General features: G+C 71.0%; 395 protein-coding genes, 8 tRNA genes, 1 other RNA gene, 24 pseudogenes and 1 riboswitch (2 of these 429 running past the window's edge). Of the genes and pseudogenes, 193 read left to right on the top strand and 235 right to left on the bottom strand.

Translation table 11 applies throughout. The features are described from left to right. Together AC6F7H_RS21085 and AC6F7H_RS21080 are read left to right on the top strand one after the other, a co-directional pair. On the top strand, positions 1-408 hold the final stretch of the coding sequence (locus tag AC6F7H_RS21085; RefSeq protein WP_500758480.1) for a DUF5753 domain-containing protein. Its footprint begins 468 nt before the window's first position; the window shows 408 of its 876 coding nt (coding positions 469-876); its start codon lies off the left edge, out of view; its stop codon occupies positions 406-408. Beyond that, positions 405-623 (top strand): DUF397 domain-containing protein, encoded by a 219-nt coding sequence (locus AC6F7H_RS21080; RefSeq protein ID WP_500758479.1) that lies wholly within the window; start codon positions 405-407, stop codon positions 621-623. Before AC6F7H_RS21085 ends, AC6F7H_RS21080 begins: the two co-directional genes overlap by 4 nt. Before the next feature lie 39 nt (positions 624-662). Here AC6F7H_RS21080 and AC6F7H_RS21075 read toward each other — a convergent pair. Then, positions 663-749 (bottom strand): annotated as a pseudogene (locus AC6F7H_RS21075) (glutamine synthetase); the annotation flags it as partial. 393 nt (positions 750-1,142) lie between these two features. On the opposite strand from AC6F7H_RS21075, the gene AC6F7H_RS21070 reads away from it, so the two are divergent. Continuing rightward, the gene (locus tag AC6F7H_RS21070) at positions 1,143-4,370 is read left to right on the top strand and encodes an NACHT domain-containing protein (RefSeq protein WP_500758478.1); all 3,228 of its coding nucleotides are present in this window, start codon (positions 1,143-1,145) and stop codon (positions 4,368-4,370) included. A 124-nt stretch (positions 4,371-4,494) separates the two neighbouring features. After that, the gene (locus AC6F7H_RS21065; RefSeq protein WP_500758477.1) at positions 4,495-5,283 is read left to right on the top strand and encodes an NUDIX domain-containing protein; all 789 of its coding nucleotides are present in this window, start codon (positions 4,495-4,497) and stop codon (positions 5,281-5,283) included. On the opposite strand, the gene AC6F7H_RS21060 is transcribed toward AC6F7H_RS21065, so the two are convergent. Further along, entirely contained in the window at positions 5,267-6,397 is a 1,131-nt protein-coding gene (locus AC6F7H_RS21060; protein WP_500758476.1) for a helix-turn-helix transcriptional regulator, read from the bottom strand. The genes AC6F7H_RS21065 and AC6F7H_RS21060 overlap by 17 nt on opposite strands. Before the next feature lie 584 nt (positions 6,398-6,981). Between AC6F7H_RS21060 and AC6F7H_RS21055 the strand changes: the two genes are divergently transcribed. The 9 genes and pseudogenes from AC6F7H_RS21055 (at position 6,982) to AC6F7H_RS21015 (ending at position 12,820) form a co-directional block, all read left to right on the top strand. Next, positions 6,982-7,251, top strand: a complete 270-nt coding sequence (locus AC6F7H_RS21055) for a DUF6284 family protein (protein ID WP_500758475.1) — start codon at positions 6,982-6,984, stop codon at positions 7,249-7,251. Continuing rightward, on the top strand, positions 7,251-7,475 hold the full coding sequence (locus AC6F7H_RS21050) for a hypothetical protein (RefSeq protein ID WP_500758474.1): 225 nt from the start codon (positions 7,251-7,253) through the stop codon (positions 7,473-7,475). The genes AC6F7H_RS21055 and AC6F7H_RS21050 overlap by 1 nt, the downstream gene beginning before the upstream one ends. Continuing rightward, entirely contained in the window at positions 7,472-7,927 is a 456-nt protein-coding gene (locus tag AC6F7H_RS21045) for a Pycsar system effector family protein (protein ID WP_500758473.1), read from the top strand. Before AC6F7H_RS21050 ends, AC6F7H_RS21045 begins: the two co-directional genes overlap by 4 nt. Further along, positions 7,924-9,033, top strand: coding sequence for a conjugal transfer protein (locus AC6F7H_RS21040; protein ID WP_500758472.1), 1,110 nt, complete (start codon positions 7,924-7,926; stop codon positions 9,031-9,033). The genes AC6F7H_RS21045 and AC6F7H_RS21040 overlap by 4 nt, the downstream gene beginning before the upstream one ends. Next, positions 9,033-9,350: pseudogene (locus AC6F7H_RS21035) on the top strand (RRQRL motif-containing zinc-binding protein); the annotation flags it as partial. The gene AC6F7H_RS21040 and the pseudogene AC6F7H_RS21035, both read left to right, overlap by 1 nt. Before the next feature lie 223 nt (positions 9,351-9,573). Beyond that, the gene (locus tag AC6F7H_RS21030; protein WP_500758471.1) at positions 9,574-11,745 is read left to right on the top strand and encodes a cell division protein FtsK; all 2,172 of its coding nucleotides are present in this window, start codon (positions 9,574-9,576) and stop codon (positions 11,743-11,745) included. A gap of 141 nt (positions 11,746-11,886) precedes the next feature. Continuing rightward, positions 11,887-12,162: a hypothetical protein gene (locus AC6F7H_RS21025; protein WP_500758470.1), complete on the top strand. Its 276-nt coding sequence runs from the start codon at positions 11,887-11,889 to the stop codon at positions 12,160-12,162. Then, positions 12,159-12,353 (top strand): hypothetical protein, encoded by a 195-nt coding sequence (locus tag AC6F7H_RS21020; protein WP_317770183.1) that lies wholly within the window; start codon positions 12,159-12,161, stop codon positions 12,351-12,353. Before AC6F7H_RS21025 ends, AC6F7H_RS21020 begins: the two co-directional genes overlap by 4 nt. Positions 12,354-12,364: 11 nt before the next feature. Continuing rightward, the gene (locus AC6F7H_RS21015; protein ID WP_500758469.1) at positions 12,365-12,820 is read left to right on the top strand and encodes a hypothetical protein; all 456 of its coding nucleotides are present in this window, start codon (positions 12,365-12,367) and stop codon (positions 12,818-12,820) included. Between the two features lie 3 nt (positions 12,821-12,823). On the opposite strand, the gene AC6F7H_RS21010 is transcribed toward AC6F7H_RS21015, so the two are convergent. Further along, positions 12,824-13,072 (bottom strand): hypothetical protein, encoded by a 249-nt coding sequence (locus AC6F7H_RS21010; protein ID WP_500758468.1) that lies wholly within the window; start codon positions 13,070-13,072, stop codon positions 12,824-12,826. 32 nt (positions 13,073-13,104) lie between these two features. On the opposite strand from AC6F7H_RS21010, the gene AC6F7H_RS21005 reads away from it, so the two are divergent. The 5 genes from AC6F7H_RS21005 (at position 13,105) to AC6F7H_RS20985 (ending at position 17,743) form a co-directional block, all read left to right on the top strand. Continuing rightward, positions 13,105-13,269 (top strand): hypothetical protein, encoded by a 165-nt coding sequence (locus tag AC6F7H_RS21005; RefSeq protein ID WP_467209339.1) that lies wholly within the window; start codon positions 13,105-13,107, stop codon positions 13,267-13,269. Positions 13,270-13,357: 88 nt separating this feature from the next. Further along, positions 13,358-14,245 (top strand): bifunctional DNA primase/polymerase, encoded by an 888-nt coding sequence (locus tag AC6F7H_RS21000; protein ID WP_500758467.1) that lies wholly within the window; start codon positions 13,358-13,360, stop codon positions 14,243-14,245. 2 nt (positions 14,246-14,247) lie between these two features. Then, complete coding sequence (locus tag AC6F7H_RS20995; RefSeq protein ID WP_500758466.1) at positions 14,248-15,720, top strand: AICE element replication initiation protein; 1,473 nt, start codon at positions 14,248-14,250, stop codon at positions 15,718-15,720. 439 nt (positions 15,721-16,159) lie between these two features. Further along, positions 16,160-16,399, top strand: a complete 240-nt coding sequence (locus AC6F7H_RS20990) for a helix-turn-helix transcriptional regulator (protein WP_500758465.1) — start codon at positions 16,160-16,162, stop codon at positions 16,397-16,399. 75 nt (positions 16,400-16,474) lie between these two features. After that, positions 16,475-17,743 carry a tyrosine-type recombinase/integrase gene (locus AC6F7H_RS20985; RefSeq protein WP_500758464.1) on the top strand — a complete coding sequence of 423 codons (1,269 nt, stop codon included), beginning with the start codon at positions 16,475-16,477 and terminating at the stop codon, positions 17,741-17,743. Between the two features lie 74 nt (positions 17,744-17,817). On the opposite strand, the gene glnA2 is transcribed toward AC6F7H_RS20985, so the two are convergent. Continuing rightward, positions 17,818-19,179, bottom strand: a complete 1,362-nt coding sequence (gene glnA2, locus AC6F7H_RS20980) for a gamma-glutamylpolyamine synthetase GlnA2 (RefSeq protein WP_500758463.1) — start codon at positions 19,177-19,179, stop codon at positions 17,818-17,820. A 376-nt stretch (positions 19,180-19,555) separates the two neighbouring features. On the opposite strand from glnA2, the gene AC6F7H_RS20975 reads away from it, so the two are divergent. Continuing rightward, positions 19,556-20,746, top strand: a complete 1,191-nt coding sequence (locus tag AC6F7H_RS20975; protein ID WP_500758462.1) for a globin domain-containing protein — start codon at positions 19,556-19,558, stop codon at positions 20,744-20,746. A gap of 64 nt (positions 20,747-20,810) precedes the next feature. On the opposite strand, the gene AC6F7H_RS20970 is transcribed toward AC6F7H_RS20975, so the two are convergent. Further along, positions 20,811-21,254, bottom strand: coding sequence for an RrF2 family transcriptional regulator (locus AC6F7H_RS20970; protein WP_500758461.1), 444 nt, complete (start codon positions 21,252-21,254; stop codon positions 20,811-20,813). Positions 21,255-21,393: 139 nt separating this feature from the next. On the opposite strand from AC6F7H_RS20970, the gene AC6F7H_RS20965 reads away from it, so the two are divergent. Then, the gene (locus tag AC6F7H_RS20965; RefSeq protein ID WP_500758460.1) at positions 21,394-23,148 is read left to right on the top strand and encodes an NAD+ synthase; all 1,755 of its coding nucleotides are present in this window, start codon (positions 21,394-21,396) and stop codon (positions 23,146-23,148) included. Here the strand turns inward: AC6F7H_RS20965 and AC6F7H_RS20960 are convergent. The 4 genes from AC6F7H_RS20960 to AC6F7H_RS20945 form a co-directional block, all read right to left on the bottom strand. Beyond that, positions 23,126-24,376, bottom strand: coding sequence for an MFS transporter (locus AC6F7H_RS20960; RefSeq protein WP_500758459.1), 1,251 nt, complete (start codon positions 24,374-24,376; stop codon positions 23,126-23,128). The genes AC6F7H_RS20965 and AC6F7H_RS20960 overlap by 23 nt on opposite strands. A gap of 141 nt (positions 24,377-24,517) precedes the next feature. After that, positions 24,518-25,480, bottom strand: coding sequence for an endonuclease/exonuclease/phosphatase family protein (locus tag AC6F7H_RS20955; protein WP_500761979.1), 963 nt, complete (start codon positions 25,478-25,480; stop codon positions 24,518-24,520). Between the two features lie 482 nt (positions 25,481-25,962). Further along, entirely contained in the window at positions 25,963-26,604 is a 642-nt protein-coding gene (locus AC6F7H_RS20950; RefSeq protein ID WP_500758458.1) for a TetR/AcrR family transcriptional regulator, read from the bottom strand. 90 nt (positions 26,605-26,694) lie between these two features. Continuing rightward, entirely contained in the window at positions 26,695-28,284 is a 1,590-nt protein-coding gene (locus AC6F7H_RS20945) for a DHA2 family efflux MFS transporter permease subunit (RefSeq protein WP_500758457.1), read from the bottom strand. Positions 28,285-28,526: 242 nt separating this feature from the next. On the opposite strand from AC6F7H_RS20945, the gene panB reads away from it, so the two are divergent. From panB to AC6F7H_RS20930, 3 genes are all read left to right on the top strand, one after another. Continuing rightward, on the top strand, positions 28,527-29,402 hold the full coding sequence (panB, locus tag AC6F7H_RS20940; RefSeq protein ID WP_500758456.1) for a 3-methyl-2-oxobutanoate hydroxymethyltransferase: 876 nt from the start codon (positions 28,527-28,529) through the stop codon (positions 29,400-29,402). A 281-nt stretch (positions 29,403-29,683) separates the two neighbouring features. Next, a complete protein-coding gene (locus AC6F7H_RS20935) occupies positions 29,684-30,718 on the top strand; it encodes an ATP-binding cassette domain-containing protein (RefSeq protein WP_500758455.1) in 1,035 nt (344 codons plus the stop codon). Then, entirely contained in the window at positions 30,715-31,599 is an 885-nt protein-coding gene (locus tag AC6F7H_RS20930; RefSeq protein ID WP_500758454.1) for an ABC transporter permease, read from the top strand. Before AC6F7H_RS20935 ends, AC6F7H_RS20930 begins: the two co-directional genes overlap by 4 nt. Before the next feature lie 223 nt (positions 31,600-31,822). Here the strand turns inward: AC6F7H_RS20930 and AC6F7H_RS20925 are convergent, their stop codons facing one another. Then, positions 31,823-35,095: an AfsR/SARP family transcriptional regulator gene (locus AC6F7H_RS20925; protein ID WP_500758453.1), complete on the bottom strand. Its 3,273-nt coding sequence runs from the start codon at positions 35,093-35,095 to the stop codon at positions 31,823-31,825. Positions 35,096-35,775: 680 nt separating this feature from the next. On the opposite strand from AC6F7H_RS20925, the pseudogene AC6F7H_RS20920 reads away from it, so the two are divergent. Further along, positions 35,776-35,898 (top strand): annotated as a pseudogene (locus tag AC6F7H_RS20920) (site-2 protease family protein); the annotation flags it as partial. Positions 35,899-36,152: 254 nt separating this feature from the next. Here the strand turns inward: AC6F7H_RS20920 and AC6F7H_RS20915 are convergent. Together AC6F7H_RS20915 and npdG are read right to left on the bottom strand one after the other, a co-directional pair. Beyond that, positions 36,153-36,371: a hypothetical protein gene (locus AC6F7H_RS20915; protein ID WP_500758452.1), complete on the bottom strand. Its 219-nt coding sequence runs from the start codon at positions 36,369-36,371 to the stop codon at positions 36,153-36,155. A 56-nt stretch (positions 36,372-36,427) separates the two neighbouring features. Further along, positions 36,428-37,162, bottom strand: a complete 735-nt coding sequence (gene npdG, locus AC6F7H_RS20910; RefSeq protein ID WP_500758451.1) for an NADPH-dependent F420 reductase — start codon at positions 37,160-37,162, stop codon at positions 36,428-36,430. A gap of 140 nt (positions 37,163-37,302) precedes the next feature. On the opposite strand from npdG, the gene AC6F7H_RS20905 reads away from it, so the two are divergent. Continuing rightward, entirely contained in the window at positions 37,303-37,902 is a 600-nt protein-coding gene (locus AC6F7H_RS20905) for a hypothetical protein (RefSeq protein WP_500758450.1), read from the top strand. A gap of 30 nt (positions 37,903-37,932) precedes the next feature. Here AC6F7H_RS20905 and AC6F7H_RS20900 read toward each other — a convergent pair whose 3' ends face one another. Continuing rightward, complete coding sequence (locus AC6F7H_RS20900; protein ID WP_500758449.1) at positions 37,933-38,172, bottom strand: hypothetical protein; 240 nt, start codon at positions 38,170-38,172, stop codon at positions 37,933-37,935. Positions 38,173-38,232: 60 nt separating this feature from the next. Between AC6F7H_RS20900 and map the strand changes: the two genes are divergently transcribed. Both map and AC6F7H_RS20890 read left to right on the top strand, forming a co-directional pair. Next, the gene (gene map / locus AC6F7H_RS20895) at positions 38,233-39,090 is read left to right on the top strand and encodes a type I methionyl aminopeptidase (RefSeq protein WP_500758448.1); all 858 of its coding nucleotides are present in this window, start codon (positions 38,233-38,235) and stop codon (positions 39,088-39,090) included. A 148-nt stretch (positions 39,091-39,238) separates the two neighbouring features. Beyond that, positions 39,239-39,904, top strand: coding sequence for a biliverdin-producing heme oxygenase (locus AC6F7H_RS20890; protein ID WP_500758447.1), 666 nt, complete (start codon positions 39,239-39,241; stop codon positions 39,902-39,904). An 11-nt stretch (positions 39,905-39,915) separates the two neighbouring features. Here the strand turns inward: AC6F7H_RS20890 and AC6F7H_RS20885 are convergent, their stop codons facing one another. Further along, entirely contained in the window at positions 39,916-40,407 is a 492-nt protein-coding gene (locus tag AC6F7H_RS20885; protein WP_500758446.1) for a P-loop NTPase family protein, read from the bottom strand. Positions 40,408-40,434: 27 nt separating this feature from the next. Then, positions 40,435-41,067 (bottom strand): ATP-binding protein, encoded by a 633-nt coding sequence (locus tag AC6F7H_RS20880; protein WP_500758445.1) that lies wholly within the window; start codon positions 41,065-41,067, stop codon positions 40,435-40,437. 184 nt (positions 41,068-41,251) lie between these two features. Here AC6F7H_RS20880 and AC6F7H_RS20875 point away from each other — a divergent pair, with 184 nt between their 5' ends. The 3 genes from AC6F7H_RS20875 (at position 41,252) to AC6F7H_RS20865 (ending at position 43,335) form a co-directional block, all read left to right on the top strand. Beyond that, positions 41,252-42,124 carry a helix-turn-helix domain-containing protein gene (locus AC6F7H_RS20875; RefSeq protein ID WP_500758444.1) on the top strand — a complete coding sequence of 291 codons (873 nt, stop codon included), beginning with the start codon at positions 41,252-41,254 and terminating at the stop codon, positions 42,122-42,124. Beyond that, positions 42,121-42,324 (top strand): DUF397 domain-containing protein, encoded by a 204-nt coding sequence (locus tag AC6F7H_RS20870; RefSeq protein ID WP_500758443.1) that lies wholly within the window; start codon positions 42,121-42,123, stop codon positions 42,322-42,324. Before AC6F7H_RS20875 ends, AC6F7H_RS20870 begins: the two co-directional genes overlap by 4 nt. A 93-nt stretch (positions 42,325-42,417) precedes the next feature. Then, entirely contained in the window at positions 42,418-43,335 is a 918-nt protein-coding gene (locus tag AC6F7H_RS20865) for an aminoglycoside phosphotransferase family protein (RefSeq protein ID WP_500758442.1), read from the top strand. Between the two features lie 344 nt (positions 43,336-43,679). Here AC6F7H_RS20865 and AC6F7H_RS20860 read toward each other — a convergent pair whose 3' ends face one another. The 3 genes from AC6F7H_RS20860 to AC6F7H_RS20850 all read right to left on the bottom strand — a co-directional run bounded on the left by AC6F7H_RS20860 (position 43,680) and on the right by AC6F7H_RS20850 (position 45,071). Next, on the bottom strand, positions 43,680-43,934 hold the full coding sequence (locus AC6F7H_RS20860; protein WP_500758441.1) for a hypothetical protein: 255 nt from the start codon (positions 43,932-43,934) through the stop codon (positions 43,680-43,682). 192 nt (positions 43,935-44,126) lie between these two features. Then, positions 44,127-44,669 carry a DUF1707 SHOCT-like domain-containing protein gene (locus AC6F7H_RS20855; RefSeq protein WP_500758440.1) on the bottom strand — a complete coding sequence of 181 codons (543 nt, stop codon included), beginning with the start codon at positions 44,667-44,669 and terminating at the stop codon, positions 44,127-44,129. 132 nt (positions 44,670-44,801) lie between these two features. Further along, on the bottom strand, positions 44,802-45,071 hold the full coding sequence (locus tag AC6F7H_RS20850) for a hypothetical protein (protein WP_500758439.1): 270 nt from the start codon (positions 45,069-45,071) through the stop codon (positions 44,802-44,804). 154 nt (positions 45,072-45,225) lie between these two features. Between AC6F7H_RS20850 and AC6F7H_RS20845 the strand changes: the two genes are divergently transcribed. The 3 genes from AC6F7H_RS20845 (at position 45,226) to AC6F7H_RS20835 (ending at position 48,573) form a co-directional block, all read left to right on the top strand. After that, positions 45,226-45,978, top strand: coding sequence for an SCO4225 family membrane protein (locus AC6F7H_RS20845; RefSeq protein ID WP_500758438.1), 753 nt, complete (start codon positions 45,226-45,228; stop codon positions 45,976-45,978). Positions 45,979-46,179: 201 nt separating this feature from the next. Then, positions 46,180-46,893 carry an alpha/beta fold hydrolase gene (locus tag AC6F7H_RS20840; RefSeq protein ID WP_500758437.1) on the top strand — a complete coding sequence of 238 codons (714 nt, stop codon included), beginning with the start codon at positions 46,180-46,182 and terminating at the stop codon, positions 46,891-46,893. Between the two features lie 528 nt (positions 46,894-47,421). Beyond that, complete coding sequence (locus AC6F7H_RS20835) at positions 47,422-48,573, top strand: serine hydrolase domain-containing protein (RefSeq protein WP_500758436.1); 1,152 nt, start codon at positions 47,422-47,424, stop codon at positions 48,571-48,573. 63 nt (positions 48,574-48,636) lie between these two features. Here the strand turns inward: AC6F7H_RS20835 and AC6F7H_RS20830 are convergent, their stop codons facing one another. Next, a complete protein-coding gene (locus AC6F7H_RS20830; RefSeq protein WP_500758435.1) occupies positions 48,637-48,996 on the bottom strand; it encodes a hypothetical protein in 360 nt (119 codons plus the stop codon). A 119-nt stretch (positions 48,997-49,115) separates the two neighbouring features. Continuing rightward, positions 49,116-50,258 carry an ROK family transcriptional regulator gene (locus AC6F7H_RS20825; RefSeq protein ID WP_500758434.1) on the bottom strand — a complete coding sequence of 381 codons (1,143 nt, stop codon included), beginning with the start codon at positions 50,256-50,258 and terminating at the stop codon, positions 49,116-49,118. A 90-nt stretch (positions 50,259-50,348) separates the two neighbouring features. Between AC6F7H_RS20825 and AC6F7H_RS20820 the strand changes: the two genes are divergently transcribed. Beyond that, the gene (locus AC6F7H_RS20820; RefSeq protein ID WP_500758433.1) at positions 50,349-51,650 is read left to right on the top strand and encodes a DUF1479 domain-containing protein; all 1,302 of its coding nucleotides are present in this window, start codon (positions 50,349-50,351) and stop codon (positions 51,648-51,650) included. 340 nt (positions 51,651-51,990) lie between these two features. Next, positions 51,991-53,415, top strand: a complete 1,425-nt coding sequence (locus tag AC6F7H_RS20815) for a sugar porter family MFS transporter (protein ID WP_500758432.1) — start codon at positions 51,991-51,993, stop codon at positions 53,413-53,415. 8 nt (positions 53,416-53,423) lie between these two features. Here the strand turns inward: AC6F7H_RS20815 and AC6F7H_RS20810 are convergent, their stop codons facing one another. Beyond that, the gene (locus AC6F7H_RS20810) at positions 53,424-54,068 is read right to left on the bottom strand and encodes a PhzF family phenazine biosynthesis protein (RefSeq protein ID WP_500758431.1); all 645 of its coding nucleotides are present in this window, start codon (positions 54,066-54,068) and stop codon (positions 53,424-53,426) included. Positions 54,069-54,178: 110 nt separating this feature from the next. Between AC6F7H_RS20810 and AC6F7H_RS20805 the strand changes: the two are divergent. Both AC6F7H_RS20805 and AC6F7H_RS20800 read left to right on the top strand, forming a co-directional pair. Then, positions 54,179-54,307 (top strand): annotated as a pseudogene (locus AC6F7H_RS20805) (iron transporter); the annotation flags it as partial. Beyond that, positions 54,273-55,289 carry an SCO2278 family lipoprotein gene (locus tag AC6F7H_RS20800; RefSeq protein ID WP_500758430.1) on the top strand — a complete coding sequence of 339 codons (1,017 nt, stop codon included), beginning with the start codon at positions 54,273-54,275 and terminating at the stop codon, positions 55,287-55,289. The pseudogene AC6F7H_RS20805 and the gene AC6F7H_RS20800, both read left to right, overlap by 35 nt. Positions 55,290-55,318: 29 nt before the next feature. On the opposite strand, the gene AC6F7H_RS20795 is transcribed toward AC6F7H_RS20800, so the two are convergent. Together AC6F7H_RS20795 and AC6F7H_RS20790 are read right to left on the bottom strand one after the other, a co-directional pair. After that, the gene (locus tag AC6F7H_RS20795; protein WP_500758429.1) at positions 55,319-56,056 is read right to left on the bottom strand and encodes a bifunctional DNA primase/polymerase; all 738 of its coding nucleotides are present in this window, start codon (positions 56,054-56,056) and stop codon (positions 55,319-55,321) included. A gap of 195 nt (positions 56,057-56,251) precedes the next feature. Further along, positions 56,252-56,887 (bottom strand): TetR/AcrR family transcriptional regulator, encoded by a 636-nt coding sequence (locus AC6F7H_RS20790; RefSeq protein ID WP_500758428.1) that lies wholly within the window; start codon positions 56,885-56,887, stop codon positions 56,252-56,254. A 120-nt stretch (positions 56,888-57,007) separates the two neighbouring features. On the opposite strand from AC6F7H_RS20790, the gene AC6F7H_RS20785 reads away from it, so the two are divergent. Next, a complete protein-coding gene (locus tag AC6F7H_RS20785) occupies positions 57,008-57,235 on the top strand; it encodes a DUF6243 family protein (protein WP_500758427.1) in 228 nt (75 codons plus the stop codon). On the opposite strand, the gene AC6F7H_RS20780 is transcribed toward AC6F7H_RS20785, so the two are convergent. Genes AC6F7H_RS20780 through AC6F7H_RS20770 form a run of 3 tightly spaced genes read right to left on the bottom strand, consistent with a single transcriptional unit; the run spans position 57,232 to position 60,789 of the window. Next, positions 57,232-58,260: a small ribosomal subunit Rsm22 family protein gene (locus tag AC6F7H_RS20780; protein ID WP_500758426.1), complete on the bottom strand. Its 1,029-nt coding sequence runs from the start codon at positions 58,258-58,260 to the stop codon at positions 57,232-57,234. The genes AC6F7H_RS20785 and AC6F7H_RS20780 overlap by 4 nt on opposite strands. 34 nt (positions 58,261-58,294) lie before the next feature. Next, a complete protein-coding gene (locus AC6F7H_RS20775) occupies positions 58,295-59,473 on the bottom strand; it encodes a serine hydrolase domain-containing protein (RefSeq protein WP_500758425.1) in 1,179 nt (392 codons plus the stop codon). Then, positions 59,425-60,789 carry a multidrug effflux MFS transporter gene (locus AC6F7H_RS20770; RefSeq protein ID WP_500758424.1) on the bottom strand — a complete coding sequence of 455 codons (1,365 nt, stop codon included), beginning with the start codon at positions 60,787-60,789 and terminating at the stop codon, positions 59,425-59,427. Before AC6F7H_RS20770 ends, AC6F7H_RS20775 begins: the two co-directional genes overlap by 49 nt. 140 nt (positions 60,790-60,929) lie before the next feature. Between AC6F7H_RS20770 and AC6F7H_RS20765 the strand changes: the two genes are divergently transcribed. The 4 genes from AC6F7H_RS20765 to AC6F7H_RS20750 all read left to right on the top strand — a co-directional run bounded on the left by AC6F7H_RS20765 (position 60,930) and on the right by AC6F7H_RS20750 (position 64,646). Then, positions 60,930-61,955 (top strand): Gfo/Idh/MocA family protein, encoded by a 1,026-nt coding sequence (locus tag AC6F7H_RS20765; RefSeq protein ID WP_500758423.1) that lies wholly within the window; start codon positions 60,930-60,932, stop codon positions 61,953-61,955. Positions 61,956-62,419: 464 nt separating this feature from the next. Beyond that, a complete protein-coding gene (locus AC6F7H_RS20760) occupies positions 62,420-62,962 on the top strand; it encodes a DoxX family protein (RefSeq protein WP_500758422.1) in 543 nt (180 codons plus the stop codon). Between the two features lie 102 nt (positions 62,963-63,064). Beyond that, the gene (locus AC6F7H_RS20755; protein WP_500758421.1) at positions 63,065-64,186 is read left to right on the top strand and encodes a PP2C family protein-serine/threonine phosphatase; all 1,122 of its coding nucleotides are present in this window, start codon (positions 63,065-63,067) and stop codon (positions 64,184-64,186) included. 76 nt (positions 64,187-64,262) lie between these two features. Beyond that, positions 64,263-64,646: a MazG-like family protein gene (locus AC6F7H_RS20750; protein ID WP_500758420.1), complete on the top strand. Its 384-nt coding sequence runs from the start codon at positions 64,263-64,265 to the stop codon at positions 64,644-64,646. 331 nt (positions 64,647-64,977) lie between these two features. Here the strand turns inward: AC6F7H_RS20750 and AC6F7H_RS20745 are convergent, their stop codons facing one another. Then, the gene (locus tag AC6F7H_RS20745; protein WP_500758419.1) at positions 64,978-65,205 is read right to left on the bottom strand and encodes a DUF397 domain-containing protein; all 228 of its coding nucleotides are present in this window, start codon (positions 65,203-65,205) and stop codon (positions 64,978-64,980) included. Between the two features lie 392 nt (positions 65,206-65,597). On the opposite strand from AC6F7H_RS20745, the gene AC6F7H_RS20740 reads away from it, so the two are divergent. Then, positions 65,598-66,899, top strand: coding sequence for a hypothetical protein (locus AC6F7H_RS20740; protein ID WP_500758418.1), 1,302 nt, complete (start codon positions 65,598-65,600; stop codon positions 66,897-66,899). On the opposite strand, the gene AC6F7H_RS20735 is transcribed toward AC6F7H_RS20740, so the two are convergent. Both AC6F7H_RS20735 and AC6F7H_RS20730 read right to left on the bottom strand, forming a co-directional pair. Next, positions 66,883-68,703 (bottom strand): asparagine synthase-related protein, encoded by a 1,821-nt coding sequence (locus tag AC6F7H_RS20735; RefSeq protein ID WP_500758417.1) that lies wholly within the window; start codon positions 68,701-68,703, stop codon positions 66,883-66,885. The genes AC6F7H_RS20740 and AC6F7H_RS20735 overlap by 17 nt on opposite strands. 1 nt (position 68,704) lies before the next feature. Next, positions 68,705-69,298 carry a lasso peptide biosynthesis B2 protein gene (locus AC6F7H_RS20730; RefSeq protein WP_500758416.1) on the bottom strand — a complete coding sequence of 198 codons (594 nt, stop codon included), beginning with the start codon at positions 69,296-69,298 and terminating at the stop codon, positions 68,705-68,707. A 697-nt stretch (positions 69,299-69,995) separates the two neighbouring features. Here AC6F7H_RS20730 and AC6F7H_RS20725 point away from each other — a divergent pair. Then, positions 69,996-70,334, top strand: a complete 339-nt coding sequence (locus tag AC6F7H_RS20725; protein WP_500758415.1) for a transposase — start codon at positions 69,996-69,998, stop codon at positions 70,332-70,334. Positions 70,335-70,576: 242 nt separating this feature from the next. Here the strand turns inward: AC6F7H_RS20725 and AC6F7H_RS20720 are convergent, their stop codons facing one another. From AC6F7H_RS20720 to AC6F7H_RS20700, 5 genes are all read right to left on the bottom strand, one after another. Continuing rightward, positions 70,577-71,023 (bottom strand): hypothetical protein, encoded by a 447-nt coding sequence (locus AC6F7H_RS20720; RefSeq protein ID WP_500758414.1) that lies wholly within the window; start codon positions 71,021-71,023, stop codon positions 70,577-70,579. A 549-nt stretch (positions 71,024-71,572) separates the two neighbouring features. Further along, on the bottom strand, positions 71,573-72,421 hold the full coding sequence (locus AC6F7H_RS20715; protein ID WP_500761977.1) for an ABC transporter ATP-binding protein: 849 nt from the start codon (positions 72,419-72,421) through the stop codon (positions 71,573-71,575). Between the two features lie 38 nt (positions 72,422-72,459). Next, entirely contained in the window at positions 72,460-73,251 is a 792-nt protein-coding gene (locus AC6F7H_RS20710; RefSeq protein ID WP_500758413.1) for an ABC transporter permease, read from the bottom strand. Continuing rightward, positions 73,248-74,003 (bottom strand): ABC transporter permease, encoded by a 756-nt coding sequence (locus AC6F7H_RS20705; RefSeq protein WP_500761975.1) that lies wholly within the window; start codon positions 74,001-74,003, stop codon positions 73,248-73,250. The genes AC6F7H_RS20710 and AC6F7H_RS20705 overlap by 4 nt, the downstream gene beginning before the upstream one ends. Positions 74,004-74,077: 74 nt before the next feature. Further along, positions 74,078-75,043, bottom strand: coding sequence for an ABC transporter substrate-binding protein (locus AC6F7H_RS20700; protein ID WP_500758412.1), 966 nt, complete (start codon positions 75,041-75,043; stop codon positions 74,078-74,080). 276 nt (positions 75,044-75,319) lie between these two features. Here AC6F7H_RS20700 and AC6F7H_RS20695 point away from each other — a divergent pair, with 276 nt between their 5' ends. The 3 genes from AC6F7H_RS20695 to AC6F7H_RS20685 all read left to right on the top strand — a co-directional run bounded on the left by AC6F7H_RS20695 (position 75,320) and on the right by AC6F7H_RS20685 (position 79,063). Next, complete coding sequence (locus tag AC6F7H_RS20695; protein ID WP_500758411.1) at positions 75,320-76,099, top strand: IclR family transcriptional regulator domain-containing protein; 780 nt, start codon at positions 75,320-75,322, stop codon at positions 76,097-76,099. A gap of 294 nt (positions 76,100-76,393) precedes the next feature. Then, positions 76,394-78,004 (top strand): metallophosphoesterase family protein, encoded by a 1,611-nt coding sequence (locus tag AC6F7H_RS20690; protein WP_500758410.1) that lies wholly within the window; start codon positions 76,394-76,396, stop codon positions 78,002-78,004. 243 nt (positions 78,005-78,247) lie between these two features. Beyond that, positions 78,248-79,063, top strand: coding sequence for a thioesterase family protein (locus tag AC6F7H_RS20685; RefSeq protein ID WP_500758409.1), 816 nt, complete (start codon positions 78,248-78,250; stop codon positions 79,061-79,063). A gap of 37 nt (positions 79,064-79,100) precedes the next feature. Here the strand turns inward: AC6F7H_RS20685 and AC6F7H_RS20680 are convergent, their stop codons facing one another. The 3 genes from AC6F7H_RS20680 to AC6F7H_RS20670 all read right to left on the bottom strand — a co-directional run bounded on the left by AC6F7H_RS20680 (position 79,101) and on the right by AC6F7H_RS20670 (position 81,695). Next, a complete protein-coding gene (locus tag AC6F7H_RS20680; protein ID WP_500758408.1) occupies positions 79,101-79,667 on the bottom strand; it encodes a GNAT family N-acetyltransferase in 567 nt (188 codons plus the stop codon). A 223-nt stretch (positions 79,668-79,890) separates the two neighbouring features. Further along, complete coding sequence (gene xynA / locus AC6F7H_RS20675; RefSeq protein WP_500758407.1) at positions 79,891-80,874, bottom strand: endo-1,4-beta-xylanase XynA; 984 nt, start codon at positions 80,872-80,874, stop codon at positions 79,891-79,893. A 335-nt stretch (positions 80,875-81,209) separates the two neighbouring features. Further along, a complete protein-coding gene (locus AC6F7H_RS20670; protein ID WP_500758406.1) occupies positions 81,210-81,695 on the bottom strand; it encodes a PaaI family thioesterase in 486 nt (161 codons plus the stop codon). 90 nt (positions 81,696-81,785) lie between these two features. On the opposite strand from AC6F7H_RS20670, the gene AC6F7H_RS20665 reads away from it, so the two are divergent. Next, positions 81,786-82,265, top strand: a complete 480-nt coding sequence (locus tag AC6F7H_RS20665) for a winged helix-turn-helix transcriptional regulator (protein WP_500758405.1) — start codon at positions 81,786-81,788, stop codon at positions 82,263-82,265. 112 nt (positions 82,266-82,377) lie between these two features. Then, on the top strand, positions 82,378-83,244 hold the full coding sequence (locus AC6F7H_RS20660) for an NAD(P)-dependent oxidoreductase (RefSeq protein ID WP_500758404.1): 867 nt from the start codon (positions 82,378-82,380) through the stop codon (positions 83,242-83,244). Between the two features lie 230 nt (positions 83,245-83,474). Here the strand turns inward: AC6F7H_RS20660 and AC6F7H_RS20655 are convergent, their stop codons facing one another. Together AC6F7H_RS20655 and AC6F7H_RS20650 are read right to left on the bottom strand one after the other, a co-directional pair. Then, entirely contained in the window at positions 83,475-84,821 is a 1,347-nt protein-coding gene (locus AC6F7H_RS20655; protein WP_500758403.1) for a serine/threonine-protein kinase, read from the bottom strand. A gap of 246 nt (positions 84,822-85,067) precedes the next feature. Further along, positions 85,068-85,607: a zinc-binding dehydrogenase gene (locus tag AC6F7H_RS20650; protein WP_500758402.1), complete on the bottom strand. Its 540-nt coding sequence runs from the start codon at positions 85,605-85,607 to the stop codon at positions 85,068-85,070. On the opposite strand from AC6F7H_RS20650, the gene AC6F7H_RS20645 reads away from it, so the two are divergent. Genes AC6F7H_RS20645 through AC6F7H_RS20635 form a run of 3 tightly spaced genes read left to right on the top strand, consistent with a single transcriptional unit; the run spans position 85,569 to position 88,455 of the window. Continuing rightward, positions 85,569-86,144 (top strand): IS607 family transposase, encoded by a 576-nt coding sequence (locus tag AC6F7H_RS20645; protein WP_500758401.1) that lies wholly within the window; start codon positions 85,569-85,571, stop codon positions 86,142-86,144. The genes AC6F7H_RS20650 and AC6F7H_RS20645 overlap by 39 nt on opposite strands. Beyond that, positions 86,137-87,765, top strand: a complete 1,629-nt coding sequence (locus AC6F7H_RS20640; protein ID WP_500758400.1) for a nuclease/transposase family protein — start codon at positions 86,137-86,139, stop codon at positions 87,763-87,765. Before AC6F7H_RS20645 ends, AC6F7H_RS20640 begins: the two co-directional genes overlap by 8 nt. A 24-nt stretch (positions 87,766-87,789) precedes the next feature. After that, on the top strand, positions 87,790-88,455 hold the full coding sequence (locus AC6F7H_RS20635) for an NADPH-dependent F420 reductase (RefSeq protein ID WP_500758399.1): 666 nt from the start codon (positions 87,790-87,792) through the stop codon (positions 88,453-88,455). 201 nt (positions 88,456-88,656) lie between these two features. Here the strand turns inward: AC6F7H_RS20635 and AC6F7H_RS20630 are convergent, their stop codons facing one another. Together AC6F7H_RS20630 and AC6F7H_RS20625 are read right to left on the bottom strand one after the other, a co-directional pair. Next, positions 88,657-89,424, bottom strand: coding sequence for an SDR family oxidoreductase (locus AC6F7H_RS20630; protein ID WP_500758398.1), 768 nt, complete (start codon positions 89,422-89,424; stop codon positions 88,657-88,659). A 73-nt stretch (positions 89,425-89,497) separates the two neighbouring features. Next, positions 89,498-89,953 (bottom strand): lipocalin-like domain-containing protein, encoded by a 456-nt coding sequence (locus AC6F7H_RS20625; RefSeq protein ID WP_500758397.1) that lies wholly within the window; start codon positions 89,951-89,953, stop codon positions 89,498-89,500. 479 nt (positions 89,954-90,432) lie between these two features. On the opposite strand from AC6F7H_RS20625, the pseudogene AC6F7H_RS20620 reads away from it, so the two are divergent. The 10 genes and pseudogenes from AC6F7H_RS20620 (at position 90,433) to pqqE (ending at position 100,721) form a co-directional block, all read left to right on the top strand. Next, positions 90,433-90,829, top strand: a pseudogene (locus tag AC6F7H_RS20620) (DUF2267 domain-containing protein). 265 nt (positions 90,830-91,094) lie between these two features. Continuing rightward, the gene (locus tag AC6F7H_RS20615; protein WP_500758396.1) at positions 91,095-92,489 is read left to right on the top strand and encodes a DNA-binding protein; all 1,395 of its coding nucleotides are present in this window, start codon (positions 91,095-91,097) and stop codon (positions 92,487-92,489) included. A gap of 71 nt (positions 92,490-92,560) precedes the next feature. Beyond that, a complete protein-coding gene (gene katG, locus AC6F7H_RS20610) occupies positions 92,561-94,777 on the top strand; it encodes a catalase/peroxidase HPI (RefSeq protein ID WP_500761973.1) in 2,217 nt (738 codons plus the stop codon). A gap of 458 nt (positions 94,778-95,235) precedes the next feature. Then, positions 95,236-95,697 (top strand): MSMEG_3727 family PQQ-associated protein, encoded by a 462-nt coding sequence (locus AC6F7H_RS20605; protein ID WP_363035417.1) that lies wholly within the window; start codon positions 95,236-95,238, stop codon positions 95,695-95,697. 13 nt (positions 95,698-95,710) lie between these two features. Continuing rightward, on the top strand, positions 95,711-97,411 hold the full coding sequence (locus AC6F7H_RS20600) for a PQQ-dependent dehydrogenase, methanol/ethanol family (protein WP_500758395.1): 1,701 nt from the start codon (positions 95,711-95,713) through the stop codon (positions 97,409-97,411). A 47-nt stretch (positions 97,412-97,458) separates the two neighbouring features. Beyond that, positions 97,459-97,557, top strand: coding sequence for a pyrroloquinoline quinone precursor peptide PqqA (gene pqqA / locus AC6F7H_RS20595; RefSeq protein WP_109382866.1), 99 nt, complete (start codon positions 97,459-97,461; stop codon positions 97,555-97,557). An 88-nt stretch (positions 97,558-97,645) separates the two neighbouring features. Continuing rightward, on the top strand, positions 97,646-98,557 hold the full coding sequence (gene pqqB / locus AC6F7H_RS20590) for a pyrroloquinoline quinone biosynthesis protein PqqB (protein ID WP_500758394.1): 912 nt from the start codon (positions 97,646-97,648) through the stop codon (positions 98,555-98,557). A 4-nt stretch (positions 98,558-98,561) separates the two neighbouring features. Continuing rightward, the gene (pqqC, locus tag AC6F7H_RS20585; RefSeq protein WP_109382864.1) at positions 98,562-99,260 is read left to right on the top strand and encodes a pyrroloquinoline-quinone synthase PqqC; all 699 of its coding nucleotides are present in this window, start codon (positions 98,562-98,564) and stop codon (positions 99,258-99,260) included. A 5-nt stretch (positions 99,261-99,265) separates the two neighbouring features. Then, a complete protein-coding gene (pqqD, locus tag AC6F7H_RS20580; protein ID WP_500758393.1) occupies positions 99,266-99,610 on the top strand; it encodes a pyrroloquinoline quinone biosynthesis peptide chaperone PqqD in 345 nt (114 codons plus the stop codon). Beyond that, positions 99,603-100,721, top strand: a complete 1,119-nt coding sequence (gene pqqE / locus AC6F7H_RS20575; protein ID WP_500758392.1) for a pyrroloquinoline quinone biosynthesis protein PqqE — start codon at positions 99,603-99,605, stop codon at positions 100,719-100,721. Before pqqD ends, pqqE begins: the two co-directional genes overlap by 8 nt. On the opposite strand, the gene AC6F7H_RS20570 is transcribed toward pqqE, so the two are convergent. The 3 genes from AC6F7H_RS20570 to AC6F7H_RS20560 all read right to left on the bottom strand — a co-directional run bounded on the left by AC6F7H_RS20570 (position 100,681) and on the right by AC6F7H_RS20560 (position 102,657). Beyond that, positions 100,681-101,220: a manganese efflux pump MntP gene (locus AC6F7H_RS20570; RefSeq protein WP_500758391.1), complete on the bottom strand. Its 540-nt coding sequence runs from the start codon at positions 101,218-101,220 to the stop codon at positions 100,681-100,683. The genes pqqE and AC6F7H_RS20570 overlap by 41 nt on opposite strands. A gap of 285 nt (positions 101,221-101,505) precedes the next feature. Further along, on the bottom strand, positions 101,506-102,150 hold the full coding sequence (locus AC6F7H_RS20565; RefSeq protein ID WP_500758390.1) for a hypothetical protein: 645 nt from the start codon (positions 102,148-102,150) through the stop codon (positions 101,506-101,508). 210 nt (positions 102,151-102,360) lie between these two features. After that, positions 102,361-102,657, bottom strand: a complete 297-nt coding sequence (locus AC6F7H_RS20560) for a hypothetical protein (protein ID WP_500758389.1) — start codon at positions 102,655-102,657, stop codon at positions 102,361-102,363. 215 nt (positions 102,658-102,872) lie between these two features. On the opposite strand from AC6F7H_RS20560, the gene AC6F7H_RS20555 reads away from it, so the two are divergent. Together AC6F7H_RS20555 and AC6F7H_RS20550 are read left to right on the top strand one after the other, a co-directional pair. Next, positions 102,873-104,021 carry a site-2 protease family protein gene (locus AC6F7H_RS20555; protein ID WP_500758388.1) on the top strand — a complete coding sequence of 383 codons (1,149 nt, stop codon included), beginning with the start codon at positions 102,873-102,875 and terminating at the stop codon, positions 104,019-104,021. A gap of 132 nt (positions 104,022-104,153) precedes the next feature. After that, positions 104,154-104,996 (top strand): hypothetical protein, encoded by an 843-nt coding sequence (locus AC6F7H_RS20550; RefSeq protein WP_500758387.1) that lies wholly within the window; start codon positions 104,154-104,156, stop codon positions 104,994-104,996. 123 nt (positions 104,997-105,119) lie between these two features. Here AC6F7H_RS20550 and rnpB read toward each other — a convergent pair. From rnpB to AC6F7H_RS20530, 4 genes and pseudogenes are all read right to left on the bottom strand, one after another. Continuing rightward, positions 105,120-105,523: RNase P RNA component class A (gene rnpB, locus AC6F7H_RS20545), an RNA gene on the bottom strand. 67 nt (positions 105,524-105,590) lie between these two features. Further along, positions 105,591-106,418 (bottom strand): annotated as a pseudogene (locus tag AC6F7H_RS20540) (DMT family transporter); the annotation flags it as partial. A 19-nt stretch (positions 106,419-106,437) separates the two neighbouring features. Continuing rightward, on the bottom strand, positions 106,438-107,271 hold the full coding sequence (locus AC6F7H_RS20535; RefSeq protein ID WP_500758386.1) for an AraC family transcriptional regulator: 834 nt from the start codon (positions 107,269-107,271) through the stop codon (positions 106,438-106,440). 23 nt (positions 107,272-107,294) lie between these two features. Further along, on the bottom strand, positions 107,295-107,861 hold the full coding sequence (locus AC6F7H_RS20530; RefSeq protein WP_500758385.1) for a Uma2 family endonuclease: 567 nt from the start codon (positions 107,859-107,861) through the stop codon (positions 107,295-107,297). 136 nt (positions 107,862-107,997) lie between these two features. On the opposite strand from AC6F7H_RS20530, the gene AC6F7H_RS20525 reads away from it, so the two are divergent. From AC6F7H_RS20525 to eda, 4 genes are all read left to right on the top strand, one after another. Then, the gene (locus AC6F7H_RS20525; RefSeq protein ID WP_500758384.1) at positions 107,998-108,756 is read left to right on the top strand and encodes a MerR family transcriptional regulator; all 759 of its coding nucleotides are present in this window, start codon (positions 107,998-108,000) and stop codon (positions 108,754-108,756) included. After that, positions 108,753-109,352 carry a hypothetical protein gene (locus AC6F7H_RS20520; RefSeq protein WP_500758383.1) on the top strand — a complete coding sequence of 200 codons (600 nt, stop codon included), beginning with the start codon at positions 108,753-108,755 and terminating at the stop codon, positions 109,350-109,352. Before AC6F7H_RS20525 ends, AC6F7H_RS20520 begins: the two co-directional genes overlap by 4 nt. Before the next feature lie 50 nt (positions 109,353-109,402). After that, positions 109,403-110,185 carry a peroxide stress protein YaaA gene (yaaA, locus tag AC6F7H_RS20515; protein ID WP_500758382.1) on the top strand — a complete coding sequence of 261 codons (783 nt, stop codon included), beginning with the start codon at positions 109,403-109,405 and terminating at the stop codon, positions 110,183-110,185. Between the two features lie 72 nt (positions 110,186-110,257). Beyond that, positions 110,258-110,920, top strand: a complete 663-nt coding sequence (eda, locus tag AC6F7H_RS20510) for a bifunctional 4-hydroxy-2-oxoglutarate aldolase/2-dehydro-3-deoxy-phosphogluconate aldolase (protein ID WP_500758381.1) — start codon at positions 110,258-110,260, stop codon at positions 110,918-110,920. Here the strand turns inward: eda and AC6F7H_RS20505 are convergent. Genes AC6F7H_RS20505 through AC6F7H_RS20495 form a run of 3 tightly spaced genes read right to left on the bottom strand, consistent with a single transcriptional unit; the run spans position 110,895 to position 113,935 of the window. Next, positions 110,895-112,262, bottom strand: a complete 1,368-nt coding sequence (locus AC6F7H_RS20505; RefSeq protein ID WP_500758380.1) for a bifunctional RNase H/acid phosphatase — start codon at positions 112,260-112,262, stop codon at positions 110,895-110,897. The two genes, eda and AC6F7H_RS20505, sit on opposite strands and share 26 nt — an antisense overlap. Before the next feature lie 12 nt (positions 112,263-112,274). Beyond that, positions 112,275-113,018: a zinc ribbon domain-containing protein gene (locus AC6F7H_RS20500; protein ID WP_500761971.1), complete on the bottom strand. Its 744-nt coding sequence runs from the start codon at positions 113,016-113,018 to the stop codon at positions 112,275-112,277. Beyond that, entirely contained in the window at positions 113,015-113,935 is a 921-nt protein-coding gene (locus AC6F7H_RS20495) for a Nif3-like dinuclear metal center hexameric protein (protein WP_500758379.1), read from the bottom strand. The genes AC6F7H_RS20500 and AC6F7H_RS20495 overlap by 4 nt, the downstream gene beginning before the upstream one ends. A gap of 197 nt (positions 113,936-114,132) precedes the next feature. Between AC6F7H_RS20495 and AC6F7H_RS20490 the strand changes: the two genes are divergently transcribed. Further along, the gene (locus tag AC6F7H_RS20490; protein ID WP_500758378.1) at positions 114,133-115,419 is read left to right on the top strand and encodes a hypothetical protein; all 1,287 of its coding nucleotides are present in this window, start codon (positions 114,133-114,135) and stop codon (positions 115,417-115,419) included. 96 nt (positions 115,420-115,515) lie between these two features. Continuing rightward, on the top strand, positions 115,516-115,683 hold the full coding sequence (locus AC6F7H_RS20485; protein WP_500758377.1) for a hypothetical protein: 168 nt from the start codon (positions 115,516-115,518) through the stop codon (positions 115,681-115,683). Positions 115,684-115,797: 114 nt separating this feature from the next. Here AC6F7H_RS20485 and AC6F7H_RS20480 read toward each other — a convergent pair whose 3' ends face one another. Then, positions 115,798-116,655 (bottom strand): MaoC/PaaZ C-terminal domain-containing protein, encoded by an 858-nt coding sequence (locus AC6F7H_RS20480; protein WP_500758376.1) that lies wholly within the window; start codon positions 116,653-116,655, stop codon positions 115,798-115,800. A 112-nt stretch (positions 116,656-116,767) separates the two neighbouring features. Between AC6F7H_RS20480 and AC6F7H_RS20475 the strand changes: the two genes are divergently transcribed. After that, a complete protein-coding gene (locus AC6F7H_RS20475) occupies positions 116,768-117,322 on the top strand; it encodes a response regulator (protein ID WP_500761969.1) in 555 nt (184 codons plus the stop codon). On the opposite strand, the gene AC6F7H_RS20470 is transcribed toward AC6F7H_RS20475, so the two are convergent. Both AC6F7H_RS20470 and AC6F7H_RS20465 read right to left on the bottom strand, forming a co-directional pair. Continuing rightward, a complete protein-coding gene (locus AC6F7H_RS20470) occupies positions 117,266-118,009 on the bottom strand; it encodes a class I SAM-dependent methyltransferase (RefSeq protein WP_500758375.1) in 744 nt (247 codons plus the stop codon). The genes AC6F7H_RS20475 and AC6F7H_RS20470 overlap by 57 nt on opposite strands. A 254-nt stretch (positions 118,010-118,263) precedes the next feature. Next, positions 118,264-119,700, bottom strand: a complete 1,437-nt coding sequence (locus AC6F7H_RS20465; RefSeq protein WP_500758373.1) for an MFS transporter — start codon at positions 119,698-119,700, stop codon at positions 118,264-118,266. A gap of 194 nt (positions 119,701-119,894) precedes the next feature. Between AC6F7H_RS20465 and AC6F7H_RS20460 the strand changes: the two genes are divergently transcribed. The 6 genes from AC6F7H_RS20460 to AC6F7H_RS20435 all read left to right on the top strand — a co-directional run bounded on the left by AC6F7H_RS20460 (position 119,895) and on the right by AC6F7H_RS20435 (position 123,426). Beyond that, the gene (locus AC6F7H_RS20460; RefSeq protein WP_500758372.1) at positions 119,895-120,557 is read left to right on the top strand and encodes a class I SAM-dependent methyltransferase; all 663 of its coding nucleotides are present in this window, start codon (positions 119,895-119,897) and stop codon (positions 120,555-120,557) included. Between the two features lie 59 nt (positions 120,558-120,616). Next, a complete protein-coding gene (locus tag AC6F7H_RS20455; RefSeq protein ID WP_500758371.1) occupies positions 120,617-121,630 on the top strand; it encodes an N-acetylmuramoyl-L-alanine amidase in 1,014 nt (337 codons plus the stop codon). 157 nt (positions 121,631-121,787) lie between these two features. Beyond that, a complete protein-coding gene (locus tag AC6F7H_RS20450; RefSeq protein WP_500758369.1) occupies positions 121,788-122,597 on the top strand; it encodes a hypothetical protein in 810 nt (269 codons plus the stop codon). Positions 122,598-122,730: 133 nt separating this feature from the next. Continuing rightward, the gene (locus AC6F7H_RS20445; RefSeq protein WP_500758367.1) at positions 122,731-123,024 is read left to right on the top strand and encodes a hypothetical protein; all 294 of its coding nucleotides are present in this window, start codon (positions 122,731-122,733) and stop codon (positions 123,022-123,024) included. 75 nt (positions 123,025-123,099) lie between these two features. Further along, entirely contained in the window at positions 123,100-123,225 is a 126-nt protein-coding gene (locus AC6F7H_RS20440; RefSeq protein ID WP_500758366.1) for a hypothetical protein, read from the top strand. A 75-nt stretch (positions 123,226-123,300) separates the two neighbouring features. Then, positions 123,301-123,426, top strand: coding sequence for a hypothetical protein (locus AC6F7H_RS20435; protein WP_500758365.1), 126 nt, complete (start codon positions 123,301-123,303; stop codon positions 123,424-123,426). A gap of 34 nt (positions 123,427-123,460) precedes the next feature. Here AC6F7H_RS20435 and AC6F7H_RS20430 read toward each other — a convergent pair whose 3' ends face one another. The 3 genes from AC6F7H_RS20430 to AC6F7H_RS20420 are packed head-to-tail and all read right to left on the bottom strand — an operon-like array spanning position 123,461 to position 126,707. Further along, on the bottom strand, positions 123,461-124,537 hold the full coding sequence (locus AC6F7H_RS20430; protein ID WP_500758364.1) for a prenyltransferase/squalene oxidase repeat-containing protein: 1,077 nt from the start codon (positions 124,535-124,537) through the stop codon (positions 123,461-123,463). Next, positions 124,534-125,280, bottom strand: a complete 747-nt coding sequence (locus tag AC6F7H_RS20425; RefSeq protein WP_500758363.1) for a class I SAM-dependent methyltransferase — start codon at positions 125,278-125,280, stop codon at positions 124,534-124,536. Before AC6F7H_RS20425 ends, AC6F7H_RS20430 begins: the two co-directional genes overlap by 4 nt. Then, positions 125,274-126,707: a glycosyltransferase family 4 protein gene (locus AC6F7H_RS20420; RefSeq protein WP_500758362.1), complete on the bottom strand. Its 1,434-nt coding sequence runs from the start codon at positions 126,705-126,707 to the stop codon at positions 125,274-125,276. The genes AC6F7H_RS20425 and AC6F7H_RS20420 overlap by 7 nt, the downstream gene beginning before the upstream one ends. A gap of 306 nt (positions 126,708-127,013) precedes the next feature. Between AC6F7H_RS20420 and AC6F7H_RS20415 the strand changes: the two genes are divergently transcribed. From AC6F7H_RS20415 to AC6F7H_RS20380, 8 genes are all read left to right on the top strand, one after another. Next, the gene (locus tag AC6F7H_RS20415; RefSeq protein WP_500761967.1) at positions 127,014-127,634 is read left to right on the top strand and encodes a TetR family transcriptional regulator; all 621 of its coding nucleotides are present in this window, start codon (positions 127,014-127,016) and stop codon (positions 127,632-127,634) included. Positions 127,635-127,914: 280 nt separating this feature from the next. Further along, positions 127,915-129,297, top strand: coding sequence for a glycoside hydrolase family 10 protein (locus AC6F7H_RS20410; RefSeq protein ID WP_500758361.1), 1,383 nt, complete (start codon positions 127,915-127,917; stop codon positions 129,295-129,297). 162 nt (positions 129,298-129,459) lie between these two features. Beyond that, positions 129,460-129,532: riboswitch (cobalamin riboswitch) on the top strand. A 131-nt stretch (positions 129,533-129,663) separates the two neighbouring features. Continuing rightward, positions 129,664-130,926 (top strand): SCO2321 family membrane protein, encoded by a 1,263-nt coding sequence (locus AC6F7H_RS20405; RefSeq protein ID WP_500758360.1) that lies wholly within the window; start codon positions 129,664-129,666, stop codon positions 130,924-130,926. Further along, positions 130,923-131,585 (top strand): SCO2322 family protein, encoded by a 663-nt coding sequence (locus AC6F7H_RS20400; RefSeq protein ID WP_500758359.1) that lies wholly within the window; start codon positions 130,923-130,925, stop codon positions 131,583-131,585. Before AC6F7H_RS20405 ends, AC6F7H_RS20400 begins: the two co-directional genes overlap by 4 nt. A 55-nt stretch (positions 131,586-131,640) precedes the next feature. Next, a complete protein-coding gene (locus AC6F7H_RS20395) occupies positions 131,641-132,753 on the top strand; it encodes an energy-coupling factor transporter transmembrane component T (RefSeq protein WP_500761965.1) in 1,113 nt (370 codons plus the stop codon). Then, positions 132,750-134,426, top strand: coding sequence for an ABC transporter ATP-binding protein (locus tag AC6F7H_RS20390; protein WP_500758358.1), 1,677 nt, complete (start codon positions 132,750-132,752; stop codon positions 134,424-134,426). The genes AC6F7H_RS20395 and AC6F7H_RS20390 overlap by 4 nt, the downstream gene beginning before the upstream one ends. Then, the gene (locus AC6F7H_RS20385) at positions 134,423-135,274 is read left to right on the top strand and encodes an ECF transporter S component (RefSeq protein WP_500758357.1); all 852 of its coding nucleotides are present in this window, start codon (positions 134,423-134,425) and stop codon (positions 135,272-135,274) included. Before AC6F7H_RS20390 ends, AC6F7H_RS20385 begins: the two co-directional genes overlap by 4 nt. A 358-nt stretch (positions 135,275-135,632) precedes the next feature. Further along, the gene (locus AC6F7H_RS20380; RefSeq protein ID WP_500758356.1) at positions 135,633-136,049 is read left to right on the top strand and encodes an aggregation-promoting factor C-terminal-like domain-containing protein; all 417 of its coding nucleotides are present in this window, start codon (positions 135,633-135,635) and stop codon (positions 136,047-136,049) included. A gap of 174 nt (positions 136,050-136,223) precedes the next feature. Here AC6F7H_RS20380 and AC6F7H_RS20375 read toward each other — a convergent pair. Continuing rightward, positions 136,224-137,203: pseudogene (locus tag AC6F7H_RS20375) on the bottom strand (bifunctional glycosyltransferase 87/phosphatase PAP2 family protein). A gap of 317 nt (positions 137,204-137,520) precedes the next feature. Here AC6F7H_RS20375 and AC6F7H_RS20370 point away from each other — a divergent pair. Further along, positions 137,521-138,192, top strand: a complete 672-nt coding sequence (locus tag AC6F7H_RS20370; RefSeq protein WP_500758355.1) for an O-methyltransferase — start codon at positions 137,521-137,523, stop codon at positions 138,190-138,192. 30 nt (positions 138,193-138,222) lie between these two features. On the opposite strand, the gene AC6F7H_RS20365 is transcribed toward AC6F7H_RS20370, so the two are convergent. Beyond that, a complete protein-coding gene (locus tag AC6F7H_RS20365; RefSeq protein ID WP_500758354.1) occupies positions 138,223-138,615 on the bottom strand; it encodes an FHA domain-containing protein in 393 nt (130 codons plus the stop codon). Between the two features lie 150 nt (positions 138,616-138,765). On the opposite strand from AC6F7H_RS20365, the gene AC6F7H_RS20360 reads away from it, so the two are divergent. Together AC6F7H_RS20360 and AC6F7H_RS20355 are read left to right on the top strand one after the other, a co-directional pair. Beyond that, positions 138,766-139,203, top strand: a complete 438-nt coding sequence (locus AC6F7H_RS20360; protein WP_500758353.1) for a DnaJ family domain-containing protein — start codon at positions 138,766-138,768, stop codon at positions 139,201-139,203. Positions 139,204-139,277: 74 nt separating this feature from the next. Next, positions 139,278-139,769 (top strand): GNAT family N-acetyltransferase, encoded by a 492-nt coding sequence (locus AC6F7H_RS20355; RefSeq protein WP_500758351.1) that lies wholly within the window; start codon positions 139,278-139,280, stop codon positions 139,767-139,769. 32 nt (positions 139,770-139,801) lie between these two features. On the opposite strand, the gene AC6F7H_RS20350 is transcribed toward AC6F7H_RS20355, so the two are convergent. Next, the gene (locus AC6F7H_RS20350) at positions 139,802-141,943 is read right to left on the bottom strand and encodes a DHA2 family efflux MFS transporter permease subunit (protein WP_500758350.1); all 2,142 of its coding nucleotides are present in this window, start codon (positions 141,941-141,943) and stop codon (positions 139,802-139,804) included. A 340-nt stretch (positions 141,944-142,283) separates the two neighbouring features. Between AC6F7H_RS20350 and AC6F7H_RS20345 the strand changes: the two genes are divergently transcribed. Further along, positions 142,284-143,312 (top strand): peptidoglycan-binding domain-containing protein, encoded by a 1,029-nt coding sequence (locus AC6F7H_RS20345; protein WP_500758349.1) that lies wholly within the window; start codon positions 142,284-142,286, stop codon positions 143,310-143,312. A gap of 19 nt (positions 143,313-143,331) precedes the next feature. On the opposite strand, the gene AC6F7H_RS20340 is transcribed toward AC6F7H_RS20345, so the two are convergent. Continuing rightward, positions 143,332-144,018, bottom strand: a complete 687-nt coding sequence (locus AC6F7H_RS20340; protein ID WP_500758348.1) for an HAD-IA family hydrolase — start codon at positions 144,016-144,018, stop codon at positions 143,332-143,334. A 237-nt stretch (positions 144,019-144,255) separates the two neighbouring features. Then, on the bottom strand, positions 144,256-144,837 hold the full coding sequence (locus AC6F7H_RS20335) for a TMEM165/GDT1 family protein (protein ID WP_500761963.1): 582 nt from the start codon (positions 144,835-144,837) through the stop codon (positions 144,256-144,258). Between the two features lie 423 nt (positions 144,838-145,260). Here AC6F7H_RS20335 and AC6F7H_RS20330 point away from each other — a divergent pair, with 423 nt between their 5' ends. From AC6F7H_RS20330 to AC6F7H_RS20315, 4 genes and pseudogenes are all read left to right on the top strand, one after another. Then, positions 145,261-145,905, top strand: a complete 645-nt coding sequence (locus AC6F7H_RS20330; RefSeq protein WP_500758347.1) for an HNH endonuclease family protein — start codon at positions 145,261-145,263, stop codon at positions 145,903-145,905. 71 nt (positions 145,906-145,976) lie between these two features. Continuing rightward, positions 145,977-146,264 (top strand): annotated as a pseudogene (locus tag AC6F7H_RS20325) (hypothetical protein); the annotation flags it as partial. Positions 146,265-146,557: 293 nt separating this feature from the next. Beyond that, entirely contained in the window at positions 146,558-147,016 is a 459-nt protein-coding gene (locus AC6F7H_RS20320) for a DoxX family protein (protein ID WP_500758346.1), read from the top strand. 168 nt (positions 147,017-147,184) lie between these two features. After that, positions 147,185-147,787 carry a DedA family protein gene (locus AC6F7H_RS20315; protein WP_500758345.1) on the top strand — a complete coding sequence of 201 codons (603 nt, stop codon included), beginning with the start codon at positions 147,185-147,187 and terminating at the stop codon, positions 147,785-147,787. Positions 147,788-147,844: 57 nt separating this feature from the next. Here the strand turns inward: AC6F7H_RS20315 and AC6F7H_RS20310 are convergent, their stop codons facing one another. After that, on the bottom strand, positions 147,845-148,078 hold the full coding sequence (locus tag AC6F7H_RS20310) for a DUF2277 domain-containing protein (RefSeq protein WP_500758344.1): 234 nt from the start codon (positions 148,076-148,078) through the stop codon (positions 147,845-147,847). A gap of 106 nt (positions 148,079-148,184) precedes the next feature. Here AC6F7H_RS20310 and AC6F7H_RS20305 point away from each other — a divergent pair, with 106 nt between their 5' ends. Continuing rightward, positions 148,185-148,538, top strand: coding sequence for a DUF8825 domain-containing protein (locus AC6F7H_RS20305; RefSeq protein WP_500758343.1), 354 nt, complete (start codon positions 148,185-148,187; stop codon positions 148,536-148,538). 66 nt (positions 148,539-148,604) lie between these two features. Here the strand turns inward: AC6F7H_RS20305 and AC6F7H_RS20300 are convergent. Continuing rightward, positions 148,605-148,676, bottom strand: a tRNA-Val gene (locus AC6F7H_RS20300). Positions 148,677-148,944: 268 nt separating this feature from the next. Between AC6F7H_RS20300 and AC6F7H_RS20295 the strand changes: the two genes are divergently transcribed. Then, positions 148,945-150,387 (top strand): hypothetical protein, encoded by a 1,443-nt coding sequence (locus AC6F7H_RS20295; protein WP_500758342.1) that lies wholly within the window; start codon positions 148,945-148,947, stop codon positions 150,385-150,387. Positions 150,388-150,459: 72 nt separating this feature from the next. Continuing rightward, positions 150,460-150,681, top strand: coding sequence for an FmdB family zinc ribbon protein (locus AC6F7H_RS20290; RefSeq protein ID WP_363035527.1), 222 nt, complete (start codon positions 150,460-150,462; stop codon positions 150,679-150,681). Positions 150,682-150,910: 229 nt separating this feature from the next. On the opposite strand, the gene AC6F7H_RS20285 is transcribed toward AC6F7H_RS20290, so the two are convergent. From AC6F7H_RS20285 to AC6F7H_RS20265, 5 genes are all read right to left on the bottom strand, one after another. Continuing rightward, complete coding sequence (locus AC6F7H_RS20285) at positions 150,911-151,858, bottom strand: NADP-dependent oxidoreductase (protein WP_500758341.1); 948 nt, start codon at positions 151,856-151,858, stop codon at positions 150,911-150,913. 116 nt (positions 151,859-151,974) lie between these two features. After that, positions 151,975-152,607, bottom strand: coding sequence for a TetR/AcrR family transcriptional regulator (locus tag AC6F7H_RS20280; protein ID WP_500758340.1), 633 nt, complete (start codon positions 152,605-152,607; stop codon positions 151,975-151,977). A 76-nt stretch (positions 152,608-152,683) separates the two neighbouring features. Beyond that, positions 152,684-153,496 carry an HAD family hydrolase gene (locus tag AC6F7H_RS20275; protein WP_500758339.1) on the bottom strand — a complete coding sequence of 271 codons (813 nt, stop codon included), beginning with the start codon at positions 153,494-153,496 and terminating at the stop codon, positions 152,684-152,686. After that, entirely contained in the window at positions 153,496-156,150 is a 2,655-nt protein-coding gene (locus AC6F7H_RS20270; RefSeq protein ID WP_500761961.1) for a phosphoribosyltransferase, read from the bottom strand. The genes AC6F7H_RS20275 and AC6F7H_RS20270 overlap by 1 nt, the downstream gene beginning before the upstream one ends. A 59-nt stretch (positions 156,151-156,209) precedes the next feature. Beyond that, positions 156,210-157,376 carry an HpcH/HpaI aldolase/citrate lyase family protein gene (locus AC6F7H_RS20265; protein WP_500758338.1) on the bottom strand — a complete coding sequence of 389 codons (1,167 nt, stop codon included), beginning with the start codon at positions 157,374-157,376 and terminating at the stop codon, positions 156,210-156,212. A gap of 185 nt (positions 157,377-157,561) precedes the next feature. Here AC6F7H_RS20265 and AC6F7H_RS20260 point away from each other — a divergent pair, with 185 nt between their 5' ends. Further along, entirely contained in the window at positions 157,562-158,488 is a 927-nt protein-coding gene (locus tag AC6F7H_RS20260) for a TerD family protein (protein ID WP_500758337.1), read from the top strand. Positions 158,489-158,701: 213 nt separating this feature from the next. Here the strand turns inward: AC6F7H_RS20260 and AC6F7H_RS20255 are convergent, their stop codons facing one another. The 6 genes from AC6F7H_RS20255 to AC6F7H_RS20230 form a co-directional block, all read right to left on the bottom strand. Beyond that, positions 158,702-159,439 (bottom strand): TerD family protein, encoded by a 738-nt coding sequence (locus AC6F7H_RS20255; RefSeq protein WP_500758336.1) that lies wholly within the window; start codon positions 159,437-159,439, stop codon positions 158,702-158,704. A 157-nt stretch (positions 159,440-159,596) separates the two neighbouring features. Next, complete coding sequence (locus tag AC6F7H_RS20250) at positions 159,597-160,733, bottom strand: DUF475 domain-containing protein (protein ID WP_500758335.1); 1,137 nt, start codon at positions 160,731-160,733, stop codon at positions 159,597-159,599. A 75-nt stretch (positions 160,734-160,808) separates the two neighbouring features. Beyond that, on the bottom strand, positions 160,809-161,384 hold the full coding sequence (locus AC6F7H_RS20245; protein ID WP_500758334.1) for a TerD family protein: 576 nt from the start codon (positions 161,382-161,384) through the stop codon (positions 160,809-160,811). Positions 161,385-161,706: 322 nt separating this feature from the next. Then, a complete protein-coding gene (locus tag AC6F7H_RS20240; RefSeq protein ID WP_500758333.1) occupies positions 161,707-162,282 on the bottom strand; it encodes a TerD family protein in 576 nt (191 codons plus the stop codon). Between the two features lie 132 nt (positions 162,283-162,414). Next, complete coding sequence (locus AC6F7H_RS20235) at positions 162,415-162,873, bottom strand: peroxiredoxin (protein WP_363035543.1); 459 nt, start codon at positions 162,871-162,873, stop codon at positions 162,415-162,417. Between the two features lie 170 nt (positions 162,874-163,043). Beyond that, positions 163,044-163,481, bottom strand: a complete 438-nt coding sequence (locus AC6F7H_RS20230) for a DUF3052 domain-containing protein (RefSeq protein WP_042170042.1) — start codon at positions 163,479-163,481, stop codon at positions 163,044-163,046. Positions 163,482-163,898: 417 nt separating this feature from the next. On the opposite strand from AC6F7H_RS20230, the gene aceE reads away from it, so the two are divergent. Next, positions 163,899-166,646 (top strand): pyruvate dehydrogenase (acetyl-transferring), homodimeric type, encoded by a 2,748-nt coding sequence (aceE, locus tag AC6F7H_RS20225; protein ID WP_500758332.1) that lies wholly within the window; start codon positions 163,899-163,901, stop codon positions 166,644-166,646. Positions 166,647-166,896: 250 nt separating this feature from the next. On the opposite strand, the gene AC6F7H_RS20220 is transcribed toward aceE, so the two are convergent. Continuing rightward, positions 166,897-168,525 carry an MFS transporter gene (locus tag AC6F7H_RS20220; RefSeq protein WP_500758331.1) on the bottom strand — a complete coding sequence of 543 codons (1,629 nt, stop codon included), beginning with the start codon at positions 168,523-168,525 and terminating at the stop codon, positions 166,897-166,899. 133 nt (positions 168,526-168,658) lie between these two features. Here AC6F7H_RS20220 and AC6F7H_RS20215 point away from each other — a divergent pair, with 133 nt between their 5' ends. From AC6F7H_RS20215 to AC6F7H_RS20200, 4 genes are all read left to right on the top strand, one after another. Further along, a complete protein-coding gene (locus tag AC6F7H_RS20215) occupies positions 168,659-169,321 on the top strand; it encodes a TetR family transcriptional regulator (protein ID WP_500758330.1) in 663 nt (220 codons plus the stop codon). 102 nt (positions 169,322-169,423) lie between these two features. Then, entirely contained in the window at positions 169,424-170,623 is a 1,200-nt protein-coding gene (locus tag AC6F7H_RS20210; RefSeq protein ID WP_500758329.1) for an alpha/beta hydrolase, read from the top strand. Positions 170,624-170,708: 85 nt separating this feature from the next. Continuing rightward, the gene (locus AC6F7H_RS20205; RefSeq protein ID WP_500758328.1) at positions 170,709-171,557 is read left to right on the top strand and encodes a DUF4429 domain-containing protein; all 849 of its coding nucleotides are present in this window, start codon (positions 170,709-170,711) and stop codon (positions 171,555-171,557) included. 257 nt (positions 171,558-171,814) lie between these two features. Then, positions 171,815-172,249, top strand: a complete 435-nt coding sequence (locus AC6F7H_RS20200) for a VOC family protein (protein ID WP_500758327.1) — start codon at positions 171,815-171,817, stop codon at positions 172,247-172,249. A gap of 108 nt (positions 172,250-172,357) precedes the next feature. Here the strand turns inward: AC6F7H_RS20200 and AC6F7H_RS20195 are convergent, their stop codons facing one another. The 4 genes from AC6F7H_RS20195 to AC6F7H_RS20180 form a co-directional block, all read right to left on the bottom strand. Next, entirely contained in the window at positions 172,358-175,333 is a 2,976-nt protein-coding gene (locus tag AC6F7H_RS20195) for a hypothetical protein (RefSeq protein WP_500758326.1), read from the bottom strand. Between the two features lie 2 nt (positions 175,334-175,335). Continuing rightward, positions 175,336-177,192: an HSP90 family protein gene (locus tag AC6F7H_RS20190; RefSeq protein ID WP_500758325.1), complete on the bottom strand. Its 1,857-nt coding sequence runs from the start codon at positions 177,190-177,192 to the stop codon at positions 175,336-175,338. 43 nt (positions 177,193-177,235) lie between these two features. Then, a complete protein-coding gene (locus AC6F7H_RS20185) occupies positions 177,236-178,222 on the bottom strand; it encodes a hypothetical protein (protein ID WP_500761959.1) in 987 nt (328 codons plus the stop codon). A 126-nt stretch (positions 178,223-178,348) separates the two neighbouring features. Next, complete coding sequence (locus AC6F7H_RS20180) at positions 178,349-178,804, bottom strand: MerR family transcriptional regulator (protein ID WP_500758324.1); 456 nt, start codon at positions 178,802-178,804, stop codon at positions 178,349-178,351. 96 nt (positions 178,805-178,900) lie between these two features. Between AC6F7H_RS20180 and AC6F7H_RS20175 the strand changes: the two genes are divergently transcribed. Continuing rightward, positions 178,901-179,368, top strand: a complete 468-nt coding sequence (locus AC6F7H_RS20175) for a GNAT family N-acetyltransferase (RefSeq protein ID WP_500758323.1) — start codon at positions 178,901-178,903, stop codon at positions 179,366-179,368. A gap of 18 nt (positions 179,369-179,386) precedes the next feature. After that, positions 179,387-180,208 carry a serine hydrolase domain-containing protein gene (locus tag AC6F7H_RS20170; RefSeq protein ID WP_500758322.1) on the top strand — a complete coding sequence of 274 codons (822 nt, stop codon included), beginning with the start codon at positions 179,387-179,389 and terminating at the stop codon, positions 180,206-180,208. Positions 180,209-180,278: 70 nt separating this feature from the next. Here the strand turns inward: AC6F7H_RS20170 and AC6F7H_RS20165 are convergent, their stop codons facing one another. Further along, on the bottom strand, positions 180,279-180,815 hold the full coding sequence (locus AC6F7H_RS20165; RefSeq protein WP_500758321.1) for a hypothetical protein: 537 nt from the start codon (positions 180,813-180,815) through the stop codon (positions 180,279-180,281). 444 nt (positions 180,816-181,259) lie between these two features. On the opposite strand from AC6F7H_RS20165, the gene AC6F7H_RS20160 reads away from it, so the two are divergent. After that, positions 181,260-182,831 carry a S8 family peptidase gene (locus tag AC6F7H_RS20160; protein WP_500758320.1) on the top strand — a complete coding sequence of 524 codons (1,572 nt, stop codon included), beginning with the start codon at positions 181,260-181,262 and terminating at the stop codon, positions 182,829-182,831. 85 nt (positions 182,832-182,916) lie between these two features. Here AC6F7H_RS20160 and AC6F7H_RS20155 read toward each other — a convergent pair whose 3' ends face one another. The 3 genes from AC6F7H_RS20155 to AC6F7H_RS20145 form a co-directional block, all read right to left on the bottom strand. Next, the gene (locus AC6F7H_RS20155) at positions 182,917-183,264 is read right to left on the bottom strand and encodes an ATP-binding protein (RefSeq protein ID WP_500761957.1); all 348 of its coding nucleotides are present in this window, start codon (positions 183,262-183,264) and stop codon (positions 182,917-182,919) included. Between the two features lie 110 nt (positions 183,265-183,374). Continuing rightward, positions 183,375-184,763: an IS1380 family transposase gene (locus AC6F7H_RS20150; protein WP_500757429.1), complete on the bottom strand. Its 1,389-nt coding sequence runs from the start codon at positions 184,761-184,763 to the stop codon at positions 183,375-183,377. Positions 184,764-184,822: 59 nt separating this feature from the next. Beyond that, positions 184,823-184,999 carry a hypothetical protein gene (locus AC6F7H_RS20145; protein ID WP_500758319.1) on the bottom strand — a complete coding sequence of 59 codons (177 nt, stop codon included), beginning with the start codon at positions 184,997-184,999 and terminating at the stop codon, positions 184,823-184,825. An 83-nt stretch (positions 185,000-185,082) separates the two neighbouring features. Here AC6F7H_RS20145 and AC6F7H_RS20140 point away from each other — a divergent pair. Together AC6F7H_RS20140 and AC6F7H_RS20135 are read left to right on the top strand one after the other, a co-directional pair. Next, positions 185,083-185,931, top strand: a pseudogene (locus AC6F7H_RS20140) (helix-turn-helix domain-containing protein). Then, positions 185,909-186,160 (top strand): annotated as a pseudogene (locus AC6F7H_RS20135) (DUF397 domain-containing protein); the annotation flags it as partial. The pseudogenes AC6F7H_RS20140 and AC6F7H_RS20135, both read left to right, overlap by 23 nt. Positions 186,161-186,528: 368 nt before the next feature. On the opposite strand, the gene AC6F7H_RS20130 reads toward AC6F7H_RS20135, so the two are convergent. Further along, positions 186,529-187,188, bottom strand: coding sequence for a pirin family protein (locus AC6F7H_RS20130; RefSeq protein WP_500758318.1), 660 nt, complete (start codon positions 187,186-187,188; stop codon positions 186,529-186,531). 70 nt (positions 187,189-187,258) lie between these two features. Between AC6F7H_RS20130 and fasR the strand changes: the two genes are divergently transcribed. From fasR to AC6F7H_RS20105, 5 genes are all read left to right on the top strand, one after another. Beyond that, positions 187,259-188,464, top strand: a complete 1,206-nt coding sequence (fasR, locus tag AC6F7H_RS20125; RefSeq protein ID WP_500758317.1) for a fatty acid biosynthesis transcriptional regulator FasR — start codon at positions 187,259-187,261, stop codon at positions 188,462-188,464. A gap of 90 nt (positions 188,465-188,554) precedes the next feature. Continuing rightward, entirely contained in the window at positions 188,555-189,475 is a 921-nt protein-coding gene (locus AC6F7H_RS20120) for an ACP S-malonyltransferase (RefSeq protein ID WP_500758316.1), read from the top strand. A gap of 22 nt (positions 189,476-189,497) precedes the next feature. Then, entirely contained in the window at positions 189,498-190,499 is a 1,002-nt protein-coding gene (locus AC6F7H_RS20115) for a ketoacyl-ACP synthase III (RefSeq protein ID WP_500758315.1), read from the top strand. A gap of 102 nt (positions 190,500-190,601) precedes the next feature. After that, a complete protein-coding gene (locus tag AC6F7H_RS20110) occupies positions 190,602-190,850 on the top strand; it encodes an acyl carrier protein (protein WP_004988657.1) in 249 nt (82 codons plus the stop codon). A 113-nt stretch (positions 190,851-190,963) separates the two neighbouring features. Then, positions 190,964-192,235: a beta-ketoacyl-[acyl-carrier-protein] synthase family protein gene (locus AC6F7H_RS20105; protein ID WP_500758314.1), complete on the top strand. Its 1,272-nt coding sequence runs from the start codon at positions 190,964-190,966 to the stop codon at positions 192,233-192,235. Positions 192,236-192,421: 186 nt separating this feature from the next. Here the strand turns inward: AC6F7H_RS20105 and AC6F7H_RS20100 are convergent, their stop codons facing one another. Continuing rightward, positions 192,422-192,916 (bottom strand): DUF3145 domain-containing protein, encoded by a 495-nt coding sequence (locus AC6F7H_RS20100; RefSeq protein WP_109381402.1) that lies wholly within the window; start codon positions 192,914-192,916, stop codon positions 192,422-192,424. Positions 192,917-193,213: 297 nt separating this feature from the next. Here AC6F7H_RS20100 and AC6F7H_RS20095 point away from each other — a divergent pair, with 297 nt between their 5' ends. Then, a complete protein-coding gene (locus AC6F7H_RS20095) occupies positions 193,214-194,146 on the top strand; it encodes an SGNH/GDSL hydrolase family protein (protein ID WP_500758313.1) in 933 nt (310 codons plus the stop codon). A gap of 15 nt (positions 194,147-194,161) precedes the next feature. After that, positions 194,162-195,145 carry an aldose epimerase family protein gene (locus AC6F7H_RS20090; protein ID WP_500758312.1) on the top strand — a complete coding sequence of 328 codons (984 nt, stop codon included), beginning with the start codon at positions 194,162-194,164 and terminating at the stop codon, positions 195,143-195,145. A gap of 262 nt (positions 195,146-195,407) precedes the next feature. Here the strand turns inward: AC6F7H_RS20090 and AC6F7H_RS20085 are convergent, their stop codons facing one another. Beyond that, positions 195,408-196,196, bottom strand: coding sequence for an EI24 domain-containing protein (locus AC6F7H_RS20085; protein WP_500758311.1), 789 nt, complete (start codon positions 196,194-196,196; stop codon positions 195,408-195,410). A gap of 48 nt (positions 196,197-196,244) precedes the next feature. Then, positions 196,245-197,267 (bottom strand): NADP-dependent oxidoreductase, encoded by a 1,023-nt coding sequence (locus tag AC6F7H_RS20080; protein WP_500758310.1) that lies wholly within the window; start codon positions 197,265-197,267, stop codon positions 196,245-196,247. Positions 197,268-197,357: 90 nt separating this feature from the next. Here AC6F7H_RS20080 and AC6F7H_RS20075 point away from each other — a divergent pair, with 90 nt between their 5' ends. Then, positions 197,358-197,798 carry a MarR family winged helix-turn-helix transcriptional regulator gene (locus AC6F7H_RS20075; RefSeq protein WP_500758309.1) on the top strand — a complete coding sequence of 147 codons (441 nt, stop codon included), beginning with the start codon at positions 197,358-197,360 and terminating at the stop codon, positions 197,796-197,798. A 420-nt stretch (positions 197,799-198,218) separates the two neighbouring features. Here AC6F7H_RS20075 and AC6F7H_RS20070 read toward each other — a convergent pair whose 3' ends face one another. Continuing rightward, positions 198,219-199,031, bottom strand: coding sequence for an SCO2400 family protein (locus AC6F7H_RS20070; RefSeq protein WP_500758308.1), 813 nt, complete (start codon positions 199,029-199,031; stop codon positions 198,219-198,221). 248 nt (positions 199,032-199,279) lie between these two features. Between AC6F7H_RS20070 and AC6F7H_RS20065 the strand changes: the two genes are divergently transcribed. The 7 genes from AC6F7H_RS20065 (at position 199,280) to AC6F7H_RS20035 (ending at position 208,692) form a co-directional block, all read left to right on the top strand. Next, a complete protein-coding gene (locus AC6F7H_RS20065; protein WP_500758307.1) occupies positions 199,280-200,443 on the top strand; it encodes a mandelate racemase/muconate lactonizing enzyme family protein in 1,164 nt (387 codons plus the stop codon). Next, on the top strand, positions 200,440-201,480 hold the full coding sequence (locus AC6F7H_RS20060) for a zinc-dependent alcohol dehydrogenase (RefSeq protein WP_500758306.1): 1,041 nt from the start codon (positions 200,440-200,442) through the stop codon (positions 201,478-201,480). Before AC6F7H_RS20065 ends, AC6F7H_RS20060 begins: the two co-directional genes overlap by 4 nt. Before the next feature lie 201 nt (positions 201,481-201,681). Continuing rightward, entirely contained in the window at positions 201,682-202,650 is a 969-nt protein-coding gene (locus AC6F7H_RS20055; RefSeq protein WP_500758305.1) for a hypothetical protein, read from the top strand. A 158-nt stretch (positions 202,651-202,808) separates the two neighbouring features. Next, the gene (chvE, locus tag AC6F7H_RS20050) at positions 202,809-203,921 is read left to right on the top strand and encodes a multiple monosaccharide ABC transporter substrate-binding protein (protein ID WP_500758304.1); all 1,113 of its coding nucleotides are present in this window, start codon (positions 202,809-202,811) and stop codon (positions 203,919-203,921) included. A 43-nt stretch (positions 203,922-203,964) separates the two neighbouring features. After that, the gene (mmsA, locus tag AC6F7H_RS20045) at positions 203,965-205,533 is read left to right on the top strand and encodes a multiple monosaccharide ABC transporter ATP-binding protein (protein WP_500758303.1); all 1,569 of its coding nucleotides are present in this window, start codon (positions 203,965-203,967) and stop codon (positions 205,531-205,533) included. Next, complete coding sequence (mmsB, locus tag AC6F7H_RS20040) at positions 205,530-206,774, top strand: multiple monosaccharide ABC transporter permease (RefSeq protein ID WP_500758302.1); 1,245 nt, start codon at positions 205,530-205,532, stop codon at positions 206,772-206,774. Before mmsA ends, mmsB begins: the two co-directional genes overlap by 4 nt. A 211-nt stretch (positions 206,775-206,985) precedes the next feature. Then, a complete protein-coding gene (locus tag AC6F7H_RS20035; RefSeq protein ID WP_500758301.1) occupies positions 206,986-208,692 on the top strand; it encodes a pyridoxal phosphate-dependent aminotransferase in 1,707 nt (568 codons plus the stop codon). Between the two features lie 251 nt (positions 208,693-208,943). Here the strand turns inward: AC6F7H_RS20035 and AC6F7H_RS20030 are convergent, their stop codons facing one another. After that, the gene (locus tag AC6F7H_RS20030) at positions 208,944-209,381 is read right to left on the bottom strand and encodes a hypothetical protein (RefSeq protein ID WP_500758300.1); all 438 of its coding nucleotides are present in this window, start codon (positions 209,379-209,381) and stop codon (positions 208,944-208,946) included. 788 nt (positions 209,382-210,169) lie between these two features. Here AC6F7H_RS20030 and AC6F7H_RS20025 point away from each other — a divergent pair. Then, the gene (locus AC6F7H_RS20025; RefSeq protein WP_500758299.1) at positions 210,170-213,016 is read left to right on the top strand and encodes a glycoside hydrolase family 35 protein; all 2,847 of its coding nucleotides are present in this window, start codon (positions 210,170-210,172) and stop codon (positions 213,014-213,016) included. 40 nt (positions 213,017-213,056) lie between these two features. On the opposite strand, the pseudogene AC6F7H_RS20020 reads toward AC6F7H_RS20025, so the two are convergent. Beyond that, positions 213,057-213,266 (bottom strand): annotated as a pseudogene (locus tag AC6F7H_RS20020) (arabinosylfuranosidase ArfA); the annotation flags it as partial. 113 nt (positions 213,267-213,379) lie between these two features. Further along, positions 213,380-213,808, bottom strand: coding sequence for an IS200/IS605 family transposase (tnpA, locus tag AC6F7H_RS20015; RefSeq protein ID WP_500758298.1), 429 nt, complete (start codon positions 213,806-213,808; stop codon positions 213,380-213,382). Positions 213,809-213,858: 50 nt separating this feature from the next. Here tnpA and AC6F7H_RS20010 point away from each other — a divergent pair, with 50 nt between their 5' ends. From AC6F7H_RS20010 to AC6F7H_RS19995, 4 genes are all read left to right on the top strand, one after another. Further along, positions 213,859-214,989, top strand: a complete 1,131-nt coding sequence (locus AC6F7H_RS20010) for an RNA-guided endonuclease InsQ/TnpB family protein (RefSeq protein ID WP_500761955.1) — start codon at positions 213,859-213,861, stop codon at positions 214,987-214,989. Positions 214,990-215,488: 499 nt separating this feature from the next. After that, positions 215,489-216,007 carry a toxin-antitoxin system, toxin component gene (locus AC6F7H_RS20005; RefSeq protein WP_500761953.1) on the top strand — a complete coding sequence of 173 codons (519 nt, stop codon included), beginning with the start codon at positions 215,489-215,491 and terminating at the stop codon, positions 216,005-216,007. Between the two features lie 3 nt (positions 216,008-216,010). Continuing rightward, positions 216,011-217,204: an MAB_1171c family putative transporter gene (locus AC6F7H_RS20000; RefSeq protein ID WP_500758297.1), complete on the top strand. Its 1,194-nt coding sequence runs from the start codon at positions 216,011-216,013 to the stop codon at positions 217,202-217,204. Continuing rightward, the gene (locus AC6F7H_RS19995) at positions 217,201-218,634 is read left to right on the top strand and encodes an FAD-dependent monooxygenase (protein WP_500758295.1); all 1,434 of its coding nucleotides are present in this window, start codon (positions 217,201-217,203) and stop codon (positions 218,632-218,634) included. The genes AC6F7H_RS20000 and AC6F7H_RS19995 overlap by 4 nt, the downstream gene beginning before the upstream one ends. A gap of 90 nt (positions 218,635-218,724) precedes the next feature. Here the strand turns inward: AC6F7H_RS19995 and AC6F7H_RS19990 are convergent, their stop codons facing one another. The 10 genes and pseudogenes from AC6F7H_RS19990 to AC6F7H_RS19945 all read right to left on the bottom strand — a co-directional run. Next, on the bottom strand, positions 218,725-219,585 hold the full coding sequence (locus AC6F7H_RS19990; protein ID WP_500758294.1) for an SMP-30/gluconolactonase/LRE family protein: 861 nt from the start codon (positions 219,583-219,585) through the stop codon (positions 218,725-218,727). Continuing rightward, positions 219,582-220,355, bottom strand: a complete 774-nt coding sequence (locus AC6F7H_RS19985) for an IclR family transcriptional regulator (protein ID WP_500758293.1) — start codon at positions 220,353-220,355, stop codon at positions 219,582-219,584. The genes AC6F7H_RS19990 and AC6F7H_RS19985 overlap by 4 nt, the downstream gene beginning before the upstream one ends. Before the next feature lie 184 nt (positions 220,356-220,539). After that, positions 220,540-221,457 (bottom strand): recombinase family protein, encoded by a 918-nt coding sequence (locus AC6F7H_RS19980; protein ID WP_500761951.1) that lies wholly within the window; start codon positions 221,455-221,457, stop codon positions 220,540-220,542. 197 nt (positions 221,458-221,654) lie between these two features. Continuing rightward, on the bottom strand, positions 221,655-222,443 hold the full coding sequence (locus AC6F7H_RS19975; RefSeq protein WP_500761949.1) for an alpha/beta fold hydrolase: 789 nt from the start codon (positions 222,441-222,443) through the stop codon (positions 221,655-221,657). Further along, positions 222,338-223,726, bottom strand: coding sequence for an RNA polymerase sigma factor (locus AC6F7H_RS19970; protein ID WP_500758292.1), 1,389 nt, complete (start codon positions 223,724-223,726; stop codon positions 222,338-222,340). Before AC6F7H_RS19970 ends, AC6F7H_RS19975 begins: the two co-directional genes overlap by 106 nt. Positions 223,727-223,731: 5 nt before the next feature. Continuing rightward, positions 223,732-224,094 carry a YciI family protein gene (locus AC6F7H_RS19965; RefSeq protein WP_500758291.1) on the bottom strand — a complete coding sequence of 121 codons (363 nt, stop codon included), beginning with the start codon at positions 224,092-224,094 and terminating at the stop codon, positions 223,732-223,734. A 211-nt stretch (positions 224,095-224,305) separates the two neighbouring features. Continuing rightward, a pseudogene (locus AC6F7H_RS19960) lies at positions 224,306-225,064 on the bottom strand (Tn3 family transposase); the annotation flags it as partial. Between the two features lie 24 nt (positions 225,065-225,088). Beyond that, entirely contained in the window at positions 225,089-227,086 is a 1,998-nt protein-coding gene (locus AC6F7H_RS19955) for a tyrosine-type recombinase/integrase (protein ID WP_500758290.1), read from the bottom strand. 89 nt (positions 227,087-227,175) lie between these two features. Continuing rightward, the gene (locus AC6F7H_RS19950) at positions 227,176-228,333 is read right to left on the bottom strand and encodes a tyrosine-type recombinase/integrase (RefSeq protein ID WP_500758289.1); all 1,158 of its coding nucleotides are present in this window, start codon (positions 228,331-228,333) and stop codon (positions 227,176-227,178) included. Between the two features lie 83 nt (positions 228,334-228,416). Further along, positions 228,417-229,241 (bottom strand): annotated as a pseudogene (locus AC6F7H_RS19945) (Tn3 family transposase); the annotation flags it as partial. A gap of 45 nt (positions 229,242-229,286) precedes the next feature. On the opposite strand from AC6F7H_RS19945, the pseudogene AC6F7H_RS19940 reads away from it, so the two are divergent. From AC6F7H_RS19940 to AC6F7H_RS19915, 6 genes and pseudogenes are all read left to right on the top strand, one after another. Beyond that, positions 229,287-229,975 (top strand): annotated as a pseudogene (locus tag AC6F7H_RS19940) (hypothetical protein); the annotation flags it as partial. Beyond that, positions 229,972-230,280, top strand: coding sequence for a Trm112 family protein (locus tag AC6F7H_RS19935; RefSeq protein WP_500758288.1), 309 nt, complete (start codon positions 229,972-229,974; stop codon positions 230,278-230,280). The pseudogene AC6F7H_RS19940 and the gene AC6F7H_RS19935, both read left to right, overlap by 4 nt. Before the next feature lie 86 nt (positions 230,281-230,366). Beyond that, positions 230,367-231,171: pseudogene (locus AC6F7H_RS19930) on the top strand (FkbM family methyltransferase). Between the two features lie 89 nt (positions 231,172-231,260). Beyond that, positions 231,261-232,721 (top strand): acyl-CoA synthetase, encoded by a 1,461-nt coding sequence (locus AC6F7H_RS19925; RefSeq protein ID WP_500758287.1) that lies wholly within the window; start codon positions 231,261-231,263, stop codon positions 232,719-232,721. 148 nt (positions 232,722-232,869) lie between these two features. Continuing rightward, a complete protein-coding gene (locus AC6F7H_RS19920; protein WP_500758286.1) occupies positions 232,870-233,907 on the top strand; it encodes a rod shape-determining protein in 1,038 nt (345 codons plus the stop codon). Positions 233,908-234,304: 397 nt separating this feature from the next. Next, positions 234,305-234,976, top strand: coding sequence for an ANTAR domain-containing protein (locus AC6F7H_RS19915; protein WP_500758285.1), 672 nt, complete (start codon positions 234,305-234,307; stop codon positions 234,974-234,976). Between the two features lie 74 nt (positions 234,977-235,050). On the opposite strand, the pseudogene AC6F7H_RS19910 reads toward AC6F7H_RS19915, so the two are convergent. Further along, a pseudogene (locus AC6F7H_RS19910) lies at positions 235,051-235,353 on the bottom strand (sigma factor-like helix-turn-helix DNA-binding protein); the annotation flags it as partial. A 398-nt stretch (positions 235,354-235,751) separates the two neighbouring features. Next, positions 235,752-236,852, bottom strand: coding sequence for a recombinase RecA (gene recA, locus AC6F7H_RS19905; RefSeq protein ID WP_500758284.1), 1,101 nt, complete (start codon positions 236,850-236,852; stop codon positions 235,752-235,754). 497 nt (positions 236,853-237,349) lie between these two features. On the opposite strand from recA, the gene AC6F7H_RS19900 reads away from it, so the two are divergent. Then, positions 237,350-237,847, top strand: a complete 498-nt coding sequence (locus tag AC6F7H_RS19900) for a CarD family transcriptional regulator (protein ID WP_500758283.1) — start codon at positions 237,350-237,352, stop codon at positions 237,845-237,847. A 201-nt stretch (positions 237,848-238,048) separates the two neighbouring features. Here AC6F7H_RS19900 and AC6F7H_RS19895 read toward each other — a convergent pair whose 3' ends face one another. The 4 genes from AC6F7H_RS19895 to AC6F7H_RS19880 form a co-directional block, all read right to left on the bottom strand. Beyond that, entirely contained in the window at positions 238,049-238,423 is a 375-nt protein-coding gene (locus AC6F7H_RS19895) for a GNAT family N-acetyltransferase (protein ID WP_500758282.1), read from the bottom strand. Between the two features lie 680 nt (positions 238,424-239,103). Then, a tRNA-Ile gene (locus AC6F7H_RS19890) sits at positions 239,104-239,180 on the bottom strand. A 198-nt stretch (positions 239,181-239,378) separates the two neighbouring features. Next, positions 239,379-239,451 (bottom strand) — tRNA-Asn (locus tag AC6F7H_RS19885). 5 nt (positions 239,452-239,456) lie between these two features. Beyond that, positions 239,457-239,529, bottom strand: a tRNA-Asn gene (locus AC6F7H_RS19880). Positions 239,530-239,709: 180 nt separating this feature from the next. Here AC6F7H_RS19880 and AC6F7H_RS19875 point away from each other — a divergent pair. The 4 genes from AC6F7H_RS19875 to AC6F7H_RS19860 all read left to right on the top strand — a co-directional run bounded on the left by AC6F7H_RS19875 (position 239,710) and on the right by AC6F7H_RS19860 (position 245,372). Continuing rightward, on the top strand, positions 239,710-240,015 hold the full coding sequence (locus AC6F7H_RS19875) for a YtxH domain-containing protein (protein WP_500758281.1): 306 nt from the start codon (positions 239,710-239,712) through the stop codon (positions 240,013-240,015). A 62-nt stretch (positions 240,016-240,077) separates the two neighbouring features. After that, positions 240,078-241,532, top strand: coding sequence for a xylulokinase (locus AC6F7H_RS19870; protein WP_500758280.1), 1,455 nt, complete (start codon positions 240,078-240,080; stop codon positions 241,530-241,532). Between the two features lie 163 nt (positions 241,533-241,695). Then, positions 241,696-243,429, top strand: coding sequence for an ABC transporter ATP-binding protein (locus AC6F7H_RS19865; RefSeq protein ID WP_500758279.1), 1,734 nt, complete (start codon positions 241,696-241,698; stop codon positions 243,427-243,429). After that, positions 243,429-245,372: an ABC transporter ATP-binding protein gene (locus AC6F7H_RS19860; RefSeq protein WP_500758278.1), complete on the top strand. Its 1,944-nt coding sequence runs from the start codon at positions 243,429-243,431 to the stop codon at positions 245,370-245,372. The genes AC6F7H_RS19865 and AC6F7H_RS19860 overlap by 1 nt, the downstream gene beginning before the upstream one ends. 155 nt (positions 245,373-245,527) lie before the next feature. On the opposite strand, the pseudogene AC6F7H_RS19855 reads toward AC6F7H_RS19860, so the two are convergent. The 4 genes and pseudogenes from AC6F7H_RS19855 to AC6F7H_RS19840 all read right to left on the bottom strand — a co-directional run bounded on the left by AC6F7H_RS19855 (position 245,528) and on the right by AC6F7H_RS19840 (position 251,719). Then, positions 245,528-246,803, bottom strand: a pseudogene (locus AC6F7H_RS19855) (RNA polymerase sigma factor). A 243-nt stretch (positions 246,804-247,046) separates the two neighbouring features. Beyond that, positions 247,047-248,978 carry a DNA primase gene (dnaG, locus tag AC6F7H_RS19850; RefSeq protein ID WP_500758277.1) on the bottom strand — a complete coding sequence of 644 codons (1,932 nt, stop codon included), beginning with the start codon at positions 248,976-248,978 and terminating at the stop codon, positions 247,047-247,049. 29 nt (positions 248,979-249,007) lie between these two features. Then, positions 249,008-250,273 (bottom strand): NAD(P)/FAD-dependent oxidoreductase, encoded by a 1,266-nt coding sequence (locus AC6F7H_RS19845; protein WP_500758276.1) that lies wholly within the window; start codon positions 250,271-250,273, stop codon positions 249,008-249,010. Positions 250,274-250,384: 111 nt separating this feature from the next. Continuing rightward, a complete protein-coding gene (locus AC6F7H_RS19840) occupies positions 250,385-251,719 on the bottom strand; it encodes a deoxyguanosinetriphosphate triphosphohydrolase (RefSeq protein ID WP_500758275.1) in 1,335 nt (444 codons plus the stop codon). Positions 251,720-252,014: 295 nt separating this feature from the next. On the opposite strand from AC6F7H_RS19840, the gene AC6F7H_RS19835 reads away from it, so the two are divergent. The 5 genes and pseudogenes from AC6F7H_RS19835 (at position 252,015) to AC6F7H_RS19815 (ending at position 255,236) form a co-directional block, all read left to right on the top strand. Beyond that, a complete protein-coding gene (locus AC6F7H_RS19835) occupies positions 252,015-252,749 on the top strand; it encodes a SanA/YdcF family protein (protein ID WP_500758274.1) in 735 nt (244 codons plus the stop codon). Positions 252,750-252,778: 29 nt separating this feature from the next. Further along, positions 252,779-252,985 (top strand): hypothetical protein, encoded by a 207-nt coding sequence (locus AC6F7H_RS19830; RefSeq protein WP_500758273.1) that lies wholly within the window; start codon positions 252,779-252,781, stop codon positions 252,983-252,985. Between the two features lie 169 nt (positions 252,986-253,154). Further along, a pseudogene (locus AC6F7H_RS19825) lies at positions 253,155-253,426 on the top strand (molybdopterin-dependent oxidoreductase); the annotation flags it as partial. 435 nt (positions 253,427-253,861) lie between these two features. Beyond that, positions 253,862-254,470, top strand: a complete 609-nt coding sequence (locus AC6F7H_RS19820) for a hypothetical protein (protein ID WP_500758272.1) — start codon at positions 253,862-253,864, stop codon at positions 254,468-254,470. 115 nt (positions 254,471-254,585) lie between these two features. Then, the gene (locus tag AC6F7H_RS19815; RefSeq protein ID WP_500758271.1) at positions 254,586-255,236 is read left to right on the top strand and encodes a class F sortase; all 651 of its coding nucleotides are present in this window, start codon (positions 254,586-254,588) and stop codon (positions 255,234-255,236) included. 57 nt (positions 255,237-255,293) lie between these two features. Here the strand turns inward: AC6F7H_RS19815 and AC6F7H_RS19810 are convergent, their stop codons facing one another. Then, the gene (locus AC6F7H_RS19810; RefSeq protein WP_363032240.1) at positions 255,294-256,076 is read right to left on the bottom strand and encodes a sulfite exporter TauE/SafE family protein; all 783 of its coding nucleotides are present in this window, start codon (positions 256,074-256,076) and stop codon (positions 255,294-255,296) included. Between the two features lie 115 nt (positions 256,077-256,191). Between AC6F7H_RS19810 and AC6F7H_RS19805 the strand changes: the two genes are divergently transcribed. The 3 genes and pseudogenes from AC6F7H_RS19805 (at position 256,192) to AC6F7H_RS19795 (ending at position 258,324) form a co-directional block, all read left to right on the top strand. Continuing rightward, on the top strand, positions 256,192-256,335 hold the full coding sequence (locus AC6F7H_RS19805; RefSeq protein WP_500758270.1) for a hypothetical protein: 144 nt from the start codon (positions 256,192-256,194) through the stop codon (positions 256,333-256,335). A gap of 189 nt (positions 256,336-256,524) precedes the next feature. Continuing rightward, positions 256,525-257,681 (top strand): annotated as a pseudogene (locus AC6F7H_RS19800) (alkaline phosphatase PhoX). Positions 257,682-257,892: 211 nt separating this feature from the next. Continuing rightward, a complete protein-coding gene (locus AC6F7H_RS19795; RefSeq protein ID WP_500758269.1) occupies positions 257,893-258,324 on the top strand; it encodes an LAETG motif-containing sortase-dependent surface protein in 432 nt (143 codons plus the stop codon). 148 nt (positions 258,325-258,472) lie between these two features. Here AC6F7H_RS19795 and ppdK read toward each other — a convergent pair whose 3' ends face one another. Then, the gene (gene ppdK / locus AC6F7H_RS19790) at positions 258,473-261,235 is read right to left on the bottom strand and encodes a pyruvate, phosphate dikinase (protein WP_500758268.1); all 2,763 of its coding nucleotides are present in this window, start codon (positions 261,233-261,235) and stop codon (positions 258,473-258,475) included. A 530-nt stretch (positions 261,236-261,765) separates the two neighbouring features. Here ppdK and AC6F7H_RS19785 point away from each other — a divergent pair. Continuing rightward, on the top strand, positions 261,766-263,562 hold the full coding sequence (locus tag AC6F7H_RS19785; protein WP_500758267.1) for an alkaline phosphatase family protein: 1,797 nt from the start codon (positions 261,766-261,768) through the stop codon (positions 263,560-263,562). Positions 263,563-263,567: 5 nt separating this feature from the next. On the opposite strand, the gene dusB is transcribed toward AC6F7H_RS19785, so the two are convergent. After that, complete coding sequence (gene dusB, locus AC6F7H_RS19780) at positions 263,568-264,746, bottom strand: tRNA dihydrouridine synthase DusB (protein ID WP_500758266.1); 1,179 nt, start codon at positions 264,744-264,746, stop codon at positions 263,568-263,570. A gap of 97 nt (positions 264,747-264,843) precedes the next feature. Here dusB and AC6F7H_RS19775 point away from each other — a divergent pair, with 97 nt between their 5' ends. Together AC6F7H_RS19775 and AC6F7H_RS19770 are read left to right on the top strand one after the other, a co-directional pair. Next, complete coding sequence (locus AC6F7H_RS19775; protein WP_500758265.1) at positions 264,844-266,289, top strand: MFS transporter; 1,446 nt, start codon at positions 264,844-264,846, stop codon at positions 266,287-266,289. Between the two features lie 79 nt (positions 266,290-266,368). Continuing rightward, positions 266,369-266,575: a hypothetical protein gene (locus tag AC6F7H_RS19770; RefSeq protein ID WP_500758264.1), complete on the top strand. Its 207-nt coding sequence runs from the start codon at positions 266,369-266,371 to the stop codon at positions 266,573-266,575. A 65-nt stretch (positions 266,576-266,640) separates the two neighbouring features. Here the strand turns inward: AC6F7H_RS19770 and AC6F7H_RS19765 are convergent, their stop codons facing one another. Next, positions 266,641-268,023, bottom strand: a complete 1,383-nt coding sequence (locus tag AC6F7H_RS19765; RefSeq protein ID WP_500758263.1) for a glycine--tRNA ligase — start codon at positions 268,021-268,023, stop codon at positions 266,641-266,643. Positions 268,024-268,183: 160 nt separating this feature from the next. Between AC6F7H_RS19765 and AC6F7H_RS19760 the strand changes: the two genes are divergently transcribed. The 4 genes from AC6F7H_RS19760 to AC6F7H_RS19745 all read left to right on the top strand — a co-directional run bounded on the left by AC6F7H_RS19760 (position 268,184) and on the right by AC6F7H_RS19745 (position 271,351). Next, positions 268,184-269,137 carry a metal ABC transporter substrate-binding protein gene (locus tag AC6F7H_RS19760; RefSeq protein WP_500758262.1) on the top strand — a complete coding sequence of 318 codons (954 nt, stop codon included), beginning with the start codon at positions 268,184-268,186 and terminating at the stop codon, positions 269,135-269,137. Positions 269,138-269,180: 43 nt separating this feature from the next. After that, on the top strand, positions 269,181-269,951 hold the full coding sequence (locus tag AC6F7H_RS19755; protein WP_500758261.1) for a metal ABC transporter ATP-binding protein: 771 nt from the start codon (positions 269,181-269,183) through the stop codon (positions 269,949-269,951). Positions 269,952-269,954: 3 nt separating this feature from the next. Next, positions 269,955-270,857, top strand: a complete 903-nt coding sequence (locus AC6F7H_RS19750; protein WP_500758260.1) for a metal ABC transporter permease — start codon at positions 269,955-269,957, stop codon at positions 270,855-270,857. Positions 270,858-270,928: 71 nt separating this feature from the next. Next, positions 270,929-271,351, top strand: a complete 423-nt coding sequence (locus tag AC6F7H_RS19745; RefSeq protein WP_109378787.1) for a Fur family transcriptional regulator — start codon at positions 270,929-270,931, stop codon at positions 271,349-271,351. Positions 271,352-271,423: 72 nt separating this feature from the next. On the opposite strand, the gene AC6F7H_RS19740 is transcribed toward AC6F7H_RS19745, so the two are convergent. The 6 genes from AC6F7H_RS19740 to AC6F7H_RS19715 all read right to left on the bottom strand — a co-directional run bounded on the left by AC6F7H_RS19740 (position 271,424) and on the right by AC6F7H_RS19715 (position 276,963). Next, complete coding sequence (locus AC6F7H_RS19740) at positions 271,424-272,272, bottom strand: isoprenyl transferase (protein WP_500758259.1); 849 nt, start codon at positions 272,270-272,272, stop codon at positions 271,424-271,426. A 43-nt stretch (positions 272,273-272,315) separates the two neighbouring features. Next, entirely contained in the window at positions 272,316-273,062 is a 747-nt protein-coding gene (recO, locus tag AC6F7H_RS19735; protein WP_202280432.1) for a DNA repair protein RecO, read from the bottom strand. A gap of 96 nt (positions 273,063-273,158) precedes the next feature. Next, on the bottom strand, positions 273,159-275,174 hold the full coding sequence (locus AC6F7H_RS19730) for a glycoside hydrolase family 3 protein (protein WP_500758258.1): 2,016 nt from the start codon (positions 275,172-275,174) through the stop codon (positions 273,159-273,161). A gap of 129 nt (positions 275,175-275,303) precedes the next feature. After that, positions 275,304-276,275: a LacI family DNA-binding transcriptional regulator gene (locus AC6F7H_RS19725; protein WP_500758257.1), complete on the bottom strand. Its 972-nt coding sequence runs from the start codon at positions 276,273-276,275 to the stop codon at positions 275,304-275,306. Positions 276,276-276,532: 257 nt separating this feature from the next. Further along, on the bottom strand, positions 276,533-276,748 hold the full coding sequence (locus AC6F7H_RS19720; RefSeq protein WP_500758256.1) for a hypothetical protein: 216 nt from the start codon (positions 276,746-276,748) through the stop codon (positions 276,533-276,535). Further along, positions 276,745-276,963 (bottom strand): hypothetical protein, encoded by a 219-nt coding sequence (locus AC6F7H_RS19715; RefSeq protein ID WP_500758255.1) that lies wholly within the window; start codon positions 276,961-276,963, stop codon positions 276,745-276,747. Before AC6F7H_RS19715 ends, AC6F7H_RS19720 begins: the two co-directional genes overlap by 4 nt. Before the next feature lie 126 nt (positions 276,964-277,089). Here AC6F7H_RS19715 and AC6F7H_RS19710 point away from each other — a divergent pair, with 126 nt between their 5' ends. Together AC6F7H_RS19710 and AC6F7H_RS19705 are read left to right on the top strand one after the other, a co-directional pair. Further along, a complete protein-coding gene (locus AC6F7H_RS19710; protein WP_500758254.1) occupies positions 277,090-277,923 on the top strand; it encodes a helix-turn-helix domain-containing protein in 834 nt (277 codons plus the stop codon). Beyond that, positions 277,905-278,192 (top strand): DUF397 domain-containing protein, encoded by a 288-nt coding sequence (locus AC6F7H_RS19705; RefSeq protein WP_500758253.1) that lies wholly within the window; start codon positions 277,905-277,907, stop codon positions 278,190-278,192. The genes AC6F7H_RS19710 and AC6F7H_RS19705 overlap by 19 nt, the downstream gene beginning before the upstream one ends. A 70-nt stretch (positions 278,193-278,262) precedes the next feature. Here the strand turns inward: AC6F7H_RS19705 and AC6F7H_RS19700 are convergent, their stop codons facing one another. Then, positions 278,263-279,732 carry an aldehyde dehydrogenase family protein gene (locus AC6F7H_RS19700; RefSeq protein ID WP_500758252.1) on the bottom strand — a complete coding sequence of 490 codons (1,470 nt, stop codon included), beginning with the start codon at positions 279,730-279,732 and terminating at the stop codon, positions 278,263-278,265. Positions 279,733-279,762: 30 nt separating this feature from the next. After that, on the bottom strand, positions 279,763-280,503 hold the full coding sequence (locus tag AC6F7H_RS19695; RefSeq protein WP_500758251.1) for an aquaporin: 741 nt from the start codon (positions 280,501-280,503) through the stop codon (positions 279,763-279,765). A gap of 248 nt (positions 280,504-280,751) precedes the next feature. Between AC6F7H_RS19695 and AC6F7H_RS19690 the strand changes: the two genes are divergently transcribed. Then, positions 280,752-282,410, top strand: coding sequence for an IclR family transcriptional regulator domain-containing protein (locus tag AC6F7H_RS19690; protein ID WP_500758250.1), 1,659 nt, complete (start codon positions 280,752-280,754; stop codon positions 282,408-282,410). A gap of 91 nt (positions 282,411-282,501) precedes the next feature. Here AC6F7H_RS19690 and AC6F7H_RS19685 read toward each other — a convergent pair whose 3' ends face one another. Beyond that, positions 282,502-282,690: a hypothetical protein gene (locus AC6F7H_RS19685; protein ID WP_500758249.1), complete on the bottom strand. Its 189-nt coding sequence runs from the start codon at positions 282,688-282,690 to the stop codon at positions 282,502-282,504. Positions 282,691-282,701: 11 nt separating this feature from the next. Continuing rightward, positions 282,702-283,286 carry a helix-turn-helix domain-containing protein gene (locus AC6F7H_RS19680; protein ID WP_500758248.1) on the bottom strand — a complete coding sequence of 195 codons (585 nt, stop codon included), beginning with the start codon at positions 283,284-283,286 and terminating at the stop codon, positions 282,702-282,704. Between the two features lie 368 nt (positions 283,287-283,654). On the opposite strand from AC6F7H_RS19680, the gene AC6F7H_RS19675 reads away from it, so the two are divergent. After that, positions 283,655-283,942, top strand: coding sequence for a hypothetical protein (locus AC6F7H_RS19675; protein WP_500758247.1), 288 nt, complete (start codon positions 283,655-283,657; stop codon positions 283,940-283,942). Between the two features lie 16 nt (positions 283,943-283,958). On the opposite strand, the gene AC6F7H_RS19670 is transcribed toward AC6F7H_RS19675, so the two are convergent. From AC6F7H_RS19670 to AC6F7H_RS19635, 8 genes and pseudogenes are all read right to left on the bottom strand, one after another. Beyond that, a complete protein-coding gene (locus AC6F7H_RS19670) occupies positions 283,959-284,621 on the bottom strand; it encodes a response regulator transcription factor (RefSeq protein ID WP_500758246.1) in 663 nt (220 codons plus the stop codon). 2 nt (positions 284,622-284,623) lie between these two features. Then, positions 284,624-286,056: pseudogene (locus AC6F7H_RS19665) on the bottom strand (MMPL family transporter); the annotation flags it as partial. 215 nt (positions 286,057-286,271) lie between these two features. After that, a complete protein-coding gene (locus AC6F7H_RS19660) occupies positions 286,272-287,540 on the bottom strand; it encodes a hypothetical protein (protein ID WP_500758245.1) in 1,269 nt (422 codons plus the stop codon). A gap of 86 nt (positions 287,541-287,626) precedes the next feature. Next, positions 287,627-288,649: an SCO2521 family protein gene (locus AC6F7H_RS19655; protein ID WP_500758244.1), complete on the bottom strand. Its 1,023-nt coding sequence runs from the start codon at positions 288,647-288,649 to the stop codon at positions 287,627-287,629. 1 nt (position 288,650) lies between these two features. Further along, complete coding sequence (locus AC6F7H_RS19650) at positions 288,651-289,616, bottom strand: SCO2522 family protein (RefSeq protein WP_500758243.1); 966 nt, start codon at positions 289,614-289,616, stop codon at positions 288,651-288,653. Beyond that, positions 289,613-290,530, bottom strand: a complete 918-nt coding sequence (locus AC6F7H_RS19645) for an SCO2523 family variant P-loop protein (protein WP_500758242.1) — start codon at positions 290,528-290,530, stop codon at positions 289,613-289,615. The genes AC6F7H_RS19650 and AC6F7H_RS19645 overlap by 4 nt, the downstream gene beginning before the upstream one ends. Positions 290,531-290,533: 3 nt before the next feature. Further along, positions 290,534-292,375 carry an SCO2524 family protein gene (locus tag AC6F7H_RS19640; RefSeq protein ID WP_500758241.1) on the bottom strand — a complete coding sequence of 614 codons (1,842 nt, stop codon included), beginning with the start codon at positions 292,373-292,375 and terminating at the stop codon, positions 290,534-290,536. Positions 292,376-292,429: 54 nt separating this feature from the next. Then, positions 292,430-293,179 carry an SCO2525 family SAM-dependent methyltransferase gene (locus AC6F7H_RS19635; RefSeq protein WP_500758240.1) on the bottom strand — a complete coding sequence of 250 codons (750 nt, stop codon included), beginning with the start codon at positions 293,177-293,179 and terminating at the stop codon, positions 292,430-292,432. Between the two features lie 349 nt (positions 293,180-293,528). Here AC6F7H_RS19635 and AC6F7H_RS19630 point away from each other — a divergent pair, with 349 nt between their 5' ends. Next, a complete protein-coding gene (locus tag AC6F7H_RS19630) occupies positions 293,529-294,077 on the top strand; it encodes a GNAT family N-acetyltransferase (protein ID WP_500758239.1) in 549 nt (182 codons plus the stop codon). Between the two features lie 20 nt (positions 294,078-294,097). On the opposite strand, the gene AC6F7H_RS19625 is transcribed toward AC6F7H_RS19630, so the two are convergent. Together AC6F7H_RS19625 and leuA are read right to left on the bottom strand one after the other, a co-directional pair. Continuing rightward, positions 294,098-294,796 (bottom strand): TerB family tellurite resistance protein, encoded by a 699-nt coding sequence (locus tag AC6F7H_RS19625; RefSeq protein ID WP_500758238.1) that lies wholly within the window; start codon positions 294,794-294,796, stop codon positions 294,098-294,100. 184 nt (positions 294,797-294,980) lie between these two features. Next, positions 294,981-296,702 (bottom strand): 2-isopropylmalate synthase, encoded by a 1,722-nt coding sequence (gene leuA / locus AC6F7H_RS19620; RefSeq protein WP_500758237.1) that lies wholly within the window; start codon positions 296,700-296,702, stop codon positions 294,981-294,983. Between the two features lie 340 nt (positions 296,703-297,042). Between leuA and AC6F7H_RS19615 the strand changes: the two genes are divergently transcribed. The 3 genes and pseudogenes from AC6F7H_RS19615 to AC6F7H_RS19605 form a co-directional block, all read left to right on the top strand. Further along, entirely contained in the window at positions 297,043-298,113 is a 1,071-nt protein-coding gene (locus AC6F7H_RS19615; protein ID WP_500758236.1) for a M4 family metallopeptidase, read from the top strand. A 21-nt stretch (positions 298,114-298,134) separates the two neighbouring features. Continuing rightward, positions 298,135-298,401 (top strand): protealysin inhibitor emfourin, encoded by a 267-nt coding sequence (locus AC6F7H_RS19610; protein ID WP_500758235.1) that lies wholly within the window; start codon positions 298,135-298,137, stop codon positions 298,399-298,401. Between the two features lie 46 nt (positions 298,402-298,447). Next, positions 298,448-298,798: pseudogene (locus AC6F7H_RS19605) on the top strand (family 1 glycosylhydrolase); the annotation flags it as partial. 218 nt (positions 298,799-299,016) lie between these two features. Here the strand turns inward: AC6F7H_RS19605 and era are convergent. From era to AC6F7H_RS19535, 14 genes are all read right to left on the bottom strand, one after another. Continuing rightward, positions 299,017-299,970 (bottom strand): GTPase Era, encoded by a 954-nt coding sequence (gene era / locus AC6F7H_RS19600; protein ID WP_500758234.1) that lies wholly within the window; start codon positions 299,968-299,970, stop codon positions 299,017-299,019. 142 nt (positions 299,971-300,112) lie between these two features. Then, a complete protein-coding gene (locus AC6F7H_RS19595; protein ID WP_500758233.1) occupies positions 300,113-300,589 on the bottom strand; it encodes a hypothetical protein in 477 nt (158 codons plus the stop codon). A gap of 192 nt (positions 300,590-300,781) precedes the next feature. Beyond that, on the bottom strand, positions 300,782-301,135 hold the full coding sequence (locus AC6F7H_RS19590; protein ID WP_500758232.1) for a cytidine deaminase-like protein: 354 nt from the start codon (positions 301,133-301,135) through the stop codon (positions 300,782-300,784). Between the two features lie 24 nt (positions 301,136-301,159). Beyond that, on the bottom strand, positions 301,160-301,519 hold the full coding sequence (locus tag AC6F7H_RS19585) for an MmcQ/YjbR family DNA-binding protein (RefSeq protein WP_500758231.1): 360 nt from the start codon (positions 301,517-301,519) through the stop codon (positions 301,160-301,162). Continuing rightward, positions 301,516-302,844 carry a hemolysin family protein gene (locus AC6F7H_RS19580; protein WP_500758230.1) on the bottom strand — a complete coding sequence of 443 codons (1,329 nt, stop codon included), beginning with the start codon at positions 302,842-302,844 and terminating at the stop codon, positions 301,516-301,518. The genes AC6F7H_RS19585 and AC6F7H_RS19580 overlap by 4 nt, the downstream gene beginning before the upstream one ends. Beyond that, positions 302,841-303,338 (bottom strand): rRNA maturation RNase YbeY, encoded by a 498-nt coding sequence (gene ybeY / locus AC6F7H_RS19575; protein WP_363032313.1) that lies wholly within the window; start codon positions 303,336-303,338, stop codon positions 302,841-302,843. The genes AC6F7H_RS19580 and ybeY overlap by 4 nt, the downstream gene beginning before the upstream one ends. Positions 303,339-303,350: 12 nt before the next feature. Next, on the bottom strand, positions 303,351-304,424 hold the full coding sequence (locus tag AC6F7H_RS19570; protein ID WP_500758229.1) for a PhoH family protein: 1,074 nt from the start codon (positions 304,422-304,424) through the stop codon (positions 303,351-303,353). Between the two features lie 162 nt (positions 304,425-304,586). Further along, positions 304,587-305,753 carry a carbohydrate kinase family protein gene (locus AC6F7H_RS19565; RefSeq protein ID WP_500761947.1) on the bottom strand — a complete coding sequence of 389 codons (1,167 nt, stop codon included), beginning with the start codon at positions 305,751-305,753 and terminating at the stop codon, positions 304,587-304,589. 152 nt (positions 305,754-305,905) lie between these two features. After that, complete coding sequence (locus AC6F7H_RS19560; protein WP_500761945.1) at positions 305,906-307,207, bottom strand: glucarate dehydratase family protein; 1,302 nt, start codon at positions 307,205-307,207, stop codon at positions 305,906-305,908. 259 nt (positions 307,208-307,466) lie between these two features. Next, positions 307,467-308,459, bottom strand: coding sequence for an adenosine deaminase (locus AC6F7H_RS19555; protein ID WP_500758228.1), 993 nt, complete (start codon positions 308,457-308,459; stop codon positions 307,467-307,469). 20 nt (positions 308,460-308,479) lie between these two features. After that, positions 308,480-309,385 carry a ribonuclease Z gene (locus tag AC6F7H_RS19550; protein ID WP_363032321.1) on the bottom strand — a complete coding sequence of 302 codons (906 nt, stop codon included), beginning with the start codon at positions 309,383-309,385 and terminating at the stop codon, positions 308,480-308,482. An 8-nt stretch (positions 309,386-309,393) separates the two neighbouring features. Beyond that, entirely contained in the window at positions 309,394-309,747 is a 354-nt protein-coding gene (locus AC6F7H_RS19545) for an HIT domain-containing protein (RefSeq protein ID WP_109376970.1), read from the bottom strand. 57 nt (positions 309,748-309,804) lie between these two features. Next, entirely contained in the window at positions 309,805-313,023 is a 3,219-nt protein-coding gene (locus tag AC6F7H_RS19540; RefSeq protein WP_500758227.1) for a S41 family peptidase, read from the bottom strand. Positions 313,024-313,068: 45 nt separating this feature from the next. Continuing rightward, the gene (locus AC6F7H_RS19535) at positions 313,069-313,614 is read right to left on the bottom strand and encodes a hypothetical protein (RefSeq protein ID WP_500758226.1); all 546 of its coding nucleotides are present in this window, start codon (positions 313,612-313,614) and stop codon (positions 313,069-313,071) included. A gap of 71 nt (positions 313,615-313,685) precedes the next feature. Between AC6F7H_RS19535 and AC6F7H_RS19530 the strand changes: the two genes are divergently transcribed. After that, entirely contained in the window at positions 313,686-314,066 is a 381-nt protein-coding gene (locus tag AC6F7H_RS19530) for a hypothetical protein (protein ID WP_500758225.1), read from the top strand. Positions 314,067-314,101: 35 nt separating this feature from the next. Here the strand turns inward: AC6F7H_RS19530 and AC6F7H_RS19525 are convergent, their stop codons facing one another. From AC6F7H_RS19525 to hrcA, 4 genes are all read right to left on the bottom strand, one after another. Beyond that, a complete protein-coding gene (locus AC6F7H_RS19525; RefSeq protein ID WP_500758224.1) occupies positions 314,102-314,842 on the bottom strand; it encodes a 16S rRNA (uracil(1498)-N(3))-methyltransferase in 741 nt (246 codons plus the stop codon). Next, complete coding sequence (locus AC6F7H_RS19520) at positions 314,839-315,912, bottom strand: nitronate monooxygenase (RefSeq protein ID WP_500758223.1); 1,074 nt, start codon at positions 315,910-315,912, stop codon at positions 314,839-314,841. Before AC6F7H_RS19520 ends, AC6F7H_RS19525 begins: the two co-directional genes overlap by 4 nt. A gap of 283 nt (positions 315,913-316,195) precedes the next feature. Continuing rightward, positions 316,196-317,335 (bottom strand): molecular chaperone DnaJ, encoded by a 1,140-nt coding sequence (dnaJ, locus tag AC6F7H_RS19515; RefSeq protein ID WP_500758222.1) that lies wholly within the window; start codon positions 317,333-317,335, stop codon positions 316,196-316,198. Continuing rightward, positions 317,335-318,351: a heat-inducible transcriptional repressor HrcA gene (gene hrcA, locus AC6F7H_RS19510; protein WP_500758221.1), complete on the bottom strand. Its 1,017-nt coding sequence runs from the start codon at positions 318,349-318,351 to the stop codon at positions 317,335-317,337. The genes dnaJ and hrcA overlap by 1 nt, the downstream gene beginning before the upstream one ends. A gap of 169 nt (positions 318,352-318,520) precedes the next feature. On the opposite strand from hrcA, the gene AC6F7H_RS19505 reads away from it, so the two are divergent. Then, on the top strand, positions 318,521-319,252 hold the full coding sequence (locus AC6F7H_RS19505; protein WP_500758220.1) for an MBL fold metallo-hydrolase: 732 nt from the start codon (positions 318,521-318,523) through the stop codon (positions 319,250-319,252). A 43-nt stretch (positions 319,253-319,295) separates the two neighbouring features. Next, the gene (locus AC6F7H_RS19500) at positions 319,296-320,102 is read left to right on the top strand and encodes a DUF3097 domain-containing protein (RefSeq protein ID WP_500758219.1); all 807 of its coding nucleotides are present in this window, start codon (positions 319,296-319,298) and stop codon (positions 320,100-320,102) included. 202 nt (positions 320,103-320,304) lie between these two features. On the opposite strand, the gene hemW is transcribed toward AC6F7H_RS19500, so the two are convergent. Together hemW and AC6F7H_RS19490 are read right to left on the bottom strand one after the other, a co-directional pair. Continuing rightward, on the bottom strand, positions 320,305-321,537 hold the full coding sequence (gene hemW, locus AC6F7H_RS19495) for a radical SAM family heme chaperone HemW (protein ID WP_500758217.1): 1,233 nt from the start codon (positions 321,535-321,537) through the stop codon (positions 320,305-320,307). Positions 321,538-321,594: 57 nt separating this feature from the next. Beyond that, the gene (locus AC6F7H_RS19490) at positions 321,595-323,571 is read right to left on the bottom strand and encodes a SpoIIE family protein phosphatase (RefSeq protein WP_500761943.1); all 1,977 of its coding nucleotides are present in this window, start codon (positions 323,569-323,571) and stop codon (positions 321,595-321,597) included. Between the two features lie 299 nt (positions 323,572-323,870). On the opposite strand from AC6F7H_RS19490, the gene AC6F7H_RS19485 reads away from it, so the two are divergent. Together AC6F7H_RS19485 and AC6F7H_RS19480 are read left to right on the top strand one after the other, a co-directional pair. Then, the gene (locus AC6F7H_RS19485) at positions 323,871-324,464 is read left to right on the top strand and encodes a helix-turn-helix domain-containing protein (protein WP_500758216.1); all 594 of its coding nucleotides are present in this window, start codon (positions 323,871-323,873) and stop codon (positions 324,462-324,464) included. Positions 324,465-324,494: 30 nt separating this feature from the next. Continuing rightward, complete coding sequence (locus tag AC6F7H_RS19480) at positions 324,495-325,757, top strand: MFS transporter (protein WP_500758215.1); 1,263 nt, start codon at positions 324,495-324,497, stop codon at positions 325,755-325,757. A gap of 268 nt (positions 325,758-326,025) precedes the next feature. Here AC6F7H_RS19480 and AC6F7H_RS19475 read toward each other — a convergent pair whose 3' ends face one another. Next, positions 326,026-326,511 carry an ATP-binding protein gene (locus AC6F7H_RS19475; protein WP_500758214.1) on the bottom strand — a complete coding sequence of 162 codons (486 nt, stop codon included), beginning with the start codon at positions 326,509-326,511 and terminating at the stop codon, positions 326,026-326,028. 139 nt (positions 326,512-326,650) lie between these two features. Between AC6F7H_RS19475 and AC6F7H_RS19470 the strand changes: the two genes are divergently transcribed. Further along, positions 326,651-327,529, top strand: coding sequence for a helix-turn-helix domain-containing protein (locus AC6F7H_RS19470; protein WP_500758213.1), 879 nt, complete (start codon positions 326,651-326,653; stop codon positions 327,527-327,529). Then, positions 327,526-327,717 (top strand): DUF397 domain-containing protein, encoded by a 192-nt coding sequence (locus AC6F7H_RS19465; protein WP_500758212.1) that lies wholly within the window; start codon positions 327,526-327,528, stop codon positions 327,715-327,717. Before AC6F7H_RS19470 ends, AC6F7H_RS19465 begins: the two co-directional genes overlap by 4 nt. Positions 327,718-327,979: 262 nt before the next feature. Here AC6F7H_RS19465 and AC6F7H_RS19460 read toward each other — a convergent pair whose 3' ends face one another. The 3 genes from AC6F7H_RS19460 to lepA all read right to left on the bottom strand — a co-directional run bounded on the left by AC6F7H_RS19460 (position 327,980) and on the right by lepA (position 333,076). Further along, positions 327,980-328,699 (bottom strand): DUF6461 domain-containing protein, encoded by a 720-nt coding sequence (locus AC6F7H_RS19460; RefSeq protein ID WP_500758211.1) that lies wholly within the window; start codon positions 328,697-328,699, stop codon positions 327,980-327,982. Between the two features lie 306 nt (positions 328,700-329,005). Then, entirely contained in the window at positions 329,006-330,880 is a 1,875-nt protein-coding gene (locus AC6F7H_RS19455; RefSeq protein ID WP_500758210.1) for an AMP-dependent synthetase/ligase, read from the bottom strand. A 327-nt stretch (positions 330,881-331,207) separates the two neighbouring features. Beyond that, the gene (lepA, locus tag AC6F7H_RS19450) at positions 331,208-333,076 is read right to left on the bottom strand and encodes a translation elongation factor 4 (RefSeq protein ID WP_500758209.1); all 1,869 of its coding nucleotides are present in this window, start codon (positions 333,074-333,076) and stop codon (positions 331,208-331,210) included. A 265-nt stretch (positions 333,077-333,341) separates the two neighbouring features. Between lepA and rpsT the strand changes: the two genes are divergently transcribed. After that, the gene (gene rpsT, locus AC6F7H_RS19445; protein ID WP_500758208.1) at positions 333,342-333,608 is read left to right on the top strand and encodes a 30S ribosomal protein S20; all 267 of its coding nucleotides are present in this window, start codon (positions 333,342-333,344) and stop codon (positions 333,606-333,608) included. A gap of 238 nt (positions 333,609-333,846) precedes the next feature. On the opposite strand, the gene holA is transcribed toward rpsT, so the two are convergent. From holA to AC6F7H_RS19420, 5 genes are all read right to left on the bottom strand, one after another. Beyond that, positions 333,847-334,836 (bottom strand): DNA polymerase III subunit delta, encoded by a 990-nt coding sequence (holA, locus tag AC6F7H_RS19440; protein WP_500758207.1) that lies wholly within the window; start codon positions 334,834-334,836, stop codon positions 333,847-333,849. Positions 334,837-334,897: 61 nt separating this feature from the next. Next, positions 334,898-335,143: a hypothetical protein gene (locus AC6F7H_RS19435; protein ID WP_500758206.1), complete on the bottom strand. Its 246-nt coding sequence runs from the start codon at positions 335,141-335,143 to the stop codon at positions 334,898-334,900. Continuing rightward, positions 335,140-335,268 (bottom strand): hypothetical protein, encoded by a 129-nt coding sequence (locus AC6F7H_RS19430; RefSeq protein ID WP_500758205.1) that lies wholly within the window; start codon positions 335,266-335,268, stop codon positions 335,140-335,142. Before AC6F7H_RS19430 ends, AC6F7H_RS19435 begins: the two co-directional genes overlap by 4 nt. Next, positions 335,265-336,008 (bottom strand): ABC transporter permease, encoded by a 744-nt coding sequence (locus tag AC6F7H_RS19425; protein ID WP_500758204.1) that lies wholly within the window; start codon positions 336,006-336,008, stop codon positions 335,265-335,267. Before AC6F7H_RS19425 ends, AC6F7H_RS19430 begins: the two co-directional genes overlap by 4 nt. Further along, the gene (locus AC6F7H_RS19420; protein ID WP_500758203.1) at positions 336,001-336,957 is read right to left on the bottom strand and encodes an ATP-binding cassette domain-containing protein; all 957 of its coding nucleotides are present in this window, start codon (positions 336,955-336,957) and stop codon (positions 336,001-336,003) included. The genes AC6F7H_RS19425 and AC6F7H_RS19420 overlap by 8 nt, the downstream gene beginning before the upstream one ends. Before the next feature lie 99 nt (positions 336,958-337,056). Between AC6F7H_RS19420 and AC6F7H_RS19415 the strand changes: the two genes are divergently transcribed. Continuing rightward, the gene (locus tag AC6F7H_RS19415) at positions 337,057-337,839 is read left to right on the top strand and encodes a TetR/AcrR family transcriptional regulator (protein WP_500758202.1); all 783 of its coding nucleotides are present in this window, start codon (positions 337,057-337,059) and stop codon (positions 337,837-337,839) included. 225 nt (positions 337,840-338,064) lie between these two features. Here AC6F7H_RS19415 and AC6F7H_RS19410 read toward each other — a convergent pair whose 3' ends face one another. The 6 genes from AC6F7H_RS19410 to leuS form a co-directional block, all read right to left on the bottom strand. After that, complete coding sequence (locus AC6F7H_RS19410; protein WP_500758201.1) at positions 338,065-338,580, bottom strand: DinB family protein; 516 nt, start codon at positions 338,578-338,580, stop codon at positions 338,065-338,067. 163 nt (positions 338,581-338,743) lie between these two features. Further along, positions 338,744-341,353, bottom strand: a complete 2,610-nt coding sequence (locus tag AC6F7H_RS19405; RefSeq protein ID WP_500758200.1) for a ComEC/Rec2 family competence protein — start codon at positions 341,351-341,353, stop codon at positions 338,744-338,746. After that, complete coding sequence (locus AC6F7H_RS19400) at positions 341,350-342,399, bottom strand: ComEA family DNA-binding protein (protein ID WP_500758199.1); 1,050 nt, start codon at positions 342,397-342,399, stop codon at positions 341,350-341,352. The genes AC6F7H_RS19405 and AC6F7H_RS19400 overlap by 4 nt, the downstream gene beginning before the upstream one ends. 115 nt (positions 342,400-342,514) lie before the next feature. After that, entirely contained in the window at positions 342,515-343,360 is an 846-nt protein-coding gene (locus AC6F7H_RS19395; RefSeq protein ID WP_500758198.1) for a DegV family protein, read from the bottom strand. A gap of 95 nt (positions 343,361-343,455) precedes the next feature. Next, positions 343,456-344,160, bottom strand: a complete 705-nt coding sequence (locus AC6F7H_RS19390; RefSeq protein WP_500758197.1) for a hypothetical protein — start codon at positions 344,158-344,160, stop codon at positions 343,456-343,458. Between the two features lie 194 nt (positions 344,161-344,354). Next, entirely contained in the window at positions 344,355-347,252 is a 2,898-nt protein-coding gene (leuS, locus tag AC6F7H_RS19385; RefSeq protein ID WP_500758196.1) for a leucine--tRNA ligase, read from the bottom strand. Between the two features lie 585 nt (positions 347,253-347,837). Between leuS and AC6F7H_RS19380 the strand changes: the two genes are divergently transcribed. Together AC6F7H_RS19380 and AC6F7H_RS19375 are read left to right on the top strand one after the other, a co-directional pair. Then, positions 347,838-349,139 carry a ferric reductase-like transmembrane domain-containing protein gene (locus tag AC6F7H_RS19380; protein WP_500758195.1) on the top strand — a complete coding sequence of 434 codons (1,302 nt, stop codon included), beginning with the start codon at positions 347,838-347,840 and terminating at the stop codon, positions 349,137-349,139. A 334-nt stretch (positions 349,140-349,473) separates the two neighbouring features. Further along, positions 349,474-351,081, top strand: coding sequence for a ferredoxin (locus tag AC6F7H_RS19375; protein ID WP_500758194.1), 1,608 nt, complete (start codon positions 349,474-349,476; stop codon positions 351,079-351,081). A 124-nt stretch (positions 351,082-351,205) separates the two neighbouring features. On the opposite strand, the gene AC6F7H_RS19370 is transcribed toward AC6F7H_RS19375, so the two are convergent. The 9 genes from AC6F7H_RS19370 to AC6F7H_RS19330 all read right to left on the bottom strand — a co-directional run bounded on the left by AC6F7H_RS19370 (position 351,206) and on the right by AC6F7H_RS19330 (position 356,375). Further along, positions 351,206-351,278 (bottom strand) — tRNA-Ala (locus AC6F7H_RS19370). Between the two features lie 104 nt (positions 351,279-351,382). Beyond that, positions 351,383-351,616: a hypothetical protein gene (locus AC6F7H_RS19365; protein ID WP_500758193.1), complete on the bottom strand. Its 234-nt coding sequence runs from the start codon at positions 351,614-351,616 to the stop codon at positions 351,383-351,385. A 3-nt stretch (positions 351,617-351,619) separates the two neighbouring features. Beyond that, positions 351,620-351,811, bottom strand: a complete 192-nt coding sequence (locus AC6F7H_RS19360) for a hypothetical protein (protein ID WP_500758192.1) — start codon at positions 351,809-351,811, stop codon at positions 351,620-351,622. A gap of 237 nt (positions 351,812-352,048) precedes the next feature. Next, positions 352,049-352,121 (bottom strand) — tRNA-Ala (locus AC6F7H_RS19355). Between the two features lie 115 nt (positions 352,122-352,236). Continuing rightward, positions 352,237-352,911 (bottom strand): histidine phosphatase family protein, encoded by a 675-nt coding sequence (locus tag AC6F7H_RS19350; RefSeq protein WP_500758191.1) that lies wholly within the window; start codon positions 352,909-352,911, stop codon positions 352,237-352,239. Further along, positions 352,902-353,360 (bottom strand): ribosome silencing factor, encoded by a 459-nt coding sequence (gene rsfS, locus AC6F7H_RS19345; protein WP_500758190.1) that lies wholly within the window; start codon positions 353,358-353,360, stop codon positions 352,902-352,904. The genes AC6F7H_RS19350 and rsfS overlap by 10 nt, the downstream gene beginning before the upstream one ends. Before the next feature lie 115 nt (positions 353,361-353,475). Next, a complete protein-coding gene (locus tag AC6F7H_RS19340; protein ID WP_500758189.1) occupies positions 353,476-355,329 on the bottom strand; it encodes an LCP family protein in 1,854 nt (617 codons plus the stop codon). A gap of 16 nt (positions 355,330-355,345) precedes the next feature. Next, on the bottom strand, positions 355,346-356,104 hold the full coding sequence (nadD, locus tag AC6F7H_RS19335; RefSeq protein WP_500758188.1) for a nicotinate-nucleotide adenylyltransferase: 759 nt from the start codon (positions 356,102-356,104) through the stop codon (positions 355,346-355,348). Between the two features lie 106 nt (positions 356,105-356,210). Further along, entirely contained in the window at positions 356,211-356,375 is a 165-nt protein-coding gene (locus AC6F7H_RS19330) for a hypothetical protein (protein WP_500758187.1), read from the bottom strand. Positions 356,376-356,731: 356 nt separating this feature from the next. Between AC6F7H_RS19330 and AC6F7H_RS19325 the strand changes: the two genes are divergently transcribed. Continuing rightward, a complete protein-coding gene (locus tag AC6F7H_RS19325; RefSeq protein ID WP_500758186.1) occupies positions 356,732-357,892 on the top strand; it encodes a M48 family metallopeptidase in 1,161 nt (386 codons plus the stop codon). 64 nt (positions 357,893-357,956) lie between these two features. Here the strand turns inward: AC6F7H_RS19325 and AC6F7H_RS19320 are convergent, their stop codons facing one another. From AC6F7H_RS19320 to proB, 5 genes are all read right to left on the bottom strand, one after another. Further along, the gene (locus tag AC6F7H_RS19320) at positions 357,957-359,027 is read right to left on the bottom strand and encodes an SCO2583 family membrane protein (RefSeq protein WP_500758185.1); all 1,071 of its coding nucleotides are present in this window, start codon (positions 359,025-359,027) and stop codon (positions 357,957-357,959) included. An 89-nt stretch (positions 359,028-359,116) separates the two neighbouring features. Continuing rightward, on the bottom strand, positions 359,117-359,701 hold the full coding sequence (locus AC6F7H_RS19315) for an SCO2584 family spore wall biosynthesis protein (protein WP_500758184.1): 585 nt from the start codon (positions 359,699-359,701) through the stop codon (positions 359,117-359,119). Positions 359,702-359,777: 76 nt separating this feature from the next. Then, positions 359,778-361,064 carry a glutamate-5-semialdehyde dehydrogenase gene (locus AC6F7H_RS19310; RefSeq protein WP_500758183.1) on the bottom strand — a complete coding sequence of 429 codons (1,287 nt, stop codon included), beginning with the start codon at positions 361,062-361,064 and terminating at the stop codon, positions 359,778-359,780. Between the two features lie 163 nt (positions 361,065-361,227). Beyond that, positions 361,228-361,695, bottom strand: coding sequence for a DUF8830 family protein (locus tag AC6F7H_RS19305; protein ID WP_500758182.1), 468 nt, complete (start codon positions 361,693-361,695; stop codon positions 361,228-361,230). A 133-nt stretch (positions 361,696-361,828) separates the two neighbouring features. Continuing rightward, on the bottom strand, positions 361,829-362,935 hold the full coding sequence (gene proB / locus AC6F7H_RS19300) for a glutamate 5-kinase (RefSeq protein WP_500761941.1): 1,107 nt from the start codon (positions 362,933-362,935) through the stop codon (positions 361,829-361,831). 255 nt (positions 362,936-363,190) lie between these two features. On the opposite strand from proB, the gene AC6F7H_RS19295 reads away from it, so the two are divergent. After that, the gene (locus AC6F7H_RS19295) at positions 363,191-364,621 is read left to right on the top strand and encodes a polysaccharide pyruvyl transferase family protein (RefSeq protein ID WP_500761939.1); all 1,431 of its coding nucleotides are present in this window, start codon (positions 363,191-363,193) and stop codon (positions 364,619-364,621) included. Positions 364,622-364,915: 294 nt separating this feature from the next. After that, on the top strand, positions 364,916-366,967 hold the full coding sequence (locus tag AC6F7H_RS19290) for a hypothetical protein (protein ID WP_500761937.1): 2,052 nt from the start codon (positions 364,916-364,918) through the stop codon (positions 366,965-366,967). Positions 366,968-367,542: 575 nt separating this feature from the next. Here the strand turns inward: AC6F7H_RS19290 and AC6F7H_RS19285 are convergent. The 9 genes and pseudogenes from AC6F7H_RS19285 to AC6F7H_RS19245 all read right to left on the bottom strand — a co-directional run bounded on the left by AC6F7H_RS19285 (position 367,543) and on the right by AC6F7H_RS19245 (position 379,598). Further along, positions 367,543-368,772: a glycosyltransferase family 2 protein gene (locus AC6F7H_RS19285; RefSeq protein WP_500758181.1), complete on the bottom strand. Its 1,230-nt coding sequence runs from the start codon at positions 368,770-368,772 to the stop codon at positions 367,543-367,545. A gap of 229 nt (positions 368,773-369,001) precedes the next feature. Further along, entirely contained in the window at positions 369,002-371,080 is a 2,079-nt protein-coding gene (locus tag AC6F7H_RS19280) for a hypothetical protein (protein WP_500761935.1), read from the bottom strand. Between the two features lie 185 nt (positions 371,081-371,265). Continuing rightward, positions 371,266-372,762 (bottom strand): D-ribitol-5-phosphate cytidylyltransferase, encoded by a 1,497-nt coding sequence (locus tag AC6F7H_RS19275; protein ID WP_500758180.1) that lies wholly within the window; start codon positions 372,760-372,762, stop codon positions 371,266-371,268. 440 nt (positions 372,763-373,202) lie between these two features. After that, positions 373,203-374,788, bottom strand: a pseudogene (locus tag AC6F7H_RS19270) (alkaline phosphatase D family protein). A gap of 466 nt (positions 374,789-375,254) precedes the next feature. Then, positions 375,255-376,691 carry a GTPase ObgE gene (gene obgE / locus AC6F7H_RS19265; protein ID WP_500758179.1) on the bottom strand — a complete coding sequence of 479 codons (1,437 nt, stop codon included), beginning with the start codon at positions 376,689-376,691 and terminating at the stop codon, positions 375,255-375,257. A 119-nt stretch (positions 376,692-376,810) separates the two neighbouring features. After that, a complete protein-coding gene (rpmA, locus tag AC6F7H_RS19260) occupies positions 376,811-377,065 on the bottom strand; it encodes a 50S ribosomal protein L27 (protein ID WP_057615924.1) in 255 nt (84 codons plus the stop codon). 14 nt (positions 377,066-377,079) lie between these two features. Next, on the bottom strand, positions 377,080-377,400 hold the full coding sequence (rplU, locus tag AC6F7H_RS19255) for a 50S ribosomal protein L21 (protein ID WP_500758178.1): 321 nt from the start codon (positions 377,398-377,400) through the stop codon (positions 377,080-377,082). A 231-nt stretch (positions 377,401-377,631) separates the two neighbouring features. Further along, complete coding sequence (locus AC6F7H_RS19250; protein ID WP_500758177.1) at positions 377,632-378,018, bottom strand: ankyrin repeat domain-containing protein; 387 nt, start codon at positions 378,016-378,018, stop codon at positions 377,632-377,634. A gap of 116 nt (positions 378,019-378,134) precedes the next feature. After that, complete coding sequence (locus AC6F7H_RS19245) at positions 378,135-379,598, bottom strand: catalase (protein WP_109379081.1); 1,464 nt, start codon at positions 379,596-379,598, stop codon at positions 378,135-378,137. 192 nt (positions 379,599-379,790) lie between these two features. On the opposite strand from AC6F7H_RS19245, the gene AC6F7H_RS19240 reads away from it, so the two are divergent. Further along, positions 379,791-380,204 (top strand): Fur family transcriptional regulator, encoded by a 414-nt coding sequence (locus AC6F7H_RS19240; RefSeq protein WP_500758176.1) that lies wholly within the window; start codon positions 379,791-379,793, stop codon positions 380,202-380,204. Between the two features lie 122 nt (positions 380,205-380,326). Here AC6F7H_RS19240 and AC6F7H_RS19235 read toward each other — a convergent pair whose 3' ends face one another. The 3 genes from AC6F7H_RS19235 to AC6F7H_RS19225 all read right to left on the bottom strand — a co-directional run bounded on the left by AC6F7H_RS19235 (position 380,327) and on the right by AC6F7H_RS19225 (position 386,716). After that, positions 380,327-384,541, bottom strand: a complete 4,215-nt coding sequence (locus tag AC6F7H_RS19235) for an Rne/Rng family ribonuclease (protein WP_500758175.1) — start codon at positions 384,539-384,541, stop codon at positions 380,327-380,329. A gap of 261 nt (positions 384,542-384,802) precedes the next feature. Next, on the bottom strand, positions 384,803-385,621 hold the full coding sequence (locus AC6F7H_RS19230) for a TIGR03936 family radical SAM-associated protein (RefSeq protein ID WP_500761933.1): 819 nt from the start codon (positions 385,619-385,621) through the stop codon (positions 384,803-384,805). Between the two features lie 6 nt (positions 385,622-385,627). Next, a complete protein-coding gene (locus AC6F7H_RS19225; RefSeq protein ID WP_500758174.1) occupies positions 385,628-386,716 on the bottom strand; it encodes a hypothetical protein in 1,089 nt (362 codons plus the stop codon). Positions 386,717-386,887: 171 nt separating this feature from the next. Between AC6F7H_RS19225 and AC6F7H_RS19220 the strand changes: the two genes are divergently transcribed. Further along, positions 386,888-387,817, top strand: a complete 930-nt coding sequence (locus AC6F7H_RS19220) for an ion transporter (protein ID WP_500758173.1) — start codon at positions 386,888-386,890, stop codon at positions 387,815-387,817. 128 nt (positions 387,818-387,945) lie between these two features. Here the strand turns inward: AC6F7H_RS19220 and AC6F7H_RS19215 are convergent, their stop codons facing one another. The 11 genes and pseudogenes from AC6F7H_RS19215 to AC6F7H_RS19165 form a co-directional block, all read right to left on the bottom strand. Continuing rightward, positions 387,946-389,895, bottom strand: a complete 1,950-nt coding sequence (locus AC6F7H_RS19215) for a TIGR03960 family B12-binding radical SAM protein (protein ID WP_500758172.1) — start codon at positions 389,893-389,895, stop codon at positions 387,946-387,948. 76 nt (positions 389,896-389,971) lie between these two features. After that, on the bottom strand, positions 389,972-391,528 hold the full coding sequence (locus AC6F7H_RS19210; protein WP_500758171.1) for a CYTH and CHAD domain-containing protein: 1,557 nt from the start codon (positions 391,526-391,528) through the stop codon (positions 389,972-389,974). 90 nt (positions 391,529-391,618) lie between these two features. Then, positions 391,619-392,818 (bottom strand): annotated as a pseudogene (gene rodA / locus AC6F7H_RS19205) (rod shape-determining protein RodA); the annotation flags it as partial. Next, complete coding sequence (gene mrdA, locus AC6F7H_RS19200) at positions 392,815-395,100, bottom strand: penicillin-binding protein 2 (RefSeq protein ID WP_500758170.1); 2,286 nt, start codon at positions 395,098-395,100, stop codon at positions 392,815-392,817. The gene mrdA and the pseudogene rodA, both read right to left, overlap by 4 nt. Positions 395,101-395,187: 87 nt before the next feature. After that, positions 395,188-395,853, bottom strand: coding sequence for a rod shape-determining protein MreD (gene mreD / locus AC6F7H_RS19195; RefSeq protein ID WP_109379089.1), 666 nt, complete (start codon positions 395,851-395,853; stop codon positions 395,188-395,190). A gap of 13 nt (positions 395,854-395,866) precedes the next feature. Beyond that, positions 395,867-396,808 carry a rod shape-determining protein MreC gene (gene mreC / locus AC6F7H_RS19190; protein WP_500758169.1) on the bottom strand — a complete coding sequence of 314 codons (942 nt, stop codon included), beginning with the start codon at positions 396,806-396,808 and terminating at the stop codon, positions 395,867-395,869. A 229-nt stretch (positions 396,809-397,037) separates the two neighbouring features. Beyond that, positions 397,038-398,057 (bottom strand): rod shape-determining protein, encoded by a 1,020-nt coding sequence (locus tag AC6F7H_RS19185; RefSeq protein ID WP_109379091.1) that lies wholly within the window; start codon positions 398,055-398,057, stop codon positions 397,038-397,040. 318 nt (positions 398,058-398,375) lie between these two features. Further along, a complete protein-coding gene (gene ndk / locus AC6F7H_RS19180; RefSeq protein ID WP_109379173.1) occupies positions 398,376-398,789 on the bottom strand; it encodes a nucleoside-diphosphate kinase in 414 nt (137 codons plus the stop codon). Between the two features lie 215 nt (positions 398,790-399,004). Then, the gene (locus AC6F7H_RS19175) at positions 399,005-399,343 is read right to left on the bottom strand and encodes a DUF4233 domain-containing protein (protein ID WP_500758168.1); all 339 of its coding nucleotides are present in this window, start codon (positions 399,341-399,343) and stop codon (positions 399,005-399,007) included. A 6-nt stretch (positions 399,344-399,349) separates the two neighbouring features. Continuing rightward, positions 399,350-400,876 carry a bifunctional tetrahydrofolate synthase/dihydrofolate synthase gene (gene folC / locus AC6F7H_RS19170; protein ID WP_500758167.1) on the bottom strand — a complete coding sequence of 509 codons (1,527 nt, stop codon included), beginning with the start codon at positions 400,874-400,876 and terminating at the stop codon, positions 399,350-399,352. A gap of 135 nt (positions 400,877-401,011) precedes the next feature. Then, positions 401,012-403,636, bottom strand: a complete 2,625-nt coding sequence (locus AC6F7H_RS19165; RefSeq protein ID WP_500758166.1) for a valine--tRNA ligase — start codon at positions 403,634-403,636, stop codon at positions 401,012-401,014. 138 nt (positions 403,637-403,774) lie between these two features. Between AC6F7H_RS19165 and AC6F7H_RS19160 the strand changes: the two genes are divergently transcribed. Continuing rightward, positions 403,775-404,725, top strand: a complete 951-nt coding sequence (locus AC6F7H_RS19160; protein ID WP_500758165.1) for a hypothetical protein — start codon at positions 403,775-403,777, stop codon at positions 404,723-404,725. A gap of 73 nt (positions 404,726-404,798) precedes the next feature. Here AC6F7H_RS19160 and clpX read toward each other — a convergent pair whose 3' ends face one another. The 5 genes from clpX to AC6F7H_RS19135 all read right to left on the bottom strand — a co-directional run bounded on the left by clpX (position 404,799) and on the right by AC6F7H_RS19135 (position 409,669). Further along, a complete protein-coding gene (gene clpX, locus AC6F7H_RS19155) occupies positions 404,799-406,085 on the bottom strand; it encodes an ATP-dependent Clp protease ATP-binding subunit ClpX (RefSeq protein ID WP_109379096.1) in 1,287 nt (428 codons plus the stop codon). A gap of 188 nt (positions 406,086-406,273) precedes the next feature. After that, positions 406,274-406,954, bottom strand: a complete 681-nt coding sequence (locus tag AC6F7H_RS19150; RefSeq protein ID WP_500758164.1) for an ATP-dependent Clp protease proteolytic subunit — start codon at positions 406,952-406,954, stop codon at positions 406,274-406,276. 114 nt (positions 406,955-407,068) lie between these two features. Next, positions 407,069-407,677, bottom strand: a complete 609-nt coding sequence (locus AC6F7H_RS19145; protein WP_500761931.1) for an ATP-dependent Clp protease proteolytic subunit — start codon at positions 407,675-407,677, stop codon at positions 407,069-407,071. Between the two features lie 317 nt (positions 407,678-407,994). Next, the gene (tig, locus tag AC6F7H_RS19140) at positions 407,995-409,425 is read right to left on the bottom strand and encodes a trigger factor (protein ID WP_500758163.1); all 1,431 of its coding nucleotides are present in this window, start codon (positions 409,423-409,425) and stop codon (positions 407,995-407,997) included. A 167-nt stretch (positions 409,426-409,592) separates the two neighbouring features. Then, positions 409,593-409,669: transfer RNA gene (locus AC6F7H_RS19135), tRNA-Pro, on the bottom strand. 166 nt (positions 409,670-409,835) lie between these two features. On the opposite strand from AC6F7H_RS19135, the gene AC6F7H_RS19130 reads away from it, so the two are divergent. After that, positions 409,836-409,906 (top strand) — tRNA-Gly (locus AC6F7H_RS19130). A gap of 80 nt (positions 409,907-409,986) precedes the next feature. Here AC6F7H_RS19130 and AC6F7H_RS19125 read toward each other — a convergent pair. Further along, positions 409,987-410,211: a hypothetical protein gene (locus tag AC6F7H_RS19125; protein ID WP_500758162.1), complete on the bottom strand. Its 225-nt coding sequence runs from the start codon at positions 410,209-410,211 to the stop codon at positions 409,987-409,989. A gap of 20 nt (positions 410,212-410,231) precedes the next feature. Continuing rightward, on the bottom strand, positions 410,232-410,426 hold the full coding sequence (locus AC6F7H_RS19120) for a hypothetical protein (RefSeq protein WP_457458814.1): 195 nt from the start codon (positions 410,424-410,426) through the stop codon (positions 410,232-410,234). A 655-nt stretch (positions 410,427-411,081) separates the two neighbouring features. Between AC6F7H_RS19120 and AC6F7H_RS19115 the strand changes: the two genes are divergently transcribed. Further along, entirely contained in the window at positions 411,082-412,317 is a 1,236-nt protein-coding gene (locus AC6F7H_RS19115; RefSeq protein WP_500758161.1) for an acyltransferase family protein, read from the top strand. Here the strand turns inward: AC6F7H_RS19115 and AC6F7H_RS19110 are convergent. The 5 genes from AC6F7H_RS19110 to AC6F7H_RS19090 all read right to left on the bottom strand — a co-directional run bounded on the left by AC6F7H_RS19110 (position 412,314) and on the right by AC6F7H_RS19090 (position 416,475). Then, positions 412,314-412,808, bottom strand: a complete 495-nt coding sequence (locus AC6F7H_RS19110) for an HD domain-containing protein (protein ID WP_500758160.1) — start codon at positions 412,806-412,808, stop codon at positions 412,314-412,316. The two genes, AC6F7H_RS19115 and AC6F7H_RS19110, sit on opposite strands and share 4 nt — an antisense overlap. A gap of 91 nt (positions 412,809-412,899) precedes the next feature. Beyond that, on the bottom strand, positions 412,900-414,078 hold the full coding sequence (locus AC6F7H_RS19105) for a PP2C family protein-serine/threonine phosphatase (RefSeq protein WP_500758159.1): 1,179 nt from the start codon (positions 414,076-414,078) through the stop codon (positions 412,900-412,902). A gap of 184 nt (positions 414,079-414,262) precedes the next feature. Continuing rightward, positions 414,263-415,090 carry an Fpg/Nei family DNA glycosylase gene (locus AC6F7H_RS19100; RefSeq protein WP_500758158.1) on the bottom strand — a complete coding sequence of 276 codons (828 nt, stop codon included), beginning with the start codon at positions 415,088-415,090 and terminating at the stop codon, positions 414,263-414,265. 126 nt (positions 415,091-415,216) lie between these two features. Further along, a complete protein-coding gene (locus AC6F7H_RS19095) occupies positions 415,217-415,702 on the bottom strand; it encodes a ribose-5-phosphate isomerase (RefSeq protein ID WP_109379110.1) in 486 nt (161 codons plus the stop codon). Between the two features lie 167 nt (positions 415,703-415,869). Beyond that, positions 415,870-416,475, bottom strand: a complete 606-nt coding sequence (locus tag AC6F7H_RS19090) for a biotin transporter BioY (RefSeq protein WP_500758157.1) — start codon at positions 416,473-416,475, stop codon at positions 415,870-415,872. 372 nt (positions 416,476-416,847) lie between these two features. Here AC6F7H_RS19090 and AC6F7H_RS19085 point away from each other — a divergent pair, with 372 nt between their 5' ends. Together AC6F7H_RS19085 and AC6F7H_RS19080 are read left to right on the top strand one after the other, a co-directional pair. Continuing rightward, on the top strand, positions 416,848-418,245 hold the full coding sequence (locus AC6F7H_RS19085; protein ID WP_500758156.1) for an amino acid permease: 1,398 nt from the start codon (positions 416,848-416,850) through the stop codon (positions 418,243-418,245). 317 nt (positions 418,246-418,562) lie between these two features. Beyond that, the gene (locus tag AC6F7H_RS19080; protein WP_500758155.1) at positions 418,563-418,805 is read left to right on the top strand and encodes a hypothetical protein; all 243 of its coding nucleotides are present in this window, start codon (positions 418,563-418,565) and stop codon (positions 418,803-418,805) included. A gap of 24 nt (positions 418,806-418,829) precedes the next feature. Here the strand turns inward: AC6F7H_RS19080 and AC6F7H_RS19075 are convergent, their stop codons facing one another. After that, on the bottom strand, positions 418,830-419,480 hold the full coding sequence (locus AC6F7H_RS19075) for a mycothiol-dependent nitroreductase Rv2466c family protein (RefSeq protein WP_500758154.1): 651 nt from the start codon (positions 419,478-419,480) through the stop codon (positions 418,830-418,832). Between the two features lie 150 nt (positions 419,481-419,630). On the opposite strand from AC6F7H_RS19075, the gene pepN (AC6F7H_RS19070) reads away from it, so the two are divergent. Next, positions 419,631-422,258 carry an aminopeptidase N gene (pepN, locus tag AC6F7H_RS19070; RefSeq protein WP_500758153.1) on the top strand — a complete coding sequence of 876 codons (2,628 nt, stop codon included), beginning with the start codon at positions 419,631-419,633 and terminating at the stop codon, positions 422,256-422,258. Positions 422,259-422,498: 240 nt separating this feature from the next. Then, a complete protein-coding gene (locus tag AC6F7H_RS19065) occupies positions 422,499-423,542 on the top strand; it encodes a hypothetical protein (RefSeq protein WP_500758152.1) in 1,044 nt (347 codons plus the stop codon). A gap of 40 nt (positions 423,543-423,582) precedes the next feature. On the opposite strand, the gene AC6F7H_RS19060 is transcribed toward AC6F7H_RS19065, so the two are convergent. Further along, positions 423,583-425,331 (bottom strand): TIGR03767 family metallophosphoesterase, encoded by a 1,749-nt coding sequence (locus tag AC6F7H_RS19060; RefSeq protein WP_500758151.1) that lies wholly within the window; start codon positions 425,329-425,331, stop codon positions 423,583-423,585. A gap of 313 nt (positions 425,332-425,644) precedes the next feature. After that, on the bottom strand, positions 425,645-426,109 hold the full coding sequence (locus AC6F7H_RS19055) for an NUDIX hydrolase (RefSeq protein ID WP_500758150.1): 465 nt from the start codon (positions 426,107-426,109) through the stop codon (positions 425,645-425,647). A 289-nt stretch (positions 426,110-426,398) separates the two neighbouring features. Here AC6F7H_RS19055 and AC6F7H_RS19050 point away from each other — a divergent pair, with 289 nt between their 5' ends. Then, on the top strand, positions 426,399-429,698 hold the full coding sequence (locus AC6F7H_RS19050) for a S8 family serine peptidase (RefSeq protein WP_500758149.1): 3,300 nt from the start codon (positions 426,399-426,401) through the stop codon (positions 429,696-429,698). A 71-nt stretch (positions 429,699-429,769) separates the two neighbouring features. Here the strand turns inward: AC6F7H_RS19050 and AC6F7H_RS19045 are convergent, their stop codons facing one another. Together AC6F7H_RS19045 and AC6F7H_RS19040 are read right to left on the bottom strand one after the other, a co-directional pair. Then, entirely contained in the window at positions 429,770-430,594 is an 825-nt protein-coding gene (locus AC6F7H_RS19045; protein ID WP_500758148.1) for a hypothetical protein, read from the bottom strand. A 1-nt stretch (position 430,595) separates the two neighbouring features. After that, the gene (locus tag AC6F7H_RS19040; protein WP_500758147.1) at positions 430,596-431,135 is read right to left on the bottom strand and encodes an RNA polymerase sigma factor; all 540 of its coding nucleotides are present in this window, start codon (positions 431,133-431,135) and stop codon (positions 430,596-430,598) included. Positions 431,136-431,468: 333 nt separating this feature from the next. On the opposite strand from AC6F7H_RS19040, the gene AC6F7H_RS19035 reads away from it, so the two are divergent. Continuing rightward, positions 431,469-432,485 carry an aspartate-semialdehyde dehydrogenase gene (locus AC6F7H_RS19035; protein ID WP_500758146.1) on the top strand — a complete coding sequence of 339 codons (1,017 nt, stop codon included), beginning with the start codon at positions 431,469-431,471 and terminating at the stop codon, positions 432,483-432,485. A gap of 63 nt (positions 432,486-432,548) precedes the next feature. On the opposite strand, the gene AC6F7H_RS19030 is transcribed toward AC6F7H_RS19035, so the two are convergent. The 3 genes from AC6F7H_RS19030 to AC6F7H_RS19020 form a co-directional block, all read right to left on the bottom strand. After that, the gene (locus tag AC6F7H_RS19030; protein WP_500758145.1) at positions 432,549-432,875 is read right to left on the bottom strand and encodes a type II toxin-antitoxin system PemK/MazF family toxin; all 327 of its coding nucleotides are present in this window, start codon (positions 432,873-432,875) and stop codon (positions 432,549-432,551) included. 7 nt (positions 432,876-432,882) lie between these two features. Beyond that, entirely contained in the window at positions 432,883-433,113 is a 231-nt protein-coding gene (locus AC6F7H_RS19025; RefSeq protein WP_500758144.1) for a ribbon-helix-helix domain-containing protein, read from the bottom strand. A gap of 127 nt (positions 433,114-433,240) precedes the next feature. After that, positions 433,241-433,735, bottom strand: a complete 495-nt coding sequence (locus tag AC6F7H_RS19020) for a DUF1203 domain-containing protein (RefSeq protein WP_500758143.1) — start codon at positions 433,733-433,735, stop codon at positions 433,241-433,243. A 112-nt stretch (positions 433,736-433,847) separates the two neighbouring features. Here AC6F7H_RS19020 and pepN (AC6F7H_RS19015) point away from each other — a divergent pair, with 112 nt between their 5' ends. Continuing rightward, a complete protein-coding gene (pepN, locus tag AC6F7H_RS19015) occupies positions 433,848-436,439 on the top strand; it encodes an aminopeptidase N (RefSeq protein WP_500758142.1) in 2,592 nt (863 codons plus the stop codon). Positions 436,440-436,674: 235 nt separating this feature from the next. Then, on the top strand, positions 436,675-438,597 hold the full coding sequence (gene htpG, locus AC6F7H_RS19010; protein ID WP_500758141.1) for a molecular chaperone HtpG: 1,923 nt from the start codon (positions 436,675-436,677) through the stop codon (positions 438,595-438,597). Between the two features lie 171 nt (positions 438,598-438,768). Here the strand turns inward: htpG and AC6F7H_RS19005 are convergent, their stop codons facing one another. The 5 genes and pseudogenes from AC6F7H_RS19005 to AC6F7H_RS18985 form a co-directional block, all read right to left on the bottom strand. Next, positions 438,769-440,049, bottom strand: coding sequence for a polysaccharide deacetylase family protein (locus tag AC6F7H_RS19005; protein ID WP_500758140.1), 1,281 nt, complete (start codon positions 440,047-440,049; stop codon positions 438,769-438,771). 56 nt (positions 440,050-440,105) lie between these two features. After that, on the bottom strand, positions 440,106-442,307 hold the full coding sequence (locus AC6F7H_RS19000; RefSeq protein WP_500761929.1) for a transglycosylase domain-containing protein: 2,202 nt from the start codon (positions 442,305-442,307) through the stop codon (positions 440,106-440,108). Between the two features lie 627 nt (positions 442,308-442,934). Next, positions 442,935-443,210, bottom strand: a complete 276-nt coding sequence (locus AC6F7H_RS18995) for a hypothetical protein (RefSeq protein WP_500758139.1) — start codon at positions 443,208-443,210, stop codon at positions 442,935-442,937. A gap of 99 nt (positions 443,211-443,309) precedes the next feature. Beyond that, positions 443,310-445,459: pseudogene (malQ, locus tag AC6F7H_RS18990) on the bottom strand (4-alpha-glucanotransferase). Next, the gene (locus AC6F7H_RS18985) at positions 445,460-445,735 is read right to left on the bottom strand and encodes a hypothetical protein (RefSeq protein WP_500758138.1); all 276 of its coding nucleotides are present in this window, start codon (positions 445,733-445,735) and stop codon (positions 445,460-445,462) included. Between the two features lie 286 nt (positions 445,736-446,021). Between AC6F7H_RS18985 and AC6F7H_RS18980 the strand changes: the two genes are divergently transcribed. From AC6F7H_RS18980 to AC6F7H_RS18960, 5 genes are all read left to right on the top strand, one after another. Next, positions 446,022-448,904: a beta-N-acetylglucosaminidase domain-containing protein gene (locus tag AC6F7H_RS18980; protein ID WP_500758137.1), complete on the top strand. Its 2,883-nt coding sequence runs from the start codon at positions 446,022-446,024 to the stop codon at positions 448,902-448,904. 102 nt (positions 448,905-449,006) lie between these two features. Further along, the gene (locus AC6F7H_RS18975) at positions 449,007-449,540 is read left to right on the top strand and encodes a PadR family transcriptional regulator (RefSeq protein ID WP_500758135.1); all 534 of its coding nucleotides are present in this window, start codon (positions 449,007-449,009) and stop codon (positions 449,538-449,540) included. A 14-nt stretch (positions 449,541-449,554) separates the two neighbouring features. Continuing rightward, on the top strand, positions 449,555-450,259 hold the full coding sequence (locus tag AC6F7H_RS18970; RefSeq protein ID WP_500758134.1) for an ABC transporter ATP-binding protein: 705 nt from the start codon (positions 449,555-449,557) through the stop codon (positions 450,257-450,259). Positions 450,260-450,291: 32 nt separating this feature from the next. Continuing rightward, complete coding sequence (locus tag AC6F7H_RS18965) at positions 450,292-451,659, top strand: FtsX-like permease family protein (RefSeq protein WP_500761927.1); 1,368 nt, start codon at positions 450,292-450,294, stop codon at positions 451,657-451,659. Positions 451,660-451,906: 247 nt separating this feature from the next. Further along, complete coding sequence (locus AC6F7H_RS18960) at positions 451,907-454,225, top strand: peptidoglycan recognition protein family protein (RefSeq protein WP_500758133.1); 2,319 nt, start codon at positions 451,907-451,909, stop codon at positions 454,223-454,225. 162 nt (positions 454,226-454,387) lie between these two features. Here AC6F7H_RS18960 and AC6F7H_RS18955 read toward each other — a convergent pair whose 3' ends face one another. Next, the gene (locus AC6F7H_RS18955; protein WP_500758132.1) at positions 454,388-454,684 is read right to left on the bottom strand and encodes a PIN domain-containing protein; all 297 of its coding nucleotides are present in this window, start codon (positions 454,682-454,684) and stop codon (positions 454,388-454,390) included. A gap of 110 nt (positions 454,685-454,794) precedes the next feature. After that, positions 454,795-454,930 carry the 3' portion of a hypothetical protein gene (locus tag AC6F7H_RS18950; RefSeq protein ID WP_500758131.1) on the bottom strand. It continues 104 nt past the right edge of the window, so the window shows 136 of its 240 coding nt (coding positions 105-240); its start codon lies off the right edge, out of view; the stop codon is at positions 454,795-454,797.

The raw sequence follows: 454,930 nt of genomic DNA, 5'->3' as shown, positions 1-454,930 counted from the left end.
AGGGCGGTCGCCGCTCGTACGGCTCGTGCAGCCGTCTTCGAGCGGAGCTCCGCACCGGAGCTGAGCTTCGTCCAGGAAGAGGTGACTCTCCGACGCCCGGTCGGAGGCATCATGGTGCTGCGCAGGCAACTCGAACACCTTCTGGAGTTGGCACAGTTGCGACACGTGTCGATTCAGGTGATGCCGACGTCCCACGGGGACCATCCGGGGACCGGAGGACGGATCCAGATGCTCAAGTTCGCAGACGGCACAGCGGTTGGACGGGCTGACGACGAGTTCGGCAGCCGTCCCGTCACCGACCTTCGGCAGCTGAGGATTCTGGAGCTGCGCTATGGCATCATCCGAGCCGAGGCGCTGACCGGACGAGAGTCGTCGGCTTTCATCGAACAGGTGCTGGGAGAGACATGAACCGCAAGGGATCGGTCGCAGACGACGTCGAACTGACCTGGTTCAAGAGCAGCTACAGCGACAGCAGCAATCCCAGCGACTGCGTCGAGGTCGCCATGTCCCCCGGCGCCGTCCTCGTCCGGGACTCCAAGAACACCCGGGGGTTCCGGCTCACCCTCACCCCGGTCGCCTGGGCGGACTTCCTGGGGATGGCAGGGTTCGCGAGCCGGGGGTGACCGCCAGAGCGGACACCCCCTCCGCGCCGCAGCGGAGCGTTACAGCACCGGCAGGTTCTTCCGCAGCTCGAAGGCCGTGACCTCGGAGCGGTACTCCTCCCACTCCTGCTTCTTGTTGCGTAGGAAGAGGCGCAGGTCAGGAGCGGCCTCACGCGATCGAGGCTGGCCCAATGCAGACCAGTAGCCGAGCGGTTGTCGCTGGTCGTCGCTGGTTGCTGTGGGCCGCCCTTAGACGGCCCACAGACGGCCCCACGGCAGCTTTACAGTCCTCCCAGGTTGACAGGGCAAGACGTGCGTTGACCTGGTCAGATGCGAGTAATCGCCCAGAAAGTCCTCAACCCCGTCCACACGTCGTCCAGAGAGTGAGCAAGAAGAGCTCTGTCAACTGCCCTCTCGTAGCATGCCGCGTTTCCGGAGCTAGCGGACGTGGGACGAACCAAGGCACACCTACACTTCCTGGCTACAAGAAACCTGAAGTCAACGTAGGCGCCCAGCGAAGCAGATACGCTTGGGCCACTGGTGGCCCAGCTGGGGGGGGAGACGCAGTTGTCAGGGTGGGAACCTTTCGCACTGAAGCTAGCGGCTGGCGCGCTTCGATCTGTAGCTACCGCTGGGATTCGCTCTGCCCTATCAGGGAAACCGGGCGCCTCCATAGTCGCGAATCCCTCAGCAGGCCGCCTCAGAAACCGGTTCGTCCGAACCAATCAGGTTCACGAAAAGGACATTGCGGCATTTTCGCAGCATGTCGTGCGCACATTAACACCTCTACTGGAAACCGAATTCCGTAACCTTCCAGAAGAGGAGGCTATGGCCGCCGCGAGGGTCGCAGAATCCTCTTTCTCGAATATGCAAATCGACCCTTTCGAGAGCGACTTCGATGCGGCAACCTATGCACGGAGAGTCACTCTCACAGATGTTGAATCAGTCAAAAGAGCACAGCTAAGTGAATCCGGTGAACAATTTTATCACCGACTCGTACATGAAATTTCTGCACAACTCCTCAACTTCATCACCACCTGGCCTTCCTTTCTCGCTCGAGCTAACCTAGAGCAGCTTCAACGCACGACAGAACTGGCCAAGCAGATAAATGCGATCAAACAATCTGCAGTAGACAATGCGTCCGAGGACGAGATCCGCTTTGAGGAAAGGTACGCTTCAGTAGCTGTCCGCAAGCTCGACCAGCTGGAGCTTTTCGGAGTTACTCTCTCAGATCCAGAACAGAGGTCCTACCCTCTCAGCACGGCTTACATCAGCCTCGCGCTAGCAGAGGTGCGGCCGAGAAAAGAGGTGATTGGCACCTTCAACATGCCCGAACTGTTTCGGCAGGAAAACCCCGAGCTGCTCCGAAATTTTCACGAGCAAGTTCCATCACCTTCGTATGACACGGCGGGCGGAATCCGCTCAGAGCAGGCACTAGCCAGCTTTAAGCGCATCTTGCTACGCGGTGAGGCAGGGTCGGGTAAAACAACACTCTTGCATTGGCTAGCAGTTAACGCCGCGCGTCGATCTCTGGATGACGAGCTCAGAGATATCAACGGCTTCATCCCATTCTTTCTGCCGCTACGACGTTTTGCTGCTACCAGCCTGCCGGCCGCTCACGATTTTCTCTCAGAGCTGGGAAAACACCTATCAGGGGAAATGCCGCCTCGCTGGGTTAACCGGGTATTGGCCAGCGGTCAGGCTCTAGTGCTGATTGATGGCGTGGACGAACTACCGGAAAGCCGAAGGGATGAAGCCAAGGAATGGCTTCAAGAACTAGTGAACTCCTACCCGGAGGCAAGATACATCGTAACCTCACGTCCGGCGGCTGCGGAAGAGGGATGGTTGGTTCGAGAAGGTTTCACGCCCCTAGACATGCTTCCCATGAGTCCTTCCGACATCGAGAATTTCGTACAACATTGGCACGCCGCAGTCCGTGAATCCCTACCAAGCAACTCTAAGGAAACGGATTTTGAAGAGCTTGAGCGTTATGAGGAAGAGCTCATCCGAGCAATTCGATCTCAAGCACCACTCCGAAAACTAGCTTCAAACCCCCTTCTTTGCGCTCTCCTATGCACCCTGAGTCGTGACCGACGAATGCAACTACCTCGAGGGCGGATGGAACTATACGCAGCCGCGCTCGAGATGCTGCTTGTCCGCCGGGATGTTGAGAGAAGGATCTCACACGATAACGCCCCAGCGCTTACGCTGCATCAGAAGCAAAGGATTCTTGGCCACTTCGCTCACTGGCTGATCAGGAACAACCTGACGGATGCGCGAGACGACCAAGCAATTGCACAAATTAATCATGCACTGAAATCCATGCCGCGTGTTACCGCCTCGGCCCAGAAAGTGTTCAAGTACCTTATGGTACGGAGCGGACTACTTCGGCAACCGGTTGACGGGAGGGTTGATTTCATACACCGAACTTTCCAGGAATATCTTGCTGCAGCCGACGTGATTGCGATTAATGACATCCGGTCTATGATCGGACACGCCCATAAAGACCAGTGGCACGAGGTTGTCATTATGGCCGTAGGACATGCAAGGCCTCAGGAGCGGGGAGAGGTCCTAGATCTGTTGATTAAAAGGGGAGATGCCGAACCACACAACCTCGCACGTCTTCATCTACTCGCGGCAGCTTGCTTGGAGAGTGCTGAGGAAGTCGATCCCATCGTCTACGAAGAAGTCCGCCAAAAGGTCGAATCCTTGATACCACCGAGCCGTGTGTCTGAGGCAAAAGAGATCGCCGCGGTTGGAGAAGCAGCTTTGAGCTTGCTGCCACGAACGTCCCGGCGGCTCACTGCTCCCAAGGCGTCAGCTACAGTTCGGACGGCCAGCCTAATTGGCGGAGATGCTGCCCTAGACATTCTCGCGGGGTACGGGGGCGACCATAGGAGTTCAGTTTATCGTGAACTCTCTCGCGCCTGGATTCAGTTCGACCCTCATGAGTACGCTGAACGAGTAATGAGCAAGTCGCCCATAGCAGCCAGGAAGCTGAGCATCGCAGATCACAACTTGCTAAACGCCCTCTCTCACTTTCCCGCCTTGGATACCGTGGAATGTGATATGCTGGTAGAAGATTTTGACTGGCTACAGCAAGCGCCACCCATCAAAAGCCTGGTCTTTAGAGGAGGTGTAAGCCTGTCAAATATGGAGGCTCTGACGAACCATGAGTCACTAGAAAAACTCGGCCTGTTTGGCATCATGGATACGCCTGCGCTGCTGCAGCCACTCAGCAAGCTGCCAAATTTGTCATCGCTGAGCTTGCATTTTTCCTCCGTCTTCGAATTCTCAATGGGCCAACTTCCTGAGTTGCCACATCTACGCGGTCTAACTGTGATTGATGCCAGCGACAGCGCCTTCGTAGATGCAGACGGCGGTAAAGTCCCACAACTGAGCAACCTCTCGATCGGATCAATAAAGGACCGATCATTCAACCTCACAGGAATTGAAAAGCTCACCAACATTCGATCGCTATTCATAGATACAGCGCGCATTCGCGAAACTATCCTCGAATTGAATAATCTCCCTCGTCTTGAGGATTTGTACCTTTTCACGGCTTCCCCAGAAGGCTGGGAAGAGATCTGTCGGATTAAGCCTCTCAAAAGGCTCTCCATCTACTTCGACGCCGAGCTCCCCACTGTCCCGGACATGTCTCTCCTGAGGGAACACAAAAAGATAACGGTGAACCTCAAACTCCGTGAAGGAGTGAAAGCTCCTGCAGCAGAAGCACGGAAAGACGTGTCCCTTATATTGCGCAAGTGATGCCGCAGTCCGCTCCTCGCATAACGCCACCGTTTAGCGAGAGGCTCTTGGCGAGGATACCTCCCCTCGAGCCTGCACCAGCTATTCTGGTACGCACCACGGCAGAACGGAGAGTGTTCCGCGGATGGGACCGAAGACGACTAAGGTCTACGAGACACTTCGGGCACGGCTCGCTGCGAGCGAGTACGCCCCCGGCGATAAGTTCCCTTCGGAACGGAAGCTGAGCGAGGAACTGAGCATTGGGCGAACCGCGCTCCGGCAGGTTCTTGCGCGGCTCGTGGCCGAAGGGGCATTGGAAGTCCGCGGCCGGAGTTCATACCGGGTCCCCGGCGCAGTGAGCGTAGGGGCCCCGGAGGGACTAGAGCCCTGGAAGATCCACGGCGAGCGGGATCTCTACAACAACCGTTGGGTCAAGCTCCAGTTGTGGGACGTGGAGCCGCCCGACATGGAACGGTTTGAGCACCACGTCGTGAAGCTCCAGCATGTGGCCATCACGGCGGTCCTGGACGACCAGGATCGCGTGCTGATGATGTGGCGGTACCGGTTTGTCCCTCAGCAATTCGGCTGGGAGCTCCCCGGGGGCATCGTGGATGCGGGGGAAAGTGCTGCCGACACCGCACTTCGCGAGGTTGTCGAGGAGACGGGCTGGCGACCGAAGTCGCTGGAACACGTGGTCACCTACCAACCGATGGTTGGCATGGTTGACTCGCCGCACGAGATCTTCATAGGTCACGGTGCCGAGAAGGTCGGCTCGCCGACGGACATCGAGGAGGCCAGCCACATCGAGTGGGTACCGCTGGCGGACATCCCGGGGCTCATGGCCCGTGGTGAGCTGATGGGCTCTGGCACCCTCGTGGCCTTGCTTCACATCTTGGCGACGCGTCGCAAGCGAGGTCTTACAACCGCGCAGTGAGTTGGTCGACGCGACGGCGCTGCCGCACCGAACCGGTGCGGCTCGCCAGCAGTCGCGCTTGCCGTAGTTGGGTCTGCGCGTCGTCGTACTCGGCTCGAGTCAGGTGGGCATGGGCCAGGTCTGCATGAAGGCCGGCGCGAGCGCGCACGAATGTGGGGTCCATCACCTCCAGTGCGTCATAAAGGCTGGTCACTGCTTCCACGTCGCCGAGTAGGGCGAGGACGTTGCCGCGCCACCGTGTGAGGTGGGCATCGTTCAGGAAGATGCTCACCATGTCCGGGTCGCGGTCCTCGGAGCCCGGTGGAATTGCCACCATGGCGGCATCAAGGGCGCGCCGGCAGTCATCCGGTTGTCCGACATAAGCGCAAAGCTCCGCCTCCGCTGCGTGCAGCCATGCCTTTAGGCGAGGGGAACCTGACGGGCCGAGGGTGCGCTGAGCGTCGCGCACCAGTTCCAACCCGAGCGCCGGTCGCCCGGCCTCGCTGAGCACGTATGCTTGCTCCCCCATCGCGTGCGCCAGATACATCGGCGCTTCTGCGTCACGCGCTGCGCGCTTCGCAAGTTCGTAGTGCCGCCAAGCCCGTTCGACCGCGCCTGAGTCGATCGCCTGCCACGCTGCGAGCGTCGATGCCCCGGCGAGCGCAAGCGCCACGGGGCGGCGGGCGGATGGGAGTACGGCGAAGTTCAGAGCCTCTTCGAGGGCGGCAAGGTGACCCGTCATCTGGTCGATCAGGCTCGCTGCGCCCATCTGGCGATCCATGGTGCGCAGCAGTTCGGTCTGGTCGTTGAACGCCTTCACCATGGACTCACTGACACTGCCGGCCGCATCGATCCGGCTGAGTAGTTCGTCGTACCCGTCGACCGAAGGTGCTACCGGCGCTGGCGCAGCGTTCCTCAACTCCGAGTCAGCCACTCCGAGGAGCTGCCGCAGGATGGCCGCATACCGGTCCGAGATGGTGCGCTTGCCGTTCTCCCACTCGGACACGTACACCCGCAGACTGGCGGTTGAGGCCACGTCCGTGACGTTCCGTCGGGCGTACTGCTCGATTTCGCGAACCAGTCGCTCCTGAGACCAGCCACGCGCCGTGCGCGCGCTTCGAAGTCCTGTGCTCATAGGCCACCGCCCGATGTTGACGCCCGAACCGACCTTCACAGCATGTCGCACATTACCGCAGGTCAACAGGGGTTAACAGGACGAGTGTTAAGCACTGTTGGCTACCGACGCCCCTGCCCCGAACGGTCTCCTGGAGAGGCACCCCAACGAGGTGAGCGCCACCCAAAACGGCGAACCACCTTGACTCTGGTGCGCACCAGATGCACGCTACTGGTGCGCACCAGAACTCGGATTCACGTCCGATCTGTGGTGTGCAGCGGGCGTCGCGTTCCCGAACGCGACGCCAAGGGGCCCGGGACAGAGCGGGCCGAGGGACCCGGACCCCTGGTCAACCGGAGGGCTCAGACCGAGAGGTCACGTCTCCATACGCCTGAAACGGGAGCCCGTGTTCCCGAAGGAGACACCCATACGACCACGACCTACCGCCGCGCTTGATGCGCCGCGGCCGGTTGCTTCCGCCGCTCGTCTCGCACGAGCGGCGCTGAGCGGAGCCGGATGTTCCGACTTCAACGGCGCGCGCCCCCGGAGGGGCAACTCCGGGGGCGCTGTTCGGGCCGTTTCACCTACCAGGGAGACCACGACCCATGGAACACATCGTCACTGTTCAGGACGCTGTTACCGCGTTCGCCGACTTCATGGAGCCGACGGCCGCGGAACTGGACGCGATCGAGGAGGAGATGCCCGTCATCCTGGCGGACGTCGACCTGCTCGACGCGCACATCACCACCCTGGACCGCACGCCGACCGAGCTGGACGCCCGCCGCATCCGCCGGGCCCGCCGCCGGGCGCTGGCCGCGCGGGTCGCGCTGGTCAACCGCACGGCCGGCGCGAGCCTGCCCGGGGGTGCCGCGTGATGGGCCGCTTCGACCTCACCCCGCTCGACCGGTGCCACGTGGAGGCCGCCCGCCGGGCACTGGCCGCCGCGCAGACCGTGAACCTGCTGGACGAGAACGCCATGGCCTACACGCTCGGCCGGCTCGAGGTCGTCCTGGAGCGGCTGATCGAGTTGGTCGACGCGACCGCCCCCAACCCGACGGACATCACCGGGCCGAACGCCCCCGCCGGGGGTGCCGCGTGAGCGCCACCGAGAAGAACCTGTCCGCCGCGCACGCCGAGGTCAAGGCGGAGATCTCCCGGACCAACGCCAAGACGGCCCTGCTGCTGGCATTCGTCGGCGCGGTGCTCGCCGGGGCCTGCGCGGTCGCCCGTGACCTGCCGCCGAACGTGCCCGCCTACGTCGCGGGCGGCATCGGGCTCGTGCTGCTGGTCGGTGCGGCGGGGCTGCTGCTGCGGTCGGTGCGCCCGAACCTGCACAACCGGCGCGAGCGCTTCGGCTTCCCGCTGTGGGCCACGCTGACCGCCGAGGAGATCAGCGCGGCCGTGGGTGGGGACCTGGCCGCCGACATCGCCGGCCTGTCCCGGCTCGCGGTGGCCAAGTTCACCTGCCTGCGCCGCGCGGTCGACCTCACCCAGGCCGGCGGGGCCCTGCTCATCCTCGCCGCCCTGCTCACCGTCGGGGGTGCGCGATGAACCGCACCAAGCTGACCCGTGTTCAGGTGGGGGTGCTGACTGCCGCGTTCGTGCCGATGCTGGCCACGGGCGTGTTCGGCGGTATCGGCACCTACAGCAACATCGGGCATTCCTACGGCTCCGGTACCGCGCTCGGGGCGCTCGCCGCCGGCGAGGGCGCCACCGCCGTGCTCGCCCTGGTCCTGCTCGGGCTGACCATGCTCGGCCAGTCCTCCCCGCGCGTTGTACGCGTCGGTCTGTGGGCGCTGCCAGCCGCCGCCGCCGTCATGGGCGCGATGGCCGCACCCGACCCGGGGCGCACCGTCATCTACGCGCTCACTCCGATGGGCATGTCCGTCTCGGCTGAGGGCATGGCATTTCTGGCCCGGCGGATTGTGGTGCACACCGACGGCCGGGACGCGGAGAACGAGCGCCGGACCGCCGATCTGGTGCAGGCGCTCGCCTACCACCGCGCCCGCGCCACCCACCACCCCAGTGACCGGGTCAGGAAGCGGTCGGACCGTGCGTCGTGGCGGTTGGCCCGCCGGGTCGGGGTCGGGGATGTGGCGCTGGGATCGAGGCTGCTGGATGTGCAGCGCAACCGGGTCACGGCCGGCGCGGATGCCGCGCTCGCGTCGATGTTCGGCGCCACGGCCCCCGATCCGGCCCCGGCCGCGAATGCGGAGGAATCCACCGAGACCTATGCGAAACGGTCTATGGCTGACCTGCCCGAATCGACCCCGGAGGCGGCGGTGACGCTGACCCGGCTGACCGTGCCGGAACCGGTCGCGGTCGACCTGGGCAAGGCGATTCCGCCGCTCAAGCCGATGCCCGCGATCCCCGCCCCGATCGAGCCCGCCACCCGTTCCGCGCGCCGGACGGTTCCAGCGGAGTCGACCCCGCCGCGCCGGGCGACCGGTCGGCTTCCCGAGGTGGCCCGATCACCCCGGCCCAAGCGCACGCCGGAACAACTGCTGGTCGAGGCACGCACGGTGACGGCCGGCTGGCCGGACAAGCGGGTGACCGCCGAGGGCATCCGCCGCACGCTGCGGACGTCGCCGGCGAACGCGCGGACGCTGCGGGACACGCTCCTGGCCGAACGCACCGCCACGGCTGAGGCGGCGTGATGGGGGCGCTGCCGGTGTTCCGGTGGCGCCTGGCCCCGGACGGCTACGCCACCCGCCGCCAACTCCGCGCCCAGGGCCTGCGGCCCGGTGGTCAGGACGTGGCCGCGCAGCTCGAGCGGCCGCGCCGCCGCCGGGACCCGCTGGTCGCCCACCTCTACCGGGTCGACCTGGCCAAGCCGGTCCGGCCCATGACGTCGGCCCGGCGGGCGGCTCTGGCCAAGGCCAACGCCGCCCGCCGCACCTGCCCTGCCTGCCGGCGCGATGCCGGATACGTCATCCCCGCCTCGCTCGGCACCTGCGTGCCCTGCGCCTACCCCGAGGAACAGCGCGCCGCATCACCGCTACTGCGTCAAGGGATCACGGCTCAAGACAAATCTGAATCCCGGCCACCGACCCTGAGCCCCAATCAGCCCTGATTTTTCCTCAGGGTTACTGGCCAGTACTGCACCTACCTTCAACTCGTCCGTCGGGGTTCGGCCCCAGCCGGCCAAAGCGATGACCGAACCCCGACTCTCCTCCTGCTTCAGGAAGGAACCTTCAGTGAAGCACCCCGACGACGACGAACTGTTCAACCGACTGGAAGCCGAGATGGCCGACTCCAGGGCCGACGTGGTCGACCTCGACAAGGCCCGTGCCGCCCGCGAACCGGCCCCCACCTACCCCGCGCCGGACGACCCGACCGCACCCGTCATGGTCGACCGCCCCACTCCGACCGTCACGGGCCCCGGCTACCTCGGTCGGCTGGCCGCCGCCAAGCGACGGGACGTGATCCCGCTCTGGCTGCGGTCGGTCGCCGAACTCAAGACCGCGTCCGCGTGGGTGGCCCGCCACTACGCCCACGCCGCCGGCTACCACGCCCTGCGCACCCCGGTCTACGCCGCCCGCCTCACCATGCAGGCCCCGGCCGGGCTGGCCCGGTTCGTCAGGGGCACGATGCGGTGGGTGGCCGACCGCGAAGGCGAACCCGTCCGCCTCGCCGCCGTGCGCCGCGAGGACGCGGCCGAATACCTCAAGCTCTCCCGGCAGCGTGACGGCCGTGTCCGGCTCCGCACGCTGGTGGCCGTGCTGGCCATGTTCACCGGGATCGCTCTCGCGCTCGCCCTGTACGTGCTGGCGCCCGACTGGCTGCAAGCCGTCTCGGTCGGCGCCCTGGTGCTGGCGCTGGGTGCCCACGGCCGCAAGGCGGACACCCCGGTCATCCACCGGGCTGTGGAGGTCCCCAAGGCCAGCAAGCTCACCTCGGACATCGTGCTGCGCGCCCTCGGGGCGATCGGCATCCCCGCCATCAACCAGGCACAGGCCAAGGGACGCGACGGGTTCGAGTTCACCGCCCCCATCACCCGCGACGGCCCCGGCTGGCGCGCGGAGGGCAACCTGCCCTTCGGCGTGACCGTCACGGACGTGATCGAGAAGCGCGAACGCCTCGCCTCCGGCCTGCGCCGGCCGCTGGGCTGCGTGTGGCCGGAAGCCGAGTCGGAGGAACACCCCGGGCACCTGGTGCTGTGGGTCGGGGACCAGACCCTCAAGTCGGCGCCCAAGCCCGCGTGGCCGCTGCTGAAGTCCGGCACGGTCGACCTGTTCAAGCCCGTCGCCTACGGCACCGACCAGCGCGGACGCTGGGTCGCGGTCACGCTCATGTTCATCGCCGGCATCATCGGCGCCATCCCCCGCATGGGCAAGACCTTCCTGCTGCGGCTGCTGCTGCTCATCGCCGCCCTCGACCCGCGCGCGGAGCTGCACACCTACGACATGAAGGGCACCGGCGACCTCGACCCGGTCGGCGAGGCCGTCTCCTACCGGCACGGCGTCGGCGAGGAAGACGAGACCATTCAGTACGCCCTCGCCGACTTCCGCGCGCTGCGCGAGGAACTGCGGCGCCGCACCAAGGTGATCCGCTCGCTGCCCCGGGACATCTGCCCCGAGTCCAAGGTGACCAGCCAACTCGCCGACAAGCGCACGTTGGGCCTGCACCCGATCGTGGTCGGGGTGGACGAGTGCCAGGTGATGTTCGAGCACCCCGAGCACGGCAAGGAGTTCGAGGAGATCGCCACCGACCTGGTCAAGCGCGGCCCCGCCACCGGGATCGTGCTGCTGCTGGCCACGCAGCGGCCCGACGCCAAGTCACTGCCCACCGGCATCTCCGCGAACGCCAGCACGCGGTTCTGCCTGAAGGTGATGGGCCAGACCGAGAACGACATGGTGCTGGGCACCTCCTCCTACAAGCGCGGCGTGCGGGCCACGATGTTCGCCTGGGGGGACAAGGGCCTGCACTACTTCGTCGGCGAGGGCTCCGACGCCCGCATCGTCTCCGGCACGTTCCTCGACGCGCCCCTCGCCGAACGCGTCGCCGCCCGCGCCCGCACGATGCGGGACAAGGCTGGTCTGCTGTCCGGCTACGCGCTCGGGGAGGCACCGGAAGCGGTCACCGGCCCGTCCTACGACCTGCTCGCCGACGTCGCCGCGGTCGTGCCGGAGAAGGAGGAGCGGGTGTGGAACGAGCGGATCGCCGCCCGCCTCGCCGAACTCCGCTCCGACGTTTACGGCGGCTGGAAGGGCGAGAACGTCACCTCCGCACTCAAGCCACACGGCATCCGCACCCGCGACGTCGCCGGCACCACAGACGACGGCACCCGCACCACACGGCGCGGCATCGTCCGCGCCGACCTCCTCAAGGCGATTGCGGAGCGTAACGAAAAACCGGGCGCCGCATAGGCCCGGCACGGTGCTACCGGTAGCACCCACACCTGCTACCGGTAGCACCCCTGCTAGCAGCCCAAACCCACACCCATCTGCGATCTAGCGGATAGCACCCCACCAGCGGAAACCCCTGGAAACCCGCCCGGAGGGCCCCTGATGACCCCAATCCTCGCTGCTATCGCCTGCCTGATAGCCGTCACGCTCGGTTACGGCGGGCTGTGTGCGGCCTCGCCGTTCGGCGACTGCCGCCGCTGCCGTGGCATGGGCCACGCGCTCAAGACGAACCGCAAGGGACAGCTCAAGCGCGGCAAGGACTGCCGCCGCTGCCACGCCACCGGCAAGCGCATCCGCGCTGGCCGCTGGCTCTACAACCGCTGGGCCCGCATCTACCGCGCCGGCACCGACACCCCTCGCCCGGAAGGCATCCGATGATCCTCGACATCTCCGCCGTCTTGCTGTTCGGCGCCGCGTCCGCCCTCGCCGTCAAGACCAAGTCCGCCGGGGGCGGCGCCGCCCTGGTGCTGTTCCTGTTCGGGTTCTTCGTCGCCGGAACCGGCGCGTACGAGCCCATCCACAACCTCGTGCAGGCATCCGCCGATGCCCTGTCCGCCCTCGGCAACTGAGGAGTCTCCCCATGAGTGACCCCCTCGCCCACAACCACGGGCCCGCCGAACGGGCCGTGGAAGTCCACCAGCCCATCCCGATCACGCCCGCCGTCCCGGTCGTCCCCGTCCAGCCGGGGCACGTCCCGGAGGTGGCGAGCGTCGTCCTGCCGGACGGCCGGATCGTCACCGGCTACGCCGTCGGCCACCCGCAGCCCGCACCGGCCACCGCCGCGCCAGCCGTGTCCCGTACGGCGGTGAACGTCGCCCTGGGGGGCGTCGGGTTCCTCGCGGTGTGCGGCGGGCTGCTGCTGCTCACCTCGTTCATCGCCGCGCTGACCGCATTCATCACCCAGCTCATCATCCTGGCCGCCGTCATCTTCGGCGGCTGGATCGCCGTCCAGGTGCTCGGAGCGAGCGGCCACCAGGGCGGCACCACGGTGAACATCCGCAAGGCCGTGATCAAGCGCGGCCACTTCCACGGCTGAGGATCAACCGTCGTCTCGACCGGCCCTGCGTCGGATGACGGCAGCGATCCACTGGCCGACCACCGCACTGATCGTCAGCGTCAGCGCGAACGCCAGCGAGTCATCCCACGACTTGCCCATCACCACATGCCAGTACACGGCGCCCAGCCCATACACGGCACCCGTGACGGCCAGTGCCACCAGCCAGCGCCGTAATCGGCGCCGGCGCCGTGGGTTGGGCAGCTCATCGCCCACCTGCTGACGCTCCGCCATGCCCAGCACCTACCCCCTCGAAGGGACTCCTCGTGTTCGAGATCCGCGTCATCTGCGACCCCGCCGACACCGAACGCATCACCACCGCACTCAACGACACGTTCACCACCGGCGCCGTACGTACCTACCCCACCCGCGACGGCAAGCACCTGCGCCTGTACGTGACCGCCGACCACCACCCCGACACCGACCACTAGCGACGCCAAGGGCGGCCCCCCATTCCGCCAAGAACCGGGGCCGCCCTTGTCCACCTGCCGTCCAACTGACCTGTGGAGGTCTCCCAGCATGACCCAACCCACCATCATCCGGCGAGTGCCCGGCCCACGGCCGCGGCTGCCCGAACCCCTGCGGAGTGCGCTGACGCTGGCCGCGACCGGAGTGCCGGTGCTGCCCCTGCGGCGGGGCAAGGTGCCGTTCGGCAACTGCCGCACCTGCGCGGACAACGTGTGCGGCGGTCGGCCGAACATGAAGAGTGCGGGCCCGTGCCAGTGCCCCGGCGTCTGCCACGCCTGGGCCGCCGCCACCACCGACCCGGCCATCCTTGCCTCTCCGCCGTGGGCCGCGGCGTGGCGGCAAGCCGTCTCCGTCGCCTACCACCCCGGCGGCGCCGGGCTGACCGTGGTCGACCTCGACGACGCGGCAGCCGTCGCCTGGGCCCGCAAGACCCTGCCCGCCACGCGGACCGTGCCGACGACGCGCGGTGAGCACTGGATCTACCGGGGCGCCATGGCCTCGTCCAACGCGGTCCGCCCCGGCGTCGACATCAAGTCGACCATGGCCTACACCCGCTACCTCGGGCCCGGCACCGGCACCCTGACCGCCCTGCCGAACGCCGTCCGCGCCCTGACCGTCAAGGAACCCTCCCCGGCCCGGCCGGCGCCGCAGGACATCGCCGTGCCCGCACGGCCCGGGAACGGGGAGTGCCCGCACCGTACGTCGGCCTACCTGGACCGGGGCATCGCCATGGCCGAGCAGCGCATCACCGCCGCCCGCAGCGCGGTCCACACCACCGTGTACCGCACGTTCCTGGCCGTGCTGTCCACGCACGGCCGGTGCGGCTGCCTCACCGACGCCCACATCGCCCGGCTGTTCACCGCCGCGCAGGCCAGGGGCGAAACCCCGCGGCACTGCACCGACGCGTGGACCAACGCCCGTACCAGGTTGGGACTGTGACCATGGCCGACGACGAGAAGACCCCGGCCCGCGAGGTCATCACCGACTACGCACAGGCGCACTTCCGGTACTTCCGCACCGCCGACGGCACCGTCTACGCCCAGAAGAACGGCCACCCCGTGGCCCGCCCGATCCGCTCCCAGGGCACCACGGGCAGCCACCGCCAGGAACTCATGGTCGGCCTCTTCCGCGACGGACACGGCGTGTTCAACGGCACCGCGCTCAAGGAGGCGTTGGACCTGATCGAAGCGCTCGCGCTGACCGAGGACGTGCAGCCCGTGCACATCCGCGTCGCGCCGGGATTCGACGGCGCCACGTGGCTGGACCTGGGCCGCGCCGACGGGCGGTCCGTCCGTATCCACCCCACCGGCTGGGACATCGCCATCCCCGACCCGCGGGAGGTGTGCTGGCGGCGCACCCAGCTCACCGGCGAACTGCCCCTGCCCGCCAAGGACACCGAGGACAAGGGCATCGACCTGCTGCTGCGGCTGTGCAACTTCGCCACCGCGGAAACCGAGTGCCTGGCCATCGCCTGGCTCATCGGCTGCCTCGGGCCGTCGGTACCCGTGCCCGCCCCGTTCCTCACCGGCCCGCAGGGCGCCGGCAAGTCCACCGGCGGCCGGATGCTGGTGCGGATCATCGAAGGGATGAGCGGCGACCTGCGCCGCGCGCCCAAGGACGAGGAGAACCTGATCACGGCGGTGGCGGCCGGATGGGTCACCGCCCTGGACAACCTCTCCCACATGACCCCGGAGCTCTCCGACGCGATGTGCTGCATCGTCACCGGCGCCGAGAACGTCAAGCGCGCCCTGTTCACCGACGGGGACGTGTTCCGCGCCCGCTACCGCCGCCCCCTGCTGCTGACCGGCATCGACGTCGGCGTCATCCGCCCCGACCTCGCCGAACGGCTCCTGCCGCTGCGCCTGGAGCGGCCCCGGGTGCGGCGCACCGAGGCGGAGCTGTGGGCGGAGTACGCCGAGGTGCTGCCCGTCGTCCTCGGCTCGCTCCTGGATCTCACGGTCAAGGTCCGTGCGGTCGAGGCGGAGACGCCCACCGATCTGCGGATGGCGGACTTCGCGCACCTGTGCGCGCAGCTCGACGCCGCCACCGGGCTCGGGGCGCTCGCCGCCTACCGGGCCAGCCTGGACGACCTCAACGACGACGTGATCGAGGGCGACCTGCTGGCGCAGACCGTTCTCCGGCACGCCGCCGAGATCGAGCCGGGCGCGGCGCAGCGGATGACGTCCACGGAGTGGCTGCACTGCCTCACCCGCCTCTACGCGGGCGAGGACTTCCGTCCCCTGCCCAAGGGGTGGCCGACCACCGGCAAGGTGCTCTCCGACCGGCTCAAGCGTCTCCAGCCGACGCTGGCCGCGAGGGGTGTCCTCATCGACTCGGGCCGCACCAAAGCGGGCCGCTACCTCGAGATGACCCGCTCGCCGGCCATGCCCCCGCACGAGCAACAGGCGTTCTGACCGGCACCGCCCCCGACCGCACGAGCAAGAGGAGCACCCCGGCCAGGCGTGCTCCTCTTGCTGTTCGGCGGCGGCGCCGCCCTGCGCTGGACGCGCCGCGCAGCGGCTCCCTCTTCACGCCCTGAGCCGCACCACACCACCACAGACACCGCCTCTCTTTTTCCTAAGTAGGAACCGCTGCGTCACCTGCGTCACCGAAGGCCGAGAGACGGCACGTGACCTGCGCATACAGCGGTGACGCAGAGCCGGAAAGTCTGCGTCACCCCGCGTCACCCGCGTCACCCGTGACGAACAGTCTGCGTCACCGATGACGCACCCCCGGTGCTCTGCGTCATCCAAAACGCGCAGGTCAGACAGGGTGGATGACGCAGGTGACGCGGTGACGCAGAAATCCCAACCTCGGACAGACGCGGCCATGCCCTCCCCTCTTGGAGTCCCTATGGCACAGCCGACAGACCCCGACCCCCGCGCCACTCTCCGAGGCGGCCTCCCCGACCGGTACCTCACCCCCGACGACATCGCCGAGATGTTCGAGGTGCCCCTGGAGACCGTCTACCAGTGGCGCAAGAAACGCACCGGCCCGCCCGGCTTCCGCATCGGCAAGCACCTTCGCTACGACCCCGCCGACGTACGGGCCTACGTCGACCAGCGCAAGCACGCCGAAACCGCCGCCGCCTAACAGAACACCCACCACACGGCAGGGAGAGCCGCCCGTGCGGCTCTCCCTGCCGCATGTCGAGAGGACCGCTGCCTGATGGCAGGCCACATCCAAGACCGGTGGTACAAGACCGAATCAGACGCCGCCGGCAAGCCCCGCCGCGTGCGCACGGACCGCTACGGCACCGGGATGCGCTACCGCGCCCGCTACATCGGCCCGGACGGAACCGAGAAGAGCAAGTCATTCCCCGACCGACAGAAGCGACTGGCCGAGCAATGGCTCGCCCACATTGAGGCGGACATGTCTCGGGGACAGTACCTGGACCCGGCCGCGAGCCGAGTGACGTTCCGGCAGTACGCCGAGACGTGGCTGAACACGCAAACCACCGACATGACCACGCGAGAGTCAGTGGAGTCCGCGATTCGCGGTCATGCCATCCCCTACCTGGGACCGCGTCCGCTCGGCTCGTTCAAGCCGGAACACATCCGGGATTGGCTTAGCAAACTGGAACGGGCTGTCCCGGCATCGTCGTACCGGCGCGTGATCTACAACAACGTTTCGACGGTCCTCAACGCGGCGGTGGACGACGGTCACCTGTCGAAGAACCCGTGCCACGCGCAATCCGTGCGTCCGCCTGCTGCGGGAAGTGGCCGCGTTGTGCCGTGGAGCGCAGAGCGCGTCTTCGCTGTACGAGCGGCTCTGCCGGAGCGATACCGCGCGACGGTCGACCTCGGAGGCGGATGCGGACTCCGGCAAGGAGAAATCTTCGGGTTGCCCGTCGATGCAATTGGCTTCGACTCCGGATGGCTGAACATCGCGAACCAGGTGAAGGTGACGAAAGACGGTCTCGTGTTCGCCCTACCGAAGCGGAACAAGATCCGCGACGTCCCCTTGCCGGACCGTGTGGCGCACGTCCTCAAACAGCATATGGAGGCATTCACCCCGGTAGAGATCACCCTGCCGTGGCTCCGGGTGGACGGTCCGCCTGTCACGAAGCGGCTGCTGTTCACGCGGCTCGATGGCGCGGGCGCGGTTCGGCGTACCGACTTCAACGACCGCGCGTGGAAGCCTGCCCTCGTGGCCGCGGGGGTGATCCCCGCGCCGAAACCGGGAGAGCGTCACCAGGCTGCCCGCGAACATGGCATGCACGCCCTCAGGCACTTCTACGCCTCGGTCCTCCTGGACGCCGGCGAGAACGTCAAGGCGCTGAGCAACTACCTCGGACACAACGATCCGGGGTTCACGCTCAGGGTCTACACGCACCTCATGCCGAGCAGCGACGCACGGGCTCGGAAGGCCGTGGACGGCCTGTACGAGGGCACCGATCCGGCGCCAGACGGCCCAGAGACGGCCCAGGACCCGTGAGACGCCATGGGGCCGCCGGTCCGGGACCGGCGGCCCGTCCGCTGAATCAGCGGGAAACCTGCTCTGACCTGCCTCTACAACACGGGCAGGTTCTTGCGGAGTTCGAAGGCGGTGACCTCGGAGCGGTACTCCTCCCACTCCTGCTTCTTGTTGCGTAGGAAGAAGTCGAAGACGTGTTCGCCTAGGGTCTCGGCGACCAGGTCGCTGCGTTGCATCAGGGCGAGGGACTCGCCGAGGTTCTGCGGGAGGGGTTCGATGCCGAGGGCGCGGCGCTCGGCGTCGGAGAGGGCCCAGACGTCGTCCTCGGCGCCGGGCGGGAGTTCGTAGCCCTCCTCCACGCCCTTCAGGCCGGCGGCCAGGAGGAGCGCGTAGGTCAGGTACGGGTTGGCCCCGGAGTCGATCGAGCGGACCTCGACGCGGGCCGAGCCGGTCTTGCCCGGCTTGTACATGGGGACGCGCACCAGTGCCGAGCGGTTGTTGTGGCCCCAGCAGATGTACGAGGGAGCCTCTCCGCCGGCGCCGGCGGTGCGTTCGGAGCCGCCCCAGATGCGCTTGTAGGAGTTGACCCACTGGTTGGTGACCGCGGAGATCTCCGCCGCGTGCTTCAGCAGGCCCGCGATGAAGGAGCGGCCGATCTTGGAGAGCTGGTACTCCGCGCCCGACTCGTAGAAGGCGTTGCGGTCGCCCTCGAAGAGGGAGAGGTGGGTGTGCATACCGCTGCCCGGGTACTCCGAGAACGGCTTCGGCATGAACGTGGCCTGCACGCCCTGTTCCAGCGCCACCTGCTTCATGACCAGGCGGAACGTCATGATGTTGTCGGCCGTGGACAGCGCGTCCGCGTAGCGGAGGTCGATCTCCTGCTGGCCGGGGGCGCCCTCGTGGTGGGAGAACTCCACCGAGATGCCCATCGACTCCAGCATCGTGATGGCCTGGCGGCGGAAGTCCTGGCCGACGTTCTGCGGTGTGTGGTCGAAGTAGCCGGAGTTGTCGGCGGGGGTCGGGCGGCTGCCGTCGAGGGGCTTGTCCTTCAGCAGGAAGAACTCGATCTCGGGGTGGGTGTAGAAGGTGAAGCCCATGTCGGAGGTGCGGGCCAGGGCGCGCTTGAGGACGTAGCGCGGGTCGGCGAAGGACGGGGAGCCGTCCGGCATGAGGATGTCGCAGAACATGCGGGCCGTGCCGGGGGCCTCGGCACGCCAGGGCAGGATCTGGAACGTCGAGGGGTCCGGCTTGGCGATCATGTCGGACTCGTACACCCGGGCGAAGCCCTCGATCGCCGAGCCGTCGAAGCCGATGCCCTCGTCGAAGGCCTGCTCCAGCTCGGCCGGAGCCACGGCCACGGACTTCAGGAAGCCCAGTACGTCCGTGAACCACAGCCGCACGAAACGGATGTCGCGCTCCTCCAACGTCCGGAGCACGAACTCCTGCTGCTTGTCCATCTTCCGCTTCCCCATCATCGCCGGTCGGACCGCCTTTCCCTTGCCGCGACGGATGGCCTCCTCGGGCTGCGGTCGGGCAGTCGGGCCATCCCACCACATCCGGGTTTCACGCGTGTTGCCGACCATGATCGTCCGACGGCCCCGTGGTTCATCGCGCCCGCTGTCCATCTTGCCCGTTCGGGCCGGTGTGCGGAACGGCGGGCGCCGCTCCGGCACGCCGTCGGCGCGTCACCGGCGCGTCGTCGGCGGCGGCCTCTCCGGCGCGTCGCCTTTCAGCAGGGCCCCCTCGGGCAGCTCAACCCCACCCCCCCCTTAATTGGTATTCCAGATGCAAGTTTTAATGGGTGGTGCAGACAGTCGAGAACGAGGAGACCTGATGCTGTCCGAGCAGTCCGCCGTCACCGTCCGAGCCACGCTCCCCGCCGTCGGAGCGGCCCTCGGCGAGATCACCGAGCGCTTCTACGCCGGGATGTTCGCCGCCCGCCCCGAGCTGCTGCGCGACCTGTTCAACCGCGGCAACCAGGCCGCGGGCACCCAGCGCGAAGCCCTCGCCGGTTCCATCGCGGCCTTCGCCACGCACCTGCTGGAGCACCCCGACGACCGGCCCGACGCGATGCTGCAGCGCATCGCGCACAAGCACGCCTCGCTCGGCATCACCCCGGACCAGTACGCCATCGTCCACGAGCACCTGTTCGCCGCCATCGTGGAGGTCCTGGGCGAGGCCGTCACCCCCGAGGTCGCGGCCGCCTGGGAGGAGGTCTACTGGCTGATGGCGAACGCCCTCGTCGCCCTCGAGAAGCGGCTCTACGAGGAGCAGGGCGGGCCGAGCTGGCGTGCCTGGGAGGTCGTAGAGCGGGTCGCCGAGACCGCCGACGTCGCCTCCTTCCGGCTGCGCCCGGTCGACGGGGGCCCGGTGCGGGACTTCCGCCCGGGCCAGTACGTCTCCGTCCGCGTCGCCCTCGACGACGGCGCCCGGCAGATCCGCCAGTACAGCCTCTCGGGGGCGCCCGGTCCGGACGAGCGGCAGTTCAGCGTCAAGCGCGTGCGCGAGGAGGGCGGAACGCCCGAGGGCGAGGTCTCCGGCCACCTCCACGCACGGGTGCGGGCCGGTGACGTCCTGGAGCTGTCCGAGGCGTACGGCGATCTCGTCCTCGACGCCGAGCCCGGCACCCCCCTCCTGCTGGCCTCGGCGGGGATCGGGGTCACCCCGATGACCGCGATGCTGGCGCACCTCGCCGACGGCGGGCACCGGGCCCCGGTCACCGTCGTGCACGGCGACCGCTCCCCCGCCGACCACGCCCTGCGCGCCGACCACGAGGGGTACGCGGCCAAGCTGGCGGACTCCGCCGTGCACTTCTGGTACGAGCGGGACGCCCCGGCCGGCACCTCCACCGGCTACGTCGACCTCACGGACGTGCCGGTCGCGCCGGGCACCCGCGCGTACCTGTGCGGCCCGCTGCCGTTCATGCGGACGGTGCGGGAGCAGCTGATCGGCAAGGGCGTCGCCCCGGCCGACATCCACTACGAGGTGTTCGGACCGGACCTGTGGCTGGCCAAGCAGGGCTGAGCACACCCCGGGAGAGCTGACGGGCGTGCTGTCGGGGGACGGAGGACGTCCGCCCGGGCAAGGGCTAAGGCGCCCGGGAGATCTCCAGCAGGAGCGGACCCGTCGGGCCCGTGGCGAGGTCCGCCACCGTGAGCGGGTCCAGCGAGGCGAAGAACGCCTCCTGGGCCCGTCGCAGCGCGCCCCGCAGTCGGCAGGCGGAGCGGAGCGGGCACGGCGCGAGGGCCGAGGTGCCCTCGCAGTCGACGACGTCGCCCTCCCCCTCGAAGGCGCGGACCACGGCGCCCACCGAGGCGGTGCGGCCCCGCTCCGTGAGGGCGAGGCCGCCGCCCCGGCCGCGCCGGGCCGTGAGCAGTTCCATGTGCTGGAGCTCGGCGACGACCTTCGCGGCGTGGGTGTACGGCACGTCGACGGCCGCCGCGACATCACGCGTCGTCGGGTTGGAGTCGCCTGCCACGGCGAGGCGCATCAGGACCCGCAGGGCGAGGTCGGTGGAGCGCAGCAACCTCATACCGGGCAGGGTAGGTAATGCACATCAGGCATTCAAATTATCCGACGGAAGCTCTTGTGGAGTTTCCGGGCAGGGCCCGCAGCCGCCCCCGCACGGCCTCCCACCCCATCGCGTCGGTTTGACGATTACACTGGCCCGCGTGCCTCAACTACGTCTCGCCCTGAATCAGATCGACTCGCGCGTCGGCGACCTCGCCGGCAACGCCGAAGCGATCGTCCGCTGGACCCGGCACTCCGCCGAACAGGGAGCCCACCTCGTGGCGTTCCCGGAGATGGCGCTGACCGGGTACCCCGTCGAGGACCTCGCCCTGAGGTCGTCCTTCGTGGCGGCCTCCCGCGCGGCCCTGCGCTCCCTCGCCGCGCGGCTCGCCGACGAGGGGTTCGGGGAACTGCCCGTCCTCGTCGGCTACCTCGACCGCAGCGCCACCGACCGGCCGAAGTACGGCCGGCCCGCCGGTGCGCCGCGCAACGCGGCGGCCGTGCTGTACGGCGGTGACGTGGTGCTGGGCTTCGCCAAGCACCACCTGCCCAACTACGGCGTCTTCGACGAGTTCCGGTACTTCGTGCCCGGCGAGACCCTGCCCGTTCTGCGGCTGCACGGTGTGGACATCGCCTTCGCCATCTGCGAGGACCTGTGGCAGGACGGCGGGCGGGTGCCGGCCGCCCGGTCGGCGCGGGCCGGGCTGCTCCTGTCGGTCAACGCCTCGCCGTACGAGCGGAACAAGGACGACACCCGGCTCGAGCTCGTGCGCAAGCGGGCCCAGGAGGCGGGGTGCACGACGGCCTACCTCGCGATGACCGGCGGGCAGGACGACCTCGTCTTCGACGGTGACTCGATCGTCGTCGACCGGGACGGCGAGGTCGTGGCGCGCGCACCGCAGTTCACCGAGGAGTGCGTGGTGCTGGACCTCGACCTGCCGACGGCCGCCGCCGACGCGCCCGCCGCCGGCGAGGTCGTCGACGACGGACTGCGGATCGACCGCGTCGTCCTGTCCGAGGCACCGCTGCCCGCCTACCCGGCGGAGCGCGGGGGGACGCACGCGAAGCCGCTCGACGACGACGAAGAGGTGTACTCCGCGCTGGTCACGGGGCTTCGGGCGTACGTCGGGAAGAACGGGTTCGAGTCCGTGCTGATCGGGCTGTCCGGTGGCATCGACTCGGCGCTCGTCGCCGCGATCGCCTGCGACGCGGTGGGTCCGGAGCACGTGTACGGCGTCTCGATGCCGTCCAAGTACTCCTCGGACCACTCCAGGGACGACGCTGCGGAGCTGGCACGGCGGACCGGGCTGAACTACCGGACGGTCTCCATCGAGCCGATGTTCGACGCGTACATGGGGGCGCTGGGGCTGTCCGGGCTGGCGGAGGAGAACCTCCAGTCCAGGTTGCGCGGGACGACGCTCATGGCGATCTCCAACCAGGAGGGCCACATCGTGCTGGCGCCGGGCAACAAGTCGGAGCTGGCCGTCGGTTACTCGACGCTGTACGGGGACTCGGTGGGGGCGTACGGGCCCATCAAGGACGTGTACAAGACGTCGGTGTTCCGGCTCGCCGAGTGGCGGAACCGGGCGGCGCGGGAGCGGGGGCAGACGCCGCCGATCCCGGACAACTCGATCACGAAGCCCCCGAGCGCCGAGCTGCGGCCGGGACAGGTCGACACGGACTCGCTGCCGGACTACCCGGTGCTCGACGCGATCCTCGAGCTGTACGTCGACCGGGACCGCGGGGCGGACGAGATCGTCGCGGGCGGGTTCGACGCGGAGCTGGTGAAGAAGACGCTGCGGATGGTCGACCGGGCCGAGTACAAGCGGCGGCAGTACCCCCCGGGGACGAAGATCTCCCCGAAGGGGTTCGGCAAGGACCGCCGGCTGCCGATCACAAGCGGCTGGCGGGAGTAGCGGCCGGGGCCTGCGCCTGCTGGGGCACGTGGCCGGTGACGACGCGGTCCCGGTTCGGGGACGGGGCCGCGGTGGGCGACGTCCTGCGGTCCACCGTGTGGGCCACCGCGGCCACACCGATGCCGAGGGCGGCCAGCAGGGCGCCCGCGAGGGCCGGGGACGTCGTCCCGAAACCGGCCGCGAGCGTCAGGCCGCCGACCCAGGCGCCTCCGGCGTTGCCCAGGTTGAAGGCCGCCTGGTTGGCGGACGAGGCCAGGGAGGGAGCCGCCGCCGCCTTCTCCATGACCATCAACTGGAGCGGGGAGCCGGTGGCGAAGGCGGCCGTGCCGAGGAGGGTCACGGCCACGGCCGCGCCCGCCTCGGTGCGCATCAGGAGGGGGAAGAGCGCCAGGACCGCCGTCAGCGCGGCCAGGCCGCCGAAGAGGGTGGCGCGCAGGGAGTGGTCGGCCAGCCGGCCGCCCAGCAGGTTGCCGGCCGTGGCTCCGACGCCGAACAGGGCGAGCAGCAGCGTCACGCTCGCTTCGGCGTAGCCGGCGGAGTCCGTCAGCATCGGCGTAATGTAGCTGTACGCCGCGAAGAGCCCGCCGAAGCCCGCCACCGTGGTGCCGAGCGCCAGCCAGACGGGCAGGGAGCGCAGGGTGGCCAGTTCGCCGCGCAGACCGGCCGTGGGGGCGGCGGGGGTGTGGTCCGCCGGGATCAGCAGGGCCAGGGCGGCTATGGCGGCCAGGCCGATCGCGCTGACGCCGAGGAAGGTCACCCGCCAGCCGAGGTGCTGGCCCATGAAGGTGGCCGCGGGGACACCCACCACGTTGGCCGTCGTCAGGCCCAGGAACATCAGGGAGACCGAGCGGGCCTTGCGGTCGGGTGTCACCATGTCGGCGGCGACCACCGCGCCCACACCGAAGAAGGCACCGTGCGGGAGACCGCTGAGGAAGCGCGCGGCCAGCAGCCAGTTGTGGTCGGGGGCGAACGCCGAGAGCGCGTTGCCCGCGACGAAGAGGACCATCAGGGCGATCAGCACCGTGCGCCGGGAGATCCTCGCCGTCGCGGCGGCGAGCAGCGGGGCGCCGACGACCACACCGAGGGCGTAGGCAGAGACCAGGTGGCCGGCGCTCGGGATGGAGATGTTCAGGTCGTCCGCGACGTCCGGGAGCAACCCCATGATCACGAACTCGGTGGTACCGATGCCGAAGGCGCCCACGGCGAGGGCGAGCAGGGCCAGGGGCATGAGGGGACCTTTCGAGGCTGGGTTCCGCGCTGTTCCGCGCATCCATATGTTCAGATGCGGAACAAAGCCTCTCAGGTCCGGTGTTCCGGCGATCGACGCACAGGTTGCCGACGGCCGTACGGGCGGGGTTGACCTGGGGTTTCAGTCGCCCGGTGTGGCGAGCTTCACGCGGGCCGCGATCGGCAGGTGGTCGCTCGCCGTCCTCGGGAGCGACCACGAACTCTCCGGCTCCGCGCCCTTGACCATGATCTGGTCGATCCGCGCCATCGGGAACGCCGCCGGCCAGCTGAAACCGAACCCGCTGCCCGCCGCCCCCTGGGTGGAACGCATCTGGGAGGTGACGGCGTTCAGGGCGCGGTCGTTCATCGTGCCGTTCAGGTCGCCGAGCAGGACGACGTTCTCCAGCGGCTCCCGGGCGATGGCGGAGCCCAGGGCGTCGGCGCTCTTGTCACGCTGACGTGCGGTGAAGCCGGCCTCCAACTTCACGCGCACCGAGGGGAGATGGGCGACGTACACCGCGACCTGCGCCTCGGGCGCCGTCACCGTGGCCCGCATCGCGCGCTCCCAGCCCAGACGGATGTCGACGGCCGCCACGTCGCTCAGCGGGTACTTGCTCCACAGTCCGACCGTGCCGACCACCGCGTGGTACTTGTACGTCGGCGCCAGCGCCCTCTCGTACGTCGGAACCTCGGAGGCCTTCAGCTCCTCCAGGGCCAGGACGTCCGCCCCCGAGGCGGCGACGTCGCGGGCGGTGCCGAACGGGTCCGGGTTCTCGGCGTTGACGTTGTGCGTGGCCACCGTGAGGTCGCCGCCGGGGCCGGTCCGGTCGATGAGCAGACCGCCGAAGAGGTTCAGCCAGACGACCGCGGGCAGCAGCACCGCCACCAGGGCGGTGGCGGATCTGCGGACCAGGGCCAGCAGGAGGATGACCGGGACGGCCAGCCCCAGCCAGGGCAGGAACGTCTCGATCAGACTGCCCAGGTTGCCGACCACGTTGGGGATGTGGGCGCGGGCCAGCATGACCAGGGCGAGCAGGACCGCGAGCACGGCCGGCACCACGCCCCGGCGCCAGATGCGGCGGTCCCCGCGCCAGCCCCGGGTCATGCGGTCCCACAGGCGCCGAAGCCCGGAGGTCCGACGCTCGGGCCCCGAGCCGCCGTTGTCCCTCTCCGTCACGTACGCCTGCTGCGCCATACCGTCGCCTCACACCTTGCCGTGCACACCGTCACTCCTGTGTGCAAGACCCTAGGGGTTGGCACCTCTCCCAGCCGAAGCAGGGGGATTCAGCCCTCGCGGGTTGAGCTTTCTGCTTCATCGACAGCAGCCGACCCGAACAAACGGCAGGGGCTGGTGTACCAGCCATCGGTCTTACGCCGGCTCCACAGACCTGACATCCCGCCAGCCCGGCGGTAGACCCGACTGGCTTGGTTTTCACCAGTCGGGCGAAGCCGACTCTACCACTCAATCCACCCAACTCCCGCTGCACGGCGGGACGGTCCTTCGCCCTGGGGACGGAACGCGCACATCGAGACGGCCGTGGCAGGGCGTGGCGACCGTGCCAGGCCGGGGGCGGGTCGGGTGGGCGGTCAAGCCCTGCCGACGGGACGCAGGCCCTGGAGCAGCGTGTCGACAACCTGTTCGGCGAGGCCGTCCGGCAGTCCGGCGTCGGGGCGCAGGAGGGTGCGGACGAGCAGGGGGCCGACGACGATGTCGTTCAGCAGCTCCAGGTCGACGTCGGCGCGGAGTTCGCCGTTCTCCCGGCCGCGGCGCAGCACCTCCAGGCCGAGCCGGCGGCGCGGCAGGATGACGGTGTTGTGGTAGGCGGCCCAGATCTTCGGGCTGCTCTTCATCTGGGTGTGCACGTTGTGCAGGATCACCGAGGCCCTGCTGGCGAGGCCGCGCCGGCGCAGGGACTCCAGCAGGACGACGAGGTCGTCGCGCATGGAGGTGCCGGGAAGTTCGGGGTCGACCGGTTCGGCGGCGCGCAGGACGTCGACGAAGAGTTCCTCCTTGCCGCTCCAGCGGCGGTAGATGGTGGCCTTGCCGACGCCGGCGGTGCGGGCGATCCGCTCGATGGACAGCTCCGCGAGGGGCACCCCGTCCTCCAGGAGCTTCATCGCACCCTCGATGATGGCGCGTTCCACCGCCTCGCTGCGGGGGCGGCCCCGCGCGGGCCCGTCCGGCCGGGGATCGGCGTCTGCACCGGTGTCGGTGTCGGCGAGGCTCACGTCGCTGCGTCCTTTCCGTGGGGCCGGGGGCGACCGGTGGGGACGATTCTCCCCGGTGTCCGGTGGGCCGGCCCACCACCCCTTCGGCCGTCACTTCCTCGTCGACACCAACTCCTCTTCCTTCTCGTCCCCTTCGGGCGCCGGTGTCCGGCCCGGCAGGAACAGCCCGACGACGATCGCGCCGATCACCGCGACACCCGCTCCCCCCAGCGCCGTGACGTGCATGGCGTGCAGGAACGCGTCGTTCGCCGGTCCGACCAGGGCGTCACCGCGCGGGCCGAGCCGGGCCGCGACGCCCAGGGTGGCCTCGATGGACTCGCCGGCGGACTCCCGCAGGCCCGGCGGCAGCAGGACCAGCTTGTCCTCGATGTGCGAGCGGTACGCGGTGGACAGCACCGAACCGAGGACGGCGATGCCCAGGGCGCCGCCGAGCTGGCGGAAGGTGTTGCTGAGCGCAGAGGCCGAGCCCGCCTTCTCCCGCGGCAGCGTCTGCATGATCACGACGCTGACCGGCGTCATGATGTTCGCCATGGCGGCACCCATCAGGAAGAAGATCACCTCGAGGACCCAGATCGGCGTGTCCCCGTCCAGCAGGCAGAACCCGGCCAGCATCGCCGCGAGGAGCAGCATGCCGCCGGTGGTGGTCGCCCTGTTGCCGAAGCGGTTCACCAGCAGCCGGGCCCGCGGCGCGAAGATCATCTGCGCGGCGGCCAGCGGCAGCATCAGCAGACCGGTCTCCAGCGGCGTGTACCCGCGCACGCTCTGCGTGTAGAACACCGCGAAGAACATCACGCCCAACAGCGCGAAGAAGACCAGCGCGATCGCGACGATCGCGGCCGAGAAGACCTTGTTCCTGAAGTACGCCATGTCGATGGACGGGTGCGTGCTGCGCTTCTCGAACACCACGAACGCGGCGAGTACGGCGAGACCGGCGCCGATGGTCGCCAGCACGGTGGCGTCGGTGAAGTCGGCGAGCTGGCCGCCCTTGATGATGCCGTAGACCAGCAGGACCAGACCGACCACGGACAGGGAGACGCCGACGGGATCGATCCGGCCGGGGTCCGGGTCGCGGGAGTCCGGCACCAGCCACAGCATCAGGGCGAGGGCGGTCAGCACGATCGGCACGTTGACCAGGAAGACCGAGCCCCACCAGAAGTGCTCCAGGAGCGCTCCGCCGGTGACCGGGCCGATCGCGATGGCGAGACCCACCCCGCCCGCCCAGATGCCGATGGCCTTCGGCTGCTCCTCGCGTTCGAAGACGTTCATCAGCACGGCCAGCGTCGCCGGCATCACGAACGCGGCGCCCAGTCCCATCACCGCGCGGAAGCCGATCAGCTCCGCCGGGGTGCCGGAGAACGCGGCGAGTGCCGAGCCGAGGCCGAACACCGCGAGGCCCCCGAGCAGCACTTTCTTGCGGCCGAGCCGGTCGCCGAGCAGGCCCGCCGTGAACAGCAGGCCCGCGAAGACGAGCGTGTAGGCGTTGATCGCCCACTCCAGCTCGCTCTGCGTGGCGCCCAGGCCGGTGGGAGCGGGCGTGGAGATCGTCTTGATGGCGACGTTCAGGATCGAGCTGTCCAGGACGACGATCAGCAGGCTCAGGATGAGCACGCCGAGGATCACCCAGCGGCGCCGGTGCACGTGTTCCGGTATCCGGCGGGCCGGGGCGGTGGGAGAAGTCATGCGGCCACCGTAGGACCATTTCGATACGAGACCGTCTCGTATCGAAACCCTTTTGCCGAGACCTTGCCGGGGCATTGCACCGCCTTTCGCGGGGCTTTGCGCGTTCGACCGGGAGTCCGGGACGGCGGCCGGGCGGAACCCGCAGACCTCCCCTAGGCACCGGCCCGCTCGGAATGCCACCATGGAGGGGATCCGGGGACGCCGTCAGGGCGCCTCGAGATGACCTGTTAGGAGCCGTTGCAATGACGCAGCTTTCGGCTGCCCCGACTGGCAAGTCAGTCCCCTCCGACGGCAGCAAGACGCTGTACGGAGGCAAGGGCACCCGCCGTATCACCGTCCGCGAGATCGCTCTCGCCAAGGAACGCGGCGAGAAGTGGCCCATGCTCACCGCCTACGACGCGGCGACCGCGTCCGTCTTCGACGAGGCCGGCATCCCGGTCATGCTCGTCGGCGACTCGGCGGGCAACTGCCACCTCGGGTACGAGACCACCGTGCCCGTCACCCTCGACGAGATGACCATGCTGTCCGCCGCCGTGGTCCGCGGCACCCAGCGCGCCCTGATCGTCGCCGACCTGCCCTTCGGCTCGTACCAGGAGGGGCCGGTGCAGGCGCTGCGCTCGGCGACCCGGCTGGTGAAGGAGGCCGGTGTCGGTGCCGTCAAGCTGGAGGGCGGTGAGCGCTCGCACCGGCAAATCGAGCTGCTGGTCGAGTCCGGCATCCCGGTGATGGCGCACATCGGCCTGACCCCGCAGTCCGTGAACGCCATGGGCTACCGCGTCCAGGGGCGCGGCGAGGAGGCCGCGCAGCAGCTGCTGCGAGACGCCAAGTCCGTGCAGGACGCGGGCGCCTTCGCCGTCGTACTGGAACTGGTGCCGGCGGAGCTGGCCGCCGAGGTGACCCGGACCCTGCACATCCCCACCGTCGGGATCGGCGCGGGAGCCGGAACCGACGCGCAGGTGCTGGTGTGGACCGACATGCTCGGGCTGACCGGCGGCCGGATGCCGAAGTTCGTCAAGCAGTACGCGAACCTGCGGGAGGTCATGGGCGGCGCGGCGAAGGCCTTCGCCGAGGACGTCGTCGGCGGAACGTTCCCGCAGGAGGAGCACTCCGTCCACTGAGCGCCGAGCGCTGAGCGCTTCCGCTGAACCAACGCCGCACCACGACGGGCCCGCCGATCTTCCCCCAATCGGCGGGCCCGTCGCCCGTGAGGGCCGGCGTTCCTGGGGGCTGCGCCCCCAGACCCCCGTCGGCCTGGACGGCCTCGTCCCCAATCTCCCCCAAGCTCTACGAGCAGGGGGTGCCCCCAGACGGGCTGACAACCCGGCCTCGCCGACAAAGTTCCCGTCCCTGTCGGAAGTCTGTCGGGGGTTTGTCAGTGGGGGGTGGCAGTCTCGGGGGCATGACGCGAAACGACAACGACTCCGGGGGCGCGGGCAGTGCCGTCACCGTGCGGGGGCTGGTCAAGCACTACGGCGAGACCAAGGCGCTGGACGGTGTCGACCTGGATGTCCGCGAGGGCACCGTGATGGGGGTGCTCGGGCCGAACGGGGCCGGCAAGACGACCCTCGTACGGATCCTGTCCACCCTGCTCGCCCCGACCGCCGGCCGGGCCACCGTCGCCGGTTACGACGTGGTCCGCCAGCCCCGGCAGCTGCGCCGGGTGATCGGGCTGACCGGGCAGTACGCCTCCGTGGACGAGAAGCTCTCCGGCTGGGAGAACCTCTACATGATCGGCCGGCTGCTCGACCTGCCCCGCAAGGAGGCCCGCGCCCGCGCCGACGGGATGCTGGAGCGGTTCTCGCTCACCGAGGCTGCCCGGCGCCCGGCGGCCACCTACTCCGGCGGCATGCGGCGCCGGCTGGACCTGGCCGCCTCGATGATCGGCCGGCCGACCGTGCTGTTCCTGGACGAGCCGACCACCGGACTGGACCCGCGCACCCGCAACGAGGTGTGGGTCGAGGTCAAGCGGCTGGTCGGGGACGGGGTGACGGTGCTGCTGACCACCCAGTACATGGAGGAGGCCGAGCAGCTCGCCTCCGAACTGACCGTCGTGGACCGCGGCAAGGTCATCGCGAGCGGCGGCATCGAGGAGCTGAAGGCCAGGGTCGGCGGCCGTACCCTGCGCATCCGTCCGGCCGATCCGCTCCAGCTGCGCCCGCTCGCCGACGCTCTCGACGGCCTGGGCATCACCGGGCTCGCGAGCGCGGCCGTGGACACCGAGCGGGGTGCCGTCCTGGTCCCGATCCTCAGCGACGAGCAGCTGACCGCGGTGGTCGGCGCCGTCACCGCGCGTGGCCTCACCCTCGCCTCCATCACCACCGAACTGCCCAGCCTGGACGAGGTGTTCCTGTCCCTCACCGGCCACCGCGCCAGTGCCCCGCAGGACGTCGTGTCCGCCGAGACCGCCGATACCCACGAGGAGGCCGCCGCATGAGTTCCGCGACGACCGTGACCACTTCCGGCGACGCGCCCGGATCGACCGACGGGCCCGGATCGACCGACGGATCCGAAGCGGCTCCCGTGATCAGCGCGGACGGCCGTATCCCGCTCCGTTCCCATCTGCGCCACACCGGCGCGCTGGTCCGCCGCAACCTGCTGTGGATCCGGCAGGACCCGGAGTCCATGTTCGACGCCGTGCTGTTCCCGATCGTCTTCACGCTGCTGTTCGTGTACGTCTTCGGCGGCTCGATCGGGCAGGCGCTGGGCGGCGGGCAGGAGGCGTACGTCCAGTACATCGTGCCCGGCCTGATGGCCATGATGGGCATGAACATGGCCATGGGGGTGGGCACCGGCTTCAACCAGGACTTCAACACGGGTGTCATGGACCGTTTCCGGTCGCTGCCCATCGGCCGCGGCTCGGTGCTCTTCGCCAAGATCGCGGTCGAGATACTGCGGATGCTGATCGCCACCACGATCCTCCTGGTCGTCGGTGTCCTGGTCGGCTTCGACATCACCCGCTGGCCGGGGCTGTTCGCCGCCGTGGGGCTGTCCGTGGTGTTCGGCTCCGCCCTCATGTGGATCTTCATCACGCTGGGCGTGACGATGAAGAACGCGCAGTCGGTGCAGGCGATGGGCTTCCTGGTGCTGATGCCGCTGCAGTTCGGTTCGTCGATCTTCGCGCCGACCGGGTCGATGCCGGGCTGGCTGCAGAGCTTCACCGAGTACAACCCGCTGTCCTCACTGGCGGACGCCGCGCGCGGGCTGATGGTGGGCGGCCCGGTCGCGCACGACCTGTGGATGACGCTTGCCTGGTCGGTGGGGATCACCGCGGTGATGGCACCCATCGCGATCCACAAGTTCCGCACCAAGAGCTGACCGTCCGAGCCCGCCCGGCCCGGCGGTCGCTCCGCCGGGCCGGGCCGCCCGCCATGTCGAGTGACACGCCGGACCGGATGGCGTGTCGTGCCGGGAAACGCACAGGTCCGCCGGGCGACCCGGCGGACCTGGTGCCGTACCCGCCCGGGGCCGCGCGACCCGCCGGGCCGAGTGGCGCGCCGTACCGGGCGGTGCACTCCGCCGTACCGGGAACCACGCGGACTCAGACCAGGGCGGCGGCCTTCTCCGGGGAGAGGGCGGTGCCCTCGGCGTACGCGGCCTCGTAGGCCGGGTCGCCGAGGGCGGCCCGGGCTCGCCGTTCGGCCAGCACGCGCACCTCGCGCTCCATGCGGGCGGCGACATGGCCGGGGGGCAGCGAGGCGTCGGCGGCACCGAGGCAGCAGGCCGCGTCCCGGGCGCGCCGCCCGCCGTCCACCCTGGCCAGTGCCGTGGCGCCCATGGTCAGATGCGTCGCGCGCATGTGGGAGGCGATGGCCACGGCCAGCGGATCCCCGGATCGCGCGAGCGCCGCGCGGAGGGTGACCAGCGCCTGTTCGTCGTGCCCGTCGACGATGTCCAGCCAGCCCTCGGCACCGAGGATGAGCGCGTCGAAGACGACGTAGTGCGCGATACGGAACTCCTCGCGCAGCGCTCGCAGTTGGGCCCGCGCCTCGGCGGTCCGGCCGGTCATGCCGAGCCAGCCGGTCAGAAAGAGCCGGGCGGCGGGCATCGCCGCGTTGTGCCTGTCGCCCGGCAGGTCGACGACCTCGCGCAACAGCCGCTCGCCACGCTCCTCCTCACCCGCCTCCAGCAGCGCGCTGCCCAGCCGGGCGGTGAGCACCGCCACCTGGGTGCGGGCACCGAGACGTTCGGCGCACTCGATCGCCGCCTCGTAGTCCGTGGCGGCGAGCCGGTACTCGCCGCCACGTTCGCGTGCCTCTGCGCGCGCGGAGAGGGCCTCGGCGGTGCCCCAGGCGTCCCCGAGACGCCGGTAGATCTGCAGGGCCTCGTCGGCGTCGCGCTGCGCGTCGCCCGCCCGGTCGCTGCGGTTGGCGAGGAGGTTGGCCCGCACCTGCAGGGTGGAGGCCAGCTCCCAGTCGAATCCGGGCGTCCGCCGGCAGGTGCGGACACCGGCGTCGGCGGCGGCGCGCAGCGTGCTCACGTCGCCGGTCAGCATCAGGGCGAACCCCCAGAACGTGCCGGGCGGACGGCAGGTCTGCGGCATGCCGGGCTCGTAGGCCGCGGCGATGAGGCGCAGCCTGTGTTGCGCCTGCGGGGTCTGCCAGTCGTCCAGCTCCGTGTCCATCTGCGCCATATGGGCCAGATGCACGCCGCGTCGGGCCTCGGCGAGCACCTCGCCGGCCAGCGGCGGCGGGGCGTCGGTGCAGCGTTGCCACAACGCGGCGGTGGGACGCACCGGTTCGGCGAACGGGTCCGGGCCGAGCGCCATGACCTCACGGCACCAGTTGCGGGCCTCGATCCGTTGGTCGCGCATCTGCCAGTACCAGACCAGCGACAGCGTCAGGCACAGCGCCTCGTGCTCGTCGCGCGCGGCGACGGCGTGCCGCAGCGCAGTGCGCAGATTCTCGTACTCACGCTCCAGTTTCTGGATGGCTCCGAGTTGCTCCGGTCCACGCAGCAACGGGTCGGTGGTGCGGGCGAGTTCGCGGTAGTACGTCAGATGCGCACGCTCGGCCCCGGCCCGCTGCCCGGCCTCGTCGAGGCGTTCGGCCGCGTACTCGGCGACCGTCTCCAGCAACCGGTAGCGCATCCCGGCACCGTCCGAAGGGGCCGCCACCACCAGGGACTTGTCCACGAGCGACCCGAGCGCGTCCAGGGCCACCGGCCCGCAGACGGCCTCGGCGGCGGCGAGGTCGCAGCCGCCGGCGAAGACGGACAGCCGCCGCAGCACGTCCCGTTCGTCCGCGTCGAGCAGGTCCCAGGACCAGTCGACGACGGCCCGCAGGGTCTGCTGGCGGTGCCGCGCGGTGCGGCTGCCGGAGGTGAGCAGCCGGAAGCGGTCGTCGAGGCGGTCGGCGATCTGGCGCGGGGTCAGCATCCGCAGCCGGGCGGCGGCGAGTTCGATGGCGAGGGGCAGCCCGTCGAGCCGGCGACAGATCTCCGCGCACGCTTCCGGATCGTCGTCGACGCGGAAGCCGGGGCGGGCCGCGGCCCCGCGGTCGGCGAGCAGCCGCAGCGCGACCGGCTCCGGCAGCGGCTCCACCGGGCGCAGCAACTCCCCCGGTACGCCCAGGGGTTCGCGACTGGTGGCGAGCACGGTGAGGCCTGGGCAGCGCTCCAGCAGCGCCTGGGCCAGCCGGGCGGCGGCGTCCACGACGTGCTCGCAGTTGTCCAGGACGAGCAGCATGCGACGCCTGCCGCAGTGCTCGGCGAGCCGGTCCAGGGGGTCGTCACCGCGGTCGGCTCCTGCCGCCCGCATGCTCTCGGCGCCGGCGCCGTACAGCACGGTCTCGCGGGCACCGACGGCGGTGACCACCGCCTCGGGGACGTCGGCGGGGTCGTCGACCGGGGCGAGTTCGGCCAGCCACACTCCGTCCGGGGTGTGCTGCCGGACGGCCTCGGCGGCCTCCTGCGACAGCCTGGTCTTGCCGGCCCCGCCCGGCCCGAGCAGGGTGACCAGCCGGGCGGCGGCGAGATCGTGGCGGATCGCCTCGATGTCGGCCTCCCGGCCGACGAAGGAGGTCAGCCGGGCCCGCAGGTTGCCGGGCGGCCGGGGGGACCCGGACGGCGGCTCCGGTGCGGGCGTGTCCGGGATCAGCAACTCGGCGTGCAGGGCGCGCAGTTCGCCGCCGGGATCGGAGCCGAGGCGGTCCGCGAGCAGCCGCCGTACGTCCTCGTACGCGGCCAGCGCCTCGGCGCTGCGGCCCGCGTCGCGCAGGGCGCGCAGCCGCAGCGCCTGAAGGGGCTCGTCGAGCGGATGGCTGTCGCACAGGGCGGTCAGCTCGGGCAGCGCCTGCTCGGCCCGGCCGAGGGCGAGGGCCGCGCCGTGCCGGGCGCGCAGGGCGTCCAGGCGCCGGGTGTCGAGCCTGGCCGCCTCGGCGGTGCGGTCGGGCAGGTCGGCGAGGGCGGGACCGAGCCACAGGGCGAGGGCCTCGTCGAGCACGGCGCCCGCCCCGGCCGGGTCCCCGTCGGACAGCGCGCGCAGGCCCTCTGTGGCCAGCCGCTCGAAACGGTGCAGGTCGATGTCGTCGGGCGCGGCCGTGAGCCGGTAGCCGCCGTCGTCGGAGGCCACCGCGTCCGCGCCGAGCGCCCGGCGCAGCCGCCCCACCAGTGCTTGCAGCGCCCCCGTCGCGTCGGCGGGCGGGTCGCCGTCCCACACCTCGTCGACGAGCAACCGCACCGGCACCGTACGGCCGGCCCGCAGCGCGAGCACGGTCAGCAGCGCACGCAGCCGCGCCCCGCCGACCGGGACGGCGGTGCCGTCGGGGCGGAGTGCCTGTGTGATGCCGAGAACGCGATAGCGCACGGGGTCCATTGTCTCCGGTGGTGCGGGGGCGATCACGGGTCGGGGCCGGGGCGGTGCCGGGTCCGGGCCGGGGCGGGCCGGGCGCCCTCGTCCCACCCTCTCCGGAACCGGTGGCCGGCGCGAGACGTTTTCCGGGTGCGCCCGGTACGGTCGGGCAGTCCGCCCCGCGTGCCGCCGTGCGCCCGACGAGCAGTCCAGGGAGCCCCATGACCACCGCCGCCACCCGCCGCAGCGACCGGAGGATCAGCCCCGTCTTCCTGGGCATCCTGGCCGTCACGGCGGTGGCGGGATGGGCCACCTGGACCGGGTTCGCGGACCGGACCGGCTTCGCCGTGTTCCTGTTCGTGACCGCCGCCTGGGTCGTCTCGCTGTGCCTGCACGAGTACGCGCACGCGCGCACCGCGCTGCACAGCGGCGACATCTCGATCGGCGCGAAGGGCTACCTGACGCTGAACCCGCTGAAGTACACGCACGCCCTGCTCAGCATCGTGCTCCCCGTGGTGTTCGTGATCATGGGGGGCATCGGTCTGCCGGGCGGGGCGGTGTTCATCGAGCGGGGCCGGATCCGGGGGCGCTGGCGGCACAGTCTGATCTCGGCAGCGGGTCCCCTGACGAACGTCCTGTTCGCGGCGGTGTGCACGGCACCGTTCTGGCTGGGCGCGCTGGACGGCGTACCGGTCCACTTCCGGTTCGCGCTGGCGTTCCTCGCGCTGCTCCAGGTGACGGCCGCGATCCTGAACTTCCTGCCGGTGCCGGGACTGGACGGCTACGGCGTGCTCGAGCCCTGGCTGTCGCACGGGTTCCGGCGGCAGGTGGAGCCGTTCGCACCGTTCGGTCTGCTGTTCGTGTTCGCGCTGCTGTGGCTGCCCGCGGTGAACGGTGTGTTCTTCGACGTGGTCGACTCGATCCTGTCGGCCCTGGGCATCCACGAGTTCGAGACGTACTGCGGCCTGGAGCTGTTCCGCTTCTGGCAGGGCACGAACGAGCTCTGCGCGGTGGGCTCGTGACGGCGCGGGTCGTCAGCCGGTGGCGGAACCGGACCTCGACAGGTGACGGAGCCGGCCCGTCAGCACGTGGCGGAGTGGTCCGCCTGGGCGGCCTGTGCCGCCCGCAGTTCCTTCTGCGCCCGGGTGCGCCGCACGTAGTACCAGGTCATGTTGGACGACAGGCCCACGAGCAGGATCCAGACGACGCCCAGCAACCAGCTGCCCCGGGCGAAGGACACGACGGCCGCGGCGACGGCGAGGAGGCAGACGATGAAGGCGTAGAGAGCGAGGCGGGGCATGGCGGCTGGGCTCCTGTCGGGGGACACTGCTTCGTCGACCAGTGTCCCCCATCGCCTCATACGTCCGTGACGCGGAGCCCGGCGTGTGCCTTGTAGCGGCGGTTGACGGAGATCAGGTTGGCGACCAGCGCCTCCACCTGGTGGGCGCCTCGCAGCCGCCCGGCGTAGACGCCCCGCATGCCCGGGATGCGCCCGGCCAGCGCCTGCACGATCTCCACGTCGGCGCGGACCTCGCCGAGCACCATCACGTCGGTGTCGATCCGGTCGATCCCCGGGTCCTGGAGCAGCACCGCGGACAGGTGGTGGAAGGCCGCGGTGACCCGGGAGTCCGGCAGCAGGGCCGCGGCCTGCTCGGCGGCGCTGCCCTCCGCGGGCTTCAGCGCGTAGGCGCCCTGCCTGTCGAAGCCGAGCGGGTTGACGCAGTCGACGACGAGCTTGCCGGCCAGTTCCCCGCGCAGGGACTCCAGGGTCGTGCCGTGGCCCTCCCAGGGCACGGCGACGATCACGATGTCGCTGCGGCGGGCGGTCTCGGCGTTGTCGGCGCCCTCGACGCCGTACCCGAGCTCCTCGGCGGCGGCCCGGGCGCGTTCGGCGGAACGCGAGCCGATGATCACCTTCTGGCCGGCCCGGGCGAGCCGGTACGCGAGGCCCTTGCCCTGCGGTCCGGTGCCGCCGAGCACGCCGACGACGAGCCCGGAGACGTCGGGCAGGTCCCAGGGGTCCTTGGCGGGGGCCTTCACGGGGGCGTTCCGGGGCTGCTGTGCGCTGTCGCTGGGGGTACTGGAAGTCATGGCCTGACTCTATGTGCGCGGCGGCGCCGTTTCCGGCGGAGTGAGCCCCGTCACCCCACCGTTCTCCGTGTCCCCCGGGCCGGTGAATCCGCGGCGAACCCCGGGACGCGGCGGCCCGGCCGGGGGCAGGATGCGGCGCCATGGACGCCGTACGGGTCGCGCTGCTGCGCGAAGTGCTCGCCGGGACCGAGTGGCTGGGCGCCACCCGGCGGTTCGCGGGGACGCTGCGGGCCTCGGTGGTGTCGCACGGGGGCGGGCTGCTGATCGTGGGCACACCGGAGTACGAGCCGTGGCACCTGGCGGCGCACCTGGTGGACGAGGCCGCCTGGTCGGGCACGCCGGAGCTGGCCCCGACGCTCGTACGGCACGGCGCGCGCCCCTCGGATCCCGCGCATCTCGCGGTGGGCCTGGGGCGGCTGGAGGCGGCGCGGCGGGGCGAGACGCTGCTGGTGGTGGCGCCCGGGGAGCCCACGGCCCCGCTGTTGGAGCGGGTGTCCGACGCCCGCCGGGCCGGTGCGACGCTGCTGTCCCTCGGCGTCGGCGACGGCGAGCTTCCGGCGCTGGCCCACGAGACGCTGGCCGTCCCCGAGGGCGCCGAGCTGGACCTGGACACCGTGCAGCACCTGGTCAGCGCGGCGGCCGGGGAGAACGCGCTGCCGCCGCGGGGCCGCCGCGGCTTCCGGGACCGGCTGTCCCGGCTGGCGGACCTCCTGACGGCCCCGCCCCCGGCCCGCTGGTGAGCCGGTGCGGGCCCGCCCGTCACATGGCGCTCAGCCCTCGCCGCCTCTGTCGCTGTCGCCCTCGGGGGCGTCGTGCCACTTGGGGTCGTTCTCCCACTGGAGGTTGCGCTCACGCGCCGTCGCCATGGCGTGCTCGGCCTCGGTACGGCTCGTGTAGGGGCCGAAGCGGTCCTTGGCGGGACACTCCGGGCCCTCCTCGACCTTCTGGTGTTCCAGGCAGTAGAACCACTCGCCCGGCTTCCCGACCGTCCGCTTCTTGAACAGGGGCATGACCGGCTCCTCTCGTCACGGAAGATGGTCCCCCGCGGCCACTCAATTAGACTCGCCGCCATGTCTGGCCAGTCGCTGCTCATCCCAGGGGAGCTGTCTCCCACCCGTTCCGTACCCGGAAACATCCGTCGCCCCGAGTACGTCGGAAAGCCCGCTCCCACGCCGTACACCGGTCCGGAGGTGCAGACCCCCGAGACCGTCGAGGCGATGCGGACCGCCGGGCGGATCGCGGCGCGGGCGATGGCGGAGACCGCCAAGCACATCGCGCCCGGTGTGACCACCGACGAGCTGGACCGGGTGGCGCACGAGTACATGTGCGACCACGGCGCCTACCCGTCGACGCTCGGCTACCGGGGTTTCCCCAAGTCGCTGTGCTCCTCGGTCAACGAGGTGATCTGCCACGGCATCCCGGACTCGACGGTGCTGCGCGACGGCGACATCGTCAATCTGGACGTGACGGCGTACATCGGCGGGGTGCACGGCGACAACAACGCGACGTACCTGGTCGGCGACGTGGACGAGGAGAGCCGGCTGCTGGTGGAGCGCACCCGTGAGGCGCTGAACCGGGCGATCAAGGCGGTCAAGCCGGGCCGGCAGATCAACATCATCGGCCGGGTCATCGAGTCGTACGCCAAGCGTTTCGGCTACGGCGTGGTGCGGGACTTCACCGGCCACGGCATCAACACCTCGTTCCACTCCGGCCTGATCGTCCCGCACTACGACAGCCCGCACGCGACGACGGTCATCCAGCCCGGCATGACGTTCACGATCGAGCCGATGCTGACCCTGGGGACCCACGAGTACGACATGTGGGACGACGGCTGGACGGTCGTGACGAAGGACCGCAGGCGAACGGCCCAGTTCGAGCACACCCTGGTGGTGACGGACACGGGCGCGGACATCCTGACCCTGCCCTGACCACCGACCAGCCCTTCGCCTTCGAAGCCCGCCCTCCCCGGAGGGCGGGCTTTCTTTGTGGCGCGAGGGGGTAGGGAGGAGGAAGTTACCGACAACCCGTCGGGAAGCCATTGACTTAGGTAAGCCTAACCATAGAAGATCTGGACTCATGGACTCCTCCTCGCCCTCTTCGACCTTCTCGACCCTCATCCGCACCGCCTCCCACGAGCAGCACACGGAGGCGGAGACCTCGGCCTTCATGAGCGACCTGCTCGGCGGCCGACTGGGCGTGGACGCGTACGCCCGCTACACCGAACAGCTGTGGTTCGTCTACGAGGCGCTGGAGTCGGGCGCGCGACACCTGGCGTCGGACCCGGTGGCCGGCCCCTTCATCCGCCCGGAACTGCTGCGCCTGCCCTCCCTGGAGCAGGACCTGGCCCACCTGCGCGGCCCGGACTGGCGCTCGACCCTGACCGCCCTGCCCGCCACCCGGGCCTACGCCGACCGGGTCGCCGAGTGCGCCCGGGACTGGCCGGCCGGCTACATCGCCCACCACTACACCCGCTACCTCGGCGACCTCTCCGGCGGCCAGATCATCCGCGGCAAGGCGGAGCGCACCTGGGGCTTCCCGAAGAAGGGCGACGGCGTCCGCTTCTACGTCTTCGAGGACATCCCGAACCCCGCCGCCTTCAAGCGCGAGTACCGCGAACTGCTGGACGGAGTCCGCGCGGACGACCTGGAGAAACAGCGCGTCATCACCGAGTGCAAGCAGGCCTTCGCCCTGAACACGGCCGTCTTCCACGCCCTGGGCGAGGAATTCCCCCTGTCCGCCTGACAGGAACGTGTCTACACCCCACGCGCGTACCGGCCTGTGGGGTCAAGGCACTTCCCGACCTCGATCGGGGTGACGAACGTCCCGCGTTCGCCGCTGTCGGCCACCTTCCGCGCCCGGCTCAGCCGACGCGGCGGGAGTCCGTCGCCGAACCGGGTCACCGTGTCCAGGAACACCACCGAGTCCGGTGCGCCCTCCAGTTCGGCGGCGAGCGCGACCGGTGAGTGCGTGGTGACCAGGATCTGCCTTCCGCCACCGGAAGTGAGCGTCGCGGGATCACTGGTCCTGGCCTTCAGCCGGGACAGCCCCTTCGGGCCGCCCTGGCGGGCGTGGTCGACAAGCGTCTGACTCGTCGGCTCCCGGATCAACCGACCCAGCAGGTCCACCGCCTCCAGCAGATTGGACTTGCCCGAAGCGTCGGCCCCCACCAGGACGGTGAACGGCGGTAGGTCGAGGGCGAAGTTGTCGAACGGCTCGTACCCGTCGATCTCGATCCGCGTGATCACCCTGCCGCCTCTCTCAGCACGGCCACATCATTCGGAGCACTCACCCGTCCGTACGGTCAACGGCTCGGCGGCATGGACCCGCAGTGACGTGCCATCGGCGAGCTCGAGCACCACGGCGGGTCCGCCGGCCGCGTACCGGTCACTCCGCACACCGAGGACGGTCTGCCACTCACCTCGGACCCGCACCACCTGCCCGGTCCGGGCCATGACCGCCGCCACCTCGCGCGTCGCGGGCTCGGCCACGATGTCCGGGGCCTTCAACTCCGCGAACACCGTCTTCCCGATCCCGGCCGCGCGCTCCTCATCACCCCAGCGGAGCGCGAGCGCCGCCACGAGCAGCAGCCCCCGCCCACCGGTCTCGTCCTCATCGGGTTCCCGGACCTCGGGCCGGCCACCCCCGGCGTCACTCACCTCCAGCCGCAGCAGCCCGTCCGTCACGGAGCGCGTGATCCGCACCCCCACCTGCCGATCACTCGGCACGGGGACGCGCAGCGCATTGGTCACCAGCTCGGAGAGCACCAGCTCGGCATCTTCTACTACCTCTTGGTCGACTCCCCAGCCTCCGAGCACCGCATGCAGCATCGCCCGCGCCCGGGGCACGCTGCCGCGACTGCGGGAGAGGCGGAAGGCGATGTCGTCTGTACCGAAGCTGTGTGCCATGGCGCCCCCATGGGGTCAGTTGCAGGAGATCAGAAGCACGCCAGAACCACCACTGAGTGCTTTCGACGTGCAGCAAATCGCAGCCTATGAACTGGCGCAATATTGCATGCCGCAAAGTCGACTGCTTCACTCCTTCGAGTTGCGCTTCCTTCCTCTTGAGTGCGCCTCTGATAGGGAGTTGCCCATGCCTACTGTCAAACCGTCCACTGTGTTGGGCCGTCAACTCGGTGACGAACTGAAGAAGTTCCGCGAGGCCGCAGGCGTCACCATGGCGCATGCGGCGGAGGTCCTCGACTGCACCAAGGGAAAGATCAGCCGCATCGAGAACGGTCACGTCCCTGTTCGCACGCCCGACTTGCTCGCTCTCATGCAGGCATACCGCGTGGAAGAGCCCGAGTCGCGGGAGCGTCTCGCGGCCCTCGCGCGCAGGGCCAATCGTCGGCGCAGGGAAGGCTGGTGGCACCCGTACACATCCGTACTGAGCGACACCTACATCGACCAGATCGAGATGGAGGCCATCTGCGAAAGCGTCCGTACGTACCAAGCGCAACTGATCCCCGGACTACTGCAGACCGAGGCCTATGGGCGGGCGGTGACCGTCGCTTCGCGCGCCTGGCGGACGCCCGAGGACATCGACCAGTTCGTACAGGTGCGCCTCGCCCGCCAGGCACGGCTCACCGGTGAGAACCGCTTCGACTTCTGGGCGGTGCTGGCGGAAGGCGTTCTACGCCAAGAGGTCGGCGGTACCGAGGTGATGTGGACGCAGTTGGAACACCTGATGACCATGGCGCAGCAGCCCAACGTCACCATCCAGGTGCTCCCGTACTCGCGTGGTGCCCATTCAGGCATGTTCGGCCCGTATGTACTGCTGAGCTTCCCGCAGATGGCCGCACTCGATCTGGTACTCACCGAGACACCGGTGGGCAATATCTGGATGGAGCAGGAGGCGACAGTGGCCAGATACCGAGCGCTGTTCGACGACGCCAGGATGGCAGCATTGCCACCGACGGAATCACTCACCCTGATCCAACGCATCGCCAAGGAGTACAGGCCATGAGCCACACGATCCTCGCCACACTCACCATCGATGCGGCAATATGGCGCAGGAGCAGCCACAGCGGCGGACAGGGCGACTGCCTCGAACTCGCCCACAACATCCCCGCCCTGGCCCCCGTACGCGACAGCAAGAACCCCAGCGGGCCAGTCATCCCCTTCGGCCGTGCCGCCTGGGGCGCTTTCGTCGCACACCTGGGCTGACGTCGACCGGGCGAGGAGAGCGGGATCAGGGCGAGCCGCCTGCACACCGGAACGGAGCCCAGGCAGGTCACTCCCCGGCTACCGTTGCTCCGCATGACGGCCGCCGCGAGGGACATCACCGAGGACCTGATCCGGGATCTGCTGCGCGAGCAGCAACCCGACCTGGCGGACCGCCCCCTGAAGCTCGGAGCGCTCGGCTGGGACAACCAGGTGTGGCGGCTCGGCGACGACCTCGCCGTCCGGTTGCCCTGGGCGGCACAGTCCGCGGACGCGCTGCTGCGCAAGGAACACACCTGGCTGCCCCTCCTCGCCCCGCACCTTCCGCTGCAGGTTCCCGTCCCGCAGCGCCTCGGTGAGCCCTCCGAGCGGTTCCCGCGGCCCTGGCTCGTCACCACCTGGGTCCCGGGCGAGCCCGCCGACCGCGCCCCCGCCACGCGCCCCGCGGAGGCGGCCGTCGCCCTGGCCGCCTTCCTGACCGCCCTCCACCGCCCCGCCCCCGACGGGGCACCCGCAGGCCGGGACCGCGGTGGCCCGCTGGCCGACACCGCCGAACACTTCACCCAGGGGCTCGCTTCGGCCACTGAACTGGGGCTGATCCCCGACCCGGACGCCGTCCGCGCCATCTGGGAAGACGCCGCCGCCGCGCCCGACTGGGCGGGCCCACGTCTCTGGCTCCACGGCGACCTGCACCCGGCCAACATCCTGACCGTGAACGGTATTTTCTGCGGTGTGATCGACTTCGGCGACCTCTTCGCCGGCGACCCGGCCTGCGACCTGGCCGCCGCCTGGATCCTGCTGCCGGACGGCGCCGCCGACCTCTTCCACCAGGCTCACCGGCCAAGTCCGGACGCCGCGACCCTGCGCCGCGCCCGCGGCTGGGCGGTGCTGCGCGCCCTGGCCGGCATCCACATCGGGGACGCCGGTGTCCACGGCCGCCCCGGAGGCAAGCCCACCTGGGGCCCACCCGCCCACGCCGCACTGCAACGCCTCACCGCAACGGCCCACCAGTGACCGAGCACCCCGACGGGGGGCAAAAGGCAAGCTCGGGGGTTGAGGATCCGGGGAGTGCGGAGTGGCTCGGCCGGATGCGGCCTCGTCCGTGCGCGATGCCAAGGCAGGCGCCCGCGCCTCGGGAAGGACACACCACCCCAAAACCGTGAACACTTCGGCCGCCACTGTCCTGATGCCGCTCGTTTGAGCGCTCTGGTGACACTTGCCCGCCGACTGCTCACGGTTTTCAGCAAGGCATCCGTCCCCGGCCCCGCAGCGTCGGGACCACGGAGATCCCTCACATCACCCGGCGGGACGCGACCACGGCGTGCCGCAGCGACCATCGTCTTCCAGGGAGGTACCGCCTACAGTCGGCGGCCCGGCGGGGGTTGCGAACCGGCGATGTGCTTCTTGAGCGCCGCGAACTCGTTCGCCCCTCTCACGAGTCGACAGGCGCCGGTGTCCGGGTCGACGAGGATGGGCCAGTTACCACCGACGCGGATCTGACGCCCGCCCTCGTCCCTCGCGGTGGGGTACCAGGTGAAGCCGAACCTGCCCGTGACGACCGGGGTTGTCCACAGACCCAGTTCAAAGGCCCACTCGTCCCACCGATCGATCAAGCCACGACCGAAATCCTCCGCAAGTCGCCTCGCCTCCCCCTCTTCCAAGGACTCCTCCTTCAGGGTTCAGGGCCCACAGGAGACCCTGCGAGAACAGGCACCGACCCGGCGCGTACCTCCATACTCGGCGAGATACGCCGACAAGCACGTCACCAACCATCCCGTCAGCAGTTCCCAGTACCGGACGGAGCTTCAACTCCGGGCGTGACGGATCTTCAACCGTCCGAATCCCATGGTTCCGGAGATTCGGATCTTCGGCCCGCCGGGGCGGGAGGGACGCCGGGCCTTGTAGCGCAGGTCCTTCCACCCCGTGCGCAGACCCCCGACGTCAACGACCGCGTCGCGAGGCACCGTGATTCCGGCCCCGCCGGTCCCGAGTCGCAGCTCGATGTCGACGACCGGATGCTCGATGATCGCCCGGGACAGATCCAGGTGCACCCTTCCGTATGCGGACTCGACCTTGAGGATCCGAGGTACCCGCCATGCGCCGCACCGCTGGATCCGTCCGCCGGCGGCAGCGATCGTTGACGCGGTGCCCGCGTGCTCCTCCGAAAGCGAGGCCAGGGCCGACGCGAGCTCGCTGCGCGTCTTGGCGGTGAGTACCTGGTCGAGACGTTCGTCCATCTCCTCGTGCGAGATCCGCTCACCGGCGTATGCCTCTCGCAGGCGCCGCAGGGCCGTCTCACGGTCGTCTTCGTCGAGTAGCGGCGACGGATCTTCCTGCGGAGAGGTCACCGTCTCACTGTAGGACCGCGCCGACGATGTGGATGTGCCGAAATCCTAAAGCAGGCAAGGCATCCGATACGGAGGCCGACCGCTCGCCCTCATGGCCTTGATCGCTCAATCCGGCGAGCCCATGCAGTCAAATCACTGGTCGGCGACTGTCCACCAGGCGGTCACTCGGGCGGCCATCGTTTCGGGCCGCAGCCCCAGAGGGTCGAGCCCGAAGTGATCCTCCAGTTCATGCCGCAGGAACGCACCGATCTCCGCCTGGCTCGCACCACCACGGAGCCGCTGGAGCAAAGGGACCACCATGCAGTCGTACTCGTCCTGGACGAGGTCGGCGACGCCGACCGGATCCCACTCGTTGAGCAGACGCCGAAGGCCGCTCTCGGTGGAGAGGGTCCAAGGTCGCATGACCCCAGAATGCCACCCGGAAACCACCGTCGATGACGGGAGGGGCGTCTTCCCGAACTCCATTGTAGGGATGAGTACTTGTACTCATCCCTACACGGGTTCCCCGGTCCACCGTGGAGAACACCGACCTCGGACCGACCTGAAGGAACCCGCGATGCCGAATGACTCCCGTCCGCGCAGCCTCCCGCACCGGCTCCATGTACTCGCCACGGGCAACTGGCTTGCCAGGAGCTATCTGACTGTCTTCGCCCTCTCCCTCCTGGTCATGTTCCTCTTCCCGGAGAGTGGCTTCGCCCCGGCCCCTCTCCTGCTCACGGCACCCCTCTCCTTTCTGGCCATGGTCCTGCCCTTCGGTCCGGGCACCGAGGGCGGCGGGGTGGTCGAGGTACTGGCCATCGGCTTCTGGGCCGTATGGCTCCTTCTGTGCGCCTTCGTGAACGCCGCCGTGCTCGGCGCACTCCTCCAAAGATCCGCGAGCTCCGCATCGACCGGCTTCCGTAAGCCCTTCCCCCGCGCCCCGGGCCTCCCGGAACGGGAGGGAACGGGCACGGCGCACCCCGTGCCCCCTCGTCTGCACAGGGCGCGGGCCCTGCTGGCACCCGCGGTGGACAACTGGCTCGCGCGGGGGTATCTCACCGTGGTCGCGGCGTCGCTGGGGTTCTTCCTCGGTGCCGCGTACCTGCTGCCGGATCCGGGGTTCGCCGGGATCTGGCCGATCATGACCACGGCGCCGCTCAGCATCGTCGCCCTCCTGGTGGCGTCCCCCGTCGAGTGGGCCTCCTCCCTCGCCTGGCTGAGCCCGTTGGTCTTCTCCGCCGGTGCGGCCCTGTCCGGACTGTTCAACGCCGTACTGCTCGGCCGGCTCGCACACACGCTGCGGGCACGGGAGGCGCGCCCGGCCGCCTGATCGAACTCTCGGAGAGTGCACCGCGGAGCCCGAAGCCGGGCCGTGCGAAGCGGCCGGCAGGCCCCTCCGACCAACGACATGGTCGGCTGTTCGAGATCGGGCCTGCCGTGCGGTTGAGGATCCGGGACACCGACCGCAGTGGTGGTTCAGCCGCTGGTGAACGCCGATCCTCCGGCAGGCCCTTCCTCATATCCTCCGGACATGGCTGATCACCGCTCGGTCGACGTGGGAGGGATCCGGCTGGCCTACCAGGTGTCGGGTCCGCAGGATGCTCCGCCGCTCGTCCTGGTCCACGCGCTGGGCGAGGACGCCACCGACTGGGATCAGGTGGTGCCCGCCCTTGCCCGCAGCCGACGGGTGTACGCCCTCGACCTGCGCGGGCACGGCCGAAGCGACTGGCCGGGGGACTACTCCCTCGAACTCATGCGGGCCGACGTGCTGCAGTTCCTGGACACGCTGGGACTGAACCGCGTGGACCTGATCGGGCATTCCCTGGGCGGGATCGTGGCCTACCTGCTCGCGCAGGACCATCCGCGGCGGGTGAGCCGACTCGTCCTGGAGGACGTGCCGGTCCCCCGTCCCCGGGAGCCGAGTACCCCGACCAGGCCGGACGGCGACCTGACCTTCGACTGGGAGATGGTACTGGCCGTCAGGCCGCAGCTCGACCAGCCCGATCCCGGGTGGCTGGAGCGACTCAGCCAGATCACCGCCGAGACCCTCGTGCTGGCCGGCGGCCCACGCAGCCATGTGCCTCAGGACGGCGTAGCCGAGTTGGCCCGCCGCATCCCCGGCGGGCGCATGGTCACCGTCCCGGTCGGACACCTGATCCACCACGCGGCGCCGGAGGCGTTCACAGAGGTGGTTGCGGCGTTCCTGCTGCCGGAGGAGAACGTCCGTCCTGCCCGCCAACCATGAGCGCGCATCTCAGGGTGCACTCCACCTCGCAGCCACCTTGATCTGGACGCGAGCAAGGAAGGCCGAGGACACCCGTTCACGGGGGATTGCCCGGCTCAGGGTCCGTATGTGGCGTGGACCGCCTTCGCCCTGCAGTCCGAGCACGTTCTGGACCTCCCGGCAGGGAACAGGTGCCGACAGACCGTCACCTGATGCCGAGGGATGCCACAGAGTGTCGCGTTGTCCGCCAAGGCGTGCTCCAGAGCTGGGCCGCCTGTCTTCCGGCATACAGCGAAATGCGTCGAGGCAAGCCCGAACGTGATTCTGAGTGACCGGAGGCGATGACTCGGTTTCGGCACGGCCACCACCTTCGTACGTGGCCCGATCACCATGAAGTCAAAGAGACAAAACCCTAGGGGTCGCCCTCAGAACCGGGGCTCGAACATGAGGGGTTGGGGTCCTCTTCGCGCAGGATTCCGGTGGCATGCGTGATCACCAGGATGGGATTCGTCGGAAGCGCACCCCCCTGGGAAGCAGGAGAACCCGTTCATGAATGCTCATGGCCATGTCCGTATCGCCGTTGCCTCCGCGTTGTTAGCCGGTCTGGCTCTCGGGCCTGCTGCCGGAGTTGCCGCCGCCCAGCCCGTCGGAACGGCTCCCGCGGTAGTGGCGTCGGACTCCGAAGGGCCCGATGTCGCCGCTCTGGAGAAGGCCCTCGTCGGGATCCCCGACGGGGACGTCTCCGCCGCCCTTGTCCGGGTGGGAGGCAAGGGCAGTTGGACGGGGACCGCCGGGGTACGGGACCTGCGGACCGGGGCGCCGGCTCTGGAGAACGCGCGGTTCCGGGCCGGGTCGACGACCAAGGTGGTCACCGCGGCGCTGGTGCTCCAGCTCGTCGCGGAGGGGCGGGTGGAGCTCGACGCGCCCGTCACCCGGTATCTGCCCGGTCTGCTGCCGGAATCCTTCACCGAGCCGCCGACCGTACGGCATCTGCTCACGTACACCAGCGGCCTGCGGCCCGGCGCGAACCTCGGGTCGACCACCGAGGAGATGTACCCCCACCGGTTCCGGACCCTCAGCCCCGAGCGGGTGGTGGCCACCGCGGTCGCGAAGGGGCCTGCGTTCGCTCCCGGGGAGCGGCAGGCGTACCAGAACATCGACTACACCGTGCTCGGTCTGCTGATCGAGAAGGTGACGGGCGACCGTTACGAGCACCGGGCCGAGGCTCGGATCTTCCGTCCGCTGGGCATGCGGCACACGAGCTTCCCGGTCGGACCGGACCCGCGTGTCCACGGCCCGCACCACCGGGCCTACACGGACATCGGCGGCCGGACCACCGACGTGACGGAGTGGAACATGTCCGACCGCTGGGCGGTCGGCAACATGATCTCCACCACCGCCGATCTGGAGCGGTTCCTGGTGGCCCTGTTCCGGGGCCGGGTGGTGCCGCAGCCACTGCTCGACCAGATGCTCACCGTCCCCGACGTCGAGGGCGCGACCTACGGCATGGCGTTGGAGCGCTTCGTCCACAACGGGACGGAGATCTGGGGCAAGACGGGATCCCGGCCCGGTTACCACACGGTGCTGGCCGCGACCCGTGACCTGTCCCGGACGGTGGTCTACTCGGTGAACGCCAAGAGCGCCCGGGAGGACGGCTTCCCGCTCATCGCACGGTTCGCCCTGCCCGCCTTCAACCGCTAGACCTGTCCGTCCTCCCGGGGGCCGGGGCCGGGGGCGCCTCGTACAGGCGCGGCGAGGTGTCTCTCAGCCTTCCCGGGGTTCGACCGGGCCGGCCCTCCGGGCGGCTGAATCCTTGTGGGCCGAGAGCAGGAACAGGACTACAGCGACGGCCATGAAGCCCATGCCCACGTACATGCAGGTCATGACCGTGTCGATGGAGGCGTCGGCGATCCGGGGGATGCCGTTGGCGAGCATGCAGGCGTAGATACCCAGCATGCCGTAGGCGCGAAGCCTCATCCCGGCCTGTCGCTCCCGCATCCACGGCGGTGTCCACCCTGCCAGTATCGCCAACGACAACGGCAGCGCGAGCGCCGTGGACACTGCCAAGGCTATCCAGTGGTACAGCGGATTGCCGTTCACTCCGCCCCCTTCGTAGATGATCATCAGCCTACGAGGGGGTGGCGTGACCTGTCCATGTCGAACACCGCGAGTTCCAGGCGAGCTCGTCCGGTCGGAGCGCCGGCGGCGTCGCGGGCGGGCGCCGGCTGCCCGGATGCTCCGGGTCAGTCGGACGCATCCGGGCGGGGGGTGGTGATGATGGCGGTGCGCAGGGCCTCCACGGCTCGGGTGCGGGCGCCGGCGAGTTCGGGTTCGGGGACCTGGGCCGCGGCGACCGGGACGCTGCGGGGCAGTCCGGCGAAGTGTTCGCGGATCGCCTCGGCGATGTGCGGCTCGGCGCCCCAGGCGCCTCCCAGGACGATCAGTCGGGGGTCCGCCAGGGCGACCGCCGCCGCCAGCACGCCGCCCACCGCGCGGGCCAGCGCGCCGCGGGTCCGCCGCGCCGTCGCGGAGTCGCCGAGGGCGGCCGCGCGCAGGGCGTCGACGTCGATGGCGGTGGACTCGGCGCGGCGCAGGCCGAGTTCGGCGAAGACCTCGATGAGGGGCAGCGCCGTGCCTCGGGGCCCGGCGGTGTAGAGGTGGGCGATCTCTCCGGCCAACCCGTGGTGTCCGCGGCGGACTTCCGCGTCGGTGACCACCGCGCAGCCCAGCCCCTCGCCGAGGTGGACGTAGACGAAGTCGTCGACGCCGAGGGCGCATCCGGTGGCGCGTTCGGCGCGGGCGGCCCAGTTGATGTCGTTGTCGACCAGTACCGTCCCGTCCACCGAGCCGGCCAGCACCGCCGCCGGGTCCAGGTCCCCGACCAGGAACGGGGCGTCCGGCAGATGCACCAGGCGTCCGGTGACGCGGTCGACCGGATCGGCCGCGCTGACCACGGCCGTACGCAGTGGGCCGTGCACCCGGGGCCGGACCAGCGCGACCGCTTCGGTCAGGGCCTGTGCGGTCGCGTGCGGGCCCGGGGCGCGGCCCAGGCCGACCTCGGCGCGGGCGGTGGCGGCGCCGAAGGCGTCGACCGTCTCCGCGACGACGCCTTCGGGACTGATGCTCGCCACCAGGGCCGCCCCGGTGTCCGCGGCCAGTGAGTAGTAGGTGCCGACCCGGCCGCGGCCGGTGGTGCGCTCGCCCGTGTCGGCGAGCAGGCCGGCCTCGCTCAGCCTCCGCACGCTGTCGGAGACCGTCGGCTTGGAGATCCCGGTCCGGGCGGCGATCTCCGCGCGGGTCAGGCGCCCTTCCTCCATCAGCGCGCGCAGCACGTTCTCGTCGGTCAGCGCACGCAGCATTTCGAGTGACGGCTTGGCCAGTGACATGCCGAGGATTTTAGTCAGGACTCTTGCCCAAACGTGGGTGGGCGGTTAGGTTGCCGTCTAGTAAGGAGTCCTGACCAAAGGAGCCGAGCAATGACGCTGGCAACCGAGACGCGGCAGGCCGGTCTCCCCGCCCTGCCGCACTGGGAGACCACCCCCGACGACCTGGCCGCCGCCATCCGCGAGATCAAGCCCGCGCTGCGCGCCCGCATCGAGGCCTCCGGACGCACCGTCGAGGAGGTCTTCGCCGTCGTCGAGGAGCGCGTCCGCGCCCGCCTGGCCGAGATCCAGGCGGACAAGGAGCGCGGCGAGACCGTGTGGCCGGTCATCGACTACGCGGACATCGCGAACGGCACCGTCACCCCGGAGCAGCTCGACAAGCTCCGCCGCCGCGGCTGCCTCGTCGTCCGCGGCCACTTCGAGCGCGACCAGGCCCTCGCCTGGGACGCCTCGATCGTGGACTACGTGGAGCGCAACGAGTTCTTCGAGAACTACCGGGGCCCCGGCGACGACTTCTTCGGCAGCGTCGGCTCCAAGCCGGAGATCTACCCCATCTACTGGTCGCAGGCCCAGATGGAGGCCCGCCAGAGCGACCGGATGGCCAACGTCCAGTCCTTCCTCAACTCCCTGTGGAAGCACGAGTCCGAGGGCGTGCAGTGGTTCGACCCGGACCGCGACGCGCTGTACCCCGACCGCATCCGCCGCCGTCCCCCGGGCGCCGACTCGGGCGGGCTCGGCACCCACCTCGACCCCGGCACCCTCGACCTGTGGATGACGCAGGCCTACCAGCAGGCGTTCCGCCACCTGTTCGACGGCAGCGTCGAGGAGTACGACCCCTGGGACGCCGCCCACCGCACGGCCGGCCCCCAGTACCCCGGCTCCACCATGTGCTCGGCGTTCCGCACCTTCCAGGGCTGGACCGCCCTGTCGGACATGGACCACGACCAGGGCGTCCTGCACACCGTCCCGATCCCCGAGGCCATGGCGTACCTCATGCTGCGGCCGCTGCTCTCCGACGTCCCGGACGACGACATGTGCGGGGTGACCACCAACCAGGTCTTCCCCGCCAACGAGAAGTGGCACCCGCTCCTCATGGAGGCCCTCACCGGCATCCCCGACGTCAAGGCGGGCGACTCCGTCTGGTGGCACTGCGACATGATCCACAGCGTCGCGCCGATCACCGACCAGAAGGGCTGGGGCAACGTCATGTACATCCCCGCCGCCCCCTGGTGCCCCCGCAACGAGGAGTACTCGGCGAAGGTCCGCGAGGCGTTCCTGACCGGCTCCAGCCCCAGTGACTTCCCCGAGGAGCACTACGAGCGCGCCTGGCCCGACCGCTTCGACGTCGACCGGCTCAACGAGACGGGCCGACGCGGCCTGGGCCTCGACGACTGACGGACCCGCCCCCCGTGCACCGGGTCGGCGCCGTGACCTGTCGGCCGGCACGACCCGGTGTGACTGCACGTGACACGGACGGACGGCGCCCGACCCTCCGCAGCCCGGTCCTTCCCGGACGGCGGACGGGCCGGGCGCCGTCCGGGCCCGGGCGTGCTCAAGCGCCCCGATCGACCGCCCTGCTTCCCACGTCCGGAAGCCGGGCCCCCCTTCTCTTCCGAACCGAGCGCCGCCCTTTGCAGTGTGTGCACCTGCCGCGGCGCTCCCCGTCCTTGCTCCCGCGCCTCGCTCCTCACCCGAGGCGGACGGCAACGACACACATCACCACAGGAGTCCGTAGGTGACGAGCACAGCACAACAACCTGCCGCCGGGGGCCTCACGGCCCGGCCGGACCGGCTGCGTCACGTCGTCTTCGTCGCGGCGTCCGCCGCCATGGGCGGCTTCCTCTTCGGCTACGACAGCGCCGTGATCAACGGCGCCGTCGAGGGCATCAGGGGACGGTTCGACGTCGGCGCCGCCACGCTCGGCGCCGTCATCGCCATCGCCCTGCTCGGCGCGGCCGCCGGCGCCATGCTCGCGGGACGGCTCGCCGACCGCGTCGGCCGCCTCCGGGTGATGCGGCTGGCCGCCCTGCTCTTCCTGGCCAGCAGCATCGGCTCGATGCTGCCGTTCACGGCGTGGGACCTGTCCTTCTGGCGCATCGTGGGCGGCGTGGCCATCGGCATGGCCTCCGTGATCGGTCCGACGTACATCGCCGAGGTCGCGCCCACCGAGTACCGCGGCCGGCTCGTCGCCTTCCAGCAGGCCGCCGTCGTGCTGGGCATCGCCGTCTCCCAGCTGGTCAACTGGATGGTGCTCTCCCTCGCCGACGGGGACCAGCGCGGCAGCCTGCTCGGCCTGGAGGCGTGGCAGGTCATGCTCGGCATCGCGGCCGTCCCCGCCCTGGTCTACGGTCTGCTGGCGCTGCGCATCCCGGAGTCGCCCCGCTACCTGATCTCGGTCGGCAGGATCGGCGAGGCCAAGGAGGTGCTGCGCACCCTCGAAGGCGCGCAGGTCGACCTCGACGCCCGGGTGGCCGAGATCGAGCAGGCCGCGCGCAGCGACAAGGCACCGCGGTTCAAGGACCTCCGCGGCCGTTTCGGCCTGCTGCCGATCGTCTGGGTCGGCGTCGGCCTGTCGGTCTTCCAGCAGTTCGTCGGCATCAACGTGATCTTCTACTACAGCTCCTCGCTGTGGCAGTCGGTGGGCATCGACCCGTCGAGCTCGTTCTTCTACTCGTTCACCACCTCGGTCATCAACATCGTGGGCACGGTGATCGCGATGGTGCTCATCGACCGGGTCGGCCGCAAGCCGCTGGCCGCGATCGGTTCCGCCGGTATGGCGGTCTCCCTCGCGGCCGTCGCCTGGGCCTTCTCCTACAAGACCGGAACGGGCGACGACATCTCGCTGCCCGACACCCAGGCCGCCGTCGCACTGGTCGCCGCCCACACCTTCGTCCTCTTCTTCGCCATGTCCCTGGGCGTGGCGGCCTGGGTGCTGCTCGGCGAGATGTTCCCCAGCCGCATCCGCGCGGCCGCGCTCGGCGTCGCCGCCTGCGCGCAGTGGGTCGCCAACTGGCTGGTCACCGCGACGTTCCCGACCATGGCGGAGTGGAACCTGTCCGGTTCGTACGTGATCTACGCGATCTTCGCCACGCTGGCGGTCCCGTTCATCCTCAAGTGGGTGCCGGAGACCAAGGGCAGGACGCTGGAGGAGATGGGCTGAGCGCAGGCTCAGCGCTCCAGGAGCACCCGGCCGCCGACCTCGGTCCAGCCGTGCGGCTGCGGTGCGGTCAGGATCTGGGAGCCCGCGCCCTGAGTGATGTTCAGGGCGCGGCCCAGCCGGTCGGTGAGCAGGAGGGCGGCGGCGCCGGTCGCCTCGTCCTCGTCGATGAAGTCGTCCCGGCCGGGGAAGGCGCGGGCGCGGATGCGGCCCGCCGCCTCGTCCTCCCAGGCCCAGGCGTAGATCCACTCCCCCTTCGGGGGTACGGCCAGGTCGTCGACCTCGGCGGCGGTGGCGTACTGGCGCAGGGTGCGCGGCGGCACCCACTCCGCGCGCGCCTCGATCCAGCAGAACTCCCCGTCCTGCCGTGCGCCCACCACCCCTGCCGGGGTGACGAGTTCGGGTACGTCGAGCAGCCAGGCCGCGCCGACGCACGGGTGGCCGGCGAAGGGCAGGCGCAGGGTCGGGGCGTAGATGTCGATCACCCCGCGCTCGGGGTCGTCGACGAACACGGTCTCGCTGAAGCCGAGTTTCGCGGCGAACTCCTGCCGGTCGCTCCGCTCGGGCATCACCGAACCGTCGCGGACGACGCCGAGTTCATTGCCGTACCCGCCCCGGGGGCCGCAGAAGACGCGCACCACGTCGTAATCAGTCACCGGGGCATTCAAGCATCGCGGGGGCGCGGTACCGGTCCTCCCCACCAGGGACGGCTGACGCCTGCGGGCCCCGGCCCGGCCGCTTCCCGCTCCCGCTCCGCTCCGGCTCGGTCACGGTGTGGCCGCTGTGTACCGTCCGCATGTTCGCGCCGTCCCTCGTCCCGGTAGGGTTCGCCTCCGGGAAGGGGAAGGTGAAGGAACCGGATGTGCAGGGATCTCGGCCTTCGAAGGCTCCGCGGGTTCGACCGGGGCGTGCTGCTCGCGGCATCGGTGACCGCTCTGTCGTTGACGGCGAGCGGCTGCGTGGTGGTGCACGGCGAGCGCGAGGTGCTTCCGGCCACCACCCGCGCCGAAGCCGCGCAGGCGCTCCAGGAGTTCACGGCCGCTTACAACAAGGCCGATGAGGCGTACGACAGTTCCCTGGACGCCGAGTACACCACCGGCGCTCTCGGCGACATCGACAAGGCGCGGCTGACGGCCGGGAAGGCCAACAACCCGGACGGCAACCCCGGGCACTCGCCGCTGAAGCTGACGGACGCGGAGTTCACCATCCCCAAGAAGGCCGGCTGGCCCCGCTGGTTCCTCGCGGACGCGGCGGGCAACAAGGGCGGCGACGTGCGCTGGCTGCTGGTGTTCACCCGCAGCGGTCTCGAGGAGACCTGGGAGGCGGCGTATCTGACGCTGGTGGCCCCGGAGGACATACCCGAGTTCCCGCTGGACAAGGACGGCTGGGCCGAGGCCGTCCCCGCGAACGCCACCGATCTCGCCGTGCCGCCCGGCGAGTTGAGCGCGACCTACGCGACGTACCTGAAGGACGGGAAGGGCGGCGAGGACGGGAAGGGCGGCGGTGCCGCCTTCGCCGAGGGCCCGCACACCAGCGCGTGGCGGGCGCTGCGCACCAAGCAGTCGGCGCGGCCGGGACTGGCCACGCAGTACATCGACGAGCCGCTGACGAACGGCGACTACGCACCCCTGGCACTGCGCACCGAGGACGGCGGGGCGCTGGTGTTCTTCACGACGCGCCACTTCGAGAAGCAGACCGCCGCGGACGGGGCGTCCGTGCCGGCCCCGAACAAGGACGTGCTGGCGCTGACCACGGGTGAGGTCCGGCAGACCCTGACGATGGAGTTCGTCTCCAACGAGGTGGCTCTGGACCCGGGCGACGGCCAGGTGGAGATCCTGGGGCGGATCCAGGGGCTGACCTCGGCGAAGGGCGAGTAGGACCGTCGGCGCGCTCCGGGCGAGGGAGCCTAACGGCGCAGGGGCCAGGTCGTGGCCGCCTGGTCGGGGTGCTCGACCGCGTGGCGGGCGCAGGCGTCGGTGAGGTATTCCAACAGGCTCAGCGGGTCGGGCAGCGGATGCTCCGGACCGCGTACCCAGTGCACCGACCGGTTGTCGTCACCGGGCAGCCGCGCGGGCGGTACCAGGACGTAGGAGCCTCGGCAGTGCCAGCGCAGGCCGGGGTGCTCGTCCATGGTCTCGGGGTGGCAGTCCAGCTCGCACGGCCACCACTCGTCCTCGTCCTCGGGGGTGCCCCGGGTGAGGGTGAAGAACAGTATGCGGCCGTCGTCGCTCTCCGCGACGGGCCCGACCTCGACCCCTGCCGCCAGCAGGCGTTCCAACGCCTCGTGACCGGCGTTCAGGGGCACGTCGAGTACGTCGTGCACCATGCCGGTCGCGGTGATGAAGTTGGCCTGCGGCTGGTGGCGGGCCCAGCGCTCGATCTGGGCGCGGTCGGTGGTGGACTGCGTCTGCCAGGCGAACGAGACCGGATGCCGGGCGGGAGTGGGGCAGCCGACGCGGTCGCACGAACATCGGTATCCGGCGGCGGGGTGGGCGGCGGGCGCGAGTGGCAGTCCCGCGTCGGCGGCGGCGAGCAGCAGTTCCTCACGGCCGCCTTCGTCGGCGGCCGGTTCCGGGCGGCGGCCGCGCAGCCACCGGGAGAGTTTGCCCTGCCTGCCGGTCCTGCCGCCGAACTCCGCGCTCATCTAACTCCTCGCCTCGCCGTCGTGCCCCTCAGCATGCCCTATGGTCCCACCATCGTGCGCCTCGGGGGGCCGGAGCCCACAATAGGCGCACCTGGGACAAGCGGTGCACGGACCGGACGAGGGGCGCCCCGGGGGGCGAAAGGTACACCCCGGGGTACGCCGGTGCGACCGGGGTGGCATCGCGGGCGACCCCGGTCAGCGGGGGGCGAGGCCGTACAGGGCGTAGTCGACGAGGGTGTCGGTGTACTCGTGGGTGATCGGTCCCGTGTACTGCAGCCAGCGCTGGGCGAGCGGGGAGACGAAGAGTTCCAGGGCGATGCGCGGGTCGACGTCGGGGCGGACCTCTCCGGTCTCCTGCGCGGAGCGCAGCCGGTCGACGTACAGCTGGAGCGGCGGCTCCAGCAGCTTGGCGACGAACCTCCGGCCGAGCTCCTCGTTGACGACGCCCTCGGCGGCCAGCGCGCGGGACGGCGCCTCGAACGCCGGGTCGCGCAGTTCGTCGACCGTGGCCCGCAGGACGAGTTTGAGGTCGGCGGCGAGGTCCCCGGTGTCCGGGATCACGTACTTCTCGCCGCTGCCCGGCTCCTGTCCGGCGGTGCGGGCGGCCTGTTCGCTCAGGTCGAGGAACGCCTCCAGCAGGACGTCCGCCTTCGACGGCCACCACCGGTAGATCGTCTGCTTGCCTACGCCGGCGCGGGCGGCGATGCCCTCGATGGTGGTCTTCGGGTAGCCGACCTCCACGACCAGGGCGATGGCCGCGTCGTAGATGGCACGACGGGAGCGCTCACTGCGGCGGGGGGAGTCGGGGGGTGCGGGGTTGTTCGTGGCCATGGGTCGAATTTATCAGGTTGACAAGACGCAGCGTCTCGCCTGACAGCGAGGGAGGCCGGACCGAGACGATACGTCTCGTCACCTGCGTCCGCGGAGGGCGCTCACCGGAAGGAGACCACCATGTCCCGAGGCGGAGCCGGAAACATGCTGGGCGTCGGCGGCACCCGGAAGCACCTCGGCCGCAAGGCCCTGCGCGGCGGGGGACGCGTCGGGGGCGGCCTCGACCCCCGGGCCCAGAAACGCGAGCTGCTGCGCAAGCTCCAGGAACAACGGGAGGAGCAGCAGAAGCAGCGGGAACAGCGGGAGGACCGGGACGGAGGGGACGCCGGGCAGGAAGGCCGGCCCTAGCTCCCGCCGTCAGTTCCGTCGTCGCCGGCCGCCGGCGGCCAGGGGGCGCCCCAGGACGTGTCCCTCGCCGCCCGGTACAGGTCGCCGTGGCGCTTGGTCACGGTGGTGCGGCTCAGGGCCGGGTCCCTCTCGCAGAGGTCGAGGAGGACCTGGCCCTTGCGGATCTGCGGCTTGCGGACGACGCGGGCAGCGGCCGGGGCGGCGGGCAGGCGGGTGGCGGCGACGTAGCTGAACTTCTCGTCCTCGTAGGGCAGGGAGCCGCCCTTGACCTGGCGGTGCAGCGAGGAACGGCTGACCCGGGCCGCGAAGTGGCACCAGTCCGTGCCGGGGACGATGGGGCAGGCGAGGCTGTGCGGGCAGGGGGCGGCGACCCGGAAGCCGGCCGACACCAGCCGGTCGCGGGCCTCGATGACGCGGGTGTAGCCGTCGGGGGTGCCGGGTTCGACGACCACGACGGCCTGCGCGGCGCCGGCGGCGGCGTCGACGAGGGCGGCGCGGTCGGCGGCGGTCAGTTCGTTGAGGACGTAGGAGACGGTGACGAGGTCGGTACGGTCGAGGGTGAGTTCCGTGCCGATCCGGGAGCGGTGCCAGCGGACGTCCTTGAGGGCGGGGTTCGCGACGGCGAGTTCCCGGCCGAGGGCGAGTGCGGGTTCGGCCCAGTCGAGGACGGTCACCGGTCGCTCCCCGTCCCAGGTGGCGCTCACCGCCCAGGCGGCGGCGCCGGTGCCGCCGCCGATGTCGACGTGGTCGCCGGGCGTCCACCCGGGCACGGCGTCCGCGAACGCCGCCAGCGCCGACCGTACGGCCTCGAACGTGGCCGGCATGCGGTACGCGGCGTAGGCGGCGACGTCCGCGCGGTCCCGCAGGATGGGCGCCCCGGTCGGGGTGGCGCCCCGGTAGGTGGCGATCAGCCGCTCGACGGCCTGCGCGGCCCGCCGCGGCGGGAGCCCGTCGAGCAGTCCGGCGAGCGCGCCGCGCAGGACGTCGGCGGGAGAGGCGGGAGAGGCGGGAGCGGGGTCGTTCACCTGGAAATTCTATGGCGTGGACCGGCGGCCGGATTCACCTCCCCCGGACCGCGCGGGCCACCCGCGTGGCCGCACGCGCGCGGGGACCGTTGACCGGGGTCGGGGGGCGGCGGGGGTGGACCGTGTTGGCGAGCAGGACGAGGTAGGTGCCCGTGGCGCGGTCGAGGACCAGGGACGTGCCCGTGAAGCCGGTGTGGCCGGCCGCTCCGCGGCCGGCGAGCTCCCCCATGAACCACGGCTGGTCCACGGCGAAGCCCAGGCCCGGCGGGGCGAGGAGCAGGTCCACGAAGTCGGGGCCGAGGATGCGGGCGGGGCCGTGGGCGCCGCCCGCCAGCAGGGCACGGCAGAAGACCGCCAGGTCGCGGCCGGTGGAGAAGAGGCCGGCGTGGCCCGCGACCCCGCCGAGCGCCCAGGCGTTCTCGTCGTGCACCTCGCCGCGCAGCATCCCCCGGTCCGCCTTGGCCCACGGCCGCCGCTGGTCCTCGGTGGCCGCCGCGCCCGGACACGGGCCGAAGTCCGTGGCGGTCATGCCGAGCGGCCGGGTGATGCCGTCGTGGACGAGCGTGTCGAGCGTGCGGCCGGTGAGGCGTTCCAGGACGTGCTGGAGCAGCAGCATGTTCAGATCGGAGTAGCGGTACGCGCCGGGCGCCGAGACCGGCCGCTCGGCGCGCAGCAGGGTGAGCCGTTCCGCGTCGTCGGCGCAGTCGTACAGGGGGAGTTCGGGGCGCAGCCCGGAGGTGTGGGTGAGCAGGTGCCGGACGGTGATGCCGTGCCGGACGGCCGCGGGGAAGTCCGGCAGGTACGCGCCCACGCGGGCGTCGATGCCCAGGGTGCCCCGCTCGATCTGCTGCACGGCGGCCACCGAGGTGAACAGTTTGGTCAGGGACGCCAGGTCGAAGGGAGTGTCCACGGTCATCGGCACCCGGTCGTCCGGCGGCAGTTCCACCGCGGTGCCCGTGTGTTCGTCGTACGCCGCGTAGCGCACGGCCCAGCCCGCCGCCTCCTGCACGGCGAGCATCGGGCCGCGGCCGACGGCCACGACGGCGCCCGCCGCCCAGGGGCGTTCCCCGGTGGTGCCGTCGTGCACCTCGCGGACGAGGGCCCGGATTTCGCGGGGGTCGAGCCCGGCCCGTTCGGGGGTGCCGTGGCGCAGTCTCGGGGCGCTCAGAAGCCCTCGCCCTCCGCACTCGCCCGCCCCTGCCAGGGGCGGCACAGGCCCGTGAAGCAGGCCAGCGCCACCAGGGCGGCGGTCAGCTGGACGACGGCCATCGGGACGGCGGTGTCCTCCCCGGCGATCCCGACCAGCGGGGAGGCGATCGCGCCGACGAGGAAGGACGCCGTGCCGAGCAGGGCCGAGGCGGCACCTGCGGCCTGCCGGGTGCGCATCAGGGCGAGGGTCTGGGTGTTGGGCATGGTGATGCCCATCGCGGACATCAGCACGAACAGCGCGGCGGCCACGGGCACCAGCCCGACCTCGCCGAACACACCCAGCGACATCAGCAGCAGCGCGACCGCGGCGACGGCCACGACGCAGAGCCCGAAACCGAGCACCCGGTCCAGCCGGACCCGGCCGACCAGCACCTTGCCGTTGATCTGCCCCATGATCATCAGACCGATCGAGTTGAGCCCGAACAGCAGGCTGAACGTCTGCGGGGAGGCCCCGTAGATCTCCTGGACGACGAACGGGGAGGCCGCGACGTAGGCGAAGAGGGAGGCGAAGGCGAATCCTCCGGTGAGCATGTAGCCGGTGAAGACCCGGTCGGCGAGCAGCCGGCGCATCGAGCCGAGGGCCGCGCCGAAGCCGCCGCCGTGGCGGTCGGCGGGGGCCAGCGTCTCCGGCAGCTTCACCCAGACCAGGGCCGCCAGCAGCACCCCGAGGACGGCGAGGACGACGAACACGCCCCGCCAGTCCGTCACCCGCAGGACCTGCCCGCCGATGAGCGGTGCCATGATCGGCGCCAGGCCGGAGATCAGCATGAGGTTCGAGAAGAAGCGGGCCATGGCCACGCCGTCGTACAGGTCGCGGACCACCGCCCGCGCGATGACGATGGCGGCCGCACCCGCGAGGCCCTGCAACAGCCGGAAGACGACGAGGAGTCCGACGGTCGGCGCCAACGCGCACAGCACGGTGGCGACGACGTAGACCGCGAGGCCGATGAGCAGCGGGCGGCGGCGTCCCCACCGGTCGCTCATCGGGCCGACCACCAGCTGCCCGAGCGCCATGCCGGCCAGACAGGTGGTGAGCGTGAGCTGGACGGTGGCGGCGGACGCCTGCAGGGACCGGGTGACCTCCGGAAGGGCGGGGAGGTACATGTCCGTCGCCAGCGGGGGTGTGGCGGTCAGACCGCCCAGGAGGAAGGTCACCAGCAGGCCGGTGCGGCCGGCGGTCGCGCGGAGCGGCGGCGCCGCGCTCGCCGTCGGGTGCGTCGTCGGACGCGCCGCCGGGTTCGTCGTCGATTCTTCCGTTGAGTCCGTTTGTGCCGTCGAGTTCGCCGTCGGATCCGATATGGACGCCCCGCCCTCGGGCATGTGACCCCTCCCTTTTCGCGTCATAGGCTCCCTATGCTCTCAGCTCGGACGGAGTGCTCGGCGTCGACGACGATGCCATGGGAGCGCTTCCATGGATTTCCGCGGCCGAGGTGCCGACGACACGGGCAGGGGTGGGACGGATGACGGGGCGGAACGTGCGCTGGGGGATTCTGGCGACCGGCGGGATCGCCGCGAGGTTCGCGGCGGATCTGGCGGCTGCGGCACACAGCGGCTCCGCCGCGGGGCCGGACGCGGAGATCGTGGCGGTGGCTTCCCGGTCGGCGGAGTCGGCGCGGGCGTTCGCCGACCGGTTCGGGGTCGGGCGGGCGTACGGCGACTGGGAGTCGCTCGCACGGGACGAGGAGGTCGACGTGGTCTACGTCGCCACTCCGCACTCGGCGCACCGGGCGGCGGCCGGGCTGTGCCTGGAGGCCGGGCGGAACGTGCTGTGCGAGAAGCCGTTCACGCTCAACGCGCGCGAGGCCGGGGAGCTGGTCGCCCTGGCACGCGACCGGGGACGTTTCCTGATGGAAGCCATGTGGATGTACTGCCATCCCATGGTGCGGCGGCTGAAGGCACTGGTCGACGACGGCGCGATCGGCGAAGTCCGCACCGTGCGGGCCGACTTCGGGCTGGCGGGGAACTTCCCGGCCACGCACCGGCTGCGGGACCCCGCGCTGGGCGGAGGCGCGCTGCTGGACCTCGGCGTGTATCCGGTGTCGTTCGCGCAGCTGCTGCTCGGGGAGCCGTCGGACGTCGTGGCGAGGGCGACGCTCTCCGAGGAGAAGGTCGACCTCCAGACGGGCGCGCTGCTCTCCTGGGACGACGGCGCCCTCGCGTCGGTGCACTGCTCCATCGTCGGCGGTACGGAGACCTCGGCGTCGATCACCGGCTCCGAGGGCCGGATCGACATCCCGTACGGCTTCTTCTTCCCGGACGGGTTCGTGCTGCACCGGGAGGGCCGGGAGGCCGAGAAGTTCACGGCCGACCCGGCGGACGGGCGCCGCGACACGCTCGGCCATGAGGCCGCCGAGGTGATGCGCGCCCTGTGGGCCGGCGAGACGGAGTCCCCGCTCGTCCCGCTGGACGGCACGCTCGCCGTGATGCGGACGCTCGACGCGATCCGCGACCGCATCGGCGTCCGCTACCCGGGGGACGCCGTTTAGGTTCTGACACCGCCTCCGCTCCGGGTCGCTCCAGTCGCGGCCCCGCCTCGTCGACGGCCCGTCGGGCGGACCCCGACTCTCTCTGATCCACACAAGCGGAATACGAACATCCGCAGCATTGCGGCCGACGGCGGACATATGCTCAACTCTCCTGCACCAAAGCTTCACACTTGAAGCAGCAGGTTTCCGCAGGCCACTTTCAGGGGGAGGGCAGCCGTTCCACCGCACCGGCAGGGGGGTGGCCCCGCGTGGGACTGCGGGGCACGCGCCGGTGGGTGGAACGGCTGCCGCGATCAGGCCTGGCCGGTCTCGAAACGGCTGATCCTGCCGTCGCCCTGCCGGCCGTCGGCCTCCGCCACCCGTCGCCCTCAGCCCGCCGCCACCCGAACGGCGGGCGACGGCGGGCCGGGCGGGACGCCGGGGTGCGACGGTGGTCACGCGAAGCGACTGCCCCGGGAGACGACGTGACCTGTTACGACCGACGCGATCTGGGCCTGCTGCTGCTCCGGCTGGGGACGGGCGGGGCGCTGGCGGCGCACGGCGCGCAGAAGCTGTTCGGCTGGTTCGGCGGGGCCGGGATCGAGGGCACCGGCCAGTTCATGGAGGCCGTCGGCTACGCGCCCGGCAAGGCCAGCGCGACGGCGGCGGGCCTCGCGGAGGCGGGCGGTGGCGCGCTGCTCGCGCTCGGCCTGGCCACCCCGGCGGCGGGTGCGGCGGCGGCCGGTGCGATGGCGGGCGCGGCCGCCGTGCACGCACCCAACGGCTTCTTCAACCAGGAGGGCGGTTACGAGCACGCCGCGACCCTGGGCCTGACGGCGGCCGGCCTCGCCGTCGCGGGGCCCGGCCGCCTCTCGGTGGACCACGCCCTCGGCCACACGGCCGACCGGAGCTGGATGGTCTTCGCGGCCTTCGCCGCGACCGCGGCGGCCACCGCGGTGGTCGTGGGCGCACGGTCCAGACGCCTGCGCAGGGCGAAGGAGGGCGAGCAGGAGGCTCTGTTCGAGTAGTACTGCCCGGTGCCGCCGTCGTGGTGCTCCGGTCGCCGGAGTCGGGGACGCGGCGGAGACTGGAACCCGGCTTCTGTCCAGGAAACCCCGGAGCGCAGGAGAATGGGCCCCACCCGCGCGTTACCGCCCCGCGGAAGGCGGTGGCTTCGATGGCTGCCCGCCGCGCTGATCCTCGGCGTGTTCGTCCTCGACCTCCTCACCCCGCGGGGCATAAGGGTGTTCCCCCTGCTGGCGGCCGCCCCCGTGCTGGTCGCGCCCTGGTTCTCCCTGACCGGGACGATCGCCACCGGCGCGGCGGCGCTCCTCGCCGCGGCACTCCTGCCGCTGGTGAGAGGCAGGCTGCCGTTCGGCGTCGACGACATCGTCCCGTTCTCCACCTTCGTCACCCTGACCTTCCTGGCCGCGGTGGTCAACCGGCTGCTGGCCCGCGAGCGGCGGCACTTGAAGAACGCCCGCGAGGTCGCCGAGGCCGTCCAGCGCGCGGTGCTCCCCTCCCCGCCCGGACGGATCGGGCCGCTGACCGTGGCCGTCCGGTACGAGGCCGCCGCGCGGGAAGCCGCCATCGGGGGCGACCTGTACGCGATCCACTCCACTCCCCATGGCATCCGGCTGATGATCGCCGATGTCCGGGGCAAGGGCCTGGGCGCGGTCCAGACCGTCAACGCGCTGCTGGGCACCTTCCACGAGGCCACCCTTCGCGCTCCGGACCTGCCCGGCGTGGTCCGCTGGCTGGAGGAGCGGGTGCAGGAGGCCCACGTCGCCGAGGGCAGCACAGGACTCGAGACGTTCGTCACCGCCGTCATCGCCGAGTTGTCCGCCGACGGCTCCACCCTGCGCATGGCCAATCGGGGGCACCCGGCGCCGTTGCTGGTCCACCGCGGCCGGGCCCGCCCTCTGGAGCCGGGCACGCCCTCACTGCCGCTGGGACTGGCCGGCCTCGGCACCTCGGACGTCCTCCCGGACGTCCCCGTCGACCAGTACGCCCTGCCCGAGGGGGCGGTCCTGGTGCTGTTCACCGACGGTGTCGTCGAGGCCCGCGACCACCGCGGGGTCTTCTACGACCCCGTCCCGCGGCTGTCCCGCCCCCTCCCGCCGGACCCGGACCACGTGCTGGACGCCCTGCTCGCCGACCTGTACCGGTACACCGCGGAGCACCTCGACGACGACGTCGCGCTCCTCGCCATCGGCCTGCCCCGCGAAGCGGACGACGGCCGGCGCGTTTGAAGGGGGACCCACGACTCCGCCGGGCCTGTGCGGAGGACCGCCGTGCGCTGTCCGTGACCTGTGCCAGGGTCTGCGTATGAGCGATCCGAGCACGAACCTCTCCGTGTCCCCCGCCCCCGCCGTACCGTCCGCCGGTCTCTGGGACTCCGTCGACGCCTTGCACGCCTGGCTGGACGCCAACCGCGCGGTCGACGGCCGGGAGGGTCTGCTGCTGCGCGTCCTGAAGCTGTCCGAGGAGGTCGGCGAGGTCGCCCAGGCGGTGATCGGCGCGACCGGCCAGAACCCGCGCAAGGGCACCACCCACGGATGGGACGACGTTCAGGCGGAGTTGTGCGATGTCGCGCTCACCGCCCTGGTGGCGCTGCGCGGTCTCACGCCCGACGCCCGTGAGGTCTTCGCCCGGCATCTGGCGGGAGTCGCCGAACGCTCGCTGGGCGCCGACGGGGGTGCCCGGCACTGAGCCGGCGGGCGACCGGCCCCTCATCCAGGGCAACACAGGCACCACCCGGGCCGGGGCCGGTCGGGACCTGAGAGGTCGCTTCACCCTATCGACGCCAACGACCTTGAGATCGCAGGCGACTTCAACACGTAAGGGCACGGTCGGACCAAACAGGACTCCCTCGACCCCCTCACCCACCTGGAGGACCCGGAGCGCACCCCGCCCCCGGTCGGCTGTCAGGCCCCCTTCTACAAGGCGGACCGGGTGGACGCCTGACCTCCGGGTCGGCCCGGACATGCCTGTGCCCCGCAACTCCCCTCGGAGCCACAGGGCACAACAGCAAGGCAGCGAATCAGCCGATCCCGTCAGCGGCGAACCCGAGGAACGCGGCCCACGTCCCCGAACCGACCGTCAAGCCCGGACGGTTCGTCTCCTTCGAGTCCCGCACGTGCACGGTGCGCGGACAGGAGGCCACCTCCACGCAGTCACCGCCCTCACCGCTGCTGTGAGTGCTCTTGAACCAAGCCAGTTCCGTGCCGACGAGGACCAGTACGAGCTCCTCGTTCGCCGCAGCATCCACAGTGACGACGGCGAACCTCCTGTCCGAAGCCCGAAGGAACTCATTCGTGTAGGCCGTCCGGAGGCATCCGGATGGTGATCCGAATGATCGACACGGACGATGGTGCTCGAGTCCCGGCTCAGCACCAGGTCTCCTGGTCCGCTGCGGGGGTCGGATGCTCCGCGGCGCCACCGTGAGGTACGTGCCGCGGGAATCCGGCAGGGGCTCGCCGGACGGCGCTTCACCCGTGCGGTGCCGCAGTGACGGTCGAAGTCGAAGGAGAACCCCGTGGGTCCAGTTGGCGTGGGCCGGTGCCCACCGGCGGGACTCTTCGCGGTCGGCTCGGGTGCGTGTTCCGGTCGCGGTCACCGTCAGCGCCTGGTGGACGGCCTGCGGCGTCAGGAGGTGATCACGTGAGGGCTCCCCCCGGGGCCGGCGTCGGCTCGCGCCTGCGGGCGCTGCTGATCACGACGAGCACCAGCAAGTCACCGGCGGCCATGACGTTGATCCTGCTGGTCCTCCTCCCGACGGCGCTGCTGCTGGGTTGGTGGGGCCTCGAAGACCTCAGCCAGGCCCTGACCTACACGGGGCGCATCACCGGTGCCATCCTCATTCTGGTCTCGGCCCTCTCGTTGTTGGGCGCTGCCGCGGTCGTGGACCACTGGGGCCGGAACATCTTCCCCTATTCCGGGATAGTCGCGCTGATCGGCGCGGTCGCGGCATTGCTGACCAACACCATGCTGCTGCTCGAGACCTTCAGGGACGGCGATTCCACGCTTTACCGGGTGCTGTTCAGCCTGCTCACGGCGGGTTCCGCATGGGCCGTCTTCACGGTGTGGCGGACATCGGTCGTGATCCCCTCTCCGAAGCGGGTGGCCGCGGCAGTGATCGTCTCCGCGGCTCTCGCGATGGCCAATTTCGGCTACCAGCACCTCTACCAGCCGTCCCAGCACGGCGCCAGGCCCCTCGTCGATGTCGCCGTGGGAGATCCTGTACTGAGCAAGGACCGTAAGAAATTCGTCATACCGGTCGACATCAGGATCGAGAACCACAGCGATATGGGCTTTTACGTGCTCGGTACCGAATTCCACGCCATGGGTGAACGGGTGTCGCTCAGCCGGACGGACCGGCCCCGCGAACAGTGGCGTGCAGATGCCGAGACGTTCCGTGACTTCCAGGTGCAACACCCGCTCTCCCGAAAGGAGGTCTACCAGCCCGGCCAGTTGGTGTCGGCGCAGCCATGGATGCCTTTCGGGAACTGGGTCGAGGCGAACGACGCGTTCGTCACCCAAACGGTTGTACAACTTCCCATCGACACGCCGTATGACCAGTTGGCGTTCTACGCCTCCGCGCAATTGGCGCGCAAGGACCGGCTCGGTCTGGAGCAGGTCAATCTGGAGGGGTACTCCTGGGGTAAGGGAAAGGTTCCCCAGTGGGTCAAGAAGGACAAGAGCCTCGACTCCGTCGCCTACCGCGGCCGGGTGTACGAGAACAATGCGATCGACCGGCACACGATGGACCCCCGCTATGCCTTCGTCTATTGGCAGTTCGGCGCGCATGGCGCAGTCCTGTCGGCATCCATCGCGCGAAACGGTGAGGAAAACCGCATCCCATCCATAGCGGAAAATCTCGAGACGGCGAACCGGTACGGCTTGGTCACCGCCGAAACGGGTCCGATCAAACGGACGCTCTGGGACATCAAGAACCAGGGATGACCGGCATGGCTGCACGGCGTACGCGGGAACGCCGGTCCAGTCGCTCCAGCCACGCCACGAGGGCGAGAGAACTGTTCACACGGTCCCAGGAATGGGAGTCCCCCATGCCGAACTGCGCCTCCCTCACTGCCCGGCACAGGATCCCGACGTCGAACATCTCCGCGATCAGCGGATGCCTCGCGGAGCGGCAGAGGTCGATGAGTTCGTCGCCGTGCGTCCGCAGGCCGCGGGCGTAGAGCTGGTTGAAGGGGACATTGACGACCCGGCCGCCGATCCGGGGCGGAAGCAGATCCGCCATCGCCTCGCGCAGTACCGCTTTCGGACGGCCCGGTTGGAACGCGGCCTCGGCGGGGAGGCGGCGCATCGTGGCGATGACCTCCGGATCGAGGAAGGGGTGTGAGAGGAAGAATCCGTCCTGCCGTGCGCGGCGCCAGGACAGCGGGTCGGGAGCGGCGATGTAGTTGGCGGCCTCGTAGAGGGACTGTTCGGGCTCGCGCCCGAACACGAAGCGGCTCTCCGCGGTGCTGGCCGCACGGTAGCCGTGAGCCCGCGCGAATCCGGAACGCAGCCATCGGGGGCGGGCGAAGTCACCGAGGCCGCCGAGCACCGTTCCGCGGCGGCGGACGAGCGCTGTGACCCGTTCGGCGGCCAGTGGAAGAGCCGGTTGCACCACGTGGGCGGAGACGATGTCCCACAATCCCCGCTCGCTGCCCGCGGCCCAGTCACGTGCCTGCCTCGTCATCTGCCGGAGCCGTCCCGTGCGGGCCAGCCTGTGCAGGTGAAACGGGTTGGCGTCCACGATCGGGTCGGCCCCGCAGCCGGTCAGGAGGGTGTCGCAGCCCAGATCCGCCGCAGCGGCATGGAGCCTGCTCCAGAACGGGGCGCGGAAGGCGTGCGCATGAGGCTCGTCCGGGTCTCCCGCGTGGTGCTGGAAGTCGTCGAAGTCGGTCACGTCGTCGACATCGAGGATCACCGGCCGGGCTGCGGGCGCGTGCCGGCGGATCTCCGCCATCGCCTCGTCCATATAAGGCTGTTCGGCAGCGAGTTCTCCCCTTCTGAAGCGCCCGGCGAGCAGGACGAGGTCCCCGGGGTGGCCCTGTCCCGCAGCCTGCAGACGTGCCGCGAGCAGCGCGACGCTGGTGGAGTCGGTGCCGCCGGAAACATGGCATGCCGTCCTCCTGCCCACACGGCGCCCGACGGCGTTCTCCAGTGCGAGGCGCAGGTCCTTCGCGGCCCCGCCGAGGCCGGGTTCGTCCGCTGCCCGTACCGGCGGATCGTGGGCCTGACGGACGTGTCGCAGCACCCGACCGCGCATCCGCCCCGTGATCGAGAGTTCCACCACCTCGCCACCGAGTATGCGGTGTACCCCGGCGAAGGGGGTGAGTTCCGAGTGGGGTTGCGCCATGTTCCCGGTCAGGTACCGGCAGAAGTAGCGCCGTTCCGGCTCTGCTCCGCCGCCCAGGTGGCGCGCCGAGGTGCTCACCGCGGTGACACGACCATCGGACTCCCTGAAGAACAGGGGGATGCGTGCCTGCTCGTCCCGCATCAGCAGGATGCGGTCGCGGCACACCAGGACGGCCGCGTAGTCGCCGGTAGGCAGAGGCGGTGCCGCTTGCGGCCGGCCCCAGTCGTCGAGGAGGCCGCGCGCTCCCGCCACGCGCTCACGGACGGAGCCGGCCCAGCCGGCGACCACCGCGGTCCCGGCCCGTGAGGAAACCGTCGTCACGAGCCCCTGCCGCGCCATGGCCCCGTCTGCCCAGAGCTTCGGGACGTTCCCGTCCCACTCGAGGCGGAGTGCTTCCACCTCACTGCCCTCCGCCGCCGACCGAGAGGACCGGCGCGAACGCGTGCCCGCGCGGATCGGCTTCGGGGACGCACAGGCCGGCCGAAGACGTCCAGGCGTGCAGGGCGAACGGGTGCTCGCGCACGCCGACGTGAAGTACGGCCTTCAAGCCGCGCCGCCGCAGCAGGACGAAAGCCGTCACGGCCTCGGCCTTGCAGTCGCCGTTGACGAACCAGCTTCTGCGACCGTGTGATTGCACTGCCCGTTTCAGCCGTTCGACGTCCTCCGTGGCAGCGGGGTCCGCGCGGGCGTAATCCGGGGCTGCCAAGGACAGGAGCCGAAGGGCGCGCCCGAATCCCATGGTCCGGATCAACAGGTGCACTCCGCGCAGCCAGAGCCCGACCGCGACGTCCGACTGCTGCCTCCGTCGGGCCGTCGCGCATCCGGCGCGGATGAGACCGGCGACGATTTCGGCGCGTTCCTCGGAGATTCCGTCAGTGAACTTCCGGATGTCCGCCGTCGCCACTCCGAGAAAACGCGTCCGCCGCCAGTCCGCGATCAGCGCCCCGTCGGACATTCTGGTGACACGGCAATGCGGTGACAGGATCCGCACCATGGCCACCAGGGCATCGCTGTCCTCTGCCACGTCCTCTGCCACCGCACATCCTCCAAGGTCGGCCTGACACCGCCCCCGCGACGGACCCGGCCCGACGTGGGCACGGTGGTGTCAGGAGTGGTATCCGTGACCGTCGTAGAAGGCTCCGCTGAAGCCCCGGATCAGACGGCCGTTGCCGAGAAGGACGAGCCCGTACGGCATACGACGCCGCAGCAGTCGGAGAAACATCGCCTACCTCCAGAATCAGGTAGTGTCGGTAAATTTCAGGCTACTCCGCCCTGGATGCCCTGCAACCGGACTGCCGACACCCGCGCCGCGAAGCACGAGTGATTCGCCGGTGATCCGCCGGACCGCCTTGTCCGTCGTTCTGGAATCGCCTCCCTCCGCCACGGACGCCGTGGGGCCCTGCTGGTACCGATGAATCATCCGGCCCTGGTCACGCGGCGTGCCGACCCTCGTGCGGGCCTGTAAATCGTTCGGCCCTGTCCCCCATGCGGTGGTGACGGCTCGTGAGTAGGGGGCATCTCCGCCTTGCGGAGAGTGTGGCCGGTGCTCTGACCTCGGTGCTTTGAAGCGGACGGCATCGCGTCGGGGTCGCTGACCTTGTCTCGCCGGACCCTCACGGGCGGACGCCCGGCCGATCGGCCCGTCCGGCAAGGAGTCGGGCCGAGGACCGCTCTGAAGTTGCCCCGGTTTGATGGACGACCTTTCGCTACGGGACACCGGGTCCCGCAAGGAGGGGTTCATCGCGCCAAGGACGCGTCCGGCCCACCCGCCGGAGTTCCGTCGCCAGATGGTCGAGCTGGTTCGGGCCGACCGGTCGCCTGAGGAGCTGGCGAAGGAGTTCGAGCCGTCCGCCCGGACCATCCGTACCTGGACCGACCAGGACCGGGTGGACACCGGGGAACGCCCCGGTCTGACCAGCGACGAGAAGGGGGAACTCGCTCAGCTGCGCCGCGAGGTGAAGCAGCTGAGCGAGGAGAAGGAGATCCTCCGCAAGGCCACGGTTTCCTTCGTCCGGGAGACCAGCCGGTGATCTGCTACCGGCTGGTCGACGAGAACACGGCACAGCACGGCCTGTCCCACGACGATCCGCCGACGGGTGCTCACGAGCCGGTCGTTCCGACGGCGAGGCCGACGCGGGTGATCACGGTGCGGGCGGACATCGGAGTTCCTTTCTCCCGGGGTCGGCACAGTCTCCGACGCGCCGGGCCGCTCTCACCCCCGGAGGAAGGGATGAGGGCCCGACCGGCTCGCCCTGATCAGGGCTCGGTCATCTCACTGCAGGGACAAGCCCTCGGGCGAGGTGAGCCCCTTGGCGGGATCGGCGCGGAAGGTCGCCGTCCATGCCTCGGGCGAACACGAGGCACCGTTGGGGTGTTGCTCCGTCAACCGTGCGCGGCGGCTGTCGTCCACGACGACCCGGTCGTCCCGCGCCGCCGTCACCTTCAGCCGCACCGGGACGGTGACGGCGCCGATGTCGTCCGGAAGCCGGACCGACACCCCTGCGATCGGGTTGTCCGCGTCGCCGGACTTCTGCTCCTCGCACCTGTCGTCCACGCACACGCGGATCACCGCCGCGTCCGTGCCGCCGAAGTCGGCGGGCCGCCACACCACGGCGACCTCGGAGTCCATGTCCGCCTGGGTGCAGGAGGCGTCCTGGCCGAAGACCGAGCAGCCGGTCAGGGCCGCCGCCGTGGCGAGGGTGAGCAGGATGCGTCGCATGTCAGGACCTCGCCACGGTGCCGGGGAGGGCGCTGTCGGCCAACCCGATGTCGGTGAAGGCGGAGCGCGAACTGTGCCTGCGCTTCCTGGTGTTCTGGATGACTTCGCCCGAACGGTACGTCACACAGGACTTCGACGGTTTCCTCCGCAAGACCATGCACGCCCTCAACAAGCTCTCCGCCGAGGAGCTGAAGAAGCTGGAACCGCGCTTCCAGTTGGCGATGCTGGGCAGCCGGCTCGTCTTCGGGGACCAGGCGTTCCGCAAGCAGTTCCACGGAGTCACCCGCCGTTGCCCCATCGACAAGGCGCTCTTCGAGGTCCAGGCCGTGACCCTGGCCGGGTGCGAACCTTACGAACTCGAAACGCTGCACCGCCGGGCGCGGACCCCGGATCCCGGCCCGCACGGTCCGACCTGGCCCACAGAATGCCGCGATGACCTCCTGGAGCGCGGGCGCTTCCGGCGAGCCGCTGGACGAGGTGCCGCCGCACCCGGGCTCCGGGCCGTTGCCGGAGCCCGGTGGGCGTCCGCCGGAGCCGGGGGCGGGACGGTCAGGCCTTCTTGTCCAGTGCCGGGGCGGACGGCGCGGTGTCCGTGTCCGTGTCCGTCTTCTGGGGCGGTACGGCGCCCGTCGCCCGTTTCGCCGCCTGGATCTGCTCGTACACCCGCGTGCGGAGTTCCGTGAAGCGCGGGTCCGCCCGGGTGTGCAGCTGGTCGCGTTCGGCCGGGAGGTCGATGGTCAGCTGTTCCTGGACCACCGTCGGGGACGAGGACAGGACGACGACCCGCTCGCCCAGGTAGACGGCCTCGTCGATGTCGTGGGTGACGAAGAGGACGGTCACCCCGAGCTCCTGCCACAGCCGCCGGATCAGGTCCTCGAGGTCGGCGCGGGTCTGGGCGTCGACGGCCGCGAACGGCTCGTCCATCAGGAGCACTTCGGGCTCGTAGGCGACGGCTCGCGCGATGGCGACGCGCTGCTGCATGCCGCCGGAGAGCTGCCAGGGGTACGCGCCCGCGGCGTCGCCGAGGCCGACGGCGTGCAGGGCGTGCTCGACCAGCTCGCTGCGGCGGGCCTTCGTCAGGTGCTTCTTCTGACGCAACGGCAGCTCGACGTTGTCGCGCACCCGCAGCCAGGGGAAGAGGCTGCGGCCGTACTCCTGGAACACGACGGCCATGCCGGGCGGCGGGCCGGTGATCCGGTCGCCCTGCAGCAGGACTTCACCGGAGGTGGGTTCGAGCAGGCCGGCGATGCACTTCAGGAGCGTCGTCTTGCCGCAGCCGGACGGGCCGACGAGGCAGACCAGTTCGCCGGCGTCGAGGGAGAAGGTGAGGTCGCGCACCGCTTCGACGTGCCGACCGTGTCCCTCGTAGACCTTCCGCAGGCCTCTTACGTCGAGCATGTGCTGTCCCTTTCCGGCGTTCACGCCGCTTTCCTTGCTCATGACGCCCTCCGGGACCGGCGCAGACCGTGGTACCAGGCCAGGGCCCGGCGTTCGACCACCTGGAACACCAGGGCGAGCAGCACGCCGAGCAGTCCGAGCAGCAGGATGCCGCTCCACATGCCCGGGATGGCGAAGCTGCGCTGGAACTGGACGACGGCGAAGCCGAGTCCGTTGCTGGCCGCGAACATCTCGCTGATGACCATCAGGATGACGCCGATCGACAGCGCCTGCCGCAGGCCCGCGAAGATCTGCGGACTGGCGGAGCGCAGGACCAGGTGGCCGAGGCGCGCACGGCCCTCGATGCCGTAGGACCGGGCCGTGTCGGCCAGCACGCTGTCGATGGCCCGTACGCCCTCGACGGTGTTGAGCAGCACCGGCCAGACGCATCCGGAGACGATGACGACGATCTTCATGGTGTCGCCGATACCGGCGAAGAGCATGATGACGGGCACCAGGACGGGCGGCGGCACGGCGCGCAGGAACTCCAGCACCGGTTCGGTGGTGGCCCGTACCCGCGGGAAGGAGCCGATGACGATGCCGAGTGCCACGCCGAGGACGGCCGCGCCGGCGTAGCCGAGGAGCAGCCGGGTGACACTGGGCACCACGTCCGCGGCGATGCGCTCGGCGGTCCACACCTCGCGCCCGGTCTCCAGGATGGTGCTCAGCGGCGGCCAGTAGACGTCGGTGCTGCCGGCGGAGGCGAACCACCAGGCGGTCGCGAGGAGGACGGGCAGGCCGACGGCGAGCAGCAGCCGCAGGGCCGCGGTGCGCAGGGTCAGGCGTTTCATGTGGTCACCTCGCCCCGGACGGACTGGTGCCAGGCCAGCGAGCGGCGCTCGACGGCACGTGCGCCCAGGTTGATCAGGACGCCGATCAGTCCGGTGACGGCGACCAGCGCGTACATGTCGGGAACGGCGTGGGAGGTCTGCGCGACGGCGATGCGGGAGCCCAGTCCGGGCGTGCCGATGATGAGTTCGGCGGTGATCGCGAGCACGAGGGCGACGGCCGCCGCGAGCCGGACGCCGGTCATGACGTACGGCAGGGCGGTCGGCCACAGCACGTGTCGGATCCGGGCCCAGGTCCCCAGGCCGTAGGAGCGGGCGGTCTCCTCCGCGACGGGGTCCAGGTCCTGGACTCCGTAGAGGACCTGGACGAGGACCTGCCAGAAGGCGGCGTAGACGACCAGCAGCAGCGTGGAGCGCAGATCGGTGCCGAAAAGCAGCACGGCGAGGGGGATCAGCGCCACCGAGGGGATCGGCCGCAGGAATTCGACGGTGCTGGCCGTCGCCTCGCGCAGATACGGGACCACGGTGATCAGCACGCCGGCGGCGATGCCCGCGACGGTGGCGATGAGCAGGCCGAGCGCCCAGCCGGTGAGGGTGTCGCCGAGCGCCACCCAGAAGGCGGTGTCGGAGATCTCCTTGGCCAGGGCGACGGCGATCGTGCTGGTGGGCGGCAGGTAGTCGGGGGACACCAGACCGAGCCGGGGCACCGCCTCGACCAGTGCGAGGAAGCCGCCGAGGCCGGCGAGGCCCAGCATGGCGTTGCCCGGCCCCGGGCGGCGGGCGCCCGGGGCGTCGGTCTTCACGGCTGTCCGTGTCACGGCTGTCTGTGTCACGGCAGCAGCTTGTCCAGGTCGGGGGCCTTCTCGAACAGGCCGTCCTTCTGGCCGAGTTCGCCCAGCCGCTCGAGGGAGGCGCGGTTCGGCTCCTCGGGCCAGCTGGGGAGCGTCATGGCCTTCAGCGTCTTCTCGGGGATCTTGGTGTAGGTGGAGAGGATCTCGCGGACCTCGTCGGGGTGGTTGTTGGCGTAGGCGAGGGATTCGCGGGTCGCCTCGGCGAACTTCTTCACCAGCTCCGGGTCCTGCTGGGCCACCTTCTCTGAGGTGAAGTAGAGGGCGACGGTGAGTTCGGGCGAGATGTCGACGAAGTTGGAGGCGACGACCCGGCCGCCCTCGCCCTTGACGACGGCGAGCGACGGCTCGACGACCCAGGCGGCGTCGACCTGTCCGGCCTGCAGCGCGGCGGGCATCTGGTCGAAGGCGAGCTCCACGAACTGGACCTTCTCGGGGTCGCCGCCGGCCTTGCGCACGGATTCCCGTACGGAGGTGTCGCCGATGTTCTTCAGCGTGTTGACCGCGACCTTCTTGCCGACCAGGTCCTTCGCCGACTTGATCGGGCTGTCGCCCTTGACGACGACGCCGCCGAAGTCGGCGCCCTCCTTCCCGGTCGAGGCCACGCCGTTGGCGACGCCCCGCACCGGCACGTTCTGGCTCTGGGCGATCAGGAGCGAGGTGGTATTGCTGAACCCGAACTGGAACTGTCCGCTGGCCACGCCCGGCACGATCGCGGCGCCGCCCTGGCCGGACTCCAGCGTGAGGTCGAGACCGCGCTTCTTGTAGAAGCCCTGCTTCTCACCGAGGTAGATCGGGGCCACGTCGACGATGGGGATCACGCCGACCTTCACGGCGGTGGTGCCGTCGGACGACTTGCCGGAGGACCCGGATTCGGACGAACCACAAGCGGTCGCGGTGAGCGTGAGCAGAGCGACGGCAGCGACTCCGGCTGACAGACGACGCACAAGGCCTCCCCAAAAGATGCACTTCTCGATGTGTGCGCAGACGTGTGTGCGCGGACCGAACGAAAGTTCTTGCGGGGAACCTATGGTTCACTCCATGGCGGGTCAACCCCTTGACAAGGTCAACTTTCAACAACCTTGAACCACCTTTGAAATGGGCGATCATCGACCGGCACAACCTGCTGGAACCGCCGTCCGGCGCCAGTTGACGGCCGCCGGCCGCCGCCATAGCGTTCTGCCACCGCACCGACGTTCGGCACGCAAACGGGGAGGTCGCCGATGGGTGGTCAGGAACGGGAAGCCCATTTCGTACAGTCCCTGGAGCGCGGACTCGCCGTCATCCGCGCCTTCGACGGCGAGCGTCGCGAACTGACCCTCAGCGACGTCGCCCGCATCTGCGACCTGACCCGCGCGGCTGCCCGGCGCTTTCTGCTCACCCTCACCGACCTCGGCTACGTCACCACCGACGGGAGGCTGTTCCGCCTCACCCCGCGCGTCCTGGAACTCGGCTACGCGTATCTCGCCGGCTCCTCGCTGCCCGACATCGCCGAGCCCCACCTCGAGAAACTGGTCGCCGAGGTCCGCGAGTCCTCCTCCCTCTGCGTGCTCGACGGCGACGACATCGTCTACGTCAGCCGCGTGCCCACCACGCGCATCATGACCGCCACCATCACCGTCGGCACCCGCTTCCCCGCCCATGTCACCTCGGTCGGGAGGGTGTTGCTCGCCCACCTCCCGGACGAGCAGCTCGACCAGCACCTCGCCAGGTGCGAGCTGCGCCCGCTGACCCCCCGCACCATCGTCTCCCCGCCGCAGCTGCGCGCCGAACTCCAGCGGGTCCGCAAGCAGGGGTACGCCATCATGGACCAGGAGCTCGAGGTGGGTCTGCGCACCGTGGCCGCCCCGGTCCGCGACGGGGACGGCACCGTCGTCGCCGCCGTCAACATCCCCGTGCACGCGAGCCGCAACTCCGTCGACTCGGTACGCCGCGACCTGCTGCCCGCCCTCCTGGCGACCGTGGCCCGGATCGAGGCCGACCTGCACGTGGTCCGCCGCTGACGCTCCGCACGGGTCGCACCCGGGCAGTTCGACGGTCGCGTCCGTCAACGCGTGTGCATCGGCGAGGCCTCGAAACCGGCGCCGGGGCACCATCGGTCCGGTCGATCCCCGCTGTTCGTCGGCACTGCTTGCGCACGTGACGTCCCGACCTCTGCCGGCACGGGACAGGGCCCATTTTCCGGAATGCGAAACTCCGGTTATTCACTCGGAGACCCGACACCGGACCTCTCGTGATCATCTTGTCGGGGCATCGTGCAGATCGTCACCATTTCTGCCCGAGACAAGGTAAGCCCCATGGCACTCCCCGCGAGAAAGTCCGTCACCGTCCTCACCTGCGCCCTGGCCGTCACCCTCGGCATCACCGCCGCGGGGATGTCCGGCGTCTCAGCCGCCCAGGGTTCGGACCGCGCCGCCCAGCAGAACAAGGCCGGCAAGTCGTACGTCGACCAGGCACTCACCGAGACCGTTCTGTGGAGCGAGGACTTCGACTCGGTGCCCACACCCACGGACTTCACGCACACGCTCCCCGAGGGCTGGTCCAAGGAGAACGCCGGATTCACCACCGGCGAGGCCCGCTGGGCGGGCTGGGCGATCACCGACATCCGTGACTGGACCTGGGCGGTGGGCACCGACAAGCGCCACTACTTCACCCGGGCACACGACAAGCTCGCCGTCGTCGAGAGCCAGCACCAGCGCATCAACGACACCGACCGGCTGAACACCGCGCTGAAGTCGCCGGCCGTCGACGTGAAGAAGCACGACCGGATCGTCCTCGGCTTCGACTCCCACTACCGCCAGGGTGACGCTCCGCAGCACGCCACCGTGAGCGTCTCCTTCGACGGCGGCGAGCCGGTGGAGCTGCGGCGCTACGACGCCGACAAGCTCAGCTCCCACGAGGCGATCACCATCGACGTGCCCGAGGGGGCTCGCAAGGCCGTCTTCACCTGGAGCTACAAGGACGGCCACAACGACTGGTTCTGGGCCATCGACAACGCCCGGGTGTCGCTGCCCATGGGCGAGGTCGAGGGCGAGCCGTCCGCCGTCATCGACGTCATCAGCGACATCCAGGGCGGCATCGACAACTACAAGTCCGCCGTCAAGCAGCTCAACGACATGCCGGACCCGGCCGGAGCCATGTTCGTCAACGGCGACTTCGTCGACCTGGGCAAGCAGGAGCTCTACGACGAGTTCGAGGCCGCTCGCAAGGAGGTCCCGCACGCCTCCGGACGCGACTACTACACCATCGGCAACCATGAGATGCTCGGCCCGGAGGGCTCCGAGGCCTACATCAACCGGTTCCTCGACTTCACCGGCCAGGACAAGGTCTGGCGCGAGGAGATCGTGGACGGCGTCCCCAACATCACGGTCAACACCGAGTACTACAGCGATGTGGACCGCAAGGGCGTCGAGCCGTACGTGAAGCTGTCCGACGAACAGCTGAACTGGCTGGACTCCCGCCTCGCGCACTGGGCGAAGCAGGGCAAGCCGGTCATGCTCTACAACCACCAGGCGGTCCCCTACACCGTCACGGAGACCCACAGCTCCTGGAACGGGAACGACTATTTCGACCTCGAAGCGTTCACCGAGGTCGTGGGCAAGTACTCGAACATCATCATGTTCACCAGCCACACACACCAGTCGCTGAAGGCGGAGGACTGGTGGGGCCGGCTGCGGGCGGAGGCCACCGGCAACATGCGCGGATTCCCCGTGGTCAACACGGGCGCGATCAAGAACGCCACTGAGCCCTACGGCGACCACCAGAGCCGGCGCCTGGAGGGCAACAACTCCTCCGGCCTGCGGGTGAAGGTGTTCGAGGACCGGGTGCGCGTGGAGGCCTGGGACTTCGTCGCCGGGAAGAAGATCAAGCACGTGGACTTCCCCGTCCCCGCCAAGCGCAAGGGCTGACACCCCTGTTCCGCGCCGCCGGCTTCCTGCCCCCCTCCGTCACTTCCGTGCGGGGAGCCGGCGGCGCGGCCTCACCGGTGACGCCCCACGCGCCGCGCAGCCGCCCGCACCGACACGATGATTGCAGTGTGCACATTCTCACGTGGCGAGACGCGCGGATGGCGGTAGCGTGCCGGGCAGCAGCTGACGTGACGACGGCTCCGGCCGCCCACGACGCCTACGTCACCGAAGGAGAAGCGGCCCTTGTCCACCCCCACCGCCCCCACCGCGCTCCGGGGCAGTTACTTCGAGTCCATCGACGACCACCGCTACAAGCCGACGGCACACGCGGGCGGGGCCTGGGACCCGGACGAACAGCACTTCAGCCCGCTGGGCGGACTCGTGGTCCACGCCATCGACCGCCACCGGGCCGCCGGACCGGACAACGGCCTGGTGCTCTCCCGGATCAGCTACGACATCCTCGGCCGCCTCGCCCTCGACGAGTGCGAGATACAGGTGGAGACCATCCGTCCCGGGCGGACCATCGAACTCCTCGAAGCGGTCGTACGGATCGCCGGCCGCCCGGTCGTCCGGGCCCGCGCCTGGCTCCTGGCCGGCCTCGACACCACCGCGGTCGCGGGCAGCCCCGTCGACCGCCTCACCCCGCCCGAGTCACTCACCACGTGGCCGATGGCCGACGTCTGGCCCGGCGGTTACGTCGCCTCCCTGGACGTCCGCCCGGTCGCACCGCCCCAGCCGGGGCGTACGACCGCCTGGCTCTCCACGCCCCTCGACCTGGTCGCCGGTGAGCCCGTCAGCCCCCTCGCGTCGTATCTCGCCCTCGTCGACACCGCCAACGGCACAGCCGCCCGGCAGCCGCCCACGGCGTGGATGTTCCCCAACGTCGATCTGACCATCCACCTCCACCGCCAACCACGAGGCATCTGGACCGGGCTGGACACCACGGTCAGCTTCGGCCCCTCCGGACAGGGCCTCACCAGCACGGTCCTGCACGACGTCGACGGCCCGGTCGGCCAGGCCCAGCAGATCCTCACGGTCCGGCCCCAGCCGGGGGCATGAGGATCTGCCGCATGCGCGGGTAAGGGTGGCGCGAAGATCACCGCACCGATGGGCGCTGGTGTGTGGCCCAGTGTTCGGCGGCGGTGATGCCGAACAGCACCACATCGTGGTGGCCACCGGCGAAGAACTCATGCTGGCGAAGCCGCCCCTCCTCGACGAAGCCCAGCCTGCGGTAGAGGGCGAGGGAGGCGTCGTTGAAGGCGTAGACCTCCACCTCGCACTTGTTGTGGCGCTGTTCGGCGAACATGTAGGTGAGGATCAGTTCGGTTGCCTCGGCCGCGTATCCCCTGCGGCGGTGCTCGCGGCTGATCTCGATACCCGTCTTGAACCGTCCCGCACGACTGTCGGTCTCTCCGACGGTCACCGACCCTGCGAACGCGTGGTCGGCCAGCGCCTCGACCACCAGGCGGAACGCGTCACCCCCCGGCGGACGCCCAGCCCGCTCAGCGGTCCAGGAACGGAAACTCTCAGCAGAACGCGGAGGCTCGACCAGGTCGGCGTTGCGGACATCGAAGGTGTTCCGGGTGAGGTCACGAAAGCCTTCCCAGTCTTCAGGCTCGACACCTCGCAGACGCACCTTCTCACCGGTCCACATGTCGCTCATGGCGCCCACCACTTCACTCTCGATTGCAGGCGCTGACGGCCATGCACTTCGACTTCGCCATGTCGGGTCCCCCTTCGAACCTCAGGGAACATAACCTGCCGCCCACTTCCGGGTCTGCTGATTTTCCGCACTGCGGGTGCTCCCTGCACCACCACCGCCCGCGGCAGGGCGCGCCGCATGCCTGTGGCACGGCGGCCGGAGACCACCGCGCCACAGGCGCCGGTCAGTTCGTACTGCAGGAGACCGTCGGCCAGGTCCAGTTGCCGTTGGGCTGGATGGTCACGCCCCAGTTGTTGCCGTTGCCGTTGGGCCGGGCGGTCAGCACCTGCGCGCTGGGATAACTCGCGCTGACGTTCCAGGTGGACAACACCTTCGCCGGCGACGGCACGTTCATCGTCACGGTCCAGTCGCTGGACCCCGCGACGGAGACGTTGAGGTTGTACCGGTCCCCCCACTGCTGACCGGCCGACAACGTCGCGGCACAACCACCACCGCCACCACCGCCGGATCCCGTGCCGCCGACCGTGATGTTGGAACTGCCGCTGCTCTGGTAACCCTCGGTCGCCATGATCATGTAGTTGAAGGTGCCCAGGTTCATGCCGTTCCGGGCCCACGCGTCGAAGTGGTTGCCCGTGGTGATGGTGCCGCCCGTCCGCTTCGACTGCCGGACGCTCCAGTACTGCTGGAAGGTCCTGATGCCCTCGATGGAGGGGGCGTTGTAGCGGGTCGTCTCGTAGATGTCGTACGTGCCGCCGTCGCTGGTGACGGTGCCCTTGAACGTCCCCGTGGGCCGGTAGGTGCCCCAGTTGTCGACGATGTAGTACTCCACGAGCGGGTTGGTCGACCATCCGTAGAGGGTCAGGTACGCGTTGCCCGACGGGTTGAAGGTGCCCGAGTAGGTCACACTCCGGCGCCCGCCGGTGCTCCAGCCCTTGCCGGCGACGAAGTTGCCGGTGTTGCGCCACGAGGTGCTGTACTGACCGCCGGAACCCATGTTCATGGAGACGGTGCCCTGGCTGTCGGTCCAGAACGAGTAGTAGTAGCCGTTGTCGGTGCCGGTCTGGTTCGTCGTGACGACCGTGTCGGCGTGGGCGGTGCCCGGCAGCAGCATCGCGGCCAGCGCGGCCAGCGCGATGGCCCACGCACTTCTGATGAACAGCGTGACGGGACCGCTTCTGCGGCACCTCGGTCGGGCGAGCACGTTCATGGGGGTTTCCTCTCCTGGAGGTTCCACGACGGCGCCAGTGTTGGCCTGCACGCGTCAGGCGTCAACAGTTTCGGTAATTATTTCGAAATCTTCGACACCCATCCAGAACCACAAGGACGGATAAGTCACCAGCTCAGACACGAGCTCACAACAAGGCGAGCACCAGCACAAGGAAGCACTCAGAATCTAGATCAGAAATGACGCGACATCAGAGCGAAAGTTTCGAACTCCTCGGAGGGCCGGGTCCGCTGGGGGAAGTCCCGGACCCGGCACCGGGGACGGGCAGCTCCACCTGAGTCGCGTTGCGCGCGGCGACCCGGCGGGCGCAGGGACGGTCAGGCGGGGAAGAGCATGCAACTGCTGGTGGCGTGGGCGAGCAACCGGTCCGCCGAATCGACGAGTTCGACCTGGGCGAACGCCGTACGCCGCCCACTCTTGAGGACCGTGCCGACAGCCCGGACCTTGCCCGTGTCGACGGTGACCGGGCGCAGGAACTTCACGTTCAGGTCGAGCGAGGTGTACCGCGTGCCCTTCGGCAGGATCGACAGCACCGCACAGCCCGCCGCCGAGTCGAGCAGGGTGGCGTAGACACCGCCGTGCACGCTGCCGAGCGGGTTGTAGTGCTCCTCGCCGGGGACGAGTGCGAACACCACACGGCCCTGCTCGACCTCCTCGAGAGTCATCCCGAGAGCCGCAGCGACCGGCGGGTCGGGAAGACGGCCGGCCAGCCAGTCGCGCATCACGCGGAGACCGCTGTCCTGCCCCATGGCCGCGTCCAGGATGCCCGGGTCCTCCCAGCCGAACGTGCGTGATCTTTCCACGGAAACACCCTTCTCCATCTGACTGCTTTTTTCGAAGCTAGCCATCACGACATCTGGGTGTCAATACCGAAGCCTGCCTACCATTCCCGTATGACGTGGCTTGAGACGAGCACCGAGAACTGCACGGTCCAGCGGACTCTCGACCTGGTCGGAGAGAAGTGGTCGATGCTGCTTGTCAGGGACGCCATGAACGGCGTACGGCGCTTCGACGACTTCCGCCGGCACGTCGGGCTGTCCGAGAGCGTGCTGACCGACCGGCTGCGGAAGCTGGTCGCGGCCGGGATCCTTCGCACCGTCCCCTACAGCGAGCCCGGCAGCCGCACCCGCCACGAGTACCGGCTCACCCGCAAGGGCTGGGACCTGTGGCCCGCGATGATCGCCCTCAAGCAGTGGGGCGACCGCTACACGGCGGATCCTGAAGGGGCCCCGCTGGAAGTCGTTCACCGCGAGTGCGGCGAACCGGTGGAAGCCGCGGTCGTCTGCACGGCGGGACACGGTGCGCTCGTTCCCCCGGAGGCACTCACCCGCCCCGGCCCGTCCGCACGCCCCGCGACCGCGCCTGCCCGGTGACAGCGGGCCGACGCGCGCACGGGCGCCCGCGTCGCGTTTCCTTCACCAGGAGGTTTCCGGGTTCCCGGCGGAAAATCGACAGGGGGAAGAGAATCCTGCGAGGGAGCCTTCCATGTCGCACACCGCAACCGTCACCGTCCTCGGAGCCGGCGCACTCGGCGCCGCGATGGCGACGCGGCTCGGAGAGACCGGTCACGAGGTACGGCTGTGGAACCGTACGCGGGAGAAGGCCCGCGTGGTGGCGGAGCATGCCGCCGGGATCACGGCGGTGGAGGCTCTGGGCGATGCGGTCTCCGGCGCGTCCGTCGTCATCACAGTGCTCCGTGACGGCGACGCGGTCGCGACGGTCATGTCCGATGCCCTCCCCCGGCTCGACGACGACGCCGTCTGGGTGCAGGCGAGCACGGTGGGCCCACGGAGCGCCGACGCCCTGGCCGGTCTGGCTCGCGATCACGGTGTCGCCTTCCTCGACGCACCGGTCTCGGGAAGCACCGCTCCCGCCCGGCAGGGCAAGCTGATCTGGATCGTCGCCGGATCCGAGGACGTCCTCGCGCGGGCGCGTCCCGTGCTCGACGCTCTCGGCTCGTCCGTACAGCACGTGGGGACGGGGGTCGAAGGCAGCGCCGTCAAACTCGCGGTCAACGCCTGGATGACGGCCGCGACGGTGGCCGCGAGCGATGTCCTCGCGCTGTGCGACGCGCTCGGTGTCGACCATGCGACATTGGTCCGGGTACTGGAGGCGGGCCCGCTGTCCATGCCGTACGAGCTGCAGAAGGTCGGCGCCATGGAGGAGACGTCGTACGCGCCCGGCTTCGCGGTGCGGCTCGCCCTGAAAGACATCGACCTGGCCGCTGAGGCCGCCACCCCCAGCCCCCTGCTCCAAGCAGTCCGCGACCGCCTGGAGGAAACCGTCGCAGCCGGACACGGCAACGACGACCTCGCCGCCGTCGACTCCCTCAGGAAGCCGCCGTCGGCGTGAACCGCTCCGGGGCCGGGTTCAAGCCTCAACGGATGATGGCCGCGTGATGGCAGGCCGACTTCGTAGTGCGGGTACCACCGCACACACGGGGGGCACGGACCCGCTCGGCGCGGCCCTGTCGGAGCGGAGCGTCCGAGGCACGTACGGCCGTGGGGGCCCTGCCGTCCCGAAGGAACCGGCAGGGCCCTCACGTGCGCGGGGTGCCTGATCGGCTTCCGGCCCCCTCCCGGTCACCCCGGACGGCTCGCGACCTTCGGGGCGGCGCCCACCGGCCCTGCCGGGTCCGCCGGAACCATCGGGACCTCCCCGGGCCGGGGAGGCGGGAGGGAGTGGCCGACGGCGGCGGGTTCATCGCCCGGCCGCCGCCCGGAGGCGGGCAGCGGAACCGTCGGCGCCGTGGGCGTCCGCTCCCGGCCGTCGTCCAGGAGCGTGGGCGTGTAGCCGCCGGGGCCGTCCGCCCCCTCGACCACCCACTCGATGTCCTCCGTGTTCACAAGGCCGTAGAAGCCCGGGTCGTCCTCCGCCCAGGGGGCGTCCGGCGCCTCGCCCTCGTCGACCGCCTTCTGGGCCAGCTCCCGTACGACGGGGTCGGCACGGCCCTTGAGCGCCTCGGGGGGCAGCTTCGGCGTCAGGTCGGCGGCGGTGACCCGTTCCCGGAGCTGCTCCGCCGCCTGTTCGAGGGTCAGGCCCGCGTCGGCGAGCAGGGTCGACAGGCTCTCCCGCACACCGTCGAGATCCGGACGCCGGAGCGGTTCGGCGACGATCACCCGGCCCAGCAGCGGCAGAAAGGCCGGATCGACGCCTTCCCACGTCGGGGGCACCATCAACGGCATGTAGGGATACGGCGCCCGGCCCGTCAACGCGAAGAAGAGGGTGGCGCCGAGGGCGTACACATCGGCGGGTGCCTCGACGTGCTTGCTGTCGCGCAGTTGCTCGACGGGCATGTAGGGGCGCGTGCCCAGGCGGTCTCCGGTCCGGGTGAGCGCCTGGCTGGACTGGCGCTCGGCGAGCACCGCCAGGCCGAAGTCGAGCACCACCGGCCCGTTCGGGCCGAGCACGACGTTGCTCGGCTTGAGGTCGCGGTGCAGCAACTTCGTCCCGTGAATGGCCGCCAACGCGTCCACGAGGGCCAGACCGAGCGCCGCGCACGGCCCGACGGGAAGGGGTCCGGCCCCCTTCACCAGGGTGTGCAGCGACGGTCCGGCGATGTAGTCCATGGCGAACCACGGCTCACCGGCCTCCGGGTCCGCCGCGCGCAGCGCCGGAACCCGGTCGCCGGCCACCGCGCGGACGGCGTCGATCTCCCGCGCGAACCGCTCGCGGGCCTGCGGCTGGCCCAGCAGGGACGGCTGGATCATCTTGACCACGACGAGCCGCGACGGGTCGGCCACCTCGTCACGGCCACGATCATGATCGGGCTCGACCAGCCGGTAGGCCGCGACCATCTCGTCGGAAAGGCCCTCCAGCGGGATTTCGCGCGCCAGATAGGCGACTCCCATGCCACCCGCGCCAAGCCGGGCGAGCAGTTCGAACGGTCCCACCACACGCGGGTCCGCATTGGTGTCCAGTGGCTTCATCGGCGCTCTCGTATCCCCACACTCTCGTCACGGTCCTCCCCCAGCCACACCGGCACACCACAGTCTACGGACTGTGACCGGATGAACACGGACGGCTCGACCGGGCAACCGAAAGCTCGAAGCGGCCGTATTCCAGAAGCCGTTGAGGGGCGCACGAGCTCAACGACTCGTGCGCCCCTCGCGTTCGGACCGCGGGGCCCGCGGGACTCGATCCCCGGCCCCCGGCCTCGACGGCCCTCGGCCACGTCAGATGACGCCAGAAGACGACGACCGGCTTGACCGCCGCCCCACTGGCCGAGTCGGCGAACGCCTCGTCGATCTCCTTGAGTTCGTAGGTCTGCACGAGCTCGTCGAAGGGGAAGCGGCCCTGCTGCCGCAGCTCGACGAGGCGGGGATGAAGACCTGCGGGACCGCGCTGCCCTCGATGACGGTCTTGAACGTCCAGCCCTTCATGAGGGACTCGCCGATCTCCAAAGGAACCGCCGTACCGGCCGCCGCGGCTCCGACGAGCACGATGGTGCCCCGGATCGCCAGGGCGTCCAGCGCCTGGGTCAGCAGGGCCGGTACGGCGGTGGTGTCCACGGCGTAGTCCACGCCCTTGCCGCCGGTGATCCTCTTCAGCTCGGACACGACGTCGACACTGCCGGAATCGACGGTGTGGGTGGCGCCGATGGGGTAGCCAAATGCTGGTTCTCGGGGGTGGTTGAGTGTGCGTAACCATGTATGGGTGAGTGTCGTTGGCAGTGTGTGAATCTGACGGAATGGGCGAAGACGCAGGGCGTGCATCCGCAGACCGCGTATCGCTGGTTCCGTGAGGGGACGTTGCCGGTACCGGCTCAGAGGGTCGGGCCACGCACGATCCTGGTGAACATCGACGCGAACACCACGCCCGAGGTCATCGACGGTCTGGGCCTGTATGCCCGTGTCTCCTCCCACGATCAGAAGGCTGATCTGGAGCGCCAGGTCGCTCGGCTGTCGGCGTGGGCGGCGAAGACCGGCATCAAGGTGGTGCGGGTCGAGTCCGAGATCGCATCCGGCATGAACGGCGCCCGCTCCAAGGCCCGCCGCATGCTTGCCGATCCGGCGGTGACCACCATGGTGGTCGAGCACAAGGACCGGCTGGGCCGTATGAACGTCGAACTCGTCGAAGCCGCACTGTCCGCGTCGGGGCGCCGTCTGCTGGTCCTCGACGAAGGTGAAGTCGAAGACGACCTCGTGCGCGACATGGTGGAGGTGCTGACGTCGTTCTGCGCCCGCCGGTACGGCCGCAGGTCGGCGACGAACCGGGCGCGAAAGGCGCTGGAGGCTGCCGAGCATGGCTGACCTCCGCCCGATCGACGTCCCGTTCGTCGCGCCGGGCCCCACCGGTGTGGCGATCCGCGACCGGCTGGGGCACCTGACCACCGAGGACGAGCAGGTGCTGCGCCTGGTCGGCGCGCATCTCGGGTCGCTGGCCGCGAGGGATCTCGCGGCCCGCTGCCGTGATGGGCTCGGCCACTGCGCGGACACCTGGGCGGCGCGGAAGCGGGAGCTGACCGCTGCCTCGTCGTCCCGGTGGGGCGGGGCGATCACGAAGGCCACGCATGACCAGTGGGCCTTGTCGCGTCGCTGTCAACTCGCCCACATCCAAAGCCTTGAGGCCGGTGTCAAGACGATTCGGCACCGCCTGTCCCAGCCGATCGGCCAGAAGGGCACCAAGCGCGCTCCGGGCGGCTACCGTTCGAAGAAGGAGTGGTTCCAGAAGACCCGGCGTCTGCATGTCCTCGAGGAGCGTCTGGAGCGGGAGCGGACCGACCGTGAGGCCGGAGTCGTCCACGTCGTGCGCGGCGGCAGGCGCCTGGCCCGTAATCGGCACAACCTCGGCGCCGCGCAGCTCACCGAGAGCGAATGGCGCGAGCGGTGGGAAGCCGAGCGCTGGTTCCTCGCTGCGGACGGCGAGTCCGGGAAGCGGTACGGGAACGAGACGATCCGCGTCACCCCGGACGGGGAGGTGAGTATCAAGCTCCCTGCCCCGCTCGCCGAGCTGGCGAACGCCAAACACGGCCGGTACGTACTCGCCGCAAAGGTCTCATTCCCGCACCACGGCGAAGAATGGGCGGACCGGGTGGAGGCGAACCGGGCGGTTGCCTACCGCATCCACCTGGACGTGGAACGCGGACGCTGGTACCTGACCGCCTCGTGGCAGATCCCGCCCACCAGGACCATACCGATCGACGCCGCCCTCGCCGAAGGTGTGATCGGCGTGGACACCAACGCCGACCACCTTGCGGCCTGGCTCCCGGATGCCCACGGCAACCCGGTCGGGCGGCCCCGCCACTTCTCCTACCGGCTCAGCGGGTCGGCCGAGCACCGTGACGCCCAGGTACGGCACGCGCTGTCCCGGCTGCTGAACTGGGCGAAGTCCTGCAAAGTGGCCGCTGTCGCCATCGAAGACCTGGACTTCGCGGCGGACAAGACCCGCGAGAAGCACGGCCGAAAGAAGCGGTTCAAGCAGCTCATCTCCGGCATGCCCACCGGCAAACTCCGCGCGCGCCTCACCTCGATGGCGGATCAGACCGGCATCAGCATCATCGCTGTCGACCCGGCATACACCTCGAAGTGGGGCGCCCAGCACTGGCAGAAGCCCCTCACCGGCAAGAACCGCAAGGCGACCCGTCACGATGCGGCGAGCATCGCGATCGGGCGACGCGCCCAAGGGCACCCGATCCGGCGACGGACGACACCGCCCCCTGCTCACCAGAGTGATGAGCAAGGGCATCGGACCGTCCAGGCCCGACCGGATGCCCTCGGGCGCGAGGGACCCCGCCCCCGCACTCCCGGACCACGGACACGATCCGTGCCGCCGGACGCGGCGAGCACGCGGGCGACCAGGACACCCAAAACCGTTCGGGATGTCCGCAGTGACCAGGTATGGGTACAAGACTCACTCCTGCTCACTGGCTAGGAACGGTGCGAGGGTGGAAGGCACGTGACGTCCATCGAGGAGCAACGCATGATCGTCACCATCGTCGGTGCCGGGAACATGGCCCGCGGCATCGGTACCCGGGCATTGGCGGGCGGGCACTCCGTCCGTCTGCACGACCGCGGGAAGGCCAAGGCGGAGGAGCTGGCCACCGCCTTGAGCCAGGCCACTCCCGGAGCGGACGTCACGGCGGTCGACGCCGAGGCTGTGGCTGACTCCGACATCGTGGTGCTCGCCCTGCCCTATCCGGCCGGACGCGACGTGGCCGCCGCCTGGGCCGGCCCCCTGGCAGGGAAGATCGTCGTCGACATCTCCAACCCGGTGGATTTCACCACCTTCGACTCACTCGTCGTGCCCCCCGGCACCTCCGCCGCCGAGCAGATCGCCGCCGCCGTGCCGGAAGGCCGGGTCGTCAAGGCCTTCAACACCACCTTCGCCGGAACGCTCACCACGGGGGAGGTGGCAGGCCGGCCACTGGACGTCTTCATCGCCGGAGACGACGAGGCGGCGAAGCAGACCGTCACGGGCCTGGTCTCCTCCGCGGGGCTGCGCCCCCTGGACGTGGGACCGCTGCGCCGGGCACGCGAGTTGGAAGCCTTCCAGTTCCTGCACATGGCGTCCCAGGAACGGCTCGGCCTGAACTGGTCCAGCGCCATCGCGATCCTGCCGTGACAGCCGGCGCACCGGTCTCCTCTCTCCCCGGTGCAAAGCGTGGTGGCTGTTCTCAGCGAGTAAGCGACTACACGGACTACGTCGACCACGTGCCGGAACGCAACACGCACCACGGAAAGGTCCGGCGCGCGGTCGATGTTCTGCGTATGGACAACGGGCTCTGGAGTCTTCACCCGGAGGGGTCGGACGCTCAACGGCGTGTCATTGCGCGGCTTTTGAGCCGCCGTCGACGGCGAGGGTCTGCCCTGTGATCGACTTGGCGCTGTCGGAGGCGAGGAAGAGCGCCAGTGCGGCGATGTCGTCGGGGTCCGTGAAGTGCTTGAGGGACTGGATGCTCAGCGCGTCGGCGGTGACCTCCGCCAGGCTGCGTCCGTCGGCATCGGCTCGGCCCTGCAGGACCCGCTGGATGCGTTCACCGGCGACGGCACCGGGGGCGACGGCGTTGACGCGGATCCCGTCGTCCCCGAGTTCGAGGGCGAGCGTCTCGGTCAGACCGAGCAGTCCTCGCTTGGTGGTCGCGTAGGGGGCGCGGTTCGGGTAGCCGTAGCGACCTCCGACCGAGGACATGATGATGACGACGCCGGCAGCGGACCTCTTCAGGTGAGGGATGGAAAGCCTGGTGACGTTGAAGGTGCCGGTGAGGTTGACGGCCAGTACCTTCTCCCACTGGTCGGGGTCCGTCTCCTCCACTGATGCGGTGGGACCGGAGATCCCCGCGTTGTTGACCAGGACGTCGATGCCCCCGAGGGTGTGCACCGCGGTCTCGACGAAGGTCTCGACAGCGCGCCGGTCCGACACGTCGCAGACCGCCCCGGTGACCCGGGGCTCGGCCCGAGTGATGCGTTCCAGCGCCGACTCGTCGATGTCGCAGATGTGCACGCGGTCGCCGTTGGCCGCGAAGGCCTTGGCCATCGCGAGCCCGATTCCGCTCGCCGCCGCCGTCACGACGACGTTTCGAGGTGTGTCCATGCGGGCCCTCCTCCTTGTCGACCGCGCCGCGCTGTCCGGTGCCGGGGTGCGGGCTGTGTCCCGACCGGTGCGGTCAGTCGGGTTCGGCTCTGCGCCAGGTGAGAGCCGAGTTGACGGTCTTGCCGCTCGATGAGATGGGTGACGCGGTACTCAGATGCAACGTCTGCCCCTCGAGCCTCACCACCCGTGGCTGGGTCTGACCGGTCCAGTTGGGGAACAGGGACACGAACATGGTGTGGGTGAGGGTCTGGCTCTCCTCATCCACGTGGAAGGGGCCCGAGTAGGCGATGTAGGTGGTCGCTTCCGCCGTGTAGTCGTCGGTCGTGCCGTCGAACCAGTCCCCGGAGGCGAACACGGGGCGGTCGGGTCTGGACAACTGCGCGGACATGTATCCGTCGGGGGTGTACATGATGATGCCCTGCGGCGCGTGGCCCAGCGGTTCGAACGGCTCGGACCCGTCCACCGGGGTTTCCCGGTACGACACCAGTTTCCACGCGCCGATCAGCCGTTGACGCAGCCCTTCAGGCACGATGACCTCCGTTGTCCCATGTGCCCACCACCCCGTCTCCTCTGAGGCGCCCCGCCGATGTCGGGATGGTCGGTTCAGCCTCTGCATTGGAAAATCCCACGTCCGGCTCACGGGCGCTCGGCCAGTGCGGCGTTCGGGTTCGGGCCGTGCCGAGCCGCCGACGCGCCGGCCGGCCCGCCCCGCGGCGCACTTCCCGTCCCGGCCGACGACAGCGCCTACCGCAGCGCCCGCCGCCCTCGACCACGCCGAGGCAGGCAGCCCGGCACCGCACCACACCCGTGCTCTCGGCAACCACCACGGTCGAGCCCATCGGCGGCGCACGACGCCCCCCTCCACCACCCGAGGAGGCCGACCTCACGACCTCATCAAACTCCTTCAGGCGCAGCCCCTTCACGGCAGCCGACAAAGATCGATCTGCGTCGCCCCCTGTACCCCGCTGTACCCCGCTCGACATCGGTCGGTCCCCTGCGGAGGACGTCATGCGCATGCACCGGGACGCGTTCATCTCTGCGGTCCAAGAACGCGGCGGATACCCCACCCAGGAAGAGGCGGAACGATCCTCCCGCGTCGTTCTCGGCCTGCTGGGCGCTCATCTGGTGGGCGAAGTGCGCGCCGAGCCGGCCGCCCGGCTGCCGGAAACTCCGGCGCTGGTTCTGCTCGATCCCCTCCAGGCGCACGAACCGCTTTCGCCGGAGCGGTTCCATCCGGGCGACTGCGGCCTGGATCGAGGGCACCACCGAGAAGACCGCGGCGTGGGACGTCAGCGCCGCCCTCGGTGTGGTGGCCGATGTCGCGGGCGACGACCTGGTCGACCGCATCCTGCTCCGGCTGCCGCCGGGCTACGACCTGCTCTTCGGCCGCCCCCGGCCGACCTGACCACTGCACCACCCGTGCGTGGACGTGGCCCGACCGGGAAGCGACGTTTCGCACACACGGCCCGGAGCGGGACGTGCGCGGCCCGACAACGGTACCTAGGGTGGGGAGTGCGGGTATGTGACACGGCCCGGAACGAGTGACGAAGCAGGAAGACGCGCGACGCAGTGCCCGGTCCGCTGCAGGCCCGGCCGCGACGAACGGCGACCGGCGCGGACCGCGCGCACGCCGTCGGGCGTGGGGGATGGACCAAGGGCGGTTCTGAACCATGAGGGATGTACATCGGCTCGAGCCCGTCTCGGCGAACCCGGGCAGCGGCACCGTGCTCGCGGCGTGGGAACGGTTCGTGCAGGGCGAGGACCAGGTCCCGGGTGTCCGGCCCCTGGTGGCGATCTCCTGGCATCGCTGCCGAGAGCAATACCGGGTCGATCCCCACCTCACAGAGGCTCCGGTGGCCGTCACGACGCCCGACCATACGCCCGAGCACGATCTCGTATTCGCCGAGCTGGGTTTTCGTGCCGCCTCCGTGGCACATGAAGTGGGCAACCTCGGTGGCGTCGTCACCGTCGCCGATGCCACTGGCCGGATCCTGGCCGAGTGGGGTGACCAAGCCACGCTCGCCAGAGCCGGCGACTCCAATCTGGCGCCCTGGTTCTGCTGGTCCGAATGCGCGGTCGGCACGAACGGCATGGGCACGGCGCTCGAGGCGCACGGCCCGGTACCGATCAGGGGCGCGGAGCACTGGTGCCAGGCGTTCCACCACTGGGCCTGCGCGGGCATCGCGGTGCGTGACGTGGTGACCAGGGAACCGATCGCGGTCCTGAACATCGGCTGCTGGCGCAGCCGGCTTCCCGCGTCCGCGGAAAGCTGGCTGGCGAACGCGGTCACCATGACCCGGTACCCGCTGAAGAGGCGCGCCCGGGACAGCGGCGCCGAGTTGGTCGCGGCCTACACCCGGGCCAGGACACGCTCCGGTGCGGCGCTCGCCGCAGTGGACACCGCGGGCCAGGTGGTGATAGCCGACGACATGGCAAGCATGCTCCTGGGCGTCCCGGCATCGACCCCGGCGGTCGACCCCACGCTGAGATGGAACGCCGGGCTGCCGGAATTGATCGCAGCCGCCCGGTACGCCACCAGGCAGGCAGCCCACGATCCCGACTGGGTCGGCTCGACGCAGATCTTCGCCCACCTCGCCGACGAGCCGACATCGATCAGCATCCGACCCGTCTTCTCCTCCGGACACCTGATCGGGAACCTGGTCTCGTTCGGTGCCTCCGACGGGGCGCGGTTCCCCCAGGCGGAGGGGTCCGCGCACCCTCGGACGCAGCCGCGCCGACTGGTCGCGACGCGCGACAACCGGATGGTGCTGCTGTGGCTGCCGGAGGTCTCCTTCGCTGAAGCGCAGGGAAACGACGTGTGGCTCTCCACCGATCAGGGGCGGTTGCGAGCCGCTTCTCCGAGCCTGGACAAGCTCGACAGTGAGCTGGCCGATGTCGGCTTCCTGCGGGTGCACCGCCGGTATGTGGTCAACCTCAGCCGCATCCGGGAGATCGAGCGCGGACCCAAGGGCGGGCTGTCTCTGGTCATGGACGACCGGACGAGCGAGATGGTGCCGGTTTCCCGGCGAAACGCGCCGGCCGTGCGTCGCGCGCTGGACCTTTGAGTTTCCCGGCACGACCTCTGTCCCGGAAGGAGAACCCCGTGTCTGACAGCCCGGACGCCGTTGGTGGCGAGATGAACGTGGGGAGCGCGGGCGGCCTCGGCCTCTCTGCCCCGGCCGGGCACCCCGGTCACCCGATCGGGGGCGCGAGCAACCGCGACTGGTGGCCGAACCGGCTCGACCTCAGGGTCCTCCGGAAACACCCCGCCATGGCCGACCCCATGGGCGAGGACTTCGACTACGCCGCGGAGTTCCGGACGCTCGACCTCGACGCCCTGGCGCGGGACGTCGACGAGGTGCTGACGACGTCGCAGGAGTGGTGGCCGGCCGACTTCGGCCACTACGGGCCGCTCGTGATCCGGATGGTGTGGCATTCCGCCGGGACGTACCGCATCGACGACGGCCGCGGTGGCGCGGGCGCCGGCATGCAGCGTTTCGCGCCGTTGAACAGCTGGCCGGACAATCGCAACCTCGACAAGGCGCGCCGGCTGCTCTGGCCGGTGAAGAAGAAGTACGGCCGCAAGGTTTCCTGGGCCGACCTGATGGTCTTCGCGGGCAACCGCGCCCTGGAGACGATGGGCTTCACGACCTTCGGCTTCGCCGGCGGCCGGGCGGACGTCTGGGAGCCCGACGAGGACGTCTACTGGGGTCCCGAGCACGCCTGGCTCGGCGACGAACGCCACGGCGGCGTCCGGAATCTGGCGAACCCTCTGGCCGCCGCCCAGATGGGCCTCATCTACGTCAACCCGGAGGGACCGAAAACCGTCCCGGACCCGCTCACCGCGGCCCGGGACATCCGCGAGACGTTCCGGCGCATGGGGATGAACGACGAGGAGACCGTCGCACTGATCGCGGGCGGCCACACGTTCGGCAAGACCCACGGCGCGGCCGACCCGGACGCCCACCTCGGCCCCGAACCCGAGGGCGCTCCCCTCGAGGAGCAGGGCCTGGGCTGGAAGAGCAGCTACGGCACCGGAAAGGGCGCGGACACCATATCCAGCGGGCTCGAGGGTACGTGGACACCCACCCCGACGAAATGGGACAACGGCTTCCTCGAAACCCTGTTCGGCTACGAGTGGGACCTGGAACTGAGCCCCGCCGGCCTGTGGCAGTGGGTCCCGAGGGACGGCGGCGGGGCCGGCACCGTGCCGGACGCCCACGACCCGTCGACGACACACGCCCCGACGATTCTGACGACGGACCTCGCGCTGCGGTCGGACCCGGTCTACGAGCCGATCTCGCGGCGCTTCCTGGAGAACCCGGACCAGCTCGCGGATGCGTTCGCCCGGGTCTGGTTCAAGCTGACGCACCTCGACATGGGCCCGATCCAGCGCTACCTCGGCCCGCTGGTCCCCCAGGAGACACTGCGCTGGCAGGACCCGGTCCCCGCCGTGGACCACGAGCTCGTCGGAGCGGCGGACATCGCCGCGCTCAAGAGCCGGATCCTCGCCTCCGGGCTGTCGGTCTCCCAGCTCGTCTCGACCGCGTGGGCGTCGGCCTCGACGTTCCGTGTCAGCGACAAGCGGGGCGGGGCGAACGGCGCACGCATCCGCCTCGAGCCGCAGCGGGGCTGGGAGGTCAACGCCCCCGACACACTGGCACAGGTGCTGCGCACCCTGGAAGGGGTCCAGGAGTCCTTCAACAGCTCCCAGACCTCCCAGGCCGGGGACAAGCGGATCTCACTGGCCGACCTCATCGTGCTCGGCGGAGCCGCCGCCGTCGAGCAGGCCGCCAGGACCGCCGACCACGACGTCCAGGTCCCCTTCGCCCCGGGACGCACGGACGCCACTCAGGAGTGGACCGATGCGGAGTCCTTCGCCCCGCTCGAGCCGACCGCGGACGGGTTCCGCAACTACCGCGGCAAGGGCGGCCGGCTGCCGTCGGAGCACCTGCTGGTCGACCGCGCGAACCTGCTGAACCTGAGCGCGCCCGAGATGACCGTCCTCGTGGGTGGCCTGCGGGTGCTGGGCGCCAACTACCGGCAGTCGCCGCTGGGCGTCTTCACCTCGGCGCCCGGGTCGCTCACCAACGACTTCTTCGTGAATCTGCTCGATACGGACACGGAGTGGAAGCCGACGTCCGCGGCCGCTGAAACCTTCGAGGGGCGCGACCGCGCCACCGGCGAGGTCAAGTGGACCGGTAGCCGCGTCGACCTCGTCTTCGGCTCGAACTCCGAACTGCGTGCCCTCGCGGAGGTCTACGCGAGCGACGACGCACGGGAGAAGTTCGTGCGGGACTTCGTCGCCGCGTGGGACAAGGTCATGAACCTCGATCGGTACGACCTCGCTTGATCCTCCCTCGGGGCCCGGACGCCGGGAGAGGGTGGTGACCGGTCGGCCGGTGTCGATCGGCGGCGATCGATCGGGTCTGCCGCCGACCCGGCGCGACGCGGTGCGGCCCGGCTCCTCCCAACGGGGGCATATCGGGGGCGGACGGTAGCTTGTGGTGGACGAACGGCATGAGCCGACCCGAGCCGAGGCTCACCCTTGTCGGTGTGATCCATCCGGCGTAGCGTGTTCTTTGACCGCCAATTCATCCCCCCTTTTTTCGGTGTGGTTCATCTGGCGTAGCGCGCTCCGTGACTCCCCATTGCAGCCGGGCGTCGGGCGACGCAGAAAATGAAATTTCCAGGTCGGTCAGGACAACATTTTCGCCGAGCGGAGGTGTTCGACCAACTTCGACGTGCGGCCGTCAGTACGGCCGATGCGAAGTGGACACAGAAATTCGGGATGAGGAGAGTGAAGTCCCGATGACGACTGCGCAGGAGCGATCCGATCTGCTGGACAGGATCGGGTTGAACATACAGAACAAAGCAACGCTGGGCCAAGTGCTGGGAATCGGGAGCATCGGGCAGGCCACCGAGAGGCCGGACGGCCGCATGCAGGCCACCATTCGCATCCACCCGGATGAGCTGACCTGGGATCCCTCCATTCTGGTCATGCCCCATGGAGGCGATATCGAGCTCGAGCTCATCAATGACGACCTGAACACGCACTGCGCGCTCCTGCCGAGCAACGGCGACCGGAAGTTCATCTGGTTGGTGAACCATTCGCGAGGACGGGCGACCCTCAACCTCGACGGGCCGGGCTACTACTGGTTCAGCTCACCCACGGGCAATGACGAGGGCCGGGGACTGACCGGGGCCATCGTCGTCCTGGGGGACGCTCCGCCGGAAGCCCGCCTCGACCGCCCCGACCAGCCTCGGCCGTAGAGAGGAGGAGGCAATGACTGTCGCATACGTGGACGCGGGTGAGGCCGTCGACCAGGGGACCCTGAACTACAAGATCCCAGGGGGAGAGGTCGCGCCGCCGGTGGTGGCCGGCGTCGACTACGAGCGCATACTCAACGCCCGCGAGGAGCCCCAGAACTGGCTCACCTACTACGGCGCCTACAACGGGCAGCGGTACAGCCCGCTGGACCAGATCAACACGGAGAACGTCAGGCGCATCGGCCCCGCATGGGTCTTCCAGGCCGGCACGACCGGCCTGATCGCGGGCGCGTCGACCTACTCGTTCGAGGCCGCCCCGATCGTCGTCGACGGGGTCATGTTCCTCTCCGGCTGGGACGGCTGGGTCTGGGCCCTCAACGCGAAGACGGGTGCGGAGATCTGGCGGTACAAGCACGCGGTCCCCTTCGACGTGTCCCTGTGCTGCGGGAACGTGAACCGTGGGGTCGCCGTGGCTCAGGGAAGGGTCTTCTTCGTCACGGCGAATGCTCGTCTGCTCGCGCTCGACGCCACCAACGGCAAGCGGGTCTGGGACAAGACCTACGGAGACGTCCGGGCCGGGGAGAGCGCCACGCTCGCCCCGCTGATCGTGAAGAACATGGTCATCGTCGGGAGCTCCGGCGGCGAGTTCGGCGTACGCGGCCACCTCGACGCGTTCGCCCTCGACACCGGCGAGCACCAGTGGCGCTGCTACACGGTGCCGAAGCCCGGGGAGCCCGGCTCGGAGACCTGGCCCGCCGACGGCGAGGCCTGGGCGCGGGGCGGGGCGAACTGCTGGGTCACCGGCACCTTCGACCCGGAGACGAACCTGCTGTACGTCGGCACCGGCAACCCGGCGCCCGACTTCGACGGAGCTGTCCGCGAGGGCGACAACCTCTTCACCGACAGCGTCATCGCCGTCGACGTGGACAGCGGTCAGATCCGCTGGCACTACCAGTGCACCCCGCACGACGTGTGGGACTACGACAGCATCGCCGAGTGCATCCTGTTCGAGCAGGACGGGCGCAAACTGCTCGGGCACTTCGACAAGAACGGCTACTTCTTCGTCCTTGACCGCACGAACGGCGAGAGGGTCCGGATCACCCCCTTCGTGGACCGCATCACCTGGGGGGCGATCACGAGGGACGGCCAGGTGACGGCCAAGGTGTACCCGGACGAGGAGGGAGTACCGGTCCACTTCTACCCGGGTCCGGCCGGCGCCAAGGAATGGACCCACGCGGCCTACAGCCCGAAGACCGGGCTCTTCTACGTCCCGGTCCAGGACACCGGTGCCACGGCCACCCGGCGGCGCCGGGAGTTCAAGGAGAGCATTCCGTACTGGGGCGCGGGCGTTCAGGTGGACATCGAGGACATGGCGGGGTCCGTCAGCGCGTTCGACGCGAACGGCGAGGAGAAGTGGCGTCGGCGCAACGAACTCCCGATGTGCGCCTCGGTGCTGGCCACCGGCGGCGACCTGGTGTTCGCCGGTAAACCCTCCGGGGAGTTCGTCGCGCTCGACGCCCGCACCGGGGAGACGCTGTGGCAGTTCCAGTGCGGAAGCGGCCACCACAGCAGCCCGACCACCTACATGGTCGACGGCAGGCAGTACATCGCCGTGCCGGTCGGTTGGGGCGGATGGGCCGAGGGGTTCCTCCCCGGCATGCTCGGCGCGGGGCACGGAAGCGCCCTGTTCGCCTTCGCCCTCCCGGAACCGTCGTAGCGCGTGAGCGGAGCCTGCCGCAATGCGGACCGTGAGGAGGTGAATCCATGGAGTCCCAGCTCGCTGTGTGGGAGACCCCCGAGTTCGACGAGATCGGAGTCGCGGCCGAGGTGACCATGTACGTCGCTCGGTTGGAGGACGAGTGACACGGGGCGGCGCCGGACCTGGTCCGGCGCCGCCCGAGGGCTCGGCCCGGCCGCGGACGGCCGGGCCGACGACGGAGCCGGATCTTCGATGAACGATGAACGGAGTACCGACGTGTTGCTACGGGTGCTGGGCTCGGCGGCGGGGGGTGGTTCCCCGCAGTGGAACTGCGGTTGCCCGGTGTGCTCCGCGGTCCGCTCCGGGGCCGGCCTCGCGCGCACCCAGTCGTCGGTCGCGGTCAGCGCCGACCGCCGCCGGTGGTTCCTCGTCAACGCCTCGCCCGACGTCCGCACCCAGATCGAGGCCTTCCCCGGCCTGCACCCGCACGACGACCGGACGACGCCGCTGGAGGCGGTGCTGCTCACCGACGCCGAACTGGACCACACGCTGGGCCTGCTTCTGCTGCGCGAGGCCCGCGCCCTGCGGCTGTACGCCACACCGGCGGTGCGCGAGACCCTGTGTGTCGGCTCGGGGATTCTGCGCACGCTCGAGCGCTACTGCCCGGTCGAGTGGCGGGCAGTGAGTCCCGGTGCCGACCTCGCCCTGGCGGACGGGCTGTCCTGCCGGGCGTTCGACGTGCCCACCATCAAGCGCGACCGGTTCGGAGCCGGGGTGGACCACGGCCGCGTCGTGGGCTACCGGCTGACCGACGAGCGCAGCGGAGGAACGCTGGTGTACCTGCCAGGGGTGCAATCGCTGACGCCGGCGCTGCGCGTGGAGATCAAGGGCTGCGCATGCCTGCTGATCGACGGGACCTGCTGGCGCGACGACGAGCTCGTACGGCTCGGCCTGGCCGGCAGGACGTCCCGGGACATGGGCCACCTGCCCATCGACGGTCCGGACGGCAGCCTGGCGCAGCTCCCGTCGCTGGGCGTGGGGCGGACGATCTTCGTGCACATGAACAACACCAACCCGGTCCTTCTGGAGGACGCGCCCGAGCGGCGTACCGTGGAGGAGAGCGGCATGGAAGTGGCCATGGACGGCCTCGAGGTCCAGGTGTAGAGCCATGACGACGACAACCACGGGAACCGGTGCCGACGCCTTCGTCGAGACGCTGCGGGCCCACTCGCGGCGGTACCACGACCAGCACCCGTTCCACGTCCGGATGAACGCCGGCCTACTGAGCCGCCTGCAGATCCAGGGCTGGGTGGCCAACCGCTTCTACTACCAGGAGAACATCCCCCGCAAGGACGCCGCGATCCTCTCCGACTGCCCCGACCTCGAGGTCCGCCGCCGCTGGATCCGACGGATCGTCGAGCACGACGGCACCGCCGCCGGCGAGGGCGGCATCGAGGCGTGGCTGCGCCTCGGCGAGGCCGCCGGGCTGACCCGCGAGGAGATCCGGGACCACCGGCATCTGGTACCCGGGGTGCGGTTCGCCGTCGACGCCTATGTGAACTTCGCCCGGACCCGCCCGTGGGTGGAGGCGGTGGCGTCCTCGCTCACCGAGCTGTTCGCGCCCGACCTGATGGCGGCGCGGCTGGCCGCGTTCGAGCGGTGGTACCCGTGGATCGCCCCCGAGGGCCTCGCCTACTTCCGCGCCCGCCTGGAGCAGGCCCCCCGCGACTGCGAGCACGCCCTCGAGGTGGTCACCGCGCACTGCCTCTCCGCCGAGTCCCAGGCGCGCGCCGTCGACGCGCTGTCGTTCAAGTGCGACGTCCTGTGGAGCCTGATGGACGCCATCGACCAGGCCTACCCGGAGTGACCGTCATGGACCCGACCCAGACCGGAACGCCCCAAACCGGAACGCCCCGGACCGGAACCGGCACCCGGCACGGCGTCGGGGTGTCCGGCTCGGACCGGCCCCGGTTGGCGCGCCATGTCCGACTGACCTTCTGCCGGACCAGGCGGCGTCAGACCCTGCAGCTCCCCGAGACGGTGGTGGTTCTGAACGGCAGCGGCGCGGACATCCTCGAGCTGTGCGACGGGCGGCACACCGTGGCCGAGATCGTGGCCGAGCTGGGCGCGCGCTACCGGACCGTCCCCGACGACGAGGTGCGGCAGTTCCTGACCCGGCTCGTCGCCCGGCGCTACGTGGAGATCGCCGATGGATAGCCCGTTCGGATTGCTCGCCGAGCTCACCTACCGCTGCCCGCTGGCCTGCCCGTACTGCTCCAACCCGCTGAACATGGCCGGCTACCAGGACGAGCTGGCCACCGACGAGTGGCGGCGGGTGCTGACCGAGGCCGGTGACCTGGGGGTTCTGCAGTGCCACCTGTCCGGCGGAGAACCGCTGCTGCGGCGCGACCTGGTGGAGATCGTGGCGGACGCCCACGACCTGGGCCTCTACACCAACCTCATCACCAGCGCCCTCGGGCTCTCGCGTCCGAGGGCCGAGCAGCTGCGGGCCGCCGGCCTGGACCACGTGCAGATCAGCATCCAGTCCGACGAGCCGGCCGTGTCCGACCGGATCGCCGGGACCCCGTCCTTCCGACGCAAGATCGAGGCGATGGGCGTGGTCAAGGAGCTGGGCTGGCCGCTCACCGTGAACGTGGTGCTGCACCGGCTCAACATCGACCGCGTCGCCGACGTGCTCGAGCTGGCCGAGGAGGTCGGCGCCGACCGGGTGGAGCTGGCCAACACCCAGTACTACGGCTGGGCCTGGCGGAACCGTGACGCGCTGCTGCCGAGCCGGGCCCAGCTCGAGGCGGCCGAGGTCGCCGTGCGGGCCGCCCGCGAGCGGTTGCGGGACCGCATGGACATCATCTACGTCATTCCCGACTACTACAGCCGCTACCCGAAGCCCTGCATGGGCGGCTGGGCCTCCCGGCAGCTGACCGTGACGCCGAACGGCGACGTCCTGCCCTGCCCCGCCGCCCACTCCCTGCCGTTGCCGCGGGCCAGCGTGCGGGAGGACTCGCTGGAGCGGATCTGGGCCGAGTCCCCGGTGATGAACGCGTTCCGGGGGACGGACTGGATGCCGGAGCCCTGCCGGAGCTGCCCCCGGCGGGAGCTGGACTTCGGCGGGTGCCGCTGTCAGGCGTTCCTGCTCACGGGCGACGCCGCCCGCACCGACCCGGTCTGTCACCTGTCGCCCGACCACGACCTGGTCACCCGGGCGGTCGAGGCCGCCAACGCCGGCTCGCGGGCCGACGATCTTCCGCTGATCCCCCGCATACACCGGGCTAACCGCCGAACACCAACGGCAGCGCCACAGCGGCGATGATCAAGGTGACCCCGCTCAGCAGGTCCGAGCGGATCCGGATGAGGCGCGCCGCGGCCCGCCCGAGCCGCAGCCCGACCAGCGACATCACCGCCGTCATGGCGCCGAAGACGGCGGCCGACAACCACGGCGAGAGCCCGAGGAGCCCCAGGCTCGCCCCGGCGAACAGGTTGTCCAGGCTCAGCGTCAACGGGATGCCGAACAGCGCCCACGGTTGGTCCAGCTCCTCCGGCTCGGGGTTCCGAAGGGCCGAGATGACGAGGTAGAGACCGTATCCCCCGAGCGCGGCCGCGCCCACCAGTTCGGCGACGCCCCCGACGGCCTCCCCGATCCGGCGACCGGCCAACAGCCCGACCAGGGGCATGACCGCGTCCCACAGTCCGAAGGTCAGTGCGACCTGCACCGCGCGCTTCAGACCGAACGGGACGGTGCCGAGCGCGATCGATACCCGGAAATTGTCGAGACTGAGTACGAAACCCAGGACCAGTATTTCCCCGATCATGGCGACGCCGCTGCCCGAGAACGCCCGACGCCGACAGGAACGACTCCGCCTCGGCTAGCATTCGCCATGTTGAAGATGATATCTCGGACGGTCCGCGAAATAAACCCGGTAAGTCGATTTCCAACAATTCCTCGGCACTACTCGTCCGACGTGGTTTGCAGGCTTGCCGGGGCACCTCACGATGACTGCTCCCGGAAGCACTCACGTGTGGACGGAAATCCGCTGGATCCAGGAGCCACCTCCGAACGATCCGACGGCCCGGACAACGGAATCGAGGACCCCATATCAATTGCTCGAGCCGAGGCGATCCTCCAGGCGAGAACTTGCGATTAACCAGCTGAGGCACTGGTGCCGAGAAACTTCTGTCCGGCGTACGAATTGAGCTCTTCGACGCTTACCGAGTACGTCGGCGACCACCGCGGTTACACCGACTGCCCGGCCCTCGGCATCGACGCCGGTCGCCGGCCGTCTCCGTCGTCGGCGGGGCTCCCTGGCCAGCGCCCTCCAGGAATCCTCCGTCTCCTCGGCGGCCGGAAGGGGCTGCCGCCAAGGGGTGGAGGCGTCGTTGTCCGGCGTGCGACGCCGCAGCCGTTCCGCCATGACCTCCGCGTCGTCCCGCACCGAGACGGCCAGGAGGCTGAAGGGAGCCGTGGGCCGCAGTTCGACGCACACCACGGGCCTGCCGGGCCGTACTGCCACGAAGTCCTGCCCGCCGGGGTGCCCCCGCGTGCCGACGCACAGCACGCCGGGAATCCAGACACCGTGCAGAACCACTCCGCGCAGGGCCCTCCACCAGCTGGGCTCCACCGTCACCCGGCGTACGGCCGCCAGCGGCACGCGCACACCTCCGCGGCGCGCGGCGGCCTTTTCCCACCACGGCAGGCGCACCACGAGGTCGTCGCCCTGCACCAGGATCCGTGCCGTGTTCACCCCCTCCCTTCCATGCTCGCTCCGGGCCGGGGTGCGGCACGAGGGACGAGACCGGCCGTGGCCGCCGTCGTCTCTCGCGGACGGCCCGCCTGATCCACTGCCGCGTCATGAGGCCTGCCGCAGACCACAGTGGTATCGGTCCGCACGGCACCACTCGTCGGGGGCACCGAGGCCGACCGCGTCATGCCGCCGGAGCGGCTCGGCACAGTGCTACCGCTGGGGGACGCCGAGTTCGCGGCCGCGGTAGAAGCCCTCCCGTTCCTCGGCGACGTACGGGGCCATGGCCGCACGCCGTTGCGCCTCCGCCTCGGAGGACCGCCACGCGTCGCAGGTCTCCCGGGAGTCCCAGAACGACACCCCGGTGATCTCCTGTCCGTCCTCGGACCAGTAGGCGTAGGCGCGACGGAGCCCCTGCGGGGCGGGCTCCGGCCGCCACGCCTTCTCGAAGTCCTCCAGGGCGTCCGGCCGAATGCGCCGCGTCGTCACCCAGACGAAGTGCTCTTCCATCGCAGCCTCCTCCGCAACACCGGTCGGCTCGCCGAACTCTCTTTGACCACCGTAGGCCCGCGGCACGCTCTCTGCCTGCCTGGGACGCCGGCGCCGCCGATCCCGGCTCCGCAGGTCTGGTCGCACGGACCGTTTCCCGTTACGGGGCCGACGACCGACCATGGAAAGGGAGAAGACAGTGCAGTCGGGGGCGGGAGTCGTCGGCGGTGAGGGCGATGAAGGGTTCGATCCGGCTCGGAAGTGTCCGGGGCCTGGCGCTGCGGGCGCACTGGAGCGTGCCGTTGCTCATGCTGCTCCTCGCGTACGGCCTGGCGGCCCGGACACTGCCCGGTTACGTGCCGGGCCTGGCGCCGGTGGTGTACGCGGTCGCCGGAGTGGCCGGATCCCTGCTGCTGCTGGCGAGTCTGGTGGTGCACGAGGCCGCGCACGCGCTGACGGCTCGCAGGGCGGGGATCCCCGTGCAGGACATGACACTGTGGGCGCTGGGCGGGGTCACTCGGATGGACCAGCCGACGACACCACGGACGGCCTTCCTGGTCGCCGCCAGCGGGCCGCTCGCCAGTCTGCTGCTCGGCGCCGTCGGTATCGGCGCGGCTGCCGCGGTCGCGGCGACGCTGGGCTGGCGGATCCCGGTCGCCGTACTGGGCTGGCTCGGTGGCACGAACCTGTTGCTGGGCGTCTTCAACCTGCTGCCCGCCGCGCCCCTGGACGGAGGCCGGCTGACGCAGGCCCTGCTGTGGTGGCGTACGGGGGACCGCGAGCGGGCTCAGCGGGCGGCAGGACGCGGTGGCCAGGTCGTCGGCATGGCGCTTGCCATCCTGGGCTGGCTGGCGTTCGCCCGGGGAGTGACGGCGGGATTGTGGCTGATCGTCGTCGGCCTGTTCGTGGCGGGCGCCGCGGCGGCCGAACGCCGGTGGGCCGAGCTGGTCACAGCCCTGCGGGGCGTACGGGTCGGGCAGGCGATGACCACTCCGGTGGTCACCGGCCCCGACTGGCTGACCGTGGACCGCTTCCTTTCCGAGGTGACCGCGCAGGCGGGGCACTCGGTGCTGCCGCTGCTCGACTTCGAGGGCCACCCCAGCGGCGTCGTACAACTGCGCCGACTGGCCGGCCTGCCGCTCGAGAAGCGGGCGTCGCTGCGGGTACGCGACCTTGCGACCCCACTGTCCCGATGCACGCTCGCCGCGCCGGACGAACTGCTGAACTCCGTCCTGGAGCGCCTCGGCACCACCGGGATCCTCCTGCCGATCCTCGTGATGGACGGCGGCCGGCTGAGCGGAATCATCACCGCGCACGACATCGACCGGTTCCGCCGGAACTCGCGGCTTCCGTCGGCGCCCCCGCAGCCCCCCGGGCCGCCGTGAGGACGTTCGGCTTCCGTGTCCGGAGCGATCGGGTGTCCTCGCGAGCCCCGTGTGCGGCAGACAGCCCGGGCCGTCGGAAGCGGGACATGATGGAAGTGAAGTACAGACGTGTTCCGTGAGGAGGAGTACGGCATGGCCGGTTCAGGCTCTGGCGGCACCGAGGGCGCGGGGGGCGGCAAGTCGCGGTTCGACGACATCTACGACCGGCCGGATCCGCGCGCGTACTTCAGGCGGCTGGCCCCGCTGGAGTACGAGATCCCGCACCACGCCCAGCCGGTCTTCCGGCAGGTCGCCGCCGAACGGGCCGCGCTCGACGACGGCCGGCCGCACAGGCCGGCGGTGCTGGACGTGTGCTGCTCGTACGGGATCAACGCCGCGCTGCTCAACCACGACGTGACGCTGGCGGAGATGTACGAGCGGTACACCTCCCCCGCTCACCGGACGGTGTCGACGGCGGAACTGGCGGCACGGGACAAGGAGTTCTACGCCGAGCGACGCCGACCGGACGCGGTGCCGGTCTTCGGCCTGGACGTCTCGGCACCCGCCGTGCACTACGCGCTCGAGGTGGGGCTCCTGGACGCCGCCTTCACCGACGACCTCGAACAGGGCTCGCCCGGCCCCGGGCTGAACCGCGCGCTCACCGAGGTCGGCCTCGTCACGCTGACCGGCGGCGGCAGCTACGTCACCGCCCGAACGTTCACGGCGCTGCTGGGCGGCGCCCGGAGACCGGTGTGGGTCAGCGCGTTCGTGCTGCGGACGGTGTCGTACCGACCGATCGTCCGGGCCTTGACCGCGCACGGTCTGAGCACCACCGTCGACGCCTCCCGCACCTATCCGCAGCGCCTCTTCACCGACGAGCGGGAACGGCGGTACGCGATCGCGGCGGTACGGGCGCTGGGCGGCGACCCCGCAGGGCGCGAGGAAGCCGGCCGTTTCCACACCCTGCACTACGAGTCCCGACCCGACACACCATGACAGCCGAGCGGGAGGCACCACGCGAGCCGCCGGCGCCGCCCCACCCCACACGTCTCCGAGCCGCCCTCACGTCCGCCCACGACAGGGGGCGGTCGTCGGAGCGCGCGGAATCACAGGTGGCGGCAGACGAGTCGGGCTGTACGCCGGGTTCTGTTCCGGTGGGTCCTCGCGGGCCCGCCGGTGACGGCCATCCATCTAGGGCCGGCGTTGCCGCCGGCCTCGTGCGGTCTACCCGCGGACTCGGGCGGGCAGCCCTCGAACGTCCGCGCAGAGCGCTTTTCACGGCGCTCCTCTTGACCTTGCTCCGGGTGGGGTTTACCTAGCCGCCTGAGTCACCTCAGGCGCTGGTGGTCTCTTACACCACCGTTTCACCCTTACCCGGCGCCTGAGCGCCGGGCGGTCTGCTTTCTGTGGCACTGTCCCGCGGGTCACCCCGGGTGGCCGTTAGCCACCACCCTGCCCTGTGGAGCCCGGACGTTCCTCGGGAAGCCCCACAAGGGACTCCACGCGGCCGCCCGCCCGGCTCGTCTGCCGTGCCGACCATGGTACCGGGCGCGAGCGGGGCCCCGGTGCCGCGGCCGTCGCCAGGACCGAGCCGGTGAGGATCAGGGCGAAGGCCGCCAGGACCGTCGCGGTCAGGGGCTCGCCCAGGAGGAGTACCCCGGCCGTCACGGCAACCGCCGGGTTGACGTACGTGATGACGGTCGCCCGGGTCGGTCCCGCCTCCTTGATCAGTTCCAGGAAGGCGACGAACGCGACCGCCGTGCAGACGGCGCCCAGGCCGGCGAGGGCGGTCAGGGCACCAGCGGAGGGCAGCTCGGCCGGCCGTGTGAGCACGGCGGCCGGGGCGTAGACGACTGCCGCCAGGGTCAGGCAGACCGCGGTGAGCTGGAGGGACGGGACCTGCTTCAGATGGCGGGCGGCGATGAGCGGGGCGATGGCGTAACCCAGTACCGTCACCAGCACCTCGGCGAGCGAACGGGCGTCGCCGCCGGTCAGGTGCGGGACGGTGAGGGCGCCGACGCCCACCAGACCGAGCCCCAGGCCGGTGAGACGGCGTGCGCCCAGGCGCTCCGTGTCGCCGAAGAACCTGGCGAGCGCCACGCCCACGATGGGGACACCCGCGATCAGCAGGCCGGCGGTGGAGCTGGAGAGGTGGCGTTCCGCGGAGGTCAGGGTGTACCAGGGGCCGATGATCTCGATGACCGCGAAGGCCAGCAGGGGGCGCCAGTGGGCTCGGACGGTCCCGGTGAGGCTTCCCTGCCGCAGGGCGAAGGGCAGCAGGAGCAGGGCGCCGAGGGCGCAGCGGGCGAAGACGACCCCGGACGGGGACACCTCCTCCACCGCCACCTTGATCATCAGATAGGGGATGCCCCAGACCACTCCCATCAGGGAGAACAGGAACCAGCCGCGTGCAGTCATGCGGCGAGTCTCGGCCGGGTCAGCGCCCCGGGTCTTGAACGCTGTTGCGGTACGCCGCCGGGGTCACCCCGAGGACGCGGCGGAACCACCGGGTCAGGTGGGCCTGGTCGGCGAAGCCCACGAGTCCGGCCACTTCGGCGGGGCGCAGCCCGGCCTCCAGCAGGCCGCGGGCCCTGGTGACCCGGTACTGGGCGAGCCAGGCGTAGGGCGGTATCCCCATCGTCGTACGGAAGGCGCGCAGCAGTTGGTACCGGGACAGGCCGAGGTCGGCGGCGAGGGCCGCGAGGGAGGGCGGGGCGAGCAGTTCGTCGGCGAGACGGTCGCGCACGGCCAGGGCGATGCGCCCGGCACCGGGAACCGCGCCGGTGTCCGCGCGGGCGGTGGAGTGGCGGTGCGCGAGGGCCGTGAGCAGCCAGGGCAGCCTCGACTCCGCCTCCAGGGGGTCGGGGCGGGCGCTGACCTCGGTGTGCGCGCGGCGCAGGGCGCCGGCCAGTTCGGGGTCGTGGAGGACCGGCTCGCGGAAGTGCGGGAGCCCGGTGCCGAGGGTCCCGTCGGTGAGCAGGGCGGGCACGGCGTACAGGGCGCGGTAGGCGTAGCCCTCGGGGGCGGCGGGGCCGCCGGTGTGCATCTCGCCGGGTTCGAGGACGACGAGGGAGCCGGGTCCGGAGACGATGCGTCCGCCGCGGTACGCGATGGCCTCCAGGCCGCCGGTGGTCACGCCGACCGTGAACTCGTCGTGGGCGTGCGGGGCGTACTCGTGCCGGTCGAAACGGGCGGTGAGCAGGTCGACGGAGGGCCCGCAGACCCCGAGCCGCGCCCTGGTCCAGCGGGCCTGCTCCCGTACGTTCGTCACCCCGCACCCCCGCCCACAGGGGATCAGAGGAAGTCGGCGGTGTCCAGGTCGAAGGCGAAGGGGGCGGGGAGGGGCAGTGGCTTGCCCAGGGGGAGGGTGGACTGCTTGCGGTAGGTTCCCCCTTCCGGAGCGCTGAACAGGGTGATCGAGGAGGCTTCGCGGTCGACGAGGAGGTAGAGGGGGATGCCGCCGCGGGCGTAGCAGCGTGGTTTCGTCTCGCGGTCGGTCTCGGGTTTGGTCCAGGTCACTTCCACCACCAGGGCGACGCCTTCGCAAGGCATCCATGGGTCGGCTCCCCGGTAGAGGCGCAGTTCCGTGGGAGCGAGGGTGCCGTCGGGGATCACGTGGTCCTGCGGGCAGGCGGCGGCGCCCCTCAGTTTCAGACCCTTGTTCCCGGAGAAGTCCATGGCGGTTCGGGAGCGGGTGTACATCTGGCTTGCGATCAGGCTGAGGCAGTGCGCGTGTGACCCGTCGGGGAGTGGGGTGAGGACGAGTTCGCCCTCGATGAGTTCCGCCCGGAATCCCTCCGGGGGGTCGAGAACGACGAACCAGTCCAGCAGGAGCTGCTCCGAGATCGGGTCGTAGGTCATCACGGTGCTGTGCCTCTCTCTTTCGGTCGCTTGCCAGGCTGGGTCCCGCAGTCGTCCCTCGTCGTGCCCTCCGGGTCCCGTTCACCCGACCCTGTGCGCTTGACCCTGTCGCGGCGTCAACGTCTCTACTGGGGGCATGCGGATCGGAGAACTCGCCACGGCCGTCGGTGTCACCACGCGGACCGTGCGGCACTACCACCATCTGGGGCTGCTCCCGGAGCCGGAGCGGCGGGCCAACGGGTACCGGGACTACACGCTGCGGCATGCCGTCGTGCTGGCGCGGATCAGGCGGCTGACCGAGCTGGGGCTCGGGCTGGCCGAGGTGCGGGACGTGCTCGCGGACGACGCCGGGAAGGACCTCGCCGAGGTGCTGACCGAGCTGGACGAGGACCTGGCCCGGCAGGAGGCGGCGGTCCGGGACCGCCGGGCGCGGCTGCGGGCCCTGCTGGAGACGGAGGGCGGGCTGACCGCCGAGGGGCCGGTCTCCCCCGAACTGGCCACGCTCTTCAGGGAGATGCCGGACGTGTCCGGCTCACCCATGGCCGCCAAGGACCGGGAGATGCTCGCGCTGATCGAGACGACGGCGGATCCGGAGGAACGGGAGCGGTTCATGGGTGCGTTCAGCGGTGTGATGGGTGCGCCGGGCGGGATGGAGCGGGCGCTCGACGCGTACGCGCTGCTCGACGCGCTCGTCGACGCCGCGCCGGACGATCCCCGGGTCGACGAGGCCGCCCGTGCCCTCGCCGCGTGTCTGCCGGCCGAACTGCTGCCGGACGACCTCGCCGTCGACCAGGACGACAGCTTCCTGCGGGCCTTCTACGCCGACTTCGCCCCCGCCCAGGCGGAGGCGATCCGCCGGATGATGCGGATCGTCATGGAGGGCGGGCGGTCATGAGGGCCGTCAGGGGCGCCGGGGTTCTCGTCCGGCACGAGCTGCGGCTGCTGGTGAGCCTGGTGCTGTGGCTGGTGCGGCGGACGCACGGCGTCGGGGGCGGGTCGGCCTTCGGGTACGCGCGGGGGCACGGCGCGGTGATGTTCGGGTTCGCGTTCGTGTGCGTGGTCGAGACGGTGGTGATGTCCGTGCTGCTGCTCGACTGGCCGACGGTCCACGCGGTGGTGCTGTTCCTGGACGTGTACACCGTGGTCGTCGTCGTGGCCCTGCACGCCGCCAACGTCGTACGCCCTCATGTGCTGGACCCGGACTCCGGCACGCTGCGGGTCCGCGGGGCCGTCCACGTCGACCTGCGGATACCGCTGGAGCGGATCGCCTCCGTCCGGCGTGAGCTGCGGATGAGCCACGAACGGGCCGACGGCGAGCTGAACGTCGAGGTCGGCTCGCAGACCACGGTCACGCTGGAACTCACGCAGCCGGTCACCCATGTCACGTTCTTCGGGCGGACCCGGGAGGTGCGCGTCGTACGGTTCCACGCCGACGAGCCCGACGCCCTGGTCCGGGCGCTGGCGGCGGGGCGATGGGCCCCTCAGGCGTAGGGCCGGGGCACCGTACGCTGTCGGCTGGGTTCTACCGTGAGGAGCAACGCGTGCTTGTCCTGCTGCCGCCGTCCGAAGGCAAGGCCACTTCCGGCCGCGGCGCCCCGCTGAAGCCGGAGTCCCTGTCCCTGCCGGGGCTGGCCGAGGCCCGGGAGGCCGTCCTCACCGAGCTGGTGGACCTGTGCGCCGCCGACGAGGACAAGGCGCGCGAGGTGCTGGGGCTGAGCGAGGGGCTGCGGGGCGAGGTCGCGAAGAACGTGGAGCTGCGCACCGCCGGGGCCCGGCCCGCCGGGGAGATCTACACCGGGGTGCTGTACGACGCCCTGGACCTGGCCTCGCTCGACCCGGCCGCCCAGCGCAGGGCCGCCCGCCGGCTGCTGGTGTTCTCGGGGCTGTGGGGCGCGGTCCGGGTCACCGACCGGATCCCCTCCTACCGCTGCTCGATGGGTGTCCGGCTGCCGGGGCTCGGGGCGCTGGGTGCGTACTGGCGTACGCCGATGGCCTCGGTGCTGCCGGAAGCGGCGGGCGGCGGTCTGGTGCTGGACCTGCGGTCGGCCGCGTACGCGGCGGCGTGGAAGCCGAAGGGCGAGGCGGCCGCGCGTACGGCGACGGTACGGGTGCTGCACGCGCCGACCCGGAAGGTGGTCAGCCACTTCAACAAGGCGACCAAGGGACGGATCGTCCGCAGCCTGCTGACGGCCGGGACCGCGCCCAAGGACCCCGCCTCCCTGGTGGAGGCGTTGCGGGATCTCGGATACGTGGTGGAGGCACAGGCACCGGGGCGGGCGGGGACGCCCTGGGCGCTGGATGTACTGGTGGACCAGATCCACTGACCGGCACGGATTCCGTTGCATGCAATGCAACACCCTTTGCGCAGGGCGCTTCACTGAAGGCAGGATGACGCCATGAGCTCACCCCTGCCCTCGCCGGCCCCCTCCGCCTCCGTGCTGGATCTCGCGCCCGTCGTGCCCGTCGTCGTGGTGGAGGACGCCGCCGACGCCGTACCGCTGGCGCGGGCACTGGTCGCCGGTGGGCTGCCCGCGATCGAGGTGACCCTGCGGACGCCCGCCGCCCTGGACGCCGTCCGCGCGATCGCCGCCGAGGTGCCGGACGCGGTGGTCGGGGCCGGCACGGTGATCGCTCCGGGGCAGGTGGGCGAGGTCGTCGCGGCCGGGGCGCGGTTCCTCGTCAGTCCGGGCTGGACGGACGTACTGCTGGAGTCGATGCTGGCGTCCGGGGTGCCGTTCCTGCCGGGGGTGTCGACGGTCTCGGAGGTCGTGGCGCTGCTGGAGCGCGGGGTGCGGGAGATGAAGTTCTTCCCGGCGCAGGCGTCGGGCGGGACGGCGTATCTGAAGGCGATCGCCGGGCCGCTCCCCCAGGCCCGCTTCTGTCCGACCGGCGGGATCGGCCCGGACTCCGCGCCGGACTATCTCGCGCTGCCCAACGTCGCCTGTGTGGGCGGCAGTTGGATGCTCCCGGCGGATGCGGTGACGGCTCGCGACTGGGCCCGGATCGAACGGCTGGCCCGCGCGGCGGCGGACCTCAGCGCAGGTGGGACGTCTCGTTGAACAGCCGGACGCTGGCGTTGCCGTCGGCGTAGTACGCCACCGCCGACAGCGAGGCCGCCGACAACTCCATCCGGAACAGGGCCTCGGGCGGGGCGCCCAGGGCGAGGCGTACGAAGGTCTTGATCGGGGTCACATGGGTGACGAGCAGGACCGTGCGGCCCGCGTACGCGGCGGTCAGCCGGTCCCGGGCGGCCGCGACCCGGTTCGCGGTGGCCGCGAAGCTCTCCCCGCCGCCGGTGGGTTCGGCGTCCGGGGAGGACAGCCAGGCGTTCAGGTCGTCGGGGTGGCGTTCGCGCACCTCGGCGAAGGTGAGGCCCTCCCACGCGCCGAAGTCGGTCTCGCGCAGCCCGTCGTCGACGGTGACGTCGAGACCCAGGCGGGCGGCGATGACGCCGGCGGTCTCGCGGGTGCGGACCAGGGGCGAGGCGACGATCGCCTGGACGGTGCCGCGCCGGGCGAGGTGGGCGGCGGTCTTCTCGGCCTGCTCCCTGCCGACGTCGGAGAGGGAGGGGTCGCTGCCGCCGCTGCCGGAGAACCGTTTCTGGGGGGTCAGCGGGGTCTCGCCGTGCCGGAGGAGCACGAAGGTGGCCGGCGGGCCCATGTCGGCGGGCGCCCAGCCCGACGAGGGGGTGGCGGCCGACGCCGGAGTACGGGTGGCGGCCGTCTCGGTGCCGGGGGCGGCCACGGCCTGCGCGGCCCGGACGTCGGCTGCCGCCTTTCCGGCAGGGGCGTTTCCGACAGAGGCGTCGCCCGCACCGGCACCCGCGCCCCCTGCATCGGCGACCCCGGCGGCGGCCTCAGCCGCTCGCGTCCGTGCCGCACCGGCGGCCGCGCCCCCGGTCGGACCGGACCGCTCGGACGGCTCGGGGGTCACGGGCCGTGTGCCCGGCGTGTCCAGTGCGGCGCGCGAGTCCGACGCGCTCCACGCCCCACCCCGCGCTCCCGCGTCCATCGCCTCGTTGGCCAGGCGGTCCGCGTGCTTGTTCTGCTCGCGCGGGATCCACTCGTAGGTGACCCGGCCGGGCGGGAAGACCCGCGCCGCCTCGGCCGCCAGCGGCTTGATGCCGGGGTGCTTGATCTTCCAGCGGCCCGACATCTGCTCGACGACGAGCTTGGAGTCCATCCGGACGTGGACCGCGGCCTCCGGGTCCAGCTCACGGGCGGCCCGCAGACCGGCCAGCAGACCCGAGTACTCGGCGACGTTGTTCGTGACGACGCCGAGGTACTCGGCCGCCTCCCGCAGCGTCTCCCCCGTCGCCGCGTCGCTCACCACGGCCCCGTAGCCCGCGGGTCCGGGGTTGCCCCGTGACCCACCGTCGGCCTCGACGATGAACTCCCGCACCGGAGACAACCCCTACAGCCCCGAATCGGCGGTGCGGACCAGGATGCGGCGGCAGTTCTCGCAGCGCACCACCGTGTCGGGCGCGGCCTGGCGGATCTCGTTCAGCTCGGTGATGGCGAGCTCCTGGCGGCAGCCCTGGCAGCTGCGCGCGTACAGCTTCGCCGCGCCGATGCCGCCGCGCTGCTCGCGCAGCTTCTCGTACAGCTTGAGCAGGTCCGCGGGAACGGCTCCGGCGACGACCGCGCGCTCCTTGGTGACCGTGGCGGCCTCGCCGTCGATCTCCGCGCAGGCCGCGTCCCGGCGGCCGGTCGCGTCGTCGATCCGCGACTGGACGGAGGCGACCCGCTCGGCCAGCTCGGCGACCCGCTCCTGCGCGGACTCGCGGCGCTCCATGACCTCCAGGACGACGTCCTCGAGGTCGCCCTGGCGCTTGGCGAGGGAGGCGATCTCGCGCTGGAGGTTCTCCAGGTCCTTGGGCGAGGAGACGGCGCCGGAGTCGAGGCGCTGCTGGTCGCGGGCGGCGCGCTGGCGCACCTGGTCCACGTCCTGTTCGGCCTTGGTCTGCTCGCGGGCGCAGTCGCTCTCCTCGGTCTGCGCGGCCACGTGCAGGTCGCGCAGCTGGGCGAGGTCCCGGGTCAGCGACTCGATCTCGGCGTGCTCGGGGAGCGACTTCCGCTTGTGCGCGAGTTGCTGGAGGCGGATGTCGAGGTCCTGGACGTCGAGGAGTCGGATCTGGTCGGCGGACGCGGCGTTCAGTTGGGGGCTCCAGATGTATCGGAGTGGGAGGGGGCGCGCGAAGCGCTCCCTGGAGGGGTGGTGGTGGGCGACGGGTGGACGAAGGACGCCGCGTGGGCGGTCCAGGGGTCGGTGACCGTGGCGGAGACATGGACCCGAAGGCCCCATCCGTGGCGGTCGGAGATCTCGTCGAGCTGGGCTGCGGCCAGCTCGCACCAGGGCCACTCGGTGGCCCAGTGCGCCGCGTCGAGCAGCGCGAGGGGACGGTGGGCGGCATGGTCCGCCGCGAACTCCGACGCCGGGTGGTGGCGCAGGTCCGCGGTGAGGTACGCGTCCACCTCGGCCGCCCGGACGTAGGCGAAGAGGCTGTCGCCGGAGCCGCCGCTGACGGCGACCCTGCGGACGAGCGCCTCGGGGTCGCCGGCGACGCGGATGCCCTGCGCGGTGGCGGGGAGGCGTTCGGCGGCGCGGGCGGCGAATTCGCGGACGGTCAGCGGGTGGTCCAGTTCGCAGACCCGGCCGAGCCCGCGGCGGCCCTCGGGGTCGGAGGTGTCCGGCACGAGCGGCCGTACGACGCGCAGGTCGAGCGCGCCGGCCAGGGCGTCGCTCACCCCGGGGTCGGCCGTGTCGGCGTTGGTGTGGGCGACGTGCAGCGCGATGTCGTTCTTGATGAGTCTGTGCACCACGCGGCCCTTGGCGGTGGAGGCCGCGACGGTGGTCGTCCCGCGCAGATAGAGCGGGTGGTGGGTGATCAGCAGGTCGGCGTTCAGCTTCACCGCCTCGTCGACGATCTCCAGGACGGGGTCGACCGCGAACAGGACCCGGGTGACCTCCTGGTCGGGGTCACCCGCGACGGTGCCGACCGCGTCCCAGGACTCGGCCCGCTCGGCGGGCCACAGGGTCTCCAGCGCGGTGATGACTTCAGACAGACGGGGCACAAGCGCAAGGCTACCTGCCCCTTTGGCGCTGCAGTACCGGTGCGGGCACCTGGAACGGACCCGATACCGATGAGCACATAAGCCCTCGTTTCCTCAGGCGAATCGTTCCTGGAACACCCTTATGTGTGAAGCGGGGGCCGCCGGGTCCTCCGTCCGCGCGTACGAAAACTACGTTCGTCGCCGGAGGTGACCGAACGATGACGATGTGTGCGATCGAGCCTTCGACGGGCCACTCGGGCACCGGGCGCGCGGACACGGAGCACAGGTCCGGTACGGAGGGCGAGGGCGGTACGGAACACGGGGACGGGAGACCCGCGCCGGGCTGCGTCCTCACCGCCGACGGTTCCTACGCCGCACGCCTCGCCCCCGTCGACGGCTCCCTGGTCCCGGAGCGCTGGACCCTGGACGGCCCCGAGCCCTACGCGGTACCGCTGCCCGGTGGCCGGCCCGAGGAGCCCGGGACCGAGGTGCAGCCCCTGGGCGACGGGCGGGTCCTCGTCCACCGGCCGGCGGACGGGCGGCAGGACGGGAGCCACACCTTCTCCCTCCTGTACCCGGCCGGCCCCGGGACCGGCGAGCTGTCGCTCGGCGCGATCGCGTGCCCGGACGAGGGGGCCCGGCTGCGGCTGCTGCCGCCCGCCCCGTGCGGGCGGCGGGCGTACGCCGTGGCCGTGGGCCCGCGGTCGACGGCCCTGTGGCTGGTGGCGGGCGGCGCCTTCGGGCCCGAGCGCCTCGCCGAGATCCCGGGCCGCTGCTCGGGCGGGGTGTGGCTGGACCGCACCGGCCGGATGCTGGCCCTGGACCGGGAGACCGGCGGGCGCACCAAGTCGGTCGTGGTGGACCTGGGCCGCGGGGGCGAGGTCTCGCCCCTGTTGCAGCTCGCCCCGGAGAGCGACGACCGGGTCCTGCTCGCCGACCCGGACAGCGGGCTGCTGCTGATCCGCTCGGACGCGCCCTCACCGGGACGGGCCCGGCTGGGCTGGGGGGTGCTGGGCAGCGCGCTGCCGGTGCGCTTCCCGGAGTGCCTGCGGCTGCCGGACTGCGCGGTCACGCCGTTCGCGATCCAGCCCGGCCAGGTGCTGACGCCGGAGAGCTGCTCGGTGGCGCTGCGCGTCAACAGCACGGACGACGCGGACGGCGTGCTCGGCAGCTGGGTCGGGGTGTGGCGGCCGGGGCTGCGGCAGGTGCGCCATCTCCCTGCGCCCGAGGGGTGGTTGGCCGGAACCGGGCTGTGGACGGCGGACGGGGTGCTGCGGCTGCCCTGCGCCACACCGGCGGTGCCGTGCGCGGTGGCCCTGCTGTACCCGCCGGCACCGGAGCGACAGCGGGGACGACAGCAAGAAGAGGACATCCCGCACGTCCCGTCGGAAGCGGAGTCCCCGGCACCCGCGCCCGCGGTCGGCCCCGCGATGCGGACGACCGTCCCCGCGCCCCGCCCCATCCCCCTGCAACAGGCGCCGCTGGGACCGCTTGTAACGAAGTAGCGGCGGTCGGCGTGGTCGCCTGGATACGCACCGTGGCCCGCCGGTTAGACTCGCCCGGTTGCAGGAAGATCAGTTTTACGGGGTGAGTTCCTTCCAATGAACGATGCCGGCACGAACCAGCCGCAGACCGCAGACGGCTGGCAGATCGCCTCCGGGCAGGGCAGGCACCGCGGACCGGTTTCCCAGCAGGACTCCACGGTGACCCCTCGGGGCCGTCACCGCAGGCCCGCTGAGGAGAACGAGCAGTCGGAGCAGGTTGCCTGACGTAACGACAGGTATCAGTCGGATATCAGGTGGATCGGTACGGCCCCGCCCGTCGCACGACGGGCGGGGCCGTACCTGGTCCGTCGCGTTTCCTCGGCCGCGGGCCGGTTCGGTTCAGAGGTGTTCGACGACGGTGTCGGCGAGCACGGGCGCGTCGTCCCTGTCCAGTGCGCTCACGGTCACCCGCACCTCGCCGGATCCGCGCCACATGCGGATCCGCAGTGTCTCGCCCGGGTACACGACCCCGGCGAACCGGGTGTCGTAGCGACGGACACGGGTGACGTCCCCGCCGAGCAGTGTGTCGACGACCGCCTTGAGCGTCATGCCGTAGGTGCACAGCCCGTGCAGGATCGGCCGCTCGAACCCGCCGAGTTTCGCGAACCCGGGGTCGGCGTGCAGCGGGTTCCAGTCGCCGGAGAGGCGGTAGAGCAGCGCCTGGTCCTCCCGGGTCGTCCGCTCCACCGTCAGGTCGGGCGGCCCGACGGGGGGCTCGCGCCGCGCGGACGGACCCCGGTCACCGCCCCAGCCGCCCGCGCCGCGTACGTGGATCCGCGCCTCGTCGGTCCACAGCGGGCCGTCGGCGACGGCGACGTCGGTGCGCATCACCAGGACGGCCGCCCCGCCCTTGTCGTACACCGCCGCGATCCTGCTGCTCGCGGTGGCGGTGCCCGCGACGGGCAGGGGGCGGTGCAGGATCAGCGACTGGCCGGCGTGCAGGACGCGGGCCAGGTCGACGTCGACGCCGGGCATCGACAGCCCGGCGATCACCCCGGGGGCCCCGGCGCCCGCGACGGTGGCGAAGCTCGGCAGGGCGTGCAGCCCGGACTCCAGGGTGTAGCGCAGTTCGTCGGGGTCGGTGGCGGGGACGCCCGCGCCGATGCCGAGGTGGTAGAGCTGGACGTCCCTGTGCCCCCAGGTGATCTCGTCGGTCCGGGGTTCGGCGGCGAGCGCCTTGGCTGCGTCGATGGGCACGGGGTCTCCCGGTTCTGGTTGCTCTGGCGTTCTGGAACGCGTTCGGGCGAAGACGCGAGGGCGTGAAGCGGCGCATTCCGCCCGTTCGTCCTACGCTTCGTCCGTGAACGAGATGCCCCGGGACCACCGGCCCACCACCTCCGTCCGGGTCCTGCTCGCGGAGGACCCCGTCACGAGGTACGGGGCGCTCGCCTTACTGCTCCGGATGGAGCCGGGAATCGAGGTCGTGGCCCAGGTGGCGGCGGGGCGATCGGTCGTGGAGACGGCGCTCACCCACCGCCCCGACGTCGCCCTCCTCGACCTCGGGCCGGCCGGTCCGAGCGGCCCGGGCGGTCTGGACACCGCCGCCGCACTGCGCGACCAGGTGCCCGACTGCCGGGTGCTGATCCTCACCACGACCGGCGGGCCCGACCGGCTGCGACAGGCCATGGCGGCGGGGGCCGCCGGTTTCCTCGTCAAGGACGGGTCGGTACGGGAGTTGACCTCCGCGATCCGCCGGGTGCTGGCCGGGGAGACGGTGATCGACCCCGCGCTCGCCGCCGTGGCGGCGGCCGACACCACCGTCCCGCCGTCACCGCTCACGGCCCACGGCTCCGCTTCGGGCCTGCCGTCATGCGTCCCGTTGGAACAGTGCCGTCCAGAGGAAGTCCTCCCCGAAGAGCGGTGAGTCCTCCGGTTCCTTCCGCATGCGGCGCAGTTCGATCCCGGTCAGGTCGGAGAAGATCCGGCGCAGCGACTCGTCCGTGTAGGCGAGCCCGCCCCGGAGGCCGCCCTGCCCCCGGTAGAACTCCGCGTCGGACAGTTCCGAGCCCATCGCTCCCGCCGCGAAGCAGGTGAGCGCGAACCGGCCGCCCGGGGCGAGGACCCGGTCGAGCAGCGCGAGGTAACTGATCCGGCGGTGCGGGGGCAGGTGGTGGAAGCAGCCGGAGTCGTACACCAGGTCGTACGGTCCGGCGAGTTCCCCGCCGTCACGGGTGAGGGCGAAGGCGTCGCCGCAGTGGAACCGGACGCCGCGCGCATCCGTCTCGCGGGCCCGCTCACGTGCCCAGCCGACGGCGGCCGGGGAGAGGTCGACCGCGTCGACCTCGAAGCCGTGCGCGGCCAGATACAGCGCGTTGCGGCCGGGGCCGCAGCCCACCTCGAGCGCCCGGCCCCCGGTGAGCAGGCCCCGCTCGACGTACGACACCAGGCTCTCGTCCGGCTTCGCCACGAAGAACGGCACCGGCCGGGAGCGGTCGGCGTAGAAGCCGTCCCACCAGTCGGCGCCCTGCCGCGTCCACCGGTCGGCCTCCGGTGCGAACAGGTCGTCCAGCAGGCCGAGTACGTCGTCCACGGTGCGTGTGCTCCGGTCCATCCGGGCCCCCTTCCGTATGCGGTGACCGTATCCACAGGAGGCGTGAAGTCCCAGGCCGGCGCAGCTGGTTGGGACTTCCACGGAGGCTTCGGCGACCCCTGGGAGGGGCTGGCGCGACCGGCGCCGAGGGGCCGTTCGGGGGCGGGGAGGAACATCCGTGCCGGCCCCTGCCACGGGCCGTCACGGCACCTCTCCGACCGGCCCGACGCCCACTTTCTCCACTGCTTTCCCCGCTGCCCGCCCCCAGGGCGCTCTCAGTGCGCCGCCGTGGCTCTCCGGGGCAGCCAGAGCCACATCAGCACCATCCCGGCGGCCAGCACAGCCGCCCCCGTACGGAACGACAGGGCGTATCCCTCGGTCAGGGCCTCCGGCGTCCCGCTGCCCGCCGTACGGGCCGCCGCGATCGTCGACAGGACCGCCAGGCCCAGCGAACCGCCCATCGTGCGCGAGGTGTTGATCAGCCCGGAGACCAGGCCTGCCTCCTCGGGGGCCGCGCCGGAGGTCGCGAGCGCGGCGAGCGGGGTCCCGGCGATGCCCCCGCCCAGCATCATCAGGATGCCGGGGAACATGATCGACGTCAGATACGCCCCGTCCGCCGTCATGGTCGACTGCCAGGCGAAGCCGGTCATCGCGACGAAGGTGCCGAGCACGGCCACGGCGCGCGCCCCGGCCGCTCGCATCAGCCGGGGCGCGACCTTGGAGCCGACGATCACGGCGAACGAACTCGGCACCAGGGCGAACCCGGCCTCCAGCGGGGTGTAGCCGAGGACGTTCTGCGCGTAGAGGGTCATGAAGAACCACATGGAGAACATCGCGGCGCCGTTCAGGAACATCGCCACGTTCGCCGACGACACCGACCGCACCCGGAACAGCCCCAGCGGCATCAGCGGGGCCTTGGCCCGCGCCTCGACGAGGAGGAACAGCGCGATGAGGGCGAGTCCGGCGAGCAGCGGCACCAGGGTGGGCGCCGCCGTCCAGCCCTCGGCCTCGGTCTGGGAGATGCCGTAGGCGAGGGTGGCGAGGCCGGCCGTCACGAGCAGCGCGCCGGGCAGGTCGAGCCGCCGCCCGTCCCCGGCCCGGCCCTCCGCCAGCCACCAGGCGGCCCCGGCCAGCACCACCACCCCGATCGGCACGTTGATCAGCAGGACCCACCGCCACGACAGCGCGTCCGTGAGCAGCCCGCCGACGAAGCCGCCGGCCGCGCCGCCGCCCGCCCCGACGGCGGTCCAGGTCGCGATGGCGCGGGCGCGGGCGGCGCCCTCGGGGACCGCCGAGGTGACGATGGTCAGGGTGGAGGGCGCCAGGACGGCCGCCCCGAGCCCCTGCACCGCCCGCGCCAGCAGCAGTTGCCAGCCGTCCTGGGCCAGTCCGCCGGCCAGCGAGGCCAGCGTGAACAGGCCGAGGCCGACGAGGAACATCCGCTTGCGTCCGTAGAGGTCACCCGCGCGTCCGCCGAGCAGCATGAAACCGGCGAAGGCGATGGCGTACGCGTTCACCACCCACTGCAGGCCCTGCGCGCTGAGCCCGAGGCCGGTCCGCATCGACGGCAGCGCGACGTTGACCACGGAGACGTCGAGCACGACGAGGAACTGCCCGACACACGCGAGCGCCACCGCCAGCCACAAAGGAGGCGCGCTGCGACGGGGTGTGCGGGTGACGGTGGTGTCCGGAACTTCGAGCATGGGCGCCATGATCTCAACCGGCGAGCACCCCTTGCATCGGGAATTCGCCGGGACGGGCCCTGGTCCTTCCGACCTAGGACGACCCGGAGCCGCCCGCAGCGGCGCTACGAGCCCCCCGTCCGCCGCTCCCGACGGGTACGGCACTATGGGCACCCCCAGACGCGTACGACCGGACGCGTACGACCGAGAGGACGCCGGAACCGATGCCGACGCCGAACCCCCCGGCACCCGAGCCCGAGATCCTGGCCGCGTTCGAGGCGGCGAAGGGCTTCATGCCCGCGGACGAGGGCCTGGCCCTGTACGCGGCGGCGGCCGAGGCGGGACGGCTGGGCCTGCCGCTGCTGGAGGTCGGCACCTACTGCGGCCGGTCGACGCTCCTGCTGGCCGACGCGGCCCGCGCGGCCGGCGTCACCGCGCTCACCGTGGACCACCATCGCGGCAGCGAGGAGCAGCAGCCGGGCTGGGACTACCACGACCCGGAGACGGTCGACCCCGAACTGGGGGTGATGGACACCCTGCCGACCTTCCGCCGCACGCTCCACCGGGCGGGCCTGGAGGACCACGTGGTCGCCCTGGTCGGCCGCTCCCCGGTGATCGCGGCCCTGTGGAACTCCCCCCTCGCCCTGGTCTTCGTCGACGGCGGCCACACCGACGAACACGCCACGGCCGACTACGAGGGCTGGGCCCCGCACGTCGCCGAGGGCGGCCTGCTCGTCATCCACGACGTCTTCCCCGACCCCGTCGACGAGTTCACCGGCCAGGCCCCCTACCGCGTCCACCTCCGCGCCCTGGCCTCCGGCGCCTTCACGGAGGTCTCGGCCACGGGCTCACTGCGCGTCCTGCGCCGTACCGGGCACGGGATCTGAGGCTCGGAGGCCGTCCCAGGGGGACGATGGCGGTGCGCGGCGGCCGCTAGGGTGGCCGGGTGTCGTACACCGGACCCGGCTTCGAACCGCCCCCCGCCCGCCGCTCCCGGAGCAGGCTCCTGACCGCGGCGCTGGCCGCGCTCGTACCGGGGGCGCTGCTCGGGTGGGCCGTCTACGCGGCCGTGGACGGGTCGGGGGACGACGGGGGCGCTACCGCGGGGTCCGAGGTGTCCTCGGGTTCTGCTTCGTCCCGTGCGCCGTCCTCCCCCGGTGCCTCGCCGTCGGACGGGTCCGGCGACCCGGACGGCGGGAAGCCGAGCGACTCCGCAGCTTCCGGCTCCCCGTCCGATCCCGCCTCCCCGTCCGATCCCGCCTCCTCGTCCGCGCCCGCCGGGTCCGGGCCGCTCAAGGGGAAGGTCGTCGTCATCGACCCCGGACACAATCCGGGCAACTTCCGGCACACCGCCGAGATCAACCGCCAGGTGGACATCGGGACGAACTCCAAGGAGTGCGACACCACCGGCACGTCCACCGACGACGGTTACACCGAGGCGAAGTTCACCCTGGACGTCGCCCACCGGATGCGTGAACTCCTCGAGGAGCAGGGCGCCACGGTGAAGCTGACCCAGGACGCCGACCGGCCGTTCGGGCCGTGCATCGACGAGCGGGCCGAGATCGGCAACAAGGCGAAGGCGGATGCCGTCGTGTCGATCCACGCGGACGGTTCGGGCACCGGGAACCGCGGCTTCCACGTGATCCTCCCCGGCTCCGTGCGCTCCGGCGCGGCGGACACCCGGGCGATCGTCGGCCCCTCCCGCGAACTCGGTGAGCGCATCGCGGGCAACTTCGTGCGCGTCACCGGCAACGCGCCCTCCAATTACGTGGGCGACGGCACCGGTCTCGTCACGCGTAAGGACTTGGGCGGTCTCAATCTGTCAACGGTTCCCAAGGTGTTCATCGAGTGCGGCAACATGCGCGATAGCAAGGACGCGGCACTTCTGACCAGCGGTGCCTGGCGGCAGAAAGCGGCGCAAGGAATCTCCGAGGGAATCGTGAGTTTCCTGCGCGGGTAGAGATCAGCGCACTGATCCAGGCGGACATCCCGATCGTGCGGACGATAGTGTCGTCCCCACGACGAGGGGTCACCCCCGCGCTTCACACCGGGCCCCGAGGGCGAGGTGGTGACAGCGACGCCTCTACCGACGACGAGACGACCCAGAAGGACCTGAAGTGAATATCCGCTCCCTCACTCGAGGCGACGGCGTGGTGATCGGAGCAGCGGTATTGCTGTTCATCGCGTCGTTCCTCGACACGTTCGGCGGCGACGAAAGCAACATCCCCAACGCCTGGGACAACCTGGGCCTGGTGATGAGCCTGTACATCGCCGGCATCGCCGGTGCGGCTCTCATCGTCATGGCCCGCGCGCTGCCCCAGCCGCCAAAGGTTGCCGGTCTTGACCTGGGTCAGCTCGGCGTGGCCCTGACGATCTTCGCCGCGTGGACATCCTTCTGGACGATCATCGATCCGTTGGGGGCGTTCGACGATCTCTTCTCCGGTCTCGGCGGCAGGGAGCCCGACACCGGCGCAGGCCTGATCCTCGGCCTGATCGCCGCCCTACTCCTGACCGCCGCCGCCATTGCCACCCCCCTGGTCCCTGCCCTCGAGGCCGCCCTCATCCCGGAGGCCCGTCCCGCCGCCCCGCAGCCCTACGGCGCCCAGCCGCCCGCCGGTTACGGCTACCCGGGTGCGCAGCAGGCCGGTTTCGGCGGTCAGCCGCAGCCGGGCCAGCCGGGTCAGCCGGGTCAGTCGTTCGGCGGCCAGCCGGCCGCGCCGCCCGCCGCCGACTTCTCGCCGTTCTGGTTCGCCGTCCCGGTGCCCCGGCCGCTGTTCCCGGAGGACGGTTCGCAGACGCCGATCGCCGAACTGGCCCCCGGTACCTGGTACCTGGCCGTCGAGCAGCGCGGCCCGGCCCTCGTCGCCCAGACGCAGGACGGCCGCCGCGGTGTGCTCCAGGACACCTCGGGCATCCAGCGCGGCTGACCCCGCCCCCGTGCCGTACGGCCCCTCGCCCTGCCGGGCGGGGGGCCGTTGTCGTGCAGCTGAATTCCCGCGGAATTACCGGTGTTGACCGCCGTTCGGGTTTGCATCGGGATGCCGGGGCCAGACGGACACCATGTCCCCTCGAAATCGCACGGGTTCCACCTCCGCGGGGACGGTCGTCGCGGTGATCGCGGACATCATGGCCGTCATTCTCGGACTGTGGATTCTGATGTACCTGTTGGACGCCAACCGGGCCAACCGTCTGGTCCAGTTCGTCCATGACGCGGCCTCCTGGCTGGCCGGCTGGTCACGTGACCTGTTCACGTTCGACGCGGAGTGGGCGCGGGTGGTCGCCGGATACGGACTGGCCGCAATCGTCTACCTGTTCATCGGCCACGCCATCGCCAACCGCCTCCACCGACGCTGATCCACACCCCCACGGCCCCTCCGGCCCACGCCCCGACCGCCCGAGCGGCTGATCGCGTGACCAGGGGGTCTGGGGGTGTCCCCCGGAGAACACAGCACGTTCGACGCGGAGTGGGCGCGGGTGGTCGCCGGATACGGACTGGCCGCGATCGTCTACCTGTCCATCGGCCACGCCATCGCCAACCGCCTCCACCGACGCTGATCCACACCCCCACGGCCCCTCCGGCCCACGCCCCGACCGCCCGAGCGGCTGATCGCGTGACCAGGGGGTCTGGGGGTGTCCCCCGGAGAACACAGCACGTTCGACGCGGAGTGGGCGCGCGTGGTCGCCGGATACGGACTGGCCGCGATCGTCTACCTGTTCATCGGCCACGCCATCGCCAACCGCCTCCACCGGCACTGAGGGCCTTCGGCCCCTTCCCCGGCACCTGGGCCGCTCAGTCCAGGGCGCAGCAGTCCGGGTCGAGGCCTCGGGGCAGGCGGTCGCCGCCGAACACCGCACAGGTGGCCTCGTGGCCGCCGAGCGCGGCGACGGCCAGCAGCAGCGAGCCGGCCGTCCAGGTGGTCAACTCGACCGGCCAGATCGCCTCGTCGTCGAAGACGTACCCCGTCCAGTACAGGCCGCTCTCCGGATCGCGCAGGTGCTGGATGGACTGGAGGATCTCCAGCGCCCAGTCGGACTCGCCCATCGCCCACAGGGCCAGGGCGAGTTCGGCCGACTCCCCGCCGGTCACCCACGGGTTGGGGATCACACAGCGCACCCCGAGTCCGGGGACGACGAAACGGTCCCAGCCCTCCGTGATCCGGGCCTTGGCCTCCGTGTCGGTGAGGGCGCCGCCCAGTACGGGGTAGTACCAGTCCATCGAGTAGCGGCCCTTGTCGAGGAACCGCTCCGGGTGGTGCCGGATCGCGTGCCGGAGCGCGCCCGCCGCCAACTCCCAGTCCGGCTGCGGCTCTTCCCGCTGCTCGGCGATGGCCAGCGCGCAGCGCAGCGCGTGGTGGACGGAGGAGCAGCCGGTGAGCAGCGCGTCGGTGGTGGCCGTGCCGTCGTCGTCGCGCCGCCAGCCGATCTGCCCGCCGGGCTGCTGGAGCCGCAGCACCCACTCCACCGCCGCGTACACGGTGGGCCACAGGCGGTCCAGGAAGGTGTCGTCGCCGGTGGAGAGGTAGTGGTGCCAGACGCCGACGGCGACGTAGGCGACGAAGTTGGTCTCCCGGCCCCGGTCGGTGACGTCGTGCGGGTCGCCGTCGGCGTACGCCGCGTACCAGGAGCCGTCCGCCAACTGGTGCCTGGCCAGCCACAGGTAGGCCCGCTCGGCGGCCTCGTGGGCGCCCGCGACGTCCAGCGCCATCGCTGCCTCGACGTGGTCCCACGGGTCGAGGTGGTGTCCGCGGAACCACGGGATCGCCCCGTCCTCACGCTGCGCGGCGAGGATGCCCGCGACGGTCTCGGCGGCCTGCCCGGCGGTGAGGACCCCGGGCAGGACGAGGTGTTCTGTCCGGGGGGTGGTCACTTGGCGCCCGCCCCGGCCTCGGTGCGGGGCAGATGCGGTTTGGTCGCGTACGCCACGAAGCTCTTGCCCATCACCGGGTTCAGGGTCCGCTCCGCGATGCGGGTCGCCAGCGGCTTCTTCATGATGTCCCAGACCAGCAGCTTGTGGTACGCCCGCACCGGCAGCGCCTTGTCGTTGTCCACGCCGAAGGCGCACTTCAGCCACCAGTACGGCGAGTGCAGCGCGTGCGCGTGGTGGGTGCCGTAGGGGCGCAGGCCGGCCTCGCGCATCCTGGCCAGCAGTTCGTCGGCCTTGTAGATGCGGATGTGGCCGCCCTCGACCTCGTGGTAGGCGTCGGACAGGGTCCAGCACACCTTCTCGGGCCCGTAGCGCGGGACGGTGACCGCGATGCGGCCGCCGGGCTTGAGCACGCGGACCATCTCGGCGAGGACGCCCTTGTCGTCGGGGATGTGCTCCATCACCTCGGAGATGATCACGACGTCGAAGGACTCGTCGGGGAAGGGCAGGGCCAGGGCGTCGCCCTCCATCGCCGTGGCGGTGGCCCCGGCGGGCGCCTCCCCGGCCTCCTTCATCGCCGCGAACCACTTGGCGACCTCGCGGATCTCCTCGCCGTTCTGGTCCAGCGCCACGACCCGCGCCCCGCGCCGGTAGCACTCGAACGCGTGCCGGCCGGCTCCGCAACCGAGGTCCAGGACACGGTCGCCCGGGGCGAGCGGGAACCGGGAGAAGTCGACGGTCAGCACGTGGCCCTGCTTTCGCGGTGGGAGGTGACGGGTTCTTCTGCGACGAGCGGCCGGTCCGCCGCGGGACTGGCGACGGCGGGGTCGGCGCCCACGGTCTCCGCAGCCCTTGTGGTCCCTGCGACCCCGGCGCGGGCCATCGCCTCGCGGTAGCGGGCCACCGTGCCCTCGGCCGCGCGGGCCCAGGTGAAGTGCCGCAGCACCCGTTCCCGGCCGGCCGCGCCGAGCCGCGCGCGCAGCTCGGGGTCCCCGAGCAGTCGGTTCAGTCCGGCGGCCAGCGCGCCCGCGTCGCCGGGCGGGACGGCCAGGCAGGTCTCGCCGTCGCGGCCGGCCACCTCCGGGATCGCGCCGCCGGTCGTGGCGAGCAGCGGCGTGCCCGTGGCCATGGCCTCGGCGGCCGGGAGCGAGAAGCCCTCGTACAGCGACGGCACGCAGGCGACCTGGGCGGAGCGCACCAGGTCGACCAGTTCCGCGTCCGAGATGCCCTTGACGAACTCGACGGCGCCCTCGAGCCCGTAGTGCTCCACGGCGTCGGCGACGGGCCCCTTGGTGGGGCGCTTGCCGACCACGACGAGATGGGCCTCGGGCTGCTCGACGCGGACCTTCGCCAGCGCCTCGACGAGGAAGACCAGGCCCTTGAGCGGCACGTCCGCACTGGACGTGGTCACGATCCGGCCCTGCACGACGGGCACCGACGCGTCCGGCGAGAACAGGTCGGTGTCGGCGCCGATGTGGACGACGTGGATCCGGTCCTGCCGTACGCCCAGGTGCTCGACGATCTCCTCACGGGAGGTTCCGGAGACGGTGAGCACGGACGGCAGCCGGCGGGCCACCCGCTTCTGCATCCTGGTGAAGGCGTACCAGCGGCGCACCGAGGCGCGTCGCCGCCTGCTCCCGGCGGCGTCCAGCTCCAACTGCCGGTCGACGGTGATGGGGTGGTGGATCGTGGTCACCAGGGGTGTGCCGAGGTCGCCGAGCAGGCCGTAGCCGAGCGTCTGGTTGTCGTGCACGACGTCGAAGTCGCCCCGCCGGGCCCGCAGATGGCGGCGGGCCCGCAGGGAGAAGGTCAGCGGTTCGGGGAAGCCGCCGGTCCACATCGTGCCGACCTCGAGCGCGTCGATCCAGTCGCGGTACTCGTCGCGGCCCGGGGTGCGGAAGGGGTCGGGCTGGCGGTAGAGGTCGAGGCTGGGCAGCTCGGTGAGGCTCAGCCCGTCGTGGCCCTCGTCGAGGACGGGGTAGGGCTGGGCGCCGATGACCTCGACCTGGTGTCCGAGGCGGGCGAGTTCGCGGGAGAGGTGGCGCACGTAGACGCCCTGGCCGCCGCAGAACGGGTTTCCCTTGTAGGTGAGGAGTGCGATGCGGAGCGGTCGCAAGCCATCGGCGGCGGAGGGACCCCGCGAGGGCCCGGCCTGACTGGCCTCAGCGGTCACCCTGGGCCCCCTTCTCCCTGCACGGTCCCGCGACTCTACGTCGGGACGTTAACCTGGAACAAGTTTCAGAGTTGATCGTTCCGAGGCTCCGAATCTACCGGCAGGTAGGGACACCGGGAGCAGTGGATCAGGTGATTCACGCCACGACGGGACGCGTGCCATGCTGTCCGATCACCAACCTTCACCGACGGTCACGGAACGGGGCCCATGCCCGCGGAAGCCAACACGAAGAAGGCGGCCAAGGCGGCGATGCCACCCAAGCCGAACAAGGCCGACGGGGCGGACTGGGCCGACAAGGCGGTGATCATGGGAGCCGGCACCACTGGAACCTCCCCCACCTCACCCCTGACCGAGCGGCAGGAGGCGCGCAGGCGCCGCATCCTGGACGCGAGCGCCCGGCTGGCCGGCCGGGGCGGCTTCGACGCGGTGCAGATGCGGGAGGTCGCGGAGTCCTCGCAGGTGGCGTTGGGCACGCTGTACCGCTACTTCCCGTCCAAGATCCACCTACTGGTGGCCACCATGCAGGACCAGCTGGAGCGCGTGCACCGCACCCTGCGGAAGAAGCCCCCGGCGGGCGACACGGCCGCGGAGCGGGTCACCGGGACCCTGATGCTGGCCTTCCGCGCGCTCCAGCGCGAGCCGCAGCTGGCCGACGCGATGGTGCGCGCGCTGGCCTTCGCGGACCGCAGCGTGCGCCCGGAGGTCGACCAGGTCTCCCGCCGGACGACGAAGATCATCCTGGACGCCATGGGCCTCGGGGATCCCACACCGGACCAGCTCTCGGTGGTCCGCGTCATCGAGCACACCTGGCACTCGGCCCTGATCACCTGGCTGTCGGGACGCGCCTCGACCGCCCAGGTCAAGATCGACATCGAGACGGCGTGCCGACTGATCGACTCGACGGCTCCGAAGAGTGAGGCGCCGTGAAGCCGAAACTTTCGACGACTTCCCGCTAGCCGCCACGCACCACTCCCCCTTCACCGCCGGTCAACCTTCGGCCATCCGCAGCCCAGTTGCGCGTGAACGGTTGACCGCCCCTGCAGTCATTCGTATCGTCTGCGCTGCCATTCGGGTTCAAGTCCGAAACTTTCGAATCCAGGCGCAGCGGAATACGGCACAGCGCGGCAGACGATCCCCGGCATCCGCACCACCCGCGCGACCCGCGCGACGGAACACGGGACCCCACCGGAAAAGGGATGACATGCGCATGACTGGAACCAGAACCATCGGCATCGGAGGGGGCGCGAGAAGGGGCGCCGGCATCAGGACCGGCATCCTCACGACCGCGCTCCTCACCGTCACCGCGCTCGTGGCCCTCCCCCAGAGCACCGCCCACGCCGCCGACACCCTGGGCGCGGCGGCGGCCGAGCAGGGCCGCTACTTCGGTGCCGCGGTCGCCGCGAACCGTCTGGGCGAGGCGCAGTACGCCGCCGCGCTCAACACCGAGTTCAACTCGGTGACGCCGGAGAACGAGATGAAGTGGGACGCCCTCGAGCCCAGCCGCGGCTCGTTCAGCTTCGGCAACGCCGACAGGATCGTGAACCATGCCCGGGGCCGGGGCATGTCGGTCCGCGGGCACACCCTGGTGTGGCACTCCCAGCTGCCCGGCTGGGTCTCCGGCCTCGGGGCCTTTGACCTCCGGTCGGCGATGAACAACCACATCACCGAGGTCATGCGGCACTACCGGGGCCAGATCCACTCCTGGGACGTGGTGAACGAGGCGTTCCAGGACGGCGGCAGCGGTGCCCGGCGCAGTTCGCCCTTCCAGGACCGGCTCGGCGACGGCTTCATCGAGGAGGCCTTCCGCACCGCCCGCGCGGCCGACCCGAACGCCAAGCTCTGTTACAACGACTACAACACCGACGGCGTCAACGCGAAGAGCAATGCCGTCTACACCATGGTCCGGGACTTCAAGTCCCGCGGCGTGCCCATCGACTGCGTCGGCTTCCAGTCCCACTTCAACAGCGCCTCCCCGGTCCCCTCCGACTACCGGGCCAACCTCCAGCGCTTCGCCGACCTCGGCGTCGACGTGCAGATCACCGAGCTGGACATCGAGGGCTCGGGCACCTCACAGGCCACCAACTACGGCAATGTCGTACGGGCCTGCCTCGCGGTGTCGCGGTGCACCGGCATCACGGTGTGGGGCATCCCGGACAAGTACTCGTGGCGGTCGGGCGGCACGCCCCTGCTGTTCGACGACAACTACAACAAGAAGCCCGCCTACCACGCGGTGCTGAGCGCACTCGGCGGTTCCGCTGATCCCGGCGGCCCCGGCGACCCCGGCGCGGCCTGCACCGCCACCTACACCACGGCGGAGGACTGGGGCAGCGGGTACAACGGCAAGGTGACCGTCACGGCCGGCAGTTCGGCGATCAGCGCCTGGAGCGTGAAGGTCACCATGACGCCCCCGCAGAAGGTCTCCTCGGTCTGGAACGGCTCACCGACCTGGGACAGCAGCGGCAACGCCATGACGGTGCGGTCCAGTTGGAACGGCACGGTCGCGGCCGGAGCCTCGACCAGCTTCGGCTTCACGGTGACGAGGAACGGCAACTCGACGCCCCCGCAGCTCGGCCCCTGCACGGCCTCCTGACCGAATCCCCGCCCGACCCCACGGGACCCCACGGACCGGCCCGCCTCCGCCGACGAGGCGGGCCGGTCCGTGGCGACGTGACCTCGGCCACCTCGGTTCAAGCCACTTCCGGCCACTTTCTTACGTACGGGTAGAGTGACGGCGTCGTCATCACCCGTACGGGGGGAAGCCGGTGCAATTCCGGCGCTGACCCGCAGCCGTGAGCCGTCCACCGGGACGGCGAGCCGGAATGCCCCGGGCGGTTCGTGACCGGCTCACGCGCCCGGCGGTCCGCCGGGGCGCGGCACCGTCGAGGTATACGGAGCCGAGCCGCCGGGATGTCCCGTGCTGCCCGGCTCCCCACAGGGAGAGAGGCATCCGCCGATCATGAATGTCCGTAGCAGCGCAGCGGTTCTGGCCGCCGTCGCCGTGATCGGTGCCGCCGTACCGGCCGCCGCCGACTCGTCCCCGTCCCCCTCGCCGTCCCAGCAGGCCCTGCCCGCCGCTCTGTACGGCGACGGCGATCCGCAGTACGACGGTGTGTGGCGGCAGTCGCTCGCCCTGCTCGCCCAGCACACGGTGGGCGTCGAGCCGCCGAAGGCGTCCGTCGACTGGCTGGCGGGGCAGCAGTGCGCCGACGGCTCGTTCGCCCCGTACCGTGCGGACACCGGCACGGCGTGCGACGCCGAGACCATGGTCGACAGCAACCAGACCGCCGCCGCCGTCCAGGCCCTCGCCGCCCTCGGCGGGCACGACGCCGTCATCGGCAAGGCCGTCGACTGGCTGAAGTCCGTGCAGAACGAGGACGGCGGCTGGGGCTACACGGCGGGCGGGGCCAGCGACGCCAACTCCACATCCGTCGTCATCGGCGCGCTCGCCGCGACGGGCGAGAAGCCGGCCGAGGTGGTCAAGGACGGCAAGTCCCCCCACGACGCCCTGCTGAAGCTGGCGCTGCCGTGCGACAGCAAGGGTGGCAAGGGCGGGGACGACGGTGCGGGCGCGTTCGCCTTCCAGCCGGACAAGAAGGGCGGACTGGTCGCCAACACCGACGCCACGGCGGCGGGCGTGGTCGGCTCCCTCGGCGCGGGCCTGGTGGTCGAGCCCGGCAAGGGCAAGTCGACGGAAGCCGGTTGCGAGAAGGCGGACACGCCCGAGCAGGCCGCCGCCAACGGCGCCGCCCACCTCACCGGCCTCCTCGCCGAGGACGGCCACCTCGTCTCCGCCCTCCCCGGCTCCGAGGACCAGCCCGACTACGGCAACACCGCCGACGCGGTGGTCGCGCTCGCCGCGCAGGGCGCCACCGAGCAGGCCGCGAAGTCCGCGGCCTGGCTGGAGGAGAACGCCGCCGACTGGGCCGCCCAGAGCGGCCCCGCCGCCTACGCCCAGCTGATCTTCGCCGCCCACGCGACCGGCACCGACCCGCGCGCCTTCGGCGGCAGCGACCTGGTGAAGCAGCTCACGGCGACCGGGCCGACCGCCGAGAAGTCCTCGCAGTCGGCGAACGACGACAAGACCGGTCAGGACGAGAAGGACGGGTCGGACTCCGGGTCCGGTCTCTGGTGGACCGTTCTGACCGTCGGTGTCGGCTTCGTCGCCGCTGTCGGCGTCGTCTTCCTGCTGCGCGGCCGGAGCAGGAAGCAGCAGCCGTGATACGCCGGGCCACCGTGCTGTTCCTGGCCCTGCTCCTGCCGCTGCTGACGGGCGTGGGCCAGGCACAGGCCGCCGGCTACCGGTACTGGTCGTTCTGGGACCTGGACGGCGACGCCTGGACGTACGCCACCCAGGGCCCCTCCACGGCCCGTCCCGCCGACGGCGACGTCCAGGGCTTCCGGTTCGCCGTCAGCGAGGACTCCGCCGACGCGACGCGGCCCAGGGGCGCCGCCGACTTCGCCGCGATCTGTGCGAAGACCCCGGCGAAGGACGGCGAGAAGCGGGTGGCCCTGGTCATCGACTTCGGTACGGCCGCCGACGCCCCGTCCGGCGAGACCCCGCCGGCCGGCCGCACCGCCTGCGCCCGGGTCCCCGCGGACGCCACGACGGCCGAGGCCCTGGCCTCCGTCGCCGAGCCTCTGCGCTACAACAGCAACGCCCTGCTGTGCGCGATCGCGGGCTACCCGGAGAAGGGCTGCGGGGAGCAGGTGTCGGGCGGCGGCACACCGGCGCCCGAGAAGGAGGACGACGCGAAGTCCTCGGCGCCGTCGGCGTCTTCGGACGACGACGGCGGCCCCTCGCTCGGTCTGGTCGCCGGGATCGCCGTGGTGGCGTTGCTGGGTGCGGCCGCGGTCCGGCAGGTACGCCGCCGTGCCTAGGTCGGCAGAACCTGGTGACGCCCGGCCGCGGGGGCGCACCGGCACCGGACGTCCGGTGCCGTCGGGCGCCCCCGCCCCGCGCCGCCGGCAGGGCGACGCCCTGCATCCCGGCGCCTGGTGGCTGTGGGCCCTGGCCCTCGGTGTCGCCGCCACCCGTACCACCAACCCCCTGCTGCTCGCGCTCCTCGTCACCGTCTCCGCGTATGTCGTGGCCGCCCGCCGCCCGAACGCGCCCTGGGCCCGCTCCTACGGCGCGTTCGTCAAGCTGGCGCTCGCCGTGCTCGCCATCCGCCTGCTCTTCGCGATCGTCCTCGGCTCCCCCGTACCCGGCACGCATGTGCTCGTCGATCTGCCCGAAGTCCCGCTCCCCGACTGGGCACAGGGCATCCGCCCGGGCGGCGAGGTCACGGCCGAGGCCCTCACGTTCGCCCTGTACGACGGCCTGAAACTGGCCACGCTGCTCATCTGCGTCGGCGCCGCGAACGCCCTCGCCAGCCCCTCCCGTCTGCTGAAGTCCTTGCCCGGCGCCCTGTACGAGACGGGGGTGGCCGTCGTCGTGGCGCTGACGTTCGCACCGAACCTGATCGCGGACGTCCAGCGGCTGCGCGCCGCCCGTCGGCTGCGGGGCCGTCCCGACCGGGGTGTCCGGGGGCTGCTGCAGGTCGGACTGCCGGTCCTGGAGGGCGCGTTGGAGCGTTCGGTCGCACTGGCCGCCGCGATGGACGCCCGCGGTTACGGCCGTACCGCGCAGGTCCCGGCCGGGATCCGCCGCACCACTGCCGCCCTCACCCTCGGCGGGCTGCTCGGCGTCTGCGCCGGGACGTACGGACTGCTCACCGCCGAAGGCGCCGTCCACGGCCTGCCCGTGCTCCTGGCCGGTCTCGCCGCCGCGCTCGCGGGCCTGTGGCTGGGCGGCCGGCGTTCCCTGCGCACCCGTTACCGCCCGGACCGCTGGGACGCCCGCGCCTGGCTGGTCGCCGGCTCCGGCGCGGCGGTCGCGGCGCTGCTCGCGCTCGCCGCCGCACGCGATCCGGCGACCCTGCACCCCGGTGTGGTGCCGCTGGTCGCGCCCACGCTCCCCCTGTGGCCGGCGGCGGCCGTACTGATCGGTCTGCTCCCCGCCTTCGTCACCCCCGCCCCCGAGGACACCGGCAAGGAGCCGTCGTGATCCGCTTCGAGAACGTCTCCGTGACGTACGACGGCATGTCCGGACCCTCCGTACGGGGCGTCGACTTCGAGGTGCCGGAGGGTGAACTCGTCCTGCTCGCCGGCCCGTCCGGGGTCGGCAAGTCCACCGTACTGGGCGCGGTCAGCGGCCTCGTCCCGCACTTCACCGGCGGCACTCTGCACGGCAGGGTCACGGTGGCCGGCCGCGACACCCGCACCCACAAGCCGCGCGAACTCGCCGATGTCGTGGGCACGGTGGGCCAGGACCCGCTGTCCCATTTCGTGACGGACGTCGTCGAGGACGAACTCGCCTACGGCATGGAGTCGTTGGGTCTGCCTCCGGACGTGATGCGGCGCCGCGTCGAGGAGACCCTGGATCTGCTGGGCCTGGCAGGCCTGCGCGACCGTCCCATCTCGACGCTCTCCGGCGGCCAGCAGCAGCGGGTCGCCATCGGCTCGGTGCTCACCGCGCACCCGCGGGTGCTGGTCCTGGACGAACCGACGTCCGCGCTGGACCCCGCGGCGGCCGAGGAGGTCCTCGCGGTCCTCCAGCGCCTGGTCCACGACCTCGGCACCACCGTCCTCATGGCCGAGCACCGGCTGGAACGCGTCATCCAGTACGCCGACCAGGTGGCGCTGCTGCCGGGGCCGGGCGAGCCCCCGCTGCTCGGCACGCCGGCCGAGGTGATGGCGGTTTCCCCGGTGTTCCCGCCGGTGGTGGCGCTGGGCCGGCTCGCGGGGTGGTCCCCGCTGCCGCTGACCGTGCGGGACGCGCGCCGTCGGGCGGCCGGTCTGCGGGAGCGGCTGGCCGACGCGGCGAGGCCGACGCGGGAGCCCGCCCGGGAGACCTCCGAGGACGCGGCGCCCGTGCCCTTTGGTCGGCGCCTGTTCAAGCGCGCCGAGGCGGACGCCTCGACTCCCGCCCCTGTGGCGGAAGTCCGCTCCCTCGCCGTCCGCCGTGACCGCGTCCAGGCCCTGCGCCACGTCGACCTGACGGTCGCCCCCGGCGAGACGGTCGCCCTGATGGGCCGCAACGGCGCCGGGAAGTCGACGCTGCTCGGCGCCCTGGTCGGCCTGGTCGAACCGTCCGCCGGTTCGGTCCGCACCGGTGACGCCGTGCCCCACCGCACCCGTCCCCGCGACCTGGTCCGCCGGGTGGGACTCGTCCCGCAGGAGCCGCGCGACCTGCTGTACGCGGACACGGTCGGCGCGGAGTGCGCCGCCGCGGACCGGGACGCGGAGGCGGAGGCGGGCACCTGCCGCGCCCTGCTGTCGGAGCTGCTCCCCGGGGTCGCGGACGACACGCACCCCCGTGACCTGTCCGAGGGCCAGCGCCTGACCCTCGCCCTGGCCGTCGTCCTCACCGCCCGCCCGCCCCTGCTCCTGCTCGACGAGCCGACCCGCGGCCTGGACTACGCGGCGAAGGCCCGCCTGGTCGCCGTACTGCGGGGGCTGGCCGCCGAGGGCCACGCCATCGTCCTGGCCACGCACGACGTGGAACTGGCGGCGGAACTCGCCCACCGGGTGGTCCTGCTCGCCGAGGGCGAGGTCATCGCAGACGGTCCGGCGGCCGAGGTGGTCGTCGCGTCACCGTCCTTCGCCCCCCAGGTGGCGAAGATCCTGGCCCCGCAGCAGTGGCTCACGGTCTCCCAGGTGCGGGCGGCCCTGTCATGACCCCCGCACGTACCCCGACCGCCATCACCGGCGCGCAGCGCCAGGCGCGGGCCGTCCGGCTGGGCCCGCGTTCGCTCCTGGCACTGGCCCTGGTGAGCGCGGTGGGCGTGGCCGCCTTCGGCTGGCCCTTCCTGGCCCCACCCGCCTCCACCCTCAACGCCCACGCGCAGGACGCACCGTGGCTCTTCTCGGGGCTGCTGGTGCTGCTGGTCGCGGTGGTGGCGGCGACGATCTCGGAGTCGGGCCTCGGCCCGAAAGCGGTCGCGATGCTGGGCGTCCTGGCGGCGACGGGCGCGGCCCTGCGCCCCATCGGCGCGGGGACGGCCGGTCTGGAACCCATGTTCTTCCTGATGGTGCTGAGCGGCCGGGTCCTCGGTCCCGGCTTCGGCTTCGTGCTCGGCTCGGTGACGATGTTCGCGTCCGCGCTGCTCACGGGCGGGGTCGGGCCGTGGCTCCCGTTCCAGATGCTGGCGATGGGCTGGTTCACGATGGGCGCGGGCCTGCTCCCGGGCCCGGACCGCATCCGGGGCCGCGCCGAGCTGTGGATGCTCGCCGCCTACGGCTTTCTGGCGGCCTTCGCCTACGGCACGGTGATGAACATGGCGGGCTGGCCCTTCATGGCCGCCCTCGCCTCGAACATCTCCTTCGACCCGGACGCGTCGGTCCCCGCCAACCTGGCCCGCTTCGTGGCGTACTGCCTGGCCACGTCCCTCGGCTGGGACCTGGGCCGGGCCCTGCTCACCGTCGTCCTGGCCCTGACCCTGGGCGCCCCGGTCCTCCGCGCCCTGCGCCGTGCCACCCGCCGAGCGGCTTTCGAGACGCCGGTCACTTTCACGGGGCACCCCTGAGTAATCGTCCCGCACGCTCACGGTGACGGTGACGGCCGACCACGGTGAACCACCCCACATGACCTCGATCACATACGAAGCGACGTCGTAGTCCTCAGCGCACCCCACTCCTCTTCTTCCGTCCCCTCCGAACTGCACGCATGGCCACGGACCGCACACCAACAAACCGTATTTAATGCGACCACCAATAGTAAATACGGTCATTGCGGACGGACCCTCGGAACTGCTTCTGTGGAGCAGTCGCCAGGCGCCGACGTGCCCCACGGGCCGCGGCGCCCACGTATGCCCCGCCCCCGCACCATGTGCGGTCCGGCACCGGGCCTACGGCGACCGCCCTGCACCCGAAGAAAGGCCCCACGTGTCCGCCGTTTCCATCCTCCGCGCCGTCGCCACCCCGAAGAAGGCCCTCGCCGGTGCCGCCCTCGCCGCCGCGACCTGCGGCACGCTGATCGCCGCCGCCCCCGCGCAGGCGGCCACCACGGCCACGAGCTCGCACCAGGCGACCGCGCAGCAGATGATCGGTGACTCGACGCAGTACCAGTGCTTCTCCCACATCGTCCAGCGTGAGAGCGGTTGGAACCCGACCGCCACCAACGCCTCCAGCGGCGCCTACGGCCTGGTCCAGGCCCTGCCCGCCACCAAGATGGCCTCGGCCGGTTCCGACTGGAAGACCAACCCCTCCACCCAGATCAAGTGGGGCCTCGACTACATGAACGAGCGCTACGGCAGCCCCTGCGACGCCTGGAACTTCTGGCAGTCCAACAACTGGTACTGATCCACCCGGCACCAGCCCCCCTGCACCACCCCGCACCACCCCCGCATACCGAAGGCGGCGGCCCCCTGATCCCCGGGGCCGCCGCCTTCGCCGTTCACACCGATCCCTGAGAGCGCCAGGAGAGTCGGCGTGTCGAGGACGAGACGGTGGAGGGCGGCCCGGCCGTCGGGCCGGTCAGGCGCGCTCCTTCTCCGACCGCTCCGGTCTCTCCGTCCGATCCGGGCTCGCCGCCTGGTGCGGCACCGCCGGCGCACCCTCGGTCACGGGCGCCGTGGCCATGGCCGTGCGGGCGCGGGGGCCCTGGAGGAGGTGGGTCAGGCCGAAGCCGGCGGCGACGACCAGAGCGCCGCCGACCGCGTCCAGGACCCAGTGGTTGCCGGTGGCGACGATCGCGGCGGCCGTGAACAGGGGGTGCAGCAGGCCGAGTGCCTCCATCCACAGCTTCGGGGCGATGATCGCGATGACCACGCCGCACCACAGGGACCAGCCGAAGTGCAGGGACGGCGTCGCCGCGTACTGGTTGGTGAGGGCGGTGAGGGTGCCGTAGTCCGGCTTGGAGAAGTCCTGGACGCCGTGCACGGTGTCGATGATCCCGAGGTTCGGCATCAGGCGCGGCTGGGCCAGCGGGTAGAGCCAGAAACCGAGCAGGGCGAGCAGGACGGGGATGATGCTGGTCTGGCCGAGCCACAGCGTGTTGCGCACGGCAGCGACAGCATGAACAGGCTGACCGCGACCGGCGCGGCCAGCAGCGCCGTGCGCCGGCCGACCGGCTGGGGCAGGGCGCGGACGGCGACCAGACCGAGGGCGACGACCAGCAGCAGCGTGCCGAAGGTCCAGCCCCAGCCCAGGGCCTGTTCTGCGGATCTGCCGAGCGGTTTGAGGACGAGCCCGCCGAAGGGGGTGCCGGTGAAGCGGGTCGACTCGTAGAGCGAGCCGCTGACCTGCAGCACCCCGTCGTGTCCGAACCAGGTCTCGAGGTCCGTGAGCCGTTCCCCGCGCGGGGTGGTCAGGACGGCGGCGACCTGCCGTACGACCAGGACGGCGGCGAGCAGCCACAGTCCGAGGCGCACCGTGTGCAGACGTGTCCGGGTACCGTCGACGGTCGTGGCTCCGAACGGCTCCGCCGGTCGCCCCCTGTGTCCCGCGTTAGCCACGCCTCGTCGGCCTCCCGCCCCGTCGGTCCCACACGTCCCCCGCGTGGGGGTACCTCCGCAAACCTTATGAGGCCCGTGCCGCCCCCGGAAGGAGACGCAGGCAACCCTCGCTTCACCTGACGTCCGTCCTGCTTCGGCCCTGCCTTTGATCCGGCTTTGATCCCGGAAGACGATGGACGGCGGGGGGGTCGGGTTGCCCGCGGGGACGCGAGACGGACCACATGGGAGGGTCGGTGGCGTTGTGCTCATCGGCCGCACGAGTCGGCTGAACCGGCCACTGGACCGACCGGACGGAGAAAGACGAGAGGTGTACGGGCATGAGCGAATCACAGCTCTGGCGCGCGGTGGACGACTACTTCGCCGCCCGTCTCGCACCCGACGACGAGGCTCTGGCGGCCGCCCTGCGGGACAGCGAGGCCGCCGGGCTCCCGCCCATCGCCGTCACCCCCAACCAGGGCAAGCTGCTCCAGCTCCTCGCCCAGACGCAGGGCGCCCGGTACATCCTGGAGATCGGCACCCTCGGCGGCTACAGCACCATCTGGCTGGCCCGCGCCCTCCCGGCCGACGGGCGGCTGGTCACGCTGGAGTACGAGCCGCTCCACGCCGAGGTAGCCACCCGCAACATCGGCCGCGCGGGCCTGGACCGGCTCGTCGAGGTGCGGGTGGGCCCGGCGCTGGAGTCGCTGCCCCGGCTGGCCGACGAGAACCCGCCCCCGTTCGACCTGGTCTTCATCGACGCCGACAAGGTCAACAACCCGCACTACCTGGAGTGGGCCCTGAAGCTCACCCGCGCGGGCAGCCTGATCGTCCTCGACAACGTCGTCCGGGGCGGCCGGGTGCTCGACGCGGACAGCACCGCCCCGGACGTGCTGGGCACCCGCGCCGCCCTCGAGCTGATCGGCAGCCACCCGAGGCTGGCCGGTACGGCGATCCAGACGGTCGGCGGCAAGGGCTACGACGGCTTCGCGCTGGCGCGGGTGCTGGAGTGAGCCGGTGGGCCCTCGTGGTGCCCGCCGGCCTCACGCCTCGTGGTAGAAGCCCACGTTGACGCTGCGCGGGGCGGCCCGGTCCAGGATGACGACCTCGCCGTTGCCGCCCCGGGGCAGCGCGACGCTGCCGCCGTAGGCGACCGGGTGGACCTGCTCACCGACGGTCAGCCGGACCTCGGAGGACGGCTCGGGCAGCGAACCGCGCAGCCAGCTCAGATACCAGGTGCCGTCCTGGGCGCACTGGAACTCCAGATGGACCCTGGACACGAACAGCCAGTCGTCCGGTGTGGAGAGCCGGCACACCGACCTGTCCCGCCCCACCCGCAGCACGGCGCCCGGCTCGCTCGGCGCTTCGGCCATGAGCATGCCGGCCGTGGCCCCCGATTCCTCCGCGGACACGGCGGCCATGGTGAGTTCGAGCACGTGCGCTCCTCCTGAGACGTTCTGGCCGGCCGGGGCCGCCCCTGCGGTGGCCACAACGGCCTGGCGCGGCGACCGGTACGACTCGCCCGCTGCCGCCGAATGATAAAACGCCCGGTTCCACCGCGTCTGCCCGGTGGGCACAATGGTCGTATGACCGAGCGAAAGCCGCCGGGCGTCGACTTCGAATCCTGGGTGGACAAGCAGATCCGTGACGCCGAGGCGCGCGGGGAGTTCGAACGGCTGCCGGGGGCGGGCAAGCCGCTGCCCCCTGACATGGAGTCCCCGTACGACGAGTTGTGGTGGGTCAGGCGGAAGCTGGCCCGCGAGGGCCACTCCGTGCTGCCGCCGACGCTGGCCCTGCGCAAGGAGGCCGAGGACGCCCTGGCGGCGGCCTACGCGGCCCCCTCCGAACGGATCGTCCGGAAGATCATCACGGACGTCAACGCCAAGATCCGCGACATGATGTTCAAGCCCCCGCCCGGCCCCCCGCTGGGCAAGAAGCCGTACGACGTCGAGGACGTCGTACGGCAGTGGCGGGAGCAACGGGCCGCTGCGACGGGCGACGGGGCCGGCGGGGCGGACGCGTAGCACGACGGCCCGTCCGCACGGGCCGCGCATATTCGGTTGCACGCCTGGTGACGACCGGTCGCAGAATACCGCCCATGAACTGGACCATCGACCCAGAACACCCCGGCTCCCCCGCCGCCGCCGCGCTCTGGCGTGCGTACTACACCGAGGTCAGCGACCGCTGGTATCTGCTGCACGAGGGACGCCGGACCGACCCGGCGGAGCTGGAGCGCGAGGTCGCCGACCAGTCGGGCGCCGACCTCGTGCCGCCGCGGGGACATCTGCTGGTCGCGCGGTACGCGGGCGAGCCGGCGGGCAGCGCGGGGGTCCGGCTGCTGGACGCCGCGACCGCCGAACTCACCCGGGTCTTCCTCTACGAGGCGATGCGCGGCAAGGGCGGTGCGGCGCTCCTGGTGGGCGCCGCCGAGGAAGCGGCCCGCGCGTCGGGGGCCACCCGGCTGATCCTCGACACGCGCTCGGACCTCGTGGAGGCCCGTGCCCTGTACGCCCGACTCGGTTTCACCGAGACCGAGCCGCACAACTCGGTGCCGTACGCCGAACACTGGTTCGCCAAGCACCTCGTGTGAGCCACCTGTCTGCCCCGTCCGAACCACCCGGCTCAACCGACGGGCGCCCCCGGCCGTTCGCCGTGCGGGCCTTCCGGGCTGTCGTCGTGCGGGCTTCCGGCTCGCGATCCGCCCAGTTCCTCCGTCAGCTCGTGCGCCAGCCGCTCCAGATCGGTCGGCCGGTCCGGCCCCCACCGGTCGCCGAGCAGCTCGGCCAGGAACTCCTCCTGCGCCCGCACCAGCCGCTCCACGACCGCGTACCCGTCGTCGGTCAGTACGAGGCCGGGGCCCTCGCGTGTGACGAGGTGCCGCACCTCGGCCTGGCGGGCGGCCTCCAGGACGACGGTGAGCGGGATGGTGCCGCGCTCGGCGAGCAGGGCCGGTTCCATCGAGCCGCGCTTCCTGATCCCCAGCAGCAGCCAGCTCGTCGCGGGCAGCAGGTCGCAGCCCGCGCGGACGGTGGTCGTCCGGTAGATCTCGCGCCGCCCCTCGTGGGTGCCGAGCAGCGACAGCGCGCGGCCCACCCCGTCGGGGGACGGCCGCTCCACCGGCTTGCCGGCCGGCGCCCCGGTGCCGTCGGGCGCGGGGACCGAGGCACGCAGCTTGTCCTCCTTGAGCAGCCAGGCCAGTACGAGGCCGAGGAGGGCGAGGGGGACGGCGTACAGGAAGACGTCCGTGATGGCGGCGGCGTACGCGTGGACGGCTTCGGGGCGCAGGGCGGCCGGCAGGTCCGCCATGCCGCGCGGGTCGGCCTCCAGCGCGTCGACGGAGACGCCGGGCGGGAGCCGGGCGCCGCGGAAGGCGTCGCTGAGCCGGTCGTCGAGGCCGCTCGCGAAGATCGTGCCGTAGACGGCGACGCCGAAGGAGGCGCCGATGGAGCGGAAGAAGGTCGAGCCGGAGGTGGCGACGCCCAGGTCCTGGTAGGAGACGGCGTTCTGCACGATCAGCACCAGGACCTGCATGACCAGGCCGAGCCCGAGGCCGAAGACGAAGAAGAAGGCGCTCATCACGGCGGTGGAGCTGTGCTCGTCGAGCTGGTGGAGCAGCAGCAGGCCGACGGTGGTGACGGCGGTGCCCGCGATGGGGAACACCCTCCAGCGGCCGGTGCGGCTGACGATCTGTCCGGAGGCGGTCGAGGCCGACAGCGTGCCGACCACCATCGGCAGCATGTGCACGCCGGACATGGTCGGGCTCACCCCGTGGACCATCTGGAGGAACGCCGGCAGATAGGTCAGCGCGCCGAACATGGCGAAGCCGATGATGAAACTGATCACGACGGAGAGCGTGAAGGTGCGGATCCGGAACAGCTTCATCGGCAGTACGGGTTCGGCGGCCCGCCGCTCCACCGCGACGAAGACGACGGCGAGGACGACGCCCAGCACCGCGAGGACGACGGTCTGCGGCGAGCCCCAGCCCCAGGTGGTGCCGCCGAGGGAGGCGACCAGGACGAGGCAGGTCGCGACGGAGGCGATGAGGAAGGTGCCGAGGTAGTCGATGACGTGCCGGGTGGATCTGCGCGGAATGTGCAGCACCGTCGCGATCACGGCGAGCGCGACGACTCCGAGGGGCAGGTTGACGTAGAACACCCAGCGCCAGCTCAGATGTTCGGTGAACAGTCCGCCCAGGAGCGGCCCGAGAACACTCGTCGTGCCGAAGACCGCGCCGAACATGCCCTGGTACTTGCCGCGTTCACGGGGCGGGACGAGGTCGCCGACGATCGCCATGGACAGCACGACCAGCCCGCCGCCGCCCAGCCCCTGGAGCGCGCGGAAGGCGATCAGCTGGGACATGTCCTGTGCCGCGCCGCACAGCGCGGAGCCCAGCAGGAAGATGAGGATGGCGAGCTGGAACAGCCGCTTGCGGCCGTACTGGTCGCCGAGCTTGCCCCACAACGGGGTGGCCGCGGTCGAGGCCAGCAGATACGCGGTGACCACCCAGGACAGGTGCTCCAGACCGCCCAGTTCGCTGACGATGGTGGGCAGCGCGGTGGCCACGATGGTCTGGTCGAGGGCGGCGAGGAGCAGACCGAGGAGCAGGGCGCTGATCGAGACGACGAGGTTCTTGGCCGCCTGCTCCGGGGGGCCCGGATCGGAGGGCGGCGGTCCGGCGGAGGAGGACGGCGGTCCGGAGCCGGCACCGGATGAGGGCCGCGCGCTGCCCGCCCGCTCCGTCCTACCGTGCGCGTCCCCGGCCATGGCGACCTCCACAGGTTCTGGTTTCCAGGGCCCATCGTGATCGGTATGACCGTTTTTCTCCTGTTGAACAGCCCGTCGATCGCCTCCGGAAGACCGCGTTCCGGGGGCTTGTGCAGCGGGGTGTGGAGAAGATCTGCATAATCTCTGGAGATCACGAGGGGAGGGACAACGCGTGGTACAGCCGATGGAAACCCCGTGCCCGGAGTGCGGTGCGCCCAGGAACAGGGACAACACTCCGTCCTGCGCCTGCGGTCCGCGCGCGTCCGACGCCCTCCGCGACGTCCGTACGGCTCAGGCGGCAGCGGTGGAGGACTTCCATCCGCTCCGGATACGCCCATACGTGGAGTTCGACGACGGAACGTCGGCGACTACGCCGAATGCCGTACCGGGGCAAGCCCCCGCACCCGATCACGACCCCGAGCCGGAAGCCGGACCGGAGGCCGCGCCCCCCGCCCCGGCCGAGGACCGACCGGACGCGCCGCACGCCGCCGACGCGACCATGCAACTGCGCGCCGTCCCGCCGGACGCGGCATCCGTGCCCTCCTCCGCCCCGTCCGGGCCCACCCCCGCGCCCACACCGCTCGCCGCGCCGCTCGCACCGCCCACGACCGAGCCGAACGCCACCGACCTCCACCTGTTCGAGGCCACCCGCCCGACCCGGACGGTACCCGCCGCGGCGGGGCCGGCCACGAACCTGGAGCTGGGCCCGGACGCCGGGGAACCCACCCCCCGGGGCCGCCGCCGTCGCCGTACCGCGCTGCTCACGGCCGCCGGGGCCGTCGTGGCGGTGGCCGGGGCCGCCGGGTGGGCGAGCGGGCTGTTCGCGTACGAGGCGCCGTCCCGGGACGGCGCGCTGCCGGACGACGTGCGGGTGAGCGTGCCGGACGCCCCGTCGGTCTCACCCTCGGCCCCGGCCTCGCCGTCCGAGGGCGCGAGTCCGGCGGCATCACCGTCACTCCTGGTCTCGGCCTCGGCCTCGCCGTCCGAGAGCGCGAGCCCGTCGGCGTCACCGTCGGTCTCGGCGTCGGAGTCCAGCGTCTCGGCGACCCCGTCGGACACGGCGGAGCCGTCGTCGGCCGCGCCGACCACCGCCCCGGCCGACACCCCCGAGGAGGTGACGGACGAGGAGGTCCGCGAAGTCACCGGTGCCGTACTGCGCCGCGGCGACCGCGGACCGGAGGTCGTCGAACTCCAGCATCGCCTGCGCCAGTTGTACCTGTACAACAGCGAGGCCCACGGCCGGTTCAACCGCCGGGTGGAGGACGCCCTGCGCAACTACCAGTGGTCCCGGGGCATCAGCGGCGACGAGCTGGGCGTGTACGGACCGGAGACCCGGAGCCGGCTGGAGTCGGAGACCCGGGAGCCGTAGGCCGGGGGCCGGGCGGGCGCTACGCGCCCACGCCTCCGGCCACGACTCCGGTGACGTGCAGCTGGATCGTCCCGTCCGCCCCGCGCTCGACCCGCACCCGGGTCAGGTCCCGTACGACCACGTCCGGGGCGTGGAATCCGGCGCGGGGGCCGATCCCGACGACCCGCATCCCGGCCGCGCGCCCCGCGGCGATACCCGCCCCGGAGTCCTCGAAGACCACGCAGTCGGCGGGGTCGACGCCCAGTTCCGCCGCGCCCTTGAGGAAGCCCTCGGGGTCGGGCTTGCTCGCGCCGACGGACTCGGCGGTCACCCGCACCTCGGGCAGCGCCAGCCCGGCGGCGGCCATCCGGGCCGTGGAGAGGCCGACGTCGGCCGAGGTCACCAGCGCGTGCGGCAGGCCGTCGAGCGAGGCGAGGAAGTCACGGGCGCCCGGTATCTCGACGACGCCATCGGTGTCCGAGGTCTCCTCGGCGAGCATGCGCGCGTTGTCGGCGTGGTTCTGCGCCATCGGCCTGTTCGGCAGCAGCAGCGCCATCGAGGCGTAGCCCTGCCGCCCGTGCACGACCTTCATGACCTCGTCCCCGTCGAGCCCGTGCCGCTCGGCCCAGCGCCGCCAGACGCGCTCGACCGAGGCGTCCGAGTTGACGAGGGTGCCGTCCATGTCCAGCAGGAGGGCGCGGGCGGTGAGTACGACGGTGGCTGTCATCGGCAGCTCCAAAGCGCGGGGGTGGGGCCGGGCCCGGGTGCTGGCCGGGAGTGGGGCCCGGAGGAGACAAGGCGGCCCCGCCCGCCGGTCAGGGAGAACGGGCGGGAGCCACTTTGTTCACCCACGGTACAAAACCCGCCCGGCATCCCGCCAGCTCCTCCGCCGACCGTTCACCATTCGTTGGCCCCGCCGCCGCTCCCGCACCCCTCCACGGGGCCCGGGTGGCCCTCGGACCGGTCAGCCGCTGACCGCCTCCCACAGGCTCCACACCCCGAGCCCCAGCATCAGCAGCGCCGCGATCCGCGTGATCAGCTTCAGCGGCACCCGCCTCATCAGGGCCTTCCCGCCGACGATGCCCAGCCCGGCCACCGCCCACAGCGCGAGCACCGCGCCCAGGCCGACGGAGAGCGGGTCGTCGTAACGGGCGGCGAGGTTGGCCGTCATGATCTGGGTGAGATCGCCGAACTCGGCGACCAGGATGAGCATGAAGCCCGCCCCGGACACCTTCCAGAAGGACTGGTTCTCCGGCTTGCGGATCTCCTCCTCGTCCTCGTCCTTCCTGAACAGCAGCACCGCCGCGCCGCCCAGGAAGAGCACACCCGTGATCGCGCTCACGAGCTGCTGCGGCAGCAGGGTGAGCACGCTCCCCGCCGCCACCGCGAGCGCGACGTGCACCGCGAAGGCGGCGGCGACACCGGCGAAGACGTAGGAGGCCCGGTAACGGGTGCCGAGGACGAGGCCGGCGAGTGCGGTCTTGTCCGGCAGCTCGGCCAGGAAGACGACGCCGAACACGACGGCCGTCACGGTCAGGTTGATCAACGGTTCCTCGATCGGTCGGGGCTGCCCCACCGAGAGTGCTGTGCGTTCGCGGACACCTCGGCACGGCAGCACACGTGGCGCCCGAGCCTAGGGGCACGGGCGGTGCACTGCTTGCCGAAGGTCTCGCCGGCCGGCCCCTGCGGGACCTGCCTCCGGGCGCCGGCTCAGACGGGGCTGAGCAGTATGTCGACGGTCCGGCGAAGGGCTACTCCCCCTCTGCGCCGTCCATGGTACGCGAGGCGCCGCGGACCGTCTGTGCGCGCGGACACATCGCACCCGCACCGGATTCACACCGCCCCGACCCTAGACATGTCATGGCCGCGTCATTAACTTCTCACCAAACCCACCCCTCCCCGTAACACCGCGGGCCGAGCATTCCCCTGCTCGCACTCCAACGGACCCACCCCACAAGGGAGTTCGCACATGCCGAAGTTCTACGCGCGTCGACGGCTGAGCATAGTCGCGGCGCTCACCGGACTCATCGCCTCCGCCGGAATGCTCAACGCGACGAGCGCCTCCGCCGCCCTCCCCACCCCGGTCAGCGCCGCCACCGCCCGCACCTACCTCGCCTCACTGCCCGTCTCCGCCGAGGTCCGCACCGGCTACAACCGCGACCTCTTCCCCCACTGGATCACCATCAGCGGCACCTGCAACACCCGCGAGACGGTCCTCAAGCGCGACGGCACGAACGTCGTCACCGACTCCTCCTGCGCGGCCACCAGCGGCAGTTGGTACTCCCCCTACGACGGTGCCACCTGGTCCGCCGCCTCCGACGTCGACATCGACCACGTCGTCCCGCTCGCCGAGGCCTGGGACTCCGGCGCCCGGAACTGGAGCACCTCCCAGCGCCAGGCCTTCGCCAACGACCTGACCCGTCCGCAGCTGCTCGCGGTCACGGACAACGTCAACCAGGCCAAGGGCGACAAGGACCCCGCCGAGTGGATGCCGTCCCGCACCGCTTACCGCTGCACCTATGTGCGCGCCTGGGTGCAGGTGAAGTACTACTACAACCTGTCGGTCGACTCGACCGAGAAGTCCGCCCTGCAGGGGTACCTCGCGAGCTGCTGAGCGCCGGGTCCTCCCCGCCGACCTCCGTCGCTGCGTACCGTCCGGGGCGACGGAGGAAGGGACACCATTTCCCTGTCCGGCTGGGTTTCCGCTTCGGCCGGAGCGCCGCCGCCCGCACCCTGGGCCGCGCCTTCGCCCGGCACGGAGGGTCCGGGAAACCGCCGGTCACCTGGCGCAGGACGGGCGGGCCCTGGTTCGGCAACCAGCTCATGACGCTGATGCTGCGGGGGCGTTCGGCGGTGCTGCGACTGGATCACGCACGCACGGGAAAGCCGAGGGAGACGAGACCGGAGACCGGAAGCGGACAGGGGACGGGGGCGCGGCTGAGGACGGTGGCGGAGATCCGGCTGAGCGATTAGCGGGGGTGGCGGTCGGATGATGTGGCGTCAGAATCCGTGAGGCTCCCGTGAGTTGTCTGTGCGGCGACCGTGACACGGGGTGTGGGTTCGGTCACACCGTTGAACGCGCGGGTGGGGGCGGAGCCGTATTCACGTGCGGCGGCGGGCTGTCGGCCTTTCCAGGGAGGCGATCCCCCCGTGGCCACATGGTGAACTCGCGAGCATGGGTCAGGGGCACCTGACGTGGACCCACGGCTCGGCTCCGTTCCCGGACCGGTCCCTTCCGGGCCGGCCCACCGAAGGAGACCTCCCCCATGTCCGGACGCCTCGACAGCGCCCAGCCGTACGCCCTCGGCCTGTTCCGGATCGTCGTCGGGCTGCTGTTCGCCTGCCACGGCGCCGTCGCACTGCTCGGTGCGCTCGGCGGCGCGGACGGAAAGGGCGGCACCGTCGAACTCGGCGCCTGGCCCAACTGGTACGCGGGCCTGATCGAGCTCGTCGGCGGCAGCCTGGTCCTGCTCGGACTCGGCACCCGCGTCGCCGCGTTCATCTCGTCCGGCGCCATGGCCTACGCCTACTTCAGCGTGCACCAGCCCGAAGCCCTGTGGCCCGTCCAGAACGACGGCGAGGGCTCGGCGATGTACTGCTGGGCCATGTTCCTGCTGGTGTTCACCGGCTCCGGCGCCTTCGGCCTGGACCGGCTGTTCACCCGGCGCACCCGCGCTCGCGCCGCGCAGCCGAAGCCGGCGGAGCAGGCCCCGGTCGCCGCCTGACGGCCCGACGGTCCGGGACGCGAACTCCAGGCACCGGGCACACGAACCTCCCGTGACCTTTCCGTCACATGTCCGGCGTAGGCTCGTCGGTTGTCAAGGCCACCCCTGCCGCTCCCCCCGCGACAACGCGGCACGGTCTGGCCCACGGGGGAGCCATGGGGAGTTCGGGTGGAGAGTTTCGGATCGCTGGTCGGCAGCCCATGGGTCTACGCGGTGGTGGCCCTCTCGGTCCTGCTCGACGTGTTCCTGCCGGTGCTGCCGAGCGGGGTCCTGGTGATCACGGCGGCCACGGCCGCCGCCGCGGGCACCGCGACCGACGTGCCCGACATCCTGGCGCTGACCCTCTGCGCCGCCACCGCCTCCGTCCTGGGCGACCTGGTCGCCTGGCGTCTCGCCTGGCGCGGCGGCGCCCGTCTGGACCGGGCGATCGCCCGGTCCCGCCGGCTGACCGGCGCGCAGGAACGTCTCGGCTCGGCGCTGGCCCGAGGCGGTGGCGGCCTGGTCGTCCTCGCCCGTTTCGCCCCGGCGGGCCGCTCGCTGGTCTCGCTCGGCGCGGGCGCCGCCCGCCGCCGGGCCCGTGACTTCCTGCCCTGGTCGGCGCTGGCGGGCCTGTCCTGGGCCGCCTACAGCGTGGCCCTCGGTTACTTCGGCGCCCACTGGCTGGGCGCGTCCTGGCTCGCCACCGCGGTATCGGTCGGCGCGCTGTTCGCGGCGGGCGCGGGAGCGACCTACCTGGTGCGCCGGCACCCGGTACCGGCGGAGACCTCGTAGGGACGGCGCGTCCGGGACATCGTGGTGGACCGGAGCCGGCCGCTCACCCCGCCCCGCTCACCCCGCCTCCCGCGCCGCACTCGCGCCCCGCACCTCCAGGCCGTCCAGCAGGTCGGCCGTGGCCTCGGCGATCGCGTCCACGGCCCGGTCGAAGACCTCGCGGTTGTGGGCGGCTGGCGCCCGGAAGCCGGACACCTTCCGCACGTACTGCAGGGCGGCGGCCCTGATCTCGTCCTCGGTGGCCTCCTCGAGCAGGGCGGGCGGACGCAGGGTCTTGATACTCCGGCACATGCCCCCAGTCTGACCCCGCCGGGCCCCCGCGGGCCACGAGGGTGAACCACCGGGGAGCCTCCCGAGCAACTCGCCACCCAAAATCGAACAGGCGTATCATCGAGGTGTGGCTGCGACCGATGACTTCCCGAGTGACCTCCTCGCCGGTCAGGAGGAGTTGCGTCAGGTCCAGGCCGAGCTGTCAGCCCTGTTGAAGCGGCTTCCCTGGTCGGTGGAGCCCGTCGACGGGTTCAGCGACGACACCGGCTGGCGCCGGGTCGAGCGCCCCGCCTCGCCCGGCTGGACCGAGGACGAACAGGCCGAGGTGGAGAAGCTGCGGCGCCGGGAGCACGAGCTGGTGGTGTTCGTCAGCACCCATCGCTACTGGACACAGCTCACCGGCGCCGACCGGGTCCACGCCCGCTCCCGGCTGAAGCACGCCCACGAGAACCCGCCGGAGGGCACGGAGCAGTCCCCGTGAGGGTGCCGCCGTCCACAGCGAGAAGGGCCTCCGGAACGTCTCCGGAGGCCCTTGATCGTCACACGGTGGGCGCGGACGGTTTCGAACCGCCGACATCCTGCTTGTAAGGCAGGCGCTCTACCCCTGAGCTACGCACCCGGGACCCGGACGCACCGCCCAGGCCGAATCGACAGCCTACATGGCCCGGGACGTGGCCCGGTAAACACCCGTCCCGACGGCGGCCCGGCACCCTGCCACCGGGGTCCCTCCGGGGTGCCCCGTGACGACGCCAGTTCCCATGTGCTGGACCTCCACACCGGCGACGGAAGTCTCACGGTCCGTACGACGAACTGACCGACCCGTGTGTTCGCCCTCCACCGGTGGGACAATGACACCGGCAGGGCGAACGACAGTGCGGGAGAGGGATGTGGCGGCGACACCAGAGCAGCCGTACTCGCCGTCGAGACCACGCGTGCACCGCACGCGTGGTGTTCTGTCTCCTCCCTCGTGGTCACGCCTTCGCACGGCGCGTCTTCGCCGGGCGGCCGGTCCGCTCCGGGACACGCTCACCCTGATGGCCCTGCCGCTGGTGGCGGCACCGGCGCTGGCCGCCGCGTTCGCCGGCGGCGGCACCCGGCGCTGGTTCGGCGGGCGGGCCGAGAACCAGCGGGCCGAGGCGCAGGCCGCCAAGGACGCGGCGGCGGCCGCGTTCTACGAGCTCGACACCGCCCAGCGGGACCTGCGGATCTCCATCGAGACGATCACCGCCGTCGACAGCTCCCCCGCCGCCCGCCGGGCCGTCGCCGACTTCGAGGCGCTCGGCCGCCGTATCGACGAGGCCAGTCACCGGTACATCGAGGCCGTCGACGCCCATGACCTGGACCGCGACGACCTGGAGGCCTCGGTCGCCTCCCGGGCCCGCACCGAGCTGACCGCCGCCAAGGACGAGCTCGACCGGGTCAAGCGGGAACTGGACCGCTTCACCGACGGACTGGGCCCCCTCCTCGGCAAGGCCGAGACCCAGCTGGCCCGGCTCGCGCCCGCCGTGGAGCGCGCCCGGCAGGCCCTGCTCGCCGCGTCGAACGCGCTGGACACCGCCCGCGGGGCGGGGCTGCGGGCCGACGATCTCGCCGCCCGGCTCGCCGCGCTCTCCCCGGAGCTGACCAAGCTGAACCAGGGTGCCGGGCAGCACGGCGTGCCGCAGACCCTGGAGCGGGCCGAGCAGGTCACGCGCCAGGCCGAGGCCGTCCGCGCGGAGGCCGAGCGGCTGCCGGAACGGGCCGCCGAGACCGACCGCCGACTGGTCTCCCTGCGGACCCGCGCCCAGGCCCTCACCACCCGGTCCGCACAGGTGGAACCGGTCCTCAGCGAGCTGCGCCGCCGCTTCACCGCCGCCTGCTGGCAGGACCTGCAGCGCGTCCCCGAGGTGGCCGCGGAGAACGTGCGCCAGGCCGAGGGCAGGCTCGCCGAGGCGAGAACCGCGCGCGAGGAACAGCACTGGGCGGACGCGACCGCCCTGCTGTCGACCGTACGGGCGCTGCTGAACACGACCGACGAGGCCGTGTCCGCCGCCGGTGACCGGCTGCGCCGGCTGAACGCCGTGCAGAAGGACCCCGAGCAGGAGATCGAACGCACCCGCTTCGCCGTCCGGGACGCCCAGCGCCTGGCCATGGCCGGCCGCCACACCCCGGACCCGCGTCACGCCCACCCGCTGGACGCCGCCGTGGCCCGCCTGGATCGGGCCGTCGACGCCCTGGAGGGCCGTCACCCCGACTACTGGCACTTCCTGACGGAGACGGAGGCGGTCCGCGAGTCGGTGGCGCAGGTGGTGGCCCTGATCCGTGAGGACCGCGGCGGCTTTGCGGGCTAGGGCCCGACCGGCGCGTCGCTCCCGCGCCCCGCTCCCCCACCACGCACAGGGGCGGCCGGTTAGCCTGTGCGCATGCCTCGTTATGAGTACCGCTGCCGGACCTGCGGCGACACCTTCGAACTGAGCCGTCCCATGGCGGAGTCCGCCGCCCCGGCCGACTGTCCGTCGGGACACGACGACACGGTGAAGCTCCTGTCCACGGTCGCCGTGGGCGGCGCCGCCTCCGCCCCTGCCGCCGCACCCCGTGCGGGCGGTGGGGGCGGTGGCTGCTGCGGCGGTGGCTGCTGCGGCTGACGGCCCCTGACCCGGTGGACCGCACCGCACCGCACCGCGGTCCACCTCAGGAAACCTTCAGGTCCGGTTCTCCACGTCGTATCGGATCCGTTCGCCTCGTCGGCGCGGCTCTCGGCCGCAGCGTAGGTCCGTACGACGTCGGCCGGTGTGGACGATGCGTGCCCCTCGATCACGTCGGTCTCCTCGGAGTTCGGTGATCGCGTGGTGGGGAGCCTGGTCGCCGGTCCGCTCAGACCGGTTCGGCGACCTTGAGGACGATCTTGCCGGTGGTGCGGCCCTGGGCTATCAGATGGTGGGCCTCCGCGGCCTGGACCAGCGGAAATTCCTTGTCGATGTGCACTCTGAGTCGCCCCTTTCGGACGAGGTCGGTGAGCGCCTCGAGGCCTGCGGCGTCCGGGTCGACGAGGTATCCGCGGGCGCGCACGCCGAGCTCGGCGGCCCGCTGGTGCAGCCCGGGGGTCCAGGCGGCCTGCGCGCTGACGAGGATCCCGCCCGGCCGCAGGCATTCGAGCGCCTCGAGTCCGGGTTCACCTCCGAACATCTGGATGACGACATCCACGTCACGCACTGCGGCGGACACGTCGGTGGCGGTGTAGTCGACCGTCTCGTCGGCCCCCAGGCCGGCCAGGAACGCGTGCTTGGCCGCGCGGGCGGTGCCGATGACATGGGCGCCGCGCGCCTTGGCGATCTGGACGGCCAGATGACCCACACCGCCCGCCGCACCCGAGACGAGGACCCGCTGCCCCGGTTCGACACGGGCGACCTCGGTGAGCATCTGCCACGCCGTCAGTCCGGCCAGGGGCAGGGCGGCGGCCTGGGCGAAGCTCAGCTCGTCCGGCATGCGGGCGAAATGGCGGGCCGGCGCGGTGGCGTACTCGGCGTAGGCACCGGCCGCCCGAGGGAACCACGGCATACCCAGCACGCGGTCGCCCACCTGGAAACGGGTGGTCCCGTAGCCGACTTGCTCCACCACTCCGGCGACATCCCACCCGTTGACGAACGGCAGGTCCAGTACGCGGTTGTAGGCGACACCCTGGCGCGTGTAGACGTCCACCGGGTTGACCCCGGCCGCGACCACCTTGACCAGTACCTCGCCGAAGACCGGCTCGGGCGCTTCCGTCTCGACCAGCGCCATGGTCTCCGTGCCACCCCATTCGCCCTGTCGTATCGCGCGCATGCTCGAACCCTCCGCTTCTCCGTCCGGACTGCCCAGCATCCCGAACATACATACCTACAGCATGCATGTAAATGCGAAATGGCAGATGAGGGGTGGCAGGGCCGGGTGAGAAGCGGCTACTCCTGGTGCGCGCAGCCCGAGGCCGAACGGCTGGCTGCTCCGGCGAGCAGCAGGTCCAGCTGCGTCAGTGTGTCCCGCAGCGCCGCACGCTGGTCCTCGGCGCGAGCGATGTCCAGGGCGCTCTCGCAGATCGCGCCGTACAACAGCGAGGTGAGCGGGGCCAGTGGGCGGGCGGGGATGCAGCCCGCCTCGACGGCGATGGCCAGCCCCCTGTGCATCTGCTCCTTGCAACCGGCCTGGATGTCCCGCAGGGCGACCCAGTCGAGCGCACCCGGCGCTTCGACCAGCGTGATCCGGCGTACGGTCGGCTCGAGGGAGGCCTCAAGGAGGGCCTTGCACCCCGCGAACATCCCGTCCCACGGGTCCCGCTCCGTCCAAAACGCCCGCCGGACGACTGCCGCCAGCCCCTTCTGCTCCGCCGTGTACACCTCGCGGAAGATCTGCTCCTTGTTGCTGAAGTGGTGGTAGAACGCGCCGCGCGTCACGCCGGCCCGCTCACAGATCGCCCCCAGTGAGGTGGCCGCGAACCCCTGCTCGGCGAAGAGCTCGCGAGCGGCCGAGAGCAGGGCGTCCGTGGTCGCCTTCGTGCGTTCCTGCTGACTCCGGCGTGACGTCGTGTGCGCGGCCACTGTTCCATCCCCTCTCGGTCTGCCCCCACAGAAACATATAGAGGCACGTATGAGGGCCTCGCCGAGACCGCCGGTGTCAACGGGCGGAGCGCACCGTGTGCAGGAACTCCCGCAGGATGCGCTCGCCGGCCAGCACCCCGCGCTCGGGCAGTGCCGTGATCCCGGGGGCCGTCCAGTCGGCGTCGGCCAGTTCGCCGTGGCCGGGGCGCCAGCCCCGGTCGGCGGCGAGCAGCAGGTCGGCGTCGAGGAGGGAGTCGCCGGCCGCGAGGGTGAGGTCGGCACCGGTGCGGCGGGCGACCTCACGCATGGCCGCGCTCTTGGTGAGCGGCTTCGGTACGGCGTAGATCTTGCGCCCCTGCAGGGAGACCGTCCAGCCCCGGTTCTCCGCCCACACGGCGAGTTCCTTCACCCACTCCTCGTCCAGCAGCCGGCGCTCGACGACGAGGTAGGCGAAGAGGTCCTCGGCGACCCGGTGCTTGAGGGTCCAGGCCGGTTCGGCGGTCCGCAGCAGATGGTCCTGCACCTCGGAGAGCGGGGCGCACTCGGCGGCGAGGTGTGCGGTCACCCGGGCGTGCCAGTCGGGGTCGGACACGCCGTCGACCAGGAGATGGCCGCCGTTGGCGCAGATGGCGTAGGCCGGCGGGGGGCCGGGGAGGCTGATGCGCCCGTACTGCTCGCGGGTGCGGGTGGTCGTCGGTACGAACACCGCGCTGTCACCGAGTTCGGCGAGCAGTCCGGCCGCCGTCTCCGTCATGAAGGACAGCGGGCGGCTCTCGTAGACCTCCACGCACAGCAGGCGGGGTGCCTCGGCGTCGGGCACGGCCAGGGCGAGCGCGCCGGCGGAGTAGATGAGCGTGCGGTCGAGGTCACTGGCGACGAGGACGGACATCAGCGGGTCACCGCCCTGCCGTCGGCGCCGGTCGCGCCGCGCGTGTACCGGGGGTGGATCAACCCGACGCAGGTGTACGGAAGTCCGTCGACCTCCTCGACGGGGACGCCCCGCTGTTCGGCCAGCAGCCGGACGTGGTCGAGGTCGCTGCCCGCCCCGGCCCGCGCCAGTATCTTCCAGGGCACCCGGCGCAGCAGCACCCGGGTGGTCTCGCCGACGCCGGGCTTGACGAGGTTCACGTCGTGGATGCCGTACTCCTCGCTGATGCGCTCGACGGCGGCCCAGCCCTCCCAGGTGGGGGTGCGGTCGGTGGCGAGCAGTTCCTTGGCCTGGGCGCAGGCGGCGTCCGCGACCTCGGGGAAGCGGGCGGAGACGGCGTCCAGGAAGGCCACCGAGGCGTCCGCGTCGGCGAGTTCTCGGTAGAACTTGGCGCCGTGGAAGTCGTCCGGGCCGACCAGGTCGGCCCGCAGCACGGTGCGTGAGACGAGGCCGGAGACGGTCGAGTTGAGGCAGGCGGAGGGGATCAGGTAGTCCTCGCGGGTGCCGTAGGTCCGTACGCAGGAGCCGGGGTCGGCCAGCACCGCGATCTCCGGGTCGAAGCCGGTGACACCGTGGGTCTTCTCGAACTCCTGTACGGCCTGGGCGAGTTCACGAGTGATGGCGCCCTTGCCGGTCCAGCCGTCGACGAAGACGACGTCCCGGGGGTCGTGGTGCTCGGCCAGCCAGCGCAGTGCGTTGGCGTCGATGCCGCGGCCGCGGACGATGGAGACGGCGTAGTGCGGGAGGTCGAGTTGGTGCCGGTGTCGGGCCCAGCGGCGCATCAGGATGCCGACGGGGGTGCCCGCGCGGGCCAGGGAGACGAGTACCGGGCGGGGTGTGGGGGTCCCCCCGCTCGAGCGAAGCCGAGAGTGGGGGAGTTCGGCGAGCACGGTCTCGGTGACCACGCCGACCGCGTGGGCGAGGCGGGCCGCCGAGGCCTTGAGGGCCGCGTGGAACAGCCGCTGGTACTGCTCGCTCGGCTGGTACTCGACGGGCAGCGACTCGGCGTAGTGCGCGCCGCCGCTCTGGATGGCCTCCTCGCGCTCCTCGGTCGGCGCCTCCAGGGTGACGTCCGAGAGGTCCTGGAGCAGCCAGCCGACCTCCTCGGGCGCGTACGAGGAGAAGGCGGGGCCGCGGAGGGGCTCGGGCAGCATGGAGGCGGGCCTTTCGAGGGCGTCGGGTCCGGCGGGTATGTCGGGTCCGGCGGGTCCGTGAGAGGGCGCGGGGACGTACGACGGTATGACCGCCAGGAGGACCTGCGGGGTGTGCGCGGCGAGCTCGGCCAGCAGACCGCCGGGCGCGTGCAGCACGGGGGTGTCGGCGGCCGAGTCGACGACCGCGACGACGGCGTCGAAGCCGGCGCCCGCGACGTTGTAGGCGTAGCGCTCGCCGGGGCCGTCGGCGGGGTCGTCGTGGGCGGGGAAGACCAGTCGGGTGCGTATCGCGTAGCCGGGGTCGTCGACGGCGAGGACGGGTGAGCGGGTGGTGGTCGAGAAGCGCACCTCGGTGCCGGTCGCCCCGGCCGCCGCCTGCTCCGGCCTCTGCCCCTGTTCCAGTTCCTGTTCCTGTTCCAGCTTCTGTTCCAGCGCGTGGGCGAGGCGGAGCGGGGCGTACATCAGCTCCTCGAAGCCGAGGACAAGTATGCGGCTGCGGCCGCGGCGGGCGCCGTCGGGGAGTGCCTCTGCGAGGCGGGCCGCCATTTCGGGGAGCGCGCTCTCCAGGCGGGCGCGGTGCTCGGGCGTGAACCCGTGCCGCCCGCCGTCGGGAAGGCCGGAGGGCCAGCACAGATCCACGCGCGTGAGCCTGTCGTCCGGGTGCGGGCCGTCCTGGGTTGATCGCGCGGTCGACCGACCACCCCCCGTGACGCCCTCGTACCGCGCCACCAGCTCCTGTCCCTTGTCCAGGACGCCCTCCGGCAACCGCACCGTGCCCGACGCGGTCGTCACCAGGTCGATTCGCGCCCCGATCTCGCGGGCGAACTCGTCCAGCCGCCCGGCGTCGGCGGGCGAGCGCATGTCGACCAGGGCGACCACCACGTACCGCCGCCGAGGATGGCGCGCGTGCAGGTCGCGGATGGTGTTCAGGACCGTGTTGCCGGTGGAGAACTCGTCGTCGACCAGGACCAGCGGCCCGTCCCCGGCCAGCAGCCCGGGGTCCTCGGGGAGCAGCAGGTGCGAGGTCGCGTGGGAGTGGGACTCCTCGAAACCGCCCGCCGTGGCCACCCCGGGGACCGGGCGGCGGGTGGAGTGCAGACAGGGGGCGACGCCCAGGCCGTCGGCGACCGAGTGGCCGAGGCCGGTCGCGGTCTCCGCGTACCCGAGGACCACGGCCCGGTGGGCCTGTCCGCCCAGCAGTTCGCGGACCCGGCGGCCGAGGGCGACACCGTGGCCGTACACGACGGACGGCGGGCTGGGCACGTGCTTGCCGAGGACGTTGGACACCAGCAGGTGGGCCCGCTTGGGGTTGCGGCGCAGGGCCAGGCCCAGCATCCCGGTCAGCCGGTCGTCGCCGGCCAGTTCGACACCGAGCCGCTCCGCGACCCAGCTCCCGGGCCAGACGCTCCCGCCGGTCGTGCCCGCGCCGGTCGGCGACCCGTCGCGCGCCTCACGGCGCACTGCCTCGTTCACTGCCTTCTCACTGTCTTCTCCGAGCCTCTCGCCGTCGCTCCGTACCGTCACTCCGCCAGGCCGGCCGCGAGCAGCTCCACGAACCCGATGTCCTCGTTGGCGACGCCGAAGGCCTCGGCGCGCAGCAGGGTCCGCTCGGCCCAGGCGCGGTGCGGCTTCACCTCGTTCATCTTGTTCGTGTACGCCGACCGCATGACACCCCCGCCGTCGCGTTCCGGCCGGAGGATGTCCTGCGCGTCGCTGTACTCCTCGTGACTGACGACGGACAGCGCGTGCACGGGCAGCACGTGCGAGGGGTGGATGCAGGTCTTGCCCTGCAGTCCGTTGGCCCGGTCGAGGGAGATCTCCCGCAGCAGGCCGTCCATGGCGTGCTCGATCAGTGTCGCGCGCAGTTCCACGGCCTGTACCTCCAGGAAGGGGCTCTGCCGCAGTTGTGGCTTGAACATGCGTTCCTGGACCCGGAAGTACTCCCAGACCGGTCCCGTCACGGTGAATCCGGTGCCGTCGGCGCGGGCCAGCATGTTCACCACGTCGGCGATCACGGAGGCGACGATCTGGATGTCGTAGGCGGTCATGTCGGGGCCGCGGCGCAGCCCGTACGGGGAGCAGAAGTCGGTCACGCCGAGGCGCAGGGCGAGGACCCGGTCGCGGTACTTGTCGACCGCGCGGAGGATGCCTTCGAGGGTCTCCACGCGTGTCTCGCGGTAGAGCAGCTCCGGCGACTCCAGCACCGGCATGGCGAAGAGGCGGTGTCCGCTCTCGGCCTCGGCGAGGGCGAGGGCCTCCAGGAAGGACACGCCGCGTTCCTCGGTGAACTTCGGCAGGACGAATCCGGACAGCAGCGAGAGGGCCGGGCCGAGACGCCGGACGAGGTCCGGTATCTGGTCCGGGGTCCGGACCCGGATGAACAGCAGCGGCAGATCGGCCGCCGGCCGGCCGGCCAGGTCGGCGAGCTGGCGGACGAGGTTCACCTCGCCGGCGAGCACGTCCTCGTCGCCGATGGAGTCCTCGAGGCACAGCACCATCGAGACCACGCCGCGCCCGGCCTGCTTGACGATGTCGTCGGCGAGCCGGGGGCGGGTCGCGGGGCTGTACAGCGTGGCGCCCAGGGCCGTGGAGAGCAGCTGGGCCGGTGACTCCTGCGTGAACACGCCCGGCTCCCGGTAGAAGAGACGTTTCCGCACCGCCGGGGCGATCTGTCCGAAGTGACGCATTGAACTCCCCCGTGGCCGTTGGGCATGCTGTGGAATGTCGGAAGGTGGCCGGTAATAGTACGTACGGAACGATGTCGGCGGTTCCCGCCCGGTGTGAACTCGAGGTGACCCGGCCGTGTCGTTCCCATACCGTCTCGCTACCCCCCGCATTGTCGTGATCAGGACGGAGAGGGCAGGATGACCGTATGACGCACGCCATGCTGAAGGGGTCGAACGTCCCGCTCCAAGCCACCACGGTACGCGCCGTCCTGCGCTGGTCCCCGGGGCAGGGTGTGCCGGACGTGGACGCGTCCGCGCTGCTCCTGGGGCTCGACGACCGGGTGCGCTCGGACGAGGACTTCGTCTTCTACAACCAGCCCCGGCACCCGTCCGGCACGGTGTGGCGGCTCGGCAAGAAGCGGGTCGCCGAGGGGCTGACCGACACGATCCAGACAGACCTCGACGGGGTCGAGGACGGCGTGGGGCGGATCCTGCTGGTGGCGTCGGCGGACGGCGTCACCTTCGACCAGGTGCACACGCTGCGCATCCTGCTGTTCGACGCGCAGGCGCCCGACGCGGAGCCGCTGGCGTACTTCGACGTCAAGCCGGAGACGGGCCAGGAGACGGCGCTGATCTGCGGTGAGCTGTACCGGCGCGGGGAGGGCTGGAAGTTCCGGGCGCTCGGCGAGGGCTACTCGAACGGGCTGAAGGGCCTGGCGACGGACTTCGGCATCTCGGTGGACGAGTCGGAGGCGGCGCAGGACCCCTCGGCCGCCGACCCCGGCCGCCCGGACACGTCCGCCGCGACCGGGACCCCGGTCCGTCCCGACGCGCTGACCCAGCCGCAGGCCCCGGCCGCGACGGATCTGTCCGGGCCCCTGCCGCCCGAGCAGCCGGCAGGGGTGCCGGCGCAGCCCGCGTACGGGTATCCGCCGCAGCAGCCCCCGGCCGCGCAGCCGGCGTACGGCTACCCGCAGACGACCGGGCGGCCCGCCTACGGTTACCCGCAGACGCCGCCCGCGGCGGCCGCCGCGGGAGCGCCGTCCGGCTACGGCTACCCGCCCCCCGCGCCCGGCGCCCCCGACCCCGACTTCCGCCTGCCCCCACAGGGGCCTCAGTTCATCGGACGGTAGGGCCTGGCCCGATGGGGCCCCGGCCCGGGTGGGGCCTTAGGACCTGTCCGGCGGAGCAGGCCGCAGACGCGGGGGTCCGGCACGCCCATCTGCCGCGTTGTCGTCGGTCGCCATGGCTCCCTCCTCCGCCTTGCAGCTGACCGCACCAGACCCCGCTCACCAGCGCTGACAAGGCGCCGCCGTTTTCCTGCGGCCTGCTCCGCCGGACAGGCCCTAGCGGTCCACCTTCGACTTGAAGCCGCGGCCCCACTGCAGGCCCCACCCGTACAGGCGGTCGAGTTCCGCCTGGAAGCCGTAGACGAACTTCACCTCGCGGCGGACCAGGATCTCGCCCTTGACGTTCTCGATCATCACCACCGCGCAGGAGCGGGCCTGCGGATGGCGTTCGTCCAGGCCTATCTCGATCCGCGGGCCGTTGCTCGGGAACAGGGTGACGATGGCGTGCGTACGGTCGAACGCGGGCGTCTGGTCGTAGATGTACGCGAAGACCAGCAGGCGTTTGATGTGCTCGCGGTGGTCCAGGTTGACGTAGATCGTCTCACCGGAGGCCGAGCCGAACCGGTCGTCGCCGCTGAGCTTGATGTACGGCGCCGCGTTGACGTCGCCGAGGAAGCCGCCGAGCGGCTGGACCACGCCCTTGGTGCCGTCCTGGAGTTCGTACAGACAGCCCAGGTCCAGGTCGACGTTGACCATGCTCTGGCTGTGGGCGACGACCTCCGGGGGCTTGAGCGCCTTGAGCGGGTGCCGCAGCAGGCTCTCCCGCTGGGCGCCGCCCAGGTCGGAGGTCCGCATCCGCCAGCTCAGGTTGATCCGCAGATGGCCGTTGGCCGCGCCCTGTTTGGTCAGGGACACCTGCGCGTGCCGTTTGGTCAGCTCGATGGCGTTGGTGGCCGCGTTGCCCGAGTCGAAGGCGGTCTCTTTCCCGCGCCACAGTCCGTCCAGAAATCCCATTCCCGCCCCAAGTCCGCTCGTGGAACCCCGCCGGCCCCGCTGCCGTGCTGTCCCGCCGTCCCGCTGTTCCGCCGTCCCCGCAACGGCCGACGGGGCGGCCCCGAGGAGTGGTCCTCGACGGCCGCCCCGAACAGAGCGTTCCTCACGCGGAGGGCTGTCACACCCCGGACGAGACCTCGGTCTTCTCCGGGGTCCCCCCGGCCGCCGCGATCGCCTTGTTGCGGCGCACGGAGGACCAGAAGGAGGCGCCGATCAGGACGACACCGATCAGGCCGGTGATGATCTCGTTGATCTCGTACTGGATCGTGACGAGCAGCAGGGCGGCGAGCGCGCCGATGGCGTAGTGCGCGCCGTGCTCCAGGTAGACGTACTCGTCGAGGGTGCCCTGGCGGACCAGGTAGACCGTCAGCGAACGGACGTACATGGCGCCGATGCCCAGGCCCAGGGCCATCAGCACGATGTCGTTGGTGATGGCGAAGGCGCCGATCACACCGTCGAAGGAGAAGGACGCGTCCAGGACCTCCAGGTAGAGGAACATGAAGAACGCGGCCTTGCCGGCCAGCGCGACCGCCGAGCGGGGCTTCCCGGCGCGCACGGCCTTCTCCTCCTCCTCGTGCTCGCGTTCCTCCTCCTCTTCGAGTTTGTCCTCGAAGTAGCCGGAGAGTCCGCCCACGATCATGTAGGTGATCAGACCCCCGATGCCGGCGAGGAGGACGGTCTCCGCCTTGTCGACATGGAGGCCGCCGTGCTGGTGGGCGTTGGCCCCGACGGTCAGGGAGGCGATCAGCAGGACGATCAGCGCGACGCAGACCGACAGCATGTCGACCTTGCCGAGCTTGGAGAGCGGGCGCTCGATCCAGGTCAGCCACTTGATCTCCCGGTCCTCGAACACGAAGTCCAGGAAGATCATCAGCAGGAACATGCCACCGAACGCGGCGATCGACGGGTGGGCGTCGGTGACGAGTTGCTGGTACCGGTCCTTGTCGCTGAAGGCCAGATCGACCGCCTCGATCGGACCGAGCTGGGCGCTGATGGCGACGATCACGACGGGGAAGACCAGCCGCATGCCGAAGACGGCGATCAGAATGCCGACCGTGAGGAAGATCTTCTGCCAGAAGGCATTCATCTTCTTCAGGATCCCGGCGTTGACCACCGCGTTGTCGAAGGACAGCGAGATCTCGAGGATCGACAGGATCGCCACGATGCCAAAGGCGGTCCACCCCCCGAAAAGGATCGCTGCGACCAGACCGAGCGCGGTGACCGCGAACGACCAGCCGAAGGTTTTCAGAACCACTGGCTACCCCATCATGTGTTGGGGGCTCCCCCGGACGATCTCCGGAGGAGACTCTCCCCGCTGCCGAAGTCGGCTTTACGAAACATTGACTCCGAAGTCTAGAGCGATGCCCCGCAGCCCGGACGCGTACCCCTGGCCCACCGCCCTGAACTTCCACTCGCCCTGATAGCGGTAGAGCTCACCGAAGATCATCGCGGTTTCGGTGGAGGCGTCCTCCGACAGGTCGTACCGTGCGAGCTCCTGACCGTCCGCCTGGTTGACGACCCGGATGAAGGCATTGCTGACCTGGCCGAAAGCCTGGCCTCGGTCGTCGGCCAGATGGATGGAGACCGGAAAGACAATCTTGTCGCACCGGACCGGCACCTTGGCGAGGTCGACCAGCAGGGACTCGTCGTCGCCGTCGCCCTCGCCGGTGAGGTTGTCACCGGTGTGCTGCACCGAGCCGTCCGGGCTCGTGAGCTGGTTGTAGAAGATGAACCACTCGTCCCCCATGACCCGGCCGTCGCTGCACATCAGTGCGCTGGCGTCGAGGTCGAAGGGGGCTCCGGTGGTGGAGCGCGCGTCCCAACCGAGCCCGATCATCACCTGCGTGAGATTCGGCGCGGCCTTGGACAGGGAGACGTTTCCCCCCTTGGCAAGCGTGACGCCCATCTTGCTGATCCCTCCCCTTAGGGCCTGTCTTTCGGTTCCTCCCGGAGACGCGGGGTTCTGGCACGCACATCTGCCGTGTTGTCGTCGGCCGCCATGGCTCCGCCATGACTCCCTCCTCCGCCTTGCAGATGACCGCACCGGACCCCGCTCACCGGGGCTTGGCCAAGGCACTGTCTCTCGGAGTCGGGATGAACCGAAAGACAGGCCCGTGATGTTTCTCAGGTGGTCCTGCGCGTCCGGCGCCACACGTAAACCGTGTGACGCCGGACAGAACGGCCGTGCGAGGCGGCCGGGCCCGGGCGGCGCCCGGGACGTGACCGTCTCAGACGTTCACCCCGAAGTCCTGGGCGATGCCGCGCAGGCCGGAGGCGTAGCCCTGGCCGATGGCGCGGAACTTCCACTCGGCACCGTGCCGGTACAGCTCGCCGAAGACCATGGCGGTCTCCGTGGAGGCGTCCTCCGACAGGTCGTAGCGGGCGATCTCGGCGCCGCCGGCCTGGTTGACGACGCGGATGAACGCGTTGCGCACCTGGCCGAAGGACTGCTGGCGGTTCTCGGCGTCGTAGATGGAGACCGGGAAGACGATCTTCTCGATCTCCGCCGGGACACCGGCGAGGTCGACCTTGATCTGCTCGTCGTCGCCCTCGCCCTCACCGGTGAGGTTGTCGCCGGTGTGCTCGACCGAGCCGTCGGGGCTCTTGAGGTTGTTGAAGAAGACGAAGTTGGCGTCGTTGGCGACCTTGCCGGTGTTGTTCACCAGCAGCGCGCTGGCGTCCAGGTCGAAGTCGGTGCCGGTCGTGGTACGGACGTCCCACCCCAGTCCGACGATGACCGCGGTCAGGCCCGGTGCCTCCTTGGTCAGCGAAACGTTGCCGCCCTTGCTGAGGCTGACTCCCACGAGTCCTCCATTGATGTCCGGGGGCAAAAAGCCCCGTCGTGCGTTGGATGTCAGATCAACGTGTCGATCCTAGTGATGGGTTCCCGGCCGCCGCAGGCCCCGGGGCGGGGAATCACGAGGTGTCGGACGTGCTCACAGCGCGTCGAGCGCCTCGACGTACTCATTCAGGTCACGTGCGTCGGGCAACGCGTTGACGACCGTCCAGCGCACGATGCCCTCCCGGTCGATGACGAAGGTCCCCCGCACGGCGCAGCCCTTGCCCTCGTCGAAGACGCCGTACGCGCGTGAGACCTCGCCGTGCGGCCAGAAGTCCGACAACAGGGGGTACTCCAGGCCCTCCTGCTCGGCGAAGACGCGCAGGGTGTGGATGGAGTCGTTGGAGACGGCGAGCAGCTGGGTGTCGCGGTCGGCGAGGAGCGGCAGGTTGTCGCGCAGTTCGCGCAGCTCCCCGGTGCACACGCCGGTGAAGGCGAAGGGGTAGAAGACGAGCACCACGTTCCGCTGTCCGAGGTGGTCGGACAGCCGTACGGGCGCGCCGTGGTTGTCCTTGAGCTCGAAGTCGGGGGCCTTGTCGCCGACCTGGATCGCCATCGCCTCGTTCGTCCCTTCAGGGGTGCTGTTCCCGGTTCGTTCCCGGGGACCACCCTACGCACGGGGTACGACAGTGGGCCGGACGGGCCGATCCGGTCGGCCCGTCCGGGTTCGAACGGGGTGCGGTCCCGGCGGCGGGAGTGCCGCCGCCGGGACCGCCTCCGCCGCGGCTACCTCCTGGACTTGGCGGCCTTCGGCGTGGCCAGCCGGCTGCCGCTCCAGTCCTTGCCCACGCTGACGCTCTTGGCCGCCGTCAGGCCCGCCGTGGTGGCGGCCTCCGAGATGTCACTCGGCTCGACGTAGCCCGAACGGCCTGTCTTCGGCGTGAGGAGCAGGATGGCACCGCCCTCTTCGATGTACGTGCCGGCGTCCACCAGCGCGTCCGTCAGGTCGCCGTCGTCGTCGCGGAACCACAGCACAACGGCGTCAGCCACGTCGTCGTAGTCCTCGTCGACCAGGTCGCTCTCGATGACGCCCTCGATGGCCTCGCGGAGCTCCTGGTCTACGTCGTCGTCGTAGCCGATCTCCTGGACCACCTGCCCGGGCTGGAACCCCAGCCTGGCGGCAGGGTTCGTCCGCTCCTCCGCGTGGTCCGCGGTCGCGCTCACGGTTTGCCTCCTGATCATGGTTTGGGAATTTCGCCAATTGTCGCAGCCGCGCGCGGGCGCGCGGCGTTGGCCGTAGTCCACACGGGCGGGGCGGTTCGCGCAAGTACCCGGCCGCAGGGACCGCCGAAACGGTGACGATCCCGGCCGGGTCACCGCAACTCCAGGCACATCATCCTGGCTCACAGTGACGCACACCACACCCTTGTGCCCTCTATGGGCGTTTGGGAACCGTATACGGGTACGAGACTCGCACGAGTCCGTGGCCCGCCCCGTATGCCACCGTACCGGTGTCGCGGTCGGGTTACCTATCGGTAGAGATGACGTGTGCGGCCCCCGGGTGGACGATGGGGAGCGCGCAGACGGCTAAATCAGTGACGCAGCGGCCCTTTCACGGCCCTCTGACAGGTAAGGAACAGCGTGGCTTCCGCATCCGATCGCAACCCGATCATCATTGGTGGCCTTCCGAGTCAGGTTCCTGACTTCGACCCCGAGGAAACGCAGGAGTGGCTCGACTCCCTCGACGCCGCCGTCGACGAGCGCGGCCGGGAGCGGGCCCGTTATCTGATGCTGCGACTGATCGAGCGCGCGCGCGAGCGGCGCGTGGCCGTGCCCGAGATGCGCAGCACGGACTACGTCAACACGATCCCCACCCGCGCGGAGCCGTTCTTCCCGGGCAACGAGGAGATCGAGCGCAGGATCCTCAACGCGACCCGGTGGAACGCCGCGGTGATGGTCTCGCGCGCGCAGCGGCCCGGGATCGGCGTCGGCGGCCACATCGCCACGTTCGCGTCCTCGGCGTCGCTGTACGACGTGGGCTTCAACCACTTCTTCCGCGGCAAGGACGCGGGCGACGGCGGCGACCAGGTCTTCTTCCAGGGCCACGCCTCGCCGGGCATCTACGCGCGCGCGTACCTGCTGGACCGGCTCACCGAGCGGCAGCTGGACGGCTTCCGGCAGGAGAAGTCGAAGGCGCCCGAGGCGCTGTCGTCGTATCCGCACCCGCGGTCGATGCCGGACTTCTGGGAGTTCCCGACGGTGTCGATGGGCCTCGGCCCGATCGGCGCGATCTACCAGGCCCGGATGAACCGCTACATGCAGGCGCGCGGCATCACCGACACCTCGAAGTCGCACGTGTGGGCGTTCCTCGGCGACGGCGAGATGGACGAGCCCGAGTCGCTGGGCCAGCTGTCCATCGCCGCCCGTGAGAACCTGGACAACCTGACCTTCGTCGTCAACTGCAACCTGCAACGCCTCGACGGGCCGGTGCGCGGCAACGGCAAGATCATCCAGGAGCTGGAGTCCATCTTCCGGGGCGCCGGCTGGAACGTGATCAAGCTCGTCTGGGACCGCACCTGGGACCCGCTGCTCGCCCAGGACCGGGACGGTGTGCTGGTCAACCGGATGAACACCACGCCGGACGGCCAGTACCAGACGTACGCCACCGAGTCCGGGGCGTACATCCGCGACCACTTCTTCGGCGACGACCACCGGCTGCGCGCCATGGTCGAGGGCATGACCGACGACCAGATCCTGCACCTGGGCCGCGGCGGTCACGACCACCGGAAGATCTACGCGGCCTACAAGGCGGCCCTGGAGCACAAGGGCCAGCCGACGGTGATCCTCGCCAAGACGGTCAAGGGCTGGACGCTGGGTCCGAACTTCGAGGGCCGCAACGCCACGCACCAGATGAAGAAGCTGACGGTCGACGACCTCAAGGGCTTCCGGGACCGCCTGCACCTCCCGATCGCCGACAAGGACCTGGAGTCCGGCCTGCCGCCGTACTACCACCCGGGCCGCGACTCGGAGGAGATCCAGTACATGCACGACCGCCGCAAGTCCTGCGGCGGATACGTGCCGACCCGCGTCGTGCGCTCCGAGCCGCTCGCGCTGCCCGGCGACCAGGCGTACGCGAGTGTGAAGAAGGGCTCGGGTCAGCAGTCCATCGCGACGACCATGGCCTTCGTCCGGCTCCTCAAGGAGCTCATGCGGGACAAGGAGATCGGCAAGCGGTTCGTACTGATCGCGCCGGACGAGTACCGCACGTTCGGCATGGACTCGTTCTTCCCGAGCGCGAAGATCTACAATCCGCTGGGCCAGCAGTACGAGTCCGTGGACCGGGAGCTGCTGCTCGCGTACAAGGAGGCGCCGAACGGGCAGATGCTGCACGACGGCATCTCCGAGGCCGGCTGCACGGCCTCGCTGATCGCGGCCGGCTCGGCGTACGCCACGCACGGCGAGCCGCTCATCCCGGTGTACGTCTTCTACTCGATGTTCGGTTTCCAGCGCACCGGTGACCAGTTCTGGCAGATGGCCGACCAGCTGGCGCGCGGTTTCGTCCTGGGCGCGACCGCGGGGCGTACGACCCTGACCGGTGAGGGCCTTCAGCACGCGGACGGACACTCGCAGCTGCTGGCGTCCACGAACCCGGGCTGCGTCGCGTACGACCCGGCGTTCGGCTACGAGATCGCGCACATCGTGCAGGACGGTCTGCGCCGGATGTACGGCGGCGACGAGCAGCACCCGCACGGCGAGGACGTCTTCTACTACCTGACCGTCTACAACGAGCCCATCCAGCACCCGGCCGAGCCGGAAAACGTGGACGCGGAGGGCATCGTGAAGGGCCTCTACCGCTTCAGCGAGGGCGCGGCGGGCAGCCTGCCCGCCCAGATCCTCGCCTCCGGTGTCGCGGTGCCCTGGGCGATCGAGGCGCAGAAGATCCTCGCCGAGGAGTGGGACGTCAAGGCCGACGTCTGGTCGGCGACCTCCTGGAACGAGCTGCGGCGCGAGGCGGTGGACTGCGAGCGGCACAACCTGCTGCACCCGGAGGAGGAGCAGCGCGTCCCGTACGTGACGCGGAAGCTGGCCTCGGCGCAGGGGCCGGTCGTGGCGGTGTCGGACTGGATGCGATCGGTGCCGGACCAGATCGCGCGCTGGGTGCCGGGGACGTACCAGTCGCTGGGCGCGGACGGCTTCGGCTTCGCGGACACCCGCGGGGCGGCCCGGCGGTTCTTCCACATCGACGCGCAGTCGATCGTGGTGGCGGTGCTGACGGAGCTGGTCCGCGAGGGCCACCTCGACCGGTCGGTGCTGAAGCAGGCCATCGACCGCTACCGGCTGCTCGACGTCACCGCGGCCGACCCGGGCCCGGCGGGCGGCGACGCCTGACACCCGCGACCGGGACGACAGGAGAGGGGCCTTCGGCGAGTCGACTCGCCGAAGGCCCCTCTCCTGTCGTCCCGGTCGCCGGAGCCGGTGTGCGCGCCGCCCCCTCCAGCGGCGCGCCACAGCCGGCGCCCTCTCCTGCCCCGGGATGCCCTGGGGAGGACCTGACCCACTGTGACCCGTGGTGCCCGCCGGGCGGGAGGGGTCGCCGCATCGGTTCACCCTGATGAGCGAACCCGGTCGCCGGGGTCCGTCAGATGTGGCCGACGCCCGCGCCCGCCTCCGTGTTCTCGCCGTTCTCACCGCGCTTGGTGAGGAAGGCGACCAGCACCGCCACGGCGGCGACCCCGGTGGCGACCAGGGACGCCGTGCTCATGCCGGAGAGGAAGGTCTCGTGCGCCACGTCGGTGATCTTCGCGGCCAGCTCCCCGGGCATGCCCGGGGCCACCGGCGCCACACCGACCCGGACGGCCTCGGACGCCTGCTCGGACTGCTCCGGGGTGAGCGGCGGAAGGCCCGCCGCCGCCCAGTTGCCCGGGAGGTCGCGGTCGACCTTGGAGGCCATCACCGCGCCCAGCACGGCCGTACCGAGGCTGCCGCCGACCTGCATGGCGGACTGCTGGAGACCGCCGGCGACGCCGGAGAGCTCCATCGGCGCGTTGCCCACGATGACCTCGGTGGCGCCGACCATGACGGGGGCCAGGCCGAGGCCCAGCACGGCGAACCAGAGCGACATCACACCGCTTCCGGTGTCCTTCTCGAGCGTGGACAGGCCGAACATGGCGAGCGCGGTGAGGGCCATGCCTCCGGCCAGCGGGATCCGCGGGCCGGCCTTGGTGATCACCGCACCGGCCAGGGGGGAACCGATGATCATCATGCCGGTGAGCGGCAGCAGGTGCAGACCGGCGTCGACGGGGCTCATCCCGTGCACGTTCTGCAGGTAGAACGTGACGAAGAACAGGCCGCCCATGAACGCGATGGCCATGAGGACCATCAGCACGACACCCGCGGACAGCGCGACGGAGCGGAACATCCCCAGCGGGATCAGCGGCTCCCGCACCTGCGTCTCCCAGAACGCGAAGATCAGGAAACCGGCGACCGAGGCGACGATGAAGCCCCAGGTCTTGAGGTCGCCCCAGCCCCACGCGGGGGCCTTGATGAGCGCCCAGACCAGGCAGAACATCGCACCGGAGAGCAGGACGATGCCGGGCAGGTCGAAGGAGCGCGGGCGGTTCTCCGCGCGGTGGTCGAGCAGGATCCACGCGCCGAGGGTGACGGCGACGACGCCGACCGGGACGTTGATGAAGAAGACCGACTGCCAGCTGACGTGCTCGACGAGCACACCGCCGAGGATCGGGCCGCCGGCGGTGGAGGCGCCGATGACCATGCCCCAGATGCCGATGGCCATGTTGAGCTTCTCGGCCGGGAAGGTGGCCCGCAGCAGGCCGAGCGCGGCCGGCATCAGCAGCGCGCCGAACAGGCCCTGCAGGACCCGGAAGACGATGACCGCCGCGATGCTGTCGGACAGGCCGATGGCGCCCGAGGCGGCGGCGAAGCCGACGACGCCGATGAGGAAGGTCTGCCGGTGGCCGAAGCGGTCACCGAGCTTGCCCGCGGTGATCAGCGAGACCGCGAGGGCGAGGAAGTACGAGTTGGTGATCCACTGGACCTCGGCGAAGGTGGCGCCCAGGTCCCTGGCGATGACGGGGTTGGCGATGGCGACGATGGTGCCGTCGAGGGCCACCATCATGACGCCCACGGCGACGGTGAAGAGGGTGAGCCAGGGATGGCCGCGCAGCCCTCTGCCGGGTGCCGCGTCCGACGGGTTCACGGGCGCCTTGTCCCCGGGTCCCGTCGCGTCGACGGTGGTCTGACTGGTCATGACTTCAAAGCTAATGACAGCCACTGACAGTTGACAAACCAATTCACCGACCGGCAACCGACTCGTCTCATCCCTATAGCCTGAACTGGGGGAACAGTTCCAGAACGCCCCCACAGGACACGCTGGAGGATCGATGGAGACGGTCGGGGCCGTCGCCGGCGCGGTGCCGGCGACGGGTCTGCGGGAGCGCAGGAAGCGGCTCACCCGGGACGCGCTGGTCCGCTCCTCCCTGGAACTGTTCGCGACGCGCGGCTACGAGGGCACGACGGTCGACGACATCGCCGCCGCCGTCGACGTCTCGCAGCGCACCTTCTTCCGCTACTTCGCCAGCAAGGAGGAGGTCGCCTTCCACGTCCCGCGCCTCGCGGAGTCCCTCGTCGTCGACGTCGTACGGGCACGGCCGCCCGGCGAGCCACCGCTGGACGTGCTGCGCCGGGCCCTGCAGGAGAGCTGGGACGGCATCAACGAGGTCGTCGAGCAGGTCGTCCCCCTGGAACTGCACCTGCGGGTGTACCGGGTGATCGAGTCCACGCCCGCGCTGCTCGCCGCCCATCTGCGGCGCGCGGCGGAACTGGAGGACCGGCTGGCCCGCGTCATCGCCGACCGCGAGGGCGTCGACCCGGACACCGACCCCCGGCCGCGCATCCTGGTGGCCGCCTTCAGCGGGGTCGTCCGGGTGGCGGAGCACTCCTGGTCCACCGGGGACGACCCCGGCCTCGCCGCCCTGCGCGAGCTGACGACGGCCTACCTGGACCAGCTGGGGCCGACACTCGCGGGGAACTGGCACGGCGTCTGATCACCCGTCGGTTGACGTCTGCTCACACTCCGGCACGCTGAAACGTGATACCCGTCACTCGGTTGACGCGAGACCCTCCCGTTCTCCTAGTGTGTCCTTTCAGTGACTTCCTTCGACTCCTCTCCGCAACTGAACGCATGGCGCGCGCTCCTCGCACTTGCCGTCGTCTTCGTGATGCTGGCGACCACCGGCTGGACGGCACTGCGCCAACAGCGGGACGTGGCACCGCTGTCCGCCTCGCTCGCCGCCTGGGAGCACGGCCGCATAGCGGGCCGCGAACTGCCGGACCCGCAGTCCGCGCCCGGCAGGCTGGCCCGGTTCTTCGCCTCGCTCACCGAGGCGCAGCGGATGAGCCTCGCCCACCGCTTCCCCCTCGCGGTCGGCAACATGAACGGCACCCCGGTCGGTCTGCGGTACCGCGCCAACCGCATCGCGATGGAGCAGGCCCGCGAGATCGAGCGGGAACGGATGCACGACACACGGCTCACGCCCGCGGGACAGCATCAGGCGGGCCGCCGGATGAACCGTCTCGGGACACTGCTGGGCCCCGGACGCCAGATCCTCGCCTTCAACCCGTCGGGACCGGGCCGCGTGGCCGAGGTCTTCGGCGATCTGGACGAGGCCGAACGCATCTCGGTCGTCGTCCCCGGCGTCGACACGGATCTGCTCACCTTCCAGCGCACCTACCGCCGCTACTCGGCCCCCGTCGGCATGGCCGAGGCGCTGCGTGCGGCCGAGCACGAGGCGGCCCCCTCGACCCGTACCGCCGTGATCGCCTGGGCCGACTACACCGCGCCCGGCGGACTCGGCATGGAGGCGGCCATGGCCAAGCGCGCCGAGGACGGCGCGGTACGGCTCGACGCGCTGCTGCGCGCGCTGCCCGGCACGGCCCCGGTCGCGCTGTTCTGCCACAGCTACGGCTCCGTGGTGTGCGGGCTCGCCGCGAGCACCCTGCCCGGCCGGGTGGCCGACATCGCGGTGGCCGGCAGCCCCGGCATGCGGGCCGAGACCGCCTCCGCACTGCGCACCCACGCGCGCGTGTGGGCCATGCGGGACGCCGACGACTGGGTCCAGGACGTGCCCTATCTGGAGGTCGGCGGACTGGGCCACGGCGCCGACCCGGTCTCCCCCGCTTTCGGGGCGCGGGTCCTGTCGGCACGTGAGGCGGAGGGACACAGCGGGTATTTCGAGCCGGGCACGGACAGTCTGCGCAACTTCGCCGAGATCGGCGTTGGCGCATACCGAGCGGTGGCCTGCGCACACGATGACGGCGTATGCCGGGCGGATTTGTCCTACGCCTAGGCACCCTGACGCGCGTAGAGGACGGAGGAACCGCGGTATGCACGGGGAGGGGACGAAAAAGCTCGTGCCGCATACGATGAGCCGCATGGGTGACGTACTGGCTGGTTTTCACGCTGCCTGGGAGTTCGAGTCCGACTCCGTGCTCATCCGTTACGAAAGGGGGATTCGAACACCCAAGTTGTTTCAGGCACTCGGGGAACGACGCATCCCCCTGGAGGCCATAGCAAGGGTGACGCTGACCCCCGGCAGGCGCGGCAGCGTCGTGCTGCGCGTCGAGCCCCGGCCCGGGGCCGACCCGCTGTTGGAGGCGGCGGCCGGGCAGTTGAAGGAGAGCTCCGACCCCTACCGGCTGGTGCTGCCCGCCGAGCGCGAGACGCTCGCCGAGTACTACGCCGACGAACTCCTCGCCCGCCTCACCGAGTCCGGCCCCGCCGAACGCCACCTGGTACCGGCCCCCGAGGTGCCGCTGCGGTTCAAGGCGTACGACGGCAAGGCCTCCTTCGACGGGACGACGGTCTCCTTCCACTGGTTCTGGACGGGCGCCTCGTCGACGAAGTGGAAAGCCGGTGACCAGCGCTTCCCCGTGGGTGAGCTGAGCGGCGTGGAGTGGCGGTCGCCCGAGGTGTTCGAAGGGCATCTGCGGCTGCTGCGCCGGGACGAGCCGGCGTCACCGCCCCAGCCCGACCAGGACCCGGCGGCCGTGCTGTTCGGACTGGGCTACGGACCGGTGCACGAGTCACTGCCGTTCGCGGCGGCCGTGCTGGCGGCGGTACGGACGTCCGAGCCGGTGCCCGCGGTGGTCGCGGCGGCCGTGCGCCGCGACCCGGCCGACATCGCCGACCGCATCCGCCACCTCGGCGAACTGCACCAGGCGGGCCTGGTGACGGACGAGGAGTTCTCCTCCAAGAAGGCGGAGTTGCTGGCGGAGCTTTAGGGCCTGTCCGGCGGATCACGCCGCAGACGCGGGGCCGGCACGCCCTCCCTCGAGCTCTTCGAGCAGGGGCCCCAGCGGCGTTGTCGTCACTCGCCGACTCCCCGAGCTCTCGACGGGCTCGAGCGGGAGGGCCCCCATGAGCGGGAGGGGCCCCCATCGCCCCCGCCCACCCGCGCTGACAAGGCACCGTCGACCCCTTACGACCTGATCCGCCGGACAGGCCCCAGCCTGCCAGCCGCTCCCGCTACGGTGGGCCGATGACATCGGTCAAGCAGTTCCAGGTCACCTTCGACTGCGCGGAACCCGAGCGCGTCGCTCGTTTCTGGTGCGAGGTGTTGGGGTACGTCGTACCGCCGCCACCGGAGGGGTTCGCCACGTGGGGCGATTTCGATCGCTCGCTGCCGCTCGAGCGTCAGGGCTCGGCGTTCGCATGCGTCGACCCCTCGGGTGTGGGTCCGCGGCTGTTCTTCCAGCGCGTTCCCGAAGGCAAGGTCGTCAAGAACCGGGTGCATCTTTGCGTGCGGGCCGGCACCGGACTCGTGGGTGAAGAGCGCCTGGCCGCTCTGGAGGCCGAATGCGCACGGCTGGCCGCGCTCGGCGCGGTACGGGTGCGACTGCTGCGTGCCGACGGCTTCAACGAGTCGTGCCTCGTGATGCAGGACGTCGAGGGCAACGAGTTCTGTCTCGACTGAGCATCCGCCGAGACGGCGAGGGGGTGACGTCGCATGCGGTGATCCGGTGCCCGGGGGCCCTGTGGGTTTCGTCGACCCGCAGGGGCCCCGGGTGCCGGGAGCACCGTGTCACTCCTCGTCGCGCAGCCGGGCCGCCAAGACCGTCAGCGGCTCGGTCTCCTCGGTGTGGCCCGCCGCGGTCAGGCGGGAGACCGCCGCGTCGAGGCGGGTGAGGGCGGGGGCGGGGCGTTCCAGGTAGATGCCCTCCACGGCGGCGGCGAGGCGGACGCACTCGGCCCACTCGCCGGCGCGGTGCTGTTCCGGTCCCGGCTCGCCGAGCAGGGCGAGGGCCTTCTCCAGGGCGGTCAGGGCCTCCTCGTGGGCGCCGGCGTAGGCGTTGACCCTCCCGTGCTCGTAGGCCAGGGCGGTGTCCAGGGAGCGGCCGTGGGCCTCGTACCCGGCGGCGCGGGCCTCGTCGGCGACCCGGCCGGCGTCGGCGAGGAAGGCGCGGGCGCCGGCCAGGCCGTCGGGTCCCTGCTGCTGGGCCTGGAGGCGGGCGAGTTCGCGCAGGGTGTTGCTGAGGTGCTCGTGGCGCGGGGCCCGGGCGTGGGCGGCGAGCGCCTGGTCGGCGGCCTTGCGGGCCTGGCCGAACTCGCCGGACTCGCCGAGGAGTACGGCCGTCTCCGCGGCGATCATGGCGTGGCTTCCCGGGTCGTCGTCCCAGCCGGCCGACTCGGCGGCGAGGGCGACGAACTCCGCCGTGGCGGCCTTGAGGTCGTCCCCCGCGTGCAGCGCGCGGGCGCGGGTCAGGCGCAGCTGGGCGGCGAGCCGGTCGTCCAGCTCCCCGGTGGTGACGTCCGGTTCGGCCAGCAGGGAGTCGAGCAGGGCGATGGTGTCCTCGACGCGGCCCAGGTCGAGGCTGAGCTGGGCCGCGCCGCTGTAGGTGCAGAACGCGGCGAACCGGCTGCCGCGGCGCAGGTCCAGTTCCGCCGAGCGCGTCAGGTGCCGCAGTGCCTCGTCGGGGCGGCCCAGGTGCATGCAGATCTCGGCCAGTTCGGCGTGCAGGCGGGCGGTGTCGACCGCGTCGGCCGGCCAGTCGGCGGCCAGCCGCAGGCCCTCGGACAGGTCCGCGTGCGCGGCCTGCGCGTCCTGGAGGCCGAGGTGGAGCCTGCCCCGCAGGGCGAGCACGCGGGGCAGGTGCCAGGCCGGGCCGTGCTCCTTCAGCCGGTCGAGGAGGCCGTCGGTCTCGGTGAGCGCGGCGGGCAGGTCGCCGGACAGGGCGTATGTGGTGGCCCGCAGCAGCAGGGCCCTGGCCACCTGCCCGGCGATGTCGTGCCGGGTGGCGAACGCGTGCAGCAGGTCCACCTCGGCGAGCAGTGGCGCGACGTGCTCCTCGTTCCCCGAGTTCCCCGAGTTCCCCGACACCTGCAGGCGCAGGCCGAGCGCGGTTGCCCGCAGACGCAGCAGGCGGGCCTCCTGGTGCGGGGCGAGACCGGAGGTCTCCTCGTGCAGGCGGACCAGGGACGTGTGGGCGGTGGTCAGCGCTGCGGCCTTCGCCTCGGGGCCGTCGGCGTCCTCCGTGGGGATCTCGGCGGCGGCGAGCAGGGCGCAGGCGCGGGCGAGCGCCGCGTGACCCGGCAGTCCGGCGTCGTCGTACAGACCCGCGGCCTCCTCGTGGAGGGCGGCGGCGTCGGCGAACTCGTCCTTGTCGCCCGCCCAGTTCGCCTCGTCGGCCAGCAGGTCCGCGCGCAGCCGCAGGAGCGAACCCACGGCCGGGTCGTCGGGGTGGGTGTAGTCGCGGGCGGCGACGAGCGTGCGCAGCCGCGCCCAGCAGGCTTGTGCGTCCGGGTGTCCCTCCTCTTCCAACGACCTTGCCTGACAAATGAGTTCGGTCAGCGACTCGGGCACGGCGGCGGTCGTACGGGCGGTGGACGCCGACGCGGCGACCGGGGCGGCGACCGGTGCGGCCGGGGTCACGTCGTCGAGGCTGCGGGTGCGCAGGGTCAGTTCCAGCGCGTCGAGGAGCGGGGCCCGGTCGAGACGGGCGCTCCGGCGGTCGGTGTGGGCGGTGGTCCCGTTGCGGTCGTCGAAGCGGGCGGCGAGGTCGGCGGCGCGGCCGCGCACCTCGGCGCGCAGGCCGGTCACGGTCCAGGTGCGGCCCGGGAACCCGGCGGCGGGCAGCTCGCCGTGGCCGAGGGTCTCGACGCGCTGGAGGAGGACCTCCACGCCGGTGAGGAAGTCGAGCTGGTCCTGCGGCGAGTCCACCTCGTCGAACAGGTTCCGGTTCTCGGCGAGCAGTTCCAGGCCGCGTGCCTCGTTGCCGGTCAGCGCGCAGAATTCCAGGTGCCGGCCGACCTCTGAGGACATCGAGGGGCTGCGGCGGCAGCCGCGGTAGCCCGCGAGGTGCAGTCCGCGTGCCTGGTCGGTGCGGCCGGTGCGCAGCAGGGGCAGCAGTGCGTAGGAGGCGGAGCGGGCCGGCTCCTCCTGGCAGGACTCCTTGCCGGCCAGGACGGGCTCCCAGACGCGCAGCGCCCGCTCGTCGTCGCCCGCCGCCAGGTGGTACAGGGCACGGTCGCAGGTCTCGCAGGCCTCGCAGTCGCTGAGCCGGGAGCGGGAACGGCCCGCCCACAACTCGTAGGCGAGGGCGGTGTCCTCGCCGAGATGGGCGGCCAGCCGGTAGGCCTGCCCGTAATAGGGCTGGAGGTCCAGGTCGGCCTTCTCGTAGCGGTCGCGCATCTCCGTCAGCCACTGGCGCAGGCTGGCCAGCGGTATCTCGGGCAGTGCGCGCAGGGCGCCCGCGACCCACTTGAACCGCCAGAACAGCTGGTGGCGCAGGCGTTCGTCGAAGACGTCCGGCTGCTCGTCGAAGAGGGTGAGCAGGCGGGCGAAGACAACGGGCGACTTGCGGGGTTCGGAGCCGTAGGTATACGCCTCCTGGAGTTCGAGCAACGCGTCGATCAGCGGGACGGGCTCCGCGAACTGCTCGGCGGCGTCCACGAGTTCCTCGGCGGTGACGGTGCGGGTGCGACCGTAGGGGCGCCGGTCGTTCTCCCGGAGCGCCTGGTACAGCTCGTCTGTGTTCTGGGGAGGGGGTGCGGTCGGCATCGTCAGCTGTCCTTGCGGAGGGCGTGGGCGAGAAGGTCGAGGAAGGAGCGGTTGATGAGGCTCGATTCGGCGGGCCTGAGCGGACGCCGGGACAGCAGCGCGGCCTGCCCGTAGAGGGCTTCGGCGCTGGTGCGGGCCAGTTCGGGCTCGTCGATGGCGACGGCGGTGCGCACCAGCGGGTTGAGCTGGTTGAGGATCAGCTGGGCCCGCGGCGCCTCCTGACGCAGGGCGCCGAGGATGTCGCCCCACAGGCCGCCCTCCTGCTCACGGGCGAGCTGGGAGCGGGTGCGCTCGTGCCGGGCCTCACGGCTGTCGACGAGGAGGGCGGGGGCGGAGGCGGGCTGGAAGGTGCGCAGCGCGACGTCGCAGTCGAAGACGGCGAGGGCGTCGCGGGCCAGGGCGAGGTAGGCCGCGGCGGCCAGCTCCGTCTCCCGGTCGACGGGGTCGAGATGCGCGGTGAGGGTCGCCGGGTCGAGGTCGGCGACGGTGACCTCGGGCCTGATCTCGGGCAGCCGGTGGACCAGTTCACGGTCGTAGGTGTAGCCGCCGTTGACGACGCCGAGCCCGGCGGCCGAGGCGATCGCCGCGACCTGCCGGAACTCCTCCACGCTCGACGTCACCAGCACGGTGCGGTGGGTGCGCGCGAACTCGTCGAGGGTGGTGTGCCCGTCGGTGGTCTCGAACGGCAGCCAGGGCAGCAGCATCCGCAGGATCTCGTCGTCGTGCACCGCGAGCGACTTCACGGCCAGGTGATGGGTCTGGAGGAAGCGGGCGAGCAGGTCCGGGTCGCTGGCGGCGGCCCGGGCGATCCACGCGCGCAGCCGCTCGGCTAGGGCGTCGCGGACCGCGGTGAGGGTGTCGTCCTCGTACAGGGACTCGCGGGACGCGGTCGGGCGCAGGCTCTCGGCGTCGACGACGCAGCGGACGAAGAACGCCCACTCGGGCAGGATCTCCTCGGCCTGCTCGGACAGCAGCATGCCCTTGACGTGCACCCGGTGGCCGTGGCGCCGTCCGGCCGGTACCGCCTCGGGCAGCACACACGCGATGCCCTTCAGGCCCACGGCCGGCAGGTCCAGTTCGATGGTGTCCAGCGGGGTGAACCCGAAGACCTCCTCGCCGTACGCGGCCAGCGCGCGGGAACGGGCGCCCGGCGTCGGGTACGTACGCGCCCAGGGCGCCGCCTCGGGGTTGACCGGCGCGCCCGGACCGTCCGTGCCGCCCGTGCCGTCGTCGAAGGTCACCGGGTGACGCAGCAGTGAGCCGAAGTGCCGTGCGAGGGACTGCACTTGGACCGGACGGGTCCACTCGCCCGCGTCGGCGCGCGGAGTGAGGGTGACGGTGGTGCCGGGCCGGGGCCGGGCGGAGGCGGGCAGGGTACGGACGGTGTAGCTGCCGTCGCCGCGCCCCCGCCACTCCACGGCGGGCGCGTCGGGGGTACGGGCGGACCGGCTCAGCACGTGGATCTCGTCCGCGACCAGGAAGCAGGAGAGCAGGCCGATTCCGAACTGGCCGATGAAGTCGCCGCGTTGCTCGACGAGCTGCTCGGCGCGCTTGCTGCTGCGGCCGATCGTGGCGAGGAAGGTGTGCACGTCGGCCTCGGTGAGACCGACGCCGTCGTCCTCGACGCGCACCACCGAACCGTCGGCGTACAGGCGGATGCCGAAGGCGTCGGCGGGGGCGGCCGGTTCGAGGCCGTGCCGGGCGGTCAGCGCGTCCACCGCGTTCTGCATCAGTTCGCGCAGGTAGACGCGGGGGCTGGAGTAGAGGTGGTGGGAGAGGAGGTCGACGAGGCCGCGCAGATCCACCTGGAAGGTGCGGTCGGCGCCGGCCGGGTTCGGGGAGGTGTCGGGCAGAGTCATCGGGCAGTCCGGGGTGAGGAGTTCGAGAGGGGCGGGTGCGGGCTCAGGCGCGGCGCTGACGGCGGGCGAACTGCTTCTCGGGCTCCGCGAAGTAGGTCCAGGGCCAGGTGGTGTAGGCGCCGTCCAGCGTCAGGAAGACGCGCCGGACCGTGTGGCGCTCACCGGCCAGTGACAGGGCCATGGCGAACATGTTGAAGTCGTGCTGCCAGCCCGGACGCCAGGTGTAGGCGGGGTGGAGGATGCTGCGGTCGGCCGCCTCCCGCAACTCGGCCTGGATCTCCGGGGTCTCGAGGCAGTCCCCGTCGTCCGACTCCACCCAGTCCTCGATGTGGGCCATGGCGATCACACAGCCGAGGCGATGCCCCTCGGGCGCTCGGGCGAACGCCTCACGGGCGAACGCCAGGGCCTGCCCCTGCTCACCGCCCCAGCGGGGCTGCAACTGCGACAGCCGCTCGAGGTGGACCTCCAGGTCCAGCGGCTCGCGGCGCAGGGCGGCGTCGAACCGGGTCTCGTTGACGGCGTCGCCCAGCGACATGCCGCGACCGGAGGTGAGGAGGCGGCGCCACGGTGCGACCCACTCCGGTCGCAACTCCGCGGCCTCGAGCAGCTGTTCCTCGGCGATACGGAGCCGCTCGTGGAAGACCTGCCACTGCTCCCGCGAGACGTCCACGGCACGTGCGGAGGTGCGCGCCTCCCAGCCCCAGACGACGTGGCGCGCACCGGATATCAGCAGCGCCTCCGCCCGGTGCTCCTTGTCCTCCTCGACGGCCCGGCCGATCCACTCCTCGACACCGTCCAGCTCGGCCAGTTCGCCGAGGACGTGGTGGTCGCGGCCGAGGTCGAAGGGGGACAGCGCCGCCTTCACCGCCTCCCACTCACCCGCGTCGGCCGCCTCCACCAGCGCGAGCACCCGGGTGTCCCCGAGCGCGCGCAGCGTGTACATCCCGTTCTTCTTGCGCGGGACGGGAAGGGCGTACGGATCCGCCCCCGCCGGACTCTCCCCGCCCCTGCCGAACAGCTTGCCGAACATGCCGCGCCCTCCCTGGCCCCGCGTGATCATCCGGTGCAGCATAAGCGGCCCCACCGACATCGCTTCCACGGCTTTTTCACCAGCACTTCACGGGGCCGGCGGAGCGCGGGGCCGCCCCCGGGAGGACTACTCCCGTCCGGCGTCCGCGTAGAAGCTGATCTTCCTGTCGAGTACGGCGAGGGTGCCCTGGAGCTCCGCGATCCGGGCGAGCACGTCCTCGCGGGTCGTGGTGAGCAGTTCGAGGCGGTCGCCGTAGGTGTGGTCGCCCTCCCGCACCAGTTCCGCGTACCGCACCATGTCCGCGACCGGCATACCGGTCAGGCGGAGCTTGCCGACGAGGGCCAGCCAGTCGAGGTCGCGGTTGCTGTAGCGGCGCTGACCGGTGTGCGACCGGTCGATGTCCGGCATCAGGCCGATGCGCTCGTACCAGCGCAGGGTGTGGGCCGACAGTCCGGTCAGGGCGACGACCTCGCTGATCGTGTACGTGTCCCGGCCGTCCGCCCGCCGCTCGCCCCGCGCCGGACCGGCGCAGATGTCGGCCCTGGCCCCCGTACCCTCACCCATGGTCTCCGTCACCGTCATGCACTCCACGCTAGATCCCTGGAGTGCGCTCCAGGCAACCGTGACCGGTGAGAAACGGCGGGACGGCGGGCGCACCGGCTGAATAGCATGGCGGGCATGACTCTCGTACGCCGCGCGGTGCCCGGGGACGCGGAGGAAGTACTGCGGCTGCGCCAGGTGATGATCGACTCGATGCCCCGCTCCTCCCCCTCCACGGACTGGCACGCCGACTCCCTGCCCGTACTGCGCGCCAGGCTGGCCGAGACGGACGGCACCTTCGCGGCGTTCGTGGTGGACCACCCGGACCGGCACGGGTTGGCGACGCTGGTGGCCGGCACGATCGACTACCGCATCGGCGGCGCGCACAACCCGCACGGCATCGACGGCTACGTGTTCAGCGTCGCCACCGACCCGGACGCCCGCCGTCAGGGGCACGCGCGCGCCTGCGTGGAGGCGCTGCTGCAGTGGTTCCGCGAGCGGGGCGCCCGCCGCGTCCGCCTCACCGCGTCCGCGCAGGCCGAGCCGCTGTACGCCTCGCTGGGCTTCACGCGGAGGCCGGACCCCTTGCTGGAGCTGCGGCTGTGAGCGCTTAGGCTCGACGGCATGTCGTTGAAGAGCCTCGCGTTGATCGAGAACTGGCCGGTTCCCACCGCCGCGGCGGGTGTCGTCCGGGCGGACGGCACCGTCCTGGGCACCCACGGACCGGCCGGACACCGCTTCCCGCTCGCCTCGGTCACCAAGCCGCTCGCCGCCTACGCGGTGCTCGTGGCGTACGAGGAGGGCGCGATCGAGCTGGACGAGCCGGCCGGCCCCTCCGGCGCCACGGTCCGCCACCTCCTCGCCCACACCTCGGGCCTCGCCTTCGACGAGCACCGGGTGACCTCCGCGCCCGGCGAGCGCCGCCTGTACTCGAACGCCGGGTTCGAGCAGCTCGGCGACCACATCACGAAGGCGACGGAGATCCCGTTCGCCGAATACCTGCGGCAGGCGGTGCTGGAGCCGCTGGGGATGACGTCGACGTCGCTGGAGGGCTCCCCGGCGAAGGACGCCGTCTCCACGGTGGACGACCTCCTGCGCTTCGCCGCCGAGATCCAGGCCCCGCGCCTCCTCGACCCGCGCACCGTCGCCGAGGCGATGACGGTCCAGTACCCGGGCACCAAGGGCGTCCTGCCGGGCTACGGCCACCAGAACCCCAACGACTGGGGCCTCGGCTTCGAGATCCGCGACTCCAAGTCCCCCCACTGGACGGGTGCTTCGTCCTCACCGGGCACCTTCGGCCACTTCGGCCAGTCGGGCACGTTCCTGTGGATCGACCCGACCGCGGGGGTGGCCTGCGCCGCCCTCACCGACCGCGCCTTCGGCCCCTGGGCGGTCGAGGCCTGGCCGCCCTTCACGGACGCGGTGCTGGCGGAACTGCGCGGCTGAGAACCCCGCACCGACCGCCGCGACACGATGGCGTGGTCCCGCCGCCCCGTACGACGGGGCCCGCCACCCTCTACCTCGACCGCGCAGCGCCACGATCCGCCCGGCGCAGCTCACCGGCCACCAGGACGGCATACGCGGCGCCGACGAAGAGCACGCCTGACACCGTGAGCTTGAAGCGCTGATCGGCCTCCAGGACGACCTGGTACTGCTCGTGGGAGAGCTCGACCGTGCCGCGTGCGTGCGGCGTGGTGTCGAAGGCGAAGTACCTCCCGTCCTTCACCTCGGCGGCCTGCAGGTTCCCTTCCTGCCCCTCGCCGAAGAACGTCATCACCACCCCCGACAGGATCAGCACCGCGAGCCCCATCTGCACCCAGCCCGGAAGACACCGGAAGGCCTGCCAGGCCAAGGACTTGTCCACGCGTGCCAGGAAGAGGCGCGCCACAGCGGATATGACGATCGGCAAGAACAGTACGACGATCAGTGCCAGCGGCCCCCTCGCCGTGGCCAGCGGCAGGACTCCCGGCAGCAAGGTGAGCCCGGCCAGCACCAGCAGAACGGCACCCAGCCCGGCCGCGACACCGCCGTGCACCTTGAACGACCACCCCATGATCCGCACCCTGCCACAGGCACCGCCCCAGGCCGCCACCAGGTCCCGGCCGCGACCGCCACAGCACTCGTCGCAGCAGGTGCGCAAACTCCTTTTCCGCTAAGGAAATCCCTCGAATTCCCGACCCGGCACAAGGGGGAACAGCGGGCGCTCTCAGAGAGGCCCGCTGTGACAGTGATCTCGTTTACCCAGCATATCTGGGGCGTTTGATGACCTTGTGTCACCTCTCGTTTATGGCACGGAGGTTAAGGCGCGACGGAACCTCTTGTGCAATTCGCGTAGACCATTCAATCTTTCGGCTGGCGACAGGGAAAAGCAGACACGGCCACAGCGTCCGTGTTTGGCATGCACCTGACTCACTCCTGTTCGGAGGAAGAACCGGTACAGGCGTTCGCTTCGTGTGCCCCCCACCCCACTCCCCACCTGTCGAGAAGGAACCCTCAGATGGCAGTGATGCGAAACACCAAGCGGAGAACGCTCGTCGGAATCTGCTCCGTCGCCGCGGCCGCTCTCACCGGTGGCCTCTTCACCGCTCTCCCCGCGAGCGCCGCCGAGCCCGTCGGGACGATCGCCTACGCGGACGCGCCGAACGCGGTCGAGGACAGCTACATCGTCACCCTCAAGTCGGCCACCGAGGCCGGTTCCGCCAAGGGCAAGGGCGTCGCGAAGAAGTACGGCGCCGAGGTCGAGCACACCTTCCGCGAGGCCGTCAACGGCTACACCGTCGAGGCCACCGAGGCCGAGGCCGCCAAGCTGGCCGCCGACCCGGCGGTCGCACTGGTCGAGCAGAACCGCACCGTCACCACCCAGGCGACGCAGACCAACCCGCCGTCCTGGGGCCTGGACCGCATCGACCAGACCGCGCTGCCGCTGAACAGCTCGTACACGTACGACGACACGGCCGGCCAGGGCGTCACCGCGTACATCATCGACACCGGTGTGCGCATCTCCCACAGCGACTTCGGCGGCCGCGCCCGCAACGGCTACGACGCCGTCGACAACGACAACGTCGCCCAGGACGGCAACGGCCACGGCACCCACGTCGCGGGCACCGTCGCAGGCAGCGCCCACGGCGTCGCCAAGAAGGCCTCCATCGTCGGCGTCCGGGTCCTCGACAACAACGGCTCCGGCACCACCGCCGGTGTGATCAAGGGCGTCGACTGGGTCGCCGCCAACGCGGTCCTCCCGGCCGTCGCCAACATGTCGCTCGGCGGCGGCGCCAGCACCACGCTGGACAACGCGGTGCGCAACGCCATCTCCGCCGGCGTCACCTTCGCCGTCGCTGCGGGCAACGAGTCCACCACCGCGACCGGCTCGCCGGCCCGGGTGGCCGAGGCGATCACCGTCGGCGCCACCACCAGCACGGACGCCCGTGCCAGCTACTCGAACTACGGCTCGAACCTGGACATCTTCGCCCCGGGCTCGTCCATCACCTCCGCCTGGCACACCGGCGACAGCGCCACCAACTCCATCTCCGGTACCTCGATGGCCACCCCCCACGTCGCGGGCGCCGCGGCGCTGTACCTCGCGGACAACCGGTCCGCCACCCCCGCGCAGGTCGCCTCAGCGCTGGTCGCGGGCTCCGTCTCCGGCGCCGTCACGAACCCGGGCACCGGTTCCCCGAACCGCCTGCTGTACGTCGGCAGCGGCGGCACCACCCCTCCGCCGTCCGGCAAGAACTTCACCAACTCCTCGAACTACACGATCAGCGACAGGACGACCGTCGAGTCCCCGATCACCGTCTCCGGTGTCTCCGGCAACGCCCCGTCGGCCCTGCAGGTACCGGTGAACATCGTCCACACCTACATAGGTGACCTGACGGTCCAGCTGGTCGCGCCCGACGGCTCGGTCTACACCCTCAAGTCGTTGGGCACCGGCGGCTCCGCGGACAACATCAACACCACCTACACCGTGAACGCCTCCTCGGAGACGGCCAACGGCACGTGGAAGCTCCGGGTCACGGACAGCTACTACGGCGACACCGGCTACATCGACAGCTGGGGCCTGACGTTCTGACCTCCCAGCCCTCCCGCCCCGCCCCCGGCACGGTCCACCGTGCCGGGGGCGGGGCCTCTGTCTGCCCGAGATGACGCCGTACACCTCAGCCACCGCCCAGGTACTCGAACCACACGGTCTTGCCGCCGCCGGCGGGATGCGGCGTCACACCCCACCGGTCGGTCACCGCCTCGACGAGCAGCAGTCCGCGCCCACCCTCGGCAAGTGTGTCCCCCGCTCCCGGAACAGGCAGTCGCGGACACCTGTCGGAGACCTCCACCCGCACGCCACCGGGCTGCAGAAGGAAGCAGATGCCGCAACGTCGGCCGGGTACGTGCCGGATGACGTTGGCGAGGAGTTCCGACACCGCGAGTTCGGCCGCGCCGGCCACCTCCAACAGGCCCGAACCCTTGAGCCTCGATCCACCGCGTGATCTTTGATCGCGCGGTGTGATTGGTTTCGGGGTGGATTTTCGGTTCCGGGCAGGGCGGGTTTCCGGATGGCCGTTCCGGTGGCGGGTTCTCCGAGGTCTTCCAGATCGTGGACGGGCGGGGGTCCGGTTGGTCAGGTCTGCATCCGCTGCCCGGTGGCGGTCCACAGGTCGGTGAAGTCGTCGGCCCAGCGCCAGCGTTGGGGCAGATGCAGCACTACTCGTCGTCCCGGGCGGGCGATGCGGGCCGGAACGGCGATGAGATGACGGCGGATCGTGCCGGTCCGTGCCCGTGCGTGGAAGGCGGAAGCGAGGTGTCCGGCCGCGCGGGTGAGGTTGTAGGCGGTGGCGGCCAGGGTGAGCCAGGCCGCGTTCGCGGTGAACTTCCCCGAGGGCAGGTGGGCCAGGGCGGAGTCCTCCAGATCGGCGAAGACCTGTTCCACCGCGGCGTGAGCACGATGCATGGGCTCGGCGTCGGTGAGGACGAAGGTGCTGTCGGTGAAGACCACATGATGGCGCCAGACCGCGAACAGCTCACTTTGTCCGTCGGGCACCGTCTTCGGGTTCAGCCGCTTCACACGGCGGACGATCAGCCGGGCGGTGGTGTGGAACTGCTTCTTCTTGCTGGTGAACGCGGTGAACGGGATCTCGGCGATCTCGGCGTCGGAGATCCAGCGTTCCTCCTCGGCGTCCCAGATCGCGTCGGTGTACCGGATCGGTGTCCAGGTGTCAGGGGGCATCGTCTCGATCGCCGTGCGGATCGTCTTGGTGACCGCGACGGCCAGCGAGAAGCGGGCGCCGGCCCGACGGCAGGCGGCGACGACCTTGTGGGAGAAGAACGCCGAGTCGGCGCGCACGATGATCTGCGCGGTGATCCCCATGGCCCGCACCGTGGTCAGCGCCTCGCGCAGCAGACTCGCCGCCCCCTTGCCGGAGCCCGCCGACCCCCTGCGCAGCCTGGTGGCGACGATGACCGGCGCGCAGGTGGACGTCTTGACCGTGACGATCTGGAAGTGCAGCCCCCGGACCTTGGTGTAGCCGAACGAGGCGCCCTGCTTGGCCGGGCCGTAGACCTGCTTGACCTTGGAGTCGATGTCGACGAACACCACCTCGTCCGTCGTGGGCACCAGTCCGGTGTGGGCGGCCAGGTTGCAGGTGAACGCGCGTGTCGCGGACTGGAGTTGCCGGACGTGTCCCCAGGTGAAGGCGCGCAGGAAGGTGCCCAGCGTGGACGGTGCCCGCACCCCTGCGAAGAGCTTCCGCAGCCCTCCGTGCCGCAGGACATCCAGGTCGTCGATGGAGTCGGCGCCGGCGGCCATGCCGCCCACGATGCTCATCGCCTTCGCGTCGGGGGCCGTGCCGGCGCCGTTGGCCGCGCCGGCCAGTTTGACCTTCTCGGCCACCAGAGCCGGCAGGCTGCACCGCTCGGCCAGCCGGATCACCGGGACCAGCCCGGCATGCGCGATGAGATTCGGCTCGTCGAACGCGGCAAACACCCGCGCCGGGCTGTGGGACGATTTCACTTGAGAGGTGCCTTGCAGGTCGGGACCGGTGGAAGCGTAGGAACTCCCATCATCCCAGGTCAGCGGGCACCTCTTCTGATTTCTCCGTCCACGGCCCGTCCGCTACGCGGTGGATCCAGGTTGAGGTAGAGCCGCAGGATGCGGCGCAGGTGCCGGACCGAGTGCTCCCCCAAGGCGAACTCGGCCCGGTAGTGCGTCTCGAAGTCCGCCGTACGCGGACCAGTTGTCTGATTCACCCCACCAGACTGCGACGTACTGCATACGCTCGACTACGCACCGAAATCAACGCCGAGAGGCGTTTCAGGCCGGAGGCACCACCGTGGCCAACAACCAGACGCTCGATCCCACCGCTTCCCCGCTCGACTACTACGGCTGGGAACTGCGCCGCCAGCGCGAGGCCCACGGCCTCAAGCAGGGCCAACTCGGCGAGATCATCTTCTGCACGGGCTCGTTGATCGGCCAGATCGAGACCACGAAGAAGATCCCCACCCGCGACTTCTCCGAACGCGTGGACGCCGCGCTCTGCACCGACGGCTTGTTCTCCCACCTGATCGGCCTGGTCCTGCGCAGCCAACTTCCCACGTGGTTCCAGTCATACGCGGAGATGGAAGCGAAGGCGGCGTACATCTCCACGTAGCAGGCGCAGTTGGTGTACGGGCTGCTACAGACAGAGGAGTATGCACGGGCGGCGCTCCGAGTCGATCACCACCGGCAGTTGGACGAGATGGTGGCAACTCGGATGGAGCGCCAGCGCACGCTTCGGCGTCAGCAGCCTCCTGCAATCTGGGTCATCCTGAGCGAAGCGGCGCTTCTCCTGGAAATCGGCGGACTGGGCGTCACGCACCGGCAACTCACACACCTGTTGAGCTTCCAGGAAGATCCATGGGTGAACGTCCAGGTACTGCCGTTTGCCACAGGCCAACACGCAGGCATGATGAGAACGTTCACCCTGCTGAGGTTTGCCGACGACCCCGACTTGTTCTACATGGACGGCCATGACCAAGGTCACATGACGGCCAATCCAGACGTAATCAAGGAGCGGTCGGTCGGCTACGCTCGGCTGCAAGCCTCAGCCCTCTCTCCTGAGGACTCGGCAAAACTGATCACCCTCGTCATGGAGGAACGCTGTAGAGACCAACTCCGGCCTCCGGAATGCCCAATGGCGTAAGTCCAGCTACAGCGGAAGCAACGGCGGTGAGTGCGTCGAGTGCACCGTCACCGACGGCGCCGCCTGGCGCACGTCCTCGTACAGCGGCAACACCGGCGGCGACTGCATCGAGGTAGCCGACGGCTGCCCCGCAGGCGCCGTCCTGGTACGCGACAGCAAGAACCCGGCCAGCCCGGTCGTCATCGTCGGCGCTCCCGCATGGCAGACGTTCATCGACGGCCTGCGCTAACCACATGCACCCCAAAAGCGTGAGCACTTCGGCCGCGACTGTCCACACCCCGCTCATTTGAGCGCTCAAGTGACAGTTGTCTGCCGACTGCTCACGCTTTTCAGCCACACCACACCGGCAGGCCCAGCACCTCGGAGGCCGAGGTGCCCTCTGGGGACTAGATCGGCTCCAGGTCGGTCGGCATTCTGCCTGAGTCGGGACTCCAGGGCACGAGGCTCTACGTCCGAGAGCACAGCAAGCTGTTCAGTCGGATCCGTACGGGGATGATCACACGGTTCCGCAGAGAAAGTTACGCCTGGGCGTAACTGACTCTGCTCACCTTCGAAGGATGCGTGACTTTCTCTGCTACTCGGTGGGCCTCGGGGCGGTCACGCCGATCGCATCTCCCACAGCAGGAGCTCCGACGTGGTCTCCGCGACAGCCGCAAGCCCCTTGGCGTCCGTGATGCGGGCCGCGTCGCCCGGGGTGAGGGGTTCGCCGTTCAGGGTCACTTCGCCGCGTACGACGTGGGCGTACACGTACGCGGCGTCCGGGATCGCCGTCCGCTCCCCCGCCGCGAGGCGGCGGACGTGGAGCATGGCGCCCGCTTCCGGGAGGTCGTACGGGGTGGAGTCGGTCATGCCGTGGACGACCTCGTAGAAGGGGTCGCCGCCGGGCCGCAGCGGGGTCAGCCACATCTGGAGGAAGGTCAGGGGTTCGGGGCCGGCGTTGCGTTCCACGTGGCGGACGCCGGAGGCGGCGCTCAGGCGTTGCAGGTCGCCGGGGCGGACCACGCTCTCGCGGCCGGTGGAGTCGCGGTGGGTCAGCTCGCCGGAGACGACCCAGGTGACGATCTCGGTGTGGCTGTGCGGATGCTCGTCGAAGCCGGCGCCGGGGGCCAGGTGCTCCTCGTTGCAGGCGATGACCCGGCCGAAGCGGAGGTGGCCGGGGTCGTAGTGGGGACCGAAGGAGAAGGCGTGCCGGGTCTCGATCCCGGCCGCCGGATCGCCGCCCCGGTAGCGCTCGTGCGCGCGCCGTACGTGTATCACCGGTCCACCGTAGACCTGCCCCGTGGCCCCCCGGCCCGTTCACCCGTCCGGATAAGGCAGTCTTGTCCACGTGCCCGAACCCGAAACCAGCACCCACGATGCCGCAGCACGCCCCGTCCACGCGCACGCCGCGACGCTGAGGAGGCTGGAGCAGTCGTCCGGCAGCCTGGCGGCGCAGGCGATCACGCGGATGGACGAGACACTGCCCTGGTACCGGGCCATGCCCCCGGAGAACCGTTCCTGGATCGGGCTGGTCGCGCAGGCGGGCATCGCCGCCTTCACCGAGTGGTTCCGGCGCCCCGACGCCCCGCAGGCCATCTCCACCGACGTCTTCGGCACCGCGCCGCGCGAGCTGACCCGGGCCATCACGCTGCGGCAGACCGTGGAGATGGTGCGCACCACCATCGAGGTCATGGAGAGCGCCATCGACGAGGTGGCGGCGCCGGGCGACGAGGCGGTACTGCGCGAGGCGCTCCTCGTGTACGCGCGGGAGATCGCCTTCGCCACCGCCCAGGTGTACGCGCAGGCCGCCGAGGCACGGGGCGCCTGGGACGCGCGGCTGGAGTCGCTGGTGGTGAACGCGGTGCTCAGCGGCGAGGCCGACGAGGGTGCCGTGTCGCGGGCCGCCGCCCTCGGGTGGAACTCGCCGGAGCATGTGTGCGTGGTGCTGGGTACCGCGCCCAACGGTGACTCCGAGCTGACCGTGGAGGCGATCCGGCGGGCCGCCCGGCACGCCAAGCTGCAGGTGCTGACGGGGGTGCTCGGGGACCGGCTGGTGGTGATCGCGGGTGGCAGCGACAACCCGCTGGGGGTGGCCAAGTCGCTGATCGGCCCGTATGCGCAGGGGCCGGTGGTGGCGGGACCGGTGGTGCCGGACCTGCTGACGGCGACCCGGTCCGCGCAGGCCGCCGCGGCGGGCCTCAAGGCGTGTACGGCCTGGCAGGACGCACCGCGCCCGGTGCTGGCCGACGATCTGCTGCCGGAGCGGGCGATCGCCGGTGATCCCGCGGCCCGCGAACAGTTGGTGGAGGAGATCTACAGACCGCTGGAGGAGACCGGGGCCGCGCTGCTGGAGACGCTCAGCGTCTATCTGGAGCAGGCGAGCAGTCTGGAGGGGGCCGCTCGGATGCTGTTCGTTCACCCGAATACGGTTCGTTACCGGCTCCGACGTGTGACGGACGTCACCGGTTGGTCACCCTCCGATGTACGCTCTGCCTTCACGCTGAGGATCGCGCTGATCCTGGGGCGTCTGGTCGACGGTGATCTTCAGCTCTAGTTCTCTTGTCGGGGTCCCACAAAACCCCCTCGTGTTCTTCGTCCCTGTCCCCACGGGCGGCTTCGGCCGTCGTCAAGAGAGAGTGTGAGAGTGCTCGTACTCGTCGCTCCCGGCCAGGGCGCTCAGACGCCCGGATTCCTGACCGAATGGCTCGACCTGCCCGGCGCCGCGGACCGCGTCGCCGCCTGGTCCGAGGCCATCGGACTCGACCTCGTCCACTACGGCACCGAGGCCGACGCGGACGCCATCCGTGGCACGGCCGTCGCCCAGCCGCTGCTGGTCGCGGCCGGGCTGCTGTCCGCCTCGGCACTCGGTGACATCGCGGACCTCGCGCCCGGCGCGGTGGCCGGCCACAGTGTCGGTGAGATCACCGCCGCCGCGTTCGCGGGTGTCCTCGACGACTCCGCCGCGCTGAGCCTGGTCCGCAAGCGGGGTCTGGCCATGGCCGACGCCGCCGCGATCACCGAGACCGGTATGGCGGCGCTGCTCGGCGGCGACCCGGACGTCACCGTGGCGCACCTGGAGAAGCTGGGGCTTACCCCGGCGAACATCAACGGCGCGGGCCAGATCGTGGCGGCCGGCACCAAGGAGCAGCTGGCCGCGCTGGAGGCGGACAAGCCCGAGGGTGTGCGCCGGGTCGTCCCGCTCAAGGTCGCCGGCGCGTTCCACACGCACCACATGGGTCCCGCGGTCGACACGCTGGCCAAGGCCGCCGAGGGCCTGGCCCCGGGCGACCCGAAGGTCACCTACGTGTCGAACAAGGACGGCGCGACGGTCGCGACCGGCGCCGAGGTGCTTCAGCGCCTGGTCGGCCAGGTCGCGAATCCGGTCCGCTGGGACCTGTGCATGGAGACGTTCAAGGAGCTCGGGGTGACCGCGCTGATCGAGGTGTGCCCCGGGGGGACCCTGACCGGGCTCGCCAAGCGTTCCCTGCCCGGCGTCAAGACGCTGGCGCTGAAGACCCCCGCAGACCTCGACGCCGCCCGCGAGCTCGTCGCAGAGCACGCCTGACGCCCTTAGGAGCAGATTCCGCATGGCGAAGATCAAGCCCGGTAAGGGCGCCCCGTACGCGCGCATCCTGGGTGTGGGCGGCTACCGGCCCACCCGGGTCGTGCCGAACGAGGTGATCCTCGAGACGATCGACTCGTCCGACGAGTGGATCCGCTCGCGTTCCGGCATCGAGACGCGGCACTGGGCGTCGCCGGAGGAGACGGTCGCGGCGATGTCGGTCGAGGCGTCCGGCAAGGCGATCGCGGACGCCGGGATCGACGCCGGGCAGATCGGCGCCGTGGTCGTGGCGACCGTGTCGCACTTCAGTCAGACCCCGGCCGTCGCGACCGAGATCGCCGACAAGCTGGGCACGGACAAGGCCGCCGCCTTCGACATCTCGGCGGGCTGCGCGGGCTTCGGTTACGGCCTGACGCTGGCCAAGGGCATGGTCGTGGAGGGCTCGGCCGAGTACGTGCTGGTCATCGGCGTGGAGCGGCTGAGCGATCTGACCGACCTGGAGGACCGGGCCACCGCCTTCCTGTTCGGTGACGGCGCGGGCGCGGTCGTCGTCGGCCCGTCCCAGGAGCCCGCGATCGGCCCGACGGTCTGGGGCTCGGAGGGCGACAAGTCCGAGGTCATCAAGCAGACCGTGCCGTGGACGGACTACCGCGACGGCGAGGTCGAGAAGTTCCCCGCGATCACACAGGAAGGCCAGGCGGTGTTCCGCTGGGCCGTGTTCGAGATGGCGAAGGTCGCCAAGGAGGCGCTGGAAGCCGCCGGGCTTTCGCCGGACGATCTGGACGTCTTCATCCCGCACCAGGCCAACGTGCGGATCATCGACTCGATGGTGAAGACCCTGAAACTGCCGGAGCACGTCACGGTCGCCCGTGACATCCGCACCACCGGCAACACCTCGGCCGCCTCGATTCCGCTCGCGATGGAGCGGCTTCTGGCGACCGGCGAGGCGAAGAGCGGCGACACCGCGCTCGTCATCGGCTTCGGGGCGGGTCTCGTCTACGCCGCTACGGTCGTTACCCTCCCTTAGGCACTCCGTGCCAGATCATCGGATCCGGCACGGGAACCGCAGTACCCGCCGTTGACGCGGCGGGCGCCACACCCTCTGGAATCACAGCGAAGGAGCGCCATCATGGCCGCCACTCAGGAAGAGATCGTCGCCGGTCTCGCGGAGATCGTGAACGAGATCGCCGGCATCCCGGTTGAGGACGTCCAGCTGGACAAGTCCTTCACCGACGACCTGGACGTCGACTCGCTGTCCATGGTCGAGGTCGTCGTCGCCGCCGAAGAGCGCTTCGACGTCAAGATCCCGGACGACGACGTCAAGAACCTCAAGACCGTCGGCGACGCGACCGAGTACATCCTCAAGCACCAGGCCTGAGCACTGCCGGGCCTTCCCCCGTCCCGAGGGGAGGCCCGGGGGCCGGGGCCCCGGCCCCGCCACCCGGCGGTGGCGCCGTACGAATCCTCGTATCCGTTGGAGAAAGAATTCCGATGAGCTCGACCAATCGCACCGTGGTCGTCACCGGTATCGGCGCAACCACACCGCTGGGTGGCGACGCGGCCTCTACCTGGGAGGGCCTGATCGCCGGCCGTTCCGGGGTCAAGGCCCTGGACCAGGACTGGGCCGCCGACCAGGCGGTCCGCATCGCGGCCCCCGTGGCCGTGGAGCCCACCGAGACCATTCCCCGTCCGCAGGCCCGCCGTCTGGACCGCTCGGCGCAGTTCGCGCTGGTGGCGGCCAAGGAGGCGTGGGCCGACGCCGGCTTCGAGGGCAAGGCGGGTGAGGACCCGAACGTCGCCCCGGAGCGGCTCGGCACGGTCATCGCCTCCGGCATCGGCGGCGTGACGACCCTGCTGGACCAGTACGACGTGCTGAAGGAGAAGGGCGTCCGCCGCGTCTCCCCGCACACCGTCCCCATGCTGATGCCGAACGGCCCGGCGGCCAACGTGGGCCTGCTCGTGGGCGCCCAGGCGGGCGTGCACACCCCCGTCTCGGCGTGTGCCTCGGGCGCGGAGGCCATCGGCTACGCCATCGAGATGATCCGCTCCGGCCGCGCCGACGTCGTCGTCGCGGGGGGCACCGAGGCGGCGATCCACCCGCTGCCCATCGCCGCGTTCGGCAACATGATGGCGATGTCCAAGAACAACGACGACCCCGAGGGCGCCTCGCGTCCCTACGACGTCGCCCGGGACGGTTTCGTCCTCGGTGAGGGCGCGGGCGTCGTCGTCCTGGAGTCCGCCGAGCACGCCGCCGCGCGCGGCGCCCGCGTCTACGCGGAGGCGGTCGGCCAGGGCATCTCGGCCGACGGCCACGACATCGTGCAGCCGGAGCCGGAGGGCCGCGGCATCTCGCACGCCCTGCAGAACCTGCTGGACAACACCGACCTGGACCCGGCCGAGATCGTGCACGTCAACGCGCACGCCACCTCGACCCCGGCCGGTGACGTCGCCGAGCTGAAGGCGCTGCGCAAGGTCTTCGGCGACGACGTCGACCACATGGCGGTCTCCGCGACCAAGTCGATGACCGGGCACCTGCTCGGTGGCGCCGGCGGCGTGGAGTCGGTGGCGGTGGTGCTCGCGCTGTACCACCGGGTGGCTCCGCCGACCATCAACGTCGACACCATCGACCCGGAGGCCGAGGCGGCCGCGGACATCGTCCGGGGCGAGGCGCGCAAGCTGCCCGTCGAGGGCAGGATCGCCGCGCTCAACGACTCGTTCGGGTTCGGTGGGCACAACGTGGTGCTGGCGTTCCGGTCGGTGTGATTCCTCTGCCGTGAACGACGATGGCCCGGACCCTGAGAGGGTTCGGGCCATCGTCGTTGGTCTATTGCCGTGCGCCGTGTGCGGGTTGTAGGTGGCTGGTCGCGCCCACGCGGCGGAGCCGCATGTCAGCACAGCCCCGCGCCCCTATGGGGGCGCTGCAGTAACGGGTGTCTTCAGACCACCTGGTCAGACCACCTGGTGGAGCCAGCGGACCGGGGCGCCCTCGCCCGCGTAGCGGAAGGGTTCCAGTTCGTCGTCCCAGGGCTTGCCGAGGAGCTTGGCGATCTCCGCCTCCAGGTCGGTCTCGCCCTGCTGGGAGCGGACCAGGGCGGCGCGCAGCCGGTCCTCGGGGATCATGATGTCGCCGTGCATGCCGGTGACGGCGTGGAAGATGCCGAGGTCGGGGGTGCAGCTGTAGCGCTCGCCCTCGGCGGTGGGGCAGGGCTCCGAGGTGACCTCGAAGCGCAGCAGCTGCCAGCCGCGCAGCGCGGAGGCGAGCTTGGAGGCGGTGCCGGCCTGGCCCTTCCAGGAGAACTCCGAGCGCCAGGTGCCCGGCGCGGCGGGCTGGCGGGTCCAGTCCAGGCTGACGCGCACGCCGAGCACCCCCGCGACGGCCCACTCGACGTGTGGGCACAGCGCACGCGGCGCGGAGTGCACGTACAGGACTCCACGGGTCGTCACCGGAACCTCCGGGCAGAGCGGGACAGGACGGAACGGGCCGATCAGCGGGTGGCCGGACGAGCCACGCTGATGGCGAGGCTACCGTGTGGCGGAGGAAGGAGTGTGACGTACCGTCCGTCCTGGTGCCCGGAAACTTCCGCCATTCACCCGGCAGGACGACAGCTTCCCGGGTGTGCCGCCCCCGGATGGCCGTATGCGGCCCCGGGTGGCGCGAGCCGGTCCGTTCGAGCGAGCGGGAACTCCCGCGCGTTGTTATGCATGGGGGACGGTGACCACGATGCGCGGGGAGGCGGCGGGATGGAGCAGGGGACACGGCGGGCGCGGATCGGGCGGGGCTGCCGTTCGCTGGCCGTGCTCGCCGTGGCGGCCGCCGTGTTGGGGGGCGTGCTGGGTGCCGCCGGCTGCGACGCCGTCGGCGGTGAGGCGTCCGCTCCGTCCGCCGGCCCGGCGGAGAAGGCGGCGCCGTCCCCGTCGCCCACACCCCTGTGGGACACCAGCCCCACCTCCGTGGCCGCCGTGGGCGATTCCATCACCCGCGGCTTCGACGCGTGCGCGGTGCTGACGGACTGTCCCGAGGTGTCGTGGGCCACGGGCAGCAGTGAGCAGGTCGGCAGTCTCGCGGTGCGGCTGCTGGGGCCGACCGGGGCGGCCGAGCGGAGCTGGAACTACGCGGTCACCGGGGCGCGGATGGCGGATCTGCCGGGTCAGATGGCCCGGGCGGTGCGGCGCGAGCCGCAGCTGGTGGCGGTGATGGCCGGGGCCAACGACGCCTGCCGGGCCACGGCGTCGGCGATGACGCCGGTGGCCGACTTCCGCGCGGACTTCGAGGACGCGATGCACACCCTGCGCAAGGCACTGCCCGAGGCCCAGGTGTATGTGGCGAGTGTGCCGGACCTCAAGCGGCTGTGGTCGCGGGGCCGGACCGACGAGCTGGGCAAGCAGGTGTGGAAGCTCGGCATCTGCCCGTCGATGCTGGCCGACCCGGATGTGCTGGACGCGGCGGCGACGGAGCGGCGCGAGACGGTGCGGAGCCGGGTGGAGGACTACAACAAGGTGCTGGAGGAGGTCTGCGCCGAGGACCTCCGGTGCCGCTTCGACGGCGGCGCGGTGTACGAGTACGAGTTCGGCACCGCGCAGTTGAGCCGCTGGGACTGGTTCCACCCGAGCGTCGACGGTCAGGCCAGACTGGCGGAGATCGCCTACCGCACGGTCACAGCGAAGCAGCCGTGACCTATCGTTCCGCACATGAACGAACTCTTCGGCACACTTTCCGACGGCACCCCGGTGCACCGCTGGACCCTGGAACGGGCCGGCACGCGGGTGCGGGTGCTGTCGTACGGCGGGATCGTGCAGGCCGTGGAGGTACCGGACCGGGAGGGGCGGCCCGGGAACGTGGTGCTGGGCTTCTCCGACCTGGACGGCTATGTCGCCCGTCCGGAGCCCTACTTGGGCGCCCTGATCGGGCGCTACGCCAACCGGATCGCGGGTGCCGGATTCCCGCTGGACGGGCGCGTCCACACGCTCGCCCCGAACAACGGGCCGAACTCGCTGCACGGCGGTGAGCGGGGCTTCGACAAGCGGGTGTGGGACGTGACGCCCGTACCGCACGGGCTGCGCCTCAGCAGGGTCTCCGCGGACGGCGAGGAGGGCTTCCCGGGCCGCCTCGAGATGTCGGTGACGTACACGCTGGACGAGCGGGGCGCGCTGGGGATCGCGTACGAGGCGGTGACGGACGCGCCGACGGTCCTCAACCCGACGAACCACTCGTACTGGAACCTGACCGGTGCCGGTGCCGGTGCCGGCAGCACGGCCGGACACGAACTGCGGTGCGCCGCCTCCCGGTTCACCCCGGTCGACGCGGACCTGATCCCGACCGGCGGACTCCGGGACGTCACCGGAACCCGCTTCGACTTCCGCGAGGGGCGCAGGACGGGCACCGGGTACGACCACAATCTCGTGCTCGACAAGGGGGTGACGCCGACGCCGGTGGAGGTCGCCGAGCTGTACGACCCGTCGTCCGGGCGGGTGCTGACGGTGGCGACCACCGAGCCCGGGATGCAGCTCTACACCGCCGACCTCATCGGGGAGCCCTTCGCCCCCGGGGCCGGCGTCGCACTGGAGACCCAGCACTTCCCCGACTCCCCGAACCGGCCCGACTTCCCGAGCACGGTCCTGCGGCCGGGCGAGGTGTTCCGCTCGGAGACGGTGTACGGCTTCTCCGTGCGGTAGGTCCGGATCCGGGGCGGCGTGCGTGAGCCCCGGTCCGGGGTCAGGGTCCCGGACCGGGGCTGCTCATACGAGGACTACCCCCGGCCGACGGGTGATACCCCGCATCAGACGTTAATCGTCGCGATGACCCCGCGGTCCGTGATCGAGCACTCGGCCTGGAATTCGTACGAACCCTTCACAAAAGGACACCATGTGGTCACTTCGTGCCGGATCCTGACAGCACGCCGGTGCGGTTCGTCGACGGCCTCGGTGGGCGTCGGTCTCAGTGCGCCGGCGCCACGGACTCGTCGGCGCCGTCTTCGGTGGTCTCCTCGCCGAGCAGGTCCCGTGCCATGAGGGTGGCACCGGCGACCGCACCCGGCATCAGGAACACCGCGACGAACGGGACGAGGAAGGCCAGCCCGAGCGGCGTTCCGAAGCCCCAGACCAGGGTCTTGCGGGCCCTCAGCAGGGCGAGCCGCTCCCGCAGTTCGACCTCGCGTCGCTGGAGGGCCACCGCCGCCAGCTCCTCGGTGAGGAAGAACCCGGTGACCATGAAGCCGATCACCGGTACGACGGTCTGCCCGAGGAAGGGGATGAACCCGAGGGCGAAGAGCAGCACCGCCCAGACGAGGGCGCGTACGACGATACGGAGGCTGTCCCGGCCGGATATCCACAGCTCCCGCCCCAGCGTCAGCCCGGACTCGGGGGCGGTGCCGTCGGGCGAGACGTCCCGGTCGACCTTCTCGGAGAGGCTCTCGTAGAAGGGCTGGCCGACGAGGAGCGTCACCGCGGTGAAGGTGATGACGGACAGCAGCAGTCCGAGCGCGAACAGGACGACGGTGAGGAACCCGCGGAACAGGCCGAGCCAGGGGCTGGACCAGTCGTCGGCGAACGGTGTCGCCCAGCCGACGAGATCGGCTCCCCACAGGGCCAGCGCTACCAGCGCCGCCGCGTACAGCACCAGTGTGATCAGTCCCGGCACCAGACCGAAGCCGTACTGCTTGCCGTGCCGGGCCACCCAGCGCTGGCCCTTCAGGAGATACCGGAATCCCACCCCAAGATCGCGCATGAGGGCACTATAGGGGCCCCTCGGCGGCGCGTCGTGGGCCGGTCGCCGTCAGAGCTCGACGATCATCTTCCCGGTGTTGTCGCCGCGCAGCACCCCGAGGAACGCCTCGAGGTTGTTCTCGATGCCCTCGACGACGGTCTCCCGGTACTTGAGCTCGCCGGAGCGCACCCAGGCCCCGACCTCCTGGACGAACTGGGGCTGGAGGTCGTGGTGATCGTTGACCAGGAAGCCCTCGATGCGGCCGCGGGTCTGGATGAGGCGGGAGAGGTTCTTCGGGCCGGGTGCGGGCTCGGTGTTGTTGTAGACGGAGATCGCTCCGCAGATCGCGATCCGGCCACCCCGGTTGAGCGACCCGATCGCCGCCTCCAGGTGGTCGCCGCCCACGTTGTCGAAGTAGACGTCGATCCCGTCCGGGGCGGCGGCGCGCAGCTGCTCGCCCACGGGGCCGTTCTTGTAGTTGAAGGCGGCGTCGAAGCCGTACTCCTCGACGAGGAGCTTGACCTTCTCGTCGGATCCGGCGGAGCCGACGACCCGGGAGGCGCCCTTGAGCTTCGCGATCTGCCCGACCTGGCTGCCGACGGCGCCCGCGGCACCGGACACGAAGACGCGGTCGCCCTCCTTGAAGGCGGCGGTGCGCAGCAGGCCCGCGTAGGCGGTGAGCCCGGTCATCCCCAGCACGCCCAGGTACGCCGACAGCGGCGCGGCGTCGGGGTCCACCTTGACGGCGTTCTCCGCGGCCACGACGGCGTACTCGCGCCAGCCGAAGAAGTGCAGGACGTGGTCGCCGACGGCGATCCCCTCGGTCTCCGAGGCGACGACCTCGCCGACGGCACCGCCCTGCATGACCTTGCCCAGCTCGTACGGCGCCACGTAGGACTTGGCGGCCGACATCCTTCCCCTCATGTACGGATCGACGGAGAGGTACTTGTTCCGCACCAGCACCCGGCCCGCACCGGGTGCCGGAACCTCGGCCTCGACCAGGGCGAAGTCCTCGGGCTTCGGCCATCCGACGGGCCGGCTGAGCAGCTGCCACTCGCGGCCGGTGGCGGGGAGTGCGGGGGTGGCGGACATGGGGTGGGCCTTCCTCGAGGTATTTCAGGACCTGAAACAACCATGCCGTTGAATATTTCAGGATGTCAAGCATGCGGGTACTCTGGTGGCATGGCCGCCGCATCCAGTTCCCCCAGCCGCCCCGACGCCCTGACCCTGGAGGTCGTCGAACTCATCGGCTCGGTCGTGGCCCGCTACCACGAGGAGTACGAGGAGGCGGCGGCCGGCCACGCGCTCACCGGCGCGCAGGCCCGGCTGCTGAGCCTGCTCTCCCTGGAGCCCCTGCCGATGCGGAAGCTCGCCCACCGCCTGAAGTGCGAGCCGTCGAACGTCACCGGCATCGTCGACCGTCTGGAGTCTCGCGGGCTGGCGGAGCGCCGCCCGGACCCGGCCGACCGCCGTGTGAAGCTGGCGGCGGCGACGGCGGAGGGGCGCAGGGTGGCCCGCAGCATGCGGGAGTCACTGCGCTTCGCCCGCGAGCCCCTGGCCGCCCTCACGGAACAGGAACGCCTGGCCCTGCGGGACACGCTGCGGACGATGCTGGACGCCTGACCGGGACACCGGCACACACGGGGCCCAGGGCCTGTCCGGCGGATCAGGCCGCAGGAAATCGGCAACGCCTCATCGGCGCGGGTGAGCGGGGGCGATGGGGGTGCCCCCGCTCATGGGGGTCCCTCCCGCTCATGGGGTCCCTCCCGCTCGAGCGAAGTCGAGAGTGGGGGAGAAGTCGAGAGCGAGGGAGCGTGCAGCTGCAAGGCGGAGAAGGGCGTCGACGCGACGGGGGTCCTCCTGCTCGAGCTCGTCGAGAGCTCGGGGAGTCGGCAACCGACGACAATGCCGCTGGGGCCCCTGTTCGAAGAGCCTGAGGGAGGGCGGACCGACCCCCGCGTCTGCGGCATGATCCGCCGGGCAGGCCCTGGGGCCTGGTCGACAGCTCCACCGGCCCCCGGTCCGGGTCCGGACCGGGGGCCGTCAGGTGCACCACCACAGGAAGCGGTCGCACCTCTTTGAGGGTTCGGGTTCGGGTTCGGGCTCTGGTTCCGGTTCGGGCTCCGTGGTGGTCGGGGCGGGCTCCGGGACGTCCGGCTGCGGCGGGGACTGCTGCGGCGGCGCCGTGGTCGGGTCGGCCGGCGACGTGCCCTCGGGCGCCGGCGGCCGGGCGGCCTCCTCGGGCTCCCCCTCCGCCCCCGCCTCCGTCTCCTCTTCTTCCTCTGCCTCCGCCGACTCCCCGTCCGTCGGCGACCCCGAGGCCGACGGTGAGCCGGAGGCGCTGAGGGACGGGGAGTTCACGGACGCGCCCGCGCCCGGGGCGCCGCTGGGCGGTGGCGCAGACTCGGCCTTCGCCGATCCGCCGGCCGGCGTCTCGTCCCCGGCCGCCGCCGGCTCGGGCTTCGCTCCCGGTGCGTCCATCCCCAGCTCCGCGAGGCTCAACGCGCCTGCGGCCAGGAGGAATCCCGCCGCGATCAGCAGCGACCTGCGCCGTCGCCTGCGGTGCGCCGCGGCCTTGCGGTCCCGGCGGCTCGCCCCCGCCATGGGCCCCTCGTCGTCCGCCTCCGGACTCGCGGGGTCGTCGGCGTCGGCGGCCGGCCGCCGCGCGTCTTCGACGGGTTCCGGCTCCGCGTGCGGCGCCGACTCCGGTTCCGACTCCGGTACGTCCTCCTCGTACGCCGCCTGCGGGGTGGCGGAGGCCTCCGGGCGGGCGCGGAGGGTCTCGACAGGGGTGCCGCACCCCGGGCAGGCGAGGGCGCCGTTGAGGTGCCGTCGGCACGGGTGGCAGTAGTCCATGACGCGGGAAGACTAGGTTCCGCTCGCGTCCGGTCGATAGAGCAAGGTGTGAAGGTTTGGTAGGGACTCTTGCCCAATGGTTTCGAAACTGCCGAAACCGTTGTGCGCGCGACCCATTGACACCCCCGCCGCCCCGTCCTTACTGTCACGCCAGCATTTCGAACGTGTGTCGAAATATCGAACGTCCATCAACGAAACCGACGACACTGACGAGAACAGGGTCCACAACGCAGCGAGGGGCAACCACCGTGCGTATCACCGGAATCAGCACACACGTGGTCGGGACGCCGTGGCGCAACCTGACGTACGTCCAGGTGCACACCGACGAGGGGCTCACGGGGGTCGGCGAGACCCGGATGCTGGGGCACACCGACGCCCTGCTGGGCTACTTGAAGGAGGCGGAGGCCAACCACGTCCTCGGCAGCGACCCCTTCGCCGTGGAGGACCTGGTCCGCCGCATGAAGTACGGCGACTTCGGCCGCGCCGGCGAGATCGTGATGTCCGGCATCGCCGTCGTCGAGATGGCCTGCTGGGACATCAAGGGCAAGGCCCTCGGCGTGCCCGTGTGGCAGCTGCTCGGCGGGAAGGTGACCGACAGGGTCAAGGCGTACGCCAACGGCTGGTACACCACGGAGCGCACCCCGGAGGCGTACCACAAGGCCGCGCGGGCGGTGGTGGAGCGCGGTTACCGGGCCCTGAAGATCGACCCGTTCGGCACCGGCCACTTCGAACTCGACCACCGGCAGAGCCTGTACGCGGTCTCCCTCATCGAGGCGGTCCGCGACGCCGTCGGACCCGAGACCGAGCTGATGCTGGAGATGCACGGCCGCTTCTCCCCCGCCACCGCCGTCCGCCTCGCCAGGGAACTCGCGCCGTTCGACCCGGCCTGGCTGGAGGAGCCGGTCCCGCCGGAGAACCTCAAGGCGCTGGAGAAGGTCGCCGCCAAGGTGGACATCCCGCTCGCCACGGGTGAACGCATCCACGACCGCATCGAGTTCCGCGAGCTGTTCGAGAGCCAGGCCGTCGACATCCTGCAGCCGGACGTCGGCCACCTCGGCGGCATCTGGGAGACGCGCAAACTCGCGGCGACCGCCGAGACGCACTACATGCTGGTCGCGCCGCACAACGTCGGCGGTCCCGTCCTCACCGCCGCCTCCCTCCAGGTCGGTTTCACCTCACCGAACTTCAAGATCCTGGAGCACTTCAACGACTTCGCGGACGCGGAGATCAAGAAGGTCGTCAAGGGCGCCCCGCAGGTGAACCCGGAGGACGGCTGCTTCCACCTCTCCGACGCCCCCGGGCTCGGGGTGGAGCTGGACGTCGACGCGGCGGCCGAATTCCCGCAGCAGCAGGCCCGGTTCGACCTGTGGGCCGAGGGCTGGGAGCAGCGCAGGCCCAAGGGCACGAAGTGACCGCGCGCGTGGGCGGGTCCGCCGCGGCCGCCGGCTCGCTCGCCGTCGTCGTCGAAGGTCCCGGCGCGCACCGTCTCGTCGCACACGAGCCGCGCGACCCCGGCCCCGGCGAGGCGCTGGTCGGCGTGCACGCGACCGGCATCTGCGGCAGCGACCGCGAGGTGTACCAGGGCAACCGTCCCGAGGGGTACGTGCGTTACCCGCTCACCCCGGGCCACGAGTGGTCCGGGACCGTGCTGAGGGTGGGTGCGGGAGTGCAGGTCTCGCTCACCGGTCGCAAGGTCGTCGGTGAGGGCTTCCGCAACTGCCAGGTGTGCGACCGCTGTCACGCCGGCGAGACGACATTGTGCTCGGCGGGGTATGAGGAGACCGGGTTCACCCGACCGGGGGCGATGGCCGCCACGCTGACCCTCCCGGCCCGCCTGCTGCACGTCCTGCCGGACGACGCCGACCTCACCGCGGCGGCACTGCTGGAACCGGCGGCCTGTATCGCCGCCGCCGCGCTCAAGGCGAACGCCGTGCCCGGTGAGCGGGTCGCCGTGGTCGGTACGGGCACCCTCGGCATGTTCGCGGTGCAGTTCCTGCGCGCGAACTCCCCGGCCGAACTGCTCGTCGTCGGCAGCCGGGGCGACCGCGAGGCGCTGTCCCGGCGGTACGGCGCCACCGACTTCCGTACGAAGGACCGGGAACTCCCGGACGACTTCGACGTCGTGATCGAGACCGCCGGGTCCGCCGACGCGGCACGCACGGCGGCCGCGCTGCTCCGGCGCGGTGGCCGGCTCGTCCTGACGGGCATCCCGGCGCCGGGTGCGGACGGTCTGGACCCGACGGATCTGGTGGTACGGCAGTTGGAGGTGCACACCGTCTTCGGGGCGGCGCCGGACGCCTGGGCGCACACGGTGCGGGTGTTCGCCGCGGGGCTGCTCGATCCGCTGCCGCTGGTCACGCACGAACTGCCACTGGCCGACTTCTCCCAGGCCATCGAGCTGGTGGGGTCGGGCGATGCCGGGGTGGGCAAGGTCCTGCTGCGTCCGTAGGCCCGACAGCCCCGGGGGGGCCGGGTGAGGGGCGCTCCGAGGGCCTCGCACCCGGCCTGCCCCTCCGCTGCTCCGCTCCTCCCCCTCCTTCACTCCTCCGCTTCTTTTCCCTCCTCGTCCACCCCTCCCCCGTAGCCGCAGACGCCCGCCCCCGCCCCGGGCCGCGAACCTCGTCCGACCCATCGAACAAAAGGACATCTTGTGACCGACGCTTCCGCCAAGGCGCCCCGCAGGCCCGGTGAGCAGGCGCTCGCCGCGCTCGGCCTCGGCGCTCCCGCCCCCGACCCCGCCGACGCCTCGCCGCACTCCTTCCCCGGCGGGGGCCGCTGGCGCACCGAGGTCCCTTCCTGTGAGGGGCCCGAGGCGCTGGCGGTGGTCCTGAAGGAGGCCTCCCGGCTGGACGTGCCGATCCACCGGATCAGCCAGGGCAGCGGCGTGTGGATGCTGACCGACGCCGAACTCACCGAGATGGTCGACGCCACGGCCGAACGGGGCATCGAGCTCTGCCTGTTCACCGGCCCGCGCGGCACCTGGGACATCGGCGGCTCCACCCGCACCGACTCGCACGGCGCCGGACTGCGCGCCCGGGGCCACGACGCGGTCGCCGGGTGCGTCGAAGACGCCGTGCGGGCAACGGAGTCGGGCGTGAAGTGCCTGCTCGTCGCCGACGAGGGCGTGCTGTGGACGCTGCACCGGGCGCGGTCGGCCGGCATCGTCCCGGCCGACACCACACTGAAGGTCTCGGCACTCGTCGGACCGGTGAACCCGGCCTCGTACGCGGTGTACGAGCGGCTCGGCGCCGACTCGATCAACGTGCCGAGCGATCTGACGCTCGATCACCTCACCGAGATACGACGGGTTTCGGCCACTCCGATGGACATGTACATCGAGGCCCCCGACGACCTCGGTGGCTACGTGCGGATGTACGAGGTCGCGGAGCTGATCCGGCGCGGCGCGCCGCTGTACCTGAAGTTCGGCCTGGCCAAGGCGCCCGGGATCTATCCGTACGGGCACCACATGCGGGAGCTCACCCTGGCCACCGCGAAGGAACGGGTGCGGCGCGGCCGGCTCGCCCTGGATCTACTCGCCCGTCACGGCGCGGACGGCGACATGGCACCCCTCGGTTCGCGGCTTCCGGGCGATCTGCGCCGGTTCGACGCCCCGTCATAACGTTCCGGAAACTCGACTTCACAGAAGCAGACACAGTCGCGCACAATCCCACACACCCCTTTCTCGGTTCTCGTCAGACACCCGCCCCGGAAGCGACGTCGCACCTCTGTACCGGCCCGCGCGTCACCGCCCCGGCACACACCTCAAGGATGATGATCATGCGTAACCGCAGAGCCGCCCTCGCCGCCGTGGCCACCGCCGCCTCGCTCGCCCTCACCCTGTCCGCCTGCGGCCAGAACAGCGAGGGCGGCAGCGAGGAGGACAGGGGAGGTTCCGAGGGGGCGACCATCGGCATCGCGATGCCGACCAAGTCCTCCGAGCGCTGGATCGCCGACGGGAACAACGTCGAGAAGGACCTGAAGTCCAAGGGCTACAGGACCAAGCTGGTCTACGGCGAGGACGACCCGGACCAGCAGGTCGCGCAGATCGAGAACCTGATCACGCAGGGCGTGCAGGCACTGATCGTCGCAGCCATCGACAACAAGTCGATGAACAACGTGCTGCAGCAGGCCAAGGACGCCGACATCCCGGTGATCTCCTACGACCGCCTGATCCTCGGCACCGAGAACGTCGACTACTACGCCTCGTTCGACAACGAGAAGGTGGGCGAACTCCAGGGCAGCTACATCCTGGACAAGCTCGGCCTGAAGGACGGCAGCGAGAAGGGGCCGTTCAACATCGAGCTGTTCGCCGGCTCCAACGACGACAACAACACCCGCTACTTCTTCCAGGGCGCGATGAACGTCCTGAAGCCGTACATCGACAAGAAGCAGCTCGTCGTCCGGTCCGGCCAGACCGAACTCAACCAGGTCACCACCCTGCGCTGGGACGGCGGCACCGCCCAGAAGCGCATGGACGACATCCTGACCTCGTCCTACAAGAGCGGGCGGGTCGACGCGGTCCTCTCCCCGTACGACGGCATCTCCATCGGCATCCTGTCCGCCCTGAAGTCGGACGACTACGGCTCCAAGAGCAAGCCGCTGCCGATCGTCACCGGCCAGGACGCCGAGGTCGCCTCGGTGAAGTCGATCATCGCCGACCAGCAGTCGATGACCGTCTACAAGGACACCCGCGAGCTGGCCGAGGTCGCCACGAACATGGTCGACGCGCTGCTCAACGACAAGGAGCCCGAGGTCAACGACACCAAGACCTACGACAACGGGGCGAAGGTCGTGCCGGCCTACCTGCTGGAGCCGGTCGCCGTGGACAAGGAGAACTACCGGGAGGTCGTCGTCGACTCCGGCTACATCAAGGAGAGCGACCTCAAGTAAGCGTCGCCACCGACCGATCCACCACTGACTGGAAGGCACGACCATGGCGGGACCCGTCCTGGAAATGCGCTCGATCGTCAAGACCTTTCCCGGCGTCAAGGCTCTGTCGGACGTCACCCTGACCGTCCGGCGGGGCGAGGTCCACGCCATCTGCGGCGAGAACGGCGCCGGCAAGTCGACCCTGATGAAGGTCCTCTCCGGCGTCCACCCGCACGGCAGCTACGAAGGGGAGATCCTCTTCGAGGAGGAGGTCTGCCGGTTCAAGGACATCAGGGCCAGCGAACAGCACGGCATCGTCATCATCCACCAGGAACTGGCCCTGGTGCCGTACCTCTCCCTGGCGGAGAACATCTTCCTCGGCAACGAGCACGCCAGGCGCGGACGCATCGACTGGCACGAGACGCTGCGGCACGCCACCGAACTGCTGCGCCGGGTCGGGCTCGAGGACCACCCCGAGACCCGGGTCGCCGACATCGGCGTGGGCAAGCAGCAGTTGGTGGAGATCGCCAAGGCGCTGTCGAAGAAGGTGAAGCTGCTCATCCTCGACGAGCCGACCGCGGCGCTCAACGACGAGGACAGCGGCAAACTGCTCGACCTGATCCTCCAGTTGAAGGAACAGGGCATCACGTCGATCATCATCTCCCACAAGCTGAACGAGATCCGCAAGGTCGCCGACTCGGTGACGATCCTGCGGGACGGGCAGACCATCGAGACGCTCGACGTGAAGGCGGCGGAAACCACCGAGGACCGGATCATCAGCGGCATGGTCGGCCGCGACCTGGAGCACCGCTTCCCCGAACGGACCCCGCACCACCCTCAGGAGGGCACGGCCCCGGCGCTCGAGATCCGCAACTGGACCGTGCACCACCCCATCGACCAGCAGCGCAAGGTCGTCGACGACGTGTCCCTGGAGGTCCGTCGCGGCGAGATCGTCGGCATCGCCGGCCTGATGGGCGCCGGCCGCACCGAGCTGGCGATGAGCGTCTTCGGCCGCACCTACGGCCGGCACGCGGCCGGCACGGTCCTCCGGGACGGCCGGGAGATCCGTACGAAGACCGTCCCCGAGGCGGTACGGCACGGCATCGCGTACGTCACCGAGGACCGCAAGCACTACGGCCTGAACCTCATCGACACCATCAACCGCAACATCTCGCTCAGCGCGCTGGGCAAGGTCGCCAGGCGGGGCGTCGTGGACGAGCACGAGGAACGCCAGGTCGCCGAGGGTTTCCGCACGTCCATGAACATCAAGGCGCCGACCGTCTTCGAGCCGGTGGGCAAGCTGTCCGGCGGCAACCAGCAGAAGGTCGTCCTCAGCAAGTGGATCTTCGCGGGTCCCGAGGTGCTGATCCTGGACGAACCGACCCGCGGCATCGACGTCGGCGCCAAGTACGAGATCTACACGGTCATCGACCGACTGGCCGCACAGGGCAAGGCGGTCGTCTTCATCTCCTCCGAACTGCCCGAACTGCTCGGCATGTGCGACCGCATCTACACGATGGCCGCGGGGCGGCTGACCGGGGAGTTCTCGCGGGCCGAGGCCTCCCAGGAATCTCTGATGCGTCGGATGACGAAGGACAAGCAGCACAAGAAGGACGAAGAGGTAACCCGATGAGCACGGATGTCACCGACAAGACCCCGGCCGCCGCGCCGCCGGGCAGGAACGGGGCGGGCACCGGTGACGGCCTGCTCCGGCTGATGCTGGACGGCATGCGCCGCAACATGCGCCAGTACGGCATGCTGTTCGCCCTGGGCCTGATCGTGGCGCTGTTCGCGGTGTGGACCGACGGCGACCTGATCCTGCCGCGCAACGTGTCCAACCTGGTGCTGCAGAACAGCTACATCCTGATCCTCGCGATCGGCATGATGCTGGTCATCATCTCGGGCCACATCGACCTGTCGGTCGGATCGTTGACGGCGTTCGTCGGGTCGATGGCCGCGGTGTTCATGGTCCGCAACGACATACCCTGGCCGATGGCGGTGGTGCTGTGCCTGGCCGTGGGCGCCGTCGCGGGCGCCGTGCAGGGGTGGTTCATCGCGTACGGCGGCATACCGTCGTTCATCGTGACCCTGGCGGGCATGCTCACCTTCCGCGGTCTGACCGAGATCTTCCTGGAGGGCCAGACCCTCGGCCCGTTTCCGCGCGGGCTGCAGAAGGCCGCCAACGGCTTCCTGCCCGAGGTCGGTCCGGAGACGAACTACCACAACCTCACCCTGCTGCTCGGCCTCGGTCTGATCGCGCTCGTGGTGCTCCAGGAGGTCCGTGACCGGCGCCGCCAGCAGGAGTTCGCCCTCGACGTCCTGCCCGCCAAGCTGTTCCTGCTGAAACTGGTGGCGCTCACCGCCGCCATCCTCACCGTCACGCTGCTGCTCGCCAGCTACAAGGGCGCCCCGATCGTGCTGCTGATCCTCGGCGCACTCCTCGTCGGCTTCGGCTACGTGATGCGCAACGCCGTCATCGGCCGCCACATCTACGCCATCGGCGGCAACCTGCCGGCGGCCAAGCTGTCCGGCGTGCGGGACAAGAAGGTCACCTTCCTGGTCTTCCTGAACATGGGCATGCTCGCGGCCCTGGCGGGTCTGGTCTTCGCCGCCCGCTTCAACGCGGCCTCCCCCAAGGCCGGCCTCAACTTCGAACTCGAGGCGATCGCGGCCGCGTTCATCGGCGGCGCGTCGATGAGCGGCGGTGTCGGCACCGTGCTCGGCGCGATCATCGGCGGTCTGGTCCTGGGCGTGCTGAACAACGGTATGAACCTCGTCGGCATCGGCACCGACTGGCAGCAGGTCATCAAGGGCCTGGTGCTCCTGGCGGCGGTCGGCTTCGACGTGTGGAACAAGCGCAAGGTCGGTTCGTAGGCGGGCTCGCAGGTCGGCTCGTTCAGCGTCCGGCGCGGGGCGCAACGCATCTCACGCGCCCCGGGTTCACTCCGTCACAGTTTTTTCACACCGGTTGAACAGCGCCACGCCCCCTTCCGTATGTACGGGTGGCCCGTGCTCCCCCGCGCGGGCCACCCACGCATGACGGGCCCACGACGTCCCCGGCGGGCCCGCCGTCCCCGGAGGTTCCATGGCCGACGTCACCTCGCTGTTCCGCAGCAACGCGGCGCACAGCCCGTCGATGGCTGCGCTGGCGCGCGAGAGCGACGGGGCCGGGCCGGTGGACTTCTGCATCCCGTGCAACCCGTACTTCCCCACTCCCGCCATGTTCGAGGACATGGCGGTCCGGCTCCGCGACATCATCACGTACTACCCGAGCAGCGCCGAAACCATCACGGCCGAGCTGTGCAGCCTGCTCCAACTCCCGCCGCAGTGCGTGGCCATGGGCAACGGATCCACCGAACTCATCACCTGGATCGACCACCTGCTGGTCCGCGAGTCCCTCGCCGTCCCCGTCCCCACCTTCGGCCGCTGGACCGACCAGCCCATGGAGACCGGCAAGCGGGTCGACATGTTCCCGCTCCAGGAGTCCGGCGGCTTCGCCCTCGACCTCGCCCAGTACGCTGAGTTCATCCGGGCCCGGGGCACGAAGGTCGCGGTGATCTGCAACCCCAACAACCCCGACGGCGGCTTCCTGCACAAGCACGCGATCGTGCAGTTCATGGACGCGATGGCCGACCTGGACCTGGTGGTGATCGACGAGTCGTTCCTGGAGTTCGCCGACGCCGAGGTGGAACCGTCGGTGGTGCAGGAGGCGATGCTGCGCCCCAACGTCATCGTCCTGCGCAGCCTCGGCAAGAACTTCGGCCTGCACGGCATCCGCTTCGGCTACCTCGTCGCCAACCCCTCGCTCGCGGGCCGCATCCGCTCGATGCTGCCGAAGTGGAACCTCAACTCCTTCGCCGAGCACGTGGTGTTCATGCTGAAGGAGCACGGAGCCGAGTACCAGCAGAGCCTCCACCAGGTGCGCCGCGACCGGATGGACATGTCCGGCCAGCTCTCCTCACTGCCCGGTCTGACGGTCTACCCGTCCCAGGGCAACTTCCTCTTCGTGCGCCTCCCCGTGGGCGCCGAAGGCACCGTGGTCCGGGACCGCATGCTCACCGAGCACCGGCTCCTGGTCCGCGAGTGCGGCAACAAGATCGGCTCGTCCAGCCGCTTCCTGCGTCTCGTGGTACGTCCCCAGGTGGACGTACGTCGCCTGGTGTCCGGCCTGGAACAGGTGCTCTACGGGACCTCCAGGAGGGGAGCCGCCATGCCCGAGCAGGCCACCGGGACCGGCTACAGCTCGGGCACGGCGGCAGTGGACCGCCTGGTCAGCGAGACCAACGGCGCCGGCACCCAGGGCCTCGCCGCTCAGGCCATCGGCGCCGGCGCCGGTGCGCACGCCCCGGGCCTCCCCGCCGCCCCGTCTCCCGCTGCGGTGGGCGCGGACGGTGGGATGCCGATGCCGGCGGCAGCCTCACCGGGAGTGCAGCAGATGCCCCCACCGGTGCCGCAGCAGATGCCGCAACCCGTGCAGCAGCCCGCTGTGCCGCAGCAGCCCGTCCCGCAGCAGATGCCGCACCCCCTGGCAGCACCGGCTCAGATACCGGCCCCGGCTCCCCTACCCGCCGCGGCGTCCTTCCCGTTCCCGCAGGCACCTGCCCCGGCTCCGGTACCGGCCCAGCGGCCGATGCCCACCGGACCCACCCCGCCCGGCGTCCCCGCCCGCGGCGGCCTCACGGCGGCCCAGGTCAGAGGCACCGACGGCCTCTCACAGGCCCCCGCGGCCGGCTGGTCCGGAGCGCAGGCGCAGAACTGGCCGGAGGCGGCGGGCATGGGCCAGGTGGGCTGAGCGGGCCCCGTCGGTCAGGCCGGGTTCAGCCGCCACTGCCGGCAGGCGTTGTCCAGCCGGGTCCACTGCGGCGCATACGGATTCTCCTTGCGGTGGGGGTCAGGCCGGTTCGCGATGCGGACTTCCCCAGCGCCATTCACGTCCGCGGTAGGCCGGTGCACGACCCGGCCTGCTGAAAGAACTCGATGTGCGGCCCACTTCGAGGGGCCGCACATCGAGCCGTTGCTGGTGTCGTATCGGTTCGTGTCCCCCTAGCGGTAGTCGCCGCGACCGAAGTCGCCGTAGTGATCGCCGTGTCCAAAGTCGCCACGACCGAAGTCACCACGGCCGAAGTCGCCACGACCGAAGTCACCGTAGTGATCGCCGCGTCCAAAGTCGCCACGACCGAAGTCACCACGGCCGAAGTCGCCACGACCGAAGTCACCGTAGTGATCGCCGCGACCGAAGTCGCCACGACCGAAGTCACCACGACCGAAGTCACCACGACCGAAGTCGCCACGACCGAAGTCGCCACGACCGAAGTCACCGTTGTGATCGCCGCCACGGCCGTTGTCGTACTGGCTGTGGCTGTAGCTGTAGGACGCGGTGGACGCCGAAGCAGTACTTGCTGTGCCCATCGCGACGCCACCGGCTATCACCAGTCCGGCGGCGGACACCGCAGCCAGACGCCTCGCGCGTTGTGCTCGCATGAGAATACCTTTCGCTCCATCGTCTCCCGCGGCCCTGGAAAGAAGCGCGGGAGCGGACGGCCGCAGCCGCAAATCGAAATTACGGCAGGGTCTTCTGATGTCACCGCATGTCATCTAAAGCACGGGCTCGGCCGCCGACGCCTCCAGGTCGCCCTTCGCGGGCGATCGCCGTGGCCTTGGTCCGCTTTACCCGGAACCGGCCAGCCGTGCGTGCCGTGCGTGCGGCATTCCGCCATCGAGCCTAGTACCGCAACAGCAGCCCAGCATCTCGGGAGACCCATTGCGCACGCCCGTTACCGGAGGAGCCGGAGCACGCCCTCCTGGATCAACGAGATGGCGAGCCGGCCTTCCCGGGTGTCCATGCGGGCCTGGCCGGTCGGGGCGTGCCCGGGCATCCGGACCAGCAGGGCGAGCGTGAGCCGGACGGCCCGCCCGCGGCTCGGGTCGGGCCGTCCGGGTGGGGCGGGGTCAGGAGGCCGGACACTCCTTCCAGGCCATGGGGTAGGTGTGCTGATGTCCCCGTCGGTGGAGTCCGTCGTCCTGACTTCCTCCCCGAAGGAAGGAGGGGGTCCCTACGGCTCGCGCCGTGGGGTTTCCTGCTTCACTGCCGACTGCCCGCCCGGAGTTCTCCGTTGAGGTCTTGCAAGGGAACGGCCCGCCCGAGCCCCACTTGCCTCACCCGTACCAGGCGAAACGGACGTACCGGGAACCTCGCGTGAACACCGGCGGGCCGATCCGTAGACAATGTCCCACCAGGAGCACAAGCAGCACACCAGGAGGCGGCTCCCTTGGAGCTCAGCAGGCGTACCTTCACCGCGCTGGCCGGAACGGCGGCGCTCGGCCTCGCGCTGGCCGGCAGCAAGGCGGCGACCGGCACGCACCCGGCGCAGGCCGTGCCGACGGGCCCGCCGCCCGCTCCGCCGCGCGCGGACGGCAAGCGGCACGAGGTCGACTTCGACCGGTACTCGCTGCTGGTCGACGGCCGACGGCTGGTGCTGTGGTCGGGCGAGATGCACCCCTTCCGGCTGCCGAGCCCGCCGCTGTGGCGGGACGTGCTGCAGAAGCTGCGCGCCCACGGGCACAACGCGGTCACTGTCCCCGTCCCCTGGAACCTCCACTCACCCGCGCCCGGCAGGCACGACTTCACCGGTGTGCGGGACCTGGATCTGTTCCTCACCATGGCCGCCGAGGAACGGCTGTACGTCGTCCTGCGCCCGGGGCCGTACCTCGGGTCCGCCGATCTGGACGCCGGCGGCCTCCCCGGCTGGCTGACGGCCGCCGAGGGGGTGGCCGCCCGGACCGCGGACCCGGCGTATCTGCGGCACGTGGACGAATGGCTGGGAGCGGTCGACGCCATCGCCGTCCGGCATCTGTTCACCGGCGGCGGTGGCACGGTGCTGCTGTACCAGTTCGAGGACCGGTACGGCAGAGCGGACGACGGTGCCCACATGTCCCACCTCCACAGGAAGGTGCGCGCCGACGGGATCGACGTACCGCTGTTCCACGACGACGACGGCCGCACGGACGGGCCGCGGGCGCCCGGGTTCGCCGCCGGGGTGGCCGTCGGCGCGTCCGACCCCTGGGGCGGGGTCTCCTCCGGCGGCAGGGGGTACGTCGGAGTGCGCGAGAAGTGGGACCCGGCGCACGAGCGGAGCAGCCTTCTCACCGGCCTCGCCAACGGGATCACCGCGCACACCGTGCGCGTGGCGGTCGGCGGGACGTCCTGGGGATGGCTGTCCTCGCCGGACGTGTACACCTCGTACGACTACGGGGCCCCGATCGACCAGGCCCGCCGTCCCACCCCCAAGCTGGCCCCGCTGCATCAGCTCGGGCACCTGCTGCGGACCGTGCCGGACCTCGCCCGGCTGGAGCCGGCCGACGAGGTGCGGGCGAAGGACAACCGGCTGAAGGTCCACCACCTGGCCAACCCCGACACCGGCGCCCAGGTGTACGTCCTGCGCAACGACTCCGCCGAGCAGGTCACCTCCGCGCTGCCGGGCACCGGGATCGAGGTGCCCGTGGCGGTCGGGGCGCGGGACGCCAAACTGCTCGTCGCCGGGCTGGAGCTGGGGCGGCGGAAGCTGGCGTTCTCCACCGCGCAGCCGATGTTCCGGCTGGCCGTCGGGCGGCAGGACATCGCCGCGTTCGTGGGCCGGGCCGGTGAGACGGCGCAGGTCTCCCTCGACTGCGACGTCCAGCCGCTCACCAACCGGCTGGACAACGAGCCCGCCTGGTCCTACGCGCGGGGCCGGCTGAACGTGGTGACGCCGCTGGGGGTGGGCGGGCTGAGCCGGGTGCTGGTCGAGAACGGCGACTCGAAGACGCCCATGCTGCTGCTGTTCGCCGACGACGCGACCGCGCTGCGGCTGTGGCCCTACGAGACCCCGTCCGGCTCGCTGCTGGTCTACGGTCCGGCGCTGCTGCGCTCGGCCACGCTGCGGGGCGCCACCGTCCACCTCACCGGCGACGTCGCCGGCGAGACCGGCCTGGAGGTGTGGGCGCCGCGCGGGGTCACCGCCGTGACCTGGAACGGGCAGCCGGTGCGCACCACGGTCAGCCGGGCCGGGAGCCTGGTGATGGAGGGGCTGATGCCGGGCACGCCCGCGCCGTCCCTGCCCGCGCTCGACGGCTGGCGGCGGCGGACGGAGAACCCGGAGGCCGAGCCGGACTTCGACGACGCGCGGTGGACGGTGGCCGACCGCACCGCCTCCCGCGGCGGCGCTCCCGTCCCCGAGGGACAGCCCGTGCTGTTCGCGGACGACTACGGCTTCCACTACGGCGACGTCTGGTACCGGGGACGCTTCGAGGACGCGCGCGGCGTCAGGTCGGTGTCCCTGTCGTACCGCACGGGGACGCAGGGGCTGCTGATGGCCTGGCTGGACGGGCAGCCGCTGGGCACGCACCGCATGCCGGTGCCGGACCAGGGCACGGTGGGCCGGGGCACCTGGACCGCCACGGCCACCTTCGCCGTGCCCGAGCGGCTGCGCGAGCGGGGCGGGCGGGTGCTGTCCGTGCTCGTACGGCCGATGCAGCATGCCGGGGAGGAAAAGGACGGGCCCGGGGACGGAGGCGGGAAGGCGGGCGGCGCGTTCGAGACCGTGCGCGGGCTGACCTCCGTCGGTTTCGAGGGCGCCTCCCGGAAGATCGATTGGCGCATCCAGGGCGCGGGGGCGCCGGACCGGGTGCGGGGGGCGCTGAACAACGGCGGGCTGTACGGGGAGCGCGAGGGCTGGCATCTGCCGGGCCTCGACGACCGGGACTGGAAGACCGTGGACCTTCCGCGCGAGGACCGGCGGCAGGGGGTGGCCTGGTACCGGACGGACTTCCGGCTGGACGTCGATCCGGACGTGGACGGGTCGATCGGTCTCGTCCTCGAGGACGAGTCGGAGCGCGCCTACCGCGTCCAGATCTTCCTGAACGGCTGGAACATGGGCCAGTACGTCAACGATGTGGGCCCGCAGCACACCTTTGTGCTGCCGAACGGGATTCTCCGCACACGTGGCTCCAACACACTGGCCCTGGCGGTGCTGTCCGACGGGACCACACCCGCCGGTCCGGGCGAGGTGCGGCTGACGCTGCTGGGCGCGGCGCGCGGCGGGGTGCCGGTGGAAGCGGTGGAGTCCCCGGGACGGTGACTCCACCGCCCCGGCGGCTCCCTTCGTCACGCCGCCTGGCTCAGGCCAGTCGGATCACGTTCCAGGACAGCGGCTCCAGTACGGCGGTGAGCCGCCCGTCCGCCAGGGCCGTGCCCTCGGCCGGGTGCGGGGTGACCCGCTCGGGTTCGTCGAGGGTGTTGCGGGCGTCGGGGTCGGCGTACGCACCGGTGCCGAGGGCCGCGAAGCCGAAGCTGCCCGCGACCGTCAGGCCGCCCGCCGCAGCCGGTAAGTGCCTGCGATTCAGCATGATCTAGCGCTTCCTCCCGGGCGTTCACGCCCGGGAGGAAGCGCTTCTCAAGACAGGGGTGACTCGCACGGGTGCACGGGTCCGCGCTGTTGGCCTCAGCCGGGACGCTTCTGGTTCTCGATGTACTCCTTGATGCTCGTCAGCGGTGCGCCGCCGCAGGACGCGGCGAAGTAGGACGGGGACCAGAAGTGGTCGCCCCATAGGTACGTGCGGATGTGGCCGGGGAACTCCTGGCGGAGCCTGCGGGCCGAGACACCCTTGAGGGAGCCGACCAGCCGGGAGATGGCGACCTTGGGCGGGTAGTGCACGAGCAGGTGGACATGGTCGCGCTCGCCGTTGAACTCCACCAGCTCGGTTTCGAAGTCGGCGCACACGGCCCGCATGATCTCTTCGCAGCGCGTGAGGATCTCGTCGGTGAACGGGCCGCGCCGGTACTTGGGGGTGAAGACCAAGTGGGCATGGAGGGTGTGGACGACCGTTCGACCCCTGCGGATATCGGGGTTTGGCTCCCAGCGTGGTGACATGGACCAATGGCAGGGTCACGCCAGTGAAACTCGTCGTGCAGGTGAAACTGATGCCGGAGGCCGACCAGGCCGCCGCGCTGTCGGCGACCCTGCGCACGGTCAACGACCTGGCGTGCTGGGTCTCCGAGGTGGCGTTCGCCCATGGTGTGCCGCGTGAGTACGAGCTGCGCAAGCACACGTACCCGCGCCTCAAGACCGAAGGGCTCGGGGCGCAGGCGGCACAACACGTGATCAAGAAAGTGCGCGATGCGTACACGACGCTGCACGCCAACATCCGCGCCGGAAACCTCGGCAAGCCGAAGTCGAAGCGCCGGATCAAGGCCGGGTCGAAGCCGATCACGTTCCGTCCCGAGGCCGCGCAGCCATATGACGACCGGTGTTTGAGCTGGCAGTACGATGCACAGACCGTGTCCATCTGGACAACTGCCGGGCGCTTTAAGAACGTCCGCTTCGACTGCTCCGCCGACGCGCTCAAGACGCTCCGCGAGTACCGCAAGGGCGAGGCGGATCTGATCGAGCGTGACGGGGTCTTCTACCTGATCGCCACCTGCGAGGTCCCCGAGGCCGAGACGTACGAGCCGGACGGCTTCATCGGCGTGGATCTGGGGATCGTCAACATCGCCACCACGTCCGCCGGCTACCGGGCCGCCGGGCGCGGTCTCAACCACTACCGCAAGCGTCAGCTTGCCCTGCGGGCCAAGCTCCAGAAGAAGCGCACCAAGTCCGCCAGGCGCCGGTTGAAAGAGCGCTCGCGCCGCGAGGCGCGGCACCTCAAGAACACCAACCACATCATCGCCAAGACGATCGTGACCGAGGCTGAACGCACCTTTGCCGGGATCTCCCTGGAAGAACTCAAGGGAATCCGGCAGAGGGTACGGCTTCGCAAGCCCCAACGGGTCGCACTCCACTGCTGGGCCTTTGCCCAGCTCGGAGACTTCATCGTCTACAAGGCCAAGCGGGCCGGCGTGCCCCTGGTCTTCGTTGATCCCGCGTACACGTCGCAGACGTGCGCCGAGTGCGGCCACGTCGACAAGCGCAACCGTGTCGACTGGGGGCTTTTCATCTGCCGGGGGTGCGGGGTCGTTGCCCACGCCGACCGGAATGCTTCCCCCAACATCGCCACCCGTGGCGAGACCGTGTGGAATGCGGGGCGTGAGTCACGCGTCCCTGCCACCCCGTAGGGGTGTCTGGACGGAGGAGCCAACCCGGCAGCCAGTTGGGCGCTACCTCCGAGCCCGGTCCTTCAGGACCGGGTCAAGTTGACGCCAGGTCGTCCCATGCCCTGCCCTATCTGTCGGGATGTCATGGTCGGAGGAGTCGCGCCCGTGCGGGTCGTACCTCATGCAGATTGTTCGACATATCGGATGGTCCCCGTGAATTCGAACGGACCGTATGGGTCGAGCGGGGACACGTCAATGGTTCGGACGAGAACTCGAGCCCGGAAGGACAGCAGCTTCATGCATCACCCGGCCAAAGAGGTCCGTACGCCCCTAAGGTGAGGGGGGCTCGTACAATTCAGCGATTCACGCGGCACAGGGGTTGACGCGTGTGGAGCACCGGTGCCGGCGGCGGCGAGAGGGTGAAGTACGCCGCCGGCTGCGTCGCAGCGCGCATCGTCCCGCTGCCGACCAGTCCGACGTCACCAGCCACCCGGGGAGAGAAGTGAGCACCAAGGGCGCCATGCGCAAGCTCCGCAACGATCTGGTGGAGGCTCTCGAGGATCTGGCCAGGCCGTCGACCCCCGTGGAGTTGTTCGACACCCTGTGCGCTCGGCTCACGAGGCGTCGCGGCAGACCGGTGGAGTACCGCTTGGTGACGTTCCCACCGGGCACGGCCAGCGGACTGTACCTGGACATGACGGACCGGGACTTGATCTGCGTGCAGGAGAACACCAGTCCCTGGCACCAGGTGGTCATCTTCGGGCACGAGGCCTGGCACATGGTCGCCGGTCACGCCGGTCGGCACGAGCCCGGCCCCGCGGTCGCCGCGCGCCTGCTGGCAGATGAGGCCGACCTGACAGCCGCCCTCCAGGTGGCGGCACGGACCGACTTCGACCGGAACGAGGAATCCGACGCCGAGTTGTTCGGCCTGGCCCTCGCGGGTCGCCTGCGCGGTTGGCTGGAGGGCGCGGACACGGCGGCACCACGCAGCGAGCTGGCGCGGCGCATCCAGGCATCGCTCGGACACCGCCGGGGCTGATGCGTGCGGAACTCCGACTACTACCTCCCCGCCATCGCCCTCGGTGTCGCTTTCGTCGTCAAACTCCCCGCCCTGCGGCGGGGATGGCGCGATCCGCTGGTACGTTCCGTCCACTTCCTGATCTTCACCGCGGGCATCTGCTTCTTCTTCGCCGCCCCGCCCACCATCAGCACGGTCAACGACCTCACGGGCATCCCGAACTTCTCGGGCCCGCTGGTCTACTCCGTCATGTGCGCCTTCAGCTGTGCCTGCCTGGTTCTGATCGTCAACTGGCGCGGCGGGCCGCCGGAGACGATCCGGCGGCACTCACGGAAGTGGATCGTCGGCTACACGGCGGTCATCATCGCCCTGCCCGTGCTCTTCGCGCTGGGGGACGCTCCCGTCGAGCGGCTCCGCGACCTGGACACCTACTACGCGACCACGCCCTTCATCCGCGAGATGATCGTCACCTACCTCGTCGCCCACATCACCTCCGCCGCCGTCACGACGGCGCTGTGCCTGAGCTGGGCGCGGCAGGTGCAGCGGTGGCTGCGCGTGGGCCTGGTCGTCCTCGTCATCGGGTTCGTACTCAACCTGGTTTTCGGCATCGCCAAACTCTCCGCGGTCGTCGGCCGGTGGGGCGGCCGTGACTGGGACGCCCTCAGCACGACGGTGGCACCGCCGATCGTCGCGGCGGGCGGTCTGATCGTGACCTTCGGGTTCCTGTTGCCGCTGCTGGGCCCACAGATCAGTGGCCTTGTCCGGTGCTGGATCAACTACGCGCGCCTGGGTGCGCTGTGGAGGCTCCTGCGTACGCCGGGGAAACGGCGCGTGCTTCCGCGCATCCCGTGGTGGTCCGATCCCGACATGCGCCTGGCCGTGCGGGAGACCGCCATCCACGACGAACTGCTCGATCTCCAGCCGTACTTCGACGACCTCGTCCGGCAACGCGCCTACGACAGAGCGATCGAAAGCCACCTGCCGAAGGAAGACGCGGATGTCGTGGGCGCGGCCGCCATGGTGGTCGCCGCAGTGGACGCGCGATCCAGAAGTCCACTGCGGGGGCCCGAAGGCACCAGTGCTGCCGGAGCTCTCGCGCTGACATCGGTCCTCAGCTCAGAACGTGAGCGGCTCGTGCACTTGTCACGTGCCGTGGAGTCCCCCGTAGTCGCCGCTGTGCGTCACCTCGCAGCCCCTCCAGAGAGCAGTTCGCAATGACACCCCCTGTCCAGACCGCCCGCAGTGTCGCACCCCGCCGTGCCGTGGTCATCGGCGGCGGAATGGCCGGCATGCTCGCGGCCGCTGCCCTGGCCGACGCCGCGGACGAGGTCACCATCATCGAGCGCGACGTCCTGCCCGCGGGGCCCGAGCCACGCAAGTCGCTTCCCCAGGCACGCCACGTGCACGTGCTGTGGTCCGGCGGCGCCCGGGCGTTCGAGCGGATCATGCCCGGCATCACGGACCGCTGGCTGGCAGCCGGGGCCCGGCGCATCCCGCTGCCGACCGGCCTGGTGTCGATGACCGCTCAGGGTTGGCTCAGACGCTGGCCCGAGATGCAGTACATGATCGCGTGCACCCGCGACCTGCTGGACTGGGTGGTGCGCGAGCAGGTCCTGAGGATGCCGACGGTGAAACTGCTGCAGGGGCACGAAATGCGGGCCCTGGAGGGCACGGCCACCCGCGTGACCGGCACGCGCGTACGGACGCCGGAAGGGCAGGACCTGACCGTCGACGCCGATCTCGTCGTGGACGCCAGCGGCCGCGGGTCACGCGCCACGGAGTGGCTGCGGACCCTGGGCATAGGCGGCATCAGGGAAGCCGAAGTCGATTCCGGGCTGGTGTACGCCAGTCGCTTCTACCGGGCGCCCGCGGGCAGCGACGACTTCCCCATCGTCAACGTCCAGTCCGACCCCGGTGAGCCGGTGCCGGGCCGGACGGCGACGATCGTCCCCGTCGAGCGGGGGCGCTGGCTGGTGACCCTCTCGGGCACGAGGGGAGGTGAGCCGTCCCGCGAGCCCGACCGGTTCGAGTCCTTCGCCCACTCGGTCCGGCACCCCGTCGTGGGCGAGCTGATCTCGTTGACCACGCCGCTCACGGAAGAGGTCACCGTCTCCCGCAGCACGGTCAACCGGCGCCGCTATTTCGAGCAGGCGCCCGCATGGCCGGACGGATTCATCGTGGTCGGCGACTCGGTGGCCACGTACAACCCGCTCTACGGCCAGGGGATGACGGTGGCCGCGCAGGGTCTCGTCGAGCTCGGCGCCGCGGTGGGCCGAAGCGGGCTCCGTACCCGCGGACTCGCACGCGACGTCCAGCGCGCCATCGCCCGTCCCGCGAACCTCGCCTGGGAACTGGCCACTTCCCAGGACATCCTCTATCCCGGTGCGGTGGGCCGGCAGTCGCGGTCCGGGACCGCGCTCATGAACCGCTACGTCAACCGGCTGGTCCACGCCGCGACGGGCCGGGCACAGATCACCCGGGCCTTCCTCGACGTCATCACGTTGTCCGGCTCCCCCACGTCATGGGTGCACCCGGACATCGTGGTGGGAGCTCTGCGCGGCCCGGGCAGGAGGCCCCTGACCTCGCCGCCGCTGACCGCGGAAGAACTGAGGACGGCGGCCGGCGGCCGGCGTGGCGCGTCCGGGTGACCCGCTTCCGCCCGGTGACGGACCGACGGGCACGACGGCACGGCCGACGCGACGGCACCCGCAGGACGCACTCGCGGTCGGGGTGCGTCGTCAGCCCGCGAACGCGGTGGGGGCGAGCCCCTTGCCCGCGTCCGGGATCACCAGGAGGGAGCCGGAGAGCGGGGGCGGGGAGGCCAGGCCCACGCGGGCCGTGGTGACGTACAGGTCGCTCAGGCCGGGGCCGCCGAAGGCACAGGCCGTGACGCGGGGGACCGGGAGCTCCACCACCCGGTCCAGGGCGCCGGACGGGGTGTAGCGGCGGACCGCGGCGCCGTCCCACAGCGCCACCCACACACAGCCCTCGGCGTCCACGGTGAGGCCGTCGGGGAAGCCCGCGCCGTCCTCGATCGCGGCCAGCGGGCGGCGGCCGGTGACCGAGCCGGAGGCGGCGTCGACGTCGAGGACGTCGATACGGCGGGTGGGGGTGTCGATGTAGTACATCAGGCGGCCGTCGGGGCTCCAGCCGGTGCCGTTGCTCACCGTCACGTCGTCGAGGACGACCTCGGCCGTGCCGTCGCCGGTGACACGGGAGAGGGTGCCGCCGCCGGTGGCCTCGTCGTAGCGCATGGTGCCGACCCACAGCGTGCCGTCGGGGGCGACGGCGGCGTCGTTGCCGCGGCGGCCGGGGACGGGTTCGCGGCGCAGCCAGCGGAAGGTGTCGTCGGGGTCGAGCAGGCCGATCCCGTCGCGCAGGTTGAGGACCAGGCCGCCGTCCGCGCGGGGCTTGACGGCGCCCACGTGCTGTTCGGTCCGGCGCAGGGTGCGCCGGCCGGTGGCCGGATCGTAGGTGTGGATCCGGGAGTTCAGGATGTCGATCCACAGCAGCCGGCCGGTCGCCGGGTCCCAGGTGGGGCCCTCGCCCAGGACGGACTCCGCGCGGACCGCGACCTCGTAGGAGGTGCCGTCGGTCATGGCGTCCCCCGGTGGCCGAGCCGCTCGGACAGGTCGTCGGCGCCCTTGACCGCGAGCTGCTCCAGTTCGGTGAGGCGCTCCTCGCTCCAGCGGATCATCGGCACGGAGATGGAGAGCGCGGCGACCACCTGCCCGGTGCGGTCGCGGACCGGTGCGGCCACGCAGCTGACGTCCGGGTTGGACTCGCGGCTCTCCACGGCGACGCCCCGGGCGCGGATCTGTGCGAGGGCCTCGCGCAGGGTGGCCGGGTCGGTGATGCTGTTGGGGGTCATCGCGGCCAGCTCGGCGTCGGCGGGCAGGCGCGCGGCGAGTTCCCGCTCAGGGAGGGAGGCCAGCAGCATCTTGCCCACGGAGGTGCAGTGGGCGGGCAGTCGGCGGCCGGCCGCCGACACCATCCGCACCGCGTGGGTGGATTCCACCTTGGCGATGTAGATGACGTCGGTGTCCTCCAGGATCGCCACGTGCACCGTCTCGTCGCAGGTCTCGGCGACGGACCGGGCCACCTGCTGGCCCTCGGCGGCGAGGTCGAGGTGCTCGGCGTAGCGGGCGCCGAGCTGGTACGGCCGTACGCCGAGCCGGTAGCGGCCGGGCCGGCCGGTCACCGGGACGATGTACTTCCGCGCGGCGAGCGTGGTCACCAGTTCGTGCACGGTGGTGCGCGGCAGTTGGAGCCTGCGCACGATGTCGGGGGCGGAGAGCGTCCCGTCCCCGTCGAGGAAGAGCTCGAGGATGTCGAGAGCCCGGGTCACGGCTGGTACGAGGCGTCCCACGACCGGCCCCCTCCCTGTCTGTCTCAGCCTGTTCGAGATTTCAACAGGCGACCGGAATGACGAACACAGGCTAGCCATCCGGACCACCCCGGGCAATGGCCCGCGGTGCCCGGCGCCCTGCCGGAGCCCCACCCGGGACATCGGCCTCGGGGAACATCGGTACAGCCGTTGGCGCTGAGAACGATCATGGTCCGGTCGGTGTGAGGGTGCTGACGCGGTTCTCGTACTCACGGCGGGCCTTGCGCTGGGCCGGGACCGCGAAGACACCCTGGCCGCCGTCGAGCGGCCGGCAGCGGGCAAGGAGCTGTCGGTGCACGGCAGGGACGGCCGTCACGCGCATGGTGTAGCCCTGGCCACGCCGGACGGTCGTCCCTTGGTCGAGCGCATCCCGTTCGGCTGGCTCCAGCTCGGTGCTGCGGAGGAAGTCGGCGACCTTGCCCGGCATGTCGAGGGTGACCGGCAGCTCCGGCGCCGGGGAGTCCTCCTCGACGGCGGTGTGCTCGGGCAGGAGGTCGGCGACGGCCGTGCGGATGGCGCCGCGGCTGACGCCGTGGTCGCGGGCGAGGGCGGCGATGGACCGGCCTTCCAGGTACGCAGTGCGTACGTCGGCGGTCTTCGCGGCCGCCACGGCGGGGCGGCGCCCGCCCTTGCTGCCCTTGGCCTCGGCGGCGCGCAGCCCGTCGTAGGTCAGCTCGCGCTGGAGGTCACGCTGGAGTTCGCCGGCGGCCGCGAGGGTCTGCACCGTGAACTTCACGGTGGACAGCAGCTCGCCGGTGCGCGGGTGCCGGGCGGTGAGGTCCATCGCGGAGAACGCGCCGTCGTGGATACGCAGGGCGAGACGGTCGCGGTGGAGGACGTCGAGCACGTCGAGGATGTGCCCGGTGCCGCGCACCAGGCGGAACATCTCGGAGATGTGCACGGTGTCGCCCGGCCGCCCGTAGTTCAGCAGCTCGCGGAACTTCGGCCGCTGGAGCGGGTGGAGGCGGCTGGAGGTACCCGGGTCCTCCTCGAAGACGACCGGGTCCTCGATCCCGGCCTCGTCCAGGACGAGGTTCTGCCGGGCGGTCGACTGCTGGTCGGTCGAGACCCGCTTGTAGACCAGGTTCGCCGCCGAAGGGCCCCTTACACACGGAGGATCGGACCCTACCTGTCGTCAAACCCTGTCATCAATCACCAACGGATCTGATTGGATCCGAGCCGCCTCGAACCCCCGGATTGCACGGGTTCATTGGACACGTCGGTGGCCTGTCGTCAAACGATCGTTTGCCGACACTCCGGCCGGGCCCTGCGGTGTCCGGGTCAGGTCTGTCCGTGGGTGGGACGCCCGGCGTCCTCTTCGAGGAATTTCTGAAGCAGCTCGCGAAGGACGGCGGGTTGTTCCAGGTGCAGGTCATGTCCCGTCCCGGGAATGCTGACGGCCGCCGTCTGCGGTTGGCGGGCGAGCACGGCACGGATCTCTTCAGGCGGGATGATGCCGGACTGCGCCAGCACGACCAAGGTCGGGCACGTGATGCGCGCCCACTCGTCCCAGAAGGAACGCCGGGCGTTTTCCGCCAGGGAAGCGACCATCACGTCCCGGTCGAAGCGAGGCCACCACCCGTCGCCGCGTTCCTCCAGACCTGCGGCCCAGCCTTCACCGACCGGCCCACCGCCATGGAACGCGACAGCGGCTTCACGAGAGGGGAACGGCATGGGCCAGGAGTCGAGCCACCCACCGATCTCTGCCTGGACCTTCGGATTCGGGCCTCCGGGGCCGGCCTCGACCAGGAAGATCGCGCGGATGAGGTGAGGGTGCCTGGCGGCTGTGAGCAAGGCGGTGTGGCCGCCCAGCGACTGGCCGACCAGGGCAGGCTGGTGCAGTTCGAGCTGATGAACCACAGCGACGACATCACCGACGTACGCAGCCCGGGAGACATCGCGCGGGTGGCGTTCACTGGCGCCGTGGCCGCGCTGGTCGACGGCGATGACCCGGTGGCGGGTACTCAGGTCCTGAGCGACGGTGTCCCATTCGCCTGCCTGCCCTGCCAATCCGTGCAGCAGGAGGACGGGCGATCCTGCCCGCGGTGCGAGCCATTCTCGGCAGGAGATTCGGACGCCGTCGCGTACCACGGTGCGCTCGGTCCAGGCCAAGCCGGGTTCTCCAGCCGGTGGGCGCGATCGGTGAGATGGCGGCGTTCGGGGGCACTGGTGGTGCGGCGGGCGGCCTCACGATAGGAACGTGCAGCGGCCTCCCGTTCGCCCAGCAGCTCCAGCAGGTGGGCACGTGTGGCGAGCAGCCGGTGGTGACGCGTCAGGCGTTTGTCGGTCTCCAGCTCCGCCAGCAGGTCGAGGCCGGCGGTCGGGCCGTGGACCATGGCCACGGCGACGGCGCGGTTGAGGCTGACCATCGGGTTCGGTCCGAACTGCTGTAGGAGGTCGTACAGGGCGAGAATCTGGGGCCAGTCGGTGGCGTCGGTGTTCCCGGCCTCGTCGTGCACGGCCGCGATGGCCGCCTGCAGTTGGTAAGGGCCGACCTGGCCGCAGGGCAAGGTCCGGCTGATCAGACCGACGCCCTCGGCGATGAGCAGGCGGTCCCACCGGCTGCGGTCCTGTTCGGCCAGCGGCACCAGTTCCCCGGACCGGCCGGTGCGGGCTGGGCGGCGAGCGTCGGTCAGCAGCATCAGCGCGAGGAGGCCGGCGGTCTCGGTGTCGTTGGGCACCAGGCGGTGCAGCAGCCGGGTGATGCGGATTGCCTCGGTGGACAGTTCCGGCGCGGTCAGGTCGGCGCTGCCGGTGGTGGTGTAGCCCTCGTTGAAGACGAGGTAGAGCACATGCCGCACCTCGGCCAGCCGCTCGGCGAAGTCGGCCCCTTCCGGCATGGCCAGTAAGGTGCCGGACGCCTTGATGGTCTGCTTGGCGCGACTGATGCGTTGGGCCATGGTCGCCTCGGGGACCAGGAAGGCCGCGGCGATCTGCGTGGTGGTCAGACCGCCGACCGCGCGCAGAGTCAGCGCGATCCGGCTGGCCGGGGACAGCGCGGGGTGGCAGCACAGGAACAGCAGAGCCAGCGAGTCGTCCCGGTCCGTGGAGGGCACGGCGTCGGCGGCATGGCTCAGCAGCTCGGCTTGCGGGGTGGCCAGGGCGAGGGTGTCCTCACGGCGGCGCCGCGCGCGCTCGCTGCGGATCTGGTCGACCAGCTTGCGGGAGGCGACGGTGACCAGCCAGCCCCGGGGGTTGTCCGGCACCCCCGTCTCGGGCCACTGCAGGGCGGCGGCCAGCAGCGCTTCCTGGACCGCGTCCTCGCACACGTCGAACATGCCGTAGCGGCGTACGAGCGCACCGAGGACCTGCGGCGCCAGCTCGCGCAGCAGGTCCTCGGCGGCATGGCGCACGGCGGTCACATGTCCGTCGCGGACTCGTGCAGCACCGGCCACAGCTCTACCGGCTCCACATCGGCGAACGGCATGTCCGCGGCGATCTCCTGCGCCCGCTCCAGGCTGTCGCAGTCCAGCATGTAGAAGCTGGCGATGTACTCCTTGGTCTCCAGGTACGGGCCGTCGGTGATCGCCGGGGCGCCGTCCTTGCGGCGCACGAGCTGGGCGTTGGCCGCGTCCGCCAGGCCGTAGGCTCCCAGCAGTTCACCGCTTTCGCGGTACTTCTTGTTGAACGCCTCCTGCTTGGCGATCGCCTCCGGCCACGCCTCGGCCGGGAAGGAGTCCCACTTGGCCTGGTTGCCGTAGATCATCGCGACGTACTTCATCTCGGGTGTCTCCTCGGTCCTGCGCGCCCCGTCGGCACGCTGTCACCCCTCAGTCGGAGCAGGAAACGGGCCCTCGACATCCGACGACAACTTTCTTCCAGATCTTTTCATGCCGCCGTTGACCAGCCAATGCACCGGAGTGACGCAAGCGATCAACCTGCGCCCCGGCTCTGCGTCGGCACCTGACTCGTGTCCTGGGCAGGTGCTGGGCTCAGTCGTCGCGTCCGTCGTCGTCCTCGTCCAGTTCCGGCGCGTCTGGGTTGCGCAGCGGGCGCAGGGCGCCGGCGGCCGGGGTGGAGGCGGTGAAGCTGTAGCGGCCGAGCACGTTGAGATTGGCGTGCTTGAGCGGGGAGAAGCGGGCGACGTCCTGGTCCAGGACGTCGTGCTCGCGCTCCTCAGCTGGCAGCGCCCGCAACTCCTCGACGGCGGCGTCCAGATAGCGGGTCGTCCACAGCACGGCGGCATTGAGGGCTAGGCCGAGCGCGCCGAGTTGGTCCTCCTGCCCCGTCCTGTACGCCTGCATGATCTGTCCGCGCTTGCCGTGGCAGATGTCCCGGGCGAGCTTGTGGCGGGACTCCTGCACGGTGAGCTGCCGGTTCATCTGCCGCCGGTAGGTGTCGTCGACCGGGTCGACCACGCGCAGCAGGTGCAGGGGCTTGGCGATCCGTCCGTACTCGGCGAACGCGGTGCCCAGCGGGGTGGGGCGTCCCTCGCGGCCGAACATCCGCAGCAGGTCGTACGCCCGCACTTGGCCAGTGACCAGGGAGCCGACCACCCGGAGCATGTCCGGCCAGTGCGTGATCACCTTGTTCAGGTTCACCTTGTTGCAGGCCAACGGCTCCAGCGGCCCGTACCCACCGGTGTCCACGCCGGGCATCTCCGCTCGCCAGAACCGCTGATCGGCGAGGTCGCGGAAGCGGGGCGAGAAGTTGTAGCCGAGCAGGGGGAACAGGCCGAACACCATGTCGGAATTTATGTGGACAGTTCAAGTTGATCATGTCTCTGGTGTGTCGTGCGGTTCGTTGACCGGTTGGCCGAGGTCGGCCAGGAGTCTTTCGATGCGTTCGCTGGTGCAGCGGTGGCGTTCGACCTCGCGGTCCCAGCCGTGTTCGGCCGCGTCGCGGGCGAGGGTCAGCTCGACCTCGCGCCGTGCTCGCAGTCGTGGTGCGTATTCGGGTGTGGTGACGAACTTCGCGCAGGTCAGGTAGAGGTCGCATTCGCAGGGGCCTTCGGCGGGGAGCCGGAGACAGCGGCCGAGTTCGAGCTCGGTCTTGAAGAAGTTGGTCTTGAGCCAGTCGACCGACGCGTCCGGCAGCGTGCCGTTGCGCAGTTCGTCGGCGGCCGGGCCAGCGATGGTGGCGCCGGGGCCGAGCACGGCCTGGTAGTCGCGCAGGACTTCCTGATCGCTGATCTGCGCGTAGACGAGGGCCATGCTCACGGAGGTGTGTCCGAGGACCTTCATGATGGTGTGGAGCTTCGCGCCGCGTTCGGCGAGCTGGGTGCCGACGGTGTGACGGAAGCGGTGGGCCGAGACGGTGCCCCGGCCGGTGCCGTCGCGGCCGCCGGGGCGGACCAGGCCAACGGCCTTGCAGGCGTCCTGGATCGGGGTCTCGAACAGGTAGTAGGTCGACAGCAGCTTGCCGTGACTCATGAATAGGTAGCGGATCTCCTCGCCGGTGCGCTCGTCGGTGAACGGCCGCTCCGGTGCGTGTCTGCGCAGGTCGATGACCCTCTGCAGGGCCTCGGCGGCGTCTTCGTGCAGGGGGACGACGCGCTCCTTGTAGGTCTTGCGGCCGGACAGGCGGAGTCGCGGGGTGCCGTCGGGATAGCGGTCCAGGCAGTCGATCGGAAGGCGCTGGATCTCGGTGCGGCGGGCTCCGGACCAGCGGGCGACCAGCAGGGCGGCCCGCTGGAACGGGCAGGCGATCGCGTCGATGGCGGGCATCAGCCGGTCGAGGTCCTGCTCGGGGATGAACCGCGGCACCTTCTGCGGGTACTTCGGTGCATCGCCGGCACCGATGAGCATGTGGCCGGGCACGTCGTCGTACTGCCAGAGCGCGGTGTCCCGGAAGAACTGCGACAGCCCGGAGATCCGCTGAATCCGCGACATGACCCCCAGCGGTTTGCCCGTCGTCTGCGTCGGCGCCTCGGCGATGTGGCCGATCCAGTCCAGGCAGTGCTCGCGGGTGACGTCGGCGAAGGTGATGATGCCGGGGTGGTGCTCGCCGAGCCACTGTCCGAAGGCCCGCACCGCGAGTTCCAGCTTGTCCACCGTCGAGGGCGCGTCGGTCAGCCTGCGGGCCGCGAGCCACTTCTCCGCGACGGCCAGCATCCGGGGCGGCAGTGCCAGGGACGCCTTCCACGACGGCATCAGCTTGCGCGGCTGAGCGGCGACCTGGCCGCGGTGGAAGAGCACCACCTCCAGCTGGTGTAGGTGCGTGATCCAGCACTTCGCCGGCCCCACGTAGAACTGTTCGGCCGATGGGTAGAAGGCCGCGAACTCCGGGTCCTGGGGGAAGAGACGGATCGCTTCCAGGACCTCGGCGACATGCGCGCCGGTGATATCGGCGACGCCGGCCAGGCCGTTGCGGAGCACGATCCGGGCCACCGACCAATGCATCGCCTGCCTCGCCGCCGGGCCGCTGTAGCCGAGCGCGATCGCCTCCTCGACCAGCGCCGCGGTGCCCAGGTCGATCCCGGCGAGCGCGGCCTGGTCGTGGACGCGCAGCTGGCCGACGGCGAACATCCACCGGTAGTCGAACGTCGCGTATCCGCGCAGGCCGAGATAGGTCAGGTAGGGCCGGGCCTTGTGCGAGGCGGGGAAGGAGGGACGGTGGAAGGACTCGCCGGGCAGCCGGCCCACCCGCTCGACCAGCGGCCCGGCGAACCACGCGGCCAGGTCCGGCCACCGTTCGCGAAAGGCCCGGTAGTAGCGCAACTTGGCGTTGAGATAGTGGTGGTTGAAGCCGTCCTGGCCACGGACGAAGCTCACGTACTCACGGTCGGGGCAGTGCCGGGGACGCTGTCGGCGGACCGGGTCCGGGGTGGCGGCCATGGCCGCGGTGGAGGTCGGGCCGCCCCTCATGAGGTGGCCTTGCGCGGCTTGCCCAGGGCGTCCAGGGCCTGGTGGTAGTCGGCGACGACGGCAGGGTCGGAGACCCGGGTGTAGAGACGTGTCGATTCCGGCGATGCGTGACCGAGTCGCTTCTGCAGCGTCAGCTCCCGCATCCCGCCCTCCCACATGCGGGTCGCGTGAGTGTGGCGCAGGGCATGCGGGGTCACCCAGGGCTCGCGGATGCCGGCCCGGGCGCAGGCCCGGGAGAACATCCGCACCAGCCCGTCGTAGCCGAGCGGCTCCAGACGTCGGGTGCCGCGGCCGCCGATCAGGAACACCAGTCGGCTGTCGGCGTCCTGCGGCCGTTCGTTCATCACGTAGGCACTGACGGTGGCCAGGGTTTCCGCCTCGTGCAGGTCCACGACCCGCTCCTGGCGGGACTTCGACCGGGCGCCCTTGGGATGGTCGTCACGATGCCGGACCACCACGCGCCGCCGCCCGTAGGCCAGGTCGTCGAGGTGCAGGCCGAGGACCTCGCCGGGCCGCAGCCCGCCGTGGAGCATCAGCAGCACGATCGCCCGGTCGCGCAATCCTCGAAGCTGCGCGAGCAGCAACTGGATCTGCTCGTCGTCCAGGGGGCGGGGCACCCGCTGAACGGTCTTCACGCGTACCGCCCGGCGGACGGGACGCTGTCGGCTGGCTCGGCCCATGAACGGGCGGTGCCGGTCGGAGACGCGCTGCAACGCGGGGTCCGGGCGTTTCTCGATCGGGTTGGCCCGCTCCAGCAGCCCGGCCAGGATCGCGTACTCGTAGAACGAGGACACCGCGGCCAGGATCCGGTTCACCGTGCTCGCCGCGAGCTTGGTCGCCGGGCCGTCGGCATCCATCGTCACCACCGACAGCGTCATCCGGCGGCGTGGACGGCGGGACGGCACTGACCGCAGGTACTCCAGCAGCGCGATCGCGTCCGGCGGACCGAAGCGCTCCCAGCTCAGCTCCCGGCTCTCGAAGAACCTCCACAGGTGCCGGAGGTCGTAGGCGTACGAGACGAGCGTGTTGGGCGAACAGTCCCGGGCGCCGAGGAACCGCAGGAACCCCGCAACGACCTCGACCGGTACTCCGTCCTCGTCGAGCAGCTCGACAATGGTCGAGCCGTCTTCCAGACACCGCTGCTGAACTCGCACGGACACCTCCGCAGCCATCGCACCCGACGGCCTCGACGGCCGCCCCCAACCCCCAACGGAGGCTGAGGTGTCCAGGTAACTAAATAGGAGGCGTTGTCGGTGGCCACCATGTCCGGCTTCACCCCCGCGTCCAGGTTCAGCAGGGTGTCCAGGATGTGCAGGGAGTCGCGCGGGGTGCCCGGCACGACCATCTGCCCGATACCCGCAACCTGGTCATTTACGGCATTCAGCCATGTGATTCCGCGTTTGAAGTGGTAATACTTCGGCGACGGCCCGGCCTTGATGGTCCGCTTCGGCACCACGAACCGCAGCCCGTCGACGGACGCGAGCAGACCCTCGCCCCAGTGCTCCACGATCGGCACCCGCCCCTGGGCCTCGATCAATTTCGCGTTCGCCGCAGCGATGGTGTCGGCGCGCAGGTAGTACTGGTCGACGTGGACCAGCCGGGCCCGGGTGAGCGCCTCGTCGCCTGCATCGATGACGGGGGTATAGCCGATGTTGCACGCCTCGCTCACCAACAGCGCGACCAAGGAGGTCTTCAGGTTCTCCATGCGGGTGCGGCCGTCCCCGAGGTGCACGAAGGCGTCCAGGAATCCGGTCCAGGAATCGACCTCGAACAGCAGGTCCGGCAGGTCGATCTTCGGGAGCATCTTCGCGGTGGTCTTGCGCAGCCACTTCAACGACTCACTCTCGCCGAGCGCACCGAGCCGGTCGACGTTCAGCTTCAACCGGCCGTTGGGCTTCACCTCGAAGCTGAGCTTCGCGTCCTGCCCGGCCTCCTCCAGACGTTCGGCCATCAGCTGCCAGGCCGCGTCCAGCGCCCGCACCCGCCCGGCCAGATGTTCCTCGACCAGCTCGTCCAGGCTCAGGCCGTGCAGTACGTCCTCGGAGACGGCCTCCCACTCCGGCTCGGGCCGACGGCCGGTCCCGGCGGTGACGCCCCCTCACCTCGGATCACCGGCCTGGTGCTCCTGGTGATGCTGTTGGCACGGCTGCTCGGCGAGCGGACCACCGGCCGGGAGCGGTACGTGCTGGCCGCCATCCTGCTCGCACTGCTGATGGTGGTGCTGTCGCTGAAGGAGGGCGGCGCGGGCGCCGGCACCGTCGGCCGGGACGCGCCGTACCGGCTGATCCTGCCGGTGTGCGTGCCGTCGCTGGTGGCCGGGGTGTGGCTCTACCGGTCCGCCGAGCGCCGCGCCCGGCGCCGGCACCGGATGCCGACCACCGGCGTCGAGTACGGGGTCGCCGTCGGCCTGCTCCACGGGGTCAGCTCGCTCGCCGTCAAGGGGGTGTCGGGCCATCTGACGGCCGGCGGCATCGGCGACGCGCTGCTCGGTCTGCTGCGCTCCCCCCCTACCCGTATCTGCTGCTGTTCACCGGCGCGTTCGGCCTGGTGCTGTCGCAGGCGGCGCTCCAGCGCTGCCGGGCCTCGCTGATCGTGCCGGTGTGCACGACCGTGACGTGCCTGTACACGGCGGTGCTCGGCACGCTGTCGTTCGGCGAGGAACTCCCCGACGAGCCAATCCGGCTGGCCCTGCGCGTGGCGGGCACGGTGCTCGCGGTCGCCGTACTGCTGGCCATGCCGAAGCACGACACCACCCCCCGATCTCCCACCGTCACCGAGGAGTTGACGCCACCGTGAAGCCCGACGACCCGCTGCCGAGGATTCTGGCCTGCCCGCTCGACAAGGGCCCGCTGCACCTGCTCACCACCGCCGCCTCCGCGACCGGGGACGGCGGCCTCGAGGAGGCTCTCTACAACCCGCGCCTGCGCCGCCGCTGTCCGGTCCTCGACGGCATCCCACAGTTGCTCCCGTCCTCCGGCGAGCAGGTCTCGGACGAGGAACACGAGCGACTGCTGGCCCGTATGTCCGAGGGCCACATGTCGAACCGCCACATGTCCGCAGACCACACCGGACTTCCCGGCGCCCCGGGAGCGACCCCGTGACACACACGAACGGCCGGAACGACCGGCCTCGAACCACGCGGACCACTCTCGCGGCGCGCGTGGCGCCGTTCCTGCCCACCCGGGCGGTGGCCGCCGCGGCCCGCGCCGTGTACCCCCGCTTCGAGCCCGAACTGGCCCGGCTCGCCGAGCTGTGCCCACCGGACTGCGGCACCGCCGTGGACGTCGGTGGCTGGTACGGCCCCTGGACGCACCGGCCGACCCGGCGCGCCCGCCGCGTGGTGACCGTCGAACCGGTCCCTCACCTGGCCCGGCTGCTCACCGCATGCTCCCCGCCGAACGTCCGCGTGATCCGTGCCGCCGCCTCGGACCGCTTCGGCGTCGCCCGGCTGTGGCTCCCGCCGGACGACGGGGGCGACCGGGCGTGTCGTCCCTGGTCCGCCGGGAGATCCACGGCCACGCCCTGGACGTCACCTGCGTCACGCTGGACGAACTGGGCCTGAAGGACGTCGGCTTCATCAAGATCGACGTGGACGGCAGCGAGTCGGCGGTGCTGCGCGGCGCCACCGGCGTCCTGGCCCGCGACCGCCCGGCCCTGTTCGTGGAGCTGGAGTCCCGCATCCAGCCGATCGCACCCGTGGTGACGTACCTGTCCCTGCTGGGCTACGACGGCTGGGGGCTGCCCGCCGGCTCCTGGGTCCCGCTGGCCCGCTTCCCGCTGGAGGCCCCCACCAGGCCAGGACCTCCCACGTCGCCTCGCACGGCCTGCTCCGCCGCGTCCTGCCCTACGGCCCGCTGAGGGGCCCGCGCTACGTCAACTCGGTGCTGTTCCTCCCGGACGGCCGCCGCCCCGAAGCGCCCCCGGTGAACGACGACTCCCGTACCTTCCGCGAAACGTCCCCCCAGGACCTGTCCGACCGTCGGTCCGGTTGATGATGTACGGAGGAATCGTGGTCGCGGTGTGCCGGGGAACGAGAACCGGAACGACGGCCGCGCAGCCGAACGGTTAAGGAGTACGACACGTGTCCCCTCTCTTCCCGGCCCTGACCTACGCCCCGGCCGCCGGCCGGCCCGCCCTGCGGTTCGGCGAGCGCTCACTGACGTACGGGGAACTCGCCGCCGCGGCCGGCGCGGTGGCCGGCAGCGTACAAGAGGCACGGCGGGTCGCCGTCTGGGCGACGCCGACGCTGGAGACGGCGGTCGCGGTCACCGCGGCGCTGCTCGCCGGGGTGACCGTGGTGCCCCTGAACCCCCGGTCGGGCACGAAGGAGCTCGGCCACATCCTGTCCGACAGTGCCCCGGACCTGGTCCTCGCCGCCCCCGGCGAGGACCTCCCCGCCCCGCTGGACGGCCTGCCCCGCCTGGACGTCGACCCGGCCGACCGGGTCCCGGGCGAGCGTCCCCTCCCCGAGGACCGGGGGCGGGACGAGGACCCGGCCCTGGTCGTCTACACCTCCGGCACCACCGGCCCGCCCAAGGGCGCCGTCATCCCCCGCCGCGCGATCGCCTCGACCCTGGACGCGCTCGCCGACGCCTGGCAGTGGACCGGCGACGACGTCCTGGTGCACGGGCTGCCGCTGTTCCACGTGCACGGGCTGGTCCTGGGCGTCCTGGGCCCGCTGCGCCGCGGCGGCTCGGTGCGTCACCTCGGCAGGTTCAGCACCGAGGGGGTGACCCGTGAGCTGAGCGGCGGCGCGACCATGCTGTTCGGGGTGCCGACGATGTACCACCGTGTCGCGGAGGCGCTGCCCACCGAGCCGGAGCTGGTCAAGGCCCTGGCCGGGGCACGGCTGCTGGTGTCGGGGTCGGCGGCGCTGCCCGTGCACGACCACGAGCGGATCGCGGCGGCGACCGGGCGCCGCGTCGTCGAGCGGTACGGCATGACCGAGACACTGATGAACACCAGCGTCCGCGCGGACGGCGAGGCCCGCCCCGGCACGGTGGGCGTGCCGCTGCCGGGCGTGGAGCTGCGACTGGTGGAGGAGGACGGGACGCCGGTGACGGCGTACGACGGGGAGACCGTGGGCGAGATCCAGGTGCGCGGCTCGAACCTGTTCACCGAGTACCTGAACCGGCCGGACGCCACCGCGGACGCCTTCACCGCCGACGGCTGGTTCCGCACCGGTGACATGGCGGTGCGCGACGCCGACGGCTACGTCCGGATCGTCGGCCGCAAGGCCACCGACCTGATCAAGAGCGGGGGCTACAAGATCGGCGCCGGGGAGATCGAGAACGCGCTGCTGGAACACCCCGGGGTCCGGGAGGCGGCGGTGACCGGGGAGCCGGACCCCGACCTGGGCGAGCGGATCGTGGCGTGGATCGTCCCCGCCGCCCCCCAGGCACCGCCCTCCCTCGAGGAGTTGGCCGACCACGTCGCCCGCCGTCTGGCCCCGCACAAACGCCCCCGGGTGCTGCACCACCTCGCCGCGCTCCCCCGCAACGACATGGGGAAGATCATGAAGCGGGCGCTGCGCGACGGCTGACCGGCAGCCCCGCCACACCCGACATCCCCCGTTCGGCGGCCCCCCGACCGGCCCCCCATAACGGGTGAAATCCCCTGAAACCGCGCAGGATGGTCATGAGGTCCGCCGCCGGGCGGCCCGCAGGACCGCGCACTCGGGAGGATCTGCCGTGACCGCCAGTCTGGAGCAGTTGCGCCGCTGCCACTTCGCCGTCGACCTGGGAGCGGCCCGTACCCGGGTCTACGTCAAGGGTGCCGGTCTCGTGGTCGACCAGCCGTCCGCCGCTGCCGTGAACACCCGCAGCGGCGCGCTGATCGCGGTCGGGGAACTCGCGGAGCGGATGACGGGACGGACGCCGGGTTACATCCGCGTCGTACGGCCCGTCTCCGGCGGCACCGTAGTCGACATCGAGATGGCGCAGCGGATGCTGCGCCATCTGCTCGGCGACAGGGTCCGCCGCACGCTGCGCCGCAGGCCGGGCCTGCGCGCCGCCGCCTGCACCCCGCACGACGCCGATCCGCTCGCCCAGCGCGCCACGATCGAGACCCTGGTGGGGCTGGGCGCGCGCCGGGTGGAGCTGGTCGACACGCTCATCGCCGCCGCCGTCGGCTGCGGGCTGCCGGTGGAACGTCCCGAGGCGACCATGATCCTGGTGTGCGGAGCGGCGACCACGCAGGTGGCCGTGCTCTCCCTCGGGTCGATCGTGACGGCCGAGCGCATGCCGGTCGGCGGTGACGCCGTGGACAACGCCATCGTCCAGCACCTGCGCCACCAGCACGAACTGATGCTGCCGAGCCAGTCCGTACGGCCGTTGCAGCTGGCCCTGTCCGGCAACGGGCTCACCCCGCAAGGCCCGGAGTCGACGGAGATCCACGGCCGGGACGTCGCCACCGGCCTGGCCCGCTCGGTCAAGGTCGACACGGCCGCCGTGCGGCACGCCATCCAGACCCCGCTGACCGCGGTGCTGGACGGGATCGGCAAGGTGCTGCGGGGCTGCCCGCCCGACCTGGTCGCCGACCTCGCCGACCGCGGGATCATGATGGTCGGCGGAAGCGCCCTGCTGCCGGGTTTCGACCAGATGCTGCGGCAGGCGACGGGCATGCCCGTCCACATCGCCGAGCGGCCGGACATCTGCGCCGTCCAGGGCCTGGGCGCCATGCTCGAGGGCAAGATCGCCCCCCTGGTCCTGGACCCACTGGCCACCTGAGCCGGGCACGCGGTTCCGGCAGCCGGTGCGGGCGGCGAACGTCACCGGAGCCGCCCGGAGGACCGGAACCCCACCCACCGCACGGCCCGCGGCCGCCTGCCCACAGCCCGCCGCACGGCGCGGCCGACCGCACGGAAGCCCGCCCCGCCCCGCGCCCGCCGACCCGGCGCCGGGGTCAAGGTGCGGCCACGCGCGCTGTCGCCCCGGTGCACGACCGCACCCGGTCACCGCCCCGTGCCGCCGGGATCACGCCGGTTCGAAGAGAGGGGGGTGTAGGACGTCGCACAGCGGGCAGGCGCATCCGCGAGCGCAGCCCGGACCCCGCACTGCCCGCCGCCCGGTCCACGGCGACCGAACCCGACGCCCGGCCACGTACGGGTACCGACGAGGCGGTGACATGACCTCCGCGGCACCATCCCCTTCCTCCGGACGGCACGACGTCCTGGTCATCGGCGGGCGCATGGATGCCGACCGGGCCCTGCTCACCCCGCGCGGTGAACTCGTCCGGGGATGCGCGGACACCCTCGCCGAGAAGCTGGCCCAGCTGCCCGCCCGCACGGCCCGGGTCGACCTGGACATGAGCGGGGTGCGCTTCATGGACACGGCGGGTCTGCGGTTCCTGGACGTGCTGCGCGACCACGGCCGCCGGCGGTCGGTGCCGGTCACGGCCACCCGCTGGAACGGTCAGCCGCGCCGCCTCCTGGAACTCGTCGGCCTGGACACCACCGACCCGCTGCGGCCCCCGCGCCGCGGCGGCGCTCCCGCGCCCTCCACCCCGGCCCCGCACGGGACGGACCGGGCGCGCATGACGAAGGAGGAGGTCGAGCAACTCCGGCAGGCCATCGCCGCCCGGCCGGTGATCGACCGGGCCCGCGGCATCCTCATGGCCTCCCACGGCTGCAGCTCGGACACCGCCTGGCGCGTCCTGCGGGAGGCGTCCCGACTGTCCGGCACCGGGCTCCGCACGGTCGCCGCGGCCGTCACCGCCGGTGCCGGCCGGACGGGCCCCCGCCCTCCGGAGGAGGTACGGGAGGCCCTGGCCACGGCCCTCGCCCGCCACCTGCCCTGAGCCGGGACCTCGGTTGTGATGACGGATCAGGAGAGCGCGCCCACCGGCACCCGTCAGTCGTCAGTCGTCAGTCGTCAGTCGTCAGTGAGATAGTCCCGCAGCGCGTGCGAGCGTGACGGGTGGCGCAGCTTGCTCATCGTCTTGGCCTCGATCTGGCGTATGCGTTCGCGTGTCACACCGTAGATACTGCCGATCTCCTCCAGGGTCCGGGGACTGCCGCCCAGGAGCCCGTAGCGCAGGGAGATGATGCCGGCCTCGCGCGGGGTCATCTCCGTCAGGACGGTCTGGACGGCTTGCTGGAGAAGGCCGAAGGTGACCACGTCCCAGGGGGAGGGCGAGTCGCTGTCCATGATGAGGTCGCCGAAGTCGGTGCTTCCAGGGATTTCACATACCGTCCGGCGCGGAGAGGAATTCGACATAAAGTCGCTTCCCCTCGGCGAATATGACATCGAACGCCAGACTCGACTTTCCGGATCCGGATATACCCGGGAAAGCAACAAGCCCATCTCGAGGCAGTTCGACGAACACGTCACGGAGATTTCACCGACGCACTCTCTTGACAGCGAACCGATTTCTCACTTCGCCAACCTCAAACGGTGTCGAGAACCATCCGAAACCAACCGTAACACCGTGTCGCTACACGCCGGACTCGCTGTTCAGCATCATTTCGATGTGACAAAAATCGCCCTTGACGGAGAAGTCCATCGCCTGCACAGAGGGAATCTGAGTCAGCTTGAAAAGCGGCGGGAAGAAAGCACGAGTGACACTTGACCTCTTATGGAATGAGCCCTTCGGCGGTTTGCGCGCCGTTCGGTTGCTCTTCTGCTGCGACCTCGGCGCGGTGCGGCGGGGCGTCCGTGCCCTGCTCGGCGGCCGGCTCCTCGGGCCGCACGCCGACGCCGAGCTTCTCCAGGATCTTCTTCTCGATCTCGTCGGCGAGGTCGGGGTTGTCCTTGAGGAAGTTGCGGGCGTTCTCCTTGCCCTGACCGAGCTGGTCGCCCTCGTAGGTGTACCAGGCACCGGCCTTGCGGACGAAGCCGTGCTCCACGCCCATGTCGATCAGGCCGCCCTCCCGGCTGATGCCCTGACCGTAGAGGATGTCGAACTCGGCCTGCTTGAAGGGCGGCGCCACCTTGTTCTTGACGACCTTGCAGCGGGTACGGTTGCCGACCGCCTCGGTGCCGTCCTTGAGGGTCTCGATCCGGCGGATGTCGATGCGCACCGAGGCGTAGAACTTCAGCGCCCGGCCACCGGTGGTGGTCTCCGGGGAGCCGAACATCACGCCGATCTTCTCGCGGAGCTGGTTGATGAAGATCGCCGTGGTCTTCGACTGGTTGAGCGCACTGGTGATCTTCCGCAGCGCCTGGCTCATCAGCCGGGCCTGCAGACCCACGTGGGAATCGCCCATCTCACCCTCGATCTCCGCGCGCGGCACCAGCGCCGCGACGGAGTCGATCACGATGAGGTCGAGGGCACCGGAGCGGACCAGCATGTCCACGATCTCCAGCGCCTGCTCGCCGTTGTCCGGCTGGGACAGGATCAGGTTGTCGATGTCGACGCCGAGCTTCTTCGCGTACTCGGGGTCCAGGGCGTGCTCCGCGTCCACGAAGGCGACCTGGCCGCCGGCCCTCTGCGCGTTGGCCACCGCGTGCAGGGTCAGGGTCGTCTTGCCGGAGGACTCCGGACCGTAGATCTCCACCACCCGCCCGCGCGGCAGACCGCCCACGCCGAGGGCCACGTCGAGCGCGGTCGACCCGGTGGGGATGACCTCGATGGGCTCGTTCGTCCGGTCACCCATGCGCATGACCGCGCCCTTGCCGAATTGCCGTTCGATCTGCGCCAGTACAAGATCCAGCGCTTTGCTCTTGTCAGCCATGCGCAACCACACTTCTCACTCTTCGCTCCGCACGACTGTCGCCCGGAGGACATGACAGCGGGTCCCGACGCGGAGGAGGGAAATCGCGCATGCACGTGCGTGCAGCGAGGCGCATCTCATCGATATGCGTGTCGCTTACACATTATCAGGAGAGCGCCGCAGGAGCATTCAGCGCACAGACACCACAAAGCAGATTGCCATGTCATTCAGCTGACACCTACGCCTTGCCCGGGCCCATCTTTCGACCTGGCGCGCTCCCGAGGATGTGACCGGAATTACATCCAGAGCCACGCGCGATGTGGTGGGAAAATGGAAGAGCTGGTTCGCAGAGGCTTTGCGCGCTCATCCGTATGACCGCGCCGATCTCTGCGCTCCCACACTTGCCCGTCACCTGCCGTCCGCGGTCGGGACCGAGCGGTGGGACGGCCGTACGCACCCTGCATCACGCTCGGACGCGGCCGAGCGCGGCGCCGCACGCACAGCGAAGGCTGAACGACATGCAGTTCTCCGAGGGGCAGACACTCATCCATCCCCACCACGGCCCGGCCACCGTCACCGAAATCCTCGACCGCTCGGTCAACGGCAGGAGCAGGCGTTACGTCCAGTTCCAGATCCACCGGACCGACCTGCACATCGCCGTTCCGGTCGAGAAGGCCGACGAGGTGGGACTGCGATCGGTCTACGCCGCGACACAGGTACAGGAACTGCTCGACGTCCTGAGGGCTCCCACAGGTGAGCAGGAGGAGATCTGGTCTCGTCGGTTCAAGGCCAACGGCGAGAAGCTCCGGGTCGGCGACCCCCTGCTCACCGCCGGCGTCGTTCGCGACCTCGTGCGACGTGAGGAGGAGCGCGGGCTCTCCTCGGCGGAGAAGGACATGCTCAAGCACGCCCGCCAGCCGGTCCTCGCAGAACTCGCACTGGCGCTCTCACTGTCCGACGGGGAGGCCGAGGAACTGCTCGACTCGGCCATCCTCGGTGAGCAGCGGACCCCATGAGGCCGAACCCGCCCATCCCCTGCCCGGCCCCCTCCGCCGCGCCCCGGCAATGACCCACCAGGCTGCTCCAGGGCTACTCGACCTCGGTCTGGGGCCGCGGTGACGGCCACCACGGTCTCCGTGGTGGCCGTCACCGCGGCCCCAGACCCTTCCCTGTACCTCGTCAGGCACAGTCCCGTTGCTGCACGTACCCGAGGGACGTCAGGTTCTCCGTCGCACACAGCCGGTCAGACACGCCCCCACCTCCGTCCGGAGGAGCTGATACGCCGCGCCGTGCTCATCCCCCCACCGCATCGCCGCGCACCACAGGGCCCGCCCGTGGCCGCGCCCGCGGTGCTCCGGCAGAACGCCGAAATACTGCGGCATCAGCCGCGCCCGCCCGACATCGTCAGTCATCGTCTCCATGGGGCCGATCGCACCGGCCCCCCGGCCGTCACGCAGCACGGTGAGGACGGGCCCCACCGTCCCGGCTTTCATGTGCCCGTACAGAAACCGGAAGCCGTCCACGGCCATCGGCTCCGCGAACGCGGCAAACCCGGCATCCTCGGGCAGGTGCGCGTACTCCTGGACCGGCACGTCCGGTCCCGCTCCCGGCCGGGTGAACTCCTTGAGACACCGACGTGACGGGGCCGATGATCTGCGAACCTGCAGCGAGCCGCGCTTTGACTGCCCCTTGGGCCAAGCTGACGGCTTAATCGCGGGCGGACGTGGCGGTCGAGATCTGCATGTAGTCAGTCATGGCCGGGAGACCAACGGCCCCTCAGCCCTGGCGGCAGTACCCACAGAGCTGACCCGCCAGCCGCAGGCAGGGCGCCTGCAGTCGCGCGTTCTTCATGGCAGAACCCCACTCGGGCGACTGTGCGGTGAAGCAGTACGAACACACAGTGGGTTCCCGCCGTTCCCGTACCGGTGAGTGCGTCGATGGCGCACCGTGTTGTCCGCGCTGGTGCCGACCGCACCCATCGACCTGGTGCCCCGAGCCGGTCGCAGAGGTCGGCGAAGGCCCGGGAGCCGTACTGGGCTCGATGATCGGAGTAGAGCACCGAACCGTCCAGGCCGCCGCGGGTCGCGGCCGTCGTTCTCTGTCCCTCACGGCCGGGACGGGCGCCTCGCGGCCGGAGCTGCGTCTCCAGGCACCGGAAAGCGGCATCTGCACTTCGAGCGAGCAAATAATCTTTACCGCTCTCGGCGGACGCCCTGCCCGGCGAGGTTTCGGCTTCAGTCGCAGGTGAGAACCGTCCTACGGTGAAGCGTCCTGGTGGGGCGGGTGGGACTCGAACCCACGGCCGACGGATTATGAGTCCGTTGCTCTAACCGGCTGAGCTACCGCCCCATAGCGGCGTGTCGCGCACAGGTGTGCGTGCCGTCTGCCGCAGCATAGCCGCTCATACGATCTCCTGCCTCAATGATCGACTAGGCACGGCCTTCGTGACCATGAGGACTGCTTCCAGTCCCGCACGGTTCCCCCGGGCAGCGAACAGGCATGAAACAGCATGAAAAAGGACCCCCTGAGGGGTCCTCGTTCAGCATGCTCCCCCGACTGGACTCGAACCAGTAACCTGCCGGTTAACAGCCGGCTGCTCTGCCAATTGAGCTACGGAGGACCGAGCTCCCCCGACTGGACTCGAACCAGTAACCTGCCGGTTAACAGCCGGCTGCTCTGCCAATTGAGCTACGGAGGAATGCCTCGTTGCATCGAACGCACCTCCCTGGGTATCCGCCAGAGGGCGCGCGCTCGCTGCGACACATACATTAGCGCAAGCAGGGGGGTGCTTTGCCAATCGGTACTCCCCGGCGTCGTCGCCGCGCCGAAGACCCGTGCCGTCCCGCACACAGTCCTACACGAGGGAAGGGTGGCCGCCATGCGTTACCGGCTCACGTTCGTCGCCGGAGTCGTCCTGGGTTACGTGCTGGGCACGAGGGCCGGGCGCGAACGCTACGAGCAGTTGAAGAAGTCCGCGCGGCAGTTCGCGCAGAACCCCGCCGTGCGCAACACCGCGGAGACCGCGGCGCAGCAGGGCCGCGACATCGCGGGCAAGGCTTACCACGTGGTGAGCGACAAGGTCGGGGACCGGATGCCCGACTCCGTGGCGCAGCGGGTACGCGCCCTGCGCGAGCGCACCGCGCAGGGCGCCGACGAGGACGACTGGGGCACCAGTAACACCTAGGGTCGCGCGGTGCGGCACGGGTCCTGAGCCGTGATGTCGCCGAGTACGGCAGAATTTCGGCCATGGGGATAGTCGCCGGGTTGGACAGTGCGCCCGATTTCACTCGTATCGTCGTCTGTGACGCGGACACCGGAACCGTGCTCAAACAGGGGTACGCGCCGCATCCGGTGGAGAACCCCCAGAGCACGGGCCGTCCGTCCGACGTCGACCCGCAGGCCTGGCTGTACTCGCTGGGCGAGGCGGCGGGCGGCGGGCTGCTGGAGGGTGTGCAGGCCATCGGGGTCTCCGCGCAGGCGAACGCGCTGGTGCCGCTGGACGCCCAGGGCAACACCGTGCGGCCCGCCATGGTCGGCGCCGACAAGCGGACCCAGGTCGCCGCGGCCGATCTGATCGACGCGCTGGGCGGCCGGGAGGCGTGGGCGCAGGCGGTGGGGTGTGTGCCGCAGGCCGCGCACCCGGTGACCAAGCTGCGCTGGCTGGCCCGTACCGAGCCCGAGAACGCGGCGCGCACCGCCGTGCTGCTGCAGGCGCACGACTGGCTGGTGTGGCAGCTCCTCGGCCGTCCGGTGCGCCGGACCACCGACCGGGGCGGGGCCTCCGGCACCGGCTACTGGGCGGCGGCGACCGGCGGTTACCGGCCCGACCTCGTGGAGCTGGCGCTCGGGCACCAGACCATGCTGCCGGAGGTGATCGGCCCGGCCGACGCCGCCGGCGCGACGCCGGAGGGGCTGCTGATCTCGGCCGGCACCGGGGAGACGATGGCGGCGGCGTTCGGGCTCGGGATCGGGCTGGGCGACGCGGTCGTCTCGCTGGGCGCCTCCGGGTCCGTCATGGCCGTCCACCCCGAGGCCCTCTACGACCCCAACGGCATGATCACCGCGCTGGCGGACGCCACCGGGATGCATCTGCCGGTCGTCACCACGCTGAACGCCGTACGGACCCTGCGCGGGACGGCGGAGCTGCTCGGGCTGCCCGATCTGGAGAGCCTGTCCGACCTGGCGATGAAGTCGACACCGGGTTCGCACGGGCTGGTGCTGCTGCCCTACCTGGAGGGCGAGCGGACGCCGAACCTGCCGCACACCGCCGGGACCCTGGTGGGGCTGCGGCGGGAGTCGATGAAGCCGGAGCACCTGGCGCGGGCCGCGTTCGAAGGCATGCTGTGCGGGCTCGCGGACGCACTGGACGTCCTGCGCGGCCGGGGCGTGGAGGTCCGGCGGGTGTTCCTGCTGGGGCAGGCCGCGGAACTGCCCGCGGTGCAGGCGGCGGCGCCCGCGCTGTTCGGGGCGCAGGTGGTGGTGCCGCAGCCCGCGGACTACGCGGCGATCGGCTCCGCCCGGCAGGCGGCCTGGGCACTCGGGGTGTCCCAGGGCACCCTCGACCCGCGTACGCCGCCGCTCTGGCAGGGCGCGGCGGCGCAGGTGCTGGAGCCCGGCGAGGACCTGGCGGTGGGACAGGCGGTGCGCCAGCAGTTCGTGTCGGTGCGCGAGCAGACCCACCCGGGGGCGTTCCGGACCTGAACGCGGGCCGGAGGTCCGCGTCATGAGCGTCATGAGGTTCGCGTCATGACGCTCATGAGCGCGCGTGGCGGATTAAATTCACTTGAGGTAACGCCGGTGGGGTGTCCGACGATAGGGGCCAGGGGCAACCGATCGCTCCCGCCGACCACTCGAGAGATTCAGCGTGCTCATACGACTTCTACGGACCTGCCTCAGGCCGTACAAGAGACCCATCGTCCTCCTGGTGCTGCTGCAGTTCCTGCAGACCTGCGCCACGCTCTACCTGCCCACCCTCAACGCCGACATCATCGACGACGGTGTCGTCAAGGGGGACACCGGTTACATCCTGTCCGCCGGCGCCCTGATGATCGGCATCTCGCTGACCCAGGTCGTCTGCAACATCGGTGCCGTGTACTACGGCGCCCGGACCGCCGCGGCCCTGGGACGGGACGTGCGGGAGGCCGTGTTCGACCGGGTGCAGTCGTTCTCCGCGCGTGAGCTCGGTCACTTCGGCGCGCCCTCGCTGATCACCCGTACGACGAACGACGTCCAGCAGGTGCAGATGCTGGTGCTGATGTCGTTCACCCTGATGGTGTCGGCACCGATCATGTGTGTGGGCGGCATCGTGATGGCGCTCGGTCTGGACGTTCCGCTGTCCGGGGTGCTGGTGGCGGTGGTGCCGGTGCTGGGGATCTGCGTGACGCTGATCGTCCGGCGGCTGCGTCCGCTGTTCCGGGCCATGCAGGAGCGGCTCGACACGGTGAACCGGGTGCTGCGCGAGCAGATCACCGGTAACCGGGTGATCCGGGCGTTCGTCCGGGACGCGTACGAGCAGCGGCGGTTCGAGAAGGCCAACGCCGAGCTGACCGAGGTGTCGCTGGGCGCCGGTAATCTGCTGGCGCTGATGTTCCCCGTGGTGATGACGGTGGTGAACCTGTCGTCGATCGCGGTGGTGTGGTTCGGTGCGCACCGGATCGACAGCGGCGGGATGCAGATCGGTGATCTGACCGCGTTCCTCGCCTATCTGATGCAGATCGTCATGTCGGTGATGATGGCCACCTTCATGTTCATGATGGTGCCGCGGGCCGAGGTGTGCGCGGAGCGGATCCAGGAGGTGCTGGACACCTCCTCGAGTGTGGTGCCGCCCACCGAGCCCGTCACCGAGCTGCGGCGGCACGGTCGTCTGGAGATCCGGGGCGGCGGCTTCTCCTATCCGGGGGCCGAGGAGCCGGTGCTGAAGTCGGTCGACCTGGTGGCCCGTCCCGGTGAGGTCACCGCCGTCATCGGTTCGACCGGCAGCGGCAAGTCCACCCTGCTCGGGCTGGTCCCCCGGCTGTTCGACGCGACCGAGGGCGAGGTGCTGGTGAACGGCGTGCCCGTCGCGGACCTCGACCCGGCGCTGCTGGCGAGGACGGTGGGGATGGTGCCGCAGAAGCCGTACCTGTTCGCGGGGACGGTGGCGACCAACCTGCGGTACGGCGATCCGGACGCCACCGACGCGGAGCTGTGGCACGCGCTGGAGGTGGCACAGGCCAAGGAGTTCGTCGAGCGGCTGGAGGGCGGGCTCGACGCGCCGATCGCGCAGGGCGGGACCAATGTGTCCGGCGGTCAGCGCCAGCGCCTGGCGATCGCGCGGACGCTGGTGCGGCGCCCGGAGATCTACCTCTTCGACGACTCCTTCTCCGCACTCGACTACGCCACCGACGCGGCCCTGCGCGCGGCGCTGACCGAGGAGACCGCGGAGGCGACGGTGGTGATCGTCGCCCAGCGGGTGGCGACCATCCGGGACGCCGACCGGATCGTGGTCCTGGACGAGGGCCGGATCGTCGGCACCGGCCGACATCACGAACTGATGGCGGACAACGAGACCTACCGGGAGATCGTGCTCTCCCAGCTGACGGAAGCGGAGGCCGCCTGATGGCGGGAGCAGCGCGGATGATGGCCGGGGGCGGCCCCGACCAGCAGTCGCTGAACTTCAAGGAGTCGGGCAGACGGCTCGTCGCCCGGTTCAAGCCGGAACGTCTGACCCTCTGTGTGCTGCTGGCCTGCACGGTGCTGAGCGTGGGCCTCAGTGTGGTCGGGCCGAAGATCCTCGGCCGGGCCACCGACCTGGTCTTCGAGGGCGTCGTCGGACGGGACATGCCGTCCGGGGCCACCAAGGAGCAGGTGCTCGACGCGATGCGGGCGCGCGGTGAGGGCGATGTCGCCGACATGCTCCGCGGCACCGACTTCACCCCGGGCCACGGCATCGACTTCACCGCCGTGGGCGGTGTCCTCGGGCTCGCGCTGGCGGTGTTCGGGGTCGCCGGTCTGCTGATGGCGGTGGCGACGCGGCTGGTGAACGGGGCCGTGAACCGCACCATGTACCGGATGCGCGAGGACGTGCAGGCGAAGCTGTCGCGGCTGCCGCTGTCGTACTTCGACAAGCGGCAGCGCGGTGAGGTGCTGAGCCGGGCGACCAACGACATCGACAACCTCGGGCAGACGCTCCAGCAGACGATGGGCCAGCTGATCAACTCGGTGCTGACCATCGTCGGTGTGCTGGTGATGATGTTCTACGTCTCCTGGATCCTGGCGCTGGTCGCGCTGGTCACCGTGCCGCTGTCGTTCGTGGTCGCCACCCGCGTGGGCAAGCGGTCGCAGCCGCACTTCGTGCAGCAGTGGCGTACGACCGGAACGCTCAACGCGCACATCGAGGAGATGTACACCGGGCACACCCTGGTGAAGGTGTTCGGGCGGCAGGAGGAGTCGGCGAAGCAGTTCGCCGAGCAGAACGACGCGCTGTACGAGGCCGGTTTCAAGGCGCAGTTCAACAGCGGCATCATGCAGCCGCTGATGATGTTCGTGTCGAACCTCAACTACGTGCTGGTGGCGGTCGTCGGCGGGCTGCGGGTCGCGTCGGGTTCGCTGTCCATCGGTGACGTGCAGGCGTTCATCCAGTACTCGCGGCAGTTCTCGATGCCGCTGACGCAGGTCGCCTCGATGGCGAACCTGGTGCAGTCGGGTGTCGCGTCGGCCGAGCGGGTCTTCGAACTGCTGGACGCCGAGGAGCAGTCGGCCGACGTCTCGCCGGCCGAGAGGCCGGCCGAGCCGCGCGGGCGGGTGGCGCTGGAGCACGTGGCGTTCCGCTACGACCCCGAGAAGCCGCTGATCGAGGACCTGTCGCTGACGGTCGAGCCGGGGCAGACGGTGGCCATCGTCGGCCCGACCGGCGCCGGAAAGACGACGCTGGTCAACCTGCTGATGCGGTTCTACGAGGTGTCCGGCGGGCGCATCACGCTCGACGGCGTCGACATAGCGCGCATGTCCCGGGACGAACTGCGCGCCGGGATCGGCATGGTGCTCCAGGACACCTGGCTGTTCGGCGGCACCATCGCGGAGAACATCGCCTACGGGGCCGCGCGCGAGGTCACCCGCGGTGAGATCGAGGAGGCGGCGCGGGCGGCCCACGCCGACCGGTTCATCCGCACCCTGCCCGACGGGTACGACACGGTGCTCGCCGATGAGGGGGCCGAGGGCGCCGAGGGCGGTGGGGTCAGCGCGGGTGAGAAGCAGCTCATCACCATCGCGCGGGCGTTCCTGTCCGATCCGGTGATCCTGGTGCTGGACGAGGCGACGAGTTCCGTGGACACCCGTACCGAGGTGCTGATCCAGAAGGCGATGGCCAAACTGGCGCACGGGCGTACGTCGTTCGTCATCGCGCACCGGCTCTCCACGATCCGGGACGCGGACACGATCCTCGTCATGGAGAACGGCGCGATCGTGGAGCAGGGCTCGCATCAGGAGCTGCTGACCGCGGACGGGGCGTACGCCCGGCTGTACAAGGCCCAGTTCGCGCAGGCGGTCGCGGAGGTGGACTGAGCTTCTTTCGCCCCGCCGCCCCGGACTCCGATCCTCGAGCGCCGGAGGGGCTGATTTCAGCCCCTCCGGCGCTCGAGGACGAGGCCCGCAGGGCCGAAGGGGGGCCTGGGGGCGCAGCCCCCAGGGACGGGAAGGGGTGGCGGGGGCGAGGAAAGTCAGTCCAGGTAGCCGCGGAGTTGGTCGGCGAAGGCGTGGTCGCGGAGCTTGTTCAGGGTCTTGGACTCGATCTGGCGTATGCGTTCCCGCGTCACACCGAAGATGCGGCCTATCTCCTCCAGGGTGCGGGGGCGGCCGTCGACCAGCCCGTACCGCAGCTGGACGACCTTGCGCTCCCGCTCCCCCAGCGTCGACAGCACCGCCTCCAGGTGCTCCTTGAGCAGCAGGAACGCGGCCGACTCGACGGGGCTCGTGGCGTCGCCGTCCTCGATGAGGTCGCCGAGGGCCACATCGTCCTCCTCGCCCACCGGGGCGTGCAGGGAGACCGGCTCCTGGGCGAGCCGCAGCACCTCGCCGACCCGCTCGGGGGCCAGGTCGAGATGGTCGGCGACCTCGTTCGCGGTCGGTTCGTAGCCGCGTTCCTGCAGCATGCGCCGCTGGACGCGGACGACGCGGTTGATGAGCTCGACGACGTGCACGGGGACGCGGATGGTGCGGGCCTGGTCGGCCAGCGCGCGGGACATGGCCTGGCGGATCCACCAGGTGGCGTAGGTGGAGAACTTGTAGCCGCGCGCGTAGTCGAACTTCTCCACGGCCCGGATCAGACCGAGGTTGCCCTCCTGCACCAGGTCCAGCATGGTCAGCCCGCGGCCCACGTACCGTTTGGCGACGGAGACGACGAGCCGCAGATTGGCCTCGATCAGCCGCCGCTTGGCCATCCGGCCCATGACGACGAGCCGGTCCAGGTCGAGGGCGAGGCTGCTGTCCAGGTCGGGGGTGCGGCGCAGCTTCTCCTCGGCGAACAGCCCGGCCTCGACGCGGCGGGCGAGTTCGACCTCCTCGGCCGCGGTGAGCAGGGGGATGCGGCCGATCTCCCGCAGGTACTGGCGGAACAGGTCCGAGGAGGGGCTGCCGGACTCGGCGCGCGCAGGTGACGGGGCCGGCTCGGCGTGCTCGGCCGGTCCGAGCGCCGCGGACGGCGGTTCGGGCTCCGTCTCGGGGTGGTGCGCGGCCCGGCTCTGCGCGGGCACGGCCACCAGGACGTCCGCCTCCGGCCGCGCGCCGACCGTGCTCGTGTCGGTCTGGGTGAGGCTCTGGATCTGGGTCTGCACGGGGGGCGACCTCCAGGATGATCGCTGCCGGGGAGGGCGGCAGCGGTACTTCGGGAGCGGGGTCGGCGGCCTCGCCGCTGTCCGTCCCGTACGCGATGAGCGGGGCCACGGGGGTCCCGGACCCGTCGAGGACGGGTCGGCCGCGCTCCGAGGACACAGGCACCGCATCCCAGTGTGGGGTACGACACATCGTCCCCACGAGGGGCGTGCGATGACTTTTTGCGTCCGCGCGGTGACCCGGCGGTCACATCCCGCCCAGGGCCTGTCCGGCGGATCAGGTCGCAGGAAATCGACGGTGCCTTGTCGGCGCGGGTGAGCGGGGGCGATGGGGACCCCCCTTGCTCGAAGAGCTTGGGGGGAGGGCGTGCCGGATCCCGCGTCTGCGGCAGGATCCGCCGGACAGGCCCTAGAGGGCCGCCGCGCCGTGCTCGCGCAGGGACTGGTCGTACTGCTGGAGGACCCACAGTTCGTTCTGCACGGAGGCCAGTTCGGCGGGGTCGCCCTGGGAGGCGAGGCGGGTCAGCCGGCCGGCGACCTCACGGACACGGCGCTCGACGGCACGGCGGCGGACGGTGACCAGTTGGGCGCCCGCGTAGTTCTCGTCGACCTCCTTGACGCCCCGGTGCAGCATGATCGCCTCGACGGCGAGTTCGGTGACCATGGCTCGGACGGTGTCGTCGGGAGCGGCGTCGCGGACCCGGATCAGGTACTCCTGCGGGTCCTGGGCGCCGTACTCCACGCCGCCCGCCTCCAGGACGGCCTGGCGCACGGCCGCGTAGACCGGGGCGGTGAACTCGTCGACGCCGTAGGCGTCGAAGGCCGGGGAGACCAGCGCGGGGTGCTGGAGGGCGAGCTTGAGCAGTTCCCGTTCGGTGGCGAAGACGGGGTTGCGGAGGTTGAGGGCGGGGCCCCGCGGGAGTGCGGGTGCCGGGCCGGAGGCGTACTGCTGCGGGTCCCCGCCGCCGCGCTGCTGCCGGTCGGGGGCGGGGCCCTTGCCGCCGCGGTCGCGGGCCCAGCGGGCGAGCTGCGCCACCCGCTTGACCACGAACTGGGTGTCGAGGATGCCGAGCATGCCGGCGAGCTGGACGGCGACCTCGTGCTGGGCGCCGCTGTTCTTGATGCGGGCGACGACCGGGGCGGCCTCGTCGAGGGCGGCGGCGCGGCCGGCCGGGGTGTCCAGGTCGTAGCGGTTCACGATGTGGCGGAGCGCGAACTCGAAGAGCGGGGTGCGGGGTTCGGCGAGGTCGGCGACCGCTTCGTCGCCCTTGGCCAGGCGCAGGTCGCAGGGGTCCATGCCGTCGGGCGCGATGGCGATGTAGGTCTCGGCGGCGAACTTCTGGTCGTCCTCGAAGGCGCGCAGGGCCGCCTTCTGGCCGGCCGCGTCACCGTCGAAGGTGAAGATCACCCGGGCCGAGCCGTTGTCCATCAGCAGCCGGCGCAGGATCTTGATGTGGTCGTTGCCGAAGGCGGTGCCGCAGGTCGCGATGGCGGTGGTGACGCCGGCCAGGTGGCAGGCCATGACGTCGGTGTAGCCCTCGACCACGACCGCGCGGGACGACTTGGCGATGTCCTTCTTCGCCAGGTCGATGCCGTACAGCACCTGGGACTTCTTGTAGATCGCCGTCTCGGGGGTGTTGAGGTACTTGGGCCCGTTGTCCGTCTCGTAGAGCTTGCGGGCGCCGAAGCCGACGACCTCGCCGCCGATGTCGCGGATGGGCCACATCAGCCGGCCGCGGAAGCGGTCGATGGGGCCGCGGCGGCCCTCCTGTGACAGGCCGGAGAGCAGCAGTTCCTTGTCGGTGAAGCCCTTGCCGCGCAGGAAGCGGGTGAGGTGGTCCCAGCCCTGGGGGCTGTAGCCGACGGAGAAGTGCCGGGCGGCCTCCTGGTCGAAGCCCCGCTCGGCGAGGAAGGTGCGGCCGGTGTCCGCCTCGGGGGAGGTCGCGAGCTGTTCCACGTACCAGTCGGCGGCGATCCGGTGGGCCTCGACCAGGCGGATGCGCTCGCCGCGCTGGTGGGCCGGGTTGTACCCGCCCTCCTCGTAGCGCAGGGTGATGCCGGCCTGGGCGGCCAGGCGTTCGACCGCCTCGGAGAAGGAGAGGTGGTCGACCTTCATCACGAACGTGATGGTGTCGCCGCCCTCCTGGCAGCCGAAGCAGTGGAAGAGGCCCTTGCTCGGGCTCACCTGGAAGGACGGCGACTTCTCGTCGTGGAACGGGCACAGGCCCTTGAGGTTGCCACCGCCGGCGCCGCGCAGCTGGAGGTACTCGGACACCACGGCGTCGATCGGGACCGCGTCCCGTACCGCCTTCACGTCCTCGTCGTTGATCCGTCCAGCCACGCTGGAAGTCTACGGTGGTCCGCCGGGAGTCAGGAGGCGAGGCTTTCCAGTGGGACGTGCGGGTCGGCCAGGGCCTCCGTGTCCACCGGGGTCCGGGAGCGGATCAGCCGCTGGATCGGGTCCGTGACGTCCCACACGTTGACGTTCATACCGGCCAGCACCCTGCCCTCCCTCAGCCAGAACGCGATGAACTCCCGCTTGCCCGAGTCGCCCCGGAGCACGACCTGGTCGTAGGAGCCCGGGGGTGCCCAGCCGGAGTACTCCATCCCCAGGTCGTACTGGTCGCTGAAGAAGTACGGCACCCTGTCGTACGTGACCTCCCGGCCGAGCATCGCGCGGGCCGCGGCCGGGCCGCCGTTGAGTGCGTTGGCCCAGTGCTCGACGCGCATCCGGGTGCCGAACAGGGCGTGCGGGAAGGATGCGACGTCACCGGCCGCGTGGATGTCCGGGTCGGAGGTGCGCAGCCGCTCGTCGACCAGGATGCCGCCGCCGTCCGCGCGGTCGGCGATCTCCAGGCCCGCCGCCCGGGCGAGGCCGGTGCGCGGGGCGGCGCCGATCGCCGCGAGGACGGCGTGCGCCGGGTGCTCCTCGCCGTCGTCGGTGCGGGCGGCGAGGACCATGCCGTCCTGCCCGGTGATCTCGGTGAGGGTGGCGCCGAAGTGGAAGCGGACGCCGTGCTCGCCGTGCAGGTCGGCGAAGAGCTGGCCGAGCTCGGGGCCGAGGACCGAGTGCAGCGGGGTCTGCCCCCGGTGCACGAGGGTGACCTCCGCGCCGTACTCGCGGGCCGCCGCCGCGACCTCCAGGCCGATCCAGCCGCCGCCGGCGATCACCAGGTGGCCGTTGTCACGGCCGAGGGAGGTCAGGACGCCCTTGAGGCGTTCGGCGTGCGCGAGGCGGCGCAGGTGGTGGACGCCGGCCAGGCCGGTGCCCGGGATGTCCAGGCGGCGGGGCTCGGCGCCGTTGGCCAGCAGCAGTTTGTCGTAGCGGACGGTGGTGCCGTCCTCGCCGAAGCGGACGGTCTTCGCGGCGCGGTCGACGGCGTCGACGGTCTGGCCGAGGTGCAGCTCGACGTCGTGGCGCGCGTACCAGGCGGGCTCGTGCACGAAGACGCTGTCGCGTTCCTCCTTGCCGAGGAGGTAGCCCTTGGACAGGGGTGGCCGCTCGTACGGGTGGTCGCGTTCGTCGCAGATCAGCAGGACACGGCCGGTGAAGCCCTCCGTTCGCAGCGTTTCGGCCGCTTTCGCGCCGGCCAGTCCGCCTCCGACGATGACGAATGTCTGATCCGCGTCGACCACGTGATGCCTCCTCTTCAGGGTGCCGCCACCTGTGAGCGTCCCGCACACCGGGTGGTGCGGGAAGGGGGAGTGACCCGATCAGGCCACGGACGGTCGCCTTCGGGCTCCTCCTCAACCCTGCCCCGTCAGACGGGTGTGAAGCGAGCGGGCCGAGGCGTCGGTGAGGGACGCGATCTGGTCGACGATCACCCGTTTGCGGGCGCGGTCGTCCGGGGCCCGCGCGAACAGCGTGCGGAACTGCGGGTCCAGGCCGTCGGGGGCGCGGGCAGTGAGCGCCTCGGCCAGTTCGGCGACGACGATCCGCTGGTCGGCGCGGAGCAGTTCCTGCTCGGCGCGCTGTATGACGTACCGGTCGGCGACCGCCTTGAGCACGGCGCACTCCATCCGGGTCTCCCTGGGGACGACGAGTTCGGCTCCGTGGCGGGTGAGCCGGCCGCTGCCGTACCTCTGCCGGGTGGCGCCCTCGGCGGCGAGGCAGAAGCGGCCGATGAGCTGGCTGGTGGCGTCCTTGAGGCGGGCCTGGGCGACCGCGGTGCCGTCGTAGCCGTGCGGCCACCACTCCTGGGCGAGGAGCCGGTCGAGCGCCTCGGCGAGTTCCGCCGGGTCGGTGCCGGGGTCGGTGTAGCGGCCGACGGCGACGGCGAAGACCTCCTGCCGCTCGGGCTCGGCGTGCAGGAGGTTGGGGTCGATGTGGCCGGCGTGCAGGCCGTCCTCCACGTCGTGCACCGAGTAGGCCACGTCGTCGGCCCAGTCCATGACCTGGGCCTCGAAGCAGACGCGGCCCTCGGGGGCGTCCTCGCGGATCCAGTCGAAGACGGGGCGGTCGTCCTCGTAGACGCCGAACTTCGGGGAGGCCGGGTCGGTGGGGTGGCCCCCTCGGGGCCAGGGGTACTTGGTGGCGGCGTCGAGGGTGGCGCGGGTGAGGTTGAGGCCGACGGAGCCTTCGGGGGTGAACCGTTTGGGTTCGATGCGGGTGAGGAGGCGGAGCGACTGGGCGTTGCCCTCGAAGCCGCCGCAGTCCTCGGCGAACTCGTTCAGCGCCTGTTCGCCGTTGTGGCCGAAGGGCGGATGGCCCAGGTCGTGGGAGAGGCAGGCGGCCTCCACGAGGTCCGGGTCGCAGCCGAGGGCGGCACCGAGCTCCCGGCCCACCTGGGCGCACTCGAGGGAGTGGGTGAGGCGGGTGCGGGGACTGGCGTCCCAGACCGGGCTGGCCGCTCCGGGGGTGACGACCTGGGTCTTGCCGGCCAGGCGGCGCAGGGCCGCCGAATGCAGCACGCGTGCGCGGTCGCGCTGGAAGGCGGTACGCCCGGGGCGCTTGTCGGGTTCGGCGGCCCAGCGGGCGAGCGAGGCCGACGTGTAGCCGGGGGGCGGGGTGTGGTTCCGCCGCGCCTGTTCCTGCGCCTGCGCTGCGGGGCCGGTGGGGACGGGGGTGCCGGTGCCTGCCATGTTTCGACACTACGGCCCCCCGGTGACAGCGGGCACGACAGCCCGGGTCCGCCCGTGCGGCGTCGGGCAGCCGGGGGCTGGCTCGGCGGCGCGGGGACGGGGCCGTCCGGGCCTGGTCGTGGCAGTGGAGGAGAAGGGCCAGGGCAGGCCCACGCACGGCGCGAGCCCGTTCGAGCCACTGCTCCTCCTCCCCTCCCCCGCCCACCGTGAAGCCGATCACAGGGCACGGCTGAACCGGAGGGCGTGCCGATGCGTCTCCGAGGTCGAGGACCGACCGGGGGAGGGTGCCCGTCCGATGCTTGACCTGTTGCGCCGCGTGAGGACCCGCGGGTTCCGCCGACCGCGCCTGCTGCACCTGCCGCGCACCCGTACCGGTCGGCGGCGGCTGGTGCAGACGGGGATGGCGGCGTGCGTCCTGGCGCTGCTGCCGGCGACGTGGATGCACCTGGCGGCGGACGGCCGCCTGCGCACCACCGCCGACGTGCCCCGCACGGACGTCGCCGTGGTCTTCGGCGCGGGCCTGTGGGACGGGGAGCCGTCGCCGTATCTCGCACGCCGACTGAACGCGGCGGCCGAGCTGTACCGGACGGGCCGGATCGAGGTGGTCCTGGTCACCGGCGACAACAGCCGTGAGGAGTACGACGAGCCGGACGCGATGCGCGCCTATCTGACCCGGCACGGCGTGCCCGACGCACGGATCGTCAGCGACTACGCGGGCTTCGACACCTGGGACTCCTGCGTCCGCGCGAAGAAGATCTTCGGCGTGGACCGGGCCGTGCTGATCAGCCAGGGCTTCCACATCCGCCGCGCGGTCACGCTGTGCCGGGCGGCCGGTGTCTCCTCGTACGGCGTCGGCGTCGACGACCGGCACGACGTCACCTGGTACTACGGGGGCGTCCGGGAGATCTTCGCCGCGGGGAAGGCGGCGGCGGACGCGGCGTTCCGTCCGGACCCGCACTTCCTCGGGCCGGAGGAGCCCGGGGTGCAGCAGGCCCTGGCGGACATCCACGCCCCGAAAACCGCGGACTGACGGCGCGCATGTCGCCGTAGGCTCACGCCATGACGGACACGACGCGGATCACGGTGACGCTTCCCACCGAGCAGGTCGCCGAAGCGGTGGCTCGTCGACTGCGACACCAGTTGCTCGGCACTGACCTGGTGCGTCATCAGGAAGAGCATGGCTCCTTCACCGAAGAAGAGCCGGCCGAGGCTCGCTTCCGGATCTTCGGGACGCCCGGCGCCGACCGCCGGTGTCTGAACAGATGACACCCGCGCCCTCGGTCTCACCGCGCGCCCACGGTCCCGGGGAGGTCGCCGCCCCCGGTGTGCAACCGGGGGCGGTGCGGGGCGTGACACGGGGGGCGCAGGGGGTGGGCGGTATGGAGAGTTCTCCGGGACGCCCACGCACTGCCCGTACTGCGCGCTGCAGTGGGGGATGAATCTGACGCAGGCCCCGGACGGGACGACCGTCGAGGTGCGGGAGCGGGCGGACTCTCCAGTGAACCGGGGGCGCTGTGCGGGAAGGGGCGTACGGCCCCCGCTGTGCTGTCGTCGAGCGTGCGGTCGGCCTCGCCGCTGGTGCGGTCCGGGGCGGGTGTGCTGGTGCCGGCCTCCTGGGAGGAGGCGCTGGAGCGGGTCGCCGAGGGGCTGGGGCGGACGCGTGCGGAGTACGGGGCAGGCGCGGTCGGGGTGTTCGGCGGAGCCGGGCGGTGACGCCGGCGCGGAGCACCTCCGCGATCCGTCCCTACACCGTGTTCATGCCGTTCCACCGGGCCGGCGGAGGCCGCGCCGTCACCCTCACCCACCCCGCCCTGGCCCCGGCCTCACGATGCCGGGGCTCAAGGTGTGCGCGGTACGGATGGAGGCGGTGACGCCGTGAGCGGGTCACCCGTTCACAGGCGTGCGGTGCGCCCTTCGGGTTCTTTCCCCGGACGGGGCCGCCGTACGTCGGTGACCTGCCGGAACAGGAGGCGGGCAGGCCCCGGCCGGACGGGTCCGACACCCGTTCACCCCATTTCTGACTTCTTTTCAAAGAGCGCGCCGTGCCCGATGGTACTTACCTCGGACAGGCAGGGACGCGACTGACGGCGGCACATGGGGGTGCTGCGGGCGTGACCCCTGCGTGAGCTCGAGGGAGCATCGATGCGAGGTACCGCCCGGTTGCTGACCGGCCTGCCCGGTGGGCCCGGCCTGCCCGGTGGAGCCGGTCTGGCCGGCCCCGCGCTCGCTCTGGCCGCCGTGGGGCTGCTCGTCGCCCCCGCCGGATACGCCGGGGAGGCGGACGCCGCCCCGGCGGGGCACTCCCGCGGCACGGCGTCCGGGAACCTGGAGGTGTACCCCTCCTCGGTCGTGGCCGGCGCGCAGGTGACGGTGAACACCGCGGCGTGCGGGGACCGCGACACGGTCGCGGGGGACGCCACCGCCGTGGGCGCCGGCCGTTTCACCCTGGCGCCGAGCGCGCACGAGCGGGACTCGATCGGCCGGTTCCGGGTGCCGCCGGGCGCGCAGCCGGGGACGTACGAGATCGTCGCGAAATGCTCCGCCGGCGGGCAGCGGGTGACCGGCGACCTGGTGGTCAGACTGACGTCCGCGGCCCAGCAGGTGCATCCGTACGGAAGTGTGAAGACGGGGGTCGGCAGTGCCCTGGGCCCCGACCCCGTACAGACCGCGGCCGGCGTGGCGACGCTCGCCGTCGCCGCCGCGGGCGGTACCTGGTTCCTGCATCGCCGGGCGAGAGGCGACGGGATCTGACGGGCACCCTCCGCTGCCCGTCCACCGGTACCGCATGTCCCCTCCCCCTCCGGGTCCGCCCCCCCCTCGCGGCCCGGAGGGGGCACGGGGCCGACTCCGAAGAGGTCAGTCCACGATGCACAGCAGGTTCGGCCGGGCCGGCGGCCCGAGCGACACGGCCATAGCCTCCGTGAGCGTGTTCGCCCTGTGCTGCGGGCTGTGGCTGCTGCGCGACGCGGCCGAGACGCACGCCCCTCCCCAGCCGTCCGCCGTCCAGGCCCACTCCGGGCGCGTCGGTCTCGTCGCCGGCCGCCCCGCCGCGCTGCCGCCCTCCCCGCCGGACCGGGTCCGCATCCCCGCGATCGACGTGGACGCGCCGCTGACGGGCCTCGGGCTGACCGGCACCGGCAGCCTCGACGTGCCGCCGCCCGAGCGGAAGAACCTGGCCGGCTGGTACGAGGCCGGCACCACGCCCGGCGAGCGGGGCACCGCGATCATCGCGGGCCATGTCGACAACGCCGACGGCCCCGCCGTCTTCTACTCCCTGGGCGCCCTGCGCAAGGGCAGCACCGTCGAGGTGGACCGGCTGGACGGCCGCACCGCCGTGTTCACGGTGCACGCCGTGGAGGCGTACGACGCGAGGGACTTCCCCGACGAACAGGTCTACGGCGCGGCGGAACGGCCCGAACTGCGGATCATCACCTGCGGCGGCGGCTGGTCACGCGGCACCGGCTACCGGGGCAACGTCGTCGTCTACGCCCACCTGACGGGCAGCCACAGCCACTGACGCACGCCGGGGCGCGACGCGCGTGGTCCCCCCTCTGAAGTTCCGCGGCCCGCGGCCTCAGGCCAGCCACTGTTCGTACGCCATGTTCGCCACCAGGGCGAAGACGACCGTCAGCAGGACGATGCGGACGAAGCCGCTGCCCTTCTTCAGGGCCGTGTGGGCGCCGAGCATGCCGCCCGCGAGGTTGAACACGGCCATCAGGGCCGCCAGCTGCCACAGCACCGCGCCCTGCCAGGCGAACATCGCCAGCGCGCCCGCGTTGGTGCAGCAGTTGACGATCTTCGCGGTGGCGGAGGCGGTGACGAGGTCGAGGTGGAGCAGCGCGGTGAGCGCCAGGACGAGGAACGTACCGGTGCCGGGACCGATGAGACCGTCGTAGAAACCGATGCCCAGGCCGCCGAGGCCGATCGCGGCGAGGACGCGGCGGCGCGTGACCGGGCCGGGTGCGGGCGCGGTACCGAAGGACGGACGGAGGATGACGAAGGCGGCCACGGCGAGCAGCACCACCATGATCACCGGTTTGAGGACCTCGGTGCTCATCCCGGCGGCGAGGAAGGCGCCGCCCGACGACCCGGCGAGGGCGGCGAGACCGATGCGTACGGCGGTACGGACGTCCACCGGGGCCTTGCGTGCGTAGGTGATCGCCGCGCCCGTGGTGCCGACGATGGCGACCGCCTTGTTGGTGCCCAGCGCGTGCGCGGCCGGGGTGCCGGCGGGCAGGCCCAGCAGCAGGGCCGGCAGGAGCAGCAGCCCGCCGCCACCGACCACGGCGTCGATCCAGCCGGCGGCGAGCGCCGCGAGGCAGAGGAGAATGACGGTGGTCAGCGAGATGTCGGGCATGGCCGTGACCCTATGGACCGGATAGTTGTGCCGTCCATCGAGATGAGCTTTTCCTGAGGTTGAGCGTCCTCGTACCCGCACCGCAGGCTCAGGGGGCATCACCTCGAACGGGCGTGTGGTGGTGATCGGCACCGGCCTCGCGGCGCGCACCGTCGCCTGCGCGGGCGGTTCGGTGGCCGCGTACGACCGACTCGTCCTGGCCACCGGCTCCTGCCCGTTCGTGCCGCCGGTGCCCGGGCGGACGACACGGTCCGGCTGACCACATACGAGGTCAGGGCGGCGTGAGCCCGCAGAAGGCCGGGCACACGGGTCGGGTGGTGCCCAGGACGGCCACCCGCCGGTACGCCTTCGGTCATGAGGTGTCCATGCCGGACCCGTAGGTTCCGTGACCGCACGACCCCGTCACCGACCGGTGGCGGGACGGTTCACGGCACCTCCAGGAGCGGCAGTGGAACGTCGTACCTTCCTTCGTGCGAGCGCCATGGGCGGCACCGGTGCGGTCCTCGGTGGCGCACTCTGGCACAGCGCCGCGTACGCGGCGCCCGCCCAGCCCGGCACCGGCCCGTACGGTGCTCTCGGCGCGGCGGACGCCAACGGGATCCGGCTGCCGCCGGGTTCACCAGCAGAGTGATCGCCCGTTCCGGCCGGCAGGTCCCGGGCACCTCGTACACCTGGCACAACGCCCCCGACGGCGGCGCCTGTTACGCGGACGGCAGCGGCTGGATCTACGTCTCCAACTCGGAGATCGACCCCTCCGGCGGAGCGGGCGCGGTGCGCTTCTCGGCCACCGGCGCCATCACGGGCGCGTACCGCATCCTGTCCGGCACCCGGCAGAACTGCGCGGGCGGCAGCACTCCGTGGAACACCTGGCTGTCCTGCGAGGAGGTGGACCGCGGTTACGTCTACGAGACCGACCCGTGGGGGGTGAAGGCGGCGGTCCGCCGGGACGCGATGGGCCGCTTCAAGCACGAGGCGGCGGCCGCCGACCCGGTCCGCAGGGTCGTCTACCTGACCGAGGACGTCCCGGACGGCTGCTTCTACCGCTTCCGACCGACGACGTGGGGCGACCTTTCCTCCGGCACGCTGGAGGTACTGGTGGGGGGCAGCGGCACCAGCGGCCCGGTGAACTGGGCGCGGGTCCCCGACCCGTCCGGCGCCACCGCCACCCGCAACCAGGTCTCCGGCGCCAAACGCTTCAACGGCGGCGAGGGCTGCCACTACGCGAACGACACCTGCTGGTTCACCACCAAGGGCGACAACCGCGTCTGGCAGTACGACGCCTCCGCCCAGACCATCGAACTCGCCTACGACGACTCCCTGGTACCGGGCGGCGCCGCTCCCCTGACCGGCGTCGACAACGTCACCGGCTCCTCCTCCGGCGACCTGTTCGTGGCCGAGGACGGCGGCAACATGGAGGTCTGCGTCATCACCCCCGACGACGTCGTGGCCCCCTTCCTGCGGGTGGACGGCCAGTCCGGTTCCGAGATCACCGGCCCGGCCTTCTCCCCGGACGGCACCCGCCTGTACTTCTCCAGCCAGCGCGGCACGAGCGGCAGTTCGTCCGGCGGCATCACCTACGAGGTGAAGGGCCCGTTCCGCACCTGACCACTCCCCCCCGTCCATGCGGGCGCGGCGCACGGAGCGCGCCCGCATGAACGGAGAGCTACCGTCCGGTCACGTCACGTTCGCGTCACGGGTCCACAAAACCTCCACGCACTCCCCCAGCCCCTCCCCTACCGTCGGCAGCTCACACCCGGCAGACCGCCCCGGACAGGGGCATGCCGCCGGATATCCGCACATGGCTGGGAGTTTCCCCGTGAACCTGTCCTACAAGTCCGCCGCCGTGACCGTCGCCGCGCTCGCCCTGGCCGTCCTGCCGGCCACCTCCGCCGTGGCCCACGAGGGCGCCTTCAAGAACTGCACCGAGGCGTACGAGGCCGGGTACTCCGACATCAAGGCGGGCAGCGAGCACTACGGCAAGCACCTGGACCGCGACAACGACGGCATCGGCTGCGACGACGCGCCGGCGGACTTCGTCCCCGTCGGCGACAGGGACAGCGGCTCGGACGACGGCGCCACCGGCTCCGACGCCGGCGACAAGGGCACCACCGAGAAGGGCGGCGGCACCGACCTCGCCGAGACCGGCGGCAACAGCGCCACCCCGTACATCGCGGCCGGCGGCGCGGCCGTCGTCCTGGCGGGCGGCGCCGTCCTGTTCGCCTCCCGCAGGCGCCGCGGCACGAACTGATCCACGCCGGGCCGAGGACACGGGAAACGGCGGCACCCCCGCACGGGTGCCGCCGTTTCCTTTCGTGATCCGGAGCCGTTGCCGATCGGTGAGGGTGGTCGGGTGACAGGCAACGGCTCCGGGGTTCGCGCGCCCCGGGGACCGGGACTCAGCGGTGGTCGCTGCCGTTCGAGGTGACCGCGGCGCGGCCGGCCTCCAGGCGGGCGACGGGGATGCGGAACGGGGAGCAGGAGACGTAGTCCAGGCCGACCTCGTGGAAGAAGTGGACCGACTCCGGGTCGCCGCCGTGCTCGCCGCAGACGCCGAGCTTGAGGCCGGGGCGGGTGGCGCGGCCGGCCTCGGCGGCGAGCTTCACCAGGGAGCCGACGCCGTCCCGGTCGATCGTCTCGAACGGGGAGACGCCGAAGATGCCCTTCTCCAGGTAGGCCGTGAAGAAGCTGGCCTCCACGTCGTCCCGGCTGAAGCCCCACACCGTCTGGGTGAGGTCGTTGGTGCCGAAGGAGAAGAACTCGGCGGCCTCGGCGATCTGGCCGGCGGTCAGGGCGGCGCGCGGCAGCTCGATCATCGTGCCGATGGCGAGCTTCAGCCGCGTGCCGGTGGCCTTCTCGACCTCCGCGATGACCTGGTCGGCCTCCTCTCGGACGATCTCCAGCTCCTGGACCGTGCCGACCAGCGGAATCATGATCTCGGCGCGCGGGTCGCCCTTGGCCGCCCGGCGCTCGGCCGCCGCCTCGGCGATGGCCCGCACCTGCATGGTGAACAGGCCGGGGATGACCAGGCCGAGGCGGACTCCGCGCAGGCCCAGCATCGGGTTCTGCTCGTGCAGCCGGTGCACGGCCTGGAGGAGGCGCAGTTCGTTCTCGTGCGGCTCCTGCCGGGACTCGGCGAGGGCCACGCGGACCGACAGCTCGGTGATGTCGGGCAGGAACTCGTGCAGCGGCGGGTCGAGGAGCCGGATGGTGACCGGAAGGCCGTCCATCCCCTCGAACAGCTCGACGAAGTCCTGCCGCTGCAGCGGGAGCAGCGCCTTCAGGGACTCGTCGCGCTCGGCCTCGGTGTCGGCCAGGATCAGCCGCTCCACCAGCTCGCGCCGGTCGCCGAGGAACATGTGCTCGGTGCGGCACAGGCCGATGCCCTGGGCGCCGAAGCGGCGGGCGCGCAGCGCGTCCTCGGCGTTGTCGGCGTTGGCGCGCACCCGCAGCCGGCGCTTGCGGTCGGCGAAGGCCATCATCCGGTGGACCGCCTCGACCAGTTCGTCGGCGTCGTCGGCACCCGGGTGCATCCGGCCCTCGAAGTACTCCACGACCGGGGACGGGACGACGGGTACCTCACCGAGGTAGACCTTGCCGGTGGAACCGTCGATGGAGATCAGGTCGCCTTCCTCGACGACGTGCCCGCCGGGGACGGTCATCCGGCGGCGCTTGGTGTCGACCTCCAGCTCCTCCGCGCCGCACACACAGGTCTTGCCCATGCCGCGTGCGACGACGGCGGCGTGCGAGGTCTTGCCGCCACGGGAGGTGAGGATGCCCTCGGCGGCGATCATGCCGTCCAGGTCGTCGGGGTTGGTCTCGCGACGGACCAGGATGACCTTCTCACCGGAGCGGGACCACTTGACGGCCGTGTACGAGTCGAAGACCGCCTTGCCGACCGCCGCGCCCGGCGAGGCCGCGATGCCGCGCCCGATCTTCTCGACCTTCGCCTCCTCGTCGAAGCGCGGGAACATCAGCTGGGCGAGCTGCGCGCCGGTGACACGGGTGAGCGCCTCGGCCTCGTCGATCAGGCCCTGGTCGACCAGCTGGGTGGCGATCCGGAAGGCCGCGCCCGCGGTGCGCTTGCCGACGCGGGTCTGGAGCATCCACAGCTGACCGCGCTCGATGGTGAACTCGATGTCGCAGAGATCCTTGTAGTGGTTCTCCAGCGTCTCCATGATCTGCATCAGCTGGTCGTACGACTTCTTGTCGATCTGCTCCAGATCGGCGAGCGGCACGGTGTTGCGGATGCCCGCGACCACGTCCTCGCCCTGTGCGTTCTCCAGGTAGTCGCCGTAGACGCCCTGCTGGCCGGAGGCGGGGTCGCGGGTGAAGGCCACGCCGGTGCCGCCGCCCCTGGATGTTTCAGTCGGGCCGAGGTTGCCGAAGACCATGGAGCAGACGTTGACGGCCGTGCCCAGGTCGTGCGGGATGCGCTCCTGGCGGCGGTAGAGCTTGGCCCGGTCGGTGTTCCAGGAGTCGAAGACCGCGTGGATGGCGAGGTCCATCTGCTCGCGCGGGTCCTGCGGGAAGTCCCGGCCGGCCTCGGTCTTGACGATCTTCTTGAACCTGGTGACCAGCTTCTTGAGGTCGGCGGCCTCCAGCTCGGTGTCGACCGCGACCTTCTTGGCCGTCTTCGCCGCCTCCAGCGCGTCCTCGAAGAGGTCGCCGTCGACGCCGAGGACGGTCTTGCCGAACATCTGGATGAGGCGCCGGTAGGAGTCCCAGGCGAAACGGTCGTCGCCGGCCTGCTTGGCCAGGCCCTGCACGGACTTGTCGGAGAGGCCGATGTTCAGGACGGTGTCCATCATGCCGGGCATGGAGAACTTCGCCCCGGAGCGGACCGACACCAGGAGGGGGTTGTCGGGCTGGCCGAGCTTCTTGCCCATCGCCGCTTCGAGGGCGTCGAGGTGCGCACTCACCTCGTCACGCAGTGCCGCCGGCTCCTCACCGCTGTCCAGGTAGACCTTGCAGGCCTCCGTGGTGATGGTGAAGCCGGGAGGGACGGGAAGACCCAGATTGGTCATCTCGGCGAGGTTCGCACCTTTGCCGCCGAGCAGGTCCTTGAGGTCCTTGTTGCCCTCGGTGAAGTCGTAGACGAACTTCACGCCCTCAACACTCCCGCCCTGCTGGGCTCCATGGAGATCTTTGTTTTCCGACACGGGTCTCGACTCCTCGAGGACGCGGTGGCTGCCCTGACGAGCAGGAACATACCCAGATCAAAGGCGTATGGGTACGTCCACACGTCCACCATGCGGCTGGGAGCACTCCGCCGCCACTGGATCAAAAGTCAAAGACAAGTCAAGGTTTGGCAAGAAATTACAGCCCCGTGTGTTCACTTCTTGAACACTAGGATTCCGGATTGGGCCGCTCTACGCGCTCACCTGAGCAACGATCGGCACGTCTGATTTCGCTCGATGAACGATCAAAGGATGGCACCCAGTGCCATCCTTTGAGAAGTGCAGTCGCTCATGATCCGCTCATCTGAGCGCACCTCTTATCAAGGGTGGCGAGAATCACGCTGTCGCAGTCGCCGGGATTTCACCATGCGGACGCCTCCCGTACCTCCGGTCCCCACGGCGGAACGGACCGTTGAACGAACCGGCCGGCACGCCCGTACGGAACTGCGGCGGATCCGGACCCCCACGCCGGGTCCGCCTCCTCACCGGGTTTTGCACGGAAGGACCTCCGGGTGCCTGTCTTCACACGCCTGCGCCGGCCGACACGGACCACCGAAGAGAAACGAGGGGACGAGAGGCAGGACGAGAAGCAGGGGGAAGAGACCCGCCCCACCCCTCCAGCCACCCGCACCCTCCGCACCCGCTACGCCGCTCTGCGCGACCGGCACCCCCGCGCCGTACGCGCCGCCCGCCGGACCCTGCACGTCCTCGCCGCCGCGCTGGTCGTCGGCGCCCTTCTGCTGCCCAACACCGCCGGTGCCCTGCGCCCCGACCGGTTCACCCGGATACCGGCCGAGGCGATCATCGGGGCAGCGCTGCTCCCCGCCCTGCCGCGCCGGCCCCGGATCGTCGCGGCCGCGCTGTACGGGATCGGTCTCGCCGTGCTGACCGTGCTGAACCTGCTGGACATCGGGTTCAACGAATACCTGGGCCGGGGCTTCAACCTGGTCCTCGACTGGGGGCTGCTCGACGACGCCCAGGCCTACGTCGGGGACTCGATGGGTCCCGCGACCGCCACGGCCGCCACCGTCGGCACCGTCGCCCTCGCCCTGCTCCTGGTGGTCGTGATGGCGCTGGCCGCCGTCCGGCTGAGCGAGCTGCTGGCCCGGCACCGCGCGCGGGCCGCCCGGGGCGCCCTCGTCGCGGGCACCGTGTGGATCACCTGCACCGCCCTCGGCCTGCAGGTCCTCGGTACGCCGGTCGCCTCGGACCGGGCCACCGCGGCGGCGAAGGTGCAGGCCCGGCGCGTGGTGGACACGCTGCGCGACGAGGCGGAGTTCGAGAAGGTGGCACGTTCCGACGTCTTCGCGGCCACGCCCCCCGGCGGGCTCCTGCCCGACCTGCGCGGCAAGGACGTGCTCATCACGTTCATCGAGAGCTACGGCCGCACCGCCCTGGAGGACCCGGTGATCGCCCCCGGCGTCACCCGCACCCTCGACACCGGCACCGAGACCCTCGCGAAGGCGGGGTACCGGGCCCGGAGCGGCTGGCTGACCTCGGCGACGTTCGGCGGCAGCAGCTGGCTCGGCCACTCGACGGCGTTGTCCGGCCTGTGGATCGACAACCAGCAGCGCTACCGAACCGCCACCGCGAACGACCGCCTCACCCTCACCAAGGCGTTCGGGAAGTCCGGGGCGTGGGACACCGTCGGCATCATGCCGGGTGTCCAGAAGAACTGGCCCGAGGCGAAGTGGTTCGGCCTCGACAAGGTCTACAACGCCTTCCAACTGAGCTATCAGGGACCGAAGTTCAGCTGGTCGACGATGCCGGACCAGTACACCCTCAAGGCCTTCCAGCGCCTGGAGCACGGCAAGGAGCGCGACCGGGGCAAGAACCTGATGGCGGAGATCATCCTGACCTCCAGCCACCAGCCCTGGGCACCCCTCCCCGAGATGGTCGGCTGGGACGAACTCGGCGACGGCTCCGTCTTCGGCCCCATCCAGAAGGCGGGGAAGGAACCCGGCACCCTGATGACGGACGCCACCAAGTCCCGTCAGGAGTACGGCAGGTCGGTCACGTACTCGGTGACCGCCCTCACCCGGTGGCTGGAGCGCTACGGCACCGACGACACCGTCCTCGTCTTCCTCGGCGACCACCAGCCCGTCGCCCGGGTCAGCGGCCTGCGGGCGAGCCGGGACGTGCCGGTGACGATCGTCGCCAAGGACCCGAAGGTGCTGGAGAAGATCGCCGACTGGAACTGGACGGAGGGCCTGAGGCCGGCCGGGGACGCGCCCGTGTGGAAGATGGACGCGTTCCGCGACCGCTTCCTGAAGGCCTACGGCTCCGTCCCGCACCCGGCCGGGCGCTGACGCGGTCAGCCGCCGGACGTGTCGAGTTCGGCGTCCTCGCCGACGCCCGCGCACTCGTACGGGTCCTTCAGCCAGCCGTCCGGCAGCGCCACCCGGTTGTTGCCGGAGGTACGGCCGCGGGGGCCGTCCGCGCCGGTCGGCCAGGGCTGGTCCAGGTCCAGCTCGTCCAGCCCGGAACGCAGTTCCCGGAGCGAGGAGGTGATCGCGAGCCGCTTGCGCATCTCCGAGCCGACCGCGAAGCCCTTCAGGTACCAGGCGACGTGCTTGCGGAAGTCGATCACCCCGCGCGACTCGTCCCCGATCCACTCCCCGAGCAGGGTCGCGTGCCGGACCATGACGTCGGCGACCACGCGCAGCGTGGGCCTGCGGAAGTCGTCCCGGCCCTCGAAGGCCGCGACCAGGTCGGCGAACAGCCACGGCCGGCCCAGGCAGCCGCGCCCCACCACGACCCCGTCACAGCCCGTCTCGCGCACCATCCGCAGCGCGTCGTCGGCGGACCAGATGTCGCCGTTGCCGAGCACGGGGATCTCCGGCACGTGCTCCTTCAGCCGGGCGATGGCGTCCCAGTCTGCGGTGCCGCCGTAGTGCTGGGCGGCGGTGCGGCCGTGCAGGGCGACGGCGCTCACGCCCTCCTCGACGGCGATGCGGCCGGCGTCCAGGTAGGTCAGGTGGTCGTCGTCGATGCCCTTGCGCATCTTCATCGTGACCGGCAGGTCCCCGGCGCCGCTCACCGCCTCGCGCAGGATGGACCGCAGCAGGTTCCGCTTGTAGGGCAGGGCCGAGCCGCCGCCCTTGCGGGTCACCTTCGGCACCGGGCAGCCGAAGTTGAGGTCGATGTGGTCGGCGAGGTCCTCCTCCACGATCATGCGGACGGCCTTGCCGACGGTCGCCGGGTCGACACCGTACAACTGGATCGAACGCGGCGTCTCGCTCGCGTCGAACCTGATCAGCTGCATGGTCTTCTCGTTGCGTTCGACCAGCGCCCGGGTGGTGATCATCTCGCTGACGAACAGCCCCTTGCCGCCGCTGAACTCCCGGCACAGGGTGCGGAAGGGCGCGTTGGTGATCCCGGCCATGGGAGCCAGCACGACGGGCGGCCGGACCGCGTACGGGCCGATCGCCAGGTTCGAGTGGTCCGGCCGGTTCGACGGGGGCTGAGCCGGGGTGGGCGTGGGCGTGGACATTCCCCCATTGTCCCGCATCCCGAGGGCTGCCCGGCACGACACATGTGCCCCTGTCATTAGTTAGCCGCACTATTGAACCGCGCGTACGATGGAACCCATGCCCGAGCTCAGCCCGCGCCGACGTCTCCTCGTGCTCGCGATCTGCTGCATGAGCCTGCTCATCGTGAGCCTGGACAACACGGTGCTGAACGTCGCCCTGCCGTCCCTCCAGAGGGACCTGCACGCGAGCACCGCGGGCCTCCAGTGGACCATCGACGCCTACACCCTCGTCCTCGCCTCGCTGCTGATGCTGGCGGGCTCCACGGCCGACCGGATCGGCCGCAAACGGGTCTTCATGGCGGGGCTGGTCGTCTTCACCCTCGGCTCGGTGCTGTGCTCGCTCGCCCCGAACCTGGACGCCCTGGTCGCCTTCCGCATGGTGCAGGCGGTGGGCGGTTCGATGCTCAACCCGGTCGCCATGTCGATCATCACCAACACTTTCACCGACCCGCGCGAACGCGCTCGCGCGATCGGCGCGTGGGGCGCGGTCGTCGGCATCTCGATGGCGGCGGGCCCCCTGGTCGGGGGCCTGCTGGTGGACTCCGTCGGCTGGCGTTCCATCTTCTGGATCAACCTGCCGGTCGGCCTCGCCGCCCTCACCCTCACCCTGCGCTTCGTCCCGGAGTCCCGCGCCCCCAAGCCCCGCCGCGCCGACCCGGTCGGGCAGCTTCTGGTCATCGTCCTGTTCGGCTCCCTGACGTACGCGATCATCGAGGCGCCGCACGCGGCGCCCTCCACCACCGCCCCCTTCGCCCTCCTCGCGCTGGCGGCCCTGATCGCCCTGCTGCTCTACGAGTCCCGCCGCCACGAACCCCTGATCGACCTGCGCTTCTTCCGCTCGGCACCGTTCAGCGGGGCCACCGTGATCGCGGTGAGCGCGTTCGCCGCGCTCGGCGGGTTCCTGTTCCTCTCCACGCTCTACCTGCAGAACGTACGGGGCCTCAGCGCCCTGGACGCCGGCCTGTGGATGCTCCCCATGGCCGTCCCGACCTTCCTGTGCGCCCCGCTCTCCGGCCGTCTGGTCGGCAGCCGGGGCCCCCGCCTGCCGCTGCTGATCGCGGGCGGCGCGATGACGGTGAGCGGGCTGCTCTTCGCCCTCTTCGAGGCCGAGACCTCCAATGCCACGCTGTTCGTCGGGTACGTCCTGTTCGGCGTCGGCTTCGGCTTCGTCAACGCCCCCATCACCAACACCGCCGTCTCCGGCATGCCCCGCGCCCAGGCCGGGGTGGCCTCGGCAGTGGCCTCCACCAGCCGGCAGCTGGGCCAGGCGCTCGGGGTCGCGGTGGTGGGCGCGGTGCTGGCGGCGGGGGTGGGCTCGTCGTCGTACGCAGACAGCTTCGTGTCGGCGGCGCGGCCCGGCTGGTGGATCCTCACCGTGTGCGGATTCGCGGTGCTGGTGGTGGGCGCGGTGACCTCCGGCCGCTGGGCCCGCGCGACCGCGCGGCACACGGCCGACCGGCTGGAGTCGGCGGAGATCCGCGAGGCGGCGGGCGTGGACGCGTAGCCGCACCCGGACCGGCCCTCCACCGAATTCACCTGCGCGCAAACCCCGTTGATGTTGCCCTTGCCGCACGCTCCGCGTCATGCCGCAGATCGACACGAGCAAGGTCAGCCGCTGGGACCGGCACGGCCGGGAACACGTCGTACGGATCCGGCGCACCGGGGTGCGGCGCACGATCAGCTGCCAGACGTGCGACTGGCGCAGACGCGCCCGGTTCCTGCCCTGGCCGATGGCGGAGGAACATCTGGCCCGGGCCCACCAGGCGACGGTGGATCCCACGGGAACGTGAACCGCCCCGGGCGGCGCGGGAAGCGCTGCCCGGGGCGGGTTCTGCGGAGTCGCGGTGCTACGACGTCAGCAGCCGATCAGGCGGCTCGCCAGGTAGCCCTCGATCTGGTCGAGGGAGACCCGCTCCTGCTTCATGGTGTCGCGCTCGCGCACCGTCACCGCGTTGTCGTCCAGGGTGTCGAAGTCGACCGTGACGCAGAACGGCGTACCGATCTCGTCCTGGCGGCGGTAGCGGCGGCCGATGGCACCGGCGTCGTCGAACTCGATGTTCCAGTGCTGCCGCAGCGTCTGGGCGAGGCCCTTGGCCTTCGGCGACAGCTCCGGGTTGCGGGAGAGCGGGAGCACCGCGACCTTGACCGGGGCCAGGCGCGGGTCGAGGCGCAGCACCGTGCGCTTCTCCAGCTTGCCCTTGGCGTTGGGCGCCTCGTCCTCGACGTAGGCGTCGAGCAGGAAGGCGAGCATCGCCCGGCCGAGACCGGCCGCCGGCTCGATGACGTACGGCGTCCAGCGCTCGCCGGCCTCCTGGTCGAAGTAGGAGAGGTCCTGGCCGGAGGCCTTGGAGTGGGCGCCGAGGTCGTAGTCGGTGCGGTTGGCGACACCCTCCAGCTCGCCCCACTCGCTGCCGCCGAACTGGAAGCGGTACTCGATGTCAGCGGTGCGCTTGGAGTAGTGGGAGAGCTTCTCCTGCGGGTGGTCGTACCACCGCATGTTCTCCTCGCGCATGCCGAGACCGGTGTACCAGTTCCAGCGCTGCTCCATCCAGTATTCCTGCCACTGCTCGTCCTCGCCCGGCTTGACGAAGAACTCCATCTCCATCTGCTCGAACTCGCGGGTGCGGAAGATGAAGTTGCCGGGCGTGATCTCGTTGCGGAAGGACTTGCCGATCTGGGCGATGCCGAACGGCGGCTTGCGGCGCGAAGTGGTCTGCACCTGGGCGAAGTTGGTGAAGATGCCCTGGGCGGTCTCGGGGCGCAGGTAGGCGACGGAGCCGGAGTCCTGGGTCGGGCCGAGGTGGGTGGAGAGCAGACCCGAGAACTGCTTGGGCTCGGTGAACTGGCCCTTGTTGCCGCAGTTAGGGCAGTTGACGTCGGCGAGGCCGTTCTCGGGGGCGCGGCCCTTCTTCTCCTCGTACGCCTCTTCCAGGTGGTCCGCGCGGAACCGCTTGTGGCAGGCGGTGCACTCGGTGAGCGGGTCCGTGAAGGTGGCGACGTGACCGGAGGCGACCCACACCTCGGGGGCCAGGATCACCGACGAGTCGATGCCGACCACGTCCTCACGCGAAGTCACCATGTAGCGCCACCACTGACGCTTGAGGTTCTCCTTGAGCTCGACACCCAGCGGCCCGTAGTCCCAGGCGGCACGCTGGCCGCCGTAGATCTCACTGCAGGGGAATACGAAGCCTCGGCGCTTGCTCAGGCTGACGATGGTGTCGATCTTGTCGGCGGCCACGGTGCTCTCTTCATTACGACGACGGGCGACGAAGCGAGATTGCTTCCAGCGAAGTTCTCAGGCTACCGGCGGGCCCTGCCCCTGGACCAATTAGGGCCTGCCGCAGGCCTCTCACCCGGCTTGTTGACAACGGTTTCCATGTTTGTTGAAAATGGGTGTCATGAACGTACGACGACGCCTCATACCCGCGGCTGCGGCGACCGCGGTCGCCGCAGCCGCCCTCGGTGCCCTGTCCGCCTGCTCCTCCGGCAGCAGCGCGGCCGTGGGCAACACCGACAAGTTCGACGTCGTCGCCTCCTTCTACCCCATGGCCTTCCTCGCCGAGCAGATCGGCGGCGACCATGTGAACGTCACCAGTCTGACCCAGCCCGGCCAGGAGCCGCACGACCTGGAGATCAGCGCCAAGCAGACCGCGCAGCTCGAGGAGACCGACGCGGCGCTCTACCTCAAGGGCCTGCAGCCCACCGTCGACGAGGCCATCGGCCAGTCCGGTGTGCGGACGAAGATCGACGCGGCCACGCTGACCTCCCTCGACCACGCCGCCGGGACCGGCGGCCACGAGGACGACGACGGGCACGGCCACAGGCACGACGGCCGGGACCCCCATGTCTGGCTCGACCCGGCCAAGTACGCCGAGATCGCCGAGGGCGTCGGCAAGGCATTCGAGAAGGCCGACCCCGACCACGCCACCGACTACGAGAAGAACACCGAGGCCCTGGTCGGCAGGCTGAACGACCTCGACGCCGAGTTCAAGGCCGGCCTCGAGCACCGGAAGACCGACGTCTTCGTCACCACCCACGCCGCCTTCGGCCATCTCGCCGCGCGCTACGGACTGACGGAGGAGGCCATCAACGGCCTCGACCCCGAGTCCGAGCCCAGCGCGGCGCGCGTGAAGCAACTCGCCGAGACCGCCAAGGCCGACGGGGTGACCACCGTCTTCTACGAGACGCTGGTCAGCGACCGGACCGCGAAGACCGTCGCCCGCGACGCCGGACTCAGGACGGACGTCCTCGACCCGCTCGAGGGCATCACCGGCAAGTCCCGCGGCGACGACTACTTCCAGGTCATGGAGTCCAACCTGCGGGCCCTGCAGACGGCGCTGGGCGCCAAGTGACCCACTCGAACCACCGGAAGGACACCGGCATGAGGACGGCAGCATGAGCACCGAGCCCGTCATATCCCTGCGCGGCGTCCACGCCGAGCTCGGCTCGCGCCCCGTCCTGCGCGGCATCGACCTCACCGTGCACCGCGGTGAGGTGGTCGCCCTGCTCGGCGCCAACGGCTCCGGCAAGTCGACGGCCGTGCGCAGCGTCATCGGCCAGGTGCCGCTCGGCGCCGGCGAGGTCGAGCTGTTCGGCACCCCGCAGCGCCGGTTCCGCGACTGGGCGCGCGTGGGGTACGTACCGCAGCGCACCACGGCCGCGAGCGGCGTGCCCGCCACGCTGACCGAGGTCGTCTCCTCCGGCCGGCTCTCCCGCACCCGCTTCGGCGTGTTCCGCAAGGCCGACCGCGAGGCCGTGCACCGCGCCCTGGACCTGGTCGGCATGGCCGACCGGGCGAAGGACCCGGTGGACGCCCTCTCCGGCGGCCAGCACCAGCGGGTCCTGATCGCCCGCGCGCTCGCCGCCGAACCCGAGCTGCTGATCCTGGACGAACCGATGGCGGGCGTCGACCTGGCCAGCCAGGAAGTGCTCGCCGAGACGCTGCGCGAGCAGGTCGCGAAGGGCACCACCGTCCTGCTCGTCCTGCACGAGCTGGGCCCGCTGGAGCCCCTGATCGACCGGGCGGTCGTGCTGCGCGACGGCTGCGTCGTGCACGACGGCCCGCCCCCGAAGGCGGTCGGCCAGCACGCCCTGCCCGGCCACGACCACGTACACCCGCACGCACCCGCGGGCGCCGAACCGATCCGCACCGGACTGCTGAGCTGATCCATGGAAATCCTGAACTACGCCTTCATGCAGCGGGCGCTGCTGGCGGCCGTCCTGGTAGGCGTCACCGCCCCCGCGATCGGCATCTACCTCGTACAGCGCCGCCAGGCCCTCATGGGCGACGGCATCGGGCACGTCGCGATGACCGGCGTCGGCCTCGGCTTCCTGCTCTCCTGGTCGCCGGTGTGGATGGCGGCCCTGGTCTCCGTCCTCGGCGCCGTCCTCATGGAGCTGATCCGCTGGTACGGCAGGACCCGCGGCGACATCGCCCTCGCCATGCTCTTCTACGGAGGCATGGCGGGCGGTGTCATGTTCATCAACCTCGCCCCGACCGGGTCCAACGCGAACCTCACCTCCTACCTCTTCGGCTCCCTGTCGACGGTCTCCGAGTCCGACGTCACGGCCATCTGCCTGCTGGCCGCCTTCGTCGTACTGGTCACCCTCGGTCTGCGCCGCCAGCTGTTCGCGGTCAGCCAGGACGAGGAGTTCGCGCGGGTCACCGGCCTGCCGGTACGGTTCCTGAACCTGCTCACCGCCGTCACGGCGGCGGTGACCGTCACCGTCGCGATGCGCGTGGTCGGTCTGCTGCTGGTGAGCGCGCTGATGGTGGTGCCCGTCGCCGCCGCCCAGGCGCTCAGCCGCAGCTTCGCCGCCACCTTCGCCATCGCCGTCGCCATCGGCGTGGCCGTGTCCATCGGCGGCACGGTCACCTCGTACTACCAGGACGTGCCGCCCGGCGCGACGATCGTGCTGCTGACGATCGCCGCGTTCCTCGTGCTGACCGCGCTGGCCACCCCGCTGGCCCGCCGCCGCGCCCGTGCCCTGGTCGCCGCACAGCCCGTCCCGGACCCCGCGGAATGCGCGGTCCCGGTCGGCCGGGACGCCACCGGCAAGGCCGGCGCCTGACGGCTCCCGGCCCGGATCCTCCCCGGACTGGCACAATGGCCGCGGCAGAGTCGGACGTGAGGAGGAAACCGGTGACCACCGCTGGACCGCCCGTGAAGGGCCGCGCCACCAGGCAGCGGGCCGCTGTGGCGGCTGCGCTCCAGGATGTCGACGAGTTCCGCAGTGCGCAGGAACTGCACGACATGCTCAAGCACAAGGGCGACTCGGTGGGGCTCACCACGGTGTACCGCACCCTGCAGTCCCTCGCCGAGGCCGGCGAGGTGGACGTGCTGCGGACCGCCGACGGTGAGTCCGTCTACCGCCGTTGCTCCACCGGCGAGCACCACCACCACCTGGTCTGCCGCACCTGCGGCAAGGCGGCCGAGGTCGAGGGCCCGGTCGTGGAGACCTGGGCGGAGGCCGTCGCCGCCGAACACGGCTACGTCAACGTGGCCCACACGGTGGAGATCTTCGGCACCTGCGCGGAGTGCGCGGCGGCCGGCCGCGACGACTGAGGTCACGGACACGGGACACGGCGAAGGGCGCGGAGACGATCTCCGCGCCCTTCGTGGTCCCGCCCGTCCCTGTTACTGCCCGCTCTCCTGCGGCTGCCTGCCCTCCATGGCCAGCAGCTCCTCGTTCGGGATCGCACCGCCGAAACGCCGGTCGCGGGAGGCGAACTCCAGGCACGCCCGCCACAGGTCCCGGCGGTCGAAGTCCGGCCACAGGACGTCCTGGAAGACCATCTCCGCGTAGGCGCTCTGCCACAGCAGGTAGTTGGACGTACGCTGCTCACCGCTCGGCCGCAGGAACAGGTCCACGTCCGGCATGTCCGGGTAGTACAGGTAGTTCTGCAGGGTCTTCTCGGTGATCTTGCCCGGGTCGAGGCGCCCCGCCTTCACGTCCTCGGCCATGGCCTGCGCCGCGTCGGCGATCTCGGCGCGGCCGCCGTAGTTCATGCAGAAGTAGAGCGTGAGCCGGTCGTTGTCCTTGGTCTGCTCCTGGGCGACCTGGAGCTCCTTGGCCACCGACTTCCACAGCTTGGGCATCCGGCCCACCCAGCGCACCCGGATCCCGAGTTCGTCGAGCTCGTCGCGGGACTTGCGGATGAAGTCCCGGTTGAAGTTCATCAGGAAGCGCACCTCGTCCGGCGAACGCTTCCAGTTCTCGGTGGAGAAGGCGTACAGCGAGATGGCGCCGACACCCATCTCTATCCCGCCCTGGAGCACGTCCAGCACCCGCTCGGCGCCGACCTTGTGCCCCTCGGTGCGCGGCAGGCCCCGTTCCTTGGCCCAGCGGCCGTTGCCGTCCATGACGATCGCCACGTGCTTGGGGACCAGCTCACCGGGGAACTTCGGGGGCCGCGCGCCGGAGGGGTGCGGTTCCGGCGTCTTGTACTCCCGGCGCTGACGCCCCAGGAACCCGCGTACGGCCATGTGCTTCCTCGTCTCCCTCTAGCTGGTACTGCTTGGGTTCTGGTTACTTCTCGACGTACCGGAGTGAGCGCAGCCCGCGCTCGAGATGCCAGTGCAGGTAGGCGGAGACCAGCCCGCTCCCCTCCCGGACGTGCCGCTCCTCGCACGCGTCCGCGGTCTCCCAGTCCCCCGTCAGCAGCGCGCCGAGCAGTTCCAGGGCCTCCGGCGAGGGTACGACGCTGCCGGGCACCCGGCAGTCGGCGCAGACGGAACCGCCGGACCCGACCGAGAAGAACCGGTTCGGTCCGGGCATCCCGCACCTCGCGCAGTCCCCGAAGCTCGGGGCGTAGCCGTTGACGGCGAGGGAGCGCAGCAGGAACGCGTCGAGGACGAGATGCGGTGCGTGCTCACCGCGGGCGAGGGTCCTGAGGGCGCCCACGAGCAGCAGGTACTGCTGCACGGCCGGCTCGCCCTCGTTGTCGGTGAACCGCTCGGCGGTCTCGAGCATGGCCGTTCCGGCGGTGTAGCGGGCGTAGTCGGTGACGATCGGGCCGCCGTACGGCGCGATGGTCTCGCTCTGGGTGCACAGCGGGAGGCCGCGCCCGATCAGCTCGCTGCCCTTGGCGAAGAACTGCACGTCCACGTGCGAGAACGGTTCGAGGCGGGCACCGAACTTGGACTTCGTCCGGCGCACGCCCCTCGCCACGGCGCGTACGCGTCCGTGCCCGCGCGTGAGCAACGTGATGATCCGGTCCGCTTCACCCAGCTTCTGGGTGCGCAGCACGATGCCGTCGTCGCGGAACAGACTCATGCCCCCCATTCTCGCGTACGCCCGGGGCTCCCCCGTCACGCGGTCGGGGCCCGTCCGGCGGACCGTGCCGGACGGGCCCGCCGGACGATCAGGCGATCACCCGTGGCTCAGGCCGAAGCCGTAGGCGTAGGTGTCGCCCGCCGCGTTCTCGTACGCGTAGTCGTACCCCTCGTCGTAGCTGGGCACGTCCGAGGCGTTGCGCTCCACCGCCGCCTGGTCCGCCGGGATGCCGAACGGCAGCTTGCCGGAGGGGTCGAACCGTCCCCGGATCACGTCCAGGGCGGCCTCGTGCGAGGTGTGGAAGGTGGCCAGGACCGCGTCGGCACCCGGCTCGATCTCGTGGATCAACCAGGGGTTGACCATGTCGACGTTGAGGACGACGGTCCCGATCTGCTCCTGGAGGGCCAGGATGCGCTCGGAGTCGATGCCGGTGTCGGAGTCCTTCGTCAGCTCGATGGACGGCCCGTCGTCCTCCGTGTCGTCCTCGCTCCAGGCCAGGCTCGGCGCCACGTGGAGGTAGGCGTGGGTCGCGTCCGCCGGGTCGTCGACCAGGGTGACGGCCGGGTCGTACTCGCGGATCAGCTTGCGCAGCGCCGCCGTCTGCGTGTCGGCGTCGCGCTCCTGGAAGACCTCGACGTAGAGCTTGACGCCGCCGACGCGGTCGTCGGTGATCGGGAGCGCCTTCCGGCCGCCTCCCGCGTCGTCGTTGCGCAGCAGCACCACGGACTTGCGGTGCGCCTCGTCCGCCCTGGCCTGCGAGGCGGGGTCGTCGGCGATGCGCTGCGCGCGGTCCGGGTCGGTGTAGGGATCCTCGAACAGGCCGAGGTCGAACATCTCGGTGAGCAGATGGGTCACCGACCGGTCGATCTGCTTCTTCGTCACCAGGCGTTTCTCGATCGCTTCGAGCAGCGGGGCCACGTCGGTGCCGCCGGAGAACAGGTTCGTACCGGCGTGGACCGCCTTGGCGTACTGCTCGGCCTCGGAGAGGTGCTCGACGCCCCAGGCCCGGTCGCCGATGATGCCGGTGTCGGAGTTGATGTAGCCGTCGAAGCCCATCTCCTCGCGCACCAGGTCCTGCAGGATCGGCTCGTTGAAGGCGAAGCCGACCTCCTCGAACTGCTGGTCCTTGGTGTACCAGAGCTTCTTCGGCAGCTGGGGCGCGCTGCCGTCGTTCTCCGGACGTGCGTAGTACGGCATGATCGACGTGGTACCGGCGTCGATCGCGGCCTGCACGGGCGGCAGGTGGTACTTCGCCAGGCTGCCCGCGGTCGGGTACTCGTTGGTCTGGCCCCACGGGTGGTGCGGGTCCTTGCCCTCGACCCGGGGGCCGCCGCCGGGGGCGTGCTTGGTGGTCTGCGCGACGCTGTGCGGGCCGAGCCTCCTGCCCTGGAAGCCCTTCACCACCGCGCTGATCATGTCCGCCGCGAGCTGCGGGTTCTCGCCGAACGTGCCGTCGGTCCGCGTCCAGCGCGGCTCGGTGGCGAGGTCAGCCATGTACATGTAACCCTTCTGGATGCCGACGGCGCGCCATTCCCTGGCGGCGATCTCCGCGAACTCCCGGACGAGTCCGGGGTCACGGGTGGCGGCCAGACCCAATTCGCCCGGCCAGGTGGACAGTTGCCCGCCGGCCTCCGCGTGGCCGATGGTGCGGTTGGGGTTCACGTGGTTGCGGGGGTTGGAGGTCATCACGACCGGTATGCCGAGCCTCGACGCCTCCCCCAGCTCCTGGAACTCGTTGTTGCGCTGTGCGAGGTCCCTCGGCTCGGGGTCGTCGCGCACGATGAAGTACCGCAGGTGGTCCTCGCCGAGCACGGTGCGGCTCGTGGTGTCGTCGAAGGTGGAGATGAGCATCATCCCCGCCTTCTCCTCCGTGGTCATCCGCTTGACGAGGTCCTGGGCGCGGATCTTCGACGGCAGGCGCCAGTTCTCGTACGGGTCCACGCGACCGTTGTCGTTGAGGTCGCGGAACCGGTCACCGCCCCGGGTGAGGACGTCCTTGACCCTGCTCTCGACGGAGGGCGCCTTCCCGCCCTGCGCGGCGGCCCCGGCGGCGGTCGCCGGGCCGTGCGGGACGAGCGCCAGCGGGAGAACGGCTGTCAGAGCCAGCCCCACCCTCCGGACGATTACGGCATTTCGGGCATGTGGAGACGAACGCATTGCTGAACTCCTTGTCACGGGATGGCGAGTGCCGGTCACGACCGCGGCGGCTGCCCGTACGCGGTCGGCGGCGGTGGGGCCCGCCTACTCCCTCCCGGTCGGGCTGCCGGTGGAGTCGCGTACGACGAGGTGCACGGGCAGCTCGCGGCGGTGGGCCGCCGGCTGCTCCGGGTCCCGCAGACGGTCGAGCATCAGGTCGACCGCGGCCCGGCCGACCTCCCGCGCCGGGACCTGGACCGTGGTCAGGGCGGGGTGGGCCATACCCGCCATCGGGATGCCGTCGATGCCGACGACGCTCAACTCCCCCGGGATGCGGATGCCCCGGGCGTGCAGCCGCGCCAACAGGCCCAGGGCCATGGTGTCGTTGTACGCGACCACGGCGGTGGCGCCGGAGGCGACCACCAGGTCGGCCGCCGCCACACCGCCGTCGTAGTACGGAGGGAACTGCCCCACCTCCGCCAGCTCCAGCCCCAGCCGCGCCGTCGCGGTCCGCAGGCCCGCCGTGCGCCGGCGGTTCGACCACGACGCGGGCGGACCGCCGACCCAGGCGAGACGGCGATGCCCGAGCGCCGCCAGATGCTCGACGCTCTGCCGCATGCCGTCGGCGTTGTCCACGGTGACCGCGGGTATCCCCGCCACCCGGCGGAACACCGTGACCAGTGCGGTCTCACCGGCCAGTCGCGACAACTGCTCGTCGTCGGTCCGGGGTGCGCACAGGATGACACCGTCGACCTGTTTGGCCAGCGCGCGGACCAGGTCCCGTTCGGCCGCGGCGTTCTCGTCGGTGTCGGCGATGAACACCGCGTAGTCCGTCTCGCGGCCCCGCGCCTGGACCGCCTTGATCACGCTGGGGAAGATCGGGTTGAGCAGGTCGGGCACGACCAGTCCCACGTTGCCCGTACGGCCGGTGATCAGGCCGCGCGCGGCCCGGTTGGGCGCGTAGCCCAGGCGGGCGGCCACGGCGCGCACCCGCTCCCGCGTCGCCGGAGTGACCAGCTCCGACATGCCCAGCGCACGGGAGACGGTGGCCGGCGAGACCCCCGCGGCCTTCGCCACATCCCGGATCGTTGTTGGCACGTGACCCTCCGATCTACGTGGGAGGAGTCTGAAATCCTTTGTGGAGCCGGGTCAACATGTACGTCGTAGAAACTTCTGACACCCTCGCAGGGTCGGAAAACAGCGCAGCTCAGCGAGGTGTCCGACAAGACATCGGGCCAACAGCGAAGCTCTGAAACCCTTTTCATCACGTTTCATTTGTTTCATCGCCCGGAAGTCGACGGGGCCCGGTCTGCACCAGACCCCGCGTCCCTGGGTCAGGCCAGTTCCCCCCGACTGCGCGCGTTGGCGTACGCGGTCGCCGCGCGCAACCGCTCGGCGGGGGTCGCCCGGCGCAGGGCGCCCGGTTCGGCGTCCCACTCCCGGCCGCCGCCGTACGGTCTCAGCTGGACGTAGGGCCCCTCGTGCCCCATCACGATGCCGATCCGCTCGGTCCGGGTGTCCACGACGTACACGCCGACCGGCGGTCTCATCGCGCCGCCGCGGCCATCGCGACCGCGATCCGCCGTGCGGTGTCCACGGAGCACCGCCCCAGGTCGACGAGCGGACAGGGCGCCTCCCGCGCAAGACTCACCGGGTCCAGCCCCAGTGACGGCAGGGTAATTCCGGTCTTCGCGAGTAACGCCCGCAACTCTTTCACCACTTCCTCCGCTTCTTCGACGCAGGGCGCCGAGTGCTGTGCCTTCACCCTGATTCCCTCCTTTTCGGCATTCACGCTTCCGGTCCTTAAGGTGCCCGCCGGAACCTACACTCGGAAGGGGGCTGCGGCCCACAAGTAACGGGCTGCGAAAAGAGCTTGAGAAAGGGGCCAGCAATGGCCAACGGTTCACGCCGAGCGGCATGGGAGTTCTTCGGCGCGGAACTGAAGCGACGCCGGGAGGAATCGGGGTTCACACGGGTGGAGCTGGGCGCTCGGATGTTCGTCTCCGGCGGTTACATCGGCCAATTCGAACAGACCATCCGAAAACCCCGACTGGACGTGGCCCAACGAATCGACGACACACTGCAAACCGACGGCTTTTTCGAACGGCTGTGGCGCAAGCTCATCAAGGAACAGCGGTACGCCGAGTGCTTTGCACATGCAGCAGAACTGGAGCGGCTGGCAACAAGCATCTGCGACTGGGCGCCCGCAGTGGTCCCCGGCCTCCTCCAGACACCCGCGTATGCCAGGGCCATCTATGTGGCAAGCAATCCGCTCGCCACGGACGAATACATCGAGGAGATGGTCGGCCTCCGCATGAACCGCGTTCAGCTCCTCAAGGACGCCACCAGGCCGGTGTATTGGGTCGTCCTGCATGAGGCGGTACTGCGTGTGCCGGTCGGCGGATCCGCGGTGACGGTCGAGCAACTCGACCACATCTCAGAGACGGCACGTGCCCGCAAGGCCCTGGTGCAGGTGGTCCCGTTCTCCGTCGGGGCACATCCGCAGATGGGCAAGATGATGACGCTCAAGGAGTTCGAGGACGCACCGCCGACCGCCTATACAGAGGGGGTGCTGTCAGGCAGTCTGCTGGACGATCCGGCAGTAGTGAGGAAAATCCGAGCGGATTACGATCTCCTCAGGGCCGCAGCTCTGTCACGAGAGGCGTCTCTGGCCATGATCGAAGCAGCGGCGGAGGGCTACAGACGATGCGCGAGTACGACCTGACCAACGCATGCTGGCGCAAAAGCACCTACAGCGGCGGCAGCGGCGGCGAGTCCTGCCTCGAAGTCGCCCACGACTTCCCCGGTGCCGCCCGCTGGCGCAAGAGCACCCACAGCGGCGGCGAGGAATGTGTCATGGTCGCCGACGGCGTCCCCGGTGTCGTCCCCGTCCGGGACAGCAAAGTGGCCGGCGGGCCCGTGCTGGTGGTCGGGGCGGTGGCCTGGACGGAGTTCATGGGCACCGTCACCGAGGGGCACCCGGCCCGGGGGTGAACCCCGGACGAACACGCCCGTCGCCCGGACGGCCGGCGAGTCTGCTGCCGGCCGCCCGGAGACCGATCCGTCAGATCGGGAAGCGCGCGTGTCCCACGGCCTGCGCGGTGACCCAGCGCGTGTCGGTGAATGCCTCGGCGCCCGCCTGCCCGCCGAAGCGGCCGTAGCCGGAGCTCTTCACGCCGCCGAAGGGGGCCTGCGGTTCGTCCGCGATGGACTGGTCGTTGACGTGCACGATGCCCGTACGCAGACGGCCGGCGACCTCCAGCCCCTTCGCCAGGTTCTCGGTGATGACGCCCGCGGTCAGCCCGTACGGAGTGTCGTTGGCGAGCGCGATGGCCTCCTCGGCGCTGTCGACCACATGGACCACGGTCGCCGGACCGAAGATCTCGTCGTGGTGGACCTTCATCTCCCGGGTGACCCCGGTGAGGACGACCGGGCGGATCAACGTGCCCGGCTCCTCGACCTCACCGGTGCCCGCGGCCAGTTCGGCGCCCTGGGCGACCGCGTCCGCGACGAGCGCCGAGACCCGGCGTGCCGCGGCCTCGCTCACGACCGGGCCGACCGCCGTGCCCGGGTCGCTCGGATCGCCGCAGGACAGTGCCTGGACGCGGGCGGCGAACTTGGCCGTGAACTCGTCGGCGACCGCGCGGTGGACGATGACCCGGTCCACACACATGCAGATCTGCCCCGCGTTCATGAAGGAGCCGAAGACCGCGGCGTCCACCGCGTATTCGACATCCGCGTCCTCCAGCACCAGCAGGGCGTTCTTGCCTCCGAGTTCGAGCACGGCGGGCTTGAGGTGCTGGGCGGCCTGGACGCCGATGGTGCGGCCGACCTCCGTGGAACCGGTGAAGTTGACCATACGCACCCGGGGGTCGGCGATCAGTGCGGAGACCACCTCGGCGGCGTCGGCGCGGTCGTTGGTGACGACGTTGAGCACGCCCGCGGGCAGCCCCGCCTCGTGCAGGACGTCCGAGATCAGCAGACCGCAGGCGATCGGCGCGTCCTCGCTGGGCTTCATCACCACCGTGTTGCCCATCGCGATCGGCATGGCGACCGCGCGGACGCCGAGGATGACCGGCGCGTTCCACGGCGAGATCGCGGCGATCACCCCCTTGGGCACCCGCACCTGCGCGGAGTGGACGCCGTCGGCGTTGGTCGCGAGGGTCTGTCCGGTCGGGCGGCTGACCTCGGCCGCCGCCTCCAGCAGGATGTCGGCGGCCAGGTGGGCGTTGAAGCCCGCCCAGGCCGCGACGCCGCCGACCTCCGTCGCCATCAGTCGTACGACCTCCTCGGTGCGCTCGGCCATCAGCTGTGCGGCGCGCAGGAAGATCCGGCGGCGTTCGGCCGGCTTGGTCGCGGCCCACGCCTCGAACGCGGCGTCGGCGGCGTCCACGGCACGGCGGACGTCGTCCGGGGTGCCCGCGGCGACCTCCGCGCAGACGGCGCCGGTCCAGGGATTGATATCGGATGCGGTGCGGCCGGAGGAGGCGGCGACCTCCTGGCCGTTGATGATCAGTCCTCGGGAGATGGACACGAGTGCTCCTGTACAGGGGGACGTGAGGGCTCAGGCCTCGGCGGGTGAGGGGGCAGCGGCCCGGCGGCCGCGCAGGGCACGGTGGGCGAGGCCGACCAGGGCCGGGGCGGCCAGCGGCGCGATCATGTAGTTCCAGAAGTGCTCGTACGTACCGGAGAGCAGGGCCGGACCGAGGGCGCGCGCCGGGTTGATGCTCGCGCCGGTCACGGTGCCCAGGGTCGCGATGACCACGCCCACGCCGACGCCGATGACCGCCGGGATCAGCGCCCCCAGAGCGGGTCTGGTCATCACCAGCGCAACCGTGACGAAGACCGCGGCGAGCGCGGCTCCCTCGATGAGGAACAGTTCGACCGCACCGGTCCCGGGTGCGGGGTGCACGGCTCCGTGTCCGACCTGGCGCACGGCCCCGCCCCACACCAGCCCGGCCAGCGCGGTCCCGGCCACGGATCCGGCGAGCTGCGCGGTGACGTACGGGAGGACGGCGCGGGACGGGAAGAGACCGCTCGACCACAGGAAGACGGTGACGCCGGGGTGCATGTGGCCCCCGGACGCGCGGCCGGGCGGCGAGTACATCAGGCCCGCGATGAGCGCGGCGACCGCGACTCCCGCGGTGGCGAACAGGGTGTGCGGGTCGCCGATCGCCAGCGGCGACCCGGGGTGCGCCAGCCAGCGGATCAGGCTCACCACGACGAAGAGAAGCACCGTGGTCAGCGCGAATTCGTACGCGCTGTGCCGGACGAGATCCGCGCGGCTCTGGGCGGAAGCGCTCATGGGAGTCCTCAGGGCAGGGGCAGCCCGGCGGGATGCGTCCCGCAGCACACCGGGCTACGATTTTTCGCTGAGTGAACTTATTTTCATTGAACGAGTGCGCCGAGTCTGTGGGATCGCCGAGAGGCTGTCAATGGCCGGTAGCGTTCTCCCGGAGACGGGTACGGCCTCATGCGCCGGGAAGCCGACATACAGGAGGAAGTGCCATGGCGCCGGGCGTTTCGAGGGCGGCACCGACGGCATCGGCGCCAATGGCCCCTTCGCCGGCCGATTCCCCGGCGGAAGCCGCCGGCCCGCTGGAGCGTGGACTGGCCGTGCTGCGGATCGTGGCCGACGCCCCCCACCCCGTGCGCCCGGGCGACCTCGCGCGCGCGACCGGCCTGGCGCGTTCGACCGTCGACCGGATCGCCGCGACCCTGACCCACCTCGACCACCTGCGCGCCGTGGGACGCGATCTCGTGCCCGCCCCGCGCCTGATGGAATTCGGCAACGCCTACCTGCACGCGAGCGGCATGTCCCGCGCGCTGCGGCCGAGCCTCGACCGGCTGGCCCGCGCCCTCGACGAGTCGGTCTCGGCGATCGTCCTCGACGGCTGCGACGCACGCATCGTCGGCAAGGCCGTCCCGCCCGGCCGGATGATCCCCCTGGGCTTCCGCGTCGGCGACCTACTGCCCTCCGAGCGCTGCGCGGCCGGTGCCGTACTCGCCACCGGATGGCAGCCCGACACGTACGACGCGTGGCGGGCCCGCCGTGCCGCCGACCCGCTGGACGAGAACTTCCCGGCCGTTCCCGCGCGCCGCGCCGCCGTTCCCCCCGACCGGACGGAGGCGGACTTCGCCGCCTGGACCGCGGCGGCCGACGCGGACGGCTGGGCGCTGGACGACCAACTGGTCGCCCCGGGTCTGGTCGCACTGGCGGTCCCGGTACGCGACCCCGACGGCCGGCCCGTCTGTGCGATCAGCGTGCTGGCGCACACCAGCCGCCACAGCGGCGACGAACTGCGCGAGCACGCGCTGGCCACGATGGAGGAGGAGGCCCTGCGCATCGCGGACGAGTTGTACGGCACCTCGAAGGCAGCCGCCGCGCCGCCCGCCGCCCCCGCCTACGCCGACGCCAAGCCCGAACTGGGACCGTCCTTCCTGCAGGCACTGGCCAGGGGCCTCGCCGTCCTGACCGCGCTCGGCCGGCAGCACGGTGGCCTCACGCTCGCGGAGGCCGCCGAGGCCTCCGGGCTCTCGTATCCCAGCACCCGCCGCAATCTACTGACGCTCCGTCAACTGGATTACGTGGAACAGCGCGGCCGCCGCTTCCTGCCGTCGCCGCGCGTCCTGGAGCTCGGATACGCTCGGTTGTCCACCCTCACCCTCGCCGACATCGCCCAGCTCCATCTGACCGAACTGGCCGGCCAGGTAAGGGAATCGGCCTCACTCGCGGTCCTCGACGGCGCCGAGGTCCGCTATGTGTCCCGGGCCGCGACCGAACAGATCACCAGCGCCCGGATCATGCCCGGCACCCGGCTGCCCGCGTACGCCACCTCCATGGGCCGGGTCCTGCTCGCGGATCTGCCCGAGGCGGACCGGCTGGAGCGGATCCAGACCCTGCGCCCCCAGGCCCTGACCCCGCACACGCTCACCTCGCTCGACGCGCTCGCCGCCGCCCTGGACCGCACCGCCGAGAAGGGATACGCCCTCGTCGAGCAGGAATTGGAGGCGGGACTGCGCTCGCTGGCCGTACCGGTCCGAGACCGGAGCGGGCGGGCCGTCGGAGCCGTGAACGTCGCCCTGCACGCCGGTCCGGAGCCGCCCGAGCACACCCTGGACGCCGTACTCCCCGCGCTGCGCGCCTGCGCCGCCCGCATCGAGTCCGACCTGGCCGTCGCGTCCGCCGGGGCTCCCGTACAAACGGGCTGACCATCCCCTCTTCGCAGCCGGCTGATTCACGCAGAACCTGGGAGCCCGGCACCGGCAGACCAGCTGAGGTGCACGAAGTGAATCGCTGGGGCTAGGACACGGTGACTGCCGCCCTGGGGGCGGCGGCGAGCCGCAGGCCGAACTCCACGAAGGTCCAGCCGAGACGGACCCGGAGGGCCCGGGGGTGTCCGACGGAGGCGGCGAGACGGTACGCCTCGGCCTGCGCGCGGAGTTCGGTGTCGCGGATGTGGTGCAGCGCGAGATGGGTCTCGGAGTGCATCGGGCGGCCTCTCAGTCCGTACGGGTGGGGATGACGTGCGTGTGAATGCGCACCTGCTCGACGTCCGGGGTGCCCTCGTCGAGGGCCAGGGTCCGGTAGCTCTCTATGAGCTCGTACATCTTCTCGCCGAGTTCGCGAGCGAGTTCGGGGGTGAGGCTCAACGTCCAGTCGCTCATGTCCGAGGCGCGTCTCCACTGCTCGGACCAGTCGTGGTGGGTACCGAGCCAGGTGGCGACTTCCCGGGTGTGGGTGTTCGCAGCCTCGTGCAGGTACAGGTCGGCGGCACCGCGCACCTCGGGGTCACGGTCCTCGAGCAGCGTTCCGTCGAACAGCACGCCCCGGTGAACCGCCTGCCACCACCGCTCCCGTCCCTTGCCGCGCTCCGGCGCGTCCTCGACGAAGCCGTGCGCGGCGAGCTGGCGCAGGTGATAGCTGGTCGCGCCGCTGGACTCCCCCAGCTTCGCGGCCAGTTGCGACGCGGTGGCCGGTCCCCCGTGCCGTAGTGCGTTCAACAACCGCATTCGCAAGGGATGTGCGAGCCCGCGCAGCGAGCGGGCGTCGAGACTGTGGAGCTGCGGGTCCTGGGAACCGTCCATGGCATCAACGGTAGCGTTGCAAAGAACCTGTTGCAACGGTTTCTTTGCAACGAGTCCTTTGGAAGATCCGCATCCCCTCGACGTCACCCGCATGGCATGCGTGTGCAACCCGTGATGGTGTGGCGCAGTTGTGCATGATCGGTTCAATTCATGCGTTTGCGGGTAGATCCGTCGAGTCGTGCGAATACGATCGCTCCCGTATGCGTCACGGAGCGCCACCCCATCTCCCTTATCCCACCGGGCTGTTGGTCCGACGTGAGGATGAACTGGCTATGACGCTGTTGGCGTGACATTTCGGCGGGGGTGCCACCGAGGCGGGCTCCGGGGCGGTCTCCTGTGAGGTAGACCGACATCCCTTGGAGATCCACGTGACCGCCTCCGCTTACGAGTTCGGCACCAATCACCGTGCCTTCGTCGACCCTTACGCCCTCGACGGGAGCAGCTTCGGTGACTACCACCTGACGCCGCCGCGCCCAGGTGAACGGCTGGACGTCGCCATCGACCCGCAGGACCGGCGCCGTCTGGAGCTGCACGCGGCCCTGACCGCGGCCGGTATCCCACCCCGACCCGAGGACCGCGAGGCCATCGACCGGCTCAGCGCCCTGCCCGGCAACATCAACAGCACGATCCAGCGCTGGCTGGCCCACGCCCTCTGAGCGACGGCGTCGCCGGTCACGGTGTGCCCGGCGCCACCAGGCCCGACTCGTAGGCCACGATGACCAGTTGGGCACGGTCGCGGGCCGCCAGCTTGCCCATGATCCGGCTGACATGGGTCTTCGCCGTGAGCGGGCTCAGCCCCAACGCCTCCGCCACCTCGGTGTTGTTGAGCCCGCGCGCGACCAGCGTGAGCACCTGCCGCTCGCGGCCGGACAGGCATTCGGGGCCCGCCGTCACCGGCATCGCCGGACTGCGCAGGAACCGCTCGATCAGCCGCGCGGTGGGCCCCGGCGACAGCAGCGCCTCCCCGGCGGCCACCGTGCGGATGGCGTCGAGGAGTTCGGCGGGCCTGGTGTCCTTGACCAGGAAGCCGGAGGCACCGGCGCGCAGCGCGTCCACGATGTTCTCGTCGGTGTCGTAGGTGGTGAGGACGAGCACCTTCACCCCGGCGAGGTCCTCCTCGGCGGCAATCAGCCGGGTGGCCTCGATGCCGTCGAGGTCGGGCATCCGGATGTCCATGACGACGAGGTCGGCGCGTCGGGTGCGGGCCAGTTCGGCCGCTTCGCGGCCGGTGGCGGCCTGACCGACGACCTCCATGTCGGACGCCGACTCGACGAGCAGGGCGAACGCCTCCCGTACGAGGGTCTGGTCGTCGGCGAGCAGTACGCGGATGGTCATGCGGTCCGGGTTCCTTCCGCGATGGTGGCGGCCGTGGCGTCCGTGAGGGCGGACGTGGTCAGCGGCAGGGTGGCAGTCACCCGGAAGCCGCCTCCCGCGCGGGCTCCGGCGTCGAGTGTGCCTCCCACGCTGCGCGCCCGTTCCCCCATCCCGACCAGCCCGAATCCGGGGGCACCGTCCGGGTCCGGTCCGGCGCCGTCGTCGGTGACGGACAGGTGCAGGGCGCCGTTCTCCGTGCGCGGGTCGACGCGGACGAACGGCTCGGGGCCCGCGTGCCGGACCGCGTTGGTCAGCGCCTCCTGCACGATGCGGTACGCGGCGACGCCGACGGCGAGGACGGCGGCGGGCCGGCGGGCGGCGGAGGTGCCCATGGCGGCGAGCGGCGGGCCCTTGGTTCGCTGCCGTAGGCGGGGATCAGCGGCCAGAACACGCGCCGCCCGAGCAGGACCAGCACGGCGGGCAGCAGGGTGGTCATCGCGACCAGCGCGGCGAGCACGCCGATCATGCCGACGGGGCCCATGCCGCTGCTGCTGTTGAGGTCGGCGGCGACCAGACACAGCAGTCCGGCCGCGACGGTGCCGGAGGAGACGAGGATCGCCGGTCCGCAGCCGCGCAGGGCGGTGCGCATGGCGTCGTGGGGGCGTTCGTGGCGGCGCAGTTCCTCGCGGTACCGGGAGACGAGCAGCAGCGCGTAGTCGGTGCCGGCGCCGAGGACGAGCACGGTCATGATGCCGCCGCTCTGGCCGGTGATCGTGACGTCGAACAGTTCGTGGAGCCCGTATCCGGCGGCCATCGCGAGGGCCGCTGCCGCGCCCGCCACGGTGAGCGGGACCAGCCACAGGAACGGGCTGCGGTAGATCAGGACGAGCAGGACGGTGACGACGCCGAGGGTGGCGAACAGCAGGGTGCCGTCGATCCTCTCGAACACCTTACCCATGTCCGTCTGGAGCGCGCCGGGCCCGCCGACCTCGACGCTCAGCCCACCGCTGCCGGCACTGTCGGCGATCTCGCGCGCCTCGTCGACGAAGGCGTTGCGTGCCTCTTCGTCCTGGCCGGGCCCGGTGCTGGAGACCGGGTACATGAGGGTGCTGCCGTCCTCGGAGGGAACGCCCCGCGGCTCGCCCGACAGCTCGTGGGTGTCCGCCACTTCGGCGACCTGCTCGGCGGCGGTCCGCCGGTCGGCCGCGGTCAGCCCGCCGTCCCGGTGATAGACGATCACCAGGTCGGTCGACTCCCCGCCGGGCAACTCGTCCTGGATGCGGGCGACCTGAGTGGAGTCGGCGCTGTCGGGCAAGTAGTCGACGGCCCGGTTCTGCTGCACATAGCTGAACTTCCCGGCCAGCGGCCCGACCAGCACGAGCGCGGCCAGCCACAGCCCGACCACCACCCAGGGCACGGCGCGCCCCCGCCGTGCCCGTGTCCTTGTGTCCCCCATGGCCTCGTCTCCCTCCGCTCGGTCGGCCTGAATCGTTTTCCAGACTCCCGGCGCGGGGAAACCGATACGTCGGACGCGAGAGCGAGTTGACCGGTACTGCGGAGGGTGACGCGGGGGGGGCGGTCTACTCCCCCGGGAGTAACGGGGCGCGGGCCGGGCGGGGGTGGAGGTCAGGCGGGGACGGGGGGCGGGCGAGGGCCGGGCGGGGCGTCGGCTCAGGCACCGTCGACTATCCAGGTGCCTTCCTCCTCGTCGTCGACCCGCACCTCCAGTTCGCGGATGCCCATCCCCGCCTCCCAGAGTTTCCAGAAGCGCTTCATCTGCTCCTGGACGTGGTCCTGATGTGCGATGAGCCGGGTTCTGACGTTGACGTCGCGCAGGTCCTGCTCGATCTCGAAGGACACTTCCTCGTCATAGACGATGAAGTCGTTGGCGGTGCCGCGCTGGATGTGCGGCGGCAGTTCCGGCAGCACCGCCACGCGCACCTCGATGCGCAGCGCCTCCTGCTCGTCGCACAGCCGCAGCAGCCGGTCGTCGAGCTCGCGTGCGCTTTCCAGCAGGAACAGCCGCCGTACGGGCACCCCGTGCTCCTCGATCGCCTGCTTCTGCGCGTCGAGGTAGCGGCCGGCGGGTTCGCTGTTCCAGAACTCCCGGTCGACGGATGTGCTGATGGCGCAGATGGACTGCTCCGCGATGTGGGTGAGGGTGAGCATCCAGTCGTGGTTCTCCCCGTGGCTCTCCACGCTCAGCCTGGTGAGCGCTGACATGTGCCCGATCACCCGCTGCATCTCCAGCCGGATGAAGGAGTAGAGGAGTGGGGATCCGGGCGCCAGGACGTCGGCGAAACGCTGGGCCAGTTCGGGTACGCCGTCCATGCGGACCCGGTCCAACGCGGGGTAGGGCTGCGGGATCCGGTCCAGCTGAGCGAAGCGGTTCTCGACCAGCTGCTTCATGTCCTCGGTGTGCCTGGTCAGACCGGTCCGCATCTCTTCGGTGTGCCGGGTGAGGCCGGTCCTCAGGTCGTCGTCGTACCGCTGGAGACCGTCCCGCACGGTGTTCTGCACCGTGGCGGCCGTCTCGGTCAGTACGTGCTCCGCCCGCCGGTCCCGCTCCCGCGCCCCGCGGTCCGGGCCGAGGAGGGTCAGGACGGCCACGGCGGCACCGGCGCAGAGCGCGGCGGCGGCGAGCTGCCGTGCCGTACCGACGTCCGGGGCCAGCAGCACGGCGACGCCCCAGACGAGGAGGCCGAGGACCACACCGGCCAGTAACCGGCGCGTCCACGGCGCCGGATCGTGGCGTGCGGCCGGCCTGTCCGATGCGTTCGGTGTGGCCGGTGCTCCCGTTGCGTCCGGCACCACCGGTGCCTCCGCCGAGAGGGGTAACGGTGTGGTGCCCGGGTTGTCCGGCGGTCCCGCCTGTGCGGGAATCGCCGTGCCGGGTTCGGGCTGGGTGCCCTCGGACTCAGGTGATGGTGCCGTGCTCATCTCGCTCTCCCCCCGTTGGGATACGCGTCGGATCGGGGTGCGGAAATGTGCGTGGAACCGGGTCTCGGCGGTTGCCCGGTGTCCGGTCAGGGACCCATGTCCACCTCCCGGTACGGGGCGGGGATCGCGTGCAGCGTGAGCTGGTCGCGGATGCGCTGCACGAGGGTCTGCCACTGCCGCGTGAAGCCTGGCCGTTCCTCCAGCGCGTCCCAGAGCGGCGCAAGGTCCTGCGCCACCCGGGCCCGCGGCATCCACAGGTGCAGCAGATGGTCGACGGCGGGCCGCAGCGCTCTGACCACGGTGGGACGCTCCTCGCCCACTCCCGGTCGCTGCCGGGCGGGCGGTGCTCCGGCCGCCCCGGCTCCGGCTCCCAGCCGGATGCCGTCAAGGATGCGGACCACGGTGGTGAGCAGCCAGTCGTGCAGGGCGAGATCGTCGCAGAGCCCGGCGATGCCGTCGCTGGGTGTGCCCTCGGGCACCCGGAGCCGTACCGTGCGCAGCTCGTCCTCGGCGAGGGTGAACCGCTCGATCGACGGGCCGGCGCCGGGGTCAGCGGGCAGGGCCACCCAGCGGAGGCGGGTGGGCCGGGACCTGAGGGGCGGACGGTGGTCGAGCAGGGGGTGGCGCAGCAGCCGGGTGTGAAGTCCGTCCGCGATCAGACCGACATCGAGATCGCCGTGTCGCCCGCCGGTCAGCACGCCCTCGGCCACCGCCTCGTGGGGCAGCTTTCCGAACGGCTCGACCACGCCGGGCCGCACCAGATAGTGGCCCCACGGCCGCCGATGGTCAGGACCTTTGGCCAGGACCCTGAAGTACGCGGAGGACTGGAGCAGGCGCCCCTCGGTGAGTACGGCCCGTGCGGCGACCGTGCCGACGGCGCGGACCCGGGCACCGTTGGCGCTGGGCAGGGGGCAGTCGACGCCGGTGAGGGTGTCGGGCGAGCGCCCGTAGAGGTTGGGACGTTCGGAAAGCAGGACGCGTTCGTCGGCACGCAGTCCGAGGAGCTGGGCGGCGGCCCGGCTGTCGAGGGCCTGGAGGGCCGGAAGCAGCGAGGTGCGGACCTCGCCGCAGGCGAGCACGACGCGCGGTGCGGTCTCCCTCGGCCTCATGTCACGGCCCCGCGTAGAAGACGTAGGAGAGGCGGTCGGCGACCGAGTCGGGGACGGTCACCTTCTCGCCGGCGGACCGTCGGGCGACCTGACGCAACGCTTCGGGGTCCACCTCGGTCTGGTCGAGAATGACGCGGACCGCGTGCTCGACGGGCTGGAACCGGTTGGGCATCACCGAACAGGTTCGGTAGGCGGCGAACGGGTCCGCCCGGGGGGCGAGCCGGATCAGCGGGGGCAGTTCGTCCCAGTCCTCGGGGAAACCGGAGGCGGTGTGCGGCTGGGGTTCGAGGACGGCCTCGCCCTCGGTGCGCAGCAGGCCGAGGCGGGCGAGCTGCCACACCGCGGCGAGGAAGGGGCAGGACCAGGTGCGCTGCCCGTCGGGTGCGTCGCTCCAGAGTTCTACGTCCAGGAAGACGGAATGGCGGCGAGCCACGGTCTCCTTGGGCGGCTGCCAGGCAGCGGCTCTTTTCATCGCCTGCGGGGCGCGCGCGACGGGGCTGCGCTCGCCGTTGGCCAGCCAGCCGGTCTGCGCGACCGGCGGGCGCAGACCGTAACTTCCGGGTGGTGGTTCCTCGACGAGCCGGCCGGCCACCGCCTCCGCGACCGGTACCTTGCCGGCGATCGCGCAACCGGACTCGCGGGCCAGGTAGTCGACGACGAGACCGGCCCGGTCGGCCTCCGCCAGCAGCATGGGGACGACTTCGGCGGGGCTGGAGAAACGGGTGAAGTAGTCGTCGATCAGGAAGCAGGTACTGATCCGGGGGCGTTTGCCGCCCGTCTGGGCGGCCGCCGCGGCCCGTGCCGCGTCCGCCCAGGGCCGTACCTGCGCGAAGTGCCGCCGCAGGTGTTCCGGACCGGCCTCGAAGTCCTCCATGTAGAGGTGGCCCAACTCCAGGGAGAGGTGCGACAGCGGCACCGCCTGAGTGCGCGGCTCGGCGGTGGTCTCGCGGAACACCGCGTCCGTCATGGCCGCCCCCAGCAGGAGTCGTCGGTCAGGCGTCGTGCGATCTCCTCCAGCGCCTCCAGCGTCTCCTTGTTGGCGATCTGGGTCGAGAGCACGTCCTCTTCCGTGATCAGCTGTTCGCGCCACTGCAGGATGGGCTCCAGCGGTACGACACCGAGCACCACGCTGTCACCGACCCGGTGCTCCGCCGCCAGCCGGCGCAGCGCCTCGTCGCAGGACTGCATCCAGGCGGCCTGGGCGGGCGAGCCCTGGGCCCACAGCGGCGAGTCCGGATCGGGTACGGCGGCCCGTACGAAACGGATGGCGCCCTGCAGCGCCTCCTCGTCGTGTCCTCGCTCGACACCGCCCTTGACGATGCCGTGGTCCTTGTGGACGAGCCCTGCGGCGGCGACCACGTGCTGTCGGGTCCAGCGGTGGAAGACGAGCCAGCGGAACGGGACGTGCCGCATCTGGGGGTGGGCCGTTGCCGCGAGGACCATGTCGACGGCGTAGCTGCGGCCGGCGCTCAGATCCACGATGATCAGGTCGAACTCGCTGTTCAGCCGCAGCAGGAGGTCGACGCATCGCTCCAGGGCGTCCCCGGCGGTGGCGAACTCGCCACCGCCGGCGTCGCCGGGTAACAGGACCAGGCGGCCGGACTGGTTGGGCCGGGCGCGCAGTCGGGGGTGCTCGGTCTGCCGCCAGACGTCGATCCGGGCCGGCTCGGTGACCTCACCCTCGAGGTAGGAGTGCAGGCCCCGCTCCTCGGTGCCGCGCATCGCGTCGGGGACGTCGAAGACGGCGGCGGCAGTCGGTGAGCCGAAGTCGAAATCGACGTATGCCACGTGATCGCCGGTGAGGGCGCGCTGGTAGGCCAGGTTGGCGCTGGTGACCGAGCGACCGGTGCCTCCTTTGTCGGAGGCGGCGAAGACGATCACGGTTCACACCTCCTGTGCGGCGGCGCCCCGGGCCTGGGCCAGGGTGTCGAGTTCCTGGAGCACGGGCAGGGCCAGCGCGAACGCGGTCGCGGGCCGGTCGTCGACCAGGCTCCGGGCGCGGTCCAGCCGGCTCTCGATGCTCCGCATGGCCCGGCCCCGGCTCCCCTCGGCGGTGGTCGAGGCCTCCAGTTGTTCCTTACCGAACAGATGGGTGGCCTCGCTCAGCAGCTCACGGGCCAGCTGAGCGAGTTCGGGACTGCGGATGGGCTGCTGCTCGTACAGGTTGCGCGCGGCGATCAGACACTCGGTGACACGTTCGGTGATGCTCCAGGAGAGGCGCCGGCCGACGCGTGAGTCCGGGAAGACGGCCCGCGCGTTGTCCCAGAGGCCTGCCCCCTCACCCTCCTCGATCCGCCGGTTCCACAGGTGCTCGAATGCCTGCTCGGCCAGGCGCAGCAGACGGTCCTGTGCGTCGACGTTCCGGGAGAGCTCCGCGAGCTGGATGATCCGCTTGAGGAGTTGCGCCGAGAAATCGGTCATCCGCCACTGCAGCGGCCCGCCGGACCGTTCCGATCCGGCGAGTGGCATGGTGACCCCGGGGTTGTGCAGCCCGACCGCGGGATCGTTCCTGGTCATACGGCTGGTGACCCGGCCGCGGTCGGCGAGGCGCTCCATGACGGAGACGGTGCGGGTGAGGTCGTCGTCGGTGGCTTTCCGGCGGACCAGGTCGTGGACGAGGATGGCCGCGACGGTCAGGGAGAAGTACTCCGACTCCAGCCGCAGGCCGGTGGTCTGCCAGGGAAGGTCCTCCAGGGGCCAGCGCCCGGCTCCGAATCGGGCGATGGCCGACCAGTACTGCTGGCTGAGTTCCCAGCGCAGGCGTAGGGCCTCGGCGAGTTTCTGCTGGTCGGTGTCGAGCAGCCCCAGGGTGAGGGTGCGCTCGGAGAACAGGTCCTGGATACCGTCCAGGGCGACCACGGTGAAGTACACGTAGGGCAGCCGGTCGGCGATGCCGTCGGGCTGGCCGGGCGCCTGGACGCTCAGGTCGGTGATGGTCGGCGCGTCCTTCACCACACTCCAGGCCCAGCCGCACTCGAAGAGCTGGCTCTCGTCCCGGATGCTCTCGTCGACCTGGATGCCGCGGCTGAGGCTTTCGATGATCGTGGCGCGCAGCGGCCGGAACCGGCGGGAGAACTGCTGGAGTACGGCCCGGTCGGACTGCCCGCCCTGTCCGATGACCTGGATCAGCCGCCGGCCCTGTTCGGACTCCGCGTCGAAGACGTTGACGGTGAAGGAACGCAGCAGGCTGATCATCGCGGCGGTCAGCCTGCGACTGGTGGCCTCTCTCAGCTCACCGACCGCCCTGCGCATCTCGGGACGGGTGGTGCTGTTCTCGTAGACCTTGAGGAATCCCAGGGTGGCGAGGCAGAGCGTGACGGACATGGAATAGGAGTCGACGACACCCAACTGGCTCTGTTCGTGGGTGAGTTCCCGCTGGGGGTCATCCGTCCTGAAGTAGTGCCCACCGGCGAAGGTGGGGCTTTCGTCCGGCCCTGTGTGGGTGCGCATGAACTGGGCCAGCGCGGTGATCAGGTTGGGAGGGATCTCCAGTCGGCTGCCGAGCCGCTCCAACGCCCCCAGGACGTCCCTCTCCGTGGTGTCGGGCTGGTCGAGGCGGAACGCGGGAACCTCGGTGGCGGGGTACAGCAGGCAGAGCAGCCGTTCCGCGTCCGCGACGCTGCTCAGCCCTTCGGTGTCCCCCCAGACGAGTTTCCCGTCGTCGAACGAATGACGGGCCGCGGCTCGCCAGATATCCAGCAGATGCTGCCGCGGCTTGATCTGCATCCCCGCACCCCCGTACAGATCTCGTTGTCCTGTGTTCAGACATGGTCCCCGTTCCTAGGGGGCCACAATCTCCGAATTGCGCCGTCCCAGGGCAAGGATGATTCCTTCGTGGCCCGGCCGCACCATATGGTGCAGATCATGGATCTCCAGCTCGGAGGTGAAGGGCTCCAGGCTCTCCCGGACCTGGTCCACGTTCACCCGGTAGGCCGGGTACCAGTGTTCGCCAACGCGGTATCCAGCGGATTCCTTCATGAACGCGGCGGCGAACGGAGCTTCCTCGTTCAGCACGTCCATGAAGCACCGCACGCCCCGCCGGAACTCGTCGGGGCACTCCGACATCGAATCGGCGACGAAGAACATCGTCCCGATGTCCCAGCGTCGCTGTCCATCGAGGTCCAGCAGGTTGGCCCGCTCCACGCGGACGATCTCGCTGATCCGGTCCTTCGGTTTGACATCGGCATAGGCGGGAGCCTCGCTCAGCTCGTTCCAGAACGCGTCCCAGGCCTCGTCGTAGCCCCCGGGCGCCGTCTGCCGCTCCAGGTACTCGACGTTCGGCTGCGCGTACTCGAGCAGGACGATCTTCTCGCACCACGGGAGCATGGCCAGGCCCGGATAGAGGTTCGCGCCGGCCCCGACGTCGACACCGCGCATCGAGTCCGGGACGCCCCGGACGAAGCAGCTGCTGAAGTAGTCGCGCATCAAGCGCACGATCAGGAGATCGACTTCGAGTGGTGTGCGGTAATTGAGGTCGACGTACACCTCAGGATCGAACTGCGACCACGGCGCATCGGCGTTGCGATCCATAATCACCCTGTCGTATTCCCATCAGTGTCGGACAAGACTGTGCGCCCTGCGCTCGTGCCCCGTGAACATCGGCAGGCGAAACAGCATATGACGGGATTCACGCGGTAAGCCGACGCGAAACGCGCAGAGAGTCCAAAACCGGCCGACCCCGAAGAACAGGCGCACGACGGGCGCACGACAGCACATCGCCGACAAATATGAACTCGTCCTTGCATGAGGCGAGTTGGGCGCTCACTCTAGCGAGGCGAAACCACCGGCGCCACCGGGGCTCCTACTCCTTGAGTGTGAACCGCGTCGGAGCTGTCGTGTTGACGTCCGCACATCCCGAACGTCTCGACTGGGGGGTGGCATGACCGCCGAACCGCTGGAGCACGCCCTGGACCGCCGTGGGTGTCTCGGGGAACCGGACCCGTTCCCCGACCTGCGGCCCCTGGTCCCGCGGACGGCACAGGAGTCCGACCTGCCCGAACTGCAACGGCTCGACGAGGCGGTCTTCCAGGAGGTCGCGTACCCCGCGTTCCTGTTGCGCCAGCTCTACGACATGTACGCCGAACACCTCCTGGTCCTCGACGACGGCGAGGGACGCCTGCGCGGCTACGTCCTGGCCGGGACCACGGTGCTCAACCGGGAGAGCTGGATCCTCGGCCTGTGCGTGGCCGAGGAGCGCCGCCGCCACGGACTGGGCCGGGAGCTGATGCTGGAGGTCCTGGCGCGGCTGCGTGACAGCGGGATCGAACTGGTCCGCCTGACGGTGGAACCTGCCAACCACGCGGCCATACTGCTCTACCGGTCCCTGGGCTTCCGCCCCGAACAGCCCGACGCGGGCCTGCGCAGGAACTACTTCGGGCCCGGCCACGACCGCCTGGTCATGCACCTCGAACTCACCGGGTTCCACTGAGCCGGGCCGGCCCCGAGCGGTCAGGACGGTGTCCGGGCCGCCGTCAGCAGGCGGGTCACGTCGGTCGAGCAGATGGTGAGGGCCGCGCCGACCGTGGCGAGGGCATCGCGTTCGGCGGGGGTGTAGGGGCCGTCGGCGAGGGCGATGCGGGCACCGCCCAGGAGGATCGATTCGCGGCCCGGGGCGGCGAGGTGCGGGGCCAGCGGGTCGAGGGCCTCGTGGAGTTCTGTGGCGAGACCCGCCGTGCAGGGCTCGCCGGTGAAGCGGCCGGTGTCGGCGGCCAGCGCCTCGACGAGCGCGGCCAGCCGGTCCTCGGTGCAGTCGTCGAAGCCGGCCGCGCGGACGGCGGCGACGGCGGTCTCCAGGGACGCCCGCGAGCAGGTGCCCGCGGCCAGCACCGCGAGGGCGACGGTGTGGACGGCGTCGCGGAGCATCGCGGAGAAGCGGGTGGTGGTGGGGTGGTCCAGGACGTCGGTGCCGAAGTGGCGGAGGCAGGCCGCGCATTCGACGACCGGGCCGGCCGTGCCGCGCGGCACCACGGGCACGCCGAGGAGGATGAAGCGGCGCTGTCCGGTCAGCCGCCGGTAGTTGCGGTCGCCGCCGCAACCGGGGCAGAAGAACTCCCCGTCGCCGACGGCCGTCCACGCGGTCCGGGTTCCCAGCAGGCGCGAGAGTCTGGTGACAGCGGCACGGCCGTCGGGTCCCCGTCCTGGCAGCACGTCGCACCTCCACATCGCCCCGGCCTCATCGCCGCGCTTGCGTGATGTTAGCCACATCGAAGAGTCTTCGTCAGTACCTCGCACGAGACCTTCCCGTGACCCGCACGGGGATTGGCCGGTAACCGACGGGGTCCCGCCCGCCGGAAACGGCGGGCGGGACCCCCGGACCTCTCGGAGCAGCTGTTCAGCGGGCCGCCCGGTTGACGGCCGAGACGACCGCCTTCAGCGAGGCGCGCGTGGTGTTCGCGTCGATTCCGACGCCCCACAGGACCTTCTCGCCGATGGCGCACTCGATGTAGGAGGCGGCCTGCGCGGAGGCGCCCTCGCTCATCGTGTGCTCCTGGTAGTCGAGCAGCCGTACGTCGACGCCGATGGACTGCAGGGCCGCGAAGAACGCGGAGATCGGGCCGTTTCCGCTGCCGGTCAGCACGGTGGCCGCACCGTCGACGGTGGCCTCGACGGTGAGCGTGTCGACGCCGTCCCGGTCGGTGGTGGACTGGCCGTTCTTGACCTGGATGCGGCCCCAGGCGTTGTCCGGGTTGGGCAGGTACTCGTCCTGGAACACCGACCAGATGTCGGCCGGGGTGACCTCGCCGCCCTCGGCGTCCGTCTTGGCCTGGATGATCTTCGAGAACTCGATCTGCATGCGGCGCGGCAGGTCCAGCTTGTGGTCGTTCTTCAGGACGTAGGCGATACCGCCCTTGCCGGACTGCGAGTTGACGCGGATGACGGCCTCGTAGGAGCGGCCGACGTCCTTGGGGTCGATGGGCAGGTACGGCACCGCCCACTCGATGTCGTCGACGGTGACGCCCCGGGCCTTCGCGTCGGCCTCCATGGCGTCGAAGCCCTTCTTGATGGCGTCCTGGTGGGAGCCGGAGAAGGACGTGTAGACCAGGTCGCCCACGTACGGGTGGCGCGGGTGGACCTCCATCTGGTTGCAGTACTCCCACGTGCGACGGATCTCGTCGATGTCGGAGAAGTCGATCTGCGGGTCGACGCCCTGGGAGAACAGGTTCATGCCCAGGGTGACCAGGTCGACGTTGCCGGTGCGCTCGCCCTGCCCGAACAGGCAGCCCTCGACGCGGTCGGCGCCGGCCATCAGGGACAGCTCGGCGGCGGCCACGGCCGTGCCGCGGTCGTTGTGCGGGTGGACGGACAGGCAGACGTACTCGCGGCGGGACAGGTTGCGGCCCATCCACTCGAAGCGGTCGGCGTGGGTGGAGGGGGTGGAGCGCTCGACGGTCGCCGGCAGGTTGAGGATGATCTCGCGGCCCGGACCGGGCTGGTAGACGTCCATCACCGCCTCGCAGACCTCCAGCGCGAAGTCCAGCTCGGTGTCGGTGAAGATCTCGGGGCTGTACTGGTAGCCGAAGTGCGTTTCCGGGCCCAGCAGCTTCTCGGCGTACTCCACGACCAGGCGGGTGCCGTCGACGGCGATCTGTTTGATGTCGTCCTTGGAGCCGCGGAAGACCACGCGGCGGAAGACCGGGGCGGTGGCGTTGTACAGGTGCACGGTGGCGCGGCGGGCGCCCTTCAGGGACTCGACCGTACGCTCGATCAGGTCCTCGCGGGCCTGGGTCAGCACGGAGATCGTGACGTCCTCGGGGATGGCGTCCGGGTCCTCGATGATGGAGCGCACGAAGTCGAAGTCGGTCTGGCCGGAGGCCGGGAAGCCGACCTCGATCTCCTTGTAGCCCATCTTGACCAGCAGGTCGAACATCGCGCGCTTGCGGGCGGGCGACATGGGGTCGATCAGGGCCTGGTTGCCGTCGCGCAGATCGGTGGAGAGCCAGCGGGGGGCGGTGGTGATCCGGTTGCCCGGCCACGTCCGGTCGGGGATGTCGACCTGCTCGTAGCGGCCGTACTTGTGGATCGGCATGGAACTGGGCTGCTGGCGGTTGACCATGGTGCGTGGGCTCCTCGAGGGTCCGCGGTGATCCGGGATGAGACCGGAAAGGGACGGCCGACGGCGCAGCGCCAAACTCCGCGGGGAGGGGGTCGGCCTACTGCAGACCCTCACCGCGGCAGCTAAGGAGAAGCAGCCCGAAACGCATGATGCTGCGCAGCTTAACCGAGACACGGGCCCGTGCGAGCGTCCGTATCAGTATGCGGGACCAGAGGGAGGATCGGGACAAAAAGTGCCGTATACCACTCCAAGGCATCCGACCGCAGGGATCGACCGCACTTTTCACCAATCGCGGTTGCGGATGGTGACAGAGTCGTCACACAGTGCAAAGGTGCCGGACATGACCACCAACGGGGGCTTCGAGCCCGTCTTCTGCACCATCGTCCCGCCGCACGTCCTCGACCGGCTCGCGCAGGCCGAGGACCCCGCACTCGCCGGACCCGCCCGCCGCACCCTCCAGCGTGACGCCTACGAGCGCACCCAGCGCCGCCTGACCACGGTCGTCGGCGCCGCCGCCGTCGCCCCGCTCGCCGCGGCCGAGTCCGGCAAGCCGCACCGCACCGTCCACGACGCCCGGCACGGCACGAAGCTGCCCGGGGCGGCGGCCCGCCGGGAGGGTGAGGAGCCCGGCAAGGACGCCACCGTGAACCGCGCCTACGCGGGCCTCGGCGCCACCTTCGAACTCTTCCTGAGGGCGTTCTCCCGCGACTCGATCGACGGCGCCGGGCTGCCGCTGGTCGCCACCGTGCACTACGACCGGGACTACAACAACGCCTTCTGGAACGGCGATCAGATGGTCTTCGGCGACGGGGACGGGGAGATCTTCCTCGACTTCACCATCCCCATCGACGTCATCGGCCACGAACTCGCGCACGGCGTCACCCAGTACACCGTCAACCTGGACTACTTCGGCCAGTCCGGCGCGCTCAACGAGTCGGTGTCGGACGTCTTCGGCTCCCTGATCAAGCAGTACACGCTCGGCCAGACCGCCGGCGAGGCCGACTGGCTGATCGGCGCGGGGCTGCTCGCCCCGCGGGTCACCGGCAAGGCGCTGCGCTCCATGAAGGAGCCGGGCACCGCGTACGACGACGACGTCCTCGGCAAGGACCCGCAGCCCTCGACGATGGACGACTACGTCCGCACCGGCCGCGACAACGGCGGCGTCCACATCAACTCCGGCATCCCCAACCACGCCTTCTACCTCGCCGCCACCACCCTCGGCGGACACTCCTGGGAGCGGGCGGGGCAGGTCTGGTACGACGTGCTGACCGGCGGCGAGCTGACGCAGGACGCGCAGTTCACGGACTTCGCGACGCTGACGGTGCAGGCGGCGCGGGCCCGGTTCGGGGAGGGCGAGGAGCTGCGGGCGGTGTCGAAGGCCTGGGAGCGGGTGGGAGTGCGGACGCTGTAGTTCCGTACTAGACACAGAACCATGCGCATTCAGGTGACACGCACCGGTGGATTCGCCGGTATCGAGCGGCAGGCCGAGGTGGACACCTCGGGACGGGCCGACGCGCCCGAGTGGCACGCCCTGGCCGAGGGGGCCGTGGCCGCCGGCCGGGGCGCGCCGCCGGCCGGGGTGCCGGACGGCTTCAGCTACCGGATCACGGTGGACGGGCGGTCGGTGTACTGCGCGGACCCCCTGCTGACCGAGGAACAACGCACGCTGATCAGCAGAGTGCTCAAGGAGGGAGCGTAACCACCCTTCCCCGCAAGGGCGTTGACTCGGACAGCGGTCGGTGCGGATGATCCGTGCCATGGCGACGACGAACCCGATCCCCCGTTTCCCGGACGGCTTCCTGTGGGGCGTGTCGACCTCGGCGCACCAGATCGAGGGCGCGGTGGACGAACGCGAGCCGTCCGTGTGGGACGAGTTCAGCGCCGAGCCGGGGCGGGTGCGGGACGGCTCGACGGCGGCGGTGGCCTGTGACCACGTCCACCGCCACGGCGAGGACGTGGCGCTCCTGGCCGGACTGGGGGTGGACGCGTACCGCTTCTCGGTCTCCTGGCCGCGGGTGCGGGCGAAGGGCGGCCTGGACTTCTACGACCGGCTGGTCGACGACCTGTGCGCGGCGGGCGTGCGACCGGTGCCGACGCCCCCCAGACGCTCGCCGAAACACCCACCCGCGTCAGAACCCCAGCCGCCGCAACTGCTTCGGATCCCGCTGCCAGTCCTTGGCGGCCTTCACGTGCAGGTCGAGGCCGCATCGACATGCGGCTACCGCCGCGCGGCGGGGTGCCGAGGAGGGCCTCGACCTGCTTGCGCGACCTGATGCCGACGCCCCCCAGACGCTCGCCGAAACACCCACCCGCGTCAGAACCCCAGCCGCCGCAACTGCTTCGGATCCCGCTGCCAGTCCTTGGCGACCTTCACGTGCAGGTCGAGGAAGACGGGGGTGCCGAGGAGGGCCTCGATCTGCTTGCGGGACTTGATGCCGACGTCCTTCAGGCGCTTGCCCTTGGGGCCGATGACGATGCCCTTCTGGCTGGTGCGCTCGATGAACAGGTTGGCGTGGATGTCCAGGAGGGGCTTGTCGGCGGGGCGGTCCTCGCGGGGCAGCATCTCCTCCACGACCACGGCGATGGAGTGGGGCAGCTCGTCGCGGACGCCCTCCAGGGCGGCCTCGCGGATCAGCTCCGCCACCATGACCTGCTCGGGCTCGTCCGTCAGGTCGCCCTCGGGGTAGAGGGCGGGGCCCTCGGGCATCAGCGGGATCAGCAGGTCGGCCAGCAGGTCGACCTGCTTGTCCGTGGTCGCCGACACCGGGACGATCTCCGCCCAGGTGATGCCCAGCTCCTGGCCCAGCCGGTCGACGGCGATGAGCTGCTCGGCCAGGGTCCTGTTGTCCACCAGGTCGGTCTTGGTGACGATGGCGACCTTCGGGGTCTTCTTGATCCCGGCCAGTTCCTTGGCGATGAAGCGGTCTCCGGGGCCGATCTTCTGGTCCGCGGGAAGGCAGAAGCCGATCACGTCGACCTCGGCCCAGGTGGTGCGGACCACGTCGTTCAGCCGCTCGCCGAGCAGCGTGCGCGGCTTGTGCAGGCCGGGGGTGTCGACGAGGATCAGCTGCGCCTCGGGGCGGTGGACGATGCCGCGCACGGTGTGCCGGGTCGTCTGCGGCCGGTTGGAGGTGATCGCCACCTTCTGCCCGACCAGAGCGTTCGTGAGGGTGGACTTGCCCGCGTTGGGGCGGCCCACGAAGCAGGCGAAGCCGGCCCGGTGGACAGCTTCGGCGGGCTGCTCGGATGACTGGGTACGAACACTCATGCCGCCCATTCTCCCTGATCCCCAAGGCCCCGCCGTACCACCCGCCCGCACCGGTCCGGACACCCCACCGGTCCGGACACCCGGTGGGGTGCCCGGACCGGTGAGGACCGGTGAGCAGGGACCGGGGAGCGGCGGCCGGGGATCAGTCGAAGACGAACGGGCCCGGTGACTGCGGTCCGCCGGTCGTGCACGTGATGGTGATGAAGCCGAACGCGGTCACCTTCAGCGTGCCGCCGAACGCCTCCAGGCTGTCGCCGGAGGCCACGGTCCCGGAGAGCGGGCCGACCTCGAGGGCGTCCCCGGTCGCCATGGCCGGGTTCTTGGTGCCCTTGAAGACGGTGGTGCCGCCGCCGGCCTTGACCAGGGTGAGCTGCGAGACGAGCGAGTCCTTGCTGATCGCGAGGGGCGCGGTGACCACGGAGGTGTTGATGGTGACGGTGGCGGACGTGCCGCTCTGGGTGGCCGTGAGGGTGGCGGCACCACCGCCCCGGCTTCCGCAGTCGGCGTTGACGGTCGCCGTCCTGGGGGCGACGGCGGCGGCGGAGGGGGCGAAGGCGAGCCCGCAGGCCGCCACGGCGGCGACCAGGGACGCGCCGGTGCCGATTCGTGTGCCTCTCATGGAGTCCGGTTCCCTTTCCGTGGGGGGAAGCGCTCGGGCAGGTGGGAGCGGTGACGCTGCACGAGACGAAGGGGTCCGACGGACCGGGTCTGACGGCCCGTCGGAATCAACGGTTCCATTGATGCGCGGGAGGCGAGGCAACGACAAGGTGGAAATCCGGCCCATTTACCGCCGGTAACACCTTGCGGGGGATCATCCCGCGGCAAGTGTCTCCCGGACCGTCCCGTCCGGGCCGGCCAGCAGCACCGGGGTCCCGGGGCCGCCGAGGTCCCGTACCGCCGCGAGGTCCGCGTCCGGCACCGACTCCTCCGTCGTCACCACGGCCGCCGCCTCCAACGACTTCGCCCCGGACGCCACCGCCATCGCCACCGCCGTCTGCAGGGCGGTCAGCCGCAGGGAGTCCAGGGCCACGGTCCCCGCGACATAGGTCCGCCCGTTCTCGTCCCGTACGGCGGCCCCCTCGGGCACACCGTTACGGGCCCGCGCGGAACGGGCCAGGGTGACGATCTTGTGGTCCTCGGGGTCGAGCGCGTTGCTGTCGGTCATGGACCTGAGCATACGGAGCCCGTCTCAGGGGCGGTCGAGGCGGAGGCGGTCGGCGCGCGGCAGGCCGGCGACGACCAGGTCGTAGGAGTCCTCGACCAGTTCCCTGACCAGGCGGTCGGGGAGGGTGCCGTCCACCGTGACGGTGTTCCAGTGGCGTTTGTTCATGTGGTAGCCGGGAACGATCAGGTCCGGGTGTTCGGCGCGGAGCCGGATCGCGTCCTCCGGGTCGCACTTGAGGTTGACGGTCAGGGGCTCGGCATCCAGGGCCGTCAGTGCGAAGACCTTGCCCAGGACCTTGAAGACCGAGGTCTCCGGGTCGAACGGGAAGTCCTCCACGACGGCGTCGAAGGAGAGACAGAGGGCACGCAGGTCCTCCGGGGTCATCGCGTCGGCTCCTCCTCGACCCGGGACGGGTCCACCGGCTCCCCCGGGTCTCCCGGCGCCACCGGCTCCACCAGCACGGTGACGATCTTGTTGCGGCGGCCGGCCGCCGCCTCCGCCGTCAGCCGCAGTCGGCGCTCGTCGGGCAGGCCGACCACGGCGGACGCGCCCGCGATCGGCACCCGGCCGAGCAGCTTGGCGAGCAGTCCGCCGACGGTCTCCACGTCCTCGTCGTCGTACTCCTCCAGGCCGTACAGCTCGCCGAGGTCGGTGATGTCGAGACGGGCGGTGACCCGGTAGCGGTCCTCGCCCAGCTCCTCCACCGGCGCGATCTCCCGGTCGTACTCGTCGGTGATCTCGCCGACGATCTCCTCGAGGATGTCCTCGATGGTGACGATGCCGGCGGTGCCGCCGTACTCGTCGATGACGACGGCGACGTGGTTGCGGTCCTTCTGCATCTCGCGCAGCAGATCGCCGGCGTTCTTGGTGTCGGGCACGAAGAACGCCGGCCGCATCGCCGTGGACACCAGCTCGCTCTCCGCGTCCCGGCTGATGTGCGTCTTGCGGGCCAGGTCCTTCAGATACACGATGCCGACGATGTCGTCCTCGCTCTCGCCGGTCACCGGCATCCGGGAGAAACCGGAGCGCAGGGCGAGGGTGAGGGTCTGGCGGATGGTCTTGTAGCGCTCGACCATCACCAGGTCCGTGCGCGGGACCATGACCTCACGGACCAGGGTGTCCCCCAGTTCGAAGACCGAGTGCACCATGCGGCGCTCCTCGTCCTCGATCAGCGACTCCTGCTCCGCGAGGTCGACCAGCGCGCGCAGTTCCGCCTCGGAGGCGAAGGGGCCGCGCCGGAAACCCTTGCCGGGGGTGAGCGCGTTGCCGATGAGGATCAGCAGGGACGGGATCGGCCCCATGATCCTGGCCAGCGGCAGCAGGACGTACGCCGCCGCCGTGGCCGTGTTCATCGGGTGCTGGCGGCCGATGGTGCGCGGGGAGACGCCGACGGCGACGTACGAGACGAGGACCATGACCGCGATGGCGATCAGCAGGGCCTCGGCGGTGCCGTCGAACTGCCGGAGGCAGGCGTAGGTGACCAGCGCGGCGGCGGCCATCTCGCAGCCGACGCGGACCAGCAGCGCCACGTTGAGGTAGCGGGTGGGGTCGGCGGCGATCCTCGCGAGCCCGGCGCTGCCCCGGCGGCCGGAACGCACGGCCTCCTCGGCGCGGAAGCCGGAGACGCGCGCGATGCCCGTCTCCGCGCAGGCGAACAGCCAGGCGACGACGATCAGGGCGATCGCGCCGAGGACGAGCCCGGGACTCATGACACGGTCGGGGCGGGGGACGGGCCGGTCATGCCCTTCTCCGCGCGCCAGCCGTCCACGATGGCGGCCTGCAGACCGAACATCTCGGCCTTCTCGTCGGGCTCCTCGTGGTCGTAGCCCAGCAGGTGCAGCACACCGTGGACGGTGAGCAGTTGCAGCTCCTCGTCCATGGTGTGCCGCGTCGGTGCCTCGGCGCCCTGCCGGGCGGCGACCTCGGGGCACAGCACGATGTCACCGAGCAGGCCCTGCGGGGGCTCGTCGCCATCCTTGGACGGCGGCCGCAACTCGTCCATCGGGAACGACATCACGTCCGTCGGGCCGGGCAGGTCCATCCACTGGATGTGGAGCTGTTCCATCGCTCCGGAGTCCACGACGATCACCGAGAGCTCGGAGAGCGGGTGGATGCGCATCCGCGCGAGCGCGTAGCGGGCGATGTCGAGGATCGCCCGCTCGTCGACCTCGGTTCCGGACTCGTTGTTGACGTCGATCGACATCTGCTGCTCGGTCTACTTCCCCTTGTGCCCGGACTTGCCCCGGCCGCCGCTCTTGTGCGTGCCGTTCTGGGTGCCGTGCTCGCTGTCGTACTGCTCGTACGCGTCGACGATACGGCCCACCAGCCGGTGGCGTACGACGTCGTGCGACGACAGCCGGGAGAAGTGGACGTCCTCGACGCCCTCCAGGATGTCCTGCACCTGGCGCAGACCGGACTTGGTCCCGCTCGGCAGGTCGACCTGGGTGACGTCACCCGTGATCACTATCTTCGAGTCGAAGCCGAGCCGGGTGAGGAACATCTTCATCTGCTCGGGGCTGGTGTTCTGCGCCTCGTCCAGGATGATGAAGGCGTCGTTGAGCGTCCGGCCGCGCATGTACGCCAGCGGGGCGACCTCGATCGTGCCCGCCGCCATCAGGCGCGGGATGGAGTCGGGGTCGAGCATGTCGTGCAGGGCGTCGTAGAGCGGGCGCAGGTACGGGTCGATCTTCTCGTAGAGGGTGCCGGGCAGGAAGCCCAGGCGCTCTCCGGCCTCGACTGCGGGGCGGGTCAGGATGATGCGGTTGACCTGCTTGGACTGCAGGGCCTGCACCGCCTTGGCCATGGCGAGATAGGTCTTGCCGGTACCGGCGGGACCGATGCCGAAGACGACGGTGTGCTTGTCGATCGCGTCGACATAGCGCTTCTGGTTGAGCGTCTTGGGGCGGATCGTGCGGCCGCGCGAGGACAGGATGTTCTGTGTGAGCACCTGGGCCGGGGTCTCCTGGCCGTCGCTCTCCCCGTTCTCGCTCGCCTTCAGCATGGCGATCGAGCGTTCCACCGCGTCCTCCGTCATCGGCTGCCCGGTGCGCAGCACCAGCATCATCTCGTCGAAAACGCGCGAGACGAGGGCTACCTCCCCGGCATCGCCGACCGCGCTGATCTCATTGCCCCGGACATGGATGTCGGCCCCCGGGAAGGCCTTCTCGATCACGCGCAGGAGGGAGTCGCCGGAACCCAGCACGGTCACCATGGGGTGTTTGGCCGGGACGGTGAACTGCACTCTCGTCTGCTCCTGCGCGGGGGTCTGAGCTGTGGGTGTCTGAGTCATGGGCCGGCGCTGAAGGCCTGCGATTCCTCCTCGTCAGGGCCGCGCAACTGAGGGCGGCCTCGCGCCTCCCAGGGTACGACGCGGGGGTGACAACCCCGTAGGCCTTTTCCCAGCGGGGCGGTTGCGGACCAGTGGGCAGGAGGTGACGGCCGGGGGCGTGGGTCAGGTGGACCGGCCGAAGCCGATGGTGGGGACCGCTCTGCGGAGGGGCCAGGGGCGGACCAGGCCGTCGGGGATCAGGTCGTCGAGGAACGCGTACCGGCTCAGGGCGGCCGGGTCCTGGCCCTCGACGGACTGGACCTCGCGCCACCAGGCCGCGATCTCCGACCAGCCGGGCGCCGACAGGGAGCCGCCGAACTCCTGGACGGAGAGGGCCGCGGTCAGGCCGGCGAAGCCGAGGCGGTCGGCGAGCGGCCAGCCGGCCAGGCTGCCGGTGACGAAGCCCGCCACGAAGACGTCCCCGGCGCCGGTCGGGTCGAGGGCCTCCACGGCGATGGCGGGCACCTCGGCGCTCTCCCCGGTGCGCCGGTCCACGGCGTACGCCCCGTCCGCGCCGAGGGTGACCACCGCGACCGGCACGTACTCGGTGAGGGCGTGCGCGGCGGCGCGGGGGCAGTCGGTGCCGGTGTAGCGCATGGCCTCCTCGGCGTTCGGCAGGAACGCCTCGCAGTGCCGCAGGTCGGGCAGTGCGGCGAGGTCCCACAGGCCGGTGTCGTCCCAGCCGACGTCGCCGAAGATCCTGGTTCCCTGCAGCGCGGCACGGGCGATCCAGTGTTCGCTGCGGCCCGGGGTGAGGGAGGCGACCGCGCCCCGCGCGCGGGGCGGGCAGGGCGAGAGGTCCGCGCCGGGCGGGAGCAGCTTGCCGCTGCTGGAGGCCGACCGGTGGGAGGGGTCCTCCGGGGGCGGTTCGTGGCCGTGGGTGACCATGGTGCGCTCCCCCTCGTAGGCCATGGAGACGGTGACCGGGGAGTGCCAGCCGGGCACGGTGCGCGACGCGGAGAGGTCGATGGCCTCGCCCTGCTCCAGGGCGTCCCAGCAGTACTCCCCGTAGTGGTCGTCACCGAAGGCCGCCGCGAGGGAGGTGCGCAGGCCGAGGCGGGCGAGGGCGGTGGCCATGTTGGCGACGCCGCCGGGGCTCGACCCCATCCCGCGCGCCCAGGACTCGGTCCCGCGCACCGGGGCGGAGTCGAGCCCGGTGAAGATGATGTCGAGGAAGACGGTGCCGGTGAGGTGGACGTCCCAGGGCGGGTCGTCGGGTGTGCGCAGCGCGGCGAGCGGGTCGACGTGGGGCACGCCGTGCGCCCCCGCCGGGACGCCGCTGTGGCCGATGACGCCCCGGGGGGCGCTGTCGGTGATTCCCTCTCCGGCTGACGTGGTGGACGCCTTCACGATGCGCTCCCTGGCCTGGTGCGGTTCTGGCCAGTGTGCACCAATCCACCGACAACACTGACGACACGCCGTCCGCCACGGCCGGGGACGCCTCACCAGCGGGGCACCGTCGGGGCGGCCCACGCGGGGTCGGTGACCCGCATGGCCGCCGCGTCGTCGCGGTCGCGGAGCGCGCCGTCGTCCGCCAGCCATCGCCGGTGCAGGGCGGCGAGCCGGTCGTGGTCGAGGGTGACGCCGAGGCCGGGGGCGTCGGACACCCGCACGGTGCCGTCCTCGAAGGTGAGACGTTCGGTGAGCACGTCCTCGGACTGCCACGGGTAGTGGGAGTCGCAGGCGTGGTGCAGGTTCGGCACGGTGGCCGCGACGTGGGTCATCGCGGCGAGGCTGATGCCGAGGTGGGTGTTGGAGTGCATAGAGACGCCCACGCCGAAGGTTCGGCAGACGGCGGCCAGGTGCAGCGTGTTGCGCAGTCCGCCCCAGTAGTGGTGGTCGGAGAGGACGACCTGGACGGCGTCCGTGGTGAACGCCTCCTTGATCTCGGGGAAGGTCGTCACGCACATGTTGGTGGCGAGCGGCACTCCGGTGCGCGCGGCGACCTCGGCCATGGCGGGGGTGCCGAGCGTCGGGTCCTCCAGGTACTCCAGGAGCCCGCCGACCTCCTCGGCCACCCGGACCGAGGTCTCGACGGACCAGGCGCCGTTGGGGTCGAGTCGCAGCGGGTGGCCGGGGAAGGCCTCGGCGAGGGCGCGGACGGCTGCGATCTCCTCCTCGGGCGGGAAGATGCCGCCCTTGAGCTTGAACGAGGTGAAGCCGTAACGCTCCTTGAGGGCACGGGCCTGCGCGACGACGCCGGCCGGATCCAGGGCAGCGCCCCAGTCGTCCTTCTCGGCGGGGACGCCCTCGGGGTGGTCGGCGTACCGGTAGAAGAGGTACGCGCTGTACTCCACGGCGTCGCGGACCTTGCCGCCGAGCAGGGCGTGCACGGGCAGTCCGAGCGCCTTGCCGAGGGCGTCGAGGCAGGCGACCTCGAAGGCGGAGGCGATGGACAGCCGCAGCTTGTCGGCGGTCTGCACGCCGCGCAGCCCGCCGACGTCGACGGCGTTCTCCACCCGGGAGGCCGCCACGGAGACCTCGTCCAGGAGCGCGAAGAGGCCGTTCACATCCGTGACCTGGCGCCCCTTCAGCTGCTCGGCGAAGGGGTGGGCGATCTCCAGGTACTTGGTGTCGCCGTAGGTCTCCCCCACGCCGGTGGTCCCGTCCGCCGTGACGATCTCGACGATCAGCCGGGGCGTGTACGGCTGGTGCACTCCCTGGGTGTTCAGCAGCGGCGGGTCGGCGACCAGGATCGGCGTGAGCCGTACCTCGGTGACGGTCAGGTCGCGGGCGGTCGGCACGGTCACGGGGCAGCTCCTACGAGGTCCAGGCCGGTGGCGAGCGGGGCCTTGCGGTCGGCGGGGCCGGCGGGCGGGGGACGCCGGCCCCGTTCCCGTACCGAGGCCCACCCGCGCTGTCTCCCCGTACGAACGTCATCCATGCATGGGAACAGAGGTTAAATAGGCGAACAGAGGCCGTCAATGGGACGGCGGCAACGTGCTCGACGCCGGGAACCGCGGGAACTACGGGGAACCGCGGGCACTACGGGCACTACGGGCACTACGGGAAAACGTAGGCCTCCACCTCGGCGAGGTAGCGCGTCCGGCGCTCCTCGTCGTCGTCCAGGAACGCGGCGAGGAAGGAGTTGCGGGCCAGTTCGCGCAGCCGCTCCGGGCCGAGGCCGAGCGTGTCGCGCACCGCGTCGAAGTTGTCCCCGGCGTAGCCGCCGAAGTAGGCGGGGTCGTCGGAGTTCACCGTGCACAGCAGGCCGGCGTCGAGCATCGCGGGCAGCGGGTGGTCGGCGAGGGTGTCCACGGTGCGCAGCCGGACGTTGGACAGCGGGCACAGGGTCAGCGGAACGCGGTCCCGCACCAGCCGCTCCACCAGCGCCGGATCCTCCATGCAGCGCAGTCCGTGATCGACGCGTTCGACGCCGAGGACGTCCAGCGCCTCGGTGATGTACTCCGGCGGCCCCTCCTCACCGGCGTGCGCCACCCGCCGCAGTCCGAGCGCGGCGGCCGCCTCGTACACCTCGCGGAACTTCGCCGGCGGGTGTCCGACCTCGGCCGAGTCGAGGCCGACACCGGTGATCCGGTCCAGGTGGGGCTTGGCGGCGTCCAGGGTCGCCAGCGCCGACTCGGCGGACTCGTCCCGCAGGAAGCACATGATCAGCCGGGTCGAGACGCCGTGCGTCCGCTCCCCGCGCTCCAGTGCCCGCCACAGCCCGTCGACCACCGTGTCCATGGTGACGCCCCGGGACAGATGGGCCTGCGGGTCGAAGAAGATCTCCGCGTGCCGCACGCCCTGGGCGGCGGCGCGGGCCAGGTAGGCGTCGGCGAGGTCCTCGAAGTCCTGCTCGGTGCGCAGCACCGCCATGAGTTCGTAGTACAGGTTCAGGAACGACTGGAGATCCTCGAACCGGTACGCCTCGCGCAGGGCGTCGGTGTCGGCGTAGGGCAGTTCGACGCCGTTGCGTGCGGCGAGGGCGAAGGCGAGCTCGGGCTCGAGGGTGCCTTCGATGTGAAGGTGCAGTTCGGCTTTGGGTACGGGCATCGAAATATCGTACGGCGATCTCACCGGCGCTTGGGGAGCGGTACTCGCAGCAGATCGCGCGCCACGGTCAGTTCCCCCTCGTACCCGGCGGCCCGCGCCTGCCGTTCGAACTCCTCCGGGTCGCCGTAGCGCTGGCTGAAGTGGGTGAGCACCAGATGCCGCACGCCCGCGTCCCGCGCTACCCGGGCCGCCTGGCCCGCCGTCAGATGTCCGTGCTCGACGGCGAGTTCCTCGTCCTCGTCGAGGAACGTGGACTCGATGACGAGCAGGTCGCAGCCCTCGGCCAGCGCGTACACCCCCGCACAGAGCCGGGTGTCCATGACGAACGCGAACCGCTGGCCGCGCCGCACCTCGCTCACGTCCTCCAGCGGGACCCCGTCGAGCGTGCCCTCGCGCTGGATGCGGCCGACGTCCGGGCCCTTGATGCCGTGCGCGGCGAGCCGGTCGGGCAGCATCCGCCGCCCGTCGGGTTCGACCAGCCGGTAGCCGTACGACTCCACGGGGTGCGACAGCTTCCGCGCTTCCAGGGTGTACCCGGCGGTGCGGGCGAGCGGGCCGTCGGCGCCGACCGGCGCCTCGGTGATGCCGACCGTCTCACGGTAGGCGGTGGCGTAGCGCAGCCGGTCGAAGAAGCGCTGCCCGGAGCCCGGGTAGTGGGCGGTGACCGGATGCGGCACCCGGTCGAGGTTGATGCGCTGGATCACTCCGGCGAGGCCGAGCGAGTGGTCGCCGTGGAAGTGGGTGACGCAGATCCGGTTCAGGTCGTGCGCGGCGACCCCGGCTCGCAGCATCTGGCGCTGGGTGCCCTCGCCGGGGTCGAACAGGATGCCCTCACCGTCCCAGCGCAGCAGATAACCGTTGTGGTTGCGGTGGCGGGTGGGGACCTGGCTGGCGGTGCCGAGCACCACCAGTTCGCGTACGGACAAGGAGCCGCCTATCCGGGGGGCCACTCGAGACCGCGGCCGCCCAGGACATGGGCGTGCGCGTGCCAGACGGTCTGCCCGGCGCCGCTGCCGGTGTTGAAGACGACGCGGTGGCTCTCCAACTGCTCCTGGTCCGCGACGGCCTGGGCCTCGCGCAGGACGTCCGCCGCGACCTCGGGAGCGGCCACGGCCAGGGCCGCCGCGTCCTTGTGGTGCGCCTTCGGGATGACCAGGACGTGCGTCGGCGCCTGCGGGTTTATGTCGCGGAACGCGACGGTCGTCTCCGTCTCGCGGACGATCGTCGACGGAACCTGCCCGGCGACGATCTTGCAGAACAGACAGTCGTCCTGCGGTTCCCCTGCCATGGGTGTGCCTCCTCGCCCGGTTGATCGCCTACCCGGGCATCGTATCCGTCCCGGCCGTCAGGAAAGGGACGGCGGTTCCTTCGCGGGGTTCTCCTCCAGGGCCGCCAGCGCCAGCCGGACCGCCTCGTCCAGCTGCGCGTCCCGCCCCGCCGCGTGGTCCTGCGGGCGCTGCACCACCTCGACGTCCGGGTCCACGCCGTGGTTCTCCACGCCCCAGCCGTACCCCTCCAGCCAGAAGGCGTACTTGGGCTGGGTGACGAGGGTGCCGTCGACGAGCCGGTAGCGGCTGTCGATGCCGATGACGCCGCCCCAGGTGCGGGTGCCGACGACCGGGCCGATACCGAGCGCCTTGATCGCCGCGTTGACGATGTCGCCGTCGGAGCCGGAGAACTCGTTGGCGACGGCGACGACGGGACCGCGCGGCGCGTCCTGCGGGTAGCTCTCCGGGCGCATGCCGCGCGGCAGGTCCCAGCCGACGATCCGCCGGGCCAGCTTCTCGACGACGAGCTGGGAGGTGTGTCCGCCGCGGTTCTCCCGGACGTCCACGATCAGGCCCTCACGGGTCACCTCGACCCGCAGGTCGCGGTGGATCTGGGCCCAGCCGGGGGCCTGCATGTCGGGCACGTGGATGTAGCCGAGCCGGCCGCCGGACAGTTCGTGGACGTGGGCCCGCCGGTCGGCGACCCAGGCGTGGTAGCGCAGCGGCTCCTCGTCGGCGACGGGGACGACGACCGCGTGCCGCGGGTCCCCGCCGCCGGCCGGGGAGACGGTCAGCTCGACCGGTTTGCCCGCGGTGCCGACCAGCAGCGGCGCCGGTCCGGCCACCGGGTCGACCGGCTGTCCGGCCACGGCGACGATGGCGTCACCGGTGCGGATCGCGACGCCGGGCGCGGCCAGCGGGGAGCGGCCCTGCGGGTCGGAGGTCTCCGCGGGCAGGATCCGGTCGACGTGCCAACTACCGTCCTCATGACGGGAGATGTCCGCGCCGAGCAGGCCCTGCCGGGCGCCGCCGCCGTAGCCGCCGCCCGGTGTGACGTAGGCGTGCGAGGTGCCGAGTTCGCCCTGCACCTCCCAGAGGAGGTCGACCAGGTCGTCGTGGGTGGCGAGCCGGTCGAGGACGGGCCGGTAGCGGTCGAGGACGCCGTCCCAGTCGACGCCGTTCATGTCCGGTCGCCAGTAGTTGTCCCGCATGATGCGGCCGGCCTCGTCGAACATCTGCCGCCACTCGGCGGCCGGGTCGACGAACTGGCGCACCCGGTCGAGGTCGACGGTGATGTTGCCGTCGCTGTCGTCGTCGTTCGGCGCGCGCCGGTCGCTGGGGACGACCTTCAGCCGTCCGTCGGTCCACAGCAGCACCCGCTTGCCGTCGCCGCTGACCTCGAAGTGGTCGGCGTCCACGGCCAGATGCTCGATGCGCTGCTGGGCGAGGTCGTAGCGCTCCAGCTCGGTCTTGGGGTCGGGGTCCTCGGGGGTTGCCCTGGAGGCGCCGAGCACGCCGCGCACCGGGTGCCGCAGCCACAGCACCCCGTCCTTGGCGGCGCGCAGGTTGGAGTAGCGGGCGGCCTCGACCGGGAACGGCACGATCCGGTCGGCCAGCCCCTCGAGGTCGATACGGGTGGCGGGGATGCCCTCGCTGTCGGGGGTCTCGTCCCGGTCCGGTGTCTCGAAGGGGCGGCCGTGCCGCTGCGGGCCGAACGGGGACGGCGTCGTCGCGGCGAGCGTGATCAGGTGCGGGCGGGCGCCCTCGACGAAGGCGAGGTCGAAGACGTACTCGTCGTAGACGGGGTCGAAGGAGCGGGTCGACAGGAAGGCGAGGTGCTTGCCGTCGAGGGTGAACGCGGGCGCGTAGTCCTGGAAGCGCAGCGGGGTCGCCTCGGTGACCGACAGGTCGGTGGTGTTGGCGAGCCGCAGCTGGCTGAGCGGGCGGGGGCCGGGGTGGGACCAGGCGAGCCAGGCGGAGTCGGGCGAGAAGGTCAGCCCGGAGACGTCGCCGTGCTCGCTGCGGTCGACCTCGCGGACCTCGCCGGTCTCCCGCTCGACGAGCAGGAGACGGCCGTCGTGCGAGGCGACCGCGGCGCGGCTGCCGTCGGGTGCCATGGCGAGGCCCAGGACGCGGCCGAGCTGTCCGGCGGCGATCCGGCGCGGGGTGGCTCCGGGGGCGAGGCCGGTGGCGGGGGCGAACTCCAGGGCGTCGTCGCCCTCGGCGTCCGTCACCCACACCACCCATTCCTCGCCGTCCGCGCGGAAGGTGCGCGGGCGGCGGGCCCGTACGCCGGGGGTGGCGGCGAGCGCGCGGGCGGGGCCGGAGCGGTGGGTGACCCAGTGGACGGTGCCGCGCACGCAGACGGCGCTGCCGCGCGCGGTGTGGTCGGGGGAGGCGGAACCGAACCAGCGGGCGGCGTTCACCGGGAACGGCTGGAGGTCGACGCGCTGCCCGCCCAGCCGGATGTCGAGCCGGCGCGGCTCGGCCCCGTCCAGGTCGTCGAGGATCCACAGTTCACCGGCGCAGGAGTACACGACGCGGGTGCCGTCGGTGGCGGCGTGCCGGGCGTAGAAACCCCCGAGGGGGGTGTGCCGGCGCAGGTCGGACCCGTCGGCGAGGGAGGAGTACAGCGCGCCGGTGCCCTCGTGGTCGGAGAGGAAGGCGACCCTGTCACGCACCCACAGCGGGTACTCGATGTTCCCGTCGAGGTCGCCGTGCAGCCGGACGAACTCCTCCGGGCCGCCGTCGCCGGTGTCCTGCGCGATCCACAGCTTGCCCGCCGTGCCGCCCCGGTACCGCTTCCACGAGGCGGCCTCGCGGCCCATCGTCGCGGACAGCAGGACCGTGCGCGGCCCGTGGGCGACGTCGCCGACGGGGCCGTACGGCAAGGTGGTGGCGGGTCCGCCGTCGAGGGGGATCGCGCGGGCCCAGGTGCGGCGCAGGCTGGCCTGGCCCTGGGTGCTGAGCGCGAGGATTTTCCCGTCCGGGGTCCAGCCGCGCACCTGGGTCCTCGCGCTCCCCCAGTACGTCAGGCGCCGGCCGGGGCCGCCCTCGACGGGCGCGATGTGCACCTCGGGGGCGCCGTCACGGGTGGAGGTCCAGGCGACGGTGGTGCCGTCGGGCGAGATGCGGGGGAGCGTCACCGGCACGTTGTCGGCGCTCACCCGCCAGGCCCGGCCGCCGTCGAGCGGGGCGAGCCACACGTCGTCCTCAGCGGTGAAGGCGACCAACTCGCCGTGCGGATGCGGGAACCGGAGATACGCGGCGGGGGCGACCGATGCAGACTGTGTCACTCGATCACCCTACGCACACGCGGTCGGCCTGGACAGAGGTTTGGATCACTTGCCCTCGACGGGGCGACAGGACGGGTACTGCTCGCACCACACGGTCGTGGTGACCGTCACGGTGACGGTGGGCCGCGGGCCGCGGTTCGTGGGCTCGCCCAGCGCCGGCGGGCTGGTGGCGTCGCAGTCCCCCAGGCCGTCGACCCGGAACCACTGCTTGCCGTCCACTTTCGCGGTGATGTCCCCGCGCACACAGGCGCCGTCGACGGCATGGGTGATCTTCCCGGTGACGGTGATCTCCTTGCCGTCCTCGGTCTCCCCGTCGCAGTCCACGGTGGCCACGGTGTCCTCGCTCGCGGGCCGCGACGACGCGCCGCCCTGGTTCCCGTAGGAGGCGGTGCAGCTGAGCCAACGCACCCCGGCCTTCTGCCGGTTGAGCTCCCGGGTGACCGTCTCGTCGGTCGTGTACGCCACCGCCGCCGTGCCGACCGGACCCGGCTCGCACGCCACGGCCCCGCCCACGACGACCACGACGAACCCGACGGCCGACACCGGCCGGCGCCACCGCGTCCCGCCCCGAACCCACCTCAATGCCCCCATGCCCGGCAGCCTGCCACCGCCCCATCCGTGGCGGTAGGGCGCATACGGCCACTCCTCACTACCGTGGAGCGATGCGCAGCGAACGCCGGCTCAGACGACTCGTCGTGGACGACACCGCCCCGGGCAAAACGACCGCCTACCTGTGGTCGGTGCGTCATCGGCACCGTACCGACGGGCCCTGCCAGGAGGTGCTCGCCCTGACCCGGGAGGGGACGACGACAACGACCCACCTGGTGTTCCGGGGCGGCGAGGGCCGTTTCGTCCCCGACGGTTTCCTGCACTCCGGGGCTGTGGCCCTCGGCGGACACGCGGCGCTCAACCTGCACGAGCCCGGTGTCGTACGGGCCTTCGTCGACGAGGCGGTCCGGCGCGGGCTGCTCACCGGGGCCGCGGAGCTGGACGGCTGGGACCTGTTCCCGGCGGTCGCCGCCGCCCGCGCGGCGGACCGCTGACGGGCGACCGCACGGCTGACGGCCGGCCGTCGTCGTCAGGACCAGCGGCCCGTGCGGGCCAGCAGGACGGCCGTGGCGGCGGTGCCTGCCGTGGAGGTGCGCAGGACGCTGCGGCCCAGGCGGTAGGGCCTGGCACCGGCCTGCGCGAAGAGCGCCAACTCCTCCGGCGAGACCCCGCCTTCGGGGCCGACGACCAGCACGATGCTGCCGGAGCCGGGGAGTTCGGCGGTGGCGAGGGGTTCGGTGCCGCTCTCGTGGAGCACGGCGGCGAAGTCGGCTTCGGCGAGAAGTGAGGCAACCTGCCTGGTCGTCGCCGCGTCCGCGACCTCCGGGAAGCGCGCCCGGCGGGACTGCTTGCCGGCCTCCCGGGCCGTCGCCCGCCACTTGGCGAGGGACTTCAGTCCGCGCTCGCCCTTCCACTGCGTGATGCAGCGCGCCGCGGACCACGGCACGATCGCGTCGACGCCGACCTCGGTCATCGTCTCCACGGCCAGCTCGCCCCGGTCGCCCTTGGGCAGCGCCTGGACGACGGTGAGCCGGGGCGACTCCTCGGGCTCCTCGACGACGTCCCCGAGGCGCACGATCAGCCGGTCCTTGCCCTCGGTGCCGGTCACCTCGCCCTCGGCCCTGCGGCCCGCGCCGTCGGTGAGGACGACGCGCTCCCCGGCCCGCAGCCGCTTCACGGAGACGGCGTGCCGCCCCTCGGGGCCGTCGAGCACATGGTGTCCGGAGTCGTCCGTGTCGAAGTGCTCCACCACGAAGACCGGCGCGGTCATCCGGCACCCCCCGCCGACAACGCCGTCCGGGCGGCGGCGAGTTCGGCGACCAGCACCTCCACCAGCTGCCCGGCGGGCAGCTCCCGGGCCATCCGGTGGCCCTGTCCCGCCCACAGTGCCATGCCCTGTGCGTCCCCCGCCTCGGCGGCGGCCCTGCGCAGCGGCGCGGCGAGATGGTGGACGTCCGGGTAGGCGGCGGGCGCGTACGGGCCGTGTTCGCGCAGGAACCGGTTGACCAGGCCGCGGGCCGGGCGTCCCGAGAAGGCGCGGGTCAGTTCGGTGCGGACGTAGAGGGGGTCGGTCAGCGCCTGCTTGTGCAGGGCGTGCGCGCCGGACTCGTGGGTGGCGACGAAGGCGGTGCCGAGCTGGGCCGCCCGGGCGCCGGCCGCGAGCACCGCGGCGATCTGGCTGCCGCGCATGATGCCGCCGGCGGCGACGATCGGGATGCCCACCGTCTCCCGCACCTCGGCGACCAGGGACAGCAGTCCGATGCCGGAGCCGTCGTTCTCCGGGAGGTCCCGGTGGGTGCCCTGGTGGCCGCCGGCCTCGACGCCCTGCGCGATCACCGCGTCGGCGCCCGCCCGCTCCACGGCCCGCGCCTCCTCGGCGGTGGTGGCGGTGACCAGGGTGAACGTGCCGACGCGGCGCAGGGAGTCCAGGACCTCGCGGGTCGGCACACCGAAGTGGAACGACACCACCGGCACCGGGTTGTCGAGCAGGACGGCGAGTTTGGCGTCGTAGCCGTCGTCGCGGCCGCTGTCGGGGTCGCCGAGCTCGGTCTCGTACCAGGAGGCCTCACCGGCCAGCTGGTGGGCGTAGACGCCGACGGCGGCCGGGTCGGGCGTCTCGGGCTGCGGCATGAAGACGTTGACGCCGAACGGGTGGCCGGTCAGTCCGCGCAGCTGCTTGATCTCCTGGTACATCCCGTCCGCGGTCTTGTACCCGGCTGCCAGGAAACCGAGCCCGCCCGCCTCGGAGACGGCCGCGGCGAGCCGCGGCACGGAGACACCGCCCGCCATGGGGGCCTGCACGACGGGGTGCGGAAGGAGATCGGTGAGCGCCAAGGACATGACGGCATGTTGCCACGTCCTTCGGACATCTCCGAATCGGGGCTCAATCGGCCCTTGCCCTTGGCACAGGCCGTGTCCGGGGCACCTTCAGAGCGGCTCCCGGGGCACCTTCCGGAGCACCGCGGGAGCCGTTTCCGGCCCCCGCGCGCAGCACCGTCGGTGTCGTCCGTCAGCGCCCGTCGAAGACGTCCTTCAACCGGGAGAACAACCCCTGCTGCCCCGGCTGACCGTACCCACCCGGGGGACGACCCCCGGACCCCCGGCACGACCACCGACGCCCGCGTCAGCGCCCGTTGAAGGCGTCCTTCAACCGGGAGAACAGCCCCTGCTGCCCCGGCTGGAACTGGCCCAGCGGTCGTTCCTCGCCGCGGAGCTTGGCGAGTTCGCGCAGCAGGCGTTCCTGTTCGGGGTCGAGCTTGCCCGGGGTCTGCACCTCGACGTGCACGATGAGGTCGCCCCGGCCGCCGCCGCGCAGATGCGTGACGCCCCGGCCGTGCAGCGGGATCGACTGGCCTGACTGGGTGCCGGGCCGGATGTCGACCTCCTCCATGCCGTCCAGCGTCTCCAGCGGCACTTTGGTGCCGAGGGCGGCCGCCGTCATCGGGATGGTGACCGTGCAGTGCAGGTCGTCGCCGCGCCGCTGGAAGGTGCTGTGCGGCAGTTCGTGGATCTCGACGTACAGGTCGCCGGCGGGACCGCCGCCGGGGCCGACCTCGCCCTCGCCGGCCAGCTGGATCCGGGTGCCGTTGTCGACACCGGCCGGGATCTTCACGGTCAGGGTGCGGCGGGAGCGGACGCGTCCGTCGCCGGCGCACTCCGGGCACGGGTTCGGGACGACGGTGCCGAAGCCCTGGCACTGCGGGCAGGGGCGCGAGGTCATGACCTGGCCCAGGAAGGACCGGGTGACCTGCGAGACCTCACCGCGGCCGCGGCACATGTCACAGGTCTGCGCGCTGGTCCCCGGCGCGGCGCCCTCACCGCTGCACGTGGTGCACACGATCGCCGTGTCGACCTGGATGTCCTTGGTCGTGCCGAACGCGGCCTCGTCCAGCTCGACCTCGATCCGGATCATCGCGTCCTGGCCGCGGCGGGTGCGCGAGCGCGGACCGCGCTGCGACGCCGTGCCGAAGAACGCGTCCATGATGTCGGAGAAGTTCCCGAAGCCGCCCGCGCCGAAGCCGCCCGCGCCGCCGCCGGCCCCGGCCTGCGAGAGCGGGTCGCCGCCGAGGTCGTAGACCTGCTTCTTCTGCGGGTCCGACAGCACCTCGTAGGCGGCGTTGATCTCCTTGAACCGCTCCTGGGTCTTCGGATCCGGGTTGACGTCCGGATGCAGCTCGCGGGCGAGCCGCCGGAAGGCCTTTTTGATCTCCTCCTGCGAAGCGTCGCGGCGCACGCCGAGTACGGCGTAGTAGTCCGTGGCCACTACGACTCCGCCAGGATCTGTCCGACGTACCGTGCCACTGCGCGTACCGCTCCCATCGTTCCCGGGTAATCCATGCGGGTCGGACCGACCACGCCGAGCTTGGCAACAGCCTCGCCGCCCGAACCGTAGCCCACCGACACCACTGAGGTGGAGTTGAGTCCCTCGTGGGCGTTCTCATGACCGATACGCACGGTCACGCCCGGATCCTTCGCCTCGCCCAGCAGCTTGAGAAGCACGACCTGCTCCTCGAGCGCCTCCAGTACGGGCCGGATCACAAGGGGGAAGTCATGTCCGAAGCGGGTCAGATTGGCGGTACCGCCGATCATCAGCCGCTCCTCGTTGTCCTCGACGAGCGTCTCCAGGAGGGTGGAGAGCACGGTCGAGACCGTACCGCGCTCCTCGGGGTCGAAAGCCTCGGGGAGATCCTCGACGAGAGACGGTACATCGGTGAAACGGCGGCCCGCGACACGGCTGTTGAGCCGCGCCCGCAGATCCCCCAGGGTCGCCTCGCCGATCGGCGCCGGACAGTCGATCATGCGCTGTTCGACCCGCCCGGTGTCCGTGATCAGCACCAGCATGGCGCGCGCGGGCGCCATCGGGAGCAGCTCCACGTGCCGCACGGTCGAGCGGGTCAGCGACGGGTACTGCACGACGGCCACCTGCCGGGTCAGCTGCGCGAGCAGCCGCACCGTGCGGGCCACGACGTCGTCCAGGTCGACGGCGCCCTCCAGGAAGTTCTGGATGGCGCGCCGCTCGGGGGCGGTCATCGGCTTGACGCCGGCGAGCTTGTCCACGAAGAGCCGGTAGCCCTTGTCGGTGGGGATGCGCCCGGCGCTGGTGTGCGGCTGGGCGATGAACCCCTCGTCCTCCAGGGCCGCCATGTCGTTGCGCACGGTGGCCGGGGAGACGCCCAGGTTGTGCCGCTCGGTGAGGGCCTTGGAGCCGACGGGTTCCTCGGTTCCGACGTAGTCCTGGACGATGGCGCGCAGCACCTGGAGCCTGCGTTCACTGAGCATGGCGCACACCTCCAGAAGCCTTCCGCCCGGTCCGTTCCCTGAATGTCCTGGCACTCTTCGCACGCGAGTGCCAGACTTCCCCGCCCAGTGTACGGCCGGTGGGTACACCCCGGGCAAGGCCGGTCCCACGCCGTCGCGCGGGGAAGCCGTGGGCGATTAGCGTCGCGGTATGACGGTGAGTTGGGAAGAGTCGGGATGGGAACGGCTGGCGCCGGGAGTGGGCCGGTGCCGGCTGCCGGTGTGGGACTGCACGGCGGGGCTCGTCGTCGGCGTGGGCGCGGCGCTGCTCGTGGACGCCGGTTCGAGCCTGGGCGAGGGCGCCCGGTTGCGGGCACGGGCGCAGGCGCTCGCCGGTGGGCGTGTGACGCATCTCGCTCTCACCCACCCCCATTTCGACCATGTGCTGGGGGCGGCGGTGTTCGCGGGCGCGGAGGTGTTCGGCGCGGTGGGCGTGGACACGGTGCTGGCACGGGGGCGCGAGGAACTGCGCGCGGACGCGGAGCGCGAGGGTCTGGACGCGCGGGCGGCGGAGGAGGCCGTGGACGCGCTGGCGCTGGTCCGCCCCCGGCACACGGTGTCCGGCGAGTGGACCCTCGACCTGGGCGGCGGACGGCAGGTCCTCCTCGCGAACGTGGGCCCCGGGCACACGGCGCACGATCTGGCGGTGCTGGTGCCCGGCGACCCGGAGGTGGTCTTCTGCGGCGACCTGGTGGAGGAGTCCGGCGAGCCGCAGGCGGGCCCCGACGCCGTCCCGTCGCGGTGGCCGGCCGCCCTGGACCGGCTGCTGGCCCTGGGCGGCGAGGACGCGGTGTACGTACCCGGTCACGGAGCGGTGGTGGACGCGGCGTTCGTACGGGCCCAGCGCGACGCCCTCGCGGCTCGTTTCGGCGTGTCGGGCTGACCCTTCGGCCGAACGGGGGCCCGGTTCTCCTATCGTCATCAGAATGCGCCAGTACTCCCCTGACCTGACCCCCGGGTGGAAGAAGTCCCCGCCCGTCCCCGAGGTCCCGGCCGAGCCCGGTCTGGTGGTGGAGGAGCCCGGCAGCGGATTCTGCGGCGCGGTGATCCGCTGCGAGGCGGGCACGGTGACCCTGGAGGACCGCTTCGGCAAGCACCGGGTCTTCCCGCTGGAGCCGCGCGGCTTCCTGCTGGAGGGCCGCACGGTGACGCTGGTGCGGCCCGCCGCGGGCCCGGCGCGTCCGACCCGTACGGCATCCGGTTCGGTGGCCGTCCCGGGCGCACGCGCGCGCGTGGCGCGCGCCGGGCGCATCTACGTCGAGGGCCGCCACGACGCCGAACTGGTCGAGAAGGTGTGGGGCGACGACCTGCGCGTCGAGGGCGTGGTCGTGGAGTACCTGGAGGGCGTCGACGACCTGCCGGCGCTCGTCGACGCGTTCGCTCCGGGCCCGGACGCGCGGCTGGGCGTCCTGGTGGACCACCTGGTGCCGGGCGCGAAGGAGTGGCGCATCGCGGAGTCGGTCACCAGCGAGCACGCCCTGGTGGTGGGCCACCCGTACATCGATGTCTGGGAGGCGGTGAAGCCGTCGTCCCTGGGCATCGAGGCGTGGCCCCGGGTGCCGCACGGCCAGGACTGGAAGACGGGGGTGTGCCGGGCACTGGGCTGGCGCGTGGCGAACACGGGGGAGGCGTGGCAGCGGATCCTCGGCGCGGTGCGCTCGTACAAGGACCTGGAGCCGGCGCTGTTGGGCCGGGTCGAGGAACTGATCGACTTCGTGACGATGCCGTCCTGACCCGGGCTTTCCTCGCCCTCGCCGCCCCTACCCGTCCCATCCCGGGGGTGCCGCCCCCGGACCCCCGCTCCTCAAGCGCCGGAGGGGCTGGAATCAGCCCGTCCGGCGTTTGAGGACGAGGCCGTTCAGGCCGAAGGGGGTATGGGGCGGCGCCCCCAGGGGACGGGAATGGGAAGGGGCGGCGGGGGCGAGGGAAGCCTGCTCAGTCGACCAGGTCCCGGACCACCGCGTCCGCCAGCAACCGCCCCCGCAGGGTGAGGGCCGCACGGCCCTCGTCGTACGCCCCCTGCCGCAGCAGACCGTCCGTCAAGGCCCGACGCGCCGCCGACAGCCCCTCCGCACGGAGAAGAGCCAGCGGAACCCCTTCCTCGAGCCGCAGCTCCAGCAGAATCCGCTCCACCCGCCGATCCTCGTCCGACAGGACCTCCCGCCCGGCCCCCGGCGACCGCCCCGCCGCCAGCGCCGCCGCGTACGCCCCCGGATGCTTCACGTTCCACCAGCGCACCCCGCCCACGTGCGAGTGCGCGCCGGGCCCAGCGCCCCACCAGTCCGCGCCGCGCCAGTACAGCTCGTTGTGCAGGCAGCGCCCCGCGTCGGAGGTGGCCCAGTTCGACACCTCGTACCAGTCGAAGCCGGCCGCCGACAGGGCCTCCTCGGCGATCAGGTACCGGTCCGCGTGCACGTCGTCGTCGGTCATCGGCACCTCACCGCGCCGGATGCGGCGGGCGAGCTGCGTGCCCTCCTCGACGATGAGCGCGTATGCGGAGACGTGGTCGGGCCCGGCGCCGAGGGCCGCGTCCAGCGAGGCCCGCCAGTCGTCGTCGGACTCGCCGGGGGTGCCGTAGATCAGGTCGAGGTTGACGTGCTCGAAACCCGCCGCCCGCGCCTCGGCGACACACGCTTCCGGGCGGCCGGGGGTGTGTGTGCGGTCGAGGACCTTCAGCACGTGCTGCCGGGCGCTCTGCATGCCGAAGGAGACCCGGTTGAAGCCGCCCTCGCGCAGGGTCGCCAGGTAGGCCGGATCGACCGACTCGGGGTTCGCCTCTGTGGTGACCTCGGCGTCCGCCGCCAGCCCGAACTCGTCACGGATCGCGCCCAGCATCCGTACGAGGTCGTCGGCGGCCAGCAGGGTGGGGGTGCCGCCGCCGACGAACACCGTGCGGACCTCGCGCGGGTCGTCGCCGAGCACCTTGCGGGCCAGGCGGACCTCGTCGATCAGGGTCTCGGCGTAGTTGTCGCGGGAGGCGAGCACCCCGCCGCTGCCGCGCAGCTCGGTGGCGGTGTAGGTGTTGAAGTCGCAGTAGCCGCAGCGGGTCGCGCAGTACGGCACGTGCAGATAGAACCCGAGGGGGCGCGCTGCGGCCCCGGCGAGCGCGGACGCGGGCAGCGCGCCGTCGGCGGGGACGGGCTCGCCGTCGGGGAGTGCGGAAGGCATGTGCTCCATTGTCCCGCACTCGCTCCGGTCCCTTCCCGCGTCGTCGGCGCCCCGGTGTCAGTCCGCCTGGAGCACCAGCAGGGCGAGATCGTCCTCCGGTGGCCGCGCCCCGAACTCGTGGACCAGCCGGCTGATGCGTTCCGCTGTCAGGTCGGCGTCCAGCCCGGCGCAGCCGGCCAGCGCGGCGGCGAGTCCGTCGCCGTCGTCGAACTGGCGGAAGCCGGAGCGCCGCTCGGTGACGCCGTCGGTGACGCAGAGCAGGGTGTCGCCGGAGCGCAGCTCGAAGGTGTCGCTGGTGTAGGTGGCGTCCTCGACGACCCCGAGCAGGGTCTGCGACCGGGCCACGGTACGGACCGTCCCGTCGGGCGAGAGCAGCAGCGGCAGGGGGTGTCCGGCGGAGGCGAGGGTGCAGCGGGCGCCGCCCTCGACGAGGGTGAGTTCTCCGTAGAGCAGGGAGAGGAAGCGGGTCTGGGGGCCGTCCCCGGGGGCGGCCGGGCGGGCGCCGGCGGCGACGAGCGCGCGGGCTGCGGCGTCGGCGGCCTCCGTGGCGTCGTCGAGGAGCAGTTGGTTGAGGCGGTCGAGGACGTCGGCGACGCGGTAGCCCTCGCGGGCGAGCAGCCGCAGCCAGGGGCGGACCAGACCGATGACGACGGCCGCCTCGGGGCCCTTGCCCTGGACGTCGCCGATGGCGAAGCACCAGCGGCCCGGCCCGGCCGGGAACAGGTCGTAGAAGTCGCCGCTCGGTCCGCCCTTGTCGTGGGGCTCGTAGACGAGGGCGGAGCGCACGCCGGGGATCTCGGCGACGGCGCCGGGCAGCAGCCCTCGCTGGAGCACGGCGCTGATGGTGGCCTGGCGGGCGTACTGCCGGGCGGCGCCGATGGCGAGCGCCACGCGCCGCCCGAGGTCCTCCACCAGCCCGGTGACCTCGTCCGGGAACCGCCCGATCCCGGCCCGCCCGATCACCAGCGTCCCCAGCGGCCGGCCACCGGCGACGAGCCGGTAGGCGAGGGCGGCGCCGGGGCCGGTGTCCTCCTCGCGGCCCTCGGTCAGGTGGAGCGCCTTCTCCGGCCAGGGGTAGACGACCGGTCCGGTGCTCAGTGGATCGGAGGGAGGCGGGGGATCCTGCTCCAGCACCCGGCTCAGCTCCTCGACGCGGCTCTCGTCGGCGTGCCAGACACGGGCGAGGCGGGGTCCGCCGGCCCGTGCCCCGTCGTTCCGGCCGCCGTGGCCGGTGGTCTCGTCCTCAAGCCACACCGCGCACCAGTCCGCCAGCCGCGGCACGATCAGCTGCCCGGTGAGCGCGGCGACCAGGTCCTCGTCCAGCTGCCCGGCGAGCAGATCGGACGCCTCGGCGAGGAAGGACAGCGCCCCACGCCCGAGCCAGGCCCCGTCCCGCCGGTACGGCCGGGGTGAACGCCATTCCTCGCTGTCAGGCTCCGCCTCCCAGACGTACGCGTCGAACGGAATGCCCGCGCTCCCTGCGCTCTCCGTTTCCTCCGCGTCCTCTGCACTCTCCTCCGCGCCCTCCGTGCCGTCCGCCGCGAAGTCCCCTCCTACGGGGATCCGGGCCCAGATGGTTTTGGTACCGGGGCGGTAGGTGATCCCCCAGGCCTCGGAGAGCGCGGCGACCAGGCGCAGGCCGCGTCCGTGCTCGGGGCTCTCGTAGGGCGGTGCCTCCGGCTCGCCGCCGCGCGGGGCGCGGGAGGGGTGGAGGTCGGTGACCTCGACGACGAGGGCGCCGGTCTCCTCCTCGAGGCGACAGGTCAGCCGTACCTCGGTGCCGGCGTGCACGACGGCGTTGGTGACCAGTTCGCTGGCGATCAGCGTGGCGTCGTCGCCGGCGCGAGCGGTGAGGTGCTCGGCACCGGGCAGGGCGCGCTCCGTCCAGTCGGCGAGCGCCGCCCGCACCAGGGCCCGCGCGGTGCCCGGCGCGAGGGAGCCGCCGGACAGCGCCGCGTCCGCCCGCGCGCACGCCCGCGCGGGCGCCTCCGAGACGGCACTCGGGGTCTCCCGTTGCGTCGGAATGGCCCTCATGGGCAGCTCCCCGGGCAGTTCGTACGAATACGCCTCGATCAATGCCGCCAGGGTGACAGACCGACCCCACCCATAAGCAACGAGTTACCGAAGTGGACCCCCGGGAGCCAGAACAGTGCTAAGCACACAGCCAACACCTGACCGAAAACCGATCACTTTCGCGCAATACCGGCCCCCCACTCCGCCGGGCCCCGCACAGCTCGCCCTGGACGGTCCCGCCGGGGTGGAACCGGGCTCCCTGCCGCTGAATATCCGAAATATATATTGCGCAAATTATGCTTCATACCTACGGTGAGGGCATGCCACCGAAGCGCGAACCCGAGCAGATCACCGACCTCTCCCGACTGAAGGCGTTCACCAACCCCCTGCGGATGCAGCTCTACCGGCTGCTGTACGCCGCGGGCACCGCGACCGCGTCCCAGCTCGCCGAGCAGGTCGACCAGGCGCCGTCGCTGGTCAGTTACCACCTGCGCAAGCTCGCCGAGCACGGCTTCGTGACCGAGGCGAGCGGCCGGAGCACCGACGGCCGTGAGCGGTGGTGGCAGGTGGCCTCGGAGGAGGGCTGGGGCTTTCGCAACTCGGACTTCGCGGACACGCCTGAAGGGGCCACTGCCGTCGGCGCGGTGACACGCGGCATCCTCGACACCCGCACCGCCCAGTACCGCGCGTATCTGGACCAGACGGCCGCCTGGGGCAAGGCGTGGACCGACGCCGCGTTCAGCTCCGAATGGATGCTCGACCTGACCCCCGCCGAACTCGCCGAGATGAGCGCCGAGCTCGAGGCGCTGGCCCGCCGCTGGCGGGAGCGCGGCAGGGCCGCTGAGGCGGCCGGCGACGCAGAGGACCGCGAGCACGTGTCCGTGCACCTGTACGGCTTCCCGTTCCGGCCCTGACCCGGCCGTCCCCGACTCCTGGAGCCCGCCATGACCACCGCAGAGACAGCCCTGCCCGAACACGCCACCAAACCGGCCTACCGCGACGGCAATGTGCTGCGTTGGCTCACCGCGTACACCGCTTCCCTCGTCGGTGACAGCGTGTACTTCGTCGCCCTCGGCTGGTCCGCCCAGAAGACCGCGGGCCCCACCGAGGTCGGCCTCGTCATGGCCGCCGCGGCGCTGCCGCGGGCGTTACTGATGCTCGGCGGGGGCGTGTTGGCCGACCGGCTCGACCCCCGCCGGATCCTTCTCGGCAGCGACGCACTGCGCTGTCTCCTCGTCCTCTCGGTGGCCGCCGCGATCGCACTGACCGCGCCGGCCCTGTGGCTCCTGGTCGCGGTGGCACTCGTCTTCGGAGCCGTGGACGCGCTGTTCGTACCCGCGATCGGGGCCCTCCCACCGCGGATCGCCGGCGCCGACCAGCTCGCCCGGGTCACCGGCATGCGCTCCCTGGCCATGCGCCTCAGCCAGGTCGCGGGCCCGCCCATCGGCGGCCTGGCCATGGGACTCGGCGGCGCGGCGGCCGCCTTCACCGTCGCGGGCCTCCTCTTCGCGCTGTCCCTGCCGCTCCTGCTGACCATACGGATACGCCCCCTCGCGGAGCGCGGTGAGGACCAGCCGGAACCCGGCACGGCCTGGAAGGACCTCCTCGACGGCCTGCGCTACATCCGCCGCCACAGCCTCATCGGCCCGCTCGTCGCCGCCGGCGCCGTCTGCGAGCTGGGCCTGATCGGCACTCTCAACATCGGCATGGTGCTCCTCAACGCCGAGCGCGGCTGGGGCCCTTCCGGCTACGGCTGGATCGTCGGCGGTTTCGGCGCGGGAGCGGCGGCCAGTGCCGCACTGCTCGCCATCGCCGGCTGGCTGCCCCGCGCCGGCCTGACGCTGGCCGGGACCCTGCTCGTGGCCTGCACGGGAGCGGCCACCATCGCCTTGGTTCCGTCCCTTTGGACCGCCGTGGTGCTGGCGGTGGTCATCGGGCTGAGCGCGGGCGTCTTCGGCAGTCTGGACAGCACCCTCATACAAACCGCGGCGGACCCCGCCTACCTCGGCCGGGTCACCTCCGTCGTCATGCTCACCATGGTCGGTCTCGCACCCCTCGGCTACCCGCTGGTCGGCGCCGCCGTCGGAGCCTGGGGCACCGCCCCGGTGTTCGTCGGCTGCGGCACCTTCGCCTCCCTGGGCGTCGCCATCACCCTGGCCTCCGCCCCGGTCCGCCGAGCCGAACTGCCCCGGCAGCGCACGGTATGACCACCCGGGCCCACCGGCCACAGAAGGGCGCCCACCGACTTCGGCCCGCTCGTGGGGACAGCCACTGCCGGAGTGGACGCCCGCCCCGGACGGGACACCCCTCCCTAAAAGCGTGAGCACTTTGGTTACTTCTGTCCGCACGGCGCTCATTTGAGCTCCCACATGACACATACCCGCCGACTGCTCACGCTTTTCGGTAAGGCAGCCGTCTACAGCCCAGCAGCGCAGGCCCCCGACCCCACGAGACTGGTCCTGGAGCGGCCGGTCCTCACGCGGGGTCCGTCACCCACGGACCAGACAGCTCCGCCCAGACGCTTTTCCCCGAGGAAAAGCGAGGGCTGACGCCCCACCGGGCGGCGAGCGCGTCCACGAGAAGCAGCCCCCGCCCCTGCTCGTCGTCCGGGCACGGCGTCGGCACCGGGGTGGGCAGCCGCTCGCCCCGGCAGTCGGCGACCTCGATCCGGAGGATGCCGCACTTGCCCTCCGGGTGCGGAAGCAAGGTCATCGTGAGCTGGAAGTCCCGGCCCGGCACCCGGCCGTGGGTCACCGCGTTGGCGGCGAGTTCACCGACGATCAGCGCGGCGGACTCCAGGGGGTCGCTGTCTCTGACCCAGCCCCAGTCCGTCAACTGCTGTGCGGCGAGCAGGCGCGCGAGGCGCGCTCCACGCCGCGTCGAACTGAACCGCTGGCGGAAATGGATGGGAGCGGAGACGCCTCGGAACGTGAGGTGCCAGTCACGGATTTCACACTTCATGTGACAGAGCGTGTCCGGATGGTCGTACGCTGACCAGAGGAACCATCGGTACGGCACGCGCCTGTACCGCCGTTGTCGGTTGCGTGTCCGTGGTGACGGAAATAACCGGGTGGCGGACGGGTGGGTCGGGGGATGTGTGATGACATCAGGACCCGGCCGGAGTGGCGCGGGAGCCCCGACCGAAACCTCGGAGGAGACGGACGTCCTCCACGACCTGAACCGAGCCGTCGGCAGACAGATCAAACTGCTGCGGGAACGGACTGGCCTGACCCAGAAGGAGTTGGGCGACCGTCTCGGGTACGGCGAGGACCTCATCTCGTCACTGGAACGTGGCCGCAGAACGCCTCAACCGGAGTTCCTCGACGCGGCGGACGACCTGCTCAATGCCCATGGCCTGCTGCAGGCCGTCAAGGAAGACCTGGTACGCGCGAAGGCCCGTGCCCGGGTCCGGCATCCGGCGTGGTTCCGGGACTATGCGCGGTTGGAGGGGGAAGCGGTTGAGGTCAACGACTACAGCAGCCATGACATCCCGGGCCTGTTCCAGACGGAACGCCGGGCACGCGCACTGTACGGGATGCGGAAGCCGCTGCTGGATGAGGAGACGATGGAGCAGCGCGTCGTTTCACGACTCGCGCGCCAGGAGATCCTCACCAGGTGGCCTCCTCCCATGATGACCGCCGTCATCGAGGAGTCGGTGCTGCGCCGCCCGATCGGCGGTTGGGAGGTACACAAGGAGCAACTGGACCAACTCCTTGCTCTTGGGCGCTTGCGGAGCGTGGAGTTGCAGATCATGCCGATGGAACGGGACGAACACGCTGGAATGGGTGGTCCGTTCATTCTGCTGACACCCAGAGGGAAGCCACAGGTCGGTCATGTGGAAGTCCGGAACGCTACGCGGCTGACCACAGACGCCGAAGAGGTCCGTATCCTGGCTGCACGATACGGAAGCATCAGAGCTCAGGCGCTCACTCCCCGAGAGTCTCTGGCGCTGATCGAGAGGATGCAGGCAGAACGATGAGTGCCGAGGACGCAGAACTCACCTGGTACAGGAGCAGTTACAGCGGTAACGAGGGCGGCGCCTGCGTGGAGGTCGCGGTCGGCATCGCCATGGTTCACGTCCGCGACTCCAAGGACACCCACCGCCCGCACCTCTCCGTGAGCGCGGACGGCTGGGCGGCGTTCATCACTGCCACGTCGGCGGACTGAGCACGACTGCTCGATCCGGTACGCGGGGGGAGGCACTACCGGCAGCGCCTCCCCCGCACCGGCCGGGCTACGGTAGAACCTCCGTGACCTCACAGACATGAGTGGTCTCGGCGAAGCATTCTTCGTAGGTGCGTGACGGATCAGGCATGGTCATGCCGCAGGTGTCGGCACGCCAGGTCCCCGCCCGGCGTGCACTCGCGCGGGACGAGGCTGCGGTGGCCGACTGGGTGAAGGAGACCTGACCCCGGAGCCTCGCAGTGTGTCAGAGCTGACCCCGTCGGACGTGAGCATAAGTCCGCCTGCCGTACGCATCCGTGATGTCGACGGTGATGCTCTCCCACTCGTCGGCGGGTTCCTCGGGCACCTCGCCCGTCCGGTACTCGGCCTGCGCCAGCAGTTCCTCGGTCACTCGGACGCCTGTCAGGCGCTCGGTCAGTGCGAAAACTGCTGCCTTGCGATCGACCTCGGGACCTTCTTCACCTGTGAGGTCGAGACCGACTTCCCTCATCAACGCGTTCAGCTCGTCCGGCGTGCTGCCGCCTCTGGCAGCGGGTCCTTCGAAAGTGGTGCGCAACTCCCCGTTCTCGTGCCAGTGGAAGAAGTGCATGGGCTTCCCCCCGTTACTCGAATGAGAGACAGCACGGGTCCCGGCGGAGAGGGCCTCCATGAAGTCAGGCGACCCCAGGTCGCCGCCGAACGTCAGGGCCATGGTCCAGTCCCCTCCCTCGCCCTGAACGGTGCACGCTCCCGCCAGGACGGACTCGTCCCAGTCATCGGATTCGTCGATGAGTTCCTGATGCTGCTGGATCAACTGGCCGAGCCCCTCGCACACACCCCGCGGCACGGCCCCTGCCATGCTGAGCAACTCTGCAGGCGAGACTTCCCGTACCAACGTCAAGGTGTACCCGGTCTCCAGCGCGTACCTGAACAACGAGACCGGGGAACGTATCCAGCCGTAATCGGCTGCGGTGGCTGAGGTCACGTAACGCATACTGCCAGCGACCACTGACACAGGCAGGTGTTGTTCCCGGCTGCCGCAGTGGCACCTCGATGCTGCCCGACAGCAGTGGCTTGTCTCGTGACGCTGTGAGATGCCGTGGAGAACCAAGACGTGTCAGCTGGCGGCCCGGTCGCCGTGGCCGGTATCGCCCGTCCAGGGCCAGGAACCGGCGTCATGGGGGTGTTGTCCGCACGGTCGGCGAGAAGCGGGCGGGAAGACGACGGCGGGGGCGGAAGCTCCGGACCGGTCGGCCCCGGGGCCCTGCCCTCCGCCGTCACACCAAACGCGTCACGCCTCCCGCGCGCCCGTGTACATCTCGTCGATGAGGTGCTTGTACTCGCGCTCCACCACCGGGCGCTTCAGCTTCAGGCTCGGGGTGATCTCGCCGTGCTCGATGTCGAGGTCGCGCGGCAGGAGGCGGAACTTCTTGATGGTCTGCCAGCGCTGCAGGCCCTCGTTGAGCTGCTTGACGTAGCCGTCGACCATCTCGACCGTCGCGGGCGCGGCGACGATGTCCGCGTACGGCTTGCCGCCCAGGCCGTTCTCGGCGGCCCAGGCCGTGATCGCGACCTCGTCGAGGGCGATGAGGGCGGTGCAGTAGTTCCGGTCGGCGCCGTGCACCAGGATGTTGGAGACGTACGGGCACACCGCCTTGAACAGTCCCTCGACCTCGGCGGGCGCGATGTACTTGCCGCTGGACGTCTTGATGAGGTCCTTCTTGCGGTCGGTGATGCGCAGGTAGCCGTCGGGCGACAGCTCGCCGATGTCGCCGGTGTGGAACCAGCCGTCGGACTCCAGCACCTCGGCGGTCTTCTCGGGGAGCCCGTGGTAGCCCTCCATGATGCCGGGGCCGCGCAGCAGGATCTCGCCGTCGTCGGCGATGCGGACCTCGGTGCCGGGCAGCGGCTTGCCGACGGTGCCGGTGCGGTAGGCCTCGCCCGGGTTGACGAAGGAGGCCGCGGAGGACTCGGTGAGGCCGTAGCCCTCCAGGATGTGGATGCCGGCGCCGGCGAAGAAGTAGCCGATGTCCGGGGCCAGGGCCGCCGAACCGGAGATGCAGGCGCGCAGGTTGCCGCCGAAGGCCTCGCGGATCTTGGCGTAGACCAGCTTGTCGGCGACGTTGTGCTTCGCGGTGAGGCCGAAGGGGGCACTGGCGGTGCCGGTGCGGCGGAAGTTGTCCTGCGTGGCCTTGGCGTACTCGCGGGCGACCTCGGCGGCCCACTGGAAGATCTTGTACTTGGCGCCGCCGCCCGCCCGTGCCTTGGCCGCGACCCCGTTGTAGACCTTCTCGAAGATGCGGGGCACGGCCGCCATGTAGGTCGGCCGCACCACCGGCAGGTTCTCGATGATCTTGTCGACCCGGCCGTCGACCGCGGTGATGTGGCCGACCTCGATGTGGCCGGAGGTGAGCACCTTGCCGAAGACGTGCGCGAGCGGCAGCCACAGGTACTGCACGTCGTCGCCGTCGAGCAGGCCGGTGGCGGCGATCGCCTTCGCCATGTACGACCAGTTGTCGTGCGGCAGGCGCACGCCCTTGGGACGGCCGGTGGTGCCGGAGGTGTAGATGAGGGTGGCCAGCTGGTCCTTGGTGATCGCGGCGACCCGCTCCTTGACCAGCCCGGCGTCCTTCTCGAGCCGGGCCGCGCCGCGGCGCTCCAGCTCGGCGAGGCTGATCACCCAGTCATCGGTCTCGACGCCGGTCGCGTCGATGACCACGACGTGGCCGAGCCGGGGCAGCTCGGCGCGCTTCGCGACCGCCTTGGCCACCTGCTCGGCGTTCTCCGCGATCAGCACCCGGCTGCCGGAGTCCGACAGGATGTACGCGGACTCGTCGAGGTTCGTCTGCGGGTAGACCGTGCTGGTGGCGGCGCCCGCGCACATGATGCCGAGGTCGGCGAGGATCCATTCGACCCGGGTGGCGGACGCGAGCGCGACCCGCTCCTCCGGCTGTACGCCCAGCTCGATCAGCCCGGCCGCGATGGCGCTGACCCGCTGGGCGGCCTCGGCCCAGGTCAGCGACTTCCAGTCGTCGGGGCCCTCACCGGTGGCGGACGGGGCGGGATAGCGGTAAGCCTCGGCGTCCGGTGTGGCGGCGACACGCTCCAGGAAGAGGGTCGCCACGCTCGGCGGCCGGTTCTCGATCAAAGTCAGTGTGTCGCTCAAGACGTCCTCCGGGGCCCGCGACGGTGCGGCTGGCTCAGATGTGACTGGTGTGCGGCTGGTGATCGTTTCGGGTATCGGCTCGGTATCGGCTGGTGGTCGACTGGTTACGCTCGCATGACCTTGTTTAACTCATGAGTAACCGTCGGGCAGGGACAGACTAGAGCCCGACCGGCGGCTGCGTAAGGGGCCACGGCCTGTCACTTCGTACGGAGGGCCCGCTGATCCGGTGGGCGACCGACGCACGGGGGCCCGACGCGCCTGCGCGCGACGGACCCCCGTTTCCGTCCGGCTCGCGGGGTGACCCCTGGTAACCCCCGGCGACCCCGGTTACTTCTTGCCCTTGCCCGACCCCGCGCTGTCGTCGCTGGAGAGGACGGCGATGAAGGCCTCCTGCGGGACCTCCACGGCACCCACCATCTTCATCCGCTTCTTGCCCTCCTTCTGCTTCTCCAGCAGCTTGCGCTTACGCGAGATGTCACCGCCGTAGCACTTGGCGAGGACGTCCTTGCGGATGGCGCGGATGGTCTCGCGGGCGATCACCCGGGAACCGATGGCGGCCTGGACGGGCACCTCGAAGTTCTGCCGCGGGATCAGCTCCCGCAGCTTGGCGACGAGCCGCACGCCGTACGCGTACGCCTGGTCCTTGTGGGTGATCACCGAGAAGGCGTCCACCTTGTCGCCGTGCAGCAGGATGTCGACCTTGACGAGGGAGCTGCTCTGCTCGCCGGTGGGCTCGTAGTCGAGCGAGGCGTAGCCGCGGGTCTTGGACTTCAGCTGATCGAAGAAGTCGAAGACGATCTCCGCGAGCGGCAGCGTGTAACGGATCTCGACCCGGTCCTCGGAGAGGTAGTCCATGCCGAGCAGGGTGCCGCGCCGGGTCTGGCACAGCTCCATGATCGCGCCGATGAACTCGGTGGGCGCGAGGATCGTGGCCCGCACCACCGGCTCGAAGACCTCGTCGATCTTCCCCTCGGGGAACTCGCTCGGGTTGGTGACGGTGTGCTCGGTACCGTCCTCCATGATCACGCGGTACACCACGTTGGGCGCGGTGGCGATCAGGTCGAGCCCGAACTCGCGCTCCAGCCGCTCGCGGATCACGTCGAGGTGCAGCAGGCCCAGGAAGCCGACGCGGAAGCCGAATCCGAGGGCCGCGGACGTCTCCGGCTCGTAGACCAGGGCCGCGTCGTTGAGCTGGAGCTTGTCCAACGCCTCGCGCAGCTCGGGGTAGTCGGAGCCGTCCAGCGGGTACAGGCCGGAGAAGACCATGGGCTTGGGCTCCTTGTAGCCGCCCAGCGCCTCCTCGGCTCCCCCGTGCTGGCTGGTGACGGTGTCACCGACCTTGGACTGGCGGACGTCCTTCACGCCGGTGATGAGGTAGCCCACCTCGCCGACGCCGAGGCCGTCGGAGGACAGCATCTCCGGCGAGTTCGTACCGATCTCCAGCAGCTCGTGCGTCGCGCCCGTGGACATCATCCGGATGCGCTCACGCTTGTTGAGCTGGCCGTCGATGACCCGGACGTACGTCACCACACCGCGGTACGAGTCGTACACCGAGTCGAAGATCATCGCGCGGGCCGGGGCGTCCTTGACGCCGACCGGGGCGGGGATGTCGGCGACCACCCGGTCGAGCAGCGCCTCGACGCCGAGCCCGGTCTTGGCGGACACCTTCAGCACGTCGTCGGGCTCGCAGCCGACCAGGTTGGCGAGCTCCTCGGCGAACTTCTCGGGCTGCGCGGCCGGCAGGTCGATCTTGTTGAGCACCGGGATGATCGTGAGGTCGTTCTCCATCGCCAGGTACAGGTTGGCGAGGGTCTGCGCCTCGATGCCCTGGGCGGCGTCCACCAGCAGGATCGTGCCCTCGCAGGCGGCGAGCGACCGCGACACCTCATAGGTGAAGTCGACGTGCCCCGGCGTGTCGATCATGTTGAGGATGTGCGTGCTGCCCTTGTCGTCGGTGGGCGCCCACGGCAGCCTCACCGCCTGGGACTTGATCGTGATGCCGCGCTCACGCTCGATGTCCATGCGGTCGAGGTACTGGGCACGCATCTGCCGCTGCTCGACCACACCGGTCAGCTGGAGCATCCGGTCGGCGAGCGTGGACTTGCCGTGGTCGATGTGCGCGATGATGCAGAAGTTGCGGATCAGAGCCGGGTCGGTACGGCTCGGCTCGGGCACGTGGCTGGGGGTCGCGGGCACGCAGGGTCCTGATTCTTGAGGCGTCCGCAGTGTCTGCGGTCTCGGGTCGGATCGTTACGTAGCTTCCATCGTCCCACGGGTGCGGGGTGAGCTCCCCCGGGCGGCGTCCTCCGGGTGGGTCCGCGGGACGGGTTTGGGCCGCTGATCGGGCCGCTGGTAGTGTGGGGGGCTGTGTCTCTTGCCCTCTCGGTACGGGGCACCGTCGGAAAGCAATCACCGGTGCGGGACCCCTGCGGCCCGTGCCAGAACCTGTAGAGGCTCATTCGTGGCGAACATCAAGTCCCAGATCAAGCGGAACAAGACCAACGAGAAGGCCCGGCTGCGCAACAAGGCCGTCAAGTCCTCTCTGAAGACCGCGATCCGCAAGACCCGCGAGGCCGTCGCCGCGGGTGACGCCGAGAAGGCCGCCGAGTACCAGCGCGTCGCCGCGCGTCAGCTCGACAAGGCCGTCTCCAAGGGCGTCATCCACAAGAACCAGGCCGCCAACAAGAAGTCGGCGCTGGCGCTGAAGGTCGCGTCCGTCAAGGGCTGAACCACTCTTTGATCTGATCGCCGGAAGGACCCGGGCGGGCCCTCTCTCTCCGCCCCCGACCGGCACCCCGAGCTCGTACGCGGCCTGCGTTCGCCACGCGGGTACGAGCTCCGTGCTTCGACCGAGGACCCCGTCCGTCCACCCTTCCCCGGGGGACGGGCGGGGTCCTCGGCTTGTACGGCCTTGTCCGGCCGGGTACAGCCTTGTCCGGCCGGGCGCCCGGCGGGGGCAGCGGGCCCTACGCCCGTCCCCGCGACCGCGCCGCGCGCGCGATGGTGACGACCGCCTTCTCCAGGGCGTACTCCGGGTCGTCCCCGCCGCCCTTGACCCCGGCGTCCGCCTCGGCCACGGCCCGCAGCGCGACGGACACGCCGTCAGGGGTCCAGCCCCGCATCTGCTGCCGCACCCGGTCGATCTTCCACGGCGGCATGCCCAGCTCCCGCGCCAGATCGGCCGGCCTGCCGCCGCGCGCCGACAACAGCTTTCCGATCGCCCGTACGCCCTGGGCCAGCGCGCTGGTGATCAGTACCGGCGCCACTCCCGTCGCCAGCGACCAGCGCAGCGCCTCCAGCGCCTCCGTGGCCCGTCCCTCCACCGCGCGGTCGGCGACCGTGAAGCTCGACGCCTCGGCCCGCCCGGTGTAGTACCGGCCGACGACCGCCTCGTCGATCGTCCCCTCGATGTCCGCCGTCAGCTGGGACACCGCCGAGGCCAATTCCCGCAGATCGCTGCCGATGGCGTCGACCAGCGACTGGCACGCCTCCGGTGTGGCCGATCTCCCGGCGGCCCGGAACTCGCCCCGCACGAAGGCCAGCCGGTCGGCCGGCTTCGTCATCTTCGGGCAGGCCACCTCCCGCGCCCCCGCCTTGCGCGCCGCGTCGAGCAGTCCCTTGCCCTTGGCACCGCCCGCGTGCAGCAGGACCAGGGTGATCTCCTCGGCGGGCGCCCCGAGATACGCCTTCACGTCCTTGACGGTGTCGGCCGACAGGTCCTGCGCGTTGCGTACGACCACGACCTTGCGCTCGGCGAAGAGCGACGGGCTGGTCAGCTCGGCGAGGGTGCCGGGCTGGAGCTGGTCCGGGGTGAGGTCCCGCACGTCCGTGTCGGCGTCGACGGCCTTCGCGGCGGCCACCACCTCCCGCACGGCGCGGTCGAGCAGGAGGTCCTCCTGGCCCACGGCGAGCGTCACCGGGACGAGAGGGTCGTCTTGAGCTGTCTTCCTGGCCATCGCGACAAGCATCCCACGCACCACCGACAGCGACGGTTCCCGGCATCAAGGTGCCGCCGGGTCAGGGCTCCTCCCGCCAGCCGTCCCACCGGGCCGCGAACTCGTCCAGTTCACCGGGGTCCAGCCGCTGCCCCTCGTCCCGCAGGACGACGAGCCACTGGGCGTCCTCGGCGTCGTCCTCACCGGCCAGCGCGTCCCGGACGAGCCGCGGTTCCTCGTCTATCGGGAACCGCTCCCCCAGCTCCTCCGCCACCTCCTCCGCGGCCTCACGGTCGGGCAGCACCAGCACATGTCTCACATCGCTCACGGCAGCCATTGTGTCGGGCGCCGGCCCTTGGGCACGATCTGTTTGCCGTTGCCGCCCCGGTGCAGGAAGCGGTCGCTGGAGAACTCGGGGATCCGCTCGGCCACGCAGCAGGCGTCGCGCCTCACACCGTCCGCCTCCTGAACAGAACTCCCGAAGCTCCCACCGAAGCCACCAGAATCCCCGCACACCAAGCCAGCGCCACCCACGGAGTGGCTCCCACCGGCTGCCCGAGCAGCAGCCCCCGAAGCGCCTCGATCACCTTGGTCACCGGTTGATGGGCCGCGAAGCCCTGGAGCCAGCCGGGCATCGTGTCGGTGGGGACGAAGGCACTGCTGGGATAGGGGAGGAAGCTGACGAAGAAGGTGAAGCCGCCTGCCGCTTCGGGGGACTTGACGAAGAGGCCGATCGCGGCAGAGAACCAGGACAGGGCGAGGATGTAGATCAGCAGGACGGCGGTTGCCGCCAGCCAGCCCGAGAGGGTGGCCGAGGGGCGGAAGCCGATGGCGAAGGCAAGGCAGAGGACCAGGGCGGTGGCCAGCAGGTTGCGGGCCGCCGAGGCCAGGACGTGGCCGGTGAGGATCGGGGTGCCGCCGATGTCCAGGGAGCGGAAGCGGTCGATGATGCCGCCCTTGAGGTCCTCCGCCACCGCCATCGCCGTGTTGGCCGATCCGAAGCCCGCACAGAGGAGGAGGACGCCGGGGACGACGTAAGTGACGTACTGGGTACCGGTGTCGATCGCGCCGCCGAAGAAGTAGACGAAGATCAACAGGATCATCACCGGAAGGGCCAGCGAGGTGACGAGTGCGTCGGCGTTGCGGCGGCTCAGGCGCAGTGAGCGGCCGGTCATGATCAGGGCGTCAGACATGGGTGGGCTCCGCGGCGGGGGATCGGGTGAGTTCGAGGAAGACGTCGTCGAGGGTCGCCGTGTGGACGGAGAAGCTCGAGATGGTGGTGCGGGTGGGATCCAACTCGTCCAGCAGGGCGCGGATGTGGGCAGCCGAGCCGTCGGTGGGGATGCCCAGGGTGCGGGTGTCGGGGTCGGTGCAGGTCGCCCGGGGCACCAGGCGCAGATAGCTCGCCGAATCGGCGAGGACCAGGTCCAGGCGGTGGCCCGCGACGCGTTGTTTCAGCTCGGCCGAGGTGCCTTCGGCAACCAGGGCACCCTTGTCGAGTACCGCGATGCGGTCCGCCAGCTGGTCGGCCTCTTCCAGGTACTGGGTGGTCAGGAGGACCGTGGCGCCTTGGGCGGACAGTTCGCGTACGACGTCCCAGAGGGCGGCGCGGCTGCGTGGGTCCAGGCCAGTGGTCGGCTCGTCGAGGAAGATCACCTCGGGGTCGCCGACCAGGGACGCGGCCAGGTCCAGGCGGCGGCGCATGCCTCCGGAGTACGTCTTCACCAGGCGGTCGGCCGCATCGGTGAGGCCGAAGCGGTCGAGGAGTTCCGCCGCCCTGGTGCGCGCGGCCGCGCGGCTGTGGCGGGCCAGGCGGGTCATCATGCGCAGGTTCTCGGCGCCCGTCTGCATCTCGTCGACCGCCGCGAACTGGCCGGTCAGGCTGATCGCCCGGCGGACCTGGGAGCGCGCGGTGCGGATGTCGTGGCCGGCCACCCGGGCCGTGCCCGCGTCGGCGGTCGCGAGCGTGGCCAGGATGCGTACGGCGGTGGTCTTGCCCGCACCGTTGGGGCCGAGCAGCGCGTGTACGGCGCCACGCGGAACGGTGAGGTCCACACCGCGCAGGACCTGAAGGTCGCCGTAGGACTTGGCCAGGCCGGTGGCCTCGATGGCCGGGTGCACGGCGGACGGATGCTCTGGCATCGCCCCTCATCTCTGTCCATTAACTGCGTAACCCTTACGCATTACTGTGTAAGGGTTACGCAGAACTAGGATGTGCGTCAAGCCCTGGCCGGAGATCGGATGGCAGCCCGGGCGACGAGGGAGGCGTACGTGGCGGACACGGAGAGCGGGACGGGGCTGCCCGCCAGCCTCGAAGTGGCCTGGGGGCTGCGCGAACGTCCCGCGAAGGGGCCGCGGCCCGGACTGAGCCTCGACCGGATCGTGGACACGGCCGTCCGGATCGCGGCCGCCGAAGGGCTCGGCGCGGTGTCCATGGGGCGGGTCGCCAAGGAACTCGGCGTCTCGACCATGTCGCTCTACCGCTATGTCGGTGCCAAGGACGAGCTCTATGTGCTGATGCAGGAGGCGGCCGTGGGCGCGCCGCCCGAGGCGCCGCCGGCCGGTACCGGGTGGCGCGAGTGCCTCGCGTGGTGGGCGCGGGCACAGCGGGCGGTCTTCCGGCAGAACCTGTGGCTGCTGCGCATCCCGACCTCGGGACCGCCCATCGGCCCCAACTCCCTGGCCTGGATGGAAGCGGCGCTCGCGGGGCTGGACGGCACCGGGTTGCGCGAGGAGGAGAAACTCTCCGTGCTGATGCTGGTGGGCGGCTACGTACGGAATGAATCCGTGCTGATGTCCGACCTGGAGGCCGGGATGCGAGCGAGCGGGGTCGGGCCCGACGAGTCGCTGCGGCGCTATGCGGCGGCGCTCGGGGCGCTCACCGACGCCGAGCGGCATCCCGCCATCGCGCGGCTCCTCGCCTCGGGCGTGCTCGAGTACGGGGATGAGGCCGACACCGAGTTCGACTTCGGGCTCGACCGGGTGCTCGACGGGATCGAGGTCCTGGTCGAGTCGCGACGCTGATGTCGCACGCCTTGTTCAACCCCCACCGGCCGGCCGCCCTTTGAGCAGATCGGGGAAGAATCCCTGCTCCGCCGTGCACGCTCTCGGTGTGCTGGCCGAAAGTCCTCGTACTGGATGCACTTGGGCTTTCGGGCGGCGCGGCGAAGGGGGTACCTCCCTGCTCGAGCGAAGCCGGGAGCTCGGGGGCGCGTGCCGGGCGTCGCGACGGGGCGAACGTTGCCTGCCCTAGTAGTACCCCTTCGCCCCGTCGAGCAGCTCCCGCACGATGTCCGCATGCCCCGCGTGCCGTCCGGTCTCCTCGACCAGGTGGATGAGCATCCAGCGGAGGTTGGCCTTGCCCGAGCGGTAGCCGGGGTGGCGACCGACGTCGTCCAGGGAGGCCGCGGACACGATCTCGTTGCTTCGGGCGCACTGGGCCTCGTAATCCGCGAGCAGCTGCTTCAGCGTGATGCCGTCGGTGCGCCATTCGGCGTCCTCGTCCGTCTCGTCGAAGGACGGGTTCTGCGTCTCGTCGCCACCGAGGAACAGCACCTCCAGCCAGGTGTGCTCGACCCACCGCATATGGCTGATGAGCCCGGCCATCGTCATCGTCGGCGAGGTCGGGATGACGGAGCGGTGCGCGTCCGCCTCGCTCAGTCCCTCGCACTTCCATCGCAGGATCTGCCTCTGGAGATTCAGCCAGCCAAGGAGCGCGGTTCGCTCGTCGGCCTGAAAAGGAGGACGTTCGAGTGAAGGGGACATGCCTGCGGACGCTAGCGTGCCCGGTCTCCGGCTGTCGCCACCTTTTCGGCTGAGCATGGCCATGAGCCCCGCCCTGTGCCAAGCCCGGCCGCGAACCAGGCACAAGCTCCGCCGGACAGGGCCTGGCCCTTGGCTTGAAGTCAAGGAGGGAAGTGTCAGCTCCTCAGTGTCGGGCCACGCGCAGTTCGCTCCTTCCGCCCTCGTCGCCGAGCACCGCGATCGCGCCGTCGCGGTCTGTCCGCAGTACCGCGGTGCCGGTGTTGCGCAGGGCGGCGAGTGTGGTCGGGGCCGGGTGGCCGTAGGTGTTGTCGCGGCCCGCGGAGATCAGGGCCAGCCGGGGTGACATCCGGTGCAGGAGGCCGGGATCCTGGAAGGCAGAGCCGTGGTGGGCGACCTTCAGGACGTCGACGTCGGCCAGTCGCTCCGCCGCGGGTGACCTGGCCAGGGCCCGCTGGGCGGGCGGTTCCAGGTCGCCGAGCAGCAGCAGGCGCAGGCCGGCCGTCCGGACGAGCATGGCCACGCTGGCGTCGTTCGGGCCCTCCGGCTGCGGGGTCCAGGACTGCGGGGTCGTGGGCGCTGCGGGCTGCCGGGGGCTCGGTGGTGGCCACACCACCTCCCAGGACAGGTCTCCCGTGCGCCGCCGCTCCCCGGCGACGGCACGCGTCATCGGCAGGTGCCGGTCGGTCGCGAGTCTTCGTACGAAGCGGGCCTGGTCGGCGGGCTCCTCCAGCCCCGTGGTCGCGATCGCGCCCACCGAGCGTCCGCGCAGTACACCGGGCAGGCCCGCCACATGGTCGGCGTGGAAGTGGGTCAGTACGACCAGCGGGACGCGGGTGATGCCGAGGGAGCGCAGGCAGCGGTCCACCAGCGCCGGGTCCGGGCCGGCGTCCACGACCACCCCGGTGTCCTCGCCCGCGGCCAGCACCATCGCGTCGCCCTGACCCACGTCGCACACCACCAGCCGCCAGCCCGGCGGCGGCCAGCCCGTGATCACCCGGGTCAGCGGCGGCGGCCGCACCACCAGGAGGACCAGGAGCAGCGCGCAGATCGCGCACCACCAGGGGTGCCCCAGCAGCCTCCGGCCGGCCAGCAGCACGATCGGGGTGAGCGCCCCGAGCAGTGCCGCCCCGGCCCAGCTGCCCGGCCAGTCGACTCCGGCGCCGGGCAGCGCGGCCCCGGTCCGGGCGATCTGCGCGATCCACTCCACGGGCCAACTCGCGCACCAGGCGAGCGCCTTCGCCAGCGGTATCGCCGGCAGGGCGGTGGCCAGCGCCAGGAAGCCCAGCACGGTGGCCGGTGCGAGCGCGAACTCCGCGAGGAGATTGCACGGCACCGCCACCAGGCTCACCCGCGCCGACAGGACGACGACCACCGGCGCGCACACCGCCTGCGCTGCACCCGCGGCGGCCAGCGCCTCCGCGAGCCGTGGCGGCACTCCACGCCGTCGCAGGCCGACGCTCCAGCGCGGGGCGAGCGTGAGCAGGGCGCCGGTGGCCAGCACGGAGAGCAGGAAGCCGTAGGTGCGGGCCAGCCACGGGTCGTAGAGCACCAGCAGCAGGACGGCCGTCGCCAGCGCCGGGATCAGCGATCTGCGGCGGCCGGTGGCGAGCGCGAGCAGCGCGACGGATCCGCAGGCCGCGGCCCGCAGCACACTCGGATCCGGCCGGCACACGACGACGAACCCGAGCGAGATCACCCCGCCGAGCAGCGCGGTCGTCCGCAGGGGGATGCCGAGGCGCGCGGCGAGACCACGGCGCTCGGCGTACTGGGCGAGGCCCGGCGGGCCGAGGAGCAGGGCGAGGAGGATGGTGAAGTTGGCGCCGGAGACGGCCAGCGTGTGGGTGAGGTCGGTCTCTTTGAACGCCTCTTCGAGTTCCGGGGTGACGCGTGCGGTGTCGCCGACGACCAGCCCCGGCAGCAGGGCCCGCGCGTCCGTCGACAGCCCGTCGGTCGCCGCCCGCAGTCCGGCCCGTAGCCGCCCCGCCAGCCGCTGCGGCCCCGACGGCTCCCCCACCGTCTCCGGTCCGTCCCGGCCCTTGACCCGCAGCACGGCCGCGAACCGGTCACCGCCCGCCGTCGCGGGCGCGAGCCGGGCCTCGATCCGCAGCCGGGTGGACGGCAGCAGTCCGAGCCACAGTGAGCGTTCCTCGGCAGGGCGCACTCGTCCGTCCGGCGCACCGCCCCCGGCCGGACGGGCGTCGACCATCACCAGCACCGGGGCCCGGGTCGCCACCGCGGCTCCCCGCCCTGCCCGCTCCACTCTCCGCACCTCGGCCTCGATGAGCACCGTCCTCGGGACCGGCCGACTGCCGCCGGCTCTGGGCCGGCTCAGGCGGGGGTCGGAGGTGATCTCGACCTCGGCCGTCACGGCGGCGTACTCCCGCGCCAGCTCCGGCACCGGGCCGCGCCGCAGATCCGCGCCGTGCAGACCCGCCGAGCAGGCGGCAGCGGCGACGCAGAGCAGTACCGCGGTTCCGGAGAGACGCGCACGTCCCGGTCCTGCACGGCGGTTCCGCAGGGCGAGGAGAACGGCGGCCGACGCCAAGGACGCGATCACCGTGCCCAGCACCCGGGCGGGCGGGGCGTGCAGCATCACCGCCGCCGTGGCCCAGGCCGCCAGCGCGGGTGGGACGAGACGCAGGTCGGCCGGTCCCTCCTGCCGCGGGTGGGCGGCCCCGAGCCGCTTCCCGGAGGAGGCGTGCACGGACAGCCGGGTGGCAGGCCCCGCGGCGGTGGGTTCCGTGAGGGCGGGCGCCGCCGTCCGGCTCCTCATGGCCGTACGAGATTCCGCAGGTCCGCGAAGCGGCGGTCGCCGATGCCGTTCACTTCCCGCAGTTCGTCCACCGAGCGGAAACCGCCGTTCCGGGTGCGGTACTCGATGATGTGCCGGGCCAGCACGGGGCCGACGCCCGGGAGGGTCTCGAGCTGGTCCGAGGTGGCGGTGTTGAGGGACACCGGTGCCGTGGGCCCGGCTCCCGCCCCCGTGCCGGCCGGGCCGCCCACCACGGGCCCCGGGCCTGCCACCGGTGGCGGGCCGCCGACGATCACCTGCTCGCCGTCCACGAGGAAGCGGGCCCGGTTGAGGCCGTCGGTCTTGGTTCCGGGGCGTACTCCGCCCGCCGCCCGCAACGCGTCCGCGACCCGTGAGCCGGCCGGGAGACGGTGGACGCCCGGGTCACGCACCTTGCCGCCGACATCGACCACGATCTCGGGGGCCGCCGTCCCCGCAGTACCCGTGTCGGCGGGTTCGCCGACCCCGGATGGGGCGGCCGGCCGACTCTCGTCGTGGGGCACGGCCGCCCCCACCACCTCCGGCGCCTGCACCGGCTGGGGTCGCCCGCCCCAGAAGTGCTGTACGGCGAACCCCACGGCCACCACGAGCACCACCGACAACGCGATCACGCTCCGCCGTTCCAGCCCGCACCGCGTCCGCACCCACAGCGGCAACCGCTCCCGCAGTGCGAGCACCGTCCGACCGGCCGACCGCCGCTCCCCCGGAGCCGACAGGTCCGGCTCCGCCACCGGGTCCGGGTCCGTGCCGCCCACAGCCCAGCGCGGCACGACCCTGGCGCCCCTGATGTCCCTGCCGCCCCGGACGCCCCCGCCCCGCTCCCCGAACAGCGCCTCCGCCCGGCGCCGAAGCTCTTCCGCCGAGGCGTCACGGTCCCGGTGCCGGTGCTCGTGCCGTACCCGGTCGCCTGTCCCGGACCCCGACCCGGCGGTGGACGGCCGGCGGTGACGGGCGCGGCCGTCGGATGCGGGTGCACGGCCCGGCCCGCTGGTCGCGGTCGCCGTGTGTGAACGTGATCGAAGTGCCATGCCGGCATGATCGGGCAGATCACCGCATTCGCGATGATCTTGCTCGCTTTCCGTGGATTACCGGCTGGTTGTGGACAACTCCGTCACCCTGACGCGCCAGTCCGGCAGCAGCCCCTCATCGAGCCGAGACCACGACCCCCAGCAGGCCGGGTCCCGTGTGCGCGCCGATCACCGCGCCGACCTCGCTGACATGCAGGTCGACCAGGCGGGGCAGCCGCGTGCGCAGCCGGTCCGCGAGGGCCGACGCGCGGTCCGGCGCGGCGAGGTGGTGGACGGCGACGTCGACCTCGGCGACGCCCGCCCGCTCGGCCGCGATCTCCTCCAGACGGGCGATGGCCTTCGATGCCGTGCGCACCTTCTCCAGGGGTTCGATACGGCCGCCCGCCAGCTGGAGCAGCGGCTTCACGGCGAGTGCCGATCCCAGCAGGGCCTGCGCGGCTCCGATGCGTCCGCCGCGGCGCAGATAGTCCAGGGTGTCGACGTAGAAGTACGCGGAGGTGCCCGCCGCCCGCTTCTCCGCGGCCGTGACCGCGTCGTCCACGGTGCCGTCCGCCTCCGCGGCCTGTGCGGCGGCGAGGGCGCAGAATCCGAGCGCCATGGTGATCATGCCGGTGTCCACCACCCGCACCGGCACCGGCGCCTCGCGGGCCGCGACGACCGCGGCGTCGTAGGTACCGGAGAGCTCGGCGGAGAGATGGAGGGAGACGATGCCGGTGGCTCCGGACTCGGCTGCTTTGCGGTAGGTCTCGGCGAAGACCTCGGGGCCGGGCCGGGACGTCGTCACCGGACGCCGTTTCTGCAGCGCCTCGGCGAGGGAGCGGGTGGAGATCTCGGTGCCCTCTTCCAGCGCGCGGTCCCCCAGGACCACGGTCAGGGGTACCGCGGTGATGCCGTGCCGCTCCATCGTCCGGGCCGGAAGGTAGGCCGTTGAATCGGTGATGATGGCGACATGGCGGGACATGGGCTGGAGGTTACCTGGCGTACGGCCTCCTCGGCAGCCCGGACCGGCGCGCCGGACGGGACCGTGTCCGGATCACGACGACCGGAACGACCGGATCAAGTGGTGCTCTCCGGACGGGTCTTCTTCTGCCAGGGATAGGTGAGGCGAGGTCCGGGCGGTGTGATGGCGGGGCGGGCCGGGCCGGCTGCCGGGGCGTCCTCGGCCGGTGCTGCGGACCGATGCGGGGGTGCGGACGCGGAGGCGGACTGCTGCTCGGTGGTCGTCCAGTGCCGCAGGGCTCCGGTCTCCATGTCGATCTGGGTGCTGAGGGAATCCAGATCGTCGTCCGCGAAGTGGCGGGCTCGGTCGCGGGCCGCCCAGCGCAGGGAGTCCGCGGACCGTGTGATGCGGTTGGTGCGCTCACGCAGTTCGGGCAGCCGCTTGCCGAGGGTGCCGCGGTCCGGCTCGGACTCCAGGCGCCTGAGTTCGCCCTCCAGTTCGTGCCCGTGCGCGCTGAGCCGCTCGAAGAGGGCGAGGGACTCCTTGAGGGACTGGTCCTCGGCGGCGCCGGTCTCCAGCGCGTCCTGGGTGGCGCGCATGGACGTACGCAGTCTGAGCCGGAGTTGGGCGATCTCGCCGGCCGGGCCGGACTGGGCGAAGGACTTGACCTTCAAAGTGTGGTCCTCGACCGTGCGGCGGGCCTGGGTGATGTGACGGTCCGCGCTGCGCTTGGCGGCGCCGACGACCTTCACGGTGGCATACGCGCCGAGCACGACGAAGAGCACGAAGAGCAGGGCCAACACTGCGATCACCGCTTCCACGAGACTCCTCCTCCGGGCCCTGGGGCCTGCCGCCACACACACCGCGCCGCTCTTCAAAGGTAAACGCAACGGGCAGGTTCGGAGTTCCGGAAGAACCCCGAACCTGCCCGTAGGGGAGTACCCCGAGCCCGCCGGCCCGGCGGGCCCCGCAGTGCTACGGCGTCACAGCGTGACAGCGACACGACACCACAGCATCACGCCGGAACGATGTTCACCAGCTTCGGTGCCCGCACGATCACCTTGCGGATCCCGGCCCCGCCCAGCGCCGCGACGACCCTCTCGTCGGCCAGCGCCACCTTCTCCAGCTCCTCCTCGGAGATCGACGGCGACACCTCCAGGCGGGCCTTGACCTTGCCCTTGACCTGGACCACGCAGGTGACGGCCTCGTCGACCACGTACGCCGGGTCGGCGACCGGGAAGTCCTGGTGGACGACCGAGTCGGTGTGGCCCAGCGCGCGCCACAGCTCCTCCGCGATGTGCGGGGCCAGCGGCGCCACCAGCAGCACCAGGGACTCGGCGACCGGACGCGGCACCGCACCCCCCTGCTTGGTCAGGTGGTTGTTCAACTCGGTGACCTTGGCGATGGCGGTGTTGAAGCGCATGCCCTCCAGGTCCTGGCGCACCCCGTCGATCGCCTTGTGCAGGGCGCGCAGGGTGTCCTCGTCGATACCGGAGTCCCCCGCGTCGACGACGGTCACCTCGCCGGTGTTCTCGTCCACGATGTTGCGCCACAGCCGCTGCAGCAGCCGGAACTGACCGACCACCGCGCGGGTGTCCCACGGCCGCGACACGTCCAGCGGCCCCATCGCCATCTCGTACAGACGCAGGGTGTCGGCCCCGTACTCGGCGCAGATCTCGTCCGGAGTGACCGCGTTCTTCAGGGACTTGCCCATCTTGCCCAGCAGCCGGGAGACCCGCTCGCCCTGGTAGTAGTAGGCGCCCTCGCGCTCCTCGACCTCGGCGGCCGGTACCGCGATGCCGCGGCTGTCGCGGTAGACGTAGGCCTGGATCATGCCCTGGTTGAACAGCCTGTGGAACGGCTCCGCCGACGACACGTGCCCCAGGTCGTGCAGCACCTTGGACCAGAAGCGCGCGTACAGCAGGTGCAGTACGGCGTGCTCGGCGCCGCCGACGTACAGGTCGACGCCGCCGTGCGGCATGCCCTCGCGCGGGCCCATCCAGTACCGCTCGATCTCCGGGTCGACCAGCTTCTCGCTGTTGCGCGGGTCCAGGTAGCGCAGCTCGTACCAGCAGGAACCGGCCCAGTTGGGCATGGTGTTGGTCTCGCGCCGGTACCGGCGCGGACCGCGGCCGTCTCCCAGGTCCAGGGTGACGTGGACCCAGTCCTCGTTGCGCGACAGCGGCGTCTCGGGCCGGCTGTCGGCGTCGTCGGGGTCGAAGGTGCGCGGGGAGTAGTCCTCGACCTCGGGCAGTTCCAGCGGCAGCATCGACTCGGGCAGCGCGTGGGCGATGCCGTCCTCGTCGTAGACGATCGGGAAGGGCTCGCCCCAGTAGCGCTGGCGGCTGAACAGCCAGTCGCGCAGCCGGAAGTTGACGGTGCCCTCGCCGATGCCCCGGCGCTCCAGCCACTCGGTGATGCGCGCCTTGGCCTCGACGACGCCCAGACCGTCCAGGCTCACCTCGTCGTTGGACGAGTTGATGATCTTCGCGTCGTACGACGCGAAGGCGTCCTCCCAGGTGGCGGTGTCCGTGCCGCGGCCGTCCGTCGGCTCGACGATGCAGTGGATCGGCAGTTCGAAGGCGCGCGCGAACTCGAAGTCGCGCTGGTCACCGGCCGGTACGGCCATGATCGCGCCGGTGCCGTAGCCCATCAGGACGTAGTCGGCGATGAAGACGGGCACCTGCTCGCCGTTGACCGGGTTGGTCGCGTAGGAGCCGATGAAGACGCCGGTCTTGTCCTTGGCCTCGGCCTGCCGCTCCACGTCGGACTTGGACGCGGCCTGCGCGCGGTAGGCGGCGACGGCCTCGGCCGGGGTGGCGTGGCCGCCGGTCCAGATGTCGTGGGTGCCCTCGGGCCAGGTGGCCGGGGTGAACTTCTCGACCAGCGGGTGCTCGGGCGCCAGCACCATGTAGGTGGCGCCGAACAGGGTGTCGGGGCGGGTGGTGAAGACGGTGATCCGCTCGCCGTCGATGGGGAAGTCGACGCGGGCGCCCTCGGAGCGGCCGATCCAGTTGCGCTGCTGCAGCTTGATGGCCTCGGGCCAGTCCAGGGCGTCCAGGTCGGCCAGCAGCCGCTCGGCGTAGGCGGTGATGCGCATGTTCCACTGGCGCAGCTTCGCCTTGAAGACCGGGAAGTTGCCGCGCTCGGAGCGGCCTTCGGCGGTGACCTCCTCGTTGGCCAGCACGGTGCCCAGGCCGGGGCACCAGTTGACCGGCGCGTCGGAGGCGTAGGCCAGCCGGAACTCGCCCAGGACGTCGGCGCGCTCGGCCTCGCTCAGCTCGCTCCACGCACGCGTGTGGCCCGGTACGGGACGCTCACCGGACTCGAACCCGGCGATCAGCTCGGCGATCGGGCGGGCCCGGTCGGCCTTGTCGTCGTACCAGGAGTTGAAGATCTGCAGGAAGATCCACTGGGTCCACTTGTGGTACTCCGGGTCGATCGTGGCGAACGACCGGCGCCTGTCGTGGCCCAGGCCCAGCCGGCGCAGCTGGGACTTCATGTTCTCGATGTTGGCCTCGGTGGACACGCGCGGGTGCGTGCCGGTCTGCACGGCGTACTGCTCGGCGGGCAGTCCGAAGGCGTCGAAGCCCAGGGTGTGCAGGACGTTGTGGCCGGTCATGCGCTGGAACCGGGCGGAGACGTCGGTGGCGATGTACCCCAGGGGGTGGCCGACGTGCAGTCCCGCACCGGAGGGATAGGGGAACATGTCCATGATGAACTTCTTGGGCCGGGCGACCAGCTCCGGGTCGCCCGCCAGGTCACCGCTCGGGTTGGGCGCCTCGTAGGTGCCCTCGGCGTCCCAGAAGTCCTGCCAGCGTGCCTCGATCTCGGCCGCCAGGGCGGCCGTGTAGCGGTGCGGCGCGGCCTCCGCCGACACAGGGGCGGTGGCCGCGGGGTTCGTCTCGCTCATGGTCCTCAAAGCTCCATCGATCGTCTGCGCCTTCGGCTGCGGCATTTCAGGCCTTCGGGCCTCCGGGCCTTCGGGCTTCCGGAAATGAAAAATCCCCTCGCACAGGAGGGGACGCCGCGCCGATTCCGACCACCTGGTACGACCGTGGTCGGGACTGATCAGCGCGGCTCGCTAAGCAGAAGGCGTACGGCACGCATGGCGCCAGGGTACCGCAGGCCCGCGGCACGCCGCGACGCGCTTCCCGGACCCACCAGGCCGCCGGGAACCGGTGGAGAGCCCGCGGAGAGCGCTCCCGCCCCACCGGCGCCCCTGAATCCCGGTCAAAGATTACTTCGCGTAACGCCCCCTATGGGGCATCCCTCCGGCCGGATCGTCCTTTGATAACAGCGCAATAACTCAAACCTGTACTCCCCGGTACGCAGGAGGTTTAGAGTGCGGCCCGGGACCGCTTCTCCCGAACGTTCGGAGTTCCCCCATGAACCCTCGTCCAGACAGCAGCCCACCGCCCGTTCAGGGCCGGTCGGCTGCCGGTCAGTCGTACCCGCTCGCCGTCGTGCTTTCCGTCGTGACGTGGGGAGGTAGGGCGTGAGGCCGGACGACAGCACGGCGGACGACTGGTTCCTCGAGTTCCTCAACTTCGGTGCGGGCGTCCTGTCGCTCGTCTGCCTGAGCTGCTCGGTGATCTGGGGGCTCGTCGCCCAGGACCGGGTTCTGCTCGGCCCGCGCGAGCGCATCCTGGCGCAGGCCGTGCACCGCACCACGGCGGTCGGTTCGGTCGTCTTCCTGCTGGTGCACATGGTCATCAAGCTGGTCCTGGACCACACCACCTGGATCGCCGCGGTACTGCCCTTCGGGCTGCTCCTCACGGATGACGAGGTGGTCGCCGGCCGGAGCTTCCTGATCGGCCTGGGCACGCTGGCCGGCCTGCTGATGATCTTCGTGGCCATCACCGGCATCCTGCGCAACCGCTTCGCCTCGCCCGCCCCCGTCGCGGCACGCTGGCGCGCCATGCACATGCTGGCCTACCCGGCCTGGTGCGCCGCGCTGGTGCACGGGCTCTACGCGGGTCGAGCGGCCAAGCCGATCTTCCTGATCCTGTACGGCCTGTCCGTGCTCGGCGTCATGGCCGTCCTGGTGCTGCGCGTCTCCCCGCCCTCGGTCAAGCGCAAGGTCGCCGATCAGGTCACCGGCCTGCTCGGCATCACCGACCAGTCGGGCCGCGACGTCCTGGAGAAGAGCCGCACCCGGTCGGCCGAGGCGTCGCTCTCCGGGCTCCCCGGCTACCAGGACGGCGGCAGACGGGCCTCCCGGTCCCGTGCCGAGCGCCCCGAGCCGGCCCGGCCGCGCTACGAAACCGCCGAACGCGTCACCCCGGCCCCGGAGCCCGCGAACGGCTTCGCGGCCGCCTACCGCGCGGTCTCGCCCCCGTCCGCCCCGTCCCAGCCGCAGCAGCCCCTCTACGCCGACCAGACCGCCCGCATGGAACTGCCCCTGGACATGCAGCCCACGCAGGCCGTCCCGCGCGTGGACGCCCCTCCCATGGACGCACCCCTCATGGACGTGGCACGCGTGGACGGCCCCTCCAGCACCTCGGGCAACTGGCCCATCCCCTCCCCGCCACCGGTCGGCGAGGCCCCGCCGTCGGCCTACGACCCGCTCCAGGACACCGGATACAACATCCCGACCTACGACAATTCGACCGCACCGGGCTACGGCGCGAGTGATGTGCGCGACACCGGTGAGTCGAACCCCCTCTACGGCACGTACAACCCGAGTGACACGTACAACAGCGGTCCCGCCACTGATCCATCGCCCGGTGCGTCGTACGACTTCGACGCACCGGGTTCGGCCGAACCTTGGAACACGCCTTCCGGAGGCTTCAATTGAACCCTCCCCCAGCTGAAGCAGGGGGATTCCTGGCTCAGGACGCCCCGCAGGCCAGCGACCTGATAGGTCCCACTCCCCCAACACCGGCCGGGACGGAACCTGCCCGGTTCGCCGAGCGAAGCTCGGGTGTGCCGTCCCGGTTCTCGATCGGCACGGTGTGCCCGCCTGGTTCCCGCAACGCACGGCAGGCCCTTCACCCGATCACACGGGCGGTATTCCGCCGTAGAGGCGAAACGCCGTTCTCGCCTTGCTCCGCAAGGGTTCGAATCTCCTCCGCAAGCGGGCAGTACTCCCGCCTCGGCCTGAAGGCCGGGGCATCCTCGAAGGAGGTCAGGTGAACGAGGCTCTGCCCGACGTACCCGAAGTCCGCGTCGTCGGACTTCCCCAGCTCACGTCGGGCTTCGACCTTGTCGACCGGCTCGATCTCCCCATGCACCTCAAGGTGCACGGGCCGCTCGAACCCCTGGGCGGCGAACAGCTCGCCCAGCTGGCTGAACGCATCAACCTCAGGGGCCGCGGCGGCGCGGGCTTCCCCTTCCACAAGAAGCTGCGCTCGGTCGCCGAAACGGCGATCAAGCGTGGCGTCCGGCCGGTCGTCGTCGTCAACGGCAGCGAGGACGAACCGGCCTGCCGCAAGGACACGGTGCTGATCAACCGTGCGCCGCATCTCATCCTGGACGGCGCGCTGCTGTGCGCCGAGGCCATGGGTGCCCGCACGCTCGTGGTGGGGGTCACCCGGGAGTCCACCCAGCGCTCCATGGAGGCCGCGCTGGCCGAACGCGGCCTCACCAACGGGCGCCGGTCCGTGCTGCGCGCCCGCGTACAGCGCAACCCGGTGCGGATGGTCACGGGCGCCGCGGCCTCATTGATCCGCTCCATCGACGGCGGTCCGGCGATCCCGCCGGGCCGCAAGACGAGCGCCTCGAAGAACGGCGTCGGCGGCGCGCCCACCCTGCTGTCCAACGCCGAGACGTTCGCCCAGCTCGCCATCGCCGCCCGCATCGGCCCGGAGCGCTACGGCAACACCGGCCTGTACGACGAACCGGGCACCGTCATGCTCACGGTGTCCGGGGCGGTCGCCCGCCCCATGGTGGTCGAGGTCCCGACGGGCGTACCGCTGCGCTACGTCCTGCAGCTCGCCGGTGCGCCACCGGTGCCGCAGGGCGTGCTGACCGGCGGCTACCACGGCAAGTGGATCGACGCGGCGACCGTCAACGAGGCGATCGTCTCCCGCAACTCCCTGGACGCGGTGGGCGGCGCCCTCGGCGCGGGGGCGATCCTGCCGATCAGTCAGAACACCTGCCCGCTGGGCGAGTCGCTGATGGTGGCGAAGTGGCTGGCCGAGGAGAGCGCCAACCAGTGCGGCCCGTGCTACCTGGGCCTGCCGGCCGCCGCGCGCGGCCTGGAGGACATCCTGGGCGGCGGCGGACCGGCCGCCCTGGAGGCGGTCAAGCAGGTCGCCAAGAACGTGAAGCGGCGCGGCGCGTGTTCGCATCCGGACGGCTCCGCGATGTTCCTGGAGTCGACCATCAAGGCGTTCACCGACGACCTCACCGCCCACGTCATGGGCAACGGCTGCGGACGGCCCGTGGAGGGCGTCCTGCCGCTCTTCGAGGGCGGCCAGACCCCTACGGGCATCCCGGGCGGCGGCGGCGAGGAGAACGGCCCCAGCCGCCAGAAGATCTTCGTCGACTGGACGCTGTGCCGGGGCCACGGGCTGTGCGCGGACCTTCTCCCGGAGGTCTTCCAGCTCGGCGCGGACGGCTTCCCGACGGTCGCTCAGGCCCAGGTGCCGCGCCGCGCCGAGGACAAGGCACTGCGCGCGGTGCGCCGCTGCCCGGCACTGGCCCTGCGCATCGAGGAGGGGGCTTCGTCCAAGGCGCCCTCCCGCAATCTGCCGGTCCTCTCCCAGGGGCGAGGCCGGCGCGCACTGGGCCGCTGACACAGGCCCGTGCGGGGCATCCCTCGGGGTGTCCCGCACGGACCCCTCTCCGAGCCGCCGCACACCGTCCCCACAACGCGTCGAGGGCGGACCATCCATTCGGATGGTCCGCCCTCGACTGCTGTGGAGCTAAGGAGAATTGAACTCCTGACCTCCTGCATGCCATGCAGGCGCTCTACCAACTGAGCTATAGCCCCAGGTCCTGCTCCCGCCCGGTTTCCCCGGCGGCGACGCCAACTTTACACGGTCATCGGCGCCCAACACCAAATCGATTCCGTTGCGCCCGGTTCTGTCCGCATTGTCACGCGGTCACGAACGAATAGAAGCGCTTGAGCGTGCAGTGCTCCTCCAGGAGCCGGCCGTAGATCGGTTCACCCTCGAGTTCGCGGTACGTCTCGATCGGGTCGCCCTTTATGATCAGCGCCCGCGCGCACTCCGCGCACCAGTACTGGTAGTCGGGATTGACCGGTTCCATGTCCCGGACGATCGGCGTCCCGCTGCCGCACCAGTCACACCTTCGCCTGTGCGCACCCATCACTCAGCTCCAGCTGTGGCCGCAGGCCGTACACGTGTCGGAGACACCGTCGTTGCCGCCGAGGACACCCAGGACGTCGAAGACTCGGGCGACGTGCGCGAAGCCGCGGGAAGGGCGGCGGTGGCGGGTCGAGGTCCGTCGTGTCGACACCCCGCCGAGGAGGTGGTCGACCTCCCCGTGGATGCTCGCAGGCATCACAACTCCCTCCCGTCGGGCCGCGCCCCCTTCCGGCCGTTTGATTCTGCCACGGCCGGGCCATCGCGGTCAGCGACGCCTGGGTACCGTTCGGGACACGGATCGGCGCCTCGTGGAGGTATACGACCGTCGGCCCCGGAGTGCTCAACCAGGGACAACGAAAAAACCCGCCCTCGTACCGAGGACGGGATCTTCGTCATGTGAAGCGGTGGATCTCTCGATCCAGCACCCCATCTGTGGAGCTAAGGAGAATTGAACTCCTGACCTCCTGCATGCCATGCAGGCGCTCTACCAACTGAGCTATAGCCCCGGGTGTTCTTCCCGCTCGGCGGGCGAACAAGAAGAACTTTAGCCTGCGACCTGCCGGAAAGCGAAATCCGGTCCCCGGTCGGTCGTCCGCCGGTCGTCCGCCGGTCGTCCGTCGGTCAGTCGTCGTCGCCGAGCACCGGCTCCGGCAGGGTGCCGGCGTTGTGCTCCAGCAGCCGCCAGCCGCGGGCGCCCTCGCCGAGGACGGACCAGCAGCAGTTGGTGAGCCCGCCGAGGCCCTCCCAGCTGCGCGGGTCCAGCCCGAGCAGCCGGCCGATGGTGGTGCGGATCGTGCCGCCGTGGCTGACCACCACGAGCGTGCCGTCGTCCGGGAGCTTCTCGGTGTGCCGGAGCACCACGGGAGCGGCGCGGTCGGCGACCTCGGTCTCCAGTTCGCCGCCGCCCCTGCGCACCGGCTCGCCGCGCTTCCACGCGGTGTACTCGTCGCCGTACCTGGCGATGATCTCGTCGTGCGTCAGGCCCTGCCAGACGCCCGCGTAGGTCTCCCGCAGGGCCTCGTCGTGGACCGGCTCCAGACCGGTGAGCGCGGCGAGTTCCGCGGCGGTGTGCGCGGCCCGCTTCAGGTCGGAGGCGATGATCGCGTCCGGTTTGAGGCCCGCGAGGAGGCGCGCGGCCCGGCGGGCCTGGGCGACGCCGGTCTCGGTGAGCTCCACGTCGGTGCTGCCCTGGAAGCGGCGCTCCACGTTCCAGGAGGTCTGGCCGTGGCGCCACAGGATGATGCGGCGGCCCCGGCGACCGGACCCGAACACCTCACCGGAGGCGCTCACCTCCACTCACCACCGGGCCCCGCGGTCTGTGCGGCGGCCTCCTCGGCCTCCAGCTGCCGGGCGTGCTCCGCTGCCTTGCCGCGGGTCGCCACGGCGTCCGCGGGCAGCTCCAGCTCGGGGCAGTCCTTCCACAGCCGCTCCAGGGCGTAGAAGACCCGCTCCTCGCTGTGCTGGACGTGGACGACGATGTCGACGTAGTCGAGCAGGACCCAGCGGGCCTCGCGGTCGCCCTCGCGGCGCACCGGCTTGGCACCGAGCTCCTTGCTGAGCCGCTCCTCGATCTCGTCGACGATCGACTTGACCTGGCGGTCGTTGGGCGCGGAGGCCAGCAGGAAGGCGTCGGTGATGGACAGCACGTCACTGACGTCGTAGGCGACGATGTCGTGCGCGAGCTTGTCGGCGGCCGCCTGGGCGGCGGTGGTGACGAGCTCGATGGAACGGTCGGTTGCGGTCACTGCACGGCTTTCGCTCGGAGGTCGGTTGCCTCCAAGGGTCTCACGGACCGCCGGGCACGCCCCACGCGTTTCGGGGGCGCGCCCGGGCGGGGGCGCCGGCGGCGCCCCCGCCCGGTCAGCTGCCGGGCTCGTAGTCCTGGCCGAGGAGCACCGAGACCCTGGCGTTCCCGGAGACCTCGCCCTTGGTGACGGAGGAGGCGGGCAGTCCCAGGGTCTTGGCCACCTCGTTGGCGTTCTCCTTGTCGGCGGCGTCGGCGTAGACGACCTCGGAGGTCGCCTCCGCGGTGGCCGTGCCGCCCTTCAGGAAGGTGAAGCCGCCGTTGAGGAGCACCACGCGGGCCTTCTCGGTGTTGTCCTCCACACCGGTGGCGTTGCGCACCGAGACGCTGACCGCGGCGTCCTTGTCGGGGCTCTTCGCCGTGCCGCCGAGCACCTCCTTGACCACGCTGTCGCTCGTCTCGGCGGTGAGCGTGCCGTCCTCCTGCACGGGCAGCAGCGCGGTCCTGTGGTCGCCGCCCTTGGCGAGGTCGGCGAGCCGGGCGAGGAAGGAGCCGAGGTCCTTGTCGGTCAGGGGCGGCTCGATGATCTGCCCCAGGGTCTGGATGGTGGTCGTCGCGGCGCCCGCGTCGGAGGTCATCTTCCGCAGCACCCCCTGCATGACCTGCCCGAACCGCTCCAGCTGGGCGTCCTGCGCCTCGCCGGAGCCGCGGTGGGTGGCGTAGGCGACGGCCATCTTGCCGGAGAGGGTCTGGCTCTTCCCCTTCTTGACGAGAGGGGCCTCGCCCTTCTTCTTGGCACCCGGGTCCGGCACGTCGGCGTCGGTGTCGATGTCGATGTTGCCGACCAGGTCGACGAGGTTCTGCAGATAGGGCGTGTCCAGCCGCCAGGTGCCCTCGATGTCGGTGCCGAGGGCCGTGTCGAGCGCGGTCCGGGTCCCGCCGGAGCCGTCGTCCTCGACCGACTTGGCGAGCGTGGTGGTGGTGCCGTCCTCGGCGGCGAGGGCCAGGGAGTTGGGCAGCAGGACGGTGGTGCCCTGCTTGGTGGTGGTGTTGTCGACGAGCAGCGCGGTGGCGGTGCCGCCGCCCTTGGTGTCGTGCAGGTGGACGACGATGACGTCCCGCTTCTGGGCGCCCGTGGCCGTCGTGGTGCCGGTACCGGCGTCGGAGCCGGTGCCGGGCAGCTTCCCGGCGTACCAGAGGTAGCCGACGCCGCCGGCCGCGACCAGCGCGAAGACCACGACGAGGGCGACGATCCGGCTGCGTGCGCGGCGCTTGGCCTCCTCGCGGCGCTCGGTGCGGTTCTCGGTGAACTTCAGCCAGTCGATGACGTCCTCGGAGTCACCGTCCGGTTCCTCGACGAAGGCGAACTGCTCGGTGCGGTAATCCGGTTCGGGCGCCTCGGAGTCGGCGGGGAGGTCGGCGGGGCCGGTCCGGTCGTCGGTTCGGTCGTCGGTCCGGCCGGTCTCGTCGGCGGCGGGGCCGGGCTGGTGCGGGATGTGCGCGGTCTGAGCGGTCTGCGCGGCGTGTTCGGCGACCCGGGGCTGCCCGCCGGTGCCGCCGTGCGCGGTCTGCCCGTAGGAGTCCCCGTAGGAGTCGTACGACGGTGCCGTCCCGCCGCTCCGCGGGGCGCCGTAGGGGTCGTACGAGTCGTAGGTGCCGGGAGCGCCGGAGGCGGGGGTGTCCTGGGCCCCGTAAGGGGCGTACGGCGGCTGGGGCTGCTGCGGGCCTCCCGTGGCGTACGGGTCGTAGCCGTAGCCCTGCTGCCCCTGTCCGTCCCCGTACTGGCCTTGGCCCTGGTACTGCTGGTACTGGTCCTGGTGCCCCTGCTGCCCGTACGGGTCGTACGGCTGCCGCGGGGCCTGCTGGGCCTGCTCCTGGCGGTAGACGGGCCGTCCGTACTCGTCGTAGCCGACGAGCCCGTACGGGTCGTCCCCGCCGTCGCCGTATCCCGCCTCGTATCGGTCGTTCACCGGTGCCCCTCTCGGCTCACTCGCCGCGGTACAGCTCGCGCTTGGCGATGTAGCGCACGACCCCGTCCGGCACCAGGTACCAGACGGGATCCCCCTTGGCGACTCTCGCACGGCAGTCCGTCGAGGAAATGGCCAGGGCGGGGACCTCCACGAGCGACACGCCTCCCTCGGGCAGGCCCGCGTCGGTCAGATGGTGACCGGGCCTGGTGACGCCGATGAAGTGCGCCAGGGAGAACAGTTCCTCGCTGTCCCGCCAGGTGAGGATCTGGGCGAGGGCGTCGGCGCCGGTGATGAAGAACAGGTCCGTGTCGGGATTGAGCGCACGCAGGTCACGCAGGGTGTCCACGGTGTAGGTGGGCCCGCCGCGGTCGATGTCGATGCGGCTCACCGAGAACTGCGGGTTCTCGACGGTCGCGACGACCGTCATCAGATAGCGGTCCTCCGCCGCGGAGACCACCCGGTGGCTCTTCTGCCACGGCTGCCCGGTGGGGACGAAGACCACCTCGTCGAGGTGGAACCGCGCGGCGACCTCGCTGGCCGCCACCAGGTGCCCGTGGTGGATCGGGTCGAAGGTGCCACCCATGACGCCGAGCCGGCGCTTGCCCGGCCGCACCATGCCGCCGCCCCGGCGCGGCGCCGGACGGTGCTCGGCGCCGCTCGCCGGTCGCGCGGCCGTGCCTTCGGCCCCGGACCCGGTCGTGACCTCGGTGGTCGCCTCGGTCGACTCCCCGCCCGTGTCCTTCGCCGGACCGACAGGCATGTCCTGCTCTCCCATGCGTGCAGACCCTACCGGCCCAACATGGCGACCCCGACGGCCAGGTGTGCCCTCCGGCCGGCCCCGGACGGCCCAGGGCCGGTCCGGCGGCTCATGCCGGAATGATCTAGCGGTCGCGGTTGAAGCGGGTGGTGATCCACAGCAGGACCAGCAGGGAGGCCAGGACGCAGCCGCCGACGAGGTAGGGGTTGAGGCTCTCGTGGTTGCTGCTGTTCGCTCCGCCCTCGGCGGCGAGGGTGACCAACTGGGCAGCGGCGCTGGGGAAGCTCATCTTCGGCAGTACCTATCGCGTGTGGGCGGGATAAAGACTTCGGCTCATCGTAAGCGGGCACCTTCTCGGCGATCACCCCGACTCCGCCGTTGCGGGCCCGGCTGCCTTCCCTGCCGCTTCCCGGGCGGGCGCCGGGCCTCCACGGCGGGCACCGCGGCGGGTGCCCCGGCAGGCAACCATCCCGCCGCCCGGGCCGTCCTTCCCGGGGAGCCGCACGGCTCACATCCGGTCTGCCGGTCCACGCCGTCTCCGCCTAGGCTGGGCTTCGCCCCGGGGCGGGCAGCGGGCGAAGCAGGGACCGCCCAGAGGACCGGCAAGGGGACCGCGAAGGTCACACAGACGCACATGGGGGACACATGTCCGACGGCCATCAGCACAACGGGCACGAGAACGTGCCGAGCAGGCAGCGCAGGCGCTTCGCCGGGATCTCCTCGCGTGCGTACGAACACCCCGCCGACCGCTCCGCCCTGGTGGCGCTGCGCAAGCTGACCGGTTTCGACACGGTCTTCAAGGCGCTGAGCGGCCTGCTGCCCGAGCGCAGCCTGCGGCTGCTCTTCCTGTCCGACTCGGTGCGCGTCTCGGACCGGCAGTTCGCGCACCTCAACGTCATGCTGCGGGACGCCTGCTACATCCTGGACCTGGAGAAGGTCCCGCCGATGTACGTGAACCAGGACCCGACGCCGAACGCGATGTGCATCGGCCTGGACGAGCCGATCATCGTGGTCACCACGGGACTGGTCGAGCTGCTCGACGAGGAGGAGATGCGGGCCGTCGTCGGACACGAGGTCGGGCACGCGCTGTCCGGGCACTCGGTGTACCGGACCATCCTGTTGTTCCTGACGTCCCTCGCGGTGCGGGTGGCCTGGATTCCGCTGGGCAATGTCGCGATCATGGCGATCGTGACGGCGCTGCGCGAGTGGTTCCGCAAGTCGGAGCTGTCCGCGGACCGTGCGGGGCTGCTGGTCGGCCAGGACCTCCAGGCCTCGATGCGCGGCCTGATGAAGATCGCCGGTGGCAACCACCTGCACGAGATGAACGTCGACGCGTTCCTGGAGCAGGCCGAGGAGTACGACGCCGGGGGCGATCTGCGCGACTCCGTGCTGAAGATCCTCAACGTGCTGCCCCGCTCCCACCCGTTCACCACCGTGCGGGCGGCCGAGCTGAAGAAGTGGGCGGAGTCCCGCGACTACCAGCGGCTCATGGACGGCCACTACCCGCGTCGCGACGAGGACAAGGACGCCTCGGTGCGGGACTCCTGGCGCGAGTCGGCGAGCAGCTACGCCGGTGACGTGAAGAACTCCAAGGATCCGCTGATGAAGCTGGTCAGCGACATCGCGGGCGGCGCCGGTGAGCTGGGCGGCCGGGTCCGTCGCGGCTTCGGCGGCTTCACGTCGTCGGGGTCGTCGGGATCCTCAGGATCCTCGGGGTCCAAGCCCCCGCAGGGGCCGGGCGCCTCGCCGGGCTCCGGTCCGGACTCCGGTTCCGGGGACGACCGCCCGCCGCGCGACGGCACGTGAGGCACACCTGAGGCGCAGGAGCCACGACGGGGACGGCTACGCGGTCGCCGGGGAGGTCGCGTCGTCACAGCCTGGGCTGCGCCCCCGCCGCCAGCGAGCCGCACAGGGCCGCGGTGCCGCCCACGGCGTAGGGGTCGGTGCCGGCGGGGCCGCCCTCCTTGGCCGTGGCGCCCGCCAGCAGGGGGCGCAGCCGGCCCGCCGAGTCCTCGGCGCAGGACAGCGGGCCGGCCTGGACGTACGAGACGGCGAGCTGCGCCTGGTGCAGGCGCAGGTCCTCGCGGTCGAAGCGGAAGTGCAGCTCGCGCCGGACCGTGAACAGCGACACCTCCGCGCCCTTCTCCGCACCGGCCGGCCGCAGCGCGTACACGGAGGTGTGGTCCGCCGTGACCTCGATGGTGGAGGGATCGGTCTCGGCTGCCTGCAGGGTGCCCTGGACGCGGATACCGCGGTCGGCCAGCTCCGCGCGGGAGGGGTCGAAGCGGACGAGCCATCCGGTGGGCGCGTGCCGCCCGTCGGCGGTCGGCCGCGTGAAGCTCTGGTCGAACTGCTCCTGCTGGCCGGCGTCGAGCAGGACACGTACCGAGCGGGTCTCCTCGCCGGTGAGCACCGCGGGATCGAGCGCGGACCGGACGATGTAGTCCTTCGCGGTGATCAGCGCGGTCACGACCTGCCCGTCCGAGAAGTGCGCGGTGCGCCGGGACGCCGGGAGCGGCACCCCCTCGGCACCGACGCGGAACTGCGCCGCCGGACTCCTGGCGTACAACTGTTCGGCACTGGTGGTGCCGGGCACCTTGCCCTCGGGCTCGAGCGGGAGCACGGTCATGCGCAGGGGTTCGACCGTCTCCCCGGCGGTGGCCGCCCGGTAGGGGTGCTGTATGCCCATGTAGACCGCGGTGCCGAAGGCCAGGGCGATCAGGACCACGAGCACCAGCACCTGCCGGGACAGGCCCCGGCGGCGCCGCGGACGGCGGCGTACCGCGGGGGCGTGGTCGGCGATGCGCTCCTCGGCGGAGAACTCCTGGAGGCGGGCAGCGCGGACGAAGGACTCGTCGAAGACGACGGACCGGTACTCGTCCTCGCCGCCCGAGGGGGCGCCCTCAGGAGTCCCTCCAGGGGGGTCCGCTGGCCCTGCCATATCTTCAGAGTAGGTCGCGGGGAGTCTCCGTAAACGCCCTGCTGGACGACAAGTTCTGACAGGTTCTCACCAGGTCCGACCCCCCGCTGTCAGGGGCTGGGCGGGATCACCGGGACGGTCGGCCGGGAGAAGTCGGCGGAGGCGGACGGTGTCACGCCGCCGCCCTGTTCCGGGCCGGTCGAGGCGGGCGTCGGAGCCGGGTCCTGGCGGTTGGAGGAGGCCCCCCGGTAGACGGCCGAGAAGGCGAGCGCCACCATGCCGATGCCCATCACGAGGGCGAGCATCCAGGCGACCGGGCGGTGCCAGCGGACCTGTCTGCCGTACGGCCCCGGGGAGCCGTGTCCGTCCTCCAGCACGTCGGGGTCGTCATCCACGCCGTCGAAGGCGTCACCGCGGCGGTGGCGGTCGTATCCGCCGTACCCGTCTGCGTACCCCTCGTCGTACCGCTCGGTCTTCGAGCGGGTGTGTCGGGCCTCGGCCTCGGACGCCTCGGCTCTGGCCTGGGCGGCCGCCAGGAGGCGTTCGACGGCGGTCGGCTCGTGGACCACGGCCGCACCGATGAACGCCTCGTCGAAGACCACGGAGTCGAACGCGTCGTCCGACACTCCGCGGTCGTGGTCGTCGTCGGGCTCCCCGCCGTCAGGGAACGGCATGCCCCCCACGTCCTCCGGCACATCTCCAGAGTAGACCTGAGGGGTCAATTTGGGCAGACGGTATGGAAATTCATCCGTCTGCCCGAGCGGCCGTGGTTCAGCGGCGGACGTGTCCGTCGCCGGTCACGATGTACTTGGTGCTGGTCAGCTCCGGCAGGCCCATCGGCCCCCGGGCGTGCAGCTTCTGCGTGGAGATGCCGATCTCCGCGCCGAAGCCGAACTGACCGCCGTCGGTGAACCGGGTGGAGGCGTTGACGGCGACGGTGGTGGAATCCACCAACTGGGTGAACCGGCGGGCGGCCTGCTGCGAGGTGGTGACGATGGCCTCGGTGTGGCCGGAGGTCCACAGCCGGATGTGCTCCACGGCCCGGTCCAGGGAGTCGACGACCGCCGCGGCGATGTCGTAGGAGAGGTACTCGGTCTCCCAGTCCTCCGTGGTGGCTTCCACCACGGTCGCCTTGGAATCCTTGGCGTACGCCATCACCCGCTCGTCGGCGTGCACGGTGACCCCGGCCTCCGCCAGGGCGTCCAGGGCGCGCGGCAGGAACGCGGGGGCGATGTCCTGGTGGACCAGGAGGGTCTCGGCGGCGTTGCAGACGCCGACCCGCTGGGCCTTGGAGTTGACCAGGATCTCCACGGCGGTGTCGATGTCGGCGTGGGCGTCGACGTAGACGTGGCAGTTGCCGGTGCCGGTCTCGATGACCGGGACGATCGACTCCTGGACGATCGTGTTGATCAGGGAGGCGCCGCCGCGCGGGATGAGCACGTCGACCAGGCCGCGGGCGCGCATCAGCTCGCGCACGCTGTCCCGGCTCTCGCCGGGCACCAGCTGCACGGCATCGGCCGGCAGCCCGGCGCCGCCCACCGCGTCGCGCAGCACCCGCACCAGTGCGGTGTTCGACCGGTACGCGGAGGACGAGCCGCGCAGCAGGACCGCGTTGCCGGACTTCAGGCACAGGGCGGCGGCGTCGACCGTGACGTTGGGGCGGCCCTCGTAGACGATCCCGACGACGCCGAGCGGCACCCGGACCTGCCGCAGGTCGATGCCGTTGGGCAGGGTGGAGCCGCGGACGACCTCGCCGACCGGGTCGGGCAGCGCGGCCACGTCCCGTACGTCGGAGGCGATCGCGCGCACCCGCTCCGGGGTGAGGGTGAGCCGGTCGATCATGCCCTCGCCGATGCCCGCCTCGCGCGCCTTGGCCACGTCCTGGGCGTTGGCCTCGACGATCTCGCTCGCCCGGACCTCCAGCGCGTCCGCGATGGCGAGCAGCGCGTCGTCCTTGGCGGCACGCGGCAACGGCGCGAGGGTGGCGGCGGCGCCCTTGGCCCGGTAGGCGGCCTGGTTGACCGGGGACATCGAGTCATAAGGCGAAAGCGTGGTCATGGGGGGAAGGATAATGCGGCCGGAGAGGGCCGGGGGCGGGGCATTCGCCCCTTCGCGCCTGAACCGGCGCCGCTCTCGCGGACGTGGTGGCGCACCGTGGCGGTTGCTCGATCGATGGTTGCGGTGCGTGGTCGTCATCAGCGGCTGAGGCGCGTGGCCGGGTTCAGAACGGGTGTACCCCCACCGGGGTCGCCGGGGCCGGGCCGTGGCCCGCGGCGATGCGCTGGTGGTAGGTGGTCCGGTCGATGACCTCCAGGCCGACGATCTCCCAGGGCGGCAGGCCCGCGGTCTGCCGGTGCTCACCCCACAGCCGCAGCGCCACGGCGGCCGCGTCGTGCAGGTCCCGGGCCTCCTCCCAGTAACGGATCTCCGCGTGGTCGTCGGCGTACCGGCTGGTCAGCAGGAAGGGGTGGTCGTGGGCGAGCTGCTCCAGGGCTCGGCGGACCTCGGCGACCGGGGCCCGGCTGCCGGAGACGCTGAGGGTGACGTGCCACAGGCGGGGGAGGTCCGGGTGCTCGCCGCCCTGGAACCGGTCCCCCGCCACGACGCTGGTCAGGGCGCGCTCCTCGCCGGCCGCCCGGGAGCCGGCACCACCGCGGGACGCCGTCGTCCCAGGGCGTACTCGTCTCACGACGGCCTCCTTCACGCACAGGCCGGCTCTCGGGCCGGGCGGATGTGTCCCTGGAGGAAAGTTGAGCAGGCCGCCGGGCGTCATGGGGCGGTTTTGCGGAACGTCCACCGCGAGGGGCGGACGATCCGGGACATTACGGGTGCAGAACCACCAGATCGTCCCTGTGTACGACCTCGCGCTCGTACGCGGGTCCGAGATCGCGGGCGAGATCGTGGGTGGAACGGCCGATCAGCCGGGGGATCTCCTTGGCGTCGAAGTTGACCAGGCCGCGGGCCACCGGCCGCCCCGCGCGGTCCCGCAGCTCGACCGGGTCACCCGCGCTGAACTCGCCCTCGACGCCCGCGATCCCGGCCGGCAGCAGCGACATGCGGCGCTCCACGACCGCGCGCACCGCGCCGTCGTCGAGGGTGAGCGCGCCCTGCGGGGTGGACGCGTGCTGGAGCCAGAGCAGCCGGTCGGCGGAGCGCCGGCCGGTGGGGTGGAAGTACGTTCCGGTGTCCGCGCCGGCGAGGGCGTCGCCCGCGTGGATGGCGCTGGTCAGCACGACCGGGACGCCCGCGGCGGCGGCGATCCGGGCGGCCTCGACCTTGGTGACCATGCCGCCGGTGCCGACACCGGCCTTCCCCGCGCTGCCGATGTCGACGTGGGCGAGGTCCTCGGGACCCCGCACCTCGGCGATCCGCGAGGTGCCGGGCCGCGCGGGGTCGCCGTCGTACACGCCGTCCACGTCGGACAGCAGGACGAGCAGATCGGCGTGGACCAGGTGGGCGACGAGGGCGGCGAGGCGGTCGTTGTCGCCGAAGCGGATCTCGTCGGTGGCGACGGTGTCGTTCTCGTTGACGACCGGGAAGGCGCCCATCGCGAGCAGCTTGTCCAGGGTGCGGGAGGCGTTGCGGTGGTGGGCGCGGCGGCTCATGTCGTCGGAGGTCAGCAGCACCTGGCCGACGCGGACGCCGTAGCGGGCGAAGGAGGCCGTGTAGCGGGCCACCAGCAGGCCCTGGCCGACGCTGGCGGCGGCCTGCTGGCGGGCGAGGTCCCTGGGACGCCGGGCGAGGCCCAGTGGGGCGAGGCCGGCGGCGATGGCGCCGGAGGAGACGAGGACGAGTTCGCGCTCCCCTCCGGACCGCACTTTGGCCAGCACGTCGACGAGTGCGTCGACCCGGTCGGCGTCCAGACCGCCCGCCGCGGTGGTCAGCGAGGAGGATCCGACCTTGACGACGATCCTGCGGGCCTCGCCCACGGCCTGCCTTGCCCGTGCCACCTGGTGTTCCGTCCCCTCGCGTCGGCCATGGGGCCCGTCTCGCACCGGCCACGGGGCCCGTTCGGCAATCTACGCGAGACGGGGCGGGGCACGCCTGCCGGTCCAGGTTCCGGACACCCCCGCGTGACCGCTCGCTCACGGACCGCCGATGTGAAAAAGCTTGCTTTGGTTGCCTATAGAAATTAAAGCTTCCGGAAACATATTGTGAACGGCGTGTCACCCAACGCTCGCCGCATACAGCGCATCCTCCTCAGATCGGGGAAGAGCCCCTACGACGTCGTACCGGTGGAGGAAGCCCTCCACCGCGACGTCTTCGCCAGCAACGCAGGCAACCTGATCTTCAGCGACGCCACGCACAAGATCCTCGAGACGCCGCAGACCACGGTGGTGTCCAACGGTATTCGAACCGACGGCACCCCTGCGGGCCGCATCAACGAGGAGTACGACGCGTTCGTCGTGCCGCTCGCCAACGCCTTCCGGCCGTCGTTCGAGCCAAGCCTGCGCCGACTGACCCGGCTCATCAGCCAGTTGAAGATTCCCGTGGTCGTCGTCGGCGTCGGCGCGCAGACGGGACTCGACTACGACCCGGCGCGGCTCAAGCCGATGGAGCCCGCGGTACGCGAGTTCGTCTCCGCCGTGCTGGACCGCAGCGCCTCGATCGGTGTGCGCGGCGAGTTCACCGAGAAGTACCTCAACGACCTCGGTTTCAAGGACGTCGAGGTCATCGGCTGTCCCTCGCTGTTCATGTACGGCAAGGAACTCGCCGTGCAGAAGCGGACGCAGGAGCTGACCGCCGACTCCCGGATCGCGATCAACGGCTCGCACAGCGCGGTGCGCAGCCAGGGGCTGGGCCAGGTCATCACCCGGGCCCACGCCCGCTACCCGAACCTGCGGTTCATAGGCCAGAACCTCAGCGACGCACTGCAGTTGCACTGGCGGGACCTGTCCGACCCGAACGGGAAGGTCACCGGGATGCCGACGCATCCCGACCACCCGATGTACCGGGAGGACAAGGTCCGCGTCTACATCGACCCGGTGACCTGGATCGACGATCTGCGGGACTTCGACTTCTCCTTCGGTTCCCGCATCCACGGCAACATCGCGGCACTGCTCGCCGGTACGCCCGCGACCGTGCTCTGCTCGGACTCGCGCACGCTGGAGCTGTGCCGCTACTTCGAGATCCCGCACCGCACGCTCGACAAGCTCTCCGGGGCCCCCGAGGAAACCGACCCGGCGCGGCTGTACGAGGAGACCGACCTCAGCGGGCTGACCGGCAACCACCACGAGCGGTTCGAGCGGTTCACCTCGTTCCTGGACCGCAACGGGCTGGACAACACGTTCTCGCACGGCGACGGCGGCGCGGCCCACGAGGAGCGGATGCGCTCGCTGGACTTCCCCGGCGGCGTCCGCCCGTGGCTCGACACCGACCCGGCCGCGCTCGTCGCGCGCTTCGGCTGGCTGCACACCCGGGTCAGCGAACTGTCCGCGGACAACGCCAAGTTGAAGAAGGAACTGGCCGGCGTCAAGGCCAGGACGAAGACCGGGACCAAGACCGGCGCCGGGAAGACCACCGTGGTCGCCCCCGCGTCCGGCTCGGTGTACCGCAGGGCCCGCCGGGTGGTGGGCCGTCCCCTGCGCCGAGCCCTGCAGGGCGGGCGGAAGTGACGGCGGCGGCCCGGGAAGGCCACCCGGGCCGCCCTTGCGGTCCGTCCGGCGGATCCCGCCGGACGGACCCTCACATCCGACGGTCACTCCACCCTTTGTGGACACGCGCGTGTCGTCCGGACGTCGGTACGCGTTAACCCGTGCGTCCGTCTCCGCGACGCGCTTTGGAGTGACCGCGTGCCCCTGTCCCTGTCCCGCCGGCGGTTCCCGGCGGGGATCCGCCCACGCCGTGCCTCGCCCCGCACCCCCGGCCCCGCCTCCGGGCGTCCGCCCGGCAGCCCGGCCGTCGCCAAGGTGACGGCGGCGGCCGTGCTGGTCGGTGCCTTCGCGGCGCAGGCCGCGGCGGCCCTGCGCCCGAACATCCCGCTGCTGCTCGCCGCGACCGCGGTCTGCCTGGCGGTCGAGGGCGTGCTGTACCGGTGGCAGCCCGGCACGCTGTCACTGCTGGCCAAGTCGCACGCGGACATCACCGTCCGCCACGTACTGCGGGATCTGCTCCTGGTGGTGGGTCTGCTGCGACTCGGGGAGAACGACCGGGAGCCGCAGTACGCGTGGCTCGTCGTCGGCCTGCTCGCCTTCTACGCGCTGCACTGCGCGATCCAGGCGGTGTCCGTGCTGGTCCGCCGCACCCGCACGCTGCCCGTGGTGACCCGGAACATCGACGCCTCAGCCCTGCGGCTGACCCGCGCCCCGGCCGCGCTGCTGCGCCACCCCGGCCACCGGCTGCTGCTCCTCGGTCTGCCCACGACGGCCGGCCTGGCCTCGACGGCGGTGACCCGGGCCCCCCTGCCCGCGGCGGCCGGGATCGCGTTGTCGCTGGCACTCGCGGCGGCCGGCCTGGGCGCACTGCTGCTGCGTCTGCTGCCCTCCCGGCGCCCGGCGGGCGAACAGGAGGTACTCGACTGGTTCGACGCCTGGCTGGCCGACTACCGGCCCACGGTCGGCCTGTACTTCTCCGGCGGGGTCTCCTCCGCCTACCAGGCGAACATGTGGCTGGAGACGATGAGCGGGCTCGACGGCCGGCCGGTGATCGTCCTGCGCGAGCGGTTCATGGTGGCGAAGCTCGCGGCGACCGACATCCCGGTCGTGTGCCTGCCGAAGGTGTCCACCCTGATGCGGCTCGAGCGCTCCTCACTGCGGGTCCTCATCCACCCGTCGAACTCCGGCAAGACCTCGCAGGTGCTGCGCATCCCCACGATCAAGCACGCCTTCGTCAACCACGGCGAGAGCGACAAGCTGTCGTCCTGCAATCCGTACGCGAAGGCCTACGACGAGGTGTGGGTGGCCGGTCCCGAGGCGCGTGAGCGGTACGCGCGGGCCGAGGTGGGGGTCGAGGACAAGGACGTGGTGGAGATCGGCCGTCCCCAACTGGACGCCGTGCGCCCGTACGCGGGCCCACCGGCCGGTCCGTACACCACGGTGCTGTACGCGCCCACCTGGGAGGGCTGGGACGGCAACCCGGGCAACACCTCGGTGCTCGCGGCCGGGGAGAACATCGTACGGGCGCTGCTCGCGGACCCGGGCGTACGACTGCTGTACAAGCCGCACCCGCTGACCGGCTCGGTGGATCCGCGGGCGGGCGCCGCCGACCGGCGCGTCCGGGAGCTGATCCGGGCGGCGAACCGGGAACGGTCCGCGGGAGCCGCCCGGCCCACGCGTTCCACCTCGGAACTGGACCGGCTCACCGCGGAGCTGGACCGGCTCACGGCGGCCGACGTCCGCCCGAGTGCCGACCAGGTCGAGCGGATGCTGGCGCAGTCCGCCCCGCCGCCGGGCCGGGCCGAGGCGGTGAGGAGGGCCACGGCGGCCTGGGAGGAGGCGTACTGGGCGTCGCTGCCGGAGGGGGAGCACCAGATCGTCACCGGCGTACGACCCGCCCTGTACGCCTGCTTCGACGTCGCCGACCTGCTGATCAGCGATGTGTCGAGCGTCATCAGCGACTTCCTGGCCAGCGGCAAGCCGTACGCGGTGGCGAACACCGGCGGGCTGTCCGAGGAGGCGTTCCGAGCGGAGTTCCCGACGGTGGCGGCGGCGACCGTACTGACGCCGGACGCGGGCGGGGTGCCGGCCCTGCTGGAGTCGGTCCGGCATCCGGAGAAGGACGAACTGGCGGATTCCCGCGCGGAGTTGAAGCTGAGGCTGCTGGGCCCCGACGAGCCGACGGCCCAGGACCGCTGCAACGCGGCCCTGCGCGCCCTGTCCACGGCCGCGCTGCACCACAGGACGCGCGTGTCCCCTCTCCTCCCGGAGGCCCTGCTCCCCGCCCCACGCCAGAACCCCGAAACCCACCCGGGAGCCGGCCCCGGAGCCGGAGCCGACACCGGAGCCCGGGGCGGTCAGGGGTAGGGCCTGTCCGGCGGATCAGGCCGCAGGAAATCGACGGCGCCTTGTCGGCGAGGGCGAGCGGGGGCGATGGGGCCCCTCCCACTCATGGGGGTCCCTCCCGCTCCTGGGGTCCCCCTGCTCGAAGAGCTCGGGAAGGGCGTGCCGACCCCCGCGTCTGCGGCATGATCCGCCGGACAGGCCCTAGGGGGTTGGTAACCGCTCGCCGGGGAGTGCGCCCGAGGCCGCGTCAGCTCGATCGTGTGGTGGTCTGTTCGCGAGCCTGTGGTGCCCCGGGCAGGCTGGGCTGGCGTGAGCGTGCGATCCGGGACGCCGGGTACGGCGTCGGCGCGCGGGGCCCCCGCTCCACCGGTGTGATGGTTCAGGGCCTCCCCGTCGCCTCTGGCCACACCCATATGGCCAGGTCGCGAGGGCAGTGTCCATAGCGGCCTCCGGCCTCGGGGGCCTCCCGGGACCGGACCACGCACCGGATGCGTGTCGCCGACTCGGGGCCGGGTACGCCGGGGACCGGTGCGCCCAAGACCGTTCGGGGCGTGCGGCTGAGAGGGCTCACTTCTGCTCAGCCTTCAGGAACGGTGTCATGCCGCTGTCGGGGTCTTCGGCTCCGGGGCGGGCCTCCCGGGCGAGGTCAGCAGGTGGCGGGCCCGGTGGGCGGCGCGGCGCAGGACGGTGGCCGTGCCGCCCTCGCGGTAGCCGGGGAAGGCGCGGGCCTCCCGGGACGAGGCGAGGTAGACGGAGTCGGGGATGCCCGCCGCACGGTCACGGAAGTGCGGATACACGAGGTAGACGCGTCGGCCCCGCCGCTCCAGCAGGGCCGGTGCCTGCTTCCTCGAAGCCGTGAACTTCACGGCTTCGAGGAGGAGTTCGAGCCGCTGTTCGGCCACCAGGTGCAGCCTCAGCCGTTCCTCGACCTTCAGGTGCCGGGCGACGTCGTCGCTCCAGTGGGCGTCCATCAGGGGCTTCGCCAGCTCCAGCTTGTGCCGCCGCACCCGGTCGCTGTCCTTGAGGAACCGGGGGCCGAACTGCGGGAGCAGGGTGACGGTCAAGGGCCGCAACATGAGCCGGTCGCGCCGGGGGCCCTCGGGGACGAGGTCGGCGATCAGGTCCGCCAGGCGGCGGGCCGACTCGAAGCGCAGGGTGTAACTCCCGCTCTTGGTCACGTGCTTGCCGTCGTCGCGACCCACCAGGTAGTAGCAGGTGTAATCGGCGATCACGGAGACGCCGTTCGCCCTGAGGTACGCCTCCATGGTGAACAGCGCGTCCTCGCCGGTGAACAGCGACTCGTCGAACCGTATGCCGTGCCGGGCGAGTAACTCGCGGCGGAACAGCTTCTGCGCGCTGAGCGTGTACTTGATGTTGGAGGAGTGGACGTCCGTACGCTCCAGTGTGCGGCCCCACATGGACTTCGGGGCGCCCCGGTTGACGCCTTCGACCCGGCCGAGGACCACATCGGTGCCGGCCCGGTCGGCCATGGCGACCATCCGCTGCAGGGCCTCGTGGCCCAGCCGGTCGTCGGCGTCCAGGAAGAAGACGTACCGCCCGCCGGCCTTGCCCAGGCCGATGTTGCGCGGGCCGCTGGGACCGCCCGAGTTCGCCTGCCGGATCACGGTGACCGGCATGGGCGCACGGCCCGCGAACTCCTCCAGGCACTCCCCCGTGCCGTCCGTCGAGCCGTCGTCGACGGCGATGACCTCGATGCGCTCCGGGGCGATGGTCTGTGCCTCCAACGAGGCGAGGCACTCGACCAGATACGGCATCGCCTCGTACGCCCCGATGACCACGGTGACATCAGGCTGCGCCGCGGTCATGTTTCCCCCCTCGTTGTAGGACATTTCCCTCTTATCGCCTCATTCGCTACTCGTTAGACGGGCGTTCGCGGTAGGGGGTTGCCTCGAACGGCACTTCAAGTGACCTATTTCATAAGGAAGTTCGGCCGACCGCAGGCCGACAAGAAAGGCTCGGCCCCCGAGGAGCAACTCCTCGGGGGCCGAGCCTGTGGGGTGTTCGAGTGGGCGCCGGGCGGGTGCCCGGAGCGGGTCAGCCCGCCCCGGCGCCCTCCGTCTCGCCGGTCACCGACGCCGCCTGCGCGGGCAGCGCGTCCGCCGGCTCCACGTCCGGTCCGCCGACCGCGGTCCGGGACTCCTGGCCGAGGTTGCGCGTCTCGGCCTTCCGGGCGAGTCGGCCCACCGCGCCGTTGAACTGGTCGATGGACTTCGGCTCGTCCGGTCCCAGCAGGTAGCGCTTGAGCTCGCCCCGCTCCGCGGCCAGCGGATCGCTCTCGGGCGCCCGGACGGCGGCGAGCAGCTCGTCGAGTCCGGCCGCGTCGTTGGACAGGATCACCGCGGCGCGCACCGCCGTGTTCTGCCGCTTGAACTCCTCCACCCCCAGCCCGGCGGAGTCGGTCACCGCGTACGGCTTGCCGCTGGCGATGAAGTCGGAGACGACACTGGAGATGTCGGAGACCATCGCGTCGGAGACGTTGAAGCAGTCGTACAGGCGCGGCTGGGGGCCCGTGATGACGCGGTGCTCCCAGTCGGGGAAGGAACGCCAGTACGCGGTGTTCCACTCGGTGCGCAGCCGGGCGGCCTCCTCGTGACGGGCCACGTCGACCAGGCCGTCGCGGCTGGTCTCGGCCTCGTCGCCGCCCCCGGCGCCGTCGGTCAGCTCGGCCAGCCGGGCCTCGATGCGCGTCAGCTCGGCCGCGGCCCGCTCCTGGGCCGCCGTGTCCGCGGTGTGGCGGGGGTCGGCGGCGCGCTCTGCGGTGGCCTTCTCGAGCAGCGCGGTGATCCGCTGGTGGGCTGCCTTGGCCTGCGCGCTGCGGGTTCCGGTGAACGGGTGCGGCTTGTAGAGCACACGCACCGCCGGGTCGGCCGCGACCAGCCGCTTCACGATGTTCTCGCCGGCCAGCAGGATCGAGGTGTTGCCGGGGTTGTCGTCCCAGCCTTCCCAGGTGGGGGCGTACAGGACCGTCGGACGGTGCCCGTCGGCGGCTTCGCCGCGGGCGCCCTCGATGGGGGCCAGCTGGGGGCGGCCGACCTCGACGATGTCGTCGTCGCGGACGCCGACATCGGCGATGGCGTAGCGGTCGCGGCCCGCGCGGCCGGCCGTCCACACCTCGTCGTAGACCTTGCTGTACGGGTTCACGCTGGCGATCTTGTCGCTGTCGCCGTGGCCGATGAAGACGTGCTTCATGGTGGGAACGCGCAGCAGGTGGATGTTCTTGCCGACGTTCGCCGCGTACAGCGCGACACGCACCGTGGACAGGTCCAGGTTCATCAGGTGCACCCCTCCGGGCACGCAGATGACGGGGACCGTGGTGGGGGCCAGGTTGCTCAGTATGACCCGCTCGCGCAGGATGATCAGCGGACGGGTGTCCAGCTGCTCCATGGTCTCCAGCCACATGTTGACCTGGTAGGCGGAGTCCTTGGAGCCGGAGAAGTACAGCACGGTCTCCGGCCGGTAGTCGCTCAACCAGCCGTCGACCGCTTCCAGCACCTTCTCGGCGTTCGGCGGTGTCCGCCGGCCCCGCACGTAGGGCACCAGTGCCAGCACGTACAGGATGCCCAGGAGCACCGTGGCTCCGATGCCGACGAAACCGATGACGGCCGAGTCCAGCGCCGCGGCGACCAGTATGCCGACGACCGCCGCGAGGTCGAGGTGGAGCATCTTCTCGGCGGCGCGGTGCATCAGTGCGCGCGGCGGCGCGTCCGGGATGCGGACGCGGGAGGCCAGGTCGATGTTGCGGGTGGCCACCGGCATGCGTCGGCGGTTGCGGATCAGCGTGGTCAGCGCGCCGTGCGGGGCCTGAAGACCGTAGAAGGCGATGAAGCAGGCGATCGCCCCGTAGTAGATCAGGTTGTCCGCGAGCGACAGGCGGGCCAGCAGCAGGATCAGCAGCAGCTGCCGGATCAGGAAGCGGATCGACAGGCCCGCCCGCACCTTGCTGAGGCGGTTGACCAGGTAGCTGCCCCTGCGGTGCAGGTAGTGGTCCGCCAGGTACGTCACGGCGGCCGCTGCCGCGAAGGCGGGGACGCTCGGGACGAGCGCGGCCAGCATGAGGCAGGGGAAGGCCAGCATCATGACGACCGCTGCGACCAGTTCGGCCGCGCTGCCCACCCGGGCGACGCGAATAGCGGTGGATATCAACGGATAAACCTGCTCTTGGAGGGTGAGTGCCGGTTTGTGCCTATGGGTAACGCGTGGGGGGAAGGATTCAGGCCCCCGCGAACACCCGCGCGCGAACTGCGTGAACGGGGGGCCGCAGAGGCCTGAATTAACCGGAGTCTATTTGCCGCCAATTATTACACGCCGTCCTGACGATCCAGCACCGACGCGAGTGCCTGCTCGAATCCGGTGGCACGGGCCGCGCCCGCGGTCGGGTCCTGCTGCCGTACGTCGATGACATGGCCGGTGAGCTCGGAGAGCAGCACGTCCAGGGAGGTGCGGGCCACCGCCTCGGAGGACAGCAGGCTGCCCGCGGGCTCCTGGCCGAAGGCCTTGGTGCGCATCGGCGTGGCGGTGCGCTCCGGGTTGACGCAGTTGACGCGCACTCCGTCGCCGGCCCACTCGTCGGACAGGGCCTGGGTGAGGTTCACCATCGCGGCCTTGGTCGAGGAGTAGAGGCTGTACTCGGCGCGTCCGCGGGTGTAGCTGCTGGAGGTGTAGAGCAGCAGCTGACCCTTCGTCTCGGCGAGGTACTTGTACGCGGACCGGGCGATCTGCACCGGGGCCAGGTAGTTGACCTTCAGCGCCTCCTCGATGGTGGCGTTGTCGGTCTCGGCCAGCTTCCCGATGCGCAGCACGCCCGCCGTGTTGACGACGTAGTCGATGCGGCCGGTCTCCGCGTACGCCTTGGACAGCGCGTCGTCGACCTCCTCCGGGTTCTCGACGTGGGTGCCGGTGGTGGACCGCCCGAGCGGGTACACGGTGGCGCCGTAGGACTCGGCGAGGTCGCAGACGTCCTTGCCGATGCCGTAGGAACCGCCGAAGACGACGAGGGTCTTGCCGGTGAGCAGCTCGCGGTAGGCCTCTTCGCCGATCTGCTCGGGCGCCGCCGTGGAGGCGAGCTGGAACAGCTTGTCGGCGATGAAGACGTCGACGGGCTGGGTGACCTTCATGTTGTACTCGTCACCCGCGACGACGTGGATCGGCACGTCGGGCAGGTACTTGAGCACGACGGAGCAGTCGTCCGTGGCCTGGAAGTTGGGGTCGCCGGCGGCGACCTCGTAGGCGCGGCGGATCGTGGACAGCTTGAATGCCTGCGGGGTCTGGCCGCGGCGCAGCCGGGAGCGGTCCGGGATCTCGGTGATGAACTCGCCGTCGTCGCCGTGCGTCCGCGTGACGATGATGGTGTCCGCGGACGGGATGGCCACGTCGACGGCCTGGTAGCGCTCCAGGGCGCTCACGCAGTCGTCGATGACGCGCTGTGACAGCAGGGGGCGGACGGCGTCGTGGAAGAGGACGTTGCGGTCCTCCCCCTCGGCCAGGCCCTCGCCGAGGACCGAGATGGCCCGCTCGGTGGTCTCGTTCCGTGTCGAGCCGCCCTCGATGACCCGGGTGACCTTCGTGAAACCCGCCTTGGCGACGATCTTCTCGATGTCGGACACGTAGCCCGGCGCCATCAGCACGATGATGTCGTCGATCGAGTCGGCGTTCTCGAAGGTGGTCAGGGTGTGCTCGATGACTGCCTTGCCGGCGATCTTCAGCAGTTGCTTGGGGATCGACAGACCCACCCGCTGGCCGGTGCCACCGGCCAGAATCACTGCGGTGGTACGGGGCTTGGCTATGTGCTGTGACACAGGTGACCTACCTTGGGCATCAGGGAACTGCAAAATGGTCCCACTTGTGGTTACCGCAATGCAAGGTGAGCGACCTCCGTCGCATATGTGCGCGCCACCTGTCATTCACCTGGGATCCCCAGGTGGTCGGCGCCGGTTCCCCAAACGCCCCGGAAATCTCTGTGAGTAACTGCACAGGTCACCGGCCTGCCGCGGCGGGCGTCCCGGGCGGACGCGGCGGCGGGCCGGGGCCGGCCGGCGGCCGCGCCCCGGCCCGGGAACCGCGGATCTTCGCCCGCCGAGGGCGGGACTGCACCATTTCTTCATATTCGGGAGCACCGCAAAGGGTGAAGCGCCCGACAACCCGAAATTCGGCTGGTCCGCCCGCTCTTTGCGGGGGAATTCCATATGAAGATCCGGCGGTTTTTCGGTATCGGCGGGTGCGGGACGACGGCCGGTGGTCACACCAGGTGGACGCCGGGGCGGCCCGCCTCCACCCGCAGCCGGGCCAGCGTGCGCGGTGTGGCCCGCGGCTGCACCACGGTGTCCACCACCCGCACCCGCGCGTCGACGCCCTCGCTGCGCACGTCGAACAGGTGGTAGCCGCGGTGGGCGTCGAGCAGCTTCCAGTGCGGGTTGTCCGCGCGCCGCGGGTCCCACTGCTCGCGGAAGACGGCCTGGTCCTGGTCGCCGTTGCTGGAGATGGAGGTGCCGACGAACTCGGCGCCCACGACGGCGGACTTCGGGTCGGCGAAGTCCGCCTTGAGGTCGCTGACCATCGTGAGGTGGCGGTCGCCGGTGAGCACGACGGGGTTGCTCACCCGCCGGAACTCCTGCAGCAGCGCGTTTCGTTCGGCCTGGTAGCCGTCCCAGGCGTCGTGGAACCAGAGCTTGCCGGGACCGACCTGGAGGTCCGTCTCGGCCATCATGATCTGGGAGGCGATCAGGTTCCAGCGGGCGGGCGAGTGGCGCAGCCCGTCGACCAGCCACCGCTTCTGGGCGGCGCCGAGCATGGTCAGCGCGGGGTCCTGGGCGCCTTCCTGACTGGTCGCCTGGTCGCTGCGGTACTGCCGGGTGTCCAGCACGTCGAGCCGGGCCAGCCGGCCGAACTCCAGCCGGCGGTACATCCGGATGTGCGGACCGTTCGGGACGGCGCTCGCGCGTACCGGCATGTGCTCGTAGTACGCCTGGTAGCCCGCCGTCAGCCGGGCCGTGAACGCGTCGTGCGACTGCTTGTCGGGGTCCTGCGGGATCTCGCCGGCGAAGTCGTTGTCGATCTCGTGGTCGTCGAAGGTGACCACGAAGGGCGCGTTCGCGTGCATGGCCGCGAGGTCCGGGTCGGAGCGGTACTGGGCGTACCGGTTGCGGTACTGGGTCAGGCTGTACGGCTCCCCGGACCCCTCGTGGCGGCGCACGCCGGTCGCCGACGGGTTGGACTCGTAGATGTAGTCGCCGACGAACACGACGACGTCCGGGTCCTGTTCCAGCATGTCGGCGTACGGCGTGAAGTAGCCGTGCTGCCAGTTCTGGCAGGAGGCGAGCGCGATCCGCAGCCTGCCGCCCGCGCTGTGCGCCGGGGGCGCGGTACGGGTGCGGCCGGTGCGCGAGAGCTGCCCTTCGACGCGGAAGCGGTACCAGTACCGGGTGTCGGGGCGCAGGCCGCGCACGTCGACGTGGACGCTGTGCCCGTGGGCGGGCCTGGCCCAGGCCGTGCCCCGGCGGACGACCTTCTTGAAGCGGGCGTCCTGGGCGAGCTGCCACTCCACGGGCACCGGGAGGTCCGGCATGCCCCCGCCGTTCAGGGGGTCGGGAGCGAGCCGGGTCCACAGCACGATCCCGTCGGGCTGGGGGTCCCCCCACGCCTTCAAGGCAGTGGGGGAGGATCGCCGGAGGCGACACCGAGGCTGAACACCCCGTCGGGCAGTGGTTTCCGCTCCGCGGCCCGAGCGGTGGCCGGCAGCCACAGCTGGGCGGAGGCCGCGGCGCCGAGCACGGCGGCGCCGACGGTCAGAACGCGTCGGCGGTCGGGCGAAACTGTTCCGGACATCAGCGAACTCCCCTGCCTCGCAAGCGTCTTGGACACGGGGAAGCTCGCCGTCCGGGAGGTCGGGGCACTGAACACAACAGTGCACGTACATGACAAAAAGAAAGACAACGGAAAACCCGCCCCGGCACGGGAACATCGCGTTGCCCGGACAGGTCCTGAAGGTGAGCTGCGGACGGCGGGCCGCGGCACCGGCCGCCCGGTTCGGTCACCGTAATCCGTCAGGAGCGTGCCGCGAGCCCGGCACGCTCCTCACGACAGACCCTGCGACCTGTCCGGCCTGGCGTCTCCGCAGGCAACGTTCGCCCCGTCGCGACGCCCGGCACGCTCCCCCGAGCTCTCGGCTTCTCCCCCGAGTTCTCGGCTTCTCTCGAACAGGGGGGACCCCCATGAACAGGGGGGACCCCCATGAGCAGGGGGCACCCCCATGACGCCGCTCCTTGACGGGCGAACGCCGCCTGCCGAGGCACTAGAACGGCTTGAAGTCGCCGTACTCCCGCTCGGTCTCGTCCCGTTCGGCCTGCCGCTCGCGGCGTCGCTGGGCAGCCGGGCGGGGCGCCTCGAAGCGGTGGTCCTCGCCGCGCCGGCCGAGCATCTCCGCACCGGCGGTGACCGTCGGCTCCCAGTCGAAGACGACCGCGTTGTCCTCGGGGCCGATGGCGACACCGTCGCCGGACCGGGCGCCGGCCTTCACCAACGCGTCCTCCACCCCGACCCGGTTGAGCCGGTCGGCGAGGTAGCCGACGGCCTCGTCGTTGTTGAAGTCGGTCTGGCGGACCCAGCGTTCGGGCTTCTCGCCGCGCACCCGGAACAGTCCGTCGTCCTCGCGGGTGACGGTGAACCCGGAGTCGTCCACGGCCTTGGGCCGGATGACGATGCGGGTCGCCTCCTCCTGCGGCCTGGCGGCCCGCGCCTGGGCCACCGACTCGGCGAGCGCGAACGACAGTTCCCGCAGCCCGAGGTGGGCGACGGCGGACACCTCGAAGACGCGGTAGCCGCGCCCCTCCAGGTCGGGCCGGACCATCTCGGCGAGGTCCTTGCCGTCCGGTACGTCGGTCTTGTTGAGGACGACGATGCGGGGGCGGTCGTCGAGGCCGCCGTACTGCCGCAGTTCCTCCTCGATGATGTCGAGGTCGGAGACGGGGTCGCGGTCCGACTCCAGCGTCGCGGTGTCCAGCACGTGCACGAGCACGCTGCACCGCTCCACGTGCCGCAGGAACTCGAGCCCCAGGCCCTTGCCCTGGCTGGCGCCCGGGATGAGCCCCGGCACGTCGGCGATGGTGTAGACGGTCGACCCGGCGGTGACGACGCCCAGGTTGGGCACGAGGGTGGTGAAGGGATAGTCGGCGATCTTGGGCTTGGCCGCGGAGAGCACGGAGATCAGCGAGGACTTCCCCGCGCTCGGATACCCGACCAGTGCCACGTCGGCGACGGTCTTCAGTTCCAGGACGATGTCCTGCAGGTCCCCCGGCACACCGAGCAGCGCGAACCCGGGCGCCTTGCGCCGTGCGGAGGCGAGGGCGGCGTTCCCGAGCCCGCCCCGGCCGCCCTGGGCGGCGACGTACGAGGTCCCGTTCCCGACCAGGTCGGCGAGCACGTTGCCCGCCTTGTCGAGGACGACGGTCCCGTCCGGCACCGGCAGGACCAGGTCCTGACCGTCCTTGCCGCTGCGGTGGCCGCCCTCGCCGGGCTTGCCGTTGGTGGCCTTGCGGTGCGGGGAGTGGTGGTACTCGAGGAGCGTGGTCACGGACTGGTCGACGGTCAGGATGACATCGCCGCCCCGCCCGCCGTTCCCGCCGTCCGGTCCGCCCAGCGGCTTGAACTTCTCACGGTGGACGGAGGCACAGCCGTGGCCTCCGTTACCCGCGGCGACATGCAGTTCGACGCGGTCCACGAAGGTGGTCATGGGGGGGTGCCTCCAGAGACAGTGCGGTGTACGTGTGTACGTGTTTCCTGGTTCAACACGCGAAAGGCGGACCCGCCTTCCCGCCAGGGAAGTGAGGTCCGCCTCGCGAAAGCTTCCGATCAGGCGACCGGAACGATGTTCACGACCTTGCGGCCACGGCTGGTGCCGAACTGCACCGAACCGGCCTCCAGGGCGAACAGCGTGTCGTCGCCGCCACGACCGACGCCGGCGCCGGGGTGGAAGTGGGTGCCGCGCTGGCGGACGAGGATCTCACCCGCGTTGACGACCTGACCGCCGAAGCGCTTCACGCCGAGCCGCTGGGCATTGGAGTCGCGACCGTTCCGGGTGGACGATGCGCCCTTCTTGTGTGCCATCTCTCCTCAGTCCCTTACTTCGCAGCCGTGGGGATCTCAGTGACCTTGATCGCCGTGTACTGCTGGCGGTGGCCCTGACGACGGCGGTAGCCGGTCTTGTTCTTGTAGCGCAGAATGTCGATCTTCTGGCCCTTGTGGTGGTCCACGACCTCGGCCTGGACCTTGACACCGGCCAGCACCCACGGGTCGCTGGTCACGACCTCGCCGTCGACGAGGAGCAGGGTCGAGAGCTCGACCGTGTCGCCGACCTTGGCGGTGGAAATCTTGTCAACCTCAACGATGTCGCCGACAGCAACCTTGTGCTGGCGACCACCGCTGCGCACGATGGCGTACACGCGGATCTCTCTCTCACTCGATGAACGGCACCCCGCAGGCCAGCTGCCCGACAGACACACGGGCAACCTCTCCCGAGCCGACCCGCGCCCGGGAGGAAGAGGTTTACGGGGATGTGGCGTCCCGATGGACACGCCGACGGTCAAGGTTACGGGGACGTGCCCCGACCGGTCAAACCGGGCCCGGTCGATCGGTGGACACCGTGCCGGACGGGGGCGGCCCCGCCCGGTGGATCAGCTCGCGAGCAGGTGGGCGCGCCCGAACATGGCCGCCGCGACCCGAGCGGTCGGCGTGCCGGAGTCCAGATCCGCACCGGCCTCCCGCAGCACCTCGACCACCTCGTCCGCGCCCTTGAACAGGGCGCCGGCGATGGGTGCCTGGTCCCGGGCGTTGCGCAGGTCGGGGTCGGCGCCGAGCCGGAGCAGAGCCCGTACGGTGTCGGCGTGGCCGTGATAGGCGGCGAGCATGAGCAGGGTGTTGCCGGCCGCGTCGGTCACGTCGACCGGCAGCCCGTGCTCCACGAACCCCGCCAGCTCCTCGGTGCCGCCCTCCCGGGCCAGGTCCATGGCGATGGCCACGACGCGTTCCGTCTGCTCAGGAGTCAGACTGCCCCTGCTCATGTGAATCCCTCCTGATCACGCGGTTGTGCTGGTCATGTCTGTGAGGGCACCGGGCGGTGACGGCGCACGCCCGGGCGCGGTGCGGCATGTACCGCGGTTCCCTCGAACGGCGAGGCTCAGAGGTTGCCGGCGGCCAGGGCCTCGATCGCCTTGCGGACGCCTTCGCCGTAGGCCGGGTCGGCCTGGGTGCAGTTGGCGATGTGCCGCTCGACGGTCTGCTCCGAGGCGCCGTTGATGGCGCGCGCCGTGTTCTCGAAGAGAACCTTCTGCTGCTCGGGGCTCATCAGGCGGAACAGGTTTCCGGGCTGCTCGAAGTAGTTGTCGTCGTCCTCACGGAAGTTGAACCGGTCGGCGACGGCACCCACGGCCAGGCTCGGCTCGCGGTAGGCCGGCTGGTCGGCCCAGCGGCCGTAGGAGTTGGGCTCGATGCCCGGGGTGGAGCCCTGGTTGCCGTCGACCCGCATGGCGCCGTCGCGGTGGTAGGTGTTCACCGGGTTCTTCGCGGCGTTGACCGGGATCTGGTGGTGGTTCACACCGAGGCGGTAGCGCTGGGCGTCGCCGTAGGAGAAGAGGCGGCCCTGCAGCATCCTGTCGGGCGAGTAGCTGATGCCCGGCACCACGTTCGCCGGGGTGAAAGCGGCCTGCTCGACGTCCGCGAAGTAGTTCGCGGGGTTGCGGTTGAGCTCCCACTCGCCGACCTCGATCAGCGGGTAGTCCTTCTTCGACCAGACCTTGGTGAGGTCGAAGGGGTGGAAGCGGTAGTTCTCCGCGTCGGCCTCCGGCATGACCTGGATGAACAGCTTCCACTTCGGGAAGTCGCCGTTCTCGATCGCCTCGTAGAGGTCGCGCTGGTGGGACTCGCGGTCCTTGCCGACCAGGGCCTCGGCCTCGGCGTCGGTGAGGTTCTTGATGCCCTGCTGGGTGCGGTGGTGGAACTTGACCCAGAACCGCTCGCCCTCGGCGTTGATCAGGCTGTAGGTATGCGAGCCGAAGCCGTGCATGTGCCGGTACGAGGCGGGGATGCCGCGGTCGGACATCACGATCGTGACCTGGTGCAGGGCCTCGGGGAGGTTGGTCCAGAAGTCCCAGTTGTTCTCGGCGTCGCGGAGGTTGGTGCGCGGGTCGCGCTTCACCGCGCGGTTGAGGTCCGGGAACCTCAGCGGGTCGCGGAAGAAGAAGACCGGGGTGTTGTTCCCGACCAGGTCCCAGTTGCCCTCGTCCGTGTAGAACTTCAGGGCGAAGCCGCGGATGTCGCGCTCGGCGTCGGCCGCGCCGCGCTCACCGGCGACGGTGGAGAACCGGGCGAACATCTCGGTCTTCTTGCCGATCTCGGAGAAGATCTTCGCGCTCGTGTACTGCGTGATGTCGTGGGTCACCGTGAAGGTGCCGAACGCGCCCGAGCCCTTGGCGTGCATCCGGCGCTCCGGGATGACCTCGCGGTCGAAGTGTGCGAGCTTCTCCAGGAACCACACGTCCTGCAGGAGCATCGGACCGCGCGGACCGGCCGTCAGGGAGTTCTGGTTGTCGGCAACCGGCGCGCCGGCAGCCGTGGTCAACGGCTTCTGGTTGTTCTCGGTCAAAGCTCGCTCCTCGGTGTGTGGTTCTTCGCAGGGGGTCAAGGCCTGGCGGTCCTGGCCGTCCGAGCGTCCGCGCGCGCTGCTCCGCAGCCCGCATCAAGACCTACCCTATGTTAGACATGGTCTAAGTCAAGGCGACATTCAGAACCATATCTGTTCTTGAGATGGGATCAATCGCTGGTTAGGGTGACGTACATGAGTGATCTCTTGAAGAGGCTTCGGGAACGCGGCTGGCGCCTGACCGCGCAGCGACGCGTTGTGGCCGAGGTTCTCGGCGGGGACCACATCCATCTGACCGCCGACGAGGTGCACGCGCGCGCGGTGGAGCGGCTGCCCGAGATCTCCCGGGCGACGGTCTACAACACCCTGGGCGAACTGGTGACGCTGGGCGAGCTCGTCGAGGTCTCGACCGACCACCGCGCCACGCGCTACGACCCGAACGCGCACCGGCCCCATCACCACCTGCTCTGCGACCGCTGCGGCACCATCCGCGACGTGCACCCGGCGGGCGACCCCCTCTCGGACCTTCCGGAGTCGGAACGCTTCGGATACACGCTCGCCGACGTCGAACTGACCTACCGCGGAATCTGTCCGGACTGCACGGCCTGACGCCGTTCACGGCGCGACCCGGCGGAGGCCGCGACCCGGCGGAGACGCCGAGAGGCGCGGGGCACCGGCTGTCACCGGTGCCCCGCGCCTCTCGGCGTGCCACCCCTGGGGGCGGCTCCTGATCAGTCCTCCGTCGACGCCGTGACCGAGGGCGAGGGCTGCTGGGCCGCTGCCGCGGCCTTCTTCGCCGTCGTCTTCTTCACGGCCGTCTTGGTGGTCTTGGCCGCGGCCTTCTTGGCCGTCGTCTTCTTGACGGCGGTCTTCTTCGCCGTCGTCGTCTTCTTCGCGGCCGTCGTCTTCTTGGCCACCGTCTTCTTCGTGGCGGCCTTCTTCGCCGTGGCCTTCTTGGCCGCCGCGCGGGCGGTCTTCTTGGCCGGAGCCGCCTCGTCGGCGACTGCCTCGTCGGCTCCCTCGGCGGGTGCCGTCGCGGTGACGGCCGCTGCCGCCTCGTCCGCCGGGGCCGTCTCCACCACCGGGGCCGACGGGACGACCACGACGGCCGCCTCCTCGGACGCGGTGGACACGGTGGGCTTGCGCACCGCACGGCGGCGCGGGCGGGGCGGGGCGGCGGTGTCGGCGGCCGGCTCGGGCGCCTCGGCCGGGGACTCCTCGGCCACCGGCTCCGGCGCCTGCTCGGACGTCGCAGGGGCTGCGTCCACAGCGGACGCCGTGTCCGCCGTGTCCGCGATCGTCACCACCGCGGCCTGCGCACCCGCCGGGGAACCGGCCGGCGCGGACACCTTGCGGGTGGCCCGGCGACGCGTACGGCCCTGGGGAGCGGCGTCCTCGGCAGGCGCTGCCGCGGCGGCGGGCGCCTCGACGACCGGGTCCTCGGCGGCGGCCGGTACGGCGTGCGCCTCGGCGGCCGGCTCCGGCTGGACCGGGCGTGCGGTCTCCTCGGCGACCGTCGTCTCCTGAGCCGTCGGCACCTCCGCGCCGGACCCGTCGGGTCCGGACCCATCGGCGACCACGGCGGCAGCCGGCTCGCGCCGGGGCTGCTCGCGCCTCGGCGCGCCCGCCGGGGCCGAGGCCCTGCGGCTCACCCGGCGACGGGTACGTCCGCGAGTGGCCGCGGCCTCCGCCTCGGCGGCGCTGCTGTACAGCTCCTCGTCCGGCGTGTACTCCAGGGCCGGAAGCGCGACCGGCGCGGCGACCTCGGCGGCCACCTCGGCCGCCGTCTCCGACTCCGCTTCCGCCTCCTGCTCCGCCGTCGGGACGGCGTCGGCCTCGTGCTCGTGGACATGCTCCCCGGCACCGGCCCGCGCCCGCTTCCTGCGCTTGCCGCCGCCTCCGGCGGAGGTGGGCTGGTCCAGGTGGACGACGACACCACGCCCGTTGCAGTGGACGCAGGTCTCCGAGAACGACTCCAGCAGGCCCTGGCCGACCCGCTTGCGGGTCATCTGCACCAGACCCAGCGAGGTCACCTCGGCGACCTGGTGCTTCGTACGGTCCCGGCCCAGGCACTCCAGCAGGCGCCGCAGCACCAGGTCCCGGTTGGACTCCAGGACCATGTCGATGAAGTCGATGACGATGATGCCGCCGAGGTCGCGCAGCCGCAGCTGGCGCACGATCTCCTCGGCCGCCTCCAGGTTGTTCCTGGTGACCGTCTCCTCGAGGTTGCCGCCCTGACCGGTGAACTTTCCGGTGTTGACGTCGATGACGACCATCGCCTCGGTCCGGTCGATCACCAGCGAACCACCGCTGGGCAGCCAGACCTTGCGGTCGAGCGCCTTGGCGAGCTGCTCGTCGATCCGGTACGTGGCGAAGACGTCGACCTCGCTGGTCCACCTCTGCAGCCGGTCGGCCAGGTCGGGCGCGACGTGCGCGACGTACCCGTGGATGGTCTCCCATGCCTCGTCGCCGCTGACGACGACCTTGGAGAAGTCCTCGTTGAAGATGTCCCGCACGACCCGGACGGTCATGTCCGGCTCGCCGTACAGCAGCGACGGCGCGTTCGAGCTGCCACCGCTCTTGGACTTCTTCTTGATCTCCTCCCACTGCGCCTGCAGCCGCTCGACGTCACGGCGCAGCTCGTCCTCGCTCGCGCCCTCGGCGGCGGTGCGCACGATGACACCCGCGTCCTCGGGGACGACCTTCTTGAGGATGGTCTTCAGCCGGGCCCGCTCGGTGTCGGGCAGCTTGCGGCTGATGCCGGTCATCGAACCCTCGGGGACGTACACGAGGTAGCGGCCCGGGAGGGAGACCTGGCTGGTCAGACGGGCACCCTTGTGCCCGATCGGGTCCTTCGTCACCTGGGCGAGGACCGACTGGCCCGACTTCAGCGCGGCCTCGATCCGACGCGGGCCGTTGGCCATGCCCAGCGCCCCGAAGTTGACCTCACCGGCGTAGAGCACGGCGTTGCGGCCCTTGCCGATGTCGATGAACGCGGCCTCCATCGACGGCAGCACGTTCTGCACCTTGCCGAGGTACACGTTGCCGACGTACGAGGTCGCCTGCTCCTTGTTGACGTAGTGCTCGACGAGCACCCCGTCCTCCAGGACGCCGATCTGCGTACGGTCGCCGTACTGCCGGACCACCATGACGCGCTCGACGGCCTCACGGCGGGCCAGGAACTCGGCCTCGGTGATGATCGGGACGCGCCGGCGGCCCTGTTCACGGCCTTCCCGGCGGCGCTGCTTCTTCGCCTCCAGGCGGGTGGAGCCCTTGATGGACTGCACCTCGTCCGACGGCTCGGCGGGCCTGCGCGGTTCGCGGACCTTGACGACGGTGCGCTCGGGGTCGTCGGTGGAGGTCTCGGCCTCGCCGCCGCTGTCCCCGGCCCGGCGACGCCGGCGACGACGGCGCCGGCTGCTGCTGGAGCCGCCCGCGGTGCCCGCCTCGTCACGGTCCTCGGCCGACTCGTCGGCGTGCTCCGTGTCGTCGGCGGACTGGTCCGCGCCGTCCTCGGCGCCGTCCTCGGCGCCGTGCTCGGCGTCGTGCTCGGCGCCGGTGCGCTCGGTGTCGTCCCCGGGCTCGCCGCCCTCGGCCTCCGCCTCGGCGGACTCGCCGCGCCTGCGGCGACGGCCACCGCGGCGACGGCGACGGCGGGAACCGGCCCCTTCGCTCTCGTCGTGGTCGTCGTGGTCGTCGTCGGAGAGGCCCTCCGCCGACTCGTCGGTCTCCGCGTCGTCGGCGGACCGGTCCTCGTCGTCCTCGACGCGGGCGGCGGCAGCGGCCGGGACCGCGTCGGTCTCGTCCGCCGCGCCCCGACGGCGACGGCGGCGGCGCGAGGCGGTGGGCTGCTCCTCCGGGAGCTCCTCGGTCTCCTCCGGCTGCTCCGGCTGCTCCGGCTGCTCCGGCCTACCGGCGGCCTCGGCGGCCGCTTCGGCGGCGGCCCGCTCCGGCGTCTGGAACTGGGGCTCGGTGAACACGGGAGCCTGGAAGACGGCGACGGCGGGACGGGCGGGGCGCCTCGACGTCCCGGTCTCGGCCCCGGCCGCGGCGGATCCGGTGGCCGGCCGGGCGGGCTCGGCGAACCCGGCGGCGGCCTTGCGGACCGTACGGCGACGGCGGCGCGGAGCGGCGTCGTCCGCGGCGGGCTCGGCTGGTGTCTCGGAGACCGCGGTCTGCCCGGTGGACTCGGTCACGGGAGCCTGCGCCTCCTCGGCGGGGGAGGCGGCGGCCTCGGCGGTCGCGGGCGCGGAGACGCTGCGCGAGGCGCGGCGCCGGGTGCGGCGGGGAGCCGCGTCTTCGGCAGTGTCGGTGATGTCGGTGATATCGGTGATATCGGCAGTGACAGCCGTGTCGGCGGCCTGGGCGGTGCTCGCGGGCACGGCGCTCTCCGCCGGTTCGGTGGCCTCGGTGACGGTGGCCGTCGGCGAGGTCACACGGCGCGTCGCACGACGGCGCGCGCGCGGCGGGGCGGCGTCCCCGGCGGGCTCGGCCGGCGCCGCCTCCACGGCGGGCTCGGCGGCCGGAGCGGCCTGAGCAGCGGGGGTCTCGGCCGTCGGCACGACGGTCTCGGCGGCCTTGGCCGACGCCGGTGTCCCGGCGGGCGAGGTTGAGCGGCGCACCACACGGCGACGCCGAGGCGGAGCGGCGGTGTCCGTGGCGGCCGGTGCTTCCTCCCGGGCTGCCACCGGCTGCGCGGCGGCCTCGGCCTCGGTGCCCTCCTCGGCCGCGAGCTCGTCGTTCTCGTCGAGCGGCTCTGCGGGCTCAGGAGACTCAGGGAACTCGGCGGCCGGTATGGCCGACGTGACCGTCTCGGCCTCCGTGCCGGTGCCCGCCGCGGGCGGACCGGCCGGACGGGACGCGGCCCGTCGCCGTCGGCGCGGCGGCAGGGTGTCGCTGGGGCTGTTCGGTTCGAAGCCCTCTGTGGGCTCGGTCGGTTCGAGCATGCGGGGGTTTCTCCCGTCAGGCTCCCGGGCGCCGCACCCGGTCCGGCGATGCCGGTGACGTCCGCGGCTCGCGCGAAGCGCGGTTGCCGCCGTCCGGGGCGCGGGCGCCGCACGGGAACTCTCTGTGTCCTGTCTCACCGGTTCCGTACACCGAATGCGCACGGCCTGGCGAAAGTCTTGTGATGGGTGCGCTGCCCGACCCAGGTGGCTCCCGAGGTACGAGGGCGGCGCTACGACGTCCGTCCCTACGCGGGACCTTCCTTACACCGGCGCCGTCGCGGTGGCAGTGGCACCGGCCGGATGCGGCTCGGTCGCTGCTGCCTCGCGGTCGGGCGCGAGCGGGTCGGTCACCGTGCCGGTCTCTTCATCGAGCAGCCCCTGCGCCAGCCTGGTCACCGCTGCGGGGACCGGCGGCGCCAGATCGGCCACGGCGCGGAGACCGGACAGGACGTCGTCGGGTCGAACGGCAGGCGTCACGTGCCGAACAACCAGCCGCAGTATCGCACAGGGCTGGTCGGTCGGCCTATCAGCCGACGAAGGGTGCGTTTCCAGGCTTTCCAGAGCCACGACCGCGGAACGGGTGTCGAACGTACGCACCCCGTTCTTCGTCCGGCGCTGCACCTCGACGGTACCGGCCGCGTTGAAGGCGTCCACCGCTCGGCGGGCCTCCTCGCCGTCGACACCGGCCAGCCGCAGCTCCCACACCGAGGCCGTGAGCCGGTCTGCGAGCCCCGAGGTACGGGCCTCGGCCGCCTCGATGATGTCGAGCCCGGTGGGCAGCGACTCGTCGAGGAGGGCTCTGATCCGCTCCGGATCCCGCGCCCGGGTGAGCGCGATCTCCAGGTACTCCGCCTCACTGCCCGTGCCGGTGGGTGCGGCATTGGCGTACGACACCTTCGGGTGCGGCGTGAACCCCGCCGAGTACGCCATCGGCACCTCGGCACGGCGCAGCGCGCGCTCGAAGGCACGCTGGAAGTCACGGTGGCTGGTGAACCGGAGGCGGCCGCGCTTGGTGTAGCGCAGTCGAATGCGCTGTACCGCGGGTGCGGGCGGCGGACCTTCGGGCTGTCGCTTGCCCAGTGTCGTTCAGTCCTTCGTGAGAGCGGTTGTACTGCTACCAAGAGTACGCGCCTCACCGCCGATAGGTTCCCGTCGGTCCGTGAGCACCGGCTCCCCCTGCTCTCCGAGGAACATCCGGCGGACATCGGCACGGGCCCGCCGCACCGAAGCGCGGGCGGCGGCGAGGGACTGCCGTACGGCCCTTCCCACGGCGCGCCCGGCCTCGGCGGCGGGCCGCAGCACCGCGTCCCGCACCATGTGCCCCACCGGTGTCAGCACACGCGTGTACATCCACCGCGCGGGCTCCACGACGATCCACCGCACCAGGGCGCCCAGGAACCGTCCCACCGCGAGCGAGACGTGCCCGGCGACCCGCCAGGCGTGCCCGAGGGCGTTGCCGATCTCCCGCGCGACGACGGCGAGCACCCGCCCGACCGGCACCAGAACCCAGCGCCACACGGCGAGCAGGGGCAGCACGAGCAGGAGCCGGGTGATCCAGTACAGCCCCGTACCGATACCGGTGACGAGCATGTCCGCCAGCCGTACCAGCCCCTTCACGCACCAGGCGACGGCCTGTCCGACGGGTGTGAGCACCCACCTGTACAGCCACGCGCAGGGCACGACGACCAGGTACCGCGTGAGCCAGGCGAGGACCGCGAACACCCCGAGCCCGATCGCTGTGCAGACGGCCGCGATCCCTCGCAGCACCCACATCACGCCGTGCCCGAAGGGCGTCAGCACCCGCCCGTACAGCCACACCAGCGCGTGCCCGAGCGGCACGAGCACATACCGGTACAGCCACCCGGCGGGAATGACGATCACCAGGTTCCCGAGCCGGGCGAGCGCCTTGCCGAGCGGCACGAGGCCGTATCGCCACAGCCCCACCAGCGGCCACACGAACACCGCTCGCCCCACCCACCACAGCGCTCGCCCGAGCGGCCGGAACACGGCACGGTCCAGCCACCGCGCGGCGGCAACACACCCGTCCCACGCCATCCGCACCGGCAGCACCAGGACGAACACGACGATCCGTACCGGCAGGCGAACCGCCGTGACCAGACACCCCTCACCCGCGGGCGCCACCGGCCGCTCGACACCCGTCTTCTCCTGCTTCATACGGATGAGGACGCCCCTGCGGAACATTCGGATGCACCGGCCGCACACCGGCGGGAATCCCCACATCTACAGTGCTGTAGAAATCTGCCCGGAAGTGTCACCGCTGCACGATCCGCCGGTTCCTTCGAACGGCGGGCATGACGCGCAGCACGAAGGAGTAGATACAAGCACGTGAACGACCACCCTGCCCTCACGGGCGCCACCCCCCGGCCCCTCCGCCACGCCTTGGCGGAGAGAGCCCGCGCCGTCACCGAAGCCCGCTGGTTCGCCCTCACCGTCTTCATCCTGATCCTCACCAACGCGGCCCTGCTGGGAGCCGAGACCTACAGCGGACTCTCCAGGGACTGGCACCACGGATTACGCCTCGCCGAGCACCTCTGCCTCGCCGCCTTCACCGTCGAGATAGCCCTGCGCGCCTGCGCCCACGCGGACCGCCCCCGCGACTTCTTCCGCGACCCCTGGAACCTCTTCGACCTGGCCGTCGTCGCCTGCGCCTTCCTGCCCCTCGTCCGCGAGAACACCACCGTTCTGCGGCTCCTGCGCCTCGCCCGCGTCCTGCGCACCGCCCGCTTCCTCCCCCAGCTGCGGATCGTCTTCGTCGCGGTGGCCCGTAGCCTGCCGGGCACCGTCAGCTTCCTCCTGGTGGGCGCGCTCCTGCTCTACGTCTACGCCATGGTCGGCTGGGTCTTCTTCAGCGAGGCGGACCCCGGCCAGTTCGGCTCCATCGGCCGCGCCGCCCTCACCCTCTTCCTGCTGATGACCCTGGACGGCCTCGGTGACGCCGTCCACGCGGGCCTGGAGATCTCCCGCTGGAGCATCGTCTACTACGCCTCCTACGTACTGTTCGCCTCGTTCGTCCTGGTCAACGTCCTCATCGGGGTCGTCATCAGCTCCCTGGAGGAAGCCCGCGAACTGGAACGCGAACACTCCCCCGAGGCCCTCGCCCCGGCCCCCGCCCCGGACCCCGCGCAGGATCTACGCGCCCGCATCGCCACCGCCAGAAAGGCCCTGGACGACCTGGAAGCCGTCCTTCCGCCGCTCCTCACCCCCCACCAATCCGAGCCGACCCCCGCACCCACCCCTGACGCGGCCCGGTCATAACACCACCCCCGTCGCAGGCCGCGAACGCCGGTGGGCCCACTCCGTTTTCCGGAGTGGGCCCACCGAACATCCCGGGACGACGGCTCAGGACGAAGCACCGCGGGAAGCGGGCGCCGTGTGCCGCACGGTCAGGCCGTGTTCTTCACCGTCAGAGGCAGCAGCTTCTTACCAGTTGGTCCGATTTGAATACTGGTGTCCATCTGAGGACACACCCCGCAGTCGAAGCAGGGGGTCCAGCGACAGTCCTCGACCTCTGTCTCGTCGAGGGCGTCCTGCCAGTCCTCCCAGAGCCAGTCCTTGTCGAGGCCGGAGTCGAGGTGGTCCCAGGGGAGGACCTCCTCGTAGGAGCGTTCGCGGGTGGTGTACCAGTCGACGTCCACGCCGTACTGCGCCAGGGCCTTGTCGGCGCAGCCCATCCAGCGGTCGTAGGAGAAGTGCTCGCGCCAGCCGTCGAAGCGACCGCCGTCCTCGTAGACCGCGCGGATGACCGCGCCGACGCGGCGGTCGCCGCGGGAGAGGAGGCCTTCGACGATGCCGGGCTTGCCGTCGTGGTAGCGGAAGCCGATGGAGCGGCCGTACTTCTTGTCGCCGCGGATCTTGTCGCGCAGTTTGGTCAGGCGGGCGTCCGTCTCCTCGGCCGACAGTTGCGGTGCCCACTGGAAGGGGGTGTGCGGCTTGGGGACGAAGCCGCCGATGGAGACCGTGCAGCGGATGTCGCCCGAGCCGGAGACCTCGCGGCCCTTCTGGATGACGTTCATCGCCATGTCGGCGATCTGGAGGACGTCGTCGTCGGTCTCGGTGGGCAGGCCGCACATGAAGTAGAGCTTCACCTGGCGCCAGCCGTTGCCGTAGGCCGTGGCGACGGTCCTGATCAGGTCGTCCTCCGAGACCATCTTGTTGATGACCTTGCGCATACGCTCCGAGCCGCCCTCGGGGGCGAAGGTCAGGCCGGAGCGGCGGCCGTTGCGGGTCAGTTCGTTGGCCAGGTCGACGTTGAAGGCGTCGACGCGGGTGGAGGGCAGGGAGAGGCCGATCTTGTCCTCTTCGTAGCGGTCGGCGAGGCCCTTGGCGATGTCGCCGATCTCCGAGTGGTCGGCGGAGGAGAGGGAGAGCAGGCCGACCTCTTCGAAGCCGGTGGCCTTCAGGCCCTTCTCGACCATGTCGCCGATGCCGGTGATGGAGCGCTCGCGCACCGGGCGGGTGATCATGCCGGCCTGGCAGAAGCGGCAGCCGCGGGTGCAGCCGCGGAAGATCTCCACCGACATGCGCTCGTGGACCGTCTCGGCGAGCGGGACGAGGGGCTGCTTGGGGTAGGGCCACTCGTCGAGGTCCATCACCGTGTGCTTGGAGACGCGCCACGGGACGCCCGACCTGTTCGGTACGACGCGGGCGATCCGGCCGTCGGGGAGGTACTCGACGTCGTAGAAGGCGGGGACGTAGACGCCACCGGTCCGGGCCAGGCGGTGGAGGAGTTCCTCGCGGCCGCCGGGGCGGCCCTCCTCCTTCCAGGCGCGGGTGATCCGGGTGATCTCCAGGACGGCCTGCTCGCCGTCGCCGATGACGGCGCAGTCGATGAAGTCGGCGATCGGCTCGGGGTTGAAGGCGGCGTGGCCGCCGGCCACGACGATCGGGTCGTCGAGGCCGCGGTCCCTGGCCTCGAGCGGGATGCCGGACAGGTCCAGGGCGGTGAGCATGTTGGTGTAGCCGAGCTCGGTGGAGAAGCTCAGGCCGAACACGTCGAAGGCCTTGACCGGACGGTGGCTGTCGACCGTGAACTGCGGGACGGCGTGCTCCCGCATCAGTTCCTCCAGGTCCGGCCAGACGCTGTAGGTGCGCTCGGCGAGGACGCCTTCCTGTTCGTTGAGCACCTCGTAGAGGATCATGACGCCCTGGTTGGGCAGTCCGACCTCGTACGCGTCGGGGTACATGAGGGCCCAGCGGACATCGCAGCTGTCCCAAGGCTTGACCGTGGAGTTGAGCTCTCCGCCGACGTACTGGATCGGCTTCTGCACATGCGGGAGCAGCGCTTCGAGCTGAGGGAACACAGACTCGGCGGCCACGGCGGCTTCGGCAGGCATCTCGGGAACCTTCGTGTGCTGGCTGGGGTTCCCCCGGCCGGAGGCTGGGGGCGGGTGACCATCCAGCCTAACCGCTTCAGAAGGCGGCGGATTTTCTGATCGGCTTCCAGGTTTCCGGGAGGGCGTTCTCGGTGATCTCCGCGCGCCGCTCCTCGCGTCCGTACAGCACCCCGTACGTGAAGTCGCTCTCCCCCGCCGCGTGGGCTACGGCGGCGAGTTCGCGCAGGGTCTTGCGGGCCATGACGCTGTCCTGGTGGTCGCCGAGCAGGCCCTGGAGGGACTTCATGCTCTTGACCAGGTCCTTGGCGGGGTCGTCGAGAGCCGGGGTGGCGGTCTCGGCGGCGTAGCGGGTGCGCTTGGTCTTCTTGCGAGCCTCGTGCAGGGCGAGGTCGCGTTCGTGGCCGGGCGGGAGGTCCAGGGCCCGGGTGACGAGGCCGGACAGCTTGTCGAGGTCCTTGCTCACGGCCTTGGCGAGCACCTTGTCCGGGCCGGCCGCGGCCTTCTTCCGCAGGGGCGGGTCGGCCAACAGGGCGTCGAGGGTGTCGAGCAGGGTGAGGTAGCGGTGGGAGTCGAGGACTCCGGTGACCTTGCCGTGGGCTCCACGGTGGCCGGTCTCGGACCAGGTGGTCAGCCTGTCGCGCACGGGGCCGTGGACGAGGGCGTCGGGCAGGTCGTCCAGGGCCGTGATGAGGCGCCCGGCGAGGACTTCCTGGTCGCGGTCCAGGCCGAGCTCTCCGGCCAGCCATTTCAGGTCGACGCCGACGGGGTCGGTGGTCTTCCGGTCGAGGACGCTGCGGAAGGAGCGGAAGGTGCTGCGCAGGCGGCGGGTGGCGACGCGCATGCGGTGCACGGAGTCGGGTACGTCCTGGCGTACGGCGGGGTCGAGTTCGACGAGGGCGTCCCGCTGGGCGCGGACGTAGGCGAGGACGTGGTCGCCGGCGGTGACGGGTTTCCCCACCGGCCGGCTGCGGTGCTTGCGCTTCGGTGCCGCGGTCGGGGCGGCCGCGGGTGCGGGGGCGGCCTCGGGCGTGTGCGTGGGGGGTGCCGTCTCGGCGAGGGCCCTGGCGAGCTTGGAGGGCGCCTTCGAGGGGCGCAGGCCCGCCTTGCGGAGCCGTTTGTCGACCTTGTCGAGGAAGGCGGGGTCGCCGTCGTCGGCGAGTTCGACCTCGATCTCGGTCCACTGGGCGGTGCCGTCGCCGGTGAGGCGTTCGGCGTGCACGGTGTCGACGCTGATCTCGGCGAGGAGCCGGCCGGTGGCGTCGAGGAGGTGGCGTACGTCGCGGTCGGAGCGCAGCCGGACCACGGGGCCCAGTGCGGCGCCGCGGACGCGGGAGCGGACGAGCCGGGCGAGGTCCTCCGGGACGGTGTCGGAGAGCGGGGCGCGGATCTCGTCGCGCACTCCGGGGGCGACGGGGAACTTCAGGTGCCAGCCGGCGTCGGAGCCTCCGGTGCGGCGGCGCAGGGTGAGGGAGGCGGCGGCGAGGCGGTGGTCAGCGGTGTCGTAGTAGGTGGCGTCGAGGTGGACGACGCCCTGGTCGACGAGGGACGCCACGCCGGGGACGCCGGTCAGGTCGGGGAGTCCGCTGTCGCCGGACTCGTACTTTCGCTCGATTTCGCGTGTGGTGTCCGCCATGAACTGAACCTATCCGCCAGACCTGAATCTACTCGTGACCGGTGCGGAACGGCGGGGCCGGTCCGCACCGGTCGTACGGCCGGACACGCTCGCGGACAGCGGGCGCTGCAGTCTGATCGACTGCAGGAGTCCCACGGCCAGCCACACCGCGAACATCGACGAGCCGCCGTAGGACACGAACGGCAGGGGCAGGCCGGTGACCGGCATGATGCCGAGGGTCATGCCGATGTTCTCGAAGGCCTGGAAGGCGAACCAGGCGACGATGCCGGCGGCGACGATGGTGCCGTACAGGTCGGTGGTGTCGCGGGCGATGCGGCAGGCGCGCCACAGGATGACGCCGAGCAGGACGATGATGAGCCCGCCGCCGATGAACCCGAGCTCCTCCCCGGCGACGGTGAAGACGAAGTCGGTCTGCTGCTCGGGCACGAACTGGCCGGTGGTCTGCGAGCCTTCGAAGAGGCCGGAGCCGGTGAGGCCGCCGGAGCCGATGGCGATGCGGGCCTGGTTGGTGTTGTAGCCGACGCCGGCGGGGTCGAGTTCGGGGTTGGCGAAGGCGGCGAAGCGGTTGATCTGGTACTCGTCGAGGACTCCGAGCTGCCAGACGGTGACGGCGCCGACGGCTCCGGCGCCGATCAGGCCGAAGATCCACCGGTTGGAGGTGCCGGAGGCGAGCAGCACGCCGAGCACGATGACGACCATGACCATGACCGAGCCGAGGTCGGGCATCAGCATCACGATCAGCATGGGGACGACGGCCAGCCCCAGGGCCTGGAGGACCGTGCGGTGGTCGGGGTAGGGCTTGTCGCCCGCGTCGACCCGGGCCGCGAGCAGCATGGCCATGCCCAGGATGATGGTGAGCTTCACGAACTCCGAGGGCTGGAGCGAGAAGCCTCCGCCGAGCTTGATCCAGGAGTGGGCGCCGTTGATGGTGGAGCCCAGCGGGGTGAGCACCAGCAGGATCAGGAAGACCGAGGCGCCGTAGAGGACCGGTACGGCGGTGCGCAGGGCGCGGTGGCCGAGCCAGAGCATGGCGACCATCAGGGCCAGGCCGATGCCGGTGTTCAGCCAGTGCCGGACCAGGAAGTAGTACGGGTCGCCCTGGTTGAGCTCGGTGCGGTTGCGGGTCGCCGAGTAGACCAGGAGGGAGCCGAGCAGCGACAGGGCGATCGCCGACAGCAGTATCGGCCAGTCGAGTCGCCGGGCCGGGGAGTCGCGGGCGAGGAGCCGCGTCCAGCCGGCCCGCTCGGGTCCGTAGCCGGAGACGTGGAAGCTGTTGACTCCGCCGGTCATGGCGCCGTCCTCCGGTCTGCTGTGCGGCGCGCCCGGCCGGCGCTCCGTCGTGCGTCTCGGCGGCGGGTGTCGCGGTTGACGGGCGGGGGCGTGTTCACGGTCGCGCCCTGGTCCTGGCCGTCGGGCGTCGTCCCGCCCTCCTCGGTCCCGGCCTCCTCGGTGGCCCGCAGGTCCTTGGCCGGGTCCTTGGAGATCTTCGGGGAGATGATGGTGCCGTCCGTCCTGACCTTGGGCAGCGTCTTCTGCGGGGTGGACAGCAGCGCCTTCTTCTTGTCGATCCCGCCGTCCGGGGAGACGCCGTACAGCGCGTTGTAGACATTGCGCACGGCGGGGCCCGAGGCGCCGGAGCCGGTGCCGCCCTGGGAGATCGTCATGACGATCGAGTAGTCCTTGGTGTAGGTCGCGAACCACGAGGTGGTCTGCTTGCCGTGGACCTCGGCGGTACCGGTCTTGGCATGCATCGGGATCTCGTCCTGCGGCCAGCCGCCGAACCGCCAGGCGGCCGTACCGCGGGTGGCGACTCCCTCGAGGGCTCCGTCTATGGCTTTGAGGGTCTTCTTCGTCACCGGCAGCTTGCTGTGCGCCTTGGGCTCGATCTCCGTGACCTGCTTGCCGTCGGGGCTGATGACGGCCTTGCCGACGGTGGGGTGGTAGAGGGTGCCGCCGTTGGAGAGGGCCGCGTAGACGGCGGCCATCTGGATGGGGGTGACGAGGGTGTCGCCCTGGCCGATGGAGTAGTTGACGGAGTCACCGGCACGCAGTCGGTTGCCTTCGAGGCAGTTCTCGTAGGCGATGCGCTCGACGTAGCTGCCGTCCTTCTTGCCGGACTTGCACCAGGCGTCCTTGTTGGCCTTCCAGTAGTCGGCCTTCCACTGGCGGTCGGGGACGCGGCCGGTGACCTCGTTGGGCAGGTCGATGCCGGTCAGCTCACCGAGGCCGAACTGGTGGGAGGTCTTGTAGAACCAGTCCTTGGCGTTCTTCTTCGGCTTGTTGCCGCCGTCGCGCTTCCACTCCTCGTGGGCGAGCCGGTAGAAGACGGTGTCGCAGGAGACCTCGAGGGCTCGGCCGAGGCTGATCCCGCCGTGGTTCTGGGATTCGAAGTTCTTGAAGACCTGGCCGCCGATGGAGTACGAGCTGGAGCACTCGTAGGGGCCGTCGAAGGAGTAGCCGGCGTTGATCGCGGCGGCCGTCGGGATGACCTTGAAGATGGAGCCGGGTGCCGACACACCCTGGATGGCGCGGTTCAGCAGCGGGTAGTTGGACTTCTTGCCGGTGAGCTTGGCGTAGTCCTTGCCGGAGATGCCGCCCACCCAGGCGTTGGGGTCGTAACTCGGGTTGGAGGCCATGGCGACGACGCGGCCGGTCTTGGCCTCCATGACGACGATGGCCCCGGAGTCGGCCTCGTAGAGGCGGTTGGTGTTGCGGTCCATCTCCTTGCGGGCCTGCTTCATCGCCTCGTTCAGCTCGTACTCGGCGACCCGCTGGACGCGGGCGTCGATGCTGGTGACGAGGTTGGCGCCGGGCTGGGCGGGGTCGGCCTGGGCCTCGCCGATGACGCGGCCGAGGTTGTCGACCTCGTAACGGGTGACGCCCGCCTTGCCGCGCAACTGCTTGTCGTACTCGCGTTCCAGGCCGGAACGGCCGACCTGGTCGGAGCGCAGGTAGGGCGAGTCGGTGTCCTGTGCCTCCTGGAGTTCCTCGTCGGTGACGGGCGAGAGGTAGCCGAGGACCTGGGCGGTGTTGGCCTGCCCGGGAGCCGCGTACCGGCGTACGGCCTGGGGCTCGGCGCTGATGCCGGGGAAGTCCTCGGCGCGCTCGCGGATCTGCAGGGCCTGCTTGGCGGTGGCCTCGTCGGTGATGGGGATGGGCTGGTACGGGGATCCGTTCCAGCAGGGCTGGGGGGTCTTGGCGTCACACAGCCGGACCTTCTCCATGACCTCCTTGGTGGGCATGCCGAGGACGCCTGCGAGCTTGGTGAGGACGGCCTTGCCGTCGTCCCTCATCCTCAGGAGTTCGGTGCGGGAGGCGGAGACGACCAGCCGGGTCTCGTTGTCGGCGAGGGCCACTCCGCGGGCGTCCAGGATGGAGCCGCGGACCGCGGGCTGGACGACCTGCTGCACGTGGTTGCCGGAGGCCTTCTTCGCGTACTCGGCGCCCTCGCGGATCTGGAGGTACCACAGGCGCCCGCCCAGGGTGCCGAGGAGGGAGAGGACGAGTACCTGGATGACGACGAGCCGGATCTGGACCCGTGGGCTGCGCCCGGTCTCGGGGATGTTAGTCATGGGCGCAGCCCATTCCGTTGAGGGTGGTGGTGGGAGACGGGTGGGAGGTCACGCGGTTTCCCTCCCCCTCGGTGAGGTTCTGCGGTGTCACAGGCGCTTTACCCCCTTGATGCGGCCGGCCCGCGCCACCCGCGCCCGCGCCGCCTTCGCCCTCAGGCCCCGCTGGGCGCCGATGCGCAGCCCGGTGCCGCCGGAGCTCCAGCCGGAGGCGATGTCACCGGACTTGGCGGAGCTGTTCTCGGCGAGTGGATCGTTCTCGGCGCGCCGGGCCAGGGCCATGACCCCGGGGACGACGAAGGGGGCGAGCAGCAGGTCGTACAGGGCGGCGCTGAAGAGCAGTCCGCCGAGACCGACGTTGCGGGCCGCGGTGTCGCCGACGAGGGCGCCGACACCGGCGTAGAGCAGGGTGGTGCCGATGGCCGCGGCGACCACCACGGCCATCGGGCCGGTCGCCGATCTCACCTGGCCGCTCTCGGGCTTGACCAGCCCGGCGAGGTAGCCGACGACGCACAGCACCAGGGCGTAGCGGCCGACGGCGTGGTCGGCGGGCGGGGCCAGGTCGGCGAGGAGTCCGGCGGCGAAGCCGACGAGGGAGCCGCCGACATGGCCGTAGACCAGGGCGAGGCCGAGGACCGTCAGGAGGAGCAGGTCGGGGACGGCGCCCGGGAGATGGAGGCGGGCGAGGACGCTCACCTGGATCACCAGGGCCACGACGACCAGTGAGCTGGAGAGCAGGATCCGGTTGACGCGCATGGGGTGACAGCTCCTACTGCTCTTGCTGGTCCTGGCCGCCGGCCGGGGCTGACGGGGTGACGGTCACCGTGACGGTCGGCATGGGCGTGGGCTTCGGTTTCTCGGGCAGCACCGTGTCGCGCGGGTCCTTCTCGGGGGCCTGGACGACCACACCGACGACGTCGAGCTTGGTGAAGCCGACGAACGGCGTGACGTAGAGGGTGCGGGTGAGGTCACCGCCGGAGGGGTCGACGCGGGAGACGGTGCCGACGGGGACTCCGGGCACGAACGGCTTGTCGGCCTGTGAGCCGAAGGTGACCAGCCGGTCGCCCTTCTTGATCTCGGCCTTGCCGTTGAGGAGTTCGACGCGCAGGGGCCGGTCGCCCTGGCCGGAGGCGAAGCCGAGTTCGTCACCGGCCTCCATGCGGGTGCCCACGGTGAAGTCGGGATCGTTGGCGAGCAGCACGGTGGCGGTGTTCGGACCGACGGTGGTGACCCGGCCGACGAGTCCGTCGCCGTTGAGGACGGTCATGTCGCGCTTGACGCCGTCGTCGGCGCCGACGTCGATGGTGATGGTCCAGGAGAAGCCCTGGGCCGCTCCCATGGCGATGACCTGGGCGCCCTTGATGCCGTACTGGCCCTGGCCGGCGGCCTTCAGCAACGTGTCGAGCTGCTTGGCTCTGCTGCGGTTGCGGTCGTCGCTGCCGAGTTCGGCCTTGAGCGCGGCGTTCTCCCGCTCCAGTTCGGCGAGCCGGTCGTACCGGTCACCGGAGTCGCGGACCGCGGAGACGGCGTTGCCGATCGGGTCGACCGCTCCGGCCACTCCGTTCTCGATCGGACCGAAGACCGTCGCCGCGGCCTGCCGGGCACCGTCGACCGGTGAATCCTCTCCGCCGCGGATGTCCACCGTGATCAGTGCGAAAGCGGTGGTGATCAGCAGCACCAGGAGCAGCCGGCTCTCTCGTGTGTCCCTCACGTGCGACGGCCGTGCCTTCCTCGTCGAGAACGGGTAACGAAAACGGGGGTGGTACCGAAGTGGTCGGAAACTGTGGGGAATTAAGGGAACCGCGGATCTGACGATCTACAGATCTACGGTTCTGCAGATCTACGGGCCTGGAAACTACGGGGGGTCAGCTTATGTCTCTATATCAACGATCCGCCGTACGAGAGGAGATCGTCCCGTACGGCGGAATCGGAGAGCCGCGTCATCTGCGCGGCTGGGCGTCCAGCACCTGCTGGAGCGCCTCGAACTCCTCGACGCACTTCCCGGAGCCGAGCGCCACGCTGTCCAGCGGGTCCTCGGCGATGTGGATGGGCATGCCCGTCTCGCGGCGCAGCCGCTCGTCCAGACCGCGCAGCAGCGCCCCACCGCCGGTCAGCACGATGCCCCGGTCCATGATGTCGCCGGACAGCTCCGGCGGGCACTTGTCCAGGGTGGTCTTGACGGCGTCCACGATGGCGTTGACCGGCTCCTCGATCGCCTTGCGCACCTCGTCGGCGGAGATGACCACGGTCTTGGGCAGCCCGGAGACCAGGTCCCGGCCGCGGATCTCGGTGTGTTCGTCGGAGTCGAGGTCGTACGCCGAACCGATCGTGAGCTTGATCTGCTCGGCCGAGCGCTCACCCAGCAGGAGGGAGTACTCCTTCTTGATGTGCTGGATGATCGCGTTGTCCAGTTCGTCACCCGCGACCCGGATGGACTGGGCGGTGACGATGCCGCCGAGGGAGATGACCGCGACCTCCGTGGTGCCGCCGCCGATGTCCACCACCATGTTGCCCGTGGCCTCGTGGACCGGCAGGCCGGAGCCGATGGCGGCGGCCATGGGTTCCTCGATGATGTGCACCTGGCGGGCGCCGGCCTGGGACGACGCCTCGATGACAGCACGGCGCTCGACGCCGGTGATGCCCGAGGGGACACAGACGACGACCCGCGGACGGGCCAGGTAACGCCGCTTGTGGATCTTCAAAATGAAGTAGCGGAGCATCCGCTCGGTGATCTCGAAGTCGGCGATGACGCCGTCCTTCAGCGGACGTACGGCAACGATGTTGCCGGGGGTGCGCCCGATCATCTTCTTCGCTTCGGCCCCGACCGCGAGGATGCCACCGGTATTGGTGTTGATCGCGACGACGGACGGCTCGTTGAGTACGATTCCGCGGCCTCTCACGTACACCAGCGTGTTGGCGGTCCCGAGGTCGACAGCCATGTCACGGCCGATGAACGACATAGAGTTCCCCATGAGGATTCGTCTGGCCTTCCCACTGGCTTTTGAGGGCTTTTCAGGTCGGCGAGGTGGGTGCGGTGACGCGAAGGCTTCCATCGTAGACGCGCCTTCGCGAACACTGCGCGAGGGTCTTCGCCATTGTCAGCAGATGGCGGGTCCGGTTGCTTGTGGAGACGGTCCATCGGGGGCATGCGTTCCCCCGAACGCCGCGCATATGTCAAAAAGGTCTGGGGGCAAAGCCCCCAGACCAGCCGCCGGACGGCCGAAGCGCGACGCACGGCCGCTATGGGATTGTTATGCGCGGTCTCGGTGGACGGGACGTCACGCGTGGCCGGGGAAGAAGATCTTCACCTCGCGCTCGGCGGACTCCTCGGAGTCGGAGGCGTGGATCAGGTTCTCCCGGACGATCACGCCGAAGTCGCCGCGGATCGATCCCGGGGCCGCGGCGACCGGGTCGGTCGGACCGGCCAGCTGGCGCACTCCCTCGATGACCCGCTCACCCTCGACGATCATCGCCACGACCGGACCGGAGGCCATGAACTCCACCAGCGGCTCGTAGAACGGGCGGCCGACGTGCTCCTCGTAGTGCTGCTCCAGGGTGGCACGGTCCAGGGTGCGCAGCTCCAGCGCGGTGATCCGCCAGCCGGCCTTGCGCTCGATGCGGCTGATGATCTCGCCGACCAGTGAGCGGCGGACGGTGTCCGGCTTCAGGAGGACGAGGGTGCGCTGGGTCATGGTGTGCGGCTCCTTGCAGGCCAGGAAGTCGGATGGCCCGAGGCTACCCGGTGGGGCCGCAAGGTCGGCACCTGGACCCCGTCCGACAGCCCCGCTACCGCGGGAAGCATGATCAGCAGTACGCCGAGCACAAGGGCGAGCCGGGATCATCTCCGCGTCGGTGGAGAGGGACCGGGTGCCGAGCACCATGAGGCACCCGGCACCGACGACACCTGCTACGCGGACTGTTGCGCGGCGAACCGGGCCTTCGCCTCGTCGATCTTCCGCCCGTAGTGCACCGAGGCCCACCACAGCACCGCGAACAGCGCGCCCAGGAAGAACATCGTCGGGACGAAGAAACCGGAGGCGAGCAGGGCGAGCTGCAGGGCCCAGCCGAGGGCGAGGCCGCCGGGCCGGGTGATCATCCCGCACAGCGCCACGCACAGGAACATGGCGATGCCGCACACCGTCCACACGGTGGTGACGGAGAGGTTCGGGTCCTTCATCGCGACCAGCCCGGCGAAGCCGATGACGAGGACCTCGCTGATCAGGGTCGAAGCGCAGAGCGTACGCACGGTTTCTCAGCCCCTCCCCAGGAGCAGTCGGGCCTCGCCGACGGTGATGACGGAACCGGTGACGAGCACACCGGCGCCGGTGAACTCGCCCTCCTCCTCGGCCAGCGTGATCGCGGCCTCCAGCGCGTCGGGCAACCGGGGTTCGACCTGGACGCGGTCCTCGCCGAACACCTCGACGGCGATCCCCGCCAGTTCGTCGGCGTCCATCGCGCGGTGACTGGAGTTCTGGGTGACGACGACCTCGGCGAAGACCGGCTCGAAGGCCTCGAGCAGCCCGCGCACGTTCTTGTCGCCGCTGGCGCCCACCACGCCGATGAGCCGGCTGAACTGGAACGCCTCCCCGATCGACGCGGCCGCGGCCCGCGCGCCCGCCGGGTTGTGGGCGGCGTCCAGCACGACGGTGGGCGAGCGGCGTACGACCTCCAGCCGGCCCGGTGAGGCGACGGCGGCGAACGCCCCCCGCACGGTGTCGAGGTCGAGCGATTCGGCCCGCTGGGCCCCGACGCCGAAGAACGCCTCCACGGCGGCGAGCGCCACGGCCGCGTTGTGCGCCTGGTGGGCTCCGTGCAGCGGCAGATAGAGATCGGGGTACTCCCCGCCGAGGCCGCGCAGGGTCACCTGCTGGCCGCCGACGGCGACCTGCCGGTCGACGACGCCGAACTCGAGCCCTTCCCGGGCCACCGTCGCATCGACCTCGACGGCCTTCTTCAGCAGCACCTGGGCCGCGTCGACCGGCTGCTGGGCCATGATCACCGTCGCGTCCGGCTTGATGACGCCGGCCTTCTCGGTGGCGATCTCGGCGGGTGTGGCGCCGAGCCGGTCGGTGTGGTCGAGGTCGATCGGCGTCACGACGGCGACGCTCCCGTCGATCACGTTGGTGGCGTCCCAGGTGCCGCCCATGCCGACCTCGACGACGGCGACGTCCACCGGCGCGTCGGCGAACGCCGCGTACGCCATGCCCGTGAGCACCTCGAAGAAGGACAGCCGGTACTCCTGCTGGGAGTCGACCATCTCGATGTACGGCTTGATGTCCTGGTACGTCTCCACGAACCGCTCGGCGGAGATCGGCGCCCCGTCGAGGCTGATCCGCTCGGTGACCGACTGGACGTGCGGCGAGGTGTACCGGCCCGTGCGCAGTTCGAAGGCGCCGAGGAGGGCCTCGATCATGCGGGCGGTGGACGTCTTGCCGTTGGTGCCGGTGATGTGGATCGAGGGGTACGCGCGCTGCGGCTCGCCCAGCACGTCCATCAGCGCGGCGATACGGCTGACCGACGGCTCCAGCTTGGTCTCGCCCCAGCGGGACGCCAGCTCCCCCTCGACCTCCCGCAGCGCCTTGTCGACCTCGGGGTCGGCCGGTCGCGCGGGCACCTCGGCCTGCGGCGGGCCGCCCTGCGTGCGCAGGGTACGGCTGCCGGCCTCGATCACCGCGAGGTCGGGGTCTCGTTCCGTCTCGGCCTCGATGATCTCCTCGAAGGAGTCGAGGGGGTCACCGGAGCCGGACCGCTCACTGTCGTTCGGGGGGAGCTCACTCACGGAGCCCAGTCTACGTACCCGGCCCGCGCCCCCTCCCACGGCAGCCGACGGCCCCCGGAGCCGTGCTCGGGCTCCGGGGGCCGTCGGTCGCCGTGAGTGATTCGCGGACTGCGGTTCGCGGTCCGCGGCTCGCGGTCACGCCGGGGGCAGCCGGTCCAGCTGGGTCTGGATGCGGGCGATGTCCTCGTCCGCCTTGGCCAGCCGCGTACGGATCTTGTCGACCACGTGGTCGGGGGCCTTCGCCAGGAACGCCTCGTTGCCCAGCTTGGCCTCCGCCTGCTGGCGCTCCTTCTGCGCGGCGGCCAGGTCCTTGGCTAGGCGCTTGCGCTCCGCCGCGAAGTCGATCACCCCGGAGAGGTCCAGGGCGACCTCGACGCCCGCCACCGGCAGGGTCGCCGTCGCGGTGAACGCGTCACCCTCCGGCTGCAGCCGGAGCAGCTGCCGGATCGCCGCCTCGTGCGGGGCGAGGGCCGACCCGTCCAGGGTCAGCCGGGCGGGGACCCGCTGGCCGGGCTGCAGACCCTGGTCGGCTCGGAAGCGGCGGACCTCGGTGATGACCGACTGGAGGGTCTCGATCTCCCGCTCGGCGTCGGCGTCCCGGAAGCCACTGTCCGCCGGCCAGTCGGCGATGACGACCGACTCGCCACCGGTCAGCGTCGTCCACAGCGTCTCGGTGACGAACGGGACCACCGGGTGCAGCAGCCGCAGCGTGACGTCGAGGACCTCGCCGAGGACCCGCTTGCTGACCTCGGCCGGCTCGCCGCCCGCCTGGAACGTCGTCTTGGACAGCTCGACGTACCAGTCGAAGACCTCGTCCCAGGCGAAGTGGAACAGCGCGTCGGACAGCTTGGCGAACTGGAAGTCGTCGTAGAGCGCGTCGACTTCGGCGACGACGGAGTTCAGCCGGGACAGGATCCAGCGGTCGGTGGACGACATCTTCGAGGCGTCCGGCAGCGGACCCTCGACCGTGGCGCCGTTCATCAGCGCGAAGCGCGTGGCGTTCCAGATCTTGTTGGCGAAGTTGCGCGAGCCCTGGACCCAGTCCTCACCGATCGGCACGTCGACGCCCGGGTTGGCGCCGCGCGCGAGGGTGAAGCGCAGGGCGTCGCTGCCGTACTTGTCCATCCAGTCCAGCGGGTTGACCGCGTTGCCGAAGGACTTCGACATCTTCTTGCCGAACTGGTCGCGGACCATGCCGTGCAGGGCGATGGTGCGGAACGGCGGGGTGCCGTCCATCGCGTACAGGCCGAACATCATCATCCGGGCGACCCAGAAGAAGAGGATGTCGTAGCCGGTGACCAGGACGGAGTTCGGGTAGAACTTCGCGAGCGACTCGGTCTCTTCGGGCCAGCCGAGCGTGGAGAACGGCCACAGGCCGGAGGAGAACCAGGTGTCGAGGACGTCGGTGTCCTGGTGCCAGCCCTCGCCGCTGGGCGGCTCCTCGTCCGGACCGACGCAGACGACCTCGCCGTCCGGCCCGTACCAGACGGGGATGCGGTGGCCCCACCACAGCTGGCGGGAGATGCACCAGTCGTGCAGGTTGTCGACCCAGTCGAAGTACCGCTTCTCCATCTCCTGCGGGTGGATCGTGACCTTGCCGTCGCGGACGGCGTCACCGGCGGCCTTCGCCAGCGGGCCGACCTTGACCCACCACTGCATGGACAGCCGCGGCTCGACGGTGGTCTTGCAGCGCGAGCAGTGGCCGACGCTGTGGACGTAGGGCCGCTTCTCGGCGACGATCCGGCCCTCGGCGCGCAGCGCGGCGACGATGGCCGAGCGGGCCTCGAGCCGGTCCAGGCCCTGGAAGGGGCCGTGGACGGTGATGACGGCGTGCTCGTCCATCACGGTGAGGGACGGCAGGTCGTGGCGGCGGCCGATCTCGAAGTCGTTCGGGTCGTGCGCCGGGGTCACCTTGACGGCGCCGGTGCCGAACTCGGGATCGACGTGCTCGTCGGCGACGACCGGGATGGAGCGGTCGGTCAGCGGCAGCTTGATGAGCTTGCCGACCAGGTGCTTGTACCGCTCGTCGTCGGGGTGGACGGCGACGGCGGTGTCGCCGAGCATCGTCTCGGCACGGGTCGTGGCGACGACGATCGTCTCGTCCCCGTCGCCGTACTTCATGGAGACGAGTTCGCCGTCGTCGTCCTGGTACTCGACCTCGATGTCGGAGATCGCGGTCAGGCAGCGCGGGCACCAGTTGATGATGCGCTCGGCGCGGTAGATCAGCTCGTCGTCGTGGAGACGCTTGAAGATGGTCTGGACGGCCTTGGACAGCCCCTCGTCCATGGTGAAGCGCTCACGCGACCAGGCGACGCCGTCGCCGAGGCGCCGCATCTGCCCGCTGATCTGCCCGCCGGACTCGCCCTTCCACTGCCAGACCCGCTCGACGAAGGCCTCACGGCCGAGGTCGTGCCGGGACTTGCCCTCCTTGGCGAGTTCCCGCTCGACGACGTTCTGCGTGGCGATGCCGGCGTGGTCCATGCCGGGCTGCCACAGCGTCTCGTACCCCTGCATGCGCGCACGGCGGGTGAGGGTGTCGATGATCGTGTGCTCGAAGGCGTGCCCGAGGTGCAGGCTGCCCGTGACGTTCGGCGGCGGGATGACGATCGTGTACGGAGGCTTGTCGCTCTTCGCGTCGGCCTCGAAGTAGCCCCGCTCTACCCAGCGCTCGTACAGCGGCCCCTCTACGTCGGCCGGCGCGTACTGGGTCGGCAGTTCGGGGGTGGACGCTGGCTGCGGCTGCTGAGTGTTCTCGGTCACGAGCGTCAGTTTACGGGTGTCACGGCCCAGTCCCGAAACACGATTCCTTTGTAACGGTGCACCCCCCACTGGCCTGATCACGACGCCCCTGGGTCAGGATGTCAACGACACGTAAACATCTGGAGGGGAACCCAGAAGATGAGCCACAACCAGCCGGGCCCGTACGGCGGGCAGCCCCAGCAGCCCGGACCGTACGGTCAGCCGGGTCCCTACGGCCAGCAGCCGCAGGCTCCGCAGCCCGGCTACGGGTACCCCCAGCAGGCGCCCCCGCCCGGCCAGCCCGGCTACGGCTACCCGCCCCAGCCCGGCCAGGGCGTCCCGCCCCAGCAGCCCCCGTACGGCCAGCCCCCGTACGGCCAGGCCCCGTACGGCGCCCCGCAGCCCCCGGCACCGGACGGCGGCTCCAAGAAGGCCGGCTGGATCATCGGCGCGGTGGCGGTCGTGACGGCGATCGGTGTCGGCGCGTACTTCGTGTTCGGCGGAGGCGGTGGCCTGGAGGACGACGGCCCGCACAAGCTCTCGGCGCCGGAGAAGGTGATGGGCGAGTACACGCGGGTCGGTGAGGGCGGCGAGGACTCGAGCTCCAGCACCACGAAGGACCTGGCCAAGGGCGGCGTGAAGAACGGCAAGTCGGTGGGCGCCTCCTACTCGACGGCCGACTTCAGCCGGTACGACCTCAAGAACCCCGACCCGGCCGACCTGCCCAGCAAGGAAGAGCTGCTCACGGCGAAGGGCGTGACGTTCCTCGGCGCCTACGGCGAGGTCGAGGACCCCGAGGCGGCCGTGGACAAGCTCTTCGCCAACATCAAGAAGGAGACCGGCAAGAGCAAGGGCTCGGACAACGAGCTCCTGTCCGAGCTGGTGGGCGAGCCCGAGGCGGTCGACCTCGACGGTGCGGTCATGAAGTGCCAGGCCGGCAAGGGCAAGAACAACCTCACCCAGCAGGACACCACCAACTGGTTCTGCATCTGGGCGGACTACAGCACGGTCGCGGTGGTCTCCCCCGGTGACAACACCAAGGACATCACGAAGGACGCAGCCGCGGACATCGCCACGAAGCTCCGCGACGAGGTGCGCGTCCCGGCGTAGGGGTACGCAGCGCGCGAAGGGCCCCGGTCGAGTGACCGGGGCCCTTCGCCTGTGCCGGGGACGGCTGTTGCCGCTACGCCGTCTTCTGCTCGCCCGGTCCGCGGCCGCGGGCGTCGCGCGGGATCAGGGTCGGGTTGACGTTGGAGAGGACCACGTCCGCGGTGATGACCACCCGGGCGACGTCCTTGCGGGACGGGACCTCGTACATGACGCCCTGGAGGACTTCCTCCATGATGGCGCGCAGGCCGCGGGCGCCGGTCTGGCGGAGGATGGCCTGGTCGGCGATGGCTTCCAGCGCCTCGCGCTCGAAGTCCAGCTCGACGCCGTCGAGTTCGAAGAGGCGCTGGTACTGCTTGACGAGCGCGTTGCGCGGCTCGACCAGGATCTGCAGCAGGGCCTCGCGGTCGAGGTTGTGCACCGAGGTGATGACCGGGAGCCGGCCGATGAACTCGGGGATCATGCCGAACTTGACCAGGTCCTCCGGCATGACCTGCTCGAACTGGTCCTTGGACTCCAGTTCCCGCTTGGAGCGGATGGTGGCGCCGAAGCCGATGCCCTTGGCTCCCGCGCGGCCCTCGATGATCTTCTCCAGGCCGGCGAAGGCGCCGCCCACGATGAACAGGACGTTCGTCGTGTCGATCTGGATGAACTCCTGGTGCGGGTGCTTGCGGCCGCCCTGCGGCGGGACGGACGCCGTGGTGCCCTCGAGGATCTTCAGCAGGGCCTGCTGGACGCCCTCGCCGCTCACGTCGCGCGTGATCGACGGGTTCTCGCTCTTGCGGGCGACCTTGTCGATCTCGTCGATGTAGATGATGCCGGTCTCGGCCTTCTTGACGTCGTAGTCGGCGGCCTGGATCAGCTTGAGCAGGATGTTCTCGACGTCCTCGCCGACGTACCCCGCCTCGGTGAGGGCGGTGGCGTCGGCGATCGCGAACGGGACGTTCAGCATGCGGGCGAGGGTCTGGGCGAGGAGGGTCTTGCCGGAGCCGGTGGGGCCCAGCAGCAGGATGTTGGACTTCGCCAACTCGATGGCGTCCTCGCGGCCTTGGGCGCCGCCGTTCTCCCCCGCCTGGACCCGCTTGTAGTGGTTGTACACCGCGACGGAGAGAGCTTTCTTGGCCGATTCCTGGCCGACCACGTACCCCTCGAGGAACTCGTAGATCTCGCGGGGCTTGGGCAGTTCCTCCCAGCGGACCTCGCTGCTCTCGGCGAGCTCTTCCTCGATGATCTCGTTGCAGAGGTCGATGCACTCGTCGCAGATGTACACACCGGGCCCTGCGATGAGCTTCTTGACCTGCTTCTGGCTCTTGCCGCAGAACGAGCACTTAAGCAGATCGCCGCCGTCACCGATGCGTGCCACGGTGTGCTTCCCCTTCGCCTGGGAGCCCCCGGACGTCAACGTCCATCGACTCCTGGTGCTGCCTTATGTCCGACGGTACCTTGCCGGGCCCCCCGTCCGGGCCCCCCTTGGCACGGTTCGCTTCGACGTGGACCGTCCGCGACCGTGCCAAGGAGCGGCAGACAATACAGCCTCCCGGATCCCACGCGTCAGCGCAGGCTGGCGTTGTCCATCTTCCGGGTGGTGATGATCTGGTCGATCAGACCGTAGCTCAGCGCGTCCTCGGCCGTGAGGATCTTGTCCCGCTCGATGTCCTCGCGGATCTTCTCGACCGGTGTGGTGGAGTGCTTGGCCAGCATCTCCTCCAGCTGCGAACGCATCCGGAGGATCTCGTTGGCGGCGATCTCCAGGTCGGAGACCTGGCCGCGGCCGGTCTCGCTGTACGGCTGGTGGATCAGCACGCGCGCGTTCGGCAGGGCCATGCGCTTGCCGGGGGTGCCGGCGGCGAGCAGCACAGCGGCGGCGGAGGCCGCCTGGCCCATGCAGACCGTCTGGATGTCCGGCTTCACGTACTGCATGGTGTCGTAGATCGCCGTGAGCGCGGTGAAGGAGCCGCCGGGGCTGTTGATGTAGACCGAGATGTCCCGGTCGGGGTCCATCGACTCCAGGCACAGCAGCTGCGCCATGACGTCGTTGGCGGAGGCGTCGTCGATCTGCACGCCGAGGAAGATCACGCGCTCCTCGAAGAGCTTCGCGTACGGGTCGTACTCGCGGATGCCCTGGGAGGTGCGCTCGACGAAGCGCGGGATGACGTAGCGGGACTCGGCCGCGGGGCCGGTGTACTCGGCACGGGCGCGGTCGTACAGGCCGCTGCCGGGGAAGTCGTTCACAGTGTCTCCTGGAAAGGGGCTGAGGCGGTCGGCCGGGGCTGCTGGGGCTGCCGTCGGACCCTGGGGCGGGTCCGACGGGGGTCCTACGGGGCCGCTGGGGCTCCCGTGGGCCGCTCAGGCCGCCCCGGTGCCGCCGCCGCCCGGCATGCCCGCGGCCGTGGGGATGACGTCGTCGATGAGGCCGTAGTTTTTGGCCTCGAAGGCGTCGAACCAGCGGTCGCGGTCCGAGTCGCGGGTGATCTGCTCGACCGACTGGCCCGTGTGCTGGGAGGTGAGCTCGGCCATGCGCTTCTTGGTGTGCAGCAGCCGCTCGGCGTGGATCTTGATGTCCGAGGCCGAGCCGGCCAGGCCGGCGGAGGGCTGGTGGATCAGGATCTCCGCGTTCGGCAGCGCGAAGCGCTTGCCGGGCGTGCCCGCGCTGAGCAGGAACTGACCCATCGAGGCCGCGAGGCCCATGGCGATGGTCACCACGTCGTTCTTGATGTACTGCATGGTGTCGTAGATCGCCATGCCGGCCGTGATCGAACCGCCCGGGCTGTTGATGTACATGTAGATGTCCTTGTCCGGGTCAGCGGCAAGGAGCAGAAGCTGTGCAGTGATCTTGTTCGCGATGTCGTCGTCGACCGGCTGGCCGAGGAAGATGATCCGCTCGTTGAGGAGCCGGTTGTAGACATGGTCGCCGAGGCCACCGCCGATGGAAGGCTCGCCGGCGGCGGAGGGCATCAGATTCGTCACGTATCCACCTGCTCGTCTTACGACGGCGCCGGGCCGTCTCACGTGTTCTGCCGGGGTGTGGGGCCGTCCGGCCGTACTCGCGGACTCCCCTGCCCTCGTATTCATGGACCCTAACGCGCGGGCCCCTTCGGGGAATCCCGCAGCGGGGGGTGTTCGCTGTGAGCGCAGGTGGCTCCGCGGGGCGGAACGGGGTTCCTCGCGCCGCGGGCGGTCCGGCCGGTGGGGCCCGCCCCGCCGTACGGCAGACGGGCCCCGGCCATGATGGTCCGGGGCCCGTCGTACGTCCGTCAGAGGCGGCGCGAGGGTCAGCCCTCGGTCTTCTCCTCGGCCTCGTCGGCCTTGTCCTCAGCCTTGTCGGCCTTGGCCTCGGTGGCGTCGGTGGACTCGGCGGCGGCCTCGCCGGCCTCCGTCTCGTCCTCCTCTTCCTCGTCCTCGAGGTCGATGATCTCGCCGTTGGTGTCCTTGACCGTGGCCTTCTCGACCACGGCGGCCAGGGCCTTGCCGCGGGCGACCTCGCCGACCAGGAGCGGAACCTGGCCCTGCTCGACGACGGCCTGGGCGAACTGGTCGGGGGACATGCCGGAGGAGGCCGCACGACGCATGAGGTGCTCGGTGAGCTCCTCCTGGTTGACGTTCAGCTTCTCCTGGTTGACGAGCTGGTCGAGCACGAACTGGGTCTTGATGCCCTTGACCGCGGCCTCGCGGGTCTCGGTGTCGAACTCCTCGGCCGTCTTGCCCTGGATCTCCAGGTACTTCTCGAGGTCGAGGCCCATCTGACCGAGCTGGTGGTGCTCGAGGTTGTGCTTACGGGTGTTGATCTCGTCCTCGAGCAGCTTCTCGGGAACGGGCACCTCGACCAGCTCGAGCAGCTTGTCCAGGACGCGCTCCTGGGCCTGCGTGGCCTGGTCGTACTGCTTCATGTTCTCCAGGCGCTTGCGGCTGTCCGCGCGCAGCTCCTCGAGGGTGTCGAACTCGGAGGCGAGCTGCGCGAACTCGTCGTCCAGCTCGGGCAGTTCACGCTTGGCGACCTGGGTGACCTTGACGGTGACCTCGGCCTCCTTGCCCGCCGCGGAGCCGCCCTTGAGCTCGGAGGTGAAGGTGGCCTCCTCGTCGGCCGACAGGCCCGTCACGGCGGCGTCGACGCCGTCCAGCAGCTCACCGGAGCCGATGGTGTAGGAGACGCCGTTGGCGATGCCGTCCTCCAGCACCTCGCCGTCGACCTTGGCCTCCAGGTCGATGGTGACGACGTCGCCGTCCTCGGCGGCACGCTCGACCGGGGAGGTGGAGGCGAAGCGCCCGCGCAGCTCCTCGACGGCCTTGTCCACGTCCTCGTCGGTGACCTCGACGGCGTCGACCTCGACCTCGATGCCGGAGTAGTCCGGGATCTCGATGGTCGGGCGGACGTCGACCTCGGCGGTGAAGTTCAGCGTCTCGCCGTCCTTCAGCTCCGTGATGTCGACCTCGGGCTGGCCCAGCGGGTTCAGCTCGGCCTCGTTGACCGCGTCGGTGTAGAACTTCGGGAGGGCGTCGTTGACCGCCTCCTCCAGCACCGCACCGCGGCCGAAGCGCTGGTCGATGACCCGGGCCGGGACCTTGCCCTTGCGGAAGCCCTTCACCGTGACCTGCTGGTTGATCTTCTTGTACGCCGCGTCGAGGCTGTCCTTGAGCTCCTCGAAGGGCACCTCGACAGTGAGCCGAACCCGGGTCGGGTTCAGGGTCTCCACGGCGCTCTTCACGGTTCGGTCTCCTTGTGGCTGACTTCTCGGATTCTGCCGGGACCAGAGTGGTCCGGCGGATTCGCCGCCCGGAGACTTCAGACCTGAGACACACGGGCGTGCAGCTTGCATAGTAACGGCAGCGACTACAGCACCCAAAAGCCGATCACTATCGGTGATCGGGCGAGTGGTCGGGGTGGCGGGATTTGAACCCACGGCCTTCCGCTCCCAAAGCGGACGCGCTACCAAGCTGCGCCACACCCCGTCTGGTGCGACACGTAGGGTACATGCCGCCGCGCACTCCGGCCTCCGCATATCGCGGGCGCGGTGCGGCGGCGGGGCCCGAGTCGGCACGGGGTGTGCGCTGAGGGCGCACCACCCGCTACGATGCCTGTCAGTGCCGTGGTCCTCCCGACCTGCGGTGCGCTCCTGCGGGCGTAGCTCAATGGTAGAGCCCTAGTCTTCCAAACTAGCTACGCGGGTTCGATTCCCGTCGCCCGCTCCGCACGGCTCAGGGTCGGGCCGGAGGATCTTTCCTCCGGCCCGACCCTGGTCGCGCTCCCGCCGCTTCCGCGGCCTTCGTCACTTGTCGGCGCGGTAGAGCTTGATGTCCTTGTTGGCGAAGAGGTGGACGTAGCCGCAGCGCCAGCAGATCAGACCGGTGGCGCTCTCGTTGGCCCAGGCCAGCTTCATGAACTCCATGCCGGAGCTGTTGAGCAGGACCTCCCGGTCCCGGAACAGGTCTCCTCGGCAGATCTGGCAGTTGAGCCAGACATCGCCCAGTGCCGCACGTACCGGCTTCGCCATCGCGTGAACGTCCTCCGGGATCAGAAGCTGATCGAGCTGATCGTGTCCGCTATCGAGTCGATGAAGCGGTTGATCGACGGGGCCATGCCGGTCGAGGCGAGGAAGAAGCCGAAGAGGATCGCGACGATCGCGGGTCCGGCCTTGATGGACCCCCCTCTGATCAGCACCACAAGGACGATCGCCAACAACACCACGACAGACAGTGAAATGGCCACAACTGATCACACCCTCGGTCGGTCCGCTTCGCCGGCCCGGGCGACGCATCCCCGCGCACCCCGCCAGAACCATCGTGCCACCAACAGGGCCGTCCTATGCGGCGAGTGACGCATCGTTCGTCCCCTTCGGCCGTACCTCGCGTGCGCGCATCCTCCCCGCGAAGCACCCGCACCGGCCTGCGCGGAGCACGCACGAAGCAGGCGCTGCGGCATCGCACAGTAATTCGGCGTGACCCCCGCACGGGGAATTCGACCGTATCGTCGCAGTCCTCGCACAACACTTTCTCAGCTATTTCGAATTACCCCCACGCGTACCCCGACGAGCCCCCCGGCAACCCGCGAAGCGACTCTAAACGGACATCCAACCGGACCTGCCCGGCAGGCATATGCGCCACTTCGCCCGAAATGATGGCGACAAAAGGGGCCCGTGGCGCACGGGGAACCCTTGCCCTCGTGATGTGTCGACCGTCACTCCCGCAAAGCCGTCTTTATTCGCGGATCGCGGGTATCCGGATTCGACGACCAGGAATGACGTGGGAGTTTTACGAATACCCACGCCGAACGCTAGGGTGCCTCAGATGTTCCACGCTGCCTCGTCCCCCGCAAGCGCAGCGAGCACACCGATCCCCTCCCCGAGTTCCCGGCGGGTGGTTCGGTGACGGACTCGCTGCAACCGAACGGCAACCGCAGGACGCCACTTCCCCCGGCCGAACCGCCGGACCCCGAAGCGCCGGGCCCGCGCACGGAGAACACACGGAGCACGCAGAAGGCGAGGGCCGCCTCCGGCAAGCGGCGGGACGCGTTCTTCGACAACGCCAAGTACCTGGCGATCGTGCTGGTGGCCGTGGGCCACTTCTGGGAGCCCATCAAGGGTGACAACCGGGCCATGGAAGCCGCGTACACCGTCGTGTACTCGTTCCACATGCCGGCCTTCATCATCATCTCCGGCTACTTCTCGCGCAGTTTCGACATGCGCCCCGACCGGCTGCGGCGGCTGATCACCGGCGTCGCCGTGCCGTACATCATCTTCGAGACGACGTATTCGCTCTTCAAGCGCGTCATCGACAACGACCCGCAGCAGGAGATCAGCCTCCTCGACCCCTGGTACCTCACCTGGTTCCTGTGCGCGCTGTTCGTCTGGCGGCTGACCACACCGATCTGGAGGGCGGTGCGCCACCCGCTGCCGCTCGCGCTCGGCATCGCCATGCTGGCGAGCGTCTCCCCCCAGATCGGCGACGACCTCGATCTCCAGCGGGTCCTGCAGTTCCTGCCGTACTTCGTGCTCGGCCTGTGCATGAAGCCCGAGCACTTCCAGCTGGTGCGCCGCCGGTCGGTACGGATCGCGGCGGTGCCGGTCTTCGCGGCGGCGCTGGCCTTCGGCTGGTGGGCGGTGCCGCGGATGCACACCGGGTGGTTCTACCACCGTGACTCCGCACAGGAGTTGGGCGCCCCGTGGTGGATCGGTCCCGTCATGATGCTGGCGATGTTCGGCTGCTCCGTGCTGCTGACCGCCTGCTTCTTCGCCTGGGTGCCGGGCCGCCACATGTGGTTCACCGCACTCGGCGCGGGCACGCTCTACGGCTATCTGCTGCACGGCTTCGTAATGAAGGCCGGTGACTACCGGGGCTGGTTCGAGCCCTCCGTGCTGCACGAGCCGATCGGCGCGGTCGCCGTGACCGTCTTCGCGGCCGTCCTGGTGACGTTCCTGTGCTCCAGGCCGGTGCAGCGGGTCTTCCGGTTCGCGATGGAGCCGAAGATGGAATGGGCCTTCAAACGGGATGCCGCGCAGTCGGCCCGCGACCGCGAGCGAGAACCCCGTGAGGAGCGGGACGGCCACGAGAAGCGGGACGGCCGGGAAAAACAGGAGACGCAGGAGACGGTCTCCGCCTAGTCGGCCGGCGCGGGGCGGTCGGGCCGCGTCCCCGCCACGAGGCCGAGGAGTGTGCGCATCCGCGCGTACTTCTCGGCCAGTCGGCCTCGGGTCGCCTCGTCCAGCACCGCCAGCCGCGCCGGATCGGCGTTGTGCGCCAGGTCCGCCTCCTTCACCAGCAGGGCGCCCGGGGTCGCGAGGACACGGGCCGCGTAGACCTCGGGCGGCTCCCCGGACCGCTTGGTGACCGCGAGGACGATGTCCCGGGTCCGCCGGCTCAGTGCCGCCTCCCTGAGCCACTGCTCCGAGAGCTTGCCGTCCTCGACGGCGTCGTGCAGCCAGGCCGCCGCGATCTGCTCCTCGTCACCGCCGCGGTCCCGGACGCCCTCGGCGACGGCCCGGAGGTGCTCGGCGTACGGCATGCCCGCCTTGTCGGTCTGGCCCTCGTGCACGGCACGGGCGATGGCCTCGACCTGGGCGGGGGTCAACAGGTTGCGCGGTGTCTCGGTCACCCCTCCAGTGTCCCCGCTCCCGCCGTGCCGCACGGGCCGGGCGGGGCAGGAGAGTGGCGGAGGCCGCCGGTCCGGGCGCGGGGAGCCGGGGTCAGCGGGGCAGGGCGGCCGTACTGCCCTCGCGGCAGATCAGCAACAGCGCACGGTCGTCGTTGACGTCCTTGGCGACCGCTTCGATGAGGTGCCAGGCCGCTCCGTGGAAGCCACCGGCGACATAGCGGTCGGCCTCGCCGGTGAGGCGGTCGATGCCCTCGACGATGTCCCGGTCCGAGGTCTCCACCAGGCCGTCGGTGAACAGCATCAGCACGTCCCCGGGACGCAACGAGCCTTTCACCGGGTCGAACTGGGCGCCGTCGTACACGCCCAGCAGCGGACCGTCGCCCGACTTCTCCTCCCAGCGGCCGCTGCCCGCGCTGAGTTGGAGACCCGGCGGATGCCCCGCGGAGTACAACTCGTAGTCGCCGGAGTCCAGGTCGAGGACGAGGTGGATGGAGGTGGCGAAGCCCTCCTGCCACTCCTGGCGGAGCAGGTAGCCGTTGGCGGCCGGCAGGAAGGCGTGCGGCGGGAGGCTGCCGAGCAGGCCGCCGAAGGCACCGGACAGCAGCAGGGCGCGCGAGCCCGCGTCCATGCCCTTGCCCGACACGTCGGTCAGGACGACCTCCAGCGTGCGCCCGCCGTTGGTGCGGGCCGCGACCACGAAGTCGCCGGAGAAGGACTGGCCGCCGGCGGGACGCAGGGCCATCTCCCGGTGCCATCCGCTCGGCAGGGCCGGCAACTGGCTCTGCACCCTGATGCGTTCACGCAGGTCGAAGAGCATGGTGCCGCCGCGCCGCCAGGGCACGCCCACCCGGCTGCGGAACTGGGCGACGACCAGTCCGAAGAAGCCGCAGGCGGCCACGGTGAGGACGACGCCCGGAGTCACCCGGGACGCGCCCTCGGTGTACGGGCCGAGTCGGACGGCCTCCACGATCAGTGCCGTCGCCGCCGCCGCGTACAGGCCGAGCAGACTCGCCGGGCGGAGCAGCAGCCCACCGGCGACGATCGGCAGCACCAGTGCGGACGGTGCGAACCAGACGGAGTTGGCGAGCGTCGCGGCCGAGATGAGCGGGATCGTCAGCAGCAGCCCGGCAAGGGCTATCCAGTCGGAGCCGTCCCCGCGGAAGTAGTCGACGGCGGCCCGGCGCACGCCGACGCGGGCCCGGTGCCACTGCTTCTTCACCCGGGCCGTGAGCGTGGCGGCTGCCGCGCGCCTCTCTCGTCCTGCTGCCATCAGTTCGGGACCCTATCCATCGGAGCGACCACTTGGCACGGGAGGTCCTGGTTGTCCCCCGTCCGGGGACCGACTTCACAGTGAACTTCACCGGGCGCCCTCGTGTGGTCGTCCGGCGGAAATTGTGCCGGACGTCCCGCTCCGCCCGCCCGCCGCGCACCGGCCCCGCCCCGCCGGGCCGGTCTCACCGGTGCTGGCAGGCCGGGCACCAGAAGAGGTTGCGGGCGGCGAGGCCGGCGGTGCGGATCTCCTCGCCGCAGATGTGGCAGGGCTGATGGGCCCTGCGGTAGACATACACCTCACCGCCGTGGTCGTCGACACGTGGCGGGCGGCCCATCGCCTCCGGAGTGTGTTCCGGGCGGACGGTGTCGATCCGGTTGTTGCGGACGCCCTCCCGCATGAGCCCGACCAGGTCGGTCCACAGGGCGTCCCACTCGGCGGGGGTGATGTCCCGGCCCGCGCGGTACGGGTCGATACGGTGCCGGAAGAGGACCTCGGCGCGGTAGACGTTCCCCACGCCGGCGATGAGCTTCTGGTCCATGAGGAGCGCGGCGATCGTCGTACGGCTGCGGCTGATCCTGCGGTACGCGGCGTCCGGGTCCGCGTCCGGGCGCAGCGGGTCGGGGCCGAGGCGGTCGTGTATCGCCCGCTTCTCGGTGTCCGTGATCAGGGCGCAGGTGGTGGGCCCGCGGAGATCGGCGTACGACGCGTGGTGCGTGAGGCGCAGCCGGACGGTGTCCGTGGGCGGGGGCGCGGGGGCCGGGCCCAGGGCGACCTTGCCGAAGAGGCCGAGGTGGATGTGGACCCAGTCGGTGTGCTCGGGGTCGGGGTCGCGGAAGCCGAGGAAGAGATGCTTGCCGTGGGCCTCGGCGGTGTGCAGGACGGTGCGGTCCAGGAGGGCGGCGGCGTCGCTGAACTTGCCCTGGGGGCTGGAGACCCGAAGAGGGGTGCCGTCGGAGAAGGCCCCGGCGTAGTCCTCGGCCAGCCGGTGAATGGTGTGGCCCTCCGGCACGGGTTCGCTCCCCTCCCTCTCGACTCTCTCAGCCCGCTCGGCTTTTCCCGCCCCCCGCTCGGCTTTTCCCGCCCCCCGCTCGGCTTTTCCCGCCCCCCGCCCTGCTTTCCCCGCCCCCCGGCCGGGTCACTGCTGGGGGTGGTGGGGCGGGATCGGGGGAAGGTCGCCGGTGGTCTCGTAGTCCGCGAGCATGTCGATGCGGCGGGTGTGGCGCTCGTCGCCCGAGAACGGGGTGCCCAGGAAGACCTCGACGAACTTCGTCGCCTCGTCCGAGGTGTGCATGCGCGCACCGATCGCGACCACGTTGGCGTTGTTGTGCTGGCGGCCCAGCGCCGCGGTCTCCTCGCTCCACGCCAGGGCCGCTCGTACGCCCTTCACCTTGTTCGCGGCGATCTGCTCGCCGTTGCCGGAGCCACCGATCACGATGCCGAGGGCGTCGGGGTCGGCGGCGGTCCGCTCGGCGGCGCGGAGGCAGAAGGGCGGGTAGTCGTCCTGGGCGTCGTAGATGTGGGGCCCGCAGTCGACGGGCTCGTGACCCGCGTCCTTGAGCCACTCGGCGAGGTGGTTCTTGAGTTCGTATCCGGCATGGTCGGAACCGAGGTACACGCGCATGGTCCGAGTGTGACACGCGGGATCACGGGCAGGCGCGCGGGGGCGTGTGACACGGCTCCCAGACACAGCCCCGAGAAACGGTTCCACGGCCGTCACCGACGCGGAAGGGGGCCGTCCGGGCGCTGTACGTGCGCCCGGGCGGCCCCCTTCCGGGGACGATCGAGAAGTCACCGCTTGTTGACGAACCGCCAGGCGGTCGGCAGCACGCCCATCGCCAGGGCCGCCTTCAGGGCGTCACCGATGAGGAACGGGGTGAGACCCGCCGCGATCGCGGCGGAGGCGGACATGCCGGTGGCCAGCGCCAGGTAGGGCACGCCGACGGCGTAGATGACCGCCGAGCCGAGCAGCATGGTGCCCGCCATCCGCCACGCGGAGCGGTCGGCGCCGCGACGGGCCAGGGAGCCCACGACGGCCGCGGCCAGCAGCATGCCCAGGACGTAGCCGAACGACGGCGCCCCGTAGCCCGACGCGCCCTCGGCGAACCACGGCACACCCGCGACGCCCGCCAGCGCGTACAGCGCGAGGGAGAGGAGACCGCGGCGGGCTCCGAGGGTGGTGCCGACGAGCAGCGCGGCGAAGGTCTGGCCGGTCACCGGCACCGGGGAGCCGGGGACCGGGACGGCGAGCTGGGCGGCGACGCCGGTGAGCGCGGCACCGCCGACCACGAGGGCCACGTCCCTCACACGGGAGGCCGGGACGAGGTCGGCGAGGACCAGACCGACGCGGGCCCCGCCTTCCTGGGGCAGGGCGGACGAGGCGGCAGCGGTGCTCATGGGGACTCCGCGGGGTGAGGAGGCTGGGGACGACAGCGACGCTATCCCAGCGCCCTCGAGCCGATCACCGTCAGCGCTCGACAAAGGCGCCTGCACGCGGATGGTGGGCTCCGGACAAAGAACACACCCAACCCGGGCAACGGCGTGATACCGGTCACTGAGGTGGCATGGCCTCTCCCACAGGGGTCACCCGGCCGGCGTCTGTAGGGTCCCGCCAAACCGGCCGCCCGTGCCCCACGCCCGACCCCTCGCCGGGCGACCCGCCGGCCACCCTCCGTATGACGCTCGTCCGCATGGTGGGCAGCCCCTCCGCCGGGCGGGAGCGGCCGCCCAAACTGACGGGGTTTCATCGTCTCCCGCATTGGACGAGCCGTGCCCGTTCCCAGCACCTCCGTCGAGACACCGCCGCAGCGGGAGGGGTCCTCCCTCTCCCACGGCCTGAAGCAACGCCATCTGTCGATGATCGCCCTGGGCGGGGTGATCGGGGCCGGCCTGTTCGTCGGCTCCGGCGCGGGCATCGCGGCCGCCGGGCCGTCGATCGTCCTCGCCTACACCCTCTCCGGCCTGCTGGTCATGCTGGTGATGCGGATGCTCGGCGAGATGTCGGCCGCGCATCCGTCGTCCGGTTCCTTCTCGGCGCACGCCGAGCGGGCCATCGGGCCCTGGGCGGGCTTCACGGTGGGCTGGGCGTTCTGGGTGCTGCTGTGCACGGCCGTCGGCCTGGAGGGCATCGGTGCCGCGAAGATCGTCACCGGCTGGCTCCCGGGCACGCCCGAGTGGGCGTGGGTGGCGCTGTTCATGGTGGTGTTCTGCGGCGCGAACCTCGCGGCCGTGAAGAACTTCGGCGAGTTCGAGTTCTGGTTCGCGGCACTGAAGGTCGGCGCGATCTCCCTGTTCCTGGTGCTCGGGGTGCTGGCCCTCACGGGCGTGCTGCCGGGCACCGACTCCCCGGGCGCCTCGAACCTCACCGAGCTGTTTCCGAACGGCGGCGAGGGGTTGGTGATCGGCCTGCTCGCCTCCGTCTTCGCGTACGGCGGCCTGGAGACGGTCACCATCGCCGCGGCCGAGTCGGAGAACCCGGTCAAGGGCGTCGCCGTCGCGGTCCGTACCGCGATGTGGCGGATCGCGCTGTTCTACATCGGTTCGATGGCGGTCATCGTGGCCCTGGTCCCGTGGGACTCGCCGGCGGTGGTCGAGAGCGGCCCGTACGTCGCCGCCCTGGACCGGCTCGGCATCCCGGGCGCCGGTCAGCTGATGAACGTCGTGGTGCTGGTGGCGCTGCTGTCCGCGATGAACGCCAACATCTACGGAGCCTCGCGCATCGCCTACTCCCTGGTGGAGCGCGGGCCGGGCCCGAAGGCACTGGGCCGGGTGTCGGGCGGGGTGCCGCGGCTCGCCGTGCTGGCCTCCTCGGTCTTCGGGTTCCTGTGCGTGCTGCTGAGCTACTGGCGGCCCGACGACGTCTTCTCCTGGCTGCTGAACATGATCGGCGCGGTGATCCTGGTCGTCTGGATCTTCATCGCCGTCTCACAGCTGCGGCTGCGGCGCATCCTGGAGCGCGAGGCCCCGGAGAAGCTGGTGGTGCGGATGTGGGCGTTCCCGTGGCTGACGTGGATCGCGCTGGCCGGGATGGCGGGCGTCTTCTTCCTCATGGCGCGGGAACCGGGCACGCGTGTGCAGCTGTACTCGACGGGCGGCATGGTCCTGGTCCTGGCTGCCGTGGGCTACGCCTGGCAGCGGGCCCGGAAACGGGCCGGGACCGGGAGCTGAAGACCTTCCCGAAGCCCCCTCCCACGACGGCGAAGGCCCTCGGCAGGACGCATCGTCCGGCCGAGGGCCTTTTCCATGCCCGCGTGCGTTCCGGGCACACGATCCACCCCCTTCTGCTGCTAGCATGCAGTTGCAATAATGTTGCAGTAAGAGGTTCGTGCGACCCGGTGCCCCAGGGGGCCTGCAAGGCCCCGGTGAGCGTCCTGCCTCGTGATCGTCTTCTCACCGTTCACCCGGCAGGCGGAAAAAGGGAAGCCCCTGCGAGGACAGGACTCGCGGGGGCTTCCGGTATGAGGCGTTCCGGGTCAAAGTGTCCCATGACGACACCCAGGACCATGAAACTGCCTTGCTGGACGTGCGACGCCGACCAGCAGCATCGTCAGCTCGACAGGGCCGAGCAGGACTGGCTCAAGGAGCGGCTGGGCCGCACGGGCGTGAACGAGTTCTGGCTCTGCGAGAACGTGCTGGACCCGGACACCGGCAAGCAGTGCCGCAACCTGCGCACGGGGTTCGTCATGAAGCCGTTCCCCCAGGCCGTCCGCGTGCCCGTCCCGGAGTGACCCGCCCGGAACGACCCGTCGCCGTCACAGATTGCTGAAGTCCGGGCCCTTGGTGCGGGTGCGCTTGATCTCGTAGAAACCGGGGACGGAGGCCACGGCGAGGGTGCCGTCCCAGAGGCGGGCCGCCTCCTCGCCCTGGGGCGCGGGGGTGACGACCGGGCCGAAGAAGGCGATCTGCTCGCCGCCCGCGCCGGGCACGGCGATGACCGGGGTGCCGACCTCCTGGCCGACCTTGTCGATGCCCTCCTGGTGGGAGGCGCGCAGCTGGGGCTCGTACGGGGTGGAGTCCCAGTGCTCCATGAGGGAGTCGGGCAGGCCGACCTCCTTCAGGGCGGCCGCGACGGCTTCCTTCTCCGGGCCCTCGCCCTGGTTGTGGATGCGGGTGCCGAGCGCGGTGTAGAGGTCGCCGAGCACCTCGGCGCCGTGCTCCTGCTCGGCCGCGGCGACGACACGGACGGGCCCCCAGGCCTTGGTCTCGAGCATCTCGCGGTACTCCTCGGGCAGCTCGTCGAGCTTGTCCTCGTTGAGGACCGCGAGGCTCATCAGGTGCCAGCGGACCTTGACGTCCCGCACCTTCTCCACCTCCAGCATCCAGCGGGAGGTCATCCAGGCCCAGGGGCACAGCGGGTCGAACCAGAAGTCCACGGGGGTGGCGGCGGGGGACGTGTCGGGCATGTCGCTCCTCGGGAGGCAAGTGCGGGGCGGGCGTTTCCCCGGGGAAACGCCCGAACCCCCTCGGTCATTCCCGGCTGCCGCTGGTCAGAGGCGCATGGCAGGATCGGTGCTGTCCAGCCCTGTCGACGACGACGTACGAGGAGTCCGCCCGTGCCCGGTGAGAACCTGACCCGTGACGAGGCCCGGGAGCGGGCCGCACTGCTGTCGGTGGACGGGTACGAGGTGTCCCTCGACCTGCGCTCCGCGAACGGCGGAGCGAACGGCGGAGCGAACGGCGAGGACGGCGCGGCCGGGCCGCACACCTTCCGCTCGGTGACGACCCTCCGGTTCCGCTGCGCGGAGCCGGGCGCGAGCAGCTTCGCGGACCTGATCGCGCCGAGCGTGACGGCCGTCTCCCTCAACGGGCGGGACCTCGACCCCGGGGAGGTGTTCGACGGCTCCCGGATCCTGCTGGAGGACCTGGCCGCCGACAACGAGTTGATCGTCGACGCCCGGTGCGCGTACTCCCGTACCGGCGAGGGCATGCACCGCTTCGTCGACCCCGAGGACGGCGAGGTGTACCTCTACACCCAGTACGAGCCGGCCGACGCCCGGCGCGTCTTCGCCAACTTCGAGCAGCCCGACCTCAAAGCCCCCTACCGCTTCGAGGTGCGGGCCCCCGAGGGCTGGACGGTGTGGAGCAACGGTGTCGGTGAACTCGCCGACGGTGTCTGGCGGTTCGCGGAGACCAAGCCGATCTCGACGTACATCACGTGCGTGGTCGCCGGGCCGTACCACTACGTCACGGACACCTACGAGCGTGAACTGCCCGACGGCACGCGGCTGGAGATCCCGCTCGGCGCGATGTGCCGCAAGGGTCTCGCGCCGCACTTCGACGCCGACGACGTGTTCCTGGTGACCAAGCAGGGCCTGGACTTCTTCCACGACCACGTCGACTACCCGTACCCCTTCGGGAAGTACGACCAGGCGTTCGTGCCCGAGTACAACCTGGGTGCGATGGAGAACCCCGGACTCGTCACGTTCCGGGAGGAGTTCATCTTCCGCGGCAAGGTCACGCAGGCGTCCTACGAGGGCCGGGCCAATGTGATCCTGCACGAGATGGCGCACATGTGGTTCGGCGACCTGGTCACCATGGAGTGGTGGGACGACCTGTGGCTCAAGGAGTCCTTCGCCGACTTCATGGGCGCGTTCTCGCTCGTGGGCGCCACCCGTTTCACCGACGGCTGGATCACCTTCGCCAACCGCCGCAAGGCCTGGGCGTACCGCGCGGACCAGCTGCCGTCCACGCACCCGATCACCGCAGACATCCGCGACCTCCAGGACGCCAAGCTCAACTTCGACGGCATCACCTACGCCAAGGGCGCCTCCGTGCTGAAGCAACTGGTGGCGTACGTCGGCCAGGACGCCTTCCTGGAGGGTGCCCGCCGCTACTTCAAGCGGCACGCGTACGGCAACACCCGCCTCGGTGACCTGCTGTCGGTCCTCGAGGAGACCAGCGGGCGGGACATGGCGGCATGGACACGGTCCTGGCTGCAGACGGCAGGGGTCAACTCCCTGACGCCCCAGGTGCTGTTGGACGCGAACGGCAGGGTCGAGGAGCTCGCGGTGGTGCAGGAGGCCACGGCTGTGTCCGATCAGCCGACTCCGTCGGCCGAGCACCCCGAACTGCGCCCGCACCGCGTCGCGGTGGGCCTGTACCGGCGTACGGGCGACGGCGCGCTCGAGCGGTACGCGCGCGCCGAGGCGGACGTCGACGGGGCGCGTACGGTGGTCGCCGAGCTGGCGGGTGCCGAGGCGCCCGAGCTGGTGCTGGTCAACGACGACGACCTGACGTACTGCAAGATCCGCTTCGACGAGACCTCGCTGGCCACGCTCCGCGCGCACTTGGGCGCGCTGACCGATCCCCTGGCCCGCGCCCTGTGCTGGTCGGCGCTGTGGAACATGACGCGGGACGCGCTGCTGCCCGCGCGGGAGTTCGTGGACCTGGTGCTGCGGTTCGGCGGGCGCGAGTCCGACATCGGTGTGCTCCAGATGCTGCACGCCTGGGCCGAGTCGGCGCTCGTCCACTACGCGGCGCCCGCCTGGCGGGAGACGGGTGGCCGGCTGCTCGCCGAGGGCGCCCGGCGCGAGCTGGAGGACGCCGCGCCGGGCAGCGAGCAGCAGCTGGCCTGGGCCCGCTTCTTCGCCCGGTCGGCCGGTGCACCGGGCGACTTCCAGCTGCTCCAGGAGCTGCTGTCGGGCACGGTGACGGTCGACGGGCTCGACGTCGACCAGGAGCTGCGCTGGGTGTTCCTGGAGCCGCTGGCCGCGCACGGGCTCGCCGACGAGAAGGCACTGGCCGAGGAGCTGGCCCGGGACGACACCGCCTCCGGCAAGCGCCACCAGGTCCGCTGCCTGGCCGCCCGCCCGTCGGCGGAGGTGAAGGCGCGGGCGTGGGAGCAGGTCGTGGAGTCGGACGAGCTGTCCAACGCGCTGGTGGAAGCGACGATCGCGGGCTTCGCCCAGCCCTCGCAGCGGGAGCTGCTCGCGCCGTACGCGGAGAAGTACTTCGCGGTGATCGAGCGGGTGTGGACCGAGCGGTCGATCCAGATCGGCATGGACGTGGTGCGGGGCCTGTTCCCCGATCTGCGGGACTCGCCCCGGACGCTGGACGCGACGGACGCCTGGCTCGCGGCACACGAGGACGCGGCCCCGGCGCTGCGCCGTCTGGTGCTGGAGGCCCGGGACGACCTGGCGCGGGCGCTGCGCGGCCAGGCGTGCGACGCGGCGGCGGGCTGACACCCACTGCGGCGGTCGGCTGACACCCACCCGCTCCCGGTGTGATCCCACCCCTGGGATACACGCTCCGTGACCGTTACGGAATTCGGTCAATAACAACCGTAACCCCTGGTCCCAGCCGAACGGACCAGGGGTTTTCGGCATCCGAACAAGCGTCCTTTAGGACGGCCTTGTCCCTGATTGTCGACGGCTCTGTAACAGGGGTTCGGGGGCGGACGCGATGCGGGGACATTGCCGGACATGAACCACGAGACCCCGCTCTTCCCCCGCTCCCGGCACCGCCTGGCCGCCGGCACCCGGCGCGTGCTGACGACCGCCCAGCTCCGCTCGCACGGCGTCTCCGCCGCGGAGGCCGACGACCGGTGCCGCCCCGGCGGCGCCTGGCGGCAGCTCCTCCCCGGTGTCGTCCTGCTCCACCCGGGGCCGCCGACCAGCGAGGAGCGGCTGCACGCGGTGCTGATGTACGCGGCGCGGGAGCGGTCCGTGCGGGTCCCCGACCAGCCCGGCCCGGCCGACCCGACGGCGCCCCGCTACGAGGAGGCGATGATCACCGGGCTGGCCGCGCTGACCCTGCACGGCTTCTCCTCCGCTCCCCCGCTGCCCTCCCTGGACACCTTCGACGTGCTGGTGCCACGGCTGCGCCGGCTGCGCTCCACGGGCTGTGTCCGCATCGTCCGCACGCCGGTGCTGCCGGTCCCCGCACAGGTGACGGGCGTGCCGGTGGCGCCGGTCCCGCGGGCGCTGGCCGACGCGGTGGCCACTGTGGACGACGCGGCCGCGGTGCTCCGGCTGCTGACGGAGGCGGTGGTCGGCGGCCACTGCGACGCGGCCACGGTGGTGCGGGAGCTGACCGGCGCGAAGCTCCTGAACCGGCCGCACGTGGTGGACGCGGTGGACTCGTTGGTGGCCGAGGGCCGTGTGGTCGCGGAGGACCGGCTGTACCGGATGGTGCGGGAGTACGGTCTGCCCGACCCGGTGTGGAACGTCGACCTGCGCCTGCCGGGCGGCCCCCACCTCGGCGGTCTGGACGCCTACTGGCCCGACCAGGCCGTGGCGCTCGAGCTGGACACCCGGGAGTCCCGGCCGGGTCCCCGTCAGGAGGACGTGTGGTTCGAGTACGCCCGCAAGCGTGAGCTCCTGGAGCGGCTCGGCATCACCGTCGTGCACCTCACCCCGGGCAAGCTGCGGGACGCGGCGGAGCAGCAGGCGACGGTGATCCGTACGGCACTGATGGCCGCGGACGACCGCGATCCCGCCGCCTACGTCGTGGTGCTGCCCCGCTGACCCGGCCCCGCGCCGTACGCCCGCACCGCCCGCCTCGTTCCTACGCCTTGAGCAGCAGTTCCGTGTTGCGGTCCTGGGGGGTGCCGCCGAGGTCGGTGCGGGCGCCCGGGGCGTTGTAGGACAGTTCGCGGTAGAGGGCGGCCAGGCCGGTCTGGGTGAGGTCCTCGTGGTCCGTGCGGGACGGGGCCGCGGACTCGACCAGGGTGGTGAAGAGGGACAGCGTGCCGTCCTCGTTGTCCACCAGCTCGATGACGCGGGCGAGGTGGGGGAAATCGATGTGGGAGGCGGTGGAGATCTCCCAGAAGGAGCCGGCGGAGCCGGTGTGCGGGGTGATGGCGTTGCGGTGGATGTGACCGTTGACCCAGGCCACCACGTTGCGGTGCCGACCGAGGAGCGCGAGGAGTTCCCTGCCGTCGTGGCGCCGTTCCTCGGGGCGGGCCGGGTCGCGGTGCGTGTTCGTCATCGATTCGCTGGTGTGGTGGCTGAAGATGATCGCGCGGGAGTCCTTGTGGGTCCGCAGGGTCCGCTCCAGCCAGCGCAGTTGGGCCGTCCCGAGGGAACCCGTGTAGTGGCCGCCCGGGTCGGTGGTGTCGAGGCTGACCCCGATGACGTCGTCGGAGACGCGGAACGCGTAGTACTGGGTGCCCGCGTCGAGGTTGGCTGCGGTGTAGCCGTGGCCCACCGGACCGAATCCGCGGTGCGCGGGGTCCAGGTGCGCCTTCAGGTACTCGACGGGGGTGAACGGGGCGCGCGCCTCGTCGGGGGTGACCGAACGCATGGCGCGGGCGTGGGTCTTCAGGAACTCGCCGTACTGGACGCCCCGGGGGTCGGTGGCCTTCTTGATGGTCTGCTGGAGCTTCTTCGCCTCGGCCGCCGGTATCTCCATCAGCTTCCGGCCGCCGACGGCGAGTTCGGTGAGGTGGGAGTCGCCGTGGGAGGCGTAGCAGCCGAGCGGCATCGTGTCGTGGTTGCCTACGGTGGAGTACCAGGGAAGGTTGAGGCCGGGGCTGTTGACCTCGCGGACGGCCGCCGCGAGGAAGCCGTCCAGGTGCGGGAAGCCGAGCTGCTTGTCGGCGTCGCGGACGGCGGTGTCCGGCTGCCAGTACTGCCGCAGACCGCTGTTCTGGACGCCCTCGTAGTGGCGCGGGTCCCCGGAGTTGGGGGTGACACGGCCACCGCTGAGCACCGTCAGGAACCAGTCCAGTTCGGTGCGGGTGTTGTTGTCCGTGTTGTCGCCGGTGGTCATCGCGAAGTGCAGCGGGGAGCCGGTGACGGGGGCGCCGCGCAGTGCGTTGATCCGCTCGACGAGCGCGACCGCGCCGTGCACGGTGAGTGCCTCCTGGGGCCGCCAGGCGCGCACATCGGTGGAGCGCAGGTACTCCAGGCGCAGCGGATGCTGCACATCGAGCAGGTGCAGGTCGGTGAGCTGCACGAACGCAGCCAGCGTGGTGCGGCGGTCGTCCCGGCCGGGGCGGGCCGCGGCCAGTTCGCCGCGCACCACCCGCCCCCAGCCCTGCCCTTCGTCGAGGCGCCGGTAACCGGATGCACCGCGCGGGGCGGAGACCCCTTCGAGGGTAGTGCCCCGGGTGTACGGGGCGAGCGGGGCGGCCGGTGCCCGTCGGGAGGAGGCGTGCACGGCCCCGTCCGTGGCGGCGTCCGCCGCGACGGCCTCGCCGCCGGGCCGCAGGGCGTAACCGACGCCGGCGGAGAGGGCCACCGCGCCGGTGGCGGCGAGGACGGAACGGCGGTGGAGTCCAGTGGAGTCGGCGGCTGGGCGTATGCGCGGCATGGCGCTTCTCTCCCCGGGTGCGAACGCGTCGGCAGTGGTCGCGGGGTGCTCGCCGGGCGAACGTCCCGCTCGTACTGGATGCTTGGCAGCGGGAATGGCCTGCGTGTGAACGCGGCGGCAACGCGCGACGCCGATCGCCGTACGTGGATCTTGGACCACCCCGCGTGTCGGAACCCGCTTCCACACCGGCCCGAACCCGGTCACTCCGCGTTCACTTCACGGGAGAGACGGGTCACAGAATGTGAACCTGACGGCGATGATCGGCACAACTGACCGGTCGAGGCCGGAGGCCTCGACCGGTCGCCCCCGGCGGTCAACCCTCCGCGCGCTCCGCGACCCGCCCTGCGGCCGGCCGCTCCCGCCACAGCCGCAGCGCGATGTCGACCAGGCGGATCCGGACCAGTTCCGGGACGGCGTCCAGGGGCTGCCAGGCGGCCAGTTCGGTGGAGCCGCCGATCTCGTTGCGCAGTTCGCCGCCGATGATCCGCCCCTCGTAGACCAGCCGTACGCCGTGGTGGTCGACGGGGCGGCTCAGGCGGCCGCCGGGGAAGGTGTGCCGACTGGAGTTCACGCCGAGCAGTCCGGTGACCTCGATGCGGTAGCCGGTCTCCTCCTCGACCTCCCGCCGCACGGTGTCGTAGGGGTCCTCGCCGTGCTCCATGCCGCCGCCCGGCAGGACCCACTCGGGGGCGCCTTCGGGCACCGGGGACCGGGCCAGCAGCAACTGCCCGTCGCGCACCACCACGGCGTAGGCCGCCACCCGCAACTTCTCTCGCACCCGGGGACGTTACCCCGATGACCGCCGGACCGACAGGCGAGTAACCGACAACGGGCCGCCGCCGTACGACGCGACCACGCGAACGACTTGCCCGGTTCGTCACCCGACACCCGATACGCGCATAGCGGGTTTTCCCCACACATCCATTTCGATTCGGCCAACCCTCGCCAAACACCTGTCTCTTGCGTAAGGCTCAGCGATCGTCCGGGATCGCATTCCGGACGATCGCGGCCAGGGTCGATCAGCTCCGGTCGCTCCACGATGGTGCCTTTACCTGCAAGGGATGCCGATGACCCATTCCTCCCAGCGCGAAGCGGTATCGGGCGCGAGACGCGTCGCCCGTATCGCCCTGGCCGCCGGTCTCGTCGCCGCGCTCAGTGCGGTCGGACCGATACCCCTGGCGGTCGCCGCCGCCGCGCCGACCGCCGCGCCCGTCGACGGTGACGTCAAGTCCGCTCCCGACAAGCTCGGTTCGAAGGACGCGGACCTGCTCGCCGAGGCCAAGGCGGACGGCGTCAAGAACGTCACGATGATGATCGCCACCGCTCCCGGCAAGACCGAGCAGGTCGCCGAGCAACTGGACGCGATCAAGGGCGGTTCGGTCGGCCGGACCCACGACGAGCTCGGCTACGTCCGCGCCACCGTCCCCACCGCCAAGGCGGACTCGGCCATCGCCGCCGCCGCGAAGCTCTCCACCGTGCACGGCATCGACCTGCGCGAGGAGATCCCGCTGGACGACCCGACACCCGGCGCGGACACCACCAAGGGTGCCGCCGGCAAGGGCGGCAAGGGCGGTCACCCGGCTCCCGGCAAGCAGACCCCCGCCAAGAACCCGTACAACCCGTCCTTCGAGACCGGCGCCGTCGACTTCGTCAAGGACAACCCGAAGGCGGACGGCCGCGGTGTCACCATCGGCGTCCTCGACACGGGTGTGGACCTCGCCCACCCGGCGCTGCAGAAGACCACCACCGGCGAGCGGAAGATCGTCGACTGGGTGACGGCGACCGACCCGCTCGTGGACGGCGACCGGACCTGGCGGCCGATGACCGAATCGGTGTCCGGCCCCACCTTCACCCACGAGGGCACGACCTGGACGGCACCCGAGGGCTCGTACCGGATCAGCACGTTCAAGGAGTCCTACACCATCGGCGGTGACGCGGGCGGTGACGCCAACCGCGACGGTGACACCACCGACTCCTGGGGCGTGCTGTACGACGCGGCGGCCGGCACGGTCCGCGTCGACCTGAACAACAACCAGGACTTCTCCGACGACACCCCGATGAAGCCGTACAAGGACAGCTTCCAGATCGGGTACTTCGGCACCGACGACCCGTCCACCGAGGTCGCCGAGCGCCAGCCGTTCGTCGTGGAGATCCGCAAGGACGTCGTGTACAACGCGGCCGGCGCCAAGGCCGACTTCGTCAACATCGGCCTCATCCAGGGCTCGCACGGCTCGCACGTGGCCGGCATCACCGCGGCCAACGGCCTGTTCGGCGGCAAGATGAACGGCGCCGCCCCCGGCGCGAAGATCGTCTCCTCCCGCGCCTGCACCTGGTCCGGCGGCTGCACCAGCGTGGCGCTCACCGAGGGCATGATCGACCTCGTCGCCAACCGCGGTGTCGACATCGTCAACATGTCCATCGGCGGTCTGCCGGCGCTGAACGACGGCAACAACGCCCGCGCCGAGCTGTACACCCGCCTCATCGACACCTACGGCGTCCAGCTGGTGATCTCCGCGGGCAACTCCGGCCCCGGCACCAACACCATCGGCGACCCCGCCCTGGCCGACAAGGTCATCTCGGTCGGCGCGACCATCTCCAAGGAGACCTGGGCCGCCAACTACGGCTCCGAGGTGAAGAAGAAGTACGCCATGATGCCGTTCTCCTCGCGCGGTCCGCGTGAGGACGGCGGCTTCACGCCGACGCTCGTCGCGCCCGGCGCGGCGATCAACACCATCCAGACCTGGTCGCCGGGCGCGCCGGTCGCCGAGGCGGGTTACGGCCTGCCCGCCGGTTACGGCATGCTCCAGGGCACCTCGATGGCCTCCCCGCAGGCCGCAGGTGCCGCCGCGCTGCTGCTGTCGGCCGCGAAGCAGAAGCGCATCGACCTGACGCCCGCGAAGCTGCGCACCGCCCTCACCTCCACCGCCGAGCACATCAAGGACGTGCAGGCCTACGAGGAGGGCGCCGGCCTCATCGACATCGAGGACGCCTGGGACGCGATCCGCGACGGGGCCACCGCGCACGAGTACACGGTCAAGGCACCGGTCGACACCGCGATCGACCAGTTCCTGAAGACCCCGGGCTCCGGCACCGGCCTCTACGACCGTGAGGGCGGCCTCAAGGCCGGTCAGAAGAAGACGTACGACATCACCGTCACCCGCACGTCCGGCCCCGACCGCGCGATCCGGCACAGGCTCGGCCTCGAGAACAACGCCGGCAACACCTTCCGCATCCTCGGCGACCGCGAGGTGCAGCTGTCGCTGAACAAGCCGGTGACCGTCAAGGTCCAGGCCGAGCCCCGCTCGGCCGGTCTGAAGAGCGCGATCCTCGAGGTCGACGACCCGCGCACCGAGGGCGTCGACCGGCAGATCCTGAACACCGTGGTCGTCTCGGCGCCGCTGAAGCACACCTTCTCCGCCTCCGGTACGGCCCAGCGCAACAGCACCACCTCCTACTTCGTCACCGTGCCGGAGGGCGCGAAGACGCTGGAGATCGCGCTCGGCGGGCTGAAGGCCACGAGCCAGACCCGGTTCATCGCCATCCACCCGTACGGCGTCCCGGCCGACCCGACGTCGACGGTCAACTGCTACCCGAACTACAACAACCCGGCCAACACCTGCCGCCCCGACGTGCGTTCGTACGCGGACCCGCAGCCGGGCGTCTGGGAGATCGAGGTCGAGTCGCGCCGCACCTCGCCGCTGCTCGACAACCCGTACACGCTGGACGTCGCCGTGCTCGGCGCGGTCTTCGACCCGGAGACCGTGACCGTCCCGGAGGCCAAGATCGGTGCTCCGGCCGACGTCTCCTGGAAGGTGACCAACCAGGCCGCCGCCCTGGACGGCAAGCTGGTCGGCGGCCCGCTGGGCTCGGCCAAGACCGACCGGCCGACCATCAGCACGGGTGACGTCCACACCACCACGGTCGAGGTGCCCGCGGGCGCCGCGTCGCTCGACGTGGCCATCGGCAACGTCACCGACACCGCCGCCGACCTGGACCTGGCGGTCTACAACGCCGCCGGCACCCGCGTCGCCCAGTCCGCCGACGGCGACTCGGAGGAGTCGGTCTCCATCGCCAAGCCGGCCGCCGGTACGTACACCGTCCAGGTCGTGGGCTACTCCGTCCCGGCCGGTTCCGCCGAGTACGACTACCGGGACGTGTTCTTCTCCGCCGCGCTCGGCGAGGTCACGGTCGACGGGGCCGCCTCGGTGAAGCTCGGCACGGGCGCCTCGGCCGCCGTCTCCGGCAGCGCCACCGCCGTCGCGGCGGCTCCCGCGGGACGTGAGTTCTTCGGGCGCGTCCAGCTGGTCAACGCGCGCGGCACGGTCGCGGGCACGGGCAGCGTGACGATCGAGAAGGTCGTGCCGTAACCGACGGCCACCACCGAGGGGCGGGCGTCCACCAGGGCGCCCGCCCCTTCGTCGTACGCGCCCTGCGCCGATCACTCACAGGTCAGGGTGCGCGACACGGGCAGCGCGGCGGCGATCCGCGCCCGTTCGGGGGCGATGTCCTCCTCACCGACGATCACGGTGTCCGGGACGGCGCCCTCGCGGGGCAGGCCGACCAGGACCCGGTCGCCCTCGTGCAGCGGGGGGTGGCCGGCGACCTCTCGCAGGAGAACGATCTCGTCATCGCCGTCCCGCGCGCCCTTCTCCGGCTTGTGGAGACGGGTCGCCGTCAGCGTGACGCGCTCCTGTCCGGCGCCCGCGCCCGTGCCCGGTACCGGCTCCACCGCCGCGACCGTGCCCTCGACGACGAGCCGGGCGCAGGCGAGATAGCGGGGACTGCCGAAGGCGGCACCGCCGTCCTGACCGCTGCTCAACGCCTCGTCGGCGGCCTTGGCACCCGACGCGTCGGACGCTCCTCCCCCGGTCTGCGTCACGAGCCAGCCCGTGCCGACGACCACCGTGGCGGCCGCCGCCGCGACGAGCGCCCCGAGGGCGATCCGCAGGGGGCGGCGGGCACGGCGGGGGCGGGCGGGCGGGGGCGTCACAGGCGCGAGGGGGGTCGCCGACGCGAGGGGGGTCATCGGGGACCCGGACCCGGCCTCCTGGTGCTCACCGGCGTCGGCCAGCGCGTCCCCGATCAGGCCCAGCTGCTCCCGCAGCACGGCGATGTCGGCGGCGGCCGCGTCCCGCGCGGCCGTGAGCGCCGGGTCCTGCCGGGCCCGCGCGGGCAGCGGCTCGTCGAGGAGCGCGGCCATGAGGGCGTCCATGCCGTCGTACCGGGGCATGCCGTCGTCCTGGGGGTCGTGGGCGGCGGCCACGTCATACCACCTCGTCCTCGTGCAGGCGGGCGCGCAGGGCCCGTACGGCCGTGTGCAGCCGGCTCTTGACCGTGCCCTCGGGGACGCCGAGCTGGTCGGCTATCGAGCGCACCGGAAGGTCTGCGTAGAACCGCAGTACGACGACCTGGCGCTGGGCGTCGGGCAGCCCGTCCAGACCGCGGACGACGGCGAGGGAGAGCAGGCGGGTCTCCTCGTCGGCGGGGAGCTGCTCCGCCGGGCGCAGCGCGGCGAGGCGTTCGCCGAGCCGCTCCTGGCGGCGCTTGGCCCGGTGCCAGTCCATGGCGAGGTTGGAGGCGACCACCGCCGCCCACGCGGAGACGTCCCGGGGCGCCTCCTGCCCGCTCGCGGCGCGTTCCAGCAGCCGCAGGCGGACCTGCTGCACCCCGTCCGGCAGGTCCGCCTGCGGCACCCCGCCGAGCGCGAGCACCGCCCGCACCCGGCGTTCCTGCGCCGCGTCCAGCGGGTCGTCGTCCGCGGCGCCGTACGTCGGCCGGCCGCGCCGGATTCTTCCGCGCAGCACTGCCCACCCCCCTCGCACTGTTTCCCCTACGACGCCGGCCGGGCCCGGAACGTTCGCCCGGGTGCCGCGGACCGGGCAGAGGCGTACGTCACACCGCCGTGTGGGTGGGGCGGGGCGGGGCAGGGGACCTTGCGGTCGGTGGCCCCCGACGGCTGATTTCCTGCGGCTCGCAGGGATGGCGACCGCAGGTCCGCGACCGGTGCCCGGCGCCGGGGCGTCCCACTGTTCGGGCAGAAGGCGTTAACAATTGGACAGGCGGGCCGTGGTCGGCCGCATGATGGAAAAGCCTCGGCCAGGTAACAGGAACGCGAAGAGACGCAGTAGGGAGACGCCGTGAGGGTCGGAATCGTCGGAGCCACCGGTCAGGTGGGCACGGTCATGCGCAGCATCCTCAAGGAGAGGGAGTTTCCGCTGACCGAGCTGCGCCTGTTCGCCTCGGCCCGCTCGGCGGGGACGGTCCTGGACGGGGTCACGGTGGAGGACGCGTCCACCGCGGACTACACCGGCCTGGACATCGTGCTGTTCTCCGCGGGCGGCGCGACCTCGAAGGCGCTGGCCGAGAAGGTCGCCTCGCAGGGCGCCGTCGTGATCGACAACTCCTCGGCCTGGCGCAAGGATCCCGAGGTCCCGCTGGTCGTCTCCGAGGTGAACCCGGACGCGATCGCGAACCGGCCCAAGGGCATCATCGCCAACCCGAACTGCACCACGATGGCCGCGATGCCGGTCCTGCGTCCGCTGCACGCCGAGGCGGGCCTCGAGGCGCTGGTCGTCGCCACGTACCAGGCGGTGTCCGGCTCCGGACTCGCGGGCGTGGCCGAGCTGCACGGCCAGACCCAGAAGGTCGTCGCCGACGCCGACAAGCTGACCCACGACGGCGCGGCGGTCGACTTCCCCGAGCCCGGCGTCTACAAGCGCCCCATCGCCTTCAACGTGCTGCCCTTCGCCGGCAACCTCGTGGACGACGGTCTGAACGAGACCGACGAGGAGCAGAAGCTGCGCAACGAGTCCCGCAAGATCCTGGACATCCCGGAACTCAAGGTCTCCGGCACCTGCGTGCGCGTCCCGGTCTTCTCCGGCCACTCCCTCCAGATCAACGCCCGGTTCGCCCGCCCGATCAGCGCGGAGCGCGCGACCGAGCTGCTGGCCGACGCCCCCGGTGTCGTCCTCACCGACATCCCCACCCCGCTCCAGGCCGCCGGCCAGGACCCGTCCTACGTCGGCCGCATCCGCCGCGACGAGACGGTCGACAACGGCCTGGCCCTCTTCGTCTCCAACGACAACCTCCGCAAGGGCGCGGCCCTGAACACCGTCCAGATCGCGGAACTGGTGGCGGCCGAGCTCAAGGGCTGAGGCTCACCGCACTGGAAAGGGGGCGTCCGCCGGTCGACCGGCGGACGCCCCCTTTCTGCATGCTCACAGCGCCAGGTGCCGCCGCAGCGCCACGTCGATCTCGGCCATGCGCTGCCGCGGCACGGCGCCGACCTTGTGCAGCAGGCGGTCCGGCGCAACGGCACGTACCTGCTCGCACTGCACCTTGGAGTCCTTCGACAGACGGCTCTCGTCGGAGCGCAGAAGGACCTGGAACGTCAGGACGCGAGAGGTGTTGGACGTCAGCGGCGCCACCGTGACGACCCCCCGGTTGTGCCGCACGACAGACTCGTTGGCAGCGTTGTTGGAGACAATCACCGCGGGCCTGACCTTGTTGGCTTCGCTCCCCCTCACCGGTTCCAGGTCCACCATGTAAATGTCACCACGCCTCATCGGTGATCCCGTCTCCGCTCGCCCGGTCCCACAATCCGGCGTCCCCGCTCCTGTCCCATTCGGCGAAAGCCTCCGTGTACTCCTGCTCGAGCTGCGCCTGCCTGAGCAACTCAATGGCGGCTTGTATCACGGCTGAGCGGGACTCGGCCTCCGTACGGGCGGCGTATTCGTCGACGAAGGCCAGGTCCTCCTGCGGCAGACTCACACTGATCTTCATACCTGCAATGCTACCCGAAGTAGGAAAAGCAAGGCTACCGCTTTTCTGCTCCAGGCCAGGTGCCCTGCCTTTCACCCGCCGCCCCTCATCATTTTCCGAATCACCCCGTCGGCTGCGGATGGGACCCTCACTGCCGGTCGTCGCGTCGCACCTCGTAGAGGAAGCAGCCGTACTCCACCGCGCGGACGTGGACGAGGGCGACCTCCGGGTCGGTGAAGGCCTCCGTGAGGGCGGGGGCGAAGGCGTCCGGGGTTTCCACCAGGCGGCCGCCCAGGATGCGGCCGTCGGCGGAGTAGCGGCGCAGCGTGCGGTGGGCGTCGGTGAAGGGCAGGCCGGCGTCGGGCGCCGGTCCCGCGCACTGCTCGGCGTGGATGAAGACCGGGCCCTGCTCGTCGTACGCGCCCGGGTCGGCGCCCGTCCGTGCCGCCCAGCGGCGCAGCGGCGCGTACGACACCAGGGCGATCGTCTCGCCCGGCGCGCTGCGGCGCAGGCAGCAGCGGAGCGGGGCGCCGCTCTCGTCGTCGGTGCGGGAAACCGCGGGGCGGCCCGCGTCGTCCAGGGTGCGCAGTTCCTTCAGGACCGGCGCCGGGACGGGGCGGGCGGTGCGGTGGGGCGTCGTCATGGTTCCAGGCTCGCGCCGGGGCGGGGGCGCCACCGGCGGGAAATGGTCATCGCGTTCCGTGCCGGTCACGTGGAAGGATGGCGCAACCCACACATAACGAGGAGATGACCGCGTGCCTGGCACAAACCTGACTCGCGAAGAGGCGCAGCAGCGGGCGAAGCTGTTGACCGTTGACTCGTACGAGATCGACCTGGATCTCTCCGGCGCGCAGGAGGGCGGCACCTACCGGTCCGTGACCACGGTGCGCTTCGACGTCTCCGAGGACGGGGACGGGGCGGAGTCGTTCATCGACCTGGTGGCTCCCACCGTCCACGAGGTGACCCTCAACGGGGACTCCCTCGACCCCGCCGAGGTGTTCGAGGACTCCAGGATCGCCCTGCCGGGTCTGCTCCCGGGCCGCAACGTCCTGCGGGTGAACGCCGACTGCGCGTACACCAACACCGGCGAGGGCCTGCACCGGTTCGTCGACCCGGTCGACGACCAGGCCTACCTCTACACCCAGTTCGAGGTGCCGGACGCCCGCCGGGTGTTCGCGAGCTTCGAGCAGCCGGACCTCAAGGCGACCTTCCAGTTCACCGTGAAGGCCCCGGAGGGCTGGACCGTCATCTCCAACTCGCCGACGCCCGAGCCCCGGGACAACGTCTGGGAGTTCGAGCCGACGCCGCGGATCTCGACGTACATCACCGCGCTGATCGTCGGCCCGTACCACTCCGTGCACAGCGTGTACGAGAAGGACGGCCAGTCGGTGCCGCTCGGCATCTACTGCCGGCCCTCGCTCGCCGAGTTCCTCGACGCGGACGCCATCTTCGACGTCACGCGGCAGGGCTTCGAGTGGTTCCAGGAGAAGTTCGACTACGCGTACCCCTTCGGGAAGTACGACCAGCTGTTCGTGCCGGAGTTCAACGCGGGCGCGATGGAGAACGCCGGTGCCGTGACCATCCGGGACCAGTACGTCTTCCGGTCGAAGGTGACGGACGCCGCCTACGAGGTGCGGGCCTCGACGATCCTGCACGAGCTGGCCCACATGTGGTTCGGCGACCTGGTCACCATGGAGTGGTGGAACGACCTGTGGCTGAACGAGTCGTTCGCCACCTACGCCGAGGCCGCCTGCCAGGCGGACGCGCCGGGCTCGAAGTGGCCGCACTCCTGGACGACGTTCGCGAACTCCATGAAGACCTGGGCCTACCGGCAGGACCAGCTGCCGTCCACGCACCCGATCATGGCCGACATCCGTGACCTGGACGACGTGCTGGTCAACTTCGACGGCATCACGTACGCCAAGGGCGCGTCCGTCCTGAAGCAGCTGGTGGCCTACGTCGGCAAGGACGCCTTCTTCAGCGGCGTGCAGGCCTACTTCAAGCGTCACGCGTACGGCAACACGCGCCTGTCCGACCTGCTGGGCGCCCTGGAGGAGACCTCCGGCCGCGATCTGAGCACCTGGTCGAAGAAGTGGCTGGAGACGGCCGGCATCAACGTGCTGCGCCCGGAGATCGAGACCGACGGCGCGGACGGCACGGGCGCCATCACCTCCTTCGCCATCCGCCAGGAGGCCCCGGCCCTGCCCGCCGGCGCCAAGGGCGAGGCCACCCTGCGCCCGCACCGCATCGCCGTCGGCCTGTACGACCTGGACGAGGCGAGCGGCAGGCTGGTGCGCGTCGACCGGGTCGAACTGGACGTCGACGGCGAGCTGACCGCCGTACCGCAGCTCGTCGGCAAGGCCCGTCCCGACGTGGTCCTGCTCAACGACGACGACCTGTCGTACGCCAAGGTCCGCCTGGACGAGCGGTCGCTGGCCTTCGTCACCGAGCACCTCGGCGACTTCGAGGCGTCCCTGCCGCGCGCGCTGAGTTGGGCGTCGGCCTGGGACATGACCCGGGACGCCGAACTCGCCACCCGCGACTACCTGTCCCTGGTGCTGTCGGGCATCGGCAAGGAGTCGGACATCGGCGTGGTGCAGTCGCTGCACCGCCAGGTGAAGCTGGCGATCGACCTGTACGCCGCCCCGGCCGCCCGCGAGGCCCTGCTCACCCGCTGGACGGAGGCCACCCTGGCCCATCTGCGGGCCGCCGAGGCGGGCAGCGACCACCAGCTGGCGTGGGCGCGCGCCTTCGCCGCGACGGCGAGGACGCCGGAGCAGCTGGACCTCCTGGACAGCCTGCTGGACGGCACGCAGACGGTCGAGGGCCTGGCCGTCGACACGGAGCTGCGCTGGGCGTTCGTACAGCGGCTCGCGGCGGTGGGCCGGTACGACGAGGCCGAGATCACGGGCGAGTACGAGCGCGACAGGACCGCCGCGGGTGAGCGGCACGCAGCCACCGCGCGCGCCGCCCGGCCGACCGATGAGGCCAAGGCGGAGGCGTGGGCGTCGGTCGTCGAGTCCGACAAGCTGCCGAACGCGCTCCAGGAGGCGGTGATCACCGGCTTCGTCCAGACCGACCAGCGTGAGCTGCTGGCGCCGTACACGGAGCGGTACTTCGAGGTGCTCAAGGACGTCTGGGAGTCCCGCTCGCACGAGATGGCCCAGCAGATCGCGGTCGGTCTCTACCCGGCGATCCAGGTCACCGGCGAGACCCTGGACCGCACCGACGCCTGGCTCGCCTCGGCCGACCCGAGCCCGGCCCTGCGCCGTCTGGTCTCCGAGTCCCGCGCGGGCATCGAGCGGGCCCTGCGAGCCCAGGCCGCGGACGCGGCGGCGGCTCGGTAAGCGGCCGTACGGCTTGAGGGGCGCCCGGTGTCACGCCGGGCGCCCTTCGCTGCCCGAAGGCCCGTCGGCACAGCGCTGCGGACACGCGCCTGCGCAGGGTCTCGTCCTCGATCGTGTCGGCGTACCGCCACCGCCGTGCGGCGGCGGTGACCTCCTCCGCAGCCTCGGCAGGCGCGCACTTACAGTGTTCGCGTCAGTTCCGGAACTTCCTGTATCAGTGAGGTAATTGCGAACCATGCCGACCGAAACGTTTGAGTTCCAGGTAGAAGCCCGTCAGCTGCTCCAGCTGATGATCCACTCGATCTACTCGAACAAGGACGTCTTCCTCCGTGAACTCGTCTCCAACGCCTCCGACGCGCTGGACAAGCTGCGTCTGGCCGCGCTGCGGGACGACTCGCTCGACGCCGACGTCTCCGATCTGCACATCGAGCTCGAGACCGACTCCGCCGCCCGTACGCTCACGGTGCGGGACAACGGCATCGGGATGTCGTACGACGAGGTCGGGCAGCTCATCGGCACGATCGCCAACTCGGGCACGGCCGAGTTCCTGCGGGAGCTGCGGGAGGCGCAGGACACCGTCGGCGCCGAGGGGCTGATCGGTCAGTTCGGCGTCGGCTTCTACTCCGGCTTCATGGTGGCGGACGAGGTCACCTTGCTGACGCGGCGCGCGGGCGAGAGGCGGGGCACGCGCTGGACGTCCCGCGGAGAGGGCACGTACACCCTGGAGGAGGTCGACGACGCGCCGCAGGGCACGTCGGTCACGCTGCACCTCAAGCCGGCCGACCCCGACAATCAGCTGCACGACTACACCTCGGCGTGGAAGATCAAGGAGATCGTCAAGCGCTACTCGGACTTCATCACCTGGCCCGTCAGGCTGGTCGGGGAGACGGCGGGCGAGGGTGACGGGACAGCCGAGCCCGAGACGCTGAACTCGATGAAGGCCCTGTGGGCCCGTTCCCGCGACGAGGTGTCCGAGGACGAGTACCACGAGCTGTACAAGCACATCAGCCACGACTGGCGCGACCCGCTCGAGACCATCCAGCTGCAGGCCGAGGGGACCTTCGAGTACCAGGCCCTGCTGTTCGTGCCCTCGCACGCCCCGCACGACCTGTTCACGCAGGACTTCAAGCGCGGGGTGCAGCTGTATGTGAAGCGCGTGTTCATCATGGACGACTGCGAGGCGCTGCTGCCGCCGTACCTGCGTTTCGTCAAGGGCGTGGTCGACGCGCAGGACCTCTCCCTCAACGTGTCCCGCGAGATCCTGCAGCAGGACCGGCACATCCTGATGATGCAGCGCCGGCTGACGAAGAAGGTGCTGTCGTCGGTGAAGAGCCTGATGACCGGCGACGCCGAGCGGTACGCCACGTTCTGGCGGGAGTTCGGCGCCGTGCTGAAGGAGGGGCTGGTCACCGATTCCGACAACCGCGACGCCATCCTCGCGGTGTCGTCGTTCGCGACCACCCACGGCGAGGACGAGACGGTCACGCTCAAGCAGTACGTGGAGCGGATGCGGGACGGGCAGGAGGACATCTACTACATCACCGGCGAGTCCCGGCAGAGCGTCGACAACTCCCCGCTCATGGAGGCCTTCCGGGAGCGGGGCATCGAGGTGCTGCTGCTCACGGACCCCGTGGACGAGGTGTGGGCCGACGCGGTGGGCGAGTTCGAGGGCAAGCGGCTGCGTTCGGTCGCCAAGGGGGACATCGACCTCGGCGCGTCGGAGGACGAAGAGTCCGAGGGCGAGCGGGAGAAGCAGGCCGAGGAGTACGCGGGTCTGCTCGGCTGGATGCGGGAACAACTGGAAGAGGACGTCAAGGAGGTGCGTCTGTCGTCGCGTCTGACGGTGTCGCCGGCCTGTGTCGTCGCCGACTCGCACGATATGACGCCGGCCCTGGAGAGCATGTACCGGGCCATGGGGCAGGAGGTGCCGCGCACCAAGCGCATTCTCGAACTCAACCCCGGCCACCAGCTGGTGAAGGGCCTGAACCAGGCGTACGGCGAACGTGAGGACCGCTCCGGCCTCACCGAGACCGCCGAACTGCTGTACTCCCTGGCACTGCTGGCGGAGGGCGGCCGACCGAAGGACCCCGCACACTTCGTGAAGGCGGTGGCGGAGCGTCTGGAACGCACCCTGCACGCCCCGGCGGCGGCCCGGTGAGCGGCTAGCGGCTGCACGGCTTGAGGGGCGCCCGGTGTCACGCCGGGCGCCCTTGCGGCTTCTTCAACGCCTCGACGAAGGCGGTGAACGCGGAGGCGGGCAGGGTGCGGCGCTCTTTGCCCGGCTCGCAAAAACCCGACGCCGGCGAAGAAGCCGGTGGCGCCGGGACGGTCATTTCACGACCGTTGACCAGTCCGGGGACTGCGCGGGGTCCAGGATGCGAAGCCGTTCCAGCGTGACCGGCTTCTGGACGTCCATCCAGTCGGCGAGCTCCTTGAAGGAGACGCATCTGACGTCCTTCTTGGTGCACACGTTCGCGATGACCTCGTCGACGGCCTTCATGTAGATACCGCCGTTCCACTCCTCGAAGTGGTTGCCGATGAACAGCGGGGCGCGGCTGCCGTAGTAGACGCGGTTGAACCCGTTCATGTACGTGTTCACGGTCTGCTGCTGCCACTGCGGAAACTTGGCCGGATCGCCCTCGGTCTCGCCCCCGGACTGGTTGTAGAGGAAGTTGAAGTCCATGGACAGGCCCTGGTACTTGCCGCCCTCGTACGGGAGCAACTGGAGCGGGAAGTCCCAGATGCCGTTCTTCTTCGTCGGCCAGATCTGGAAGTCGCCGGCGGAACTGGAGTCGTAGCGCCAGCCGTAACTCTTGGCCGCCTTCAGCAGGTTGGCCTGTCCCTCCAGGCAGGGGGCCCGGCCGCCGATGACCTCTTCGTTGAAGTCGAAGGGCAGCGGGTCGATACCGGTGTGCCCCGTGTTGGTCTTCCAGTTCCCCACGAACCGGTAGAACTGGTCGATCTCGCTCTTCCACTCCTCGACGCTCCAGTCGCCGCCGCCCTTCCGGCCGCAGAAGTGACCGTTGAAGTGGGTGCCGATCTCGTGGCCGTCCTTCCAGGCGCCGGCGAGCTGCTCCAGGGTGGTGCGGATGTGCTCGTCGGTGGGGAAGCTGATCGCCGCGGCGCCGTCGGAATGCCGCGGTGGGGAGTAGAGGTCCTTCTTGCTCTTGGGCAGCAGGTAGATGCCCGTCAGGAAGAAGGTCATGTGGGCGTTGTACTTCCTGGCCATCTCCCGGTAGTGGGCGAAGAGATTGTCGTCGCCCTGGAGGGCGCCGTCCCAGGAGAAGACAACGAACTGGGGCGGTTTCTCACCAGGCTTGAGCGGTTCCGGCTTCAGCTGGTTCTTCTGGGGGCCGGTGTAGGAGGTCGAGCCGTCGCCGAGCACCGTGGTCCTGCCGTCCCACTCCGGCTCTTCGTTCGCACGCGAGGCCGGTTGCCGCGACCCGTCCTTCGTGGTCGCGGTCGCGGCGGTGCTGTCGGTACGGGAGTGCACCAGACAGCCGCCGACGAGGGAGGTGACGAGGAGGGCCGCCGCCAGCGTGAGCAACCCCGGGCGGACGGCGGGACGGCGGGGTGCGCGGGCCTCGCGGCGGCCCGACGGCTGTTTCATCTGCGGCTCAATCTCTCGGAGACGGGGGGCTCAGGCGGTGCCGGTCGCGTCGCTGGTCAGCCGAGCGGGCTCATGGCGTGTGACCAGATGCCGTACGGGACACTGTCGGCGGCCGTGCCCTCCAGGCCCTGCAGCGGCAGGGGCTCGAGGCTCTCGTTCAGGTCCATGCGGTAGACGACGATCGCGGTGGACACCTTCTTGGCCGTGCCGACGTACCAGGCGGCGACGGAGTCCTCGGTCGTGCCGGCTTTTCCGGCGACCCCGGCGGATGGGGGCACAGCTTCCGGGTGGGCCGTGCGGAAGGCGTCGGTGAGGGCGGAATGGACCTCGCGGGCGGTTTCGGTACCCATCGCGCGACGGGTGGGCGGCGCGTGGAGGTCGAACTCGTGGCCGTTGCGGACGATCCGCCGCACCGAGTAGGGCCCGGTGTGCAGCCCGTCGGCGGCAAAGGTGGCGTAGCCGCCGGCCATGCGAATGGCGCTGGGGGTGGAGCTGCCGGTGGGCAGGGTGGGCACCTGGGCGCCGATGCTGGAGGGCAGGAGCCCGGCGGCCTCGGCGGTGGCGCGCACCTTCTCCAGCCCGACGTCCATGCCGAGCTGCATGAACGGGGTGTTGACGGACAGGGCGAGCGCTTGGTGCAGGGAGATCTGCCCGTAGGACTTGCCGCCGTCGTTGCGTGCGGAGACCTTACGGCCGCTGCGGTCCCAGTACGGGCCTTCGGGCGTGGTGAGGGGCACACCGTCGTCGCCGTTGTAAACGGTCTCCCCGGTCACCGGCGTGGGTTCGCCGTCGCGCGTCTTGCGCACGCCGTGCTCCAGTCCGGCGGCGTACACGAACGGCAGGAACGCCGAACCCGCGGGCACGGTGGTCGCGTTGGACTCGTTGTAACCCTGCTTGCGATGGTCGGGGCCGCCGTAGACGGCGAGGATCCGGCCATCGGCGGCGACGGAGGCGGCGCCGTAGTGGGCGTCCTCGGCGGCCTTCGGATGGTCCTTCTGGGCCTTCTTGCGGGCCTTGGTGACGGCGTCGGTGAGCCGGGCCTCACGGTCCTTGTCGAATGTCGTGTAGATCTGGTAGCCGCCGAAGTCGAACTCCCTGTCGGAGATCTTCGCGGTCTTCTTGGCGTACTGGGTGGCGAGCTCCACCAGGTACTCGCTCTGCTCACCGGTGTCGTACAGCGGGTTGCTCTCCAGCGGCTCGGGGAAGGTCCTGTACCCGGCGCGCTCCTGCGGCGACAGCTTGCCGATCTCCACCATGCGGTCGAGGGTCCACGACCAGCGCGCCACGGCCCGCTCGCGGTTGGCCGCACTGAGCATGGGGTCGAACAGGCCGGCGCCCTTCAGCAGGGAGGCCAGGAAGGCGGCTTCGCTGACGCTGAGCTCGCTGACGTTCTTGCCGTAGTAGGCCTGCGCGGCACGCTGGATCCCGTAGGTGCCGCGGCCGTACCAACTGGTGTTGAGGTAGCCCTCCAGGATCTCGTCCTTGCTCATCTCGTTGTCGAGCTTGAGGGCGATCATCGCCTCCTCGAACTTACGGCTGACCGTCTGGTCCTGGTTCAGGTAGACGTTCTTGACGTACTGCTGGGTGATGGTCGAGCCGCCCTGGGTGTCGCCCTGGCCCAGGGTGCGGAACAGGGCGCGGGTGATGCCCTCGACGGAGACTCCGGGGTCGCTGTAGAAGCTCGCGTTCTCGGCGGCGAGCACGGCCCAGCGGACGTCCTCGGGAATGTCCTCGAGCGGCATCGCCTGCCGCTGCACCCAGCCGGTGCGTGCCATCGGCGTGCCGTCGGCCCAGAAGTACACGTTGTCCTGCTGGGTGGCGTAGGTGTTGAGGTTGTCCGGGATGTCCGTGGCGGCGTAGGCAACCACCAAGAAGAGAGTGCTCAGCCCGAGGGAGGCGAGGAAGCCGCCGAGCAACTGCCGCCAGGAAGGGATCCAGCGGCGCCACCCGGTGCGGCCCGGCCGGGGGTATCGCGGGCGCAGCCGGCGGGTGCAGGAACCGAGCCCGGCGGCGATCGCACCGAGGACGAGGGCCGGCCGGGAGCCGAAGGCCGCGGCAAGGCGGGCGGCAGGGGAAGGGCGACGGGCCTTGCAGTGGCAACGGGACGATACGCCGGACGCGGCGGGGGTCGTGTCGGGTGTCGCCGGTCCACCCGGACAAGCGCAGACGTCGGAGCCGTCGGGTGTGCCGCCCTCGGGTACGCGCAACCGCACGGCCTCGTCCGCCGCCACCCGGGAAGGCGGGACCTGCAACCGCACGGTGGGGTCCGGTCGGAGGGACACCTCCTCACCCTCCTGGCCCCCTCCCCCTTGCCCTGCTCGGGTCACGCCTGTGCCTCCTTCCGTCCTGTCCGCACAGACGTACGAGGGGGGATGGTGGTTGCGGCGACAGCGGCCGCAGAGCGTGACCCTCCTCACCCCCGAGCACCGCGGTGATCTCACATGACCGGCATCCTCGCGAGGTCTCCGCACAGAACCGGGTGGGACATGTCGCCTCTGACGCGAAGGAGTCCGCGCGGCTCCTCGTGGTGGGACCGGGCTGAGCACGCGCCATCGGCTGCGCGTACCGGCGCCGGCGCGACCCGTGAACCGTCAGGGCAGCGGCCCTACCGGCCTGCGGCCCCGTCGGCCGGGTCGGCCGGGTCGGACCGGCGCGCAGACGTGGACGTGCCGCGGCGCTGCCGAGACGCGCCGAGTGTCAACGGTCATTCCGATCCCCCTGTGGGCGACCAGGTGTTCGTCCCACCGGCGTCGGGCCGTCACCGTGCGATGCGGTGGCCGCGACGACGTCGAGGGCGCCGTGCCGCCCCACATACGGCGGCATGCGCGTACGTGCGGCGGGACGGCGCCCTCGGGAAGGTGCGCGGGGCTCGTGGGAGCCGGGGGTCAGGCCTTGGCGTCGGCCTTGGTCCCGATGTTGGAGCTGGTGGTGTCCTTCTTCTTGTGCGACTTGTCGAGGACCATCACCAGACCGACGATGACCAGGAAGAGCACGATCGGGGCCACGACGTAGAGGCCCAGCGTCTCGCCGACACTCAGGCCCGTACCGGGGTCGTCCCCGTGGTCGCGGGTGAGCGCGAGCGCGGGGGACGTCATGAGCAGCATCATCAGCGTCGTACCGGCTGCCAGGGCGCCGGCGCGCAGGGCGTTCGTCTTGTCCACGGTGCCCAAACTAGCGAACGCCCGGGGGGCCCGCGCGCCCGGGGTGCCTTACGGGGCCCCGGTCGGACCGGATGCGCCCCGGTCCGACCGGGTTCGCCCTCAGGTGTCGCCGCCCGGCCGGGCGGCACGGGCGGCGTGGGTGCGGACGACGTCGAGCAGCGCGTGCAGCCGCGGGGATACCGCCAGGTCCTCCAGCGCCATCGGCCGGCCCTGCGCGTCGGCGATCGGCAGGCGCCAGTTCGGGTACTGGTCCCAGGTACCGGGGAGGTTCTGCGGGCGCCGGTCTCCGACGCCGTCGGGGAGCCAGACGCCGATCATCCGGGCGGGGGTGCGCAGCAGATAGCGGTGGACGGCCTGGATCCGTGCCTCCTCCTCGGAGGCGGCGGTACCGTCCGTGCCGTGCAGCAGGCCGAGCCGGGCCAGCAGCTCCAGCCACTCCCCGGTGTCGGCGGCGGCCTCCGCGCGCTCCTCGGCCAGGGAGCGGGTGAGCAGGCCGAGGCCGTCGCGGAGCTCGACGTGCTCGCCGGTGAGGCGGGACGCGGTGGGCGGCAGGTCGTGGGTGGTGACGGTGGCCAGGCAGTCGGCACGCCAGGCACCGGGCGGCAGCGGCCGACGGTCGCCCTCCCAGTCCCGTTCGAACCAGAGCACCGAGGTGCCGTACACCCCGCGTTCGCGCAGTGCCTCGCGCACCCCGGGCTCCACCGTGCCCAGGTCCTCGCCGATCACCACCGCCCCGGCGCGGGACGCCTCCAGGACGAGGACGGCGAGCATGGCCTCGGCGTCGTGGCGGACGTACGCGCCCTCGGTGGGCGGGTGGCCCTCGGGGACCCACCAGAGCCGGAACAGGCCCATCACATGGTCGATGCGCAGGGCGCCCGCGTACCGGAAGAGGGCCCGGAGCAGGGCGCGTAACCACAGGCGGCGAGCCGGTCGGGACGCCAGGGCGGCAGGCCCCAGTCCTGGCCGCGGGCGTTGAAGGCGTCGGGTGGCGCGCCGGTCGACATGCCGGCGGCGAGGGTGTCCTGCTGCGCCCAGGCGTCAGAGCCGCCGGGATGCACGCCGACCGCGAGGTCGTGGACGATCCCGAGCGGCATCCCGGCCTCGCGGGCGGCCCGCTGGGCGGCGGTGAGCTGGGTGTCGGTGAGCCAGGCCAGCCGGGAGTGGAAGTCGACGCGGGCCGTCAGCTCGCGGCGGGCCCGACGGGTCTCGGGTGAGCGCGGGTCGCGCAGGCCCTCCGGCCAGGTCCGCCAGTCGGGGCCGTGCACCTCGGCGAGCGCGCACCAGGTGGCGTGGTCCTCCAGGGCCGGGCCCTGCTCGGCGAGGAAGTCGCGGTAGGCGACGAGCCGGCCGGGCCCGAGCGGCACCCCGTTCACCAGTTCGAGCGCGGCCTTCTTGGCCTCCCACACGGCGTCCCGGTCGATCAGGGCGCCCTTGTCCAGCACCGCCTCGCGCAGCTCCGCGGCGCGTCCGCCGAGGGCCCGTAGCCGGTCTCGGTTCTCGGCGCCCGAGACGTACGCGAACTCGGGGATGTCCTCGATCCGCAGGTGGACCGGGTCGGGGAAGCGGCGCGAGGAGGGCCGGTAGGGGGAGGGGTCGGTCGGAGCGCCCGGGACGGCCGCGTGCAGGGGGTTGATCTGGACGAATCCGGCGCCGAGCGTACGGCCCGCCCAGGCGGCCAGCTCACCGAGGTCACCGAGGTCACCCATGCCCCAGGAGCGGCGGGAGAGCAGCGAGTAGAGCTGGACGAGGAGCCCGTACGAGCGGGCCGGGGGCGCGGGTAACGCGGCCGGGGCGACGATCAGGTGGGCCCCGGCGGTGCGGCCGTCGGGCGCGGTGGCGGTGACCCGGTGCACGCCGGGCGGGAGGTGCGCGGCCGAGGCGCGGGTCTCGCCCTGCTCGGTGCTCACCAGCAGGCGCGTGCCCTCGGGGAGCGCGGCCAGGGCGGACGGGACGCCGGGGCCCCAGCCGACCACGGTGGGCGGCAGCAGCCGCTCGGCCCGCTCCCGCTCGCCGGCGGCGAGCGCGTCACGGACGGCCTCCGGCGTGCCCGCGTCCACGCCGAGCGCTGCCAGGGCGAGGGTGACGGCGGTGGCGGAGGCGGCGACCGTACGGTCCGGGGAGGGGTTGTAGGAGGTGGCGACGCCGTGCACGGCGGCGAGCAGGGCCAGGTCCTCGGACGGGGGCCCGGAGGATGGGAACCCGGACGGAAGCTCGGCGGACAGCGGCTCGGCCGGGCCGGGCGCGCCCATCTAGGGCTCCGGGACGTACTGGGCCGGGAAGGAGTCGAGTCCGGTGCAGTCCATGGCGGCGTCGGACTCACTGGTCAGCGGGGCGGTGTCGGCGAGCGGGGGCTCGCTGGTGAGGGGTTCGGCGTCGGGCAGCGGGGGCTCGCTGGTGAGCGGGACCTCGGCGCGGGGCCCCTCCGCGCCGAAGACGCAGGCGTGCAGCCCTTCGGGTTCGGCGGACAGCTCCGCCACGGGTTTGGACAGGGCCGGGGACAGGACATAAGCCGGTGCGGCAGCCACAGGTGGCCTCCTCGTCGAGATCACTGATCATTGGGCATTGAGGCAAGTCGCTCGGTCGGGTTCCCCGCAGCCCCTACCCACAGGACGCGAGACCAGACGCACCCGTGCCCACAACGTGCCCCTGCTCACATTCTGTTCCCGTTCCCACGTCTCACACCAGGACAAACCTGCCACAACGGTCTCTCCCGTTGGCAGGCGGGGCGCAGAATGAGAGGCTCCGTGTTCTGCGTGTTCCCTGCGTTTCTGTGTCCGTCTCGGTCTGTCTTCGCCTCCTCAAGGAGAAGCCTTGCAACTGCGGCCTGGGAAGAGGGCGGCCGCCCTCGCGTTCGCGGTCGTCGCCGGAACCCTGGGCGCAGCGCCCGCCTCCGTGGCGGCGCCGCCCGTTCCCGGGACGACCACGTCTCCCGTACCCGACCGGGCCGAGACGGGTCTGGCCGTCTGGCCCCGCCCGCACTCCCTGCGTGCGAACGGCGCCCCGGTCGCGGTGCCCGACGAGGTCGCCCTGACCGCCGACGCGACGGCCGACCCCCGCGCCCTCGGCGCCCTGCGCACGCTGCTGCGGGAGGCCGGGGCGCGCCGGTTCACCGCCACCGGCGAACAGGCGCCCACAGGGGCGCTCGTGGTGCGGGTGGGCGCGCATCGGCCGACGAGCGACCCCCAGCGCTCCCTCCCGTCCGGCGGCTACACACTGACCGTCGGCGACGGCACCGTCGCCCTCACCGGCTCGGGCGAGGACGGCCTGTTCCACGGCGTCCAGACGCTGCGCCAACTCCTGCGCCCGGACGGCAGCTTCACCGCGGTCGTCGTGCGCGACTGGCCGGGCACGGCGGTGCGCGGCATCACCGAGGGCTTCTACGGCACCCCGTGGACGCACGAACAGCGCCTGGCCCAGGTCGACTTCATGGGCCGCACCAAGCAGAACCGGTACCTGTACGCGCCCGGCGACGACCTGTACCGGCAGGCTCGCTGGCGCGAGCCGTACCCGGACCGGCGGCGCGCGGAGTTCCGGGAGTTGGCCGAGCGGGCCCGGGACAACCACGTCACGCTCGGCTGGGCGGTGGCGCCCGGCCAGGCCATGTGCTTCGCCTCGGACGACGATCTGCGCGCGCTGACGCGCAAGCTGGACGCGATGTGGGCGCTGGGCTTCCGCACCTTCCAACTGCAGTTCCAGGACGTCAGCTACAGCGAGTGGCACTGCCGCGCGGACGCCCGCCGCTTCGGCTCCGGTCCCGACGCGGCCGCGCGCGCCCAGGCCTACGTGGCGAACGAGGTGGCCCGGCACCTGGCGGAACGTCATCCCGGCTCCGCCGCCCTGTCGTTGATGCCGACCGAGTACTACGAGGACGGTTCGACCGCGTACCGGCGGGCCCTCTCGCACGCTCTGGACTCGGGTGTCGAGGTGGCGTGGACCGGCGTCGGGGTGGTGCCGCGCACCATCTCGGGCGGTGATCTGGCGAAGGCGCGCGAGGTGTTCGGGCGTCCGCTGGTGACCATGGACAACTACCCGGTCAACGACTTCGCCCCCGGCCGGATCTTCCTCGGCCCCTACCAGGGCCGGGAACCCGCCGTCGCCGCCGGTTCGGCGGCCCTGCTCGCCAACGCGATGGAACAGCCCGAGGCGTCCCGCATCCCGCTGTTCACCGCCGCCGACTTCGCCTGGAACCCGCGCGACTACCGTCCCCAGGAGTCCTGGCGGGCCGCGATCGCCGACCTCGCGGGCGGCGACGCCGAACTCGAGAGGTCCCTGTCCGCGCTGGCGGGCAACGACGCCTCCTCGGTGCTCGGCGCCGAGGAGTCGGCGTATCTGCGGCCGCTGCTGGCGGAGTTCTGGCGGACCCGCGCGACCGCCGGCACGGACGCCGGCCGCGCGGCGGACGACCGGCTGCGCGCGGCCTTCACGGTGCTGCGCGAGCTGCCCGAGCGCCTGTCCGGCACCCCGCGCTCCTCCGCGCTTGCCACCGAAGTCGCCCCCTGGACCGGCCAGTTGTCCCGCTACGGCGAGGCCGGCGGCACCGCGCTGGAGATGCTGCGGGCACAGGAGTCCGGCGACGCGGGCGCCGCCTGGACCGCGTACCGGAAGCTGAGCGAGCAGCGGGCCGGGCTGAAGACGGCCCGGGTGACAGTCGGCAAGGGCGTCCTCGACCCGTTCCTGGACCGGGCGCGGGACGCATACGAGGACTGGGCGGGCATCGACCGCAGGCCGACCGAAGGGTCCGGCGGCAGGACGGAGGACGGTGTCCTGCACCTGCCGCGGGTCCGCGACCTGAGCACGGTGACGGTGCTGGCCGAGCCCGGCACCACCGGTACGGCAGAGATCCACGTACCGGGCGCGGGCTGGCGCCGCCTCGGCACGCTCTCCCCGTCCGGCGCCACCGAGTTCCGGGCGGACGGCCCGGCCGGCGCCGTGCGGATCACCGGCGCGGACGCCTCCCGGGTACGGCACGTCGTCCCGTGGTTCACGGACGCGCCCGCCGCCACGCTGCAACTGCCGGACGCCCCCGCGGACACCGACATCGGTGGCACCCGGCGGCTGACGGCCACCCTCGGCTCGCTGCGCCCCGAGGAGGTGCGCGGCAAGGTGACCGTCGAGGCGCCGAAGGGCGTGCGGGTACGGGTTCCGAAGGAGGTCCAGACCGTTCCGCGCGGCACGTTCGTTCAGGTGCCGGTCGAGGTGACGGTGGAGCCGGGGACGCCGTCCCGCTCCTACGAGGTCCGGCTCGGCTTCGGCGGGGCGACCCACACGCTCGCGGTGAACGCCGTCCCCCGCACCGCCGGCCCCGACCTGGCCCGCACCGGCCGGGCGAGCTCCTCGGCCGACGAGACGCCCGACTTCCCGGCGTCGGCGGCCAACGACGGTGACCCCGAGACCCGTTGGTCGTCCCCCGCCCAGGACGACGCCTGGTGGCAGGTCGAGCTGGAACGCCCGGTGCGGCTCGGGAAGGTCGCGCTGCACTGGCAGGACGCGCACCCGTCGGCGTACCGCGTCGAGGTCTCGGCGGACGGCCGCACCTGGCGCACGGCGGCCGCGGTGCCGGACAGCGGCGGCGGCCGCGAGACCGTCCGCATGGACGAACGCGACGTGCGCCACGTCCGCGTCCAGGGCGAGACCCGCGCCACCCGGTACGGCTATTCCCTGTGGTCGGTGGAGGCGTACGCGGTCGCGGACTGAGCCGACGGCTCCGCCGCCCGGCCGGCTGGTCGGCCGGGCGGCGGAGCTTTTTTCGTGCCCCACTATTCACTCAGTACATATACCGAGTGCATACTGATCGACATGAGCACCCGTCACATCCTGCTGGGGCTGCTCGCCTCGGGGCCGAGCCACGGCTACGACCTCAAGCGACGCCACGACGAACGTTTCCCCGAGGCCCGCCCGCTGGCCTACGGCCAGGTCTACACGACCCTGCAGCGCCTGGTCCGCGACGGCCTCGCCGAGGTCGACGGCACCGCCTCCGAGGGCGGTCCGGAGCGGACGGCGTACCGCACGACGGACGAGGGGACGCGTGAACTGGCCCGCTGGGCCGGGGAGATCGCCCCGCCCGCACCCTTCGTGACCAACGAGATCTTCGCCAAGGTCGTGGTGTCGATCCTGTCCGGCGGCGACCCGGCCGCATATCTGCGCGCCCAACGCGCCGCCCACATGCGGCGGATGCGGGAACTCACCGCGGTGAAGTCCGCGGGCGGCGCCGGCCCGGCGGCCGTGCTCTCGGCGGACTACGCCCTCAACCACCTGGATGCCGACCTCCGTTGGATGACCACCACGGCGGCCCGGCTCACCACTCTGACCGCGGAGGTCGACGCGACGTGAACAACGTGAGCACCGTGAGCGAAGGGGACGGCCAGCGGCCGACGGAGCCGCTGCTCGCGGCCCGCGGGCTGGTCAAGGCACACGGCAGGACGCAGGCCCTGCGCGGCGCCTCCGTCGAGCTGCACGCCGGCGAGATCCTCGCGGTGACCGGCGCCAGCGGCAGCGGCAAGTCGACGCTGCTGCACTGCCTCGCCGGGATCGTCCGCCCCGACGCCGGCTCGGTGACGTATTCAGGGCTGCGGCTGGAGGAGCTGCCGGAGAAGCGGCTGAGCGAGCTGCGCCGCACCGACTTCGGGGTGGTGTTCCAGTTCGGGCAGCTCGTACCGGAGCTGACCGCGCTCGACAACGTGGCGCTGCCGCTGATGCTGGCCGGCACCGACCGCGCGGAGGCGCGGGAGCGGGCCGGGGAGTGGCTGGAGCGGTTCGGAGTGCGCGGGCAGGGGGACCTGAGGCCGGGCGAGATGAGCGGCGGGCAGGCCCAACGGGCGGCGCTGGCACGGGCCCTGGTCACCGGCCCGAAGGTGGTCTTCGCGGACGAGCCGACCGGCGCCCTGGACTCGCTCGCGGGCGAGCAGGTGATGACGGCCCTGGCGCACACGGCCCGCGAGGCGGGCACGGCGGTCCTGCTGATCACGCACGACGCCCAGGTGGCCGCGTACGCGGACCGCGAGGTGCAGCTGCGCGACGGGACCGTGACCCCGCTGGAGGCGACCGCGTGAGCACCTCGCACTCCATGCCCTCCATGCCCTCCATGTCCTCCGTGCCCTCCCTGCGCTCCGATCTCCGCCTGGCCTGGCAGCTCACCCGCGGGTCCGACCGGCGGGAGTGGTGGCGGATCACGCTCACCGCGACCGGCGCCGCGCTCGCCACCGGGTTCGCGCTCGCCACCGGGGTCCTGCTGTCGCTGGGGAACCGCTCCTACGGCGTACCCGTCGCCGAGGGCCTGCTCGACGAGCCCGGAACGCGCGCCGGGGCGGTCTTCGGCCTGCTGCTCCTGCTGATCCCGGTGCTCGGGTTCCTCGGGCAGTGCGCCCGCGTCGGGGCCGTGCACCGGGACCAGCGGCTGGCCGGACTGCGGTTGGCCGGGGCGACGCCCTGGCAGGTGCGGCGGATCGCCGCGCTGGAGACCGGCCTCGCCTGCCTGCTCGGTTCGGCGGCGGCGACCGTCTTCTCGGTGCTGCTCCTGCTGCGCCTGTGGAATCGGCCGACCGCGCTCACCTGGGTGGCGGTGGTCCTGGTCGCCGCGGCCGTGCCCGTGCTGGGCGCGCTGGCGAGCGTGCTGGCGCTGCGCCGCGTGGTGGCCTCGCCCCTGGGCCGGGTGCGCCGCGTGACGGGTGTCCGTTCGGCCCGCGGACCGGGCAGGCTGTTCCTGGGCTCGACGGCCCTGGTGGTGGCGGTGGGTGTGCTGACCGCGGTGTCCGCGAACGGGTCCGGCCGGGCGGACTGGCAGAAGCCGTTGACGCTGTTCGCCGCGCTGCTCGCGGTCGGCGCGGGCGCGGTGTGGCTGGCCGGGGCCACCGCCGGGCTCGTGGGGCGGGTGCTCACGCCCCGGGCCCGGTCGGCGGCGGTGCTGATCGCGGCGGAGCGGCTGCGCGCCGACCCGTGGGCGCCGGCCCGTACCCATGCGGCGGTACTGCTGGTCACGGTCGTCGGCACCGCGTTCATGGGGGTGCGCCACTCGATGCTCGTCTCCCTGCGCGGCGCGGAGGACCTGGCCGCCGACATGTCGTACTACACGACGGGGCTGAACCTGACCGCCGCGGCGATCGCCGTGGCCCTGCTGATCACCCTGAGCGGCCTCGCCGTCGGCACCGCCGAGTCGCTGGCCACCCGCCGACGAGGGCTGTCCGCGCAGGTCGCGGCCGGTGTACCGCGCCCGGTACTGAACCGGGCACTGCTCCTGGAGACCGCCCTCCCCCTGGCACCGGCCCTGCTCCTGGCAGGCCTGGGCGGCATGGCGGCCGGCACCGCCTACAGCACCCTGACGGCCAGCCCCTCCCTCCCCTGGGCCGCCCTGCTGATCCCCCCGACGGCCTACACGGCCTGCCTCCTGGCCTCGGCAACAGCCCTGCCCCTCCTCCACCGCTCGACCCACCCGACAGAACTGCGCCACGCCTGACCGCCGCCCGCCCACCCGAACACGACCGGCCCCGGGGGAACGGGGGTCCCCCGGGGCCGGCATGTCTGCGTCGCCATGACGCGGGCGTGCGCGTCATCCGATCTCCGGTTCTTCTCCTTCTGCGCCTGGTACGTCGATCCGCTCGTACAACCTTCACCTAGTGCTGTCGGTCTCCTGTGCGACCGTCCGTTCGGATGGTCGACTTCCGCCCTGTTCCTCCCCCGTGAAGAAGGACCTGCGAACTGACATGCGCACTCCACGTCACTTCTGGAAGACGGCCGCCGTCGTCGCGGCCGGACTGTCCGGAGCACTCGTCCTGCAGAGCATGACGGGGCAGCAGACCAGCAGCGATCCCTCCGACGGCGCGCCGGGGCCCGTCACCAGCAAGGCGGAGACGACCGAACTGCGGATGTCCGGGGACGGCACCTCCGCCTCGCTGGGCAAGAGGGACACCGGACCGTTCAGCATGCTCGGCGTGACCTGGTCCGACCCGTCCGCCCGCGTCGGCGGCACGGTCGAGGTCCGCACCCGGCAGGCCGGTACGCAGAGCTGGTCGCGGTGGCTGAGGCTGGACGGCGACAGCGGTCAGGGCGAGAGCGGAGCCCTGCGCGGCGGCACCGAACCGGCCTGGGTGGGCCCGTCCGACGGTGTCGAGGTACGGGTCGACGGCAGGGGCACCACGCGACTACCGAAGGGGCTGCGCCTGGACATGGTCGACCCCGGCAGCGGCGAGGTCACGGCGCTGGAGCCGGCGGCGTACGCGGCCGAGGAGACCGGGACGCCCGATCCCGCGGCCTCCGATCCGGACACCGAGCCCGGCACGGACCCGGGTGCGGAGCCCGGCACGGACCCGGGCACCGCTCCGCAGCCGGACGAGACCGTCCCCGAGCCCCCCACCACCGAGCCGGTGGTGCCCGCACCGTCCTCCTCCGACCCCTCGGAGCCCTCGGAACCGGAACCCTCGGCGTCCGAGCCGTCCGACTCCTCCTCGCCCACCACCTCACCCAGCCCCTCGGTGAGCGTTCCGCCCGCACCGCCGTCCACCGCGCCGCGGCCGCCGATCACCGACCGCGCCGGCTGGGGTGCGGACGAGTCGATCAGCCCGGAGGAGCCCGGCTATCTGCCCGGCGGCCGGGTCAAGGCGGTCGTGGTGCACCACACCGCCGAGTCCAACGACTACACCTGCGCCCAGGGCCCGGCCGTGGTCCGCGGCATCTACGCCTACCACGTCAAGCAGCTCGGCTGGAAAGACCTGGGCTACAACTTCCTGGTCGACAAGTGCGGCACGGTCTACGAGGGCCGCAAGGGCGGGACGGACCGGCCGGTGATGGGCGCCCACGCCTACGGTTTCAACGCCGAGACCACCGGCATCTCCGTCCTCGGCACCTACACCTCCACCGCGCCCTCCACGGCGGCCATGACCTCCGTGGCCCGCATCGCCACCTGGAAGCTCGGCCAGTACGGCGTCGACCCCGCCGGCACCGCCACCCTCACCGCGGGCGACAGCGGACGCAGCTACTACGGGAAGACCTGGGCCAAGGGCGCCCAACTGTCCCTGCCCGCCGTCCACGGCCACCGCGACGGCTACAACACCCAGTGCCCCGGCGACGCCTTCTACAACAAGCTCGCCACCGTCCGCGCCTGGGCCGGCGGCCCCGTCTCCGGCCTCACCCTGAAGTCGGTCACCGGCGCCGGCACGTCCGGCTCGACCACCTACACCAAGAGCTCGGTGACCGTGAACTGGTCGGCCACCACCCCGGCCGCCCTCATCGCGAAGTACGAACTGCTGGTGAACGGCAAGGTCGCCGCCACCACCGCCGGCACCGCCACCTCCGCCAAGGCCACCCTGACCGCGGGCACCCACAAGGTGGCCGTCCGCGCCGTCCACCAGTCCGGCAGGACGGTCACCACGGCCGCCGCGACCGTCGTCGCCGAAACCACTGCCCCCACCTTCACCACCAAGCCGAACCTGGCCCTGCGCACCGGCACCGTCAACACCGCCGCCGTCCCCCTCACCCTGAAGTGGAAGGCCACCGACGGCGCCGCACTGAAGGAGGTCCGGCTCACCGCCCCGACCGCCAAGACCTACGGGCCCACGGTCGCCGGCGCCAACCACACCGCCAAGTCCGGCACCGCCACCACCTGGTCGATGAAGGCCTACGACCAGGCCGGCAACACCGCCACCGCCTCGGTCGCCGGCACCCCGGTCATCCTCCAGGAGAGCTCCGCCACGAAGTCCGGGACGTGGACGACCAAGTCCTCCACCAGCTACCTCGGCGGCAAGTCGTACACCAGCTCCACCAAGAACGCCTCCCTGAGCTGGACCTTCACCGGCCGCTCCGTCGCCTGGGTCGTCTCCCGCGCCGCCACCTCCGGCCAGGCGCACATCTACGTCGACGGCACGAAGCTCACCACCGTGGACCTGAAGTCGTCCACCACCAAGTACCGCGACGCGCTCTGGACCAAGACCTGGAGCAGCAGCGCCAAACACACCGTCAAGATCGTCGTCGTCGGCACCAGCGGCCGCCCGGCCATCACCACCGACGGCCTGGTCTACCTCAAGTAACCACCACCCGCCTCCGGCGGACCACACCGGCCAGGGGCCCGTCCGAGCACACGCGGACTGGCCCCGGGTCTCAGGAAGTCGGTGAGTTGAGCGGTCTCGAAGAGGGCGGCGCCCCCTCGCTGTGCGGAGCCGCCGCCCACTGGTGTTGCCGTCAGATGGCTGTTACTCGACGCCGAGGATGCGCAGGCCGTGGTGGAGGCGGAAGTCCTCGTAGTCCTTGAGGTTGAGGGTGGCCAGCGGCAGGTCGTAGGTGAGAGCGCTGGCGGCGATCCACATGTCGTTGGTGGGGCGGGGCCGACCCCGCTGTATCCCTGCCGCCGAGAGCCGTCCCCACGTGGTGGCGACGGCCTCGTCGCCGGGCAGGACCGGAATGTCGGCGAGCCAGTCGGCGAGTTCCTGGCGGCTGCGGGTGCCCCAGTGGCGGATCTCCGTCCACTTGGTGAGCTCGCCGTAGGTCACGAAGGTGATCAGCGGCTTACGGCCGATGAGCCGGGTCGCCGGTCAGCTTGCGCTTGTGCAGCAGGGACGCGACGTCGGTGTCGAGGATGACGGGTTGCATGTGGGGGGCCTCAGGCTGCGTCGCGGTGACGCTCGGCGTACGTGAACGCAAGGAACTCTTCCAGTTCCTCGTCAGACTCGAACGTGTCGGCGGCGAGGTCGTCCAGAGAACGGATCGGCTGGGTGTTCTTCGCCGCCAGCATCTCC

Source organism: Streptomyces sp. MMS24-W38 (assembly GCF_059889265.1).
This window is presented reverse-complemented; position numbering and strand designations above follow the sequence as displayed.

Excerpts from the sequence above, each read along its gene's own strand:
- AC6F7H_RS20680 (WP_500758408.1), bottom strand. The coding sequence starts at position 79,667 with ATGAGCGACATGTGGACCGGTGAGAAGGTGCGTCTGCGAGGTGTCGAG.
- AC6F7H_RS19585 (WP_500758231.1), bottom strand. The coding sequence starts at position 301,519 with ATGACCCCGGAGGACCTGCGTGCCCTCTGTCTCTCCTTCGACGCCGTC.
- AC6F7H_RS20880 (WP_500758445.1), bottom strand. The coding sequence starts at position 41,067 with ATGGCACACAGCTTCGGTACAGACGACATCGCCTTCCGCCTCTCCCGC.
- AC6F7H_RS20410 (WP_500758361.1), top strand. The coding sequence starts at position 127,915 with ATGACTGGAACCAGAACCATCGGCATCGGAGGGGGCGCGAGAAGGGGC.
- AC6F7H_RS19490 (WP_500761943.1), bottom strand. The coding sequence starts at position 323,571 with ATGAGGGCCATTCCGACGCAACGGGAGACCCCGAGTGCCGTCTCGGAG.
- AC6F7H_RS19590 (WP_500758232.1), bottom strand. The coding sequence starts at position 301,135 with ATGACCGACAGCAACGCGCTCGACCCCGAGGACCACAAGATCGTCACC.
- AC6F7H_RS19535 (WP_500758226.1), bottom strand. The coding sequence starts at position 313,614 with ATGGGGGCATTGAGGTGGGTTCGGGGCGGGACGCGGTGGCGCCGGCCG.
- AC6F7H_RS20095 (WP_500758313.1), top strand. The coding sequence starts at position 193,214 with ATGGAGCAGGGGACACGGCGGGCGCGGATCGGGCGGGGCTGCCGTTCG.
- AC6F7H_RS19670 (WP_500758246.1), bottom strand. The coding sequence starts at position 284,621 with ATGACCATCCGCGTACTGCTCGCCGACGACCAGACCCTCGTACGGGAG.
- AC6F7H_RS19640 (WP_500758241.1), bottom strand. The coding sequence starts at position 292,375 with ATGCAGATCAAGCCGCGGCAGCATCTGCTGGATATCTGGCGAGCCGCG.
- AC6F7H_RS19145 (WP_500761931.1), bottom strand. The coding sequence starts at position 407,677 with ATGCCCTCCGCCGCCGGCGAGCCTTCCATCGGCGGTGGCCTCGGCGAC.
- AC6F7H_RS20915 (WP_500758452.1), bottom strand. The coding sequence starts at position 36,371 with ATGCCCCGCCTCGCTCTCTACGCCTTCATCGTCTGCCTCCTCGCCGTC.
- AC6F7H_RS19695 (WP_500758251.1), bottom strand. The coding sequence starts at position 280,503 with ATGAGCGCTTCCGCCCAGAGCCGCGCGGATCTCGTCCGGCACAGCGCG.
- AC6F7H_RS20835 (WP_500758436.1), top strand. The coding sequence starts at position 47,422 with ATGAATGCTCATGGCCATGTCCGTATCGCCGTTGCCTCCGCGTTGTTA.
- AC6F7H_RS19810 (WP_363032240.1), bottom strand. The coding sequence starts at position 256,076 with ATGCCCGACATCTCGCTGACCACCGTCATTCTCCTCTGCCTCGCGGCG.
- AC6F7H_RS20970 (WP_500758461.1), bottom strand. The coding sequence starts at position 21,254 with ATGAGGTTGCTGCGCTCCACCGACCTCGCCCTGCGGGTCCTGATGCGC.
- AC6F7H_RS19740 (WP_500758259.1), bottom strand. The coding sequence starts at position 272,272 with ATGGCCGTACGCGGGTTCCTGGGGCGTCAGCGCCGGGAGTACAAGACG.
- AC6F7H_RS20755 (WP_500758421.1), top strand. The coding sequence starts at position 63,065 with ATGGGCCCCACCCGCGCGTTACCGCCCCGCGGAAGGCGGTGGCTTCGA.
- AC6F7H_RS20265 (WP_500758338.1), bottom strand. The coding sequence starts at position 157,376 with ATGCGTCACTTCGGACAGATCGCCCCGGCGGTGCGGAAACGTCTCTTC.
- AC6F7H_RS20030 (WP_500758300.1), bottom strand. The coding sequence starts at position 209,381 with ATGCGAGCACAACGCGCGAGGCGTCTGGCTGCGGTGTCCGCCGCCGGA.
- AC6F7H_RS19480 (WP_500758215.1), top strand. The coding sequence starts at position 324,495 with ATGACCACCGCAGAGACAGCCCTGCCCGAACACGCCACCAAACCGGCC.
- AC6F7H_RS19990 (WP_500758294.1), bottom strand. The coding sequence starts at position 219,585 with ATGACCGACGGCACCTCCTACGAGGTCGCGGTCCGCGCGGAGTCCGTC.
- AC6F7H_RS19770 (WP_500758264.1), top strand. The coding sequence starts at position 266,369 with ATGCCGCAGATCGACACGAGCAAGGTCAGCCGCTGGGACCGGCACGGC.
- AC6F7H_RS20795 (WP_500758429.1), bottom strand. The coding sequence starts at position 56,056 with ATGAGCGCGGAGTTCGGCGGCAGGACCGGCAGGCAGGGCAAACTCTCC.
- AC6F7H_RS20340 (WP_500758348.1), bottom strand. The coding sequence starts at position 144,018 with ATGACAGCCACCGTCGTACTCACCGCCCGCGCCCTCCTGCTGGACATG.
- AC6F7H_RS20475 (WP_500761969.1), top strand. The coding sequence starts at position 116,768 with ATGCCCCGGGACCACCGGCCCACCACCTCCGTCCGGGTCCTGCTCGCG.
- AC6F7H_RS20935 (WP_500758455.1), top strand. The coding sequence starts at position 29,684 with ATGACGCGAAACGACAACGACTCCGGGGGCGCGGGCAGTGCCGTCACC.
- AC6F7H_RS19875 (WP_500758281.1), top strand. The coding sequence starts at position 239,710 with ATGCGTTACCGGCTCACGTTCGTCGCCGGAGTCGTCCTGGGTTACGTG.
- AC6F7H_RS19830 (WP_500758273.1), top strand. The coding sequence starts at position 252,779 with ATGACGGACACGACGCGGATCACGGTGACGCTTCCCACCGAGCAGGTC.
- AC6F7H_RS19555 (WP_500758228.1), bottom strand. The coding sequence starts at position 308,459 with ATGCCCGTACCCAAAGCCGAACTGCACCTTCACATCGAAGGCACCCTC.
- AC6F7H_RS19485 (WP_500758216.1), top strand. The coding sequence starts at position 323,871 with ATGCCACCGAAGCGCGAACCCGAGCAGATCACCGACCTCTCCCGACTG.
- AC6F7H_RS19750 (WP_500758260.1), top strand. The coding sequence starts at position 269,955 with ATGGAAATCCTGAACTACGCCTTCATGCAGCGGGCGCTGCTGGCGGCC.
- AC6F7H_RS19755 (WP_500758261.1), top strand. The coding sequence starts at position 269,181 with ATGAGCACCGAGCCCGTCATATCCCTGCGCGGCGTCCACGCCGAGCTC.
- AC6F7H_RS20875 (WP_500758444.1), top strand. The coding sequence starts at position 41,252 with ATGCCTACTGTCAAACCGTCCACTGTGTTGGGCCGTCAACTCGGTGAC.
- AC6F7H_RS19105 (WP_500758159.1), bottom strand. The coding sequence starts at position 414,078 with ATGGCAGCAGGACGAGAGAGGCGCGCGGCAGCCGCCACGCTCACGGCC.
- AC6F7H_RS19505 (WP_500758220.1), top strand. The coding sequence starts at position 318,521 with ATGACGGTGAGTTGGGAAGAGTCGGGATGGGAACGGCTGGCGCCGGGA.
- AC6F7H_RS20520 (WP_500758383.1), top strand. The coding sequence starts at position 108,753 with ATGAGGGCCGTCAGGGGCGCCGGGGTTCTCGTCCGGCACGAGCTGCGG.
- AC6F7H_RS19470 (WP_500758213.1), top strand. The coding sequence starts at position 326,651 with ATGACATCAGGACCCGGCCGGAGTGGCGCGGGAGCCCCGACCGAAACC.
- AC6F7H_RS20765 (WP_500758423.1), top strand. The coding sequence starts at position 60,930 with ATGACGGGGCGGAACGTGCGCTGGGGGATTCTGGCGACCGGCGGGATC.
- AC6F7H_RS20405 (WP_500758360.1), top strand. The coding sequence starts at position 129,664 with ATGAATGTCCGTAGCAGCGCAGCGGTTCTGGCCGCCGTCGCCGTGATC.
- AC6F7H_RS19320 (WP_500758185.1), bottom strand. The coding sequence starts at position 359,027 with ATGGCAGGGCCAGCGGACCCCCCTGGAGGGACTCCTGAGGGCGCCCCC.
- AC6F7H_RS20550 (WP_500758387.1), top strand. The coding sequence starts at position 104,154 with ATGGCCGGTTCAGGCTCTGGCGGCACCGAGGGCGCGGGGGGCGGCAAG.
- AC6F7H_RS19530 (WP_500758225.1), top strand. The coding sequence starts at position 313,686 with ATGCGCAGCGAACGCCGGCTCAGACGACTCGTCGTGGACGACACCGCC.
- AC6F7H_RS20310 (WP_500758344.1), bottom strand. The coding sequence starts at position 148,078 with ATGTGCCGGAGTATCAAGACCCTGCGTCCGCCCGCCCTGCTCGAGGAG.
- AC6F7H_RS20350 (WP_500758350.1), bottom strand. The coding sequence starts at position 141,943 with ATGGCCGGGGACGCGCACGGTAGGACGGAGCGGGCGGGCAGCGCGCGG.
- AC6F7H_RS20660 (WP_500758404.1), top strand. The coding sequence starts at position 82,378 with ATGTCGCACACCGCAACCGTCACCGTCCTCGGAGCCGGCGCACTCGGC.
- AC6F7H_RS20530 (WP_500758385.1), bottom strand. The coding sequence starts at position 107,861 with ATGACCTACGACCCGATCTCGGAGCAGCTCCTGCTGGACTGGTTCGTC.
- AC6F7H_RS20800 (WP_500758430.1), top strand. The coding sequence starts at position 54,273 with ATGTGCAGGGATCTCGGCCTTCGAAGGCTCCGCGGGTTCGACCGGGGC.
- AC6F7H_RS21015 (WP_500758469.1), top strand. The coding sequence starts at position 12,365 with ATGAGTGACCCCCTCGCCCACAACCACGGGCCCGCCGAACGGGCCGTG.
- recA (WP_500758284.1), bottom strand. The coding sequence starts at position 236,852 with ATGGCTGACAAGAGCAAAGCGCTGGATCTTGTACTGGCGCAGATCGAA.
- AC6F7H_RS20195 (WP_500758326.1), bottom strand. The coding sequence starts at position 175,333 with ATGCCGACCGCACCCCCTCCCCAGAACACAGACGAGCTGTACCAGGCG.
- AC6F7H_RS19995 (WP_500758295.1), top strand. The coding sequence starts at position 217,201 with ATGACACCCCCTGTCCAGACCGCCCGCAGTGTCGCACCCCGCCGTGCC.
- ybeY (WP_363032313.1), bottom strand. The coding sequence starts at position 303,338 with ATGTCGATCGACGTCAACAACGAGTCCGGAACCGAGGTCGACGAGCGG.
- AC6F7H_RS19840 (WP_500758275.1), bottom strand. The coding sequence starts at position 251,719 with ATGGCAGGCACCGGCACCCCCGTCCCCACCGGCCCCGCAGCGCAGGCG.
- nadD (WP_500758188.1), bottom strand. The coding sequence starts at position 356,104 with ATGGGAGAGCAGGACATGCCTGTCGGTCCGGCGAAGGACACGGGCGGG.
- AC6F7H_RS20905 (WP_500758450.1), top strand. The coding sequence starts at position 37,303 with ATGGACGCCGTACGGGTCGCGCTGCTGCGCGAAGTGCTCGCCGGGACC.
- AC6F7H_RS20850 (WP_500758439.1), bottom strand. The coding sequence starts at position 45,071 with ATGCGACCTTGGACCCTCTCCACCGAGAGCGGCCTTCGGCGTCTGCTC.
- AC6F7H_RS20035 (WP_500758301.1), top strand. The coding sequence starts at position 206,986 with ATGGCCGACGTCACCTCGCTGTTCCGCAGCAACGCGGCGCACAGCCCG.
- AC6F7H_RS21065 (WP_500758477.1), top strand. The coding sequence starts at position 4,495 with ATGGGACCGAAGACGACTAAGGTCTACGAGACACTTCGGGCACGGCTC.
- AC6F7H_RS19965 (WP_500758291.1), bottom strand. The coding sequence starts at position 224,094 with ATGAAGTACGTCGCGATGATCTACGGCAACCAGGCCAAGTGGGACTCC.
- AC6F7H_RS19005 (WP_500758140.1), bottom strand. The coding sequence starts at position 440,049 with ATGAAACAGCCGTCGGGCCGCCGCGAGGCCCGCGCACCCCGCCGTCCC.
- AC6F7H_RS19185 (WP_109379091.1), bottom strand. The coding sequence starts at position 398,057 with ATGTCGTTCATCGGCCGTGACATGGCTGTCGACCTCGGGACCGCCAAC.
- AC6F7H_RS19680 (WP_500758248.1), bottom strand. The coding sequence starts at position 283,286 with ATGGACGGTTCCCAGGACCCGCAGCTCCACAGTCTCGACGCCCGCTCG.
- AC6F7H_RS19080 (WP_500758155.1), top strand. The coding sequence starts at position 418,563 with ATGACGACACCCAGGACCATGAAACTGCCTTGCTGGACGTGCGACGCC.
- AC6F7H_RS19225 (WP_500758174.1), bottom strand. The coding sequence starts at position 386,716 with ATGAAGCAGGAGAAGACGGGTGTCGAGCGGCCGGTGGCGCCCGCGGGT.
- AC6F7H_RS21025 (WP_500758470.1), top strand. The coding sequence starts at position 11,887 with ATGACCCCAATCCTCGCTGCTATCGCCTGCCTGATAGCCGTCACGCTC.
- AC6F7H_RS20175 (WP_500758323.1), top strand. The coding sequence starts at position 178,901 with ATGACTCTCGTACGCCGCGCGGTGCCCGGGGACGCGGAGGAAGTACTG.
- hrcA (WP_500758221.1), bottom strand. The coding sequence starts at position 318,351 with ATGCTCAGTGAACGCAGGCTCCAGGTGCTGCGCGCCATCGTCCAGGAC.
- AC6F7H_RS20865 (WP_500758442.1), top strand. The coding sequence starts at position 42,418 with ATGACGGCCGCCGCGAGGGACATCACCGAGGACCTGATCCGGGATCTG.
- AC6F7H_RS20730 (WP_500758416.1), bottom strand. The coding sequence starts at position 69,298 with ATGGTGCGGATCCTGTCACCGCATTGCCGTGTCACCAGAATGTCCGAC.
- AC6F7H_RS20110 (WP_004988657.1), top strand. The coding sequence starts at position 190,602 with ATGGCCGCCACTCAGGAAGAGATCGTCGCCGGTCTCGCGGAGATCGTG.
- ndk (WP_109379173.1), bottom strand. The coding sequence starts at position 398,789 with ATGACCCAGCGCACCCTCGTCCTCCTGAAGCCGGACACCGTCCGCCGC.
- AC6F7H_RS20180 (WP_500758324.1), bottom strand. The coding sequence starts at position 178,804 with ATGACGGTGACGGAGACCATGGGTGAGGGTACGGGGGCCAGGGCCGAC.
- AC6F7H_RS20285 (WP_500758341.1), bottom strand. The coding sequence starts at position 151,858 with ATGCGCGCGATACGACAGGGCGAATGGGGTGGCACGGAGACCATGGCG.
- AC6F7H_RS20990 (WP_500758465.1), top strand. The coding sequence starts at position 16,160 with ATGGCACAGCCGACAGACCCCGACCCCCGCGCCACTCTCCGAGGCGGC.
- AC6F7H_RS20490 (WP_500758378.1), top strand. The coding sequence starts at position 114,133 with ATGACGATGTGTGCGATCGAGCCTTCGACGGGCCACTCGGGCACCGGG.
- AC6F7H_RS19095 (WP_109379110.1), bottom strand. The coding sequence starts at position 415,702 with ATGCGCGTGTACCTCGGTTCCGACCATGCCGGATACGAACTCAAGAAC.
- AC6F7H_RS19065 (WP_500758152.1), top strand. The coding sequence starts at position 422,499 with ATGAACCACGAGACCCCGCTCTTCCCCCGCTCCCGGCACCGCCTGGCC.
- AC6F7H_RS20235 (WP_363035543.1), bottom strand. The coding sequence starts at position 162,873 with ATGGCGATCCAGGTCGGCGACAAGGCCCCCGACTTCGAGCTCAAGGAC.
- AC6F7H_RS19420 (WP_500758203.1), bottom strand. The coding sequence starts at position 336,957 with ATGCCAGAGCATCCGTCCGCCGTGCACCCGGCCATCGAGGCCACCGGC.
- AC6F7H_RS20830 (WP_500758435.1), bottom strand. The coding sequence starts at position 48,996 with ATGATCATCTACGAAGGGGGCGGAGTGAACGGCAATCCGCTGTACCAC.
- AC6F7H_RS20785 (WP_500758427.1), top strand. The coding sequence starts at position 57,008 with ATGTCCCGAGGCGGAGCCGGAAACATGCTGGGCGTCGGCGGCACCCGG.
- AC6F7H_RS20160 (WP_500758320.1), top strand. The coding sequence starts at position 181,260 with ATGGCAGTGATGCGAAACACCAAGCGGAGAACGCTCGTCGGAATCTGC.
- AC6F7H_RS19705 (WP_500758253.1), top strand. The coding sequence starts at position 277,905 with ATGCGCGAGTACGACCTGACCAACGCATGCTGGCGCAAAAGCACCTAC.
- hemW (WP_500758217.1), bottom strand. The coding sequence starts at position 321,537 with ATGCCTTCCGCACTCCCCGACGGCGAGCCCGTCCCCGCCGACGGCGCG.
- AC6F7H_RS20900 (WP_500758449.1), bottom strand. The coding sequence starts at position 38,172 with ATGCCCCTGTTCAAGAAGCGGACGGTCGGGAAGCCGGGCGAGTGGTTC.
- AC6F7H_RS19365 (WP_500758193.1), bottom strand. The coding sequence starts at position 351,616 with ATGGGTGCGCACAGGCGAAGGTGTGACTGGTGCGGCAGCGGGACGCCG.
- AC6F7H_RS19815 (WP_500758271.1), top strand. The coding sequence starts at position 254,586 with ATGCACAGCAGGTTCGGCCGGGCCGGCGGCCCGAGCGACACGGCCATA.
- AC6F7H_RS19860 (WP_500758278.1), top strand. The coding sequence starts at position 243,429 with ATGGCGGGAGCAGCGCGGATGATGGCCGGGGGCGGCCCCGACCAGCAG.
- chvE (WP_500758304.1), top strand. The coding sequence starts at position 202,809 with ATGCGTAACCGCAGAGCCGCCCTCGCCGCCGTGGCCACCGCCGCCTCG.
- pqqA (WP_109382866.1), top strand. The coding sequence starts at position 97,459 with ATGGAGTCCCAGCTCGCTGTGTGGGAGACCCCCGAGTTCGACGAGATC.
- AC6F7H_RS19090 (WP_500758157.1), bottom strand. The coding sequence starts at position 416,475 with ATGAGCACCGCTGCCGCCTCGTCCGCCCTGCCCCAGGAAGGCGGGGCC.
- AC6F7H_RS19330 (WP_500758187.1), bottom strand. The coding sequence starts at position 356,375 with ATGAGCTTCCCCAGCGCCGCTGCCCAGTTGGTCACCCTCGCCGCCGAG.
- AC6F7H_RS20715 (WP_500761977.1), bottom strand. The coding sequence starts at position 72,421 with ATGCTCGACGTAAGAGGCCTGCGGAAGGTCTACGAGGGACACGGTCGG.
- AC6F7H_RS20525 (WP_500758384.1), top strand. The coding sequence starts at position 107,998 with ATGCGGATCGGAGAACTCGCCACGGCCGTCGGTGTCACCACGCGGACC.
- xynA (WP_500758407.1), bottom strand. The coding sequence starts at position 80,874 with ATGAACGTGCTCGCCCGACCGAGGTGCCGCAGAAGCGGTCCCGTCACG.
- AC6F7H_RS20870 (WP_500758443.1), top strand. The coding sequence starts at position 42,121 with ATGAGCCACACGATCCTCGCCACACTCACCATCGATGCGGCAATATGG.
- AC6F7H_RS20945 (WP_500758457.1), bottom strand. The coding sequence starts at position 28,284 with ATGACTTCTCCCACCGCCCCGGCCCGCCGGATACCGGAACACGTGCAC.
- AC6F7H_RS20105 (WP_500758314.1), top strand. The coding sequence starts at position 190,964 with ATGAGCTCGACCAATCGCACCGTGGTCGTCACCGGTATCGGCGCAACC.
- htpG (WP_500758141.1), top strand. The coding sequence starts at position 436,675 with ATGCCGACCGAAACGTTTGAGTTCCAGGTAGAAGCCCGTCAGCTGCTC.
- AC6F7H_RS20245 (WP_500758334.1), bottom strand. The coding sequence starts at position 161,384 with ATGGGCGTCACGCTTGCCAAGGGGGGAAACGTCTCCCTGTCCAAGGCC.
- dusB (WP_500758266.1), bottom strand. The coding sequence starts at position 264,746 with ATGTCCACGCCCACGCCCACCCCGGCTCAGCCCCCGTCGAACCGGCCG.
- holA (WP_500758207.1), bottom strand. The coding sequence starts at position 334,836 with ATGGCCAGGAAGACAGCTCAAGACGACCCTCTCGTCCCGGTGACGCTC.
- rpmA (WP_057615924.1), bottom strand. The coding sequence starts at position 377,065 with ATGGCACACAAGAAGGGCGCATCGTCCACCCGGAACGGTCGCGACTCC.
- AC6F7H_RS20560 (WP_500758389.1), bottom strand. The coding sequence starts at position 102,657 with ATGGAAGAGCACTTCGTCTGGGTGACGACGCGGCGCATTCGGCCGGAC.
- AC6F7H_RS19595 (WP_500758233.1), bottom strand. The coding sequence starts at position 300,589 with ATGAGAGGCACACGAATCGGCACCGGCGCGTCCCTGGTCGCCGCCGTG.
- AC6F7H_RS19075 (WP_500758154.1), bottom strand. The coding sequence starts at position 419,480 with ATGCCCGACACGTCCCCCGCCGCCACCCCCGTGGACTTCTGGTTCGAC.
- AC6F7H_RS19215 (WP_500758172.1), bottom strand. The coding sequence starts at position 389,895 with ATGCCTGCCGAAGCCGCCGTGGCCGCCGAGTCTGTGTTCCCTCAGCTC.
- AC6F7H_RS20985 (WP_500758464.1), top strand. The coding sequence starts at position 16,475 with ATGGCAGGCCACATCCAAGACCGGTGGTACAAGACCGAATCAGACGCC.
- AC6F7H_RS20750 (WP_500758420.1), top strand. The coding sequence starts at position 64,263 with ATGAGCGATCCGAGCACGAACCTCTCCGTGTCCCCCGCCCCCGCCGTA.
- AC6F7H_RS21060 (WP_500758476.1), bottom strand. The coding sequence starts at position 6,397 with ATGAGCACAGGACTTCGAAGCGCGCGCACGGCGCGTGGCTGGTCTCAG.
- AC6F7H_RS19025 (WP_500758144.1), bottom strand. The coding sequence starts at position 433,113 with ATGAAGATCAGTGTGAGTCTGCCGCAGGAGGACCTGGCCTTCGTCGAC.
- AC6F7H_RS20115 (WP_500758315.1), top strand. The coding sequence starts at position 189,498 with ATGGCGAAGATCAAGCCCGGTAAGGGCGCCCCGTACGCGCGCATCCTG.
- AC6F7H_RS20790 (WP_500758428.1), bottom strand. The coding sequence starts at position 56,887 with ATGGCCACGAACAACCCCGCACCCCCCGACTCCCCCCGCCGCAGTGAG.
- pqqE (WP_500758392.1), top strand. The coding sequence starts at position 99,603 with ATGGATAGCCCGTTCGGATTGCTCGCCGAGCTCACCTACCGCTGCCCG.
- AC6F7H_RS20470 (WP_500758375.1), bottom strand. The coding sequence starts at position 118,009 with ATGGACCGGAGCACACGCACCGTGGACGACGTACTCGGCCTGCTGGAC.
- AC6F7H_RS19030 (WP_500758145.1), bottom strand. The coding sequence starts at position 432,875 with ATGGTGGACCTGGAACCGGTGAGGGGGAGCGAAGCCAACAAGGTCAGG.
- AC6F7H_RS20290 (WP_363035527.1), top strand. The coding sequence starts at position 150,460 with ATGCCTCGTTATGAGTACCGCTGCCGGACCTGCGGCGACACCTTCGAA.
- AC6F7H_RS20070 (WP_500758308.1), bottom strand. The coding sequence starts at position 199,031 with ATGGACTACTGCCACCCGTGCCGACGGCACCTCAACGGCGCCCTCGCC.
- AC6F7H_RS20075 (WP_500758309.1), top strand. The coding sequence starts at position 197,358 with ATGGCCGCCGCATCCAGTTCCCCCAGCCGCCCCGACGCCCTGACCCTG.
- AC6F7H_RS19655 (WP_500758244.1), bottom strand. The coding sequence starts at position 288,649 with ATGAGGCCGAGGGAGACCGCACCGCGCGTCGTGCTCGCCTGCGGCGAG.
- AC6F7H_RS20370 (WP_500758355.1), top strand. The coding sequence starts at position 137,521 with ATGAGCGAATCACAGCTCTGGCGCGCGGTGGACGACTACTTCGCCGCC.
- AC6F7H_RS19400 (WP_500758199.1), bottom strand. The coding sequence starts at position 342,399 with ATGGCACTTCGATCACGTTCACACACGGCGACCGCGACCAGCGGGCCG.
- AC6F7H_RS20190 (WP_500758325.1), bottom strand. The coding sequence starts at position 177,192 with ATGACTCTGCCCGACACCTCCCCGAACCCGGCCGGCGCCGACCGCACC.
- tnpA (WP_500758298.1), bottom strand. The coding sequence starts at position 213,808 with ATGTCACCACGCTGGGAGCCAAACCCCGATATCCGCAGGGGTCGAACG.
- AC6F7H_RS20845 (WP_500758438.1), top strand. The coding sequence starts at position 45,226 with ATGCCGAATGACTCCCGTCCGCGCAGCCTCCCGCACCGGCTCCATGTA.
- AC6F7H_RS20925 (WP_500758453.1), bottom strand. The coding sequence starts at position 35,095 with ATGGACCCCGTGCGCTATCGCGTTCTCGGCATCACACAGGCACTCCGC.
- AC6F7H_RS20260 (WP_500758337.1), top strand. The coding sequence starts at position 157,562 with ATGACGCACGCCATGCTGAAGGGGTCGAACGTCCCGCTCCAAGCCACC.
- AC6F7H_RS19240 (WP_500758176.1), top strand. The coding sequence starts at position 379,791 with ATGAGTGATCTCTTGAAGAGGCTTCGGGAACGCGGCTGGCGCCTGACC.
- pqqB (WP_500758394.1), top strand. The coding sequence starts at position 97,646 with ATGAACGATGAACGGAGTACCGACGTGTTGCTACGGGTGCTGGGCTCG.
- AC6F7H_RS20330 (WP_500758347.1), top strand. The coding sequence starts at position 145,261 with ATGCCGAAGTTCTACGCGCGTCGACGGCTGAGCATAGTCGCGGCGCTC.
- AC6F7H_RS19475 (WP_500758214.1), bottom strand. The coding sequence starts at position 326,511 with ATGAAGTGTGAAATCCGTGACTGGCACCTCACGTTCCGAGGCGTCTCC.
- pqqC (WP_109382864.1), top strand. The coding sequence starts at position 98,562 with ATGACGACGACAACCACGGGAACCGGTGCCGACGCCTTCGTCGAGACG.
- AC6F7H_RS20960 (WP_500758459.1), bottom strand. The coding sequence starts at position 24,376 with ATGCCCCTGGCCCTGCTCGCCCTCGCCGTGGGCGCCTTCGGCATCGGT.
- AC6F7H_RS20555 (WP_500758388.1), top strand. The coding sequence starts at position 102,873 with ATGAAGGGTTCGATCCGGCTCGGAAGTGTCCGGGGCCTGGCGCTGCGG.
- AC6F7H_RS19545 (WP_109376970.1), bottom strand. The coding sequence starts at position 309,747 with ATGGCAGGGGAACCGCAGGACGACTGTCTGTTCTGCAAGATCGTCGCC.
- AC6F7H_RS20690 (WP_500758410.1), top strand. The coding sequence starts at position 76,394 with ATGGCACTCCCCGCGAGAAAGTCCGTCACCGTCCTCACCTGCGCCCTG.
- AC6F7H_RS20995 (WP_500758466.1), top strand. The coding sequence starts at position 14,248 with ATGGCCGACGACGAGAAGACCCCGGCCCGCGAGGTCATCACCGACTAC.
- AC6F7H_RS19525 (WP_500758224.1), bottom strand. The coding sequence starts at position 314,842 with ATGACCGCGCCGGTCTTCGTGGTGGAGCACTTCGACACGGACGACTCC.
- AC6F7H_RS20215 (WP_500758330.1), top strand. The coding sequence starts at position 168,659 with ATGGAGACGGTCGGGGCCGTCGCCGGCGCGGTGCCGGCGACGGGTCTG.
- recO (WP_202280432.1), bottom strand. The coding sequence starts at position 273,062 with ATGAGTCTGTTCCGCGACGACGGCATCGTGCTGCGCACCCAGAAGCTG.
- AC6F7H_RS20930 (WP_500758454.1), top strand. The coding sequence starts at position 30,715 with ATGAGTTCCGCGACGACCGTGACCACTTCCGGCGACGCGCCCGGATCG.
- AC6F7H_RS20010 (WP_500761955.1), top strand. The coding sequence starts at position 213,859 with ATGCCGGAGGCCGACCAGGCCGCCGCGCTGTCGGCGACCCTGCGCACG.
- AC6F7H_RS19835 (WP_500758274.1), top strand. The coding sequence starts at position 252,015 with ATGCTTGACCTGTTGCGCCGCGTGAGGACCCGCGGGTTCCGCCGACCG.
- AC6F7H_RS20320 (WP_500758346.1), top strand. The coding sequence starts at position 146,558 with ATGTCCGGACGCCTCGACAGCGCCCAGCCGTACGCCCTCGGCCTGTTC.
- AC6F7H_RS18965 (WP_500761927.1), top strand. The coding sequence starts at position 450,292 with ATGTCCTCCGTGCCCTCCCTGCGCTCCGATCTCCGCCTGGCCTGGCAG.
- AC6F7H_RS20955 (WP_500761979.1), bottom strand. The coding sequence starts at position 25,480 with ATGACCCGGGGCTGGCGCGGGGACCGCCGCATCTGGCGCCGGGGCGTG.
- AC6F7H_RS20170 (WP_500758322.1), top strand. The coding sequence starts at position 179,387 with ATGTCGTTGAAGAGCCTCGCGTTGATCGAGAACTGGCCGGTTCCCACC.
- mrdA (WP_500758170.1), bottom strand. The coding sequence starts at position 395,100 with ATGACTAACATCCCCGAGACCGGGCGCAGCCCACGGGTCCAGATCCGG.
- AC6F7H_RS20355 (WP_500758351.1), top strand. The coding sequence starts at position 139,278 with ATGAACTGGACCATCGACCCAGAACACCCCGGCTCCCCCGCCGCCGCC.
- AC6F7H_RS20165 (WP_500758321.1), bottom strand. The coding sequence starts at position 180,815 with ATGGGGTGGTCGTTCAAGGTGCACGGCGGTGTCGCGGCCGGGCTGGGT.
- AC6F7H_RS19720 (WP_500758256.1), bottom strand. The coding sequence starts at position 276,748 with ATGAGACCGCCGGTCGGCGTGTACGTCGTGGACACCCGGACCGAGCGG.
- AC6F7H_RS19520 (WP_500758223.1), bottom strand. The coding sequence starts at position 315,912 with ATGTCCTTGGCGCTCACCGATCTCCTTCCGCACCCCGTCGTGCAGGCC.
- AC6F7H_RS21000 (WP_500758467.1), top strand. The coding sequence starts at position 13,358 with ATGACCCAACCCACCATCATCCGGCGAGTGCCCGGCCCACGGCCGCGG.
- AC6F7H_RS20720 (WP_500758414.1), bottom strand. The coding sequence starts at position 71,023 with ATGCGACGCATCCTGCTCACCCTCGCCACGGCGGCGGCCCTGACCGGC.
- AC6F7H_RS19360 (WP_500758192.1), bottom strand. The coding sequence starts at position 351,811 with ATGCCTGCGAGCATCCACGGGGAGGTCGACCACCTCCTCGGCGGGGTG.
- AC6F7H_RS20615 (WP_500758396.1), top strand. The coding sequence starts at position 91,095 with ATGAGGGATGTACATCGGCTCGAGCCCGTCTCGGCGAACCCGGGCAGC.
- AC6F7H_RS20080 (WP_500758310.1), bottom strand. The coding sequence starts at position 197,267 with ATGTCCGCCACCCCCGCACTCCCCGCCACCGGCCGCGAGTGGCAGCTG.
- AC6F7H_RS21055 (WP_500758475.1), top strand. The coding sequence starts at position 6,982 with ATGGAACACATCGTCACTGTTCAGGACGCTGTTACCGCGTTCGCCGAC.
- AC6F7H_RS19630 (WP_500758239.1), top strand. The coding sequence starts at position 293,529 with ATGACCGCCGAACCGCTGGAGCACGCCCTGGACCGCCGTGGGTGTCTC.
- AC6F7H_RS19310 (WP_500758183.1), bottom strand. The coding sequence starts at position 361,064 with ATGACCACGCTTTCGCCTTATGACTCGATGTCCCCGGTCAACCAGGCC.
- leuS (WP_500758196.1), bottom strand. The coding sequence starts at position 347,252 with ATGAGCGAGACGAACCCCGCGGCCACCGCCCCTGTGTCGGCGGAGGCC.
- AC6F7H_RS19425 (WP_500758204.1), bottom strand. The coding sequence starts at position 336,008 with ATGTCTGACGCCCTGATCATGACCGGCCGCTCACTGCGCCTGAGCCGC.
- npdG (WP_500758451.1), bottom strand. The coding sequence starts at position 37,162 with ATGACTTCCAGTACCCCCAGCGACAGCGCACAGCAGCCCCGGAACGCC.
- AC6F7H_RS19285 (WP_500758181.1), bottom strand. The coding sequence starts at position 368,772 with ATGACCGCGGCGCAGCCTGATGTCACCGTGGTCATCGGGGCGTACGAG.
- AC6F7H_RS20725 (WP_500758415.1), top strand. The coding sequence starts at position 69,996 with ATGGACGACCTTTCGCTACGGGACACCGGGTCCCGCAAGGAGGGGTTC.
- obgE (WP_500758179.1), bottom strand. The coding sequence starts at position 376,691 with ATGACCACCTTCGTGGACCGCGTCGAACTGCATGTCGCCGCGGGTAAC.
- AC6F7H_RS19250 (WP_500758177.1), bottom strand. The coding sequence starts at position 378,018 with ATGAGCAGGGGCAGTCTGACTCCTGAGCAGACGGAACGCGTCGTGGCC.
- AC6F7H_RS19405 (WP_500758200.1), bottom strand. The coding sequence starts at position 341,353 with ATGAGGAGCCGGACGGCGGCGCCCGCCCTCACGGAACCCACCGCCGCG.
- AC6F7H_RS19020 (WP_500758143.1), bottom strand. The coding sequence starts at position 433,735 with ATGACGACGCCCCACCGCACCGCCCGCCCCGTCCCGGCGCCGGTCCTG.
- mmsB (WP_500758302.1), top strand. The coding sequence starts at position 205,530 with ATGAGCACGGATGTCACCGACAAGACCCCGGCCGCCGCGCCGCCGGGC.
- AC6F7H_RS19820 (WP_500758272.1), top strand. The coding sequence starts at position 253,862 with ATGCGAGGTACCGCCCGGTTGCTGACCGGCCTGCCCGGTGGGCCCGGC.
- AC6F7H_RS20770 (WP_500758424.1), bottom strand. The coding sequence starts at position 60,789 with ATGCCCGAGGGCGGGGCGTCCATATCGGATCCGACGGCGAACTCGACG.
- AC6F7H_RS20360 (WP_500758353.1), top strand. The coding sequence starts at position 138,766 with ATGACCGAGCGAAAGCCGCCGGGCGTCGACTTCGAATCCTGGGTGGAC.
- katG (WP_500761973.1), top strand. The coding sequence starts at position 92,561 with ATGAACGTGGGGAGCGCGGGCGGCCTCGGCCTCTCTGCCCCGGCCGGG.
- AC6F7H_RS20485 (WP_500758377.1), top strand. The coding sequence starts at position 115,516 with ATGAACGATGCCGGCACGAACCAGCCGCAGACCGCAGACGGCTGGCAG.
- AC6F7H_RS20385 (WP_500758357.1), top strand. The coding sequence starts at position 134,423 with ATGACCCCCGCACGTACCCCGACCGCCATCACCGGCGCGCAGCGCCAG.
- AC6F7H_RS20570 (WP_500758391.1), bottom strand. The coding sequence starts at position 101,220 with ATGATCGGGGAAATACTGGTCCTGGGTTTCGTACTCAGTCTCGACAAT.
- AC6F7H_RS20825 (WP_500758434.1), bottom strand. The coding sequence starts at position 50,258 with ATGTCACTGGCCAAGCCGTCACTCGAAATGCTGCGTGCGCTGACCGAC.
- AC6F7H_RS20640 (WP_500758400.1), top strand. The coding sequence starts at position 86,137 with ATGGCTGACCTCCGCCCGATCGACGTCCCGTTCGTCGCGCCGGGCCCC.
- AC6F7H_RS20085 (WP_500758311.1), bottom strand. The coding sequence starts at position 196,196 with ATGCGCGATCTTGGGGTGGGATTCCGGTATCTCCTGAAGGGCCAGCGC.
- AC6F7H_RS20200 (WP_500758327.1), top strand. The coding sequence starts at position 171,815 with ATGACATCGGTCAAGCAGTTCCAGGTCACCTTCGACTGCGCGGAACCC.
- AC6F7H_RS19160 (WP_500758165.1), top strand. The coding sequence starts at position 403,775 with ATGAGCCACAACCAGCCGGGCCCGTACGGCGGGCAGCCCCAGCAGCCC.
- AC6F7H_RS20600 (WP_500758395.1), top strand. The coding sequence starts at position 95,711 with ATGACTGTCGCATACGTGGACGCGGGTGAGGCCGTCGACCAGGGGACC.
- AC6F7H_RS21050 (WP_500758474.1), top strand. The coding sequence starts at position 7,251 with ATGGGCCGCTTCGACCTCACCCCGCTCGACCGGTGCCACGTGGAGGCC.
- AC6F7H_RS21080 (WP_500758479.1), top strand. The coding sequence starts at position 405 with ATGAACCGCAAGGGATCGGTCGCAGACGACGTCGAACTGACCTGGTTC.
- AC6F7H_RS20975 (WP_500758462.1), top strand. The coding sequence starts at position 19,556 with ATGCTGTCCGAGCAGTCCGCCGTCACCGTCCGAGCCACGCTCCCCGCC.
- AC6F7H_RS19760 (WP_500758262.1), top strand. The coding sequence starts at position 268,184 with ATGAACGTACGACGACGCCTCATACCCGCGGCTGCGGCGACCGCGGTC.
- mmsA (WP_500758303.1), top strand. The coding sequence starts at position 203,965 with ATGGCGGGACCCGTCCTGGAAATGCGCTCGATCGTCAAGACCTTTCCC.
- AC6F7H_RS20275 (WP_500758339.1), bottom strand. The coding sequence starts at position 153,496 with ATGTCCGTCCTCGTCGCCAGTGACCTCGACCGCACGCTCATCTACTCC.
- AC6F7H_RS20205 (WP_500758328.1), top strand. The coding sequence starts at position 170,709 with ATGGGTGACGTACTGGCTGGTTTTCACGCTGCCTGGGAGTTCGAGTCC.
- AC6F7H_RS20820 (WP_500758433.1), top strand. The coding sequence starts at position 50,349 with ATGACGCTGGCAACCGAGACGCGGCAGGCCGGTCTCCCCGCCCTGCCG.
- AC6F7H_RS21020 (WP_317770183.1), top strand. The coding sequence starts at position 12,159 with ATGATCCTCGACATCTCCGCCGTCTTGCTGTTCGGCGCCGCGTCCGCC.
- AC6F7H_RS20090 (WP_500758312.1), top strand. The coding sequence starts at position 194,162 with ATGAACGAACTCTTCGGCACACTTTCCGACGGCACCCCGGTGCACCGC.
- AC6F7H_RS20665 (WP_500758405.1), top strand. The coding sequence starts at position 81,786 with ATGACGTGGCTTGAGACGAGCACCGAGAACTGCACGGTCCAGCGGACT.
- AC6F7H_RS19410 (WP_500758201.1), bottom strand. The coding sequence starts at position 338,580 with ATGTCCCCTTCACTCGAACGTCCTCCTTTTCAGGCCGACGAGCGAACC.
- map (WP_500758448.1), top strand. The coding sequence starts at position 38,233 with ATGTCTGGCCAGTCGCTGCTCATCCCAGGGGAGCTGTCTCCCACCCGT.
- AC6F7H_RS20650 (WP_500758402.1), bottom strand. The coding sequence starts at position 85,607 with ATGCACGCCCTGCGTCTTCGCCCATTCCGTCAGATTCACACACTGCCA.
- AC6F7H_RS20445 (WP_500758367.1), top strand. The coding sequence starts at position 122,731 with ATGTCCCCTCGAAATCGCACGGGTTCCACCTCCGCGGGGACGGTCGTC.
- AC6F7H_RS19500 (WP_500758219.1), top strand. The coding sequence starts at position 319,296 with ATGCGCCAGTACTCCCCTGACCTGACCCCCGGGTGGAAGAAGTCCCCG.
- AC6F7H_RS20655 (WP_500758403.1), bottom strand. The coding sequence starts at position 84,821 with ATGAAGCCACTGGACACCAATGCGGACCCGCGTGTGGTGGGACCGTTC.
- AC6F7H_RS20255 (WP_500758336.1), bottom strand. The coding sequence starts at position 159,439 with ATGGGATTTCTGGACGGACTGTGGCGCGGGAAAGAGACCGCCTTCGAC.
- AC6F7H_RS19690 (WP_500758250.1), top strand. The coding sequence starts at position 280,752 with ATGGCCCCTTCGCCGGCCGATTCCCCGGCGGAAGCCGCCGGCCCGCTG.
- AC6F7H_RS19060 (WP_500758151.1), bottom strand. The coding sequence starts at position 425,331 with ATGCCGCGCATACGCCCAGCCGCCGACTCCACTGGACTCCACCGCCGT.
- AC6F7H_RS19775 (WP_500758265.1), top strand. The coding sequence starts at position 264,844 with ATGCCCGAGCTCAGCCCGCGCCGACGTCTCCTCGTGCTCGCGATCTGC.
- AC6F7H_RS19870 (WP_500758280.1), top strand. The coding sequence starts at position 240,078 with ATGGGGATAGTCGCCGGGTTGGACAGTGCGCCCGATTTCACTCGTATC.
- era (WP_500758234.1), bottom strand. The coding sequence starts at position 299,970 with ATGAGTGTTCGTACCCAGTCATCCGAGCAGCCCGCCGAAGCTGTCCAC.
- AC6F7H_RS20220 (WP_500758331.1), bottom strand. The coding sequence starts at position 168,525 with ATGACCAGTCAGACCACCGTCGACGCGACGGGACCCGGGGACAAGGCG.
- AC6F7H_RS20705 (WP_500761975.1), bottom strand. The coding sequence starts at position 74,003 with ATGCTGGGCCTCGCCGGCCTCGGCGGCTTCCTCGCACTGGTCGAGGCG.
- AC6F7H_RS19610 (WP_500758235.1), top strand. The coding sequence starts at position 298,135 with ATGCGCATTCAGGTGACACGCACCGGTGGATTCGCCGGTATCGAGCGG.
- AC6F7H_RS19900 (WP_500758283.1), top strand. The coding sequence starts at position 237,350 with ATGCAGTTCTCCGAGGGGCAGACACTCATCCATCCCCACCACGGCCCG.
- AC6F7H_RS20185 (WP_500761959.1), bottom strand. The coding sequence starts at position 178,222 with ATGTTCGGCAAGCTGTTCGGCAGGGGCGGGGAGAGTCCGGCGGGGGCG.
- AC6F7H_RS19635 (WP_500758240.1), bottom strand. The coding sequence starts at position 293,179 with ATGGATCGCAACGCCGATGCGCCGTGGTCGCAGTTCGATCCTGAGGTG.
- AC6F7H_RS19235 (WP_500758175.1), bottom strand. The coding sequence starts at position 384,541 with ATGCTCGAACCGACCGAGCCCACAGAGGGCTTCGAACCGAACAGCCCC.
- AC6F7H_RS18975 (WP_500758135.1), top strand. The coding sequence starts at position 449,007 with ATGAGCACCCGTCACATCCTGCTGGGGCTGCTCGCCTCGGGGCCGAGC.
- AC6F7H_RS19415 (WP_500758202.1), top strand. The coding sequence starts at position 337,057 with ATGGCAGCCCGGGCGACGAGGGAGGCGTACGTGGCGGACACGGAGAGC.
- panB (WP_500758456.1), top strand. The coding sequence starts at position 28,527 with ATGACGCAGCTTTCGGCTGCCCCGACTGGCAAGTCAGTCCCCTCCGAC.
- AC6F7H_RS20005 (WP_500761953.1), top strand. The coding sequence starts at position 215,489 with ATGCGCAAGCTCCGCAACGATCTGGTGGAGGCTCTCGAGGATCTGGCC.
- AC6F7H_RS20465 (WP_500758373.1), bottom strand. The coding sequence starts at position 119,700 with ATGGCGCCCATGCTCGAAGTTCCGGACACCACCGTCACCCGCACACCC.
- AC6F7H_RS19615 (WP_500758236.1), top strand. The coding sequence starts at position 297,043 with ATGACCACCAACGGGGGCTTCGAGCCCGTCTTCTGCACCATCGTCCCG.
- AC6F7H_RS19210 (WP_500758171.1), bottom strand. The coding sequence starts at position 391,528 with ATGGCGGACACCACACGCGAAATCGAGCGAAAGTACGAGTCCGGCGAC.
- AC6F7H_RS19395 (WP_500758198.1), bottom strand. The coding sequence starts at position 343,360 with ATGTCCCGCCATGTCGCCATCATCACCGATTCAACGGCCTACCTTCCG.
- glnA2 (WP_500758463.1), bottom strand. The coding sequence starts at position 19,179 with ATGGACAAGCAGCAGGAGTTCGTGCTCCGGACGTTGGAGGAGCGCGAC.
- AC6F7H_RS19660 (WP_500758245.1), bottom strand. The coding sequence starts at position 287,540 with ATGAGCACGGCACCATCACCTGAGTCCGAGGGCACCCAGCCCGAACCC.
- AC6F7H_RS20630 (WP_500758398.1), bottom strand. The coding sequence starts at position 89,424 with ATGGACACACCTCGAAACGTCGTCGTGACGGCGGCGGCGAGCGGAATC.
- AC6F7H_RS19650 (WP_500758243.1), bottom strand. The coding sequence starts at position 289,616 with ATGACGGACGCGGTGTTCCGCGAGACCACCGCCGAGCCGCGCACTCAG.
- AC6F7H_RS21040 (WP_500758472.1), top strand. The coding sequence starts at position 7,924 with ATGAACCGCACCAAGCTGACCCGTGTTCAGGTGGGGGTGCTGACTGCC.
- AC6F7H_RS20415 (WP_500761967.1), top strand. The coding sequence starts at position 127,014 with ATGGGAGCCGGCACCACTGGAACCTCCCCCACCTCACCCCTGACCGAG.
- AC6F7H_RS19465 (WP_500758212.1), top strand. The coding sequence starts at position 327,526 with ATGAGTGCCGAGGACGCAGAACTCACCTGGTACAGGAGCAGTTACAGC.
- AC6F7H_RS20605 (WP_363035417.1), top strand. The coding sequence starts at position 95,236 with ATGACGACTGCGCAGGAGCGATCCGATCTGCTGGACAGGATCGGGTTG.
- AC6F7H_RS19050 (WP_500758149.1), top strand. The coding sequence starts at position 426,399 with ATGACCCATTCCTCCCAGCGCGAAGCGGTATCGGGCGCGAGACGCGTC.
- mreD (WP_109379089.1), bottom strand. The coding sequence starts at position 395,853 with ATGCGCGTCAACCGGATCCTGCTCTCCAGCTCACTGGTCGTCGTGGCC.
- eda (WP_500758381.1), top strand. The coding sequence starts at position 110,258 with ATGAGCTCACCCCTGCCCTCGCCGGCCCCCTCCGCCTCCGTGCTGGAT.
- AC6F7H_RS19915 (WP_500758285.1), top strand. The coding sequence starts at position 234,305 with ATGACCTCCGCGGCACCATCCCCTTCCTCCGGACGGCACGACGTCCTG.
- AC6F7H_RS20710 (WP_500758413.1), bottom strand. The coding sequence starts at position 73,251 with ATGAAACGCCTGACCCTGCGCACCGCGGCCCTGCGGCTGCTGCTCGCC.
- AC6F7H_RS20460 (WP_500758372.1), top strand. The coding sequence starts at position 119,895 with ATGCCGACGCCGAACCCCCCGGCACCCGAGCCCGAGATCCTGGCCGCG.
- AC6F7H_RS20890 (WP_500758447.1), top strand. The coding sequence starts at position 39,239 with ATGGACTCCTCCTCGCCCTCTTCGACCTTCTCGACCCTCATCCGCACC.
- AC6F7H_RS20840 (WP_500758437.1), top strand. The coding sequence starts at position 46,180 with ATGGCTGATCACCGCTCGGTCGACGTGGGAGGGATCCGGCTGGCCTAC.
- AC6F7H_RS19125 (WP_500758162.1), bottom strand. The coding sequence starts at position 410,211 with ATGGCGAAGCCGGTACGTGCGGCACTGGGCGATGTCTGGCTCAACTGC.
- AC6F7H_RS19570 (WP_500758229.1), bottom strand. The coding sequence starts at position 304,424 with ATGACTCAGACACCCACAGCTCAGACCCCCGCGCAGGAGCAGACGAGA.
- pqqD (WP_500758393.1), top strand. The coding sequence starts at position 99,266 with ATGGACCCGACCCAGACCGGAACGCCCCAAACCGGAACGCCCCGGACC.
- AC6F7H_RS19325 (WP_500758186.1), top strand. The coding sequence starts at position 356,732 with ATGTCCGACGGCCATCAGCACAACGGGCACGAGAACGTGCCGAGCAGG.
- AC6F7H_RS21010 (WP_500758468.1), bottom strand. The coding sequence starts at position 13,072 with ATGGCGGAGCGTCAGCAGGTGGGCGATGAGCTGCCCAACCCACGGCGC.
- AC6F7H_RS19580 (WP_500758230.1), bottom strand. The coding sequence starts at position 302,844 with ATGAGTCCCGGGCTCGTCCTCGGCGCGATCGCCCTGATCGTCGTCGCC.
- AC6F7H_RS20695 (WP_500758411.1), top strand. The coding sequence starts at position 75,320 with ATGGGTGGTCAGGAACGGGAAGCCCATTTCGTACAGTCCCTGGAGCGC.
- AC6F7H_RS19685 (WP_500758249.1), bottom strand. The coding sequence starts at position 282,690 with ATGCACTCCGAGACCCATCTCGCGCTGCACCACATCCGCGACACCGAA.
- AC6F7H_RS19710 (WP_500758254.1), top strand. The coding sequence starts at position 277,090 with ATGGCCAACGGTTCACGCCGAGCGGCATGGGAGTTCTTCGGCGCGGAA.
- AC6F7H_RS18960 (WP_500758133.1), top strand. The coding sequence starts at position 451,907 with ATGCGCACTCCACGTCACTTCTGGAAGACGGCCGCCGTCGTCGCGGCC.
- leuA (WP_500758237.1), bottom strand. The coding sequence starts at position 296,702 with ATGGTCAACCGCCAGCAGCCCAGTTCCATGCCGATCCACAAGTACGGC.